Source organism: Amycolatopsis sp. Poz14 (assembly GCF_006704225.1).
GTDB classification, from domain to species: Bacteria; Actinomycetota; Actinomycetes; order Mycobacteriales; family Pseudonocardiaceae; genus Amycolatopsis; species Amycolatopsis nivea.
The window spans coordinates 282,217-641,474 of sequence record NZ_JACLHD010000002.1 but is presented as its reverse complement, the minus strand read 5'-3'; the positions used below and the strand labels follow the sequence as shown (position 1 = coordinate 641,474).

The window sequence follows — 359,258 nt, the reverse complement described above, 5'->3', positions numbered from 1 at the left end:
GGACGGATCCTGCGCGCCAAGCCGTCGTCGGCGAAGGGCCGCTACGTCAAGAAGATCACCTTCACCACGACGATGGGCCCGGGCATCCCGGTCGACCCGGCGCGGACCCGCAACCTCCTCTCCGAGGAAGCCGCGGTCTGAGTCGCACATCACGCGAAAGGGTGGTCACGCTTCGTGCGTGACCACCCTTTTTTCGTGTCTCATGGACGTATGCCAACGACGTTCCTCGCCCCCGACGGGCTCCAGCTGAGCTACACGGTCTGGGAGGGCGACGGACGGCACCGGCGGCCCGTCGTGCTGCACCACGGTTTCGCCGCCGATTCCCAGGTGAACTGGGTCAACCCCGGAGTCGTGGACGCACTGGTCAAGGCCGGGTTCACGGTGATCGCGCTGGACGCGCGCGGACACGGCGAGTCGGAGAAACCGCACGACCCGGCGGCCTACGGCGAGGACATCATGGCCGCGGACCTGACCGCGCTGTTCGACGAACTCGGCCTGGACGAGGTGTGCCTGGCGGGCTATTCGATGGGCGCGATCGTCTCGCTGCTGGTGGCTACGAGTGACCGGCGAGTCCGCTGCCTCGCGGTCGGCGGCGTCGGCGCGGGAATCGTGGACTTCGGCGGGGTGGACGCCCGGGTCATCAACCGCAGCCAGATCGCGGACGGACTGCTGGCCGAGGACCGGTCGCAGGTGCCCCCGGCGGCCCGCCCGTTCCGCCGCCTGGCCCGCCGCGCGGGCGCGGACGTCGAAGCACTGGCCGCGGTCATGCACGCGACCCCGCACGGCCCGATGCGACTCACGAACCTGTCGGCGGCGACGCTGATCCTGGCCGGGGAGTCGGACGAACTGGCGACCCAGCCGGAACGCCTCGCCGCGGGAATCGCGGGCGCGCGGTTGGTGCGGGTGCCGGGGAACCACATGGAAGCGGTGGCACACCCGGCTTTCGCGGCGTCGTTGGTGGACTTCTTCGCGTACTCGGACACGGGGGAGACCCGGTTGCCGATCAGCTCGCCTGCCTGAGGACGGTCAGCCCGGGGTGGAGGTCGCCGTCGGTGGCGTGCACTTCTCGGGTCCGCGTTTATGCCCGACGATCAGCCACTGTCCTTTTTCGACCTGCTTGACGGTGAAGTCTCCGAGAGCCGGGCCGCCGGTGATCGCGAAGTCGCACGACTTGATCACCACGTCCTCGCCCGGCGGCCATCCGGAGCGCTTCGAGATCGACTCGGCGTAGGCGTCGACTGAACCGGGTGCCCGGTCAAGCCGGTCGTGCAGGCCCTGCACCGCGGCGGCGCAGTCCGTGAAACCGAGATCGGTCGCGAACTTCTGTTGCGTTGCCTGGTCGAAAAGGCCGCAAACGTGGTCGACCATGCTCTTCGGCCCGGGGCCGTGCTGAGCGATCCCGTCGTAGACGCGGCGCACTGATTCATAGGGCGAGGCCGTCGTGAGGATCTGGTTCGTGTGGTAGGTCCCGCCGCCCTCGGCGGCGATCTGGGCCGAGGTTTTGCCGTCGTCGCTGGGGAAGATCTGGTGGTATCCCCAGTTGACCAGGATCCCGAGGATGACCAGGGCGATCACCCAGCCCAGGATCTTCCCGCCGAGCCGCTTCACCCAGCGCGGGACCGGGCGGCGGTTCTTCGGCGGTTCTTCGTACGCGGTCAGCGCGCCCGGATGGTTCGGCGGCGCAGGCGGCTGGCCACCGGCCAGCGGTTGCGGCTGGCGGTTTCCGGCCGGGACCAGACCCGCGTCGGGGGCCGGTTCGGTGCCCTGCTGGGACTGGGTGAACCGCAGGTACTCCTGGAACCGCTGGAATTCCTGGAACTGGCGCAGCTGTTCCGGATCCAGCTGGGGCTCCGCTGATGCGTTCGGCTGCGGGAGATTCGGCGCTGCCGGTTGGGGCAGGTTCGGCGTCGAGCCGGGAGAGGGGGTTTCTTCCGGCTTTCCGTGATCACGCTGTTCCGCCACGTCACCAATGATGCCCGCTTCGGCGCGATTTCCCGAGACTGCCCCGGTTCTCGCAGCTCAGCAAGGGGGTGCCCGCGAACGGCGAACAACCCTCCCGTATGCTGGTCGACGGTTCTACCAAAGACCGCTGGTTCTCTCCGGATTCCCGGGGAGCGAAGGTTCGCCCGCAACGGCGACGGCCCGCGCAGGAGGAACGAGGCTTTCACCCCAGTCTTCACGGCTGGGCAACGCCCCGCGTCTGACTGCGCGTGGGCGTTTTTTCGTTCGGGGGCACCTCCGCCGAAGCCAGTGGTGACACTAGCCAAGAGAGGAGGCGACCATGGCGAAGCCCGACAAGGTGGCGGCCGTCGCCGAGATCGCGGAGAGTTTCCGCAGCAGCTCGGCCACCGTCGTTACCGAGTACACCGGCCTCTCCGTGACTCAGCTGTCCCAGCTGCGCCGCGCTCTCGGCACCAGTGCCAAGTACCGGGTCGCGAAGAACACCCTCGTCAAGCGTGCCGCTGAGGACGTCGGCCTCGAGGGGATCGAGGACCTGTTCGTCGGCCCGACCGCGATCGCTTTTGTGCACGGCGAGGCAGTCGACGCCGCGAAGGCGCTTCGCGACTTCGCGAAGGAAAACAACGCGCTTGTCATCAAGGGCGGCTACATGGACGGCAAGTCGCTGTCCGTGGACGAGATCACCAAGATCGCCGATCTCGACAGCCGCGAGGTGCTGCTCTCCAAGGCGGCGGGCGCGTTCAAGGCGAAGCTTTCCCAGGCCGCGGCGCTGTTCCAGGCGCCGGCGTCCCAGGTTGCCCGCCTGGCTGCCGCGCTGGAGGAGAAGCAGCGCAACGCCACCGGTACCGAAGCAGCCGAAGCACCCGCCGAGAGCTGAACCACCCCACCCCCCGAACGTCTCGTTCGTTTTTCTGAGAGGAAGCCATCATGGCGAAGCTGAGCACCGCCGAGCTGATCGACGCCTTCAAGGAGCTGACCCTTCTTGAGCTGTCCGAGTTCGTGAAGGAATTCGAAGAGGTCTTCGACGTCACTGCCGCCGCCCCGGCCGCCGTCGTCGCCGCCGCCCCGGGTGCCGCGCCCGCCGAGGCCGCTGCGGAGCAGGACGAGTTCGACGTCATCCTCGACTCGGCCGGCGACAAGAAGATCCAGGTCATCAAGGTCGTCCGCGAGGTCGTCTCCGGTCTGGGCCTGAAGGAGGCCAAGGAGCTGGTCGAGGCCGCTCCGAAGGCGCTCCTGGAGAAGGTCGACAAGGAGGCCGCCGAGGCCGCCAAGGAGAAGCTCGAGGCCGCTGGCGCCAAGATCTCCATCAAGTGATCCCGGGCGCGCAAGCGCCTGTTGCACCACCTCGAAAGGGGCGGACACCCGACACGGGTGCCCGCCCCTTTCGCTGTCCGGACAAAAAAGACGCACAGTCGCCGAGCCGGGCCCGCGACACCCTCGTTCAGGCGAACAAACCGCGTGTCCGGCGACCCTGGGTCACCCCCTGTTTGCCGCGTTTCCGCCGGTTAACCCGTCAGGGTGAGCGGAAGTCGGCCATCTGGATCTGCGCCCGAACGTGACGTGCACTACCGTGCTGCCAGCGGTCGCCGTACTGGATCCCCGTCGCGTGAGGTGTGCACGGGGGCTGGCCAGAGAACAAAACTGGTGAGTAACCTGTTCGCGCTCAGCTCGTTGCACCTGGTTGAAGCGGAGTTCGCCGCGCGAGCTCCGCCGCTGCCAGCGGTGACGGGGCGGCGGTGCGCGACGACGCGGAACAGCTCCTGGAGGTGCGATGGGTGCCGAGGTGGTCATCGAAGGTCTGACGAAGTCCTTCGGAAAGCAGACCATCTGGCGGGACGTGACGCTGACCCTGCCTCCCGGCGAGGTCTCGGCGATGCTCGGCCCGTCCGGAACCGGCAAGTCCGTGTTCCTGAAGTCGATGATCGGCCTGCTCAAGCCGGACCGCGGACGATGCGTCATCAACGGCGTCGACATCGTCACCTGCTCCGAGCACAAGCTGTACGAGATCCGGAAGCTCTTCGGCGTCCTGTTCCAGGACGGCGCGCTGTTCGGCTCGATGAACCTCTTCGACAACGTGGCCTTCCCGCTGCGGGAGCACACGAAGAAGTCCGAGACCGAGATCCGCCGCATCGTGCTCGAGAAGCTCGAGATCACCGGTCTGGCCGGCGCGGACAAGAAGCTCCCCGGCGAGATCTCCGGCGGTATGCGCAAGCGCGCCGGCCTCGCCCGCGCCCTCGTGCTGGACCCGGAGATCATCCTGGTCGACGAGCCGGACTCCGGTCTCGACCCGGTCCGCACGACCTACATCTCGCAGCTCTTCCTGGACGTCAACGCCCAGATCGACGCGACGTTCCTGATCGTGTCGCACAACATCAACCTCGCCCGCACGGTGCCGGACAACCTCGGCATGCTGTTCCGCAAGGAACTCGTCATGTTCGGTCCGCGCGAGGTGCTGCTGACCAGCGACGAACCGGTGGTCGAGCAGTTCCTCAACGGCCGCAAGCTCGGCCCGATCGGCATGTCCGAGGAGAAGGACAGCGCCCAGATGGCCCGCGAGCAGGCCGAGGCCGAGGCGGGCCACGGCGACGTGCTCAACGAGGACGTGCGCGGCGTGGTGCCGCAGATGCAGGTCAGCCCGGGCGTGCCGGAGCGGGCCGGGGCGAAGCGGCGGATGGACCGCGTCATGCGGATCCTGCACACGCTCCCGCCGAGCGCGCAGGAGGGGATCATCGAATCCCTGACGCCCGAGCAGCAGCGGCACTACAACGTGCGGCCCAACCCCGGCGCCTTCCACCACCAGCCAGGTCCCGAGGACACTCAGCAGCTGCCTCCGGTCAGCTCGCCGGGTCCGGTGCCCAACCAGCACCAGGGACAGCTCCCCGCCGACCAGGTCGCGCGCATCCCCGGCGCCGCCGACCGCCGGTCGCCCCGGCACGGGCAGGGTGGCGCGTGACCACCAGCACGGCCAAGATCCCCGGCTACGGAATGCTGCGGGAGACCGGGAACCTGTTCGCGCTCGGCCTCGACATCATCCGCGGCATCTTCCAGCGCCCGTTCCAGTTCCGCGAGTTCATCCAGCAGGCTTGGTTCGTCGCGAGCGTGACGATCCTGCCGACCGCGCTCGTCGCGATCCCGTTCGGCGCGGTCATCTCGCTGCAGTTCGGCGCGCTCGCCCGCCAGCTCGGCGCGCAGTCCTACACCGGTGCCGGTTCGGTGCTGGCGACCGTGCAGCAGGCCAGTCCGCTGGTCACCGCGCTGCTGGTGGCCGGCGCGGGCGGCAGCGCGGTCTGTGCGGACATCGGCGCGCGGACCATCCGCGAGGAGATCGACGCGATGGAGGTGCTGGGCGTCTCCGCGGTCCAGCGCTTGATCGTGCCCCGCACGCTCGCCATGATGCTCGTCGCGCTCCTGCTCAACGGCATGGTCAGCGTCATCGGCGTGCTCGGCGGCTACTTCTTCAACGTCGTGCTCCAGGGCGGCACCCCTGGTGCGTACCTGTCCAGCTTCTCCGCGCTCGCGCAGCTGCCCGACCTCTGGGTCGGCGAGATCAAGGCGCTGATCTTCGGCTTCATCGCGGCGGTCGTGGCGGCTTACCGCGGCCTGCACCCGAGCGGCGGCCCGAAGGGCGTCGGCGACGCGGTGAACCAGTCGGTGGTCATCACGTTCCTGCTGCTCTTCGTCGTGAACTTCGTGATCACGCTGATCTACCTGCAGCTCGTGCCCGGAAAGCTGGACTGATCATGACGTTCCTCTCGGGGGCGAAGCGGATCGCCAACCGCCCGCTGGAGACCCTGGACACGCTCGGCGACCAGATGTCGTTCTACGGCAGGGCTCTGCTGTGGACGCCGCGCACGCTGCGCCGCTACACCAAGGAAGTGCTGCGGCTGCTGGCCGAGGTGAGCTTCGGTTCCGGCTCGCTCGCGGTCATCGGCGGCACGGTCGGCGTGATGGTCGGCCTGACGCTGTTCACCGGTGTTCTCGTCGGCCTCCAGGGCTACTCGGCGCTGAACTCGATCGGCACCTCGGCCTTCACCGGCTTCCTCACCGCGTTCTTCAACACCCGCGAGATCGCGCCGCTGGTCGCCGGGCTGGCGCTGTCGGCGACGGTCGGCGCGGGCTTCACCGCGCAGCTCGGCGCGATGCGGATCTCCGAGGAGATCGACGCGCTCGAGGTGATGGGCGTGCCGAGCCTCCCGTACCTGGTGACCACGCGGATCATCGCCGGGTTCGTGGCCGTGATCCCGCTGTACGTGATCGGCCTGCTGAGCTCGTACCTCGCCTCGCGGCTGGTCGTTATCTATATCTACGGACAATCCGCGGGTACCTACGACCATTACTTCGACCTGTTCCTACCACCGCAAGACGTGCTCTATTCGTTCATCAAGGTGCTGATCTTCAGCGTTTTGATCATTCTTTCGCACTGCTACTTCGGGTACCGGGCCAGCGGCGGGCCCGCCGGGGTGGGCGTGGCCGTCGGCCGCGCGGTGCGGCTTTCCATCGTCACGGTTTCGGTCGTGAACTTCTTCATCGGTTTCGCGATTTGGGGAACCGACGTCACGGTGAGGATTGCGGGATGACCACACTACGGCGCAGGTTGCTCGGCCTGCTGCTGGTGGCGGTGCTCGTCGGCGGGATCGCGCTCAGCATCGCGATGTACGACAAGGCGTTCAGCAAGTTCGTCACCGTGAAGCTCGACGCGGGCCACATCGGCAACCAGCTGCTCAAGCAGTCGGACGTGAAGGTCCGCGGTTTGATCGTCGGTTCGGTGCAGGACATCAAGGCGACCGAGAACGGCGCGGAACTGACCCTGGCGATGGATCCGGAGTCGGTGAAGCTGATTCCGGAGAACGTGTCCGCGCGATTCCTTCCCAAGACGTTGTTCGGCGAACGCTATGTGTCGCTGCAGATTCCGCAGGACCCGTCGAGCAGGACGCTTTCCCAGGGCGACGTGATCACCCAGGACCGCACTTCCGGCGCGGTCGAACTGGACCAGGCGCTCGAACACCTGATGCCGGTGCTGCAGGCGGTGCAGCCGCAGAAGCTGTCCAGCACGCTCACCGCGATCTCGACCGCGCTGCAGGGCCGCGGCAAGCCGCTCGGCGAAACGCTTTCGCAGCTCGGCCAGTACATCGGCGAGCTGAACCCGCACGAGCCGGAGCTGCAGCACAACCTCCAGGCGCTCGCGGAGTTCTCCGGCCACCTGAGCAACGCGACGCCGGATCTGGTGCAGAGCCTGGACAACCTGAGCACGACCACGCGCACCGTGGTCGCCGAGCAGGCGAACCTGTCGAGCCTCTACGGCAACCTCACCACCGCGTCGCAGGACCTGCAGTCGTTCCTCGAGGCGAACTCGCAGAACCTGATCAGCCTCGCCAGCACCGCGCGCCCGACCGCTGAGCTGCTCGCCAAGTACTCGCCGGAATACCCGTGCGTGCTGAAGCAGATGGCGAAGGTCGTGCCGGTCGCGGACGCAGCGCTGGGCAAGTACAACGGCAAGCCCGGCCTGAACGCGACCATCGAGGTCGTCGTCAACCGCGGGCCGTACAAGCCGGGCGAGGAACCGCGGTTCGAGGACAAGCGCGGTCCGCGCTGCTACGACCTCAACCCCGCGCCGGACCCGTTCCCGCAGCAACCGCCGGACGGCCCGTTCAAGGACGGCACCAAACAGGGCGCGGCTCCGAAGACCGTGGGCGAGGGCCTGAACCCGGCCAACTTCAAGGCGGACGCGGCCGGGGCCAACGGCGGCGGCACCTCGGGCGGCAACCCGGTCAACACCGCGGCCGAGAACAACTTCCTCGCCGCGCTGGTCAGCCCGGAGATGGGGATTTCGCAGAACCAGTTCCCGGGCTGGGGCTCGCTGCTCGTCGGCCCGCTCTACCGGGGCACGGAGGTGACGGTCAAGTGAGGGGACTCGCCGCACCGCTGATCAAGCTGACGATCTTCGTGGTCGTCACGGTGCTGTTCACGACAGTGCTCGGCATCAGCATCGCGAACATCAACACCACCAGCACGAGCGCCTACTCCGCGCGGTTCACCGACGCCACGCTCCTGCTGCCGAACGACGACGTGCGCATCGCCGGCGTCCGCGTCGGCCAGGTCAAGGACGTGAAGATCGTCGACAAGCGCCAGGCGCAGGTGGACTTCGAGGTCGACTCCGGGCGCAAGCTCCCGGCAGGCGTCACCGCGCAGATCAAGTTCCGCAACCTGGTCGGCCAGCGCTACGTCTCGCTCGGCGAGGGCGACGACACCAGCGGCGCGACGCTCAAGCCGGGCGACACCATCCCGCTCGAGCGCACCACGCCCGCGCTGGACCTGACCGAGCTGTTCAACGGCTTCAAGCCGCTGTTCACCGCGCTGAACCCGGCCGACGTCAACAAGCTGTCGTACGAGGTCATCCAGGTCCTGCAGGGCGAGGGCGGCACGGTGGAAAGCCTGCTGTCGCACACCGCTTCGCTGGCCACCACGATCGCCAACAAGGACCAGGTGATCGGCGAGGTCATCGACAACCTCAACTCGGTCCTCGACACGGTCAACCAGCACACCCCGCAGCTCAACGACCTGATCGTGAAGCTGCAGCAGCTGGTGTCCGGCCTCGCCGCGGACCGCAAGCCGATCGGCGACGCGATCGAGGGGCTGGGCAACCTGGCCAACACGACCGCCGGTCTGCTGACCGACGCGCGGGCTCCGCTGAAGGACGACATCGCCGCTCTGGGCAAGCTCACCACGAACCTGAACCAGAACGAGCCGCTCGTCGAGCACTTCATCCAGTTCATGCCGAAGAAGGTCAGTGCGCTCACCCGCACCGCCGACTACGGCTCGTGGTTCAACTTCTACTCCTGCGAGATGACCGGGACGGTGGGCGTGCCAGGGCTGCTGCCGCCGACGGACTTCACGCTCGCGCCGGTGAACCGGGACAGGTGCAAGCCATGAAGTCCTTCCAGAAACGCAACCCGATCCCGATCGCGCTGGTCGGCATCGCGGTCATGGCGCTCGGCCTCGTCGCCGCCATGAACTCCGAGGACCTGCCGGTGATCGGCGGCGGCACCACCTACAGCGCGGACTTCTCCGAAGCAGCCGGGCTGCAGAAGGACAACGACGTGCGGATCGCGGGCGTGAAGGTCGGCAAGGTGTCCGACATCAAGCTCGACGGCCCGAACGTCAAGGTGTCGTTCAAGGTCAAGGACGCCTGGATGGGCGACAAGACCACGGCGGCGATCAAGATCAAGACGCTGCTCGGCCAGAAGTACCTCGCGCTCGACCCGCAGGGCAACGGCAACCTCGACCCCGGTTCGCCGATCCCGCGCGACCGGACGATGTCGCCGTACGACGTGCTCGACGCGTTCCGCGGCCTGTCGCAGACGGTCGACGCGATCGACACGAACCAGCTGTCGAAGAGCTTCGAGGCGATCACCCAGACGTTCTCGAACACGCCGCAGGACGTGAAGGGCGCGCTGTCCGGGCTGTCGAAGCTGTCGGACACGATCGCCAAGCGCGATTCGCAGCTGGCGAACCTGCTGGCCAACACGCGCCAGGTGTCGCAGACCCTGGTCGACCGGGATGCCGAGGTGCAGAAGCTGATCACCGACGGCAACCAGCTGCTGGACGAGATCGGCAAGCGCGAGCAGGCGATCAAGACGCTGCTCGACGGTTCGAAGCAGCTGTCGACGCAGTTGCAGGGCCTGATCGACGACAACGACGGCCAGCTGAACCCGGTGCTCACCCAGCTCGACCAGCTCACGTCGATGCTGCAGCGCAACCAGGACTCGCTGGCGCAGGGGATCCAGAAGTTCGCGCCGTTCATCCGGGTCTTCAACAACACGATCGGCACCGGGCACTGGTTCGACAACTACATCTGCGGCCTGGTGCTTCCTTCGGTCGGCCCGCTCAATCCGGAGGGGTGCAACTCCAAATGACCGACACCCGCTTCGGCCAGTCGCTTACCCGCGGCTTCACGATCGCGATCGTCCTCGCGCTCGTGGTCGCGGGCGCGCTCTGGTGGACGTTGAAGGACGCCGGCCGCAACCACCTGACCGCGTACTTCTCCGGCGCCGTCGGCCTTTACGAGGGCAACAGCGTCCGGATGCTCGGCGTGGACATGGGCACGGTGACCAAGATCCAGCCGATGGGCAACCAGGTCCGGGTCGACCTCGAATACGACCGCTCGGTCGCGGTGCCCGCCGACGCGAAGGCGGTCATCGTGTCGCCGTCGCTGGTCAGCGACCGCTACGTCCAGCTCGCCCCGGCCTACACCGGCGGACCGCGGATCTCCGACGGCGCGACGATCGGCCTCGACCGCACCGAGGTTCCGCTGGAGGTCGACCAGCTCGCCGCCAGCCTCGCCAAGGTCAGCGAGACGCTCGGACCGAACGGGGCCAACAAGAACGGCTCGCTCTCGGACCTGCTGAACACCGCCGCGAACAACCTCGACGGCAACGGCAAGGCGCTGCACGACACGATCACCAAGCTCGGGCAGGCGTCCGGAACGCTGGCGGGCAACAAGGACGACCTCTTCCAGACGGTGCAGAACCTCGGCAAGTTCTCCCAGTCGCTCGCCAACAGCGACGGGCAGGTGCGCCAGTTCGAGAGCCAGCTCGCCGACGTGAGCGGATTCCTCGCCGGGGAGAAGGACAATCTCGCCCAGACCGTGCAGCAGCTCGGCACCACGCTGCAGTCGGTGCAGGGCTTCATCGAACGCAACCGCGGCCGGTTGAAGTCCAATGTGGACAAACTGGCCAGCGTGACCAAGGTGCTGGTGGACCAGCGCAGCTCGCTCGCCGAGATCCTCGACGTCGCGCCGGTCGCGCTGTCCAACATCGTCGGCGTCTACAACGGCTCGTCCGGCACGCTCGACGCGCGGCCGAACCTCAACGAGCTGACGCAGCCGCCGCTGGTGATGGTCTGCAGCCTGCTCAAGCAGACCTCGGTGACCAAGCAGCTGCTCGGCAACGCCTGCGACGGCATCGCCAAGGTGGTCGACGGCGTGGTTCCGCTGCCGTCCACCGCGCAGGTCATCCAGGCGATGCAGAACGGCCAGCTGCCGCCGCTGCCGCTCCCGCTGCAGGGCCAGGTCTACGGGACGCAGGGGAGCTGACGTGAAGCGACTGACGAAGTTCGCCGCGGGCGGAGCGCTCGCCACGGTGTCCGCGCTCGTGCTGAGCGGCTGCGCGTTCAACGGCGTCTACGACGTCCCGCTGCCCGGCGGGGCCGACCTCGGCAGCCACCCGTACACGCTGAAGATCCAGTTCAAGGACGTGCTCGACCTCGTCCCGCAGTCCGGGGTGAAGGTCAACGAGGTGCCGGTCGGGCAGGTCAAGTCGATCGGGCTGACGCCGGACGGCTGGCACGCCGAGGTGACCGTCGAGGTCAACGGGGACGTCAAGCTGCCAGCCAACGCGATGGCCAACGTGAAGCAGTCGAGCCTGCTCGGCGAGAAGTACGTCGAGCTGGCTTCGCCGGGCGGCGACGAGGCGACCGGGCAGCTGGCGAACGGGGCGACCATCCCGCTCGCGCGCACCGGCCGCGACGTCCAGGTCGAGGAGGTGCTCGGCGCGCTGTCCCTGCTGCTCAACGGCGGCGGCGTGGAGCAGCTCAACACGATCACCAAGGAACTCAACAACGCCACCGCCGGCCGCGAGCCGGACATCAAGGCGCTGCTGGCCAACGCGAACGAGCTGGTCACCAACCTCGACAACCAGTCGGCCAACATCACCCGCGCGCTCGACGGCCTCAACCGGCTGTCCATGACGCTGCGGGACCAGAAGGACAAGCTGGTCGGCGCGGTCGACAACCTCGGGCCCGGGCTCGGGGTGCTGGAGCAGCAGCGCGGCCAGCTGGTGACCATGCTGAACGCGCTCAACAACCTCTCCGGCGTCGCGACCGACACGGTCAACAAGAGCAAGGCGGACCTGGTCGCCGACCTCAAGGCGCTCACGCCGACGCTGCAGAAGCTCGGCGAGGCGGGCAGCGACCTGCCGAAGGCGCTGGAGATCCTGCTGACCTATCCGTTCACCGACCAGGCCTACAACGACGTCAAGGGCGACTACTTCAACCTGTTCGCCAAGGTCGACCTGAACCTCAAGGACGTCATCGACAACCTCGGCCGCAGCAGGCAGAACGGGCTGAACGGGCTCATTCCCGCGCCGGGGCTGACCGGCGGCGTCGAAGGCTCGCCCGCGAACCAGCCGCCGCCGCTGTCGTTCCCGGGCAGCCAGCCCGCGCAGCAACAGCAGCAGGCTCCGTCCTCGACCGGCGGCCAGGGCGGCGGGCAGCCGTCGCAGAGCGGGTTGTCCGGCCTGTTCGGGGTGCTTTCCGGAGGTGCTGGCTGATGTTGCTGCGCAGGACGAAAATCCAGCTGGTGGTCTTCGCCATCATCTCGGTCGTGGCCATCGTGTACGCGCTGATCCGGTTCGCCGGCCTCGGCACGGTGTTCGGCAGCAACGGGTACACGGTCAAGCTGCAGCTCAACGAATCCGGCGGGATCTTCACCAACGCCGAGGTCACCTACCGCGGCTTCAACGTCGGCCGCGTCGGGCAGCTGCGGCTGACCCAGAGCGGGCTCGAGGCCGACCTGAACATCGACCCGTCGGCCCCGCGCGTGCCCGCCGACCTCGACGCGGTCGTCGCCAACCGGTCCGCGGTCGGCGAGCAGTACGTCGACCTGCGGCCGAAGAACGACCAGGGCCCGTACCTCGCGAGCGGTTCGGTGATCCCGGCCGCCCGCACGAGCACCCCGGTCAGCACCGACCGGCTGCTCGGCGACCTCGACTCGCTGTCGGCCTCGGTGCCGACCGACGCGCTGCGGAAGGTCGTCGACGAGTCCTACGACGCGTTCCGCGGCACCGGCGGCGACCTGCAGAAGCTGCTCGACACCGCGCGCAGCTTCACCACCACCGCGCAGCAGTACCTGCCGCAGACCGTGCAGCTGCTGCAGGCAGGCGGCCAGGTGCTGGACACGCAGAACGACGAGGCGTCGAACTTCGCGTCCTTCTCCAAGAGCCTCAACCAGCTCAGCGGGACGCTCAAGAACTCCGACGGCGACCTGCGCAAGCTGATCGGCGTCACCCCGCAGGTGGCGACCCAGATCAGCCAGGTGCTCAAGGAGACCGGGCCCGGCCTCGGCGCGCTGACCGCGAACCTGCTGACGACGGCCAACCTGACCGTGACCCGGCTGGACGGCCTCGAACAGGGCCTGGTGACCTATCCGGCACTGGCGGCCGCCGCGCCGTCGGTGGCCCCCGGCGACGGGACCGCGCACCTCGGCCTGGTGCTGAACCTGTTCAACCCGCCGTCGTGCACGAAGGGCTATCTGCCCTACAGCCAGTACCGTCCGGGTTCGGACACCTCGCCCCGGCCGGAGGACGACAAGGCCTACTGTGCCGAGCCGAAGGGCAGCCCGATCAACGTCCGGGGTTCCCAGAACGCGCCCTACAACGGCGTGCCGGTGCAGCCGTCGCAGCAGGACATCGCGGCGAACCAGAACCGGCCGGCGCAGCAGCTGCAGGAGCAGCGCGACGCTCAGGTGCCGGGCGTCGTCGGCAGCCCCGGGGTGTCGCTGAACAGCATGGGCTCGCTGCTGGGACTCGGCTGACCGGGATTTGATGACTGTTACCTACTCTGGAGTGTTATGAGTGCCGAGCACGCGGTCGCCGAGGAAGAGGTGACCGCTGATACGCCCGAACCGGCAACGGCGGTGGCGGCGAAGGAAAAGTGGGCGCTTCCCGGATCGCCGCGGGTGTGGCTGTTCGGATCCGGGGCGTTCGCTCTCGCCGCGCTGGTGGTGGCGATCGTGTTCGGGATCATGTGGCTGGTCGCGGAGATGGACGGCGACCGGGATCTGGCTTCGGCGCGCGACGACGTGCTCAAGGACGGCACCGCCGCGGTGCTGGCCTACACCCAGGTCGACTACCAGCACCTGGACACGTACTTCCAGCAGCAGAAGGACGTCTCCAGCGACGACATGGCCAAGCAGATCGAGCAGGCCCAGCCGAACTACTCGAAGGCGCTGACCGACCAGAAGGTCAAGGTCACCACCACGATCCAGGACATCGCGGTCGAGGAGCTCAACGACCACGACGGCAAGGCCAGCTTCCTGGCCGCGATCAGCACGGACACCTCGGCGGGCGGGAAGAACGCCACCAAGGCGCTGCGGCTCGAGGTCCAGATGACCCGGGTCGACGGCAAGTGGAAGCTGTCCGGGATCGACCAAGTGCCGCTCGTCGCCGCCGGCAAGTAGCTTCACCCGCAGATCGGAGTTCCGCAGTGCCCCCCTCCCGTCGCCAGCCACCGCGCAGCAGCAGCACGCCACCGGCTCGCAAGCCGAAGGTCGCCGGGCTGCGCAAGCCGTCGGACCCGGCGGCGCCGGCGGCCTCGCCCAAGCCGCGCCCCCGGCCGCGGCCGCTCCCCGACGCGGATCCGGCCGAGGTGACCCAGGAGCTGCGGATTCCCCGCGGCGGCCTGGTGCGCCCGGCCGACCCTGAGCCCGCTTCGACCGAGACCGAGCCTGCTTCGACGGAGGTCGCGGAGACCCCTGTTGAGGAAGACGCCCCCGAGGTCTCCGGGGTAACCAAGGAAGCCCCGGCCGAAGAGGTCGACGCGCTCACCGGCGAGACCGTCGAGGACGAGAAACCGGCCCGGCCGAGCCCGCGGCGCAAGAAGCGCGACACCGGTTCGGAGAAGCCGTCGGACGTCGAGGAAGCCGAGACCAAGGCTCGAGCGGAGGAAGCCGCCGAGGTACCGGCTCAGCGGTCCGTGGTCAGCCGCAACACCGTGCGCGTCGCACTGCTGCTGGTGGTCGGCCTGGCACTGGTCGCGGCGGCGGTGATCTTCCAGGTCAAGGGCTCGGACGCGGCCGATTCGACGAGCAACCGCGCGGTGCTCGACGTGGCGAAGACCGCGCAGGTCAAGGACCAGGTCTCGAAGGCCATCGAGACGCTGTTCTCCTACGACTTCAACAACATCAAGAAGACCGAGGACGCGGCCAACCAGCTGCTCGCCACCGACCAGGTCAAGACGAGCTACAACGCGCTGATGGGCCAGGTCAAGAAGCTGGCTCCGGAGCAGAAGGTGGTCGTGACCTGCAAGGTCACCCGCAGCGCGGTGATCCGGCTGAACGGCGACCTCGCCAGGGTGATGCTGTTCATCGACCAGACGTCGACGCGTGCGGACACGAAGCAGACCGCCGCGGGCACGGCGCAGATGCACGTGGACGCCCAGCTGCAGGGCAACACGTGGAAGATCACCGACATGGACACCTACAAGGCCGCCGCACCGGCCGCCGGCGCCCCCGCGCCGTCCGCGCCCGCTTCGGCTCCGCCGTCGAAGTAAGCGTCCTGAGCAGTCGTCACGGCCCGTTCCCGGAACCTCCGGGGGCGGGCCGTTGTCGTGTCAGCGTCCGGAACGCCGTCCGAAGCGGCTCCTGCAGCTCATCCGGGCTCTCCGGCGGCTCCAGGGCCTCCGAGCCGGTCGCGGCCAGCCGGTCCAGCAGAGCGACCGTGAGACCGTCCAATTCGGCCCGCAGCACCGACAGGTCGGGACCGCCCTCGGGCAAGTCGCCGGGATGCGCGCTCCAGTGCGTGAAGAGCCGATGCTGGACCTGCTTGCTGGCGGCGATCTGATCCGAGAGGAACCCGGCGGCGAGATCCGGGTCGAGGCCGATTTCGCGGGCCAGCACCCGGACGCGGGCCAGCTCCCGCTGCTCGCGGACGGGATCGTCGACCGGCCGCCCGGCCCCGAACTTCGCGGCGGCGACCTGTTCGCTGATCGCCAGCCTGCGCAGGACCAGGTCGGGAAGCGACGCGTCGGGTCCGGGCATGGTGCGCACCTCCGGGAGTTCGGGCCCGCCCAGTTGATCACCGGGACGCATCCGTTGCCAAGCGTCGCTTCCGGGCGTGCGCAACCCCTGTCCGGGGGACCCGGAATCGGGTGCCGAGCTGCCCGAAGTTCCCCTGTTTTCGTCCGCCGCGAAGCAACCGGCCGCTCGCGGAATGTGATCCATCCCGCGCCCGCCGCGCCGATGCGGAAACCGCCGCCGAAACCGGGCGCAGGCCGCCCACCTGCGTCGCTGTCCGGCCGACCTGCGCGGCCGTCCCGGAGTACCCGGCGGTAACCGGGACCGCGGCCGGATCGGTCACCCTGTGCTGTCCGGGTTCGACGCTGCGCCAACCGGCGGGAGAGCCGCGCGGCATCTTGACTCCAAAGCCGCGTGGGTTCACGCTTACTGCCAACGGTCACGGCCGGGGAACGCGAACCTTGCGGGAGGGGCGCGAAAACCCGGGCGAACCGGGAGCCGGAAGGACGCAGTGAGGCTCAGGGAGACGCACTGCCCCAAGGTGACGCGATGCAGGCTGGGCCCCGTCGGGAGTGCCCCCTGGACAGACCGCGTCATCGGGGCTAGACTGCTTCTTTGCGCTGCCCTCTTTCAGGCTGCCCGGAGCCGGTAGTTAGGATAGTGGGCACACGGCACCCCTGACAGTCCGCGACAGCTGTTGCCATCGCGGCTGCTCACCGCTCATTGTCCCCGGAAGGACGCATCTTGGCAGTCTCTCCCGCGAACCAGGCCACTGCTGCGACCACCTCGGCTGAATCCCGCGCGCAGGCCACGGGAATCCCCGGAGCGCCCAAGCGGGTCTCCTTCGCGAAGATCCGCGAGCCACTCTCCACCCCGAACCTGCTTGACGTCCAGATCCAGTCGTTCCAGTGGTTCACCGGCAACGAGGCGTGGTTCGAGCGCCGCGTCAACGAAGGCGAAGAAAACCCGGTCGGCGGTCTGGAAGAGGTCCTCAACGAGATCTCGCCGATCGAGGACTTCTCGGGCTCGATGTCCCTTTCCTTCTCCGCTCCGCGCTTCGACGAGGTCAAGGCCTCGATCGAGGAGTGCAAGGACAAGGACATGACGTACGCGGCCCCGCTGTTCGTCACCGCCGAGTTCGTCAACAACAACACTGGCGAGATCAAGAGCCAGACGGTCTTCCTGGGCGACTTCCCGGTGATGACCGACAAGGGCACCTTCATCATCAACGGCACCGAGCGGGTCGTCGTGTCCCAGCTGGTGCGTTCTCCGGGCGTGTACTTCGACAGCAGTGTCGACAAGACGACCGACAAGGACGTCTTCAGCGTGCGCGTGATCCCGAGCCGCGGCGCGTGGCTCGAGTTCGACGTGGACAAGCGCGACACCGTCGGCGTCCGCATCGACCGCAAGCGCCGCCAGCCGGTCACCGTGCTGCTGAAGGCGCTGGGCTGGTCCACCGAGGCGATCCGCGAGCGCTTCTCGTTCTCCGAGACGCTGCTGGCCACCCTCGAGAAGGACCACACCGCGGGCACCGACGAGGCGCTGCTCGACATCTACCGCAAGCTGCGCCCGGGCGAACCGCCCACGAAGGAGAGCGCGCAGACGCTGCTGGAGAACCTGTTCTTCAAGCCGAAGCGCTACGACCTGGCCAAGGTCGGCCGCTACAAGGTCAACAAGAAGCTGGGCCTCGACACCCCGTACGAGACCGGCACGCTGACCGAAGAGGACATCGTCTCGGCCATCGAGTACCTGGTCCGGCTGCACGCCGGCGAGGACAAGATGACGAGCTCCGCCGGCGTCGAGGTGCCGGTCGAGACCGACGACATCGACCACTTCGGCAACCGCCGCCTTCGCACCGTCGGCGAGCTGATCCAGAACCAGATCCGGGTCGGCCTCTCCCGCACCGAGCGCGTCGTGCGCGAGCGCATGACCACGCAGGACGTCGAGGCGATCACGCCGCAGACCCTGATCAACATCCGCCCGATCGGCGCGGCGATCAAGGAGTTCTTCGGCACCTCGCAGCTGTCGCAGTTCATGGACCAGAACAACCCGCTGTCGGGCCTGACGCACAAGCGTCGTCTTTCGGCCCTCGGCCCGGGCGGTCTGTCGCGTGAGCGCGCCGGCATGGAGGTCCGCGACGTCCACCCGTCGCACTACGGCCGGATGTGCCCGATCGAGACGCCGGAAGGCCCGAACATCGGCCTGATCGGCTCGCTGTGCTCGTACGCGCGGGTCAACCCGTTCGGCTTCATCGAGACGCCGTACCGCAAGGTCGTCGAGGGCCAGGTCACCGACCAGGTCGACTACCTGACCGCGGACGAGGAAGACCGTTACGTCAAGGCGCAGGCCAACGCGCCGCTGACCGACGACGGGCACTTCGTCGAGTCCAAGGTCCTCGGCCGCCGCAAGGGCGGCGAGGTCGAGCTGATCGACCCGCTCGAGATCGACTACATGGACGTGTCGCCGCGGCAGATGGTCTCCGTCGCCACCGCGATGATCCCGTTCCTCGAGCACGACGACGCGAACCGCGCGCTGATGGGCGCGAACATGCAGCGGCAGGCTGTTCCGCTGCTGCGCAACCAGGCTCCGTACGTGGGCACCGGCGTGGAGCTGCGCGCCGCGGTCGACGCCGGGGACGTCCTGGTCGCCGAGCAGGCCGGCGTGGTCGAGGAGCTGTCCGCGGACATCATCACGATCATGCACGACGACGGCACGCGGAAGAGCTACGGACTGTACAAGTTCCGCCGCTCCAACCACGGCACGTGCTTCAACCACCGGCCGATCGTCAACGAGGGCGACCGGGTCGAGCAGGGCCAGGTCATCGCCGACGGCCCGTCCACCGAGAACGGTGAGATGGCGCTCGGCAAGAACCTCCTCGTCGCGGTCATGCCGTGGGAGGGCCACAACTACGAGGACGCGATCATCCTCTCCGAGCGCCTGGTGCAGGACGACGTGCTGACGTCGATCCACATCGAGGAGCACGAGATCGACGCCCGCGACACCAAGCTGGGCGCCGAGGAGATCACCCGGGACATCCCGAACGTCTCCGAGGAGGTCCTGGCCGACCTCGACGAGCGCGGCATCATCCGCATCGGAGCCGAGGTCCGCGACGGCGACATCCTGGTCGGCAAGGTCACGCCGAAGGGCGAGACCGAGCTGACCCCGGAGGAGCGCCTGCTCCGCGCGATCTTCGGCGAGAAGGCGCGCGAGGTCCGCGACACCTCGCTGAAGGTGCCGCACGGCGAGACCGGCAAGGTCATCGGCATCCGGGTGTTCTCCCGCGAGGACGACGACGAGCTGCCCCCGGGCGTCAACGAGCTGGTCCGCGTCTACGTGGCCCAGAAGCGCAAGATCCAGCCGGGCGACAAGCTCGCCGGCCGGCACGGCAACAAGGGTGTCATCGGCAAGATCCTGCCGGTCGAGGACATGCCGTTCATGGAGGACGGCACCCCGGTCGACATCATCCTGAACACCCACGGTGTGCCGCGACGGATGAACATCGGCCAGATCCTCGAGCTGCACCTCGGCTGGCTGGCCTCGCAGGGCTGGACGATCGAGGGCAACCCGGACTGGGCGAAGAACCTGTCCGAGGAGCTCTACGACGTCGCGCCGAACACGAACACCGCGACCCCGGTGTTCGACGGCGCGAAGGAAGAGGAGCTCACCGGGCTGCTCGGGGCGACCAAGCCGAACCGCGACGGCGAGCGCATGGTCAAGGAGAACGGCAAGGCCACGCTGTTCGACGGCCGCTCCGGCGAGCCGTACCCGTACCCGGTGTCGGTCGGCTACATGTACATCCTGAAGCTGCACCACCTGGTCGACGACAAGATCCACGCCCGCTCCACCGGCCCGTACTCGATGATCACCCAGCAGCCGCTGGGCGGTAAGGCGCAGTTCGGCGGCCAGCGCTTCGGCGAGATGGAGTGCTGGGCGATGCAGGCCTACGGCGCGGCTTACACGCTGCAGGAACTGCTCACGATCAAGTCGGACGACGTGGTCGGCCGCGTCAAGGTGTACGAGGCGATCGTGAAGGGGGAGAACATCCCCGAGCCGGGCATCCCGGAGTCGTTCAAGGTGCTCCTCAAGGAGCTCCAGTCGCTGTGCCTCAACGTCGAGGTGCTCTCCAGCGACGGCGCGGCGATCGAGATGCGCGACTCCGACGACGAGGACCTCGAGCGCGCAGCGGCGAACCTCGGCATCAACCTGTCCCGCAACGAGTCGCCCTCGGTGGACGACGTCGTGCACTGATTCGGTGTCGAGCGGGAACCTGCCTCCCGCGGGTTCCCGCTCCACCGCCGACCCCTCTCTAGCCGAAACAACCCCAAGGGGACTTAGACGTGCTGGACGTCAACTTCTTCGATGAGCTCCGGATTGGCCTCGCCACCGCCGACGACATCCGTCAGTGGTCCTTCGGCGAGGTCAAGAAGCCGGAGACCATCAACTACCGGACCCTCAAGCCGGAGAAGGACGGGCTCTTCTGCGAGAAGATCTTCGGTCCGACCCGGGACTGGGAGTGCTACTGCGGCAAGTACAAGCGCGTCCGGTTCAAGGGCATCATCTGCGAGCGCTGCGGCGTCGAGGTCACTCGCGCCAAGGTGCGCCGTGAGCGGATGGGCCACATCGAGCTGGCCGCGCCGGTCACCCACATCTGGTACTTCAAGGGCGTTCCGTCGCGCCTCGGCTACCTGCTGGACCTGGCGCCCAAGGACCTCGAGAAGATCATCTACTTCGCGGCCTACGTGATCACCGGCGTGAACACGGAGCTGCGGCACAACGACCTGCCGACCCTCGAGAACGAGATCGGCGTCGAGCGCAAGAACCTCGAGACGAAGCGCGACGCCGACATCGAGGCCCGTGCGCAGAAGCTGGAAGCCGACCTGGCCGAGCTGGAGGCGGAGGGCGCGAAGTCCGACGTGCGCCGCAAGGTCAAGGAGGGCGGCGAGCGCGAGATGCGCCAGCTGCGCGACCGCGCCGGCCGCGAGCTGGACCGCCTCGAGGAGGTCTGGACGACCTTCACGAAGCTCGAGCCGCGTCAGCTGATCGCCGACGAGCTGCTCTACCGCGAGCTGATCGACCGGTACGGCGAGTACTTCACCGGCGGCATGGGCGCGGAAGCGATCCAGAAGCTGGCGACCGAGTTCGACGTCGCCGCGGAGGCCGACAGCCTGCGCGACACCATCCGCAACGGCAAGGGGCAGAAGAAGCTCCGCGCGCTGAAGCGGCTCAAGGTCGTCGCCGCGTTCCAGGCGACCGGCAACGACCCGCGCGGCATGGTGCTCGACGCCGTCCCGGTCATCCCGCCGGACCTGCGCCCGATGGTGCAGCTCGACGGTGGCCGCTTCGCCACGTCGGACCTGAACGACCTGTACCGCCGCGTGATCAACCGGAACAACCGGCTCAAGCGGCTGATCGACCTCGGCGCGCCCGAGATCATCGTCAACAACGAGAAGCGGATGCTGCAGGAGGCCGTCGACGCGCTGTTCGACAACGGCCGCCGCGGGCGTCCGGTCACCGGCCCGGGCAACCGGCCGCTGAAGTCGCTGTCCGACCTGCTGAAGGGCAAGCAGGGCCGGTTCCGCCAGAACCTGCTGGGCAAGCGTGTTGACTACTCGGGCCGTTCGGTCATCATCGTCGGTCCGCAGCTGAAGCTGCACCAGTGCGGTCTGCCGAAGGACATGGCGCTCGAGCTGTTCAAGCCGTTCGTCATGAAGCGGCTGGTCGACCTGAACCACGCGCAGAACATCAAGTCCGCCAAGCGGATGGTGGAGCGGTCGCGGCCGCAGGTGTGGGACGTGCTCGAAGAGGTCATCACCGGCCACCCGGTGATGCTGAACCGTGCGCCGACCCTGCACCGGCTGGGCATCCAGGCCTTCGAACCGCAGCTGGTCGAGGGCAAGGCCATCCAGCTGCACCCGCTGGTCTGCGAAGCGTTCAACGCGGACTTCGACGGCGACCAGATGGCGGTGCACCTGCCGCTGTCGGCCGAGGCGCAGGCCGAGGCCCGGATCCTGATGCTGTCGGCGAACAACATCCTGTCGCCGGCGTCGGGCCGTCCGCTCGCCATGCCGCGACTGGACATGGTCACCGGTCTGTTCCACCTGACCCGGCTGAACGAGAACGCCGAGGGTGCGGGCAACGCGTACTCGTCGCCCGCCGAGGCGATCATGGCGTTCGACCGCAAGGCGCTGAGCCTGCACGCCCCGGTCAAGATCCGCGTCACCGACCGTCAGCCCGCGAAGGCCGACGAGGCGGCGCTCGCGGAAAAGGGCTGGGAGCCGGGCAAGCCGTGGCTGGCCGAGACGACGCTGGGCCGCGTCCTGTTCAACGACCTGCTGCCGGCGGACTACCCGTTCATCAACGAGCCGATGCCGAAGAAGCGGCAGGCGGCCATCGTGAACGACCTCGCCGAGCGGTACTCGATGACGCAGGTCGCGCAGACGCTGGACAAGCTCAAGGACGCCGGTTTCTACTGGGCGACCCGCTCGGGCGTCACGGTCGCGATCTCGGACGTGCTGACCCCGGTCGGCAAGAAGGCCATTCTCGACGAGTACGAGGGCAAGGCCGACCAGGTCGAGAAGCGGTACCAGCGCGGTCAGCTGTCCCACGCCGAGCGCAACAACGAGCTCGTCAAGGTGTGGACGCAGGCGACCGAAGAGGTCCACAAGATCATGGAGACGGCGCTGCCGGACGACAACCCGATCGCCATGATCGTGAAGTCGGGCGCCGCCGGCAACATGACCCAGGTCCGTTCGCTGGCCGGTATGCGCGGTCTGGTGTCGAACCCGAAGGGTGAGTACATCCCGCGTCCGATCAAGGCGAACTTCCGTGAAGGCCTGTCGGTGGCGGAGTACTTCATCGCCACGCACGGCGCCCGGAAGGGTCTGGCGGACACGGCGCTGCGTACCGCGGACTCGGGTTACCTGACCCGTCGTCTGGTGGACGTTTCGCAGGACGTCATCGTCCGCGAGATCGACTGCGGCACCACGCGCGGCATCATGATGCCGATCGGCGAGGACCTCGGCGACGGCAAGGTCGTGCGCGACCAGCACGTCGAGACCTCCGTGTACGCGCGGAACCTCGCGACGGACGCGGTGGACGCCAAGGGCAACGTCGTGCTGAACGCGGGCGACGACATCGGCGACCCGGCCATCGAGAAGCTGCTCTCCAGCGGCATCTCGAAGGTGAAGGTCCGCTCGGTGCTCACCTGCGAGTCGGCGGTCGGTGTCTGCGCGACCTGCTACGGCCGTTCGATGGCGACGGGCCAACTCGTCGACGTCGGCGAGGCGGTCGGCATTGTCGCCGCCCAGTCGATCGGTGAGCCGGGCACGCAGCTGACGATGCGTACGTTCCACCAGGGTGGTGTCGCCGGTGACGACATCACGACCGGTCTGCCCCGTGTCACCGAGCTTTTCGAGGCTCGGGTGCCGAAGGGCAAGGCTCCGATCGCGGACGTCGACGGCCGCGTGCGGATCGAGGAGAGCGAGCGGTTCTGGAAGATCACCCTGATCCCGGACGACGGGTCGGAGGAGATCGTCTTCGACAAGCTGTCCAAGCGGCAGCGGCTCGCGAACACCCCGAACGGCCCGCTGGGCGACGGCGACCACGTCAACGTCGGCCAGCAGCTGCTCGAGGGCACGCCGGACCCGCACGAGGTCCTGCGCGTCATGGGCCCGCGCGAAGCGCAGATGCACCTCACGGACGAGGTCCAGAAGGTGTACCGGGCGCAGGGTGTGTCGATCCACGACAAGCACATCGAGGTCATCGTGCGGCAGATGCTGCGCCGCGTGACGATCATCGACTCCGGAGCCACGGACTTCCTGCCGGGCGAACTGCCCGAGCGGACGAAGTTCGAGGCGACGAACCGGGCCGCGGTCGCCGAGGGCGGCGAGCCGGCTTCGGGCCGTCCGGTGCTGATGGGCATCACGAAGGCGTCGCTGACCACGGACTCGTGGCTGTCGGCGGCCTCGTTCCAGGAGACCACGCGCGTCCTGACCGACGCGGCCATCAACGGCCGCTCGGACAAGCTCGTGGGCCTCAAGGAGAACGTCATCATCGGTAAGCTCATCCCGGCCGGTACGGGCATCAACAAGTACCGGAACATCCAGGTGCAGCCGACCGAGGAGGCGCGGGTCGCGGCGTACGCGATCCCGTCCTACGACGACGGTTACTACACCCCGGACGTGTTCGGTTCGGGCACCGGCGCCGCGGTTCCGCTGGACGACTACGACTTCGGTCGCGACTTCCGCTGATCCGCTCCGCGTGAACGAAACGCCCCCGGCTTCGGCCGGGGGCGTTTCGCTTGTATGCGGGGTCAGACCGCGGCGGGCACGTTGATCCGGTCGAGGAAGTCGGCGATCAGGTCGATTCTGGCGACCAGGGTCGCCGGGTCGATCTCGTCCCGGTACACCGCGTAGCACCACCCGTGCTCGAGGCCGATGAGGTCCGGAAGCAGTTCATGGTTGCCGCGCAGCCAGTCCATGGTCTCCGGGGCGATGACCTGGGCCGAGAGGTCCTGATCGCTGGCGTATCCGGTGAACTCGTTCTCGGCCGGCGTGAATTGCTCCCAGCGGGCGGCCGAGGGCGACGTTCGCGCCTCCGCTTCGAACAGCCTTTGCTGGTAGTTGAGATACGCCATGGTCCGCCCGAACATCCGCACCGGTTCGGTCGGGTACGCCTTGGCGATCTTCATGCTCGGCGTCGGCCCGACCTTGGTTTCGATGGTGTACTCGTAGATCCTTCTGGAGCTGTTGGCCCCGACCCGGAGCGAGCACCAGTACGCGCTGACCCGGAACTGCCGGTCCCGCCGCGGCAGATCAGCCGCGAACTCGACGGTCGGAGGACTGCTGGGGAAGGTCATGCCCTCCGAGATGGTCTTCGGCCGGTACAGCTCGCCAAGAGGCTTCCGGCGCTGCGCGGACCGGGGCCGCCCGTATTTCAGATCGGCGACCATGGATCCGCCCAGTTCCTCGGGCACCGCGTGCAATGCGGCCTGCCGGGCTCGTCTCGCTCGTTTCTTCTTCAGATGCCAGCGGAAGCCGAGATAACTCGGGAGCACGACCATGACCAGGAGTCCGAGGATCGGCCTGAGCCAGTACCAAGCGTCGTGCTCTGCGAGGGCGAGATCCACGGCTCAGAACTCCAGATCTTTTTTGGTCTCGTCTTCCGAAGTTCCGTCCCCGGTCGTCGCGTACTCGACGGCCTTGCGCGCGTTCTCCAGGTGTCCCAACGGTTTCCCTGGCTTGACCGGCAGGTCGGTTTCGTTCTTGTCGTGGCTTCGGAGCCCGACCTGCGACCGTGCCTCGTCCAGCAGCTTCCCGCCGACGGTTTTCCCGAAACCGTCCTTGGCCCGCTTGGCGGTGGTCTTGCCGCCTTCCACGGCCATCTTGGCCACTTCGTCCTTGGCCGCTTTGAAGAACGTCTGGAACCGGGCGATCAAGTCCTTGATCATGTCCAGCAGCTTCTGCAGCTTGCTGACCTGCTTGGTCGCCTTGCCCGCGGTAGACGCCGCGCGCACCCCGGTCGCCGTGCCCGCCGCCGCGGTGGATGCTCCGAACGACGGGACCGCGGCGGCCAGTGCCGGGATCCAGATCATGATCAGCCAGGTGATCAGCTCGGTCAGCAGCGCCTTGATGAAGTCCTCGATGACGGTCATCGCCATGCTGCACACCTGCAGCATCGTCGCGATGTCGCCGGCCTGGTCGGCGGTGCCGGTGATCCCGGTCGAGAACTTGGCCAGCTTCTCCGCCGCGGTTTCGGCCGCGCCGCCTTCCCACTGCGAGAGCGAGCTCTTCGCCTGCTCGCTGAACTGGTGCGCGAACTGCTCCAGCCCGCGCCCGATCGCCGTGAAGTTCTCGGCCGCTTTGGACAGTGCCGGGCCGTCGCCGCTGACGAAGTGGATCGCGTCCTGGAGCGGGTCGCAGACGGCCAGCAGGAAGTTCAGTCCCTGGCCGACCAGCCAGCCGATCGGATCGGAGCTGATGCTCATCGCGGTTTCCGCGCACGACTGGACGAAGTTGGTCGTCTCGGAAACCACCCCGCTCAGCCCGGTCGCGGTGTCGCCTGCCTTGATCGCGTCGCTGGTGCCCGCGTCGTAGATCTTCACCGCGCCGCCCACCACCGGCAGCGCGTTGACGATCTTCTTGCCGGTGCCGTCCTCCGGCTTGATCTCGATCTTGCCCAACGGATCAGACATCCCGCCCCCTACTTCCGTCCGCTGCCGAGGTTGTCGATCTTGCCCATGACGTCTTTCCAGCTGCGGCAGTGGTCCTCTTCGGTCTGGTCGTAGAACTGGCCGGCGCGGTTGATCTTGTCGGACGCGGACTGCAGGCCGGTTTCCATCGCGGTCAGCAGGTCTTTCAGGTCGTTGACCATGTCCGTGTACATGTGTTTGACGAGGATGCCGATGACGCCCCAGGACTCGTCGCCGACGTCGGCCTGCGCCACCTTGCCCTTGACCCCGGCGACCGCGGTCTTGTTACCCGCCAGCTGGCGGGAGTAGTCGTAGAGCTTCGCCGTCTGCACCTGGTAGCCGGCCATCAGCGGTGGTCCTCGTCGTCGAACAGGTTCTTGAGGAAGTCGTCCCCGGCGGACCCGGCCGAGGACGGCGGTGGCGGCGGGGGAGGGGTCTTCTCCGCGGGGTCGGCCAGCAGCTCGCGCTCGGAATAGTCCTCGTGCTGTTCTTCCTCGACGCTCCGCTGCGGCGCGGGCGCGCCCCGTTCCATCGCGGCACGCAATTCCTCGACGTCGGTGCCCAGCAGTTCGGCCTGGGTTTCCAGCACCTGCTCGGTGAGCTGCATCGAGTTGCCCGTGTGCTGGTCCACCAGCACGGCCTGCTGCCGCGCGGACTCGGCGACCGCCTGCTGCAGGGTCGCCATCACCATCCCGGACAACTCCGTCCCGCCGTGGCGCAGCGCGGCATCGGTGATCCGGATGTCCTTGATCGACCCGCCCGGGCCGGAGACGACGGTGACCGACTGGTCGGGCGACGTCGCGGTCGCTTCGAGCGCGCTCAGTTCCACCTGCATCTGGGCGATGCCGGCGAACTGGTCGTCCACCCGCTGCAGCCTCGATTGGAACCGGTCGAATTCAGCGACCAGCCGGTCGAACTCGTCGGACATGCCGTCTCCCCTTGTGTTCTGTTGCCATACCGTCATGGCCCAATCCGGCATCTTACGGTCGGTATCCGACTAAACACGGCGAAACCGCCAAAAAAGCCCCGTCGCGCGCTCTCTGGTCCCGGTCGCGCTGCGTAGCGGGTCCGGAGACGGTACTTGTACGGTCGCGGCCCGGATCCGGCTGGCATAACTTCGCGCGCGTGGCTGATGTCGTGCCGTTCACGGACAACTTCTCGGATCTCTCCAACGCGCAGGGGTACCAGTTCGAATTCCGTTGCGAGCGCTGCGGAAACGGGTACCGGTCGGCGTTCCAGCGGGACGCGATGGAGACCGGGCGCAGCATGTTGCGCGCGGTGGGCTCGTTCTTCGGCGGGACGCTGCAGCAGTTGAGCAGCTCCGCGGACCAGTGGAAGTACGACCGGGCGACGAACTCGTCAGCGAAGGACCGCGCGCTGACCGCGGCCGTCGAGGAGATCACCCCGCGCTTCCGCCAGTGCCGCGGCTGCAGCGACTGGATGTGCGCGGATCAGTGCTGGAACGAGGAAATCGGCCAGTGCCTGCGCTGTTCGCCCAGCGTGGCGGAGGAGGTCTCGCGCGCGCAGGCGGCGGCGCAGCGGGACCAGATCTGGGACAAGGCGCGCGAGAAGAACTGGACCAAGGACCTGGACCTGGGCACCCGCGCGAAGCTCACCTGCCCGGACTGCGGCCTGAAGGTGGACGGCGGGAAGTTCTGCACCGGATGCGGAAGCTCGCTGGCCCCGACTGTCCACTGTGGAGAGTGCGGCAAGGAGTCCAAGGCGGGCGCGGTGTTCTGCGCGGATTGCGGGCACCGGCTCTGAGGTCTCAGACCTTGGCGAGGGTTTCGCGCCGCTTCTTCACCCGGCGAGGGACGCTGGGCAAATAGGTGCGCTTGAGCAGCAACAGGCCGGGGAAAAGCAAGATCAGGGCACCGAGGAGATCGACGGCCGCGAACACCGAGCCGACTTGGTAGCCCAGATCTCCCCCGAACGGGCCCACTGCGATCTCGACGACGGTGCCCCGCGCGGGAAGCTCGTTCTTGTTCCATTCGGCGGTGATTTCGTGGATGATGCCGCCCTGCTCGTAGGTTCCGTACACCTCGGCCCGGTCGACGGTGCAGGACGGGCCGCCGGTGGTGCTCACACAATGCCGGGTGCCGCCGCCGCTGGCCCCGGTGACCGTCGCTTGCACCTGCGGAGCCAGCCCCGTCAGCACGGCGATCGAGTTGCCCGCCGGTCCGATTCCGACGGCGATCAGGGCGAGCGCGATGAGCGTCCGCGCGGTCAGCGAGATGGAGGTGACCGGCTGCCGGTCGCGTGCGTCGCGCCTGCGGTTCAGCGGCGTGCGGAGGAATCCGCCGCGCTTGCCGATCCAGGCGTCGTACCGGGTGTCCGCTCTGGTCGCGACTGAACGGAATTGGCGGTCATTCGCCCACTTCTCCCACATCGCTGAGGGGACAGCGGCGGCGAGCATCGCGAGTTTGCGGGAGTTGTCGAACATCCGGTCTTCGGTCAGCCCGCCGGTGTCGGTGGTCCAGATCGCGTCCTCGCGGAAGGCGACCTGGTGCACGCGGAACCACCGGTCGTTCAGGAGCAGCTCGCGGACCTCGCCGGTCAGCATCTCCCTGGCGAAGTCCGGATCCGAGGCGTAGACGGAGAACCGGCGGTCGAATTCGGGGTCGGTCTCGAATTCGTGCAGGGTGGTATCGGGCCGCAGCCAGCTGAACTGGTTGCGGGTGATCCGCATGTCTTCGAGCGGAGTGAAGTGCTCTGGGGCGAAGGCTTTGGTCTTCGGCGAGATGGTCAGCGCGGGCACGCTCGGGATCCGCAGCTCCACGACCGAGCAGATCGAACCGAGCGCCTCAGCCAGCTTCGACTTCCGGCGGAAATTGCTGTCCCGGTAAGGAGATTCGGTCGAATACTCGATGCCGAGCAGCCGATGCCCGTGATGGGTGAACTCGACCGTGGCCCGGCTCGGCCAGGGGTCGGGATGATCCCGCGGGACAGCAAGCCCTTGCCGGGGAAGGAAACCGAAGCTGGGCTCATCGCTTGAATCGACGCGCTTCGCCCAGCGCTGCGAGCGCCACCCCCGCCAGGCAAGCAGCGCGGCGACGACCAGCGGTACGCCGTACCAGGCCAGCGGCGGCACGGTCAGGCTGGCGGAGAACCAGTACAGCGTGGCGAGGGAGACGGTGATTCCGCTGAGCACATGTAAAACCGCCGCCAGGACCGCGCTGCGACGCTCGGCCCAGGCGGCGGTCCACAGCAGCAGGAAGGCCAGCGCGCAGCCGCCGAAGAAATAGCCAGGGACAACCAGCTCGTCCGTCACGCAAACCCTTACATGTCCAGGTTTTCCCGAGTGTCCTTGGCGGAATGCTCCCCGGCCTCGTCGCTCGCGTCCTGGGACTTGCCGATGTCCCTCGCGTTGCTGATCATCTTGTCGGCGAAGTCGAAGCCGCCCTTGCCGACATAGGCGGAGCCCTTGCTCAGGTCGGACGGGTTCACGCCGATGACCTGCTTGACCGCCTCGCCGGGCATGCCCTTCAGCGCGTCGACCGCCGCGGTGCCGAAAGCGCTTCCCTTGGTTCCGGTGGCGTTGGCGACCGCACCGGCGAGCGCCTTCTCCGTGCCGGGGGTGATGCGGGCGCCGGACGGGGTGAGCTTCGAGCCCTGCTTGATCATCTCGTCGGCCCACTTGGCGAGGAACGTCAGGAACTTCTCGATGAGCTGGCCGAGTTTGCCGAGGTGGCTGGTGACCCTGCTGACCGTGCTGGCCACGCGGGCGACCGAGGCCGTCATCGCCGCGGCGACGGACGAGCCGAGGCTGACGACGGAGGCGGCGAGCGCGGGCAGCCACAGGTAGATGAGCCAGCTGACCAGTTCGGAGATCAGCGCCTTGACGACCTCTTCGATGACGGTCATCACCATCGACCACATCTGCAAGGTCTCGGCGACCGCGCCCGCGCTGGAGCCGATGCCCTTGATGCCCTCGGAGAACTGGGCCAGCGCCTTCTTCGCGGCGTCGCCGCCTTCGCCCTGCCAGTCCTTGAGCGCCTCGTCGCCTTCCTTGACGAAATTGTCGGCCAGGGTGACGAAGCCCTTGCCGATCTCGACGAAGTTGCCGGAGGCTTCCTTCAGGGCGGGACCGTCACCGGTGACGAAGTGCAGGGCGTCCTGCAGCGGCTGGATCAGTTCGATCAGCATGTTCAGGCCGTTGCTGACCAGCCAACCGACCGGGTCGAGCGCGAAGCTCGCCAGGTCCACCGCCGCGCCCGCGACGAAGCCGGCGCCGTCCTGCACCAGCTGGCCGCTGGCCGAGGCGAAGTCGCCGAAGCTCTTGGCGTCGCCGTAGTTCTCGATGGCGCCGGAGATCGTGTTGACGCCCTTGCCCACGAACGGCGTCTTCTTGGCCGCTTCGAGCGCGTCGTGGCCGAACCCGTCTTCGTGCTTGATTTTTACGCCGTCGGCGACGCTGTCCTGTCCCATGAGTTCCCCTTGCTCAGAGCGGTCCGTCGATCTTCGCGTCGAACTTGCCGAAGGTCATGACGGTGTCCTTCTCGTGCCCGTCGTAGATCTCCGCGGCCTTGCCGAGCTTGTCCTGAAACACCTCGACGCCGCTCTTCATGGCCTCGAGCAGTTGCTTGAGCTCGTCGAGCTTGCTCGTGTAGGTCTGCTTGGCGACCAGCCCGATCAGGCCCCACGACTTGTCGCCCACGTCGGCCTGGCCCACGAGGCCGTTGAACTTGCCCGCCTCGCTCTTGTAGTGGTCGAGCCCGGTGGAGTACTTCGTGATGGCCGTCGTGACGACGCTGTGGGTCATCGGTGGTCCTCCTCGTCGTTGAACAAGTTCTTGAGGAACTGGTCGCCCGCCGAAGCGGAGGGCGGCGGCGGAGCGGCCTGCGCCGGCTGCTGCTCAGCGCGAAGCAGGTTGTTGTTCGCGAAGTCCTCCTCGTCGCGAACCGGCGCCGCCGGCCGCTGCGGCTGCGCCTCCGGGAGGTTGGACTCCAATTCCTCCACCGTGGTTCCCATGCCCGCGGCTTGCGCTTCGAGAACCTGCTCGGACACGTTCAGCCCGAAGGCCGTGCCCACGTGCTCGTCGACGATCCCGGCCTGCTTGCGCGCGGATTCCGCGACGGCCTGGTGCAGCGTCGCCAGGATCGTGGACGCCAGCTGGTCCGGCTGCTGGCGGAACGCGTCGGGGGAGAGCCGGAGGTCCTTGACCGAACCGCTCGGGCCCGCGACCACGGTGACCGACCGGTCCGGCGACGTCACCTGCGCTTCGAGCGCGTTCAGTTCCTCCTGCATGTCGCCGACCTTCGCGAACTGCGCTTCGGCCTGCTTGAGCTTCGTCTGGAACTTCTCGAACTCCGCGACGAGTCGGTCCATCTCTTCGGACACGGCGGTCACACCTTCCCTGCACCTCGCTGATGTGCGGGATTATGCCGCTTCTGTCGGCTTCGTGCTTCAAGAGTGCGGAATCCGCGGCGCCGGATTGCCGCAGGTCAGCAATCCGGCTCGCTAAGACGGGGACCCGACCTGCCGGGATTCCCTGATCTCGCGCAGGATGCGGACCCGCCGGGGAGCGCGCGGCCGGAAGATCGTCTTGAAGAACAGCAACCCGAGAAGGAGGGGGACCAGCGCGCCGAGCATGGTCGTCACGACGGCGGTGGTGTTCTGGAAGACCGTGTACCACCAGATCGGGCCGATCCGCACGTCGACGACGTCGCCGCGTTCGGGCAGTTCGCCGGAGGACCAGCTGGTGACGACCTCGTGCGTCCGGCCGTCGAGCTGGTAAGTACCGCGGACCGCGGGCGACCTGCTGCCGCAGATCTGCGTGCGGTTGGCGCCACAGGCATGGCCCGTGTCGCCCCTGTCGGATTCGAGGACCGTGAGCGGGACTTCCGCGGAGAGGCCAGCGGCGACGGCTAAGCCGTTGGCGATCGGCAGCAGACCGCCCACCACCATGGCCGTGGCGAGCAGCGAGCGCGTCAGCACCGTCGTCGGGGCGAGCGGCTGCCGGTCCATCGATTCGCGGTAGCGATTCACCCGGTTCCGCACGAAGCCGCGGCGCTGGCCGAACCACAGGTCGTAGCCGGTTTCGGCGCGGGCGGTCACCCGGGAGAACTCGGTGTCGCGCCAGAGGTTCGGCGTGACAGCCGCGGCGAAGATCGCGAGGTGGCGGGCGTTGCCGAGCAGCCGGTCTTCGTTCAGCCCGTCCGCTTCCGCGGTCCAGAGCGCGTCGCGGTCGAACACGACCTCGTGGACCCGGAACCACAGGTCGTTGAGGATCAGCTCGCGCACTTCCGGGGTGAGCACCTTGGCGGCGAACTCCGGATCCTCCGTGGTGACCTCGAAACGGCGGTCGAATTCGGGATCCACCGCGAACCTCTGCAGCTCCTCGGCCAGGAACTCCTGCGGCTTCCCCGGCGGCTTCGGGGTGCCGACTTGGATCCGGGTGATCCGGGCGTCCTCGAACGGGGTGCTGTAGTCCGGTTCGAACGCGCCGACCCTCGGCGTGATCAGCAGGGCCGGGCTGGCCGGGATCCGCAGTTCGATCATCGAGTAGATGCCGCCGACGCGGTCGGTGGCCCGGTCGGTGACCGTGTCCGGCTCGCTGAGCGGGTATTCGACGCCGAGCAGCCGATGGCCCTGGTGTTCGAGCTCGAGGACTCGCCGCAGCGAGAGGCTGTCCTGCTGGTCGAACGCCACGGTGCGGCCTCGCTTCGGCAGCACCCCGAAGCTCGCCTCGTTCGTGACGCCGAGGCGGCGGAGCGAATCGCGTTGCCGCCAGGACTGCCAGAGCACGAAGGCGACGAACGCCACCGGCAGCGCGATCCACACCGCCAGCGGCGCGCGGACTTCCATGCTGACGGTGAACCAGGTCAGCGTCGTGCCGAGGAAGACGAGGCCGCAGGCGATGTTGCTGATCGCCGAGGTGACCGTGCCGCCGCCCTCGGTCCGGCCCGCGATCCAGAGCAGGACGAACGAGGCCAGGAAGCCGAGAACGATGTACCAGGGAAGCGGTTCAGCCATCAATTCGCCCAGGTTGAGGTTGTCGCGGGGTTCTTCGCCGTCGTCGGCCGAGGGTTCTTAGCACCCTCGGCCCCGGAGCGGAGTATGCCGTTTCGTACCGGTTCGTGCGGCTCCGTCGGCGAGAAGAGGCCAGAGTTCCCGGGATTCGATCACGAAAAGGTAACGAACATATCGGGCGAACAGCCCCACCTCGGACGCCGAAGCGCCGAACATACTTTGGGCCGAACGGAGCATCGCAGGTCAGCGCCGCCGCTCCAGCCGGATGTCAGGGCGAGGGGCGGGCAAGTCGGCCCAGTTCGTGGGATATTCACCCCTTCGGTCGACGTTCCCACGATTGATCACCGCATTGACAGTGCGTGCGGTTCGCCAGAGTATTTCGCGCATGTCCATTCCGGTTGCCCTCGTGTGGCGCCTGCACGTTGATCTGCGTCAGCAGGCCAGCGCGCTGTGTAGGAATTCCTGACCTTTTCTTCCGGCCGCGTTCGGCTGGCTGATTTCTCTTGCCCCGCAACGGGTTTCTGTGGCCCGAGGGGATAACCGCTTTTCCCGTTCCGGGTGGGTTTCATGCTGCCCGGAGAACGGGGAAAGAAGTGCCTTCGCGGGCGCTTCACGGGAACACGAACAGGGAGACACAATGCGATTCAGCTCCTCCTCGGGCGCCCCGCCCCGATGGCGGAAAGCGCTGACCGTCGCGGGCGCGGTCGCGCTCGCGATCGGTGCGGTGACCTACACCGGGTCCAGCACCAGCGCCTACGCCGACGTCCAAGTGGTCACCGACGCCAAAACCGCGTCCGACGGCAAGCAGTACTGGGTGCAGAACCACCTGGTGAGCAAGGACCTTGCCGCGCAAGCGCGTTCCGCGGACGGCACGCCGAAGAAGTGGCTGCTGGTCTGGGCTGGCGACGAGAACATCGCCGACACCGCGGTGAAAGACGTCAAAAACCTGCCGGGATCGCTCGGCGGCGGTCTCGGCAAAGTCAAGAATGCCTTGCCCGGTCCCGATTTCCTCGCGGTGATCGACGCGACGCAGGGCTCGCCGACGTACGGCAAGGTGGTGAACACCGCGACCGTCGGGCCGCTTGTCGAGAACGAGCCGCACCACATGCAGTACGTGTGGCACAAGGGCGACACGATCTACGCCGGTGCGTTGTTCGCCGCGGCGACGTACGCGTTCGACGTCAGTGCGTTGCCGCAGCTGAAGCTCAAGGGCATCAGCCTGCCGACGCAGACGCTCGGCGGTTCCGTGCCGGACGCGTACTGGGTGTTGAAGGACGGCACCGCGTACGGCACGTACATGGGCGGGCCGGTCGTGCCCGGTCCGTACGCGTACCAGGACGGTTCCACGCAGATCGGCAACGGTTTCGCCGGCAGTCCGGGGGAGGTTGTGCACTTCGACCAGAACGCGCAGGTGCTGTCGCAGAATCCGGCGGCGACCCCGCAGGGCGACAACGCGAAGCTGTGCGACAACCTGCCGCAGCTGGGCAAACCGTCCTGCGCGAACCCGCACGGCGTGCAGGCGCGCGAGGACCTCAACACCCTCGTCACCAGTGACTACGCCGAACCGCGCAACATCATTCTCGACCCGGTGAAGCAGCCGTCGCCGTATCTGCGCCGTCCGACGATCCGCACCTGGGACATCTCCGACCGCAACCACCCGAAGCTGAAAGCGGTGTCCTACCTGCAAGACGGCCCGCGGGCGAATCCGGCGGACCCGCTGCACTCGGAAAGCCGCGCGGTCATGGAGACCACGGTGACGAACCTGCCCGGCCACAAGGGCGCGTTCGCCGAGACGATGCAGGGCGGCGCGATCTTCTACACACCGGACATCACCGCGAAGGACCCGCACTGGATCGAGGTGTTCGACGACGGCACCGCGGGCAAGCCGATCTACTCGCAGAACGACTCCAACGGGGCCAGCTCCAACGGCGGCTGGCTGCAGACCAGCCCGGACGACCGGTTCCTGTACCACGCGGTGCAGGGCAGGCAGAAGGGCGCGCTCGGCCCGGACGACCCCGGCACCACCGGCGGCGTGTACGTGCTCGACATCCAGAAGCTGGTCGCGGCGGGCGACAAGGTCGAGGACATCAAGGGCCGCGTCGACACCGTGGAGAAGGCGCAGCAGGGCGGCGGGGGAGACCTGCCGACCGTCGTCGGCTCCGCGCCGATCAACCCGGGTGTGCCCGGGGCGGGCCCGCACTGGGGCGCGTACGACAACTTCGCGCTCGGCCAGGACGGTTTCTACCACGAAACCCAGCAGCCGCAGCACATCGCGGTGTCGAACTACTTCGTCGCCCGGTCCGGTTTGGACGGTGACCACAAGGTCAACCTGCTGAACCTGTCGCCGGACGGGAAGGTCGCGGTCGACGCCAACTTCCGCGACGAGTTCACCGGCCAGGTCGGCATCAACTTCAACCGGAAGTCGTGGCCGCACGGGGACTTCGGCAACGCCAAGCCGCACTCCGAGCTGTTCGTGGTCGCCGACCAGAACGTGAAGTAACTCGTTCCCGGCGCGCGGGCGCCCGTCCGCGCGCCGGGACTCTCCCCGAAGAAGGTCTCCATGGATCACCACGTCACTCCGGCCGCCACCGGATCGTCCGGGGTGGACAGTGCCGCGCTGGTGCTGCGGCTGATACTGCTGCTGGCGACGGCATTCCTCGCCGGTACCGGGATTCTGCGTCCGCTCGTCGGACCGCTGCCGCGCAAGCTGTGGCTCACCACCGGCGCGCTGGGGGTCGGCTCGGCGGTGCTGGCCGCGGTGTCGGCGGCGACGGTCGACGTCAACCTCGTCGCGCTGATCGTGCACATCGTGCTCGCGTTGGCGGTGCCGGTGCTGCTTCGGTGGCCCTCGGCGGGCCGTTGGGCTTCGCTCGCGCTGGTCGTACTCGTGGTGTTGGAGACCTCCGTCGACGGCACGGGTATCTCCTTCGCCATCGACACTGTGTACGTCGCCGCGGCTGCACTGTGGTTCGGCGTGACGCTGCTGTCGGCGTGGGTGCCGGTGGAGGAGTGGCGCTCGACGCCGTTGCGCGTCGGGCCGCTGTCGGTCAGCCTCGCCGGACTGTTGACGCTTGCGGGCGTCGTGCAGCTCGGCGTCTCCGGAGTCGCCTTCGACCGACGGCTGTACGAAACACTCTTCGGCATCTCGCTGATCGTGGTGGTCCTGCTGCCCGCCGCGGTCACCGTCGTGTCGGCAATCTTGTTGTCCCGCAACGCTTCCATTCGCGGCTACCGCGACGGCGTCGCCGGGGTCGCGCTCGGTTTCGTCGCGTGGAGTGCGCTCGCCGCGGTGCCGCAGCCAGCGCCGTTGCCGGTGCCCGGAGTGCCGCTGCTGGCGGACGCGACCGTCGGCGGCGCGAGCGTGCCGGTGCTGGTCAGCCCGCAACGGCCCGGACGCAACCTCGTGCACTTCCCGGCGAGCGCGGGCACGGACTTGTCCGCCGGCGTCGAGGGCGGGACCGTGACCACTGCGGCGGCGCGCGCCGGTGCGGAAGGCAGCTGGGCCGAGGTCGACCTTCCGCCCGGACGCAGCACTCTCGTCGTGCACAAGGGCGACGCGACCACCACGGTCGACGTCGACGCGGGCACGGAGGCGGGCCCGGCGGTGTCGGACGCCGACGCGCCGGAATGCGCTGAAGCCGCACTCGGCGGTCTGGTGGCGGAGAAACGCGACGTGCTCACCAGCTGCCCGGCGGACGCGTTGTCGCCGGAGGACCGCGGTTCGCTGGTGAAGCTGGTCGAATTCCTCGCCTCGCGGAAACCGTCAGCGATCACGCTGGTCGAGGACAAGTCGCCACGTGGGGTGCAAGCCGCCCAGCTCGTCCGCGAAACCGCCGCTCGCGTCGGGCTGCCGGTACGCCCGGACGCGGCGGCGGATACCGCACTGGTGGTCGTCTCCGGCTGGAGCGACGGGTACCTCGCGATGAGTCGCGCCGCCGAGTCACAGCGGCTCAAGCCGACCCACCAGTTCGGCCTCTATCTCGCGCCGTGGCTGCTCAACGGACCCATCGTCAACACCGTGGCCAGCGCGGCCATGCCGCTGCGCTTCGACCCGCGAGACCAGCTCGCGGTGAGCTACGCGGTGGCGGTCGGCAACAGTTTCGGCGGAGAAAGCCCGTCACTGGGCGGTTTCCGGACCTGGCTCGGTCCACAGTGGACAGCGGTGAACGGCGAGGTGCAGCTGTTCGCGGCCGCGCAGGTCAACGCGATGCCGATGTACCCGAACGAACCGCACGCGCCCGGCATGCAGGCCGCGCGCGACTACGCCGGGCAGTGGATCCCCGACGGAACCATCGTCCCGATCAGCGGCGCGCTCCGCTGACCCGCAGTTCCCCGAAGTACCCCGAAGAAAGGAAACCCCTGATGAAACGCACTGCCGCCCGGATCCTGCTGCCGCTCGCCGCGGCCGGGGCGTTCGCCGGATTCGGCGGGGGAGCGGCCAGCGCCGCCACCCCGGACGCGTCCGCTCCCGCCCAGCCCGCGGTCGCCGCTGGCCAGGCCGCCGCGCCGGGAGCCTCCGTTCCCGGTCTCCCCGCTGGCCTGCCTTCCCTGCCGACCGGCGGCCTGCCTTCCCTGCCGACGGGCGGCCTTCCAGCCCTGCCGACTGGCGGCCTGCCCGCGCTTCCCACCGGTGGTCTGCCCACCCCGAGCCTCCCCGGCCTCCCGGGCGCCCCGAGCGGCGGCAGCCCGTCGATCTGGGTCGTCCCCGGCCTCGACGCGGGCAGCCTCCTCGGCCCCACCACCCAAGCCCCGGCGCAGCTCCTCGCGCCGGTGTTCAACCTCGTCACCGCCGTTTCCTGAGCACTGAAGGAGAAAGCCATGAAGAAGACAGTCGTCCGCGCCGTAGCCGCCACCGCGCTCGCCGGAGCCGCGGTGCTCGGCGCCGCCGCTCCCGCGCTGGCCGCCACGCAGGACCAGCCCGGTGTCGTCGTGGTCGACGAGCCGGACACGGCGAACCTGAACAACATCTGGACGTTCGCGCCGCTCGGCGTGCCCGTGCTGGGCCTGATCCAGTCGCTGAACGGCGTCCCCGGCCGGATCCTGCCCGGCTGACCCCGACCCCGCCGGTGGTTCCCCTCGTCCCCGGGAACCGCCGGCGGACCCCGGAAAGAAGGACCATGGACAGACAGCTGATCGGCCGGCTCGCGATCGCCGGGATCGCGGTGGCCGCGGTCGCCGCGGCAGCAGTGATCCTCGGCGACGACCCCGCGCCCGCCCCGGTCGCCGTCTCGACGCCGACCGCGGCCGTGCCGCAGCGCGCCCCGGACCGCACCATCACGCGCACCCTGGCCCCGACGACGTCCACCGCGCCGGCCGCGCCCGCTCCGTCCAGCTGGCAGATCACCTACGAACTCGCCGGCTCCGGCACCGCCACCGTCGTTTACGACGACAACGGCCTCGGCCTGGTGCACCAGGAACTGTCCGTGCCGCTGCCCTGGCGCAAGACCCTGACCTGGCCGAAGTCCGCCGTCGCGCCGACCGTGCAGCTGATGGGCCAGTCAAGCGGCCCGGTCGAATGCCGGATCTCGGTGAACGGCATGCTGGCGCGGTCCGCGAAAGCCGCCGACGGCGAGGTCGCCAGCTGCGCGGGACGGCTCAGCTGAGGTCTTTCGAGAACCAGTGCTCGGCGTACTTGTCGTCGTTGAACGCCACGACCTCCGCGTACCCCATCGACGCGTACAGCGCGCGTGCTTCGACCAGGTCGTCCCGGGTGTCGAGCCGCATCCGGACCGAGCCCAGCCGCTTCGCCGCCTCTTCGGCCGCCGTGACGATCAGCTTCCCGCCGCCGTGCCCGCGGTGCTCCGGGCGCACGTACACCTTCGTCAACGCGCTCAGTCCCGGCTCGACCACGCGGACCCCGATGCAACCGGCCGGTTTCCCGTCCCGATAGGCCATCAGGAACGCCCCGGTCGGCGCGACGAGGCCGTCGGCGGGCTCGTCGGCCAGCGCCTCGTCCACCTCGGCGGGCGTGGCCGGACGGCCGTAATACCGCGACGCCACCTCGTCCATGTACTCGCGCAGGATCGCCGTCGCGTCGGGGTGTTCGGCCGGGATTTCGCTGATCTTCCAGTCCACGTCCCTCATCTTGGGGAGTCCGTCCACCGATTTCCCCGGCAGGTACCGTGCAGTCCGGCAGGGGAACCGAACGAGGAGGCGACATGGACGGCAGCGAGAACGTCGACCAGCCGGGGGACAAGAAGACCGGCGGCAGCCATGCCGCGCCGGAGGGGGCTGGAGTGCACCCGCTGATCGATCTGTCGCGCGACCCCAACCCGGGCAAGCCCGACCACGCGAAGCCGGACGAGGACTGACCCTCGGCTGGCCGGACGGGGACTGATCTCCGGCTCGGCCTGGACGAGGATTGACCCGGCCGGGCGAGGACTGACCCTCGGCTCGGTCCGGACGAGGACTAACCCGCGGCTCGGTCCAGGCGAGGACTGACCCGCGGCCCGGTCCGACGAGGTTTGACCCCGGCCCGGCGGGTGCACACCGCCGGGCCGGTTTTCGCGGCTCCGCCCAGCCCTGAGGCGGGCGCCGCCTCCGGTGAGGTGCTTGTCACCCCGGGCGAGGTCCATTGTGGAACACCCGGCGGCTCTTCTTCTTGCCGCTGAAGAATTTCTCTCGCGTTCTTAACGCCGCCGAGAGTTCTCGGCGCGGTGGTCGGCGAGCGATGCCCGGCGCGCGTCCATTCATTGGTCGCCCCGTCCCGGCATGCGAACCGAAGTGCGCTCTGACCGCGGGAACCCGTCCGGGAATAGCGTCGCCGAGCCCCGCGTTCTGCATCTCGGGAAGTCCCGCGCGGCACCGTCCCAAGGCCCCGATCTGGGGTTACGATGACCGGTCGGCGACCGTAGCGACCCCCCGCCCGGACCGCTCCGCGAGTGGACGGGTATCTTTGGAGACCGTGCCCGGCAGGCGTCGGGCCGCTCCGCGTGCCGTTGGGCATGAGCGGGGTGCTTTTGCACCCGGTTCACCGGCCTCGCCACGTGGGGTTCCGACGGAAAATCCCTCCGGGAAGTTACCGGTCGAGAGACCGTGACGCGGGCCGACACGCCCGACCGCGGGGACCGGTGAAGACACGAAGAAGCAAGATCACGACAGGAAGCTGGTCCATTGCCCACGATCCAGCAGCTGGTCCGCAAGGGCCGCCAGGACAAGGCTGCCAAGCAGAAGACCGCGGCCCTCAAGGGGAGCCCGCAGCGTCGTGGCGTGTGCACCCGCGTGTACACCACGACTCCCAAGAAGCCGAACTCGGCCCTGCGCAAGGTTGCTCGTGTGAAGCTGACCAGCGGTATCGAGGTCACCGCGTACATCCCGGGCGAAGGCCACAACCTGCAGGAGCACTCGATGGTGCTCGTGCGCGGTGGCCGGGTCAAGGACCTGCCGGGTGTTCGCTACAAGATCATCCGCGGTTCGCTCGACACCCAGGGTGTGAAGAACCGTAAGCAGGCGCGCAGCCGGTACGGCGCGAAGAAGGAGAAGAGCTAATGCCTCGCAAGGGTCCGGCGCCGAAGCGGCCGCTGATCTCCGACCCCGTCTACGCCTCCCCGCTGGTCACCCAGCTGGTGAACAAGGTGCTGAAGGACGGCAAGCGGTCCCTGGCCGAGCGCATTGTCTACGGCGCTCTCGAAGGCGCTCGCGAGAAGACCGGCACCGACCCGGTCGTCACGCTGAAGCGCGCGCTCGACAACGTGAAGCCCACCATCGAGGTGAAGAGCCGCCGCGTCGGTGGCGCCACCTACCAGGTGCCGATCGAGGTCAAGCCCGGCCGCTCCACCACGCTGGCGCTGCGCTGGCTGGTCTCCTTCTCGCAGGCCCGCCGCGAGAAGACGATGATCGAGCGGCTGCAGAACGAGCTGCTGGACGCGAGCAACGGCCTTGGCGCCAGCGTCAAGCGTCGCGAAGACACGCACAAGATGGCCGAGTCCAACAAGGCCTTCGCGCACTACCGCTGGTGATGACCGCCCGGCTGCCGATAGAAGCCATGCCGGGCCCCACGTTCGAGACAGGGGAACATTCTCGTGGCACGTGAAGTGCTGACCGACCTCAACAAGGTCCGCAACATCGGCATCATGGCGCACATCGACGCCGGTAAGACCACCACCACCGAGCGGATCCTGTTCTACACCGGGATCAACTACAAGCTCGGCGAAGTCCACGACGGCGCCGCCACGATGGACTGGATGGAGGAGGAGCAGAAGCGAGGCATCACCATCACCTCGGCTGCCACCACCACCTTCTGGAACGACTACCAGATCAACCTGATCGACACCCCCGGGCACGTCGACTTCACCGTCGAGGTGGAGCGCAACCTGCGGGTGCTCGACGGGGCGGTCGCCGTCTTCGACGGCAAGGAAGGCGTCGAGCCGCAGTCCGAGCAGGTCTGGCGGCAGGCGGACAAGTACGACGTCCCGCGCATCTGCTTCGTCAACAAGATGGACAAGCTGGGTGCGGACTACTACTACACCCTGCAGACCATCTCGGACCGTCTCGGCGTCCGGCCGCTGGCCATCCAGCTGCCGATCGGCGCGGAGAACGAGTTCGAGGGCGTCATCGACCTGGTCCGGATGAAGGCCCTGGTCTGGCGCGGCGAGGTGCAGAAGGGCGACGACTACTCCGTCGAGGACATCCCGGCCGAGCTGGCCGACCGCGCGGCCGAGTACCGCGAGAAGCTGATCGAGGCCGTCGCCGAGACCGACGACGCGCTGATGGAGAAGTTCCTCGAGGGCGAAGAGCTGACCCAGGACGAGATCAAGGGCGGCATCCGCAAGCTGGTCGTCACCCGCGAGGCGTTCCCGGTGCTCGCCGGCTCCGCGTTCAAGAACAAGGGCGTGCAGCCGATGCTGGACGCGGTCATCGACTACCTGCCGTCGCCGCTGGACGTGCCGCCGGTCGAGGGTCTGCTGCCCGACGGCGAGACCCCGGTCACCCGGCACGCGACGACCGAGGAGCCGTTCTCCGCGCTCGCGTTCAAGATCGCCGCGCACCCGTTCTTCGGCAAGCTGACCTACATCCGGGTCTACTCGGGCAAGGTCGCCTCCGGCGCCCAGGTCGTCAACGCGACCAAGGAGCGCAAGGAGCGCATCGGGAAGATCTTCCAGATGCACTCCAACAAGGAGAACCCGGTCGACGAGGCTCTGGCCGGCCACATCTACGCGGTCATCGGCCTGAAGGACACCACCACCGGTGACACCCTTGCCGACGCGCAGAACCCGGTCGTGCTCGAGTCCATGACCTTCCCGGACCCGGTCATCAAGGTGGCCATCGAGCCGAAGACCAAGGCCGACCAGGAGAAGCTCTCCCTGGCGATCCAGAAGCTCGCCGAGGAAGACCCCACGTTCCAGGTCAACCTGGACGAGGACACCGGTCAGACGATCATCGCGGGCATGGGCGAGCTGCACCTCGAGGTGCTGGTCAACCGGATGAAGTCCGACTACAAGGTCGAGGCGAACATCGGCAAGCCGCAGGTCGCCTACCGCGAGACCATCAAGAAGACCGTGGACAAGCTCGACTACGTCCACAAGAAGCAGACCGGTGGTTCCGGCCAGTTCGCGAAGGTCATCGTGAAGCTGGAGCCGCTCGAGCGCACCGACGGTGCTCTCTACGAGTTCGACAACAAGGTGACCGGTGGCCGCGTGCCGCGGGAGTACATCCCGTCGGTCGACGCGGGCGCACAGGACGCGATGCAGTACGGCGTGCTGGCCGGCTACCCGCTCGTCGGGTTGAAGTTCACCTTGTTGGATGGCGCGTACCACGAGGTCGACTCTTCCGAAATGGCGTTCAAGATCGCCGGTTCCATGGCGATGAAGGAAGCCGCGAAGAAGGCAGGCCCGGTCATCCTCGAGCCGATGATGGCCGTCGAGGTCACGACTCCCGAGGACTACATGGGTGACGTGATCGGCGACCTCAACTCCCGCCGTGGCCAGATCCAGGCCATGGAGGAGCGCGCCGGTACCCGTGTCGTGAAGGCACTGGTCCCGCTGTCGGAGATGTTCGGCTACGTCGGCGACCTGCGGTCCCGTACCCAGGGCCGGGCGAACTACTCCATGGTGTTCGACTCCTACGCCGAGGTTCCCGCGAACGTCGCGAAGGAAATCATCGCGAAGGCGACGGGGGAGTAATCCCCTCCGCTCGCGGGCATTAAGGGACTCTCCTGAACGTCCGCAGCAACGACGAAGGAACATTCGCGGGGCGGCAGCCACGCTGCCCCGCGAGCACAAAGCAAATCCAGTCCAGGAGGACATTCCAGTGGCGAAGGCGAAGTTCGAGCGGAGCAAGCCGCACGTCAACATCGGCACCATCGGTCACGTCGACCACGGCAAGACCACGCTGACCGCGGCGATCACCAAGGTTCTGCACGACGCGTACCCGGAGCTGAACGAAGCCCGTGCGTTCGACCAGATCGACAACGCGCCGGAAGAGAAGCAGCGCGGTATCACGATCAACATCTCGCACGTCGAGTACCAGACCGAGAAGCGTCACTACGCGCACGTGGACGCCCCCGGTCACGCTGACTACATCAAGAACATGATCACCGGTGCCGCGCAGATGGACGGCGCGATCCTGGTGGTCGCGGCCACCGACGGCCCGATGCCGCAGACCCGCGAGCACGTGCTGCTGGCCCGCCAGGTCGGCGTGCCCTACATCGTCGTGGCGCTGAACAAGGCCGACATGGTCGACGACGAGGAGATCCTCGAGCTCGTCGAGCTGGAGGTCCGCGAGCTGCTGTCCTCGCAGGAGTTCCCGGGCGACGACGCGCCGGTCGTGCGCGTCTCCGGCCTCAAGGCCCTCGAGGGCGACCAGAAGTGGGCCGACGCCGTGCTCGAGCTGATGCACGCCGTCGACGACAACGTGCCGGACCCGGTGCGCGAGCTCGAGAAGCCCTTCCTGATGCCGATCGAGGACGTCTTCACGATCACCGGCCGCGGCACCGTCGTGACCGGTCGCGTGGAGCGCGGCCAGGTCAACGTCAACGAAGAGGTCGAGATCGTGGGTATCCGCGAGAAGTCGACCAAGACCACCGTCACCGGTGTCGAGATGTTCCGCAAGCTGCTCGACTCGGGCCAGGCGGGCGACAACGTCGGCCTCCTGCTGCGCGGCATCAAGCGCGAGGACGTCGAGCGCGGCCAGGTCGTCGTGAAGCCGGGCACCACCACCCCGCACACCGAGTTCGAGGGCCGGGTCTACATCCTGTCCAAGGACGAGGGCGGACGGCACACCCCGTTCTTCAACAACTACCGCCCGCAGTTCTACTTCCGCACCACGGACGTGACCGGCGTCGTGACCCTCCCCGAGGGCACCGAGATGGTCATGCCGGGCGACAACACGGACATCAGCGTCGTGCTGATCCAGCCGGTCGCCATGGACGAGGGTCTGCGCTTCGCCATCCGCGAGGGTGGCCGGACCGTCGGCGCGGGCCAGGTTACCAAGATCAACAAGTGACGTCGGCGCCCTGAATTCGGGTCAATACACCCCCGAGTTCAGGGCGTCAACTCACGTGTGCGACACTATTCAGGTTGCTCGTCCTGGGGCGGCCGAATCCTGATCGGTTTTCAATCGACTGGGTTCCGGCCGCCCTGGTATGAGCGGCCACGGTCCGTGGAGCTCGTCCTTCGGGTGAGGCTAGCGGGCAAGGCCAGTAGGGACGACCCCGTGTCGGCCCGCGGCCTCCTCACGTAGAGGAAGACCAGGCAAGACGACGATCCTTAGGGATCCGTCTGTGCGGCGGGCGCGACACGCCCGACCGCGTGGACCGGGGACAGGGCCGTTGAACTGCTGAAACCCGGGCTCCGGCCCAGGTTGACGAGACAAAGCGGCACGAGACGACAAGGAACGCAGCCACCATGGCGGGACAGAAGATCCGCATCCGGCTCAAGGCCTACGACCACGAGGCGATCGACACCTCGGCGCGCAAGATCGTGGAAACGGTCACGCGCACCGGCGCCCGTGTTGTCGGGCCGGTGCCGCTGCCTACCGAGAAGAACGTTTACTGCGTCATCCGCTCGCCGCACAAGTACAAGGACTCGCGCGAGCACTTCGAGATGCGCACGCACAAGCGTCTGATCGACATCCTCGACCCGACGCCGAAGACGGTCGACGCGCTCATGCGCATCGACCTCCCGGCGAGCGTCGACGTCAACATCCAGTAAGCGTTGGGCGAGCGGCGGAGATAAGAACTCATGTCTGACAGGCAAATGAAGGGCATCCTGGGCACCAAGCTCGGCATGACCCAGGTCTTCGACGAGCAGAACCGGGTCGTCCCGGTCACTGTCGTCAAGGCCGGTCCGAACGTGGTGACCCAGGTCCGGACCACCGACAAAGACGGCTACGCGGCCGTGCAGCTGGCGTTCGGCGCGGTCGACCCCCGCAAGGTGAACAAGCCGCGCACCGGCCACTTCGACAAGGCTGGCGTGACGCCGCGCCGGCACCTCGCCGAGCTGCGCACCACCGACGCCGAGACCTACGAGGTCGGCCAGGAGATCACCGCTGAGGTGTTCGAGGCTGGCACTTCGGTCGACGTGACCGGTACCAGCAAGGGCAAGGGCTACGCCGGTGTCATGAAGCGCCACGGCTTCAAGGGCCAGGGCGCGAGCCACGGTGCGCAGGCCGTGCACCGCAAGCCGGGTTCGATCGGCGGCTGCGCCACGCCGGGCCGCGTGTTCAAGGGCCTGCGCATGGCGGGCCGGATGGGTAGCGACCGGGTCACCACGCAGGGCCTGACCGTGCACGCCGTGCGCGCCGAGGACGGCCTGCTGCTGATCAAGGGCGCGGTGCCCGGTCCCAAGGGCGGCCTGCTGTTCGTGCGCAGCGCCGCGAAGGGTGGAAACTGACGATGACGAGCGTCGAGCTGAAGACTCCGGCCGGTAAAGCCGACGGCACCGTCGAGCTCCCCGGGGAGATCTTCGACGTGCAGGCCAACGTCGCGCTGATGCACCAGGTCGTGGTGGGCCAGCTGGCCGCCGCGCGCCAGGGCACGCACGACACGAAGACCCGCGGTGAGGTCTCCGGTGGCGGCAAGAAGCCGTACCGGCAGAAGGGCACCGGGCGCGCCCGCCAGGGTTCGACCCGTGCGCCGCAGTTCGCCGGCGGTGGCGTCGTGCACGGCCCCACGCCGCGCGACTACACCCAGCGCACCCCGAAGAAGATGAAGGCCGCCGCTCTGCGTGGCGCCCTCTCCGACCGGGCCCGCGCCGGCCAGCTGCACGTCGTGACGGAACTGGTCACCGGCGAGAAGCCGTCGACCAAGACCGCGAAGTCGGCGATCGCCGCCGCGACCCAGGCCAAGCGCGTTCTCGTGGTCCTGCACCGCGACGAGGAGCTCGCCTGGGTGTCCGCGCGGAACCTGCCGTACGTGCACCTGATCTGGGCTGACCAGCTCAACACCTACGACGTCCTGGTCAACGACGACGTCGTGTTCACCAAGGCCGCCTACGACGCGTTCGTGGCAGGTCCCGTCCGCGGGAAGGTCGTCAAGGCCCTCGCGCGTTCGAGCGAGGTTTCGGAAGGGAGTGACGAGAAGTGAGCTCGGTCGCCATCCCGGACCCCCGCGACATCCTGCTCGCGCCGGTGATCTCCGAGAAGTCCTACGGGCTGCTCGAGGACCACAAGTACACGTTCATCGTCCGTCCGGACGCCAACAAGACCCAGATCAAGATCGCGGTCGAGAAGGTGTTCGGCGTGAAGGTCGTCAGTGTCAACACGGCCAACCGCCAGGGCAAGCGGAAGCGGACTCGTACCGGCTTCGGCAAGCGCAAGGACACCAAGCGCGCCATCGTGACTCTTTCGCCTGAGAGCAAGGCGATCGAGATCTTCGGCGGACCCACCGCGTAAAGGACTGAGCTGACAATGGGCATCCGCAAGTACAAGCCGACGACCCCGGGTCGTCGCGGTTCGAGCGTCTCGGACTTCGCCGAGATCACCCGGTCCACGCCGGAGAAGTCGCTGCTGCGTCCGCTGAGCAAGACCGGCGGCCGGAACGCTTCGGGCAAGATCACCACCCGGCACAAGGGCGGTGGCCACAAGCGCGCCTACCGCGTGATCGACTTCCGTCGTCACGACAAGGACGGCGTGCCGGCCAAGGTCGCGCACATCGAGTACGACCCCAACCGCACCGCGCGCATCGCGCTGCTGCACTACGCCGACGGCGAGAAGCGCTACATCATCGCGCCGGAGAAGCTGAAGCAGGGCGACACGGTCGAGAACGGCCCCCGCGCCGACATCAAGCCGGGCAACAACCTGCCGCTGCGCAACATCCCGGTCGGCACCGTGATCCACGCGATCGAGCTCCGCCCCGGCGGCGGCGCGAAGATGGCCCGGTCCGCCGGCGCCCGCGTGCAGCTCGTCGCCAAGGACGGTCCCTACGCCCAGCTGCGTCTCCCCTCGGGCGAGATCCGCAACGTGGACGTGCGCAACCGCGCGACCGTCGGCGAGGTCGGCAACTCGGAGCACTCGAACATCAACTGGGGCAAGGCGGGCCGCAACCGCTGGCGCGGCAAGCGCCCGACTGTCCGCGGTGTCGTGATGAACCCGGTCGACCACCCGCACGGCGGTGGTGAGGGCAAGACGTCCGGTGGTCGCCACCCGGTGAACCCGAACGGCAAGCCCGAAGGCCGCACGCGCAAGAGCAAGCCGTCCGACAAATTGATCGTCCGCCGCCGGCGCACCGGCAAGAAGCGCTGAGCAGGGAGGTAGAAGCACATGCCACGCAGCCTTAAGAAGGGCCCGTTCGTGGACGACCACCTGCTCAAGAAGGTGGACGCTCTCAACGAATCGGGCAAGAAGACCGTGATCAAGACTTGGTCGCGGCGCTCCACGATCATCCCGGACTTCCTGGGTCACACGATCGCGGTGCACGACGGCCGCAAGCACGTCCCGGTGTTCGTCACCGAGGCGATGGTGGGTCACAAGCTGGGCGAGTTCGCCCCGACGCGGACCTTCAAGGGCCACATCAAGGACGACCGCAAGTCGCGCCGCCGCTGAGCGGGCCAGAGAAAGTTAAGGGAAGCAGATGAACGCCCAGTCAAACGCCACGGCCGCAGCCGAAGAGCTGCCTACGGCCGTCGCGCGGGCTCGTTTCGTCCGGGACGCCCCGATGAAGGTGCGCCGGGTGATCGAGCTCGTCAAGGGTCGTAGCGTCAGCGAGGCCTTGGCCGTGCTCCGGTTCGCGCCGCAGGCGGCCAGCACGCCGCTCGCGAAGGTCATCGCCAGCGCGGCGGCCAACGCCGAGAACAACCTCCAGCTGGACCCGGAGACGCTCTGGATCAAGTCCGCGACCGCCGACGAGGGCCCGACCCTCAAGCGCATCCGTCCGCGTGCCCAGGGCCGTGCGTACCGGATCCGCAAGCGCACCAGCCACATCACCGTGGTGGTCGAGTCGCGGCCTGCGGAGAAGAAGAGCAACAAGAAGGCAGGTGGCCGGTAGTGGGCCAGAAGATCAACCCGCACGGCTTCCGCCTGGGTATCACCACTGACTGGAAGTCGCGCTGGTACGCCGACAAGCAGTACGCGGAGTACGTGGCCGAGGACGTCAAGATCCGCAAGCTGCTCTCCACCGGCATGGAGCGCGCCGGCATCTCCAAGGTCGAGATCGAGCGCACCCGTGACCGGGTTCGCGTCGACATCCACACCGCCCGGCCGGGCATCGTCATCGGCCGCCGCGGCGCGGAGGCCGACCGGATCCGCGGCGCGCTGGAGAAGCTGACCAAGAAGCAGGTCCAGCTGAACATCCTCGAGGTGAAGAACCCCGAGGCCGACGCGCAGCTGGTCGCGCAGGGTGTCGCGGAGCAGCTGAGCAACCGCGTGGCGTTCCGCCGCGCGATGCGCAAGGCGATCCAGACCTCCATGCGCTCGCCGCAGGTCAAGGGCATCCGCGTGCAGTGCGGCGGTCGTCTCGGCGGTGCCGAGATGTCCCGTTCCGAGCACTACCGCGACGGCCGGGTCCCGCTGCACACGCTGCGCGCTGACATCGACTACGGCTTCTTCGAGGCCAAGACGACGTTCGGCCGCATCGGCGTGAAGGTGTGGATCTACAAGGGCGAGCTGGTCGGCGGCCTGAAGGCGCGCGCCGAGCGCGACGCCGCCGCGTCGGCCGCGGACCGCGCGCCGCGCCGCGACCGCGGCGACCGGCCGTCCCGCCCGCGCCGTTCCGGCGCGTCGGGCACGACCGCGACGTCGACCGAAGCCGGTCGCGCCGCTGCCGCCGCGAAGAGCGACAACGCGACCGAAGCGGCTCCGGCCGCCGAGACCGCAGAAAAGACGGAGGGCTGAGACGTGCTCATCCCGCGCAGGGTCAAGCACCGCAAGCAGCACTCCCCGAAGCGCCACGGCGCCGCCAAGGGCGGTACCAAGGTCAACTTCGGCGAGTACGGCATCCAGGCGCTTGAGCACAGCTACGTGACGAACCGGCAGATCGAGTCCGCTCGTATCGCCATGACCCGTCACATCAAGCGTGGCGGCAAGGTGTGGACGACGATCTACCCGGACCGCCCGCTGACCAAGAAGCCGGCGGAAACCCGCATGGGTTCCGGCAAGGGTTCGCCCGAGTGGTGGATCGCCAACGTGAAGCCGGGCCGCGTGATGTTCGAGATCAGCTTCCCGAACGAGGAGACCGCCCGCGAGGCGCTCCGCCGCGCGATCCACAAGCTGCCCATGAAGTGCCGCATCGTGACCCGGGAAGGTGAGTTCTGATGGCTAACGGAGCCGCACAGGCATCCGAGCTGCGTGAGCTCACCGCCGAAGAGCTCGTGCTGCGTCTGAAGGAATACAAGGAGGAGCTCTTCAACCTCCGCTTCCAGATGGCGACCGGGCAGCTGGACAACAACCGTCGGCTGCGCACCGTCCGCACGGACATCGCGCGGATCTACACGGTCATGCGCGAGCGCGAGCTCGGCCTGTCCGTGGCTCCCGACGCCGAAAGTGAAGGTGCCGCATGAGCGAGGCTGCCACCGAGAAGACCGCCCGGAACTACCGCAAGGTCCGCGAGGGTTACGTCGTCTCGGACAAGATGGACAAGACGATCGTGGTCGAGCTCGAGGACCGCAAGAAGCACCCGCGCTACTCGAAGGTCGTCCGCACCACCTCCAAGGTGAAGGTGCACGACGAGAACAACGAGGCGGGCGTGGGCGACCGGGTCACCCTGATGGAGACCCGTCCGCTGTCGGCGACCAAGCGCTGGCGTCTGGTGCAGGTCGTGGAGAAGGCCAAGTAAGCAGGGCTCTTTCGGGAGTCCTTGGTTCCGCAAGGCTCGCGACAGCGAGAACCAGCGCGACATACAGGAGTTGACGTGATCCAGCAGGAGTCGCGGCTTCGGGTTGCCGACAACACGGGCGCGAAGGAAATCCTTTGCATCCGCGTGCTCGGCGGATCCGGGCGGCGCTACGCCGGCATCGGCGACATCATCGTCGCCACCGTGAAGGACGCCATCCCGGCCGCCGGGGTGAAGAAGGGCGATGTCGTCAAGGCTGTCATCGTCCGCACGGTGAAGGAGCGCCGTCGTCCGGACGGTTCCTACATCCGGTTCGACGAGAACGCCGCCGTGCTCATCAAGAACGACAACGAGCCCCGGGGCACCCGCATCTTCGGCCCGGTGGGCCGCGAGCTGCGCGACCGAAAGTTCATGAAGATCATTTCGCTCGCGCCGGAGGTGCTGTGATGAAGGTGAAGAAGGGCGACACGGTCGTCGTTATCGCCGGCAAGGACAAGGGCGCCAAGGGCAAGGTCATCCAGGCCTACCCGGACCGCGAGCGCGTTCTGGTCGAGGGTGTCAACCGGATCAAGAAGCACACCCGGATCACCCAGACCCAGCGCGGCGCGCAGTCCGGCGGCATCGTGACCCAGGAAGCGCCCATCCACGTCTCGAACGTGATGGTCGTGGACTCGGACGGCAAGCCGACCCGGGTGGGCTACCGCATCGGCGAGGACGGCAAGAAGGTCCGGGTCTCGCGCCGGAACGGCAAGGACATCTGACATGACCACCGCAGAGAAGATCGTGCCGCGTCTCAAGACCCGGTACCGCGAAGAGATCAAGGGCGAGCTCCAGAAGGAGTTCTCCATCCCCAACGTGCACCAGATTCCCGGCGTCGTGAAGATCGTCGTGAACATGGGTGTCGGGGACGCCGCCCGGGACAGCAAGCTGATCGACGGCGCGGTCCGCGACCTCGCCCTGATCACCGGGCAGAAGCCGGAAATCCGCAAGGCCCGCAAGTCGATCGCGCAGTTCAAGCTGCGCGAGGGCCAGCCGATCGGCGCGCGCGTCACGCTGCGCGGCGACCGGATGTGGGAGTTCCTCGACCGGCTGCTGACCATCGCGCTGCCCCGTATCCGCGACTTCCGCGGGCTTTCGCCCAAGCAGTTCGACGGCAACGGCAACTACACGTTCGGTCTCAACGAGCAGTCGATGTTCCACGAGATCAACCCGGACGACATCGACCGCCCTCGCGGCATGGACGTCACCGTCGTCACGACCGCCACCACCGACGACGAGGGCCGGGCGTTGCTGCGCAAGCTCGGTTTCCCGTTCAAGGAGAACTGAGCCGATGGCCAAGAAAGCGCTAGTCAGCAAGGCTTCGAAGAAGCCGAAGTTCGCGGTGCGCGCCTACACCCGTTGCAACCGGTGCGGTCGCCCGCACTCGGTGTACCGCAAGTTCGGCCTGTGCCGGATCTGCCTCCGGGAGATGGCGCACGCGGGCGAACTGCCCGGTGTCCACAAGTCCAGCTGGTAAGGCTCGAAACTCTATTCCCAGTTCGCCACAGGCCCCGCCGACCCGGCCGGAGACCGCTCCGGCCGGGCGAGGCGGGGAACCAGGCGAGAAAGGTTGACAGGTCACCATGACGATGACCGACCCCATCGCAGACTTCTTGACCCGTCTGCGCAACGCGAACTCGGCTTACCACGACGAGGTCGTGCTTCCGCACTCGAAGATCAAGGCGAACATCGCCGAGATCCTCAAGCGCGAGGGCTACATCGCGAGCTACCGCGACGAGCCGGGCGAGAAGCACAAGAACCTGGTCGTCGAGCTGAAGTACGGCCCCAACCGCGAGCGGAGCATCGCCGGCCTTCGCCGCGTCTCCAAGCCGGGTCTGCGGGTCTACGCAAAATCGACCGAACTGCCGTCCGTTCTCGGCGGCCTCGGCGTCGCGATCATCTCGACGTCCGGCGGCCTGCAGACCGACCGGCAGGCCAAGCGCAACAACGTGGGCGGCGAAGTCCTCGCCTACGTCTGGTAAGGAAGGGGGCACAGACATGTCACGCATCGGAAAGCTGCCGGTCGCCGTCCCCTCCGGGGTCGAGGTGACCATCGACGGCCAGAACGTCAAGGTCAAGGGGCCGAAGGGCACCCTGGAGCACACCGTCGCCGAGCCGATCGTCGTCGAGCGCGACGAGGACGGCGCCCTCCTGGTGAAGCGCCCGGACGACGAGCGCACGAGCCGCGCCCTGCACGGCCTCACCCGCACGCTGGTGAACAACCTCGTGGTGGGCGTGACCGAGGGCTACGAGAAGAAGCTCGAGATCCACGGCGTCGGTTACCGCGTGCAGGCCAAGGGCTCGGACCTCGAGTTCGCCCTCGGCTACAGCCACCCGGTCAAGATCGAGGCTCCGGAAGGCATCACCTTCAAGGTGGAGTCGCCGACCCGGTTCTCGGTCTCCGGCATCGACAAGCAGAAGGTCGGCCAGACCGCCGCGGTCATCCGCAAGCTGCGCCGCCCGGACCCGTACAAGGGCAAGGGCCTGCGGTACGAGGGTGAGAAGATCCGCCGCAAGGTCGGAAAGACGGGTAAGTGATGAGCGACACGACTACCACGAAGCGCAAGCCGGTCGGCAAGGACATCTCGACCCGCCGCCGCGTCGCCAAGACCCGTCGGCACTTCCGCCTCCGCAAGAAGATCAGCGGCACGCCGGTGCGTCCGCGCATGGTCGTCAAGCGGTCCTCGCGGCACATCACCGTGCAGGTGATCGACGACCTCGCCGGTCACACGCTGGCGTCGGCGTCCACCCTCGAGTCGGACCTGCGGTCCTTCGAGGGCGACAAGAAGGCCAAGGCGGCCAAGGTCGGCGAACTGGTCGCTTCGCGCGCCAAGGACGCCGGCATCGAAGCCGTGGTGTTCGACCGTGGCGGCAACGCCTACCACGGCCGCATCGCCGCGCTCGCCGACGCCGCCCGCGAGGCGGGGTTGAAGTTCTGATGCACATGCTCGTGAATGGAAGGAAAGCCTGATGCCGGGACGTACACGGCAATTCGGCGGCGGCCAGGGCGGACCGGGTCAGGGCGGCAACGACCGCGGTGACCGTCGGGACCGTCGGGACCGGCGCGACGGCGGCCGTGGCGGGGCGGCCCAGGACAAGACCCCGCACCTTGAGAAGGTCGTGACGATCAACCGCGTCGCCAAGGTCGTCAAGGGCGGTCGTCGCTTCAGCTTCACCGCTCTGGTGGTCGTCGGCGACGGCGACGGTCAGGTCGGCGTCGGCTACGGCAAGGCCAAGGAAGTTCCCGCGGCCATCGCCAAGGGCGTCGAGGAAGCGAAGAAGAACTTCTTCCGCGTTCCGCGCGTCGCCGGCACCATTCCGCACCCGATCCAGGGTGAGGAAGCCGCCGGGGTCGTGCTGCTCCGTCCCGCGTCCGCTGGTACCGGTGTCATCGCCGGCGGCCCGGTGCGCGCGGTGCTGGAGTGCGCGGGCGTCCACGACGTGCTGTCGAAGTCGCTCGGCTCCGACAACGCCATCAACATCGTGCACGCGACCGTGGCGGCTCTGAAGGGTCTGCAGCGTCCGGAGGAGGTGGCCGCTCGCCGCGGTCTGCCGCTCGAGGACGTCGCCCCGGCCCGGATGCTGCGCCAGCGTGCCGGCCAGGGGGTCTGACATGGCTCAGCTCAAGGTCACTCAGGTCAAGAGCAAGATCGGCACGAAGCACGCTCACCGCGAGTCGCTGCGCACCCTCGGGCTGCGCAAGATCCGCCAGAGCGTCGTGCGTGAGGACACCCCCCAGGTGCGCGGCCTGATCCACACCGTCCGCCACCTGGTGGAGGTCGAGGAGGTCCAGGCATGACCGCCATCAAGATCCACCACCTTCGTCCGGCTCCTGGCGCCAAGCGCGACAAGATCCGCGTCGGCCGTGGTGAGGGTTCGAAGGGCAAGACCGCCGGTCGCGGCACGAAGGGCACCAAGGCCCGGAAGAACGTGCCCGCCGGTTTCGAGGGTGGGCAGATGCCCATCCACATGCGGCTGCCGAAGCTGCGTGGGTTCAAGAACCGGTTCCGCACCGAGTACCAGCCGGTGAACGTGGGCGACATCGCCCGCGTGTTCGCCGACGGTGGCAAGGTCGGGCCGGAGGAGCTGGCTGCCAACGGGCTTGTTCGCAAGGGCAAGCTGGTCAAGGTTCTCGGGAACGGGGACCTGAACGGGGTCAAGCTTGAGCTGACCGCGCACGCTTTCTCCGGTTCTGCCAAGGAGAAGATCGAGGCTGCTGGTGGTTCGGCCACCGTTAGCTGATCTGGCTGCGTTTTAGGCGGGCCCGTCCGGTTTTCCGGGCGGGCCCGTTTTTTTGTTTCTGTGTGTGGGGCCTCGTCGCCTGGCGGCGACATTGCCGTGGGGGTTGCGTGGGGCACCCCGAAGCTTGATTGTGCTGACGGTTCGGGGGTGCTTGTCAAGGCGGGAAAGATGCCTTGACAAGCACCCCCGAACCGCAGGGAGGCTTCGTATCGGGGTGCGGGGGAGGGGCTGGGTGCCTCGCTCGTTGGGTGCATCGGCTGCGGTTGGGGCCTCGATGCGGTCGGGTGCGTCGGCTGCGGTTTGCCGGTGGTGGGGGTTAGCGCCCCAATGTGGCATTGGGTGCATCCCACGCACCGAACGCCACATTGGGTGCATCCGACGCACCCAATGCCACATTGGGGCAGCATCCCGGCGGCGGTGGTTGGCGGGGCGGTCCGTGAAGGGCTCCTTGAGGGAATCTGAGTCCGTGAAGGAGCCCCTCACGACCGGTGGTGGGTCGTGAGGGGAACCCTGAGGGAATCAGAGTCAAGGAGGGTGGCCCTCACGTACGGCGGGCGGGCGTGGCGGTGCTGTTTTCCGTGCTGCTGTGGGAAAGCCCGCCGAATGGTGCGGGCCGAACAGGTGATCATCTGTGGTCCGACCGGCCCTACCTGCGGCTCTTCTGCGGCGAAGCGGCCCGGGGTGAGACGTAAAACGCACACGCGCTGCGGGCGGCCCATGCGAAGCTGTTAGAGTCGGCGGCACGCTTCCGGGCCTGTTTGCCCTGAAGCGTTCCTGGCTTGCCAGTGAGTCAGACATCCCGCCGGTCTCGTACCGGCCAAGCCGATCGTCGGTTGGGACGACCGACGACGCCGAGGAGGTCCCCCGCGTGCTCAGCGCATTCCGCTCGGCTCTCGCGACGCCGGATCTACGCAAGAAGATCCTGTTCACGCTAGCCATCGTCGCGGTCTACCGGATCGGTGCAACCATCCCGGCTCCGGGGGTCTCGTTCGCCGCCGTGCAGGCCTGTACCGCACAGGCCGACCAGCAGGGCGTGTACCAGCTGCTCAACCTCTTCAGCGGCGGCGCGCTGCTGCAGCTGTCGCTGTTCGCGACGGGCATCATGCCCTACATCACCGCGAGCATCATCGTCCAGCTGCTCACCGTGGTCATCCCGCGGTTCGAGGAGCTGAAGAAGGAAGGCCAGTCCGGCCAGAACAAGCTGACCCAGTACACCCGGTACCTCACGATCGCGCTGGCGATCCTGCAGGCCACCGGCGTGGTCGCGCTGGCTGACCGCGGCACCCTGTTCCAGGGCTGCTCGCAGCCGATCATCCCGGACAACAGCATCTACTCGCTGACGCTGATCGTGGTCACCATGACCGCGGGCACCGCGGTGATGATGTGGCTGGGCGAGCTCATCACCGAGCGCGGCGTCGGCAACGGCATGTCGGTGCTGATCTTCCTGAACATCGCGGCCCGCATCCCGGCCGAGGGCGCCAACATCATCAGCAACGGCGGCGGCGTCGCGCTGGCCGTGGTGTGCGCGTTCGGTCTGGTGATCATCGCCAGCGTCATCTTCGTCGAACAGGGCCAGCGCCGGATCCCGGTGCAGTACGCCAAGCGCATGGTCGGCCGCCGGATGTACGGCGGCACCTCGACCTATCTGCCGATCAAGGTGAACCAGGCCGGTGTCATCCCGGTCATTTTCGCCTCGTCGCTGCTGTACCTGCCGCAGCTGCTCAGCCAGCTGATCGGCGACCCGAACAGCAACGCGGGCTGGCAGTCGTTCATTCAGAACTACCTGGTCAACCAGAGCAGCTGGGTGCACATCCTGCTCTACTTCCTGTTGATCATCTTCTTCACCTACTTCTACATCACGATCACGTTCAACGTGGACGAGCGTGCGGAAGAGATGAAGAAGTTCGGCGGCTTCATCCCGGGCATCCGGCCCGGCCGTCCCACCGCCGAGTACCTCAGCTTCGTGCTGGGCCGGATCACTCTCCCCGGCTCGCTGTACCTGGGCATCATCGCGATCCTCCCGAACTTCTTCCTGTCCCTCACCGGCAGCGGGAACAACCAGAACTTCCCGTTCGGTGGCACGGCTGTGCTGATCATGGTCGGGGTTGGCCTCGACACCGTGAAGCAGATCGAAAGCCAGCTGATGCAGCGCAACTACGAAGGGTTCTTGAAGTGACGCGACTGGTTCTCGTCGGACCGCCCGGCGCGGGCAAAGGCACGCAGGCGGTTGCCCTGTCCGAGCAGCTGCGGATCCCGCACATCTCGACGGGCGACCTCTTCCGGGCGCACGTCGGCCAGGAGACCCCGCTCGGCCAGGAGGCCAAGCGGTACCTGGACTCGGGCGAGCTCGTGCCGGACTCGGTGACCAACGAAATGGTCCGCGAGCGGCTGGCCGAACCGGACGCGAAGGCGGGCTTCCTGCTCGACGGGTTCCCGCGCAACACCAAGCAGGCCGAGGTCCTCGGCGAAATGCTGGGCGAGGCCGACACCAAGCTCGACGCGGTCATCCAGCTCGACGTGGCCGAGGACGTCGTCGTCGGGCGGCTCATGTCGCGCGGCCGCTCGGACGACACCGAGGACGTCATCCGCCGTCGCCAGCAGGTGTACGTGTCGGAGACCGCGCCGCTGCTGGAGTACTACTCCGACATCCTGGTGAAGGTCGACGGCGTCGGCGAAGTGCAGGAGATCTCGGACCGCGTGCTGAAAGCGCTGCGCGACCGCACGTGAATCTCGGAGGATTGCGTGTTCTGCAAGTGCTCCGCCGCGGGCGCATGATCGAGGTCAAGACGCGCGGCGAGCTGGAGGCCATGCGGGCGGCCGGTCTCGTCGTCGCCCGCACCCTGGCCGCCGTGCGCGAACTCGCCCGGCCCGGGGTCAGCACGGCCGACCTCGACGAGCTGGCCGAGCAGACGATCCGCGACGCCGGCGCGGTGCCCTCGTTCAAGGGCTACCACGGGTTCCCGGCGTCGATCTGCGCGTCGGTGAACGAGCAGATCGTGCACGGCATCCCGTCGGCCAAACAGGTGCTCGCCGAGGGCGACCTGATCTCGGTCGACTGCGGCGCGATCCTCGAAGGCTGGCACGGCGACTCCGCGGTGACGCTGGAGATCGGCGAGGTCAGCGAGAAGGACCGCCAGCTGTCGGCCGCCACCGAGCGCGCCATGTGGGCGGGCATCGAGGCCGTCCGCGCGGGCTCCCGGCTCACCGACATCTCGTTCGCCGTGCAGACCGCCGCCCGCCAAGCCGGCGAGGACGACGGCCGCGAGTACGGCGAGATCCTCGAGTACGGCGGCCACGGCATCGGCCGGCAGATGCACATGGAGCCGTTCCTGCCGAACGTCGGCAAACCCGGCAAGGGCCCCCGGCTCAAGCCCGGCATGGCGCTCGCGGTCGAACCGATGCTGACCGGCGGCAGCGGCGAAACCCTCGAACTGGACGACGGCTGGACGGTCGTCACCGTCGACGGTTCGCGCGCCGCGCACTGGGAGCACACCGTCGCCATCACCGAGGACGGTCCCTGGGTGCTCACCCTGCCCGAAGAGTCCTGAGCGACCACTCACACGGGTCTACTTACACCCCGGTCGACGGGGTACTGCACGGGTTGCGTACACTGTCAAGTCGGCGCGCTCATGCGCCGGTTCCAGCATGCTCGTGAATTCTCGCGAACCTCATGGACCCGGGGCCGAGTGTGGCCGAGCACCACCCAGTAAGCAAGGACTCGAGCTCAAAGCCGATCACGCTGTGCACATCAAGCGTGCATCAGGGATTGCGGAGGACATGGCTAAGAAAGACGGGGCCATCGAGGTCGAAGGCCGCGTGGTCGAGCCGCTCCCCAACGCGATGTTCCGTGTCGAGTTGGAGAACGGCCACAAGGTCCTGGCACACATCAGCGGCAAGATGCGGCAGCACTACATCCGCATCCTGCCCGAAGACAGGGTTGTCGTGGAGCTTTCGCCCTACGACCTCTCCCGTGGTCGCATCGTCTACCGCTACAAGTGATCACGCCAGAGCCGAGCAGAGCAGGAAGCAGGAAGACGTGAAGGTCCAGCCGAGCGTCAAGAAGATCTGCGACAAGTGCAAGGTGATCCGCCGTCACGGCCGGATCATGGTGATCTGCGAGAACCTGCGTCACAAGCAGCGTCAGGGCTGAGAACCGCACTGCAGCAGGCCGCTTGACGGCTAACCCACCCTCCCCGTACCTGCCGGGCCGCGCGAGCGGTCCGGTGCACCCCCGGACTTCAGGCCGGGGCCGGGACACCCGGGGCGCAAGCCACGGGCACGACAGGCGAGTCGGTTCCGGAACCGGACGAGGAGCAGACCTGAAGACAAACTCGATAAAGGAGCACCAGTGGCACGACTCGCTGGCGTGGACCTCCCCCGCGAGAAGCGGTTGGAGATCGCGCTGACTTACATCTACGGGATCGGCCGTACCCGCTCGAAGCAGATGATCGCTGCTGCCGAGCTGAACGCCGACACCCGCGTCAAGGACCTCAGCGACGAGGATCTCGTCAAGCTGAAGGACTACATCGACGAAAACTTCAAGGTCGAGGGTGACCTTCGCCGTGAGGTGAACGCCGACATCCGGCGCAAGATCGAGATCGGGACCTACCAGGGTCTGCGCTGGCGTCGCGGTCTGCCGGTGCGCGGTCAGCGCACCAAGACCAACGCCCGCACCCGCAAGGGCCCGAAGAAGACGGTCGCCGGCAAGAAGAAGGCTGGCAAGAAGTGAGCACCCAGGGCAAGAAGGTCGTTCGCATGGGCGGTTCCGTCCGTCGCTCCACGGCTTGTGTCTCGCCCAAGGCGCTCTACGCCCGCCCGATGGCGCTGCGGAACCTCTATACCGACGCCGGATCCATCATCCGCCGCGGGCAGCAGGAAGCCGTCGCCGCTCACCAAGAGAACGCGCGTTAACAGGAGAACCCTCAGACAATGCCACCCAAGTCCCGCACCGCGGGGGCCAAGAAGGTCCGCCGCAAGGAAAAGAAGAATGTCGCGCACGGTCACGCGCACATCAAGAGCACCTTCAACAACACCATCGTCTCGATCACGGACCCGACCGGCGCCGTGATCGCGTGGGCGTCGAGCGGCCACGTGGGCTTCAAGGGCTCGCGCAAGTCGACTCCGTTCGCCGCGCAGATGGCCGCCGAGAACGCCGCCCGCAAGGCTGCCGAGCACGGCATGAAGAAGGTCGACGTTTTCGTGAAGGGCCCGGGTTCGGGCCGCGAGACGGCGATCCGCTCGCTGCAGGCGGCCGGCCTCGAGGTCGGCACCATCCAGGACGTGACCCCGCAGCCTCACAACGGCTGCCGCCCGCCCAAGCGGCGCCGGGTCTGAGGAACGGGGAGGAGTACTAAGAAATGGCTCGTTACACCGGCCCCGCGACGCGTATTTCGCGTCGCCTCAAGGTTGACCTCATCGGCGGCGACCAGGCGTTCGAACGTCGCCCCTACCCGCCGGGCCAGCACGGCCGCGGGCGCATCAAGGAGTCCGAGTACCTCCTGCAGTCGCAGGAGAAGCAGAAGGCTCGCTACACCTACGGCGTTCTCGAGCGCCAGTTCGTCCGGTACTACAAGGAAGCCGTGCGGCGTCCTGGCAAGACCGGTGAGAACCTGCTGCAGATCCTCGAGTCCCGGCTGGACAACGTGATCTACCGCGCCGGCATCGCCCGCACCCGCCGTCAGGCGCGGCAGCTGGTGAGCCACGGCCACTTCCTGGTCAACGGCGTCAAGGTCAACGTGCCGTCCTACCAGGTCACCAAGTGGGACATCATCGACGTCAAGCCGAAGTCGGCGGGCACGCTCCCGTTCGTCGCGGCGAAGGAAGCCTTCGGCGAGCGCCCGGTTCCGGCGTGGCTGCAGGTCGTCCCGTCGAACCTCCGCGTGCTGGTCCACCAGCTGCCGGAGCGCGCGCAGATCGACGTTCCGGTTCAGGAACAGCTGATCGTCGAGCTTTACTCGAAGTAACCGGTCTCTGCGACTGGTTACGGGGCGGCGGCGCCCACAGTGCGCCGCCGTCACGCCATCCCTTCGACGTCATATGGCGGGCGTCGTCTGGAAAGGAAACTAAGAAATGCTGATTTCCCAGCGGCCGGCTCTCGGCGAAGAGACGGTCAACGAGACCCGCTCCCGGTTCACCATCGAACCGCTGGAGCCCGGCTTCGGCTACACGCTCGGCAACTCGCTGCGGCGCACGCTGCTGTCGTCCATCCCGGGCGCGGCCGTGACGAGCATCCGCATCGACGGCGTGCTGCACGAATTCACCACCGTTCCCGGGGTGAAGGAAGACGTCACCGACATCATCCTGAACCTGAAGGAACTGGTCGTGTCCTCGGAAGAGGACGAGCCGGTCACCATGTACCTGCGCAAGCAGGGCCCCGGTGAGGTCACGGCTGCCGACATCGTGCCGCCCGCGGGCGTCACCGTGCACAACCCGGATCTGCACATCGCGTCGCTGAACGGCAAGGGCAAGCTCGAGATCGAGCTCGTCGTCGAGCGCGGCCGCGGTTACGTTCCGGCCCTGCAGAACAAGCAGGCGGGCGCGGAGATCGGCCGGATCCCGGTCGACTCGATCTACTCGCCGGTGCTGAAGGTGACCTACAAGGTCGAGGCCACCCGTGTCGAGCAGCGCACCGACTTCGACAAGCTGATCCTGGACGTCGAGACCAAGCCGTCGATCACCGCGCGCGACGCGGTGGCCTCGGCTGGCAAGACGCTGGTGGAGCTGTTCGGTCTCGCTCGCGAGCTGAACGTCGACGCCGAGGGCATCGAGATCGGCCCGTCGCCGCAGGAGGCGGACACCATCGCCGCCTACGCGATGCCGATCGAGGACCTGGACCTCACCGTCCGGTCGTACAACTGCCTGAAGCGCGAAGGCATCCACACCGTTGGCGAGCTGGTCTCGCGCAGCGAGGCGGACCTTCTCGACATCCGCAACTTCGGCGCCAAGTCGATCGACGAGGTCAAGCTGAAGCTCGTCGGCCTCGGCCTCGCGCTGAAGGACAGCCCGCCCGGGTTCGACCCGTCCGCGGCTGCCACCAGCTACGACGGCGAGGGCTGGTCGGAAGGTGTCGCCGGCATCGGCGGCGGGATTTCGGACGACGGCCACGACGATGGCCAGGACTACGCAGAGACCGAGCAGCTCTGAGGCCTCGTGCCCGGACGCTGTGAGCTGAACTAGGAGAAAGTCATGCCCACCCCTACCAAGGGAGCCCGGCTCGGCGGGTCTGCCGCGCACGAGCGGCTGATCCTGGCCAACCTGGCCACTCAGCTGTTCGAGCACGGCAAGATCACGACGACCGAGGCCAAGGCCAAGCGGGTCCGCCCGCTGGCCGAGAAGCTGATCACCAAGGCGAAGCGGGGCGACCTGCACAACCGTCGCCTGGTGCAGAAGGTCGTCCGGGACAAGGACGTCGTGCACAAGCTGTTCGCCGAGATCGGCCCGCACTTCGCTGAGCGCGCCGGCGGTTACACCCGCATCACCAAGACGATGCCGCGCAAGGGCGACAACGCCGCCATGGCCGTCATCGAACTGGTCGCGGAGAAGACCGTGACGTCCGAGGCCGAGCGGGCCCGCAAGACCAAGTTCGCCAAGGACGAGGTCGCCGCCGCTCCGGTCGCCGAGGAAGCCGCTGAGGCTCCCGCCGCGACCGAAGAGGCCCCGGCTGCCGAAGAGGCTCCGGCCGCTGACGAGGCCGCTGCCTCCGAGGGCGACGCCGACGCCAAGAAGGACTGAGTCCTGCCGGCACTGTCTACACCGGACGAGCCCGCCGCTCCCCACGGGGAGGGCGGGCTCGTTCGTCTGCGCTTGGACGTGAGCTACGACGGCACGGACTTCTCCGGCTGGGCCCGCCAGCCCGGCCGCCGCACCGTGCAGGCCGAACTGGAGCAGGCGCTGCAGCGTCAGCCGCCGGGGGAGTCGGTGCCGAAGTCCGTGGTCGTCGCGGGCCGCACGGACGCCGGGGTGCACGCGACGGGCCAGGTCGTGCACGTCGACGTCGTCCCGTTCGCGCCCGGTGCGCCAGGCCGGATTCCCGTGGACGACCAGGGAATCCCAGACCTGACGCGCATGCGCGGCCGCTGGAACAAACTTCTGCCCGCCGATGCGCGGGTTCTGCAGGCGCGCGTGGCCCCTTCGGGTTTCGATGCCCGGTTCTCCGCCATCCGTCGGCACTACCGTTATCGCGTCTCAGACGCTCCGTGGGGCGTCGATCCGTTGCGCCGCAACGACACCCTGGCTTGGGGCCGTCCACTGTCGACAGAGCGGATGAACGCCGCTGCTCGGGAACTCCTTGGCCTGCAAGACTTCGCGGCGTACTGCAAACAGCGCGAGGGCGGCACGACGATCCGTGAGCTGCAGCGTCTGGAGTGGACGCGGATTGACGAGCACCTGCTGGAAGTTCAGGTAAGTGCGGACGCGTTCTGTCATTCGATGGTCCGCAGCCTGGTCGGTGTCTTGCTGCTCGTGGGGGACGGCCGCCGCGGAACCGGTTGGCCCGGCGAGGTTTTGGCGAGCGGAACGCGGGACAGCGCGGTCGCCCCGGCACACGGGCTGACGCTGACGGCGGTGGATTACCCGCCGGACGAGCTGCTGGCGGCGAGGGCGGAACAGACTCGGAACGTGCGGTCGTCGACCGAGCTCTAGGCCAGGGACGGCCGAAAAGAGCAGGCCACCGATGATACCACTCTGGTATCATCGGCGTCATGGCGATGACTTTGCGGTTGAACGACGAGGTGGAGCGTGCGCTCGCGCTGCTGTCTGAGGCGGACGGGGTGAGCAAGCACGAAGCGGTGGTGCGGGCGATCACGGACGCCGCGGCCCGCCGGGTCCGGGACGACCGGGTGCACGAGCTTTCCCTCGAAGGCCGCTCCCGCTACGCCGCCCTGCTCGATCGCCTGGCGCAGTGAAAATCGAGTACCTGACGCTGGACGACCTGCTTCTGCTGTCGGCTGACCTCCGCGTGCCCGGGGTGCGCGACCTGGGCCTGCTCGACGCGGCGGCGCACCGGCCGCAGTCCTCGCTGATGGGGCAGGACGCTTATCCGGACCTGCACGAGAAAGCCGCGGTGCTGCTGGAATCCATCGTCCGGAATCACCCGCTGATCGACGGGAACAAACGGCTCGGCTGGATGTCGATGTACGTGTTCTACGGGCTCAACGGCTTCGACCTGGACGCGCCGGAGGACGAGGCGTACGACCTGGTGATCGCGACCGCGACCGGGACGTTGCCGTATCAGTCGGTGGCCGAGCGGCTGGCGGAATGGGCTCGCGCCCCGCACACCGCCGATCGCTGAAAACGACGAAGGCCTCCTTGCCGGAATCCCGCAAGGAGGCCTTCACCATTTCTCACCGCTTTTAGTCGCCTCGGCGAACCGGCCCGAGCAGCTGCTGTTCCTTCTGAGTCGTGACCAGCCGCAGCGGGCGCCACAGGTTCGTGCCCAGCGCCACGACCTGGTCGTCCTTCAGCGTGGTCAGCTGGCGCATCATCTGCGGCGGCAGCCGCCAGATCCGGGCCGCCAGCTCAGCCTGCCCGGCGGGCAGCCGCTGCATCAGGACGAGGTCCGCGGCGTTCGCCGTCGTGCCCGCCTGCGGGTGCAGGTACGGCAGCACGTACACCGTGGTCTGCCAGGGCGACCGGGGCGGGAACAGGTCCTGCGGGGTCGGCCCGCCGTCGGTCACGACGAGCAGCGGGGCGTCCTCGGACGGGCGCGGCAGTTCGACCGGCGACAACCGGCGGATCTGCACCAGCGGCGACGGGCGTCCGTCGCGGCTTCCGGCGGCCTGTTGCAGCACCTGCCACGCCGCGGGGCGTCCGGTGGCCACGACCACCCACGCACCCGTCGCCATGGCGCGCATCGCTACCTGGCGGGCCAGGTAGAGCCCGCCGACGAGCACGATGCGGGTCGGCTGCGAGCGCAGTGCGGAGACGGTCAGCGGTTCGCCCTTGAGGCCGGAGCCGAGGACGACGCCGCCGCGGTCGCCGGACGGGCTGATCGCGTCGAGCATGGCCGGGTCGACCGTGAACTCCGGGGCGATGCCGGGGTTTTGCCCGGCATCGCGGACTCGAGTGCTCATGCTGTGCCTCCGATCGGCAGCGTCGCGGAGAACGCCGAGATCTGCATGCCCTTCATCGGGGTCAGGTCGACGTCCAGCCGCTCCGCGATGCTCTGCAGCCGCTGGTCGGCGGCGTCCAGCTCGCGCGGGTTGCGGGCGCTCAGCCGCACCACGCCGCGCAGGCCGATGCGGCCCTCGTCCGCCGACGGCGAGATCGCCATGGCGACCGTCGCGGACAGTGCGCGCACGCTGGTCAGCCCGTTGAGGCTGCCGCTGATCTTGCCCTTGGGCCAGCCGGTGATCGCGTAGCTGGAGTGCCCGATACCGGCCGCGGTGACGCCGGTCCAGCTTTCCTGCAGGCTGACCTTCTCGTTCGAACCGGCGACCGCGGTGAGTTCAGCCGCCGAGATGCTGGCGCGCAGCAGCTCGTCCGGGTCCAGCGGCCGGGTCGGCACGCCCTGGGACTCCAGCGCGTTGCGCACCCGCGACAGCGCACCGATCATCGCGCGGTGCGCGCCGACGACGCCGCCGCCGCGTTCCCGGATCGCCTCCGGGCAGCGCCGCGGGTCGAGCCGGACCGCGATCCACGTGGTCCGCCGGGCGGCCGCGGGCAGCGGGCCGAGCACCTCGAGATACGAGCTGAGCGCCGGGGCGTCCGCGGGCATCGCGGCCGAACCCGGGTAGCTGTGCCAGATCATCTGGATGGAGTCCAGCAGCACGCCGCGGTCTTCCAGGCACGGCGCGAGCGCGGACAGCGGAAGGCTGGGCGCGCCGCCTGCCTGGGAGATCATCGCCGGCATCGGCTCGACGAGCAGGACCGCGGTCCACGTCCCGTCGTTCCAGGCGATGCCGACCTCCTGCCGTTCGTGGTCGACGGCGTGCGCCACCACGAGGTCCGGCACGGCCAGCCGCAGCAGGCTGACGCGCGCGTCCTCCGGGCCGGTGACCGCGCTTTCCTCGGCGAGTTCCTCGATGCTGGTCGGCGGCGGAGGGGTCGCCACACGGCCGTGCGAGCGGAACCGGTACCGCAGCGTCAGCGCGAGCCACTGGGTGAACCAGCGCCCGCCGACGCGCAGGAAGGCGAGGATCAGGCCGAGCGCCGCGACTCCGATCGCGACGTACTTGAGCTGCATGTTGATCGCCAGCAGCACGAGTCCGATCGCGACGCCGACTTCCAGCACGACCAGGTTGACCACCGGAAGCGGGCCGAGCGAGATGCCGCCGGAGCGCCGCCGCGAGGGCGGGGCCATCCGGAGCGCGGTCGCGGTGCCGCCGCCCGTCGGTGCGGGTTCGCTGTTTTCCGGGCCGCCGCCGCTGGGACCGCCGGGCCCGCCTGGGCCGCCAGGTCCGCCGGGGCCACCGCCGCCGGGACCACCCGGACCGCCGGGGCCACCGCCGCCAGGTCCGCCCGGGCCTCCAGGGCCACCAGGTCCGCCGGGACCTCCGGGACCGCCAGGACGCGGGCCGTTAGGACCGCCGCCGCCAGGACGCCCCGTCCGAGGGCCAGTGGGACCGCCAGGCCCGCCGGGACCACCCGGACCGCCAGGCCCACCAGGACCTCCGGGTCCGCCGGGCTTGGGTCCGCCCGGACCAGGCTTGGGCCCGCCGGGACCACCCGGTCCGCCAGGCTTGGGCCCGCCCGGGCCAGGAGCGCCAGGAGCGCCGGGAACCCCGGGCTTGGGAACGCCGGGCCCGGGAGTGACCGGTCCGCCGGGGCGTCCGGGACCACCAGGTCCGCCGGGACCGCCCGGGACGCCGGGAGGGGGAGTGCGCGGGGGCATTCCGGGTCCGCCGGGAGCAGCGCCGGGTCCGCCGGTTCTTCCGGGCCGCTGCGGCGGACCCGGGGGACGTCCCCCGGGAGGCGGTGGCGGTCCCTGCGGACCAGGCGGACGTGGAGGCGTGCTGACGGACATCCGCGCGTTCTCTTCCCCTCGTGAGTGCTGCGTACCCGGAAAGCCGGTCCCGGGATGCCTGACCCTAACCGGAGTTGGTAGAAACCCCACACCAGACGGTCCCCGTACGGCTATCCTGCGGAACCGTACCGCGACGGGGAGGACTGTAGGTCGAGAATGCCATCAACACCCACGACTAAGTCTCAGGTTCAGGCATACAAGTTCGTCCTGCGCCGGATGCAGTCCGCGCTGGTCCGCCGTGACGCGGTGATGTTGCACGACCCGATGCGCTCCCACGGGCGCGCGACCGCGGTCGGCGTGATCCTCGGCGTGCTGGGCGCCGTCGTCTTCGTGCTGTGGGGCCTGTTGAGCCCCGCGCCGTCGGTGCCCGCGTCGGACAACATCGTGATCGGCGAGCAGTCCGGCACCGTGTATGTCGTCACGGGGAATCCGGCGCGGCTGATCCCGACGTTCAACCTCGCGTCGGCGCGGCTGATCCTCATGGCGCAGAAGCAGCAGGGCGCGCAGGGGCAGCAGGGCGGCGGACAAGGCGGCCAGCAGGCGGCGGAGGTGAAGAACCCGACCGTCGTCTCGGATGAACAGTTGAAGAACATGCCGCGCGAGAAGCTCACCGGCATCCCGGACGGCCCGCAGCTGCTCCCGTCGATGGACCAGCGGACCACCCCCAACTGGGCGGTGTGCGACGAGGTCGTGCTCGACCAGTCGCTGCCGCAGCCGGACTCGGTCAACAAGACCAACACCGACGTGATCGCCGGCATCGACAAGCTCGGCACCGAGCTGCAGGAGAACCAGGCGCTGCTCGGCGACACGGGCAACGGCAAGACCTACCTCATCTACCGGCTGGCCGCGACGCAGAGCCACCCGAACGCGAACACCGTGCGCGCCGAGGTGCCGTCCGGCAGCGCCGACCCGGTGCGGGCCGCGCTGCATCTGCCGACGAAGGCGCGCAAGGTGTCGCAGGCTCTCCTCAACGCGATCCCCGAGGTCACCAAGCTGGTTCCGCCGCTGGTGGCGGGCGAGGGCACGGCGCCGTCGAGCAACTTCGACGGGCTGACCGTCGGCAGCGTCTTCTCGACCCAGCCCTCCGGCGGTGCGCTGGAGTTCTGGCTCATCGCCAAGAGCGGCATCCAGAAGGTGTCGCCCGCCGTCGCGGACATCGTGCGCACGGCCAAGAGCGGCGGTTCGGCCATCACGCCGACCCTGACCCTCGACAAGATCAACAACGTCAAGGTGCTGCAGAACGGCGACCCGGACTACGTGGACGTCGACACCTACCCGAAGGTCGTCCCGACCGTCCTCGACGCCGTGCCGAACCCGGTGGCGTGCCTCGGCTGGTCGCTCAACGCCGGGGGCACCCAGGCGCACACCTCGGTCTACATCAACAAGCAGGTCCCGGTCGAGAAGAACGCCGACGGCAGCTCGAAGATCATCAGCGTCAGCAACACCGGCCCCAACGGCGTGCCGATCACCGGCTTCTACATGCCGACCGGCTACGGCGCGGTGGTGCAGTCGGCCACCGAATCGGAGAAGACCTTCGGCAAGGGCCCGATCCAGCTGATCTCCGACCGCGGCATCCGCTACGGCGTCCCGGACGCGGCGACCGCGGACGGGCTGGGGCTGAACAACCGGCTGCCCGCGCCGGAGTCGATCATCGGGCTCCTGCCGACCGGTGCGTCGCTGAACGTGCAGAACGTGATGAAGCAGTTCGACTCGGTGCCGATCGACCCGAACGCCGGCTCGTACAAGCAGCAGGCGGCCGGACAGCAGCAACCTGCCGGGAACTGACGGCGGGTTTCGTCCGTCACACTCGGACATAGCCGGGTGAGCGGAGGGTTGAACGTGGCAGCGCCGGGAAGCAGTCCGGGAACGAGCGCCGTGCGGATCGACGGCGCGGTCGTCGGCGGCTACGCGGCGAAAGTCGCGCGGGCGGCCGACGAACTGGAGGCCGCCGCGGGCGAGGTGGGCACGAGAGGGACCACCGTCGAGGTGTACGGCGAGGTGGCCGGGCAGCTGGGCGTGCCGGAGTCGTACGCACAGGCCTCGCAGGCGTTGCGCGGCCAGCTCTCCGCCGGGGTGGCCGCGCTGCGGTCGGTCACCGCGGCGTTGGAGCAGCTCACCACCGGCCACGCCGAGCGGGACGCCGACGCGGCCGAGCGGATCGAGCGCGCCGGGAGGATCTCGTGACGGAGCCGTCTCTGGCGTACGTGACCGAGCTCGCCCGCGAGCTGGGCGTGACGGATCCGGTCGCCGCGTACTACCGGCCGCTCACCGGCCGCTGGGAGGAACTGGACGCGGAGGCCGAGAGCCTGCGCGCCGCGGCTCGCACGGCGGCAAGGGTGTCCACGGACCTCGCGGACGATCTCGGCCGGATCGACGCGTCGTGGTCCGGTCCCGACGCGGACGCGTTTGTCGCCTACCTGGGTGAAATCCGCGCCGCGAGCGAGGGCGCGGAGGACGCGCTCGACGCGCTCGCGGACTCGATCGACCAGCTCACCGAATCACTGCGCAAGATCACCGGTGCGGCGGAAGAGGTGCTGGTCGACGCGGCTGATCTGCTGTCCGAGTCCGCGATGCTGCCCAAGGGCGGCGCTTCCCGGGCGCGGTCGCAGATGCGGGAGACCGAGCAGTCGCTGAAGTCCCTGCACGAGGCCGCGGAGGACGTCCTGCGCGAGTTCGGCCGGTTGTGCGCCGGAGTGGACGCGCCTGCCGGGAGCCCGTCGAGCATCGAACTGCGGCACCACTATCCGGCGCAGCAGTTCCGGCTGCACGACGCCGACGCGCCCGCGGGAACGGCTCCGGCTGCCGCCGGAGAGTCCACAGTGGCCTCTTCAGCGTCCTCTTCGGACGATTCGGTGAGCCCGTCCGCCGCGGAGAATCCCCACCACGGCAAGGAAACCGCCGCCGACCCGCGGCTGGAGCAGGGCCAGGCGGGCCTCCCGCCGGTCGAGCCGGTCACCCCGGCCCCGCAGCCCGCGTCGGCGAACCAGGGCTCGGGCATGTCGATGATGCCGATGATGGGCTTCGCCGGAATGGGCGGCGGTGGCGGTGGCGGCGGCAGTTCGCAGCACAAGCCGCGGCAGCGCACGGCGGCGAAGACGTCGGAGATTTTCGGCGAGCCCGCGCAGGTGACTCCGCCGGTGATCGGCCAGGACCCGCCCGCGCGGCGGCCGGAGAAGGACGGTAAGCCGCCGAAACCCGGAAAGTGACCAGGAAGGCCGCCGCCGCGACATCCGCGGCGAGCGGCCTTTTCCATGCCCGGAACCGAGTCGCTTCTGGCAGCAAAAGCAAAAAAAAGGGCCGCTCCCCGCTGCGATCGCGGAGAAGCGGCCCTTTTTCTGATGCCTACTTTGTCGGCGGCGACGACCTGGAGCGGTTCCGCCGGATCGTGTGCACCACGAACAGCGTGATCAGCAGCGCCGCCACCCCGCCGCCGGTGCCGGCGAGCGCGACGATCATCGGGGTCGAGCTGATCCCGTCGGCGGGCGGCAGCTTGGCCTCCTGCACCACCGGCTTCGGCAGCGCGAGGTTGCCGGTGTCGCCCGGCAGGTTCGCGGTGAGCGCGGCCACCGGGTCGATCACGCCGTAGCCGACGAAGTTGTCGCGCCCGCCAGGAGCGGCCGGGTGCTGCGCGGTCGCCTTGAGCCGCTTCACCACGTCGCGCGCCTTCATGTCCGGGAACATCGAGCGGACCAGCGCGGCGACGCCCGCCACGTACGGGGCGGCGAAGCTGGTGCCCTGGATCGGCGACGGGTTGCCGTTCGCGATGGTGAGGTTCGCGAGTCCGGTCGAATGCTCCGCCGGGTCGAGCGACACGATTTTGGTGCCCGGCGCGGCGACGCCGACCCACGGGCCGTGCACGCTGAACGGCGCGACGCCGCCGTCTTCCTGGATGGCCCCGACGGACAGCACGTCGTCGGCGAACCACGGCGGGGTGACGATCGACTTCGGCTTGTTCGGGTCGGCCTGGTCGTTCTGCGGGCAGTTTTCCGAGACGTTGCCCGCGGCCGCGATGACCACGATGTTGCTGTCGGCCGCGTAACGCACCGCGGCTTGGACCTGGCGCTCGCCGGTCTGGATGTCGCCCGGCGCGGTGCCGGCGCGGCAGTGGTCGACCGACATGTTGATCACGCCGGCGCTGTGGGTGTCGGCGATGCTGCGGATGATCTGCGCGAGCGTGTTCAGCGTGCCCGCGGTGCCTTGCTTCGCCAGATCCCGGTTGTCGCCCTTGTTGTCCTGCTGAGGCGCGGTGCCGCTGCCGCTGCCGGTGCCGCCGCCCGAGGACGGGGGCAGCTGGCTGTTGCTGCTGCCCGCCGGGGGCTGCTGGCTCTCGCCGCCCGAGGGCGGTGCGCCGGTCCCGCCGGACGGGGGAGCCGAGGGCTGCTGCGGGCTGTCGTCCTTGGCGTAGTTCTCGCTCAGCTGCCGGTAGGACACGATGTGCGCGTCCGGGGCCACGCCGATGAAGCCGACCTGCGGATCCTGCGGATTGCCCGCGATGATCCCGGCGACCTCGGTGCCGTGGCCGTCACAGTCCTGCAGCCCGGGCTGCGCTCCGTTGTCCGGGGTGGCGACGTAGTCCCCGCCGCTCTCCACGCGGCCCTGGAACCACGGATGCGGCGTGACGCCGGTGTCGATCACCGCGACCTTCTGGTTGCCGCCGACCGATCCGGTCGCCGCGCGGACGATCTGCTGCGCCCGGTCCAGCTGCAGGTAGTCCTGGCCCCACGGGCGGAAGTTGATCTTGACGTCCTGCCCGAGACTGCGCTGGACGCATTCGTTCTTCTTCTTGTACGTGGTGTCCGGGTGGCCGGTGGCCGCGGGCGGCGCGTCGCCAGGGCCCAGCGGCGGCGGAGTGGCCCAGGTGCCCGCGGGCGCGTCCGCCGTCTGCGCCGACGCCGGAGCGGCGGCGAACGGCGACATCAGCCCGAGGCCGGCGGCGAACAACGCCACCCCGGTCCGGCCGGGAAGGCCGAGCCTGCGGGGGAAGGAACGTCGGGAGCCCATCGCGCGGCTCACTTGAGGTTGAGGTGGCGCAGCGTCGAGTAGAGGTCCATCACGCCGAGGGCGAGCGGCAGCACCACGGCGATGCAGATCGCCTCGATGATTTCCACGGTGCGCCGCAGCGGCGGCGAGAAGCGCTGGTCCGGGAAGATCACGCCGACCACGAGAGCGGCCGCGGCGATCAGGATCAGCGCGCCGAAGACGTACAGCAGCCGCTGCTCCGCGGTGGCGGAGAAGAACAGCCAGCCGAGCAGGATGCCCGCCGCGGCGACCATGCCGGTGGTGAGCAGCGCGATGGCCTGCGCGCCGTTGGCGTAGGCGCGGGCGCGCAGCAGCAGGACCAGCGTGGCGATGATGCCGAGGATGATGCCGAAGGCGTTCGGCGCGGTGGCCGCGAGGACCGCCGCGACGGCCGTGGTCGCGCCGCAGCCGATCATCAGGCCGGTCATGTAGTCGTGCGCGACCGCGGTGCGCTGCTCGATCGCCTTGTAGTCCGGGAAGCCGGAGTCTTCCTTGAGTTCCTCGGCGGTGCTCGGCACGTACGGCAGCGGCAGCTTGGCGAGCCAGATGGTGGCGCGCGGCAGGAACGAGATGCAGCCCAGCGCGACGGCGACCGTGCCCGCCGCGACCGCCGCGGTGTCGGCGCTGGTCACGAGGGTCGCGACGAGGAAGGCGAGCGCGCCGAACACGCCCGCGGTGGCGGTGGCGATGAAGACCCGGATGCCCGCGCCGACGACGAGGATGCAGACCGCCGAGACGATCAGCACCAGCACCGCGCCGAGCAGCAGGTTCGCCCGGACCGACAGGCCGGGCACGATGTAGAACCCGCTCACGAAGGCCAGCGGGAGGCCGCCCGCGGAGGCGATCAGCACGCCGGTGGCCTCGGCCTGGTAGGCCTTGGTGAGCGTGGCGCCGATCGCGACGCAGGCGATCGCGCCGAGTCCGCCCGCGATCGCCGGGCCGAGCGCGGAACCGCCGTAGAGGGAACCGCTGAAGAACAGGGCCAGCGCGGAGAAGAACAGGGCGAGCCCGCCCGCGGTGTGGCCGAACCGGCGCGCGGTTTCCTTGGTCCACGGACGGAAGGTGTCCGGGTCGGCCTCCGCGATGGCGTCGACCACGTCGTCGTACATCGGCGGCGGCGGGTTCTCGTTGCGCTTGCGCAGCTGCAGCAGCTCGCCGTCGACCACGCCGAGGGACGCGAGCGTCCGGCTCGGGTCGAGCGGGGCGTCGCCGAGCTTGGCCAGCGCCCAGCCGCCGTGCCGGGCCCCGCCGTCCGGAGTGACCTCCTTGGCCATCTCCAGAAGCATGGGCAGCAGGTCGGCCACCGCCACGTCGGCCGGAAGCGCGACGTCGATGCGTGTCGTCGGTGCGACCACCGTGACCCTGCTGAATACCGTCGTGCCCGTTGCCACTAGATCCCCCGCTCTGAAGAGTCAGCTCCCGGGGGAACTTATACCGAACCTGGTGACAGGTTTCAGCGCGTCTCCGCAAATCATCGGCGAAAGTACCCGTCCAGGCCTGGTTGGGCCATACCGACCAGCGGGTTCGTCCGCCTGGTCCGATAACTGTCGGTGGTGGTCCTTACACTCGGGCGCACTGGGAGGACGGGTCCCGCCGGGGCCCGAGGAGGGGGTGTGAGATGCCGATCCTGGAGTTGGCCGGATTTCCGGGGCGACGTTCGATAGGTTGTCCCGCGCACCCGGGTGCAGGCGTCGAGCAGGAATAGAGGGGTCCTTCGAGATGAGCACGCTGCAGTTCAAGAAGTCGCCGCGGCTGGCCGCGCCGCGCCCGCCCGGCGGCGAGGTGCATCTCGAGCCGCCGCCCGAGGTGCCCCGGACGATCCCGGGAAGCATCGTCGCCAAGGCGATTCCCGGCGTGATGATCTTCGCGTCGCTCGGGATGATGGTTTTCATGTTCACGGCGGGCGGCGCGAAAAACCCGACCACGATCATGATGAGCGGCATGATGCTGATGGGCACCGTCGGCATGCTCGCGGGCGGCGGCGGCAAGGGCGGCGGCCAGAAGAAAGCCGAGATGGACGAGGACCGCAAGGACTACCTGCGGTATCTCGGCCAGATGCGCGACCGCGCCCGCGAGGCGATGGTCGACCAGCGCGCCGCGCTCGAATGGGTGCACCCGGACCCGCAGTCGCTGTGGTCGCTCGCGGCCAGCCGCCGGATGTGGGAGCGCAGGCAGAACGACCAGGACTTCCTGCACCTGCGCGTCGGCCGGAGCTCGCACCGCCTCGCCACCCGGCTGGTCCCGCCCCAGACCGGCCCGGTGGACGAACTGGAGCCGATCGCCACCCTCGCGCTGCGCCGGTTCGTGCGCGCGCACTCGATCGTGCCGGACCTGCCCACCCAGATCACCCTCCGCGGGTTCGCGGCGGTCAGCATGCAGGGCGAGCGGCACCGCACCCGCGCGCTGACCCGCGCGATGCTGGCCCAGCTGGTCGCTTTCCACAGCCCGGACGACGTCATGATCGCGGTCGCCACCGCGGGCCGGGCGAAGGAAGAGTGGGAGTGGGCGAAGTGGCTTCCGCACGCCCAGCACCCCACGCTGTCCGACGGCATCGGCCAGCTGCGCATGATGGCGGGCTCGCTCAAGCAGATCGAAGACTGGCTGGACGAGGAGCTGCGCGACCGGCAGCGGTTCTCCCGCAACGCGACGCCCGCTCCGGACCAGCCGCACGTCGTGATCATCATCGACGACGCCGAGGTCACCCGCGAGGAGCAGATCATCCTCGAGGAGGGCCTGGTCGGCGTCACCCTGGTCGACCTTTCCGACTCGATCGGCAACCTCGCCGCGCGGCGCGGCCTGCGGCTCGTGGTCGAGGAGGAGCGGCTCGGCGCGCGCAGCGCGGGCGGGGTCGAGTGGTTCGGCCGCCCGGACAGCCTCAGCGTGGTCGAGGTCGAGGCGCTGGCCCGGCTCATCGCGCCGTACCGCGTCGGCGGGGGCGGCGGAGCGGACGTCAGCGAGGAAGAACCGCTGCTGTCCAACCCTTCGCTGCTGGAACTGCTCGGCATCCCGGGCGACCCGATGACGTTCGACGTCCAGCAGGCGTGGCGGCCCCGGCCGATCCGCGACCGCTACCGCGTCCCGTTCGGCGTCGGCGAGTACGGCCAGCCGGTGGAACTGGACATCAAGGAAGCCGCGGCCGAGGGCATGGGCCCGCACGGCCTGTGCATCGGTGCGACGGGTTCCGGTAAGTCGGAGTTCCTTCGCACCCTGGTGCTGGGCATGCTCGCCACGCACTCGTCGAGCACGCTGAACTTCGTCCTCGTCGACTTCAAGGGTGGCGCGACGTTCCTCGGCCTGGACAAGGCCCCGCACGTGTCCGCGGTCATCACCAACCTCGCGGACGAGGTCACGCTGGTCGACCGCATGAAGGACGCGCTGGCGGGCGAGATGAACCGCCGCCAGGAAGCGCTGAAGAACGGCGGCAACTTCAAGAACGTCTGGGAGTACGAGAAGGCCCGCGAGAACGGCGCCGACCTCGACCCGCTGCCCGCGCTGTTCATCGTCTGTGACGAGTTCTCCGAACTGCTGGCGGCGAAGCCGGACTTCATCGACCTGTTCGTCGCCATCGGCCGGCTGGGCCGGTCGCTGCAGATGCACATGCTTCTCGCGTCGCAGCGGCTGGAAGAGGGCAAGCTGCGCGGTCTCGACTCGCACCTGTCCTACCGGATCGGTTTGAAGACGTTCTCCGCGGCGGAATCCCGCGCGGCGATCGGCGTGCCGGACGCGTTCGAACTGCCGTCGGTCCCCGGTGGCGGTTACCTGAAGTACGACACCTCGACCCTGGTGCGGTTCAAGGCTTCCTACGTCTCGGGTCCGTACCGGCCCGCGGGCATCAAGGCGGCCGGCCCGGCCGCGACGGTGGTGCGCGCGGACAAGCGGCCGCAGCTGTTCGTGCCGGACTTCGTGGAACTGCCGAAGGAACCCGAGCCGGAACCGGTCGTCGAGGAAGAGGCTCCGAAACAGCAGGAGTCCGAAGAGGCCGTCGAGCCCAGCGAACTGGACGTCATCGTCAGCCGCCTGGTCGGACAGGGCCCGCCGGCGCACGAGGTGTGGCTGCCGCCGTTGAACGAGCCGAACTCGCTCGACACGATGCTGCCGAACCTCAACCCCACCGACGACCGCGGTCTTTCCCCGGTCGGGTTCTTCGGCAACGGCAGGCTGCAGGTGCCGATGGGCATCGTCGACCGGCCGTACGAGCAGCGGCGCGACCTGCTGTGGGCGGACTTCTCCGGTGCGCAGGGCCATGGCGTCATCGCGGGCGGCCCGCAGTCGGGCAAGTCGACCATGCTCCGGACGCTGATCATGTCGATGGCGCTCACCCACACCCCCGAGGAAGCGCAGTTCTACTGCCTCGACCTCGGTGGCGGCACCCTCGCCGGCCTCGCGGACCTTCCGCACGTCGGCGGGGTCGCGGTGGCCCGGCGCGAGCCGGACAAGGCGCGCCGGATCGTGGCCGAGCTGACCACGCTGCTGACCGAGCGCGAAGGCCGGTTCGGCGCGCTGGGCGTCGACTCGATGACGGAGTTCCGCAACCGGAAGCGCCGCGGCGAGATCACGCCGGAGCAGGACGCGTTCGGCGACGCGTTCCTGATCGTGGACAACTGGCGGGCGCTGCGCGACGACTTCGAGGAGCTCGAGACGTCGATCACCCGGCTGGCCACGCAGGGTCTCGCCTACGGCGTCCACGTGATCATCTCGGCGAACCGGTGGGCCGACCTCCGGCCCGCGATCAAGGACATGCTCGGCACCCGGTTCGAGCTGCGCCTCGGTGACCCGACGGAGTCCGAAATGGACCGCCGGATCGCGGTCAACGTCCCGGCCGGGCGGCCGGGACGCGGGCTCACCCGCGACAAGCTGCACCTGCTCACCGGCCTGCCGCGGATCGACGGGTCGAGCGACCCGGAGACGGTCGCGGCGGGCGTCGCGGACGCGGTCGCGAAGATCCGCGGCGCGTGGCGCGGCCGGGTGGCTCCGCAGGTGCGCCTGCTGCCGGAGATGATCACCTACGAAGAGGTCCTGCGGATCGACCAGAAGCGGGACACGAAGCTCGTCCCGATCGGCGTCAACGAGGAAGACCTGCAGCCGATCTACCTGGACTTCGACGCGGACCCGCACTTCTTCGCGTTCGCCGACGGCGAGTCCGGCAAGACGAACCTGCTGCGGCAGATCGCGCGCGGCATCACCGAGCGCTACACGCCGCAGGAGGCCGTGATCCTGCTGGTCGACTACCGGCGCACGATGCTCGGGTTCCTCGAGGGCGATTCGCTGCTCGGCTACGCCGTTTCGTCGGCGCAGCTGGACAGCATGGTCCAGGACGTGCACGGGTCGATGACGCGGCGGCTGCCGGGTCCGGACGTCACCCAGGAGCAGCTGAAGACCCGGTCCTGGTGGACCGGCCCGGAGCTGTTCGTCCTGGTCGACGACTACGACCTGGTGGCGACGCAGTCCACCAACCCGCTCAAGCCGCTGTCGGAGTTCCTCGCCCAGGCGAAGGACGTCGGCCTGCACTTGATCGTGGTCCGGCGCACCGGTGGTGCGTCGCGGGCGGCGTACGACCCGGTCATCGGCAAGCTCAAGGAGCTCGCGGCCACCGGCATGGTGATGAACGGTTCCCGCGACGAGGGCAACCTGATCGGCAACATCCGGCCGAGCGCCATGCCTCCGGGCCGGGGCAACATGCTGAGCCGCAAGAACGGGAAGCAGCTCGTGCAGGTGTCGTGGATCCAGCCCGACTGACCGACCGGGGAGCCGTCGCGGTTGACGGAAGGGGTGCCCGGTGACGGTGCGGGTCGCGGTCGACTTCGGGACCTCGAGCACCTGCGTCGTCGTGTCGGTCAACGGCCGCGAGCCGCAGGTCGTGGTGATCGACGGGCAGCCGCTGATGTCCTCGGCGGTGTACGCGGCGTCCGACGGCACCCTGTTCGTCGGCCAGGAGGCCGAGCGGCAGGCGGCCGTCGACCCGTCGCGGTACGAGCCGAATCCGAAGCGGCGGATCGACGAGGGCGATCTGCTGCTCGGCGATTCGGTGCTGCGGGTCATCGACGTCGTGCACGCGGTGCTGGACCGGGCGGTCGCCGAGGCGCGGCGCGTCGCGGGCGACGTCGAGGTGGACCTGCTGGTGCTCACCCACCCGGCGGACTGGGGCGCGATCCGCACCCGGCTGCTGCGCCAGGCCGCGGGCAGGCTGGCGCGCGAGGTGGCGCTGGTGCCGGAACCGGTGGCCGCGGCGGTGTACCACGCGGCCACCTTCGCCCCGGAGGCTTCGCCGGGCGGCCGGACGGTCGAGTTCTCCGGCCGTCCTGGCGACGCGCTGGCGGTGCTCGATCTCGGCGGCGGCACGGTCGACGTCAGCGTCGTCCAGCGGTCGCCGGAGGCAGCGCGCGCGGCCCGCGTGCCGGGTGCGCCGCCGCAGCGGGGCGGGTTCCAGGTGCTGGCCACGCGAGGCGACCCGAGCTTCGGCGGGGCGGACATCGACCAGGCGTTGCTGGAGCACGTCGGGTCGCTGGTGTCCGGCACGGATCCGCAGGCTTGGCAGCAACTCGTCGAAGGCCGCGAGCTGGCTGAGCGCCGGCGGCGCCGGGTGCTGCGCCAGGACGTCCGCGGTGCCAAAGAAACGCTGTCGCGGCACACGTACACCGATGTGCCGTTGCCGCCGCCGTTCGCGGACGCGCACGTGACGCGGGTGGACCTGGAACGGCTGATCGCGGCTCCGCTCGGCCGGGTGGTCGAGCTGACGAGTGCCGCGATCGCGGATTCCGGCCTGCGCCCCAAACAGCTCGCGGCGATCTTCCTCGTCGGCGGTTCGAGCCGGATCCCGATGATCTCCCGGCTCGTGCACGAGCGCACCGGCGTGGTGCCGACGAGTCTGGACCAGCCCGAGACGGTCGTGGCACGCGGCGCGCTCCGGGCCGTGCTGCTGGAACCGGACCGCACCGGCGTGCTGCCCGGTTCGTCGATCCCGGGGCACTCCGAGCACCGCACCGAGATCGTCCGGGGAGACGCGCCGATCCGCCGTGGTCCGCCGCCGGCACCGAACGCACTGAACGCGCCGCGGAGCGCTCCGGCGCAGCCGTTGCCGCCGCGCGGGTTCTCGCCCGCCGATGCGGCCAGGGGGCCGCAAAGCGCGCCGTTCGGCGTCGCGGCACCCGCCGGTCCGAGTCCATTGCAGACTGGACCGGGCAAGAACTCGTTGGGACAGAACAGTTCCGCGAACGGCGGGTTCGCCGCTCCCGGCGCGGACGCCGCGGGCGACTCCGGCGGAAAGGCGAAGAAACGCCGTCGGCTGTGGTTGATCACCGCGGCGGTGGCGGTCGTGGCGCTGATCGCGGGCGGAGTCGTCTACTTCGTCAGCAGCGGAGACAGCTCCGATCAAGGCCGTTCGTTCTCCCAGTACGACTTCAGCCTCGTCGCGCCCAACGACTGGATCCAGACCACCGACGAGGTCGCCGACCGGCAGGTCATCCTGCACCCGCAGGACGCCGCCAAGGGCAACGATCTCGTGCTCGCGCAGGAGTTCGTGATGGACTACGACGCGACGGCCGACCGGCAGAAACTCGTCGACGCCTTGCGGTCCGGGGTCAGCGGAAACGCGAACTACACTGCGTTCCAGCCTGATCTGACTTACGGTGGCCGGAACGTGATCGGCTACGTCGAGAGCAAACCGGAACGGATTACCGTCCGCTGGTATGTGCTCGTGCAGGGCCGGATCCGCGTGCACGTCGGCTGCCAGTACCAATCACCCGCGGTGCAGCAGCGCGTCGACGCCGCGTGCGAGCAAGTGGTGCGCACGCTGAAGATCACCAGCTGAAGGAGCATCTGTGGCCTCCGAACCGGAATCCGCGCCGGCGGCCTTCACCCGAGCCGGACAGGACGCCGTCACCTTCTCGCGCCGCGTCGCGGGCACCGCGCTCGCGCGCAGCGAACGGCACCGCAATGAGAACCGGGAATTGCTGAAGGAGTTCGGCAGGCGGCGGCTTTCCGGCGCCGCGGAACCCGCGCCGTCCGCGTTGCGCGGGGCCGCCCGCCGGTTCCGCGCGGCCCGCGGATTGCCGATGCCGGCCGAGCCCGTCGCGCCCGAGCCGGTTCCCCTTCGTCCGGAGATTCCGCCCGAACAGACACGGACGAGTGAAGAGGACGAGGACTTTTCGCAGTCGCGAATCATGAGCCGGGACTCCTGAAAGTTTCCGGGAACCGGCTGTGCGTGTGCTAACCACGCTGGTGGACAAGGTTTTTTCGGGGTCGCCGGCACGCCGTTCACCCGGCCGTTGCCGACCGGTTCCCTGATGGCGCGTTCACGCAAGCAACTACTTGCGAAGAAGTCGCGACAAGTGTGAACCGAACTGGCAATGTCTTCGTCGTAGGTGCAGTGCCGGAAACACCAGCCGGCGCGCACAACCACTGACGAAGGGGGTAGCTCCCATGGCTGCTGGCGGTTTCACTGGGGATCCGAAGGAATTCACCGCGGCGGAAGGGCGCGTCGTCGACGCGACCAGCCGGATGAACAAGAACCTGAGCGACCTGCGCTCCAACATCGAAGCGACCCGCGCGGGCTGGGAAGGCGACGCCCAGCGTGCCTTCGACAACGTCATGCGCCGCTTTGACGACTGCGGTCGCGGCCTGAACGACGCGCTGCACCGCATCGGTGAGCTGCTCCAGGAAGCGGGATCCACCTACGCCAAGAGCGAAGCGGCTCAGCACGAGCACATCAACTCGCTCAACAAGGGCTTCGGCGTTCTCGGCTGATCCAGTTCTTTTCCGTTCCAGATTCGCCTCCATCTTTCATTCTTTCTTCTGACAGGAGTTCGACATGCCTGACGGCCGCATTGTTGTTGATCCGGGTACCATCCACCGCGCCGCTGAGGACTGCACCGCCACCGGTGGCGAGCTGCGCACCCTCTTCGACAACCTGCAGAGCGACCTCGCTCCGCTGACCAACAGCTGGACCGGTGAAGCGAAGGACCAGTACCACCAGGCCCAGAACGAGTGGAACCAGAAGTTCGAGGAGTTCGGTCAGCTTCTCGCGCAGATCGCCGCTGTGCTGCCGCAGATCGCGGACGGCTACACGGCGACGGACCGCTCGGTGCAGAACCTGTTCTGAGCCAAGCTCCGAAACCACGGCGGGCCAGGCACCTTCGGGTGTCGGCCCGCCGTTTTCGTTTTCGGGAAAGGCTTTCGCCGGGGGGCGATGGAATATTCTGCCCGCCGCCGAGTGCGCTGCCCCGGCTGAAAGCTCCGGTTCCGGAACTCCCGCTGTCGCCGGCTCAGTGCGGAGCGCCGACGGAATATTCTGGCTTGTCGTTGAGCACGCGCACGGTGACCTTCTTCGGCTGTCCGCCGACCTGCACTGTGCAGTCGAAAGTGGTGCCGTTCTCGATCGTCTGGCCGGAGGGACAAGCGACGTTCTTCACGTCCGGCTCGCCGTAGCTCTCGTTGAGAACTCGGGAAACGCCTTCCTGCAACGACTTCTGGTCAAGGGTGTCCCCGCGGAACACTCCGGTCGCCCACGCGATCCCGCCCGCCGCGGCGAGCACCACAACGACCGCTCCGGCGATCAGGAACGGTTTCTTCGACCGCGGTTTTCCCGGCTTGGCAGAGGAAAACGCGCCGAGCCCGCCGTATTCGGATGGCTGGAACCCGCCGCCGTAAGGGTTTCCTCCCGACGGCTGCTGCGCCGGGGTCGGCTGGCTCTGCGGCTGACCGTAGGGCTGGGCCGGATAACCGTGCTGCGGATACTGCGCCGGCGGGTACTGCCCCTGCGGAAACTGTTGCTGCGCCGGAGGTTGTGCCCACTGCCCTTGCTGGCCCGAACTGTCCACTCCGGACGGATAACCCGGCTGCTGCGGCGCGTTCGTCCCCGGCTGCCACCATTGCGGCTGCCCCTGCGGGTACTGGTCGGGAGGCTGGGTCATCAGTGCTCACCTCGGAGATCGATCGGCGGAAGGGCGCGCATCAGCGACCCTGCAGTTCGCCGAGCCTGCGGTAGAAGTCCTGTTTGGCCGCGTCGTCCGCGAGGACGGTGACCTGCGAGGCGTCCGGCACCGTCGGCAGGTCCGAGGAGGTGGCCTCTCCGGTGAACTTGAACTCGTAGCGCAGTTCGACCTTGTGCCCGTCGCCCTCGAACTTGGCTCCCATGGTGAACGCGGCGAGCGAGCCGTCCGGCTTGAGCGTGATCGTGCTCGGCACGACTGCCTTGCGCAGTTCCGGCCCGACCTGGTTGAGCACCTTGTCCGGGAGCAGTTCGACGCGCCGGTCGAGGAAGATCGGGAACGGCACGTTCACGGTCAGCTGCTCGGTGCCGTCCGCGGAGCTCTTGGCGCCGCGCAGCGCTTTCTTGTCCGCCTTGTACGCGCTGTCGACCGCGTCGCCCATCTTGCACGCGATCTGCACCCCGCCCCACGCGCACGGCTGGACGAGCCCGGCCTCCGGCTTGGGCATCGACACCCACGGCGTGGGCGCGAGCGTTTTGTACGCCGGGCCGAGGTAGAGGTACTCGACGGCGCCGTCGGCCGGGGTGAACGAGTCGAGGAACTCGTTGGGGTTCTTCTGCGACCGGTTGTGCACGATGCGGCTCTCCGGGCTGCCGGTGCGCGCGGAGGTGACGATGTTGTGCAGGTACTTGTCGTCGAACTTGAAGTACCGGTCCGCGGAGTTGGTCACATTGCGCGGCTCGACGATCGTGTCCGCGAGCTTCGACATGGCCTTCTCGAACTTCGCGCCGACGTACGCGGCGGCCTGGTCGCCGTCGGGCAGCGCGGTGCCGGCGCGGGCCTGCCCGCACGCGGTCGCGAGAGCCAGCACGGCGGCGACGGCTCCCGCTGTCCGTGCGGCTCGGATCGTCCTCGCTCGTGTCTTCAACTGCTGTCCCCAGGTGCTCGTCGTGCTCGCGCGTCCGCGCGTCGGAATCGTCTCATCCTGGTTCGACCCGCGCGGCGGCGTGGTGGTTCCGGGAACCGGTCGGGTACGCTGTGACCGGCCGACGAGGCGCCTTCGCACCCCCGCTGCACAAGAGGCGGGACCACAGGGGTATCTTCATATGTCGTTGTGCGTTGCGGCGCGTCAGCGCTCGGCCCGCACATTACCCACACGCAATGACGACGAGGTAGACCCTTGCCCACGTACAGCCCCAAGCCCGGCGACGTCACTCGTGCCTGGCACGTGATCGACGCCGAGGATGTCGTGCTCGGACGGCTCGCGACCGAGGTCGCCACGCTGCTGCGCGGCAAGCACAAGCCGACCTACGCCCCGCACGTGGACACCGGTGACTTCGTCATCATCGTCAACGCCGAGAAGGTCGCTCTCACCGGTAACAAGCGCGAGCAGAAGTTCGCGTACCGGCACAGCGGTTACCCCGGCGGTCTGCGGAAGCGCTCCTTCGGCGAGCTGCTCGACACCAAGCCTGAGCACCTCGTTGAGAAGGTGGTCAAGGGCATGCTGCCGAAGAACAAGCTCGGCCGCGCCATGGCCAAGAAGCTGAAGGTGTACGCCGGCCCGCAGCACCCGCACGCCGCGCAGCAGCCGCAGGCGCGCGAGATCACCAAGATCGCGCAGGTCGCGCAGTGAGTGAGGAACAGTTGACCAGCACCGAGACCGAGGTCGTCGCTTCGACCGAGACCCCCGCCGAGGCTGTGGCGACCAGCGAGTCCGCCGCCGCCCCGCGCCCGTCGCGTGCCGCCGGTGGCAACGCGCAGACGGTCGGCCGCCGCAAGGAGGCCGTGGTCCGCGTCCGCGTCGTGCCGGGTACCGGTGAGTTCAAGCTCAACGGCAAGTCGCTCGAGCAGTACTTCCCGAACAAGGTGCACCAGCAGCTCATCAAGGAGCCGCTCGTCACCGTCGAGAAGCCGGACTCCTTCGACATCTTCGCCAACCTCAAGGGCGGCGGGATCTCGGGCCAGGCGGGCGCGCTGCGTCTCGCCATCGCCCGTGCGCTGGTCGAGGTCGACGCCGACGACCGCCCGGCCCTGAAGAAGGCCGGCTTCCTGACCCGTGACGCGCGCGCCACGGAGCGGAAGAAGTACGGCCTCAAGAAGGCCCGCAAGGCCCCGCAGTACTCCAAGCGCTGATTTTCGCGCCTGGCGCAACCCCGGAAGCGCCCATCCGTCCATCGGATGGGCGCTTCCGGCGTTTTCCGGGCTGGTTGATGCGTTTTCCGCCGCCGGCACGACTGTCTTGGGGTAGGGCAGGGGATCACCCCTGCCGGGTCCGGCGCTAGGTTTGTCGAGGCCCGGCGCGCCCCGAGGCCGGTGAATCAAGGGACAAGGAGGTCGAGATGGCTCGACTGTTCGGCACCGACGGGGTACGCGGTCTGGCCAATGCCGACCTGTCCCCGGAGCTGGCCCTGTCGGTCGCGGCGAGCGCCGCCCGAGTGCTGGCGGCGCACGACCGTTCGCACCGTCCGGTGGCCGTGGTCGGCCGCGACCCGCGCGCCAGCGGCGAGATGCTGGAGGCCGCCGTGGTGGCGGGCCTCGCGTCGGCCGGTGCGGACGTCCTGCGGCTCGGCGTGCTGCCGACGCCCGCCGTCGCGTACCTCGTCGGTGCGCTGGAGGCGGACCTCGGCGTGATGATCTCCGCCTCGCACAACCCCATGCCGGACAACGGCATCAAGCTCTTCGCCGCCGGCGGGCACAAACTGCCGGACAGCATCGAGGACGAGATCGAATCCGGCCTCGACGCGACCGGCGTCACCCGCCCGACCGGCGACGGGGTCGGCCGCGTCACCGACGTCCCGGACGCGCTCGACAAGTACATCGAGCACCTGGTCGCCGCGACGCCGCATCCGCTGGCCGGCCTGAAGGTCGTGGTGGACTGCGCGAACGGCGCGTCGTCCGCGGCCGCCCCGGAGGCGTACCGCCGGGCAGGCGCCGAGGTCGTGGCCCTGCACGCGGAGCCGGACGGCATCAACATCAACGACAGCTGTGGCTCAAACCACCCTGACCTGCTGCGCGCGGCAGTCGTCGAACACGGCGCCGACCTCGGCATCGGCCACGACGGAGACGCCGATCGCTGCGTGGCCGTCGACGCCGCGGGCGAACTGGTGGACGGCGACCAGATCATGGCCGTCCTGGCGCTGGCGCTGGCCGAAGAGGGCGCGCTGGTGAAGGACACCCTGGTCGCGACCGTGATGAGCAACCTCGGCCTGCACCTGGCGATGAAGGCACACGGCATCACAGTCGTCACGACCGCGGTGGGTGACCGCTACGTGCTGGAGGAACTGCGCGCCTCGGGCCTGGCCCTCGGCGGCGAACAGTCCGGCCACGTGGTCCTCCCCGCCCACGCCACCACCGGCGACGGCCTCCTGACCGCGATGCGCCTGATGGCCCGGATGGCCGCGACGGGCAAACCGCTCGCCGAACTGGCCGCGGTGATGAACCGGCTGCCGCAGGTCCTGGTCAACGTCCCGGTCGCGGACAAAGCGGCAGTGGCTGGATCCGCTGAAGTCCGCGACGCGGTCGGCGAGGTGGAAGCGGAACTCGGCGAGGAGGGACGGGTTCTGCTGCGCCCGTCGGGAACCGAACAGCTGGTGCGGGTCATGGTCGAAGCCCCGGCTCACGCCACGGCCCAGGCCGCGGCGGACCGGCTGGCTGGGGTCGTGTCCGCGGTCTCCTGACCGAAATATGGTGAATACTCTGCGCCACCAGTGATCCGGCAGGTACATTCCGCAATGCGGGACTGACCGGGGAGGGGCGATGTACAACCAGAGTGAGGTGCCTCCGCATTTCGCCAGAAGCCTGGCGGCGATGGAGGAGGTTCGCGCACAGTACAGCGCCGACCACGAGCGGGCGATCGCCGACGACGAGACCAGGCAGGCCGCGTTCGCGAAGCTGGTCGAGGACCACCGCGCTCAGGACGCCCAGTCGCAAGCCGACCGCGAGGCCGCGATCGCCGCTGCCGCCGCCGAGGGAACCGGGGAAGACCAGGCTGCGTCGGAACTGGCGGAACGGAAAGCCCAGCGGGTTGCCAAACAGGTCGCCGAGGACAACGCGGCCGCCGCGATGTTCCGGGTCGAGGACGACACCGAACCGGTCGCGCCGGCAGCGCCGCCGCCGGCGTCTCCTCCGCCTGCTTCGGCGGCCCGGCACCGGGCATGGGAGGACGACGACTTCTCGGCCACCAACTGGATTGACGCAGAGTAGCCGCGGGCGCGAGGGGAGAGGGCGACGATGGCGAAATTCCACATTGAGCCGGACCAGGTCAAAAAGGTGGCGAACGACGTCTCCACGATGAGCACCTCGTTCAAAGAGATCAAGACTTACACCGCGCAGTCCCAGCTGGCGCCGGGGCATTTCGGGAAAATCCCCGGTCTGTCCGAGGCGGCCGGAGCCTACGTCGCGAAGATGCAGGCGCTCGGCGACTCCGCCGCGAAGGGCAGTACTTTCCTCGGCGGTTTCGCGGAGCGGCTCAACACCTCGGTGACGCTGCACAGCGAGAACGAGCAAGAAAACGCCTGGGGCGTCACGAACGCCGGTAAGGGAGCCTGACTGTGACTCCTCCGGCGGACCAGGGCACTGGTCGTCTCGGCGACACGATCATCGCCCCGCTGCAGCCTCCCGCGGACGTCCATCTCGACGACACGTCCGACAACATTCTCAAGCCGCTCGCCGGTTTCCGGGAGAAGATGACCGGCAAACTCGTGCAGCCGTACACGCGGTGGATGCAGCATCCGTCGCGGAACCTCGGGCTGCGGTTCGCCCCGCCGTACGGCCAAGGCGACGAAGAAAACCGGATGCTGAACGAACTCGGCGGGTTCGGCTTCGGCTACCTCTGGGGTGCGCAAGGCCGCGCGGCGAACGTCGGCAAAGCGGCGAAGGCCGCGCAGGACGACACGGCTCAGGTCAAACAAGGCCTGACGGCCGCGTGGCAGGGCAAGGCCGCCGATTCCGCCGCCGAGAAGCTGGACGATTTCAGCAAGGCCTCCGGCGAATACCTAGGCACGGTCAACGGTTTCAGCCAACTGCTGCAGCAGCTGTGGCAGACGGTCCGCAAGCCGATCGTCGATTTGGGACAGGTGCCCGAAAACGGCGGACAGGCGCCCAAGAAGTTCCTGGACGCGCACAAGCCCGAGGACACCGACGGGCTGCTGATGTTCATGGATCGGCTCGACGACGCGATCAAATGGGGGCGCATCGCGCCAGCCCGTTCGGAGGTCGCCAAAAGCGCAAGTGGCACTGGCCCGATCAACGCGCAGGATCTCCGGAGTATGTCGGTGGATCTGGACACCGGTAACGACTCCAAGTGGTCCGACATGTTCTGCCGTCAGATGGACGAGTACTGCCAGCAATACTCGGACGCGATGGATTGCTTCCGGCAGTACATCCGCAACGCTCACACCGCCGCGACGAACGGGCTGCGCGCATTTTCCGACGGCCTGAACGTGCCGACCGATCCGTTCGGCCGCCTGCAACTTGGCGCCGACAGCGGCAGCGGCGGGCACGACAAGGGATCGTCCGGCCGGAACGACGGCGGAGGCGGGGACACCAAGCCGCGCTCGTCCGGCGGCGGGGGCGACACGAAGCCGCAGGAGGCCACCGTGCCGCCGCAGGTTCAGCCGCAGACCCCGCCCGCGCAGCCGGATCCGAACCAGAATCCGGTCACGCACAAACCGCTCGAGGTGGATCCGGAGACCGGGCAGCCGTATCCGATCGATCCGCGGACCGGGGAAGCGGTCAAGACCGAGCACGAAGCGCCGGAGACCGTGACGGTCCAGCACGGCGATCACAAGATCACCATGTCCGAGCCGGACGACCACGGGAAGATGGCGGTCTCGATCGGCGACGGGGCCGGGCACGACAAGGCGTACCAGCTCGATTTCGGCGACAAGGCACCGGGAACGGCCGCTGAGGCGGCGCAGGGAGACCCGGCTGCCCGCCCACACGACGGTTCTGCGCAGCCCGCCCACGACGGCCAGAACCCTGCGGACAAGACACCCGACGCCCCGGGCGGCCCGATTCACAAGCAGCCGGACGGCACCGCGCCGACGACGGACCCGAACCAGGTGCACCGTCCAGGCCCGGACGGAAAGATCCACATCGAGGACGGCAACCTCAAGATCACCGCCGAGCGTCCGAGCGGGCCGGACGGTCCGACCGTGGTGACGGTGGACGACGGATCTGGCGAGCCGACGAAGTACACCCTCGACGACCACGGAAAGATCGACCCGTCGACCGGACGACCGGTCGACGGCGTGACCGCTCAGCAGCACGGCGGCGGTGCCGGAAGCCCTGCGGCGAACCCGAATGAGCTGCCCGTGGACCAGGTTCGCGACGGTCGGCATGTCGTCGCGGATGCCGCCCAGACCGGGCAGCAGGTCGCAGGCGACCATGGCCAGCCAGCGCAGGCTGCCGCGGCGCAGGGGCACGCGGCGAGTGCGTACGGCCAGGCAACCGCGCAAGCTGGCGCGGCGCAGGGACATGCGGCGAGTGCGTACGACCAGGCAACCGCGCAACCGGCGGCCGCCGACGGGCCCGGTCAAACCGCTGGCGAGCAGCCTGGACGGCACCACGCCGAGCCCGTCGCCGCGCAGGCGGACGCGACCCCGGCCTACGGAACGCCGGCGGCGAGCGGCCCGGACGAGTCCACCACGGCGCAGTCGGTGCTGGACCCGTTCAGCAGCGACCCCGGGCTGGGGCACGTCCCGGCCGATCCGGGTCTCGGGGATTCGGCGGTTCCGGCCGGCTGGCAGCAGGACGACCCGGGGCACCCGGCTGAACTGGGCACCGCGCCGACCACCACCGACCAGCAGCAGGGCCAGTCGATGGGCATGATGGGCAGCCCGATGATGGGCGGCGGCGGACAGGGCAACTCCGGCGACCAGGAACGCGGGACCAGCGGTTACCGGGTCGACGGCGGCCTGTTCGGCACCGCGCCGGGCGGCAGCCGGATCAGCGGATCGCTTGCCGAAGAGGACGAGGGGCGGCGCTGATCAGGCAGCCGGTTCCTCGTCCTCCGGAGCCTCGATCGGCGCCCGCTTCACATCCGCGTCCAGCAGCGGCAGGTACTTGTCCGTCCCGGTCAAATGCGTGAGAAAGAACGCAGTGAACAGCGCCTTCGTCAGCTGCTGAGTCGCCCGCTGCGGTTTGCCTTGCAGCAGCAGTTGGCTCCAGTGCCGACCCTCGGTCACCGCGAGGTGGGATGACTTCGCCAGCGTCCGCAGTTGCACCGGACCGGCCCACGCCTGGGCGATCGCGTCTGCGTGGCCGACTGCCGGGGCGACCAGGTCGCCGTCCACGGCCAGGTGCAGGCCGGGGGCGCTGATCAGCTTCGCGGCGTCCGTCGCGGGCGGGAAGGTCTGTGCCGCGGCTACCGTCGCCACTGCGCGGACCTTCGGGCGGGCGTCGTCGCCTGCTCCGGCGGACTGGGCGGCTGCCAGCACTGCCGAGCCGCCGCCGGTGGAGTGGCCTGCCAGGCCGAGTTTCTCCGGGTCGACGCTGATGCCGTCCGGGCCGAGGCGGACCGTGGTGACGACGTCGAGCGTCGTCAGCAGGTCGCCGGCCAGCAGGCGGTGCGACGGGAGCGGGCCGAGCTGGGTCGCGGGGGCCGCGGCGACCACGCCCCAGCTCGCGAGGTGGTGCAGGAGTTGCCGGTAGCGGGTGGTCGGCTGCATCCAGCCGTGCCCGAACGCGATGGCGGGCAGGCCAAGGCCTTGGCGCGGGGTGAACACGACGCCGGGCAGTCCGACCAGGGCGAGGTTGCCGCGCACAACCTCGTGGGGTCCCGGGTGGGACAGCTCCGTGAGCAGCTGCTTGGGCTTGCTGGCCATGCGCGTGACCTTACTGCCCGTGCCCCTCCCCGGCCCGGTGCGCCACCCCGATCGGTTTAGGGGTCGGCCGCCACGCTGCGCGAAGACCCGGTCAACGGTTGTCCGGGACGTCGCCCGCCCAGCTCAGCGGCACTGAAAACCCCGCTCTAGGGACCGGAGTAGGGGACTGGACTTGTCTCGTTACGCTAGTTCGCGTGTGTGGAATCGTGGGATACGTCGGACACCGCCCGGCTCTGGACGTCGTGCTCGGTGGGCTCCGCCGCATGGAATACCGGGGCTACGACTCGGCGGGCGTGGCGGTGCTGGACGGCGCCGGCGCGCTGACCGTCGAGCGCAAGGCCGGCCGGCTGGCCAACCTGGAGGCCCGGCTCGACGAGGTCGGCCGCGACGCGTTCGAGGGCACCGCGGGCATGGGCCACACCCGCTGGGCCACGCACGGCGCTCCGATCGACCGCAACTCGCATCCGCACCGGGACACCACCGGTCGCGTCGCGGTGGTGCACAACGGGATCATCGAGAATTTCGCCGCGTTGCGCGCCGAGCTCGAGGCCGCGGGCATCGAGATGGCCAGCGACACCGACACCGAAACCGCCGCGCACCTGGTTTCCCTCGCCTACGCGGAGGGCGACACCAAGGGTGACCTGCCGGCCAGTGTCGCCGCGGTGTGCCGCCGGCTGGAGGGCGCGTTCACCCTCGTCGTGACGCACGCGGACGAGCCGGACACGATCGTCGCCGCGCGCCGGTCGTCGCCGCTGGTGGTCGGGGTCGGCGAGGGCGAGCACTTCGTCGCGTCCGACGTCGCGGCGTTCATCGAGCACACCCGCGAGGCCGTCGAACTGGGGCAGGACCAGCTGGTCGTCATCACCCGCGACGGCTACCAGGTCACCGACTTCCACGGCGACGCCGCGCAGGCCAAGCCGTTCACCGTCGACTGGGACCTGTCGGCCGCCGAGAAGGGCGGCCACGAGTACTTCATGCTCAAGGAGATCGAGGAGCAGCCGGAGGCGCTGGCGAACACGCTGCGCGGGCACTTCGAGGCCGGCCGGATCATCCTCGACGAGCAGCGCATTTCCGACCAGGACCTGCGCGACGTCGACAAGGTCTTCGTCATCGCCTGCGGTTCGGCGTATCACTCCGGGCTCGTCGCGAAGTACGCCATCGAGCACTGGTGCCGGCTGCCGGTCGAGGTGGAGCTGGCCTCGGAGTTCCGCTACCGCGACCCGGTTCTCGACCGCGACACGCTCGTCGTCGCCGTCTCCCAGTCCGGCGAGACCGCGGACACCCTCGAAGCCGTGCGGCACGCGCGCGAGCAGAAGGCCCGCGTGCTGGCGGTCTGCAACACCAACGGCGCGCAGATCCCGCGCGAGTCCGACGCCGTGCTGTACACGCACGCCGGGCCGGAGATCGGGGTCGCGTCGACCAAGGCGTTCCTCGCGCAGATCGCCGCGAACTACCTCGTCGGCCTCGCGCTGGCGCAGGCGCGCGGCACGAAGTACCCGGACGAGGTCGCCCGCGAGTTCGCCGAGCTGGAAGCGATGCCGGCCGCGGTGCAGAAGGTGCTGTCCACTGTGGAGCCGACCCGCGAGATCGCGCGGCGGATCTCCGACTCGCGCGCGGTGCTGTTCCTCGGCCGCCACGTCGGGTTCCCGGTGGCGCTGGAAGGCGCGCTGAAGCTGAAGGAACTCGCGTACATGCACGCGGAGGGTTTCGCGGCGGGCGAGCTGAAGCACGGTCCGATCGCGCTGATCGAGGAGGGCCTTCCGGTCGTCGTCGTGATGCCGTCGCCGAAGGGCCGCGCGGTGCTGCACTCGAAGCTGGTGTCGAACATCAGCGAGATCCAGGCGCGGGGCGCGCGCACGATCGTGATCGCCGAGGAGGGCGACGAGACCGTGCGCCCGTTCGCCGACGAACTCATCGAGGTACCCGCGGTGCCGACGCTGCTGCAGCCGCTGGTTTCCACCGTGCCGCTGCAGGTGCTGGCCGCGGAGATCGCGAGTTCGCGCGGGTACGACATCGACAAGCCGCGTAACCTGGCGAAGTCCGTCACCGTGGAGTAGGGAGCCGCCGCCGTGCAGGGAATCTGGACTACAGAACGGATTCGCGCGGCGGAGGACCTGCTGCTCGCGCGCACTCCGGACGGCGAGCTGATGCGCCGCGCCTCCTTCGGCCTCGCCGCCGAGGTGGCCGGGTTGCTGGCCGAGGACACCGGCGGTGTCTCCGGTCGGCGGGTGGTGCTGCTGGTCGGCTCGGGCAACAACGGCGGCGATGCCTTGTGGGCTGGTGCTTTCCTGCGTCGGCGCGGGGTCGCGGTGGCCGCGGTATTGCTGAAGCCGGAGAAGGCTCATCCGGCGGGATTGGCCGCACTGCGGCGATCCGGCGGTCGCGTGGTGTCCATAGCGGACAGTCCACAGTGGATCGAACGGGCGGATGTCGTCGTGGACGGCATCGTCGGCATTTCGGCTCGCGGCCCGTTGCGTCCGGAAGCGGCCGAGCTGGTCGCGCGGATCGAAGCGCCGGTAGTGGCGGTGGATCTGCCGAGCGGCGTCGACCCGGACACCGGCGCGGTCGACGGTCCACACGTCACCGCCGCGCGCACGGTCACTTTCGGGGCGCTCAAGCCCGTGCACGTGCTGGCCCCGGAGGAATGCGGCGAGGTCGTGCTGGTGGACATCGGCCTGCGGCCCTGGCTGGACGAGCCGGATCTGCGGCGCCTTGACCTGGCCGACGTCGCCGAGGCGTGGCCGATCCCCGGTCCGGAGGACGACAAATACACCCAGGGCGTAGTCGGGATCGCGGCCGGATCGGCGACCTACCCCGGCGCGGCGGTGCTCGCGTCCGGTTCCGCGGTGCGTGCGACGGCGGGCATGGTCCGCTACGCCGGACACGCCGCGGACGTCGTGCGCTCGCGCTGGCCAGAGATCGTCGCGACCGGCTCGGTCACCGACGCTGGCCGGGTGCAGGCGTGGGTGGTCGGCCCGGGCATCGGCACTGGTGGCGAGGGTCGCGAGATCCTGCGGCACATTCTCGGCCAGGGCGTCCCAGTGTGCGCGGATGCCGACGCCACCACGATCATCGCGAACACTCCCGAAGTCCTCGACGCCCGCGACCCGGACACTCCGCTCGTGCTCACCCCGCACGCCGGCGAGTACGAACGCCTGATGGGCCGCCGCCCGGGCGCGGATCGGGTCGCCGCGGCGCGGGAAGCGGCGAAGAAGTACGACGCGGTTGTGCTGCTGAAAGGCCACTGCACGGTCGTCGCCGCACCGGACGGCCGCGTCGCGGTGAACACCCCACGCGGGTCGTGGCTGGCCACCGCTGGTTCCGGCGACGTGCTGACCGGCCTGGTCGGGTCGCTGCTCGCCGCCGGGCTCGACCCGTGGCTGGCCGCCGCGGCCGCCGCGCAGGTGCATTCGCTGGCCGGGGCGCTCGCCGCCGATGACGTGCCGACGTCGGCGTCGGGTCTGGTCGACGCCATCCCCGCCGCGCTCCGATTGGTTCGCGCGACCGCATAGTTATCGAGTTACGTGTTAATTCGGCTCGCGATATCTGGTAAGAACAAGATGTGAGTCGAGACACGCCAGGACGGCCGAAGACGCGCCCGTCCGACGCCGCGGTGGAGCAGCGGCGGCAGGACATCCTCGACTACGTCATTGACCAGGGCGAAGTCCGCATCGACGACCTCACCGCGCGGTTCGGCGTGAGCCTCATGACGATGCACCGCGACCTGGACGAGCTCGCCGACAAGCGGTTGCTCCGGAAGCTGCGCGGCAAGGTCGAGGCGTATCCCGCGCTCACCATGGAGACCGCCAGCCGGTTCACGCTGCACTCGGCCGAGAAGGAAGCCCTCGCGGACCTCGCGATTCAGCAGGTCGAGCCCGGCCAGGCGGTGTTCGTCGACGACTCCACCACGCTGTTCCCGCTGGTCGAGCGGCTGGCCCGGGTCGAGCGCCTCACCGTCATCACCAACTCGCTGCAGGCCGCGCGGCTGCTGGGCACCGGCGTCGACGTGGTCCTCGCCGGCGGGCATTACCACCCCGAATACGACTCCTGCTCCGGTCCCGACGTCCTCGCACTGCTCGAGCGCATTCGCGTGGACATCGCGTTCGTCTCGGTGAGCGCGGTCGCGGTGGGCAGGCTGTTCCACCCGGTCCGCGACTACGCCGAGCTCAAGAAGGCCGTGCTGCGCGCCGCGAACCGCAATGTGCTGGTGCTCGACCACTCGAAGTTCGGCCGCACCGCGACGTACGCGCACGGCACTGTCGGCGATTACGACCTCCTGATCACCAGCGAAGCCACTCCCACCGAGGAGATCGAGGCGGCGCTGAACGAAGGCACGGCGGTCGAGGCCGCGGAGTACGTCGAGGAGGGGCAGCCCTATGACAGCTGAGCTGGTGGCCGGGGTCGATTCGTCGACCCAGTCGACCAAGGTCGTGGTCTGCGACGCACGCACCGGCGAGGTCGTGCGCACGGGCCGCGCACCGCATCCGGACGGCACCGAGGTCGACCCCGCAGCGTGGGCGCAAGCGTTTGCGGACGCCACTCGCGACGTGCTCGACGGGGTCAAGGCGATCGGCGTCGGCGGGCAGCAGCACGGCATGGTCACGCTCGACGAGGCGGGCGAGGTTGTCCGGCCGGCGCTGCTGTGGAACGACACCCGCTCCGCGCAGGCGGCCAAGGACCTCACCGACGAACTGGGCGGACCCGGTGTCTGGGCGAAGTCGGTCGGGCTGGTGCCGGTCGCGAGCTTCACCGTCACCAAGCTCCGCTGGCTCGCCGAGCACGAACCGGAGAACGCCGACCGCGTCGCGCGCGTTCTGCTGCCGCACGACTGGCTGACCTGGCGGCTGCTCGGCCGCCCGGAAACCGCGGTGACCGATCGCGGCGACGCCTCCGGCACCGGGTATTTCTCACCGACGGACAACACTTACCGGCACGACGTCCTCGCGCACGCGTTCGGCGGCCGCACCCCGGATCTGCCGACGGTGCTCGGCCCGTCCGACGTCGCCGGGCACACCAGCGACGGCATGCTCGTCTCCGCGGGCACCGGCGACAACATGGCCGCCGCCCTCGCGCTCGAACTGGCCCCGGGCGACGCGGTGATCTCGATCGGCACCAGCGGCACGGTTTTCGGCGTCACCGAGACCGGCGCGGCGGACGCGAGCGGCCTGGTCGCCGGATTCGCCGACGCCACCGGCCGGTTCCTCCCGCTGACCGCCGCCCTCAACGCCGCGCGCGTGCTCACCGCGGGCGCGGCGATGCTCGGCGTCGACCTGGCCGAATTCGACCGGCTCGCGCTGTCCGCCGAACCGGGTGCGGGCGGGCTCACGCTGCTGCCGTACCTCGACGGCGAGCGCACCCCGAACCTGCCCGGCGCGACCGGTTCGCTGCACGGTCTGACCAGGGCGAACATGACGCCGGAGAACGTCGCGCGGGCGACCGTCGAGGGCATGGTCTGCGGGTTGGCCGCCGGGCTCGACGCGGTGCGCGCGCAGGGCATGGCCGTGAAGCGCGTGCTGCTCATCGGCGGCGGCGCGCAGTCCGCCGCGGTGCGGGCGATCGCGCCGATCGTGCTCGGGCTGCCCGTCGTGATCCCCGAGGTCGGCGAGTACGTCGCGCTCGGCGCCGCGCGGCAGGCCGCCTGGGCGCTCGCGGGCACCGCTGAGCCGCCGACCTGGCACGGAACTGAAAACCGGCTCGAACTGGGCGAGCCGACCGGGGCGCTGCGCGCCGCGGGCATCGAGATCCAGCAACGCCACCTCGAGGCGCGCGAGGCCGCGCACGGGGTTTCCGCGAAATTGGGAGAGGACTGACCGATGGCCAGCATCACCTACGACAAGGCGACCCGGCGCTACTCCGGGACCGAGCGTCCCGCGGTCGACGCGCTGGACCTGGAGATCGCCGACGGCGAGTTCCTCGTGCTGGTCGGGCCGTCGGGCTCGGGCAAGTCCACCGCGCTGCGGATGCTCGCGGGCCTGGAGGACATCGACGACGGCGCGGTCTGGATCGGCGACCGCGACGTCACCCAGCTGCCGCCGCGTTCGCGCGACATCGCGATGGTGTTCCAGAACTACGCGCTGTACCCGCACATGACGGTCGCGCAGAACATGGGCTTCGCGCTGAAGATCGCCGGGCGGCCCGCGTCGGAGATCAAGCAGAAGGTGCTCGACGCGGCGAAGCTGCTGGACATCGAGCAGTACCTGGACCGCAAGCCGAAGGCGCTGTCCGGCGGTCAGCGCCAGCGCGTCGCGATGGGCCGCGCGATCGTGCGCGAGCCGCAGGTCTTCCTCATGGACGAGCCGCTGTCGAACCTCGACGCGAAGCTGCGCGTTTCGACCCGTACGCAGATCGCCGCGCTGCAGCGCCGGCTCGGCGTCACCACCGTGTACGTGACCCACGACCAGGTCGAGGCCATGACGATGGGTGACCGCGTCGCGGTGCTGTCGGACGGTCTGCTGCAGCAGTGCGACACCCCGCGCGCCCTGTACGACCGGCCCGCAAACGTTTTCGTCGCGGGCTTCATCGGCTCCCCGGCGATGAACCTGGTCGCCGCGAAGCTCACCGCGGACGGCGCCGAGGTCGGCGGTGTGCAGGTGCCGCTCAAGCCCGAGGTCCGGTCCGCGGCCGACGGCGACACGGTCACCATCGGTTTCCGCCCGGAGTCGCTGGAGGTCACCACCGACACCGCCGGCTCGCTGCCGATCAAGGTCGAACTGGTCGAGGAGCTGGGCTCGGACGCCTACGTCTACGGCAAGCTCGGCGCCGGCGTCGAGGAGAGCGCCGAGGGTTCGTCACGCAACGTGGTCGCCCGCGTCGACCCGCGTACGCCCCCCGGCATGGGCGACACCCTGCACCTGCGAATCCGTCCGGACGAGCTGCACGTGTTCTCCGGCACGTCCGGGCAGCGTCTCTCCTGAGCCGATAGCGTGGGAAACTGGCAGTCGTTATGACTGCCAGTTCTCCGCACGCCGAGACCGTGGTCGATCTCGGCGCAGTGCGCCACAACGTTTCCTTGCTGGCCGCCCGGGCCCCCGGCGCGGCCGTGATGTGCGTGGTCAAGGCCGACGGGTACGGCCACGGCGCGGTCCCCGTCGGCCGCGCCGCGGTCGAGGCCGGGGCGAGCTGGCTCGGCACCTGCTCGCTGCGCGAAGCCCTCGACCTGCGCGCCGCGGGTCTGTCCGTGCGGCTGTTCAGCTGGCTGGACGTGCCGGAGCTGGATTTCACGCCCGGCATCGAGGCGGACATCGACCTCGGCGTCAGCTCCCTCGGCGAGCTGGCCAGGGTCGACGCCGCCGCGGAGCGGGCCGGGAAGCGCGCCCGCGTGCACCTCAAGATCGACACCGGGCTGAGCCGCAACGGCTGCCCGCCCGCTGCCTGGCCTGAGCTGGTCGAAGCCGCGGCCAAGGCGCGCGGCGTCGAGGTCGTGGCCATCTGGTCGCATCTGGCCTGCGCTGACGAGCTGGGGCACGCGTCGATCGACGCCCAGGCGAAGCTGTTCGCCGAGGCTTACGACGCGGCCCGCGCCGCCGGTCTTGACCCGATCCGGCACCTGGCGAACTCCGCCGCCACGCTCACGAGGCCGGACCTGCACTTCGAAATGGTCCGCCCGGGCATCGCGATGTACGGCCTCAACCCGGTGCCCACCGACGACGACCTGCGTCCGGTGATGACCTTCCGGTCGACCGTGGTGCTCACCAAGCCGCTGGCGGCAGGCGAATCCGTCTCCTACGGACACACCTGGACCGCGCACGAGGACACCACGCTCGCGCTCGTGCCCGCCGGATACGCCGACGGGGTGCCGCGCACGCTGTCCGGCCGGATGGACGTCTGGCTCGGCGGGAAGCGACGGCCGGTCGTCGGGCGGGTCTGCATGGACCAGCTCGTGGTCAACGTCGGCAACGAGGACGTGCCCGCTGTGGGCGACGAGGTCGTGCTGTTCGGACCGGGCCGTTCGGGAGAGCCGACCGCGCGCGAATGGGCGGACAAGATCGGCACCATCGACTACGAAATCGTCACCTCGATGTACCGGCCACGCGTACACCGCCGGTACGTGGGGGAGCGGGCGTGACTCCTTCGGCGCGACTGTGGGCGATCGTCGGCGGAGTCGGAGCGGTAGTGACGGGTGCGGCAGCGGCGGTTGTCGCGTCGCAGCAACGCAAACCGACCGAAGACCCGTTCGCCGACGAGCCGCTGGGCGAGCTGAAGCCGGACCGGACGTCCACTGTCGCGGCTGAAGACGGTACGCCGCTGTCGGTCGAGGAGATCGATCCTGAGGACGGCGAGCAGCCGGAGCTGACTCTCGTCGGCGTACACGGCTTCGCGCTTTCGCGGCGCTCGTGGCACTTCCAACGCCGCGACGTCGCTTCGCTGCGGCTGCCGCGCGTACGGCAGGTCTACTTCGACCATCGCGGTCACGGTCTGTCCGGCGAAGCGTCCACGGAGACGTCGACGATCGAACAGCTCGCGCACGACCTCGACAGCGTCCTGCGCGCGATAGTGCCCGAAGGGCCGATCGTCCTCATGGGACATTCCATGGGCGGCATGGTGATCATGGAGCTGGCCGCGCAACGGCCAGACCTCTTCGAGGACCGCGTATGCGGCGTCGCCTTCATCGCGACCGCGGCAGGCGAAGTCGGCGCGCGCGGGTTGCCGAGGCCGTTGCTGTCCAAGTACAACCCGCTTACGCGCGGCGTCGGCGAGCTGGCCGGGTGGCAACCCGGGTTGGTGGAGTTCGTCCGCGCGGCCGGCGGTCAGCTGACCCGGCAGGCAGTGCGCCGGCTCGCGTTCGGCAGCCGTGACGTCTCGCCGCGCCTGGTCGACTTCATGCTCGAAATGCTCGCGGTGACGCCGGTGCGCGGTCTGATCAACTTCGTGGACACCCTCGGCAGCCACAATCGCTACGCGGTGCTTGCCGGGCTGAACCACGCGCAAGTGCTGGTCATCGGCGGCGATTCGGACCGTTTCACGCCGTTCGCGCACGCCGAGCGCATCGCCGCCGAGCTGCCGGACGCCGAGCTGGTGCGCGTGCGCGGAGCCGGGCACATGGTGCAGCTCGAACAGCCCGAGCTGGTGAACAGCCATCTCATCGACCTGCTGCAGCGCTGTGGTGGCAGCGCCGCGCCGAACCGGCGAAACTGGTGGTGGACAAAGTGATTCTGGAAACCCCCGAGGACACGATGGCCTTCGGGCGGACGCTGGGCGCGGCCCTGCGCGCGGGCGACGTGGTGTTGCTGGACGGTCCGCTCGGGGCCGGGAAAACGACACTGACCCGAGGGATCGCGGACGGTCTCGGGGTCGGCGGACGAGTCAGCTCGCCGACCTTCGTGCTGGCGCGGGTGCACGCCGCCGGGGCGGCCGGGGTACCGCTGATCCACGTGGACGCGTACCGGCTCGGCGGCGATCTGTCCCAATTGGACGACCTCGATCTGGACACCGACCTGGAATCGTCCGCCGTGGTCGTCGAATGGGGCGAGGGCAGCGCGGAGCGGCTGTCGGAGGACCACCTGGTCGTCCGCCTGACCCGGCACGACGACGACACCCGGACCGTCGTGCTGGAACCGCACGGCTCCTGGACCACCCGGGTCGACGAGCTGCAAGCCGCCTAGCGCTTCCCGTCCGGCACTCCGCTACGACCCGGTTTTCGACGGTTCCTTCGTCAGCGCGTGGTTGAGCGCGGCCAGGAAGGCCAGCAGCCGGGGGCCGAAGCGACGCAGGTCGTCGTCCTGTTCGACGCCGCCGTACCAGGAGAGGCCGGCTTGGCCGTCGGCGTCCGGGTCCAAGTCGGCGAACGCGCCGAGCCAGCGTTCGGTGTCGCCGAGCACCACCGCGTACGGCAGAGAACGGGAGAACACCATCTCGCGGTCCGCCGGGCGTTCGATGTCTTCCGCGCGCACCCGGTGCAGGTAGCGCAACAGCCCGCGGATCTGGCCGGCGACCGCGCGGCCGCGGGCGGTGCGGGACGGCAGCAGCGCGCGAGCCGCGGCGAGACCCAGGCCGGCGAGCGCGACCGCGACGCCCAGCAGCGCGTGCCCGACGGTGAACGAAAGCACCGCCGTCGCGACCAAGCCGAGCACGAACAGCAGGATGCCGGGCAGCGCCAGCACTCCGAGCGAGGTGTCCGGACGACGCGAGAACCATTGGCTGGCAACGACGTCCCGGTACATGGAGTCCTGGATCGGTGCCGCGTCGAGATCGCTTAGCCGGGACAGCAGGACGGTGTCGGTTCCTTCCGGCAGCAGCGTTTCGTAGACCACCCGCTCGAAATCGCGCAGGTGCTCGTCCGGCGGGTTCCGCCGGGAGATCTGCCAGTCCGGACCGGGAAGCTCGGCCAGCCACAGGTAATTCCGCACCGCCAGATCGACGACGGTGGCCGCGATGTCCACCGGGTCCACCGACTCGTCCATCACGGTGCCGATCTGCCCGGGAAGCACCCCGTCCGGAGAAGCGAACCAAGTTCGGCCGTTTTCCCGCAACAGGACTTCAATTGTGGTATCGCCGGTGCTGGTCGCGAGTTCGTCCTGCTTTCGGCGCCGCCATACGAATAGCGCGGCGGCAATCAGCAAAACGGCAACCACGGCGAAGCCGATGACGGACGGCAAGGTGAGCGAGAATGCCGCCGCCAATGCGCTGGCCGGCACGAAATCGGCATTCGCCGGTGCGGTTCCCGGCGGCAGTCCGACCGACAGTTCCATCCGCGCGCCCGGCGGCAAATCGTTCTGCTGCAGCCGCAGCACGCCGGTGTGGTCGACCTCGGACAGCGTGCACGGCTGGTTCGCGCCGATCGAACAGGTCACCGGCGCCATCTGCCGGGCCGGGGCGAGGAAGGACGCCTTGATTTCCTTCACCGGCTGGTCGAAGCCGCCCGCGACGAGTGCGTGCACCTGCTGGCCGCCGCCCTGGTCGGCGAGGGCGCCGGCGAGGGTGTAGACGACGGTGGATTCGCCCGCGCCGAAGGTGAGCGTGAGCTGGTCGTCGGCCTGCGCGACGGCACCGCCGCCGGTGGCCTTCGCGTCCCGCACCGTGTAGCGGAGGTCCTGCCCGTCGTCGGCGGGCAGTCGCAACGGCAAGGTGGACACCAGCCGCTGTCCACCGGGGACAGTCACCTTCTCGGTGACCTGGAAGCCGCCGTCGCGCAACAGTTTAAGTGCGATTTCCGCAGTCGCTTCGGGGGACGCTTGCGCATTCTCGGAATGCCGCCCGGTTCCGGATAAGGCCGCCGCCGGACTCGCGCCGGATAGCACCGCCAATGCCGCGATCGCCGCCGCGGAAACCCATTTCCTCGCCACGGCAGCAGAGCCTAGAGCACACCGGCTAGGCTGGGTGCCCCGGCAGTGAAAAAAGCCGGATTACGCGAATCACGCAATCGCAGGGGGAACGATGACCTGGCCACCGCAAGGCGGTCCTTATCCGGTGCCGCCGGGAGCCGCCCCGCTCCCGCCGCCGCGGCCGCTGCCGCCCGGGATGCCGCCGGGCGCCGGGATGCCAGGCGGCGGAACGGCGGGGCCGGGGATGCCGCCGGGACAGCAGTTTCCGGGCGGGCCGTCGGCACCGCAGTTCCCTCCCGGACCGCCGTTTCCCGCTGCCGGACCGGCAGTTCCGTTGCCGCCGCCTGCCGCGCCGTTGCCGCCGCCGCAGGTCGCTCCGGCACCGGGACCCTTCGCCGCGTCCCCTGGTGTGCCCGCGCCGGCATTCGGTGCGGGCGCCCGGCTCGACGGCTACCGCGCTGGGCGACCGCCGAAGAAATCGCACGCCGGGGTGATCGTGCTGGTCTCGGTGCTCGGCGCGATCGTGCTGGTCGTCGGGGGACTGGCAGCGCTCGGTGCGGCCGTGCACAAAGACAAGCGCGTCGACGCGGCGAGCACCCCGCCGCCGACGTATTCCCCGGTCTCCAGGGAAACGTCGCCCACCCGGTACACCACCGAAAGCAGCACTTCGGCCACGACCGCCTCGACAACCAGGGAAACCCGCGAAACCACCAGCGACTCGGAACCGGCGTCCGAGGCCCCGCCGGCGCCCCGCGGCCCGCAACCGGTGAAGGAGACCGCGCGGAACCCGCTGTTCGCCAGCGCCGACGCCGGATTGCAGAACGTGGCGTGCACGCTCAGCCGATGGAGTTCGGACCGGGCAGGCGCGGAACGGTTCTTCCAGTCCGGCATCCGCTGCCTGAACACGGTGTGGGCGCCGGTGCTCGGCGACGCGGGCCTTCCGTTCGAGGGCCCGAACCTGGTGGTCGCGCAGTCCGGCCAGATGCAAAGCCCGTGCACTTCGTCCGGCGACAATTTCGCCGCCTACTACTGCCCGACGAACGAGACCATCTACATGCCGATGGACAAGCTCCAGATCGAGCAGTACGGCGCGCATCCCGGCATCTACCTCGCGGTGCTGGCCCACGAATACGGGCACCACGTGCAGAACCTGTCCGGCGTCGAGGATGCGATGAGCGAACAGCGGTACGACGCGGGCGCCGACTCCGCCGCCGGGCTGGAGCTGTCCCGCCGGCTGGAACTGCAGGCGCAGTGCTTCTCGGGCATGTTCCTCGGCGCGTCGTCGAGCGCGGGCGGGTCGATCGACCGCAACATCTACAACGAGGCCTGGGACTCCGAGGACCGCGGGGACCACGGCGACGGTCCTCGCGACCACGGCACCGACGAGCACTCCATCGCCTGGTGGCGCCAGGGCGCGACGAAGAACCGCACCCAGCAGTGCAACACCTGGACGGCGAACTCCTCCGACGTGGCCTGACCCGCCACGACGAGCTGCAAGTGGCCTGAACACCAAGAAGGGCCCCTCGAACGCGAGGGGCCCTTCCCAGCTCGTCAGGCGGTTACTGGCCGGCCTTGGCCGCCGCGTCCTCCGAAGCGGACAACGACGGAGAAGACCCCGGCAACGGCTTCTTCGCGGTCTCCTTCAGCTTCAGCAGCGTGATCACACCGACCACGCCGGCGATCATCAGGTAGTACCCGGGCCACTTGAGATCCCCGGTCGCCAGCACCAGCGCGCTCATCACCAGCGACACCGTCCCGGCGAACGCGGACACGAAGATGTTGAACGAGATCGACAGCCCGCCGTAGCGGACCTCGGTCGGGAACAACGCGGGCAGCGTCGACGGGCAGGTCGAGGAGAAGCAGATCAGCAGCAGTCCCATCAGGACCAGGCCGAGCAGCACCGAGATCAGCGACCCGCTCTTGAGCAGCAGCACCATCGGAAGGCCGAGCACGATCAGCCCGCCGGCGCCGACCCACAGGATCGGCTTGCGGCCGACCTTGTCGCTGAGCCTGCCGAGCAGCGGGATGAGCAGCACGCCCAGCCACAGCACGCCGATCTGCAGCCATTCCGCCGCGGTCGCCGAGATCGCCTGCCCGCCGTTCGCGGACATCGTGCGGTCGTCCTTCAGATAGGTCGGCATGTAGCTGGTGAGCATGTAGTTGGTGACGTTCCAGGTCACCACGAGCCCGCCGGCCAGCAGCATCGTCGGCCAGTACTTCGCGAAGATCGTGCGGACCACGTGCTTGGCTTCGGCGTCCTCGCGCTTGCCCGACTCGTCGAGCAGCTGCTGGAAGGCGGGCGTCTCCTCGAGCTTCGTCCGCAGGTAGACCCCGACGATGCCGAGCGGAAGCGCCACCATGAACGGGATCCGCCAGCCCCAGGTGTCCATGAAGGCCGGCGTCGAAACCAGCGGCAGCACCGACGAGACGGTCGCGCCCAGCGCGTACCCGATGAAGGTGCCGAACTCCAGGAAGCTGCCGAAGTAGCCGCGGCGGCGGTCCGGGCTGTACTCGGCGATGAACGTCATCGCGCCGGCGTACTCGCCGCCGGTGGAGAAGCCCTGCAGGACTCGCGCGCACACCAGCAGGATCGGCGCGGCCAGCCCGATCGAGGAGTACGACGGGATCAGTCCGATGAGGAACGTGCCGGTCGCCATCAGGATGACCGTCACCGCGAGCACCTTGGTCCGGCCGATCTTGTCGCCGAGCGGGCCGAAGAACAGGCCGCCGAGCGGACGCACCAGGAACGCCACCGCGAAGGTCGCGAACGTCGCGAGCTGGGCCAGCGCGGGATTGCCGGGCGGGAAGAACTGTGCCTCGATGGTCGTGGAGAGGTAGCCGTAGACCCCGAAATCGAACCACTCGGTGATGTTGCCGACCGCGGCCGCGCCGACCGCCCGGCGCATTGTCGCGTCGTCCGTGACGGTGGCGCCGCCCGACGGCCCCCTCCCGTCTGCTGCCTCTGTCACATCGCTCCCTTCGCGTTTTCGGGACTCACTGCGCAGAGCCCCCGACATCACCTACCGCGAGCGGTCCAAAGCCTAACGTGACACGTCTCACTCCCGCTCGGGGGTAGCGCAGGTAACGCAGACCGGGGAGCATGCGTTATAGCAGGTAGATACCTGTAAAACCCCATCAACTCGCACGCGTCGGCCAGCGGATCATCCGGATTCGCCGACGGCATTTGACGCGCGCAACCCGTGAGGAGGAGCCGCAATGACGGCAGTATTCGTGGCCATCGCAAGCTGTGCAACCGCGGGAGTCGCTGTAGCGGCCACCCTCGCGTCCTACGCGCAGCGCAAGTGGCGGGTCCGCGCCGTCGAGGCGTGACCCCTTAGGACTCGACGATCCCGACTGCCAGGCCGAGGCCGACCAGGTCCTGCGGACGCAACCGCAGCTGGTCGGCCACGGTCGGCACGTCGGTCATCGGGCGTTTCAGGATCGCCGCCGCGGCCTCCGGGGAAGTGACCGAGAAGTAGGCGTCCGGGGCGATCCACGTCGCGCCTTCAGCGGCGAAAGCCAGCGCGCCACCGGAACCGCCCTCGCCGATCACCAGCGTCGTGACCGGCACCGCGGCGGTGGCGATCGCCTCGAACAGCTCCGCGATCGCTGGCCCGATCCCGCCTTCTTCCGCTTCCGCGTCGTTCGCCGCGCCGGGAGTGTCCACCAGAGTCAGCACTGGAATCCCTAGCCGGGACGCCAACCGGACGAGTCGTGCCGCAGTGCGGAAGCCTGCCGGACGCGTCGCGGTGCCGCACTGTGCTGCGTATGCGAGCGCGCGGCCGTCTCGCCAGCCGAAGCCACATTGGACGCCTTCGTCCACGTGACCGGCACGGTCGCCTTGTATGTTCTCTCGCCAGTCGAAGTACGCGTCGAGGTACTCGGGTGCGCGCGCTCGCGAAGAGGCGCGCGCCGCTCGTACAGCGTCCCAGCCGGTTTCGGGCAGCGCGGCGTTGCGAAGGGCTTTTGGCGGGGGAACGGGCTCTGTCGACGGAGAAGCCAACAGCCGTAGCCATCGCGCGAGTACGTCGCCCAGTTCCTCTGTCGCAACGAGACGGTCGACCTGGCCCCACTCAAGCTTCGCTTCGACGGTGTACGCCTCTGCGGGTGACGTCGCAGGCCGTACGCGGGAGCCAGCGAAGCCCACTTGGGCGTCCGGCAGTCCCAACACGACGTCGGAACCGGCACCGAGCGTCGCCCAGCCGCCGCCGGTGGACGGGTCGCGCAGAACGGAAATCTGCGGGACGCCCGCCGCGCGTGCTTCCGCGGCGGCGCGCGCGATTCGCTGGAGCTGGGAAAGCGCGCGCATGCCGTGCTGCATCCGGCTGCCGCCCGTCGCGACCAGCGAAACCACGGGCAGTCCACGCTCTTTCGCGTGCGCGAAGGCGGCTTCGACGCGGTCGCCGGTCTGCTGTCCGATCGAACCGCCGAGGAAGCCGAACTCCCAGGCGATCAGCACCGTGGGCACGTCGCCGACGCGGGCTTCCCCGACGACCACCGATTCGGTTTCGCCCGTGCGCGCGGCGGCTGCGGCCCTAGCCTCCGGATATCCCGGCCAGCCGAGCGGATCGTCCGCCGGAGTGTCCGCGACGGGCAGATCGGTGAACCCGGTGGAAAGGCCGGCCAGCAGCTCGCGCGCGGTCGTCCTCATCCCAGCGCTCGCTTCATGACCTTGCCCATGTCGTTGCGCGGCAACGCATCCAGGTACCGCACGACGCGCGGCCGCTTGTGCGGGGCGAGCAGCTTCGACACGTGGTCGGCGAGTTGCTCGACCGTCGGGCGTTCGCCGTCCGGCACGACCCACGCGACGATCCGTTCGCCGAGGTCGTCGTCCGGTTCGCCGGTCACCGCGACCTCGGCGACGTTCGGGTGTTCCAGCAGCGCGTTCTCGATCTCGCCCGCGCCGATCTTGTAGCCGCCGCTCTTGATCAGGTCGGTGGCCTTGCGTCCGACGATCCGGACGTAGCCGTCGGGGTCGAGGGTGGCCATGTCGCCGGTGCGGAACCAGCCGCCGTCGAGCGCGGCGGCGGTCGCGTCCGGGCGGTTGAGGTACTCGGTGAACAGATTCGGCCCGAGGACCTGGATCTCGCCGACCGCGTCGGGCTCCTCGACCGCGGCCCCGGTCTCGTCGACCAGCCGCAGGTCGACCCCGGCGAGCGGGACGCCGACCGAACCCGGCTTGCGCTCGCCGTCGGCGCGGACGCTGGTGTTCATCAGCGTTTCGGTCATGCCGTAGCGCTCCACGACCTGTTGTCCGGTCGCGGCGGTGATCCGCTGGTGGTCGTGCACCGGCAGCGCGGCCGAGCCGGAGACCAGCAGCCGCGCGGACTTGAGCGCGTCGGCGAGGGCTTCGTCGGTCGCGACCGCTTCGGCGATCCGGTGGTACATCGTCGGGACGCCGAACAGCATCGTCGCGCCGTTCGCTAGTTCCCCGGTGACGCCTTCGAGGGAGAACCGGCCGAGGTGGCGTACCGAGCCGCCGCGGCGCAGCGGACCGAGGATGCCGAGGATCAGGCCGTGGACGTGGAACAGCGGGAGGCCGTGGACGAGCACGTCGTCGGCCGTCCATTGCCAGGCGTCCTCGAGCGCGTCGAGCGTGGTCGCGATCGCGCGGCGGGGGAGTACGACGCCCTTGGGCGGACCGGTCGTGCCGGACGTGTAGACGATGAACGCGGGCGCTTCGGCGTCCGGCTCGCCGGCCGGCGGCTTCCCGTCGCCCTCCAGCGGAATGTCGCGCCGCGGCAGGTCGAGCGCGGCGGGCAGTTCGACGCCGGGCTCGGCGAGCACCAGCGCGGGCTCGCTGTCGGAGAGGATGTGGCCGAGTTCGCGTTCGCCGATCTTGGGGTTGAGCGGCACCACCGGAACCCCGGCGAGCAACGCGGCGACCACCGCGACGCTGGTGTGCAGCGTCGGCGTCGCCCACACCGCGACCCGGCGGTCCCGCGGCAGCTCGGCGGCCAGCGCCCCGGCGACCGCGCCGAGTTCGGCGTAGGTGAGTTTTCGGTCGCCGAAGCGCAGCGCTTCCTTGCCGGATCCGGCGGCGACTGCGGGGAACAGCGGATCGGGCACTTTCGCGGACCTCCTGCGTCACCGGCACCTGGAACCGCACCGTACCGCCTTGTGGCGCTCGCCACCTGCGACGCGATTCACAGATCCTGATTGTCAGGGGTACCCAGGTTCAGGCGAGATTATCGAGCAGCGCGCGCACCCGCTCGACCATCGTTTCGTACCGGGCCGGTGCGACGTTCACGTACCGCTCGCCGCCGTCGGTTTCGGAGAACGAGAACAGGTAGCGCCCGTGCTCGGTGTCGTAATACGTGCAGATGTCGCGCCCGCTGATCCGCCGCCCGCCGAGCCCGTCGCGAACCGCCGCGGTGATCTGCCCGCCGCCTGCCCTCGGCAACGCGGCGACGTCGAGCAGATGCCGGACGTCCTGCCGCGCCGGGCCGCCGTCAATCGCCAGGTTCAACGCCGATTCCGGCACCGACACCGCCTGCCCCTGCGCGGGCTGGACGCGCGGCAACTCCCGGATCAAATCCTCGGCCAGCGCCTCGGCTCGCGCTGGCCGCAACACCACGGTGCTGGTGGACGGCATGTGGCAGGCGAGCACCGCGTCCTTGTTCGAGGCCGCGACGACCAGCCGGTACCGCCGGTCCCGCCCGCTCTCGACGGTCGCCGACAGTTCGCTGGCCCCACGGCACAACACCGTCATGGTCCGGACGAACGTCTCGTCCAGACCGCCGCGCCCCCACACGCCTTGGTCGGCCATCGCGCTCACCGCGGCTTCGCGGTACGCGCGCATCTCCTCGGGGTCGCGCCAAAGCGGATCGGGCGCGAGCGCCGCCGGGAGCGAAACCCCAGCCAGTTCCGCCGCGAGGGGCAGGCAGTCGGCAGGGAGCACCACCTCGCGGGCGAGCACGAGCATCGTCAGAGCCCGATCACCGGCGGAACCGCCTTCGGAAGGTCCCCGATGAGGGCGGCGTCCGGGTCCTGCTCGACCAGGTAGTCAGCGGTCTCGTGGACGAGGTCTTCTTCCCCTTCGCCCTTCTGACCGCGGCCCATCGCACCCGCGCCCATACCGGGTGCCCCCGCGCGCCCGTTGGCTCCCGCCGCTGCTCCGCCTCGCCCGGCGGCTTCCGCGCTGCCGAACGGTCCTGTGCCGGTTCCCGCTCCTCGGCCGACGCTGTTGCCGTTGCCCGTGTTGCCTGTGTTCCCGAGGCTGCCCGCGTTGCCGCCGCCGGTCCCGGGGAGCCCCGGCGTGAACAGACCGCTGCTGCCCCCGCCGGTGGTGTTGGGGTTGCTGCTGTTGACCGACCAGGAGTTGGGATTGCCGGTGCTGGTGGGGTTGTTGACGCTCGTCAGGTCCGGCGGAACGTAACTGGACGTCCGGGTGTCGTCCGGCAGGTTGTTGTGCGGAGGAACGTATTTGCCCGGCGTCTCCGGCGGGTTGGTGTGCGGCGGAGGCCCCGGATCCCACCGATGGGTCTCCGAAGGAGGCAAGGTCCCCGGCGGCCCAGTGCGATCGTTGGTGTGGTCGCGGTGGCTGGTGCCGCTGTCGGTGCCGCCCGTGCTGCCGGTGGTTTCGCCGACGTAGCCGCCCTCGGTGTAGGTCCCAGCGGTGCCGCCGGGGCCACCCGGGGTGTAGTGCGTCGGCAGATGCGCGGTGCCGGTGCCGCCGGGCTGGGTGATGGTGAAATCACCGCCTGCGGAGGGGAGGGCCAGCTCGCCGTATTGCGACGGGTCCGCCCATCGAGCGGAGTTCTCGGTCGATTCCCCGTGATAGGACTCGTAACTGCTGACGACTTCTTGCGCTTTCTTGTTCCACGCGTCGATTTCGTCGGCACGGTTGGAGAGGAAGGACAACGGAGTGTCGCTGACCCAGTCGTCCGACGGTTTGTCCCCGAGATCGCCGACCGACGCGATTTTGTCGCGCAGCCCCTCGAAGGAACCGCCCTGGCCGGAGTAGAGCGCCTCCGCCTGCGCGAGGTGCTGGCCACTGGTCTGGGAAGCCTGGACCAGCGGCCCGGCCCCGACGTAGGCCCGCCCGGCGGCGTCGCCCTTCCAGTACTCGTCCATCGCGCTCTGGAGCTGCCGCATTTCGTTGGCGATGTCCTCGTGCTGAGCGGAGAGCGCCGCCGACTGGTCGGAACCGTGGAACATGCCACCGGAACCCTTGCCGGATTTGACCAGGCGAACGATTTCCTGCGGGGAGAGGTTGCCCATCAAGCACCTGCCTTGAGAGTGGTGACGGCAGCGGCGGCGGTTTTCGCAGCCAATGCGCACGGGTCGGCATAGCCGGGGAACGATTTGTCGAGCAGCACGGACGCGGTGAAGGTCTCGTCGTCCTTGATCCCGACGGCGATTTGGCAGCCGCCGCGTTTCCGGTCGTCGGTGGTGCCCGCGAAGACGGCGGGGTAGCCGTTGACGTCGGGGGCGGCTTCGAAGTAGCCGGAGTCGCTGTCGGCGTTGGTGTAGGCGCCTGCCAGCCCGCCTTGTCCGGGGAGCAGCCCGAGGCCGACGCTGTTGTCCCGGTCGTCGTACCAGCTGCAGATGGGTGCCACGATGCCTTGCCCTTGGCGGTGGCGGACGGCGCTGATGAGCTGGGTCGCCTGAGCTTGGCTGAGCAGGACGCATGGGTTCTGCTCGTACTTGGTGGCGTCGAGCGGGTTGGCGACCTTGGGCACGCTGTGCGCGGTGCTCGTCGGTGCGGAAGATGGCCGCGACGTTGCCTGGGTCGGTGTTCCGGAAACGGACGAACAAGCCGTCATGGCGAGCAACAGCAGACTGCCGGTCGTAGCGAGCGCGACGGGCTTCGCGGGTTCTGCTGCTCTGGGCCGGATGATGTCCAGCACGGCACGGGCTGGCATCACGTACCTGCCTTGATCGTCGTAACAGCAGCAGCGGCCGTTTTCACCGCGAGCGAGCACGGGTCGCTGTAGAGAGGCGACGTCGTTCGAAGGCGCACGGATGCGGTGAAGAGTTCGTCGTCTTTGATTCCGACGGCGATTTGGCAGCCGCCGCGTTTCCGGTCGTCGGTGGTGCCTGCGAAGACGGCGGGGTAGCCGTTGACGTCGGGGGCGGCTTCGAAGTAGCCGGATTCGCTGTCGGCGTTGGTGTAGGCGCCGGCGAGGCCGCCCTGCCCGGGAAGGAGTCCGAGGCCGACGCTGTTGTTGTCGGCGTCGTACCAGGTGCAGATGGGCGCGACGAGCCCCTTGCCCTGGCGATTGCGGACGGAGCTGATGACCTCAGTCGCCTGAGCTTGGCTGAGCAGGACGCATGGGTTCTGCTCGTACTTGGTGGCGTCGAGCGGGTTGGCCACCTTGGGCACGTTGTGCGCGGTGCTCGTCGGTGCCGAGGACGACTCAGGTGTCGCCGGAACCGGTGTGCCCGGGGTCGAGGAGCAGGCAGTGACGGCGAGCAAAACGAGACTTCCTGCCGCAGCGAAGGTGACCGGTTTTGCCGACTCGGGCCCAGTGACGATGCGGCTCGTCATCACGTACCGGCCTTGATCGTCGTGATGGCGGCCGCGGCCGTTTTGACTGCCAGAGAGCACGGATCCTGATAGAGCGGCGATTGCGGCTGGAGCAGGATCGAACTGGTGAAGGTTTCGTCGTCTTTGATCCCGACGATGGCCTGGCAGCCGCCGCTTTTCCGGCTGTCGGTCGTTCCGGAAAGAACCGCCGGGTAACCATTGATGTCGGGAATCGCTTCAAAGTAACCAGACTGGCTGTCCTGGTGCTGGTACGCGCTGGCCAAGCCGCCCTGGTGCGGGAGGAGCCCGAGTCCGATCCGGTTGCCGTCGGCGTCAATCCAGCTGCAGATGGGCGCGACGGCGCCTGCGGCCTGGCGGTTGCGGACGGAGTTGATGAGCTGGGTCGCCTGGGCTTGGCTGAGCAGGGCGCAGGGGTTCTGCTCGTATTTGGCGGCGTCGAGCGGGTTGCTCACCTTGGGGACGTTGCTTGTGGAGCTGGGCGGTGCCGCGGACGACTCCGAGGTCGCCGGGGCTGGGGTGCCCGGGTTGGAAGAACAGGCGGTCACAGTGAGCAGCAGGAGCGCGCCTGCCGCGGCGTAAACGGTCGTCTTCACCCGGCTCATCCTTGCTTGCGCAGGCCGTCGGTGTTCGCGTGCTCCTGTTTTTCGTACTTGGCGATGGCGTTCTTCAGCTGATTCGCGTAGCCCTGTGCGTAGCTCTGTTGCTGCTTGAGGCTTGCCATATACGCATCGGCGTGACTGTCTGCGGCCTTCTTCTGCAACGTGCTGGCCGGATCCTCAGCGGGCTGCGGCAGACCCTTGAACTGATCGCCCAACTGCATCATGTCAGCGAGCTTGTCCGCGATCCCCTGCCACTTGGGCTGCAGCTTCCGCATCGCGTCGACGTCCATGTTGAACCCGCCGCCCGCCGCGGCGGCGTTTACCTTTGCGTCCTCTGCCGCGCGCTGCTGGTAGACGCGTACGCCGTTGGAGTTCATCGCTTCGCCGAACTGCTTGTCCTGGCGGTCGCGTTTGGCCTGCTCTTCCGGGTCGACGTACCCCGCGCGACCGTCCACCGGCTGGCTGTTGCTGGACGACTGCCCATTGCCCACGACGACGCTCCCCCTCGCTCCCGGCGGCACTGTCTGCGACTGCCGATGCTCTGACTGAGCTTAATCGGTCGAGGTTCCCCGTGTGGACAAAATCCCCCAAGCCGGGCAGGTGTCAGGAGCTTGCCCGGAGGGTGGCGACGACCGCCGTAGCTGCTTTGAGTGCGACTGCGCAGGGGTCGGCGTAGGAGGGGGACCGCGGGAAGAGGATGACTGAGCTGGTGAACGTCTCGTCGGAGCGGACGCCGACCGCGACTTGGCAACCGCCGTCTGAACGGTTGTCCAGGACGTTGGTGTAGACAGCCGGGTAGCCGTCGATGGAGGGGGCCGGTTCGAAGTAGCCGGTGCTGCTCCGGTTTCCGTAGACGGTGGCGAGGCCGCCCTGCCCAGGGACGAGACCGACGGCCAGCGAGCTGTTTTCGCGGTCGTTCCAGCTGCAGACCGGGGCTACATTGCCGGTGATCTTGCGGTTGCGGACCGCGCCGAAGACCTCCGCTGCCTGCGGGAGCAGGGCGCACGGGTCCTGTTCGTATTTCCGCACGTTGAGCGGATGGGGCACCTGCGGCACCTCGGGCGGCGCGGACGACTCCGAGAGAGGGGCCGGAGCGGCCGAACAACCGGCCAGAACCAGCACGCTGCCGAACAAGGCCGCGATAGACAGCTTGGTCACGGAACGTATCCTCCCGCACCCCCAAACCCGCCCCCTTGTCCCCTTCGGACCCGAGCTATCCTGGGAAATCGTGCTGGTATTGGCGATCGACACGGCTACTCCGGCGGTAACGGCGGGCATCGTTGCCGTCGACGAGGCTGAGCTTGTCACCCGGGCGGACCGCGTCACGGTGGATCCTCGGGCGCACGGCGAGCTGATCGCCCCGCATGCGCTGGCGGCCGCGGAGGAGGCTGGCGTCACGCTCCGCGAACTGGACGCGATCGTGTGCGGCGTCGGGCCTGGTCCGTTCACCGGGTTGCGGGCTGGCATGGCCACGGCGGCTGCGTATGCGCACGCGCTCGGCATCCCGGCGTACCCGGTGTGCAGTCTCGACGCGATCGCGTCTGACGTCGTACGCACGGAGAAGCCGTTTCTCGTCTTCACGGACGCACGGCGTCGCGAGGTCTACTGGGCTGCGTACGACGCTTCGGGCGCGCGCACCGACGGTCCGCACGTACAGCGGCCCGCGGACATTGAGACTGACATTCGCGTAGCGGCGGGCGATGGTGCGTTGCAGTACGCGGCATCGGTGGGCGTGGTGCCGATCGAGCCGCGGTTTCCGTCGCCGGCTGGGTTGGTGCGCGTGGCGCGTACGGCGCTTCTCGAGCGCGCGGAGCCGGAGCCGTTGACGCCGCTGTACCTGCGTCGTCCGGACGCTGTCGAGCCCGCGGCGCGCAAGAGGGTGACTGCGCTGTGAAGCTCGACCAGCTGCGCCGCGCTGACGTCGGGAAGTGCGCGGAGATCGAGAAGATCCTCTTTCCCGGCGACGATCCGTGGAGTGCGCGCGCCTTCCACTCCGAGCTTGACCAGGGGCATTACTACCTCGCAGCGCGGTCGGACGACGGGGAGACGCTGCTTGGGTACGCGGGGCTCGCGGTGGTCGGGCGGCGCGGTGACTACGAAGCGAGCGTCCACACGATCGGCGTGGTGCCGGAGGCGCAAGGGCAGGGCATCGGCAAGGCGCTCCTTCGCGCGTTGCTGACGCGCGCGGACGAGCTGCGCGCGGCGGTCTTCCTCGAGGTGCGCACGGACAACGACCCCGCCGTGAACCTGTATGAGGCGCACGGCTTCCAAAAACTTGGCATCCGGCGGCGCTACTACCAGCCCTCCGGTGCGGACGCGTTCACCATGGCCCGCCCCGCGCAGGCCCCGGCACGAGACGAGGTGGCCGGCTGATGGCGCGCGTCATCATGGGTATCGAAAGCTCCTGCGACGAGACCGGGGTCGGCCTCGTCCGGCTGCACGACGACGGCACGGTGGAGCTGCTCGCCGACGAGGTCGCGTCCAGTGTGGACCAGCACGCTCGCTTCGGCGGGGTCGTGCCGGAGGTCGCCAGTCGTGCGCATCTCGAAGCGATGGTGCCGACGGCGGAGCGTGCGTTCGCCACCGCCGGGCTGAAACTGTCCGATGTGGACGCGATCGCGGTGACGGCCGGGCCCGGTCTCGCTGGCGCGTTGCTGGTGGGCGTTTCGGCGGCCAAGGCGTATGCGACCGCGTTGGATGTGCCGCTGTACGGCGTGAATCACCTTGCCGGGCACATCGCGGTGGACACGTTGCAGCACGGCCCGTTGCCGACGCCGGTGTTGGCGTTGCTCGTTTCCGGCGGCCACACGCAACTGTTGCGAGTGGACGACATCGCGTCGAGCATCACCGAACTCGGGTCCACTGTGGACGACGCGGCGGGCGAGGCGTACGACAAGGTCGCGCGGGTGCTGGAGCTGCCGTACCCGGGCGGGCCGCCGATCGACAAGGCGGCCAAGCAGGGCAACCCGAAGGCGATCGCGTTCCCGCGCGGGATGACCGGCCCGCGCGACGCGAAGTTCGACTTTTCCTTCTCCGGCTTGAAAACGGCGGTGGCCCGCTGGGTGGAGAACGCCGAGCGCGCTGGCGATCAGGTGCCGGTGAACGACGTCGCGGCGTCCTTTCAGGAAGCGGTCGCGGACGTGCTCACCGCGAAGGCGATCCGTGCCGCGCGTGAACAAAACATCGGCACGTTGGTGATTTCCGGTGGCGTGGCAGCGAATTCGCGGCTTTCCGAACTGGCCGCGGAGCGATGCGCGGAGGCTGGCATTGAGCTGCGCGTGCCGCGGCCGCGCTTGTGCACGGACAACGGCGCGATGATCGCGGCGTTGGGTGCGCACGTGGTGGCGGCTGGTCGATCCGTGGCACCGCTGGACTTTTCGGCGAACCCGGGCCTGCCGGTCAATGTTGTGTCCCTTTAGGACTCACCAGGGCAGCGGCATCAAGCGACACCCCCAGCAGCGCCTCGATCGCCAACGCTGACCGTGCGGCCGCGGAACCGTTTCCGTACGGATTCGCTGATGCGGCAGCGCTGATCTCCCCGCGGAGAATGCGCGCGGCGGTGTCGGTGATCAGTTCGGTATCGGTGCCGACCAGCCAAGCGCAACCGGCTTCGACGGCCTCCGGGCGTTCCGTAGTGTCACGCAACACCAGCACCGGCGTACCGAACGTCGGTGCTTCTTCTTGAATACCACCGGAATCCGTCAGCACGAGCGACGCCAACCGCAGTGCGCGCACGAGATCCGGGTACTCCAACGGCTCGGTGACGGTCACCCGCGCAACCCCGCCCAGCACCTCCTCGACCTGTTCCCGCACAGCCGGATTCGGATGCACCGGGAACAGCACCTGCACGCGCGGATGGGCATCGACGATCTGGCGCACGGCAGTCAGCGTGCGCGTCAACGGTTCGCCCCACGACTCGCGGCGGTGCGACGTCACCAGCACCAACTGCTCGCCCGCTTCGGCGATTCCCATCTCCAGCAAGGCAAGCGCCGGATCGCGCGCGGGCAAATCGCGCGCCGCCACCGCGAGCACCGCGTCGACGACTGTGTTGCCCGTACGCGTGATCCGCTCCGAAGGCACGCCCTCGGCCCGCAGCGCCGCGCCCGCGGCCGCCGTCGGGACCAGGTGCAGCGCGGCGATCCGCGAGATCATCTGCCGCGTTCCCTCCTCGGGGAACGGCGACGCCAAGTCGTGCGTACGCAGCCCGGCTTCGAGGTGCACCACCGGAATGCCGAGCCAGAACGCGGCGAGCGCGCCGGCCAGTCCGGTGGTGGTGTCGCCTTGCACGACGACGGCCGACGGCTGGTACCGGCGCAGCGCGGCGTCGAGCGCGGGCAGCAGGCCGGACACCAGTTCCGCCTGCGTGCCGGACACCCGCGGCGGCACGTCGAGCCACGCGTCGATCCCGACCTCGAACGGGGCCAGCGCCTGCTCGACCATGCCCTGATGCTGACCGCTGTGCACGACCAGCGGCCGCAGCCCGGGCCGGGCGTCCAGGGCCAGCGCGAGCGGCGCGAGCTTCACCGCCTCCGGGCGCGTCCCGGCCAGCAGCATCACGTCCAACGTTTTCACCCTTTCGAGTGTCCCGGAAAACCGGGCTGCCGGCGGGATCACGCCGGCAGCCCGGATTCTTCAGCCGTCCAGGCGGGCGAACCGCCGATTCCGGCGGCGGACGGCGATCAGCGCGACGATCCCGAGGATCACCAGCGCCACCCCGACCGCGAGCCACCAGCCGACGTCGGCGCCGGTGGCGGCGAGGGTGCCCACCCCGCCACCGGCGACGCCGACCCCGGCGCCAGGCATCTTGTACATCGATCCATCACCTCACCGGGTCAGGCAGCCGAACGACGCCGGGAGAAACGCAGGCCGACCGGCACCGCGATCGCGGCGACCACGCCGAACCCGATCCACATGCCTGCGCCCGAGGCGAGCGGCATCGGCGGAGCGGCCGGGCCGCAGGTCGCCGACGACAGGATCACGTCGCCCGAGCCGAGCGCGCCCAGTGCGGCGCCGCCGAGCAGCTTCAGGTGCAGCGCGTTGACGGTGAGGCTGCCGTCGTTGTTCTTGATCTGCTCGTTCAGGATCAGCGTCGCCACGTGCAGCGGGCCGACCTGGACCTTCAGCTGGGTGTTCGCCGCCGGGGTGGCGTCGACCTTGCCGAGCGTGCCGAGGTTCGCGCCGACCAGCGTGGTGCTGCCCTTGACGCCTTCCTGTGTCGCGGTGCAGACGGCTTCGACCGCCTTCACGCCGACATCGCCGGCGGCGGCCTTGAGCAGCGGCAGCCCGACGTCGGCGACGGACGCCTTCGCCGTGACCGCGCCGGAGTTGTCGTCGCGCACGGCGGACGTCTTGATCACGCCGGTGGTCAGCACGCCGGGCACGTTCGCGGAGACCGCGGTGCTTTCCGTCGGGCCGTTGGTGTTCGCGGCCGCGAGCGGGCCGAGATGCACCGCGGGCTGGCCGAGCAGCGTCACGTCGACGTTGACGCCGTAGGCCGACCCGTCGCCGGGAGCGGCGCTGGCCGGAACAGCTCCGGCCAGGGCGATGCTCGCCACGACAGCGGCGAGCAGGCCGCCTCGTCGCACGAGGTGTCTCTTCACTGGTCCTCCGATTTTTCTCAGGGCGAGCCGCCGCGCGGACTAAACCCGCTGAGCGAGAGTCGGCACGCGGATCGGTTATCGGCTGAGGTTTCCGAAATGGCACAGTTTTTTGCCCTCAATCACCACATCGGGTGATAAGAATTCGCTTTTCCCCAGGTTGCGTGAAGCATCACTCTAACGGAGTAGCAAGAGTGCGTAAGAATATGCCGAAAGCTGCTCGGGTGTCCCCGGAATGGGGCTGCCCGGCGCAGGGCGGGAGCCGTCGCGGACACGACCGTGGCCGGGTCCGCCCGGTTCCGCTGGATTTCTTCTCGAGAGGGTCGTCGTGACAGCAGTCAACGCGCCGGTGTCAGGCGCATCCCGGTTTCCGCTGCGTATGGCGGTAGTCGGGGTGCTCGCCGCGGGGGTGGTGCTGGTGCTCGTGGAACGCGGGTACCGGGAGCTGGAGGTGCGACTGGCCGGGGTCATCCTCCGGATTGTCACCTCATCGGGGGTCTATGTGGCCGGAAACCGGGAATCGGTCTACTTCGGGTTGTCTGGCGATACTCCATTCGGGTTGCGGATGACTCCGGAATGCTCGTCGGTATTCCTTCTGCTGCCGTTGCTATTAGTGACCGCCGCACTTCTGTGGTTCCGGCCACAGAATGCCCGCAGGCTCTTTTTCTCGCTGGGAATTTCCGCGATCACGGTGATCTTGGTTAATCAGTTACGCATTCTCACCATCGTCGGGCTGGTCAACGGGCTCGGCACCGACGAGGGCTACTACTGGGGCCACACGCTGCTCGGCTCGCTGGTCAGCGTCATCGGCGGCGCGATCTCGCTGGTGCTGTTCGTGTGGCTGGCGACGCGGAAGACGAAGGCCGAGAAACGGGCCGCGGCGTGAGCGGTTCCGGCCTGAAGATCCTGCTGTCGGTCACGCAGGCGTTCGCGCTGACCATGAGCGTCGCGTTCCTCGTGTACGTCGTGGTGATCGTCGTGCCGTACCTGCGCCGCAAGTCCGCTCCGGTCGGCGATCCGGCCGACTTCTCCTGGCACTTCTTCGTCCCCTGCCGCGACGAGGAGGTGGTGATCCGCGAGACGGTGAAGTACCTGCGCAGCACCTTCCGCCGCGCGCACGTGTGGGTCGTGGACGACGACTCCGACGACCGCACTGCCCGCGTCGTGCGCTCGGTGTGGCGGCGCAACGGCGGCTACGACCCGAATCTGCACCTCGTCGCCCGTCAGCGCCCGGAAGCGCGTACGGGCAAGGGAGACGCGCTCAACGCTGCCTATCGCGAACTGGACGACTGGCTCGGTCCCGACGCGGACCGGGACCGGGTCGTGGTCGTGGTGGTCGACGCGGACGGCCGTCCCGCGCCGAACTGTCTCGAAGTGTGCGCCGCGGACCACTTGTTCGGCGACGAAACCGTTGGCGCCGTTCAACTCGACGTCCGGATGAGCAACTTCCGCAGCCGTCCGCCCGGCCGCACGTGGTTCTCCCGCGCCTTCGGCCTCAAACTCGCCCAGTTGCAGGACCTGGAGTTCCGCACCGCGATCGCGGCGATCCAGACCTCCCGCGGTTTCACCGGCACGATCTCCATGGGCGGCAACGGGCAGTTCACCCGGCTGTCCGCATTGGACTCGATCGCGGGCGACGAACTGGCCCCGTGGCGCGGTTCGCTGCTGGAGGACTTCGAACTCGGCGTGCACCTGCTCACCGCGGGCTGGCGCACCGGGTTCACGCCGGATTCGCATGTGGCGCAGGAAGGTCTGTACAGCCTCCGCCGGTTCCTGGTGCAGCGCACGCGCTGGGGCCAGGGAACCATGCAGTGCATGCGGTACCTGCGCCGGATCTGGGACTCGCCGCACGTGTCCACTTTGGGCGCCGCGGAGATGATGTACTACCTGGCGCAGCCGTGGATGCAGCTGCTCGGCTCCCTGCTGTACCCGGTGCCGTTCATCCTGCTTCTCGTGAGCACGGCGGGCGATCCCGGTCAGGTGTGGACGTGGTTCACCGGCGGCGCTTGGATCCTGTTCGCGATCTACGGTTCGTTCGGGTTGCTGCCGTTCGTCGTGTGGGGCCCGATCTACCAGATGAAATGCCTGCGCAGCAAGAACATCTTCCGCGGCATCGGCATGGGCCTGTTGTACGCGGCCTACATCTACACCTTCTACATCACGTCCTGGCGCGCGCTGTTCCGCTTGGTGCGCGGCCGCAACGGCTGGGCCAAGACCCGGCGCAACACCGAGGCCAGCACGGGTGTGAAAGTGGCGCTGGACGCGTGAATGCCCGGACCGGAAGTTCCGGCCCGGGCATTCAGCGAGGTGCGGTCAGGACGCCGGTTCGAGGTCGACGTCGTCGCGGCTGACGTACGCCACGCGGTGGCCGAGCTGGATTTCCACGTACCTGGACTTGCCCTTCACGACCTTGTTCGTCGTGACGTCGAAGGACGCCGAGTAGTACTCTGAACCGGTCAGCCCGCCGATCGAGTACTTCTGACCCGCGCCGAGCTGATACGGCAGCGGCTTGAGCTCCTGCACCGGAATGTCCTTCGGATACGCACTGGCCTCCGGGTACGCGCTCCCGTAGACCGGCACGGTTGCCTTGCCCGCCTTGGGAATCGCGACGAATCCGTCCGCCGGATACGCGGTGGGCGCGTCGTCCGGGTTGCGGAACCAGCCCTTCTGGCCGAGATACCAGATCGCCGTCCAGTCGCCGCGGGTGTCCGCGACGGCGTACTTCTGGCCGGTGGCCACGCGACTGCCGATGTCCGAGACGTCCATTGTGGACGGGTCGGGCCCGTGCATGCCCACATCGGACAGCAGCGGCGCGGACTCGCTCGGCTCGGTGTGCAGCACGACTGACCCCGAACTCCGCTCGGGGCACGGGTTCCCGGACCCGATCTTGTCGCAGCCGGTGAACGCCGGACGGTTGGCGGAGAACTCCGGATCGATCATGACCAGACCGGAATCCGGTTCGCCGTCGTGCTCCAGCGGAGCGCCGAGCAGATCGAAGTAGTGCGCCCAGTCCCAGTACGGACCCGGGTCCCAGTGCATGCTCTTGATCTTGTCCGCGTTCGGGCCGGGCACGTTGTCGTGGCCGAGGATGTGCGCCCGGTCCAGCGGAACGCCGAAGCGGTGCGCGAGGTAACGCACGAGCTTCGCGGACTGCCGGTACATCGCCTCGGTGAACCAGGTGCCCTGCGCGGCGAAGCCCTCGTGCTCGACGCCGAGGGATTTCTCGTTCAGGTACCAGTTCCCGGCGTGCCAGCCGACGTCCTTGGTCGGCACGTGCTGGGCGATCTGGCCGTCCGAGGAGCGGACCGTGTAGTGCCACGCGGTCTGACCGGGGGTTTGCGCCTGCTTCATCACCGAGTCCCACGTGCCCTCGGTGTCGTGGATGACGATGTAGTCAATCTTCTGGTCGCGCGGCCGGTCGGCCTTGTCGTAGTTGCCGTAGCTGTCGCCGATCTTCTGGAACGGCGCGGGCACCGATTCGCAGGACATCGACCGCAGGCACTCCGTGGCCGGCGGCTTTCCGGCCTGCAGACCGAGCCGATCCGCCTGGGCACGGTCCGGGGTGACGCCGGACGTCGCGGCGAGTTTGACGGCCTGGCCGTCGTCGGTCGTGCGCGCGATGCCGCTGTTGATGGTGGCGAAGACCTCGTCGGCGAAGGTGCGCGCGCCAGTGACGTCCTCGGAGCCGCTGTATCGCGCGACAGCTCCGTACCAGTCCTTCGCGCTGTCGCTCTTGACGCCCAACTCTCGCTGGTACTCGGCTAGCAGCGCCGCGCCGCCGCGGATGTTCGCTACGGCGTCCGTACGGAGCTTCGCCGCGTCGGTGTGCAGCAGTGCGGCGGCCTGGTCGATGGTCTGGCTGCCGGGCGGGGGAGCCGGGACTTCCAGCGGGCGCAGGCGCAGGGCCGGGCGAGAGTCGTCGCCGCGGGGGTCTTCGTCGGGATTGTCGAATTCGCTGGTCCGCAGACCGGCGGTGCGGACGTCGGTGAGATGCATCGGGCCGTACCCGGCGGCGGTGCTGGGCGCGCCGGAATGAGTGTCCCAGCGGGACTCCAGGTACGAGACGGCTAGCAGGACGTCGGCCGGGACGCCGAATTCGGAGGCTGCGTCGGCGAAGGCGCGCTGGCGGGCTTCGTTAGCGGGCTGGGCGGAGGCGGGCACGGCGACCGCGGCCACTGCCAGCAGCCCGGTGGTGGCAGCGGCCAGGCGCCACGGGAGTGAGCGGGGCATAGAGGGCTCCAGGGGTGAGATGCCTGTCTGTGCGGATCCAACCAGGAGCCGGGGGATTTGGTGAGCTTTATCCACCGGATGCGGCCGAACGGGCACGCGGCGGTGCCCGGGCCGCCCGCCGCCTGGTGGAGGGCCCTCGCGCGCGGCCCGGAGCAAACGGGCCGGTCAGCGGCCTCCGCCTGGGGTTTCACCAGGTCCGGCGGACCCTCCTTGCGAAGCTGGCACTCACATGGCTAGAGTGCTAATCGAACGGCCCGGACACGCCCCGGCACCCGCGACGGCGGGGGTGGTATGAGCCGTAACCAGTCATCATGCCGACGCTTTCGACGACCGTGGAGGTCAACCCGGTGAGCGTGAACATCAAGCCGCTCGAGGACAAGATCGTTGTCCAGACGAGCGAGGCCGAGGAGACGACCGCTTCCGGCCTCGTCATCCCCGACACCGCCAAGGAGAAGCCCCAGGAGGGCAAGGTTCTGGCCGTGGGCCCGGGCCGCATCGACGACAAGGGCAACCGCGTTCCGCTGGACGTGGCTGTCGGCGACGTCGTCATCTACTCCAAGTACGGCGGCACCGAGGTCAAGTACAACGGCGAGGACTACCTGATCCTCTCCGCCCGCGACGTGCTGGCCGTCATCAACTGACGCGTCACTCGCAGCGCAAGGACGCCCCGGGCCCCGCTCATGCCGGGGTGCGGGGCGTTTTGCGTCGCACGACAACCGAAAGGTAAGCGGAAAGCGTTATGCCCAAGCAGATCAGTTTCGACGAGGACGCTCGTCGCGCGCTCGAGCGCGGGGTGAACAAGCTCGCCGACGCGGTCAAGGTCACCCTCGGCCCGCGCGGTCGCCACGTCGTCCTCGACAAGAAGTTCGGCGGCCCGACGATCACCCTCGACGGCGTCACCGTCGCTCGCGAGATCGAGCTCGACGACCCGTTCGAGAACCTCGGCGCGCAGCTCGCCAAGAGCGTCGCCACCAAGACCAACGACGTCGCGGGCGACGGAACCACCACCGCCACGGTGCTGGCCCAGTCGCTGGTGAAGCACGGCCTGCGCAACGTCGCCGCCGGCGCCAACCCGACCGCGGTCGGCAAGGGCATCGAGGCGGCCGCGGAGAAGGTCGTCGAGGTCCTCAAGGCCAAGGCCACCCCGGTCAAGGGCCGCGACAACATCGCCCAGGTCGGCACCGTCACCTCGCGTGACGCGACGATCGGCGCGCTGCTCGGCGAGGCCGTCGAGCGCGTGGGCGAGGACGGCGTGATCACCATCGAGGAGTCGTCCACGCTGGCGACCGACCTCGTGATCACCGAGGGCGTCCAGTTCGACAAGGGCTTCCTGTCGGCGCACTTCGCGACCAACCCGGAGGACCAGAAGGCGACCCTCGAGGACGCCTACATCCTGCTGCACCGCGAGAAGATCTCGGCGCTGGCCGACCTGCTCCCCGTGCTGGAGAAGGTCGTCGAGGCGAAGAAGCCGCTGCTCATCATCGCCGAGGACGTCGACGGCGAGGCGCTGTCCACCCTCGTGGTGAACTCGCTGCGCAAGACGATCACCGCGGTCGCGGTCAAGGCCCCGTTCTTCGGCGACCGCCGCAAGGCGTTCCTGGACGACCTCGCCGTCGTGACCGGCGGCGAGGTGATCTCCGCGGAGATCGGCCGCAAGCTGTCCGAGGTCGACCTCAGCTCGCTGGGCAAGGCCCGCCGGGTCGTCGTCACCAAGGACGACACGACGATCGTCGACGGCGCGGGCACGAAGGACGACATCGCCGCCCGGACCGCGCAGATCCGCAAGGAGATCGAGACCACCGACTCCGACTGGGACCGCGAAAAGCTGCAGGAGCGGCTCGCGAAGCTCGGCGGCGGCGTGGCCGTGATCAAGGTCGGCGCGGCCACCGAGACCGAGCTGAACGAGCGCAAGCACCGCATCGAGGACGCCGTGGCTTCCACCAAGGCGGCCGTCGAGGAGGGCATCCTGCCCGGCGGCGGTTCGGCGCTGGTGCACGCGGTCAAGGAACTCGAGGGCAACCTCGGCCTGACCGGCGACGAGGCGACCGGTGTCGCCATCGTCCGCGACGCGCTCACCGCCCCGCTGTTCTGGATCGCGACGAACGCGGGCCACGAGGGCGCGGTCATCGTGAACAAGGTCCAGGAGCAGGGCTGGGGCCAGGGCTTCAACGCCGCCACCGGCGAACTGACCGACCTGATCGCGGGCGGCATCGTCGACCCGGTCAAGGTGACCCGCTCGGCCGTCGCGAACGCGGCGTCCATCGCCCGGCTGGTGCTCACCACGGAAAGCTCCGTGGTCGAGAAGCCGGTCGAGGAGGAGCCGGAGGCCGCTGGCCACGGTCACTCGCACTGACGCGGTTCAGCCTTTGCGTTATAGCGGGGCGGCATTCCCTTCGGGGAGTGCCGCCCCGCTTTGCGTGGTGCGTGGTGCGGGGTTCGGGCGCAGGTGTTTCCGCATGATCGGGTGGTGCCCATTCGACCGGCGCCCCAACGCTGATCAAGCAGTAAACCCGCCATCCACCGTGATCGACGTCCCGGTCAGATACCGCCCGTCCGGACCAGCCAGGTAAGCCACCGCGGCCGCGATGTCCGTCGGATTTCCGTAGTGCCCCAACGCAATATGCGCCAACTGGTCCCCGGAATGCGGGCCGTCCGCCGGGTTCATTTCGGTGTCTGTCGAGCCGGGGTGGACCACCATCGCCGTGATCCCGCGCGGTCCCAGGTCGCGCGCCAGGCCCTTGGTCATCCCCACCAGCGCGGATTTGCTCGCCGAGTACAGGCTCAATCCGACGAACGGCGCGCGCTCCGCCAAATCGCTGCCGATCGACACGATCCGCCCGCCCTGCTTCATGTGCCGTACCGCTGCCCGGGCCGCCACCAGCGGGGCCTTCACGTGGATCGCCAGCGTGCGGTCGATCGTTTCCGTGGTCAGGTCTTCGACCGGTGCCGCCGGGAACACGCCGGCGTTGTTCACCAGCACGTCCAGTCCGCCCAGTTCGGCCGCGGTCTGGTCGACCGCGCTGGTCACCGCGTCCGCGTCGGCGGCGTCCGCCTGCAGAGCGAGGCCTCGCCTGCCGAATTTCTCGATGGACGCGACTACTTCCGCCGCCCGGTCCGCGGCGCGTTCGTAGGTGATCGCGACGTCCGCGCCGTCCTCGGCCAGCCGGAGTGCGATCGCCGCGCCGATTCCGCGGCTTCCGCCGGTGACCAGCGCGACCTTGCGGTCCAGGGTTCCCATGTCCCACCTCTTTCTGTAGCGATAACTACATAAATAGCCGCGTACGATGGGTCGGGTCAAGACTTCTGTATCGCTCACTAAAGAAGGTGGTCCATGTCACCCCGCGGCCGCCCGCGCGCGTTCGACCGCGAGCACGCGCTCAACCGGGCGATGCTGGTGTTCTGGGAGCGTGGTTACGACGGTGCGTCGCTGTCCGAGTTGACCGAGGCGATGGGCATCAAGCCGCCGAGCCTGTACGCGGCCTTCGGGGACAAGGAAGCACTGTTCCGCGAAGCGATCGAGCATTACCAATCCGCGTACGGACGGCACACGATGCGCGCGCTGACCGAAGAGCCGACGGCGCGCGCGGCGGTTGAAGCGATGCTTCGCGACAACGCTTGCGCGTACGTGGAACCGGGGCATCCCAAAGGCTGCATGGTCGTTCTGGCGGCTACCAACTGCACGCCAGCCAATGCGTCCGTGTGGAAGTTTCTCGCTGCTTCGCGGGACGAAGTGCGACGGCAGCTTCACGAGCGCCTTCGTCGCGGAGTGGAGGAAGGCGACCTCGCGGCCACTGTGGACATTGACGCGCTCAGTGCGTTGTACGCGACTGTCTTTTATGGACTGACCATGCAGGCGCGCGACGGCGTCAGCCTCGACTCGCTGATGACCGTCATCGACCTCGCACTCTCGATGTGGCCCGGAAACGGCGGAGGGGCGGCGTCCACTGTGGACACCGCCCCTTCCGCGCCGTGATAAAAGTCAGATGTGCGCCATGGTCAGCGCGCGTTTGTCCTGTTTGATGATGTGGTCGCGCTCCGATTCGGACAGCCCGCCCCAGATGCCGTAGGGCTCGTGCACGGCGAGCGCGTGCTTGCGGCACATCTCCAGCACCGGGCACGACAGGCAGATCGCCTTGGCCCTGGCCTCGCGCCGCGCCCTCGCCGGTCCCCGCTCTCCGTCCGGGTGGAAGAAGGATCCGCTGTCCATCCCCCGGCACGACCCCTCCAGCTGCCAGTCCCACATGTCTGCGTTGGGGCCGGGGAGCCTGCGCGTGTCTGCCATCCTGACCGCCTCCGTCATCCGGTCGATGCCATTAGCTGCTCTGCTGTGGTGCCGATACTCCATTCGGTGCAACGGCGGTAACGTTAGAAGCGCGCCAATAGTTGTTCAATAGATCGGCGGCGATTCAGCCGTTAGGCATCCCCCAGATGTGTGAGCAGGGCTTTTGGCTCGGGTTGCCGGGACCGCGAACGGGCTGGATATTGACCGGGTGGGATCCGGATCAGGCGATGGAGAACCCACCCTGCCGGTGGCCTCGGTCGCCCGCCGGCTCGGTGTCGCGCCGTCCACCCTGCGTACTTGGGACCGCCGCTACGGTCTCGGTCCCAGTCGCCACACCGACGGCAGACATCGCCGCTACGGCAGCTCCGACATCGGTCGTCTCGAACTTATGCAGCGCGCGCTCCTTCGCGGCGCTTCAACGGCGGAGGCCGCGCAGTACGCGTTAGAGCAGATGCCGCGCGCGGACTTCGTGCCAGCGCCTGCCGAGCCCGCGGAAGCGACAGAGACGAAAGCGGCCGCTGACGACTTCGAAGTGCCTTCGCGGCTCGCGCGTCGCTTGAGCACTGCTGCGTTGGCGATGGACGTCGGCGCGGTACAGCGCATGCTCGTTGACGCCATTAGCGAGCTAGGTGTGCTTCAGGCGTGGTCGGGCGTTATCGACCCGGTCCTCACTGCGCTCGGCGCGCGGTGGCGCGGTGTGCACGCGGGTGCCGAAGTGGAGTACCTGCTCGCTGAGTACGTGTACGCGGCACTAGTGCGCGCGACGCCGGTCCTCGACGAGCCTCGCAACCAACGGCCGGTCCTTCTCGCGTGCGTGCCCGACGAACGGGACAACATGCCGGTGTACGCGCTCGCGGCGGCTCTCGCGGGGCGAAGGATCGGCGCGCAGCTCTTCGGCATTGCGCTGCCACAAGAAGTGCTGGCGGTAGCAGTGCGGCGAAGCGCGCCCGCTGCAGTGGTGCTGTGGGCGAATCGGGCGAACGCGGACCCTCGGCTCTTCGCGCGCGTGTCCCGCGGACGGCAGCGGACCCGGTTGTTCGCCTGCGGCCCAGGCTGGGATCCGGCGCTGCTGCCGCCGAAAGTCGAGTTGCTGGCGGATCTTTCCGCGGCCGCCGACCGCGTGGAGCACGTTCTTGTCGGTGCTCCGCGATAGAAAGGTCGAGTGGACGAAGAAGCGCTGACGGCCCTCGCGTTCGGCCCGGACGCCAGGTCGGCAGACCCGATACCTCGCGACGGCTCGCCAAGGCAACGCCTCCTGGCGGCAATCGTGCTGGGCGCCCGCGGCCGATATGCGGCAGCCGCGGACTTGCTCGACCCGCTCCGGCGCGGCAGTGATCCGCTGACGGCCTCGCTGGCGGCGAGCACGCTGGCGTCGCATCGGCGGCAGCTGGGTGCGCACGTGCTGGCGCGGAAGCTGGATGGGGAGGCGCTGCTTGCGGTCGGGCTGCGCGGAGCGGGGGAGTGGAGGACCCCGACAGGCGGCGGCTCGGGAACGGCCGGCGGTGGGCTGGCTGCGGCTGATTCGGGCTCGCGTAGTGGCGCTTCGGGAACGGCTGGGGGCTTGGCCGCTACTCATGCGGGTTCGCGAGGCGTTGGCTCGGGAATGGCTGGTGGCGGCTTAGCTGCGGCTGGTTCGGGCTCGCGGGGCGGCGGCCCAGCCCGAGCTGGCACCGGTGCAGCTTCGCCCGCTCTGGGACCAACCTCGGCCACCGATTCCTCGCCCGGCACCGCGAGCCGCAGCGCACCCGTCAGCCAAGGCGGCCTCGTCGAGCCCGCCGAAGACCCCCACGGGCTGGACCTCCAAGGTGCCCGAGCCGACGCCCTCCTCGGCCTGGCCGCCGACAACCTCGCCCTCGGTCGCATCTCCGCCGCCCGTCGCCTGGCCGTCCGTGCCGCCCAAGCCGACCGGCGCTGGCGCGCGACCATCCGCGGCGGCTGGGTAGGCGCCGAGATCGAACTCGCCGACGGACAGCCCGAAGCGGCCGTCGCCCCGGCCCGCCTCGCGTACGAGACCGCCGTCGCCCGGCAGGCTCGGCGACACATCGTGAAGTCCGGCATCGTCCTCGGCGTCGCGCTGCTCTCCGCAGGGCAGGACGGGGCTCGGGAACTCGTCGTCGCAGCCGCCGCGGACGCCGAAAAATATGAACTCGATTCGCTTAGCTGGGTGGCGGACCGTGTAGCCGCTGACTTGGACCACGACCGGGCCGAGGAGTATCGATTCAGGAGTCGCCAGGTGTTGCACGCAGTGTTACGGCACGCGGATCCTGGCGTGATGCGTATCGCACACGAATCGCCGTGGGTGCCCGTCGGACCCGGGTAGGCCTGCGGGAACGGGCGTTCCGGCATCCGGGCTAAGAAACTTCAAAAAAAGCCACCGGATCGTGTCAAGGTTCGGGCTAAAGCGTCCGATAGGGGAAGTGGAATGTCACCCGGCTGCAGGAAGGAAACCCCGTGACGACGGTCTTGATCTGCGACGACCGACGCAGTGTCCGCGAAGGGCTCACCCGTGTGATGTCCGCGGTGCCTGGGGTCAGTCGCATCGACTGCGTAGCGCACGGTGACGAGCTGCTGGCCCGGTACACCCGTCAGCCGGTCGATGTCGTGCTGGTCGGAACGCAACGCGCGGTCCCGACGGGCGTCGAGGCCACGCGCCGGCTCGTCTCCGCGAACCCCCAGGCGAACGTCATCGTCTTCGGAGCCCCGGACGACGCGGGCAGCATCGCGGCCGCCATCGCCGGCGGAGCGCGCGGCTACCTGCGCTGGGACGCTTCGCGGCCCGAACTGGTCGCCGCGCTGGCGCACACCCTGGCCAGCACCTCGGTGCCCGCGCCTCGGCAGCCGTCCGACCCGGGCGTGCAGCTCACCGAGCGCGAGCTGCAGGTGCTGCGCGGCATGAGCCAGGGCAAGAGCAACGGCCAGATCGGCCGTGAGCTGTACCTCTCCGAGGACACGGTCAAGACGCACGCGCGGCGGCTGTTCCGCAAGCTCGGCGTCCGCGACCGCGCGCAGGCCGTGGCGCACGGCTTCCGCCGCGGCCTCGTGTCCTGACCGAGGCGGGGCAAGCCAAAACGGGACTTCCGATCCGATTCCCGCGGTGACGAACGGGCCAGGGCAGCCAAGCCCTGGCCCGTACCTGTTGTCCTGGCCCCCGCACTCGTGCCACGCCCGCGTCCCCACCGCGTGACGGCACTGCCCCAGCCCGTCTGCCTGCGACAATCGCCGTCCGGCCGCGCCCGGCGCGCCGGTCACCACCTCTGGCGGTTGTCTGGTAGGACTCCGACGGTACGGTAGCTGTGACCGGCGCTGGACGGGGACGACCACGCGCCGGATTCTTTGCACGCCTACACGTAACGCTGGGACTGTTGTCTGCGATGGCCACTGTGGGGGATGGACTGGACGAGCCGGTCGCCGCCGCTGTCGAGGGAGACCCTCAGGCAGTGGAGCGGTTGCTGGCCGCCATTCGTCCCCTTGTGGTGCGGTATTGCCGTGCCAGGGTTGGCAGGCAGGAGCGTTCGTTCGCTTCGGCAGACGACGTTGCGCAGGAGGTGTGTCTCGCGGTGCTTACGGCCTTGCCTTCGTACCGTGACCAGGGCCGCCCCTTTCTGGCGTTCGTCTACGGCATCGCCCAGCACAAGGTCGCCGACGCGCACCGCGCCGCGGCGCGCAACCGGGCGGAGCCGGTCGCCGAGATCCCCGACGAGATCGAGGTCGGCGTCGGCCCGGAGCAACGTGCTCTCCAGGGTGAGCTGAACGAGCGGATGGCGCAGTTGCTGCAGGTGCTGCCGGACAAACAACGGGAAATCGTCGTTTTGCGGGTCGTGGTCGGGCTGTCGGCGGAGGAGACGGCGGACGCCGTCGGTTCCACGCCGGGCGCCGTCCGCGTCGCCCAGCACCGGGCGCTCGCCCGGCTGCGCAAGGTGCTTGCCGCCGAGGAGGTGATCTGAGTGACCGATCGCGAAGACCGGGACAGAGACCTGTCACCTTCCGCCCAGGCCAGCGGCCTGACCGGGTACGAAGCGGAAGCCGACGGCGACCTCACGGCCATCCAGGCCGACGACGCGCTCCTCGACGCGCTCGGCGGGACCGATCCGGCTGTCGCCGACGGGCTCGGAGACCAGGAACTGAACGCGCTGCTGCTCGCTTGGCGCCGCGACATCGACAGCGAACCGCTCGCCGAGCTGGTCGACGTCGACACCGCGGTCACCACGGTGAAGACCGCCACGCTGGCGCGCAAATACCAAAGCCGCGGCCGGCGCCGCCGCTATCTCGTGCCGGTGGCCGCCGCGTGCGCCGCCGCCGCGATCGCCTTCACCGGCACCGGGCTCGCCGCCCGGGACGCCCAGCCCGGCGACACGCTGTGGGGCCTCACGAAGGTGCTGTACGCCGACCACGCCCGCTCCGTCGAGGCCGCCGCCGCGGCGAAGCTCGACCTGGAGAAGGCGAACCTAGCCCTGGCCGACAACCGGCTCGCGGACGCCCGGCGCGCGCTCGCCGACGCGCAGGCCGCGCTCACCCAGGTCACTGACGCGGACAACCGCAACCAGCTGATGCAGCAGCACCGCGAACTCGCCGCGCAGCTCGGTCAGCCGACGGCCCCGCCCACGGGTCAGACGACGTCGTCGTCGCCCGCTGTTCCGCCGGGGCACGATCCGGTCAGCAGCGCGGCGCCGCCGCCCGGACAGTCGACCTCGCTGCCGGGCACCGGCCACACCGACAACCCGCCGCCGGTCACCTCGGTGACGCCGCTGCCGCCGGTGACGTCGACGCCGAGTTCGCCGCCGCCGTCGCCGAGCGCCACTCCGAACGATCCGGGCACAGGCAGCAGTCCGCGCAACGAGTCGTCGCAAGGGGCGCAGGCCCCGAACGGCACCAGCGGCTCCTAGGTTTTCCGAAGGTCCCGGCACGAACAGTGCCGGGACCTTCTTCGTATCGGCGGGGAGGCGCGATGCTGGTTTTCGGAGAGCCCTACGAGACCGCGGGCGGAACGGTGCTGGTCACCGTCACGCGGGAGGGCCGTCGAGGCGGGCCGGGGCGTGCGGTCGGGCTGTACACGATCAACGCGGACGGCGTGACGTGGACGCCCGCGACGGATCAGGGCCGGATCGCGCTGATCGGTGCGTGCACGGGTTTCGTGGCGGCGGCGTTCGCGACGCTGGCCGTGGTGCGCCGTCCGCCGTGGCCGAACCTGACCGAGCGGGCGATGATCGCCCAGGCGGAAAGCGTGAAGCGCCGACGCTGACCCTGGGTTGTCCACAAGTCGACACAGCTGTGGACAACCCCTGTGGACAACTTGTCCGCGCACACGAAGAAGGCCCCGGTGGCCAAGCTCACCAGGACCTTTTCGGACGAGATAGAACTCAGTACGCGCTCTCGTTCGCGGTGACCCCGTCCGCGAAACCGCGGCAGTAGTCCCAGCTCACGTAGTCGGTCGGATTCGGGTCGAACGCCGGCTCGTGCGGGCGCATCCGGCCGTCGGACAGCAGCTGCTCCAGGCTCGCGCGCAGCAGCGTCCAGTCGTGGTAGTGGGGTTCGTCGCACTCGCCGCAGTCGACCACGATGCCGCGAACCCCGCGAGGCTCCAGCAGAGCCTGGTACACGGCGAGATCGGACAGGTCGGCCAGCAGCTCGGTGCGCTCGTCCGCGCTGATCGGCTCTTCGAGGTGGTCGTCGGGGTCGGGGATGGCCCGGGCCGGATCGTCCGGGTCGTCCGCGAACGGATCGGGGGGCAACACATCGTGCGGCACGGCCTGCACGCTACCCGCCGGGCCACCCGCCCGGGCCAGGGCCCCGGCCCGGATATCATGAGGGGAAGGCCCGACCACCCTCGGCCCACGCCAGGCACCGCTGCCCGCGACTCCAGCCCACTCCCGCCAGGAAGGCCCTTCGCCCCTCATGACCAGCGAAAGCATCACCCCCGCAGTGCCCAGCAAGTTCGCGATGCTCGGCTTGACCTTCGACGACGTGCTGCTGCTGCCCGCGGAATCGGACGTGGTGCCCAGCGCGGTGGACACGAGCACGCAGCTCACCCGCAACATCAAGCTCAACGTTCCGCTGGTCTCCGCCGCGATGGACACGGTCACCGAGGCGCGGATGGCGATCGCCATGGCGCGGCAGGGCGGCATCGGCGTGCTGCAGCGCAACCTGCCGATCGAGGAGCAGGCGGCGGCGGTCGAGGTCGTGAAGCGGTCCGAGGCGGGCATGGTCACCGACCCGGTCACCTGTTCCCCGGACGACACCCTCGCCGAGGTCGACGCGCTGTGCGCGCGGTTCCGCATCTCCGGCGTCCCGGTCACCGACGCCTCCGGTGCGCTCGTGGGCATCATCACCAACCGCGACATGCGGTTCGAGGTCGACCACACCCGCCTGGTGAGCGAGGTCATGACCCGGACGCCGCTGGTGACGGCCCAGGTCGGCGTCACCGCGGAGGCCGCGCTGGGGCTGCTGCGCAGGCACAAGATCGAGAAGCTGCCGATCGTCGACGGCGCGGGCAAGCTGCGCGGCCTGATCACGGTCAAGGACTTCGTGAAGACCGACCAGTACCCGAAGGCCTCGAAGGACCCGGACGGCCGTCTCATCGTCGGCGCCGCGGTCGGCGTGGGCGCCGATGGCCACAAGCGCGCGATGGCGCTGGCCGAAGCGGGCGTCGATGTCCTGATGGTCGACACGGCACACGGGCACTCGCGGGCGGTCATCGACGCGGTGCGGCTGCTGAAGAAGGAGCTGGGCGAGACCGTCGACATCGTCGGCGGAAACGTCGCGACTCGGGCTGGTGCGCAGGCGCTGGTCGATGCCGGTGCGGACGGGGTGAAGGTCGGCGTCGGACCCGGCTCGATCTGCACCACGCGCGTCGTCGCGGGGGTCGGTGTGCCGCAGATCTCCGCGATCTACGAAGCCGATCTGGCCTGCCGTCCGGCGGGCGTCCCGGTGATCGGCGACGGCGGCATCCAGTACTCGGGCGACATCGCGAAGGCCATCGCGGCCGGTGCGTCCACCGTGATGCTGGGCAGCCTGCTCGCGGGCACCGCGGAATCGCCGGGTGACCTGATCCTGGTCAACGGCAAGCAGTTCAAGGTCTACCGCGGCATGGGCTCGCTCGGAGCCATGCAGTCGCGCGGCGAGGCGAAGTCCTACTCCAAGGACCGCTACGCCCAGGACGACGTGCTCTCCGACGACAAGCTGGTGCCGGAAGGCATCGAGGGCCGGATCCCGTTCCGCGGGCCGCTGTCGAACGTGGTCCACCAGCTGATCGGCGGCCTGCGCTCGGGCATGGGCTTCACCGGATCGACCACGATCGCGGCACTGCAGGAGCGGCAGCTGGTCCGGATCACCGCGGCCGGGCTGAAGGAAAGCCACCCGCACGACATCACGATGACGGTCGAGGCCCCGAACTACACGACCCGCTGATCGCGCTGTTCGCCCGCTCCGCCGCCCGCCACACTGGATTCCCAGGTGACGGCGAGGGGAGCGGGCGAATGCGGTTTTCCCGGAGGTTCGTGCTGACGGCGGCGGCCGCGATGGTGCTCGGGGGAGGGGCGGCTTCGGCAGCTGCGGCGGATTCGCCGGACAGTTCGTTGTGGAAGCGCACTGAGCTGTACTTCGGCACCTCGAAGCCCGGCGGCAGCGAGGTGAGCGAGAAGGAGTTCGCGGACTTCTCGGCCAAGGACATCACGCCGCGTTTCCCAGACGGCTTCACCCAGCTCGAGGGCACCGGTCAGTGGCGGTCCGGCGGCGGCGCGGTCGTCCGGGAGCATTCGATCGTGCTCGTCGTGCTGTATCCGCCGACGAATCAGCACGCGAACGGCGACCTCGAACAGATCCGCACCGACTACAAGCACCTGTTCGATCAGGAATCCGTGCTGCGGACGGATTCCACCGCACGCGTCTCGTTCTGAGCGCGGTTCCACCCGAGCAGCAGCAACGGCGTCGCCAGCATCAACGCGCCCGCCAGCCCGAGTGCGCCGCGCGTGCCCAGCCACGTCGCGACCAAGCCCCACAGCAGCGTCAGGCCGGCGGTGCTGGCGCTGCCGCTGATCCGCCACGCGGACAACATCCGGCTCACGTACCCGTCTTCGGTTTCCTCGAGCCGGTACGTCGCGAGGACCGTGTTGTACGCCGCCGCGCAGATGATCAGGCCGAACTCCACCGCCATCACCCAGAACAGCCCGCCGATCCCGGGCGGCACGAACGCCAGCAGCACGACCCAGCACGTCCGGACCGTGGCGAGGATCGGCAGCAGCCGCACCCGGCCGTACCGGGGGACCAGGCGGCGGGCGAGCCGGGAGCCGACCAGGCCGCCGAGGCACGGGACGCCGAACGCGAGCCCGTACTGCCAGGTCGGCAGGCCGAGTTCGCCCAGCAGCAGCACCGCCAGCACCGGCGACGTGGCCATGATCAGGCCGTTGACCAGGCAGGAGTTGAGGAACAGCATCCGCAGCCGGGCGTGCCGGAAGAGGTAGCGCCAGCCTTCGACGAGGTCCGCGGCGCGGAAGGCGGCGGGGCGGGCTGGTTTGGGCTCGCGGGTGCGGATCGTCGAGAGGGAGAACGCGGACAGCAGGTAGCTGAACGCGTCGAGAAGCACTGTGGCCAGCGGGCCGAAGAAGCCGATCGCCGCGCCGCCCGCGGGCGGGCCGAGAGCGGTCGCGGTCCAGAGCGTGGTCTCGAACCGGCCGTTGGCGACGAGCAGGTCTGGACCACGCGCGAGTGATTTCAGATACGCCCCGCTCGCCGAGGTGAACGCGATGTTCGCCGCGGCCACGAGCACCGAGACCGCTACGAGCTGGGCGAACGTCAGCAGGTCCAGCAGGTACGCGGGCAGCAGCGTGAGCAGGGCAGCGAACCGGACGAGGTCCATCGCGATCAGCACGGGTCGTTTTCGCCGGAATTCGACCCACGGACCGAGCGGGAGGGCGGCCAGCGAACCCGCCGCGAGCCCGGCTCCGGCCAGCAGCGACACCTGTCCGGCACTGCTGTGCAGCACCCGGACCGCGATGATCGAGAAGGCGTCGAGGGCGAAGTAGGTGCCCGCGACGCTGACCGCGTACGCCAGCCACAGCCGGTGAAAGTCCTTGCCCAGCGCCAAATCCGTCCCCCTCGTTCAGCCGGGCAGCCAACCATCCGCCCGCGCCGGTGGCAAACAACCGCGCGTACAACCGGTGGTTGTCGCCACCGCAACGGTCCCCCGCGCGCAGGTCACCCGTGCCGACTCGCGACAATGGACCGCGAAGGCGTCAGGCGCGAGAAGGGACATCACGTGCGGGATCTGGTCGAGATCGGCATGGGCCGCACGGCGCGGCGGGCGTATGACCTCGATGACGTGGAGATCGTGCCGTCGCGGCGGACGCGGTCGTCGTCGGTGGTGTCCACCGCGTGGCAAATCGACGCGTACCGGTTCGACCTGCCGCTGGTCACCCACCCGACGGACGCGATCGTGTCGCCGGGGACCGCGGTGGCGATCGGCGAGCTGGGCGGCCTCGGCGTGCTCAACGCCGAAGGGCTGTGGGCCCGGCACGCGAACGTCGAGGAGGCGATCTTCCGCCTCGTCCGCGCCGCCGAGGACAGCGAAGACCCGGCCGCGGTCGTGCGCGAGCTGCAGGAGCTGCACTCCGCGCCGATCCGGCTCGACCTGCTGACCGAGGCGATCAAGACGGTCCGCGAATCCGGTGTGACGGTCGCCGCCCGGGTCAGCCCGCAGCACGCCGCCGAGCTGACCCCGGACCTGATCGCCGCGGGCGTCGAGATCCTGGTCGTGCAGGGCACGATCATCTCCGCCGAGCACGTGCAGCGCGACGCGGAACCGCTCAACCTCAAGGAGTTCATCGGCCGCCTCGACGTGCCGGTGATCGCGGGCGGCGTGAGCGACTACCGCACCGCCATGCACCTGATGCGCACCGGCGCGGCGGGCGTCATCGTCGGCCACGGCTACACCGAGGGCGTCACCAGCACCGACCGCGTGCTCGGCATCGGCACCCCGATGGCGACGGCGATCGTGGACGCGGCCGCCGCGCGCCGCGACTACCTGGACGAGACCGGCGGCCGCTACGTGCACGTCCTCGCCGACGGCGGCATCACGACGTCCGGCGACATCGCGAAGGCGATCGCCTGCGGCGCGGACGCGGTCATGCTCGGCGCCCCGCTGGCGACCGCGTCGGACGCCCCGGGCCAGGGCCTGTACTGGACCGCCGCGGCGGCGCACCCGTCGCTGCCGCGCTCCCGCGTGGTGGCCGGCCCGGACTCGGACTACGCGGTGGACCTGAAGACGCTGCTGTTCGGCCCGTCCTCGGACGCGGAGGGCGTGGTGAACCTGTTCGGCGCGCTGCGCCGCGCGATGGCCAAGACGGGGTACTCGGACCTGAAGGAGTTCCAGCGCGTCGGGCTGACCGTGCGCGGCTGAGGCACTCGCGGAAAGGGCCCCTTCGCGGGGGCCCTTTTTGTGCCCGCACGCCCGTCCTCGTGCCGCGCCTGAAGGGGTGAACGGACGGCTCCGAGGTAACTCGTCAGTAACTTAACTCTGGTCTGGCGGCTCCCCGGGGGTTACCCTCTTTCCTGTGACTGCCAGTAACACCACCACCGCGCGGCAAGAACCCGACTACGACGTCCTCGTGGTCGGTTCCGGGTTCGGCGGCAGCGTCGCGGCGTTGCGGCTGACCGAGAAGGGCTACCGCGTCGCGGTGGTCGAGGCGGGCCGGCGCTTCGCCGACGACGAGTTCGCCAAGACGTCCTGGGATCTCAAGCGCTACCTCTGGGCCCCGCAGCTCGGCTGTTACGGCATCCAGCGCATCCACATGCTCAACGACGTGATGGTGCTGGCCGGCGCTGGCGTCGGCGGCGGTTCGCTGGTCTACGCGAACACGCTGTACCGCCCGCTCAAGCCGTTCTACCAAGACCGGCAATGGGCGCACATCACCGACTGGGAAAGCGAACTCGCGCCGCACTACGACCAGGCCAGCCGCATGCTCGGCGTCGTCACGAACCCGACGATCACGCCGTCCGACGTGGTGATGCGGGACGTCGCGAAGAAGATGGGCGTCGAGGATTCGTTCCACGCCACGCCGGTCGGGGTGTACTTCGGCAAACCGGGCGAGACGGTGAAGGATCCGTTCTTCGGCGGTGCCGGGCCGGACCGGGTCGGGTGCACCGAATGCGGTTCCTGCATGACCGGCTGCCGCGTCGGCGCCAAGAACACGCTGGTGAAGAACTACCTGTACCTCGCGGAAAAGGACGGCGCACAGGTCATTCCGCTGACCACAGTGACGTCGGTGCGCCCGCGCGGCGACGGTTACGAGATCACGCTGCAGAAGACCGGCACGCGTTCGCGGCGGTTCCGGACCACGGTCACCGCGGCGCAGGTGGTGTTCGCCGCGGGCACCTGGGGAACGCAGAACCTGTTGCACCGCATGAAGGACACGGCCGCGCTGCCGAAGCTGTCCGCCAAGCTCGGCGAGCTGACCCGGACGAACTCCGAGGCGATCATCGGCGCGGCGCGGACCACTGTGGACCCCGAACGGGACTTCAGCCGCGGCGTCGCGATCACGTCGTCGATCCATCCGGACGAGAACACGCACATCGAGCCGGTGCGGTACGGCAAGGGCAGCAACGCGATGAGCCTGCTGCAGACCGTTGCCACCGACGGGTCTTCGCGCGTTCCGCGCTGGCGGCAGGCGGTCACGTTCCTGGTCAAGCACCCGGTGCAGTCGGCGAAACTGCTGAACGCGTACCGGTGGAGCGAGCGCACGGTGATCCTGCTGGTGATGCAGAGCCTCGACAATTCCATCACCACCTACACCCGGCGCGGTCTGTTCGGACGGCGGAAGTACACGTCGAAACAGGGCCACGGCGAGCCGAACCCGAGCTTCATCCCGGCCGGGCACGAGGCGAACGTCCTTACCGCGGAACGGATCGGCGGCATGCCGGGCGGCACCTGGGGCGAGGTTTTCGACATCCCGCTCACCGCGCACTTCATCGGCGGCGTGCCGATCGGCGACAGCGCCGACACCGGGGTCATCGACCCGTACCACCGGGTTTACGGCTATCCCGGACTGTCCGTTGTGGACGGTTCGGCGATCACCGCGAACCTCGGGGTGAACCCGTCGCTCACCATCGCCGCGCAGGCCGAGCGGGCGTTCTCGTTCTGGCCCAACAAGGGCGAGGCGGACGAGCGGCCGGAGCAGAGCAGCGGGTACGCCCGGGTGGAACCGGTCGCGCCGAAGAACCCGGCGGTTCCGGCGAACGCGCCCGCGGCACTGCGCCGCTGACCTAAGATCGTCCGGTGACCACTGCGGCGCTGGACCGGATCCGGGAACTGCACGACGAATGGGCACGAGTCGCCGAGGCGATGCCTGCCTCGGCGTTCGGCGAGCCGAGCGCGCTGCCGGGCTGGACGCGCGCGCATCTGCTCACCCACCTCGCGCGCAACGCTGATGCCCTCGGCAACCTGCTGACCTGGGCGGAAACCGGGGTCGAGCGGTCGATGTACGGCCCGGGCAACGCGCGGGACGACGAGATCGAGGCTGGCGCTGGCCGTGCTCCGGCGGAAATCGTGGCCGACCTGGTCGCGGCCGGGAAGCGCCTGACCGACCACGCCGCGCGGCTGTCGGACGAGGTGTGGGCAGCGCCGGTCCGGCACCGGCACGGCGGCGAGCTGACCGGCGCGGACGTGCTCACGCTGCGGCTTTCCGAGACCACGATCCACCTCGCCGACCTCGACGCCGGCCACGATTTCGACAGTGCCACCGCGTTGCTCGGCGGGCATCTCGAAGCGGTGATCGGGACGCTGATCCGGATGTGCCCGCGTCCGCTGCCCTCGTTCCGGATCACCGACGGCGTCCGCACCTGGACCCTCGGCGAAGGCGGCGACCTCGTCACCGGAACGCCCGGCACGGTGCTGGCTTGGCTGACCGGTCGCGGCGACAGTTCCGCGCTTTCCGGGCCGGTGCCGGAGATGGCTCCGCTGATCTGACTCAGCTGGGCTGGCGGGCGGCGGCGAGCTCGTCGTCGTCGCCGACGATGCCCAGTTGCTGCAGGATGGCGAGCCGGTCGGTCTGGATGTCGAGTTCGGAGATCCGCCCGTCGGTCACCCGCGCCAGGACGAAACCGCGCCACGTTCCGCTTTTGCCGGTCGCGAAGCCTCTGCGGTAGTAGCCGGTGTTGGTCGCGGTGAGCGTCACCGTGGCCGCGACCTGGTCGTCTTCGGCGAGTAGTGAATCGACGTCGACGCGCAGGTCCGGGAACGCGGTCAGCATCTGCGTCCAGCCGGTGCGGAAGGCGGCGAGCCCGCCGGTCGGCGCGTCGACCACGACCGGGCCGGATTCGGTGACGTCCTCGGCCACGACGGTGTCCAGTTCGGCGAGGTCGTGGCTGTTGACGATGGCGAGAAAACGGCGCAGGACGGTCTTGGGGTCGGTCATGGCTCCTCGATTCTTACGCTGTAAGAGACGAGCACAGTGGTACCTTACGGCGTAAGAAACGTCAAGGGGGACCAGTGTCCGATCGGAGGGCCCGGCCGCGCGCCGGGCTGACCAGGGAGCGGGTCGTGGACGCCGCGCTCGCGTTCGTGGACGAGCACGGCATCGCCGCGCTGTCGATGCGCAAGCTCGGCGCGGAACTCGGCGTGGAGGCGATGACCCTCTATCACTACGTGCCGAACAAGGAAGCGCTGTTCGACGCGCTGGTCGACCGGCTCGTCTCGGCGCTGGCCGGGATCGAGCCGGAGCCGGGTGAGCCCGGCCAGCAGTGGCTGGGCCGGGTCGCCCGCGCGTACCGGGAGCAGTTGCTCGCGCATCCGGGCGTGCTGCCGCTCGCCGCGACCCGTCCCGCGGTCAGCCCGGAGTCGTTGCAGGTGATCGAAACCGCATTGCGGTTGTTGGAGTTGCCGCCGGCGCGCGGACTCGACATGGTGAACGCCGTGATGACCTTCGTTCTCGGCCACACGCTCGCCGAGGCAGGCCGTACGCCCGGCGCGAAGTCCGATGTGGACAGTCTCGCGCACCTTGACGAGGACCGCTTTCCGCTGCTCGCGCAAGCCCTGCGGGACGGGGCCCGGCACGCCGAGCGGTTCGAATTCGCCCTTCGGGCATTACTCGCTGGACTTTTCGCAACCCATTCACGGTCTGAGGCGTCTGAATGAACATGACACTGGGGAGAAGGACGTTCCTGCGCGCCGCCGGGTTGACGGCGGTGGGCGCGGTGGCCGCGGCCTGCACAGCGAAACCGGGACCGTCGGTGCCGCAGACCAGCCCGACGACGAGAACGTCCGTACCGCCGAGCACCAGCTCGAAGCCGTCCGGGCCGCCGGACTGGAACGCGTTGCGCGGCAAACTCTCCGGCGACCTCGTGCTGCCTTCCGACGACGGATTCGCCACCGCGAAGCGGGCGTTCAATCCGCTTTTCGACGGACACAATCCCGCTGCGGTAGCGAAATGCGCGAAGCCGGAGGACGTGCAGGCGTGCGTCGAAGCGGCCGGCGGCCGGGTTCCGCTCGCCGCGCGCAGCGGCGGGCACAGTTATGCCGGGTATTCCGCGCCGGACGGCGGGTTGGTGCTCGACGTCGGCGGCATGGCCGGTGTCGACGTCCAGGGCGATCAGGTGGTGATCGGCGCGGGCGCGAAACTCGGCGACGTCTACTCGGCGCTCGCGAAGGCCGGCCGTTGCCTGCCCGCGGGTTCGTGCCCGACTGTCGGCATTGCCGGGCTCGCGCTCGGCGGCGGAATCGGCGTGCTGACCCGCAAATACGGCCTGACCTGCGACCGGCTGCAGTCCGCGCAGATCGTCACGCCGGACGGCAAGCTGCGCACGGTGAGCGCGCAAGCGGACGACGACCTGTTCTGGGCACTGCGCGGCGGCGGGGGCGGAAACTTCGGCGTGGTCACGTCGTTCACCTTCACCACCGTGGAAGCGCCGACTGTCACGGTGTTTTCGCTGAAATTCCCGTCCGGTTCGGCGAGCGACGTGGTCGACGCGTGGCAGCGCTGGCTGCCGAGCACCCCGCCCGAACTGTGGTCGAACTGCGTGGTTTCCGGCGGCCCGAGCGGAGCCTGCCGGGTCGGCGGGGCGTTCGTGGGCAGTTCGGCGGGCCTGACGTCGGCGCTCAGCGGATTCTCGGTGACGCCGTCCAGCCGCACGATGAAAACCCTCAGCTACGGCGCGGCGATGAACTACTTCTCCGGCAGTTCCGAACGGCAGACCTTCGTGGCGTCGTCGCGCATCATCACCGATCCGGTCGACGGCGGGAAGATCGCCGATCTCGCTTCCGGGCACAAGGGAATGGACCTGCTCATCGACGGCCTCGGCGGCGCGGTCGGCGACATCGCGCCCACCGCAACGGCATTCCCGCACCGGAAAGCGCTGGCCAGCATTCAGGTCTACGCCCCAGCCACGGCGAGCAGCCAGGACACCGCCCGCAAGTCTGTGTCCACTGTGGTCGCTGGACTCGCGGACGCGGGCGCGCGCGGCGGCTACGTGAACTACATCGACCCGGACCTGCCGGACTGGAAGTCGGCCTACTACGGCGACAACGCGGCCCGGCTGGACCAGGTAGCGAAGAAGTACGACCCCAACGGGGTTTTCAAGTTCGCTCAGTCTGCTTGAGGCGGGGGCCAGACGTAACGCACGTCTGGCTCACCCTCTTCATTTCGCTGCCCGTCGGTGTATTCGACGGCGACGAAACCGTGGCGGCGGTAAAACCGTTGTGCTGGCTCGTTGACCTGGAACGTCCACAGGGTCAGCCCGTCGGGGCGGAGCTGTTTGGCCAAGTCGACCAACTGGTCGCCGATTCCGCGGCCGCGCCACGGAGGGTCGAGATAGAGCTGTGCCAGCTCCGCGCCGTCGAGCACGAGCAGTCCGGCCACAGTGGACTCGGCGACCGCGACCCAGGTTTCCTGCTGGGGCACCACGACATTCGCGAACCACCAGCGCACCGCGTCGTCATCGTGGGCGCGGCGGACTGTCGGCAACGCGGCGGAGAACGACCGCAGCCACACGTCGGCGATGTCGCGTGCGTCAGCGGCCGTTGCCCGTCGCAAGTCCACTGTGGTCAGAGGTCGACCCCGGTGAAAACCGTGACTCGCTCCTCGGTCAGGTCGTTCATCGCCGACAGCACGCCCTCGCGGCCGACGCCTGAACCCTTCACGCCGCCGTACGGCATCTGGTCCGCGCGGTACGACGGCACGTCACCGATGATCACGCCGCCGACCTCCAATTCCGCCGACGCGTGGAAGGCCAGCTGCACGTCACTGGTGAACACCCCAGCCTGCAGTCCGTACGCGGACGCGTTCACCGAAGCGAAAGCCTCGTCCACACCATCCACAATGGACACCGCGAGCACGGGCCCGAAGATTTCCTCCGACCAGGCCTTGGCATCCGCGGGCACGTCGGTCAGCAGAGTCGGCGCAACCGTTGCGCCCGAACGGGTTCCGCCGGTCAGCACCCGGGCACCACCGGCCACGGCTTCCTCGACCCACTCGATGATCCGTTCCGCGGCCGCCTCGTCGACGACCGGGCCGACGTCGGTGTTGCGGTCGTACGGATCGCCGGTCTGCTGCGCCTCGACGGCCTCGGTCAGCGCGGGCACGAACTCCTCCGCGATCGCCGCGTCCACGATCACCCGCTGCACCGCGATGCACGACTGGCCCGCCTGGTAGTTCCCGAATGTCGCGATCCGTTGCGCGGCGCCCTCGACGTCCGGCCAGTCGCGCAGCACAACCGCCGCGGCGTTTCCGCCCAGTTCGAGTACCACGTGCTTGCGCGCCGCCGCGTCCGCGATCGACCAGCCGACCGGTCCCGAACCGGTGAACGAAACCACCGGCAGCCGCGGGTCGGCGACGAGCGCTTGCGTCTCCTCGTTTCCCAGCGGCAGCACGGAAAACGCGCCTTCCGGCAGGTCGGTCTCGGCAAGCAGTTCGCCGAGGATCAGCGAGGACAACGGCGTACGCGGGGCAGGCTTGATGATGATCGGCGCGCCGACCGCGAGCGCGGGCGCGACCTTGTGCGCCACCAGGTTCAGCGGGAAGTTGAACGGCGCGATCCCGAGCACCGGTCCGCGTGGCACCCGGCGGGTCAGCGCGAGCCGGGCGTCGCCGGACGGATCGGCGTCGAGCCGTTGCATTTCGCCGCTGAACCGGCGCGCCTCCTCGGCCGCGATCCGGAACACCGACACCGCGCGCTTCACCTCGGCCTCGGCCCACTTCAGCGGCTTGCCGTTCTCGGCCGTGATCACCTCGGCGAGTTCGTCGGCCCGCATCGCGATCCCGCGCGAAACCTGCTCCAGCGCGGCCGCGCGCTGATGCGCGGGCGTGCGCCGGAACTCCTTCGCGACCGAGGCCGCCGCGGCCACCGCCCGTTCCACCTGGTCAGCGCCGGGCACCGCGACCGTCGCCACTTCGCTGCCGTCGAACGGGTGGTGCACCACGAGGGTGCTCGCGCCCTGCTCAGCCTGACCGGCGATCCACGCGGCCCGCGGCTGTGGGGTGATCGTGTCCATGGGCTCAAGGTATTAGGGAGCGCCAGGCCCGGCACGCCGGACTCGGTCCTTCGATTGTGGCGTCTGTCCTGGCGTCGAGATGACATTTGTCGGGGGTCCCCGGCGCCTGCCCGGCATATCGTTCGGCCCATGACGAACTCGGTGGCCTCTCGTTGGACCGAAAGCCCGTCGCGGGCCTTCTTCGCGCGGGTCGGAACACCGCGCCGTCCGGTGCTGACCGGCGCGGTGTTCCTCGTGACCGCAGTCGTGCTCGTTGCCCAGCTGGCGGATCCGGCGCTCTTCGACCGCTTCAAGCGCGACGCCACCGCGATCGACGCCGGAGAGTGGTGGCGGCTGCTGACCGGCATGTTCTTCCAAGACGGCAAGATTTTCGGCGGGATTTTCAACCTGCTCGCCCTCGCCGCGGTCGGCACCTTCGCGGAATGGTGCCTCGGCCGAATGTCCTGGTTCGTCCTGTACTTCGGCTGCGGACTGTTCGGCCAGTACCTCAGCTACGTCTGGCTGAACCCGGTCGGGGCGGGCAACTCGATGTGCGTCGCCGGGCTGCTCGGCGCGCTCGCGGTGGTGGTGTGGCGGGCGCGCGACGCCGAGCCGCCGCAAGCGCTCTACCGCGCCGCGCTGTTGATCGTGCCGCTGGCGGTGCTCGACACGGTGCTGCACGACAACCACGGCATGCCCGCGCTGCTCGGCATCGCGCTGGGGCTGCTGGTCACCGGTTTCGGTAAAGGTCGCGCAGCAGCAGGATCTCCGCGCAGTGGTGGATCATCTCTCGGTTGATGTGCAGGACGAGCGCGGCCATCGACAGCTCCGCGTACGGGCCTTCAGCGGGACCGCACGGGCGCGCCAGCGCTTCGGCGTCGAGGCTGCGTACGCCGGCGATCCAGGTCGCGTACGCGTCGTCGAGCTGCTTCAGCGCTTCGTCGGCAGTGCCCGCGTACGGGAAGTCCTGATAGGACACCGGCGGTCCGCCGAAGTGCGACGCGGAGCGCATGCCCAGCACACCGGGGATGATGTGGGCCAGCCGCCACGCGATGGTGGTCACCGGCGGCGGAGTCGGCTCCGGGAACGAGAAGTCGACCGTGAAGTCGCCGGTGCCCGGGTCGTTCTCGCTCGTGCGGGGGTGCACCGTCCAGCAGTCCGCGACCGGCTGCCAGAAGTACTCGTCGTCGGTCAGTCCCTCCAGCTTCGGGCGCACGTGGTGCTGCCAGTGCCAGTCGAGTTGCTCGGTCAGTTCGTTGGTCCAGTCGTTGGTCATGCGGGAACGGTAAGCCGGTTCGCGGACAGCGGCTGTCCTCATTACGGGGCCATTGCCGACGTGACGGGGCCCACCTGGGACGATGGTGGCAAAAGCGCTGATACCTGGAGGTCTTGGGTGGCCACTCCCACCGGTCCGGTACTCGTCATGGACTTCGGGGCGCAGTACGCGCAGCTGATCGCCCGTCGCGTGCGCGAGGCGCAGATCTTCTCCGAGGTCGTGCCGTCCAGCGCGACCGTCGAGGAGCTGCTCGCCAAGAACCCGTCCGCGATCATCCTGTCCGGCGGCCCGTCGAGCGTGTACGCCGAGGGCGCCCCGGCGATGGACCCGAAGCTGGTCGAGGCCGGCGTGCCGATCCTCGGCATCTGCTACGGCCACCAGCTGCTCGCCCGCGCGCTCGGCGGCGTCGTCGAGCCGACCGGCGTGCGCGAGTTCGGCCGCACCGACGTGCGGATCGTCGGCGAGGGCGGCGTCCTGCACACCGGGCTGCCGGATCACCAGACGGCGTGGATGAGCCACAACGACAGCGTCACCAAGGCACCCGAGGGCTCGGTCGTCACGGCCAGCTCCGACGGCGCCGAGGTCGCCGGGTTCGAGGACGTCGAGCGGCGCTTCGCGGGCGTGCAGTACCACCCGGAGGTGGCGCACTCGCCGCACGGCCAGGAGGTGCTGCGCCGGTTCCTGTACGAGATCGCCGGCGTGCGGCCCGGCTGGACCACTTCGTCCATTGTGGACGAGCAGGTCGCCGCGGTCGCCGCGCAGATCGGCGAGGGACGGGCCATCTGCGGCCTGTCCGGCGGCGTTGACTCCGCAGTCGCCGCGGCGCTCGTCCAGCGTGCCATCGGCGACCGGCTGACCTGCGTGTTCGTCGACCACGGCCTGCTGCGCGCGGGGGAGCGCACCCAGGTCGAGCGCGATTTCGTGGCCGCGACCGGGGTCAATCTGGTCACCGTGGACGCGCGCGAGCGGTTCCTGAACGCGCTGGCCGGCGTCACCGACCCGGAGCAGAAGCGCAAGATCATCGGCCGCGAGTTCATCCGCGTGTTCGAGCAGGCCGAACGCGACCTCAAGGCGCAGGGCGACTACCGGTTCCTCGTGCAGGGCACGCTGTACCCGGACGTCGTCGAATCCGGCGGCGGCGAGGGCACCGCGAACATCAAGAGCCACCACAACGTCGGCGGCCTGCCTGACGACCTGCAGTTCGAGCTGGTCGAACCGCTGCGGCTGCTGTTCAAGGACGAGGTCCGCCGGGTCGGGCTCGAACTGGGGCTGCCGGAGACGATCGTGCAGCGCCAGCCGTTCCCCGGGCCGGGCCTCGGCATCCGGATCATCGGCGAGGTGACCGCGGACCGGCTGGAGACCCTGCGCGAGGCGGACGCGATCGCCCGCGAGGAACTCACCGCGGCCGGGCTGGACCAGGAGATCTGGCAGTGCCCGGTGGTGCTGCTCGCGGACGTCCGCAGCGTCGGCGTCCAGGGCGACGGACGGACGTACGGTCACCCGATCGTGCTGCGCCCGGTGTCGTCGGAGGACGCGATGACCGCCGACTGGACGCGGCTGCCGTACGAGGTGCTGGAGCGGATCTCGACCCGGATCACGAACGAGGTGTCCGAGGTCAACCGCGTGGTGCTGGACGTGACGAGCAAGCCGCCGGGCACCATCGAGTGGGAATGACGTGAAAAAACGGGGCCCGGAAATGTCCGGGCCCCGTTTTTTTGTGTCTCAGGGCCGTCGTTTGCGGAACGACGCGCCGAGCATCAGGATCCCGCAGAACACCGCGCCGCCCGCGATGATCCAGCGGAAGTCGAAGGTCGGCAGCCAGCTCGAGCCGTCGGTGAGGACGTAGCCGGACACGAGCAGCGTCGCGACCCCGACGACCAGGGTGATCCAGTCGACCCCGCGGCGGCGAGCCGGGGCTTCGGGCTCGTCGTAGGAGTAAGGGTTCTCAGCCACGGCGCACCTCCACCTGGCCCACGCCGTTGGTGACGTGGAGCGTGATCTTCTGTCCGCCGACGTTGTCGTCGCCGTTGTCGGTCCCGGTGACGGCAGGCTGGCCGACGCCGTTGGACGTGCGGTTCAGGCAGTCGACCTCACCGGCGCTGTTCTCGCAGGTGAACGTCACGTCCGCGGTGCGGGGCACGATGACCTCGGTGTTTCCCGCGCCGTTGGAGACCGTGGTGGTGATCGGCTCGCTCGCGGCCAGCTGGGTCAGGTCGATCTTCATGTTGCCCGCGGTGTGCCGGTAGACCGGCTGCAGCTCGGCCACCGTACGCGGAGTGGCGGACAGGTCGCCGACGCCGCCGCGCACGTCGAGGTTGTCGAACGTGCTGGTCGTGAGCACCATCCCGGCGACCGACAGCGGAATCGCGAGCCCGATCAGACCGCGTGCGCCGCGAGCGAACGCCCCCGCCACGAGCCCGACCCCCAGCACGGCGAGCGTCATGCCGATGATGTGCCGCAGCGAGAACCAGTCGAACCCGTTCAGCGCGAGCGCGACGCCGACGCCGGCCACGATCACCGCGACCCCGAACGTGGCAGCCCCGATCTTGGACCGCGGCCGCGGCGGCCGGTGCTCGTAGTTGTTGTAGTCGCCTGCCGGAGGCGGCGGCGGTGGCGGTGCCGCCGGATCGGGCAAATCCCAGCCCGCCGGGTCGGCGGCCAGCGGATCCCAGCCCGGTGCCGCCGCCGCGGGAGTCGGGGTGTCGCTGTTCATCGTGAAAGCTCCGGTTCCGGAAGCGGTTCCGTCCGCCGCGAACGCGACGACCGGCGCCGGTCGGTTGTCCTGCCCGCGGGTGCGATGCAGGAGATAAAGGCACGTGGCGAGCAACGCGAACCCGATCAGGCCGCCGCCGTCGAACCAGCCGCCGCCGAACGTCCACCCGACAACCGGAATCACCGCGACCGTGAGCACGGCCGCGAAGGCCTTCGTCATGCTCGACTGCCCGCGCCCGATCAACGCCTCGAAGCCGGAAACCTCGTCGCCCTCGGAGGGGAAGAACAGCCAGCCGAGCAGGTAAAGCACCAGCCCGAACCCCCCGAAAACGGTCGCCGCCGCCAACGCGACCCGAATCACCACCGGGTCAATCCCGTAGCGATCCCCCAGCCCAGCCGCGACCCCAGCAACCTTCCGACCCGAGTGCGGCCGCCGAGGCCTGCTGGCCCAGAAGTCCTTGACGGTCTCCTCGAACCCGTTCAGGGGGTTCGTACGGGGAGGCCGCACGTCGTTCGCACCACTCATGCTTCACAGCATGGTCGATGGAGTGGGGCGGCACATCGGGGAAGGTCCCTGAGGTTATCCCCGAGATGCGGCCCTGGTGGAGGGCTTTGGGCCGGCCCGGGGGCCAGCCTTGGGGGACGAAGGGAGTCAACTTCTTGGCGAGGTCAGCTGCCGTGCCGCAGGATGCGCGCGAGCGAAGTTCGAACAACGCCATGCCGCTGAGAATCTGGCCCGGCGCGTTCTATGGCATTAATGCACGCGGTTATGGGTATTTTTCAGCCGCGCGGAAGTCGCTTGTCTAGAGCGGTGGCGACATCTTCGGCTTTTTTGCAGGCGGCCTGGGTATCGTCACTGATCAGGACGATCACCAGAGCACGGGCGTTGGGCCCGACCTCCATTCCTACCTGGCACCCGCCCGGAGAGCCCAGCAGGTCGCGTTGTTCGATCAGCTTTCGGCCGTCGATATTCCCATTGTGTGCGGAACTGGGGTTCTGAATGTTGTCCGTGTACTTCTGGCCATTTTGAAGCGCGATCCCGACTTCGGCAGCTGGGTCCGTCGCGGCGTTTTGGGATTTTTTCGCTGATCGGCAGCTTCGGTTGGAGTCCGCGACGGAGGGTTGCGCCGGCGGGAACCCCTGGCCGGCCAGGATTTGATCGAGCAGCTGGCATTGGTCCAGTGAAGCGAACGGGTTGCCGGAACTGGAAGCGGGACTGCTGGCTGCCGCGGGGGCGGATGTGGTCGGCGTTGCCGCGCCGTCGACGGGGTTGCTGCAGGCTGCTGCACCAACCAGGGCCAACGTGGTGACACCGAGTGCCCCGATGGTTCGGCGAGTCTTCGTCACGAATTTTCCAGCTTCTTGTTAAGTTCGGCAAACGATGTAGTGTTATCTGATTCGTTCTTCTGGTAATTTTCGCGCGCGATGGTCAAGGCTTCGAGAGCGGCCTTGACGCCGTTGTGCATCAGGTCCAAGTTCGGGATCATCGCGTCGGTGTCGCCCCCGGCGACTTTGGTGTTGAATTCCGCCACTTTTTCGGCGTAGTCGAAGCTGCCCATTTGCGCGGCCTGAGTCAAGAGATTCAGGTCGTAGCGCATGTCCCGGTAGCCGTCTAGGAAGAAGTTGCACGCTTTTAAGTAAGCGTTGAACCCGGCCTCGTTGACCGCGAACGCACCGTTCTGCGCCAACGTCTTCAGCGTGTTTCCGGCATCGCGCATTTTTACCGCGGCTTCGTGGCTGCCGGGGCCCTCGGTAAGACCCGCCAGAAAGGCATTGCCCGCTGTGTCGGCGGCGGACGAGTTGGCGGAGATCGGTTCCGGATTTACTTCGATTCCTGGCATCGGCTGCTCCTGTGTCTGCGCTTGAGGTGCGACGGCTACGGGGCTTGTAGAAGTGCCCTGCGCGGCTCAGCCGCCGAGAACCGGGGGAGTGATCTTCTCCCCGTCCGGTCCTCGTTCCGGCTTGACCTCGAAGACCTCGTCCGGATCGACCTGTGTCGGGATCTTGTTCTTGTGTTCCTTGTCCTCTTCCTTCTTCTTCCCGGCTCCCGCCGCGCCAGCACCCGCGGCACCAGGCTTCCCGCCCTTCCCGGCGTTCGCGGCAGCAGTAGCCCCGCGCTCAAGCCGTTCGGCCGCACCCTTGCCACCGGACTCGCCCGGCTTCCCGGAGCCACCCGAACCAGCACCGCCAGTCACCCGACCACCAGCACCACCCCGGCCAGCGCCGCCCGACCGGCTGCGCGGCGTGTCCTCGCCGGAGCCGGAGTTCCCGACACCGCCCCCGCCCAAAGCGAGGCCCTCCGGAGAAAGACGGCCGCCGATGCCCGGAGTGGTCCGGAGGTTGTTCCCTCCCCCTGACATCGAAGGGTTGCTGAGTGGCCCAGTACCGGTGTTGAGCCCCGGCCCAGGGCTGTAAGGAACACCTGGAGGATTCCCGCTTCCCCCGGACGGGAAGGAGGTGACCGGAGCAGGACCGCCAAGCGGCGGGTTCGTGCCCGTGAACCCGTTCCCCGGCCCGCCAGTCACCGGACCGGACCCGCCAGGACCGACATAAGGCCCGCTAGAAGTCCCACCGGACACGGTCACCGGCGAGGCGCTGCTCGCGTGCGTGCTGTCGTTGTTCATCTGCGGCGGCGGCGAATAAACCGGCTGCGTAGTCGACGTCTCGTGATACGTCGTGTCCAGCCCGTGCATCACCTGGACAGCCTGCTGATGCGCCGCGTCGGCCTGCTGCTGCTTGGCCGCCATGTCGCCCATCGCGATCACGCCCTGCAACGGGTTGCCGTTCTGGAACTGCTCGGTCGCCTTGGCCATCTCGGCCTTCTGGTCGAACCCGGTCGGCTCCGGCATGTTCTTGTGCGCGTAGTCGGCCGCCGCGGACTGCTGGGAGTAGCGGTTCGACACCAGTTGCATCGCGCTGCCGGTTTTTTCCGTGTGGTCCGCCGTGCTCTGGAAGAACGAATGCGCTTGCGTCGCGGCCGTGCCCTGCCATTCGGCACCCGCGGTGTCGGCCGCGTTGCGGAACTCGTTGGACGCGTCCGCGAGCCAGTTGCCATAGAAGTTCGTCACGCGGCTGCGTTCGTTGATGCCCTTGAAGTTCAAGCCCTCGTTGACCATTTTGTGCAGGTCTTCGTGGCTGTACGACGCATAATTCGCGTCCGGTGCCGGCGCGTCCCCGCGGGTCTGCTGGCCCTGGAGAAGCTGCTGGCCCTGCTGGACCGAGTACTGCGAGGCGTCCCGTTCAGTCGCGCTGCGCGTCTCCGGCGAGTCCTCGCCGGCTGCGAAGATCTGGTTCACGTTCTGCGTCCGGGCGTAGTAATCGCCTGCGGACTCGACGTGTTCCGCGCGATGCTGCTCGGTCATCCGGCCTCCCCGCCCCGTGTACGCACTGTGATCGCTCGCCCCCTGCATCGTACCGAGTCCCGGCAGGCGGCAGGGAGGTTCGCGGAATTTCCTCACCGGCGGCCATCTGGGGGAGTGGATCAGGGCCTTCCCCGATGTCCGGGCCGCTCCCGCGTGTGACGATGGGACTCGTGCAGGACTTTCTCGACATCAGTGCCCCGGGGCGGGTTTCCTCGACCGCCGAGGAGCCCTCGGCACTCATGTCCGCCCAGGCGATGGAGGTCGCCGAACCCGAATCGCGGCCCAAGATGTACCGGCGGCGCTCCGGGCGGGCCGTCGCGGGCGTCGCGAGCGGGCTCGCCGATCACCTCGGGGTTCCGGTCGTCTGGGTCCGCGTCGTGTTCGCGTTGCTGGCCGCGCTCAACGGGGCCGGCCTGCTCGCCTACGGCCTGCTCTGGGTGTTCGTCCCGCAGAGCGCCGAGGAAACCGAAACCGCGCCCAAGGCCCGTGACCGCCAGCAGGCGTACGGGCTGATCGCGCTCGGCATCGGGCTCGCGATCGCCAGCAGCACGCTCACCGGCGCCATCCGCGGCTGGGTCGCGGTGCCGCTCGCGCTCGCCGCGCTCGGTGCGGCGGTCGTCTGGCGGGAGGCGGACGAGTCGCAGCGGCGGCGCTGGCGCGTCGGGGCCCGCGACGGGCTGGTCGGCGAGGGCGGCAGGCTCGCGGCGTTCGTCCGGATCCTCGCCGGGGTCGCGCTGGTCGCCACCGGCATCGGCTTCGTCGTGTTCGCCAGCGGCGACTTCGACCAGGTCAAATTCGCCCTGATCGCGGTGCTCGCGACGCTGATCGGCGTCGCCGTGCTCACTGTCCCGTTCTGGCTGCGGCTGGTCCGCGACCTCGGCGAGGAACGCCAGGCCCGCATTCGCACCGACGAACGCGCCGAAATCGCCGCGCACCTGCACGACTCCGTCCTGCAGACCCTCGCGCTGATCCAGCGCCAGGCCGACCAGCCCGCCGAGGTCGCGCGCCTCGCCCGCGGCCAGGAACGCGAGCTGCGCGGCTGGCTGTACGGCCCCGGCGGCTACGGCAAACCCAGCGACAAGCGGACCAAGGAAGAGGAAGAAGGCACCCGCCAGCAGCTGTCCGAGGCGCTGGCCGCGGCGTGCGGCGAGGTCGAGGACCAGTTCGCGATCTCGGTCGGCCAGGTTGTGGTCGGCGACGCCGAGCTGAACCCGCCGCTCACCGCGCTGGTGCAGGCCGCGCGCGAGGCGATCGTCAACGCGGCCAAGCACGCGGGCGTCGCCGAGGTCAGCGTGTTCGCCGAGGTCGAACCCACCGAGGTCACCGTGTTCGTGCGCGACCGGGGCAAGGGCTTCGACCCGGACGTCGTGCCCGCCGACCGGCACGGCCTCGCCGACTCGATCCGCGGCCGGATGGAACGCCACGGCGGCACCTGCAAGCTGCGCACCGCACCCGGCGAAGGCACCGAAGTCCAGCTCGCCATGCCGGTGAAGGCGGCCAAAGGGGTGGCATGACCTCGCTATGCTCGGGGGCAGGCGAAGCGAGGGAGTGGGCAGTCGTGACGGAAAGCCAGCGGGAACCGGTCAAGGTCTTCCTCGTGGACGACCACGCGTTGTTCCGCGCGGGAGTGCGCACGGAACTCGATTCGATCACCGACGAGGTGCAGGTGGTCGGCGAGGCCGGGTCGGTCGCGGAAGCGGTCGCCGGCATCGCGCGCACGCGTCCGCAGGTCGTGCTGCTCGACGTCCACATGCCCGACGGCGGCGGCGCCGAGGTGCTCCGCCGCGTGCGCCCGGAGCTGCCGGATGTCGTGTTCCTCGCGCTGTCGGTCTCCGACGCCGCCGAGGACGTCATCGCGGTGATCCGCGCCGGCGCGCGCGGGTACGTCACCAAGACGATCTCGTCGAAGGAACTCGTCCGCGCGGTGGTCCGGGTCGCCGACGGCGACGCGGTGTTTTCCCCGCGCCTGGCCGGTTTCGTCCTCGACGCCTTCGCCGACCGTCCCGGGTCCGCGCCGATCAACGACCCCGAACTGGACCTGCTCACCCCGCGCGAGCGCGACGTCCTGCGCCTGCTCGCCCGCGGTTACGCGTACAAGGAAATCGCGTCCGAGCTGTTCATCTCGGTGAAGACGGTCGAGACGCACGTGTCGAGCGTCCTGCGCAAGACCCAGCTGTCGAACCGCTACGAGCTCTCCCGCTGGGCCTCGGACCGCCGTCTCGTCTAGGCCGGAGTCAGTTCTTCTTCCGGGGTCACGGCCGGTTTGCGCTGCAACCGCGTCAACGCGACGCCGAGCAGCACCACGACCATGCCCGCGATCACGCGCAGGTTCAGCTGCTCGTGCAGGAAAACCGCGCCCAGCAGCACCGACACCACCGGCAGCAGATAACCGACCACCGACGCGGCCACCGCGCCTTCGCTCGCCAGCAGCTGGTAGTTGAGCGCGAACGCGATCCCGGTCGAACCGAGGCCGAGGATCACCACCGCGATCAGCGCGACCGGGCTCAGGTGCACCGGCGTCAGCCCGCCGAACGGCATGGCCAGCACCAGAAAACCCGTGGCCAGCAGCATCTGCCCGGCCGCGATCGCGTACGGCGAGGAGCCGGTGTTCGACAGGTACCGGCCTTCGTAGACGAACGCGAACCCGTAGCTCGCCGCCGCGGCAAGGCACGCCAGCGCACCCCAGCTGAGCAGCCCGGACGCCTGCCACGGCGCGAAGATCAGCAGAATCCCGCCGAGCCCGATCACCAGACCGGCGATCCGCGTCGCGGTCATCCGATTCGAGACCCCGAGGAACGGGGCCGCCACGAGCACCCAGAGCGGAGTGGTCGAGTTCAGCACCCCGGTGATGCCGGAGTCCACGGTGGTCTCGCCGACCGCGAAAAGCAGGAACGGCAACGCATTGTGGAAGAACGCCGCGACGAGCAGATGCCCCCAGGTGCTCCGTCGCGACGGCAGGCTCCGCCGCCCGATCAAGCACAGCGCCAGCAGCACCACGGCGCCCAGCACGAGCCGCGCGAGCACCAGCTGCACCGGGGAAAGCGCTTCAAGCCCGAGCTTGATCCAGAAAAAACTCGATCCCCACATCAACGCGAGCGCCGCGATCCTCAGCAGCGTCTTCGACTCGCCCACCCCAGGTTCCTCCTTTGCCTCGCTAGCCAGCTTCGCCGCGGCAAGGTGTAAGGACAAGCGAAAATAACTGCAGGGACAATTAAGCAAAGCTGTAGGATCGAGACATGCTCGATGTACGGCGCATGCAGGTGCTGCGCGCGGTGATCACGAGCGGTTCGATCACTGCCGCGGCGAGGAATCTCGGCTACACGCCGTCGGCGATCAGCCAGCAGCTGGCGGTGCTCGAACGCGAAGCGGGCACGCCGTTGCTGGAACGCGTCGGCCGCGGCGTCCAGCCGACCCCGGCCGGGACGTTGCTGTCCGAACACGCCGAGACGCTCAGCGCGGAGCTGGCCCGAGCCGAGGCCGCGCTCACCGAGCTGAAGGAAGGCCGCACCGGCAAGCTCGCCATCCGCTACTTCGCCACGGCGGGCGCGACGATGGTGCCGTACGCGGTGGCCGCGCTGCGCCGCGAACACCCCGGCGTGTGGCTCGATCTCAAGCTCATCGACCCGGGCGACCCGCTCACCGAGGTCGAGGAAGGCCGTGCTGACCTGGCGATCATCGTGTACCCGCGACCGTCGGAGCCGGGCCGGGGCATCGAGCTGGTGCCGCTGCTGGACGATCCGTACCGCGCGGTCCTGCCGCGGGCACACCGGCTGGCTCGCAAACGCGTCCTCGACCTCACCGACCTCGCCGAGGAACCGTGGGTCGGCGTCGACCCGATCCCCGGCGCCTGCCGCGCGATCCTGGAAGGCGCCTGCGCGTCGGCCGGGTTCCATCCGAACGTCGTGGTCGAGTCCGAGGACTATCCGTCGGCGCAAGGGTTCATCGCCGCCGGGCTCGGCGTCGGGCTGGTGCCGGAGCTGGGGCTAGGCACTCCGCATCCGGGAGTGGTCGTGCGCCGGGTCCGCAATCCGCAGCCGAGCAGGCACATTCACGCCGCGGTGGCCGCGCGCGTCGCGGGCAGCCCGGCCGTGCAGACGTTCCTCGAAGCCATGCAAGAGGCGACCGAGAACGTCGCCTGACATCGGCTCAGACGAACAGCAGCTGCGAAACGCCGATCCCGATCAGGATCGCGCACAGGATCGCCGCGACGGTGAGGATGATCCGCCGCCGCGCCGCCGCCTTCTCGCGAACAGCCTGCGCGGACGCGGCCTGCTGCGCCGGGGTGGGCGTGTACCGGGCGGTCGGCTGCTGCATCGTCTGCTGCTGCATTGGCTGCGCCGGAGCGGGAGCCTGCGGCACCTGCTGGACCGGAAGCTGCATTAGCGGAGCCGGTTGCTGCGGCTGTTGTTGCGGCAGGATCTGCTGGGTCGGCTCTGGGACATTGGGCGGCTGCGCGGGCAGCGGCCGCGACGCCGGAAGCGTCGGCAACGCAGGCGCGGTCGGCGGGATGAACGCGGTCTGCTCGCGTCCGACGGTGATCGCCTTCAACGCGTGCACGGTGTCGTCCATGGTCGGCCGGGCTGCCGGGTCGGCGCGCAGCATCTTCTGCAACGCCCCGGCGAGCGGGCCGGCGTTCTCCGGCGGTCGTTCCGGGGACTGGCCGTCGTCACCGAACGGCGGCACACCCTCGACCGCCGTGTACAGCGTCGCGCCCAGCGAGAACACGTCTGCAGCTGCAGACGGAGGCGCGCCGCGCGTGACCTCAGGCGCTCGGTAAGCGGCGTGCGGACCGCCGCCGGTGATGCCGATGTCGGTCAGCTTGACGCTGCCGTCGTCCGCGAGCAGCACCGTGTTCGGTTCGAGCGTGCGGTGGACGATGCCCGCCGAGTGAATCGACGCCATCGCGTCGCCGAGCTGGATGCCCAGGAACGCGGCCTGCTCCGGAGTGAGCCGGCCGTGCTCGGCGAGGAAAACCGACATCCCGCGCGACGGGATGTACTCCATGACCAGCCACACGTCCTGGCCGTCGGGCAGCACGTCGTACACCGTGATCGCGCACGGATGATCGATCCGCGCCGCGGCCTTGCCCTCTTCCATCGCCATCGCGCGCGCCTGTTCGGCACGGTCCGGCGGCAGGCCGACGGGCAGGTACATGCGTTTGACGGCGACGGTCCGGAACAGCCGCGTGTCGAACGCGAGCCACACGATGCCCGCGCGTCCGCGCCCGATCGGCTGGTCGAGCCGGTACCGCTCGCCGACGATGCTGCCTTCTGAACTCAATGCTGTCCCTGAATCGCTAGCTGGTCGCCGTCGGCGGCGCTGTCGCCGAGCTTTCCGGCGGCTTCGGCTTAGACGGCGACGACGTCTGCGACTCTCGCGTCTTCGACGGCTGCTCCTGCGTCGGAGTGTCCTCCGCAGAAGTGGTCCGCCGCGAGTGCCGCGTCGACTGGGTCTCGCGGGTCGCGCTTTCCCGGGAAGACGTAGGCGGGGACGTAGTGGTTGCTTCCGAAGGCGGCTGTGTGACGGACGTCGGGGCGACCGCGGACGACGAAACGGGCGGCGCGGGCTGCGAAGCGTCCGGCGGATTGCCCGGAGTCAGCAGCCACACGCCGAGCGCGACCAGGCCGACGACCACGACGCCGCCGATGATCGCGGGCTTCTTCCACGCGCCGGGCTTCTCGTCCTCGTCGTCCTCGGGCGCGGTCTGCACGCGGGTCCGCGGCGCGGGGTCCTCGTCGTACGGATCGTCCTCGTAGTGGTCCGGCACCGGCACCGCGCGGGTGGCGGCGAGGCCGTTGCGGCTCGGGTCGCCGTAGAGCGGCGGCTCCTGGTGGTAGCCGTCCTGCTGGTAGCCGCGGTCGTCGTAGTCGTCTTCCGGATAGCCGGAGCCCGGCGGGTACGGGTCCTCGTCGTAGTACTGCTGCGCGCTCGGGTCGTACTGCTGGGTGACGCCCGGGTCGTCGAGCAGCGTGCCGGAGTGGCCGGCCTGCTCGTCGTCGGGATGCAGCAGACCAGCGGCCGCCGCTCCGCCCGCCGCACCGAGCGCGGCCGCGCCGAGGGTGCCCGAGGAGGAGGCCATCATGGTGTCGGCGTCCGGACCGCCGAGCGGGGTCTCGCCGCGCGCGACCGCGGCCAGCAGCTCCTCGCATTCGTCGGCGGTGGGCCGGTGCTGGGTCTCCGGGTGCAGCAGCACCGCGAGCACGCTCGCCAGCGGACCGGACTGCCGCGGCGGGTTGATCTGCCCCGCGGCGACCGCGTGCAGCAGGCTCAGCGTGTTCTCGGACAGGCCGAACGGCGGCTGTCCCTCGCAGGCGGCGTACAGCGTCGAGCCGAGCGAGAAGACGTCCGACTCGGGGCCGGGGTCGCCGCCGATCGCGACCTCGGGGGCCAGGTAGGCGGGGGTGCCCGCGATCATCCCGGTCTTGGTGACCGTGACGTCGTCCTTGGCCCGCGAGATGCCGAAGTCGGTGATCTTCACCGTGCCGTTGCCCGCGAGCAGGATGTTGCCCGGCTTGATGTCGCGGTGCACGATGCCGACCGCGTGCGCCTCGCGCAGGGCGGCGGCGATCTGCGCGCCGATCCGGGCGACCTCCATCGGCGGCAGGGTGCCCTTTTCCTGCAGCACCTGCGCCAGGCTGGTGGACGCCAGGTATTCCATGATCAGGCAGGGCTGGCCGTTGTCGTCGGTGACGACGTCGAACACGGTGATCGCGTTCGGGTGGTGCAGCCGGGCGGCGATCCGGCCCTCGCGCATGGTGCGCTGCCGGGCGTCCTCCGCCTCGTGGTTCTCCAGCCCGGGCTGGAGAAGAAGTTGCTTGATGGCGACCGTACGGCCCAGCACCTCGTCGTGGGCGCGCCAGACGGCCCCCATCGCGCCGGAACCGATTTTCCCGACGATCCGGTACCGGTCGGCGACCAGACGACCCTCGTCGCTCACGCGACCTCCCTTTGGGGCTCCGACTTCCCGGGGCGGGACTGTTCTACCCCAAAGGGGTGAGTTCGAACCCGCCGCAGCACCGGAGCGTAGGCACCTGCTGTGGACCGTGTGCCGGTTTTGCCGAGACCGACCCGTGACAAGGCTAGGCGCTCACTCTGCGCACACGCACGCGGCACACTTCGGCCGACCCGCCACAACCACGTTCGCGCAGGTCAGGAGTAGACCGCGGACAGGACGCGGGCCTGCGAGATCACATCCTGCTCGACGACGTCGAACAATTGGGTCACGCGCAAGAGGGTTCCGTCGGCCTGGTGGACCAGCGCCACGGCGAAGACCGAACCGTCGTCCTGGACGTGCAGTTCCTGGACGTCGATCGAGTCGGCACCGCTCCACGCACGGACCAGATCGCCCGTTTCGCCGCGCGCGGCGCTCGGGCTGAGCAGCGAAAGCGCGTTCTCCGGCTGGTGGTCGATCGAGGCGTAGAACTTGCGCACCGCTTCGAGCTTCACCGGATCCGGCGCGGCCGCGGACGAGGTGGCGGACTTCTTGTGCGATTCCGCCGAGGGGGCGGTGCTCGAGGAGGCGGACGACGAAGTGCCGGAAGTGGTTTCCGGAGTCGTGGCGCCCGAGTTCGACGGCGTGGTGGCCGTGGAGCCGGTGTGCTGGGACTGCGTCGTGCTTTCGCTCTGCCCCGACGTCGTGCCGCCGGACGAGTGGACCTTGCGCTGCTGCGGCACGGCCTGTCCGCCGAGCGCTGCCGCGCCGCTGAACCCGGCGGGCATCGCGGCTCCTCCGGCGACCGGCACGGTGGGCCGAGGGCCGCCGCTGAGCAGCGAGGCGGTGACGACGGCGCCGGCGACGAGCGCGCCCGCTCCGACGAGCCCGGCCAGCTTCGCGCGGCGGGCGAGCTTGCTTTCGGGCTCTTCGACGGGTTCCGCGGCCTGGGCGACCGGGCGGCGGGTGCGCGGCGGCAGGTACTTCTGCGGTTCGCGGAACACCTGCTCGAGATATTCGCGGTCGGCCTCGGCCACGTCCTCGAGCAGTTCCGGCGGGATCACGTCCTCGACGCGCACGGCGTCGGGTTCTCGCCGGGTTCGCTGCCGTTCAAGCACGAAAGTCCTCGCTCTGGGGGTTCGGGGCGGGACACGACACGGTGGCGGTGTCCCCGGGGCGGTCCGAGGCGATTCGTGGTCGGCCCGGACCTCGTAGTCGCCAGGTAACCCTGTGCCGACCGGCTGCCGCCAGACTCCGTCGCCGGAATGCCGCCGTCGTACGACGAACGGCAGCTTATGTCACCCAACCGGACGAGGGAACAACCGCTCACCGCACCGCACGTGCATCGGCATTTGCAGACAGTGTGCTGGTCAGCGCCCGTCGTCGGTGATCTTGCCGTTGTCGTCGAAGGTGAGCGTCTGCTGCTCGGTGCTCTTGCTGCCGTCCTGGTGCGTGACCTCGACCGTGTTCACCGTGGTGCCGTGCTGCGGGTCGATGGTGACCTTCTTGACCTCGAAATACGCGACGTCGGCGTAGCGCTTGCGCAGCCCCTGCGGGCCCTGCTGCTTGAGGTCGCCGGACGTGACCGACGAGGCCTCCGACGGGTCGGTCGTGACGTTGTTGAAGAACTTCTCCGAGTTGTTCCCCATCGTGTCCGCGTCGCCGGCGGTGAAGACCGGCGGTCCTTTCGTTTCCCGCTCAGCGGGAGTGACCGGCGGCTTCTGCGGCGGCTCGCTGGACGAGGGCGAGTCCGTGGTGGTCGGCGCGGACGTGCTGCTGCCGGTGCCGGTGCCGGGGCCCGCCGACGTGGTCACGCCTGCCGAACTGCTGCTCGCGGAACTGTTCGGACCCGAGCCCTGCTGCGGATGCGTGCCGTTGTCCGAGGTGACGCCGTCCGGGCTGGTGCTGGAGTCGCTGCGCGGGACGCTGCCGCCGACCCCGCCGTGCTGCCCGTTCGGGATGAGCGCGCTGAGGTTCGGGTTGCCGCCGTTCTGCCTGCCGGGCCAGCCGCCCCCGCCGACCGCGTCGGTCGTCGTGGTGGTGGGCCCGCCGACCAGGAACGTCCCGGCGAACAGCAGTCCGACGACCACCGCGCCGGACGCGCCGGTGGCGAACCACGCGGCCTTGCGCCAGGTCTTCGGCGGGGTGACGGACGCGGGCACCGAGCCGAGATCGAACGTGCCGAGGCCGTCCAGCAGCGGCGCGGCGTACACGCGCACCTCGTCGTCCTGCTGCTCTTGGCTCTCCCGCGCCGATACGGCCGGTTCGCCGAGCGTGACGCGCTGGCGCCGGGGCGGTTCCTCCGCGACCGGGTTCAGCTCGACCCGTTCGCGGGGGCTTTCCGGCCGGTTGGCCAGCGCGGCGGAGGTGGTGGCGACGCGTTCCTGCCGGGTGCGCCGGGTCGGCTGGGGGAGTGCGCTTTCCGGCGGGGCAAAGGCGCGGTGCTCCTCGGGGATCCGGTCCTGCGGGGGAGCGAAGGCGGCGCGGGATTCGGGCTGACGGGCCAGCGGGGCCGCGACCTGCTGGTCTTGGGGGGTGCCTGGCTGGGCTGGGGCGGCGGTCTGGTGGCCGCGAGGTTCGGACGGCTGTCCGGGGAAAGCAGCGGTCTGGCGAGGCTCGGCCAGCCGGTCCGGGGCGGAGGCCTGGCGGCGCGGGGGTTCGACGGGGGCGCGGCGATCGCTCGTCGCCCGGCGGCGCTGCGGCTGCGGCAACGGCGGTTCGCCGATCGGCAACGTGCCGCTCGCGGTGGGGAAAACCGGCTGGTTGGGGGCCGGGCGGTTCCCGTCGTCGGGCACGCGGTTCGCGCGCGGGGCCGGTGCGCCGCGCAGCCGCGGGTTCTCGCTGCCTCGCTGCACCGGAGCGCCGTCGACGGCAGGCACGGCGCCGGTGCGGTGCCGGTGATGTCCGGCGGTGCGGGGCGGCACCACCGGGGTCCAGGTGCCGTCGGCGCGGACGCGGTGCCGTCCGGGAACGGTGACCTCGGCGTCCGACACCGCGCCGGGACGGTCCGCGTGCCGCCGACCGCCCATCGTGTTTCCCGTCATGCCGGTCCGACCCCTCCGCGAGGGGGGCGTGACGGCGCAGGGGCCGTCGTCAACCCGAACGGAGCAGGGACGAGGAGAACGACGCTTGCGTCCACACTTGCGAACTCCCGCGCAAATGCACGCGCACGCGGAGAACGGCGCGCGGAGCCGCAGCTCCCGCGCGTCCTCCGGGCATAGCCCGGCGCAGACGCCAGGGTCCTCACGGACTTCACAGTAGGAAACCGGCAGGCGAATGTCTTCACCCATCCTGCAACTTGCACCGGTTTCACTCGACCGGGCGCGCCCGAACGGGCGGCACGTCACGCAGCGCAGCGTCCTGCCCGGCGTTTGCCCAGTTCGGGGGCTGGTCAGCCGCCGCTGCGGTACTTCGCCTGCGTGGACTGGAGGGCCTTCATCGACGTCGCGCCGCTACCGACCGCGATGACGATGGCGAGAACGTCCAGCACGACGTTGCCGGAAGTGAGCAGCCACGCGAACAGCGAGGCCGCCGTGGCGCCGCCGGCCAGAGCCCAGCGGCTGCGCACGTACTGCGCCACCGGGGCCCCGCCCGCCCGCTTGCCCGCCGCGTTGTTCAGCAGCGCCAGGTAGCCGACGTGGCCGAGGGCCGCCAGCACGCTCGCGATCGCGATGATGACGGCGATGAGGTTAATCATGTGTCCAGTCTGCCCGGTTTCCCTGCCGCGCGAATCGGGGATGCCCCGGATACCGGGTCAGCGGCCCAGCCTGCCGCGCCCGAGGTTCAGCAGCAGCATCGCCAGCTGACGGCCCTCCGGACCCAGTTCGCGGTAGCGCGCCAGCACGTCCATCTCGCGGTTGTAGACGATTTTCGTGCCGCCCGCGGCCATCCGGGCCGCGCCGATGGTCTTCGACACCTCGACCCGGCGCTTCACGAGCCGGAGGATTTCGGAGTCGAGCCAGTCGATCTCCTCGCGAAGCGACGAGATGTCCTCGCCCGCCGGGGTGTGCTCGGCGGGCTGTCCGTCGGCGTTCTGCGTCTGCGCGTTCATCGGGACCTCTCTGAAGTCCGGACTCCCTGTCCCAGGGACGGCGAAAGCCCCGGGTCCAGTGGACTCCGGGGCTGCGGGTGATGGCGGGTGGGGCACTACGCGATCACGGGAGCCGGAGTCCGGGTCCCGTAAAAAAATCGCTCGCTGCTGTGCCGCACGGATTCAGTATGGCACAGGCGCGCCCGGCCGCCCGCGGAACGCCCGCACCCGCGCGTGCAGCACCAGGCTGATGAACAGCCAGAACAACGGCATCGCCGGCCAGAAGAAGAACGCGCCGCCGATCGCCCAGCGGACGATCAGCAAGGTCGCGAGCACGGCGACGATGCCGAGGTGGACGCGCAGCGCCGGGTGTTCGCGCAGCGCGGCCCGGGTCAGCGGCCAGCCGCCGCCGCGCGGCCGGGCAGGAGCCGGCCGGGGGAGATCGGCGGTGAGTTCGCCGAGTTCGTCGGTGTAGCGGGTGGCGTAGACCGTGCGCAGCCGCTCTTCCACCTCTTCGAGAGTGAGCCGTCCGTCGGAACCGGCGGCCTGGATGGTCTCGGCGACGCGCTCGCGATCGCCGTCGGAAGCCCTCAGCCGGGCGGGAATCTTGTCGTCCATGCCATTCGATGCTCCGCGCCGCGGCGGCGTCGCGCGTCGGACGCGAGGCGACACTGCGGCGTACGTCCGGAAGCGCAGGCCGACCCCGTGGCTGTTCCGGGACTGTCGTACCCCCGGGGTAGCGTTGACAGACGATGGACACCCTCTTCGATCTCCCCGCAGACCCGCCCGCCCGCCCTGCCCGGCCGGGAACCGCAGACCTGCTCGAGGACCTCAACCCCGCCCAGCGCGAGGCGGTGACGCACGCCGGAGGTCCGCTGCTGGTCGTCGCGGGAGCCGGATCGGGCAAGACGCGCGTGCTCACGCGCCGGATCGCCTACCTGCTCGGCCAGCGCGGCGTGCATCCGGGCGAGATCATGGCGATCACGTTCACCAACAAGGCCGCCGCCGAGATGCGCGAACGCGTCGCGGCGCTCGTCGGCAAGCGCGCGAACGCGATGTGGGTGTCCACGTTCCACTCGATGTGCGTGCGGATCCTGCGCCGCGAGGCGAAAACGCTCGGCATGTCGTCGAGTTTCTCCATCTACGACTCGGACGACACGAAGCGGCTCATCACGCTCGTGGCGCGCGATCTCGACATCGACCCGAAGAAGTACGCCGCGCGCACGCTCGCGGTGCACATCTCGAACCTGAAGAACGAGCTGGTCGATCCGGACGACGCGGTCTCGAAGGCGGCGAACGACCTGGAGCGGCGGGTCGCCGAGGTCTACACCGAGTACCAGCGCAGGCTGGCGAGCGCGAACGCGTTCGACTTCGACGACCTGATCATGCGGACAGTGTCGTTGCTGCAAGCGTTCCCGGACGTCGCGGAGTACTACCGGCGGCGCTTCCGGCACGTCCTGGTCGACGAGTACCAGGACACCAACCACGCGCAGTACACCCTGGTGCGCGCGCTCGCCGGCACCGAAGCCACGGACACCGGGATCGAGCCCGCCGAACTGTGCGTGGTGGGTGACGCGGACCAGTCCATCTACGCCTTCCGCGGCGCGACCATTCGCAACATCGAGGAATTCGAACGCGACTTCCCGAACGCGCACACGATTCTGCTGGAGCAGAACTACCGTTCCACGCAAACGATCCTGTCCGCGGCCAACGCGGTGATCGCCCGCAACCCCAACCGGCGCGCCAAGCGGCTGTGGACCGATTCGGGCGACGGCGAGAAGATCGTCGGCTACGTGTCGGACAACGACCACGACGAGGCCGCGTTCGTCGCGGGGGAGATCGACTCGCTGGCGGAGAAGGGCGAGGCGGACTACTCGGACGTCGCGGTGTTCTACCGCACCAACAACCAGTCGCGAGTGTTCGAGGAAATCTTCATCCGGCTGGGCCTGCCGTACAAGGTCGTCGGCGGCGTGCGGTTCTACGAACGGCGCGAAGTGCGGGACATGATCGCGTACCTGCGCGTCCTCGCGAATCCCGATGACACGGTTAGCCTGCGGCGGATTCTCAACGTCCCCAAGCGCGGCATCGGCGACCGCGCCGAAGCAGTCGTAGCGACGCACGCGGAACGGGAGCGAATCTCGTTCTGGGCCGCACTGCGCGACGCGGTGGACGACAAGGTGGCACTGCTGAACCCGCGCTCGGCCAAGGCGATCACCGGCTTCGTGACGCTGCTGGACGAACTGCAGGAGATGGCGTCGTCCGGCACCGAGGTCCACGACCTGCTCGAAGCGGTCCTTGAGCGCACCGGCTACCGCGCGGAGCTTGAGGAATCGGACGACCCGCAGGACGCGTCGCGCGTCGAAAACCTCACCGAACTGGTGACGGTGGCACGCGAATTTGCCGAGTTCACCGCCGAGGTCACCAACGACGAAAACGCGGAACTGGTCTTGGACGACGGCGTCCCGGCCCCAGGTTCGCTGCCTGCCTTCCTGGAACGAGTCTCGCTCGTCGCAGACGCCGACTCGATCCCGTCCCCAGACGGCGGCGAAGAAGGCGACGGCGGCGCGGGCGTGGTCACCCTGATGACCGTGCACACCGCCAAGGGCCTGGAATACCCGGTCGTCTTCTGCACCGGCTGGGAAGACGGAGTCTTCCCGCACATGCGCGCCCTGGGCGACCCGGCTGAACTTGCCGAGGAACGCCGCCTGGCCTACGTGGCGATCACCCGTGCGCGGCAACGACTTTACGTATCCCGCGCCCTCACCCGGTCGGCGTGGGGACAGCCGCAGATGAACCCCGCGTCCCGCTTCCTGGACGAGCTGCCACCGGACCTGGTCGACTGGCGCCGCCTGGAACCGTCCTCCCCAGGCTTCGGCAACTTCGGCTCCTCGTCCGGTTCCTCGTCAGGCCCCCGAGCCGCGACGACGTGGGGCCGCCGGTCCTCCTCGTCGTCGACGTCCTCGAGCTCGCCGTTCGGCAAGGCGTGGAAGGACACGGTGGCGCTGAAGCTGGACGTCGGAGACCGCGTAAGCCACGACAAGTACGGCCTGGGCACGGTTATTTCTTGCGACGGCATCGGCCCCCGTGCGACGGCGACGATCGACTTCGGCGCTTCCGGGAAGGTCCGGTTGATGTTGATCGGCAGTGTGCCGATGGTCAAACTCTGAGGTCTGCTGGCTTTCGGCTACGACACTTTCGGCTGCTGCTGTTTCGACTCGCCAGCGGCTGTGGCTACGGCTGCTGTGACTGTTACGGCTAGCGCGGCTTCGGTGGTTTGATCCTCCGTGCCGTGCCGTGCCGTGCCGTGCCGTGCCGTGCCGTGCCGTGCCGTGCCGTGCCGTGCCGTGCCGTGCCGTGCCGTGCCGTGCCGTGCCGTGCCGTGCCGTGCCGTGCCGTGCCGTGCCGTGCCGTGCCGTGCCGTGCCGTGCCGTGCCGTGCCGTGCCGTGCCGTGCGTGCCGTGCCGTGCCGTGCCGTGCCGTGCCGTGCCGTGCCGTGCCGTGCCGTGCCGTGCCGTGCCGTGCCGTGCCGTGCCGCGGCCCGGGGCGCGATTCTCCGCAGTCCGGCGCGTCAGAGCGGGACTGTCCAAGCTGACTGGCCAGAGTGAGCACTGGCCGCCGCCAACACCGCAGCACTGCTCTGGGCTCCACGCTGCCTTTCGCGCAGCGGTGCCCCTCAGCTCCAATTGCCTCTCCAGGCGTCAGCCCCCGCACGTCTGGCGCGCGATGCCTCCAGCCCGCGGCAAGTCACCCCTGTCGGTACCGCGAGCCTTCCTCCCCGCGAAGCCTTCCTCGTCGTCCTCCAGCGCAGGCCCACTCGCCCTAGTTTTCCCTCTGGCTGTGCCAAAACCCGGCGTTGCCCGGGGCACTGCGCGGCTCCCGCCTGTTCCCAGCCTCCTGCCGCAGCCCACTCCTGCCCGCCCCGTCCGGGACATCTTTCGCCGGACCGAGTGAACTCCCCATCGAACCCGCTGATCTTGTCGGTCCCCTCCGGCAAACTGAGTTCATCGAACATAAGTTCGATGAAATGCGGTAGACTGCAGAAGGGACGCAGGGGATGGACGCGGTGCTGTTTGGGGTATTTGCCGCTGGGGTACAGGAGTACTTGAGGAGAGTCGCGGGGACGGTTGCCGTGGGGACGGCAGCTTGGCCAGCTCGGGACGTGCCAGGGGATGTGGCACGGCTGGCCGCAGCATGGCGCGCGCTGCTGAGACAGCACGCATTAGGACCAGACGGCAGATGCGTCGTCTGCGGAGGAACATCGCGCGCTGACGAGGGACTCGCGCGATGGATGCCATGGCGAAGACGCGCGGACCTGTGCACAGTGTGGCAGGTAGCAGTCGCCTACTTCGTCCGTCGCCTGCCGGGCAGCGATCCGTGACGCCATCGCCTGACAGCTGAAAGTCTCGCTCAGGCCGGGCAGAGATCGTTGGAACTCGTCGCCGATTGTTCGGGCCGATGGCCATGCGGTGCGACTAACCGACGGAATCCCAGTTCACGGACGAGCCTGTCGACACCAGGCCTCGCGATGACACGCGCCGCCAGAGTTCCTCACGCACAAAGGCGTTTCCACTACGAGCAGCCAAGAAAGGATCCGTACGAACCAAACTCAGTCGATGGTGCCCGCGCGGCGGCGGGCACCACTGCGCCGATCGCCCGGCGAACAGGAAATGCGGTCTGGCTCAGACGTTCACGCCGCGGGCGGCAAGCCACGGGCGCGGGTCGATCTTCTTGGTGCCGTCCTGCCACACCTCGAAGTGCAGGTGCGGGCCGGTGCTCTCGCCGCGGTTGCCGATCTCGGCGATCTGCTGGCCGCACTTGACCTTCTGGCCCTCGCGGACGGAGAAGCTGTTCATGTGGCCGTAGACCTGGATGGTGCCGTCGTCGAGCTGGATGCGCACCCAGAGGCCGAAACCGCTGGCGGGGCCTGCCTGGATGACGGTGCCGTCGGAGGCGGCGTAGATCGGGGTGCCGATCGAGTTGGCGATGTCGATGCCGAGGTGGCTCGTGCCCCAGCGGGCGCCGAAGCCGGAGGTGAACGTGCCGTGAGCGGGCATGCAGGTCTTCGGGCGGGCGGCCTCTTCGGCGGCCTGGCGCGCGGCTTCGGTTTCCGCCTGCACGCGGGCCTTGGTGACCTTGGCGCTGTCGGCCATCTTCGCGGCTTCGGCGGAGGCGTCGACGGCGTGCCCGGCCGGCAGCAGTTCGGGAGCTCCCCCGGAGCCCGCGCTGCCGAGGGTGAACGAGGCGCTCGCGTTCTGTGCGTTGGCGAGCGGGGTGACCGCGGCGTCGGAATCTCCGCCGCTGGTGGACTTGAGGGTCTGCCCGGCGGCGGCTGCGGCGAACGCGCCAGCCGCGACGGCGGCGACCACGACCCGTCCGCGAAGCGCGGAGGAGGGCGGGGCGATGCGGTGCTGCCCCCGGACGCGGATGACTGCACCGTCCAGTGCGTCTTTCAGCGCCGGGGAAGGGGCTTGGCCGCCGGGGGAGCGGTGTGAAGCCAAGACAGGGCCTTCCATCGTCGGGGAGCCGGGCGGAAACGGACTCGGGCGGGGGATCCCGTGAACGAACCTCGGGGGTGATTCGCTCAGCGTCCTGCTTCGTGACCTGACTGTAATGGGGACCGCAGGACAGTAACGAAGCGGCGCCTCAATGAGCAAGACGCGACCAGGCTTTCGGCCGAACGAGTGGCGCTCATCGCGCGTCTAGCTGTGGAAACTACCCAAAGTTAATCGGAAACTACTTCGCCGTTTGTGGCTTGAGTCACATACCTTCGGATGGCCCAACGCCCCTGAGGGCCCTCCCGGCGGTCTCGCGGACGAAATAACCGGCCACCCCGGTGCGTTGAAGCAGTTTCACGGCGAATCTTGTGATGCCGGTCACTCACGGTAAGCCCCGCGGGTTCTGAGCGGTGCGGCCGGTTACCTGCCCTCCCCGGCAGGCCCCGGCCGTCCCTGTCCCCGATCTCGGCCGACCGTCCCCACGATCTGCCGAGCCTGTCGCCCCCTCCGCGACCCGGCCTGATTGCCTGTCCCGGCAGGCACTGGCCGTCTCCGTTCCTGGCAGGTCCTCCCCGGCCTGCCAGGAACGGAGTTCGCGGCTCCCTTCCGCGACGCGGCCGTTCACCTGCCCTCCCCGGCAGGCCTCGGCCCCTCCATCTCGGTCCCGGCAGGCCGTCCCCACGACCTTCCGGCACCCGCCGCGGCTCCCCTCCGCGACCGGGTCGGGCACCTGCCACGAACAGGCATCCGACCTCGTCCATCGCCCCCGCGATGTGTCCCCGTGCTTCGCCCCGTGCCGAAGTGACGCCCCGAACGCCACTCCCTTACGCGACTTCCCCGAAGTTTTTTCCCGACGCTCCCTCCGGCGCTCCAGTCCCTCTTGCCGTCGAGACCTCCGGCCCGCGCCCCTCTTACGCGGATCGGCGGAATTTTTTCTTCGCACCCGTCAGACGCGCGGGAACGGCCAAAGGTTCATCCCGCGGCGAATTCACCTGGAAGTGCGTTCCGGCCTGGTCGAGGCGGCCCTGCTGTCCCCGCGCCGGGGCCGGTCCTTGCTAGCGTCGCGAGCGATGACTCCGCCGACCCCAGAGCCTTCCGACGGCGATTCCGCCCCGGACACCCCGGGCCGTCCCGCCGGACCCCGGCGTCCCAGCCTCGCCGAGCGCAAGGCCGCCGCCCGAGCCCGAGCCCGCCGCGACGCCGACCGCGCGAAATCGGATCCCGCCGACTCGTCCCGTCGCAGCGGGACGGATCCTGCTGGACGTTCGGCCGACTCACCCGGCGGCACCGAGCCGACCTCGACAAGTCCCGCCGAGTCGCCTAGCCGTGGCGAGGAGACTTCCGCTGAAAGCTCAGCCGACCGCGACCAGTCCGCTGCGGGAAGCCTGGCAAGCCGGGAACCTGCCGCCGGGCAACGGCGTGACGAGGCAGGTCTGGCTAGCCGGAAGCCCGCCGCCATCCCTGACGAGCAGAGGTCTGCGCCCCGGACCATCCCCAGCCGCCAGGACGCTGACCGCCGAGACGCAAACGGCCGAAGCGCAGACCGTCGCGACGCGGACCGCGAAGACGCAAGCCGTCGAGACACAAGCCGTAAAGGCGAGACCCTCCTAGACCTAACCGACCAACCCCCCTCCCCAAGACTCCAAGCCGCCACCGCCCTCCTCGCCGTCGGCTCCCTGGCCCTGGCCGCAGGCGCCATCGCCCCGGTCTCACCGGACGCCGGGCCCGGCTACCTCTCCTGGCCACTCCTCGTCATCCTCGCCGTCGTCCCAGCCGGAATCGCAGTCGCCGCAGCCCGAAGCGGCCGCTACGGACTGGCAGCAGGTCTCGTCACCGGACTCGCCGCTCTCGCACCGGGCAGGCTGATCCTCGATCTCCAATTCCTCGTCAACGGCTCCAAAACCATCCGCCCCGAGCTGTACCTCCCGGACCGCCTGCTCGACCGCAGTGGTGTCGGCATCGGGTTCTGGCTGCTGATCGCCGGGCATCTGCTGACGCTCGCCGCCGGGATAGTGGCCGCGCGCGTCGTGCTGGAGCGCAACGAGATCGCTGGCGGCGACGACAAACGCCGGTGGCGACTGATCATTCCGCTGCTCGCCGTCGTGGCAGCAGTCGGATTGCTGATGACCCCGGTCCTCTCGGACGACCCGTTTCTCCTTGCGCGGTCAGCATTCGAGGGCCCGGGGCTGGCACTCGCCGGGTACCTCCTCCTCGCCGGCGCGCTGCCGGTCGCCGCGGTGCTCGGGGTTTTCGCCGGCTCCGACGGTGTCGCTCGCGGGACGCTCGGCGGGATTGTCGCGGCGGTGCTTGCCGTCGCGGTGCCGACGTTGGTCGCCGGGTTCGCCGTGCCCGGGCTGGAGGTCTCGACGGGCGCGTATCTCGCCGTCGTGCCGATGGTGCTGGTCCTCGTCCTCACTCCACTTGCGACACCGCAGCAGACGCAAACCGAGCGCACCGACCTGGCCGGCGAGGCGCGCGTCCCGGGGCTCACCATCTGGCGCGCGCTCACCGGGCTGCTCGCGTTGCTGACCGGGGTCGCGGCGGCGATCGGTGCGTACGCTCCGCAGCTCGGCAGCAGCACGGACAGTCCGGCTCGGCTGCAGCTGCTGGTCGCGGCAATTCTTGTCGTGCTGCCAACACCTTTCCTTCTCTCCCGCCGCACCGCGCCGATCGCGCGCGGAATTCTCGCGGTGTTGTGGGCCGGCGTCGTTCTCGCGGGAACGGCGGTTCTCAGCACGGCCATCACCGCCTCCGAAGCGACCGGGCTCGGCGGGCTGGGCGGCGCGATCAGTTATCACCTCGGCGCGGGTGCCGTTTTCACCGCGATCGCGCTCGGACTCGCCGGGCTTACCGGATTGGCCGCGGTGATCACCGGCGTCGTGGAACGCGATGACACCGGTACCGAAGGGGCGCGTTCCGCCGCGCTCATTCCGGCCGGAATCACCGCGGTGCTGGCGATCGCGGCGTTCGGCACGCCGGTGTTCACCGCGCAGGATTACGCGCCGCCCGGTCTCTGGTCCGATTTCGACACTCCGTCGTGGGGATTGCTCGCCGCGCTGCTCGTCGTTCTCGGGACGCTCGGGTTGAGCGTTCGTTCACGGCCTGGTGCCGCGGCGGCGGGACTGGCGGGCGCGGCACTGCTCCTTGCCTTGCGCGTCGCCGAGATTCCGCTGGTCAGCATCCTGTTCTACGCCGCGAAGCCGGGTGCGGGTTTCTGGCTCGGGCTCGCCGCGACAGCAGCGGCAGTGATCACCGCTGTCATCGCGGCCGCCGGTGCGAAGAAGTGAGTCCGCGACGCGTCGTCCTCGTCGAGTTGGCCGAAGAAACCGCGGCGATTCCGTTGGCGCGATTGCTGCGCGACGCCGGTCTCGAAGTCGTCCACGTAGGACACCTCGACACAGCGGAAAAGATCGTGCGCACCACCGAACAGGAGGATCCAGACATTCTGGGCCTCCTCGGCGGTCCCGTGCCCGAAGGCCTCGCGGAAGCGCTCTCCGGCACCGCGGTGATCGAGTTGGGCTCCGAAAGTGCCGAAAAGGCCGCTGAAATGCTTGTCGGTGGGCGGTCTCACACCCTCGGCACACCCTCTGACCGCGCACGGTGACCGACTTCACCAGGTGCGGCGTCCCCTGCGTCTGCGCTGGTCGCTAACCTCGACTGGTCCGACAGCGCGGTCCGGAAAACGGACCACCACAGTGGCGTGTCGTCAGGAGACTGGAGTAGTGGACCTCTACGAGTACCAGGCGAGGGATCTCTTCGCCGCCCACGGAGTACCGGTTCTGCCGGGCGCCGTGGCAAGCACCCCGGAAGAAGCCAAGGCCGCCGCGGAGCAGATCGGCACCCAGGTCGTCGTCAAGGCGCAGGTGAAGGTCGGCGGCCGGGGCAAGGCGGGCGGCGTCAAGCTGGCCCAGACGCCCGACGAGGCGAAGGAGAAGGCGGAAGCCATCCTCGGCCTCGACATCAAGGGCCACATCACGCACCGCGTGCTGGTGGCGGAAGCCTCGGACATCGCGTCCGAGTACTACTTCTCCTTCCTGCTCGACCGCGCCAACCGCACCTTCCTCGCGATGGCGTCGTCCGAGGGCGGCATGGAGATCGAGCAGCTCGCGGTCGAGCGCCCGGACGCGCTCGCCAAGATCCCGGTCGACGCGATCAAGGGCGTCGACAAGGCCACCGCGCTCGAGATCCTCAAGGCGGGCAACTTCCCGGCCGAGATCATCGACGAGGCCGCCGACGTCGTGGTGAAGCTGTGGGAGACCTTCGTCTCCGAGGACGCCACCCTGGTCGAGGTCAACCCGCTGGTCCGCGACCCGCAGGACAAGATCATCGCCCTCGACGGCAAGGTCACCCTCGACGAGAACGCCTCCTTCCGCCACCCGGCGCACGAGGAGCTCGTCGACAAGCAGGCCGAGAACCCGCTCGAGGCGAAGGCCAAGGCCAAGAACCTCAACTACGTCAAGCTCGACGGCGAGGTCGGCATCATCGGCAACGGCGCGGGCCTCGTGATGTCCACTTTGGACGTCGTGGCGTACGCGGGCGAGAAGCACGGCGGCGTGAAGCCCGCCAACTTCCTCGACATCGGCGGCGGCGCGTCGGCCGAGGTCATGGCGGCCGGGCTGGACGTCATCCTCAACGACACCGACGTGAAGAGCGTGTTCGTGAACGTCTTCGGCGGCATCACCGCCTGCGACGCGGTCGCGAACGGCATCGTCGAGGCGCTGAAGATCCTGGGCGACGAGGCCACCAAGCCGCTGGTCGTCCGCCTGGACGGCAACAACGTCGTCGAGGGTCGCCAGATCCTGGCCGACGCGAACCACCCGCTGGTCACCGTGGTGGACACAATGGACAACGCGGCCGACAAGGCTGCCGAGCTCGCCGCGGCAGGTGCGTGAGATGTCGATCTTCCTCAACGAGAACAGCAAGGTCATCGTCCAGGGGCTCACCGGCTCCGAGGGCATGAAGCACGCGACCAAGATGCTGAAGTCCGGCACCAACATCGTGGGCGGCGTCAACGCCCGCAAGGCCGGCCAGACGGTCACCGTCGAGGGCAAGGACCTCACCGTGTTCGGCACGGTCGAGGAGGCCATCAAGGAGACCGGCGCCGACGTGTCGGTCATCTTCGTGCCGCCGAAGTTCGCCAAGGACGCGGTCATCGAGGCGATCGACGCCGAGATCCCGCTGGCGGTCGTCATCACCGAGGGCATCCCGGTGCACGACTCGGCCTACTTCTGGGCGCACGCGGTCGCGACCGGCAACAAGACCCGGATCATCGGGCCGAACTGCCCCGGCGTGATCAGCCCCGGCAAGTCGAACGCGGGCATCATCCCGGCCGACATCACCGGTCCTGGCTCGATCGGCCTCGTGTCGAAGTCGGGCACGCTGACCTACCAGATGATGTACGAGCTGCGCGACATCGGCTTCTCCACCGCTGTCGGCATCGGCGGCGACCCGGTCATCGGCACCACCCACATCGACGCCCTCGAGGCGTTCGAGAAGGACGCCGACACCAAGGTCATCGTGATGATCGGCGAGATCGGCGGCGACGCCGAGGAGCGGGCCGCGGCCTACATCAAGGAGAACGTGACCAAGCCGGTCGTCGGCTACGTCGCGGGCTTCACCGCCCCTGAGGGCAAGACGATGGGCCACGCGGGCGCGATCGTCTCCGGTTCGTCCGGCACCGCCGCGGCGAAGAAGGAGGCCCTCGAGGCCGCCGGCGTCAAGGTCGGCAAGACCCCGAGCGAGACCGCGGTTCTCGCCCGGGAGCTGTACAACAGCCTCGGCTGACCAGCAGCGACTCCACTGGCGGAGGCCGGGCACCGACACGGTGCCCGGCCTCCGTCGTTTCCGCCCGCAACCGATCCGGTGTCCGGTGCGTCCAACGACGCGGACGCCCAGCGCGGATGCGCTAGCGTGCAGTCACTCGTGAGCGGGGGACGCCGCCGGTGCACCCCGGGTGCCTCAAGATCCCGAACCGCCGGTCGATGAGACAGGAGAGCTTCCGATGACCTTCCCCAGTGGCGGGCCCGGCTACCCTCAGCAGGGCCAGCCGTCCCAGGGACCGCCCCCGTCGGGCGGGTTCCCGCAGCAGCCCCAGCCGCAGCAGGGTCCGCCTGCCGCGGGTGCCGGTGCGCCGCCGAACCTTCCGCTGCTGCTGTCCCTCGGCGTGGCCGGGCTCGGCCTGGTGCAGTACTTCCTCGGCTTCGCTTCCGAGGCGGGCACGGCCGGGCAGCCCATTCTGTTCCTGCTCGTCGGCGGTCTGCTGTCGGCGCTGAACCTGCTGCCCAAGGGACCGAAGACGCTGCCTTTCGCCGCGCTGTTCAGCGTGGTCGGCGGGCTGGGCGCGCTCGACGCCGTCATCTCCGGGCGGTCGTCCGCCATCGTGATCGTGGTGCTGATCCTCGGTCTGCTGCAGGCGGCCGCGTCGGTCGCGGTGCTGCTGTTCGAGTACAACGTGCTCAAGCCGCCGACGCCGCAGCCGTCCGCTCCGGCGTACCAGCAGCCCTACGGCCAGCAGGGCCAGTACCAGCCGACGCAGTACCAGCCGGCTCCCGGCCAGCAGGGTCAGCAGCCGCCCGCTCCGGGACAGCAGCCGCCCGCTACTCCGCCGCCGGGCGGACAGGCCACGACGTACGCGCCGCAGCAGGGCCAGTTCTTCCAGCCGCCCGCGGACCAGAACAAACCGGGCACGCCGCCCGGAGGTTTCGGACAGCAAGGCTGAAACCCCTTCGCATCACCCACCCGCTGTGACTCTCCGTGTCACAGCGGGTGTTTTTCTTGGCCCGGTGCCACGACCGGGTGGGCGTTGGATTCGCCACGTCCGCCCGGCGGCGTGCCTCACCCGGACGGCCGAGTGCGGATGTCATGGTCGAGGACATGCAGGTGCTCACCAGTCCCGGACGCCCCGCGGGCGACGAGCCGGTGGGCGACTCCCTTGACCAGGATGTTCCCCGGTTCCGGGTGTTGCTCGCCGCGGCGCTCGGCCCGCTCGTCACCGGCTACGCGGTGGTCGCCACGCTGCTCGCGCTCGTCACCCTGACCGCCCAGCACGCGGTCTTCTCCGCGGGCGGCGTGCTGCTGTCGGCGGGACCTGGCTGGCTGGCCGCCTATCAGGTCGAACTCGGGATCGGCGGCCATCCGCTCGGGATGCTGCCGCTGCTGCCGACGATCGGGGTGGTGCTGCTGGTCGCGCGCGCGGCGGCCAAGGCCGTGCGACGGCTTCGCTGCGCCAGGCTGCGGCACGCGGTCCCGTTGATCGCCACGATTTCCGGCGCGCATCTGCTGTTCGGAGTGCTGATTTCGCTGCTGTCGATCGGCGAACCGGTACGGGCGAATTTCTGGCTCGCCGCGGTGGTGCCCGCCGTGATCTCCGGACTCGCGGCCACCGGCGGGGTGCTTCGCCGGTTCGGGATGCCGCGGGTGCTCGCCGACCGGCTCGATCCGCTGGCTCTTCGCGGCCTGCGCGCGGGCCTGCTCGGACTGTTCGCGCTGCTGGCCGCTGGCGCGTTGACGCTGACCGCCGCCACGGCGCTGTCCGCGCGCACGGTGTCCAGCCTGTTCGAGCCGTCGTTCGGGAGCAGCTTCGGCCTGTTCCTGCTTTCCCTGCTGTACCTGCCGAACGCCGTGGTCGCCGCGATGTCGTTCGTGAGCGGACCCGGGTTCAGCATCGGCAGTCTCGACGTGCACCTCATCGGCTACCGCGGCGGTTCCGTCCCCGGGGTTCCGCTGCTCGGCGGCATTCCCGAGCACGCCGCGTCGTGGTGGCCGGTGCTGCTGGTGCTGCCGCTGGCGGTCGGCGTGCTGGTGGGCTGGTCGGTCCGCGCGGTGGACGAGGATCCGGCGGCGCGGCTGCGGGTCGTGGTCGTCGCGGGCGCGGTCGTCGGATTCGGCTGCGTGCTGCTGGGCACGCTCGCCGGCGGACGGCTCGGCGACGGTCCGTTCGACCCGGTCAGCGTGCCGGTCGGGGTGGCGTCGATCGTCGCGTTCTGCTGGATCGTCATTCCGGCCGGATTCGTGGCCTTCTTCGCGGGGGCGCACGCTCCGATGCAGCCGGTGGGCTCGCTCGAGGTGGAGGACGAGGCTGAACCTGAACCTGAAGCCGAGTCCGAGTCGGCTGAGTCCGAGGATGCTGAGGAGTCCGAGTCTGAGTCCGACGAGGACGTCGCGGATACGGACGAGGCCGAGGAATCCGAAGATCCCGAAGAGCCTGCCGAAGAATCCGACGAGGCCTCGGCCGAGGGCGACGAGGACTTCGACGCCGAGGCCGACGCGGAACTGGGCCTCGACCTGCCGGAGGACGAGCCGGAAACCCCCGCCGAAGAGCCGGACGCTGTGACCGAGTCCACCGAGGACTCCGGCGACGCGAAGCCCGCCGAGGACGACCGTTAGGGTTGGGGCGACCTGGTGAAGCGCCGTGCGCCCGAGGCGTACCGCCGTGCAAGGAGCCCGTTCTGGCCAGCCGCTTGGAACTGCCCACTCCGGTGAAGATCGTCGTGCTCGCGTCCGGTTCCGGCACGCTGCTGCAGGCTGTGCTCGACGCGGCCGGGCAGCCCGGGTTCCCGGCCGCCGTCGTCGCGGTCGGCGCGGATCGCACCGGCATCGAGGCGCTCGCGCGGGCGGAACGGGCGGACGTGCCGTCGTTCACCGTGCGCGTCGCCGACCATCCGGACCGGGCCGCCTGGGACCGCGCGCTCGCCGAGGCCGTCGCGGCTTATCAGCCCGACCTCGTGGTGTCCGCGGGTTTCATGAAGATCCTCGGGCCGGAGTTCCTGTCGCGGTTCGCGGGCCGCGTGATCAACACCCACCCCGCGCTGCTGCCGTCGTTCCCCGGGATGCACGCGGTCGCCGACGCGCTGGCCGCGGGCGTGCGCGTCACCGGATCGACGGTGCATTTCGTCGACGCCGGGGTGGACACTGGCCCGGTCATCGCCCAGGAGGCGGTGCCGGTGGAGACCGACGACACCGAAGACGTCCTGCACGAGCGGATCAAAGCCGTGGAACGCAGGCTGCTGGTTGAAACGATCGAGCGACTCGGCCGTGGTGGGTGCACCGTGGACGGACGAAAGGTGAGGTTTTCGTGAGCACAGCACAGGGACGGCGCCCGGTCCGGCGCGCGCTGATCGGCGTCTCGGACAAGGCCGGCCTGCTCGAGCTCGCGACCGGCCTGCACGCGGCCGGCGTGGAGATCGTGTCGACCGGCGGCACGGCGAAGGTCATCGCGAACGCCGGGGTTCCGGTCACGCCGGTCGAGCAGGTCACCGGGTTCCCCGAGTCGTTCGACGGCCGGGTCAAGACGCTGCACCCGCGCGTGCACGCCGGCCTGCTCGCCGACCAGAGCAACGACGACCACGTCGCGCAGCTGAAGCAGCTCGACATCGCGGCGTTCGACCTGCTCGTGGTGAACCTGTACCCGTTCCAGGCGACTGTCGCGTCCGGCGCGAGCTTCGAAGACTGCGTCGAGAACATCGACATCGGCGGCCCCGCGATGGTGCGCGCGGCCGCGAAGAACCACGGCAGTGTCGCTGTCGTCGTGGACCCGGCGCGGTACGCGTGGGTGCTTGAGCAGGTCTCCGCGGGCGGCTTCGAACTCTCGGACCGCAAGCGGCTCGCTGCGCAGGCGTACGCGCACACGGCTGCGTACGACACGGCTGTCGCTTCGTGGTTCGCCAACGCGTACGCGCCTTCGGACGACAGCGGCTTCCCGGACTTCCTCGGCGCGACGTGGGACCGTGCGGACGTACTGCGCTACGGCGAGAACCCGCACCAGAAGGCGGCGCTGTACCGCGGCGCGCAGCCGGGCCTCGCGCACGCGGAGCAGCTTCACGGCAAGGCGATGTCGTACAACAACTACGTCGACACTGACGCCGCGCGTCGGGCCGCCTTCGACTTCTCCGAGCCGGCTGTCGCGATCATCAAGCACGCCAACCCGTGCGGGATCGCTGTTGGCACGGACGTCGCCGAAGCGCACCGCAAGGCGCACGCCTGCGACCCGGTGTCCGCGTACGGCGGCGTGATCGCCACGAACCGGCCGGTGAGCGTCGCGGCGGCGGAGCAGATCGCCGAGGTGTTCACCGAGGTCGTGCTCGCCCCCGACTTCGAGCCGGAAGCGCTGGAGATCTTGCAGCGCAAGAAGAACGTGCGGCTGCTGAAGCTGCCCGCGATCGAGAACGCGTCCCCGGTGGAGTTCCGGCCGATCTCCGGCGGCGTCCTCGTGCAGACCGCCGACGCGATCGACGCCCCCGGCGACGACCCGGCGAACTGGACGCTGGCCACCGGCTCGCCCGCCGACGAGCAGACCCTGGCGGACCTGGAGTTCGCGTGGCGTGCGCTGCGCGCGGTGAAGTCCAACGCGATCCTGCTGGCGCACGAGCAGGCGACCGTCGGCGTCGGCATGGGCCAGGTCAACCGCGTCGACTCGTCGCGGCTGGCGGTCGCGCGGGCGGGCGACCGGGCGAAGGGCTCGGTCGGTGCCTCGGACGCGTTCTTCCCGTTCCCGGACGGGCTCGAGGTGCTGATCGAGGCGGGCGTGCGAGCCGTCGTGCAGCCCGGCGGGTCCATCCGCGACGCCGAGGTGATCGCCGCCGCCGAGGCCGCCGGGATCACGCTGTACCTCACCGGAACGCGCCACTTCGCGCACTGAGTTTTTCGCTGACCGGCCGGGACCTTCGGGTCCCGGCCGGTTTTTCATCCCTCGCGCAAGATCGCGTAGACGACCTCGTCGCGGTAACCGCCGTCGCGCCAGGTGACCTGGCACAGCAGGCCTTCGCGATGGAAGCCGGTCTTCTCGAGCGTGTGCTGCCCGGCGACGTCCTCACTGTCGACGAAGGCTTCGAGCCGGTGCGCACGGGTGTGCCGGAAGAGCTGGTCGACGAGCAGCTGGTACGCCTTCGCGGCGGTGCCGTGGCCGCGATAGTCAGGCAGCAACGCGACCCCGACCCGGAAGCACCCGCCGGCAGGCCCGCCCCGGTCGGCCGCCTCCCAGGTAGCCATCCCGGCGACGACCGAGTCGACAGTCACCGCGACCGCACTCGACGCCGGGCTGAGGAACCCGTCCTCGGCGAACCGGCGCCGTGCCTGCGGTCCGGTGAACCTCGTCCACTGGAAGGTCCCGGCGCCGTCCGGGTCCGTGGAGAACCGGTCGAGCACCGGAAGGTCAGCTTCGGCGAAACCCCGCAGGGCGATGTGTCCTGTCTTCATCAGGGTTCCCAGTGTAAAGAGCGGTTTTCCTGGTGTCCGGTGATCTTCCGGGTTCTTTCTCCGTGCGCGCTTGACAGGCGGGGGAGGGCGGGTGAGACTAGATGGTGTCGAACGGGTGTTCGATACTGTTCGGCGCAGTGGTGTGTTGTGGGTGCGATTTGTTGGGTGACCGTGCGGTTTCCGCACGGATGAGGATGCGGAACCGCCTTCCCCGCGGTGTGCCGGCGTCCGTCCCAGGCCAGGTGTGACGACCTGTCCCGGGACGGACCGTCGGCCAATCCCGGCGGAAGGAGAAACCGGTGACGACCGGAGCGGCTTCGGGGGCTGCTTCTTCGGGGTTTGCTTCGGAGATCGCGGAAGGTGCAGAGGTTTTCTCGGCCGCGGGGGCGGCTGGTAAGCCTGGGGGGACTTCCGCGGACGGTGCCTCGGCTGGTTTTGCGGACGGTGTCTCGGCTGGTTTTTGGGAAGCGGGCGAGGCTCCGACTCTGGCCGGGGTGGCTTCGGGGGCGGGCGGCGCTGTTGCGTTGGCTGCGGGAGCTTCGGCGGCGGGTGGTTCTTCGGCCGTCGCCGAGATGGCTTGGGGAGCCTCGGCGGCGAACGGTTCTTCGGCCGTGGCCAGGGTGGCTTCGGGAGCTAGGGGAGTTCCGGAAGCGGCCGGGGCGGCGTTGGGAGCGAGCAGTACTTCGGCTTTGACTGGGGCGGTGTCGGGAGAAGGCGCCGCGGTGGCTCTGGCCGAGGCTGCTTCCGCGACGAGCGACTCTCCGGCGGTGCCCGGAAACCTGCGCACCCCAGTTCTTCCTGCTGACTCTGCCACGACCGATCTCCTTGGCACCGCAAGGAAATCACCTCTGCTGAAGCAGGCATCTCGGGAGATCTTCTCCGCCGCGGAACCTTCCGCGCCCACGAGCGTGCCGGAGGCGCGGCCGGCACGCTCGTGGGAAGTACTGGTGCCGTGGTCGGCGCTCGAAGCCTTGGCGAAGGAACGGACGCCAGTCGCCGCGATGTCCGGGAGTTCCCCGAGCCTGAAGTTCTCCTTGGGGGAGAACGGATCCCGCACCCGGCTGGGTACAGCGTTCGAACCATGGACACCCGCCACCTCCGGCAAGGCAGCGGAAGCCAGGTCGCCCACCGAGCTTCGTTCGCAGGCCCGGTCGGCCGAATCCGGCCGCGAGCTCCGTCCTGCCGGTACTGCCTCGCGCGCGTCCAGCGGACCTGATTCACTGCAGCCTTCCGCTCGGGGTCACTCGTCTGCTGAACGCGATTCGCCGCCTCAACCTGAATCGGAGCCGCCAACTCGTCTTCGCTCGCTCACTCCGCCGTCTCAGCTGCGCCCGGAAACTTCTCCCACCCCGCTAACTGAGCCCAGCCAGGAAACTCCCCCCGAACCCTCGAAACTCCGCCCCCCAACCCGGCTCCGCCCCACGGACCCACCCTCACCGGCAGATCCGGCACACCCGCTGGCCAAACTGACCGCCCTCCCTGGCGTCAGCACTGCCAGCACCGTCGCCGCCGAGCGGGCTTCCCGGGCCGACTGGGGGCAGGCTGCCGGGCGGATGCTTCCGGTGGCTCCAGCCCTGGCCGATCTCCTCCCCGGAGCCGGATTGCGCCGCGGAAGCGTCGTCGCGGTTCACCACTCCACCTCGCTGCTGTTCGCATTGCTCGCGGAGGCGACCGCCGCCGGGGCGTGGGCGGCGGTGGTCGGGGCCCCGTCGCTGGGGATTGTCGCGGCGGCCGAGCACGGCGTCGTCGTCTCGCGGCTCGCGTTGGTTCCTCAGCCGGGGGCCGAATACCCGGCGGTGATGGCCGCTTTGCTCGACGGCGTCGACCTCGTCGTCACCGAACCCCGGTCAGTCAGGCCGGACGTCGCGCGCCGGCTCGCGGCTCGGGCTCGGCATCGCGGGGCCGTGCTGCTTTCGCTGGGGCCCTGGCCTTCCGCCGACGTCGAGCTGCACTGCGCCCCAGGCACCTGGACCGGGGTGCTCGAGCACGGTGCCGGACACCTCCGTTCCCGCCCGGTCGAAGTACACGCCCGCGGACGCGGTGCAGCAGCTCGGCCTCGGTCGGCATCGGTGCTTCTTCCTGGCCAGGACGGTCGGGTTTCCCGGGGCGAGAAGCGCGTCGCGGCGCGGGAAGAGGCGGTCGGGTGAACCAGAGTGTCCACAAAGGACAGAAGGATCCGCGCCGCCATCCCGTGCGGATGCTGGTCTTGTGGTGCCCGGACTGGCCCGCGGTCGCTGCCGTCGCCGCGGCGGGGAGCGTGCTTACCCAGCCGGCGGCGGTGTTCCATGCCAACCGGGTCGTGGCGTGCACTGCGGTCGCGCGGGCGCGGAACATCCGGCGCGGCATGCGTCGGCGAGAAGCGGAATCCCAGTGTCCTGACCTGGCGGTGTTCGGCGTAGACGAGGCGCGGGACGCACGGTTTTTCGAGAATGTCGCGTCGGCGGTGGAGGAACTGGTCGTCGGGCTGGAAGTGGTGCGGCCCGGGTTGCTCGCGGTTCCTGTCGCGGGGGCGGCCGGGTATTTCGGCGGCGAACCGCAGCTCGCGGAGAAACTGGTGGACCAGGTGGCCGCGGCGGCGGGAGTCGAATGCCAGGTCGGCGTGGCGGAAGGACTGTTCGCGGCGACGCTGGCCGCACGGCAGGGGGCGCTGGTCGAACCTGGGCGGAGCGCCGAATTTCTCGCTCCGTTGCCGGTGACTGAGCTGGACCAGCCGGATGCCGAGCGCGCGGATCTGGTCGGCCTGCTCGTCCGGCTCGGGTTGCGCACGCTCGGCGCCTTCGCCGAACTCGGCGAGCGGGACGTGGCCGCTCGTTTCGGGCGCACCGGCGTGCTCGCCCATCGGCTGGCCCGGGGGCTGTCCGACCGGCCGCCGTTGCGCCGCAGTCCGCCGCCGGAACTGTCGCTTGCCGAATCGTTCGATCCGGTGCTTGCCCGGGTGGACGTCGCCGCGTTCATGGCCAAAAAACTCGGCGCGCGGTTCCACGCCGCGCTCGCCGATCGCGGGCTCGCATGCACTCGATTGGGTATATACGCGACAACTGAGAACGGTGAGCAGCTCGGTCGCGTCTGGCGTTGTGCGGAACCACTTACGCCGCAAGGGGTTGCGGACCGGGTCCGGTGGCAGTTCGAGGGCTGGCTCAAGGCCGCGCCCGGCGAACGGCCCACGGCCGGGGTCGCGCGGTTGCGGCTCGAACCGGAAGAGACCGTCGAAGGGAGGTCATTGCAGCTGGGGCTGTGGCGGGGGAGCGATCCCGGCGCCGGTCCAGGCGAGGACGAGGAATTGGCTGCCGAACGGGCCGGCCGTGCGTTCGTGCGGGTGCAAGGTCTGCTCGGTCCGGAGGGCGTGGTCACGCCGCTGCTCGACGGCGGGCGCGATCCGGCGAGCCGGGTCCGGCTCATTCCGTGGGGCGATCCGCGGGAACCTGCCGGACCGCCGGACGCCACGTGGCCTGCCCGGTTGCCGTCCCCGTCCCCGGCGACGGTGCTGGAACAACCGTTGCCAGTCCAGGTCATCGACGCGCAAGGACGGCCAGTCGGTCTCACCTCGCGCAAACGGCTGACCGCGCCGCCGCACGGACTGTGCGTCGCGGGCGGGCCGCCCCGGCCGATCACCGGATGGGCCGGTCCGTGGCCGGCCACGTCGGGCCGTCGGTCGACCGGACCGCAGCAAGCCCGGCTGCAACTGCTGCTCGCGGCAGGGGAAAACGAGGCACCGGAGGCGGTGCTCGTCCTCTGCTCCGGAACGGAAAATCCAGTGTGGACAGTGGAGGGAAGCTACGACTGAACCAAGCCGCCACGAAACCCGAAAAACCCGGTGGAGACAACGAAAGGAATTCGCCCGTGATGGACCACGACCTGCCGGTGCCCCGCGTCCCGGTCGAACCGCCGTGCCCGCTCGACTCGGTGCCGGTCGCACTGCTGATCCCGGAACCCCGCCGATCGCCTGAGAACCGGATGGACTGACGATGGGCTGGAACAACCCGCCGGTCCCGTGGAAGGACCTCGCGCGGGCGCTGTCGGGCGGGATGCCGCCCGGCGACCACGGCGACAGTCCCGCGTGGGGACGCAAACGCGAGGGGTACCGCCGCCCCGCCGACATCCCGCCGCCGCGCAGCGACCTGGAAGCCGGACCGCGAGTGGCGTACGCCGAACTGCACTGCCACTCCAACTTCAGTTTCCTCGACGGCGCCAGCCACCCCGAGGAACTGGTGGAGGAAGCCGCGCGGCTGCGGCTCGACGCGATCGCGCTCACCGATCACGACGGCATGTACGGCGTGGTCCGGTTCGCCGAAGCGGCCAAAGAGCTAGGCGTCGCAACGGTATTCGGCACTGAGCTGAGCTTCGGGCTGTCCGCGCCGCAAAACGGTGTCGCTGACCCCGAGGGCGAGCACCTCCTGCTGCTGGCTCGCGGCAGCGACGGCTACCGCAGCCTGTGCCGCGCGATCACCGCCGGACAGTTGCGCGGCCACGAAGGCGAAGACGTGGAGCGGGCCGAAAAAGGTCGCCCGATCTACGACTTGGCCGCCGTGGCAGAGGAGGTCGCGGGGAAATGCGCGGTGCTGACCGGCTGCCGCAAGGGATCCGTGCGTTCGGCGTTGGTGCGCGAAGGCGCGGACGCCGCGTTCGCCGAACTGCGCCGGCTGGTCGACCTCTTCGGCCAAACCCAGGTCTATGTCGAATTGATCGACCACGGCCAGCCGCTCGACAGCACGCACAACGACCTGCTGACCGAGATGGCCGGCGAACTCAAACTGCCCACTGTCGCGACCACCGCCGCGCATTACGCTCGCCCGGAACGAGGCCGGCTCGCGGACGCCGTCGCCGCCATCCGCGCCCGGCGCAGCATCGACGATCTCGAAGGCTGGCTGCCCGGCGACGCCACCGCGTTCTTGCGCTCTGGCAACGAAATGGCGGAAGTTTTCCAGCGATACCCGGGCGCGGTGCAACGGTCGGCCTTGCTGGGCATGGAATGCGCCTTCCCGTTGGAGCTGCTCGCGCCGGAGCTGCCGCCGTTCGACGTGCCGTCTGGCGAGACCGAGACCACGCACCTGCGAAACATCGTCAAGGAGGGCTTCGAGAAGCGCTACTCGGGCAAGGACCACGCGGACAAGGCCTGGCAGCAGATCGAGCACGAGATGGAGGTGATCGAGAAACTCGAGTTCCCCGGGTACTTCCTGATCGTCTGGGACATCGCGCGATTCTGCCGGGACCACGACATTCTGTGCCAGGGAAGAGGTTCCGCGGCCAACTCGGCGGTCTGCTACGCGCTTGAGATCACCAAGGTCGACCCCATCGAGTACCACCTGCTCTTCGAACGGTTCCTCGCACCCGACCGAGACGGCTATCCGGACATCGACATCGACATCGAGTCCGACCGGCGCGAGGAGGTGATCCAGTACGTCTACGGCAAACACGGCAGGCTCAACGCCGCGCAGGTCGCGAACGTGATCACCTACCGCGCCCGCTCCGCGATCCGCGACGCCGCCAGGGCGCTCGGCTACTCGCCGGGCCAGCAGGACGCGTGGAGCAAGCAAATCGACCGCTGGGGAGCCTTGCGCAGCACGGAAAAAGACCACGACCACGACATCCCGAACGACGTCGTGCAGCTCGCCTTCGCCCTCGAAGACTTCCCGCGGCACCTCGGCATCCACTCCGGCGGCATGGTGATGTGCCGGGAACCGGTGAGCCAGGTGTGCCCGGTCGAATGGGCGCGGATGGAAAACCGCAGCGTTTTGCAGTGGGAGAAGGAGGATTGCGCCGCGGTCGGGCTGGTGAAGTTCGATTTGCTCGGGCTCGGCATGCTCTCCGCATTGCACTACATGCTCGACCTGGTCAAGGAGTACAAGGGCGAGACGATCGATCTCGCCGAGCTGGACCTCACCGACAAGAACATCTACGAAATGCTCTGCCGCGCCGACGCGATCGGCGTGTTCCAGGTGGAAAGCCGGGCTCAGCTGGCCACGTTGCCGCGGTTGCGGCCGGAGAAATTCTACGACCTGGCCGTGGAAGTCGCGTTGATCCGGCCGGGCCCGATCCAAGGCGGTTCGGTGCACCCGTACATCCGCCGCAAGCAGGGGCGCGAGAAGTGGGATTACGACCATCCGCTGCTGGAGAACGCGCTGGAGAAAACGCTGGGAGTGCCGCTGTTCCAGGAGCAGATGATGCAGATCGCCCTGGACGTCGCGAAATTCACCCCGGCCGAGGCCGACCAGCTTCGGCACGCGATGGGGTCGAAACGGTCGCAGCGGAAGATGGAACGGCTGCACAAGCGGTTCCTTGACGGGGCCATCGCCAACGAGGTGGACGCTGAGCTGGCGGAGAAAATCTTCCAGAAGCTCAAGGCGTTCGCCAACTTCGGCTTCCCGGAAAGTCATGCGCTGAGCTTCGCGCATCTGGTGTTCGCGAGCGCGTACTTCAAGCACTACCACCCGGACGCGTTCTGCGCGGGTCTGCTGCGGGCGCAGCCGATGGGGTTCTACTCGCCGCAGTCGCTGGTGGCGGACGCGCGTAGGCACGGCGTCACCACGTTCGGCCCGGACATCAACCTGAGCCTCCCGCACGCGACCCTGGAAGCGTTGCCGGACAAGGGGAAACTCCACGCGGTACGCGGCGGGCTCAGCACCGTCCGGATGATCGGCGAAACGCTGGCCAAGGAGATCGTGGCGGAACGGCAGGCGAATGGCCGGTACGAGAGCATGTCCGACCTCGGCAGGCGCGTCCGGCTCACCACACCGCAGCTGGAAGCATTGGCCACCGCGGGTGCATTCAGCGCGTTCGGCCCGGACCGGCGGCAGGCGTTGTGGTCCGCGGGAGCGGTCGCGCAGGACCGGCCGGAAAAACTGCCCGGCACCGGCGTAGGCGTGGACGCGCCGATGCTGCCCGGAATGGACGGGCTCGACGTCGCCGCCGCCGATGTGTGGGCCACCGGGATCTCGCCGGACAGCTATCCGACGGAGTTCATCCGAGACCGCCTCGACGCGCTCGGGGTCATCACCGCTGACAAGCTGCTGGACCGGTCCGACGGGGAACGAGTGCTCGTCGGAGGAGCGGTCACGCACCGCCAGCGGCCGGCGACCGCCGGTGGAGTCACGTTCCTGAACCTCGAGGACGAGACCGGCATGGTGAACGTGATCTGCACACTCGGGCTGTGGCAACGGTTCCACCGGATCGCGCGGGGCAGCTCGGCGCTGCTGGTGCACGGAGTGCTGGAAAAAGCGGACGGCGTCGCGAGCGTGCGCGCGCAGAAACTGGAGCAGCTGAGGCTGCGGATTCCCACGAGATCGCGGGACTTCCGATGACCGGCGGACAGTTCGTGGACACACGCCTTCCGGCGGCTCGCAGCCACCCCGTCGCAACGTCGGCACCGGGGCGGATGACATCCTGTCCGGGTGACGGAGACCGGCGAGGACTACACCGAAGCACGACTTTCCGGCCAGTGGTGGGAAAAACGCCAGTTCGTGGATTGCGATTTCACCGAAGCGGACCTGCGCGACCTGCGCACCCGCGGCTGCACCTTCGACAACTGCGACTTCACCAAGGTCGATCTCGCCGGTTCGCGGCACGACGCGTCGGCGTTCCGCTCCTGCACGTTCGACCGCTCGGTGCTCGCCGACAGCCGCTGGTCGTCGTGCTCGCTGCTTGGTTCGTCCTTTGTGGACTGTCGCTACACCGGGATCGCGCTGACCGAATGCGATCTGTCGCTCGCGTCGTTCGCGCGCGGCCGGTTGCGGAAACTGGACCTGTCCGGTCTGCGGATGCGGGAAGTGAACCTCAACGAGGCGGATCTGACGGATTCCGACCTGCGGGGCACGGATCTGTCCGGGTCCCGGATGATCGGCACGAAGTTTCCCGGAGCCGACCTGCGCGGTGCGGTGGTCGACGCGAACGGGCTGGTGCAGTCGGACTTGCGCGGCGCCTACGTGGACGTCGAACTGGCGGTGGCGTTCGCCGCGGCCCATGGCTTGGTCGTCAAGTAGCACGGTTCCGGGCACGGAAAAGGGGCGAAGCCCGCTGGCCCCGCCCCTTTTCCGCAGCTTCGGTTTTCTCAGTCGATCGGCGGTTCGCCCGGGTCGAGTTCGATCAGGTCGCCCTCGGCGAGCAGCTCTTCGATGCTCGCCGGAAGCAGGTACGCCGACCCGCCGCCCGGCTGGTTGAACCACGGGATCGCGACCCCGGCCAGGGTTTCGAGCGGCCGCTGCACGCGGTACACGTGGTACGGCCGGTTCACCCACTCCGGCACCAGCGAACGCTCCTCGAACGGGGTGCCCGCCGCGTAGGTCAGGTTGCCGTTCGGGCCGCCGAAGCGGTCCAGTTCGCTGCCCGCGGGCAGTTCGCGCAGTTCCTTGCCGCGGAACAGGGTCAGCGGCGGTTCCCCGGACAGCGGCGCGATCGGCCACTGCCCGCTGCCGCCGGTTCCGTTGGCGCGCACCGGTTCCTCGCGCCGCACCGGCGGTTCCCGCCGCGGCGGCGGGCTGACCGGCGGAGCGACCTGGGTGGGCGGCGCGCTGACCGGCGAGGCGATCTGCGTCGGCGGGGCGCTGACCGGGGGAGCCACCTGGGTCGGCGGGCTCACCGGTGCCGCGACCTGCGTCGGCGGAGCGGGCGGCGGGGTCTGCCGGGCAGGCGGTTCGTCGTCGGCCAGCAGCTGATCGGCGGGCGTGAATGCGGTCTGCTCCTGAGGCGGCACGTTCTCGCGCGGCCGGACCGGGAACGAGCCCGTCGCGACCTCCGGCGACAACGTCGCCACCACCGGCGGCTTCGGCGCGTCCGCGACTGGCTGCTCAGCCGGTGCGGGGGCTTCCGCCGCGACATACCCGTCGGGGTACAGCAGCACCTTGCCGAGCATGAACGCCGCAGCGTCCTCCGCGTCGCCGAACACCGCCGGGTTGATCAGCTCGCCGTCGTACCAGCCGACGCGCCAGCCTTCGCCCACCTGCTCGACGCTCCACCCGCGTTCGGTGGGGCCGCCGAGCCGGTACGCGGCCTCGGGCACGTCCAGTTCGTCGAGCTTCGCCTGCAGTTCGGCCAGCTCCGGCTGGGCGGGCTGCTCCCGCCGCGCGACCGGGGCCGGTTCGGCCTGCTCCCGAGCCGCCCGCCGCCCGCCGGACGGCGGCGGAACCGGCATCTCCGGCACCGGAAGACCGCCGGGGATCTCGGACCCCGGCATGATCATCGCGGTCGGCGGGCCCGCGTCGTACTCGGCCTCGCGACGGTTGTCGTCCTCGAAACCATTGGAGTGCGTGAACAGTTCGGCACGCTGCTCGTCGTCGTCGCGGGACGGCTCGTTGCCGTGCGTGAAGAGCACCGGCTCTTCACGCTCGACGTCGACCGGCCGGTGAACGTCGGTGTCGTCCTCGTCGTCCGGATGACCCGGGCCGGTGCCGTTGCGGCTCGGGACCAGGTCGTGGTGGACCTCGGTGTGGTCTTCGTCGTCGTAGTGGCCGTCGTCGTAGCGGTCGTACTGCCCGCCGTCGAAGTCCTGCTCGAAGGGCGGCTCCGCAGGACGCTCCGGCGCGGTGCCGTGGCGGCCCTCGGCCTCCTTCTCCCGGCTCCGACCGTGCGCGGCAGCTGCGAGCCCGGCCGCGGCCAGCCCGCCTGCCGCGGCGACCCCGGCCGCAGCCGCGCCGACGTGACTGCCGTGCTCGTCCGCGGGTTCGGCCGGGCTGTCGGGTTCGGCGCTGCGTCGTCCGCCGTCCTCGGCGTTCAGCCGCACGTCTTCCCGGCGGCTGTCGTCCGCTTCGGCGTCCGGCTGGGCTCGCCGACGGCCACCCTCCTGGTCCCGGCTGTCGTCCGGCGCCGCACCGCGCCGACCTGCGTCCGGCTCAGCGTTGTGCCGGTTCGGGGCGGCGGGTTCGTCGGCAGAGTTGTCTGCGCCGATGAGCCCGTCGGCACCGATCAGGCCATCCGCGCCGACCAGCCCGTCCTCCGTGTTCGGAGCAGCGGGCTGCTCGAACGCGCCGACACCGGGCACCTTGCTCCCGGGCGCGTCGAGGTGCTCGTCGTACCCATGGGCGTCGTCGTAGTCGGCCGCGTCGCGGTTGCGGTCATCGACGTGGTGCGCGGGTTCGTCGTAACCCGCTTCGTCGTGGCCGTGCTGACCGGCTTCGTCGTATCCCTGCTCGGCGTAAGCACCGGCCTCGTGGGATGCGGCGTCCTCGTACCCGTGCTGGTCGTACGGCTCGGCGTCGTACCCACCGTGGGGTGCGTGGTCGTAGTCGCCGTGGGCGGCCTCGTCGTAACCCTCGTCGTGCTGGTCATAACCATCGGCGTGGGCGCGCTGGCCTTCGCCGCGGTCGTAGTCCTCCGGGTAACCGGCTGCCTGGTCGTAGCCAGCGTTGGCGTGGCCCTGCTGGTCGTAGCCGTCGGCGTCGTGCGCTCGATCGTCGTAGCCGGCCGAGTCGGGGTGCTCGTCGTAACCAGCTTCGTGCGGGTGCTCAGCACGAGTGCCGCTCGCGGCGGCTCCTGCCACGCCCGCTGCCCCTGCCGCCGCGGCGGCTACGCCCAGTCCGTGCGACCCGCCGGGACTGTCCTGCCCGGACACTCGCGTGTCCGGTGCGTCGGGACCCTGCGGACCAGGCCTCTCACGCCTGTCCGAGGCACCGCGGTTGGGCTCGAAGTGCTCTTCCGGGCCGCTGCGGTCGTCGAAACCGTGGCCGTCCGTTGCGTCGGGACCCGCGAATTCGTCGGCAGGGTGGAAGCTGTCCGCTCGGCCGGGATCGCGGCTGTCGAACTCGTCGGCCGGGCCGCGCCGATCGGGACCGGGGCCGCCGGACGCGCTGGGCCTGCGGGAGCCGGGAGCGTCCGATCCGCCGGGCCTGCGGAATTCCTCGGCCGGGTGGAAAGCGCCCTCCGGCTGGTCGGCTGCGCCGGGCCTGCCGAACTCGTCAGCGGGGTGGATGCCCTCCGGGCCACCGGCTGCTTCGTGCCCGCCGAAGTCGTCGGCTGAGCGGAAGGTGCCTTCTGGCCGGTCGGCTGCGCCAGACCTGCTGAAGTCGTCGGCCGGGTGGAAGGTGCCCTCTGGCCGGTCGGCTGCGCCGGGCCTGTTGAAGTCGTCGGCGGGGTGGAACGTGCCTTCTGGCCGGTCGGCTGCGCCGGGCCTGCTGAAGTTGTCGTCGGGGTGGAAGTTGTCCGGTCGGCCGGAGTCGCGGTTGTCGAACTCGTCGGCTGGGCCGCGTCGGTCGGGACCGGGCGCACCCGGTCCGGGCCTGCCGGAACCGGGATCGCTGAAGTCGTCGGCTGGGTGGAAGTTGTCGTGACTGCCTGGTCCAGACTCGCCTGCCGCACCGAGTGCGGCTGCTCCCAGACCGGCCGCGCCGAGTCCGGCGGCGGCTGCTCCGACTCCGGCTGCGCTATGGCCACCAGAGCTGGGGCCGTCAGCGCTGGGGCTGGCGGAACCAGGTCCGTTGGCGTCGAATCCGCCGGGGCCGCCCGAGGTCGGTCCGCCGACTCCGTTCGGACCGCCGGGTGCACCAGCACCGCCGGGGCCACCGGCACCGCCAGGGCCGTTAGGTCCGCCGGGGCCGCCCGTTGCGCCAGCACCGACTGGCCCACCAGCCGCGCCAGGACCACCGGGACCAGTAGCGCCCGAGCCGGGGCCGCCAGGACCGCCGGAACCGGGACCACTCGCGCCAGGTCCGCCCGCGCCGGGAGCTCCGGCACCAGGCCCGCCCACACCAGGACCACTAGCGCCGGGACCGCCCGCACCAGGCCCGCCAGCCCCGGGACCACCGGCACCGGGGCCACCAGCGCCAGGTCCGCCCGCGCCGGGACCACCAGCACCAGGTCCGCCGGGAGCGGGTCGCTGCTGCGGAGTCTGGCTCCCGCGAGTCAGGTACGCCGCCGCGCCCTGCAGGGTCAGCTCGTCCACCTGCGGAAGCTGGAACGCGTTCGCCCGGATGTGCTCGATCAGGTCCGCTTCCGGCGAGACGCCGTACGTGCGGAGGTAGAAGTTCACCGCGGCCGGCCAGATCCAGTGGCCGTCGCTGTGGAAGGCGACGGGGACCGTCGCTTCGGGGGTCTGGGCGAGACGGTCGATGTCGTAGCCGCGGTCCTGGACCACGACGGGGGCGTGGTCCAGATAGTCCAGCAGCCGGTCTTGCTCGTCGACGTCCAGGTCAGGGCGGTTGATCACCGGGCGGCCTGCCGGGCCGATGGTGTCGAAGATCCGAGCGATGCGGAAGTGCGGTCCGGGCTGTTCCGGGCCGAGGCCGGACATCCGGCGGATCAGCCACTCGGGGACGTTCTCCTCGGTGCGCGGGAACATGCGCAGCTCGTCGGAGTACGCCTGCGGCGGCGGGGCGAGGTGCCAGCCGGGCTCGTCGCGGTTGTATTCGAGGTTGTAGCTGGAGGGGTGGTCCAGCTGGTAGCGCGCGTTGAACCAGGTGCCGCGGCCGTCGCGGTACATGCCCGCGCGGAGTCTGCCGAACAGGGTCGCGATGTCGTGCGTCGCGATCCATTCCTGTGCGGAGCCGTCCTCGAGCACGATCTCGCCGGTCAGCTCGTGGTACCTGCCGACGGCTCGGTACTCCGCGGAGACTTTGCGCCAGTCGCGCGGGGCGGCGCGCAGCAGGGCCAGTCCGATCTGCTTGACCAGAGTGTCCTGCTCCGTCGCGTTCAGCTGCGTCGTCGGTTGTGCCACAGAGAACATTTTGACTGTTCGCGCGCACGAACGCACCCCGCATAGGGCTTTTGCCACCCTCAGGCCGGTGGACGAGCCCGCTGACCTCGACGGACGCGATATGGCACGGGTCACACGCCTGGGTGGGTGATGCGGTGGAGCCCCTCCAGCTTAAGACCCGGGACGGCTGATTCGACGGAAGACGCGCGGGCCGATCGGGTGGTGTCGCGACACACAGAGTGCAGAACCCACTCCTGACCGGCAGTCTCCGGCGGCTCTGCGACAATGGCCGCCGTGACGGCGAAGATTCTCGACGGCAAGGCCACGAAGAACGCCATTTTCGCAGAGCTGCGCCCCCGCGTGGCCGCGCTCGCGGAGAAGGGGATCACCCCTGGGCTGGGCACGGTGCTGGTCGGCGACGACCCCGGTTCCCACTCCTACGTGAAGATGAAGCACGCGGACAGCGCGAAGATCGGCGTCAACTCGATCCGCCGCGACCTGCCCGCGGACATCTCCCAGGAGAAGCTCGAGGCCGTCATCGACGAGCTGAACGCGGACCCGGCCTGCCACGGCTACCTCGTCCAGCTGCCGCTGCCGAAGCACCTCGACGCGAACCGCGTCCTGGAGCGCATCGACCCGGAGAAGGACGCCGACGGACTCGCGCCGATCAGCCTCGGCCGGCTCGTGCTCGGCGAAGCGGGCGCGCTGCCGTGCACCCCTTACGGGATCATCGAGCTGCTCAAGCGGCACGGCGTTGAGCTGAACGGCGCGCAGGTCACCGTGGTCGGCCGCGGGATCACCGTCGGCCGCACGCTCGGTCTGCTGCTCACCCGGCGCAGCGAAAACTCCACCGTCACGCTTTGCCACACCGGCACCCGTGACCTCGCCGCCGAGGTGCGCCGCGCGGACATCGTGATCGCCGCGGCGGGCGTGCCCGGGATCATCAAGCCGGACATGGTCAAGCCCGGCGCGGCGGTGCTGGACGTCGGCGTTTCGCACGTCGAGGGCAAGCTCACCGGCGACGTCGACCCGGCGGTCGCCGAGGTGGCCGGCTGGCTGTCGCCGAACCCCGGCGGCGTGGGCCCGATGACGCGGGCGATGCTGGTCACGAACGTGGTCGAGGCTGCGGAACGCGCGGCCGCCCGCTGATGGCGATGACCGGGCAACGGCACCGCGGCGATCGTCCCTGGCTAGTCCACGTGCCGTTCGCGGTGATCATGCTGCTGCTGGCGGCGGCTGTGGTGCGGGCGCTGCAGTACCACTGGCGCGAGGGCGCGGCGCTGGTCGGCGTGGCTTTGTTAGTGGCCGGGGTGCTGCGCGCGGTGCTGCCGGAGGAGCGCGCCGGACTGCTCGCGATCCGCGGCAGGGCCGTCGACATCCTCACCTACGGCGCGTTGTGCGCCGCAGTGCTCTACATCTCGCTGTCGATCGTCGGCGGCCCGTTCGACGCCTCCTCCTAAGCGAGCACCGTCAGGACGCGAGCGCGAGTTCTTTCTCGACTCGCGCTTCGCGGCGGGCCGACCCAGTTCGGGGCCAAGTAGGCCGAGTCCGCCTGCGATGACGAGGCCGCCGAGGTAGGCGCCGATCGTTGAACGCGGACTGCACCGCCGCCGAGACCGCGACGGCGTGCCGCCCGCCTCCTCCTGAGCGAGCGCGGTCAGGACGCGAGCGCGAGTTCTTTCTGGACTCGCGCCTCGCGGCGGTCCAGCAGCCCGGACACTGCGGCGATGGATACGCCGAGGACGGCGAGCAGTGAGCCGACCCAGTTCGGGGCCAGCAGGCCGAGTCCGCCTGCGATGACGAGGCCGCCGAGGTAGGCGCCGATTGAGTTGGCGATGTTGAACGCGGACTGCACCGCGGCCGAGACCAGCGACGGAGTGCCGCCCGCCTTCTCCATGATCCGGGCCTGCATCATCGGGCCGATCATGAAGCCCGCGACGCCCACGAAGAAGATCGTGACCGCCGCGCCGACCTTGCCCTGTGCGGTCACGGTGAAGATCGCGAGCACGGTCGCGAGCGCGAGCAGCGCGACGTACAGGCTCGGCATCAGCGCCTTGTCCGCGAGCCGTCCGCCGAGGTAGTTGCCGATCGTCATGCCGACCCCGGCCAGCGAAAGCAGCACCGTGACGTTGGCGGGCGAGTACCCGGCGACGTCGGTCAGCATCGGCGCGATGTAGGACATGCAGGCGAACACGCCGCCGAGTCCGAACATCACGATCGCCAGCGCCAGCCACACCTGCGGGCGGCGGAACGCGCCGAGTTCGCCGCGGATCGACGGGTCGGCCGGGCGGCCCTGGTGCGGCACCAGTTTCGCGATGGCGGCGATGGCGAGCAGGCCGATCACCGCGACGACGCCGAACGTCGCGCGCCAGCCGACCTGCTGGCCGAGCAGTGTGCCGAGCGGGACGCCGATGACGTTCGCCAGCGTCAGGCCCATGAACATCATCGACACGGCCTTCGCGCGCTGGCCCGGCTGCGCGAGGCTGGACGCGACGACCGCGCCCGCGCCGAAGAACGCGCCGTGCGGCAGGCCGGCGAGGAACCGGAACGCGATGCCGAAGTCCTGGTTCGGCGAGAGCGCGAACAGTGCGTTGCCGACCGTGAACAGGCCCATCATCGCCAGCAGCATGGTTTTGCGCGGCAACCGGACCGCCAGCGCGGTGAGCAGCGGCGCGCCGATCACCACGCCGAGCGCGTACGCGGAGATGAAGTAGCCCGCGGACGGGATGTCGATGTGGAAGTCCGCGGCGGTCAGAGGCAGCACACCCATCATCACGAACTCGGTGGTACCGATGCCGAAGGCACCGACGGCGAGCGCGAGCAACGCGACGGGCACGGCTCTCCCTTCCTGGAGAAAACGATTGCTCAGCGCCTGGGGACCAGGCTTCTGAAGCGCTTTAGAACGAGAGCAAAAAACTAGACAGCCCCGACGTCGTCGTGCTGTCTCGCTCTAGTTGAACCGATGGAGGGCGGCCTTGTCATCCCGGTATTCGGGTGAGGCCCGCCACGTAGCGCGACCGGTCAGCGGGGCGCGGCCAACACGCCGTCGAGCAGGCCGGGGAACAGTGCGTCGAGATCGTTGCGGCGCAACGAGTTGTACCGGGTCGTGCCTTCCTGGCGGCCGACGATCACCCCGGCCTGGCGCAGGGTCGCGAGGTGATGGGTGAGTGTGGACTTGGTCACCGGCACCTCGAAACCGCTGCACGAGATCTCCGTTTCGGAGTTCGCCAGCTGCCGGACCATCGCCAGCCTGACCGGGTCGGCCAGCGCGCGCAGCACCGCTTCGACCGTGATCTCGTCGCGGTCGGGATAGGCGAGCGGCGGCAGGGGCACAGAGGCGGGCATGCGTCCATAGTACGACGACTGTCGAAATTGTCGGCGGGTCCGTGTACGGTCGTCATCGAACTACGACGTTCGTCGAACTATCCGTTCAGGTTTCCTTGGGGGAACATTCATGTCCAGCGTCTCGTCCTCGGCGGCGGCCCGGAACTCGGTGCTCGCGTTCGGGGCCTTCGGCGTCGGCACCAGCGGCTACATCGTGGCCGGGCTGTTGCCGGCGCTCACCTCCGAGCTGCACATCTCCGCGACGGCCGCGGCGCAGCTCGTCACCTCGTTCGCCATCGCGTACGCGGTGGGCTCGCCATTGTTCGCCGCCGCCACCGGCCGGTGGGAACGGCGCACACTGCTGGTCGCCGCGCTCGCGGTGGCCGCGGTCGGGAACATCTTCGCGGCCGTCGCGCCGGGGTACACCACGCTGCTGATCGCGCGGGTCGTCACGGCGGTCGGGGCTGCCGTCTACACCCCGGCCGCCACTGCCGTCGCGGCTGAGCTGACCACGCCGGAACGTCGCGGGCGAGCTGTGTCGCTGGTGTTCGGGGGACTCACCATCGCGTTGATCTTCGGCGTTCCGCTGGGCAGCGTGATCTCCCAGCAGTTCGGTTACGAGGGCGCGTTCCTGTTCGTCGGCATCCTTTCGCTGCTCGGTGCGATCGGGGTGCAGGTCGCGTTGCCGAAGGTCGCGCCGCCGCCGGTGGTCGGGCTCGCCGAGCGGTTCGCGGTCGCGCGGGACAAGCGGGTGGTCGCGCTGCTGGTCACCACCACGCTCGCCTGCCTCGCCGCGTTCATGGTCTACACGCTGGTGTCGCCGGTGCTGTCCGCCACCGCGGGCGTTTCCGGCGGGACGATCACGGTGCTGCTGTTCTGCTACGGCATCGGCGGCGCGATCGGCAACTTCGCCGGCGGCCGCGCGGCCGACCGGTGGGGTGCGCGCAAGCCGCTGCTGATCGTGCTCATCGGGTTCACCGCCGTGATGGTGCTGCTGCCGTTCACCGCGACGACCGTCGTCGGGGCCGGGATCACGTTGTTCGTGTGGGGCTTGGCGAACTGGTCGTTCAGCCCGCCGTTGCAGCACCGGCTCATCGAACTGTCGCCGGGGCACGCCGGGCTCGCGCTGTCGCTCAACGCGTCGGCGATCTACCTGGGCGTCGGGCTGTCCGGCGTCGTCGGCGGCGCGGTGCTGACCTCGGCCGGACCGACCGTCCTGCCGGAGATCGCCGCGATCCTCGCCGCCGCGGCGATGCTGGTGGTCGTGTTCTTCTGGGGCGCGCGGAAGCGGGCTGAGGTCCGCGAAGAGGTCGCGGTCTGAGAAGCTGCCGGGCGTGGCAGAGGTACTGGAAACCGTGCCCGGGCACGGCGGCGAACTGGTGCTGCGGCGCGACGGCGCCGAGTTCGAGGTGATCGAAAACGGGATGTTCCTGATGGACACCCGCAACGGCGAGTCGGAACGGCTGCTCGTGACCGGAGCGGCCGACCGGCTCGCCCCCGGTGCCCGAGTGCTGATCGGCGGCCTCGGCGTCGGGTTCTCGCTGCGTGCCGCGCTGGACCACAGTGCGGTTTCCGAGGTCGTGGTCGTGGAACGCGAACCTGCCGTGATCGCGTGGAACCGCACCGGTCCGCTGCGCGAGGTGCACGGCGCGGCGCTGGACGACCCGCGGGTGACGGTGGTCGAGGCGGACCTTCTGGAGTGGCTGCGGACGACGAGCGAGACGTTCGACGCGCTGTGCCTGGACATCGATAACGGTCCGGAGTGGACGGTCACTGAGGGGAATGCGTCGCTGTACGCGGCTTCCGGCCTGGAGCGGTTGTCTCAGCTGCTGCGCCCAGACGGGGTGCTGGCGGTGTGGAGCGCGGGCGCGGCACCGGGGTTCACGGCTCGCCTGCGGGAGCGGTTCGCCGAGGTGGACGTGGTGGAGATTCCGGTGCCGCGCGGGGAACCGGACGTGGTCTGGTTCGCGCGAGGCTGAGTCAGACGGCCTGACGAGTCATGGCCAGGTTGCACGCAGGCTGTGCGCACCGACTGCGTATGCGCGCGGGCCGCCACGTGCTACGGCCCGGTGGATCGCTTGCCGATGCTGCTCGAATCGAGCCACCATGTCGTCGACCCTGAGGCGTTGGTTGTCGAGATAGAAAAGAACCCCGCCGTACGTCTCCAGCGGTGCGCGTTCCGTGTCACGACCTTTGATCCGGCCGTCTTTGCACAATGGCGACCATCCCCGGGCCAGGCCGTAGTCCAGCCAGTCCTCGTCGGCGACGTGTTGGGCATCGTCCGGGAAGTGCGCGGCTGCTCGGTGCACGATCCAGCCGAGGTCGGTCAGCTCTTCGGCCAGCCTTCGTCCTAGCCCTCGATCGAGGAAAAACTCAGGCGGCACGGCCTACTCTGCAGATCGCTTCGACCTGTTCCGAAGTGAGACCGTATTCGTAAGCGACGTCGGTGAAGGATTCGCCGGCCAGCCAAAGATCGACGACGGCGTCGACCGGTACCTTCGTCGACTCGACAACGGGCGTGCCCCATCCGAACCGTGGGTCGATCACCACCGGTGCCACATCGGGGTACTGCCGGAGGCGCAGGCTTCCGGCGAAACCGTCCGCAGCGTCCCATTCAATGAAATGCAGGTAATCGTTGATGATCTCGCGGAACGGTCGCTGACCATCTCCGACGCGCGCGAGGTCCCCGTCCGCGTAGTGGAGGAAGATGTCCACTCCGTCGGTTGCGATCTGCTTCGTCGCCAGTGCATACGGCGTGTGAAACGACCGACGAACCTCAGCAGCGGCGTCACGGATCTTTCGTTTGGTCAGTCCGAGATCGCGCAGCGCTCGAAGCACGTAGGCCTCGATCACGGCGACAAACGGAACTGACGGCCTGCCATGTCGTTCCGGTTCGACTCGGTGCACCAGCGGCGTACCGTCTGCCTTCTCGCCGAGCCAGTAGTACATGGTGGACTGAGGAATCTGCAGGTGCCGAGCCACTTCTTTGGGAGTCAGCAGCGGATCGGCGAACTTGTCGACCACGGCCCCTCCTTCATGATGTGGATTCGTCCTCGACACAGCCCACTGTATCGGTTCGCCCAGTTGCCGGGCGGCTCAAGATCCGCGTGTTCGCGCGAGGCTGAGTCAGTTCGCCTTGGCGGCGGCCTTCGCGGCCTTCTTGAACGCGCGCACCTCGCCCAGCGTCTTGGCGTCCGTCACGTCCGCAATGGACCGGCGGGAGCCGCGGTCGCCGTATGCGCCTGCGGCTTCGCGCCAGCCCTTCGGGGCGACGCCGCGCTGTTTGCCCAGCAGTGCCAGGAAGATCTTCGCCTTCTGCTCGCCGAAACCGGGCAGTGCCTTGAGTCGCTTGAGCACCTCTTCGCCGTCCGGCTTGGGGCGGCCGTCCAGCCAGATGCCTTCGGTGCGGCCGTCGTAGTTCTCGATGATGTGCAGCGCCAGCGCGTGCACCCGGCGCGCCATCGAGCCGCCGTAGCGGTGGATCGCCGGCGGGACGACGCACATCTCGACGAATGCCTCGACGTCGGTGGCGGCGATCTTCTGCAGCGAGAAGCCGTCCATCCGGTCGGCGATCTTCCGCGGGCCCGCGAAGGCGTGCTCCATCGGGTACTGCTGGTCCAGCAGCATCCCGGTGAGCAGGGCGAACGGGTCGTCGTTGAGCAGCTTGTCGGCCGCCGGGTCGCCGGTCAGGTGCAGTTCGCGCAGCATGGGGCCATCTTCGCACAAACCGCCCGGTCAGCCGCGTGCGAAGCGGGCCGGGGTGGTGCCGAGGTAGCGGCGGAAGTGCCGGGTCAGGTGCGCCTGGTCGGCGAACCCGGCGGTCGTGGCGACGGCGGCGGGCGGGGTGCCGTCGAGCAGGAGGCGGCGGGCGTGGTCGACGCGGCGGCCGGTGACGTACCGGTGCGGCGGCAGCCCGAAACGGCGGCCGAAGGCGCGGACCAGGTGGACGGGGTGCGCGCCCAATACCTCGGAGGCGTCGGCCAGCGTCAGGGAATCGGGCAGGCGTTCGTCCAGGAGGTCGCGCAGGTCGTCGGCCAGGCTGCGGTCGGGCGGTGCCACCGTCAAGCGGCCGAGGTGGGTGCGCAGCCGCTCGGCGACCAGGGCTAGGCGGCTTTCGGCTTCCAGCGGTTCGGTCAGCGACTGGTGCAGCTGGTGAATCCTGGTGCGCAGCAACGGATCCGGCAGGCTCGGCTGGTCGACGGCGGCCCCGATCAGGTCGTCGCCGAGGACGTCGGCGTCGAGGTAGAGCACGCGTTTGCGGAAGCCGTGGCTGGTCGCGGCGCGCCCGTCGTGCGCGACGTTCGGCGGCAGCAGGGTGACGGCCGTGCCGAGGGCGCCGTGGTGGTGCCGGTCGAGGTCGTAGCTGATCGCGCCGTCGTCGACGATCAGCAGCGTCCAGGTGTCGTGCGTGTGCGCGGGGTAGGCGTGGTCGGTGAACCGGGCGTGGAACGCCTCGGCGATCCCAGGCACCGGAGGGCGCCAAGCCGACACCGTCATGTTCAAAACGTACAAGACCCGTACGCGGCGCCGGGCCGACGCTGTCTCGCATGAACCGATTCGACACGAAGATCGCCGTGCTGCTGCGGGACGACCTGGCCTCGTGGCAACGGCTGAACGTCACGGCGTTCCTGGTGAGCGGCATGGCCCACACGACGCCCGAACTGATCGGCGAGCCTTACCTCGACGCCGACGACACCGAGTACCTGCCGATGTTCCGCCAGCCGGTACTCGTGTTCGCCGGCACCGCCGAGACGCTCGCGCTGGCGCACAGCCGCGCGCTCTCGCGGGGTCTGCGGTTCTCGATCTTCACCGACGAGCTGTTCCAGACCGGCAATGACGTCGACAATCGCGCGGCGGTGCGGGCGGTGCCGACGGAGAAGCTGGCGTTGGCGGGGATGGCCGTGCATGGGCCGAAGAACGCGGTGGACAAGATCCTCAAGGGCGCTCAGCTGCACGGCTGAATGGGGGATTTTCCGCCGCAGCGCAGGGAATCCTGCCAAGATCGGCAGCGACCCAGGGGAGGGGAATCATGCGAAGAATCTTGGCGCTCGTCGCTGCGACGGGTATCGCGTTCGGGACGGCATCGGCCGCGCACGCGGCTCCGGCGGCCGGGTTCGGCTACACCTCGGACGAAGGCGCTTACGCGTTTGAAGGCAGTGCTTCCTGGACCGTCGACGAGGTCACGGCCTGGGAGTACGACGGCGCGGTGAAAGTGGACGCCGAGACGCCCGACGGCTGGGATTGGGCCCGGCTGGAGCTCAGCGCGCCTGCCGGACAGCAGCTGCACGAGGGGACTTACTCGAACGCCGCTGTCCGGCCGCAGAATTCGCCGCAGCTCGCGACGCCTAGCTTCATCGCGTATCGCGGGACCCAGGCGGGCGGCACGCGCGCTTGCGCACTTCCGGACGCGACCGCCGACTTCACCGTCTCCCGCCTAACCCGTGCGGCCGACGGTGCGGTCACGGACCTAGACGTCACCTTCGTCCTGCACTGCGCCCCCGCCGCGGCTACCCGCGGCGAGGCGCACTTCCACCGTTAAGCCTCCGCGAACACCGCGAAAACCTGCCGTACCCGGTCGCCCTGATCGAGCGTCACGTGCTGTGCCTTCGCCGAGCTGAACCCGGCGTCGGTGGCCAGCGCGGCGGCTTCCTCGAGGGTGCCCGGGACGCGCAGGTCTCGCGGGAACACGTCGGCGAATTTGCCGGTCGGCTTGAAGCGTTCCGCCGACACCACGCTGAACGCCAGCTTCCCACCTGGACGCAGCACTCGCCGCCAGTCGGTCAAGGCGCGCGCGCCCAGGAAGTGCAGTGCGGAGGCGCAGACGACCGCGTCCGCCTCGCCGTCTCCGATCGGCAGCGGGACCGCGGAGCCGACCTGCCAGGTGATCCGGCCGTCCGGGTCGCGGTCGGCGGCCTTGGTGCGGGCGATCTCGATCATCGCGGGGGAGAGGTCGATGGCGAATACCGCGGCCGGTTCCAGGCGCAGTGCCGCGAAGGCTGCCGCGCCGGTGCCCGCGGCGACGTCGACCAGCAGAGTGGGCTTGGGGGCCAGGCCGCCGATCAGCTGCTCGGCCACATACGGGTGGAAGGTGTCCTCGTCGTATCCCGCCGCGTCGGCGTCGAAAAGTGTGCTCACCTAGCCACCGTAGTGCGGTTGACCAGTGATTATCCGGGCAATCGGCGACGGCCGGCGAAACCGAGGTCGGCCCGGTGGTACCAGGACAGTTCGCGGTCGCCCTCGAGCCAGCACAACAGGACGTCGTCGCCGTCGAGCGAAGCCGGGAAGTCCACCAGCAGCGGGGCGAACCCCTTCAGCTCCGCCCCGGTCGCCTGGATCGCGGTCATCAGGTCGTCCAGCCTCGCCTGCGCGGCCTTCCACTCCGGCAGGCCGCCGAGGCTGGTGTCCCGCCCGCCCGGGCGCAGCGACGCGGCGAGTTCGGCGGCGTCGGCGCGGACCCGGATCAGCTCGGCGAGCACGGGAAGCAACCGGGCGAGCTCGGTGCGGGCCTCGGCTACGGTGAACAATCCCATCTGCAAATAGTCTCACCGGGCCCGCGCCGGTCCGCCGCTACCTGCGCCGACGCGCCAGCCGGACCGCCAGACCCGTGCCGACCAGCAGGAACCCGGTGCCGAGCAGCGCGCCCGACGACATCCACCCGGCCACGCCCACGGTCATTTGTCCGCGCGGCAGCAGGTCGAGCAGATCGAACGCTGAGCGCGGCGCCACCAGCGTGATCACCCCCGGAACCAGGCACCACACCAGCCCGCCCGCGATCGGTCCGGTTCCCGACCACGCGCCGAGCACGGCGACCCCGAACAGGAGCACCGCGCCCGCCACCGCCAACGTGATGCCGAGGGCGTCCCCGTGTTCGGCGAACGAAGCCGCGATCTGCCGCTGGTGCAGGTAGCTGCCGTAGGCCAGCAGCCCGAGCGCGACCGGCGTGAGGACGAGCCCGCACAGCCCGCTGAGCACGCGCGCCACCGCCCGGCTGCCCGCCGGTGCGGCGACCGGGCCGCCCGCCGGGGGATAAACGGAGTACGGCTCGGGGTATGACATGGCGGGACCTCCCAGTGCGGTGCTTGCCGCGATGGGACGGGCGGCCCGCTCGGCTGGTTCCGCAGTCGTGCCCGGTCGGCAGGCCGGGTCAAGGGTGGTAGAGACTTGATTCCGACCACTTCTGGAACCATCCAGCTCTGTTAAGCAGTACGCTTGTACCGCTATCGGAGAGCGAAGAAGCGAACGCGAAGATCCGCGGAAGGAGCACCGCTGCTCATGGCCAAGATCAAGGTCCAGGGCACCGTTGTCGAACTCGACGGCGACGAGATGACCCGCATTATTTGGCAGTTCATCAAGGACAAGCTGATCCACCCGTACCTGGACGTCAACCTGGACTACTACGACCTGGGCATCGAGGAGCGGGACCGCACCGACGACCAGATCACGGTCGACGCCGCCAACGCCATCAAGCAGCACGGCGTCGGCGTCAAGTGCGCCACGATCACGCCCGACGAGGCGCGCGTGGAGGAGTTCGGCCTCAAGAAGATGTGGGTGTCCCCGAACGGGACCATCCGCAACATCCTCGGCGGCGTGATCTTCCGCGAGCCGATCGTCATGCGCAACGTGCCCCGGCTGGTACCCGGCTGGACCAAGCCGATCATCATCGGCCGCCACGCGCACGGCGACCAGTACAAGGCCACCAACTTCAAGGTCCCCGGCCCGGGCACCCTGACGATGACCTACACCCCCGAAGACGGCTCCGAGCCGATGGAGTTCCAGGTCGCGAACTTCCCCGAGGGCGGCGGCGTCGCGATGGGGATGTACAACTACCGCAAGTCGATCGAGGACTTCGCGCGCGCGTCGCTGCAGTACGGCCTCGACCGCGAGTACCCGGTCTACCTCTCGACCAAGAACACCATCCTCAAGGCCTACGACGGCATGTTCAAGGACGTGTTCCAGGAGATCTTCGAGACCGAGTTCAAGTCGGACTTCGACGCCAAGGGCATCACCTACGAGCACCGGCTGATCGACGACATGGTCGCCGCGTCGCTCAAGTGGGAGGGCGGCTACGTCTGGGCGTGCAAGAACTACGACGGCGACGTCCAGTCCGACACCGTCGCGCAGGGCTTCGGTTCGCTCGGCCTGATGACCTCGGTGCTGCGCACGCCGGACGGCAAGACCGTCGAGGCCGAGGCCGCGCACGGCACGGTCACCCGGCACTACCGCCAGCACCAGCAGGGCAAGCCGACTTCCACGAACCCGATCGCCTCGATCTACGCGTGGACCCGCGGCCTCGAGCACCGCGGCAAGCTGGACGGCAACTCGGAGCTCATCGGCTTCGCGAACAAGCTGGAGCAGGTCGTCGTCGACACCGTCGAGGGCGGCAAGATGACCAAGGACCTCGCGCTGCTGGTCGGCAAGGACCAGGAATGGCAGACGACCGAGGACTTCCTCGCGACGCTGGACGAGAACCTGGCCAAGAAGATCGCGCAGGGCTGATCTTTCTTTAGCCGTTTTTGCGAGAAGGGCACCTCGGAGGAGTCTTCCGAGGTGCCCTTCTCTTTTTTGTCACTCTTCGTGATGTGTCGGTGACAGGATTGGCACCTCCGGGTGGAATGGGGTCGCGAACCTGTCCGGGCCGGGTCGGACTGCCTACTCTGGACGAGGGGTTTTTCGCGACTGAGGAGCGGCCGTGATTCTGGGTTTGCCCAAGAAGACACTGATTATTATCGGAGTCGTCGCCGCGGTCGTGGTCATCTACGCGTTCGGCCAGAAAGGCCAGGCCGACGCGCAGGGATCCCCGACCGGCTGCAAGGTCTCGGTGACCGCCGACGTGCTCAACGCGCGGGAAACCGCCGCGGGCAACGGGAAGGTCGTCGGGAAGTACTTGCGCGGCGCGGAATTCGACGCGCAACCCGTGGTGCAGAACGGGTTCCGGAAGGTCGCCGACGGCAAGTGGGTCGCGGACAGCTTCGTGACGCCGGTGTCCGGGGCCAAGTGCTGAGTCTGGTTCGTACTGATGCCTGGTTGAGGTGCTGAGCCGGTGGTGTGCTGACGCTGTCGTGTGCGGAGTCTGTTGCGGCGCTTAGGTTTGAGTGGTTGCTGGGTTTGCTGCGGCACGTGGTTCGGCCGGGGTCGAGCGGCTGCTGAGCTTGGTGGGGGTCCGGGTCGGTGGTTGTTCGCTGATTCGTCCCATTTGGTGGGACGGCTTCGGTCGTCCACGCGGGAATGCGCCGGTCGGTTGAACCGTTGCGTCCGTACGGCTCTGGGTGTTCGCGATTGCCGGATGCGGCTGCTCTTTTGTGCCGCGCGGTGCCGGGGTGAAAGCGTTCAGGGTGAACGGTGATCGCGTTTGTTGTGCGGAACGCGCGATTATGCGTGATTCAGCATGTGTCCTTCTTCCGCGGCGAGTACTTCCCCGGCGAACTCGGCGCGGGCTTCGGCTACGGAAACCGCGCGGTCGGAACCGGGCCAGAAATGCGTGAGCAACAGCGTGCGGACATTCGCCGCGGCGGCGAGTCGGCCTGCTTCCGCGGCGGTCATCAGGTACCGGGGATCGTCCGGCGGTGCGCCTTGCAGGGTCGCTTCGCAGATGAGGACGTCGGCGTCGCGGGCCAGGTCGGTCAGTTGCGGAGCGGGACCGGTGTCGCCCGTGTAGGCGAGGGTGTAGCCGGGTGCGGTGAGCCGGACGCCGTAGTTCGGCACGTGGTGCGGCAGGAGCGCGGTGGTGAGCCGGAACGGGCCGAGGTCGGTGTCGGGGCCGAGGTCGTGGAGGTCGAAGTTCTCGTCGGGAGCGGGGTTGGGCTCCATCGCGGCGAGCCGGCGCACGCTGCCGGGAGTGCAGTGCAGCGGGAGCTTGCGGTCGGTTGTGTAGTGGCGGGCCCGGCCGAGTGCGCTGACGTCCGCGAGGTGATCGGGGTGCTCGTGCGTGACGACGATCGCGTCGAGCCGGTCGGCGGGGACGTGCTGGAAGAGTCGCGGGGCGGCTCCGTACCCGAGGTCGAGTGCGACGTGGAAGTCCTCGTGGGACAGCAGGAATCCGGCGCAGGCGCGGCCGGGTTCGGGCCAGGCGCCGCAGCTGCCGAGGACGGTCAAGCGAGGCATGGCGGTCATTCTGGACCTCGCCGTACCCGCCGCGCGCGGAAAATTGTCGGACCCGGCGGGTAGCGTGCGCGGGGTGCTGATCGTCTCCACTGTCAACGTCAATGGTCTCCGGGCTGCCGTCAAGAAGGGCTTCGTCGAGTGGCTGGCCGCCACCGAGGCGGATGTCGTCGCGTGTCAGGAAGTGCGGGCTGAGGCCGCGCAGCTGCCCGCGTCCGTCGTCGCGCCGGAGGGGTGGTTCGCCGCGCACGCGCCCTCGGTCGCGAAGGGGCGCAACGGCGTCTCGCTCTACAGCCGCGTCGAGCCGGACGAGGTGCGGACCGGGTTCGGCGAGCCCGAGTTCGAGGACAGCGGGCGGTACCTGGAAATGCACCTGCCCGGCGTGATCGTCGCGAGCCTGTACCTGCCGAGCGGCGACGTCGGCACCGAGCGGCAGGACGAGAAGGAACGCTTCATGGCCGCGTTTCTGCCGTACCTGGTCGAGCTGCGCGCGAAGGCGGCCGCGGAGGGCCGGGAGGTCGTCGTGGTCGGCGACTGGAACATCGCTTACGACACCGTCGACCTCAAGAACTGGCGCGGCAATCAGAAGAACTCCGGGTTCCTGCCGGAGGAGCGCGAGTGGATGGGCCGCGTCTACGAAGCGGGCTATGCCGACGTGCAGCGTCGGCTCGACCCCGAGGGCCCCGGTCCGTACACGTGGTGGTCCTACCGGGGCAAGGCGTTCGACAACGACTCGGGTTGGCGCATCGACTGCCAGCTGGCGACGCCTGGCCTGGCGGAGAAGGTGACGTCGGTGGTGGTCGAACGGGCAGAGTCCTACGACCAGCGCTGGTCGGACCACGCGCCGGTCACCGCGACGTACGACGTGCCGTTCCCGGGCTGAACCTGGTTGTCCTGCTGGTGACTAGTGGGTGAAGCCTGCTGAGGGTAGTTCGGGTTTGTTCTGCAGGGGGATTCTGTCCGGTTTGCCGGGGATCGAGGACACTGTGCGTGGTTCCGCGCACGGCGCACGGCGCTGACCACCGACGACACCGAGACCGCAGGGGCGGCCTCGGTTACTCCCCGAGTGGGCGCTAGCCTCGGCTCCCGAGTTGATCAGATCCGACAGGTCTTGACACGCTCGGTAGTTTTCTGACCAGTAGCACGTCGAGAACTCATCCTTACGGGTGAGGCGCTCGTTCAGAACAGTCACCTCGCGGGAGGCACTCCGGTGCGCAACCCAGGCCGGTTCGTGACACGGTCCACGCTGGCTCTTGGCCGTCCAGCGCTTCGCTCGTCCGTCACCCCATCGGGGGTGCCCGGGACGGGGTCGGCCGAGCGGACTCCGGTTCGCCGGGCTGTCCGTGGCGGGCGTTCCCTGGTCGTCGCGGGCGGGCGAGTCCTGGCAGTGCTGGGGACGATCCTGGTCGCGGCCGCCGGGACGGGTGCGACGGCGTTCGCGGACGACAGCGTCGTCCGGGCGGAGACGACGTCGGCCGGGTTCGGGATGCTCGGACCGGTCGGCCTGGTCGCGGTGGGTTTCGGTGTCATCGGGATGGCGCTGGGCGTCGTCCGGCAGCGCCGCAAGGCCCGCGCGAAGGCGCTCGAGGCGGTCGCTGCCGCCGGGGCTCTGGACGAGGAGACCCGGCCGCTGGAACCGGCTCCCGCCGCGCTCAACCTGCGGCAGTCCTAGTCAGCTGGCCGGTTCTCCGGCAGCAGGATCTTCCCCGGCCGAGCGGCGAACTTCGCCATGCTTTCCACGCCGCCGGTTGAGTCACTTGCGGCCCCGGTCGTCTCCGCCGCTCTCCTCGCACCGCGGTATCGGCGACCTGAGCTGCACATCCACCCCTCAATCTCTTCGGCGACGCTCCCTCCCGAAAGCACATACCCGCGCGGACGGCGGCGAAACGTCCCGTCTGCCCGTCCGTCCCGCGAACCGCCGGGCCCGCGGCAGGGGCTTCTTCGCAGCCTGAAAGAATCCCGGGCGTGTCCGACGAACAGAACGGGCGCCTGCGGGTGCTTTCCGGGATCCAGCCGACAGCCGACTCCTTCCACCTCGGCAACTACCTGGGCGCCCTGCGCCAGTGGGTGCGGCTGCAGGACACCCACGAGACCTTCTACTGCGTCGTCGACCTGCACGCGATCACCGTCGAGCAGGATCCCAAGGTGCTGCTCGAGCGGACGCGGCGTTCGGCCGCGCAGCTGCTCGCCATCGGGGTCGACCCGGAGCGCAGCGCGTTGTTCGTGCAGAGTCATGTGCCCGAGCACGCTCAGCTGAGCTGGGTGCTCGAATGCCAGACCGGCTTCGGCGAGGCCGGGCGGATGACCCAGTTCAAGGACAAGGCCGCCAAGCAGGGCAGCGACCACGCGAGCGTCGGTCTGTTCACCTACCCGGTGCTGATGGCCGCGGACATCCTGCTGTACCAGACGAACGCGGTGCCGGTCGGCGAGGACCAGCGGCAGCATCTCGAGCTGACCCGCAACCTCGCGCAGCGGTTCAACAGCCGGTTCGGCAAGACGTTCGTCATGCCGGAGCCGTTCATCGTCAAGGACACCGCCAAGATCTACGACCTGCAGGAACCGACGTCGAAGATGAGCAAGTCGGCGGCGACCGGAAACGGGCTGATCGAGCTGCTCGAGGACCCGAAGCGCTCGGCGAAGAAGATCCGTTCCGCGGTCACCGACACCGGCCGCGAGGTTCGCTTCGACCGCGAGGAGAAGGCAGGCGTCTCCAACCTGCTCACGATCTACTCCGCGCTGACCGACCGGACCGTCGCCGACCTCGAAACCGCCTACGAGGGCAAGGGTTACGGCGATCTCAAGAAGGACCTCGCCGAGGTGCTGGTCGACTGGGTCACGCCGCTGCAGGAGAGCGTTCAGTCCTATTTGGACGATGTCGCCGAGCTGGACCGGATCCTCGCCGCGGGCGCGCACCGGGCCCGTGAGGTCGCGTCGGCCACGCTGGCGTCGGTCTACGAGCGGATCGGGTTCCTGCCCGCGAGCTGAGCGGGGAGTACACAAAAAAATATCCTGTGGGGGGATAAATACAGTGCAGTGGAAAACCGGGCTGTTGCCGATCGGTGTCGCGACGCTGATGCTGGTCACGTCGTGCAGCGGATTCTCCGGATCGGACCGCGAGAACGCGAAGGACCCGAACGCCGACGGCCAGACCGTGCAGCGGCCGGGTTATGCGAACTCGCAGTACCCGGACCCCGCTCCGATCAAGGAAAAGGCGAACCCGCAAGCGGTGCAGATCGGCGGCAAGCCGGTGATCCAGGCGTGCAACCTGCTGACGATTGCCGACCTCGTCGCGCTCGGGATCAAGGTCGAATCGCGGCCGGACCCGAACGGGGCCGTCTTCGAGCGCCGCTACCTGGTCGGCGACGGTTCGGGACCGCTGCGGTCGTCTGAAAACACCTACGCCAAGGCGCTGACCTCGGGCGTGAACCACTGTGTGTACAGCCTGCAGGACGACCAGGGCAATCAGACGTACGAGGAGCTGGCGGTCGCGGTATCCCAGCCGGCGTACGTGCCGACCGTGAACACCAAGCCCTACCTCGACGACGCGGACCCCAGCCTGACCGTCGGCCCGGTGAAGATCTTCTCGAAGCGCCGCACGACGGACAGCCCGTCGGACGCTGCCGGCGACGCCGTGCTCGTCCTGGGGGACACCCTGGTCGACTTCGACTTCCAGCTGAAGGCGGACAAGAACGCGGGCAAGCTGCAGGACCTCGGCAAGAAGCTCGCCGAGAACTTCGCCAAGCAGGTGAGCGCGCCGGCCGGGGCGAACGTCATCGGTTACGACAGCTCGGCGTTCCCGAAATCGGTCGCGCAGCCCTGCCCGATGCTCACGCCCGACGCCGTGACCCCGGCAATCGGCACCGAGGCTTCGCCGATGGTCGCCGAAACCCCCGCCACCGCGGTCGGCGACATGTTCATGACCAACAGCACCCAGCACAACTACGTGCAGATCGACTGCGAACGCGGCACCGGCCAGGACAACGGCATCGACCGGCGCGCGCTACACCTGACCGCGATCAGTTTCCTCAGCGAAGACGCGGCGAAGAGCTACCTCGGGTCCGCGCCGAAGGACGGCCAGTCCACGCCCGCCCAGGTCGGGGATGAGGGGCAGGTGCGCAGCAAGGGCCAGACCAACGGCGAGGTGCTGTTCCGCAAGGGCCGCTTCGTGTTCAAGCTCTACCTCGCCGACCACAACGCCGCCCCGAACGGCATCAGCGGCGCGGACGCGACCCGGCTGCTGGTTCCCGCCGCCCAGAAGATGCTCTCCGCCTTCCACGAGCAGTAACCGCGCGGGCACGCTCGCGTTGCGGGGCCCGGTTGCCGTGGTTAGCGTTTTCCGGTGGCGAAAGAGACCGGTGACAAGGAAAAGCTGCTGCCCCGGCTGCGGCGGAAGTACCCGTGGCTGGATCACCTGATCCGCGCCAACGATTCCTTCAACGAAAACTACGGCAACCATTACGCGGCGGCGATCACGTACTTCAGCGTGCTGTCGGTGTTCCCGATCTTCATGGTGGCGTTCGCGGTCGTCGGCATGGTGCTCGGGCACAACACCGCGGTGATCGACCAGATCACGCACGGGATCGACAGTTCGGTCCCCGAAGGCCTGCGCGGCCTGGTCAAACAGATCACCGACACCGCGCTGAGTTCCGGCAGCGGGATCGGGATCTTCGGGTTGCTGCTGGCGCTCTACTCCGGCGTCGGCTGGATGGCCAACCTCCGCGACGCCCTCACCGCGCAGTGGGGGCAGGAGAAGAAGACGGAACCGTTCGTCACCAAGACGATCAAGGACCTGCTGTCGCTGATCGGGCTCGGGCTGGCGCTGGTCGTGTCGTTCGCGATCACCGCGGCGGGCAGTGGCTTCGGCGAACTGCTGCTGGAACTGGTCGGGCTGGAAGGCCAGGGGTGGGCGAAGTTCCTGCTCCAAGCCGCGACGATCGTGCTCAGCCTGATCGCCAACGCGCTGGTTTTCCTGTGGGTGATCGCCCGGCTGCCCCGGGAGCACGTCGCGCTGCGGAGCGCGGTCAAGGGCGCGATCTTCGCCTCTGTCGGGTTCGTGATTCTGCAGCAGGTCGCGACTGTGTACCTGGCTAGCGTCACGAAGTCGCCGTCGTTCGCGTTGTTCGGGCCGGTGATCGGGTTGCTGGTGTTCGCGAACCTGGTGTCGCGGTTCCTGCTGCTGGTGACGGCCTGGACGGCGACCGCGCGGGAGAACCAGCGACGCGTGGTGCAGCCGCCCGCTCCGGTGCTGCTGGAGCCCCGGGTGACGGTGCAGCACGGGCTGGGGCTCGGTTCCGTGGCCGGTGCGTTCAGTGCCGGTGCGCTGCTGGCGTGGCTAGGCAGGCGGAAGGGCTGATCCGAAAAAAGGGCCTCCTTGAGCGAATCAAGGAGGCCCTTTTTTCATCGGCTCGCTATGCGCGGGCGTTGCGCTTCCGCTGGTAGCTGATGACGAACCCGGCGATGATGATCAGGAGCACCACCACCGTCAGCACCCAGCCGGTCGTTCCGAACGGGTCCGGTTTCTCCGCCGCCGCGGTCGTCGCGCCCGCGGGGGTGACTTCCTTGTCCGACATCGGGGCGGCCGAGTCGGTGCTCAGCGGCCGGTAGGCGATCTGGCCGACCGGCTGTGCGCCGTTCTTCTCCAGCGCGAAGCCGTAGTCGAGCAGTTTCGCCGCCTGGTCGACCACCTTCGTCGGACGCTGTTCGGCCCGCATCATCACGATCGCGAGGCGGTGGCCGTCGCGTTCCGCGCCGCCGACGTACGTGTGCCGCGCGTCGTCCGTGAAGCCCGTTTTCCCGCCGAGGAAACCGGGGTACACGCCGAGCAGCTTGTTGTCGTTGAACACCGGGATCGGCGGCTTCCCGTCGATCGCCGGGATCGTGTACGCCTTCGTCGCGACCGCCTTGGCGAACTCCGGCTGCTTCATCGCGTAGTGGAAGACCAGGCTCAGGTCGTACGCCGAGGTCGACATGCCCGGTCCGTCGAGGCCGGACGGGGTCGCCGCGCGAGTGTCCGTCGCCCCGATGCGGGCGGCGAGCGCGTTCATCTTGGCGACCGCCGCGTCCACGCCGCCCAGCGCCGTCGCGAAGGCGTGCGCCACGTCGTTGCCCGAGTGCATCAGCAGGCCGTGCAGCAGCTGGTCGACCGTGTAGTGCCCGCCCGCGGTGATGCCGACGCAGGTGCACTCCTGCTCGGCGTCCTCCTTCGTCGGGACGATGACCTGGTCCGGCTTCAGCTCGGTGACCACCACCAGCGCCAGCAGCGTCTTGATCAGCGACGCCGGCCGCTCCCGCGCGTGCGGGTCCTTCGCCGCGACGACCGCGCCGGTGTCGAGGTCCTGGAGGACCCACGACGCCGAGGTGTCGCCAGGAGGCAGCGCGGGCGCGCCAGGCGGGAGGACCGGGCCGCAGCCGCCAAGGAGGTCGCCGCCGACCGGCTGGGCGGGCACCGGAAGCGGCGGCGGGACGGGCTGGCCCGGCTTCGGCTTCTCCGAGGTGTCCACCGGCGCCGGCGGCGCGGCGTGCTCGGTGCATTGCTCCGCCAGCGCCGGTGCGGCGAGGGCGACGGGCGCGGCGACGGCTACGAGGGCTGCGGCGAGTGTCGCGGCGAATGCTCGCAGCGACCGGGCGAAAGCGGGGTGCACCCACGCAATCTAGCGCCGATGGTCCGGCGGCATACTCGAGACATGCGCATTTCACGAGGTACAGCGATGGCCTTGTTCGCTTTCGGCATCTGGTCCTGGATCATTTGGATCACGTTCGCCAAGAATCTGTGGGCCAGCAACCAGTCGTGGGCGCCCGATGGTTCGCCCACCGGGTACTTCATCGTGCACGCGGTGCTGACCGTGGTTTCGTTCGTGCTCGGCACCGCGATCGGGGTGCTCGGCTGGCGCGGCATCCGGGCGACGTCCCGGGATCGCGCCAACACCTGATCCGGCGAAGCGTCCTTTGGTCGGTGGCGGGGCGCGTCCGGGCTGGCTTAGTTTCGGGCGACCGACCATGGAGGCTAAATGTCCCGTTTACGTCGATTGCTCGTCCCGGTCGCGGTAGCCGGCGTCGCCGCCGGTGCGGTGGCTGTGCCAGCGTCCGCCGCGCCCGCGCCGTCGTGCGACACCACCAGCACCCAGTACAGCTACGTCGTGCTGTACCAACCGGGCGAGAAGCAGCGTTCGGTCGACGCGGAGCTGACCGCCAAATGCGGCAAACGGATCGCGTACTACCCGGAAATCGGCGTCGCGGTCGCCAGCTCGCGCAACGCGGACTTCGCCGACCGGATCGGGGTGAAGCGGGCGTATTCGGGTGGCAAGGACGTCGCCGCGAAGGCCGCCGCCCGCGCCGGACTGCGTTCGGCGGTCGGGATGCTGGAGCAGACGGAGAGCGTCGCCACTGGTAGCGATTTGTCGACTCAGCAGTGGGACATGCGGGCCATCCACGCTCCCGAAGCGAATAAGATCAACCCCGGTTCGCGATCGGTCACCGTCGGCGTGCTGGATTCCGGCATCGACGCCAAACACCCGGCGCTCGCGAACGCGGTGGACGCGAAGTCCTCGACCGGCTGTGTCACCGGCGCGCCGGACGCTTCCGCGTGGGCGCCGACGAACTCCGACCACGGCACGCACGTCGCAGGCACCATCGCGGGCAAGGACGCGTCGCGCGGCTTCACCGGCATCGCGCCGGGCGTGCGGCTGGCGTCCGTGAAGGTCGTGAACGACGACGGCTACATCTTCCCGGAGGCAGCGGTCTGCGGCTTTGTCTGGGCCGCACAGCACGGTTTCCAGGTGACGAACAACAGCTACTACATCGACCCCGGGATGTTCTACTGCCGCAACGAAGCGGGCGACGCTGCCGCGTACGAGGCCGTACGGCGTGCCGTGACCTACTCGACGCAGCGCGGAACTCTCAATGTCGCTGCGGCGGGTAACTCGGGCTTCGATGTCACGAAGCAGACTGTTGACCCGAACCGTCCGCACAAGATTGATTCTTCGTGCGGCATCCTGCCCAAGGCGATCGACGGTGTGGTGACCGTGTCCGCGGTTGGTTACGCGGGGACGAAGGCTTACTACTCCAACTACGGCTCGGTCACGGTGACTGCGCCGGGCGGCGATTCGGGACAGGTTCCGCCTTCTGGGCAGGGCGCGGGGTGCCCGCTGTCGACCATTTTCAATGGCGCATATGGGACTAAGTGCGGCACGTCGATGGCTTCGCCGCATGCGGCTGGGGTTGCGGCGCTTTTGGCTTCTACGCATCGGAACGCGCCGCCGCGGGCGTTGGCGGCTTTGCTTACCGCGGAGGCGGATCCGGTGGCTTGTGATGTGTCGGCGTGTGAGGGTCCGAAGCAGAACAACTCGTACTACGGGCGCGGTTTGGTGAACGCGCTGGACGCGGTTCACTGACGCAGCAACAAAAACGGCCCTCGTCCCGAATGCTCGGGGCGAGGGCCGTTCTCGTAGCTAAAAAGATCAGACGCGCTTGAACAGCAGCGCGCGCTTCACTTCCTGGATCGCCTTGGTCACCTGGATGCCGCGCGGGCAGGCGTCGGTGCAGTTGAACGTCGTGCGGCAGCGCCACACGCCTTCACCGTCGTTCAGGATGTCCAGCCGCTCCTCGGCACCCTCGTCGCGGGAGTCGAAGATGAAGCGGTGGGCGTTGACGATCGCCGCCGGGCCGAAGTACGAGCCGTCGTTCCAGTAGACCGGGCAGGACGACGTGCAGCAGGCGCACAGGATGCACTTGGTGGTGTCGTCGAACCGGTTGCGGTCGGCCTGGGACTGGATCCGCTCGCGGGTCGGCTCGTTGCCGTAGGTGATCAGGTACGGCTTGATCGCCCGGTACGCCTCGAAGAACGGGTCCATGTCGACGTAGAGGTCCTTCAACGTCGTCAGGCCCTTGATCGGGGCGATGGTGATCTCGGTCTTCTTGCCGTTCTTCTCGAGCAGGTCCTTCAGCAGCACCTTGCAGGCCAGCCGGTTGATCCCGTTGATCTGCATCGCGTCCGAACCGCACACGCCGTGCGCGCACGAGCGGCGGAAGGAGAACGTGCCGTCGATGTAGTCCTTGACGTAGAACAGCAGGTTCAGCACGCGGTCGGTCGGCTGCGCCGGGACGTCGTAGGACTCCCAGTGCGGCTCCTGGTCGACCTCCGGGTTGAACCGCAGGATCTTCAGCGTGACCTGGATCGGCGTGTGCTCGTCGGACGCCTTGGAGGAAGGCGCTTCAGGGGTGGCCGTCGTCATCAGTACTTCCGCTCCATCGGTTCGTAGCGGGTGAAGGTGACCGGCTTGTAGTCGAGCCGGATGTCGGACGACAGCCCCTCGCCCTGCTTGTAGGCCATGGTGTGCCGCATGAAGTTCGTGTCGTCGCGGTTCGGGTAGTCCTCGCGGGCGTGCCCGCCGCGGGACTCCTTGCGCGCGATCGCGCCGACGACCAGCACCTCGGCCAGCTCCAGCAGGAAGCCCAGCTCGACGGCCTCGAGCAGGTCGGTGTTGTACCGCTTGCCCTTGTCCGCCACGGTGATCCGCTGGTAGCGCTCCTTGAGCGCCTGGATGTCGGTCAGCGCCTGCTTCAGCGTGTCCTCGGTGCGGTACACCGACGCGTGCGAGTCCATCGTCTGCTGCATTTCCTTGCGGATGTCGGCGACGCGCTCGTCGCCGTGCTCCGACAGCAGCAGCTCCAGCTGCTCCTCGACCAGGGTGGTCGGGTTCTCCGGCAGCTCGACGTGGTCGTGCGCCAGCGCGTACTCCGCGGCGGCGATGCCCGCGCGGCGGCCGAACACGTTGATGTCCAGCAGCGAGTTCGTGCCGAGGCGGTTCGAACCGTGCACGGACACGCAGGCGACCTCGCCCGCGGCGTACAGGCCCGGGATGACGTGCTCGTTGTCGCGCAGCGCCTCGCCGTGGATGTTCGTCGGGATGCCGCCCATGACGTAGTGGCACGTCGGGAACACCGGCACCGGCTCCTTGACCGGGTCGACGCCCAGGTAGGTGCGGGAGAACTCGGTGATGTCCGGCAGCTTGGTCTCGAGGACCTCGACCGGCAGGTGGGTCACGTCGAGGACGACGTAGTCCTTGTTCGGCCCGCAGCCGCGGCCCTGCAGCACCTCCTGGACCATCGACCGGGCGACGATGTCGCGCGGCGCGAGGTCCTTGATGGTGGGGGCGTAGCGCTCCATGAACCGCTCGCCGTCGGCGTTGCGGAGGATGCCGCCCTCGCCGCGCACCGCCTCGGAGATCAGGATGCCGAGGCCGGCGAGGCCGGTCGGGTGGAACTGGAAGAACTCCATGTCCTCCAGCGGAAGGCCCTTGCGGAAGATGATGCCGAGGCCGTCGCCGGTGAGGGTGTGCGCGTTCGAGGTGGTCTTGAAGATCTTGCCCGCGCCGCCGGTGGCGAACACGATCGACTTCGCCTGGAACACGTGCAGTTCGCCGGTGGCCAGCTCGTAGGCGACCACGCCGGTGGCGATCGGGTTGCCGTCCTCGCCCTCGGACAGGACCAGGTCGAGCACGTAGAACTCGTTGAAGAACTCGGTGCCGTGCTTGACGCAGTTTTGGTACAGCGTCTGGAGAATCATGTGCCCGGTGCGGTCCGCGGCGTAGCAGGCGCGGCGCACCGCGGCCTTGCCGTGGTCGCGGGTGTGCCCGCCGAACCGGCGCTGGTCGATCTTGCCCTCGGGCGTCCGGTTGAACGGAAGACCCATCTTCTCCAGGTCGAGGACGGCGTCGATGGCCTCTTTCGCCATGATCTCCGCGGCGTCCTGGTCGACCAGGTAGTCACCGCCCTTGACGGTGTCGAAGGTGTGCCATTCCCAGTTGTCCTCTTCGACGTTCGCCAGCGCGGCGCACATGCCGCCCTGGGCCGCGCCGGTGTGGGACCGGGTCGGGTACAGCTTGGTGAGGACCGCGGTGCGGGCGCGCTGACCGGATTCGATGGCCGCGCGCATGCCGGCGCCGCCCGCGCCGACGATCACCACGTCGTACTTGTGGAACTGCATAGGGAAAGACTCCGCTAGCTAGTGGTGGGTGCGCCTCAGGAGGCAGGCATCTCGGGGTCGAACGTGAAGATCACCATCGTGCCGACGGCCAGGATGAGCACCATCGAGACGTAGAGCAGGATCTTCAGCCAGAACCGGGTGGAGTCCTTGCGCGCGTAGTCGTCGATGATCGTGCGCAGCCCGTTCCCGCCGTGGATCTCGGCGAGCCACAGCATCGCCAGGTCCCAGAACTGCCAGAACGGCGAGGCCCAGCGGCCGGCGACGAAGCCCCAGTTGATGCGGTGCACGCCGCCGTCGAGGATGTTCATGATGAACAGGTGGCCCAGCACCAGGATGATCAGCGCGAGCCCGGAGATGCGCATGAACAGCCAGCTGTAGAGCTCGAAGTTGCTGCGCCGGGCGGACGGCCGCCGCGGCGAGCGCGGCTTGTCGAGGATCAGAGCGTCGGCCATGGGATCAGGCACCCCCGAAAAGCGTCTCGACGGTGCGCTTCAGCATGAAGAACGCACCCGGAACCATCACGACCACCCACACGACGCCGATGACCCAGAGCATCGTCTTCTGGTACTTCGGGCCCTTGGCCCAGAAGTCGACCAGCAGGACGCGCAGCCCGTTGAGCGCGTGGAACAGCACCGCGCCGACAAGGCCGACCTCGAGCAGGTTCACGATCGGCGTCTTGTACGTCTCGATGACCTGGTCGTAGGTGTTCGGCGACACGCGCACGAGCGCGGTGTCGAGCACGTGCACGAACAGGAAGAAAAAGGTCAGCACGCCGGTGATGCGGTGAAGCACCCAGGACCACATGCCGGGGTCGCCCCGGTAGAAGGTTCCCTGCCGGCGTGAGGCACCCGCCCGATCGCTAGCTCCTGCCCCGCTTTCGGTGGCAGTGCTCGCCGTGGTGGACATCGGTGAACGGCCTCCAACGTCATGACTGTCGTGCCCGGGTGACCGGTGAGGTCCGCACCCGCGGCCGGGGTCGGTCCACTGGGGACAACTCCGGCGACGGTGCCGAGATCAGGGGCCATCGAGCGTGGATGCATGGATGCTAGACCCGACCCATACGCGCGGCTCACCTCCGGGTTCCTCTCTGTGACAGACCAGACACCGGTGACCACGGCAGACCACTCGGACGTGTGGTCTGGAGCACGTCTGAGCTGCCCTGAAGGACTCCTTCCGGGACAGGGATTCCCTCGCGGAGTCCTTCCCGGACGGTTCCCGGGCGAAAGCGGGGCCACGGTGCGTGATCGCAGCGGGCGGGGCGGGGCCTCTTGATCACGGTCGGCGCCGGATTGGTCGCGGATCGACCCTCCGAGTAAACGTTTGTGTTACGTAGCGTGCCGTTCCTATGGCGGTTACCCGGCGGTTGGGTACGGTCTGCCAGTTGAGCCCGGCGACCGTGACCGGGCCGTTCCTGGATCGTCCGCTGGATCAGCGGGGAGGGAGACACACGTTGCGTCGCATGCGTGGAACCGCGCTGGCCGCCGCGACCATGGCTGGGGTGCTTGCACTGGCCGGGTGCGCGAAGGACACCGGGGGAAGCAACAACAACGCGTCCGGTTCGGACGGCAACGCGGGCTCGAACTGCATCACCGCCCCGAAGCCGCCCGCCGCGCCTGCCGCCGCCACGAGCAGCAGCGCCGCCTCGGGCAAGGTCGACGGCAGCAAGCTCAAGGTCGGCCTGGCCTTCGACGTCGGCGGTCGCGGTGACGCTTCCTTCAACGACGCGGCCGCCGCGGGCACCGACCGGGCGAAGTCCGAGCTGGGCGTCCCGACCGTCAACGAGAGCACCGCGAGCGCGAGCGAGAGCGAAGCCGCCAAGCAGCAGCGTCTCGAGCAGATGGCGCAGCAGGGCCTGAACCCGATCGTCGCGGTCGGTTTCGCCTACGCGCAGTCGGTCAAGGCCGTCGCCACGAAGTACCCGAACACGAAGTTCGCGATCGTCGACGACGACTCGATCAACTTGCCGAACGTCACGCCGCTGGTCTTCGCCGAGGAGCAGGGCTCGTTCCTGGCCGGCGTCGCCGCCGCGTACAAGAGCAAGAAGTGCCACGTCGGCTTCGTCGGCGGCGTGAACACTCCGCTGATCCAGAAGTTCGAGGCGGGCTTCCTGCAGGGCGCGAAGGCCGTTTCGAGCAAGATCAAGATCGAGGACGAGTACCTGACGCCCGCCGGCGACTTCTCCGGCTTCCAGGACCCGCCGAAGGGCAACGCGAAGGCCGCCGCCGAGATCTCCCGCGGCGCGGACGTCGTCTACCACGCCGCCGGCGCCTCCGGTAAGGGCGTGTTCGATGCGGCGAAGCAGAACAACGCGCTGGCCATCGGCGTCGACTCCGACCAGTACAACCAGAAGACGGTCGCCGCCGACAAGGACATCATCATCACCTCGATGATCAAGCGCGTCGACGTCGCGGTCTTCGAGTACCTGCAGGCCGTCGCGAAGGGCGACCTGAGCACGGTGCCGAAGCGCTTCGACCTGAAGTCCGACGGGGTCGGCTACTCGACCTCCGGCGGCAAGGTCGACGACATCAAGGACGTGCTGGACGGGTACAAGGCCCAGATCGTCTCCGGCGCCATCAAGGTTTCGGACAAGCCGGCCAAGTAACGCTCACGACGCGGCAGGGCTCGGAAGGATCTTCCTTCCGGGCCCTCACGCGTTTCCGACAGAACGGGATGTCCCCTCCGATGACCGAGATCGAGGCCGAAGCCGTCCCCGACCGGGGCGTGCCGGCCGTCCAGCTGACCGGGATCACCAAGCGGTTCCCCGGCGTCGTCGCGAACTCCGACGTCAACCTCACCGTCGCGGCGGGCGAGGTGCACGCGCTGTGCGGCGAGAACGGCGCGGGCAAGTCGACCCTGATGAAGATCCTGTACGGGATGCAGCAGCCCGACGAGGGCAGCATCGCCATCAACGGCGCCGAGGTGAGACTGCGCAACCCGCAGGACGCCATCCGCGCCGGGATCGGCATGGTGCACCAGCACTTCATGCTCGCCGACAACCTGACCGTCGCGGAAAACGTGTTCCTGGGCGCGGAGGCGCTGCACGGCATCGGCCGCGCGGCGCGGACGCGCTTGGCGGAACTGTCGAAGCGGACCGGGCTGCACGCGAAGCCCGACGCGCTGCTGGAGGAACTCGGCGTCGCCGACCGCCAGCGCGTCGAGATCGTCAAAGTCCTTTACCGCGGCGCGAAAATCATCATCCTCGACGAGCCGACCGCCGTGCTCGTGCCGCAGGAAGTGGACGCGCTGTTCACGACCGTCCGCGAGATGCAGGCCGACGGCTACACGTTCCTCTTCATCTCGCACAAGCTCGACGAGGTGCGCGCGATCGCCGACACGGTCACCGTGATCCGGCGCGGCACCACGGTCGGCACCGCGGATCCGAAGAAGATCACCAGCCGCGAGCTGGCCGAGATGATGGTCGGTTCGGAGCTGCCGAGCCCGGAGACGCGCGAGTCGACGGTGACCGACCGCGAGGTCCTGCAGGTGCGCGAGCTGCGGCTGTCCGCCGAAGGCTCCGAGCGCAACGTGCTGGACCACATCTCCTTCACCGTCCACGCGGGCGAGGTGCTCGGCATCGCGGGCGTCGAGGGCAACGGCCAGACCGAACTGGTCGAGACGATCATGGGGATGCGCAAGGCGAGCGGCGGCCACATCGAGCTGACGCCGCCCGACGGCGAGACGCACGATCTGGTCAAGCTGGGCACGCTGGCGCGGCGCGAGGCGGGCATCGGCTACATCGCCGAAGACCGCACGCGGCACAGCCTGCTGCTCACGCAACCGTTGTGGGTCAACCGGATTCTCGGCTACCAGACGCGGGAACCGGTGTCCGGCGGGCAACTGCTCAACATCGCGGGCGCGCGCGAGGACACCGAACGGATCGTGCGCGAGTACGACGTCCGCACGCCCGGCATCGACGTTCCGGCCGCCGCGTTGTCCGGCGGCAACCAGCAGAAGCTGATCGTCGGGCGCGAGCTGTCCGGCAACCCGGTGCTGCTGATCGCTTCGCACCCGACGCGCGGCGTCGACGTCGGTGCGCAGGCGCTGATCTGGGAGCAGATCCGCCAGGCGCGTGCCGACGGCCTCGCCGTGCTGCTGATTTCCGCGGACCTCGACGAGCTGATCGGGCTGTCCGACACCATTCGCGTGATGCTGCGCGGGCGGCTCGTGAGCGAGGCGAACCCGGCCACCGTCACCCCGCAGGAACTCGGTTCCGCCATGACCGGCGCCGAAGAAGGTGAAGACTCATGAGTTCGTGGCGCACGCGGCTGCTGCCGCCTCTGCTCGCGATCGCGTTCGCGGTGATCCTGTCCGCGATCGCGCTCGTCATCTCCGGCGCCGACCCGTTGCAGGCGTACGGGACGATGATCGGCCAGCTGTTCAAGGGCTCCACCGCGGTCGACACGGTGAACCTCGCGACGGTGTACTACCTGTCCGGCTTGGCCGTGGCGATCGGGTTCCAGATGAACCTGTTCAACATCGGCGTCGAGGGCCAGTACCGGTTCGCCGCGGTGGTCGCCGCGATCATCGGCGGGGCGCTGCAGCTGCCGCCGGTCATCCACACCATCGTGATCCTGCTGGTGGCTGTCGTTTCCGGCGCGCTGTACGCGACGATCCCGGCGGTGCTCAAGGTGACCCGCGGCGTCAGCGAGGTCATCTCGACGATCATGCTGAACTCGATCGTCGCGGGCATCATCGCGTTCCTCATCAACGCCGACCAGTTCGGCGTGCAGACCGGCAACAACATCGGGACCAGGGTGATCGCGCCGTCCGGCCGGATCCCGGGCATCCCGCTCGGGTCGGGCACGCTGTTCGGGTTCGTGTTCATCGCGATCGTGATCGGCGGCGCGTACTGGTTCATGCTGAACCGCACCCGGTTCGGCTTCGAGCTGAAGGCGAGCGGCGAGTCCGCGACGGCCGCGGCCGCCGGTGGTGTGAGCGCGAAGAAGATGACGCTCATCGCGATGCTGTTGTCCGGTGCGGTGGCCGGTCTGGTCGCCATGCCGGAACTGCTCGGCCGCGACTACAGCTACGGCATCACCGCGACCCAGATGTACGGCTTCACCGGCATCGCGGTCGCGCTGCTCGGCCGCAACCATCCCGGCGGCATCGCGTTCGGCGCGCTGCTGTGGGCGTTCCTGGACACCTCCGCGGTGTCGCTGGAGCAGATCAACGTGTCCAAGGAGATCGCGACGATCATGCAGGGCATCATCGTGCTCTCGGTCGTCGTGGCGTACGAGATCGTGCGCCGGGCCGACCTCGCCGCGGAACAGCGCAGGGTGGGCAGGGCGCTCGCCGGCAACGGCCGCAAGGGCGCCTCGGTCGCGGAAGGCGGTGCGGTGTGACCACCACGACGGAGTTCTCCCGGCCGGGTCCGGAATCCGGGACGCCGATGCCGGTCAAGCGCAAGCGGCCGCGGATCCCCGGCTGGCTGCGCGGCGTGATCTGGGCCGTGGTCGCCATCGCGGTCATGTCGACCGCGTCGTACGCCACCGGCGTTTCGGCGCTGACGTCCAGCAACACCGCGTCGACCGCACTGCGGCTGGCGCTGCCGATCCTGCTGTGTGCGCTGGGCGGGCTGTGGGCCGAGCGCGTGGGCGTGATCAACATCGGCCTCGAAGGCATGATGATCCTCGGCACCTGGGGCGCGGCCTGGGGTGCGTATTACGGCGGCGCGTGGGTCGGTTTGCTGGCCGCGATCGCGTTCGGCGCGCTGGGCGGGCTGCTGCACGCGGTGGCGACGGTGACGTTCAACGTCAACCACATCGTTTCCGGTGTCGCGATCAACCTGCTCGGGCTCGGGGTCGCGAAGTATCTGGCGAACCTGATTTTCGAGCCGCTGTCGGGAAACCCGCGCCAGTCGCCGCCGGTGCCGAAGTTCGACACCTATTCCGCGGCCGGATTGTCGGACTGGCTGGGTTCGCTGGAAGACCAGCAGCGCGTCGGATTGTCTGACGTCGCGGGCATTCTGCGCGGGCTGGTGACCGGCGTCGCGCCGCTGACGATGATCGCGATCGTGCTGATTCCGGTGAGCTACTGGATTCTCTGGCGCACGCGGTTCGGCCTTCGGCTGCGTTCGTGCGGCGAGAACCCGGTCGCGGCGGAGTCGCTCGGCGTGAACGTGTACCGCTACAAGTACGTCGGCGTGCTGATCTCCGGCGGGTTCGCGGGCATGGGCGGTGCGTCGCTGGTGCTGCTCAAGGGCGGCGCGGACTACCTGGAGAACCAGACCAACGGCCGCGGGTACATCGGTCTGGCAGCGATGATTTTCGGCAACTGGCGACCGGGCGGTCTGCTCGGCGGCGCCGCGCTGTTCGGGTACTCCGACGGTCTGCAGCTCGCCGGTGGCGGCGACGCGGTGCTGGCGTTGCTGTACGGCGCGGTGATTCTGCTGGCGATCATCGTGATCGTGCAGCTGATCCGGAAGCGCTGGCTCGCGGCCGCACTCGGCGTCGTCGGTGCTGGGATTCTGTACGCGATCTACTGGACCAACGACACTCTCCCGAGCGACTTGATCCCGTACACCGCGCACTTCGTGACGCTGATCGTGCTAGCTGTTGCGTCGCAACGACTTCGGCCGCCCAAGGCAGACGGCGCGCAGTATCGACGAGGTGAGGGCGACTGATGTCCGAAGTGGACTGGGAGGCTTTGCGCGCGGCCGCGGTTTCGGCTGCTTCGCACGCGTACGCGCCTTATTCGGGACTGCACGTCGGCGTCGCGGCCATTGTGGACGATGGTCGGCAGGTGACCGGTTGCAACGTCGAAAACGCTTCGTACGGCTTGGGTTTGTGTGCTGAGTGCACAATGGCCGGACAATTGCGACTGTCCGGCGGTGGCCGTTTGGTCGCGGTGGCTTGCCGCAGTGGCTCGGGTGAGCTGCTGATGCCTTGTGGACGGTGCCGCCAGATTCTGTTCGAACTCGGCGGATCCTCTTGCCTGGTCGACACTCCGCGTGGAGTGCTGCCGATGTCGGAGGTGCTGCCGGACGCGTTCGGGCCGGAGGACCTGCCGTGACTTTCACCGCGGTAGACGTCATCCGGACCAAGCGCGACGGCGGACGGCTGAGCGACGAGCAGATCGATTGGGTCGTCGACGCCTACACCCGCGGAGCGGTCGCGGAAGAGCAGATGGCCGCGCTGGCCATGGCGATTTTCTTGCGTGGCATGGACGACGGCGAGATCGCGCGCTGGACCGGCGCGATGATCGACTCGGGTTCGCGGCTGTCGCTGGACGTCGCGCGCCCGACCGTAGACAAGCACTCGACCGGCGGGGTCGGCGACAAGATCACCTTGCCGCTGGCTCCGCTGGTCGCCGCGTGCGGTGCCGCGGTGCCGCAGCTGTCCGGTCGCGGGCTCGGGCACACTGGCGGGACGCTGGACAAACTGGAGTCGATTCCCGGCTGGCGGGCGGCGTTGTCTCTGGACGAGATCGCGGCGCAGCTGAACTCGGTCGGCGCGGTGGTCTGCGCGGCGACCGAGGGCTTGGCTCCGGCGGACAAGAAGCTGTACGCGCTGCGGGATGTCACGTCGACGGTCGAGTCGGTGCCGTTGATCGCCAGCTCGATCATGAGCAAGAAGATCGCCGAGGGTGCTTCGGGGCTTGTGCTGGATGTGAAGGCTGGGTCCGGGGCGTTCATGAAGACCGTGCCAGAGGCGCAGCTGCTGGCGCGGACGCTCGTGGACATCGGCACTGCGCACGGGGTGGCTTGCACGGCGTTGATCACCGACATGAGCACGCCGCTCGGCCGGGCGGTCGGCAATGCGGTCGAGGTCGCCGAGGCGGTCGAGGTCCTGCGCGGCGGTGGCCCGGCTGACGTGGTCTCGCTGACGGTGGCGCTGGCTAGGGAAATGCTTGCTTTGGCGGGGATTTCCGTGGATCCGGCCGAGGTGCTGGCGTCCGGGGAGGCTTACGAGGTGTGGGCTCGGATGATCACCGCCCAGGGCGGGGATCCTTCGGCTGCCTTGCCGCGGCCTTCCACGGTGCACATCGTCCCGGCACCTGCTTCGGGGGTGCTGACTTCGCTGGACGCCTACGCCGTGGGTGTCGCGGCTTGGCGGCTTGGGGCTGGCCGGGCGCGAAAGGAAGACCCAGTGCAGGCCGCGGCGGGGATCTTGTGCCACGCGAAGCCGGGCGACCAGGTGGTGGAGGGGGAGCCGTTGCTGGAACTGCACACGGACACTCCGGACGCGATCCCGGCGGCCCTGGCCGCGCTGGAAGGCGGGTTCGAGGTAGGAGCGGAGGCTCCTGCTGCGCGGGGGATCGTGCTGGAGACGGTTCGGCCCTGAGGGGGTTTGCTTTCTCGTGGTTCCTGATCGACGGGCTGCGGTCGCCGGGCGTGGCCCATCGATCGCCCGCAGAGGGTGCCGACCGGCAGTTCCGGCGTGCTCGTCGGTCTGGATCTAGGGACGGGCGAGCATCACGCGGTTGTCTTGGACTCGGACGGGAAGCGGCTGCATGACGGGCCGCTCCCAACAGCGAACCGGAGCTATGGACGCTGTCGCGCACGGACCGCATCAGTAGCCCTAAACGCCGGGATTGCCGAGACTCACGCTCCCCGCAGGGGCGCGGACACAGTCTGCCGCGCCGGGCGACAGCCTGAAAGATCGTGCTCCAGCAAAGTAAACAGGTCGCCGCCGAGACTCGATGAGCACCCTTTGCCGCGCTCATCTGCCTTGCCCGACGGCGCTGCGACCTCTACGCCATGCTCCGCAACGGCGCCCACTGCCAGCACTCGGAACCAGGTCCAGCCACCGCGGCTTGACAGCCGTACAGCGACATCCTCTAGAGGGCGGGCTCGGTCGCGGCTAGTGACACTGAAACGACGAAGCCCCCGTCCAGAACTCTGGACGGGGGCTTCGGCCACTCAAGCTCAGTCGGTCGACTCGTCCGAGTCGCCGCCAGCCTTTGCCTTCGCGTCGGCGGCCTTGGGCGACCGGCCGTTGCGCGAGCTGCGGCGCGGCTGGCGCGGGGCGGGCGGCGGCGGGGCGATCTGCTGCACCGCCGGTCCGCCGCCCAGCATCAGTTCCGCGAACGTCGCCATCGCTTCGTCCAGCTGGCCGCCGATGCGGCGCACCGATTCGTCGTTGCTGCGGCGCACCAGCGAGTCGACCGCGTCGGTGTCCGGCTGCTTCGACAGCGTGCCTTCGACCTTCGACAGGCCGCTGCGGACCGAGCCGTCCAGGTCGCCGATGCGGCCGGTGACGTCGTCCTCGACCTTGTCGATGCGGCTGGACAGGTCGTCGAGACGCTGGGTGATCGTTTCGAGCTTCGTGCCCACCGAGTCGAGGCGCGCGGCCGGGTCGATCATCTCGCCGGTGTCGGACACGGCGCTCTTCAGCGCGTCGGTCGCGGTGGCGATCCGTTCCTTCGTTGCGCGGTCCAGTTCGTCGACGCGCGAGCGCAGTTCCTGGTCCGTGGTCTCGATCCGCTCGCGCAGCGACGTCTCGGCCATCTCGATCCGGTCGCGGATCGGGCCCTGCGTGGCCTGCGGCAGCGACTCCAGCTTGGCGTCCTGCTTGTCCAGGTGCCCGCCCAGCTCGTCGAGCCTGCGGTGGATGTTCTGCAGCTTGTCCTCGAGCCCGTCCATCCGGCCCGCGACGCCCTCGAACCGCGCCGCCACGCCGTCGAGGCGGCCGTCGAGCTGGGCGAAGGGCTTCGCCAGCTTGTCGACGATGCTCTCCACCGCGTGCGTGAGCGCGGCGATCGCGTTGTCCTGCGACTCCAGCCGCGTCATCGCCTCGTCGAGGCGCTCCGCCAGCACCCCGACCTCGGTCCGGTCCGGCAGTTCCGACAGCCGCTTGCGCACCGCGCCGAGGGAGTCCACCGGGGCGAGCCGGGCGTAGATGTCGTCGAGCGCGTCGAAGATCTGCTGCTGCTCGCTCTCACGAACCTCGGCCGCGCGCACCAGCATGTTGCGCATCCGGTCGAACGACGGAGCGGCAATGTGGTTGTCAGTGGTCACTGCGGTGTCCTTCGTCGGCGGGGAAAAATGGAAGGGACTGACCCGAGCTTATCGATGAAGAAAATTGCTGTGCGTATGGCCCCCGGGGAACGCGGATAACGACCGTGCCACCCGGATGGCCGATTCCTTGCGCACAGTGCTGAGCAGAGGGTTGTTCCGGTGCTCTCGGTTACGGCCAGGTAGGGGAATGACAGCGAGGCTACCGTTGGAGCATGTCGGACGTAACCCCGCTGAGCGCGGAGATCTTGCGCCGCGCCCCCAAGGTCCTGCTCCACGATCACCTCGACGGCGGCTTGCGGCCGGGCACGGTCGCCGAACTCGCCGAGGATCTCGGCTACCGGGACCTTCCCGCGACGGATCCGGACGAGCTGGGCCGCTGGTTCCGCGCCGCGGCGGACTCCGGTTCCCTGGTGTCGTACCTCGAAACGTTCGCCCACACGTGTGGTGTCATGCAAACGGAGGAAGCCCTGGTCAGGGTTGCCGCCGAAGCGGTCGAGGACCTGGCCGCGGACGGGGTCGTCTACGCCGAGCTGCGGTACGCGCCGGAGCTGTTCGTGGAACGCGGGCTGTCACTCGATGCAGTGGTTGAGGCCGTCCAGGCGGGCTTCGCCGAAGGGATGCGGAGGGTAGCCGCGGGCGGCGGCCGGATCCGGGTGCGGACGCTGTTGTGCGGCATGCGCCAGCACGCCCGCGCGCTCGAGATCGCCGAACTCGCGGTGCGCTACCGCGACGCCGGGGTGGCCGGATTCGACATCGCCGGACCGGAGGACGGATTCCCGCCTACCCGCAATCTGGACGCATTCGACTATTTGCGCCGGAACAATGCACACTTCACTATTCATGCCGGCGAAGCGTTCGGGCTTCCGTCGATCGGCGAGGCAATCCAGTACTGCGGCGCGGAACGGCTCGGGCACGGCGTGCGGATCGTCGACGACAGCACCGCCGACGCCGACGGAAATGTCCACCTTGGACGGTTGGCCTCCTACGTCCGGGACCGGCGGATCCCGCTGGAGATCTGTCCCTCGTCGAATGTCCAGACCGGAACCGTGCCGTCGCTGGCCGAGCATCCCATCGGCCTGCTCGCCCGGCTGCGCTTCCGCGTCACCGTCAACACCGACAACCGGCTGATGAGCGGCTGCACGATGACCAGTGAATTCGCCGCGCTGGCCGAGACGTTCGGCTTCGGCCTCGACGACTTCCGCTGGTTCACGATCAACGCCATGAAATCCGCGTTCCTCGATTTCGACGAGCGGCTCGAGTTGATCGAGAACGTCGTCAAACCCGGGTACACGGCGCTCGGCTGAATCCCGGCTCCGGAGACGCACCGGCCGCGGCCGCCCGGAAAGGCGGTTGCGTTCGTTAGCCATGCCAACTATCGTTCACTATGTAAGACATGATTCTCAAAATATGAGACGGTGGACGGAATGGCGCAGGTCGAGGCGGGGGAGCAGGTGCGGGAAAAAGGCGGCTCGCGGCGGTGGCTGATTCTCGCGCTCGGGCTCGCCGCGCAGACCGCCAGCTGCTCGTTCCTTTACGGGCTCCCGTTTCTCGTGCCCGCCATGCGCGAGGCCGACCACCTGACGCTGGCGCAGGCGGGCACGGTCGTCGCGGCGCCGAGCATCGGCCTGCTGCTCACGCTCATCGCCTGGGGCGCGGCTGCGGACCGTTACGGCGAGCGGCTCATCATGGCGCTGGGCCTGGGCATTTCAGGGTTACTCCTCGTGTACGCCGCCCTGTGGCACCACCCGGTCGGACTTCTCTTTGGAGTGTTTCTCGTAGCCGGTGCGTGCACGGCTTCGGTGAACGCGGCGAGCGGCCGGGTCGTGATGGGCTGGTTCGCCAAATCCGAGCGCGGCGTCGCGATGGGGATCCGGCAGACGGCGCAGCCGCTGGGGGTCGGAGTGGCCGCGCTAGGGCTGCCGCCGCTGGCCGCGCTGTGGGGGTTCCAGGCGGCGATGCTCCTGCCGGCCGTGCTGGCGGTCGGCGTGGCGCTGTTGGTGGCGCTGTTCGTCGTCGACCCGCCGCGGCCGCCGCGTGCGGCAAAGGGGGAGCGGCCGCCGTCGCCGTACCGCAAGCCGTGGCTGTGGCGAGTGCACGCCGCGAGCGCGCTCTTGGTGGTGCCGCAGTTCGCGGTGTCCGCGTTCGCGCCGGTGTATCTGGTGTCGCAGCATCAATGGACCGCCGCGCAGGCCGGGGTGTTCGTCGCGGTCGCTCAGGTGCTCGGCGCGCTCGGGCGGCTGGCGTCGGGGTATTGGTCGGACCGGGTCGGCAGCCGGCTGCGGCCGATGCGCCAGCTCGCTGTCGCCAGCGTGGTCGTGATGCTGCTGGTCGCGGTCGGGGACGCGACTTGGTTGTGGCTGGTGCTGGCCGCGCTGGTGCTGGCGGCGGTGATCACGGTGGCGGACAACGGTCTCGGCTTCACCGCGTCGGCCGAGCTGGCCGGGGTCGCGTGGTCCGGCCGCGCGATGGGGACGCAGAACACCGCGCAGAACATCGCCGCGTCGGCGACCCCGCCGTTGCTGGGCCTGGTGATCGGGGACAGCCGGTATGCGCTGGCGTATTGCGTGGCGGCGATTTTCCCGCTGCTGGCAATAGGTCTGGTTCCGGTGCGGGCGGAGTCCGAAAAGGACTAAGCGCGCAGGCCGTCGAGAAAGAAGGCTAAGTGCCGCCGCCAGGTTTCGGGTGATTCGCGGATCAACGGCGACATCGCGGACATCAGCGGGGCGAGATCCGCGGGTGCGAAATCGGCGCGCAGATGACCGGATTCCTTTGCCCGGTCGATAATCCGCGCGGCGTGCTCGAAACCGGCGGCGCATGCCTCCAGTACGGCCGGGCTGAGCGGCAGTCGCCGGGCGAGGGCGTCGCTGAGGCCGTGATCCTTGGCCTGCAAGGCAAACAGGCCGTCGAGGAATCCGGTGAAGCCCTGCCACGGGTCCGGCTCCGCCAACGCCTGCGTTGCCAGCTCGTCCAGCGCCGCGATTTGCGCGGGCAGGATCGCGTCGACAAACGCGTCTCGGGTCGGGAAGTGCGCGTACAGGGTGCCGATGCTGACCCCGGCGCTGCGAGCGATCTGCTCCAGCGGCGCGTCGAGGCCGTGCTCGCCGAACGCGCGCGTCGCGGCGGCCAGCAGTTTGTCGCGGTTGCGGGCGGCGTCCGCGCGCAACGGCTTCGATCCGGTGGCCATGGGTCCCATCGTACAAAGTCGAGGCTGCCCTCGGGTTTTGTGGTAGCTTGGCGAACGAAGTCGAGGTCACCCTCGATTTATCCCTGGGGAAGGAAGCCAAGCCATGACCGCTCGCCCGACCGCTGTCGTTCTCGGAGCCGGACCCGGCCTCGGAATGTCGATGGCCCGCCGGTTCTCTGAGGAGGGATACCGCGTCGCGCTCGTTTCGCGTACCGCTGAGCGGCACCCGGCTTACCTGGCCGAGCTCGACAACGCCGAAGCGTTCGTCGGCGACGTCCGGAACGGCATCAGCGCGACACTCGAGGAAATCACCGAACGGTTCGGCAACATCGATGTCGCCTACTACGGCCCAGCCGCGATCGAACCGGACAGCTTCCCCACTGACATCACCGACGCGACCGTCGACGCTGTCGAGAAGGCGATGAGCTGGGTGTACCCGGCGGTCGAGGTGGTCGGCAAACTGCTGCCGGGCATGCTGGAGCGCGGCAGCGGCGGATTCCTGTTCGCCGGCGGACTCAGCGCGGTGCGGCCGATGCCCGCGCTCGGCGCGCTCGCGGTGTCGTCAGCGGCGCTGCGGAACTACGCGCGGACGCTGCACGAGGGGCTGGCCGGGACCGGCGTGTACGCGGGCAGCCTGATCATCGGCGGTCTGGTCGAACGCGGCGACATCCACCGGATGGTCGTCGCACAGCGGGAAAAATACGGCGACGCCGGCGGCCACACCCTGGATCCGGATGCGATCGCCGGCGTCGCCTGGAAGATGTTCTCCGCCGGTGACTCGGCCGAGAGCGTGTTCGACGCCCTCTAGCAGGTTCAGACCACCGTGAGGCGGTTCTCGAAGTCCTCGACCAGCTTGCGCCAGGCGCTCTGCTCGGTGTCGAACGGAGCGCTCGGCTCGAGCCGGCTCGGGTCCGGCCGCAGCACGAACGACACCAGCCAGCCGAGGCTTTCGTTGGCCGCCAGCGCGGTTTCGACGGTGTCGTCGCCCGCCCATTCGGCCGCGTCGGTGATCAGCTCGACGGCCAGTTCCAGCTGGGTCGGGTCGATCGACTCCGGGCCCTCGGCGATGTCCTCGTCGAGACCGGGGAACACGTAGGTGTTGTCGGTGTCGACCTCGATCTCGAGCTCGTCGGCCGCCGCCTTCTCGCGCACCTCGTCCCAAGTGGACACGCTCGCGAGGTCGGTGTCGGCGAGCTCGTCGCCCGCCTTGATCGCCTTGAGCAGCGCCTTGGGCGAGCTGAACACGTCGATCTCGCCCTCGTTGCCGAGGAACACCGGCTTGTCGTCGAGGTAGCAGCGCAGCGTGTAGTACTCCGCGCCGGAGGTGACGATCTTGATCGGGTCGATGCCGACCTCGCCCCAGAAGCCGACCGGTTCGTCCTCGGCGTCCTCGTCCTCGGCGTCGACCGCTTCGAGGTCCTCCGGACCGCCGTCCTCTTCACCGGCCTCCGCCTCGGCGGACTCCTCGTGGAAGGCGGCCAGCTCTTCGGCGGTCTGCTCCAGCACCGCGGCGTCGACGTCCGGCACGGTCACCAGGTTGTCGATCGCGTCGAGCACGGTGTCCCACTTCTCGGAGACCGCCTTCGACAGGTCGTTCCACAGCGCTTCGCCCTCGCGCCCGGTGAACGGCAGCCGTCCCTGCTCCAGCAGCGAGAAGCCCTCGTAGGCGTCGAGCACCTCGTGCACCTCGTCCAGCTCGCACACGTCGGCGAGCGAACGGACGATGCCGACGATCTCGGCCAGCTCGCCGATCGTCCACGAGTCCGGCTCCTCGGCGACCAGCTCGGGCACGCCGACGAGGTCGTAGGAGTGGTCGTCGTCGGGGATCAGCTCGGGCACGTTCAGCGCGGGCACCGCGTCCCACGCCGGGTGGTCGAGCAGGTCGTGCTGCTCGGCCGTGCGCACGAAAGCGGCCAGGTGCGCGGCGTCCGGGAAGGCGTACAGGTCGTCCTCGTCGCCGAGGAACGCTTCCCACTCCTCGCCGTCCTCCCGCCACCGCGGGGCCCAGAGGGTGACCACGTCGCCCTGCGGCAGCCCGAGCTCGATCGGGATGATGTCCTGTGCCATTGCCGAATCCTCCGCGAGTACCGCCCGTGTGCGCGCCCGCCTGTCCGTTCCCCTCCGGCAGCGCGCGGTACCGGAAGCCTACGGGTTAGGGCAAGCACCCGCGATCTCCCCTGCACCTGCGGGCGGGGCCGGGATGGCACGATGGGTGCCACGATGACTCTCACCGACCTCCTGCCAGCGGATCCCGACGCAGATGCCCTGTTCGAAGCCTTCACGACGTGGACGGCGGAGCGGGGCATCGAGCTGTACCCGGCGCAGGAGGAGGCGGTGATCGAGGTCGTCTCCGGGGCCAACGTGATCCTGTCGACCCCGACCGGCTCCGGCAAAAGCCTCGTCGCGGTCGGCGCGCACTTCACCGCGCTCGCCCACGGCAAACGCAGTTTTTACACCGCGCCGATCAAGGCGCTCGTCTCGGAGAAGTTCTTCCAGCTCATCGAGATCTTCGGGGCCGACCAGGTCGGCATGATGACCGGCGATTCGAGCGTCAACGCGGACGCGCCGATCATCTGCTGCACCGCGGAAATCTTGGCGAACATCGCGTTGCGCGACGGCGCCGACGCCCCGGTCGGCCAGGTCGTCGCGGACGAGTTCCACTTCTATTCGGAACCGGACCGCGGCTGGGCGTGGCAGGTCCCGCTGATCGAGCTGCCGAACGCGCAGTTCGTGCTCATGTCGGCCACGCTCGGCGACGTTTCGTTCTTCGAAAAGGACCTGACCCGGCGGACCGGACGGCCTACCGCGGTGGTCACTTCGGCGCAGCGGCCGGTGCCGCTCACCTTCCGGTACGCGCTCACGCCGCTGCACGAGACGATGTCCGAGCTGCTGGGCGGCGGCCAGGCGCCGGTGTATGTCGTGCATTTCTCGCAGGCCGCGGCCATCGAGCGGGCGCAGACGCTGATGAGCATCAACGTCACCACCAAGGCGGAGAAGGAGGCGATCGCCGACCTGCTCGGCGACTTCCGGTTCTCCGCCGGGTTCGGCAAGACGCTCTCCCGGCTCGTGCGGCACGGCATCGGCGTGCACCACGCGGGCATGCTGCCGAAGTACCGGCGGCTGGTCGAAACGCTCGCGCAGTCCGGGCTGCTGAAGGTGATCTGCGGGACGGACACCCTCGGCGTCGGCATCAACGTGCCGATCCGCACGGTGGTGTTCTCGGCGCTGACGAAGTACGACGGCGTGCGGCAGCGGCATTTGAAGGCGCGCGAGTTCCACCAGATCGCCGGACGCGCGGGCCGGGCCGGCTACGACACCGACGGTTACGTGGTCGTGCAGGCGCCGGATCACGTGGTGGAGAACGCGAAGGCACTGGAGAAGGCGGGCGACGACCCGAAGAAGAAAAAGAAGATCGTCCGGAAGAAAGCGCCGGAGGGTTTCGTCAACTGGACCGAGAGCACGTTCGACCGGCTGATCGCGGCCGATCCGGAACCGCTCACGTCCAGTTTTCAGGTCAGCCACTCGATGCTGCTGAACGTGATTTCCCGGCCGGGCAACGCGTTCGACGCGATGCGGCATCTGCTGGAGGACAACCATTCGGACCGTCCGACGCAGCGGAAGCTGATCCTGCGGGCGATCGAGATCTACCGTTCGCTGCTCGCCGCCGGGGTCGTGGAAAAGCTGCCCGAACCGGACGCCGAGGGGCGCGTCGTCCGCCTGACGGTGGACCTGCAGTTCGATTTCGCGTTGAACCAGCCGCTTTCGCCGTTCGCGTTGGCTGCCATCGAATTGCTGGACATCGAGTCGCCGTCGTACGCGCTGGACGTGGTGTCCATTGTGGAATCCACAGTGGACAACCCGCGTCCGGTGCTGTCGCAGCAGCAGTTCAAGGCGCGCGGGGAAGCCGTGCAGGCGATGAAGGCCGACGGGATCGAGTACGACGAGCGGATGGAGCTGCTCGAGTCCGTCACGTATCCGAAACCGCTGGAGGAACTGCTCAACGCGGCTTACCAGTCGTATCGCGCCGGGCATCCGTGGGTGGCGGATTACGAGCTGTCGCCGAAGTCGGTGGTGCGCGATATGTACGAGCGCGCGATGAACTTCGTGGAATACGTGGGCTTTTATCAGCTCGCGCGGTCTGAGGGCCTCGTGCTGCGCTACCTCGCCGACACCTACGACGCGTTGCGGCACACTGTGCCGGACGAGGCGAAGACCGAATCGCTGCAGGATCTCATCGAATGGCTCGGCGAACTGGTGCGCCAGGTCGACTCGAGCCTGCTGGACGAATGGGAAGCGCTGCGGCATCCGGACGAGGAAGGCCCGGTGTCGCACCGGCCGCCGCCCGAGCCGCCCGCGGTCACGCGCAACGAGCGGGCGTTCCGCGTGCTGGTGCGCAACGAGTTGTTCCGCCGGGTGGAGCTGGCTTCGCGCCGGGCGTACGACGAACTGGGCTCGCTGGACGCGGCTTCCGGCTGGGACGCGGACGCGTGGGAAGACGCGATCGAGGACTACTTCGACGAGCACGATTCACTCGGAATCGGCCCGGACGCGCGTGGTCCGGCGTTGCTGCTGATCGAGCAGGAGCCGGACGTGTGGCGGGTTCGGCAGATCTTCGACGATCCGGCCGGCGACCATGACTGGGGGATCAGCGCGGAGGTCGATCTGCGCGCCTCGGACGAGGTGGGCAGCGCGGTGGTCCGGATCGTGGACGTCAATCAGCTCTGAGGGTTTGCGTCCGGGGTGGCCAGAATCGGCGGCTGCCAACAGGTGTAGCGCAGCATCGACCGCGCCATCACCGTCGTCGGCATGGCTCGGAACGCCAGATTCCGCACCGCGATCGCGGCTGGGTTCGTCAGCTGCTGACCCATCCGGCCGGTTTGCCGGGCGGCTCGGGCGATGGCCTGGCTGCGCGGGCGGCGTTCGGCGTCGTACCGGGTGAGCGCGGTGTCGAGGTCAGTCGACGACAGCGCATGGGCCAGTGTCACCGCGTCTTCCAGGGCCTGACAAGCGCCCTGGCCGAGGTTCGGCTGCATCGCGTGCGCGGCATCGCCGAGCAGGGCGACTCGACCGGACACATAGGACGGCAGCGGCGTCACCAGTTCGTCAACGTCGTGGTGCAGAACGGCTTTCGGGTCGGTCGCGTCGAGCAGCTCGGTGATCGGTTCGTGCCAGGAACCGAAGCGGCGGCGCATTTCGGCGATCGGGTCGGGATAGCGGGTGCCTGCCGGGATGCTCAGCACGGCGTGCCATTCGGCTCGGCCGTCCGCCAAACCGATGTATCCGAACTCGACTCCTCGGCCCCAGGTGAGGTTGAAGTCCGAAGAGGATAGTGCGAACGGCTCGGTCGTGATGGCGCGGATGACGGCCGATCCACTGTAGACCGGGCCGGGATGGGCGGGGAAGAAACGCTTGCGCAGTCGGCTGTTGACGCCGTCGGCGGCGACAATCACGTCGGCTTCGTGGCGGCCGGACGGCGTGACCACGGCGTTGTCCTCGATGGCGGTGACCTCGTCCCGCAGCACCGGCGAGGGCAGCAGAGACCGCAGCAGCCGATGCAATTCGTACCGTGCGATGCCGACGATCGGCGTCCCGGCGACGCGTTCGAGTTCGGCTCCGTCCATGCGCGCCAGCCAAGTCCCGCGCGGGCTGCGGGTGCTGACGGTGCGCTGGAAGCAGCCGGCGGCGCGGAGTGCGTCGCCGGCTCCCAATGCGTCCAGGGCTCGAACGCCGTTGGCGGCAAGGGAAATTCCGGAACCGGCGTCGTCCAGTTCGCCGGGCAGCCGTTCGAAGACCGTGACCTGCCAGCCGACGCGCGACAATCCGATCGCCGCGGCCAGTCCGCCGATTCCCCCGCCGACGACTGCCGCTGATCCACCTGTGGGCACCCCGCCAGGATAGGCCCGATCAGCTGGCCATGAGCATGGAACGCGCGTCCAGGCCGTCGAACCACAGGCCGATCGCCAGTCCGGCGGCGGCTTCCAGCAGGGCGGCTCGGTCGAGACCGCCCGCGGGCAGGGGAGTGCAGCCCAGGTCCTGGACCAGCTCCGTTGCGACGGCGACGGCCTCCGGGGCGCCGCACAGCGGGACGCCGAGCGGGCGGCCTTCGAACAGTGGCGGGGTCATTCGCCAGACGTCCACGTGGGCGAGGTTGAACGCCTTCACTACCGACGCGCCGGGGGGCGAATTCGGCGATCCGCGCGGCCACGGGTTCACCGGTCGCACCAGGGGTGTTGGTGCAGTCGATGAGGACCTTGCCGGTGAGGTCGAGCGGGGTGAGCAGGGCTTCGAGGGCGGTGGTGGGGACGGCCAGCAGGATGGCGTCCGCCCGGGCGGCGGCCTCGGCCCAGTCCAAAGTCTCGGCGCCGAGTTCAGCGGCCAAGGCGGCGGCGTGCGCGGCGGAGCGGCCGGAGACGGTCAGGTCGTGCCGGGTCCACTGGCCGCCGAGGGCGGACGCCATTCCGCCGGTGCCGAAGAGGGCGATGCGCATGGGAAGGTCTCCTGTCGTCGCGTGGTTGTACGCAAGCGACGTTAGGAACCCCGGCAGGAACCGAAAGGTAACCATGGACTTCATCGCCGACTGCCGCACCCGGCTCGCGTTCGACCTGGTGGCGAACACCTGGCATCCGGTCGTGCTGTGGGCGTTGAAAAACGGCCCGCTGCGGCACGGCGAACTGCGCACGCGCATCGGCGGGATCAGCGCGAAGGTGCTGACCGAGGCGGTGCGCAAGCTGGAACGCGACGGGCTCGTGGAGCGCGCGGACGGGGCGTATCAGCTCACCGGGCTAGGGGCGAGTTTCCTCGGGCCGATCGAGGGGTTCGGGCGCTGGGCGGCCGAGTACGGCGACCAGGTGCTTGAAGCGCAGCTCGCTCACGAGGGCAATGGCCTGGCCCGCGCCAGCTCCAGCAACGGGACGGCCGCCGCGGCGTCGGTGACCAGCGTCGACACCAGTCCGGACCGCAGTACCGCGTCCACCGCTTCGGCTTTCGGGCGGCTGTAACCGATCGCGATCACCTCGGGGACCGCCATCAGCTCCTCGTGGCTGATCGCCAGCACGTGGTGCGCCAGCCCGGTGCCGAGCGAGTTGCCGTCCGCGTCGAACAGCCGCGCGGCGACCTCGGCGGTCGCGCCCCGGGCCGCGATGGCGGCGCGTTCGGCCTCGTCGAGCGCGTCGTACACGGTGGACTCCCCGGCCTCCCAGGACCCGATACTCACGACCGCCTTGGTGAGTTTCCCGAACTGTGCGAACGTTTCCGCGATGCCCGGCTGGTGCCGCAGGATCTCCGTGGTCCGCCGGTCGGGCAGAACGAGCGGGCCGAAGATCGGGTACGAATCGCCGCCGGACACCGACGTCACGCGGCTGACCGTCTCCACCGAACGGCCGCGCATGTCCATCCCGGCCTGCACCCCGCACAACTGCACGATCGGACAGCGCGGCAGGGTCCGGATCGCCTCGGTCATCGCGTTGACCGACCGCGCCCAGGACAGCCCGATGACGTCGTCCGGGGTCGCGATCTCCTCCAGCAGCCGGGCGGCCAGCGCGCCGACCTGCTTGCGGACGACCTCTCTCGGTTCCTTTTCGGATGCTCGTTCGAGCACGAGCACGCGGTTCAGCCGGTACGCCCGGCGGATGTCGTCGGACAGTTCGACGTCGACCGGCGCGGGCAGGTCGAACTCGATCCGCACCAGTCCGGACTCGAGTGCCGTGTCCAGCATCCGCGCGACCTTGAACCGGCTCATGCCGAACTCGTCGGCGATCTCCAGTTTCGAGGCGCCCTGCACGTAGAACCGCCTGGCCATGGTCGCCAGCAGCAGCGTCTCGGTTAGCGGTAGTGGCCCCTTTTTCCTGCTCACATGAGCAGGATAGCGCAAAAATGAGCTTTGCTGGTTGACGGATCCGCAGGCAGGGGCCTGTAATGCCTACGCATGTTACCTACGGCATAAGTCAAAATCGCTCAAATGAGCATCTTGGAAGGTGATGACGCATGCGCGCCGCGATCGTGGACCGGCCCGGGGAGATCCGGGTCGGCGAGGTTCCCGATCCGAAGCCCGGGGAGCGCCAGGTCGTCGTGAAGGTGGGTGCCTGCGGGATCTGCGGCACGGACCTGCACATCGCCGACGGGCATTTCCCGCCGACCCCGTATCCCATCGTCCCCGGGCACGAGTTCTCCGGGGAGATCGTCGAACTCGGCGCGGACGTGCCCGCCGAGTGGAAGGTCGGCGACCGGGTCGCGGTCGACCCGTCGATCTACTGCGGATACTGCACCCCGTGCCGGTCCGGGCACGGCAACCTCTGCGCGAACTGGAACGCGACCGGCGACACCGTCAACGGCGCGTTCGCCGAGTACGTCGCGGTGCCTGCCGACACCTGTTACCGGATGCCCGACTCGATGACCTGGGAACAGGGCGCGCTGGTCGAACCCGTTTCCTGCGCGGTGCACGGCGTGCGCCGGATCGGCGTGGAGGCGGGCGAACGCTTCCTCGTGGTCGGCGCGGGCACGATGGGGCTGATCATGCAGCAGCTCCTGATCCGCGCGGGTGCGCACGTGACGATGGTCGACCGCAACGCCGCCCGGTTGCCTCGCGCGACCGACCTCGGCGCGACCGCGGTGGCCGCCGATGTGTCCGAACTGGACGATGAACGCTTCGACGCCGCAGTGGACTGCACGGGCGCGGCACCCGCGATCGAGGCAGCGTTCAACGCGCTGCACCGCGGTGGCCGGTTGCTCGTGTTCGGCGTCGCTCCGGCCGAAGCCCGCGTCGCGCTTTCGCCGTTCCGCATCTACAACGACGAAATCACCATCGTCGGTTCGATGGCCGTGCTGAACAGCTACGGCAACGCGCTCGACCTCGTCGCGAACGGTTACATCGACACCGAAGCACTGATCACCGACACCCTTCCGCTCGAGCAGTACCCCGAGGCGCTGGCGAAGATGCGCAGCGGGTCCGGCCTCAAGATCCAGGTGCTGCCCGGAGGTGGTGGCGGTGCGTAAACTCCTGTGCCTCCTTGCCGCGACAGCGTTGTTAGTGACGGGATGCGCCGGAGCCGGGGCGCTCGGCACCGGCGGGCGGACACTGGTCGTCGCGATCGTGTCCAATCCGCAGATGAAGGACGCCATCTCGCTCAAGGGCGAGTTCGAGCAGGCCAACCCCGGGATCAAGCTCAAGTTCGTTTCCCTTCCGGAAAACGAGGCCAGGGCGAAGATCACCGCGTCCACCGCTACTCAGGGCGGCGAGTTCGACGTGGTGATGATCAGCAATTACGAGGCTCCGCAGTGGGCGGCCAACGGCTGGCTGGAGAACCTCGAACCGCACATGAAGGCGACGCCGGGATACGACGAGGCCGACTTCATCCCGAGCATCCGGCAGTCGCTGTCGTACCAGAACCAGATGTACGCGGTGCCGTTCTACGGCGAATCGTCCTTTGTGGTCTATCGCAAGGACCTGTTCCAGAAGGCCGGGCTGAACATGCCCGCGCATCCGACGTGGCAGCAGATCGCCGATTTCGCCGCGAAACTCGATGACAAGCAGGCCGGCGTCGCCGGGATCTGCCTGCGCGGCAAGCCGGGCTGGGGCGAGAGCCTCGCGCCGTTCACCACGGTCGCGAACACCTTCGGCGCGCAATGGTTCGACAAGAACTGGAACGCGAAGCTGACCAGCCCGGAGTTCACCAAGGCGGCGAACTTCTACGTGAACCTGCTGCGCGACCACGGAGAGGTCGGCGCCTCCAGCGCCGGGTTCACCGAATGCGGCACCAAGTACGCCCAGGGCAACGCCGCGATGTGGTACGACGCCACCTCGATGACCGGCACCACGGAAGACCCGAAGACCAGCCACGTCGGCGGCAAGAACGGCTACGTCGCCGCGCCGGTGGACAAGACGCAGGCGAGCGGCTGGCTCTACACCTGGGCGCTGGGCATTCCGAAGGTCGGCAAGAACAAGGACGACGCCTGGAAGTTCATGGCGTGGATGACGAACAAGGAGTACGCGAAGAAGGTCGGCGAGACCTACGGCTGGAACCGGGTGCCGCCGGGCACGCGCAAGTCGACCTATGAGATCCCGCAGTACAAGGAAGCCGCGAAGGCCTACGCCCAGCCGACGCTGGACGGCATCGCGGCGGCCAACCAGCAGCAGACGATGGTGAACCCGGTGCCGTACCCGGGCATCCAGTTCGTCGGGATCCCGGAGTTCCAGGACCTCGGCACCCGGGTGAGCCAGCAGCTGTCCGCCGCGATCGCCGGTCAGACCTCCGTCGCCGACGCGCTCGCGCAATCGCAGAAATACGCGGAAACCGTCGGAAAGTCGTATCAGGAGGTGCAGAAATGAGCACCCTCTCCGTCCCCGCCGGAACCGCGCCGGCGACCGCGAAGCCCGCTGCCAAGAAGGTGACCGGTTCGGCCGGGAAGCGGCGGCTGCCGCTGCTGCCCGCGCTGATCTTCGTGATCGCGGTGACGCAGATCCCGTTCCTGCTCACCCTGTTCTACTCGTTCCAGTCGTGGAACCTGGTGCGTCCGGGCTCGCGGCATTTCGTCGGTTTCCGCAACTACATCGACGTCTTCACCGACACGACGTTCCTCGGCGCGCTGCTGAACACCGTGGTGCTCACCGTGGTCTGCGTGTTCCTGTCGCTGCTGCTCGGACTCGGGCTGGCGGTGCTGCTCGACCGGAAGTTCGCCGGCCGCGGCTTCGTCCGCACGCTGCTGATCACGCCGTTCCTGATCCTCCCGGCGGCAGGCGCGCTGCTGTGGAAGACGACGGTGTTCGACCCGACGTACGGGCTGCTGCACTTCGTGTTCGGCACGGACACCGACTGGCTTTCGCAGTTCCCGCTGGCCGCGGTGATGGCGCAGATCATCTGGCAGTGGACGCCGTTCATGACGCTGCTGATCCTCGCCGGGCTGCAGAGCCAGTCTAAGGAGGTGCTGGAGGCGGCGTCGGTGGACGGCGCGAGCCGCTGGCGCACCTTCGTGTCGATCACGCTGCCGCACCTTTCGCGGTTCCTGCAGCTGGCCACGCTGCTCGGCGCGATCTACATCGTGAACAGCTTCGACGCGATTTTCCTGATGACGCAAGGCGGTCCGGGCACGGCCAGCACGAACCTGCCGTTCTACATCTACCAGCGCGCGTTCGAGGGCTTCGACATCGGACAGTCGTCCGCGATGGGCGTGGTGGTGGTCATCCTGACGATGATCGTCGCGACGTTCGCGCTGCGGCTGATGTTCCGCGCGTTCTCCGTGGACGGAGGAGTCAAGTGAGCACCGCAACCGCCACCGCCTCGCCCGCCGCCACCGACACCGCGCCGCCGCCGCGTCGCCGGACCAAACGCCGCTATGGCCCCGGCACGCTAACCGTCGCGACCTGGATCATCGCGATCCTGTTCGTTTTCCCGCTGCTGTGGATGATCCTCACCGCGTTCAAGCAGGAAAACGACGCCTACACCGATCCGCCGAAGCTGTTCTTCACGCCGACGTTCGACCAGATCTCGAACGTCCTCAACAGCGGTTTCCTGCCGTACCTGGGAAATTCGGCGTTCGTCACGGTGATTTCGACGCTGCTCGTGCTGCTGCTGGGAATCCCGGCCGCGTACGCGCTGTCGCTGGCCCCGGTCAAGGGCACGAAGAACGCGCTGGGCTTCTTCCTGTCGACCAAGATGTTGCCGATCGTGGCCGCGATCATCCCGCTGTACGTGATCTCGCAGAACACCAACCTGCTGGACACGGTGTGGGCGCTGATCATCCTGTACACCGCGATGAACCTGCCGCTCGCGATCTGGATGATGCGGTCGTTCTTCCTGGAAGTCCCCGGCGAAATGATCGAGGCGGCGCGGATCGACGGGGCGAACCTGCCCACGTTGCTGCGCAAGATCATCATGCCGGTGGTCGCGCCCGGAATCGCCGCGACCGCGCTGATCTGCGTGATCTTCTCCTGGACGGAGTTCTTCTACGCGGTCAACCTCACCGCCGCCCGGGCCGGCACGGTACCGGTGTTCCTGGTCGGCTTCATCACCAGCGAGGGCCTGTACTGGGCCCAGCTGTCCGCCGCCGCGCTGCTGGCCTCGCTGCCGGTGATGATCGTCGGCTGGATCGCGCAGAACCACCTGGTGCGCGGCCTGTCCATGGGCGCTGTGAAGTAAGGGAGAACGCAGATGTCCGCTGAAGTGATTTACGACCAGGCGTCGCGTGTCTACCCCGGCAACCCGGGCGTCCGCGCGGTCGACCAGCTGAGCCTCGAGGTGCCGGACGGCGAATTTCTCGTGCTCGTCGGCCCGTCCGGATCGGGCAAGTCGACCGCGCTGCGGATGCTCGCCGGGCTGGAGGACGTCAACGAGGGCGCGATCCGGATCGGCGACCGCGACGTCACCGACCTGCCGCCGAAGGACCGGGACATCGCGATGGTGTTCCAGTCCTACGCGCTGTACCCGCACATGACCGTCGCCGACAACATGGGTTTCGCGTTGAAATTGCGCGGTTTCTCGGCGGCTGACATCAAGAAGCGGGTGGACGAGGCCGCCAAGATGCTGGACCTGTCGCGGTTCCTCGACCGCAAGCCGAAGGCGTTGTCCGGCGGGCAGCGGCAGCGGGTCGCGATGGGCCGGGCGATCGTGCGCGAGCCGAGCGTGTTCCTGATGGACGAGCCACTGTCCAATCTGGACGCGAAATTGCGCGTGGAAACCCGCGCCAACATCGCGAAACTCCAGCAACGGCTCGGCACGACGACCATCTACGTGACCCACGACCAGGTCGAAGCCATGACGATGGGCGACCGCGTGGCCGTGCTGAAGGACGGCGTGCTGCAGCAATGCGCGTCGCCGCGGTCGCTGTACGAAAAGCCGGAGAACTCGTTCGTGGCCGGGTTCATCGGATCGCCGGCGATGAACCTCGCGACGCTGCCGTTGACCGACGGCGGCGTTCAGCTGGGCGACCTCGTGGTGCCCCTGCCCACCGAGGTGCGGACCGCGGCGGCTGGGCTGTCGGAGATCGTCTTCGGCATCCGGCCGGAGTCGCTGCGCCTGGTCGGCGAGGCAGACGACGGTTTCGAGCTGGTGGTGGAACTCGTCGAGGAACTGGGCGCGGACGCGTACCTGCACGGCAAGGTCGGCGACGACCGGTTCGTGGTCCGGGTCGACGGCCGGACGCCGCCCCGGATCGGCGACAACGTCCGGGTGGCGCTGCGCGGCGAGGGCGAGACGCACGCGTTCGATCCGAAGACGACGCTGCGGCTGGGCTGAACGGCTCGTGAGTGTTCATGCCGGTAGCACCGGCATGAACACTCACGACCGCCTACCTCTCACGGGGGAGGAGCTTCCCCCTCGCGCCGGATCCTCTCCGCCGTGCCACGGGCGACGCTTGACGCATGACGCTGAAGCAAGCCGAGTTGCGCAAATGGCCGGGTTACGCCGCCGCGGTGTGGGGCCTCTTGTTCGCGATCCCCAGCTTCGTCTGGGCGACCGGCAGTACGTTCGGCGCGCAGTCGACAGTGTCGCCGTCGCTGGTGAAGCTCGCGCAGGACCGGGTGCCGTGGTTTGTGGCCGTGCTGGTGATCACCGGACTGCTGAAGATTTTCGGCGCGGTGGTCGGCGTCAGCCTGACGCGGCCGCGCGGCCGGTGGCTCAGCCGGACGATGGTGTTCTGCGGTGGTGGTGCCGCGATCCTGCTGACTTGGCACGGCGGGCTGTTTGTCGTGCAGGGCGTGCTGGTGAAGACCGGAGCCGTGGCGGTCGATCCAGCGCTTTCCAACCTGGTGGGTTGGTATCTCTACCTCTGGGGACCGTGGTTCATCGTCGGCGGAATCGCGTTCGCGGTGGCGGCCGCGCGGTATGTCTTGGACCGCGATGACCGGCGCACGCTGACGCGGTACGGAGTGGTCGGCGCGCTCGGTGCGTTGGCGCTGTCGGTGACCGCGGTCGCGACGGGCATCGGGTGAGTCAGCGGAGGGTACCGGCGAGGACCGTGCTCGCCATCTGGCGAACGGCTTCCTCGCTGGGCGGTTCCCCGGTGCGATCCGCGAAGAGCAGATGACCGGCTCCGATGAGCGTCGGGGCAAGTGTCTTCACATCGGCATCTGGGGAGATCCGGCCGAGTTCTTGTTCCGCGGCAAGGTAATTCGCCAGCACGTGCGCCGCGTCCGTCGCCAGCGGAATCCCCGGACCCGGCCGGGCGGCACGGAGCCGGTGCCGCAGTTCGTCGCGGAAGGTGATCAGCGCGACGATCGACACCGCGACCGACGAGAAGACCTCGGTGAGCACCTCGGCCACCGTTTCGACCACGTCGCCGGTCCCGGCGTGCAGATCCTCCGCGCGGGCTTCGAGGCGATGGATCCGGTCGAGCACCAGCGCGGCGAGAAACGCGTCGAAATCCTCGAAATGCCGGTGCAGCACGCCCTTCGCGCAATCCGCCTCGGTGGTGACGGCGCGACTGGTGAGTCCGCTCGGTCCTTCGCGCAGCAAAACCCGTTCCGCGGCGTCGAAAAGCTGAGCGCGAACGTCGCGGAGATGGATCCCGGTGGGCACCTTGGCGGTCCTTCCTAGCCATAGTGGGCGCTTGCCCACTATGGTGGGCACATGCCCACTTTACCTCGTCCCGAACCGCATCAGCACCGGACCATGGCGGAGTCGTTCGGCGTCGATCCCGAGCGCTACGACCGGGCCCGCCCGCGTTACCCGGACGAACTGGTGACCGCCGTCCTCGCCGCCAGCCCAGGGAAGGACCTGCTCAACGTCGGGTGCGGCACCGGCATCGAGGGGCGGCAATTCCACGCCCGCGGCGCCGTCGTGCTCGGCGTCGAGCCGGACGCGCGGATGGCGGAGTTCGCCCGGCGCGCTTTCCCAGTCGAGGTCGCGAAATTCGAGGATTGGGACCCGGCCGGGCGGACGTTCGACGCCCTCGTGTCCGGGCAGGCGTGGCACTGGGTCGACCCGGCCGCAGGAGCCGCGAAAGCCGCGCAGGTGCTCCGCCCCGGCGGCCGGTTCGTCGCGTTCTGGCACGTGTTCATGCCGCCGGAAGAAATTTCCCTGGCACTGGCGGACGCGTTGCGCCGGGCGATGCCGGATTCGCCGTTCAGCGGCAACTACCTGAAAAAACCCAGCGCCGACGCCTACCAGCCGATGCTCGACAAAGCCGCGGACGGACTGGCCGCGACCGGCGCGTTCGGCGAGGCGGAGAACTGGCATTACGCCTGGACGCAGGACTACCGCCGCGACGAATGGCTGGACCTGCTCGCCACGCAGGGCGGCGTCACCGTGGCGACGCCGGAGCAGCGCGACCGGATCCTGGCTGAGGCCGGCGCGGCGATCGACGCGCGTGGCGGCCACCTGACGACGAATTACTCGACCGCCGCGGTGACCGCCGTCCGTCTTGCCGCGTGAAAGGCCGGTCCCCGGCGCGAAACCGGGGACCGGTCAGGTCACTCCTCCAGCGAAAGCGCTTGGCTCGGGCAGATGTTCACGGCCTCGCGCGCCTTCTCGACCAGTTCGCCGTCCGGGGTGTCGTTGAGGACGATGACCGTGCCGTCGTCCTCGCTCTGGTCGAACAGCGCGGGCTCGGTGAGCACGCACTGGCCGGCGCCGACGCACTTGCCGGTGTCCGCGATGATCTTCATGATGGCCTCTTCCTGGCTTGTGGTGGGAGCACTCTGATCTCTACCAGGTCACTGGCAACTGGTACAGGCCGAAGATCGTGGCGTCCTTCTTCACCGGCAACTCGTCGGCCGGGACCGTGCACGTGAGCGTCGGAACGCGGCGGAACAGCGTGTCGAAGACGATCTGCAGTTCCATCCGCGCGAGGTTCTGGCCGAGGCATTGGTGCGGTCCGAACCCGAACGCGACGTGGTGGCGCGCGCCGCGTTCGAGGTCGAGCTTCTCCGGGCTCTCGAACACGTCCGGGTCCCAGTTCGCGGCGTAGCCCAGCACGAGCACGCCCTCGCCCGCCTTGATCGTGACGCCGCCGATCTCGACGTCCTCGGTCGCGACCCGCGCGGTCGCGCCTTCGACGATCGTGAAGTAGCGCAACAGTTCCTCGACCGCGAGCAGCGTCTTGCCCGGATCGGCCTCGATCGTCGCGCGCTGCCCGGGGTTCTCCAGCAGCCCGATGGTGCCGAGCGAGATCATGTTCGCGGTGGTCTCGTGCCCGGCGACCAGCAGCAGGAACGCCAGCCCGATCATCGCGTCGTGGTCGTAATTGCCTTCCTCGCGGCGTTTGACGATCTGCCTGCCGAGCAGGTCGTCGGTCGGGTCCTTCTCCTTCGCCGCGACCAGGCCGCTGAGGTACGCGCGCAGTTCCTCGGACGCCTTCTTGCGGTCCTCGACGCTGGTGCTGCGCCGGATGAGCGCCATGGTGCGCTCTTGGAAGTAGTCGTGATCGGCGTACGGGACGCCGAGCAGTTCGCAGATCACCAGCGACGGCACCGGAAGGGACAGCTTTTCCACCAGGTCCGCCGGTTTCGGCCCGGCGAGCAGTTCGTCGATCAGGCCGTCGACGATCTCCTGGATCCGCGGCCGCATCGCCTCGACCCGCTTCACGGTGAACTCGCCGAGCACCTCCCGGCGGGCCTCGCCGTGCTCGGGCGCGTCCATCCCGATCATGGCTTTCTGCTTGGCGTTGGTGAGGATCGCGGCCCCGCCCTCGGCCAGGAACGGGAAATTGGGAAGGAACCGGTCGGAGGAGAACCGGCGGTCGCCGAGGATCTGCCGTGCTTCCTCGTGCCGCGAAGCCACCCAGGCCTCTTTGCCGCCGGGGATCTGCACGCGGGTGAGCGCGCTCTGCTCGCGCATCCGGACGTACTGCTCCGGCTGGGTGAACGGGCAGGTCCGGGCGACCGGCATGCGGAGTTCTTCAGTGGCAGTCATCGTTTCCCCCTCACCAGGTCACCGGGAGGCAGTAGAGCCCGAAGACGCCGGAGTCGTGTTTGAACGGCAACTGGTCGACCGGCGCGGCGAGCCGCAGCGTCGGAATACGGCGGAACAGCGTGTCGAACACGATCTGCAGTTCCATCCGCGCGAGGTTCTGGCCGAGGCACTGGTGCGCGCCGAACCCGAACGCGACGTGGTGCCTGCCGCCGCGGGTGATGTCGAGCCGCTCGGGCTCGGGGAAGACTTCGGGGTCGAAGTTGGCGGCGTAGCTCAGGCCGAGGACGCCTTCTCCGGCCTTGATGGTGACGCCCGCGATGTCCACGTCTTCGAGGGCGACGCGGGTGGTGGCGAATTCCGCGATGGTGAAGTAGCGCAGCAGTTCCTCGACGGCATCGAGGGTCTTGCCTGGATCCTCCTTGATCGCGGCGAGCGCGTCCGGGTTCTCCAGCAAGGCGACGGTGCCGAGCGAGATCATGTTCGCGGTGGTCTCGTGCCCGGCGATGAGCAGCAGGAAGGCGAGCGACACGAGGTCGTCGTGGTCGTAGTTGCCCTCTTCGCGCTTCTTCGCGATCTGGCGGCTGAGCAGATCGTCCGCCGGTGCGGTTTCCTTCGTGGAAACCAGCTCGGACAGGTAATTCTGCATCGCTTCGACGGACTTGCTGCGTTCCTCGAAGCCTGTTTCGCGGTTGAGGAGCCGTGAACTGTGCGTCTGGAAGAAGTCGTGGTCGGCGTACGGGACGCCGAGCTGCTCGCAGATCACCAGCGACGGCACCGGAAGCGACAGCGCGGACACCAGGTCGGCGGGCTTGTCGCCGGCCAGCATCGCGTCGATGTGCTGGTCCACGATCTCCTGGATGCGCGGCTGCAGCGCCTTCATCCGCTTGACGGTGAACTCGCCGACGACGCTGCGCCGGGCCGGGCCGTGTTCCGGGGCGTCCATCGCGATCAGCGACGGGCGCAGCCTCGGACGGCGCTGCTGGCCGTCCTTGAACAGGACCGGGAAGCCCGGGTTGAAGCGGTCCGAGCTGAACCGCGGGTCGTTCAGCATCGCCCGCAGGTCCTCGTGCCGGTTGAGCACCCAGGCGCGCTGGCCGGTGTGCTCGAGCTCGACGTAGTGCGCGCGAGCGTCGCGGAACCGGTCGTACTCCGGCGGCGGCGCGAACGGGCAGGTGCGCTTCATCGGGAACGCGGCCTGCTCCGGCTGGGTGCGGCTGGGCTGGGCGACTTCGGTCATCTGAACCCCCTGTGGTGGGTTTGCCCCGTTACGGAATGAATGTGGAGGATTACATTCCGGTTCACTGCCCAAGGTACCGAAGTGGAGGATCGCCGTCCACTAGCAACGGGGTGACAATTGCTGTCCGCCCCGGGTTGCCGGCACGTTTGCGCAGCTGGTCCGGCGTGCGAGAATGCGCGCCAACCGGGAAAAGGGAAGGCCGGGTATGAGTGCAGACCCCGAGACGCCGCTGCGGGCGGACGCGCAACGCAACCGCGACCAGATCATCGCCGCGGCTCGCGTCATCTTCGCCAGCCACGGTCCCGAGGTCCCGATGGAGGAGATCGCGCGCGCGGCCGGCGTCGGCGTCGGCACCCTCTACCGGCGCTTCCCGGATCGCGACGCGCTCATCCGCGCGGTGGCGGTGGACAATTTCGCGGGCGTGCTGGACAGCGCCCGGCGGCTGTCGGTGGAAGCGCCGACGGCGTGGGAAGCGTTGGTGCAGTTGCTGTATCACGGCGCGGAACTGCAGTTGTCGATGCAATTGGCCATGTTGTCGCAGCGGGCGCACGAAATTCTCAAGGACGACCCCGAGGTCGCGCACTTGCGCGAAGCGGTGCTGCTCGAGGTCGAAGGGCTGGTCGACCGGGCGCAGGCCGAGGGGACGCTGCGCAAGGACGTGGGCGCGGGAGACGTCGCGGTGCTGTTCGCCCGGCTGATCCGGCAGCTGCCCGCGCACCGGTTGAAATCGCCGGAGATGGCGACGGCCCGCAACATCGCGATCATGATCGACGGCCTGCGCGCCGGTCCGGCCACCACGCTGCCGGGACGGCCGATCGACAAGGAAGATTTGCTCTGACCGCTTCTTCAGACGCGACGGGACGATCGGGGTTGCTCCGGCGGGGGTGATCTCACAACGGGCCATCGAGTCGTGGGCGGGGACGTCTTATCTCGTGAAAGCCGGTGCGGAGCCGCCGGAAAACGCGAGAGGGGACGAACAATGAAGAACATCCGCCGAATTGCCGTCGCAGTCGCCGTCGCCGGAGGCGCGGCCGCGGTCTTCGCCGGTACCGCCAGTGCCACGACCACGGAGTCGTCGGCGCTTCCGTGCACCGCGAACCAGTTCAGCACCAAGCTCGTCTACGGCGGGGCCGGCGCGGGCCAGCGCAACGCCGCGATGCAGTTCACCGCGAACCAGGGCGAGCGGTGCGTCCTGTCCGGCCGGGCCGACGTCGACCTGGTCGGCGCGCACAACGTTCTGGTCAACAACGAGGCCCCGGCCGACGCGCCGCCGGTGCTGATCGCGAACGGTTCGTCGGCGTACGTGCCGCTGCACTGGACCGCGATCGGCTCCGACGACGAGCAGCAGACGCCGAACGCGCTGACCATGACCGCCCCGGCCGCCTCCAACCCGCACGGCGACCCGATCGACCCGAACGTGACGGTGGACTGGACCTTCGGCGCGGTCGACGCCGGCGCCGACAGCCACACCATCGACGTCGGTGCGATGACGGCTGGCGAAGCGCCTGCGGTGTAAGGGATTCCTGGTCAGCCGGGCGGGGCTGCACGGGTGAGCGAATCGAGCACCCGCAGCAGCACCGCCCTGGCGGCGTCGCCCTCGGCCGCGACTGTCCACAGTAGATCCGCGACCTCGTGGTACGGGTCGACGTCGCTCGCGATGTGCTCGCCCTCGGGGGTTTCGACCATCGCGACGTCGTCGACGACCCAGAAGTCCGAGGTGACCGGGTAGGGCACGACGACGTCCGCGGGGATGATGCCGAAGCGGATGTTGGGGGTGCCGAGCAGCGCGAGCAGCTTGTGCACCTGCCCGATCATCACCTCGCGCGGCGCGTTCGGATAGCGCAGCGCCGCCTCGGAGGTGAGCAGTTCGATGGTCCGGCCGGGTTCGTAGAGGATCTGCTGGCGCTGCATCCGCGCCCGGACGGCCTCGGTGATGTCCTGTCCGCCGCCGTGGATCCTGGCGTGGGCGAGCAGCGTATGCCGAGCGTACTCCGGGGTTTGCAGTAATCCGGAGACAATTCGGAGATCTACCGCCCGAATTCGTAGCGCTCTGGCCTCTCTGGCAATGGATTCCTCTTGCCGGGCGCGGTGTCCGTCGCGGACTTTGTCTTTCCAGCTGGCGTGCGCGTCGCGGACCTCGACCAATTGCTCGCGCAGTTCCGCGGCCAGCTCCGGCGGCCCGCCGACGGCGGCGATCCAGGCGTCGAGGTCGTCGTCGCCGACGGTCTGCCTGCCGTTTTCGACCTTGCTGACCTTGGGCGCGTTCCAGCCGATGGCCCTGGCGAAATCCTTTCCGGTCTCGTAGCCCGCGTCGACCCGGAGCCGGCGCAGGCGATCGCCAAGCTCTGCCCGGCGTTTCTCGAAACTGGTAGGCACTCGCCCTCGCTATCGCATGCGGAATTCCTCGAACCCGATGGCATCTTCCCACACCTGGGGTCGAGTTTCGAGAAATCCTGGGCGACTAGTGCGTCTGAATCGCCGGGCTGCCCTTGCCTCGTCTGCGCCGGTCGTCGTGCTCAGGCTTCCTGCGGGAAGAACTTGAGCAGGCCGGCGGGGATTTCGACGGCCGTCTCGGTGTCGGGCATGCCGCGTTCGTGCAGTTGCCGCAACGCCTGCTCGTCGGTGACCCGGTATCCCTGGACGACGTACGTGCCGCGGTTGGTGCGATAAGCGTTGGGGCAGTTGCCGCCCGCGCTGGTGGTGCCGAGGAACTCGAGGGCAAGTGCTTCTTCGGACTGGGCGGGATGCGGGGTCATGCGGAGTCCTCCTGACGTGCTGGCGGCGCCTGTACCGGACACGGGGTTGTCGAAATTTCCCCAATGGCACATGTTGGCAGAGAATTTCGCGAAAGGGTAGGGTTGTGGCGCGAAATGTTGAGGTCCGGTGATGCTCGTTCAGGCAAGTTCGGTGAGCGTGTCGACGAGGTGGGAGCGGGTGCCGAAGTAGACGTTGATCCGCGGCCCGCCGACCTCGTCCGGGCTGACGAAGCACGCGTCCACGCCCGGTGCGGTCGATCGCGGACAAGCGCTGGCCGACGATTCGGCGAGTTCGGGAGCTACGCGCAGCCGCGGGCTGGGCGCGCCCAACCCCAGTGCAAGCCTGCCCGCTGCGCAGTTTTCGAATAGCCGCAAACAAAACCGCCGTTCCGGGGTAACCGGAACGGCGGTCTGGGTGAACTCGAACGTCAGACGCCCATGGGGTGCCAGACGGTTTTCGCTTCCAGGTACCGACGCAGGCGGGACAGGTCGGGTTCGGCTGTCCAGTCTGGTTCGGCGTCGGGGACGGACAGGACGCGTTTCACCGTTCCGGCGGCTTCCTGGGCCAGGGTGACGCGGTCTTCGGGGGTGGCGCCGGTCGGGTCGAGGGCGTTGACGTCTCCGTGCGAGGCCAGCCAGGGGCCCAGTTCCGCGGCGTGGCCGGTGAGGATGTTCGCGACGCCGCCGGGGACGTCGGAGGTGGCCAGGACCTCGGACAGGGTGATGGCAGGCAGGGGGCGGTCCGCGCTGGAGACTAGGACTGCTGTCGAGCCGGTCGCCAGGACGGGGGCCAGGACGGTCACCAGACCCAGCAGGCTCGACTCTTGCGGCGCGAGGACGCCCACGACCCCGGTGGGTTCGGGCGTGGTGAAGGAGAAGTACGGCCCGGCGACCGGGTTGGCGGCGCCAAGGACCGAGGCGATCTTGTCGGTCCAGCCCGCGTACCAGACCCAGCGGTCGATGGCGGCGTCCACATGGGACTCGGCCTTTTTCGCGGCGACGCCCTCACAAGCGGCTACCTCGGCGGCGAACTGGGCGCGGCGGCCCTCCATCACCTCGGCGACGCGGTAGAGCACCTGGCCGCGGTTGTATGCAGTTGCCGACGACCAACCGGGAAACGCCTTGCGGGCGGCGGACACCGCGTCGCGCAGGTCTTTGCGGGACGCGTGGGCCGCGTTGGCCAGGAAGGCGCCCTTGGCGTCGGTGACGGGGTAGACCCGGCCCGATTCCGAGCGCGGGAATTTGCCGCCGAGGTAAAGCTTGTAGGTTTTGGCGACGGAAATCCGGTCAGACATTGAGGTAGGCCTCCAAACCGGTGCGTCCGCCCTCGCGGCCGAAACCGGACTCCTGGTAGCCGCCGAACGGGGCGGCGGGGTCGAAGCGGTTGAACGTGTTGGCCCAGACAACGCCTGCCCGGAGCTGGTTCGCCATCCACAGAATGCGCGAACCTTTCTCGGTCCAGATGCCCGCGGACAAGCCGTACGGCGTGTTGTTCGCCTTCGCCACGGCCTCTTCCGGGGTGCGGAAGGTGAGAACCGACAGCACCGGGCCGAAGATCTCTTCGCGGGCGATCCGCATCGACTGGTGGACCTCGGAGAACACCGTCGGCGCGAAGAAGAATCCGCGGTCCGGCACCGGGCACGGGCTGGTCCAGCGCTGCGCGCCTTCCGCGTCGCCGGATTCGACGAGGCCGCGGATCTTCGCCAGCTGCTCGGCCGAGTTGATCGCGCCGAGGTCGGTGTTCTTGTCCAGCGGGTCGCCCAGCCGCAGCGTCGAGACGCGGTACCGGAGCTTCTCCAGCACCTCCTCGGCCACCGATTCCTGCACCAGCAGCCGCGAACCCGCGCAGCAGACGTGTCCCTGGTTGAAGAAGATCCCGTTGACGATCCCCTCCACCGCCTGGTCCAGCGGGGCGTCGTCGAACACGACGTTCGCCGCCTTGCCGCCGAGTTCCAGGGTCAGCTTCTTGCGGGTGCCCGCGACGGTGCGCTGGATCAGCTTGCCGACCTCGGTGGAGCCGGTGAACGCGATCTTGTCGACGTCCGGATGCTCCACAATGGACGCTCCGATGTCGCCTGCTCCCGGCAGGATGTTCACCACGCCCGGCGGCAGTTCGGCCTGCTGGCAGATCTCGGCGAACACCAGCGCGGTCAGCGGCGTGGTCTCGGCCGGCTTCAGCACGACGGTGTTCCCGGTGGCCAGCGCGGGCGCGATCTTCCACGCCAGCATCAGCAGCGGGAAGTTCCACGGGATCACCTGGCCCGCGACGCCGAGCGGCTTCGGGTCCGGGCCGTAGCCCGCGTAGCCGAGCTTGTCCGCCCAGCCCGCGTGGTAGAAGAAATGCGCGGCCGCGGTGGGCACGTCGGAATCGCGCGACTCCTTGATCGGCTTCCCGTTGTCCAGCGTCTCCAGCACCGCCAGCTCGCGCGAGCGTTCCTGGATCAGCCGCGCGATGCGGAACAGGTACTTCGCCCGCTCGGCGCCCGGCATTTTCGACCAGACCGACGTGTACGCCTTGCGCGCGGCCTTCACCGCGGTGTCCACATCGGACTCCGACGCGGTGCCGACCTCGGCGAGGATCTCCTCGGTGGCCGGGTTGACCGTCTTGAGCGGCTCGCCGGAACCGTCGACGAACTCGCCGTTGATGAACGGCTTGTACTGCTCTTTCAGATTGGCCAGAGCGCGAGATTCCGGCGCGGGCGCGTATTCGAAGATGCCCATGTCAGTCCACCGTCACGTAGTCAGGGCCGCTGTAGTGGCCGTCCACCTGGGTGCGCCGCTGCAGCAGCAGGTCGTTGAGCAGGCTCGACGCGCCGAACCGGAACAGTTCCGGCGTGAGCCACTGCTCGCCCGCGACCTCGTGCACGGCGACGAGGTACTTGATCGCGTCCTTCGTCGTCCGGATCCCGCCCGCGGGCTTGACGCCGCGCAGTTCGCCGGTGCGCTCGTGCCAGTCGTGCACCGCCTGCAGCATCACGTGCGTGACCGGCAGCGTCGCGGCGGGCGACACCTTGCCGGTGGACGTCTTGATGAAGTCCCCGCCCGCCAGCAGCGCGAGCCAGGACGCGCGGCGGACGTTGTCGTACGTCGCCAGCTCGCCCGTTTCGAGGATCACCTTGAGGTGCGCCGAGCCGCAGGCCGCTTTCACGGCGCGGATCTCGTCGAACACCTCCAGATAGCGGCCCTCGAGGAACGCGCCGCGGTCGATCACCATGTCGACCTCGTCCGCGCCCGCCTCGACCGCGAGCCGGGTGTCGGCCAGCTTCACCTCGCGGCTCGTGCGGCCCGCCGGGAAACCGGTGGCGACGCTCGCCACCCGCACGCCGCTGCCCGCGAGCGCTTCGACGGCCGTCTCCACCAGATCCGGATAAACGCACACGGCCGCGACGCGCGGGCAGTCCTGCCGCTCGGGGTCCGGCCGCATCGCCTTGGCGGCGAGGCCGCGGACCTTGCCGCGCGTGTCCGCTCCTTCGAGCGTGGTCAGGTCGACCATCGACACCGCGGTGTCGATCGCCCACCGCTTGGCTTCCTTCTTGATGCTCCGGGTCGCGAGCCCTGCCGCGCGCTGCTCGACGCCGACCTGGTCGACACCGGGCAGCCCGTGCAGGAACCGCCGCAGGCTCGCTTCGTCGCGAGTGACGTCCGTCAGCGGCGACGGGGTTTCCGGCGCCGCTGCCGGGCTGGTGGTAGCTGTCATACCGCTGAGTGTAGGTGCGCGACAGCAGGCGCCGGAGCGCTCACCGGAATCTGTGGACAGCTGGTCACAGGCTCGCGGTTGTCCACAGCCGCGTGGCGCGGGCGGCGGTTTTTGTCGGTGCTGTGTGCAGTCGGGTTCAGGATTCGATCTGCGGTGCGTTCAAGTCCTTGGCCGGCTTGCGGTACACGACGACGCCGCCCCAGAAGCCGAGGCCGTTGATCGTCACGGTCGGGGCGGTCGGCGGGGCAGGCGGCGCGCCGGACTTGTCCTCCAGCATGAACGCGCCCATGAAGCCGATGCCGGTGACGTTCACGTTGATGTCGTCCGGGACGGTGATCTCGATCCCGCCCATGATCGCGACCGCGGTGATCGTGCACGATTTCTCGGCGAACCGGGCGCTGCGCAGGTCGATTTCGGCACCGCCCCAGAAGGCGAAGGTCGTGTGCTGCTGCGGCAGGACCCAGCTGCCCTTGCGCACGGCCCCAGACATCACGCCGATCGACACGGCGGAACCGGGATGCCCGCCGACGCGGTTGTCCGGCAGCCCGAGCGCGCGCGAAGGGACGGGCTGCAGCGACGCCGACGCGGTGGGCGCGATCGCGGCGCTGCCCGGCAGGTCGGCGGTCACCGGCTTCAGGTCGGCGAACGTTTTCGCGGAGTAGACGCTGGAGAGCCGCTCTTCCAGTTCGTCGATGGTGATCCGGCCTTCGGACAGGGCCTGGTGCAGCACCTGCGCGACCTGCTCGCGATCGGCGTCCGACACGCGCATCTGGTCCGGGCCCGGCATGGCTGGATCTTCACTCACCTGGGAAAGCCTAGTCCTGTCGGGTCTGCGCCGGGTCCATCGAACGGTGGATAAGGGCATCATGGCGTGATGGATGCTGGGTTGACGGGGACTCTCGTGCTTCCGGACGGGGTTCGGTTGCGGGCGCGTGGGCTGGGGAAGTCGAAGCCGGAGGGAGCGGATCCGGAGTTCGGGTTGTATTTGGGGTCCCGGCGGATGCGGGCCAAGTACGACGCTTCGCTGAACTGGGAGCGGCGGTGGGTGTTGTGGCCGGACTTTTTGCTGCCGCGGGATCGGGAGGGGGCTCGGCGGGAGATCCTGGGGTTGCATGCCCGGGCGGTTGCCGGGGAGGCGGTCGAGGTGGCTTGTCTTGGCGGGGTTGGGCGGACTGGGACTGTGCTGGCTTGTTTGGTGACGTTGGGCGGGGTGGGGGCTGAGGAGGCGGTGGAGTGGGTTCGGCGGGAGCACCATCCGCGGGCGGTGGAGACGCCTTGGCAGCGGCGGTGGGTTGGGTGGTTTGCTGAGGCTCGGTAGTCGGGTGGGGCCTCGTCGCCTGGCGGCGACATTGGCCCGTCCTGGTTGCGTGGGGCACCCCGAAGCTTGATTGTGCTGACGGTTCGGGGGTGCTTGTCAAGGCGGGAAAGATGCCTTGACAAGCACCCCCGAACCGCAGATGCGCTTCGTATCGGGGTGCGGGGGAGGGCTGGGTGCCTCGCTCGTTGGGTGCATCGGCTGCGGGGCGGGGCCAGGTGCGTGGCTCGTTGGGTGCATCGGCTGCGGGGTGGGGCTGGGTGCCTGGCTCGTTGGGTGCATCGGCTGCGGGGAAGGGCCAGGTGCCTGGCTCGTTGGGTGCGTCGGTGCGGCTGGGGTCCTCGGTGCTGGGTGCACCGGCTGCGGTTTGGGTGGGGTTAGCGCCCCAATGGGGATTTTTCATCCTGGTTTGTGCTGGTCATGGTGGGTTGGCGGGGTGTGGTAGTTGTCAGGCCGGGGTGGGCTGGGCGGTGTCGCGGGTGTGTTGTTCGTGCTGGGTGAGGACGAGCAGGGCGCGGACGAGGGTGGTGGCGTGGCGTGGTGCGATGCGGAGTTTGTCGAGGACGCGCCAGGTTTTGAGGGCGGCGAAGCCGCCCTCGACCGCGCAGCGCATGGCGTTGAACACGGAGTTGGCGGTTTTCTGGGCGTGGGTGAGCGGCCGGTTCGTTTCGGCTTTGTAGGGGGTGAGCACGACCTGTTCGCACGGCCCGTCGCACTGGTCGCAGCGGCGGGTGTCGCGGACGTCTTTGCGCCAGCCCTGGTAGCCCTTGTCCGCGGCGGGGGTCAGGCCGCGGGCGTGGATGCGGTCGCGCAGCCGGTGGCGGCGGGCGGCGGTGATGTCGGCGGTCCTGCCCGGCAGCACGGCCGAGACCCACAGCAGCCGTCCGTGTTCGTCGGTGAGGCCTTGGACGTTGAGGCCGTGGTGTTTGTGCTTGCCGCTGTAATTGCGGCGATTGTCTGTGCCGGTGCGGCGGCGGGTGCGGATCAGGGTCCCGTCGGCCAGCACCACCGCCGCGCCGCGGGCGGCCAGCCGCCGCAGCACCCGGTCCAGCCGCGGCGCCCGGGCCGCGAGCAGGTCGATGGCTTCCAGCAGCCAGCGGCGGATCGTGGCGGCCGACACCGCGTTGGCGCGGGACAGGTCCAGCAGCCGCTGGTCGTGGCGCAGCATCGCCAGCACCAGCACCGCCTGCTCGGCCGGGGACGCCTTGCGCCACCGCGACCCGATCGCCCGGCGGCGGCGGCCGATCAACCCGGCCAGCATCGCGATCGTGGGCGGCGACACCGGCAACACGCTGCGATACGAGGCCAGAACCTGCTGTGAGACAGTGGGACCGGAGCCCCCGGACGTTTTTTCTTGAGTCACGACTTGATCAACATCCGGGGGCTCCGCCACGTTCCGGCCACGGGCAGGCAACCGGCAGGCCCGTTGCCGCACAACCACTCCCGCCACCGTCAACCCCGCCTGACCAGCACCAACAGGATGAAAAACCCCCAATGTGGCATTGGGTGCATCTGACGCACCGAACGCCACATTGGGTGCATCCGACGCACCCAATGCCACATTGGGGAAGCATCCCTGTGGCTGGGTTGGCGGGGCGGCCGTGAAGGGCTCCTTGAGGGAATCTGGGTCCGTGAAGGGCCCCTCACCTCTGGAGCATGGTCGTGAGGGGAACCCTGCGGGAATCAGGGGATGTGAGGGTGGCCCTCACGACGTAATGGGGCACACGAAGGTGCGGGGGAAAGAGTGGCGGGTCCGAAACGGGCGGCTAAGTTGTGCGCTATGGATGTGCAGGTAGTCGATCACCCGCTGGCCAAGGCTCGTCTCTCGACCATGCGGGACGCTCGGACTGACAGTGCTGCGTTCCGGGCCGCGCTGCATGAGTTGACTGTCATGCTCGTCTATGAAGCCATGCGGGACGCGCCGGTGCGTACTGAGCGCATTCATACTCCGGTCGCGCGCACTGACGCGTATCGGCTTGCCAGTCCGCCATTGCTGGTGCCCGTGTTGCGGGCGGGGCTTGGCATGGCTGATCAGGCGCACAAGCTGATCCCGGACGCGCAGATGGGGTTCGTCGGGCTCGCTCGTGACGAGGAGACGCTCAAGCCGACCCCGTATCTCGAGTCGTTGCCCGAGTCGCTCTCGGATCGGCCGGTGTTGGTGCTTGATCCGATGCTCGCGACCGGTGGCTCGATGGAGTACACGATTCGTCTGCTGACCGATCGTGGTGCTACTGACGTCACCGCCATCTGTGCGCTTGCCGCGCCGGAAGGGCTGGCGCATCTGGAGCAGACTGGGTTGCCGCTTCGGGTGGTCACGTCGAGCATTGACGAGCGGCTCAACGATTCCGGGTTCATCGTGCCGGGGCTCGGCGATGCGGGGGACCGGCAGTACGGGGCTAGGTAAGCCAGCCGGAAGCGTTGGCGTGCAAGGCTTTCTCGTACGCGTCGGAAACGCTGAAGCCGTCCGGGAGGCGGCCGGACAGTTCCAACGACACCAGGCCGTGCACGAAACCCCACAGGCTGACGGTGATCAGTTCCGGCGCGACGTCCTGGAACTGGCCGGACGACACCGCGGCGCGGACGACACCCATCAGCGGGGCGAGGGTGGCTTGGGCGACCTCGTCTGCCTCGGCGTTGGGTTCGAAGCCCGGCACGGAGCGGCTGAACATGATCGCGTACAGGTGCGGGTCGGCTAGGGCGCTTTCGCGGTAAGCGATGCCCAGCCGCACGAGGTCGGCTACTGCGTCGCCGGACAGGGGGACCTTCGCCAGGCGGGCGCCGAAGCGGCGGAAGCCCTCGACGTACAGCGCGTTCACCAGGTCCGGTTTGCTGCCGAACAGCGAGTACACCGCGGTGGTCGACGTGCCGGAGTCGGCGGCCAGTTTGCGCAGCGACAGGGCCTTGGGGCCGTCCGCGGAGATCAGTTCGCCTGCCCGGTCCAGGAGCTTCAGCCGGAGGGTTTCGTCATGGGTACGGGGGCGAGGCATGTACCCAGCGTAACGCAACAACGTTATAAAACGCGACCGTGACCGTCGTTTTAAGATTTGACCTGGAGTGCACTCCAGGTCGTACTGTCGAGCGCATGAGCTACTCGATAGCGGAAGCCGCACGACGTAGCGGCCTGTCGATCGACACCCTCAGGTACTACGAACGGATCAAGCTTCTCGAACCGCCCGCACGAGACTCGGCGGGGCGGCGCGCCTACTCCGACGAGGACCTGAACTGGCTCGGCTTCCTCACGAAGCTGCGGCTCACCGGGATGCCGATCAAGAGCATGCGCGAGTACGCCTCGCTGCGCAGGCACGGGGTGGCCAGCGCGGGACGGCGCAAGGCGATCCTCGTGGAGCAGCGGCAGTCGGTCGCCGACCGGATCGCCGAACTGCAGGGTTGTCTCGACATTCTGGACTACAAGATCGCCAACTACGAGCAGATCGAGCGCAAGGCCTTCGGCGTCGCGCCCGAGATGGAGGGAATTTCCGCGTGATCGGTACGAGGAAGCTCGGCGCACTGGAGGTCGGGGCACAGGGGCTCGGCTGCATGGGGATGAGCTCGGCCTACGGCGTGCGCGACAACGACGGCGAGTCCGTCGCCACCGTGCACCGGGCGCTGGAACTGGGGGTGACCCTGCTCGACACGGCCAACGTGTACGGCGCGGGGGAGAACGAGAAGCTCGTCGGCAAGGCGATCGCGGACCGTCGCGACCAGGTGGTTCTCGCGACGAAGTTCGGCATCGTGCACACCGATCAGGGCATGACCGCGCGCGGTGACGCCGCGTACGTGAAGCAGTGCTGCGACGAATCGCTGCAGCGGCTCGGGGTCGACCACATCGACCTCTACTACCAGCATCGCGTCGACCCGAACGTCCCGATCGAGGAGACCTGGGGCGCGCTCGCCGAGCTGGTCCAGGCCGGGAAGATCCGTTTCGCCGGGATCTCCGAGGCGGGTGCGGACACGATCCGCCGGGCGCACGCGGTGCATCCGGTCACCGCGCTGCAGAGCGAGTGGTCGCTGTGGACGCGTGGCATCGAGGACGAAATTCTCGGCACCTGCCGGGAGCTGGGGATCGGAATCGTGCCGTTCTCGCCGCTGGGGCGCGGGTTCCTGACCGGTGCCGTCACCTCGGTGCAGGAGCTGCCCGAGGGCGACATGCGGCGCGGCCTGCCGCGGTTCGCCGAGGACAACTTCGCGCGCAACATGGCGATTGTCGAGGCGCTGCGCGCGCTGGCCGCGGACAAGGGGGTCACCGCGGGGCAGCTGGCGCTCGCCTGGGTGCAGGCCAAGGGCTCCGACGTCGTGCCGATCCCGGGCACGAAGCGGCGGAAGTACCTGGAAGAGAACGTCGGCGCGGCCGAGCTGGAACTGTCCGAAGAGGACATCGCGGCCATCGAGAAGGCCGCTCCGCTCGAGGCGGTCGCCGGTGCGCGGTACCCGGAGGCGCTCGCGCGCGTCACCGGCAAGTAGCGGCTGAAGCCGGTGCCCCGCGACGGAAGCGGGGCACCGGTGTCCCGAAGACCGGGTACGTTCTGAGGGATTTCTGAGATCTTCCGACCACTCTGATCGCCGTCAGATCAAGGCGACGCGGGAGGTCGGTTTCATGGCGGACGTGCTGGACTACCTGGTGGTCGGAGCCGGGCCGGCGGGATTGCAGCTCGGGCGGCAGCTGGGCGGGGCCGGGCGCAGCTACCTGGTCCTGGAGCGCGGGTCCGTGCCCGCCGCGTTCTTCACGCGCTTTCCCCGGCACCGCACGCTCATCTCGGTCAACAAGAAGTACACCGGATGGACCGACCCCGAGCTGAACCTCCGGGTCGACTGGAATTCGCTGCTCGACGACGGGCCGGACCCGCTCGTCTTCACCGACTACAGCGCGGAGATGTTCCCGCCCGCGGAAGCGTTCCTGCGCTACACCGCCGATTACGCGGCGAAACACGACGTCAAAATCCGGTACGACACCGAGGTTACGCGAATTTCGCGCGCGGACGACGTCTTCACGGTCACCGCCGCGGACGGGGAAACGTTCAGTGCGCGCCGGCTGATCATGGCGACCGGCGTGACCAAGCCGTATGTCCCGGACGTGCCGGGCATGGAACTGGTCGACCAGTACGCCGATTACGACATCGAGCCGGAGCAGTTCATCAACCAGCGCGTTCTCGTGCTGGGCAAGGGAAACTCCGCTTTCGAGACGGCTGACAGCATCAATGCCTACGCCGCGGTGCTGCACGTCGCGGGGCCGCGACCGGTCAAACTCGCCTGGCGCACGCACTTCGTCGGGCATCTCCGCGCGTACAACGCGGGCGTGCTCGACATGTACCAGCTGAAACTGCAGCACGCGATTCTCGACGGCGACGTCCGCGAGATCACCAAGGACGACGACGGCTACCACGTCAAGTTCGCCTTCGCCCGCGCCAATGAACTGGTGAAGGAGATCCGTTACGACCGGGTCATCGCGGCCACCGGATTCCGTTTCGACGCCTCGATGTTCGACGAGGACTGCCGTCCGGAGATGACGATCAACAACCGGTTCCCGGCGCAGACGTCGTCGTGGGAATCGGTGAACGTGCCGGGACTCTACTTCGCCGGGACGATCACCCAGGTGCGCGATTTCAAGAAAGCCACCAGCGCGTTCATCCACGGCTACCGTTACGGCGTCCGCGCGCTTTCCAAGGTGCTTGACGAGCGTTACCACGACACCGAATGGCCGAACACGGTGGTGGCCAACAAGACCAGCGAACTGGTCGACGCCGTCATCCGCCGGATCAACCGCACTTCCGCGCTGTACCAGCAGTTCGGCTTCCTCGCCGACGTCCTCGTGGTCGACGGCGACCGAGCCAGGTATTACGAGGAAGTCCCGGTCGACCGGTTCAAGGACACCCCGCTGGGCGAGAGCGCCGACGCGTTTGTGATCACTCTCGACTACGGGCCGGACCACGACAAGATCGACCCGTTCGATTTCGCTGTCACCCGCGCGAGCCAGGACGTCGCGAACGATTCCGGCGAAGGACATTACCTGCACCCGATCGTCCGGCATTACCAGGGCGGCGAATTGGTCGCGACCCACCACGTCACCGAGAACCTCGAAAACGAGTGGAACCGCCCGGTGCACGTGGACGCGTTGGCGGCCTTCTTCACCAAGCAGCTCTGACATGCGCACGATCGCGGAGCTGGAAGCCATCGCGCGGGAACGGATGGAACCAGCGCACTACGACTATTACGCCGGTGGCGCGGGGCGAGAAGACACGTTGTGCGCCAACGAAGAGGAATTCCGCCGCCGCGTCCTTGTGCCGCGGGCGCTGCGCGGAGTCGGTAAACGTGACCTGTCGGTGGAAATCGCCGGATCACCGTTGTCGATGCCGATTTTGGTGTGCCCGACGGCTTTCCACCGGCTCGCGCATTCGGACGGAGAACTCGCGACCGCGCAAGCAACCGCGGAAGCGGGCACCGTCTTTGTGTGCAGTATGGCCTCGACGACGGCGGTCGAGGACGTCGCCAAGGTCGCGGATGTGCTGTGGTTCCAGCTGTATGTGCAGTCAGACCGGGAGTTCACCGAAGCGGTCATCAGCCGGGCAGAGAACGCGGGCGCGCGGGCATTGGTGATAACGGTCGATTCCGCGGTGCGCGGACGGCGAGAACGCGAATTTCGCCACTCGTTCCACGATCTCCCTCCGGGGATGGCCGCCGAGAACATGCGCGACAGCACCGGTCGCGTGCGGAATATCGAGATGCCCGTCGATCTGACCTGGGAAGACCTGGGCTGGCTGCGCGCGGCCACGAAAATGCCGTTGCTGCTCAAAGGCGTGCTGCATCCAGACGACGCCCGACGCGCGGTGGCGGCTGGCATCGACGGGATTTTCGTGTCCAACCACGGCGGCCGACAGCTCGACGGCGCAATTTCGAGCCTGGCCGCGCTGCCGGAAATCGTGTCCGCTGTGGACGGTCAAGTGCCAGTGCTTCTCGACGGCGGCGTGCGAAGCGGCGCGGATGTGGTCAAGGCGCTCGCTCTCGGCGCGGACGCGGTCGGCGTCGGCAGGCCGGTGCTGTGGGGGCTCGCCGCGGCGGGACAGGAAGGGGTCGCCGAAGTGCTGGAACGGCTGCGCGAGGAAACGGACACCGCGCTCGGCCTCTGCGGGGAGCGCACCCCCGGCGAGCTGACCGCGGACCTGGTCCGATGAAGCGGCTCGTGGTCGCCGGGGCGGCCGGGCTGATCGCGACCTCGCCGAAGTGGCTGCCCGGCCGGGTGGTCGCGCTGCGGAACCGGATTTTCGCGCTGGTCAACGGGGATGAGGGCTACCCGGTTCCGGTCGAGGACTTCCGCCGGGTGTACGCCGATCCGGCCGCCGACGGGCGCAGTGAGGGCGCCGCGCTGTCCGACCTGTTCTGGTACTGGCTCGCGCCCGGACCCCAGGTGCACCAGGAACATCTGGAGCCAGGCCCGCGCTACGACGAGGTCGCCAAAACGACCCGGAGCATCCTGGTCAAGTCGAAGGCCGAATCGCAGGCGCTGACCGAGCGGGTCGCCGCGCGCGTGCTCGACCGGATCGAAATCGGGCCGGGACGGCTGCTCCGGCTGCGCGACGAGATGATGCCGGTCTGGGCCGAGCTGTACTACGAGCTGGTCTTCGGCGAACCGTGTCCGCCGGAGGCGCGGGACCTCATCGTCGGCCACGCCGACGACGTAGTGTCCGCGCTGAAGTGCGTGCGCCCGCGCAACATGCGCCGTCGCGCCCGCCTCACCGCGTACCTGCGCCGCCGCCTCGACGACGTACCGCATCCGCTGCCGTCCCGGCTCACCCGCGAGGAGCAGGTGTTCTACCTGCAAGGGACGTTCTTCAACACCGCGGTCGTGCAAATGTCCGAGGCGATGGCGCACCTGCTGATGGTGCTCGCCGAACATCCGCAGGTGCAGCGGAGGCTCGCGGAAAACCCGGATGACGACGAGTACTTCGACCGCGTGCTGGACGAATGCCTCCGCACGTACCCGCTGTTCGGCATCGCGCACCGGATCAGCACCGGCGACATCGAACTGGCCGACCGGACCATCGACGCCGGCACCGTGCTGCTGTTCAGCTATCCGGAATTCCACCACGCCGGACTGGACCGGGCCGACGAGTTCGACCCGGAGCGCTGGGCCGGTTGCCCCGCGCACCAGCAGAGAAATTTCTTGCCGTTCGGCGTCGCGCAGAACCGGCCGTGTCCCGCGCGCGGCCTCGCCCCGGTCACCATACGGGTGGTCACCAGGGAATTCCTGCGCCGATTCACTCTCGCCACGAGCGCCGCGCACACCCGGTCGATTCCCAATCGCGGACCGGTTTTCGTCACGCCGCGCGGATCGCGGAGAAATCCGCGGACCGCGCTGGCCTATCTGGCGGTGCGGGATCGCTGGGAAGACGTGTGGCGCAGCCTCGCGCAGTTGGTGTTCGGCACCTACATGGTGCTCGACGCGCGCCGGCTCCGGTTGTGCACCAAACACTTCCAGGGAGGAACCCGATGAGTGCCGTAGAAGCCGCACCCGCGTTTTTCCTGGCGGCCGTGGTGATTCTGGCTGCCTGCCGCGCGGTGAACGCGCTCGCCGTGCGGCTCGGGCAGCCGCCGGTGGTCGGCGAGATGGTCACCGGCGTGCTGCTGGGCCCGTCGCTGCTCGGGCTCCTGCTGCCGGGCGTGCAGGAATGGCTGTTCCCGGACTCGGTGCGGACGCTGCTGTACCTCGGCGGCCAGATCGGGCTGGTCATCTACATGTTCGGCGCGGGCTACGAATTCCGGCTGAGCGCGCTCAAGGAAGGCCGCCGAACCGTGGCGGCAGTGTCCGCGGCGGGCACGGTCGTGCCGCTCGCCCTCGGCGTCGGGGTGAGCGTGCTCGGCGCGAACTGGGCCGGGATCCTGAAACCGGGGGTGTCGCCGGTGGTTTCGGCGGCGTTCGTCGCGGTGGCGATCGCGATCACCGCGTTCCCGATGATGGCCCGGATCATCACCGAACGCGGCCTGGGCAGCACGAGGTTCGGTTCGCTGGCGCTGGCCTGCGGCGCTCTCGACGACGTCCTCGCCTGGATCCTGCTGGCCGTCGTGCTCGGCATGCACGCCGGTACGGCCGGTCCGATCGCGACGGCCATCGGCGGCGGAGTGCTGTTCGTGCTGCTGGTGTGGCTGGTGGTCCGCCGGATCGTGGTGAAGGTGATGGACAACCCGCGGGTGTCGGTGGACCAGCGGATGCTCGTGACCGCCATGTTCCTCTTCGCCGCCGCGTGGTTTACCGACGTCATCGGCCTGTACGCGGTGTTCGGCGCGTTCGTGCTCGGGCTGGTTTTCCCGCGCGGCGAGGCGGCCGACGCGGTGCTCGCGCGGATCATGCCGGTCGGCCGGGTCGTGTTCCTGCCGCTGTTCTTCACCTACTCCGGCCTGAACACGCGGTTCGCGCTGCTCGCCGACCCGAAGCTGCTGCTGTTCGCGCTGGTCTGCATCGCGGTCGCGGTGGTCGGCAAACTCGGCGCCTCGTGGGGCGCGGCACGGCTGACCGGCGAACCGCAACCGGTCGCGCTGCGGATCGGCGTGCTGGTGAACGCGCGCGGACTGATGCAATTGGTGGCATTGAACGTTGGGCTGTCCGCCGGAATCGTTTCGCCCGCGCTGTTCACCGTCCTGGTGCTCGTCGCGCTCGTCACCACGATCATGACCTCGCCGGTGCTCGGCTGGCTGGACAAACGCGACGCCCGCCGGTACGCGGACGGGGAAATGCCCGAATTTCTCCTGAGCGGGCGAAGCTGAGCGATTGCCTACGAAAGTCGAGGGTCGGATGGCCGGATCACTGCGAGTATGGACCTGTGCACGATGAGGCAGAGACCCCGGCGGCTTCCCGGGTGCTCCTGGTCGAGGACGATCGCGATCTCGCCGGGATGCTCGTCGAATTGCTCGCCGGAGAAGGTTACGAGACCGAAGTGGCCCACGACGGACAGCGCGGCCTGCACCTCGGGCTCACCGGAAGGCACGCGGTGGTGATTCTCGACCGGCGGCTGCCGGTGGTCGACGGCCTTTCGGTGCTGGCCCAGCTGCGCCGCAGGGCGGTGCCCGCGCGGGTGCTGGTGCTGTCCGCGCTGGGCGAGCTGGCCGACCGGGTGCACGGCCTCGACACCGGGGCCGACGACTACCTGGTGAAACCGTTCGAGACCGACGAACTCCTCGCCCGGGTGCGCGCGTTGTGCCGCCGCGACGCGGAGCACGCCGAGTCCCTCCCGCTCGGCGCGGCGGCGCTCGACCTCCAGCGGCACGAGGTCGTGCTGCCGCGCGGCGAGCGGGTGACACTGTCCGGACGCGAGTTCGAGCTGTTGCGCACGCTCGCCCAGCGGCCCAAGGCAATCCACCCGCGCGCGTCGCTGCGTGCGGGAGTGTTCACCGAGTCCGCTGCGGAGTCCATTGTGGACACCTATGTGTACTACCTGCGGCGGAAGCTGGGCCGCGGCGTGGTGAAGACCGTGCACGGCCTCGGCTACCAGATCGGGGCGGTGTGACCACCGTCGTCGCTCCGGAGGCGCGGGCGCTGCGGCGCGCGCGGCGGATCATCGCGGGCCAGATCGCCGTGGTGATCACGATCGTCGTGCTCGCCGCGGGCGCGATCGCGTACTGGGTGCTGCTGCGCGGGCAGGCCGCGGAGACCGAACGCCAGCTGGATTTCGCTTTGGGGCACGGGCTTTCCGCGACTCCGCCCGGATGCACCTACCTGGTGACGCCGCAGGGACACGCGCCTGCCGGGCGGCTGCCGTTCGCGCTCCCGCCGATTCCCGCGGTACCGAACGACGGCGACGTGGTGACCGAAGAACGCGTGCTCGACGGCGCGACGTACACCATCCGCACGGTCAACCGCGACGGCGAAGTCTGGCAGGCGTTCTTCAACGAGCATTACCTGATCTCGGACCGGGAACAGCTGCTGCTGGGACTCGGGGTGGCCGAGCTGGCGGTGCTGATCATCTCGGTGATCAGCGGATATCTGCTGGCCGGACGGGCGATCCGGCCGTTGGGCGAGGCGCTGCGCCGGCAACGGACGTTCGTCGCCGACGCGTCCCACGAGCTGCGGGCGCCGTTGACCCGCTTGCACACCCGCACGCAACTCCTGGCCCGGCGCGGCGGTGCGGGACCGGCCGAGCTGGAAACCCTGGTCTCAGGCACCCGGGAGCTGGGCGCGGTGGTCGACGATTTGCTGCTGTCCGCGCAGGCCTGTTCCGAGCGGCCGCATCTGGAGCCGGTGCAGCTGGCGGTGCTGGCGGAACAGGCCGTGGCGGCGGAATCGGTCCGCGCGAACGACCGGCAGGTGGACCTCCGGCTGAGCCGTTCACCCGGCCTGGAGGACGTGGTGCCGGGCGTACCGACCGCGTTGCGGCGAGTGCTGTCCGCCTTGCTGGACAACGCGATCGGGCACACGCCGCCGGGCGGGTCGATCGAGGTGATTCTCGCCAACCCGGATGCTCGGCACGTCGAACTGCGCGTGTGCGACACCGGGACGGGTTTCCCGCAGCACGAAGCGGAACGCCTTTTCGAGCGGTTCGCCCACGGCGCGCACGGCGAGGGTCGGCGCTTCGGACTGGGGCTGGCGTTGGTGCAGGAAGTCGTCGCGGGTCACGGCGGGACCATCGCTGCGTTCGGCAAGCCTGGGGTCGGCGCGACGTTCACGTTGCGCTTTCAACGGGCTTGAGCTTGCGGGACTGGAACTTCTTGTACAGGAAGAAATAGAGCTTGATGTACTGGCCGACCAGTACGGCGTTGATGATCGTGCCCTCGCGGATGAAATGCGGTCCGCCAAGGAAAATCAGCCCGATGCCTGCCGAAATCGCGAGCAGCGTGCAGTCGAAGACAGTCTTGATGTTTCCCCATTTGCGACCGGTCTTCTTCTGCAGGGTGTTGACGAACAGGTCGATCGGCATCAGCACCAGATTGGCGCGGATCATCAGGAAGAGCCCGAACGCCAGCATCGCGTCGGCGAGGAACAGCAGCGCGAGATTAGCCGCGTACGGGGCCAGGGAGATCCACTTCGTCGCCATCAGGTTGAAGTCGAGCAGCGCGGCCAGGATCAGTGCCGGTACCAGCGAGAACAGGTTCTGGAGTTTGAATGCCCTTGGCAGCACCAGGAAAGTCAGGATGAGCATGAGCACTTCGAGCATGAGATTGAACGTGCCCTGGCTGAGCGGCGGCAGCACGAGCGTCATCGTGCGGGTCAGGCTGCTTTGCGGGGAGATGCCGATCCCGGCCCGGATGGCCAGGCCGAGACCGAGCGTCAGCAGGTAGATGCCGGCGATGTAGGTGATCCAGCGCCGCACCACGTTTCCGTTGTCGATTACTCCCGCGTCTTTGTCGTAAGGCACGACCGTGACCTCCTCGTTGAGGGTTACTTCATGAATCCGAAACGGTCGAGCGAGATGAACAGGGTCAGGAGTTTGTTGACGACGGGCTCGCCTTCGTTGCGGTTGCCCAGTTTTTCGAGCGCGGTGTCGATTGAGCGGGTCGCGTCGACGAGTTCGGCGAGGTTCATGTCGGCCATCACGCCGTAGAATTCCAGTGGCAGACAGGCTTTTGTCTCACCGTCTTCGGTGACGATGCAGCCGCCGACCAGTGTGTCCAGTTGCTTGAGGTTGGCGCACATCTCCGTGCTCTCGCTGCCGACACTCACGAAGTACGCCGACGGGGCGGGCCAGAAGGTCGAAACCGCACCACGGTCGATCGAAACGCCCTTGAACAACCCGGTGACGATGTGCCGCTCTCCGTCGGGATAGCGCTGCACGACCGAAATCCGGTTGAGCCGCTCGCCTTCGTGCTCGGGCACGACCGCGCCGTCGCGGAACGGCACCCAGATCTCTTGGGCGAACTTGAGATGTCCGCGGCCGTAGACGTCGAAAAGCAGCACCTTCGCTTGGTCGCCTTCGGGGGAGACTTCGATCGGCGTCAGGTCGAGTTGCTCGGGAGTCAGATCGGCGAGACCCGGCTTCGGTTTCTTGGCCAGGCTGGAGTAATCGATGCCGACGCGGTTGAGCAGCTTGCGGTCGCGGGCCACCAACTCGCCGCCCTTGAACACGTACCGCGGATTGATCTTCGCAAGACTGTCCGTGAGGACGATGTCCGCGAAGCGGCCCGGGCTGAGCGAACCGAGGTCCCGGTCCTTGCGGAACGAACGGGCGGCATAGAGGGTGCCCATTTTGATCGCCTTGATCGGCGGCATGCCCATTTCGATCGCCAGCGAGATCACCCAGTCGATATGGCCCTGCCGCAGGACTCGGTCCACCGAGATGTTGTCGGCGCAGAGCTGGAAGTTCTCCGCGGGCCAGCGCCGTTTCACGATGGCACGCAACATAGTCCGGATGACCTCGGGACTTCCGACGCCGAACTTGATCTGCGTGTTAAGGCCGTAGCGGACGCTCTTTTCGATGTCGTCCTCGTTCCAGACGTCGTGGTTGTTGTCGACGCCGATCGCGGGCATGTAGTTCAGCAGCATGTCCGACAGTGCCGTGACGCCCCAATGGCAGTTCACGAATCCGGAATTCGCGCGGCCCAGCGCGGATTTGCGGAAGTCGTCGGCGTCCCCGGTCATGTAGGACAAGTGAGCGAGTTCGCCCAGTCCGATCACCGGATCCATCTTCAGCATGGCCTCGGTGACATCCGTCGAGGTCTTCTTCCCCGGCGCGAACGCGTAAAGCCGGTACGGGAGTTTTTCGTGGTCGGCAAACAAGGTTTGGACCGCTTCCACCGCCTCGTCCCCGGCCGCGCTGGCGAAATCCAGGGTTTCCCCGAAGACCGTGGTCGTTCCACTCGGGACGATTGCCTCCCCGAACGCCGCCGGATGCGCGAGCTGCGATTCGAAATGCAGATGCGCGTCGATCAACCCGGGGATCGCGTAAAGCCCCTCGCCGTCGAAAACCTCGCGCACCCGCACGATCGACTCGTCGGGGTTCAACGCGATGATCCGCTGCCGGTAAACGAGAAGCGTGCCGGGATAGACACTTTCCGTGTGCACGTCGACGATGTTGAGATTGCGCAGCAGCAGGTCCGCTTCGCGCTCGCCGGCGAGAATGTCGAAGATCGTCCGCACGTGCTCTTCTTGTGCGGCAACGTCTTCCGCCGCGTGCAGGGGATAAGTCGGCGATTCCGGCACGGTGTCCTCACTTCGGTGTCGTTGGTGCACTGATAGAACCCGGCGGACACCGTTGCTGACAAGCATTCATTTTCGTACGACGTGTACTCTTTTTTCGTACGCTTAGGAGGTCCGCCCGTGCTCCACTCCCGGTTGCTGCAGTACATCGACGAAGTGGCACGCCTCGGATCCATCCGCGCGGCCGGTGCCCGGCTGCACGTCGCGCCGTCCGCGATCAACCGGCAGATCCTGCTCCTGGAAGCGGAACTCGGCCAGCCGCTGTTCGACCGCCTGCCGCGCGGAATGCGTCCGACGCCAGCCGGGGAAGCGCTTCTCGCGCACGTCCGGCGCACCCTGCAGCAGTACCGCGAGACCGTCGCGGACATCCGCGACCTGCACGCCCTCGGCAGCGGCGAGGTCGTGATCGCCACGATGACCGGCCTGGCCAGCAGCGTCGTCGCCACCGCCGCGGCGGCGTTCCGGGTCCGGCACCCGCGAGTCCGGATCTCGATCCGCACGATGACGACGCAGGACATCCTGCGCGCGGTCGAGGCCAGCGAAGCCGACCTCGGACTCGGCTTCAACGTCCCGCCGTCCGCGCACCTCGAAGTCTGCTGGCAAATGAACACCCGGCTCGGCGTGGTCGTCGCTCCGCACCATCCGCTCGCCGGCGCGGACCCGATCCCGCTCGCGCAATGCCCGCCCTATCCGCTGATCTTCGCCGACCGGTCGATGGTCATCCACGGCATCGTCGCGGAAGCCTTCGCCAAGGCCGGTCTCGACATCGAACCGGCTTTCCACACGAACTCGATCGAGACGATGAAGCGACTCGCCGCGTCCGGTGACGCCATCGCGTTCCTGAGCGAATTCGACATCGCCGAGGAAATCCGCGACGGCCGCCTCGTCTTCCGCCCGGTGCGCGATGCGTTCAGCAACAACGTGGTTTCGTTGGTACGGCGGGAAAAGCACGGCCATGGGCTGGCGAGTCTTTTGCTGGCGGAGGACATCGTGGGTGCGCTGACCCACGCGCAGACTCCGCGTCCGTAACCGCTCAATCGGTGAGCGAGTCCGTCGGCAACAACGCCCGCAGCCGCCGGGTCGTCGCCTCGTACTCCACATACGCGCGCGAATTCTCCGGCCCACCGGCGGCCATCAGCTCGTCGTGCGCGATCGCCTGCTCCGCGATCACCGAAGCGAGCAACACGAGAAACCGCGCCGAACGCTCCGAGCGGACCGCCATCTCGGCGGAACCGGGAAGGCCTCGCTCGGCGAAGCCCTCGAACACGGCGGTGTTCTCGCGCTGCTTCTCCGCCAGCAACCGGCAGGTCGCCGATTGCTGGCGGAGTTGGTCGGCATAAGCCACCTGCGGCGAAGCGGCATCCCCGGGCTGGCTCACGCCCGACATGATGCCCGTTCTCCGCCGCGGACACCTACTGGATCGGTTCCTAGAGCACGACGACCGTGAACACCGCCGACACCGCCGCGGTGAACAGCGTGGATTCGGGATGGAAGACCCGCAGCGTCAAGCTCCCGGAGACGTTCAGCCGGATCCCGAGGTCGAAGTCGTGGTCCGGCGAGCACGAGGCGGCGGCGAGGTTCACCCACGCTCCGGCCTGGGTTTGCTGCTGGAGGTACAAGATCCCGTCGTCGTCGGCGCGGCCCGCGGGGCCGGTCGCGAAGTGTCCGTGGATCCGGATCTGCTCTCCCTTGTGCACCTTGGCCTTGACCGGTGCGGCCTTGATGTGCACCGGCTTCTTCTTCGCCAGTTGGTGCGCGGCGGGCACTGCGGCCTGCGCGGGCAGGGCGGTCGAGCACAGACCGGCGAGGGCGAGGGACAGGGCGAGACCGGCCCATCGGGCGCGGCGCCGCATCGAGGTCGTAGTCATGCCGTTCAGCGCAGTCCACCGTCGTCCGCTCCGCCGCTCGATTCCCTCGACCGTCGGGTGACAGCCACCGGCAAGGGGGACACGCAAGTTTCGTGACAGTGTTTTAAAACAGTGTTATGGTCGCTCCGCACCCCAAAGGAGGCGACCATGCACGGCCCAGTCCAGTTGTTCACCGTCATCGCGCTCGTATCGCTGCCCACCGTCATGTACGGCGGCTACGCGCTGAGCGGCGTGCTGCGCCGCGGTGACCTCACCGAGAAGCAGCGCGGGTTTTTCCGCGCCGGACACGCGCACGCCGGTGTCCTGCTCGTCCTCACGCTCGCCGCATTGCAACTGGTCGAGCACGGCGGGCTCGGCGACACCGCGCGCTGGATCGTCTGCTTCCTGCTGCTGTTCGGCGTGCTCGCGCAGTCCGGCGGGTTCTTCCTCGCGATGCTGCGCACCCGCGTCGGCATGAGCGTCACGACCGGCGGCGCGGTGCTGCTCGGCGCGGCCATGCTGCTCACCGCGTACGGCGTCGCGTTCCCCTGACGAAATCGCTGGCGCCGGGTCGTTAAGCTTGATGACGTGCCTGAATACCTGTCAACTGCGCCTGTCAAGGGGACCCGAGACTTCCTCCCCGCCGAAATGTCCGTCCGCACGCAGGTGTTCGGCCATCTCTACGACGTGCTGGAGCGCTACGGCTACCTCCGCTACGACGGCCCGATCCTGGAGCAGGCGGAGGTCTACGAGCGGAAGTCCGGCCAGGAGATCGCCGACCAGCAGCTGTACACGCTCACCACGCGCGGCGGCGAGCGGCTCGCGCTGCGTCCGGAGATGACGCCGTCGGTGGCCCGGATGATCGCCGGCCACGCGAAATCGCTGTCGTTCCCGGTGCGCTGGTACAGCCACCCGAACTGCCACCGCTACGAGCGCCCGCAGCGCGGCCGCGTGCGCGAGCACTGGCAGATCAACGCCGACATCTTCGGTTCGGAAAGCGCGAACTGCGAGATCGAGATGTTCGAGCTGATCCACGACCTGATGGGCGCGGTCGGCGCGACGCCGGACATGTTCGCGGTGCGGGTCAACGACCGGAACCTGCTGTCCTCGGCGCTCACCGACGTCGTCGGGATCTCGCCGGACCACCTGGCGCAGGTGTTCGCGCTCGTCGACCGGTGGGAGAAGACCTCGGCCGAGGAGCACGCGGCGAGCGCCGCCGAGATCGGGTTGTCGGACAAGCAGTACGAGAAGCTCGCCGAGACCCTCGGCGCGGGCCCGGCGCTGCTCGACGAGCTGCCCGCGGAGGTCAAGGCCGAGTCGAACCTGGTCAAGGTGCTGTCCAGCAGCGCGGCGAGCCTGGTCCGGTACGAGCCGCTGATCGTGCGCGGGCTGGCGTACTACACGTCGACCGTGTTCGAGGTCTTCGACACCTCGCCGCAGAACCGCCGGGCGCTGTTCGGCGGCGGCCGGTACAGCAACCTCGCCTCGATGTTCACCAAGGAGCAGATCTCCGGCATCGGGTTCGGCATGGGCGACGTGACGTTGATGGACTTCCTCGACGCGCACGGCCTCACGCCGCAGCCGCGCAGCGAGGTCGACGTCGCGGTCATCCCGGTCACCGAGGAGCTGGCGGACCCGGCTCGCGACGTCGCGACGGTGCTGCGCAAGGCGGGCCTGCGCACGTCGACCCCGCTGGAGCTGCGCAAGCTGGGCAAGGAGCTCACCCGCGCGGACAAGGCGGGCGCGGTGGCGGTCGTCATCGTGGGCGAGGAGGACTGGGCGGCCGGCCGGGTGACGGTCCGGAGCCTGGCCACGCGTGAGCAGGAGCAGGTCGCGGTGGCCGACGTCCCGGCCGCGGTGCGGGCGATGGTTTCGCCGGCCTGATTTTTCTCAAGGCGGGTGCCGGTCTCCGGACCGGTGCCCGCCTTCTTTATCCGCCGAGTGGCGGATCCGGTGCGATTTCGTCACTCACCGCAGTCGGCTGCCGGTGAACCAGCCGCCGTTCCGGCTGTCCACAATGGACAGTCCGGGGCCGGTTCGTTGGGCCGGTCGGGGTGCCGGTGGTCCGCTGACTGGGACACGAACCGCTGCCGGATCCATGTTTCCCGGGCTTCGCGGTCCTGGTCGGCGCCCTCGGAGTTGAATCGAGCACGCTTGGTTGCCATCGCAGGGTCGTCATGATCGGTTCTTTGTAGTACCCTTGCGTAGTCGAGGTTGATCGCCTTCGTTGCGAACCCTTGACCTGGCCTGTTGCCGGAGGTCGACCCCCAGGGCTTCCGGTGACAGGCCTCTTTACTTTCCCCTGGAAGGCTTTTGGCCCCGCTCAGCGGAGCAGCCGCTGCTCACATGAGCGTCGCGGCAAGGGTTCCGCCGAGTTCGGTCACCGCTTCCAGTGCGGCTTTGTCCGGTTCGCCCGTCACGAGCACGGGCTCGGCCACGCGGGTCCAGCCGAGCCCGGTCGTGATCGCGTCGAGTTGCCGCACGGTCCCGGACGTGTCGTTGTTGCCGTGCACGTACGCCCCGAACGGACGGCCCTTCGTCGCGTCCAGGCACGGGTAGTACACGGTGTCGAAGAAATGCTTCAACGCTCCGCTCATGCTGCCGAGGTTCGCCGGCGTGCCCAGCAGGTAGCCGTCCGCGGCGAGCACGTCGGCCACGGTCGCGCCGAGCGCGGGACGGCGGACGACGTCGACGCCCTCGATGTCCGGATGCTTCGCGCCGGCGAGCGCGGCCTCGAACATCGCCTGCATCGACGGCGACGGCGTGTGGTGCACGATCAGCAACGTTGGCATGGTTCTCCCGTCAGCGCAGCAGCGCGGTGATCTCCTCGCGGACCGCGTCGAGCACTTCCGTCGCGCTGCGCCGCGCGTCGGCGAGCCCGCCGGTCACCGGTGTCACCACTTGCAGGTACGCCTTCAGTTTCGGTTCCGTGCCGGACGGCCGCACTACGACCCGCACGCCGTCGCCGCTCAGCCGGAGCACGTCGGCGTCCGGCAGGAGGTCTTCGAGCGTCACCGGCACCCCGCCGAGCGTGGCGGGCGGGTCCGAGCGCAACGCGGCCATGAGGCGGCCGCGCACGGAAAGATCGGTGACCCGCAACGACACTTGATCGGTGAGGTGCACGCCGTGCCGGGTCGCGATGTCGTCGAGAACGTCCAGCAGCGTGCGGCCCTCGGCCTTGAGCGTCGCGGCCAGGTCCGCGCCCGCGACCGCGGCGGCGATGCCGTCCTTGTCGCGAACAAAGCTCGGGTTCACGCACAGGCCGAGGGCTTCCTCGTACGCGAACACCAAGCCCTCGCCCGCGCGGACCAGCCACTTGAACCCGGTGAGCGTTTCCGCGTAGCGCGCGCCCTTTTCCTTGGCCACCTCGCCGAGCAGCGACGAGGACACGATCGTGGTTGCCACCAACGGATCCGGGTTGTCCGTTGTGGACAGAAGGTGCGCCCCGAGCAGGACGCCGGTCTCGTCGCCGCGCAGCATCCGCCAGCCGTCGGGGCCGCGGACGCCGAGCGCGCACCGGTCGGCGTCCGGGTCGAGCGCCACCGCGAGGTCAGCGTCCACTTCGGACGCCAGCGCCAGCAGGAGGTCGGTCGCGCCGGGTTCCTCGGGGTTCGGGAACGAGACGGTGGGGAAGTCCGCGTCCGGTTCGGACTGTTCGGAAACCAGGTGCACGTCAGTGAATCCGGCCCGGGACAGCGCGGCCTGGAGGGTTTCCGCGCCGACGCCGTGCAGCGCCGTCGCGGCGATCCGCAGTTCGCGCGTCGTGGCCCGCGGCAGCGCGCCGACCGCGGCGAGGTACGCCTCGCGCGGGTCGACGACCTCGGCGCCGGGCGTGCGCGGAATGCTCCGGGTGGCCGGGGCGGACTGGATCGCGCGCTCGATCTCGCCGTCGGACGGCGGCACGATCTGCCCGCCGGTGGCGTCGTAAAGCTTGTACCCGTTGTCCGCGGGCGGGTTGTGCGACGCGGTGATCTGGATCCCGGCGACCGCTCCGTAATGCAGCACCGAGAACGCCAGCAACGGCGTCGGCAACGGCTGCGGCAGCACCTTCACCGCGAACCCGGCGGCGGTCAGCACTTCGGCGGCGGCGGTGGCGAACGCTTCCGACCCGTGCCGCGCGTCGCGGCCGATCACGACCACGCCGCCCGCGTGCCCCTGCGCGGCGAGCCAGGCCGCGACGCCCGCGGTGGTCCGCGTGACGACCGCGACGTTCATCCCGTTCGGTCCCGCGCGCACCGGCCCGCGCAGACCCGCGGTCCCGAACTCCAGCGGTCCGGCCATCCGGTCGGCGATCTCCTCGATCGCGCCGGGCTCCTTGCCCATCGCGCGGGCGAGGGCGGCGGTCAGTTCCTCGCGCGAGGCCGGATCCGGGTCGTCGGTGATCCAGCGGTAGACGGAATCGCGGAGGCGGGAATCGAGGCTGTCGGACACCCGGGCCAGCTTACGCGGATCCGGATATTGGGTGGTGGCTGACGATACGCTCGGGGAGTGCGCATTCTTTTCACGTCCCTCGCGTCTTACGGGCACCTTTATCCGTTGCTGCCGCTAGCCTCCGCCGCGCGCGACGCCGGCCACGAGGTGCTTTACGCGACCGCATCCGACTTCCACCCCACGCTGGAGAAGGCCGGGCTCGAAGCCGTCGCCGCCGGGTTGACGCTGCAGGAGGCGTTCAATCTCCTCTTCGCAGGCGACACCCGCAGCCGCTACGAGGTCCCGGAAACCGAGCTGAACGAGGCGATCGGCAAGGCGTTCGGCAGGCTGCTGCCCACCCGGTTCATGACCGACCTCGCCGCGGTGCTCGCCGAGCGGAAACCGGACCTGGTCGTGTACGAAATGGGCAATCCGGGCGGCGCGTTCGCCGCGCATCAGGCGGGGATCCCGGCGATCGGGCACGGTTTCGGCCGGGTGTCCGGCGGTGGCCCGATGGAGCACATCACCGAGCAGATCGACGCGTTCGCCGCCGAGCTCGGCCTCACCGGAAGCAGCAAGCTTTTCTGGGGCCAGCCGTTCGTGGACATCTGCCCGCCGTCGGTGCAGGCGCCGGCGTTCCTCGCCGGAGCCCAGCGGGTGCCGCTGCGTCCGGTCGGCTGGAGCGAACCGGGCGATCTGCCGTCCGGCGTCGAAGGCCGGGACCGCGGCCGCCCGCTGCTGTACCTGACGCTCGGCACCACCGGAGCCAGCCAGGCGCACCTGCTGACCTCGGCCTTGCACGGACTGGCCGCGCTCGACGCGGACGTGCTGGTGGCCACCGGCCCGGCGGTCGACGTCGAGGCGCTCGGCGAGGTGCCGTCGAACGTGCGACTGGAGGCATGGGTGCCGCAGTCGCAACTGCTGCCGCACGTCGATCTGGTGGTCCACCACGGCGGCAGCGGAACCACGCTGGGCGGGTTCGCCGCGGGGGTGCCGCAGTTGCTGCTGCCGCAGGGCGCGGACCAGTTCACCAACGCGGACGCCGTGGTCGCCGCGGGCGTGGGCGCGAAGCTGGTCGGCGACGAACTGACGACAGACGCGGTCCGCGAGACGGCCGGCCGGTTGCTGGCCGACAGCGCAGTGGCGGACGCCGTGCGCGGGCTGGCGGAGGAGGTCGCGCGGATGCCTTCGCCGGAGGAAGTGGCGGCGCAGTTGCCGCGGTACGCCTGAGTCGTGCGTGTGGGCGCCGGTTCTAACCGGCGCCAACACGCACGAGGCTCACGCGCGGGTGACGAGCTCCTTCAGCAGCGAACCCATCCGCGTCGCCGACTGCCGTCCGGCCTCGAGGACTTCCTCGTGGTTGAGTGGTTCGCCGGTCATGCCCGCGGCCAGGTTCGTGACCAGCGACAGCCCGAACACCTCGAGCCCGGCCGCGCGGGCGGCGATCGCCTCCAGCACGGTCGACATGCCGACCAGGTCCGCGCCCATGTTGCGCAGCATCCGGATCTCGGCGGGCGTCTCGAAGTGCGGCCCCGGCAGGCCCGCGTACACGCCCTCCTCGAGCGAATCGTCGATCTCCCGCGCCAGGTCGCGCAGGCGCTTGGCGTAGAGGTCGGTCAGGTCGACGAAGTTCGCGCCGACGATCGGCGAGCGCGCGGTCAGGTTGAGGTGGTCGGCGATCAGCACCGGCTGCCCGACGTTCATGCCCGCGCGCAGCCCGCCCGCCGCGTTGGTGAGCAGCACCGTCCGTGCGCCCGCCGCCGCGGCCGTGCGCACGTTCTGCACGACCGGGTCGATGCCCTTGCCCTCGTAGAAATGCGTGCGGCCGAGCAGGACCAGCGCGCGCTTGTCGCCGATCCGCAGTGACCGCACCGTGCCGCCGTGGCCGACCGCGCCGGGCGGGGTGAAGCCCGGCAGCTCGCCGAACGGGATCTCCGCGTCGGCGGTTCCGATCACGTCCGCGGCCGGACGCCAGCCCGAACCCAGCACCACTGCGATGTCGTGTTTCTCGACGCCGGTGCGCTCGGCGATGACGGCCGCGGCCGCCTCCTCCAGGTTGCTCATGCCGCCGAGCGTATCCGGGCGCCGCGCACGGCGAGGAACGCGACCAGGCCGAACGGCGACAGGAAGATCGTCAGCAGGAGCAGCGGGCTGACGATCCACCACGGGATCCGGTGCGTGCGCGCCTCGAAGAACATCCAGCGCGCGATGAACAGGTCGAACGCGATCAGGTGCGCCCAGACCAGCGCGGCCCCGTACGGGGTGCTCAGGAATCCTTGCAGGACACCGAGATCCGGTCGTTGCATCGCGTGCCACAGTTCGCCGAAGTGCGGGATCGCCAGCACGAAGTACCAGACCAGCGGCAGCAGCGGCACCCACGGCGACGCCAGGATCCGGCGAGTGCCGCGCCAGCCGGGCAGGAAGATCATCAGCGCCCAGAACGGAACCGCGACCGGGAACGTCCAGGCGAAGACGGTCAGGTCGCTCACCGGACCGCCTTGCGGGCCGGCACCAGCACCGACGCCGCCGCAGCCGCCGCGATCACGCCGACGAGCAGCCCGGCGGCGGCCAGCGTCGTGCCGCTCGGGTGGATGAGCGGTTCGCCGCGTTCGGCCTGCCACAGGATCAGGCCGACGAGCCCCGCGTAGCCGACCGAACCCGTCCACACCAGCCGCACGCGCACCGCGCTTTCGCGCAGCCGGGGCAGCCGCGTCGCGAGCACCGCGAGCCCGAACGCCAAGAGCGGCAACGCTTGCAGCGCGTGCAGGCCGATGAAGTGCGCGATGCGCAGGTCGCCGCCGGTGGTGCTCCAGCCGAGCAGCGGAAGACCGGGGCCGCCGTCCGCGACGCCGACGCTGTGCGCGCCGATGAGGTCGGAATGCCCGGTGGCTTTGATCTCGGCCCGTTCGATCGGGGTCGGCCGGGTCATGGTCGCGCCGAGGCCCGCGCCGATCAGCGCGAGGACCGCGCTGGTGCGCACCGCCCAGTACACCGCGCGGTCTTCGATCCGGGTGAACATGAGCAGCACGGTGACGACGAGCGTGGCCAGCCAAAGCCCCGCGACCATGACCCCCATGGCCTGGAACAGCGCGGCGTCGAACGGGGACGTGTTCGCGAAGTGGCTCGGCCGGGCGCGGGCCGCTTGGAAGGCCATCGCCACGTACTCGGCGGCGAACAGCACGACGGAGACGGTCGTGGCGACGTTCGCGACCTTGCGCAACCGGCCGTTCAGCAGCGAGACGAGCCAGCTCCAGGTGAAGTAGTAGAGCCCGCCGGACACGGCGAACTTGAACGGCTTCGCCCACACCGGCGCGCCGAGCAGGGTCCGGTGGTCGATCAGCATCGCCACGACGGTCAGCACCGTCGCGACGCCCATCGCCGCGGCGAACCACAGCGAAGGCCGGTGCCACGTGCGCATCCGGGCGGTAGGCAATGTCGCCGCGGGCGGGTCGACGGTGGTGGTCATGAGGTCCTCCCAGTATGGATAGTGATGCTCTCCACTATGGGAAGTTAAGCTATCCATGCTGAGAAGTCCTCAGGGTTTTTCCCGGAAGTTAGGGTCGTGCGGGTGCGGATGGCAGAGCTGAGCGCCGAGTCCGGGATTCCGGTGGCGACGATCAAGTACTACCTGCGGGAGGGGCTGCTCCCGGCCGGGGAGCGGACCAGCCCGAACCAGGCTCGCTACGGCGAGGAGCACGTGCGGCGGCTGAAGCTGATCCGGGCGCTGGTCGAGGTCGGCGGGCTGTCCGTGGCGACCGTGCGGGAGGTCGTGGCGGCGGTTGATTCGGACCGGGCCGCGTACAACGTGCTCGGGGTTATGCAGCGGGCGTTGACCGGGTCCGCGGTGGAGGTCTCGGACGAGGATCGCGAGTGGGCGATGGAGTTGTTGTCTTCGCTCGCTCGGAAGCATGGGTGGAAGTTCGGGCCGGAGAATCCGGTGGCGGATGTGCTGGTGGGGACCGTGTGCACGATTCGTGCGCTGGGGCATCAGCCGTTGCTGGATCAGATCGGGCGTTATGCGGAAATTGCCGATCGGATCGCGGAGGCGGATTTGGACACTCTTGAGGCGGGGGTGTCCATGGATCGGATGGTTGAGGCTGCGGTGGTGGGGACTGTTTTGGGGGATCGGTTGTTTGAGGGGTTTCGGAGGTTGGCTCAGGCTGCGGAGACTGGGCGGAGGTATTCGGAGGGGTGAAATTCTTCTGAGGGCCGGACGCCTCGTCGCCTGGCGGCGACATTGCGCTCGGAGTGGGGCCCGCCACCCCGAAGTTTTATTGTGCTGACGGTTCGGGGGTGCTTGTCAAGGCGGGAAAGATGCCTTGACAAGCACCCCCGAACCGCAGTGAGGCTTCGGATCGGGGTTGGGGGTGGTGTGGGTGCCTCGATTGTTTGTGCAGGGCTGCGGTTTACGAAGCTGCTGGGAAAGACAGCGTTGGGGCTATTTGATCAAAGGTGGCGGAGCCGGTGTCTTCCTGTTCCGCTGGCACTGTCAAGGAAAGCAGCCATAGGGTGTTTTCTGATTGTTTGATCAGGGCGTAGGTGGCTCGGGTGATGACCGCGTCTGGGTTGGCGGAGCGGGTTTGTGCTCGTTCTACTGCGCGGAACATGACCTCAGTGCCGTTGGGCGTTTGCACTGGCTCGCGGGTGAAGTTGAAGGAATCCGGCGAACCCGAGGAGCGCAGTGCGGTCATTGCGTCGCCGAGGGAGTACTTCTCGTAGAAATTCGGGATTCGTTCCAGGCGCAGGGATTGGCGGCCGTCCGGGGAAACGTACTGGACTACCGTTGAGGTGCCGAAGGTGGATTTTCGGGACGCGATGAAACGTTTCCATCCTTCCGGCACGGACAGGGTGTATTCGCTGTCGCGCGTGACGTTTGCCGTTGAGCTTGCGTTGGCGTGCTGCGGGATCAGCTTCAGCGGCTCCGACGAACCGCCGACTGTGCCCGCGGTCGCCAGCGTTCCGGTTTCCACGCCTTGTGGCGGCAGCAGGTTCTGACCGCTCACCACGCGGGCCAATGCGAAACCGCCGCCGCAGGCCAGGGCGAACAGGACCATGGAGGCGACTGCCAGCATCGCCGTCGCCTTGCCGCTGCGGCGTGGGGGTGGCGGCGGCAGCGGGGCGGGCAGCGGCGGCGGTGGGGGCAGCGGGGGAGCGGGGGCGAAGGCCGGGGCGGAACCGGTGTTTCCCGAGCGCATGAACGGCAGGGGGCCGGGGTCCGCGGCGAGTGCGGCGGGCTGTTCCGGCGAGTCCGGTTTCGGGGCGACCGTCTTGATGACCTGGGTGTCGGTGGCGTCCAGGTGCGCGGCGGTTTTCTTGCCGTCCGGCGTGCGGAACAGTTCGGGGCCGAACAGGTCCACCGTGGCCTTGGTCTGCTTCGGGTACAGCCGGTGGCGCACCTCGCGCAGGGAGATCCGCTTTTCCGGCTCCTTCTTCATCAACGCGGCGATGACGTCGGCCAGCGGGCCCGGCTTCGGGCGCGGGACCTTGCCGTTCACGACCTTGCCGACGGTTTCCAGCGGGTCGCCGTCCGCGTCGTACGGGGGTGCGCCTTCGACGGCGGCGAACAGCGTCGCGCCGAGGCCCCACAGGTCCGCGTTGGGGGTGACCGCGCCGCCGGACGCGACCTCCGGCGAGATGTAGGCGGGCGAACCGAGCATGATGCCGGTCCTGGTCATGGTGGCTTCGGAGACGTTGCGGGCGATGCCGAAGTCGGTGAGCTTGATCCGCCCGTCGCTGGCCACCAGGACGTTGCCCGGCTTCACGTCGCGGTGCGTGATGCCTGCTTCGTGGGCCGCTTCGAGGGCGGCGGCCACCGCGATGCCGACCGCGGCGGCCTGTTCGACCGTCAGCGGGCCGTGGTCGCGCAGCAGGTGCGCGAGGCTGCGCGACGGCAGCAGCTCCATCACGACGAACGGGGCGTCGTTCTCGCGCGCGACGTCGTGCAGCGTGATGACGTTCGGATGCGACAGCACCGCGATCGCCCGGGCTTCGCGGAGCGTGCGCTCGCGCAGTTCGTCCGCCTGTTCGGCCGGGATGCCCGGCGGCACCTTCATCTCCTTGACCGCGACCGGGCGGTGCAGGAACTCGTCGTAAGCCGACCAGACCGTGCCCATCGACCCCGACCCCAGAACCGACCGCAGCCGGTAGCGCCCGGCGACTACCCGCGGCTGGTCGCCGCCGGTCGACGGCTCGGCGTTCGCGGAGCCGGTGCTGTCGGTGTTGCCGGGCTGGTCCTGGTCGCTGTTCTCCGAGGGCACCCCATGATTGTGGCCCACCCCGCCGACACTCTTCGACCCAGCACCGCTACCCCTGAGTTCACCCGTACGGGGGGCGAGCAGAGTCACAGGTGCGGGTGGTGGCCTGCCTCTACCATCACTGGGTATGACGAACGTGGCTGGTCCGGAGTCGGCGCCGACTTCCGAGCCCGGGCTCGCGCTCGCGGCGGAGTTCCCGACCGCGGACCGCGCCCAGTGGCAGGAGCTGGTGGCGGGAGTGCTGCGCAAGAGCGGCAGGCTCCCGGAGGATTTCGCGGGTGCGCCGGAGAGCAAGCTCGTCTCCCGCACCTACGACGGCATCGAGATCCAGCCGCTATACACGGCCGAAGACGCGGGCGGCGACCTCGGCTTCCCGGGGCTGCCGCCGTTCGTGCGCGGGGCCCGGCCGGAGGGCGTGGTCGACACCGGCTGGGACATCCGGGTCCGTCACCAGCGCGAAGACGCCCGCGCGGCGAACGCGGCGATCCTCGCCGACCTCGAAGGCGGCGCGTCCTCGGTGTGGCTGCGGCTCGGTGAGGGTTCGCTCCCGATCTCCGCGCTCGCGGACGCGCTGAACGAGGTCTACGTCGGTCTCGCGCCGGTCGTCCTCGACGCCGGTGCGGAGTACGAAACCGCTGCTCAGGCGCTTCTCGACCTCTTCGCCGAACGCGAGGTCCCGGCCAGCGAAGCCGTCGGCACGCTGGGTGCGGACCCGCTCGGCACCTCGGCGCGCACCGGGCAGTCGCTCCCGCTCGGCCCGGCCGCCGAATTGGCCGCGAAGGTTGCCCCTAAGTACCCCAAGGTCCGCACGATCGTCGCCGACGGGCTGCCGTTTCACGAGGCAGGCGGCTCGGACGCGCAGGAACTCGGCGCGACGATCGCGGCCGGCGTCGCTTATCTGCGCGCGCTCACCGAGGCGGGTCTGGACGTCGCCGCGGCGGCCGCGCAGATCGAGTTCCGGCTCGCCGCGACCGCGGACCAGTTCCTCACCATCGCCAAGTTCCGCGCCGCGCGCCGGCTGTGGGACCGGGTCCTCGAAGTCTCCGGTGCGGCCGCGGAAGCGCGCGGGATGCACCAGCACGCGGTCACGTCGCCGTCGATGTTCACCCAGCGCGACCCGTGGGTGAACATGCTGCGCACGACGGTCGCCTGTTTCGCGGCCGGGGTCGGCGGCGCGGACGCGGTCACCGTGCTGCCGTTCGACGCGGCGATCGGCCTGCCGGACGCGTTTTCCTCGCGGATCGCCCGCAACACCAACGCGATCCTCATCGAAGAGTCGAAGCTGGGCAGCGTGATCGACCCGGCGGGCGGCTCCTGGTACGTCGAGAAGCTCACCGACGAACTCGCCGAAGCCGCGTGGCGCGAGTTCACCGCGATCGAGGCGGCGGGCGGCATCGAGGCCGAGCTGGCTTCCGGTGCGCTGGCCGGACGGCTCGCCGAAACCTGGGCGAAGCGCGCGAGCCGCCTCGCCACCCGGCGCGACCCGCTCACCGGTGTCAGCGAGTTCCCGAACCTGGACGAAAAGCCGGTCTCCCGCGAGCCGCTCCCGTCCACTGTGGACGGCGGACTCCCGCGACACCGGTACGCCGAGGAGTACGAGAAACTGCGCGACGCGTCCGACGCGTACCTCGCCAAGCACGGCGAACGGCCGAAGGTTTTCCTGGCCACGCTGGGTCCGGTCGCTGCGCACACCGCCCGCGCGTCCTTCGCGACGAACCTGCTGCAGGCGGGCGGCGTCGAGGCGGTGAACCCCGGCGCGACCGACGATCTGCCCGGCGCGTTCCGCGAGAGCGGTGCGAAGATCGCCTGCGTCTGCGGCACTGACGCGGCATATGAGGAACAGGCCGCTTCTGTCGCGGCGTCGCTCGGCGCGGACAGCGTGCTGCTGGCGGGCAAGGGAACTTACGACGGAATCAGCGGCAATCTGTACGCCGGGTGCGACGCGCTCGAAATCCTGACCAGCCTCCACGCACAGCTGGGAGTCTCCGCATGAGCATCCCGAATTTCGCCGACATCCCGCTCGGCACGCCGGAACCGGGCGACCGGGCCGCGTGGGCGCAGGCCGTGCAGGACGCCACCGGCAAGGGCCCGGACGCGCTGGCCTGGGAAACCCCCGAGGGCATCGGCGTGAAGCCGGTCTACACCGCCGCTGATCTGTCCGATGTGGACTTCCTCGGCACGTACCCCGGCATCGCGCCGTACCTGCGCGGGCCGTACCCGACGATGTACGTCAACCAGCCGTGGACGATCCGCCAGTACGCCGGGTTCTCCACCGCGCAGGAGTCGAACGCCTTCTACCGCCGCAACCTCGCGGCCGGGCAGAAGGGCCTGTCGGTCGCGTTCGACCTCGCGACCCACCGCGGCTACGACTCCGACCATCCGCGCGTGTCCGGCGACGTCGGCATGGCCGGCGTGGCGATCGACTCGATCTACGACATGCGCCAGCTGTTCGACGGCATCCCGCTCGACAAGATGTCCGTCTCGATGACGATGAACGGCGCGGTGCTGCCGGTGCTCGCGCTCTACGTGGTCGCGGCCGAGGAGCAGGGGGTGAAGCCGGAGCAGCTCGCGGGGACCATCCAGAACGACATCCTCAAGGAGTTCATGGTCCGCAACACCTACATCTACCCGCCGCAGCCCTCGATGCGGATCATCTCCGACATCTTCGGCTACACCTCGCAGCACATGCCGAAGTACAACTCGATCTCCATCTCCGGCTACCACATGCAGGAGGCCGGAGCGACCGCCGACCTGGAGCTGGCGTACACGCTCGCGGACGGCGTCGAGTACATCCGCGCGGGCGTCGAAGCCGGGCTGGACGTCGACAAGTTCGCGCCGCGGCTGTCGTTCTTCTGGGCCATCGGCATGAACTTCTTCATGGAGGTCGCGAAGCTGCGCGCCGCGCGCCTGCTGTGGGCGAAGCTGGTGAAGCAGTTCGACCCGAAGTCGCAGAAGTCGCTGTCGCTGCGTACGCACTCTCAGACGTCAGGCTGGTCTCTCACCGCGCAGGACGTCTTCAACAACGTCACGCGTACGTGCGTCGAGGCGATGGCTGCCACTCAGGGGCACACGCAGTCGTTGCACACCAACGCTCTCGACGAAGCGCTCGCGCTGCCCACCGACTTCTCCGCGCGGATCGCGCGCAACACGCAGCTGTTGCTGCAGCAGGAATCCGGCACCACGCGCGTCATCGACCCGTGGGGCGGCAGCGCGTTCGTCGAGAAGCTCACCTACGACCTCGCGCGCAAGGCGTGGGGCCACATCACCGAAGTCGAGGGCGCGGGCGGCATGGCGCGCGCGATTGACGAAGGCATCCCGAAGCTGCGTATCGAAGAGGCGGCTGCGCGTACGCAGGCGCGCATCGACTCGGGACGACAGCCGGTCATCGGCGTGAACAAGTACCAGGTCACCGACGACGAGCAGATCGACGTGCTGAAGGTCGACAACGCGGGCGTACGCGCGCAGCAGCTCGAGAAGCTGCGTCGGCTGCGCGAAGAGCGCGACCCGCAAGCCACCGAGGACGCGCTGCGCCGCCTCACCGAAGGCGCGCAGAACAACGGCAACCTGCTCGAGCTGGCCATCAACGCCGCGCGCGCGAAGGCCACCGTCGGCGAGATCTCCGACGCCCTGGAGAAGAACTGGGGCCGCCACTCCGGCCAGATCCGCACGATCTCCGGCGTGTACCGGGAAGAGGTGGGGAAGTCGGACAACGTCGAGAAGGCCCGCGAGCTCGTCGACAAATTCGCTGAAGAGGAAGGCCGCCGTCCGCGGATCCTCGTCGCGAAAATGGGCCAGGACGGCCACGACCGCGGCCAGAAGGTCATCGCCACCGGCTTCGCCGACCTCGGCTTCGATGTCGACGTCGGCCCGCTGTTCTCCACCCCGGCCGAGGTCGCCCGCCAGGCGTCGGAAGCGGACGTGCACGTGATCGGCGTGTCCTCGCTGGCCGCCGGGCACCTGTCGCTGGTGCCCGCGCTGCGCCACGAGCTGGCCGAGCTGGGCCGCGAGGACATCATGGTCGTGGTCGGCGGCGTGATCCCGCCGCAGGACTACCCCGAGCTGCGCGAAGCGGGAGCGGCGGCGATCTTCGGCCCGGGCACGGTGCTCGCGGACGCCGCGATCGACCTGCTCCAGCAGCTGGCCGCGCAGGAGTCCTGAACCTTGCCGCGGCGGATCGACGTCGGCGAATACGCGAAGGGCGTGCTCGCGGGCGACCGGGGGACCCTGTCCAAGGCCATCACGCTGGTCGAATCGCATCGCGAGGACCACCGGCGGCAAGCGCAGGAACTGCTCGTCGAGCTGCTCCCGCACGCGGGCGGCGCGAAACGCGTCGGCATCACCGGCGTACCCGGAGTCGGCAAGTCGACATTTATCGACCAGCTCGGCACCGACCTCACGACGGCCGGGCACCGGGTCGCGGTGCTCGCCGTCGACCCGTCCTCGACCCGCACCGGCGGGTCGATCCTCGGCGACAAGACCCGGATGGCGCGGCTCGCGGTCGATCCGAAGGCGTTCATCCGGCCGTCGCCGACGTCCGGCACGCTCGGCGGCGTCGCCCGCGCCACCCGCGAGACGATCGTGCTGATGGAGGCGGCCGGCTTCGACGTCGTGCTGGTGGAAACGGTCGGGGTCGGGCAGTCCGAGGTGACCGTGGCGAACATGGTCGACTGCTTCCTCTTCCTGACCCTCGCGCGCACCGGCGACCAGTTGCAGGGCATCAAAAAGGGCGTGCTGGAACTCGCCGACGTGATCGCCGTGAACAAGGCCGACGGCCCGCACGAACGCGACGCCAAGCGCGCCGCGCGCGAACTGCAGGGCGCGCTGCGGATGATCTACGGCAAGGACGCGCTCTGGACGCCGCCGGTGCTCACGTGCAGCGGTCTTGAAGGCAGCGGCCTCGACGAGGTGTGGGCGGCGATCGGGAAGCACCGCGAGGTGCTCACCGAATCGGGTGATCTTGGCGAGCGGCGCAAACGCCAGCAGGTCGACTGGACGTGGTCGATGGTCCGCGAGCAGCTGCTCGACCGGCTCACCGCGCATCCGGCGGTCCGCGCGCAGGTAGCCGACGTGGAACGGGCGGTGCGCGACGGAGAACTCACCGCCACGCTGGCCGCGCAGCGGATCTTGGCCGCGTTCGCCGAGCCCTCTTCTTGAACGTCGTCCAAGAAGAGAAAACGCTGTCCGCGCAAGTGTCTTTTGCCCGTCTTCGGGGCTTGTTGCGCTCGACGGTCGTCAGCACGAGGCGAGCGGACGCGCCTCCACCGCGTGGCGGCTGACGCGCCCGCTCCTCGACAGGCACAATGCACGGTGACGGCGTAGAAGGGAAGTCATGGCGAAGGTGCGGGGACTGCTGCTGGCCGGTCTGCTCGGCGTGCTGCTCACCGGAGTGCTGCCCGCGGCGGCGTCCGCGGCGACCCCGGCTCCGGCGTCGGTCACCGTGGCGGCTGAGACGGCGATCACGCAGGTGAACGGGTTCCGCCAGGCCCCGCCGGGACCGGTGCTGGACCCCTCCCAGACCGACAAGGCCAACGCCGACAAGACGAAGAAGAACCTCATCGCGGGCGGGGCCGCGGTGGTGCTGCTCGCCATCGTGTTCTTCGGCCGCCGCCACCGCATCAAGCGCCGCAAGGCCCAAGGCGGCTGAGCTTTCCGGCGTTCACCCACGCCGAACTTCGTCAGCCGTTCGCCGCAGATCCGCTACCGGCCGTCTTGGTCGAACGGCAGCGCACCGCCGCTTGCCACCTGCATGGTGCACGATCGACTCCAATGCGTAAGACAGATCGATCGGCACGTTGCGTGTTCCCCTGCGCTCGTGTTGCGGGAGGAGGTGCGGCGTGACGGTGCTGGATTCACGGCCGGACGTTCCAGGTGACCACAACCCGATCGCGGCGCCCGGCGCGCTGCTGACCGAAGCCGGCGTCAGCATGGCTCCGGTGGAAGACCTTGGCGCGGGCCGCGGCCCGTTCTGGCTGGACGACTGGCTGCGCGCGAACGCGACGGACGTGCTCGCGTGGCGGCGGCACATCCATGCCCACCCCGAGCTGTCGCGCAACGAGTTCGCGACGACCGAGCTGATCGTCTCGCTGCTGCGGCGCGTCGGCCTCAAGCCGTGGGTGCTGCCCGGCGGCACCGGCGTGGTGTGCGACATCGGCAAGGGCGAGCGCTGCGTGGCGCTGCGCGCGGACATCGACGCGCTGCCGCTGACCGAGGACACCGGCCTGCCGTACTCCTCCACCACCGACGGCGCGGCGCACATGTGCGGCCACGACGCGCACACCGCGATCCTGCTCGGCGCCGGTCGCGCCCTCGCCGGCGCGCCCGAGTTGCCCGGCCGCGTGCGGCTGATCTTCCAGCCCGCCGAGGAGGTCATGCCCGGCGGCGCGCTGGACATGATCGCCGCGGGCGCGCTGGAGGGCGTCGAGCGGATCTACGGCGTGCACTGCGACCCGCGGCTCGAAGCGGGCAAGGTCGGCACCCGGGTCGGCGCGCTGACGTCCGCCGCCGACCTGATCGAACTGCGCCTCACCTCGCCCGGCGGGCACACGTCGCGGCCGCATCTCACCGCTGACCTGGTGTACGCGCTGGGCACGGTTATCACGTCGCTGCCGTCGGTGCTGTCCCGGCGCGTCGACCCCCGGTCCGGCACGGTGCTGGTGTGGGGCGCGGTGCACGCCGGACAGGCCGCGAACGCGGTCCCGCAGGACGGCGTCCTGCGCGGCACGCTGCGGACCGCCGACCACGAGGTGTGGAAGGCGCTGGAGCCGCTCGTCGCGTCCTCGGTGGAATCGCTGCTGGCCCCGACCGGCGTGGGCTTCTCGCTCGACTACCGGCGCGGCGTGCCGCCCGTGGTCTCTGACGCCGAGTCGACCGCGCTGATGCGCGCCGGCGTCGAGGCGGCGGTCGGCGAAACGGGGCTGGCCGGGACGGAACAGTCGTCCGGCGGCGAGGACTTCGGCTGGTACCTGGAGCACGTCGGCGGGGCCTTCGCCCGGCTCGGCGTGTGGTCCGGTCCGCCCGCTCCGCAGGCCGACATCCATCGCCCGACGTTCGTTCTCGACGAGCGCGCGCTGCTCGTCGGAGTCCGCACTTTGGTGCACACCGCACTGGCCTCGCTGGCCTGAGTTATCCACAGGCGGCGCGTCGATGTGGATAACTCAGGCGGGTGAGAGGTACCCCTCGTGCGGGGGTGTCAGCGGGGGATTACGCGGCGTGGTCTAGACCGCGGGTGCCCTGCTGCAGCCTGTTTACCGAGAGTCATTTCGGACTTTTGTGCTGCCCGAGTTTGGTGGTGGGCCGATGGCTGCCGGCGGTGGGTTTCGTGTTGTGCCGCAATGGCTTTGGTGGAATCCGGGACCGCTTGTGGTGCTTCGCTGACCTGATTTCTGCCGTCATTTTTGGTGACGCGCTGCTATTTTTCCTGCGCTCTGCGGTGTCGGATGCCCGTGTGGGTGAGCCTCTGCCGTGTGGTATTGGGCGGCTGTCCAGCGAGGCCGCGGACCGCCCGGTCGCACGGAGTTATCCACAGGGCGACACCGTTGGGGACAACTTTCGGCCCTCTGCTACCGCGGGTGTGGATGACTCCGGAAACGAGCGTTTCGGGCAGCCCGCGACGAGGTCGAAGCCGCCGCGGTGGTTCGTCCATCGAACGGCTGAAGGTCCGTGAAGGGCTCCTTGCGGGAATCAGATTCCCGCAAGGAGCCCTTCACGGACAGTAAGTCGGAGCGAACGTCAGCCGCTGATCCCGGTGCACGGCCGGGTGCGCAGATCGTCCACGTAATCCGCCGGGGCCCCGGCCGCCTCCGCGGCGTCCGCCAGCACCCCGAGATAGCGCGCGGAGGGCAGTCCGCCCTCGTAGGCGTCCAGGACGTACAGCCAGGCCAGCACCGAGCCGTCCATCGTCTGGACTCGCAGCCGGATCTTCGTGTGCATCCCCAGCTCGCCGCCTTCCCAGCGGTCGAGCCGTTCCTCGTCGAGCGCGGTCACGTCGTAGATCACCACGAACACCCGCGACGACGGGTCCTCGACGATGGTGGCCAGCGCGCCTTCCCACCCGATGTCCTCGCCGCCGAAGGTCAGCCGCCAGCCTTCCAGCCAGCCGGTGCCCGCCATGGGCGAGTGCGGGGCGCGCTCCAGCATCTGGGCGGGCTCCATGTTGGATCCGTAAGCGGCATACAACGGCACGCGGCACAGCCTAGCGACCCATCCGTCGCACGATCGGATGCACATGCCGTGTCCGGGCACTTCGCTTGCCGGTCAGGTTCGCCGCGTAGGGTCAGGACCACCGCCAAGCACACATACATAGGAGGACCCAGGTGACCAGGATCGTGATCATGGGTGGCGGCCCGGCGGGCTACGAAGCCGCCTTGGTCGCGGCGCAGCACGGCGCCGACGTGACGATCGTCGAGCGGGACGGCCTGGGCGGCGCCTGTGTCCTTTACGACTGCGTGCCCTCGAAGACGTTCATCGCCTCGTCCGGCGCGCTCGCGAAGATGCACGACCTCGGCGAACTCGGCATCAACACCGACATGGCGGACACCACCGTCGACCTGCCGACTGTTCACGGGCGAGTGAAAGGCCTGGCGCTCGCGCAGTCGGCCGACATCCGTGCCCGCGTGCAGCGCGAGGGCGTCCGCGTGATCACCGCGGAAGCCCGGTTCGCCGACGACGAGCCGGGTCTGGCCACCCACACGGTGGAAGTCACGCACTCCGACGGCACGGTCGAATCGCTGTCCGCCGACGTCGTGCTGATCGCCACCGGCGCGACCCCGCGCGTGCTGCCCGGCGCGGTGCCGGACGGCGAGCGGATCCTGGACTGGCGTCAGCTGTACGACCTCACTGAGCTGCCCGAACACCTCGCGGTGATCGGATCCGGCGTCACCGGCGCCGAGTTCGCGTCCGCGTACACCGAGATGGGCGTGAAGGTCACCGTCGTGTCCAGCCGCGACCGCGTGCTGCCGCACGAGGACGCCGACGCCGCCGCGGTGCTCGAAGAGGTCTTCACGCAGCGCGGCACCACGGTGGCCAAGCAGGCCCGTGCGGAACGCGTCGAGCGCACCGAGAAGGGCGTCGAAGTTCACCTGGCCGACGGTCGCGTGATCGAGGCGAGCCACGCGCTGATGACCGTCGGGTCCATCCCGAACACCGCCGACATCGGTCTCGACCGCGTCGGCATCGAGCCCGGCCCCGGCGGCTTCATCGCGGTGGACCGGGTGTCGCGCACGAGCGTCCCCGGCGTGTACGCGGCGGGTGACTGCACCGGCGTGCTGATGCTCGCGTCCGTGGCGAGCATGCAGGGCCGCATCGCGATGTGGCACGCGCTGGGCGAGGGCGTCGCGCCGATCAAGCTCAAGACGGTCGCGGCGAACGTGTTCACCCACCCGGAAATCGCGACCGTCGGCATCAGCCAGCAGGCGATCGACTCCGGCGAGGTGCCCGCGCGCACGATCATGCTGCCGCTGGCGACCAACGCGCGCGCGAAGATGGAAGGCCTGCGCCGCGGTTTCGTGAAGCTGTTCTGCCGCCCGGCTACCGGTGTGGTGGTCGGCGGTGTCGTGGTCGCGCCGTCGGCGAGCGAGCTGATCCTGCCGATCGCGCTGGCCGTGCAGAACCAGCTGACGGTGGACCACCTGGCGCTCACGTTCTCGGTGTACCCGTCGCTGTCCGGATCGATCACCGAAGCGGGCCGTCAGCTCATGCGGCACGACGATCTGGACTGATTTTTCCCCGCCGGGCAACCCCGTGCCGCACACCGCGTCTAGCGGGTTGAGGACGTGTGGCACGGGGAAGGAACAAGGGTGCGCAAGAGCGCGATTTTCGCGGTGGCGGCGGCGATCGGTTTGGCCGGGACAGCGGTCCCGGCGGTGGCGGCGGACGGGCCGGCCCCCGATCCGGTGACGGTGCAGCTGAACCAGGACACCGCGGTGCTGCACGGCCAGGTGAACGCCTACCAGCGCGGCTCGGACCCGAACGTGGCGTTCGCGTACTGCCCGGGGGCCAAGGCGGGCACGGCGGCGTTCAGCTCGCCCGCGCTGCAGTTCTCTCAGTACTTCTACGGCGAGATGGTCGGCGTGAAGGCCACGATGAGCGCGCACGCGAACCTGGTGCCTGGCACCAAACCCGGCAGTTATCCGCTCACCGTCACGTGCGCCGGGAAGCAGTACAACGCGACGTTCACCGTGCCCGCCGCGCAGGTGTCGCGGGTGCCCCAGGGCGCGGCGAAAGCGGGCGACGGGAGCCTCGCCGGCTAATCATCCATGCTTCGAAAAACCGCCGGGAAATTGTTTCCGGCGGTTTTTTCGTGTCCGGGGCAACCCCGCGGCGGGCGGAGGCGTCTTGGTGGTTGTCGGAACGAAAACGCCCGGGCCGCAGGGGGAACTGCCGGCCGGACGCGGATTCGCCGCTGCCCGTGCGCGGCGGGAATCGTATTTTCATCAAGGGGAGTGTCATGAAGCGTACCGTTGTTTTCTCCGCTCTGGTCGCCGCCGGAATGCTTTCGGCCGCACCGGCTTTCGCCGCCGAAACGTCCACCACGCCGCCTCCGTCCAGCACCACCACCGCTCCGCCTTCCTCCACGCCGGAGGAACCGCCTGGCGACAGCGGCGGCGTGCCGAAGGCGTTCATCCGGGTGCTGCCGTCGTCCGGCCACGCCGGGGACCGCGTCACGGTGCGGGTCGGCTGCGAGGCTTCGCAAATCAAGAACCTGAGCTCGGCCGCGCTGCAGTTCGGCAAGCTGCACCCGGTCGGTCCGCAGGGCGACCCGTCGAAGGCTCCGGTCTCGCAGGGCATCGCGACCGTTCGCAACGGCGTGAAGCCCGGTACGTACAAGGTTTCGTTCTCCTGCGGCAGCGGCGACATCGCCACGAAGTTCACCGTGCTGGGCGCGAAGCCCGTCCCGAAGCCGACGCCCACGCCCGCGCCCAAGCAGGTCAGCAAGGTCCCGTCCGGCGCGCCGCAGACCGGCGGCACGGACGGGCCGGTCGCGGACAACCAGTCGGACCTCGGCCTCCCGCTCGCGGCGGGCGCGATGGGCGTGCTGGCCCTCGGCGGCACCGGGCTCGTGGTGGCGCGTCGTCGCCAGCGTGGCTGACTAGTCTCCTGGGCCTGGCTGCTTTTCCCGCGGCCAGGCCCGGGCGGATCGGGGGAAAGATGATGAGGAAGACACTCGCCGCGGCGTCCGTCGCACTCGCCGCGCTGCTGGCCGGCTGCTCGGTCGGTGCGACGACCGCCGCACCCGCTTCCAGCGCTCCGTCGGTTTCCTCGGTTGCGTCGGCGGCGATGCCGAAATCGGAGCCGGTCTCGCTGGACATCCCGAGCATCGACGCGCATTCCAGTCTGGTGCCGCTCGGCCTCAATCCCGACAATTCGGTACAGGTTCCACCGGTCAGCAAACCCTTGCAGGCCGGTTGGTACGAAAACGGCCCGACGCCCGGCGAGGTCGGCCCCGCGGTCGTGCTCGGACACGTCGACGGGAACAAGCAAAAGGGGATCTTCTACCGGCTCAAGGAAATGAAGCCGGGAGACGACGTCGATATCGCCCGCCGCGACGGAACCACCGCGCACTTCGAGGTGACCAAAGTGGACCAGGTGCCGAAGGACGTCTTCCCGACCGACGCGGTCTACGGGGACACTTCGGACCCGGAACTGCGTTTGATCACCTGCGGCGGCGCGTTCGACCGGGCCGAGCACAGCTATGTGGACAACATCATCGTGTACGCCCATCTGGTGAACGGCGGGCAGTGACCCCGCGCATTGAACAAGACGCCCCCGATTTTGTCGGTGCCCGGTGCGACACTGTGGCGGTTGGCACAATTCTGGGAGGCACGCATGATCACCAGGACAGAACCGTGGCCCGCGGGCACACCGTGCTGGGGCGACTTGATGGTGCCTGATCGCGACAAGGCGGTCACGTTCTACGAGTCGCTGCTCGGCTGGACAGTCGAATCCGGCGGCCCGGAGACCGGCTATTACGGAATGGCGCAGATCGACGGCAAGCCGGTCGCGGGCATCGGGCAGATCCCGCCGGAGCAGGCAGGCATGCCGCCGATGTGGACGACGTACCTGTCAGTGTCCGACGTGGACAAGACGGTAGCCGCGATCGCCGAGGCGGGCGGACAGGTCATCGCACTGCCGATGGACGTCCTGACCGAAGGCAGGATGGCCATCGCGACCGACCCGACCGGAGCGACGTTCGGCCTGTGGCAGCCAGGCAGGCACTCCGGCACGCAGGCGACGCTGACGCCAGGGGCTCCCGCGTGGAACGAATGCATGACCCGGGATTTCGCCGCGGCCAAGCAGTTCTACGGCGACGTGTTCGGATACGGCTTCGGCGACATGTCCGGGCCAGGCTTCACGTACGCAACGCTGGACGTCGACGGCCGGCCGGTCGGTGGTCTTGGCGAGCTGCCCGCGGACAGCCAGGCATCGCCTGGTTGGGTGACGTATTTCTGGACCGCCGACGCGGACGAGGCAGCAGCGCGCATCCCGGACCTCGGCGGAACGGTGGTGAGCCCGCCGACGGACACCCCGCACGGCCGGATGGTGATCGCGGTGGATGACCAAGGGGCGGGGTTTTCGCTGATGGCACCGAACGCACAGTCCGGGACTCAGGAAGGGTGGGGGTGACGGTTGGGGCCAAGGTGATGTGAGCCTCGCCGGGGCTGGTTGGGCGAGTTGGCTGACCGGCGAGGAGGGGGATCGGCGGGAGTGGACTTTGCGGTGCCGGGCCGTGTCGCCGAACCGCGCGGTGTGGCTGTGCTGCGCTGGGCCGTGTTGTCCGGCGGACAGGGCCGTGTGGCTGTGCGGTGGCAGGCGTGTTGCCGGACTGGGCAGGGCTGTGTGCCTGCGCGGTGGCAGGCCGCCGTGTTGCCGGACTGGGTAGAGCCGCGTGGCTTGTGCTGCGCTGGGCCGTGTTGTCCGGCGGACAGGGCCGTGTGGTTGTGCGGTGCGAGGCCGTGTTGCCGGGCCGGGCGGGGCGGCTGTGCTGCGCTGGGCTGTGTTGTGCGGCGGGCAAGGCCGTGTGGCTGTGCAGTGCGAGGCCGTGTTGCCGGGCTCGGCAGGGCCTTGCGGCTGTGCGGTGGTGGGCCCGGACTGGGCAGGGTCGTGTGGCTGCGCTGAGTGGGCGGGCCGGTTTGGTGCGGCTTGCGGTTGTCGGGCCGGACTCTGCCCGGTGCCAGGCTGAGCTGAGTCAGGCGGTGTCGGGCTGCGCTGTGCCCATTCGCGGCGGGATCGGTGGCGAGGTCGGCGCGTTCGGTGGAGTCGGCAGCGTGGGTCAGAAGTACGTGAGGGGAACCCTGACGGAATTAGATTCCCCCAGGGTTCCCCTCACGACCATCAGCCAGCCAAACCGCAAACCGTTGCTGGCGGCGGAGCCCACCAGAAAGCTCAAGTGCGGGCTGGCGGTGGAGCCCACCCGAAAGCTCAACCGCGCCCCACCGCAGACCCGGCCGGAAGGATCAGTCCTCCACCCAGTCGAAGGTCTTCGTCACCGCCTTCTTCCAGTTCCGGTATTCCTTCTCCCGCCGCGACTCGTCCATCGACGGGTCCCACTGCTTGTCCTTGGCCCAGTTGGTCCGGATGTCGTCCTCCGACTCCCAGAACCCGACCGCCAGCCCCGCCGCATAAGCCGCACCCAGGGCCGTCGTTTCGTTCACCACCGGGCGGATCACCGGCACGCCCAGGATGTCCGCCTGGAACTGCATCAGCAGTTCGTTCACGACCATCCCGCCGTCGACCTTGAGCGACTTCAGCGGGACGCCCGAGTCGGCGTTCATCGCGTCGATCACCTCTCGCGACTGGAACGCCGTCGCCTCCAGGACCGCGCGCGAGATGTGGCCCTTGTTCACGAACCGGGTCAGGCCGACGATCGCGCCGCGGGCGTCGGAGCGCCAGTACGGGGCGAACAGGCCCGAGAACGCGGGCACGAAGTACGCGCCGCCGTTGTCGTCGACCGTTCGGGCGAATTCCTCGATCTGCGCCGCCGACGAGATCAACCCCAGGTTGTCCCGCAGCCACTGCACCAGCGAACCGGTGACCGCGACCGAGCCCTCCAGTGCGTACACCGTGTCGTTCGAGCCGATCTTGTAGCAGACCGTCGTGAGCAGGCCGTTTTCCGACAGGACCTTCTCCGTGCCGGTGTTCAGCAGCACGAAGTTGCCGGTGCCGTAAGTGTTCTTGGCCTCGCCCGGCGAAAGGCACGCCTGGCCGAACGTCGCCGCCTGCTGGTCGCCGAGGATGCCCGCGATCGGCACTTCCGCGAGGGCCCCGCGCGGGCGGACCTTCCCGTACACCTCCGACGACGACCGGATCTCCGGCAGCATCGACAGCGGGATCCCCATCTCCGCCGCGATGTCCTCGTCCCACTGCAGGGTGTCGAGGTCCATCAGCAGCGTGCGCGACGCGTTCGTCGGGTCCGTCACGTGCACGCCGCCGTCGGTGCCGCCGGTCATGTTCCACAGCACCCAGGTGTCCATGTTGCCGAACACCAGGTCGCCCGCCTCGGCCCTGGCCCGCGCGCCCTCGACGTTGTCGAGGATCCACTTGATCTTCGGGCCGGAGAAGTACGTCGCGAGCGGGAGCCCGGTCTTCTCGCGGTAGCGCTCCTGGCCGCCGCCGAGCGCGCCCAGTTCGCCGGCGATCTTGTCGGTGCGGGTGTCCTGCCAGACAATCGCGTTGTACACCGGCTTCCCGGTCTTGCGGTCCCACACGAGCGCCGTCTCGCGCTGGTTGGTGATGCCCACCGCGGCGATGTCGGTCGGTCGCAGGTCGGCCTTGGCGAGCGCGCCCGCCGCGACTGCCCGGGTGTTTTCCCAGATCTCCTCGGCGTTGTGCTCGACCCAGCCCGCCTTCGGGAAGATCTGCTCGTGCTCGCGCTGGTCGACCGCGACGACACGGCCGGAGTGGTCGAAGATCATGCAACGCGTCGACGTGGTGCCCTGGTCGATCGCGGCGACATACGAAGTCATGGATTCCCTCCGGAAAGCTGGATCAGGTCAGGTTGTGCACGGCCAGGTACACCAGCGCCGCCAGCGCGGCGCCGAGGAGCGGACCGAGGACCGGCACCCACGAGTAGTTCCAGTCCGGGTCGCGCTTGCCCTTGATCGGCAGCAGGAACGCGTACGCGATCCGCGGGCCGAGGTCGCGGGCCGGGTTGATGGCGTAGCCGGTCGGCCCGCCGAGAGAAATACCGATCACCAGCACGACGAACGACACCCCGGCGTAGCCGAGCGCGGTGTTGCCGAAGGTCGGCGTCCCGTCCGAGGCGGTCTTGAACGCCGGCGTCAGCAGGATCCAGCCGACCAGCACGAAGGTGCCGATGACCTCGGTCACCAGGTTCCACGCCTTGTTCCGGATCTGCGGGGCGGTGGAGAAAATGCCGAGCGTCTCCTCCGGATTCGGATGGTCGTCGAACTGCAGTTTGTAGGTCAGCCAGCACAGCACGGCGCCGAGAATCGCGCCGAGCATTTCGCCGATCAGGTAGAACGGCACGTCCGCCCACGAAACCTTGCCCGAAATGGCCAGCCCGAGGGTGACCGCCGGGTTCAGGTGCGCGCCGGTCGGCGCGGCGAGGCTGGCGCCGGCGAACACGCCGAAGGCCCACCCGAAGGTGATGAACAGGGTTCCGGCTTGAAAGCCGTTGTTCTTTCGCAGCACGACGTTGGCCACAACGCCGTTGCCCAGCAACAGGAGCACTGCCGTGCCCAACAGTTCCCAGACGATGATCGCACCCGGACTCACGCTCTCCGCACCTCCACACTGGACAGTCTGTGCAGGGCCGATCACGTCCGGCCACAGCCTCGTCGCCGACCCCAGTCCGCGGCACGTTACCGTCGCGTACGCGTGCAATCCATAAGCCGGGCGAACCAATGTGACCATGATCGTCATGGGTTCCGCCACACGTGTCACCTCGGGGTCAGCAGACGATCACGCAAGCGTGCGATGCTGGGGAAGGTGGAGCACGAGGAGGAACGAGTGGTGACGAATCCGCGCAACGGCAGCGACCCGGCCCAGCTGGGTCCGGCGGGCCGGGAGGAATCCTGGCGGCGTTTCGGCGACGAGACCTTCGACCTGGTCGTGATCGGCGGCGGCGTCGTCGGCGCGGGCACCGCGCTCGACGCGGCGACCCGCGGCCTGCGGGTGGCTCTCGTCGAGGCCCGCGACCTGGCGTCCGGCACGTCCAGCCGGTCGAGCAAGCTCTTCCACGGCGGCCTGCGTTATCTCGAACAGCTCGAGTTCGGCCTGGTGCGCGAGGCGCTGCACGAGCGCGAGCTGATGCTGACGAAGATCGCGCCGCACCTGGTCAAGCCGGTGAGCTTCCTGTACCCGCTGACACACCGGATCTGGGAGCGTCCGTACACCGCCGCCGGGCTGCTGATGTACGACACGATGGGCGGCGCCCGGTCGGTGCCGGGCCAGAAACATCTCACCCGCGCGGGTGCCCTCCGAATGGTCCCCGCGCTCAAGCGGTCGGCGCTGATCGGCGGCATCCGGTACTACGACGCGCAGTCGGACGACGCCCGGCACACGATGACCGTCGCGCGCACCGCCGCGCATTACGGCGCGGTGGTCCGGACCTCCACCCAGGTCGTCGGCTTCCTGCGCGAGGCGGACCGGATTTCCGGCGTGCGCGTGCGCGACGTCGAGGACGGCCGCGAGACCGAGATCCAGGCCGGCGCGGTGGTCAACTGCACCGGCGTGTGGACCGACGAACTGCAGCGGCTGTCCGGCGGCCGCGGCCGGTTCCGCGTGCGCGCCAGCAAGGGCGTGCACATCGTGGTTCCGCGGGACCGGATCGTGTCGGAGTCGGGCATGATCCTGCGCACCGAGAAGTCGGTGCTGTTCGTCATCCCGTGGCGCAACCACTGGATCGTCGGCACCACCGACACCGACTGGAACCTCGACCTGGCGCATCCGGCGGCCACCAAGCACGACATCGACTACCTGCTCGAACACGTGAACTCGGTGCTCGCGACGCCGCTGACGCACGACGACATCGAAGGCGTGTACGCGGGCCTGCGTCCGCTGCTGGCCGGCGAGAGCGAAGAGACGTCGAAGCTGTCGCGCGAGCACGCGGTCGCGCGGGTCGCGCCGGGTCTGGTGGCGATCGCGGGCGGCAAGTACACGACGTACCGGGTGATGGCGGCCGACGCCGTCGACGCCGCGGTGGTCGACCTGCCGGGCCGCCCGCCGTCGTCCATCACCGACAAGGTCCCGCTGCTCGGCGCGGACGGCTACCACGCGCTGGTCAACCAGGCCGATCACCTGGCCGCGGAGCACGGGCTGCACCCGTACCGCGTGCGGCACCTGCTCGACCGCTACGGCTCGCTGGTGCACGAGGTGCTTGCGCTCGCGGCGGACCGGCCGGAGCTGCTCAAGCCGATCGAGTCGGCGCCGGATTACCTGGGCGTGGAGGTCGTGTACGCGGCCAGCCACGAGGGTGCGCTGCACCTGGAGGACGTCCTCGCCCGGCGCACGCGGATCTCCATCGAGTACGCCCACCGCGGCGTCGACTGCGCCGAGCAGGTCGCGCAGCTGGTGGCTGGCGTGCTGGGCTGGTCGGAAGAGGAGACCAAGCGCGAGGTCGAGGTCTACCGGGCGCGGGTCGAGGCGGAGCGGGATTCGCAGCTGCAGCCGACGGACGAGTCGGCGGACGCGTTGCGGGCGGCCGCGCCGGAGGCTCGCGCGGGGCTGATCGAGCCGGTCAGCTGAGCTTTCCTCGTGAGTGCCGGGCAGAACCGGCACTCACGAGGGCTTGAGCACCCAGCGAATGAGCGTTTCCCCGCTGGGCGAGGGCCGGTCTTCGGGCCCGACCCGGCTGAACCCGGCCCGCCGCGCGACGATCTCGGACGCGGTGTTGCTTTCGTCGTGCCGATAAGCGATCTCGTGCAGGCCCAGCCGGGCGAACCCGAACTGGATCGCGGCCGAAAGCCCCACTGCCGCAATGCCTTTGCCTCGTTCGGCCGGATGCGTCCACACCGACGCCTCGGCGGTGCCGAAGTTGAGGTCCAGGTCGCGCAGCCCGACCTCGCCGAGCAGGCGGCCGGTCTCCGGCTCGGCGACGGCCCACGAGCAGCGCTCGTCGCACGCCCACTGAGCGGCGCGCAGCGTCACGTACTCGGTGGCCTCGTCGGGGGTGCGCAACCGGTAGTTCAGCACGTACCGCCGATGCTGCGGGTCCGCGAACGCCTCCATCAGCGCGGGCCGGTCGTCGAGATGCCGGTCCGCGCGCAGCTGGCGCAGGTAGTACGCGCCCGCGTTGATTTCCACGGGTTCCACGACACGAGCCTAGCCGTCCGGAGGCGGGAAATGGCTGCGTGCCGCGTCACGGCCAGGTCACCCGAAGTGGCGGGCAGCAGCGGTCAGCGAGGCGGGGACACGACATCGCGCGCTGGCTGGAAGCGTTGCCGCACAACGGACATGGCAGGTGTCGCGGCAGCGCCGAGGGCGGTCAGCTGGCTTGAGCGGGCGAAGGGATCGCCGGGAACTCCGCGTGCACGGCGGTCCCTTCCCCGCGCGCGGATTCGATGGTCAGCGAACCCGCCACCCGTTGCACCCGCTGGCGCATGGCTTCCAGGCCGAAGCCGGTGCCGTCGCCGCGGTCACCGGAAGCGAAACCTCTTCCGTCGTCCCGGACGTCGAGCATGACCAGGTCGCTCGTGTAGGTGAGCGTGATGCCGATCCGGGTGGCGTGAGCGTGTTTTTCCGCATTGGCCAACGCTTCCTGCGCCACCCGGTACAGCGCGACCTCCAGCTCCGGCAGCAACGGCTGGGCATCACCTGCGATGTCGGCGGTCACCTTGGCGCCGGAAGTGCCGGACACTCGATTTGCCAATCCTGCCAACGCTTCCGGCAGATGCGAGTCCGCTAATGGTTCCGGTCGCAACGCCTGAACCGCTCGGCGTGCCTCGGTGAGACTGTCCTTCGCCAGCGTGCGCACGTGGTCGAGATGCCGCTGCCGATCCGCGGCTTCGGCGGCCCGGTCGGCGGCCTGCAGCTGGGTGACGATGCCGGTCAATCCCTGGGCGACAGTGTCGTGGATTTCGCGAGCCATGCGCTGTCGCTCGTCGAGCACCCCGGCCTCGCGGGCTTGGGTGAGCAGTTGTGCGTGCAGCGCCGCGTTTTCCGTCAGGGCCGTTTCCAGCTGCGCGTTCGACTGGGCGAGTTTTTCGTTGGTGCGACGGCGTTGTTCGTTCTCCGCGCCGACGAACCACGCCACGTACAGAATCGGCCCGACGATCGACACCGCAGTGATCCATGGCGGCGACGGCTCCCAAATTCCCTTGGCCAGCAACGGAACCACCGCTGTCGCGGCCGCGGCGAAGATGCTCCAGCGGGTCGGGAACAACACGAACGCGATCGGGTAACCGATTGAAGCGAAGGCAGTGAACGGATCCACTCGCGAGGTGAGCACGGTCGCGCCAGCCAGCAGCACGACGAAAAACCCGATGGCCAGCCACGGTTTCCGCGTGCGCCTCGGGAAAACCGGGATCAGCACCAGCAACCACAGCCCGCTCGCCGCGGCGAGAAGCAGCGTGGTGCGCCATTGCGCGGGATCACCGTGTGGCTGACCGGCGGCGATGATCGTGCACACCGCGAGCGCCAGAATCCCGATCCCGGCGAACAGCGGGCCTGCCCATCGCTCGGCCTTCGGATCGACCGAGCCCGGCCGCAGCCCGATCATCGGACTCGGCCGCGTGCGTTCCGGCGGGCTCAGCGCCGCCGCCATCCGCTGAACAGGATCAGCAGCAACGGCAGCGCGAAGACGATCAGCAACCGTCCACGAGTCACGATGAGCACGACGACCGCCAAGGCGATGGAAAGCGGCACCGAATACCGCCACACGAACGCGCCCAGCTTGCCGTTGCCCGCGGGCACGACCGGTTCCGGCCGGGCCGTGGCCAGCAGCGCGCTCGGCCGCGGCGAGGGCAGGTCGTCGAAGAGCGGCACCAGTTCGCTGACCAGCTTGGCTGACGTGACCTTCGCCGAGCGGCTGCCGTACTCGTCGATGTCGAGGCGTCCGGTGCGGACGTGCTCGGAGAGGACATCGAGCGCGTCCTGGCGTTCGGCGTCGCTCAGCCGCAGGTCAGCCATGGTCCGCCTCAGCGGTCCAGCCGGCGCTGCCGCCGGTGCTCGTCGCGCATCGCGCGGAACTCCTCGCGGCGTTCCCGGTGCCGGTCGTGGTGGTGATGGTCATGGTGCTCGAAACCCTTGCCCCAGAGCGCGCGGCCGACCGCGGTGAGCGCGATCGGCGCGAAGATCACCGGCCATCCCGCGGTGCCGGTGGCGATCAGGGCGATCGCCGCGATCCACACCAGCGGCACCAAGGCGGCGACGGCACGTTGCCCTGCCGACCACTCCGGCTGCCGCGCGGCCACCTCGCCGGACGCCGCGGGCTGCGGCACAGGCAGCGGGGGCGGCACCGCGGCCGGTTCCGGCGCGGCGGTCGCGCCCGCGCCGAACACCGGATGCGGCACCGGAAGATCGGTGAACAGCTCGCCCAGTTCGCCCCGGGTTTTAGCCGCGGTGATCCGGGCGGATCGTTCGCCGAACTCGTCGATGTCGATCCGTCCCGCACTCATGTGCTCACCGAGCGCATGCAGCGCGGACTCTCGCTCCTGGTCGCTGATCCGCAGCTGCGGAGACGGAACCTCAGTCACGTAGTCGATGGTAGGCCGCGCGAGCGCGCGGCACCCACGACATTCAGCACAACTTCAGTCCTTGAGCTCCAAGAGTTGCGTTCCCTGCGTGACCGCGGAGCCGATCTCGACCGAAAGCCCGGTGACGGTGCCCGCTTTGTGCGCGGTTACCGGGTTTTCCATCTTCATCGCCTCGAGCACCACGATCAGCTCGCCCGCTTCGACGTGCTGGCCTTCCTCGACCGCGATCTTCACGATGGTGCCCTGCATCGGCGCGGTGACCGCGTCGCCACTCACCGCTGCCTTCGCGCCGCCTGCCCGCTTGCGCGGCTTGGCTTTCGTCGCCGCGGGCGCGCCGCCGCCTTCGAGGGCGAACCCGCCCGGCAGCGACACCTCGAGCCGGCGTCCGCCGACCTCGACCACGACGTTCTGCCGCGGCGCCTCTTCCTCGGCCTCGACGTCCGGCGCGACGAACGGCTCGATCTGGTTGTCGAACTCGGTCTCGATCCAGCGGGTGTGCACGCTGAAGCCGTTTTCGTCGCCGATGAACGCCGGGTCGTTCACGATCACGCGGTCGAACGGCAGCACCGTGGCCATGCCCTCGACCTCGAACTCGGCCAGCGCGCGGCGGCTGCGTTCAAGCGCGTTCTCCCGGTCCGAACCGGTGACGATGAGCTTGGCGAGCATCGAGTCGAACTGGCCGCCGATCACGCTGCCGGATTCGACGCCGGAATCGACGCGCACGCCCGGACCGGACGGGGCGACGAACTTGGTGACCGTGCCCGGCGCGGGCAGGAAGCCGCGGCCGGCGTCCTCGCCGTTGATGCGGAACTCGATCGAGTGGCCGCGCGGCGTCGGGTCCTCGGTGATCCGCAGCTTCTCGCCGCGGGCGATCCGGAACATCTCGCGGACCAGGTCGATGCCGGTGGTTTCCTCCGAAACCGGGTGCTCGACCTGCAGGCGGGTGTTCACCTCGAGGAAGGAAATGGTGCCGTCGACCGCGACGAGGTATTCGACGGTGCCCGCGCCGTAGTAGCCGGCCTCCTTGCAGATGGCCTTGGCGGACTCGTGGATCCGGGCGCGCTGGTCGTCGGACAGGTACGGCGCGGGGGCCTCTTCCACCAGCTTCTGGTGGCGGCGCTGCAGCGAGCAGTCGCGGGTGCCGACGACGATCGCGTTGCCGTGCTGGTCGGCCAGCACCTGCGCCTCGACGTGCCGCGGCTTGTCCAGGTAGCGCTCCACGAAGCATTCGCCGCGACCGAACGCGGCCACCGCTTCGCGCGTCGCGGATTCGAACAGCTCGGGGATTTCCTCCCGGGTACGGGCGACCTTCAGGCCGCGGCCGCCGCCGCCGAACGCCGCCTTGATCGCGACCGGCAGGCCGTGCTCGTCGGCGAACGCGATGATCTCGTCGGCGTCCTTCACCGGCTCCTTGGTGCCGGGCACCAGCGGCGCGCCCGCGCGCATCGCGATGTGCCGCGCGGTCACCTTGTCGCCGAGGTCGCGGATCGACTGCGGGCTCGGCCCGATCCAGGTCAGGCCCGCGTCGAGGACGGCCTGGGCGAACTCGGCGTTCTCGGAAAGGAAGCCGTAACCGGGGTGGACCGAATCGGCACCGGACCGCTTGGCGGCGTCGAGGATCTTGTCGATCGCGAGGTAGCTCTCGGCCGCGGTGTTCCCGCCGAGGGCGAACGCCTCGTCGGCGAGGCGCACGTGCGGAGCGTCGCGGTCCGGGTCCGCGTACACGGCCACGCTCTGCAGGCCGGCGTCCTTCGCGGCCCGGATCACGCGAACCGCGATCTCGCCCCGGTTCGCGACCAGGACCTTGGTCACCGGACCGCCTGTGCTCGCGGTGTCCTGCTCGCTCACCACATACCTCCCGTGCCCCGTCGCCGAGCTGCTGGTCAACCGGGAGTCTACGGACCAGGACCGGGCCTGGATTGAGAGGTGGACCACCCAGTTCGGTCCTGTTTATACCCGTCCGGCAGGGGCCTGATGCCGCAGTTCGGCCGGTAGTTCGGAGTCGAGCACGATGACGTCGTAGGGGTTGACCTGGTGCACGAGCGCCAGGTTTTCGGTGTTGACCAGGATCCACGGCTGGTGCTCGCCGCAGCAGTCGACGAGCCGGTCGAGCGCGGTGAAGGCGACCAGCGCGGTGCGGCCGTCCGGGGTGCGGCGCAGTTCGACGTTGGCTCCGGTCTGGCCGTCGGTGGTCGGGCCGGTGGGGCCGGTCGGCAGGTAAAGGGCCGGGGGCAAATTGGGGTTCGTCACTCCGACAACATAGACGGACACGGTGCGCAAGGTCGCTTACAGTCTCGGATATGCGGACTTGGCCGAAGCGCGTCCCGCGATCCGCGCTGCTCACCGCCGTTCTCGCGGCGGTGGTCACGGCGGCGGCGCTCGTCGTGGTCGTCACGATGCGCCCGAAGCCGGACGGCGCGGAGACCATGGCGCCGAGCGAGCCTGCCGCGGCTCCGGTCGAAGCACCGTCCTCGACCTGCGGAAACGGTCCGTGCAAGCAGCTGGCGGCGGTGAGCGTCGGCGGTACCCCGGTCGTGTTGCAGGCGGATGCCTCGGGCGGATCGGGCCGGGTCCAGGTCGGACAGCAGCCGTTCGAACTGGCGATCACGAACCTGGGCGCGAAGCTGACGGCGACTTCCCTGCGCTGTATCGACGGATCGACCGCCGCGTGCCTGATCCGCGGCGACGCGGCAGGCGGTTCGTACGGCGAATTGCTGACCGAGTCCGGTGGCGTGTGGCGCGACTACGGCAAGCCGTATTTCTCTGACGCCGGCTCGCTGTCGCTCTACGACGTGAGCCAGGACGGCCGGGCGGACGTGATCGTCGTCCGGCACGAATGCCCGAAGGCGGTGTCCGGCACCCCGCGCTGCCAGGCGGCTCCGGTGGTCGCGGAGGTATACGAACTCGACGGCGAGGTGATGGGCTGCACGAGCACCGTCACCTCGCCGTCGGATTTCCGCGGCTGGCCGGACGTCGAGCTGAAGAAAACCCAGCTGCGGCGTTGTTCCGGCAACTCCTGAGACTCAGGCGGTGGCGGGCCGGGCGGCGCCGCCCTCGTCGCGGTGGTTCGGGCGAGCGGTCTGGGTGTTGAGGATTTCGTCGTCGAGCAGGCCTTCGCTGCGCGCGACGATCGTCGGGACCACGATCTGGCCCGCGACGTTCGTGGCGGTGCGCATCATGTCCATGATCGGGTTCACCGAGTAGATCAGCGCGATGCCGAGCGCGACCTGCTTGGCGTCGAGTCCGATGAACGCGGTGGTCAGGGTGAGCGCGGTCAGCCAGCCGGTGGTGCCCGCGGTGGCCAGCGCGCCGACCACGGCGACGACCACGATGCCGACGTACTGGCCGAAGCTCAGCGGCACCCCGGCGAGGTTGGCGATGAAGATCGCGCCGATCGCCGGGAACACCGCGGCGCAACCGTCCATTTTGGTCGCGCTGGCGAGCGGGGTGGCGAAGGCGGCGTATCCGGGGTCGACGCCGAGGTTCACCGCGGACTGCCGGGTCAGCGGCAGCGTGGCCGAACTCGACTGCGACGCGAACGCGAACTGGATCGCGGTGCCCGCCTTGGCGAAGAACGTCAGCGGGTTCACCTTCGCGACGAACTGCAGCAGGATCGGGTAGACGACGAACAGGATCAGCAGGCAGCCGACGTACACCGCGATCGTGGTCGACAGCAGCGGACGGAACAGCGCGTCGCCGTAGTTGGAGACGGCGGCGCCGATCAGGCCGATGATGCCGATGGGCGCGAGGCGCACGATCCAGCCGAGGTAGCGCTGGACGATTTCGAAGACGCTCGTGGTGAAGTCGACGAACGGCTTCGCCTTGTCGCCGAGGCTGTAGGCGGCGGCGCCGATCACGACGGCGAGGAACAGCACCTGGAGCGTGCTGCCCTCGGCGAAGGCGGAGAAGAAGTTCTCCGGCAGCAGGCCCTTGATGAAGGCGTCCCAGGAACCCCAGTGGCTCATGCTCTTCGCGGCCTTGTCGGCGTTCTTCGCGGTGGCCGCGACGCCCTCGCCGAGCCCACCGGAGCCGGGGTTGAACAGCTTGCCGATCGCGATCCCGATCAGCGAGGCGATGAACGACGTGATCGCGAACCACAGCACGGTCTTGCCGCCGAGCCGCGCGGCGGTGCGGCCGCCGCCGAGGCCGCGGAGGCTGTTGATGCCGACCACGATCGCGGTGAAGACCAGCGGGATCACCGCGATCTGCAGCAGGGTCGTGAAGATCGTGCCGATGTGGTCGAGGGTGTCGGTCAGCCAGCCGGCTTCAGTCGTCCGCGCGAGCACGCCGAGTCCGGCGCCCACGACAAGCGAACCGAGCACGGCCGCGGCGAACACGCGCGGCTTTGTGTACGTCCTTGCGAAGGACATGTGCCACCCCAGAGAGGTCGAGAGTTTCCGCTGACCCGGGTGCGGGCCGGAATCGACTTTCCCTGATCACTCGACCGAGTGACACATCGTCCCAATATGTGAACTAGTTCCACATTTCGGTCACGCTGACGCCCACCTCGGCGAGCAGCTGGCGCAGCAGCGGAAGACTGATCCCGATCACACTCGACGGGTCCCCTTCGACCCCCTCGACGAACCATCCGCCGAGCGCGTCGAGCGTGAACGCCCCCGCGACGTGCAGCGGTTCGCCAGTGGCGACGTAGGCATCGATCTCGGCCTGGCTGGGGTTGGCGAAGTGCACGGTGGTGGAGCGGGTGCCGGAGGCTTCCTTGGTGCGCTGCCCGCCGTCGAGCCGGACCACGGCATGCCCGGTGAGCAGGACGCCGGAGCCGCCCGCCATCCGGGCCCACCGCTCCTTCGCGACCTCGGCGGTCGCGGGCTTGCCGACCATCTCGCCGCCGATGGAAAGCATGGAATCGCAAGCGACGATCACGGCGTCTGGCTCGGAAACCATCTCGACTACGGCGTTGGCCTTGGCCTTCGCGAGAGCCAGGACGAGTTCGGCGGGTTCGGGATCGGTGAGCGCCGCCGCGACGGCGTCCTCGTCGACACCGGACACGACAACGGCCGGGTCGAGACCGGCACTGCGCAGGACAGCGAGGCGGGCGGGGGACTGGGAGGCGAGGACTAGACGCACAGGCGAACGCTACCTCGACGGGGACGGGTTGGGGGTGTGGCCCGGGGGCGGTGATTTGGTGCCGCGGGTTTCGCGGCCGGATTCGCGAGGCGGGCGTCGTGGCACCGGGTCGCGAGCCGGGCGCGAGGTCTGGCATTGAGCCAGGATCCCGGCGGGGCGTGCGCAGGGATGCCGAGCCGGTGGTTGCTGGGCGAGGAACGTGCCTGGCACGCCCGGGCTTTCTGTGCATCGGCAGACCTCGCCGCTGCGGTGGCCGCCGCGCGAGGAATTGCGTCGGGAGCCAACAACGCTGCTGTGGGACGAGAGTCGCGTGGATTGTCTCTCGCCGCCTCCCTCGGCCCCGGCTGGAGTGGGGTCCAGCCGGGGTCGAGGGTCAGCTCGTCAGCGGGCTGGTTCTGGGGTCGGGGCGGTCGGCGCGGGGGTATGCGGCCTAGGGGACACCCGGCGCAAAGCCGCTGCTGACAAAACTCCCAGTATCAGCACCGCGATCGGCAGGATCAGTGTCGCGCGGGCGGCGTCGGTGAGTCCATTGTGGACAACCTCGCTGGCGAGGCGGCCTGCTTGGGCGGCGATGTCCGCGGGGAGGCCGGGGATGGGGGATGGGCCGCCGGAGGAGCCGAATTCGCCGGTGGACGCCGCGGCGTGGGCGATGCCTTCGGTGAAGGGGGCGCGGTACTGCTCCGGCAGTTTCGCGGCCGCGGTGGCGGCCTCGCTCGTGATCGACGCGCTGATCCTCGCTTGCAGGAGCACGCCGATCGCGGCGCTGCCCAGGACGCCGCCTACCTGGCGGGCGGTGTTGAAGATGCCCGAGGCGGTGCCGGTGAGCCGCGGTTCCACCGACGCCATCGTCAGGTTGCTCATGGGGGAGAAGATGCAGCCGACGCCGAGGCCGCACACCAGCAGGGCCGGGATCAGTGCCCACGGGCTCGTGTCCGGTCGTGCTTGCAGCGCGATGATGCCGACGCCCGCGGCGAGCAGGGCCAGGCCGCCCATCACCAGGTACTTGCCGTTGATTTTGTCCGAGGCGCGGCCGACGAAGGGGGCGATCACGCCGGACAGCAGCGACATCGGGGCGGTGAGCAAGCCCGCCATGGTGGGGGAGAGGCCGAGGACCGTCTGGATGTAGATGATCAGCGGCAGGAACATGCCGGTCATCGTGAAGCCGACGGTGGTCGCGGTGAGCGTGCCCGCGGAGAAGTTGCGGTTCGCGAACACCTGCAGCGGGACCAGTGGTTCGCGGCGGTTGTAGTGCTGCCACAGCACGAAAGCGATCAACAAGACCACGCCGGCGCCGATGATTTCGAAGACTGTGATGCCGCCGAACACCGTGCCCCAGTCGTACTGCTGTCCATTTTGGACACCGAAGACGACGCAGAACAGTCCGGCCGCGGACAGCAGGATGCCGATCAGGTCGAACGAATGCGAGTGCTTCGGCTGCCAGTCCGGCACCAGCCACAGCGTCAGCGCGATCGCGACGACGCCGATCGGCACGTTCACGTAGAAAATCCACTCCCAGCCGAGGTGCTGCACCAGCACACCGCCCAGCAGCGGGCCGGTGATCGTGGCCAGACCGGCGACACCGCCCCACGCGCCCATCGCCGCGCCGCGCTTCGCGGGCGGGAACAGGTGGCTGATGAACGCCAGCGTCTGCGGCGTCATCAGCGCGGCGCCAAGGCCTTGCACGGCACGGGCGGCGATCAGCATCTCGACATTGCCGGAGAGACCGCACCACAGCGACGAAGCGGTGAACACCACGAGCCCGGCGACGAACACGCGCTTCGGGCCGAAGCGGTCGCCGAGGCGGCTGGTGAACAGCATCGGCACGGCGTAGGTGAGCAGGTAGACGCTGATCACCCACACCACCGAGTTCAGCCCGGCGTCGAGGTGCTGCAGCATGGCGGGCACCGCGATGGACACGATCGTGGTGTCCAGCAGGATCATGAAGAACCCGATGCAGAGCGCGCTGAGCGCGGCCCACGGGTTAACCGGTCTTGCGTTCATGGTTTTCCTTGAGCTTGAGTTTCTTGTCCTGGAAAGGGATCCGGCCGCTGTCGAGGTCCGCGAACAGCTGCTCGATCCACGCGAGCTCGAACTTCCGCTGCGCTGCGCTGAACCGGAAGTCGAGCCAGTAGATTTCGGGGGTGCCGTCGGATTCCAGCCGCTCGAGGATCACCTGGTCAGCGGCCACGCCCGCGCGCAGCCGGGTGATCCGGTGCTCTAGTTCGAGCAGCGCGACGTCGCGTCCGAGGTCGTCGATCACGGCGAGCCCGCTGAGCACGTCGCTGTAGTCCGGCACCACGTCGCCCAGCATTTGCCGGGCGCGTTCCTGGAAGGCGTCTTTGCCCGCGGCCGTCATGGCATACACCGTGCGCTCCGGCCGCTTGCCGTCCCGCTGGGTTTCGACCACATCGACGAAACCGTTGCGCTGCAACCGATCCACCGTGTGATAGAGCGAGCCTGCCTTGAGCTTCACGCGGGTTTCGACGTGCCGTTCCCGCATCAGCTGGGCCATTTCGTACGGGTGCATCGGCCGCTCGTGCAGCAGCTCGAGCACGGCGACGCCCAGTGCCGTGAGCTTGGCCGCGACCATGACGGTTCCTCCAGAAGATCCAATCGAGTGACCCAACGTGGGTTATTCCACGTGGACTATACGGCGTGGAGCAAGCTGTGGTCCAGTGTGATCCGCGCTGGTGAGCAGCTTGTCGCTGACGGTGACGGGTGGTGCGTGATGGGGCGAGCGTAACCACGACCACCGACAAAAACCGGCGATCGCCTGTTCGACCACCGTTTTCCGACCCGTCGCGGAACCTGATCGAACGCCGCCGATCCGCGTTCACCGCAGTTGGCAGCACGACCAAAGCGGCGGGCCGCGGCGTCCTCTCCTGACGCCGCGGCCCGCCGCTCCCGGTGTGCTGTTGTGGTTCAGGACATGACCGCACCGCCGTCGACCGCGATGGTCTGACCGGTGATGTTGGCTGCCTTGTCCGAGAGCAGGAACCCGACCGTCTCGGCGATGTCGGCCGGGGTCTGCGGGCGTTTCATCGGGACCATCCGGTCGACGAACCCGGCGAAGAGCTGTTCCGGAGTGGCGCCGGCCGCGGCGGGATCGTTCGCGACCATCCGCTCGGTGGCGCTCCGCCACATGTCAGTCCAGATCAGACCGGGCATGACCGCGTTGGCCCGCAGCCCGGTCGGAGCGCCGGCCCGGGCCACCGCGTGCGTCATTTCGAGGACCGCGGCCTTGGACGCGCCGTAGTCGGCGATCGTCTCCATTCCGAGGCGGGCGCCGATCGAAGCGATGTTGACGATCGCGCCGGGGCGGCCGGCGCGGCGGCGGAGAAGTTCCTGGCACGTCAGGAAAGTCCCGCGAGTGTTGATCGCGAACGTGCGATCCCATTGCCGCACGGTCAGCTCCGTGAACGGGGTCAGCACGCCGCCGACGCCCGCGACGTTGGCCAGCGCGGTGACCTCGCCGAGTTGTTCTTCGGCAAGGGAGAACGCGGCTCGCACCGACGAGTGGTCACTGACGTCGCAAAGGGCGTGGGCAACCCTGGCGCCGTCGGCGGCCAGCTTCGCCGCGGTCTCGGCGAGACGGCCGGAATCGATGTCGGTGAGCAGGACCGCGTGCTCCTCGACCAGCCGGGCGGCGATGGCGGCGCCGAGACCGCCCGCGGCCCCGGTGACCAGTGCGACGCTCACGGCAGGACCTTCTCGATCTCCGGGGCGAGCAGTTCGGCGGCCCGCGCCGCGGTGATGATGTCGGCCGGTTCGAGCGGGATGATCTCCCGGGAGGCGGTGTCCTCGTAGACGTGCTCGCCGATCAGCCTGCAGTTTTCGTCATAGGGCCAGTGGAACGCGAGAGTGCGCTTGAGCAGGTGCATGTCCCCGGGATCGTCCCCGGCCCGCACCGAACCGAAGACGGTGTCGCCGAGCATCGCGCCGGGCACGAACTCGAAGAACTCCAGCTCGCCGGAGAATCCGCGGTCGTTGACCGCGATGTCCTGGTTGCTGACCCACATGACCAGTGCGTTCGCCTCGATCAGAGACTGGTAGAACGCCTTGACCTCGGCCATCCCGTCCAGAATCAGCGAGGTGCCGGACTCGTGGATGCGGTAGTGCGGGTGCTCCACGGTCATGGTCGGCGCCAGCAACTCCTCGTAGCGTCCCGACACCTCCAGCAGCGCGTGCAAGCGGTAGTTCTTCAGGATCGCGCGGTGGCGCGGGTTGTCGGTTTCCGCGATCTGCTTCTCCAGGCTTGCGAACATGTTCTGGAAGTCGTGCTCGTAACGGCTCACCGTTGCTCCTCGTCGAGTCGGTTCGGGGTAGCCCCAACCCTGGGCGCGCCGCACGGGAAGGTCCATGACAAGCCTGTCGCCTCCCGTGAACTCATCGGTTAACCTCGCAGGTCACCGTCCCGAGGAGTCGGCGTGGACCTCAACCTCCATCTCGTGCGCTACCTGGTCGCGGTCGTCGACGAGGGGCACTTCGGCCGCGCGGCGGACAAGCTCTACGTCAGCGCCCCGGCGTTGAGCCAGCAGATCCGCAAACTGGAACGCACGCTCGGCGCCGAACTGCTGGACCGTTCCGCCCACCCCGTCCGTCCCACCCCGGTCGGCCGCCGTTTCCTCGACGAGGCACGGCAAGCACTGGCCGCGGCCGACCGTGCCGTCGCCGCCGTCGAGGCCCACCGCCGGGAACTCGCCGCCACGCTGCGGGTCGGCTTCATGAGCGCCTCGGCGGGCCCGCTTGTCCGGAACATCGTCGACACGGCACGGCGCGAGGAGCCCGGACTGTCGATCCGGATGGTGGAGCTGCCGTGGTCGCAGCAGGCCACGACGGTGCGCGACGGTGAAGTCGACGCCGCTTTGGTCCGGCCTCCCATTGCCGACGCTACGGGTCTCCGCCTCGATGTCGTGCACCATGAACCCCGGGTCGTGGCGCTGCCGGTCACCCATCGCCTCGCCTCGCGGGACGCGGTCGAACTCGCCGACCTCGACGGCGAAATCCACCTCACCGACGACGACGCCGACCCCGCCTGGGTGCGCTGGTGGGCCTGCGATCCCCGCCCCAGCGGCATTCCCGTCCGCTACGGCCCGTCGGTCCGCACCATGGACGAGATGCTCGAGGCCGTCGCCGGAGGGCAGGCCATCGTGATCACCGGCAGCTTCGTCGCCGACGGCTATCGACACCCGCACGTCGCGTTCGTCCCGATCACCGACGCCGAACCCTGCCCGATCTCCCTGTGCACCCGGGCCGCCGACACCTCGCCGCTCGTCGGAGCATTGCGCAATGCAGCACGCGCACTGCGTCCTCCGCAGACGGACTGCGTCGACAACTGACTGGTTGCCCGCAGCGAGAGAGCCGGGCCAGGATCGGCTGATGGGCGAGAACCGGGCAGTGGGATGGGAAGGCTTCTTCAACACCCGAGACCTCGGCGGTCTCCCGACCCGATCCGGCGGCGTCACCCGCTCCGCGCGGTTCTATCGGTCCGCCAGCCTCCGGTTCGTCACCGGCACCGGCTGGGCTCAGGCGAGCGAATCCGGCCTCCGCACCATCATCGACCTGCGCAACCCCGCCGAGATCAGCACCTACGCCGTCACCGTGCCGGCCGGGATGACGCGTCTCGAAGTTCCGCTGGACGACGTCGAAGACACCGAGTTCTGGCAATACATCGCCGACGAGCAACTCGACGGCACCCCGCTGTATTACCGCGTTTTCCTTGACCGCAAAGCAGAACGCTGCGCAACCGTCCTGAAAGCGCTGGCCCGGGCCGAAAGCGGCGTGCTCTTCCACTGCACTTCCGGCCGAGACCGCACCGGCCTCATCTCGCTCCTCCTGCTCGCCCTCGCCGATGTCGACCCGGAAACCATCGCCGCCGATTACGCTCTCTCCACCGAAGCCGTCCTCCCGCTGTACCGGGCGTTAGGCGTCGAAGACCAAACCGCGCTGCTCGAAGCAGCTTTGGCCCGCCGTCAGACCACGTTCCGGGAAGCCGTCCTGGCCACCCTCGACGGCTTCGACGTCCGTGACTACCTCGTCCGCGCCGGCATGGCCGCGGACGAGGTAGACCGGCTCAGTCGGTGACCTGGTGCAGCTTCCGGGCCCGGCGGCTGCCCAGCGAATACCACCCGGCGATCCCGGTGCCGACGGTGAGCGCGGCCGCGCTGATGCCCAGCGACCAGTGCACCCCGACCGCGGAACCGAGCAGCCCCACGGTGAATCCGCTGCCCGCGCGGAGACCGTTGGCGGACACGCTGTACACGCCGATCACCCGGCCGCGTTCCTCCGGTTTCGCCAGCAGTTGCACGACGGTCTGGCCGATGGACATCGACGCCAGGTTCGCCACGCCGCCGATCACCAGCAGTGCCACCGCGATCGGATAGCTGGCGGTCATCGCGAAGAACAGGCTCGAGAGCCCGTAGATCGCCGTGCTGATCACCGCGGCGGGCACGTTCGGTTTGATCTTTCCGGTCGCCTCCAGCAGGATCCCGCCGATCACGCCGCCCGCGCCGTTGGCGAACAGCAGCACGCCGTACGCGGTTCCGGCGCTGCCCGCGCCGAGGTCCTGGGCGAAGATCGGCATCGAACTCTGCATGGAAGCGCCGACGAAGAACGCGCCGAGCCCGGCGAGGATGATCATCCCGACCATCGTCGGGTTCCCGCTGATTTCCTTGAGGATCCGTACCGAATCCATCAGCCCGACCCGTGGCCGACGGATGATTCCGCCGTCTCGCGTGTGTCCGGTGAACTTGGTGCGGAACAGGAACACGGTCAGCGGCAGGTAGAACGCGACGTTCACGAAAATGCCCGCCACCGGACCGAGCCCGAGCAGCAGCGCCGAGCCGACGACCGGGCCGAAGAGGATGCCCAGGCTGCGGAAGGTGGCGTTGAGCCGGACCGCGCTCGGCAGTTCGGCGGGGCCGACGAAATCGTGCAGCATCAACTGCTCGCCCGGACCCCAGATCGCGCCCGCGCAGCCGTGCAAAATCAGCAGTACGCAGGCACTCCACACCTCGAGCGTGTCGGTGAGGATCAGCACGCCCCACGCCGCGGACACCGCCATGAACAGCACCTGCGCGGCCTGGATGATCCGGCGGCAGTCGTGCCGGTCGGCCAGTCCGCCGAAGTACACCGAGAACAGCAGGAACGGCACCCAGTGGCTGATCACCTCGAACCCGGTCAGCGCGGGCGACTGGAACTTCTCCCACAGCACCCAATAGGTGATGACGTGCTCGATGTTGTCCGCCATCATCGCCAGGCCGGTGCCGATCAGATACGGACGGCAATCCTTGTTGTACAGCGCCGCGAATTTGCGCGGGGCTGCGGCGACCCCGGATTCGGGTTGGTGCGTCGGCACCCCGCACGCGGAACACATGACTGAGAACCCCCTAGTGAGCTGGTGCTCGTAACGCTAGACGAGACGTTGCGTCTTGGCTAGACTCCGGCACGTGGGCGACGTCACTCAGCCCGGCGAGCGCCGGCATCACGGGAATCGGTACGGCCGCAGCGAGAACGCGCGCCGCGCGGTTCTGCACGCGGTCGACGATCTGCTGGTGGAGGTCGGGTTCGCCCGGCTCACGATGGAGGGCATCGCGGCACGGGCCGGGGTCGGGAAGCAGACCGTCTACCGCTGGTGGCCGTCCAAAGTGGACATTCTGCTCGAGGCGCTCGGCGACGACCTCGTCGAGGAACTCTCCCCGCCCGATTCCGGCGAGCTGCGCAAGGACCTTTGCGCGCACCTCGCCGCGATCGCGTCTTTCCTGACCACCGCGGACGCTGGTGCGGTGTTCCGCACGCTGCTCGGCCAGGCCCAGCACGACCCGGACCTGGCGCGACATCTGCGCGAGGTGCACCTCCGTGCCCAGCATGCGCGCGACCGGTTGCCGCTCGAACGTGCCGTCGCGCGCGGCGAGTTGTCGTCAGAGATCGACCTGGACAGCGCGGTCGAGCACCTCGTCGGGCCGATCCACTACCGCGTGCTGGTCACCGGCGCGCCGGTGCCGCCGGAGTTCACGAATGGCCTGGTCGAGCGATTCCTCCGGGAGCATCCGCCCGGGTAGGCTCCTGCAGACATGGGAACGGTCTTGTGGCTGGTCGGGCTGGCTGTCGCCGCCGCGGTCGTGGCCGGGATCGCCTGGGTTTTCCGGGACCGGGCCGGCGGGCTCGATCAGCGATTGCGGGCGGCTGAACAGGCCTCGCGGTGGCGATTCCTGCAGCAGCAGTGGGAATCGGAACCGATGGCGCGGCTCGCGACTGTGCAGCAGGTGCACGCGCTCACCCAGAACGGCGGCTGCCAGGTCCGGATCGTCTGGACGGACAGCTACCACGCCGAGGACGTCGAGATCGAGCACGATCAGGCCGACGCGGGCGATTACCTGCTGCTCCGGGGCGTCGGGCCGCTCGGTTCGATCACCCGGGAAGAGCTGCTGGCGCACGCGGGCGCCGATGCGCCGGACTGGGCTCAGCGCGGGCGTTGATTCACCAGCCGCTCATCCGCTGCCAGGTGTCGACGAGGCGGCCGTTCTCCAGGATTCGGTAGCCGCTGTGCTGTGCGGCGGTGGCGCAGGCGTGGTTCGGCAGGATGCGCAGGCGGGTGCCGGTCGGCAGGTCAGGCAGCGGATGTCCCTCGCGGGCGGTGAGGATTCCGTGTTCCTGGCTCGCACCGGCACCACGAGACCCGGCACCAGGGCGCCGTCGAGGTCGGCGACCAGGCCGTATCCCTGGTCGACGGCTTGGTTCGCGGTGCCTCGGTCGCGCGACAACGCCATCCAGCCGCCGTCCGTGAGGATCCAGCCGTGCTCGGGGCGGTGGCCGATCACGGTGACAACTACGGACAGCGCGAGGTCTTCGGTGCGGCATACGCCCAGTCCGGCCATCACCAAGTCGAAGAAGACGTAGTTGCCAGCGCGGACTTCGGTGACGCCGGTGAGGTCGTCGGCTGCATGTGCGGTGGGAGTCGAGCCGACGCTGACTGTGCCTGCGTACAGGCCTTCGTCGCGAAGGCGTTGTGCTGCAGCGACAGCGACCTCACGTTCGTGTGCGGCGGCTTCGCGTTGCGCTGTAGGGGTTGTCGCGAAGTAGGACTCGCCGGCGTGTACCAGGACACCGTCGAGACAGTCGTGCAGCTGTCGTCCGATGGTGAGCAACGCGGGGTCTTCGGGAAGTACGCCGCCACGGTGACCGTCGCAGTCGACCTCGATCAGTGACGGAATCCGTACGCCGGCTTCGCGCGCCGCAGCGCTTATCGCAGAGGCTTGCGCGACGCTGTCCAGCAGCACGCGCACGGTGATTCCCCGTCGCAGCAACGTAAGCACGCGCGGGAGCTTGTGCGGATCGATGCCGACGGCGTACGTGATGTCGGTGTAGCCGCCGTCGGCGAAGGACTCTGCCTCGGCCAGCGTCGACACTGTGATCGGGCCTGGCTTTCCGCCTTGCATCAACGCGGTCGCGGGTAATGCCTTCGCCGTTTTCGTGTGGGGGCGCAGGGAAACGCCGAGTTCGCGCATCCGCTGAGCGAGCCGTTCGGCGTTCCGCCGCGCGCGCGAAAGCTCGACGACGGCAAACGGAGTGTCCGGGTCAGCCAGGGTTTCCTCAGACGGCGGCAATTGCCTGCACCTCGACCTTCGCTCCAAAGTGGAGGGTGCTAGACCCGGCGACCGCGCGCGCCGGGCGGTGGTCGCCAATCCAGGCACGGTAAATCCGGTCGAACTCCGGCCAGCCGCCCATGTCGGTCACGTAGACGGTGACCGACAACAGCCGATCGCGGCTCGTGCCCGCGGTGGCGAGGCACGCGTCGAGGTTGGCCAGAACTTGCTTGACCTGTACGGAAAACGGCTCGTCCACCAGCCGGGTCCCGTCGCTGGTGATGGGCAGTTGCCCGGAGACGAACAGCATCCCGCCGTACTGCGCGGTGTGCGAGTAATACCCGCCGGGCGCGGACAGTTCAGGGCTGTCGCGCAGGACGATTTCGGTCATCGACGTGCTCATTTCGCGTAGTTGTAGACAGTCGCCCGGGATACGCCGAGCAGGTCGGCGATGGTCTGGGCGGCGTCGCGGGATTCGAAGTACCCCTCGTCGCGCAGCCGGCGGACCAGGTCGCGTTTGGCTTCGCGGGAAAGGGAACGCGGGCTGCCGCCTGCCGCACGTTCGATCCGTTCCCGCAGTTCACGCGACGTACGGGAACGCAGGTCTTCGACGACGCCGGGCTGCGCGGCGTCAGCGGCGACCAGGCTGGTCAGCGTGTGCGTGAGCGGCGAAAGCACCGAGACGTCGAGGTTCAGGCACAGCGCGGCGATGTACTCGCCGTCGGCGTTCTTGATGCCGATCGACGTGCTCTTGACCGGCCGTCCGTCCGGGAACTGGTTCGCGTAGTTCTGCAGGACGCTCGGGTAGTCCGGGTCGCTGACCCGCCGCAGCCCCAATTCGGTGGCCGGATCGCCGACTTCGCGCCCGGACAGGTTGTTCTCGATCGCGCGGATCGCGTGGTCCGGATCCCGCAGGTCGTGCAGCACGACCTCGCACAGACCGGGGAACATCCGGCCGATCGCGACGGCGATCTTCTCGGTTTCCCGGATGAGGTGCTCGTCCACGCCGCCGCCTTTGACTCATTGTCCAACTTTAGAAAATGAGTCTAGCAGGTGGGCAAAAAGGTGATCCCGGCTCTCGAACCGGGATCAACAGGGGACTTCAGCGAGGCAACGACGAGGCGCGCCAGGCCCCGTCACCAGCGGCGTTCGGCGCGTGCACCGCGGCCGCCCGGTCGCCCCACCACGACGTACGACGCCGTGGGGGAGCGGGTGCCGACGCGGCCGCGGCAGTGGCGACCACCGCGGTGAGCGCGGCGAGTTCGGCGTCGTCCGGGTTGCCGCGGACTACGCGGAGCAGGGGAGTGTCCGTCATCGCGGCCTCACAGGGGGATGTTGCCGTGCTTCTTGGGCGGCAGCGATTCGCGCTTGGTGCGCAGCAGGCTCAGCGCCTTGGCGACGTGGCCGCGGGTGTGCGCGGGCACGATCACCGAGTCGACGTAGCCGCGTTCGGCCGCCGCGTACGGGTTGAGCAGCGTGTCCTCGTACTCCTGGATCAGGTCGGCGCGCAGTGCGTCGACGTCGCGACCCTCCGCCGCCGCGTTGGCCAGCGTCTTGCGGTGCACGATGTTCGCCGCGCCCTGCGCGCCCATCACCGCGACCTGCGCGGTGGGCCAGGCGAGGTTGACGTCCGCGCCGAGGTGCTTGGAGCCCATCACGTCGTACGCGCCGCCGTACGCCTTGCGCGTGATCACCGTGATCAGCGGGACGGTCGCCTCCGCGTACGCGTAGATCAGCTTCGCGCCGCGCCGGATGATGCCGTTCCACTCCTGGTCGGTGCCGGGAAGGAAGCCGGGAACGTCCACAAAGGTCAGCACCGGGATGTTGAACGCGTCGCAGGTCCGCACGAACCGGGCGGCCTTCTCGGACGCGTCGATGTCGAGGCAGCCGGCGAACTGCGTCGGCTGGTTCGCCACGACGCCGACGCTCTGCCCGTCGACCCGGCCGAAGCCGACCAGGATGTTGGGCGCGAACAGCTCGTGCACCTCGAGGAATTCGCCGTCGTCGAGCACGCGGGTGACGACCTCGTGCATGTCGTACGGCGTGTTCGGCGAGTCCGGGATGAGCGTGTCGAGCTCGCGGTCGGTGTCGGTGACGTTCTCGAAGAAGCCGGCGGGCGGCTGGTTCGCGTCGAACTCCGGCGGCTCGGACAGGTTGTTCTGCGGCAGGTAGGAGAGCAGTTCCTTGACGTAGGCGATGGCGTCCTCGTCGTCGGAACCGAGGTAGTGCGCGACGCCCGACTTGGTGTTGTGCGTGCGCCCGCCGCCGAGTTCCTCGAAGGTGACGTCCTCGCCGGTCACCGTCTTCACGACGTCCGGTCCGGTGATGAACATCTGCGACGTCTCGTCCACCATCACGACGAAGTCGGTGAGCGCGGGGGAGTAGACGTGCCCGCCCGCGTTCGCGCCCATGATCAGCGAGATCTGCGGGATCACGCCGGAGGCCATGGTGTTGCGGCGGAAGATCTCGCCGTACAGGCCGAGCGAGACGACGCCCTCCTGGATCCGCGCGCCGCCGCCCTCGTTGATGCCGATGATCGGACGGCCGGTCTTGATCGCCAGGTCCATCACCTTGACGATCTTCTCGCCGTAGACCTCGCCGAGCGCGCCGCCGAACACCGTCACGTCCTGGCTGAACACGCACACCGGACGTCCGTCGACGGTGCCGTAGCCGGTGACGACGCCGTCGCCGTACGGGCGGTTCTTCTCCAGCCCGAAGTTCGTGGAGCGGTGCCGCGCCAGCTCGTCCAGCTCGACGAACGAGCCCTCGTCGAGCAGCAGATCGATCCGCTCGCGGGCGGTTTTCTTGCCCTTGGCGTGCTGTTTTTCGATCGCGCGCGCCGAACCGGCGTGCACGGCCTCGTCGTAGCGGCGGTAGAGATCCGCGAGCTTGCCGGCCGTCGTGTGGATGTCCGGTTCTCCCTCGGGCGGCGTCCCGAGCGGCTGCGTCGCACTGCTCATGTGGCGGAGCTTAGCTACTGCGCGGTTGCCGCGCGTGTGGCGTAGGACTCCCTCCGCGCTGTGTCGCAGACGAGCACGCGGCCGTCGAGCGTGCCGACGACGAGCCGGTCCGGGGCTCGGGCGCTCAGCGAGAGCGGGACGACGGGATGGCCGTTGACCTGCAGGTGTTGCCGTCCGAGTTCGCGGCCGTCGGTGGCGTCGAGCGCGACGATCTCGCCGGAGTTGTCCGCGACGTAGACGGTGTACCCGATGGTGTCCATCGCGGTGACCTGGTGGTCGCCGGTGTGGACCCACTCGGCTTTTCCGTCGGGATAGGAGCGGCGGACGACGCAGGAGTTGCCCGGCAGGAGTCCGGCGCCGTGGTGGATCGCGGTCGCGTGGACGAGCGAGCCGTCGACGAACACTCCGGGGCCGCCGAAGAGGTGCCTGCCTTGGGCCGCGTCCCATTCGAGGGGAAACAAGCGCTCGGTGCGCTGCCGCCGGGGATTGAAGGCGACGACCCATTTGTCCTCGTGCGCTCGCGAACCCAGGCCTTGCAGGAACAACAGCGCGGGTGCGCGGCGGATGTCGAAGAAGTGGTTGATCAGGTCATAGCCACCGAGGTCGACGCTGCTTTCCGACGGCAGCACCTCGGTCGGCCCCGAACGCGGACGGATGGCGAGCCGCCCGGTTTCGTCGGTGCTGAGCACGGCGGGGTGGTCGAAGGTCCGGAGCGCTTCGGAGTATCCGTCGGCGAGCTGGACGCGTTCGATCGTCGAGCCGGAGCGGGTCCAGCCCGCCCACGAGTTGGTGAAGACGGCGGTGCTCTCGTCGGGGTCGACGTAAAGCTGGCAGCCGACGCCCGAGGTCGGCACGGACCATTCGCGTTCGCCGGTGGCCGACCAGCACTCCACGGCGACGTGCTCAAGGCTGGCGAGAATCCGTCCGTCGTTCAGTGCGGCGACTGCCCACACCTGTCGTCGGTGGTTTCCGCCGGCAACCGCGGCGAGCGGTTCAGCGGGTTCGGTCGCGGGACCGTCGACCTCCAGCGAACGGGCCTTCACGGCTCGCCAGTCCGGCACGGCGATGGCAACGGCCATTGTGGAGAAGCCGCGCTCTTCTTCCTCATTCTCGTCGAACACGGACACTTTCGCTTCGAGAGTCTGGCGATCGCGCCAGCGAAGTTCGGTGACCTCACGGCGTTCGCGCAGCAAAGAGGTCGCGCGGCCGGTTTCGAGGTCGAGGACCGTCAGCTCGCCTTCGTAGAAATAGCCGCCGTCGTACGACCCGGAGTCGATGGCCAGGATCGGCAGCTCCGGATGGAACGCCAAAGCGTTGACCGGCCAATGCAGGCGCACGAGGTGAACGCATTCGAGCGTGTCGCCGCGATAGACCCCGACGCGGTGCCAGGCGGTCGGCTCGGACGAATCCGACACGCTGTGCCCGGCCCACAGCGGACGTCCCAGCGAACCCCCGACGGCCACATAACCGGTACGGGAATCGGTCTCGGTCAGCCGCACCTCGCCGACTTCGGCGAATCGGCCGCCGCCGAGAACCTGCTGGACGGTCAGCATTTCGAAGTCGGTCACCAGCGAAGCCTATGCCGGGCGTCAGTTGAATTTTCGGCGTCGAGCCGACCACTGCGGCCGCTGCCGGGCCTAGGGTGGGCAACGTGCTGCTCGCCGACGCCTCGGTCCGCTCGCTCGGGCCTGCCGACCTGTCCGCTTGCCTCGACCTCGGAACCGATCGCGGGTGGCCGCGCGAGGAACGGAAATGGGCGATGCTGCTGGACGTCGGCCGCGGATTCGGCATTGACGCCCCGGATGGCGGTCTCGCCGCGGCGGCGGTGCTGACCCGGACCGGGCCGACCGCGTCAGTGTCGATGGTGGTCGTGGCGGAGCGGTTCGCGCGGCAAGGACTCGGTCGTCGGGTGATGGCGGAGGCGCTCGACGCGGCTGGTGACGCGGTGGTGTCCTTGCACACCACGGAAAACGCGCGTCCGCTGTACGAATCGATGGGCTTCGAGTTCGACGGCGGCTGCAATGACCATCGCGGCCGCTTCGCTGAAGACGGCGGTCCGGCGTCGCGGCCGATCGGTCCGGCGGACGTGGCGCGAGTGTACGAATTGGACAGTGCGTCCCAAGGCTTCGCGCGGCGGGAGTTGTTGAACCGCATGCTGTTCGAGGCCGAGCACGTCCACGTGACCGACGACGGCTACGCGCTCGGCACCGCGCAAGGCGGGGTGCTGGTGATCGGTCCGGTGGTGGCTGCGGACGAGGACCAGGCTCGTGCGCTGATCCGCGGCATCGCCCGCACCGCGTCGGGCGATCTCCGGCTGGCGGTGGACCACCGGTTTCCGGAGCTGTCGGCGTGGTGCGAGGCGCGCGGGCTCGCGGTGCATGGTCCCGCGCCACGGCTGGTGCTCCACGGAAAAGCGTTGCCGGGACCGGCCGAGGTGCGGTTTTCGCCGTACAACACCGCGCTCGGCTAGCTGTACCGCTTCCGAACCTCGGCCTTCCGCTCGGCCGACCACGGCTCCAGTTCCACCTTGAACGTCCCGGCGAACAACGCGTTCAGCTGCTCATGCCGTGCGGTCAGCAGATCCGGCAGTCGCTCCTTCAGCTCCGCCGGAACGGTCTGGGTCAGCTCCACCCGCACCCCGTCCAGCGGGTCCGCCGTGACTTCCCACCGGACCTCACCGGCGGGTTTCCCGTCGTGCAGCCACGTGTAGGCCAGCACCTCCGGCGACCGCGACTCCAGTACCTCCGCCCCGGCTTCCGGCTGGGGCAGTCGCTTCCAGACGTCCTCGGCGGGCGGCCAGACCAGGTCCCGGCGGAACCGGATCGTCCCGCCGCCCAGGACCTCGCCGTCCTCCAGGCCGAATTCCTCGAGGTAGTGCACCATCCGCGCGTGCCAGTCGGTCGGCATCTCCGGCGTCCGGCCGTCCAGCGTGGCTTCGAGGGAATCGAGGCAGGCGACCCAACCGGTGACGTGCCGTCCCGCGCCGAGCAGGGTGATGTCGGGCTCGCCGCGGTTGAAGACGTGGGTGAAGGCGAGCTTGCTGCCCGTGCCGTCAGCCGAAACCTCGATCCGGATCAGGTCCGAGTTCCAGGTGAACTCGAAGACCTCCGGCGGCTGGTAGCCGACGATCTCACCCTCGCTGACGTCCCCGGTTTCGGTGAAGGTGAACGTGATCTTCCCGCCCGGCGCCGGGGCGTCGGGCAGCGTGACCGCGGCGGGGAACCAGTGCGCCAGCTCTTCCGGCGAGGTGACCGCGCGCCACACCTTCTCCGGCGGATGCGCCAGGGTCCGTTCGAGGGTGACGCTCGGTCGTCCGCCAGGAGTGGTTCGCAGGATCGCCATGCCCGTATATAACCATGGAGGTATATACGGGTCAAGCGGTCAGATGCACGCCGTACCCGGTCTGACCTGGGGCGACTTCGGGAAGCAGGACGAGCCGCCGGTCGTAGTCGCCGCCGTCCTGCGTGCGGTACGGCAGCGGATCGGTCGTTTCCAGGGAGTGCAAACGTTTGCGCAGCTGCTCGACGACGCAGTCGAACTTCTCCGGCGTCATCCGGTTCGTGCCGGTCACCTTGAGCGGCGGCAGGACCGTCATGCCGGTGTAGAAGAGCGTGGCGTGCTGGACGTTGAACAGCAGATCGTCCAGCGAACCGTGCGCGCCGCGCGGGCCGAGGCTGTCCTCGTGCGCGCCGGCGGTGACGATGACCATCGCGCGTTTCCCGGCCAGGACGCCGTTGCCGTAGCGCAGGGTGTGGCCGGTTTCGTCGCGGTAGTCGTAGCCGTATCCCTGCACGAAAACGCGGTCGAACCAGCCCTTCAGGATGGCCGGGGTGTCCGCCCACCAGAGCGGGAACTGGACGACGACCGTGTCCGCCCAGTCGAGTTTTTCGTGCTCGATCCGGACGTCCTCGGGCACGGTCGCGATCTCGTCGACGATCGGGTTCCAGCGCATCGCGTAGAGATCGGATTCGCGGACGTCGTGGCCAAGGTCGCGCAGGGTCGTGACGCCTTCGTCGCGAAGCGCGCCGTTGAGCGAAGCGGGGTCGGGGTGGGCGTAGATCCACAAGACGTTCATGAGGCCAGGGTGCAACCGGCGAAACGCCCAAAACAGTGGCCCGATGGCCACCTTGTGCAAGAATCGGGCCATGGCTGTTTTTCGGCATCCGGAGCGGCACAAGGTCGCCGTGCTGGTGCGGCACGGCATGCTCGTGATGGAACTCGGCATCGTCCACCGGCTGTTCGGCCAGGCCAGATCCGCGGACGGCGAGCGGTTGTACGAGGTCGTCACCTGCACGCCGGAGCCCGGCGACATCCGCACCGATTCGGACTTCACCATCCCGGTCGCGCAGGGCCCGGAGGCCGTGGCCGAGGCGGACACGGTGATCGTCCCCGCGTCGTCGCTCGAGTACGAGCCCACCGGGCGGCAGCTGACCCCGCAGCTCAAGCACGCGATGAGCCTGGTGTGCCCGGACAGCCGGATCGCCTCGATCTGCACCGGCGCGTACGTGCTCGCCGCGATGGGCCTGCTCGACGGACGCCGTGCGACCACGCACTGGCGTTCGGCGTGCGAGTTCCAGCTCGAATACCCGCGCGTGCAACTCGACCCGGACGTGCTCTACACCGAGGACGGCAACGTCTTCACCTCGGCGGGCGTCGCGTCCGGCATCGATCTCTGCCTGCACCTGATCCGGCGTGATTTCGGCGCGGCGGTCGCCAACGAGGTCGCTCGCGGCACCGTCGTTTCGCCGCATCGCGAGGGCGGGCAGGCCCAGTTCATCCGCCGTCCGGTGCCGGAGCCGCGGTCGTCGTCCACCTCGGCCGCGCGGGCGTGGGCGCTGGAGCATCTCGACCAGTCGATCACGCTGCGCGACCTCGCGGTGCGCGAGTCGATGAGCACGCGGACGTTCACCCGGCGGTTCCGGGACGAGGTCGGGATGTCCGCGCTGCAGTGGCTGACCCAGCAGCGGGTGGAGCGTGCGCGGCAGTTGCTGGAGGAGTCGGAGCTGCCGGTCGACCGGGTCGCCGCGGCGTGCGGATTCGGGACGGCGGCGTCGCTGCGCCAGCACCTGCAGGCCGCGCTCGGGGTGTCGCCGAGCGCCTACCGGACCACCTTCCGGCGTCCGGCCTGAACGCGGCGGTCCGTGGCAGCGCTGTTCGCGGGCTGCCACGGACCGACCCCCAGCGGCACTCATCCTCGCGAGCGGACCCGGGTGTTCGGTACCCCGGTGACCAGGTCTTACAGAATCTGACACGTGTCAGGAGACGACCGTCACCAGTACGTACACCGGACGGCGGGTGGAGAAGAACTCCTTGCCGTTCGCGTCGACCATCTTCCAGCCGATCCAGCAGCGCCCCGGCGCGGGCGAAGCGGTCAGCGGAACGCTCACCATCACGTGATCGCCCGGCGGGGTGTCGCCGATGAGCACCCGGTCCGGGGTGCGGCAGCTTCCCGGGCTCGGCGGCAGGTCCATCCGCTGCAGGTAGCGCTGATGCCAGGCCGCCGAGCCGGTGTTCTGCAGCTCCCATACCTTCTGGACGGTCTCGCCGACGTGGATCACGGTGCCGTCGGGCACTGTCACGTCGCCGACGAACTTCGAGTTGTCGCCGGCGACGCGCGCACCGACGTCGACCAGGCTGCCGCTCTTCAGCTTCGGCACCACGATCGCGCCGACCGCGGCGACAAGCACGACGACGGACGCGACCGCGGCCAGCGCGTACTTACGACGCCGCCGGGGCTTCTCCGGGACGGCCGGTTCCGCGCTGATCAGCACTGGCTCCGCCGCCGTTTTGACGATGTCGGCCTCGGTCGCTTCGACGACGGGAACCGCGGGCTCCGGAGGGACGCCCTTCAGCTCTTCCCAGCGTCGCCGCCACTGTTGTTCGTCCGCGTCGCACGCCCGGACGAACTCGCGCGTGGTGTCCCACGACGGGAACCGGGTGCCGCGGACCGCCTCGTGCAGCGTGGTGTGCGAGATCTGCCCGGAGCGGTCGGCCATCTTGCGGAATGACGGATTCCCGGCCCGCGCGCGCAGCGCGGCCAGTTCCGCGGAGAGCACCTCGGCGGCAGATTGCCCGTCGCCCATCGCTCTCCCTGGTTGTCAGATCCGCTGGTCGGACCAGTCTGACATTCCAGTTCGGCACAGCTGGGCGCACCCCGGCCGCGGCCACGGCGAGGCGGCCGCGACCGGTGCGCGTCACTGCCAGGCGTCGGTGATCGGCGTCTCGCCAGCCGCGTTGCCGAGGCCGGGGAGACCGTTGGCGGCCTCCATGGTGCGCAGGACGGTGTAGTGGTTGATCGTCTCCGCGTAGTCGCCCTGCTTCACGTGCGCGCCGGTGAACGACGTGTAGATCTGGTTGGTCGAGGTGCCTTCGTCCTCGTCGAACGTCACGATCAGCAGGCTGTTGTGCGTCTTGGCCCACTGTGCGTAGCCGTCGAGGTTGTTCTTCAGCCAGGTGTCGCCGGTGCCGACCGAGCAGTCGTGCATGTCGTTGCACATGTTCGGGGTCACGAACGCGACGCTGGGCAGCTGCGAGTAGTCCGTCGGGAACCGGGAGTAGCGCAGGTTGCTCGACGCGGGCACGTTCGAGAAGTCGACCCAGCTGTTGTGCTTGCGCCGGTACTCGCCGGACGAACAGCCGGTGTAGCCGTCGGACGGCATGGACTCCGAGTAGCCGGTGAAGCTCTTCCCCGCGCCAGCCAGCTGCGAACCGAGGTTGTCCTTCGCGCCGAGGTTCTGCGGGCAGGTGTCGTCGGTGACGCCCTGGGTGTCGCCCGAGAACAGGGCGACGTAGTTCGGCTGGCTCGGGTGCGTGATCGCATGGGAGTCGGTGAAGTTCGCGCCCTGCGCGGCGAGCGAGGCGAAGTAGGGCGCGGTGGTCGAGTCGATCGACGTCGACGATTCGTTCTCGAACATCACGAGCACGATGTGGTCGAAGGTGGGCACGGACGCCGCTGCTGAGGCGGGTTGGGCGGCGGTCGCCGCACCGAGAATCGCCGTCGCGACGGCGGCCACGATCCGCTTGCGGAACACAGGTCCTCCAAGATCGGCCGGGAAATGCGCTCAGGTGGGAGCGGCATAGACCGTGCCACGGAGAAGGCGTCCCGGAGAGCGGCCGGTGGGTGAATAACTGGCGACCACTCGTCCGGGGCACGACTTTCGGCGGGTCAGCGCGCGAGCAGGTCCCGCAGCGATTTCGTAACGCTGGCAGGGGAAGTCTCGGCCATGAAATGTCCACTGTGCACGGTTTCGTGCACAAGGTCCGGTGCCCACGCGCGCCAGAGCGCGGTCGCGTCGAAGCCCAGCGCGTCGCCCCAGCCCTGCTGCAGCACCGTAGCCGGCATCTTCAGCTGGTTGCCCGCGTCGCGGTCGGCGCGGTCTTGTTCGATGTCGATGCCCGCGGAGGCGCGGTAGTCGGCGACGATCGACGGGACCGCGTTGCGGCTCGCTTCGAGATAGCGGGCGCGGATGTCGGCCGGGATGGACTCCGGGTCGGCGCCCCACTGGTCGAGGAAGTAGCTGAAGAACGCGTCCGGCGCGCCGCTGATCAGCTGCTCGGGCAGGCCGGGCGGCTGCGCCATCAGGTAGAGGTGGAAGGCGACGGACGCGCTGACGCCGTGCAGCACCTCCCACATGTCCAGCGTCGGCAGCACGTCGAGGATGGCCAGGTGGGACACGTGGTCGGGGTGGTCGAGGCCGGCGCGGATCGCGACGAGCGCGCCACGGTCGTGCCCGGCGAGCGCGAACTTTTCGTGGCCGAAGGCGCGCGCGAGGGCGACGACGTCGGCGGCCATGGTGCGCTTCGAGTAGGTCTCGCCGGCGTCGGCTGGCTTGTCGCTGTCGCCGTAGCCGCGCAGGTCAGGGCACAGCACGGTGTGGTCGGCGGCGAGGTCGGCGGCGACGTGCCGCCACATCAGGTGGGTCTGCGGGAAGCCGTGCAGCAGGACGACGGGCGAGCCGGAGCCCGCGACCGCCACGTTGAGGGACACGCCGTCGGCGACGGGCACCCGCTGGTAGTCGAAGTTCATGCGACCCAGCGTGCGCCGGGCCGATCAGCAACCGATCAGCAACGACCGAGCTGATTACAGTACGGAACTGATGACCATCTCGTTCTCGGTGCTCGGCCCCCTGTCGGCCTGCGACGCACGCGGGCCGGTGGCGTTGCCCGGGCCGCGCCATCGCGCGGTGCTCGCGCGCCTGCTTGTCGCCCGCGGGCAGGTGGTGTCGACGGACGCGCTCGTCGACGCGTTGTGGACCGAGCCGCGCGCGGGTGCGGTCGGTGCGGTGCAGACGTTCGTCGGCGCGCTGCGGCGTTCGCTCGAACCGGACCGTCCGCCGCGGACGCCCGCGAAACTGCTGGTCACCGCCGGGCCGGGGTATGCGCTGCGGGCAGAACCGGAGCAGGTCGACGCGTGGCGGTTCGAGGCGTTGCTGCGCGGGACGCCGTCGGTCGCGCAGTTGGACGAGGCGCTCGGCTGGTGGCGGGGCGAGCCGTACGCGGAGTTCGCGGACGAGCCGTGGGCGCGGGCCGAACGGGCTCGGCTGGACGAGCTGCGGCTGCTCGCGCTGGAGCGGCGGGCGGCGGGTCTGCTGGAGCTCGGCCGTGCTGCCGAAGCCGTGCCGGACCTGGAGTCCCTTGTGGACGCTCATCCGCTGCGCGAGGAAGCGTGGCGACTGCTGGCGCTCGCGTTGTACCGCGCTGGTCGTCAGGGTGATGCGCTTGCTGCCTTGCGTCGGGCGCGGGCTGGGCTAGCGGGGGAGTTGGGGGTCGATCCCGGTCCGGCGTTGCGGCAGGTGGAGCAGGACATCCTGGCGCAGGCTCCGCAGCTGGCCCCGGCTGTTCCCGGTCGGCTGGCCGGGCGGGATCCGGAGCTGGCGCGGCTCGCCGAGGTCGCAGCGGAAGTGGCTGACCGCAAGCATTTCCGCCTCGTGCTGGTCTCCGGTGAGGCGGGCGCGGGCAAGACGGTGCTGGTCGAGGAATTCGCCGCGCGGCTCGGCTGGACCACGGCGTGGGGCCTCAATCCGGACGGTGCCGGAGTGCCGCCCGCCTGGCCGTGGACACGGATTCTTGCTGCATTGGGCGAACCGGTCCCGCCGCGGGCGACCGGGGGCGATCCGGCGGTCGCGCGCTTCGAGTGGCATCAGGCGATGACGGCACGGATTTCCGAGGTGGCACGCCGGGGCCCGTTGCTGCTTGTTCTGGACGATTTGCAGTGGGCTGGCGAGGAAACCCTGGCACTGCTGACGTCGATGACCGCGGCTCCGGTGCTGTTGGTCGCGACGTATCGGACCACCGAGGTCTCCGCAGAACTGACCGCGGCGTTGGGCAGACTCGCGCGCGCCGACCCGGTTCGGCTGTATCTGGGCGGGCTTTCGGTCGAGGCGGTCGCCGAATTGGTCGGTCCCGAGTCGGCCGCGGTGATTCACCGGCGTTCTGGCGGAAATCCGTTCTTTGTCAAGGAACTCGCCCGCGCGCTGGATGCCGAAGGCGACCTGCCGGACGGGGTACGCGACGTCGTCCGGAACCGGATCGCCGCGTTGCCCGACCACGTACGAGCGGTGCTGGGGAAGGCCGCGGTGATCGGTGCGGACGTCGACCTCGGCCTGCTCGGTGACGTCCTCGACGAGCTGGAAACCGCGGTGCAGGCAGGGTTTCTGGTCGAAAGCGGACCGAGGGCGTTCCGGTTCGCGCACGCGCTCGTTCGCGACGCCGTCTACGATGACCTTTCGCTCGCTCGACGCGCACAGCTGCATCGCGAAGTCGGCGAGGCGTTGGCGAGCCGTCGGCCGTCCGCGATTTCCTTGCTGGCGCACCATTTCTTGCTCGCCGGAGACGATCGCGGCACCGCCTACGCGCAAGCAGCCGCGGAACGCGCCGAACGAGATTTCGCGCCGCACGAAGCACTTCGGCTCTGGCAAGCCGCTTTGGCGCAAGGTCCGCGTACGGTGGAATTGCTGATGGGCCTCGCCCGGACGTCCGCGTTCACCGGTTCCTTGGCCGCCGCGCGCCGCTACCGCGCCGAAGCGCTGGACCTCGCCGGCGACGATTCCGCGTTGACCATCCGGGTTTTGACCGCCTTCGACGTCCCGGGAATCTGGACCGAGAACGACGATCCCGTGCTGGCCCGCCGCATCGCCGACGCCGCCGAACGCGTGCACGCCAGCGATCCGCTCGTACGTGCCCGGCTGCTGGCGACCATCGCGTTGGAACTGCGCAACGAAGGCGGTCAACGCGCCCACGACGCGGCTGTCGAAGCGGAGAAACTGGCGCGGTCCGCCGAGGATCCGGCGCTGCTGGCGTTGGCGTTGAACGCACGTTGGACGCAGACCTTCACCCGCGCCGGTCTGGCCCCGGAGCGCGCCCGGATCGGCGAGGAACTGGTCGAACTGGCCGCCCGGCACCGGTTGGTGACGTTCGAGGTGCTCGGTCACCTGGTGCTGATGCAGGCCCGCTCAGCGCTGGCCGACTTCGCCGCCGCCGACACCCACGCGACCGCGGCGGACCGGCTGGGGGAGCAGTACGACCTCCCGCTCGTCAGCGTGTTCACCGACTGGTACCGCGCGCTCCGCCTGGCCGTCACCGGTCCGGTCGCCGCCGCGGAAGCCGCTTACCGCAGCGCTGCGGCCCGGTTGTCCGGCAGCGGAATGTCCGGAGTGGACCGCGGCCTGCTGCCGCTGGCCCGGCATTGCCTTTACGTCCAGCACGGCCTGGAGTCCACAGTGGACTTCACGCTGCCGCCGGATCGTCCGGACCTGTTCCTGGAACTCCGGGCGTGCCTCACCGTTTCGACCGGCGACGCACGCGAGCTGTATGCGCGACTGGCTCCCGCGGAGAACGAGCTGGCCGGTGCCGGTTCCGGTGTGGTGACGCTCGGCCCGGTCGCCTACTACCTGGGCGAACTGGCTGTCCGGCTGGGATTGCCGCCCGACGAGCACTACCGCAAGGCCGCCGAAGTGGCCCGCCGCGCGGGTGCCGCGCACTGGGTCAGTCGACTACGTACCATTTCCCGCCGCGATTCTCCATGACGGCGTCGCCGAGGTCGCTGTCGGTGAACTTGACGGAAGCCTTCACCGCGCGCGCCGGGATCTCGACCCGCTTGGCCCCTTCCTTGATCTTGGACCGGTCGACCGTGGCCGTCTGCAGGGCCTTCTTCTGCGCCGGGGAGATCAGCTGGAACGCCATCGGCATGGTCTTCTCGCACGGTCCCATGCCCTGGTCTTCCGCCTGCTTGGCGGCCGGACCGGCGATCTCGCACACCGTCGCGAGGTCCTGCCTGCCCGCCGCGTGCATGAAGGCTTCGTACCGCTCGACCGCGTCGCCGCCGGTCGACTCCGCCGCGGAGGAGGACGACGGCGGTGCCGCCGAGGTCGACGGCGACGGCTGCGCGGCTGAGGAAGACGCGGGTGCGCTCGAGGGCGCGGAGGGAGCGGGAGCCGCGGTGCCGCCGCTTTCGCCGGAGCAACTGCTGATCAGGAGGGCAGCGCCCACGGCGAGAAAGGGGAGCATACGAGCGGACATGGCGTGCCTTTCCCGTCAGGAAGAATGCTCCGGAGCATAAGCGACAGACGGGCGCTGCGTGCGGAAACGGGAAAGTTGCCGCTGATCCTGAGGTTCGACGTCAGTTCGCCGGATGCCCCGCCCCGGCGTAGTCGTCGCCGGGCCGGTGGAACGTGTGGATCTGGATCGCCTGGCCCTCGGTCGGCGCGTTGATCATCAGGCCGTTCCCCAGGTACAGCCCCACGTGGTGGATGTGCGCCTGGCTGCCGTAGAAGACGAGGTCGCCCAGCTGCGGTTCCTGCCCGGCCGGAACCGGCGGCATCGAGCGGAACTGGCTGTCCGCCGTGCGCGGCAAGGAAACCCCGGCGCTGTCGTAGGAAGCCTTGGTGAGACCCGAGCAGTCGAATCCGGCCGCGCCCGCGTCGGGGCCGTTGCCGCCCCACACGTACGGCAGGCCGAGCTGTCCGAGCGCGAATCGTGTGGCGCGCACCGACGGCGCGTTCGCCTTCGCCGGGTCCAGGGAGAGCGTCGCGTACAGCTGGGCGTAGCCGAGCACGCGCTGCCGGAACAGCTCCATGCCGCTGCCGTTCTCGTAACCGGCCACGGCCTTCCACCAGCCGTTGCCCGCGGACAGATCGACGCCGCTCGCGCACAGCGCGCGTCCCGCCGCGACGGACGCGGCCGACGGGTCGGACAGCGCCGGATTCGCGATGCCGGGGATCTGCGCGCCGTACTTCTTCCACTGCTGCGTCGAAAGCCCCATCGGCTCGCCGTCGCCGCGGCCGTGGTTATTGCCGGCGACGCCGAGGCCCGCCAGCGTGACCCACGACAGGTGGCAGTCCGGGCGTTCCTTGCGCATGGTCAGCTCGCCGTTGGCGTACCCGAGCAAAACGGGGGCCGGGATGTCCAGCGGCCCGGCGAGCGAATCCGCCCACTTCTGCAGCGGGGCCGGACCACCGCCTCCGCCCGCCGCGCCCTGCGCCGGTTCCTGCGCTTGCACCGGAGCGCTCGCCTGCAGCACCGACGGACCGCTGACGGTCTGGGTGGGCACCGGCGCGGTGAGCGCGGCCTGCGCCGGAACGGGAGCGGGCTGGTCGCGTCCGGCGACCAGCCAGCCCGCGGTGGCGAGGCCGGCGACCAGCGGCAACGCCACGAGCCCGCGATACAGCGCGCCGCGAGCCCAAGCGGGCTTCGGCGGCGCGTCGGCGGTGGGGGTCTCCGGCGTCACGGCGTCCAATCTAGAAGAGCGCACCTCTGGGTAACGAGCGAACGGCTTGCACGTTAGGGGGACTCTCATATTGTGGGCACATGGCTGAACTCGACGCGGCGCGGCTGCGGGACGGACTCGGCGGCCGCTACGCCCGCCTCGACGTCGTGGAGACGACCGGTTCCACCAACGCTGACCTGCGGGAAGCGCTCGTCGCGGGAGCGGCGGACCGGACCGTTTTGCTGGCCGAACACCAGACGGCAGGGGTCGGACGGCGGGCTCGTTCGTGGAGTTCGCCGAAGGGCGCCGGGCTGTACCTGAGCATCGCGCTGCGCCCGGCGGGCGTGCCGTTCTCCGCGCTCGGTTCACTGTCCGTGGTCGCTGGGCTCGCGGTGCACGCGCTCGCCACCGATCTGGGCGTCGACGTCGCCCTCAAATGGCCTAACGACGTGCTCGCCGGGCCGGACCGGGCCAAGTGCGCGGGCATCCTCGCCGAGGCCGTCGGCGCCGACGACGCGGCCGTGGTGCTCGGCATCGGGCTGAACGTCCTGCCGCTCGGCGACGACGTCCCGGCCGGTCCGGGCGGTCTTCCCGCGACCTCGCTCGCCGAGCAGGGCGCGACCACCACCGACCGCACCGAGATCGCGCTCGGCCTGCTGACCAGGTTCGACGACCTCGAACGCCGCTGGCGGACGGCGGGCGGCGACCTCACCGAGGCCGGTCTGCTCGGCGACTACCGCGCCCGCTGCGCGACGCTCGGCCAGGACGTCCAGGTGCAGCTTCCGGACGGGTCGACGCTCACCGGCCGCGCCGCGGACCTGGACGCGTCCGGCCAGTTGCAGGTCGACGTCCCCGACGGACGGCGGCTCACCGTCTTCGCCGGTGATGTGGTGCACGTCCGCCCTGCTTGACCGGAACGGGCGCGCCCGCGCGAGGCCCGCGCCGGTACGGTGGATCCACCACATCGGCACACATTCGCAGGGGAGCGCCCGCCGTGGCCTATCCGGACGATTTGCTCAGCCAGAACGAACGCGTGGTGGTGCACAGCCACCCGCATTTCAAGATGCTGATCTTCCCGTTCCTGGCGTTCGTGATCACCGTCGGCGCCGCGGTGTGGCTGCTCGTGGTCACGCGGGACCTCGCCGGTCCGTGGAACAACGTGTCGATGATCGCGATCGCGGTGGTGGCGCTCGTCCTGGTGGTGTGGCTGTTCCTCGCGCCGCTCGTCCGCTGGCGCACGACGCACTTCATCGTGACGACCGACCGGCTGATCGCGCGCGAGGGCGTGCTCAAGCGCACCGGCATCGACATCCCGCTGTCGCGGATCAACAGCGTGCAGTTCGAGCACGGCCTGCTCGACCGGATCTTCGGCTGCGGCACGCTCATCATCGAATCGGCCTCGGACGAGCCGCTGCGCTTCGATGACATTCCCCACGTCGAGCACGTGCACACGGTCATTTACCGCGAAGTCAACGACAATCCCTACGACGACTACCACGGCGCGCCCGGTCCGCAGGACACCGAACCTCTGCCCCCGCGCGGCCGGGAACCGCGCGGAAGGAGACGCTGACGTGGGTGCTCGAGAGGTCGGCCTGCCGGAACGGGTCCCCGCGGGCGGGTTGCCGCCGCGGGTCGAGATCTGGGAGGTCGGGGCGCGCGACGGGCTGCAGAACGAGAGCTCGGTCGTGCCGGTCGAGGTCAAGCTCGAATTCCTGGACCGGCTCGCCGGCGCCGGGCTGACCACCCTCGAGGCGACCAGCTTCGTGCACCCGAAGTGGGTGCCGCAGCTCGCCGACGCCGAACAGCTGCTCGCCGGGCTCGACCGCCACGACGGCGTCCGCTACCCGGTGCTGGTCCCGAACGACCGCGGCCTCAACCGCGCGCTCGACGCGGGCGTCGACCACATCGCGATCTTCGCCAGCGCGACCGAGACCTTCGCCCAGCGCAACCTGAATTCGACCTTCGACGACCAGTTCGGCATGTTCGAACCGGTCGTCACGCGGGCCCGCAAGGAGGGCCTCGAAGTCCGCGGTTACCTGTCGATGTGCTTCGGCGACCCGTGGGAGGGCGTGGTCGACGTGGAGCAGGTCGTGCGCGCGGGCAAGCGGCTGCTCGACTTCGGCTGCTCGCAGCTTTCGCTCGGCGACACCATCGGCGTCGCGACCACGAACCAGGTCACCCGGCTGATCGAGGCGTTCGGGGACACCTCGGCACTCGCCGTGCACTTCCACGACACCTACGGCCAGGCGCTGGCCAACACCGAGGCCGCGCTCCGCGCCGGTGTGTCCACTGTGGACTCGTCGGCCGGCGGCCTCGGCGGCTGCCCGTACGCCGAGTCGGCGACCGGCAACCTGGCGACCGAGGATCTGGTCTGGCTGCTGGAAGGGCTGGGTGTGGAGCACGGCGTCGATCTCGGCAAGCTGGTGGAGACCAGCGTGTGGATGGCAGGGCAGCTCGGCCGTCCGTCGCCGTCGCGGGTCGTGAACGCGCTTGCCGGATAGCGCTCCCGAATTCGTTCCGCTCAGCGCGGAGACATGGCCGTTGTTCGAGCGGCTCTTCGGCCCCGGCGGGGTACAGGGCGGCTGCTGGTGCACGTTCTTCCGGCTCAGCGGTCCGGACTACAAGGCCGCCGGTCGCGACGGTCGCAAGGAGCATGTCCGAGGCGAGGCCCAGGACGGGAAACCGTTGGGGCTCTTGGGCATCGTCGACGGCGAGCCGCTGGGCTGGGTGGCCGTGTCGCCGCGGAAGGACAATCCGCGGCTGGCGCGGTCGCGCGTGATGGCGTCGGACGAACCCGGCGCGGTCTGGTCGGTGACCTGCTTCTACATCCACCGTCGTGGCCGCCGTCGCGGGCTGGCGTCGGCGTTGCTGCGGGCTGCCGTGGACTACGCCGCCGAACAGGGCGCGGAAACTGTCGAGGGGTATCCGGTGGAGGTCGGCCCTCGGTCGACCTCCTCGGACCTCTATCACGGCACTGCCGGCATGTTCGCCGACGCGGGGTTCGAGGTGGTCGAGAAGCGCGGCGCGGCCCGCGCGTTGGTGCGGCGGCGCATCGCGATCGCCCGATAAGGTGGGCTTCCCGTTCGCCCGGAACCTCCTGGTGCGAGCGAGCGTCCGACCCGGTGCCGGCACGACCGAGAAGAGGGTGCCAGTGTCCGACCAGCCCGAACCGGCAGACACCGACGTCGCCACCGGCCCGGTGCGCGTGCCCGCCCAATACGGCGGGCTGCTGCACCGCGGCTTCGACGAGGTGCCCACCCCGCCTTCGGGCACCGGCGTGCTGCCCGCGCACAGCCGTCCGCCGGTCGGTTCTCCGCGCACCGACCGGGAAAGCGTGCTGGCGCTGTTCGCCGTCCACATGTTCCCGCTCGGGCATTTGCCGGTGGCGGCGGACCGTCCGGACCGGCAGTTGCCGCTGCCCGCGGACGCGGGCGCCGAGGGCGCGCGGCGTCCGTTGTTCGACCATCCGGAATCGGCGTTGCTGGACGACTCCGCGGTGCTCGGATACGTCAAGCAGGGCTTCCGGCGTTCGCCCGCGCCGCCGGTGGACCCGGAGCCGCCCGAGGCGGTCGTCGAAGGCTATGTCGCGCCGGAGGGTCCCGAGTGGGAGAGCCGGTTCGTGGTCGGCGCCGAGTACGTGTGGCCGCCCGCGGAGGGCGGCGTCGAAGAGCCGAATCCGGTGGTACTGCCGGAAAACACGCTGCTGGACCGTTTCGGCAGCGACCACGGCCGCGTGTTCGCGCCGGACGGCACGCCGTTCGCGGAACGCGCGCTGCCGCCCGCCGCGCTGCGGTCGGGCTACCGCCGGTATCGCGTGCTGAAGCCGATGCCGGTGTGGCAAACCACGTCGGCGGAGTGGTTCGACGGGCCAGGCGGCGGAATCCGCTACCGTGCGGTGCTCTCCGCGGACGAACTGGTCACGCTGGGATTCCTGGTCGACGTCACGCGGGAGGCACGATGAACACCCAGTCGATTCGCAAATGGCTGGACGTCATCGGAGTGCCCGGGGAAGTCGTGTCGATCGGCCGGGAAGCGGACAACACGTGGTGCCTGCTGCCGACCGCGGACGGCGGCTGGGAAGTGTTCTGGCGCGAGCAGGGCAACCGCTACGACTGGGCCGCGTTCACCTCCGAGCAGGTCGCCTGCCACTACCTCTTCGGCAGGCTGACCTGGTCACAGGTGGCGCGCGGCGCGGTCGGCGTGCTGCCCGGCGCTCACTGACGGCGGAGCACGGCCAGCGCTTCGTCGTGCAGGAGGCCGTTCGTGGACAGCGCTGAGCCGCCCTCGTAGGTCTCCGCACCGGAAAGATCGGTGAACCGCCCGCCCGCCTCGGTGACGATCACCTGCGCGGCGGCGACGTCCCACGGGTTCACGATGCACTCGGCCGCGACGTCCATCGCGCCTTCGGCGACGAGGCAGTGGCTCCAGAAATCACCGAACGCGCGGGACTCCCAGCACGCCTCGGTGAGCGCCAGGTACTTCTCGCGGGAGTGGTACTCGGTCCAGCTGTTCAAGTCCGTCGTGGACAGATAGGCGTCGCCGAGCGTCGCTACCTTCGACACCGACATGCGCCGTTCGCCCGCCGCGTCGCGCAGGTGCGCGCCCTCGCCGCGAGCCGCCCACCAGCGCCGGCCCAGCAACGGCGCGCTGATCATGCCGACCACCGGCGTGCCGTCCTCGACCAGCGCGATCAGCGTCGCCCACACCGGGAGTCCGCGCAGGAAGTTCTTGGTCCCGTCGATCGGGTCGATCACCCACGCCCGGCCCTCGCTGCCCGCCGAGCCGCCGCGTTCCTCGCCCGCGACCGTGTCGCCGGGCCGCTGCGCGGCGAGGATTTCGCGGATCGCGTCCTCGACCGCGGTGTCGGCGTCGGTCACCGGCGTGCGGTCCGGTTTCGCGGACACCGCGAGGTCGAGCGCACGGAAACGGGCAGTGGTCAGCGCGTCGGCGGCGTCCGCCAGCCGGGTGGCGAGAACGAGGTCATCCGAGTAGGCAGGCACGGTCACGATGGTTTCACGCCCGTTCGCCGTAAGGTTGGCCAGGTGAGCATGGTCCTACTTGCCGAAGACGATCCGGCCATCGCCGAGCCGCTGTCCCGCGCGCTGCACCGGGAGGGGTACGAGATCGAGGTCGTGACCGACGGCCCGGCGGTGCTGGCCGCGACCGCCGCGCACCGGGTCGACCTGCTCGTGCTCGATCTCGGGCTGCCCGGGATGGACGGGCTGGAGGTGTGCCGCAGACTGCGCGCGAGCGGCACCGAACTGCCGGTGCTGATGCTCACCGCGCGCACCGACGAGGTCGATTTCGTCGTCGGCCTCGACGCGGGCGCGGACGATTACGTGGCCAAGCCGTTCCGGCTGGCCGAACTGCTCGCGCGGATCCGCGCGCTGCTGCGCCGCCGGGTGCCGGAGGTGCTGGAGGCCGGCGGCGTCCGGATGGACCTCGGCGCGCGACTGGTCACTGTGGACTCGCACGAGGTGCAGCTGGCGAACAAGGAGTTCGAGCTGCTGCGCGTGCTGATGAGCCGGGCCGGGCAGGTCGTCAGCCGCGACGAGATCCTCGCCGAGGTGTGGAACGACCTCGAGTCCAAGACGTCGAAGACGCTCGACATGCACATGTCCTGGCTGCGCCGCAAACTCGCGGTCGCCGCCGACGAGGCGGCGGGCAGGCAGGCGAAGCCCGCGCACTCCGACGCCGAACGGCGCATCGCGACCGTGCGCGGCGTCGGGTTCCGGTTCAATGTCGAGTAGCCGCCGATGAGCATGCGCCGCCGGATCCTGCTGGCGATCCTCCTCGCCGTGCTGGTCACCGCGGCCGTGCTGGGCATCCCGCTCGGCGTCACCGCGTGGCGGCTGGTGGAGAACCTCAACCGGGAAAGCCTGGCCGAACGGGCGCGCAACATCGCCGCGACGGTCGACACGCAGGTCGCGAACGGCCAGGAGATCGACCTGGAGCAGTTCCGGGTCGGCGTTCCCGAGGGCGGCATGCTGATCGTGCGCGCCGAGGGCTTCAGCGAAAAACACCTCGGCGCGAACCCCGGTCCGGACCCCGTGGTCGAATCGGTGCCGACCGCGCGAAGCGGCACCGTGATGCTGGCGATCCCCAGCGGTCCGGTCCGCACGAAGCAGACGCAGGTGACGCTGCTGGTCGTGCTGCTGGTGGTCCTGTCGGTCGGCACCGGCACCGTGGTGGCGACAGTGACCGCGCGCCGCCTGGCGAAACCGCTCCGGCACGTCGCAGACCGCGCGTCCCGCCTGGGCGGCGGCGATTTCCGGCCGGATCCGAGCCGCTACCGCGTGGCCGAACTGGACATGGTCGCGGAAGCCCTGGACACGTCGGGGTCCGCCTTGGCACAGCTCGTGCAGCGGGAACGGCAGCTGGTCGGGGACGTCTCGCACCAGCTGCGCAGCCGGTTGACCGCGCTGCAGCTCCGGCTGGAGCCCTTGACCGGCCACGAGGACCCGGATGTCGTCGAGGAGTCCCGGGCCGCGCAGGAACAAGCCGACCGCCTGGCGCAGGCCCTGGACGAACTGCTTGCCGCCGCGCGCGCTGCCCGCGAGGTAGACGCCGAACCGGTCGATCTGCCGGTGGCGTTGCCCGCTGTCGCGGAGGAATGGCGTCAGCTGCTGCGCGTCGAGGGACGGAATTTGCGCCTGAAGGTCGCAGACGGCTTGATGGTGCGCGTGACTCCGGCGCGGCTGCGCGAGGTGATCGGCGTGCTGCTGGACAACGCCCTCCGCCACGGAGCGGGGACGGTCACGCTGTCCGCCCGCCGCGGCGACGCGGAAGGGACTGTGGTGATCGAAGTCGCGGACACCGGGTCCGGAGTGCCGGACGAAATCGCGCCGCACATTTTCGAACGCGGTTTTTCTGGTGGCGGTTCGACCGGTGTGGGTTTGGCTCTGGCCCGCGCACTGGTCGAGGCGGACGGCGGACGGCTGGAACTGTCGAATAAGCGTCCGGCGATTTTCAGCCTGTTCCTGAAGGTGCCGCGCCCGGACGAGGTAGGCGAATTGCGGTGGCCTGCGGAGCCGGTTCCTCGCTGAGGATCCGAACGGCTTCCCGCAGGTCAGCCGCGATCCGGTGCGGTGGCTGACCTTGCGGCCACGTGCGGTGGTGGCTGATCCAGAGTGTGCGCAGTCCGGCGTTACGCCCGCCCGCGATGTCCAGATCAGGGCTGTCACCGATGACCCAATCGTCGGGGGTCAGCATGGTTCCGCAGTTTTGCGCGGCGAGCTGGAAGATGCGCGGATCGGGCTTGCGCAGGCCGACGGCACCGGAAATGCAATAACCGTCGACTGTGTTGGCGAGGCCGGTTCGGTGGAGTTTCGCCAGCTGGTTGTCCTGCATACCGTTGGTGACAATGCCGATTCGCCATCCCGCGGCGCGCAGGGTGCCGAGATCGTCCAGCACGCCGGGGTAGAGCTGCACCAATTGCGGAATCCTCGCGCGGTAACTCGCCCACAGTTGGTCAGCGGGTTCGACCAGATCGAACCGCTGCCGGACCTCCGCGAAGAACCGGTCCATCGGCCCGCCGCCCCGCGCTGAGATCAGCCAGGCTGCCGCGTCCCCGGGAAGCCGGTGCTGGGAGGCGAATTCCGCCGCCCAGCGGGAAAACGCGCCGCTGAGATCGGTCAGCGTGTCGTCCAGATCGACCAGCGCCAGCCGGGTCACCGGGGAAGCCGGGTGACCCCGTCCTTCCGCCGTTCCCCGAGCTCGTCCGGGAACACCCACTTCTTGAAGCCCCAGAACCGGAACACCATCGCCAGCAGCATGCCGATGATCGACCCGCTCGCGAAGTCCGCGACCTCCTGCACGAACCGCGACACGTGCGGCACTTCCAGGTGCAGCCAGTAGCGCGAGATCAGCAGCGGAATCAGGTTCACCACCACCGCGACCCCGCTGATCACGAAGAACAGCGTGGCCTCGTGGGCGCGTTCGCGGCCGCCGCGGGTGCGGAACGACCATTCGCGGTTGAGCACGTACGACACGATCGTCGCGACGATGATCGCGATCGCCTTCGCCGTGGTCGGTTTCGACTCCAGCACGCTGAGCTTCAGCAGGTACCAGACGCCGTTGTCGACCAGGAAGGTCGTGCCGCCCACGATCGCGAACTTCAGCAGCTCCCGGTGCCTCACGAGCACGGAGCGCAACGGCTCGGGCGTGCGGGCGAGCACGGTTTCGACGACGGTCACGTAACGCAGTCTAGAGAATTCGAGGTCACGGCAGGTCTCAGGCGGCCTTACGGTCCGGAATATCCGGATTGTCATTCCGCGCTGGTTCCGTCCGGGCGCCCTCCGTAGGGAACACCCACTTCTTGAAGGCCCACCAGCGGAACAGCGTCCCGAGCAGAGTGCCGATGATCATCCCGCTGACGAAGTCGGCCGTCTCCTGCCCGACCAGGCTCACGTGCGGCACCTGCAACTGCAGCACATAGCGCGAAACCCACTGCGGCAACGCGTTCAGCGCCAGCGCGACCCCGCTGAGCAGAAAGAACAGCGCCGCCTCGTGGGAACGTTCACGGCCGCCGCGGGTGCGGAACGACCATTCGCGATTCGCGACGTAGGAGAAGATCGTGGCGATCAGCACACCGACGATCAGCGCCGTGACCGGATGGGTCCGCAGCACGGTGAACTTCAAGGCGTACGTGATCGTCATCGTGATGACGAAGCTCGTCCCGCCGACCAGGGCGAAGCGGACCAGTTCACGGTGCTTCGCCAGGAGTTCGCGCACCTCGTGGACGCTACTCCGTGACCCAGCCGAAGAACCCCCGGGGCTCGACCGACGGCGGACGTTTGCCGTGGTTATCGGGTTTGCCCGGCTTGCTGTCCGAACCGGGGTTCGGCGGCGCGCTCGTGGTGGCGGCCGGGCTGCTCGACGTCGGGTCCGGGGTCTCGTCGTCAGGCGATGTCGAGGTCGGCAGGGTGGTGCTCGGCTTCGGGTGCTTGGACGAGTTCGGCGGGTGGCTCTTCGAGGTCGGGATCGGCAGCGTCGGCACCGACGTGGACGACATCGGCCCGAGCGTCGGGTCGTGGCACATGTTCCACCAGCAGCCGAGCTCCACCGCGACCGGTTGCGCCGAGGCGCTGCCGAGCGAGGCGTTCACGGTGACGGTGAGCGGGCCGTCGAACGGCTTGCGGTTCACGAGCACCCACAGCGACGCCTGCTCGCCGGGAGCCAGCGGTTTGGCGCTGGTGCAGCTCGTGCTCGAAGCGCCGGACGTGCACTTGAACTGCTTGAAGCTGACCTGCCCCTCGACGCGGTGGTCAAAGGTGATGGTCACGGGTTTCGTGCTCTCCCCGGTGTTCTGCACCTCAGCGTCGATGAGCGGCTGCAGCCGCCACATCCCTCCGATTGCCTTGGCCGACAGCGACAGAGCGTCCTTCGGGGCCTTGACCTTCACCTGCACGGTGACGTTGACGTTGACCGAAGCACCCGCAGTGACCGAACCGGTCACCTCGCCGCCCTTCGCGCTGTCGTCCGCCTGCAACCGGAACATCAGCACCGCCGATTGCCCAGGCTGCAATCCGCTGCCGGTCTTGCAGGTGACCGTGCCTTCTCCACCCGGGCACGCGACCTGCATCGGCCCCGACTGCGCGGCCGCCTCGCTGGAATACGCACCAGCCGCGCCGCCGCCGTTCGCCTGAACGGCCCGGACACCAGGCGGCAGGTTGAGCGTCGCCTGGACCGGTTCGGACACGGAACCGCCGTTGTTGCGCACGGTGATCGGCAGCGCGACCGGTCCGCCGCCCGGCTGGAGTTCGACTCCGCTCGGCGGCATGGACGCGGACAGCTGCGGCGGCGCGGCAGGCGGGTTCTGGGCAGGCGGCTGCGCCGGCGGGGCGGCCGGGGGCGCCGCGGGCGGCGGCACAGCCGGAGGCGCGGGCTGGGCAGGCGGCGGGGCCGGGGGAGCGGGCGGCGCGGCCGGCGGAGGTGCGGGAGCGGGCTTCGGCGCGGGTGCCGGCGCGGCGGCCGGCGGCGCGGGGGCCTGCTGAGCAGTCGGAATGGTCTGCGTCCCGCCGCCCGCGGCCAGCGCGACCGCGACGGCGGCCACCATCGCGGCCCCGGACATGGCGACCCCGGCGAACTGCCGCGGCGCGGACGCGGCAGCCGCCGCACCCGCCTTGGCCCCGCCCGCTGCGGCGGCTCCGGCACCGACAGCGGCGGCACCGGCGGTAGCCGCGCTCGCCTTGGCCGCACCGATCGTCGCCAGGTAGCCAAGAGCGGCGCCGCCCAGGACGATCGGGGCGATGATCGCGCGCAGGCTGCCGTTGACGTCGGCCAGTTCGGCCGCCAGCACCCGGCACTGCTCGCATTCGTCCAGGTGGTTCTCGACCTGCGAGCGCTCGCGCTTCGAAAGTCCGTCGCGTGTCCAAGCACCGAGCCGCTCGGCGGTCGCGCGGCAGCGGTCCGCACCGGTTTCCTGCAGGTGGACTTGCAGATACGCCTGGCGAAGCCCTTCCCGGGCGCGGTACGCGAGCGCGGACACGCCGTTCGCGGTCAGCCCGAGCAGCGGCGCGACTTCAGCCGGGCTCTGCTGCTCGATTTCGGTGTGCCACAGGACTGCCTGCCAGCGTTCCGGAAGTCGCGCGAAGGCCTTCGCGGCCATCGTGCGCTCGAGGCCCGCGACGGCGGTGTCGGAGAACTGCACGGTGAGCGCCTCGCCGGCGGCACCGCCGACGTCGCTCATGTCCTCGTTGAGGTCGATCCGGCGGTCACGGCGCGTCTTGTCGTACGCGGTGTGACGCAGCGCAGTAAGCAAGTACGCACGGAAGGCGCTGTCCGGGCCCTTCCCGCCACGCAGCGTGTCCAAAACCTTCGAGAACGCCTCCGACACGAGGTCGTCGGCCTCCGAGCTGGACCGTGCGAGCTGGCGGGCGAGGTTGTGCGCGGCACCGCTGTGCCGCTCGTAGAGCGGACCGTAGGACGCGATCTTTCCCGCGCGCACCTCTGCGATCAGCTCGGCGTCACTCTTACCGGAGAGATCGGCGGGAACGGTGGACACGGGGCTCCTTCGATGCTCCACGCGCGGCGGACTCCACGCGCCTTGCTCCTTACAACGCACACCAAGTGTGACGGATGCGGCGACACTCGTCACGCCGTGGTCCGGCAGATGCCTCAGTAGGCGCAGCAAGTTCACCTCCTCGTCTGGTGATTACGCGAAAAAGATCGGGGAAAACGCGTCACGAGGGGAGTACCGCCGCGTCCCCTCCGTGATTGGGGAACAAGATCGACAGGTACCGGAAGGAGCTGGGGGTTCGGTGGACGTACCGGCGACCGGGGCGCGGTTCGGCTCCGCAGGCGACTCGTCGGGGGACGAGACGCGTGCGCGGTTCGAGCGGGACCGCCATTTGCGGGCATTGCGAGCTCGCTGGCGAACAGCCAGCCTCGCCGCCGGCTGGCGTTTCCCGAGCGATTGGGCACTGCCCGAAGTGGACGCGGTGTGCGCGGCCGTCGTCCGGCACGGTTCGACGGGCGCGGAGAACGCGCTGGCCGGACTCGGCAGGGCGCGGGCAGCGGCGGGAGCGGGGCTGTCGGAAACGCTGTCCGACCTGGCCGCTTTGCACGCGGTGCTCGCCGATCCGGACGCCGTCGACGGATTCGTCGCGCCGGATGTCGACGCCACCCCCGCCCGGCTGCTCCGTGTCACGGCGCTGGCCTGGGCAGACGTCGCGACCGACCAGCTCGTGCACACCGAGGTCACCGACCCGCTCACCGGCCTGCCGTCCGCGGCGTACCTGCGGACCCGGCTCGGCGAGATCTACCGAGGCGGGGTCAACGAGGCGAATGTGCTGCTCACCGTGTCGCTGGACTTGACGTCAGTGTCCGGCTGGCCGCGCTTGACCGCCATGATCCTTGCTGCGGACGCGGTCAAAGCCGTGTTCGACACCGGCGAGTGCTACGCGACGATCGGCCCGTCCGCGGTCGCGGTGCTGGCCGAACGCAACGAACGCCTGGCCACGCGCGGGGTCGCGCTGCGAAGGGCGCTCAACGAACGCCTTTCGGTGGACCCGCAACTGCGCGACGTCGCCCGTCCGCTCGTGTCCGCTGTCCGGTTGCCGGGGACGCACGACCGGGCGTGCGAGCTGCTGACGGAATTGGCGCACAGCTGAGCCCCGGTCCCCCTTCCCGACCAGCATTCCCGCACTCGTGCTTTCCTGGTGTGGTGACCAGGACCGTACCCTCCGCTGCTGACGGCGAAGCTCCGGTGAATCGATCCGGGCAACCCCGGCTGGCTCTGCGCCGATCTCTGGCACGGCTGTCCGTGCGCCCCCGGTCGATGCTCATCCTCGCCGTGTTCCCGCTGCTGGCGATCGCGGTCGGGTTCTGGGGCTGGACGCACGACTGGAACCTCGGCGTGGACAGCGCGGTCTACCGGGCAGGCGCGCTGCAGCTGCTGCGCGGCGACAACCTCTACGACGCGAACACGCTGCCCACCGAACCGGGCTGGGCGCTGCTCCCGTTCACCTACCCGCCGACCGCGGCGCTGCTGTTCGCGCCGCTCGCGGTCGTGCCAGTGCAGGTGGCCTGGGGTTTCCTCACAGTGGCGTCGCTGGCCGCGCTAGCCCTGTCGATCCGGATCGCGATCGGCGCACTGCCCCGCCCGGCCGCCGACGGTCCTCGCTGGTGGGCCTCGCCCGCCCGGTCGACCATCGTGTTCTTCCTGGTCTTCCTCGGTTTCGAACCGGTGTGGCGGACGATCTTCCTCGGTCAGATCAACCTGATCCTGATGGCGATGGTCCTGCTGGACATGCTCGTCATCGGCGCCCGCGGCAGCCGTTGGGGCGGGGTGCTGGTGGGCCTCGCGGCGGCGATCAAGCTGACCCCCATCGTGTTCCTCGGCCACCTGCTGGTCACCGGCCGCTGGAAAGACGCCCTGCGCGGGTTGGCGACCTTCGTCGGCATGCAGGCGCTGCTGTTCCTGATCAACCCGCACGATTCGTGGAAATACTGGACCAAAACGCTCCCCGACACCGGCCGGATCGGCCCGGTGCACTGGGCGGGCAACCAGTCGCTGAACGCCCTGATGAACCGCGCCACGGACCTGGCCCCGTGGGCCTCGACCGCAGCGACCGCGATCGGCCTGGTGCTCGCCATTCCGGCCCTGTGGCTGATGTTCCGCTTCCACCGGCGCGGCCAAGCGCTTGCTGCGCTGCTAGTCACCGCGTTCTGGATCCTGCTGATCTCGCCGATTTCCTGGTCGCACCACTGGGTCTGGGTTGCGCCGCTCGTCGTGCTCCTGGTGTCCAGACTGCCGAAAACCACCCCGGCGACCGCCTGGAAACGGTGGCTGGGCACGTTCCTAGTGGCGTTCGTCTTCGTCAGCTGCGTGCTGCTGATCTTGCCAAACGGCCGAAATGTCGAGCTGCATTGGAAGGTGTGGCAGAACATCCTCGGCGACGCTTACATCCTCACGCCGGTCGTGCTGGCCATCGCCCTGGCCGTGCGGTGGGGCCTGCAGCGGCGAGCTCGCAACCGTATTGGTTCTTCTTAGCCCTTTTGCCCTGTTCAGGGTCTTGCCGACCGTTTTTGTCGGTGGCGACGGTTACTGTCTGAATCGCGGTCGTTACGTGGCCGTCCGGAGCCCTGGCTCGCGGACGGGCACGGCCCTCGTTCTGCTCCCGCGTTAAGCGGACAGATCAACCGAATAGTGAGCCCTAGTCAGTTCTCCGAGCCACCGTAGAAGTCGCCCAGCGCGGTGCGGGTGTACTGAATGAGCAACTCGGCGTGCGCGAAGTCGTCCGGAAGACATTCGCGCGCGGCGGTGAGCAACTCGTCAAACCGGAACGGCGGGGAGACGGTCTTGGCAAGCGGGTGCCGTTCGCGGAGCTGCTTCATCAACTCGGCGAGGTAAATCACGGCCGAGTTGGAGTCGGTAGTCCAGAGCCAGACGAGGACGTCGCCGAACCCGGCGGGAAAGGCCAACGGCCGGGACGCGCCGGTGAGCATCCCAGTGGCCACTCCGGGGAGGCTGGCTTGGCGAAGCGCGTAAAGAACCGGCCGCGGGAGGGTGACAGAGTCCATCCAGCCATCCTGCTGCAGCGGGCCGCTCCGGGGTGGGCTTTGACGCGCGGGTGTCGCCTGCTTGCGGGCTGGGTGCTTGGTGGTTGCTTCCGTCAGCTCGCTCCGGCTGGTGCTTGGTCAGACGGGTTCTCTGGGGTGCGCCGGAGCTGGTGCCCGCTGCCGGGTCGAGGCATGGCCGGTGCGCGCTGGAGCCGGTTATCGCCACGGCCGGTACTTCGCCGCAGGCGGTACGCCGCCATCGCCAGTTCCCGTCGCAGTCGATAACTCACCAAGGCCGGTTTCCGCCGCAATCGGTTCCTGGTTTCAGCCAGCGAACCCTCGCTGTCCCGGCCCGCCCGCACCCCGTCCGCGTTCGCCTTTGCCCTTCCTGCTCCCAGCCGGTTTCCGGCGTCAAACCGCGCCGCTCGCCGTATCGGCCCGCCCGCACCCCGCCTGCAGCCGCCCTGGCCTGCCTGCGCCAGCCGGTTCCCGCCGCCTGTCCGCGAACCCTCGCCGTCTCGGCCCAACCGAAGCCGCGTGCGGTCGCCTTCACCCTCCCGCCGCAGTCGTTTTCCGGCGTCAAACCGCAACCCCTCCCGGCCAACCGCACCCCGCCCTCTGCTGCCTTGGCCTTCTTGCCGCAGCCGGTTCCCGCCACCGGCCCGCGCCCCCGCAGCCACGGCCTAACTGCACCCTGCCCGCTGCTGCCTTCGCCTTCCCGCCACAAACCCGCATCGCTCGCCGTCGCGGCCCAACCGCACTCCACCTGCTGCCGCCTTGGCCAGCCAGCCGCAGCCAGTTCCCGCCGCCAGCCCATAACCCCCGCCGCCCCGGCCTAGCCGCCCGCCGCCTTGGCTGCCCGCGGGAGCCGGTTCCCGCAACCCTCCCGCCGTCCCGGCCCAACTGGCCGCAGCCTTGGCCCGCTCGCCGCAGCCAGTTCCCGCCGCGAACCCGCACCCCCGCCGCCCGAGCCCAACCACACCCCACCCGCAACCCCCTCCGCCGCAGGTCGCCCGTGGTCCGCCACTTCTCGCCCAGTAACCTGGGCTGCGTTATGGACAAACGAACCGGTCTTCCCATCGTCGGCATGGTGGGCGGCGGGCAGCTCGCCCGCATGACGCAGCAGGCGGCGATTTCCCTCGGCCAGTCGCTGAAGGTGCTGGCGGCCGACGAGGGCGACGCGGCGGCCCTCGTCGCGAGCGACGTCGTCATCGGCCACCACACCGACCTCGACGCGCTCGTCGACTTCGCCCGCCAGGTCGACGTGGTCACCTTCGACCACGAGCACGTGCCCGGCGAGCACCTGCTCACCCTCGCCACCGAGGGCTTCGTCGTGCGCCCCGCGCCGACCGCGCTCGGGTTCGCGCAGAACAAGCTCGTGATGCGCGAAATGATGGCCGGCCTGGGCGTGCCGGGCCCCGCCTTCGCCGAAGTGTCCACTGTGGACGATGTGGTCGCGTTCGGCGGCGAGCACAGCTGGCCGGTGGTGCTGAAGGCGTCGCGCGGCGGGTACGACGGCCGGGGCGTCTGGATGCTCGACACCGCACAGCAGGCCCGCGAGACCGTTCCCGAACTCCTCGAGGCCGGCACCGAGCTGCTGGTCGAGGAAAAGGTCGCGATGAAGCGCGAGCTGTCCGCGCTGGTCGCGCGTTCCCCGTTCGGCCAGGGAGCGGCGTACCCGGTCGTCGAGACCGTACAGACGAACGGCATCAACACCGAGGTCCTCGCCCCGGCACCGGGGCTGTCCGAGTCGCGCGTGCACGAGGCGCAGGAGCTGGCCCTGCGCATCGCGTCGACGCTCGACGTCACCGGGCTGCTCGCGGTCGAGCTGTTCGAGACCGAGACCGGCCTGCTGGTCAACGAGCTGGCGATGCGCCCGCACAACTCCGGCCACTGGACCATGGACGGTTCGCGCACGTCGCAGTTCGAGCAGCATCTGCGCGGCGTCCTGGACTACCCGCTCGGCCGCACCGACCTGATCGCGCCGGCGTGCGTGATGGCGAACGTGCTCGGCGCGGACGTCTCGCCGCAGATGAGCCCCGACGAGCGCGTGCACCACCTGTTCGCGCGCTTCCCCGAGGTGAAAATCCACCTCTACGGCAAGCAGGACCGGCCCGGCCGCAAGCTCGGGCACGTCAACTTCATCGGCGACCGCATGGACGACCTGCGCAATCGCGCGCTGCTGTCCGCGCACTGGCTGTCCCACGCCGTCTGGCTCGACGGCTACGAGATCCACTGAAGGGGAACACAATGGCGCCGCAGGTGGGCGTGATCATGGGCAGCGACTCCGACTGGCCGGTGATGGAGGCCGCGGGACAAGCGCTGGACGAGTTCGGCGTCGAGTACGAGGTCGGCGTCTACTCGGCGCACCGCACCCCGCAGCGGATGCTGGACTACGCGAAGTCCGCGGCCGACCGGGGCATCCGCGTGATCATCGCGGGTGCGGGCGGTGCCGCGCACCTGCCGGGCATGGTCGCGTCGGCGACCGTGCTGCCGGTGATCGGCGTACCGGTTCCGCTGAAGTACCTGGACGGCATGGACTCGCTGCTGTCGATCGTGCAGATGCCCGCCGGCATCCCTGTCGCGACGGTGTCCGTCGGCGGGGCGCGCAACGCCGGTCTCCTCGCGGTCCGGATCCTCGCCGCCGCTGACCTGCAGTTGCAGGCGAAGCTGACGCAGTTCCAGGAGGACCTGGAGCAGCTCGTCTTGGACAAGGACGCCAAGCTCCGCGAAAAAGCGGGCAAGTAAGTCCGGGCACGCGGATGCCGGTCCAGAACCGGCATCCGCGCACTCCCGCAGACTCAGGCCGGGTCTGGCAGCTGCTTGCGCAGTTCGCGCTTCAGCACCTTGCCCGCCGCCGACACCGGGATCTCCGCCACGAAGTGCAGTTCCCGCAGGCGTTTGTACGGCAGCACCTTCTCGTTCACCGCCGCCATCAGCTGCTCGGCGTCCACTGAGGAGTCCGGCTTCCGCACCACGAACGCCACCGGCAGTTCGCCGACCTCCGGACTCGGCCGTCCGACCACCGCCGCGGACAGCACGCCCGGCGACGCGCTCAGCAGTTCCTCTAGCTCGCGCGGAAAGACGTTGTATCCCTTGTACAGCAGCATGTCCTTCTTGCGGTCCACAATGGACAGGTAGCCGTCCTCGTCGAGGACCCCGATGTCGCCGGTGTGCAGCCATCCGTCGACCAGCGCGGCAGCGGTCTCTTCCGGACGGTTCCGGTACCCGCGCATCACCTGCGGCCCGCGCAAGCACACCTCGCCCTCCTGCCCAGGTGGCAACGGCTCCTCGCTGCCGTCCGCGACGAGCTTGACCTCGGTGTCGAAGATCGGCCTGCCGACCGACCCCACCTTGCGCACGCCGGACCGGTAACTCGGCGAGATCACCGCACCCATCGTCACCTCGGTCAGCCCGTAGCCCTCCGCGATCACGACGTCAGGGAACCGCTGATGCAGCGCGCGGATCATCTCGTGGCTCATCGGCGCCGCACCGGAGCCGATGTTGCGCACCGACGACAGGTCAGCAGTGTGGAACGCAGGCGTGGCCAGCAGGGCCGCGAACAGCGCGGGCGCGCCACCGATCGTCGTGACCTGCAGCCTTTCCGCGTCCGCGACGTACGCGGCCGGGTCGAACCGGGCGTGCAGCACCGTCGTACCGCCGCCCATCAACGGCCCGTTGAGCCCCGCGATCACGCCCATCGCGTGGAACCACGGCGTCAGGTTGATGCCGGTGCCGGTGCCAAGCCGGGTCGGCCATTCGTCCGGGCTGCCGATCTGGTCGATCGTCACGTCGCCGTTCGCGTCGAGCGCCGGTACCGACCCGGTCGACCAGCAAGTGTGCTGCAGCGTATTCGTGACGACGTTGCGATGCGTGAGCTCAACGCCCTTGGACCGCCCGGTCGTGCCACCCGTGTAGGCGAGATGGGCGAGGTCGTGGTCCACGTCGATCGGCACGTCAGGCCTGGTTGCGGGCTGATTAGCGAAGAACTCGCGGAACTCGACGCTCCCCTCGCCGAGCTCGCCGGTCGGCGCGACGACGATCGTGTGCCGTGCCGGAATCCGGTCGGCGACCGCCGCGAGCGTGCCCGAGACCGGCCCGAACGTCACGACCGCGGCGGCCCCGCAGTCAGTGAGCTGGAAGGCGAGGTCGTCCGGCGGGAGCAGCGGGTTCGTCGGACTGAATGTCGCCCCGGCCAGCAGGATGCCGTGGTAGGCGATCGGATACGCGAGACAGTTCGGCAGGTGCACGGCGACCACGTCGCCCCGCCCGATGCCGCGGGCGAGCAGTGCTTGCGCGAACTGGCAGGCGGCCTGCCAGGTCTGGGCGAACGTGAGCTGGTCGCCGTCCATGGCGAACGCGACCCGATCGCCGTAGCGCGTCGCGGCGCCGGCGAGTACCGAACCGATCGGCACCTCGGGGTAGTCAAGGGAAGCGGGCAATCCGGGCGGCGGGGTCGACGCAGTGGCAGCCATCGCTTGACCATACGAACGGTGAGGCCGAGGACACAAGAAGCGAGCTGCCGCGTTCGGAGTGAACGCGGGCTAACATCGAGGGACTTTCTCCCGTTTCGCTGCAGAAGAGGTGACTGAAGGTGGCCGAGGGCCTGTATCAGCTGGCCGAAGAGCACGAGGAACTGCGGGCCGCGGTCCGGGCTCTAGCCGAAAAGGAGATCGCGCCCTACGCGGCGGAGGTCGACGAGCAGGAGCGCTACCCGGTCGAGGCCAACGAAGCGCTGATCAAGGCGGGTTTCAACGCCGTCCACATCGGCGAGGAATACGACGGCCAGGGCGCCGACGCCATCGGCGCGTGCATCGTGATCGAGGAAGTCGCGCGCGTCGATGCGTCCGCGTCCCTGATCCCGGCGGTCAACAAACTGGGCACGCAGCCGATCATCCTGTCCGCTTCGGAGGATCTGAAGAAGCTGGTCCTGCCGTCGATCGCCTCGGGTGAAGCCTCAGCGTCGTACGCCCTGTCCGAACGAGAGGCCGGTTCGGACACCGCGTCCATGCGCACCCGCGCCCGCCTGGACGGCGATCACTGGGTCCTCAACGGAACCAAGTGCTGGATCACCAACGCCGGCGAATCGTCCTGGTACACGGTGATGGCCGTAACCGACCCGAACGCGGAAAAGAAGGCCAACGGCATTTCCGCATTCGTCGTGCACAAGGACGACCCGGGATTCTCGGTAGGCCCGAAGGAAAAGAAGCTGGGCATCAAGGGCTCGCCGACCCGCGAAATCTACTTCGAAAACTGCACCATCCCCGCGGACCGCATCATCGGAGAACCGGGCACCGGCCTGAAAACCGCCCTGCGCACCCTAGACCACACCCGCCCGACGATCGGCGCACAAGCCCTGGGAATCGCCCAAGGAGCCCTGGACGCCGCCGTCGCGTACGTCAAGGAACGCAAGCAGTTCGGCAAGGCAATCGCAGATTTCCAAGGAATCCAGTTCATGCTGGCCGACATGGGAACGAAAATCGAAGCCGCCCGCCACCTCGTGTACGCCTCCGCAGCCTCCTCCGAACGAGGCGACAAACGCGCTGGCTTCACGGCATCGGCAGCAAAGGCGTACGCATCCGACGTGGCAATGTCAGTGACGACGGACGCGGTGCAGCTGTTCGGCGGCGCAGGCTACACGCGTGACTTCCCGGTGGAACGGATGATGCGCGACGCGAAGATCACGCAGATTTATGAAGGCACGAACCAAATCCAAAAGGTCGTCATGGCGCGGGCCCTGCTGAAGGGCTGAGTTCTCGGCACTCCGTCGAAGAGCCCCACTGCCCGGATCGGGTGGTGGGGCTCTTTTCGTGTCCGAACCTGCCGTGACTTGGCTACTGTCTCGTCGGGGAGGCCGTGTCCGCAGGGGAGAGACTGTCGTACGAAGGTGCGGTTCGCAAGCTTGACCGCAGTTGCACCGATAAGTACACGGTCGATGTATCGGTTGGTCTAGGAGCCTCAAGGGTCGGCAGGCAGGATCCGTGTGATGCCGCAGCAACGGTCGCAGACATGGTTATCGCCAACCTGAAGCGGAAGGCGAGCACCTAACCGTGGCTTGCGTAGCTGGTGGCACGCAGCGGTTTGGGCTGCTCGGCGTAGCGCACAGTGGGGTGAGTTTGCCTGTTTCCGGCACCCCGGTGTGAGCAGTTGGTTACAGTGGCATCCGGAGGGGCCTCTGACTGGTTGCCTGGTCAAGAGGCGGTGCACGGGCACGGGAGGGGCAGGCATGGCTGAGGACGGCCTGGGGAAAGCGATAGAAACGACCGGGTGGCTGACCGGGCTGCCGATCACCGTCGTGGGCACTGCGATGAACGTCGCTCAGGGGGTGTCGGACGCTGCCGCGGTGGCATCTGCCACGAAGGCAGGTGCCGGATTCACCCTGAGTCCGGATGAGGCTCGTTCGCTCCTCGAGCGGGCGAAGAGGCTCAGGGAAAACGTGGCGAAGATGCAGGCGGATGCGCAAGCGCTGGCCAGGCTCACTCCGCCCTCGCCGGACCCGGGAAGCGTGGGATTCAACCAGCAGGCGGTCACCACTTTCTCAGCGGGCAGGGACTCGCTGAATGCCATGGACCAGTACATGGTGGAGTTGATTGGCCGCCTGGAGAAGGCATTGGGCATCGTCAGCGAATCGGACAGCCATGCAGCTGCGGACGTGAAGGCTGTCGGAGAGACCGAGCAGGGCAAGGGGCTACTTGGATGAGGATGCGGTTCTCGGTCTCGGTTGTCAGCGTCGCGACGGCTGTATTGCTGGCGGGGTGCTCCGGCGGTTCGACGCCAAGTACTTCTCCTGGCGCGACGAATGCTCCCCCGTCATCTTCCGCAGCGGGCAAGACGTTGCCGTATGCGGGTGCTCCGAAGGTGGAGCATCCATTGCCGGAGTCGGTGTTGTCCGTGCATCCGTGTGACGGTGCGCTTACTTCGGAGCAGGTGAACACTCTTCTCGGGAAGCCGACGCAGGGTGAACATGCCGACAACCCAGCACTCGGGGCAGAGTGTCATTGGTCGAACAAGGATGCCGGCTCATTGGCTACGGTGCTCTATACGACCAAGGTGGCAGATGGGTTAAGCGCGGTATATGCGAACACGAAGCCACAGTCGAAGTTATGGCGCCCGTTGTCCCCTATTCAAGGCCTTCCAGCTGTAGCTTCTTCGGTTTATCAGCAGCAGGCAGGGAAAAATTCTTTCTGTCAAGTGACTGTTGGTATTAGTGACCAGAAAACAATTGATGCATCAGTCACGATTGGCTATTCGCAGATCGGCAAGACGGATCCGTGTGATGCGGCGGCGGTCGTTGCGGACATGGTGGTCACCAATCTGAAGAAGAAGGCGGGGGAGTGACCGATGGGGTTCTTCGACTTCATCGGCGAGAGCGCCCAGTGGATTGGCGACCGGATCAGTGACGCGGATGACTGGGTCAACGATCGGCTCAAGGACGCTGGGAACTGGTTTTCCGACTTCTACCACGGGAACCTCGGTGATCAAGCTCTTCCGGCGCCGGCGATTGTGCAGCAGGTTCAGCAAGGGCCCGGAACGTCGTCGTGGGACAGTGGTAGTTCCATGGTTCAGAAGATGATCCAGGAGCACAACCAGAACAGCGACGACGCACAGCAGATCACCACCATGCTGGAATCTGTCTGGACCGGCGACGGTGCGGACGCGGCTCGGGCTCGGTTGAGGCCGTTGTCGGATGCTTCTTCTACTTCTGCGCAGGCGTACGTGGTCAATGGGCAGAAGTTGGTCGACACCACGCACGGCTATAACGACATGAAGATCGCGTTGCAGGCGATGCCTCCCACGCCTCCGCACAAGAATCTTTGGGACCAGGGGACTCCCTGGGACACTGATACCGAGAAGCAGATCAACGAGTACAACGCTGCTGCCAATCACAATGTCGAGCGGTATCAGAAGTACGCTGACCAGGCTAAGACCAATGGTCAGGGGTTGAATAGCAATTACGGTCAGGTTTCCGGGTTCGACGGGCAGAATCTCAAGATCGACTCCGGGGAAGATCGCGGCAAGGGCAAGACCGGGTCGCACGAGAAGGTCTATCGAAAAGGTGGGCAGGATTCTGGTGGGCCTGGGAGTGGGCCGGGGGCCAGTGGCGGGCTCGGGAGTGGGCCGTGGACCGTTGACGGGCCGGGAACCAGCGGGCCAGGGACCAGCGGGCCGGGAACCAGTGGGCCGGGAACCGGTGGGCTTGGGGGTAGTGGGTCTGGGGTTACTGGCGGACCCGGTGGGGTGTCGTACCCGCCGGGAGGTGTCACGGTGCCGCCGGGGTATCGGCCGGGGGAGGGTGATGGGACTTCGACGGCTGGGTGGACTCCGCCGTCGGTTGATCGGGGTGGTGGGTCGAGTTGGACTCCGTCGACGCCGACTTCCTGGGGCAATGGCACCGGCACCGGCACCGGCACCGGCAACAGTGGCGGTAGTACCTGGACGCCGGGCGGATTTGGGCCGTTCGGTGGAGCAGGCGAAACCGCGGGGCGCAGTGGCGGGATCGCGGCTCGGCTTGGCGGCGGTGCGGGCGCGGGCACAGGCGTAGGAGCCGGAGCCGGGGTCGGCGCGGGTGAGGAAGGTGCGGCCCGCAGTGGGGCTGCTGCGGCGGGCAAGGGCGCGGCTGGAGCCAAGGGCGCACCCGGGATGGGTGGCATGGCCGGCGCGGGAAAAGGCAAAGGCGAGGAAGACAAAGAACACCAACGCAAGTACGGAATCGACGACGACTCGGCCTTTTCGCTCGTTGACGAGAACGGCGAGCGGACCCTCGATCCCCGGACCGGGCTGCCTCCTACGCCTCCGACGATTGGTGGTTGAGGGGCTCGATGACGATCATCGACAGACCGCTGCGGATGCCGCGGTCGGTGTTTCTGGCGCTCTGGCACGAGGAAAACCTCGGGAAAGCACCGGTGGTGGTTGAGGACACCCCGATGTACCTCACCGAGGAGGGCGCGGCCGAGCGGGCGAAGCGGACGCGGGGGCTGCTCGAAGACCTTGGGGAGACGGCGGATGCGTTGCGCGGCACGCTCAAGCTGCTCGCGACGGCGCGGCATGAGGTGTACGGGTGGACTGACTTCGGCACCCATCAAGAGGACAACGGGGCGATTCTCGTCGCGGCGACCAAACCCGACGCCGTTCGGTTGATTACCGACTCGGAGTTCGTTCAGTTGGATCCGGTGTCGCCGGACGAGTTGGCGGCTTGTTTGGTCATGGCGATGCCGGAATGTCCGCCGGCATCCGTGCGGGCGATGCGGGTCAGCCGGGAGTACTACGACAACGGGGGAACGGACCCGCTGGCTGAGGAGGGTGGCGAGGCGGACGAGTTGCGGTATCTGATGCGGGCGCCGCGCGATGCGGTGCATCAGTTGCATGCCGCGGTCCGCGATGGGCGGGGCGAGCGGAGGTACAGCTCGCCGCTCTCGGTGCTTGATCTCAGTGGGCGCGGGCGGGTGTTGAGCTTCCAGACCACCAACGGTGGCGAGGCGCAGATTAGCGTCTACCCGGGAAATCGGGCCTCCTTGATCGATGCGGTGAACCGGGCACTCGTCAGTTTGCGATAAAAACTAGTAACCGCGTTTCCCTTTCTCGTGTTCCGCGTTAACCAAAGCGTCGGGTTCACAGAGAGGTGAAACGGAATGGGCGTACGCGCGTTCGGACGGGGCATGGTCCTCCTGGCAGCGGCGGTGGTCGCGCTCGGCGGGGGCACCGCGGTGGCAGCGACCGGGAAAGAACCGACCGGTCCGGTGCAGCCGAACATCATCGCCGCGGCGATCTACTCGGCCGGGCAGCCGACGATCGCGCCGCCGGGGGCCAACGACTGGAACTGCAAACCTTCCGCGGAGCATCCGAACCCGGTGCTGCTGTCCAACGGCACCACGGCCAACGCGTACGAGAACTGGGCGAACCTTTCCCAGCGGCTCGCCGATGAGGGGTACTGCGTGTTCGCGGGGAACTTCGGCGGGTCGCCGGGGGCGTTCCTGCAGACGGTGGGTCCGGTGGCGGGGACAGCCGGCCAGCTCGCGACCTTCGGGGACAAGATTCTCCAGGCCACGGGGGCCTCGAAGCTCGACGTCGTCGGGCATTCGCAGGGCGGGATGAACCCGCGCTACTGGATCAAGTACCTCGGCGGCGCGAGCAAGATCGGCAAGCTGATCGGGCTGTCTCCGTCCAACTACGGCACCAGCCTGTTCGGCCTGCTCACCGCGATCCAGGCGATCCCGCCCGCGCGCGATCTCGTCGGCGTGGCTTGTGCGGCTTGCAATGAGCAGTCGACCGGGTCGGCGTTCCTCAAGGACCTCAACGCGGGCGGCGACACGGTTCCGGGCGTCGACTACACCGTCATCCAGACCAGGTATGACGACGTTGTCACCCCGTACACCAACGCGTTCCTCAAGCCCGCGCCCAACGTGAAGAACCTCGTCCTCCAGGACGTCTGCGGGCTCGACTACACCGACCACCTCGGCATCACCTACGACCCGATCGCGCAGCGCGAGGTGCTCAACGCGCTCGACCCGCAGCACGCGAAAAAGCCCAACTGCGTGTTCGTGCCCCCGGTGATCAGCTGAGATACCCCCGCCCCGGGGTATAAACGCGAACACTTTCGCCGACCTGGTTGTGCGGACTCCGGCTCCGGTGTCACAGTCGGTGACATGTTCTGGCTGCTCCCCGACACCTGGACGCCGCACGACGAGGCCGAGCTGGTCGCCGGATGGCGGCTCTGGCTCGAGCTGAGCGACCGCGCGTGGCCCACCGCGTCGTGGGACGGCACCCCGTCCGGCGCGGTGGGTCCGTTGCGCGAACTGCTCGACGCGTGCGACGAAATCGAGAGCACGTGCCGGGAAACGGCCGAGCCGTCCGCGGAGTTCGCGGACATCGTTCAGCCGCTGGTGTTGTGCGCGAGCGCGGTCATCTGCCTCTGGTGGGACGACCACGCCCCGCTCGACTCCACCCGTGCGAAGGCGCTCCACGAGGACCTGCGCCGGTTTTCAGCCCTCGCGGAGCGCGTTCTCACGCTGTTGTCCGCCCACGGCGGCTGGACGGAACTCGACCTGGCCCGCCGCCACCCGGCTTGAGCCGGTACTCGGCGAAACTGGTGACCAACGTGCCCTCGCCTTGGGTGAGCGCGGGCAGTGCTTGTTCCAGTTCGTGCGCTGAGACGGCGGGGAGATGACCGTCCATAGTGCACCGATCTTCGGTAATCACTGGTTCGCCGGGGACGGCGCGTAGCTCGATTAGCTTGCGCAGTACGGCGCTGATAGCGGAAGCCGGAGCCTCCAGTTCGAACGCGTGGACTGGTTCGTACACACGGGTTCCGGCCTGTCGAAGCGCCTCCTGCAGTACCAACCGTGTCATGCCGCGGAAATCGCCGGCGGTGCTGGCTGGTGGGTAGAACGCGGTGTCGGTGAGGGTGACCACGCAGTCGATCACTTCCCGGCCGTGCAAACCCTCGTGCAGGACCTCGTGGACAGTGTCCTCAATGGCCGTGTGGAAGGAAAGCGGCAGCGAGCCTAGTTCGACTTCCAGCCGGTAGCCGGTACCGGAGCCGGGCGGGCCGGGTTCGACGCGGAGTCCGACGGTGGCCCAGAAGAACACTCGCTCGTCTGGGGCGGGACGGCGCACGCGATGTCCAGTCCCGTGTAGACGTTCGACCAGCAGCGGTCGCGACTCCTCGAATTCGGCGGCGATGCCGAACTCTTCGGCAAGGGTCGTCCGGATGACTTCCTTCTGCACCTCGCCGTACAGGCGGACGGTGATTTCCTGATCCTGTCGGCGGATGCTGATCAACGGGTCCTGTTCGGACAGTCGGGTCAGCGCGGTGTACAGCGCACTGGTCTGGTCTGGATCGACTGGATACACCAGCGTTTCCAGGCTCGGCGGGGCGAAGAACCGGTCCTGAGACAGGTCGGCGCTGTCGCCTAATCGGTCACCGATCCGGATCTCCGGCAAGCCCCAGACGCGTGCGACATCTCCGGCCAGCGCCTCGCCGGACACGGGCGTCGCGCCGTGCTCGAACACTCGTACTGCGGACGGGCGGCCGACGCCTTCCGCGCCCACGCGGCGGAAGGGTACCGGTCGGCGTGCTGCCAGGGTTCCGGAAAACATTCGCACGTAAGCGATTTTCTCGCCCGAGCGGCCGCGTTCGATTTTGAAGACCGTGGCGTCGAGCGGTCCGTCGCCGCGGCGTTCGCGAGATGGCAGCAGTTCGTAAACCCCGGCGATGAGGTCGGCGACGCCAGCGCCGGTAGCTGCGGAGCCGAAGAAGACTGGATACACCGAGGCAGTGGATACCTGGCGCACCAATGCTTTTCGGTAATCCACAGGAGACGCTGTACCGGCTACATAGGACTCAAGGAAGACGTCGTCTCCGGCGAGAGCGTCGGCGAGTCGTTCGTCGAAGGGCAGTGGCACTGGGTGGGCGTTAGCGGTGCCGAGTTCTTTTACCGTGCTCATTGCGACACATCGCGGGGAAAGCTTGGTACACAAGGATTCCAGCAGCGACGCTTCCCGCGCGCCGGTGCGGTCGATCTTGTTCACGAATACCAGCACCGGAATGCCGAGCCGGACGAGCGTGCGCATCAGCACGCGGGTCTGGGCTTGCACTCCTTCCACCGCGGACACCACGAGCACCGCGCCGTCGAGCACGCCGACGGCGCGTTCGACCTCCGCGATGAAATCGGGGTGGCCGGGGGTGTCCACGAGGCTGAGCCGGTGGCCAGGCGTGCTGACCGCCACGACGGCGGACTTGATGGTGATGCCGCGCCTGCGTTCGAGGTCGAGCGAATCGGTCTGGGTGTCGCCGTCGTCGACGCGACCGGCGTGGTCGATCACGCCGGTCTCGAACAGCAGACGTTCGGTGAGGCTGGTTTTACCTGCGTCGATGTGCGCCAGGATGCCGATGGTCAGTGTTTTCATGCGTGCGGAAGTCCTCAGCTGCGGGAGACAGGCCGAACTGGGGTCGATCGGACTGTCGGCGCATCGGGACTCCTCGCAGGTGGCGAACAACAGCGAACTACACGGCCGCGAGCAGCACACACCCGCGGTTATCGGCACGGTAGCGCCGGGCCGGGCGCGGTGTACAGCGAGTTTTCGGTGCCTGTCGGTTTCCTGTCGATCACTGGCTGACACCCCCGCGGCGGTGTTCAGTGCCCTACCGTGGGCCTGGTCAGTTGAATTTTCACCTATCGGGAGCTGTCTCCATGTTGACTCGAGTCAAGGACGTCGCGCTGCTGCTCGGCCGGATCGGCATCGCGGTGGTGTTCTTCGCCCACGGCCTGCAGAAATGGGACAGCGGCGTCGGGGCGACCGCCGACATGTTCAGCCAGATCGGCATCCCGCTGCCGAGCGTCTCCGCGTTCCTCGTGATCGTGCTCGAATTGCTCGGCTCGATCGCGTTCGTCGTCGGCTTCCTGCTGCCGGTGGTCGCCATCGGCTACGCGATCAACATGGCCGGCGCGCTGATCTCGGTGCACGCGGCGCACGGTCTCACCGGCGAAGGCGGCTACGAACTGGTGCTGGTGCTCGGCCTCACCGCGCTGGCACTGGGCTTCAACGGCGGACGGCTGTCCCTTGACCACGTGCTGTTCCGGCGTCGCCGCGAAGGGGCGCACGAGCTGCAGAGCGCCTGAGTGCGTCGTGAGTGCTGATCACGGTTCCTAACCGTGGTCAGCACTCACGAGGGCAGGTCGGCGGTGGTGCGTTCGGCCTCGCGGCGGGCGGACAGTTTCGCCGGGTCGGCGTTCGTCACCTGGACTAGGTGCGCGCTAGCGGCGAGCGGAACGAGCAGGCCGTCGAGTACGCCGTCCGGCACCGTCCAGTCCATCGTGGACAACACTCGGTCCGCTGCGGTCAGGCCGAGTTTTGCCGCGCGTGCAGTGGCTTCTGCCCACACTTCGTCCACTGTGGAGGAACCGAGCGCGGGAGTGTCGCCGGGCGTCGGCTGCGCCGGGAAGAACTGGTCGCCGGACATCCGGGCTTCGCTGAGGTAGTCGAGCGCTCCGCCGGACGGCGGGGTCGACAGGCCGCGCCCCATCGGGTCGAGCGACACGATCGCGACGGCCGGGGCGTCGATCTCCTCGTCCGGGGTGGTGAACACGACCCGCGCGCCGTCGGGTTCCGCGACCACGCGGGCTCCGCACCACCACGCGCCGAGCAGCACGCCCGCGGTCTGCCAGTGCGCGGGCAGCCGCACCGCGACGGCGTCGCCCTGCTCCACGTCGAACTCGTCGACCAGCCAGTTCGCCGTTTTCGCGGCCCAGTTCTGCATCGTCGCCACGGACAGCTCGACCCGGCTGCCGACCCGGTCGTCGTAGTGCGTGATCAGCGGTTTCGCCGGCGAGGACAGAAGCGGGCGCAGCAGCTGCTCGGTGAGGCTCATGCGCCCGCCTCGCTAGCGCTCGGCGCGGCATGAGCCGAAGGCGCAGTGTTGGATGATTCGCTCGCAAGCTCGCTCATGTCTTCAGGCTAGTCGCGGCGTCAGTCGACGCAGGGCACGCCCGGGATTCCGGAGTCGAGGCTCTGCGACACCGCACCGGCCGCCGCGCCGCCGCCCCCGGTGCCGCCGGTGCTGGTGCGTCCGGCCAGTCCCGCGACGAACTTCCGCACCGC

At 69.0% G+C, this 359,258-nt stretch carries 354 protein-coding genes and 4 pseudogenes (1 of these 358 running past the window's edge); 215 read left to right on the top strand and 143 right to left on the bottom strand.

Features of this window, described 5'->3' with window-relative positions:
- Window positions 1–141: pseudogene (locus FKO37_RS46825) on the top strand (50S ribosomal protein L1); the annotation flags it as partial.
- A gap of 69 nt (window positions 142–210) precedes the next feature.
- The gene (locus tag FKO37_RS46820) at window positions 211–1,020 is read left to right on the top strand and encodes an alpha/beta fold hydrolase (RefSeq protein WP_037816301.1); all 810 of its coding nucleotides are present in this window, start codon (window positions 211–213) and stop codon (window positions 1,018–1,020) included.
- A 6-nt stretch (window positions 1,021–1,026) separates the two neighbouring features.
- Here the strand turns inward: FKO37_RS46820 and FKO37_RS46815 are convergent, their stop codons facing one another.
- Window positions 1,027–1,962 (bottom strand): hypothetical protein, encoded by a 936-nt coding sequence (locus FKO37_RS46815; protein WP_134733100.1) that lies wholly within the window; start codon window positions 1,960–1,962, stop codon window positions 1,027–1,029.
- Window positions 1,963–2,281: 319 nt separating this feature from the next.
- Between FKO37_RS46815 and rplJ the strand changes: the two genes are divergently transcribed.
- From rplJ to FKO37_RS46750, 13 genes are all read left to right on the top strand, one after another.
- Window positions 2,282–2,836: a 50S ribosomal protein L10 gene (rplJ, locus tag FKO37_RS46810; protein ID WP_238608656.1), complete on the top strand. Its 555-nt coding sequence runs from the start codon at window positions 2,282–2,284 to the stop codon at window positions 2,834–2,836.
- 50 nt (window positions 2,837–2,886) lie between these two features.
- Window positions 2,887–3,273, top strand: coding sequence for a 50S ribosomal protein L7/L12 (gene rplL / locus FKO37_RS46805; RefSeq protein WP_037816296.1), 387 nt, complete (start codon window positions 2,887–2,889; stop codon window positions 3,271–3,273).
- Window positions 3,274–3,730: 457 nt separating this feature from the next.
- A complete protein-coding gene (locus FKO37_RS46800; RefSeq protein WP_037816295.1) occupies window positions 3,731–4,912 on the top strand; it encodes an ABC transporter ATP-binding protein in 1,182 nt (393 codons plus the stop codon).
- A gap of 32 nt (window positions 4,913–4,944) precedes the next feature.
- Entirely contained in the window at window positions 4,945–5,697 is a 753-nt protein-coding gene (locus FKO37_RS46795; RefSeq protein ID WP_051165981.1) for an ABC transporter permease, read from the top strand.
- A gap of 2 nt (window positions 5,698–5,699) precedes the next feature.
- A complete protein-coding gene (locus FKO37_RS46790) occupies window positions 5,700–6,536 on the top strand; it encodes an ABC transporter permease (protein ID WP_037360186.1) in 837 nt (278 codons plus the stop codon).
- On the top strand, window positions 6,533–7,864 hold the full coding sequence (locus FKO37_RS46785; RefSeq protein ID WP_037816294.1) for an MCE family protein: 1,332 nt from the start codon (window positions 6,533–6,535) through the stop codon (window positions 7,862–7,864). Before FKO37_RS46790 ends, FKO37_RS46785 begins: the two co-directional genes overlap by 4 nt.
- The gene (locus FKO37_RS46780) at window positions 7,861–8,889 is read left to right on the top strand and encodes an MCE family protein (protein ID WP_037816293.1); all 1,029 of its coding nucleotides are present in this window, start codon (window positions 7,861–7,863) and stop codon (window positions 8,887–8,889) included. The genes FKO37_RS46785 and FKO37_RS46780 overlap by 4 nt, the downstream gene beginning before the upstream one ends.
- Entirely contained in the window at window positions 8,886–9,872 is a 987-nt protein-coding gene (locus FKO37_RS46775; RefSeq protein ID WP_134733102.1) for an MCE family protein, read from the top strand. The genes FKO37_RS46780 and FKO37_RS46775 overlap by 4 nt, the downstream gene beginning before the upstream one ends.
- Window positions 9,869–11,050 carry an MCE family protein gene (locus tag FKO37_RS46770; protein ID WP_037816291.1) on the top strand — a complete coding sequence of 394 codons (1,182 nt, stop codon included), beginning with the start codon at window positions 9,869–9,871 and terminating at the stop codon, window positions 11,048–11,050. Before FKO37_RS46775 ends, FKO37_RS46770 begins: the two co-directional genes overlap by 4 nt.
- Before the next feature lie 10 nt (window positions 11,051–11,060).
- On the top strand, window positions 11,061–12,284 hold the full coding sequence (locus FKO37_RS46765; protein WP_037816463.1) for an MCE family protein: 1,224 nt from the start codon (window positions 11,061–11,063) through the stop codon (window positions 12,282–12,284).
- A complete protein-coding gene (locus FKO37_RS46760; RefSeq protein ID WP_037816290.1) occupies window positions 12,284–13,546 on the top strand; it encodes an MCE family protein in 1,263 nt (420 codons plus the stop codon). The genes FKO37_RS46765 and FKO37_RS46760 overlap by 1 nt, the downstream gene beginning before the upstream one ends.
- Window positions 13,547–13,582: 36 nt before the next feature.
- Entirely contained in the window at window positions 13,583–14,191 is a 609-nt protein-coding gene (locus tag FKO37_RS46755) for a hypothetical protein (protein WP_238608655.1), read from the top strand.
- Window positions 14,192–14,217: 26 nt separating this feature from the next.
- Entirely contained in the window at window positions 14,218–15,282 is a 1,065-nt protein-coding gene (locus tag FKO37_RS46750; RefSeq protein WP_238608654.1) for a hypothetical protein, read from the top strand.
- Window positions 15,283–15,298: 16 nt separating this feature from the next.
- Here FKO37_RS46750 and aroQ read toward each other — a convergent pair whose 3' ends face one another.
- Entirely contained in the window at window positions 15,299–15,769 is a 471-nt protein-coding gene (gene aroQ / locus FKO37_RS46745) for a gamma subclass chorismate mutase AroQ (RefSeq protein ID WP_078870608.1), read from the bottom strand.
- Between the two features lie 720 nt (window positions 15,770–16,489).
- On the opposite strand from aroQ, the gene FKO37_RS46740 reads away from it, so the two are divergent.
- Window positions 16,490–19,993 (top strand): DNA-directed RNA polymerase subunit beta, encoded by a 3,504-nt coding sequence (locus FKO37_RS46740; protein ID WP_037816287.1) that lies wholly within the window; start codon window positions 16,490–16,492, stop codon window positions 19,991–19,993.
- An 89-nt stretch (window positions 19,994–20,082) separates the two neighbouring features.
- On the top strand, window positions 20,083–23,994 hold the full coding sequence (locus tag FKO37_RS46735; RefSeq protein WP_037816286.1) for a DNA-directed RNA polymerase subunit beta': 3,912 nt from the start codon (window positions 20,083–20,085) through the stop codon (window positions 23,992–23,994).
- Between the two features lie 62 nt (window positions 23,995–24,056).
- Here the strand turns inward: FKO37_RS46735 and FKO37_RS46730 are convergent, their stop codons facing one another.
- From FKO37_RS46730 to FKO37_RS46715, 4 genes are read right to left on the bottom strand one after another with little or no spacing between them, the layout of a single operon-like run.
- A complete protein-coding gene (locus tag FKO37_RS46730; RefSeq protein ID WP_238608653.1) occupies window positions 24,057–24,872 on the bottom strand; it encodes a hypothetical protein in 816 nt (271 codons plus the stop codon).
- A 3-nt stretch (window positions 24,873–24,875) separates the two neighbouring features.
- Window positions 24,876–25,937, bottom strand: a complete 1,062-nt coding sequence (locus FKO37_RS46725; protein ID WP_134663736.1) for a hypothetical protein — start codon at window positions 25,935–25,937, stop codon at window positions 24,876–24,878.
- Between the two features lie 8 nt (window positions 25,938–25,945).
- Window positions 25,946–26,281 carry a hypothetical protein gene (locus tag FKO37_RS46720; RefSeq protein WP_238608652.1) on the bottom strand — a complete coding sequence of 112 codons (336 nt, stop codon included), beginning with the start codon at window positions 26,279–26,281 and terminating at the stop codon, window positions 25,946–25,948.
- Window positions 26,281–26,862 carry a YbaB/EbfC family nucleoid-associated protein gene (locus tag FKO37_RS46715; protein ID WP_238608651.1) on the bottom strand — a complete coding sequence of 194 codons (582 nt, stop codon included), beginning with the start codon at window positions 26,860–26,862 and terminating at the stop codon, window positions 26,281–26,283. The genes FKO37_RS46720 and FKO37_RS46715 overlap by 1 nt, the downstream gene beginning before the upstream one ends.
- A gap of 197 nt (window positions 26,863–27,059) precedes the next feature.
- Here FKO37_RS46715 and FKO37_RS46710 point away from each other — a divergent pair, with 197 nt between their 5' ends.
- Window positions 27,060–27,698 carry a zinc ribbon domain-containing protein gene (locus FKO37_RS46710; RefSeq protein WP_238608650.1) on the top strand — a complete coding sequence of 213 codons (639 nt, stop codon included), beginning with the start codon at window positions 27,060–27,062 and terminating at the stop codon, window positions 27,696–27,698.
- A gap of 4 nt (window positions 27,699–27,702) precedes the next feature.
- Here FKO37_RS46710 and FKO37_RS46705 read toward each other — a convergent pair whose 3' ends face one another.
- The 5 genes from FKO37_RS46705 to FKO37_RS46685 form a co-directional block, all read right to left on the bottom strand.
- Window positions 27,703–29,205 carry a DUF3137 domain-containing protein gene (locus tag FKO37_RS46705; protein WP_238608649.1) on the bottom strand — a complete coding sequence of 501 codons (1,503 nt, stop codon included), beginning with the start codon at window positions 29,203–29,205 and terminating at the stop codon, window positions 27,703–27,705.
- A gap of 8 nt (window positions 29,206–29,213) precedes the next feature.
- A complete protein-coding gene (locus FKO37_RS46700; protein WP_238608648.1) occupies window positions 29,214–30,362 on the bottom strand; it encodes a hypothetical protein in 1,149 nt (382 codons plus the stop codon).
- 13 nt (window positions 30,363–30,375) lie between these two features.
- Window positions 30,376–30,696 carry a hypothetical protein gene (locus tag FKO37_RS46695; protein WP_238608647.1) on the bottom strand — a complete coding sequence of 107 codons (321 nt, stop codon included), beginning with the start codon at window positions 30,694–30,696 and terminating at the stop codon, window positions 30,376–30,378.
- Window positions 30,693–31,274 carry a YbaB/EbfC family nucleoid-associated protein gene (locus FKO37_RS46690; RefSeq protein WP_238608646.1) on the bottom strand — a complete coding sequence of 194 codons (582 nt, stop codon included), beginning with the start codon at window positions 31,272–31,274 and terminating at the stop codon, window positions 30,693–30,695. The genes FKO37_RS46695 and FKO37_RS46690 overlap by 4 nt, the downstream gene beginning before the upstream one ends.
- 120 nt (window positions 31,275–31,394) lie before the next feature.
- Entirely contained in the window at window positions 31,395–32,909 is a 1,515-nt protein-coding gene (locus FKO37_RS46685; protein ID WP_238608645.1) for a DUF3137 domain-containing protein, read from the bottom strand.
- 634 nt (window positions 32,910–33,543) lie between these two features.
- Here FKO37_RS46685 and FKO37_RS46680 point away from each other — a divergent pair.
- From FKO37_RS46680 to FKO37_RS46660, 5 genes are all read left to right on the top strand, one after another.
- The gene (locus FKO37_RS46680) at window positions 33,544–35,406 is read left to right on the top strand and encodes a selenium-binding family protein (RefSeq protein ID WP_238608644.1); all 1,863 of its coding nucleotides are present in this window, start codon (window positions 33,544–33,546) and stop codon (window positions 35,404–35,406) included.
- A gap of 60 nt (window positions 35,407–35,466) precedes the next feature.
- Window positions 35,467–37,227, top strand: coding sequence for a hypothetical protein (locus FKO37_RS46675; RefSeq protein ID WP_238608643.1), 1,761 nt, complete (start codon window positions 35,467–35,469; stop codon window positions 37,225–37,227).
- A gap of 41 nt (window positions 37,228–37,268) precedes the next feature.
- Window positions 37,269–37,706 (top strand): hypothetical protein, encoded by a 438-nt coding sequence (locus tag FKO37_RS46670; protein ID WP_238608642.1) that lies wholly within the window; start codon window positions 37,269–37,271, stop codon window positions 37,704–37,706.
- An 18-nt stretch (window positions 37,707–37,724) separates the two neighbouring features.
- Window positions 37,725–37,958, top strand: a complete 234-nt coding sequence (locus FKO37_RS46665; protein ID WP_238608641.1) for a hypothetical protein — start codon at window positions 37,725–37,727, stop codon at window positions 37,956–37,958.
- Window positions 37,959–38,023: 65 nt separating this feature from the next.
- Window positions 38,024–38,509, top strand: coding sequence for an MmpS family transport accessory protein (locus tag FKO37_RS46660; RefSeq protein WP_238608640.1), 486 nt, complete (start codon window positions 38,024–38,026; stop codon window positions 38,507–38,509).
- Here FKO37_RS46660 and FKO37_RS46655 read toward each other — a convergent pair.
- Entirely contained in the window at window positions 38,502–38,981 is a 480-nt protein-coding gene (locus FKO37_RS46655; protein WP_374204485.1) for a GNAT family N-acetyltransferase, read from the bottom strand. The genes FKO37_RS46660 and FKO37_RS46655 overlap by 8 nt on opposite strands.
- Window positions 38,982–39,064: 83 nt before the next feature.
- On the opposite strand from FKO37_RS46655, the gene FKO37_RS46650 reads away from it, so the two are divergent.
- The 40 genes from FKO37_RS46650 (at window position 39,065) to FKO37_RS46455 (ending at window position 63,679) form a co-directional block, all read left to right on the top strand.
- Window positions 39,065–39,217 (top strand): hypothetical protein, encoded by a 153-nt coding sequence (locus FKO37_RS46650; RefSeq protein ID WP_101436018.1) that lies wholly within the window; start codon window positions 39,065–39,067, stop codon window positions 39,215–39,217.
- Between the two features lie 802 nt (window positions 39,218–40,019).
- A complete protein-coding gene (rpsL, locus tag FKO37_RS46645) occupies window positions 40,020–40,394 on the top strand; it encodes a 30S ribosomal protein S12 (RefSeq protein ID WP_003102113.1) in 375 nt (124 codons plus the stop codon).
- Window positions 40,394–40,864, top strand: a complete 471-nt coding sequence (gene rpsG / locus FKO37_RS46640; protein WP_007031033.1) for a 30S ribosomal protein S7 — start codon at window positions 40,394–40,396, stop codon at window positions 40,862–40,864. The genes rpsL and rpsG overlap by 1 nt, the downstream gene beginning before the upstream one ends.
- A gap of 63 nt (window positions 40,865–40,927) precedes the next feature.
- Window positions 40,928–43,027, top strand: coding sequence for an elongation factor G (gene fusA / locus FKO37_RS46635; protein WP_037816271.1), 2,100 nt, complete (start codon window positions 40,928–40,930; stop codon window positions 43,025–43,027).
- A gap of 127 nt (window positions 43,028–43,154) precedes the next feature.
- Entirely contained in the window at window positions 43,155–44,348 is a 1,194-nt protein-coding gene (tuf, locus tag FKO37_RS46630) for an elongation factor Tu (RefSeq protein ID WP_037816270.1), read from the top strand.
- Between the two features lie 401 nt (window positions 44,349–44,749).
- On the top strand, window positions 44,750–45,055 hold the full coding sequence (gene rpsJ / locus FKO37_RS46625) for a 30S ribosomal protein S10 (protein ID WP_003102098.1): 306 nt from the start codon (window positions 44,750–44,752) through the stop codon (window positions 45,053–45,055).
- A 30-nt stretch (window positions 45,056–45,085) separates the two neighbouring features.
- Window positions 45,086–45,736, top strand: a complete 651-nt coding sequence (gene rplC / locus FKO37_RS46620; protein ID WP_037816269.1) for a 50S ribosomal protein L3 — start codon at window positions 45,086–45,088, stop codon at window positions 45,734–45,736.
- A gap of 2 nt (window positions 45,737–45,738) precedes the next feature.
- Window positions 45,739–46,428 carry a 50S ribosomal protein L4 gene (rplD, locus tag FKO37_RS46615; protein WP_037816268.1) on the top strand — a complete coding sequence of 230 codons (690 nt, stop codon included), beginning with the start codon at window positions 45,739–45,741 and terminating at the stop codon, window positions 46,426–46,428.
- Window positions 46,425–46,736, top strand: coding sequence for a 50S ribosomal protein L23 (rplW, locus tag FKO37_RS46610; protein WP_009072304.1), 312 nt, complete (start codon window positions 46,425–46,427; stop codon window positions 46,734–46,736). The genes rplD and rplW overlap by 4 nt, the downstream gene beginning before the upstream one ends.
- Window positions 46,737–46,751: 15 nt before the next feature.
- Entirely contained in the window at window positions 46,752–47,585 is an 834-nt protein-coding gene (rplB, locus tag FKO37_RS46605; protein WP_037816266.1) for a 50S ribosomal protein L2, read from the top strand.
- An 18-nt stretch (window positions 47,586–47,603) separates the two neighbouring features.
- On the top strand, window positions 47,604–47,885 hold the full coding sequence (rpsS, locus tag FKO37_RS46600; RefSeq protein WP_003102083.1) for a 30S ribosomal protein S19: 282 nt from the start codon (window positions 47,604–47,606) through the stop codon (window positions 47,883–47,885).
- A 28-nt stretch (window positions 47,886–47,913) separates the two neighbouring features.
- Complete coding sequence (gene rplV / locus FKO37_RS46595) at window positions 47,914–48,327, top strand: 50S ribosomal protein L22 (protein ID WP_037816265.1); 414 nt, start codon at window positions 47,914–47,916, stop codon at window positions 48,325–48,327.
- A complete protein-coding gene (gene rpsC, locus FKO37_RS46590) occupies window positions 48,327–49,172 on the top strand; it encodes a 30S ribosomal protein S3 (RefSeq protein WP_037816264.1) in 846 nt (281 codons plus the stop codon). Before rplV ends, rpsC begins: the two co-directional genes overlap by 1 nt.
- A gap of 3 nt (window positions 49,173–49,175) precedes the next feature.
- Window positions 49,176–49,592, top strand: coding sequence for a 50S ribosomal protein L16 (rplP, locus tag FKO37_RS46585; RefSeq protein ID WP_009072313.1), 417 nt, complete (start codon window positions 49,176–49,178; stop codon window positions 49,590–49,592).
- On the top strand, window positions 49,592–49,837 hold the full coding sequence (gene rpmC / locus FKO37_RS46580) for a 50S ribosomal protein L29 (RefSeq protein ID WP_009072314.1): 246 nt from the start codon (window positions 49,592–49,594) through the stop codon (window positions 49,835–49,837). The genes rplP and rpmC overlap by 1 nt, the downstream gene beginning before the upstream one ends.
- Window positions 49,834–50,112: a 30S ribosomal protein S17 gene (rpsQ, locus tag FKO37_RS46575; RefSeq protein WP_037816263.1), complete on the top strand. Its 279-nt coding sequence runs from the start codon at window positions 49,834–49,836 to the stop codon at window positions 50,110–50,112. The genes rpmC and rpsQ overlap by 4 nt, the downstream gene beginning before the upstream one ends.
- A 75-nt stretch (window positions 50,113–50,187) precedes the next feature.
- Window positions 50,188–50,556, top strand: a complete 369-nt coding sequence (rplN, locus tag FKO37_RS46570; RefSeq protein ID WP_004558867.1) for a 50S ribosomal protein L14 — start codon at window positions 50,188–50,190, stop codon at window positions 50,554–50,556.
- A complete protein-coding gene (rplX, locus tag FKO37_RS46565) occupies window positions 50,556–50,870 on the top strand; it encodes a 50S ribosomal protein L24 (protein WP_009072317.1) in 315 nt (104 codons plus the stop codon). The genes rplN and rplX overlap by 1 nt, the downstream gene beginning before the upstream one ends.
- A 1-nt stretch (window position 50,871) precedes the next feature.
- Entirely contained in the window at window positions 50,872–51,435 is a 564-nt protein-coding gene (rplE, locus tag FKO37_RS46560) for a 50S ribosomal protein L5 (RefSeq protein WP_037816262.1), read from the top strand.
- Between the two features lie 4 nt (window positions 51,436–51,439).
- Window positions 51,440–51,625: a type Z 30S ribosomal protein S14 gene (locus FKO37_RS46555; RefSeq protein ID WP_020662790.1), complete on the top strand. Its 186-nt coding sequence runs from the start codon at window positions 51,440–51,442 to the stop codon at window positions 51,623–51,625.
- Window positions 51,626–51,731: 106 nt separating this feature from the next.
- On the top strand, window positions 51,732–52,130 hold the full coding sequence (rpsH, locus tag FKO37_RS46550) for a 30S ribosomal protein S8 (protein WP_020662789.1): 399 nt from the start codon (window positions 51,732–51,734) through the stop codon (window positions 52,128–52,130).
- A 16-nt stretch (window positions 52,131–52,146) separates the two neighbouring features.
- Window positions 52,147–52,686: a 50S ribosomal protein L6 gene (gene rplF / locus FKO37_RS46545; RefSeq protein ID WP_037816261.1), complete on the top strand. Its 540-nt coding sequence runs from the start codon at window positions 52,147–52,149 to the stop codon at window positions 52,684–52,686.
- Window positions 52,686–53,087, top strand: a complete 402-nt coding sequence (rplR, locus tag FKO37_RS46540) for a 50S ribosomal protein L18 (RefSeq protein WP_037816260.1) — start codon at window positions 52,686–52,688, stop codon at window positions 53,085–53,087. The genes rplF and rplR overlap by 1 nt, the downstream gene beginning before the upstream one ends.
- Before the next feature lie 31 nt (window positions 53,088–53,118).
- Window positions 53,119–53,760, top strand: a complete 642-nt coding sequence (gene rpsE / locus FKO37_RS46535; protein ID WP_009072328.1) for a 30S ribosomal protein S5 — start codon at window positions 53,119–53,121, stop codon at window positions 53,758–53,760.
- 1 nt (window position 53,761) lies between these two features.
- Window positions 53,762–53,947: a 50S ribosomal protein L30 gene (gene rpmD, locus FKO37_RS46530; protein WP_004558875.1), complete on the top strand. Its 186-nt coding sequence runs from the start codon at window positions 53,762–53,764 to the stop codon at window positions 53,945–53,947.
- Window positions 53,944–54,390 (top strand): 50S ribosomal protein L15, encoded by a 447-nt coding sequence (gene rplO / locus FKO37_RS46525; protein ID WP_009072329.1) that lies wholly within the window; start codon window positions 53,944–53,946, stop codon window positions 54,388–54,390. The genes rpmD and rplO overlap by 4 nt, the downstream gene beginning before the upstream one ends.
- Before the next feature lie 868 nt (window positions 54,391–55,258).
- Entirely contained in the window at window positions 55,259–56,566 is a 1,308-nt protein-coding gene (gene secY, locus FKO37_RS46520) for a preprotein translocase subunit SecY (RefSeq protein WP_037816259.1), read from the top strand.
- Entirely contained in the window at window positions 56,563–57,117 is a 555-nt protein-coding gene (locus FKO37_RS46515; RefSeq protein ID WP_238608638.1) for an adenylate kinase, read from the top strand. Before secY ends, FKO37_RS46515 begins: the two co-directional genes overlap by 4 nt.
- A gap of 44 nt (window positions 57,118–57,161) precedes the next feature.
- Window positions 57,162–57,938, top strand: a complete 777-nt coding sequence (map, locus tag FKO37_RS46510) for a type I methionyl aminopeptidase (protein ID WP_043835297.1) — start codon at window positions 57,162–57,164, stop codon at window positions 57,936–57,938.
- 229 nt (window positions 57,939–58,167) lie between these two features.
- The gene (gene infA, locus FKO37_RS46505) at window positions 58,168–58,389 is read left to right on the top strand and encodes a translation initiation factor IF-1 (protein ID WP_004558881.1); all 222 of its coding nucleotides are present in this window, start codon (window positions 58,168–58,170) and stop codon (window positions 58,387–58,389) included.
- 37 nt (window positions 58,390–58,426) lie between these two features.
- The gene (rpmJ, locus tag FKO37_RS46500) at window positions 58,427–58,540 is read left to right on the top strand and encodes a 50S ribosomal protein L36 (protein WP_004558882.1); all 114 of its coding nucleotides are present in this window, start codon (window positions 58,427–58,429) and stop codon (window positions 58,538–58,540) included.
- Between the two features lie 198 nt (window positions 58,541–58,738).
- Entirely contained in the window at window positions 58,739–59,119 is a 381-nt protein-coding gene (rpsM, locus tag FKO37_RS46495; RefSeq protein ID WP_009072337.1) for a 30S ribosomal protein S13, read from the top strand.
- Window positions 59,116–59,301, top strand: coding sequence for a hypothetical protein (locus tag FKO37_RS46490; RefSeq protein ID WP_009072338.1), 186 nt, complete (start codon window positions 59,116–59,118; stop codon window positions 59,299–59,301). The genes rpsM and FKO37_RS46490 overlap by 4 nt, the downstream gene beginning before the upstream one ends.
- An 18-nt stretch (window positions 59,302–59,319) precedes the next feature.
- Window positions 59,320–59,724 (top strand): 30S ribosomal protein S11, encoded by a 405-nt coding sequence (gene rpsK, locus FKO37_RS46485; protein WP_009072340.1) that lies wholly within the window; start codon window positions 59,320–59,322, stop codon window positions 59,722–59,724.
- A 23-nt stretch (window positions 59,725–59,747) separates the two neighbouring features.
- Complete coding sequence (rpsD, locus tag FKO37_RS46480; protein ID WP_037816256.1) at window positions 59,748–60,353, top strand: 30S ribosomal protein S4; 606 nt, start codon at window positions 59,748–59,750, stop codon at window positions 60,351–60,353.
- Between the two features lie 106 nt (window positions 60,354–60,459).
- Window positions 60,460–61,533 carry a DNA-directed RNA polymerase subunit alpha gene (locus FKO37_RS46475; RefSeq protein WP_009072342.1) on the top strand — a complete coding sequence of 358 codons (1,074 nt, stop codon included), beginning with the start codon at window positions 60,460–60,462 and terminating at the stop codon, window positions 61,531–61,533.
- Window positions 61,534–61,575: 42 nt separating this feature from the next.
- Window positions 61,576–62,121: a 50S ribosomal protein L17 gene (gene rplQ, locus FKO37_RS46470; RefSeq protein WP_009072343.1), complete on the top strand. Its 546-nt coding sequence runs from the start codon at window positions 61,576–61,578 to the stop codon at window positions 62,119–62,121.
- A 72-nt stretch (window positions 62,122–62,193) separates the two neighbouring features.
- Window positions 62,194–63,030, top strand: a complete 837-nt coding sequence (gene truA / locus FKO37_RS46465) for a tRNA pseudouridine(38-40) synthase TruA (protein ID WP_107051119.1) — start codon at window positions 62,194–62,196, stop codon at window positions 63,028–63,030.
- A gap of 59 nt (window positions 63,031–63,089) precedes the next feature.
- Window positions 63,090–63,293, top strand: coding sequence for a CopG family transcriptional regulator (locus FKO37_RS46460; protein ID WP_067587897.1), 204 nt, complete (start codon window positions 63,090–63,092; stop codon window positions 63,291–63,293).
- Window positions 63,290–63,679: a type II toxin-antitoxin system death-on-curing family toxin gene (locus FKO37_RS46455; RefSeq protein WP_238608637.1), complete on the top strand. Its 390-nt coding sequence runs from the start codon at window positions 63,290–63,292 to the stop codon at window positions 63,677–63,679. Before FKO37_RS46460 ends, FKO37_RS46455 begins: the two co-directional genes overlap by 4 nt.
- A 61-nt stretch (window positions 63,680–63,740) precedes the next feature.
- On the opposite strand, the gene FKO37_RS46450 is transcribed toward FKO37_RS46455, so the two are convergent.
- Window positions 63,741–64,460 carry a hypothetical protein gene (locus tag FKO37_RS46450; RefSeq protein WP_037816254.1) on the bottom strand — a complete coding sequence of 240 codons (720 nt, stop codon included), beginning with the start codon at window positions 64,458–64,460 and terminating at the stop codon, window positions 63,741–63,743.
- On the bottom strand, window positions 64,457–65,689 hold the full coding sequence (gene eccE / locus FKO37_RS46445; RefSeq protein WP_037816253.1) for a type VII secretion protein EccE: 1,233 nt from the start codon (window positions 65,687–65,689) through the stop codon (window positions 64,457–64,459). The genes FKO37_RS46450 and eccE overlap by 4 nt, the downstream gene beginning before the upstream one ends.
- Window positions 65,690–66,508: 819 nt before the next feature.
- Here eccE and eccB point away from each other — a divergent pair.
- The 3 genes from eccB to FKO37_RS46430 are packed head-to-tail and all read left to right on the top strand — an operon-like array spanning window position 66,509 to window position 69,558.
- The gene (gene eccB, locus FKO37_RS46440) at window positions 66,509–68,137 is read left to right on the top strand and encodes a type VII secretion protein EccB (RefSeq protein ID WP_078870591.1); all 1,629 of its coding nucleotides are present in this window, start codon (window positions 66,509–66,511) and stop codon (window positions 68,135–68,137) included.
- Between the two features lie 54 nt (window positions 68,138–68,191).
- Entirely contained in the window at window positions 68,192–68,536 is a 345-nt protein-coding gene (locus tag FKO37_RS46435; protein WP_238608636.1) for a hypothetical protein, read from the top strand.
- On the top strand, window positions 68,533–69,558 hold the full coding sequence (locus FKO37_RS46430) for a WXG100 family type VII secretion target (protein WP_134663748.1): 1,026 nt from the start codon (window positions 68,533–68,535) through the stop codon (window positions 69,556–69,558). Before FKO37_RS46435 ends, FKO37_RS46430 begins: the two co-directional genes overlap by 4 nt.
- 136 nt (window positions 69,559–69,694) lie before the next feature.
- Here the strand turns inward: FKO37_RS46430 and FKO37_RS46425 are convergent, their stop codons facing one another.
- Window positions 69,695–71,353 (bottom strand): S8 family serine peptidase, encoded by a 1,659-nt coding sequence (locus FKO37_RS46425; protein WP_134731519.1) that lies wholly within the window; start codon window positions 71,351–71,353, stop codon window positions 69,695–69,697.
- 8 nt (window positions 71,354–71,361) lie between these two features.
- Entirely contained in the window at window positions 71,362–72,762 is a 1,401-nt protein-coding gene (gene eccD / locus FKO37_RS46420) for a type VII secretion integral membrane protein EccD (protein ID WP_037816249.1), read from the bottom strand.
- A 328-nt stretch (window positions 72,763–73,090) separates the two neighbouring features.
- Here eccD and FKO37_RS46415 point away from each other — a divergent pair, with 328 nt between their 5' ends.
- From FKO37_RS46415 to FKO37_RS46395, 5 genes are all read left to right on the top strand, one after another.
- Window positions 73,091–77,107, top strand: a complete 4,017-nt coding sequence (locus FKO37_RS46415; protein ID WP_037816248.1) for a type VII secretion protein EccC — start codon at window positions 73,091–73,093, stop codon at window positions 77,105–77,107.
- A gap of 40 nt (window positions 77,108–77,147) precedes the next feature.
- Window positions 77,148–79,178, top strand: a complete 2,031-nt coding sequence (locus FKO37_RS46410) for a type VII secretion-associated protein (protein WP_238608635.1) — start codon at window positions 77,148–77,150, stop codon at window positions 79,176–79,178.
- Window positions 79,179–79,188: 10 nt separating this feature from the next.
- Window positions 79,189–79,548: a hypothetical protein gene (locus FKO37_RS46405; RefSeq protein WP_037816246.1), complete on the top strand. Its 360-nt coding sequence runs from the start codon at window positions 79,189–79,191 to the stop codon at window positions 79,546–79,548.
- 241 nt (window positions 79,549–79,789) lie between these two features.
- Window positions 79,790–80,113, top strand: a complete 324-nt coding sequence (locus FKO37_RS46400) for a WXG100 family type VII secretion target (protein ID WP_009072357.1) — start codon at window positions 79,790–79,792, stop codon at window positions 80,111–80,113.
- Between the two features lie 64 nt (window positions 80,114–80,177).
- On the top strand, window positions 80,178–80,468 hold the full coding sequence (locus FKO37_RS46395; RefSeq protein WP_037816245.1) for a WXG100 family type VII secretion target: 291 nt from the start codon (window positions 80,178–80,180) through the stop codon (window positions 80,466–80,468).
- 163 nt (window positions 80,469–80,631) lie between these two features.
- Here FKO37_RS46395 and FKO37_RS46390 read toward each other — a convergent pair whose 3' ends face one another.
- Both FKO37_RS46390 and FKO37_RS46385 read right to left on the bottom strand, forming a co-directional pair.
- The gene (locus FKO37_RS46390; RefSeq protein ID WP_238608634.1) at window positions 80,632–81,279 is read right to left on the bottom strand and encodes a DUF4333 domain-containing protein; all 648 of its coding nucleotides are present in this window, start codon (window positions 81,277–81,279) and stop codon (window positions 80,632–80,634) included.
- A 40-nt stretch (window positions 81,280–81,319) separates the two neighbouring features.
- Complete coding sequence (locus FKO37_RS46385; RefSeq protein WP_093572674.1) at window positions 81,320–82,168, bottom strand: hypothetical protein; 849 nt, start codon at window positions 82,166–82,168, stop codon at window positions 81,320–81,322.
- Window positions 82,169–82,477: 309 nt separating this feature from the next.
- Here FKO37_RS46385 and rplM point away from each other — a divergent pair, with 309 nt between their 5' ends.
- From rplM to FKO37_RS46355, 6 genes are all read left to right on the top strand, one after another.
- Window positions 82,478–82,930 carry a 50S ribosomal protein L13 gene (gene rplM / locus FKO37_RS46380; protein ID WP_009072361.1) on the top strand — a complete coding sequence of 151 codons (453 nt, stop codon included), beginning with the start codon at window positions 82,478–82,480 and terminating at the stop codon, window positions 82,928–82,930.
- A gap of 11 nt (window positions 82,931–82,941) precedes the next feature.
- Entirely contained in the window at window positions 82,942–83,430 is a 489-nt protein-coding gene (gene rpsI / locus FKO37_RS46375; protein WP_037816243.1) for a 30S ribosomal protein S9, read from the top strand.
- Window positions 83,431–83,636: 206 nt separating this feature from the next.
- Entirely contained in the window at window positions 83,637–84,974 is a 1,338-nt protein-coding gene (glmM, locus tag FKO37_RS46370) for a phosphoglucosamine mutase (RefSeq protein WP_037816242.1), read from the top strand.
- A 79-nt stretch (window positions 84,975–85,053) separates the two neighbouring features.
- Complete coding sequence (locus FKO37_RS46365; protein ID WP_037816241.1) at window positions 85,054–85,500, top strand: hypothetical protein; 447 nt, start codon at window positions 85,054–85,056, stop codon at window positions 85,498–85,500.
- A gap of 27 nt (window positions 85,501–85,527) precedes the next feature.
- Window positions 85,528–85,845: a hypothetical protein gene (locus FKO37_RS46360; RefSeq protein ID WP_037816240.1), complete on the top strand. Its 318-nt coding sequence runs from the start codon at window positions 85,528–85,530 to the stop codon at window positions 85,843–85,845.
- 2 nt (window positions 85,846–85,847) lie between these two features.
- Window positions 85,848–88,286: a WXG100 family type VII secretion target gene (locus tag FKO37_RS46355; RefSeq protein WP_238608633.1), complete on the top strand. Its 2,439-nt coding sequence runs from the start codon at window positions 85,848–85,850 to the stop codon at window positions 88,284–88,286.
- Here the strand turns inward: FKO37_RS46355 and FKO37_RS46350 are convergent, their stop codons facing one another.
- Window positions 88,287–89,123, bottom strand: coding sequence for a dienelactone hydrolase family protein (locus FKO37_RS46350; RefSeq protein ID WP_037816239.1), 837 nt, complete (start codon window positions 89,121–89,123; stop codon window positions 88,287–88,289).
- A 194-nt stretch (window positions 89,124–89,317) separates the two neighbouring features.
- On the opposite strand from FKO37_RS46350, the gene glmS reads away from it, so the two are divergent.
- Genes glmS through tsaE form a run of 8 tightly spaced genes read left to right on the top strand, consistent with a single transcriptional unit; the run spans window position 89,318 to window position 98,725 of the window.
- Entirely contained in the window at window positions 89,318–91,180 is a 1,863-nt protein-coding gene (gene glmS / locus FKO37_RS46345) for a glutamine--fructose-6-phosphate transaminase (isomerizing) (RefSeq protein WP_037816238.1), read from the top strand.
- A 12-nt stretch (window positions 91,181–91,192) separates the two neighbouring features.
- Window positions 91,193–92,635: an NAD(P)H-hydrate dehydratase gene (locus FKO37_RS46340; protein ID WP_238608632.1), complete on the top strand. Its 1,443-nt coding sequence runs from the start codon at window positions 91,193–91,195 to the stop codon at window positions 92,633–92,635.
- A gap of 50 nt (window positions 92,636–92,685) precedes the next feature.
- Complete coding sequence (locus FKO37_RS46335; RefSeq protein ID WP_238608631.1) at window positions 92,686–93,510, top strand: DeoR/GlpR family DNA-binding transcription regulator; 825 nt, start codon at window positions 92,686–92,688, stop codon at window positions 93,508–93,510.
- Complete coding sequence (gene xylB / locus FKO37_RS46330) at window positions 93,500–94,933, top strand: xylulokinase (RefSeq protein WP_043835269.1); 1,434 nt, start codon at window positions 93,500–93,502, stop codon at window positions 94,931–94,933. Before FKO37_RS46335 ends, xylB begins: the two co-directional genes overlap by 11 nt.
- A 3-nt stretch (window positions 94,934–94,936) precedes the next feature.
- Window positions 94,937–96,037 (top strand): ABC transporter ATP-binding protein, encoded by a 1,101-nt coding sequence (locus FKO37_RS46325; RefSeq protein ID WP_037816234.1) that lies wholly within the window; start codon window positions 94,937–94,939, stop codon window positions 96,035–96,037.
- A 29-nt stretch (window positions 96,038–96,066) separates the two neighbouring features.
- The gene (alr, locus tag FKO37_RS46320; protein ID WP_134731500.1) at window positions 96,067–97,188 is read left to right on the top strand and encodes an alanine racemase; all 1,122 of its coding nucleotides are present in this window, start codon (window positions 96,067–96,069) and stop codon (window positions 97,186–97,188) included.
- Window positions 97,185–98,273, top strand: coding sequence for an alpha/beta fold hydrolase (locus FKO37_RS46315; RefSeq protein WP_238608630.1), 1,089 nt, complete (start codon window positions 97,185–97,187; stop codon window positions 98,271–98,273). The genes alr and FKO37_RS46315 overlap by 4 nt, the downstream gene beginning before the upstream one ends.
- Window positions 98,270–98,725, top strand: coding sequence for a tRNA (adenosine(37)-N6)-threonylcarbamoyltransferase complex ATPase subunit type 1 TsaE (tsaE, locus tag FKO37_RS46310; protein ID WP_275291651.1), 456 nt, complete (start codon window positions 98,270–98,272; stop codon window positions 98,723–98,725). Before FKO37_RS46315 ends, tsaE begins: the two co-directional genes overlap by 4 nt.
- Window positions 98,726–98,746: 21 nt before the next feature.
- Here the strand turns inward: tsaE and FKO37_RS46305 are convergent, their stop codons facing one another.
- Window positions 98,747–100,405 carry a DUF2207 domain-containing protein gene (locus FKO37_RS46305; protein ID WP_238608629.1) on the bottom strand — a complete coding sequence of 553 codons (1,659 nt, stop codon included), beginning with the start codon at window positions 100,403–100,405 and terminating at the stop codon, window positions 98,747–98,749.
- 91 nt (window positions 100,406–100,496) lie between these two features.
- On the opposite strand from FKO37_RS46305, the gene FKO37_RS46295 reads away from it, so the two are divergent.
- A complete protein-coding gene (locus FKO37_RS46295) occupies window positions 100,497–101,861 on the top strand; it encodes a neutral zinc metallopeptidase (RefSeq protein WP_255807414.1) in 1,365 nt (454 codons plus the stop codon).
- Window positions 101,862–101,943: 82 nt separating this feature from the next.
- Here the strand turns inward: FKO37_RS46295 and FKO37_RS46290 are convergent, their stop codons facing one another.
- From FKO37_RS46290 to FKO37_RS46245, 10 genes are all read right to left on the bottom strand, one after another.
- The gene (locus tag FKO37_RS46290; protein ID WP_134731496.1) at window positions 101,944–103,353 is read right to left on the bottom strand and encodes an MFS transporter; all 1,410 of its coding nucleotides are present in this window, start codon (window positions 103,351–103,353) and stop codon (window positions 101,944–101,946) included.
- A 365-nt stretch (window positions 103,354–103,718) separates the two neighbouring features.
- On the bottom strand, window positions 103,719–105,035 hold the full coding sequence (locus tag FKO37_RS46285) for a carboxyl transferase domain-containing protein (protein WP_238608628.1): 1,317 nt from the start codon (window positions 105,033–105,035) through the stop codon (window positions 103,719–103,721).
- Window positions 105,032–106,453: an acyl-CoA synthetase gene (locus tag FKO37_RS46280; RefSeq protein WP_238608627.1), complete on the bottom strand. Its 1,422-nt coding sequence runs from the start codon at window positions 106,451–106,453 to the stop codon at window positions 105,032–105,034. Before FKO37_RS46280 ends, FKO37_RS46285 begins: the two co-directional genes overlap by 4 nt.
- Window positions 106,454–106,562: 109 nt before the next feature.
- Window positions 106,563–107,309: an ESX secretion-associated protein EspG gene (locus FKO37_RS46275; RefSeq protein WP_134670360.1), complete on the bottom strand. Its 747-nt coding sequence runs from the start codon at window positions 107,307–107,309 to the stop codon at window positions 106,563–106,565.
- Window positions 107,310–107,311: 2 nt separating this feature from the next.
- The gene (locus FKO37_RS46270; RefSeq protein ID WP_205673289.1) at window positions 107,312–108,607 is read right to left on the bottom strand and encodes a hypothetical protein; all 1,296 of its coding nucleotides are present in this window, start codon (window positions 108,605–108,607) and stop codon (window positions 107,312–107,314) included.
- Window positions 108,607–109,152, bottom strand: a complete 546-nt coding sequence (locus FKO37_RS46265) for a DUF3558 domain-containing protein (protein WP_238608667.1) — start codon at window positions 109,150–109,152, stop codon at window positions 108,607–108,609. The genes FKO37_RS46270 and FKO37_RS46265 overlap by 1 nt, the downstream gene beginning before the upstream one ends.
- Before the next feature lie 98 nt (window positions 109,153–109,250).
- Window positions 109,251–109,877, bottom strand: a complete 627-nt coding sequence (locus FKO37_RS46260) for a DUF3558 domain-containing protein (protein ID WP_238608626.1) — start codon at window positions 109,875–109,877, stop codon at window positions 109,251–109,253.
- Entirely contained in the window at window positions 109,877–110,479 is a 603-nt protein-coding gene (locus tag FKO37_RS46255) for a DUF3558 domain-containing protein (RefSeq protein ID WP_238608625.1), read from the bottom strand. Before FKO37_RS46255 ends, FKO37_RS46260 begins: the two co-directional genes overlap by 1 nt.
- Entirely contained in the window at window positions 110,476–110,967 is a 492-nt protein-coding gene (locus FKO37_RS46250; protein WP_238608624.1) for a hypothetical protein, read from the bottom strand. The genes FKO37_RS46255 and FKO37_RS46250 overlap by 4 nt, the downstream gene beginning before the upstream one ends.
- Before the next feature lie 112 nt (window positions 110,968–111,079).
- Entirely contained in the window at window positions 111,080–111,634 is a 555-nt protein-coding gene (locus tag FKO37_RS46245; protein WP_238608623.1) for a DUF3558 domain-containing protein, read from the bottom strand.
- A 70-nt stretch (window positions 111,635–111,704) separates the two neighbouring features.
- Here FKO37_RS46245 and tsaB point away from each other — a divergent pair, with 70 nt between their 5' ends.
- From tsaB to tsaD, 3 genes are read left to right on the top strand one after another with little or no spacing between them, the layout of a single operon-like run.
- Entirely contained in the window at window positions 111,705–112,370 is a 666-nt protein-coding gene (tsaB, locus tag FKO37_RS46240; RefSeq protein WP_134731479.1) for a tRNA (adenosine(37)-N6)-threonylcarbamoyltransferase complex dimerization subunit type 1 TsaB, read from the top strand.
- The gene (gene rimI / locus FKO37_RS46235) at window positions 112,367–112,849 is read left to right on the top strand and encodes a ribosomal protein S18-alanine N-acetyltransferase (protein ID WP_134731477.1); all 483 of its coding nucleotides are present in this window, start codon (window positions 112,367–112,369) and stop codon (window positions 112,847–112,849) included. The genes tsaB and rimI overlap by 4 nt, the downstream gene beginning before the upstream one ends.
- Window positions 112,849–113,895 carry a tRNA (adenosine(37)-N6)-threonylcarbamoyltransferase complex transferase subunit TsaD gene (gene tsaD / locus FKO37_RS46230; protein WP_043835247.1) on the top strand — a complete coding sequence of 349 codons (1,047 nt, stop codon included), beginning with the start codon at window positions 112,849–112,851 and terminating at the stop codon, window positions 113,893–113,895. Before rimI ends, tsaD begins: the two co-directional genes overlap by 1 nt.
- Here tsaD and wecB read toward each other — a convergent pair.
- From wecB to FKO37_RS46215, 3 genes are all read right to left on the bottom strand, one after another.
- A complete protein-coding gene (gene wecB / locus FKO37_RS46225) occupies window positions 113,876–115,039 on the bottom strand; it encodes a non-hydrolyzing UDP-N-acetylglucosamine 2-epimerase (RefSeq protein WP_037816441.1) in 1,164 nt (387 codons plus the stop codon). The genes tsaD and wecB overlap by 20 nt on opposite strands.
- A gap of 69 nt (window positions 115,040–115,108) precedes the next feature.
- Window positions 115,109–115,288: an LPXTG cell wall anchor domain-containing protein gene (locus tag FKO37_RS46220; RefSeq protein WP_037816221.1), complete on the bottom strand. Its 180-nt coding sequence runs from the start codon at window positions 115,286–115,288 to the stop codon at window positions 115,109–115,111.
- Between the two features lie 20 nt (window positions 115,289–115,308).
- Complete coding sequence (locus FKO37_RS46215) at window positions 115,309–116,076, bottom strand: choice-of-anchor P family protein (protein WP_134667666.1); 768 nt, start codon at window positions 116,074–116,076, stop codon at window positions 115,309–115,311.
- 376 nt (window positions 116,077–116,452) lie between these two features.
- Here FKO37_RS46215 and xrtP point away from each other — a divergent pair, with 376 nt between their 5' ends.
- The gene (xrtP, locus tag FKO37_RS46210) at window positions 116,453–116,959 is read left to right on the top strand and encodes an exosortase P (protein WP_037816219.1); all 507 of its coding nucleotides are present in this window, start codon (window positions 116,453–116,455) and stop codon (window positions 116,957–116,959) included.
- Window positions 116,960–117,012: 53 nt separating this feature from the next.
- Complete coding sequence (locus FKO37_RS46205) at window positions 117,013–118,341, top strand: glycosyltransferase (protein ID WP_238608666.1); 1,329 nt, start codon at window positions 117,013–117,015, stop codon at window positions 118,339–118,341.
- Window positions 118,342–118,386: 45 nt separating this feature from the next.
- Here the strand turns inward: FKO37_RS46205 and FKO37_RS46200 are convergent, their stop codons facing one another.
- Window positions 118,387–120,303 (bottom strand): peptidoglycan recognition family protein, encoded by a 1,917-nt coding sequence (locus tag FKO37_RS46200; protein WP_238608622.1) that lies wholly within the window; start codon window positions 120,301–120,303, stop codon window positions 118,387–118,389.
- Between the two features lie 311 nt (window positions 120,304–120,614).
- Between FKO37_RS46200 and groES the strand changes: the two genes are divergently transcribed.
- Window positions 120,615–120,944 carry a co-chaperone GroES gene (groES, locus tag FKO37_RS46195; protein ID WP_020662728.1) on the top strand — a complete coding sequence of 110 codons (330 nt, stop codon included), beginning with the start codon at window positions 120,615–120,617 and terminating at the stop codon, window positions 120,942–120,944.
- Between the two features lie 98 nt (window positions 120,945–121,042).
- Window positions 121,043–122,656, top strand: coding sequence for a chaperonin GroEL (gene groL, locus FKO37_RS46190; protein WP_037816216.1), 1,614 nt, complete (start codon window positions 121,043–121,045; stop codon window positions 122,654–122,656).
- Between the two features lie 144 nt (window positions 122,657–122,800).
- Here groL and FKO37_RS46185 read toward each other — a convergent pair whose 3' ends face one another.
- The gene (locus FKO37_RS46185) at window positions 122,801–123,541 is read right to left on the bottom strand and encodes an SDR family NAD(P)-dependent oxidoreductase (protein WP_238608621.1); all 741 of its coding nucleotides are present in this window, start codon (window positions 123,539–123,541) and stop codon (window positions 122,801–122,803) included.
- Between the two features lie 93 nt (window positions 123,542–123,634).
- On the opposite strand from FKO37_RS46185, the gene FKO37_RS46180 reads away from it, so the two are divergent.
- Window positions 123,635–124,276, top strand: a complete 642-nt coding sequence (locus FKO37_RS46180) for a TetR/AcrR family transcriptional regulator (protein ID WP_238608620.1) — start codon at window positions 123,635–123,637, stop codon at window positions 124,274–124,276.
- Window positions 124,277–124,282: 6 nt separating this feature from the next.
- Here the strand turns inward: FKO37_RS46180 and FKO37_RS46175 are convergent, their stop codons facing one another.
- The gene (locus FKO37_RS46175) at window positions 124,283–124,585 is read right to left on the bottom strand and encodes a WhiB family transcriptional regulator (protein ID WP_037816439.1); all 303 of its coding nucleotides are present in this window, start codon (window positions 124,583–124,585) and stop codon (window positions 124,283–124,285) included.
- Window positions 124,586–124,832: 247 nt separating this feature from the next.
- On the opposite strand from FKO37_RS46175, the gene FKO37_RS46170 reads away from it, so the two are divergent.
- From FKO37_RS46170 to FKO37_RS46145, 6 genes are all read left to right on the top strand, one after another.
- Complete coding sequence (locus tag FKO37_RS46170) at window positions 124,833–125,738, top strand: MerR family transcriptional regulator (RefSeq protein ID WP_199817849.1); 906 nt, start codon at window positions 124,833–124,835, stop codon at window positions 125,736–125,738.
- A gap of 9 nt (window positions 125,739–125,747) precedes the next feature.
- Window positions 125,748–126,905: a hypothetical protein gene (locus FKO37_RS47830; protein WP_238608619.1), complete on the top strand. Its 1,158-nt coding sequence runs from the start codon at window positions 125,748–125,750 to the stop codon at window positions 126,903–126,905.
- A 131-nt stretch (window positions 126,906–127,036) separates the two neighbouring features.
- Window positions 127,037–127,633 (top strand): response regulator transcription factor, encoded by a 597-nt coding sequence (locus FKO37_RS46160; RefSeq protein ID WP_020662719.1) that lies wholly within the window; start codon window positions 127,037–127,039, stop codon window positions 127,631–127,633.
- 323 nt (window positions 127,634–127,956) lie between these two features.
- Window positions 127,957–128,529: a sigma-70 family RNA polymerase sigma factor gene (locus FKO37_RS46155; RefSeq protein WP_037816212.1), complete on the top strand. Its 573-nt coding sequence runs from the start codon at window positions 127,957–127,959 to the stop codon at window positions 128,527–128,529.
- A complete protein-coding gene (locus FKO37_RS46150; RefSeq protein ID WP_134731472.1) occupies window positions 128,530–129,468 on the top strand; it encodes an anti-sigma-D factor RsdA in 939 nt (312 codons plus the stop codon).
- Window positions 129,469–129,530: 62 nt separating this feature from the next.
- Window positions 129,531–129,824: a hypothetical protein gene (locus FKO37_RS46145; protein WP_238608618.1), complete on the top strand. Its 294-nt coding sequence runs from the start codon at window positions 129,531–129,533 to the stop codon at window positions 129,822–129,824.
- 118 nt (window positions 129,825–129,942) lie between these two features.
- Here the strand turns inward: FKO37_RS46145 and FKO37_RS46140 are convergent, their stop codons facing one another.
- Window positions 129,943–130,338: a DUF5319 domain-containing protein gene (locus FKO37_RS46140; RefSeq protein ID WP_009072430.1), complete on the bottom strand. Its 396-nt coding sequence runs from the start codon at window positions 130,336–130,338 to the stop codon at window positions 129,943–129,945.
- A 139-nt stretch (window positions 130,339–130,477) separates the two neighbouring features.
- On the opposite strand from FKO37_RS46140, the gene guaB reads away from it, so the two are divergent.
- Together guaB and FKO37_RS46130 are read left to right on the top strand one after the other, a co-directional pair.
- Window positions 130,478–131,989: an IMP dehydrogenase gene (guaB, locus tag FKO37_RS46135; RefSeq protein ID WP_037816209.1), complete on the top strand. Its 1,512-nt coding sequence runs from the start codon at window positions 130,478–130,480 to the stop codon at window positions 131,987–131,989.
- 68 nt (window positions 131,990–132,057) lie between these two features.
- Complete coding sequence (locus FKO37_RS46130; RefSeq protein ID WP_238608617.1) at window positions 132,058–132,477, top strand: DUF3574 domain-containing protein; 420 nt, start codon at window positions 132,058–132,060, stop codon at window positions 132,475–132,477.
- Here the strand turns inward: FKO37_RS46130 and FKO37_RS46125 are convergent.
- Window positions 132,429–133,664 carry an MFS transporter gene (locus tag FKO37_RS46125; protein ID WP_238608616.1) on the bottom strand — a complete coding sequence of 412 codons (1,236 nt, stop codon included), beginning with the start codon at window positions 133,662–133,664 and terminating at the stop codon, window positions 132,429–132,431. The two genes, FKO37_RS46130 and FKO37_RS46125, sit on opposite strands and share 49 nt — an antisense overlap.
- A 171-nt stretch (window positions 133,665–133,835) precedes the next feature.
- On the opposite strand from FKO37_RS46125, the gene FKO37_RS46120 reads away from it, so the two are divergent.
- From FKO37_RS46120 to FKO37_RS46110, 3 genes are all read left to right on the top strand, one after another.
- Window positions 133,836–134,975 (top strand): GuaB3 family IMP dehydrogenase-related protein, encoded by a 1,140-nt coding sequence (locus FKO37_RS46120; protein WP_043835321.1) that lies wholly within the window; start codon window positions 133,836–133,838, stop codon window positions 134,973–134,975.
- Window positions 134,976–135,129: 154 nt separating this feature from the next.
- On the top strand, window positions 135,130–136,836 hold the full coding sequence (locus FKO37_RS46115) for a GMC family oxidoreductase (protein WP_037816206.1): 1,707 nt from the start codon (window positions 135,130–135,132) through the stop codon (window positions 136,834–136,836).
- A gap of 14 nt (window positions 136,837–136,850) precedes the next feature.
- A complete protein-coding gene (locus FKO37_RS46110) occupies window positions 136,851–137,540 on the top strand; it encodes a maleylpyruvate isomerase family mycothiol-dependent enzyme (RefSeq protein WP_238608615.1) in 690 nt (229 codons plus the stop codon).
- Between the two features lies 1 nt (window position 137,541).
- Here the strand turns inward: FKO37_RS46110 and FKO37_RS46105 are convergent, their stop codons facing one another.
- Window positions 137,542–137,988 carry an ester cyclase gene (locus tag FKO37_RS46105; RefSeq protein WP_238608614.1) on the bottom strand — a complete coding sequence of 149 codons (447 nt, stop codon included), beginning with the start codon at window positions 137,986–137,988 and terminating at the stop codon, window positions 137,542–137,544.
- A 74-nt stretch (window positions 137,989–138,062) separates the two neighbouring features.
- Here FKO37_RS46105 and FKO37_RS46100 point away from each other — a divergent pair, with 74 nt between their 5' ends.
- Window positions 138,063–138,707: a TetR/AcrR family transcriptional regulator C-terminal domain-containing protein gene (locus FKO37_RS46100; RefSeq protein WP_238608613.1), complete on the top strand. Its 645-nt coding sequence runs from the start codon at window positions 138,063–138,065 to the stop codon at window positions 138,705–138,707.
- Window positions 138,704–140,167 carry an FAD-binding oxidoreductase gene (locus FKO37_RS46095; protein ID WP_238608612.1) on the top strand — a complete coding sequence of 488 codons (1,464 nt, stop codon included), beginning with the start codon at window positions 138,704–138,706 and terminating at the stop codon, window positions 140,165–140,167. The genes FKO37_RS46100 and FKO37_RS46095 overlap by 4 nt, the downstream gene beginning before the upstream one ends.
- On the opposite strand, the gene FKO37_RS46090 is transcribed toward FKO37_RS46095, so the two are convergent.
- Window positions 140,155–140,607: a GNAT family N-acetyltransferase gene (locus FKO37_RS46090; protein ID WP_238608611.1), complete on the bottom strand. Its 453-nt coding sequence runs from the start codon at window positions 140,605–140,607 to the stop codon at window positions 140,155–140,157. The two genes, FKO37_RS46095 and FKO37_RS46090, sit on opposite strands and share 13 nt — an antisense overlap.
- A 5-nt stretch (window positions 140,608–140,612) precedes the next feature.
- The gene (locus tag FKO37_RS46085; RefSeq protein ID WP_043835209.1) at window positions 140,613–142,058 is read right to left on the bottom strand and encodes an aldehyde dehydrogenase family protein; all 1,446 of its coding nucleotides are present in this window, start codon (window positions 142,056–142,058) and stop codon (window positions 140,613–140,615) included.
- A gap of 129 nt (window positions 142,059–142,187) precedes the next feature.
- Between FKO37_RS46085 and FKO37_RS46080 the strand changes: the two genes are divergently transcribed.
- Complete coding sequence (locus FKO37_RS46080) at window positions 142,188–142,835, top strand: rhomboid family intramembrane serine protease (protein WP_238608610.1); 648 nt, start codon at window positions 142,188–142,190, stop codon at window positions 142,833–142,835.
- Here FKO37_RS46080 and FKO37_RS46075 read toward each other — a convergent pair.
- Window positions 142,768–143,313: a DinB family protein gene (locus tag FKO37_RS46075; protein ID WP_134731464.1), complete on the bottom strand. Its 546-nt coding sequence runs from the start codon at window positions 143,311–143,313 to the stop codon at window positions 142,768–142,770. The two genes, FKO37_RS46080 and FKO37_RS46075, sit on opposite strands and share 68 nt — an antisense overlap.
- A 117-nt stretch (window positions 143,314–143,430) precedes the next feature.
- On the opposite strand from FKO37_RS46075, the gene guaA reads away from it, so the two are divergent.
- A complete protein-coding gene (gene guaA, locus FKO37_RS46070) occupies window positions 143,431–144,987 on the top strand; it encodes a glutamine-hydrolyzing GMP synthase (protein WP_078870587.1) in 1,557 nt (518 codons plus the stop codon).
- Window positions 144,988–145,035: 48 nt separating this feature from the next.
- Here guaA and FKO37_RS46065 read toward each other — a convergent pair whose 3' ends face one another.
- The 5 genes from FKO37_RS46065 to FKO37_RS46045 form a co-directional block, all read right to left on the bottom strand.
- Window positions 145,036–145,266 carry a hypothetical protein gene (locus tag FKO37_RS46065; RefSeq protein ID WP_037816197.1) on the bottom strand — a complete coding sequence of 77 codons (231 nt, stop codon included), beginning with the start codon at window positions 145,264–145,266 and terminating at the stop codon, window positions 145,036–145,038.
- On the bottom strand, window positions 145,259–146,551 hold the full coding sequence (locus FKO37_RS46060; RefSeq protein WP_238608609.1) for a PspC domain-containing protein: 1,293 nt from the start codon (window positions 146,549–146,551) through the stop codon (window positions 145,259–145,261). The genes FKO37_RS46065 and FKO37_RS46060 overlap by 8 nt, the downstream gene beginning before the upstream one ends.
- Before the next feature lie 254 nt (window positions 146,552–146,805).
- Window positions 146,806–147,372 (bottom strand): DUF3558 family protein, encoded by a 567-nt coding sequence (locus FKO37_RS46055; RefSeq protein ID WP_238608608.1) that lies wholly within the window; start codon window positions 147,370–147,372, stop codon window positions 146,806–146,808.
- Window positions 147,369–147,866, bottom strand: a complete 498-nt coding sequence (locus FKO37_RS46050) for a hypothetical protein (RefSeq protein ID WP_238608607.1) — start codon at window positions 147,864–147,866, stop codon at window positions 147,369–147,371. Before FKO37_RS46050 ends, FKO37_RS46055 begins: the two co-directional genes overlap by 4 nt.
- Window positions 147,867–147,932: 66 nt before the next feature.
- Window positions 147,933–149,387: a hypothetical protein gene (locus FKO37_RS46045; RefSeq protein ID WP_238608606.1), complete on the bottom strand. Its 1,455-nt coding sequence runs from the start codon at window positions 149,385–149,387 to the stop codon at window positions 147,933–147,935.
- Window positions 149,388–149,542: 155 nt separating this feature from the next.
- Here FKO37_RS46045 and FKO37_RS46040 point away from each other — a divergent pair, with 155 nt between their 5' ends.
- Both FKO37_RS46040 and FKO37_RS46035 read left to right on the top strand, forming a co-directional pair.
- Complete coding sequence (locus FKO37_RS46040; protein WP_374204484.1) at window positions 149,543–150,901, top strand: PspC domain-containing protein; 1,359 nt, start codon at window positions 149,543–149,545, stop codon at window positions 150,899–150,901.
- On the top strand, window positions 150,898–151,614 hold the full coding sequence (locus FKO37_RS46035; protein WP_107051117.1) for a response regulator transcription factor: 717 nt from the start codon (window positions 150,898–150,900) through the stop codon (window positions 151,612–151,614). Before FKO37_RS46040 ends, FKO37_RS46035 begins: the two co-directional genes overlap by 4 nt.
- On the opposite strand, the gene FKO37_RS46030 is transcribed toward FKO37_RS46035, so the two are convergent.
- The gene (locus FKO37_RS46030; protein ID WP_037816193.1) at window positions 151,611–152,519 is read right to left on the bottom strand and encodes a DMT family transporter; all 909 of its coding nucleotides are present in this window, start codon (window positions 152,517–152,519) and stop codon (window positions 151,611–151,613) included. The two genes, FKO37_RS46035 and FKO37_RS46030, sit on opposite strands and share 4 nt — an antisense overlap.
- Window positions 152,520–152,623: 104 nt before the next feature.
- On the opposite strand from FKO37_RS46030, the gene FKO37_RS46025 reads away from it, so the two are divergent.
- Window positions 152,624–153,526 carry a LysR family transcriptional regulator gene (locus FKO37_RS46025; RefSeq protein ID WP_037816192.1) on the top strand — a complete coding sequence of 301 codons (903 nt, stop codon included), beginning with the start codon at window positions 152,624–152,626 and terminating at the stop codon, window positions 153,524–153,526.
- Between the two features lie 7 nt (window positions 153,527–153,533).
- Here FKO37_RS46025 and FKO37_RS46020 read toward each other — a convergent pair whose 3' ends face one another.
- The 7 genes from FKO37_RS46020 to FKO37_RS45990 form a co-directional block, all read right to left on the bottom strand.
- The gene (locus tag FKO37_RS46020; RefSeq protein WP_134667623.1) at window positions 153,534–154,667 is read right to left on the bottom strand and encodes a serine/threonine-protein kinase; all 1,134 of its coding nucleotides are present in this window, start codon (window positions 154,665–154,667) and stop codon (window positions 153,534–153,536) included.
- A 16-nt stretch (window positions 154,668–154,683) separates the two neighbouring features.
- A complete protein-coding gene (locus FKO37_RS46015) occupies window positions 154,684–156,324 on the bottom strand; it encodes a serine/threonine-protein kinase (protein WP_238608605.1) in 1,641 nt (546 codons plus the stop codon).
- Between the two features lie 212 nt (window positions 156,325–156,536).
- Window positions 156,537–157,436 (bottom strand): hypothetical protein, encoded by a 900-nt coding sequence (locus FKO37_RS46010; protein WP_037816189.1) that lies wholly within the window; start codon window positions 157,434–157,436, stop codon window positions 156,537–156,539.
- A gap of 252 nt (window positions 157,437–157,688) precedes the next feature.
- Entirely contained in the window at window positions 157,689–159,362 is a 1,674-nt protein-coding gene (locus FKO37_RS46005; protein WP_238608604.1) for a hypothetical protein, read from the bottom strand.
- 347 nt (window positions 159,363–159,709) lie between these two features.
- Window positions 159,710–160,015, bottom strand: a complete 306-nt coding sequence (locus FKO37_RS46000; protein WP_037816187.1) for a hypothetical protein — start codon at window positions 160,013–160,015, stop codon at window positions 159,710–159,712.
- Between the two features lie 57 nt (window positions 160,016–160,072).
- Window positions 160,073–160,369 carry a chorismate mutase gene (locus tag FKO37_RS45995; protein ID WP_009072470.1) on the bottom strand — a complete coding sequence of 99 codons (297 nt, stop codon included), beginning with the start codon at window positions 160,367–160,369 and terminating at the stop codon, window positions 160,073–160,075.
- 162 nt (window positions 160,370–160,531) lie between these two features.
- Window positions 160,532–160,966 (bottom strand): DUF1707 domain-containing protein, encoded by a 435-nt coding sequence (locus tag FKO37_RS45990; RefSeq protein ID WP_037816186.1) that lies wholly within the window; start codon window positions 160,964–160,966, stop codon window positions 160,532–160,534.
- 134 nt (window positions 160,967–161,100) lie between these two features.
- On the opposite strand from FKO37_RS45990, the gene pcrA reads away from it, so the two are divergent.
- Window positions 161,101–163,515 (top strand): DNA helicase PcrA, encoded by a 2,415-nt coding sequence (pcrA, locus tag FKO37_RS45985; protein ID WP_238608603.1) that lies wholly within the window; start codon window positions 161,101–161,103, stop codon window positions 163,513–163,515.
- 1,512 nt (window positions 163,516–165,027) lie between these two features.
- Here the strand turns inward: pcrA and FKO37_RS45980 are convergent.
- Window positions 165,028–165,714 carry a M23 family metallopeptidase gene (locus FKO37_RS45980; protein WP_037816184.1) on the bottom strand — a complete coding sequence of 229 codons (687 nt, stop codon included), beginning with the start codon at window positions 165,712–165,714 and terminating at the stop codon, window positions 165,028–165,030.
- Window positions 165,715–166,913: 1,199 nt separating this feature from the next.
- On the opposite strand from FKO37_RS45980, the gene FKO37_RS45975 reads away from it, so the two are divergent.
- The 8 genes from FKO37_RS45975 (at window position 166,914) to purH (ending at window position 176,479) form a co-directional block, all read left to right on the top strand.
- Window positions 166,914–169,130, top strand: a complete 2,217-nt coding sequence (locus FKO37_RS45975; protein ID WP_238608602.1) for a hypothetical protein — start codon at window positions 166,914–166,916, stop codon at window positions 169,128–169,130.
- Between the two features lie 26 nt (window positions 169,131–169,156).
- Window positions 169,157–169,447 carry a hypothetical protein gene (locus FKO37_RS45970; protein WP_240016141.1) on the top strand — a complete coding sequence of 97 codons (291 nt, stop codon included), beginning with the start codon at window positions 169,157–169,159 and terminating at the stop codon, window positions 169,445–169,447.
- Window positions 169,448–169,565: 118 nt separating this feature from the next.
- Window positions 169,566–170,735 (top strand): ADP-forming succinate--CoA ligase subunit beta, encoded by a 1,170-nt coding sequence (sucC, locus tag FKO37_RS45965; RefSeq protein WP_134667608.1) that lies wholly within the window; start codon window positions 169,566–169,568, stop codon window positions 170,733–170,735.
- Window position 170,736: 1 nt separating this feature from the next.
- On the top strand, window positions 170,737–171,627 hold the full coding sequence (gene sucD, locus FKO37_RS45960) for a succinate--CoA ligase subunit alpha (protein ID WP_037816181.1): 891 nt from the start codon (window positions 170,737–170,739) through the stop codon (window positions 171,625–171,627).
- 217 nt (window positions 171,628–171,844) lie between these two features.
- A complete protein-coding gene (locus FKO37_RS45955; RefSeq protein ID WP_134667606.1) occupies window positions 171,845–172,561 on the top strand; it encodes a DUF5336 domain-containing protein in 717 nt (238 codons plus the stop codon).
- A gap of 143 nt (window positions 172,562–172,704) precedes the next feature.
- Complete coding sequence (locus tag FKO37_RS45950; RefSeq protein ID WP_238608600.1) at window positions 172,705–174,228, top strand: DUF6350 family protein; 1,524 nt, start codon at window positions 172,705–172,707, stop codon at window positions 174,226–174,228.
- 74 nt (window positions 174,229–174,302) lie between these two features.
- On the top strand, window positions 174,303–174,920 hold the full coding sequence (purN, locus tag FKO37_RS45945; protein WP_037816178.1) for a phosphoribosylglycinamide formyltransferase: 618 nt from the start codon (window positions 174,303–174,305) through the stop codon (window positions 174,918–174,920).
- On the top strand, window positions 174,917–176,479 hold the full coding sequence (gene purH, locus FKO37_RS45940) for a bifunctional phosphoribosylaminoimidazolecarboxamide formyltransferase/IMP cyclohydrolase (RefSeq protein WP_134667602.1): 1,563 nt from the start codon (window positions 174,917–174,919) through the stop codon (window positions 176,477–176,479). Before purN ends, purH begins: the two co-directional genes overlap by 4 nt.
- Before the next feature lie 44 nt (window positions 176,480–176,523).
- On the opposite strand, the gene FKO37_RS45935 is transcribed toward purH, so the two are convergent.
- A complete protein-coding gene (locus FKO37_RS45935; RefSeq protein WP_043835171.1) occupies window positions 176,524–177,036 on the bottom strand; it encodes a GNAT family N-acetyltransferase in 513 nt (170 codons plus the stop codon).
- A gap of 1,553 nt (window positions 177,037–178,589) precedes the next feature.
- On the opposite strand from FKO37_RS45935, the gene FKO37_RS45930 reads away from it, so the two are divergent.
- The 5 genes from FKO37_RS45930 to FKO37_RS45915 all read left to right on the top strand — a co-directional run bounded on the left by FKO37_RS45930 (window position 178,590) and on the right by FKO37_RS45915 (window position 185,012).
- Window positions 178,590–179,183 carry a hypothetical protein gene (locus tag FKO37_RS45930; protein ID WP_238608599.1) on the top strand — a complete coding sequence of 198 codons (594 nt, stop codon included), beginning with the start codon at window positions 178,590–178,592 and terminating at the stop codon, window positions 179,181–179,183.
- A 50-nt stretch (window positions 179,184–179,233) separates the two neighbouring features.
- Entirely contained in the window at window positions 179,234–180,820 is a 1,587-nt protein-coding gene (locus FKO37_RS45925) for a DNA polymerase Y family protein (RefSeq protein WP_167754267.1), read from the top strand.
- A gap of 56 nt (window positions 180,821–180,876) precedes the next feature.
- Window positions 180,877–180,999: a hypothetical protein gene (locus FKO37_RS47380; RefSeq protein WP_255443579.1), complete on the top strand. Its 123-nt coding sequence runs from the start codon at window positions 180,877–180,879 to the stop codon at window positions 180,997–180,999.
- A 2-nt stretch (window positions 181,000–181,001) separates the two neighbouring features.
- Window positions 181,002–184,334, top strand: a complete 3,333-nt coding sequence (locus FKO37_RS45920; RefSeq protein WP_238608598.1) for an error-prone DNA polymerase — start codon at window positions 181,002–181,004, stop codon at window positions 184,332–184,334.
- A 90-nt stretch (window positions 184,335–184,424) separates the two neighbouring features.
- Window positions 184,425–185,012: a pentapeptide repeat-containing protein gene (locus FKO37_RS45915; RefSeq protein ID WP_037816173.1), complete on the top strand. Its 588-nt coding sequence runs from the start codon at window positions 184,425–184,427 to the stop codon at window positions 185,010–185,012.
- A 68-nt stretch (window positions 185,013–185,080) separates the two neighbouring features.
- Here the strand turns inward: FKO37_RS45915 and FKO37_RS45910 are convergent, their stop codons facing one another.
- Window positions 185,081–189,682, bottom strand: a complete 4,602-nt coding sequence (locus tag FKO37_RS45910; protein WP_238608597.1) for a TNT domain-containing protein — start codon at window positions 189,680–189,682, stop codon at window positions 185,081–185,083.
- Window positions 189,683–189,946: 264 nt separating this feature from the next.
- Between FKO37_RS45910 and FKO37_RS45905 the strand changes: the two genes are divergently transcribed.
- Together FKO37_RS45905 and FKO37_RS45900 are read left to right on the top strand one after the other, a co-directional pair.
- A complete protein-coding gene (locus tag FKO37_RS45905; RefSeq protein ID WP_037816426.1) occupies window positions 189,947–190,801 on the top strand; it encodes a bifunctional methylenetetrahydrofolate dehydrogenase/methenyltetrahydrofolate cyclohydrolase in 855 nt (284 codons plus the stop codon).
- A complete protein-coding gene (locus FKO37_RS45900) occupies window positions 190,801–191,112 on the top strand; it encodes a DUF3017 domain-containing protein (protein ID WP_238608596.1) in 312 nt (103 codons plus the stop codon). Before FKO37_RS45905 ends, FKO37_RS45900 begins: the two co-directional genes overlap by 1 nt.
- Before the next feature lie 197 nt (window positions 191,113–191,309).
- On the opposite strand, the gene FKO37_RS45895 is transcribed toward FKO37_RS45900, so the two are convergent.
- Both FKO37_RS45895 and FKO37_RS45890 read right to left on the bottom strand, forming a co-directional pair.
- A complete protein-coding gene (locus FKO37_RS45895; protein WP_043835162.1) occupies window positions 191,310–192,488 on the bottom strand; it encodes an MFS transporter in 1,179 nt (392 codons plus the stop codon).
- 185 nt (window positions 192,489–192,673) lie between these two features.
- Complete coding sequence (locus FKO37_RS45890; protein WP_134731434.1) at window positions 192,674–192,997, bottom strand: helix-turn-helix transcriptional regulator; 324 nt, start codon at window positions 192,995–192,997, stop codon at window positions 192,674–192,676.
- Window positions 192,998–193,106: 109 nt separating this feature from the next.
- Here FKO37_RS45890 and FKO37_RS45885 point away from each other — a divergent pair, with 109 nt between their 5' ends.
- Complete coding sequence (locus tag FKO37_RS45885) at window positions 193,107–194,297, top strand: MFS transporter (RefSeq protein WP_238608595.1); 1,191 nt, start codon at window positions 193,107–193,109, stop codon at window positions 194,295–194,297.
- A gap of 13 nt (window positions 194,298–194,310) precedes the next feature.
- Entirely contained in the window at window positions 194,311–194,955 is a 645-nt protein-coding gene (locus FKO37_RS45880; protein ID WP_043835159.1) for a hypothetical protein, read from the top strand.
- Between the two features lie 18 nt (window positions 194,956–194,973).
- Here the strand turns inward: FKO37_RS45880 and FKO37_RS45875 are convergent, their stop codons facing one another.
- The 4 genes from FKO37_RS45875 to FKO37_RS45860 form a co-directional block, all read right to left on the bottom strand.
- The gene (locus FKO37_RS45875) at window positions 194,974–195,360 is read right to left on the bottom strand and encodes a toxin-antitoxin system, toxin component, PIN family protein (RefSeq protein ID WP_078870583.1); all 387 of its coding nucleotides are present in this window, start codon (window positions 195,358–195,360) and stop codon (window positions 194,974–194,976) included.
- Window positions 195,350–196,000, bottom strand: coding sequence for a DUF433 domain-containing protein (locus FKO37_RS45870; RefSeq protein WP_037816166.1), 651 nt, complete (start codon window positions 195,998–196,000; stop codon window positions 195,350–195,352). The genes FKO37_RS45875 and FKO37_RS45870 overlap by 11 nt, the downstream gene beginning before the upstream one ends.
- 102 nt (window positions 196,001–196,102) lie before the next feature.
- Window positions 196,103–196,684 carry an HhH-GPD-type base excision DNA repair protein gene (locus FKO37_RS45865; RefSeq protein ID WP_037816165.1) on the bottom strand — a complete coding sequence of 194 codons (582 nt, stop codon included), beginning with the start codon at window positions 196,682–196,684 and terminating at the stop codon, window positions 196,103–196,105.
- Between the two features lie 27 nt (window positions 196,685–196,711).
- Window positions 196,712–197,473: an AraC family transcriptional regulator gene (locus FKO37_RS45860; RefSeq protein ID WP_037816164.1), complete on the bottom strand. Its 762-nt coding sequence runs from the start codon at window positions 197,471–197,473 to the stop codon at window positions 196,712–196,714.
- A 50-nt stretch (window positions 197,474–197,523) separates the two neighbouring features.
- Between FKO37_RS45860 and FKO37_RS45855 the strand changes: the two genes are divergently transcribed.
- Together FKO37_RS45855 and FKO37_RS45850 are read left to right on the top strand one after the other, a co-directional pair.
- A complete protein-coding gene (locus FKO37_RS45855) occupies window positions 197,524–197,937 on the top strand; it encodes a DUF2000 domain-containing protein (RefSeq protein ID WP_037816163.1) in 414 nt (137 codons plus the stop codon).
- 68 nt (window positions 197,938–198,005) lie between these two features.
- The gene (locus FKO37_RS45850; protein WP_051729164.1) at window positions 198,006–198,515 is read left to right on the top strand and encodes a hypothetical protein; all 510 of its coding nucleotides are present in this window, start codon (window positions 198,006–198,008) and stop codon (window positions 198,513–198,515) included.
- Here FKO37_RS45850 and FKO37_RS45845 read toward each other — a convergent pair.
- Genes FKO37_RS45845 through FKO37_RS45835 form a run of 3 tightly spaced genes read right to left on the bottom strand, consistent with a single transcriptional unit; the run spans window position 198,512 to window position 200,032 of the window.
- Window positions 198,512–199,111, bottom strand: a complete 600-nt coding sequence (locus FKO37_RS45845) for a class I SAM-dependent methyltransferase (protein WP_238608594.1) — start codon at window positions 199,109–199,111, stop codon at window positions 198,512–198,514. The genes FKO37_RS45850 and FKO37_RS45845 overlap by 4 nt on opposite strands.
- Before the next feature lie 29 nt (window positions 199,112–199,140).
- Complete coding sequence (locus tag FKO37_RS45840) at window positions 199,141–199,506, bottom strand: DUF2203 domain-containing protein (protein ID WP_037816161.1); 366 nt, start codon at window positions 199,504–199,506, stop codon at window positions 199,141–199,143.
- 37 nt (window positions 199,507–199,543) lie between these two features.
- A complete protein-coding gene (locus FKO37_RS45835) occupies window positions 199,544–200,032 on the bottom strand; it encodes a hypothetical protein (RefSeq protein WP_051729162.1) in 489 nt (162 codons plus the stop codon).
- A gap of 216 nt (window positions 200,033–200,248) precedes the next feature.
- Between FKO37_RS45835 and FKO37_RS45830 the strand changes: the two genes are divergently transcribed.
- Both FKO37_RS45830 and FKO37_RS45825 read left to right on the top strand, forming a co-directional pair.
- A complete protein-coding gene (locus FKO37_RS45830) occupies window positions 200,249–201,472 on the top strand; it encodes an NADP-dependent isocitrate dehydrogenase (protein WP_037816160.1) in 1,224 nt (407 codons plus the stop codon).
- A gap of 193 nt (window positions 201,473–201,665) precedes the next feature.
- The gene (locus FKO37_RS45825; protein ID WP_106961406.1) at window positions 201,666–201,977 is read left to right on the top strand and encodes a hypothetical protein; all 312 of its coding nucleotides are present in this window, start codon (window positions 201,666–201,668) and stop codon (window positions 201,975–201,977) included.
- 368 nt (window positions 201,978–202,345) lie between these two features.
- Here the strand turns inward: FKO37_RS45825 and FKO37_RS45820 are convergent, their stop codons facing one another.
- The gene (locus FKO37_RS45820) at window positions 202,346–203,077 is read right to left on the bottom strand and encodes an MBL fold metallo-hydrolase (protein WP_238608593.1); all 732 of its coding nucleotides are present in this window, start codon (window positions 203,075–203,077) and stop codon (window positions 202,346–202,348) included.
- A 64-nt stretch (window positions 203,078–203,141) separates the two neighbouring features.
- Between FKO37_RS45820 and FKO37_RS45815 the strand changes: the two genes are divergently transcribed.
- The 5 genes from FKO37_RS45815 to yhjD all read left to right on the top strand — a co-directional run bounded on the left by FKO37_RS45815 (window position 203,142) and on the right by yhjD (window position 208,427).
- Window positions 203,142–203,957, top strand: coding sequence for an exodeoxyribonuclease III (locus FKO37_RS45815; RefSeq protein ID WP_037816421.1), 816 nt, complete (start codon window positions 203,142–203,144; stop codon window positions 203,955–203,957).
- 504 nt (window positions 203,958–204,461) lie between these two features.
- Window positions 204,462–204,746, top strand: coding sequence for a hypothetical protein (locus tag FKO37_RS45810; RefSeq protein WP_238608592.1), 285 nt, complete (start codon window positions 204,462–204,464; stop codon window positions 204,744–204,746).
- A 293-nt stretch (window positions 204,747–205,039) separates the two neighbouring features.
- Window positions 205,040–206,059: a tryptophan--tRNA ligase gene (trpS, locus tag FKO37_RS45805; protein ID WP_037816158.1), complete on the top strand. Its 1,020-nt coding sequence runs from the start codon at window positions 205,040–205,042 to the stop codon at window positions 206,057–206,059.
- Window positions 206,060–206,102: 43 nt separating this feature from the next.
- Entirely contained in the window at window positions 206,103–207,359 is a 1,257-nt protein-coding gene (locus FKO37_RS45800) for a hypothetical protein (protein WP_238608591.1), read from the top strand.
- A gap of 54 nt (window positions 207,360–207,413) precedes the next feature.
- Entirely contained in the window at window positions 207,414–208,427 is a 1,014-nt protein-coding gene (yhjD, locus tag FKO37_RS45795) for an inner membrane protein YhjD (RefSeq protein ID WP_134667577.1), read from the top strand.
- A 55-nt stretch (window positions 208,428–208,482) separates the two neighbouring features.
- Here yhjD and FKO37_RS45790 read toward each other — a convergent pair whose 3' ends face one another.
- Complete coding sequence (locus FKO37_RS45790) at window positions 208,483–209,715, bottom strand: D-alanyl-D-alanine carboxypeptidase family protein (protein ID WP_134731414.1); 1,233 nt, start codon at window positions 209,713–209,715, stop codon at window positions 208,483–208,485.
- A gap of 42 nt (window positions 209,716–209,757) precedes the next feature.
- On the opposite strand from FKO37_RS45790, the gene FKO37_RS45785 reads away from it, so the two are divergent.
- Together FKO37_RS45785 and FKO37_RS45780 are read left to right on the top strand one after the other, a co-directional pair.
- A complete protein-coding gene (locus tag FKO37_RS45785) occupies window positions 209,758–210,003 on the top strand; it encodes an SCO4848 family membrane protein (RefSeq protein WP_037816154.1) in 246 nt (81 codons plus the stop codon).
- Window positions 210,004–210,081: 78 nt separating this feature from the next.
- On the top strand, window positions 210,082–211,464 hold the full coding sequence (locus FKO37_RS45780; protein ID WP_238608590.1) for a S8 family serine peptidase: 1,383 nt from the start codon (window positions 210,082–210,084) through the stop codon (window positions 211,462–211,464).
- A gap of 66 nt (window positions 211,465–211,530) precedes the next feature.
- On the opposite strand, the gene FKO37_RS45775 is transcribed toward FKO37_RS45780, so the two are convergent.
- Genes FKO37_RS45775 through sdhC form a run of 4 tightly spaced genes read right to left on the bottom strand, consistent with a single transcriptional unit; the run spans window position 211,531 to window position 214,964 of the window.
- Window positions 211,531–212,304, bottom strand: coding sequence for a succinate dehydrogenase iron-sulfur subunit (locus FKO37_RS45775; RefSeq protein WP_037816151.1), 774 nt, complete (start codon window positions 212,302–212,304; stop codon window positions 211,531–211,533).
- Window positions 212,304–214,058, bottom strand: coding sequence for a succinate dehydrogenase flavoprotein subunit (sdhA, locus tag FKO37_RS45770; protein WP_037816150.1), 1,755 nt, complete (start codon window positions 214,056–214,058; stop codon window positions 212,304–212,306). The genes FKO37_RS45775 and sdhA overlap by 1 nt, the downstream gene beginning before the upstream one ends.
- Before the next feature lie 35 nt (window positions 214,059–214,093).
- Window positions 214,094–214,510: a succinate dehydrogenase hydrophobic membrane anchor subunit gene (locus FKO37_RS45765; protein WP_037816149.1), complete on the bottom strand. Its 417-nt coding sequence runs from the start codon at window positions 214,508–214,510 to the stop codon at window positions 214,094–214,096.
- Window positions 214,511–214,514: 4 nt separating this feature from the next.
- Entirely contained in the window at window positions 214,515–214,964 is a 450-nt protein-coding gene (gene sdhC, locus FKO37_RS45760) for a succinate dehydrogenase, cytochrome b556 subunit (protein ID WP_078870582.1), read from the bottom strand.
- 553 nt (window positions 214,965–215,517) lie between these two features.
- Here sdhC and FKO37_RS45755 point away from each other — a divergent pair.
- From FKO37_RS45755 to FKO37_RS45730, 6 genes are all read left to right on the top strand, one after another.
- Window positions 215,518–216,660 (top strand): BMP family protein, encoded by a 1,143-nt coding sequence (locus tag FKO37_RS45755; RefSeq protein WP_037816147.1) that lies wholly within the window; start codon window positions 215,518–215,520, stop codon window positions 216,658–216,660.
- Window positions 216,661–216,740: 80 nt separating this feature from the next.
- Window positions 216,741–218,306 carry an ABC transporter ATP-binding protein gene (locus FKO37_RS45750; protein WP_037816145.1) on the top strand — a complete coding sequence of 522 codons (1,566 nt, stop codon included), beginning with the start codon at window positions 216,741–216,743 and terminating at the stop codon, window positions 218,304–218,306.
- Entirely contained in the window at window positions 218,303–219,400 is a 1,098-nt protein-coding gene (locus FKO37_RS45745; RefSeq protein ID WP_037816144.1) for an ABC transporter permease, read from the top strand. Before FKO37_RS45750 ends, FKO37_RS45745 begins: the two co-directional genes overlap by 4 nt.
- 47 nt (window positions 219,401–219,447) lie before the next feature.
- Window positions 219,448–220,680 (top strand): ABC transporter permease, encoded by a 1,233-nt coding sequence (locus FKO37_RS45740; RefSeq protein ID WP_051172618.1) that lies wholly within the window; start codon window positions 219,448–219,450, stop codon window positions 220,678–220,680.
- Window positions 220,680–221,069: a cytidine deaminase gene (locus FKO37_RS45735; protein WP_134732499.1), complete on the top strand. Its 390-nt coding sequence runs from the start codon at window positions 220,680–220,682 to the stop codon at window positions 221,067–221,069. The genes FKO37_RS45740 and FKO37_RS45735 overlap by 1 nt, the downstream gene beginning before the upstream one ends.
- Window positions 221,066–222,340: a thymidine phosphorylase gene (locus FKO37_RS45730; RefSeq protein WP_037816139.1), complete on the top strand. Its 1,275-nt coding sequence runs from the start codon at window positions 221,066–221,068 to the stop codon at window positions 222,338–222,340. The genes FKO37_RS45735 and FKO37_RS45730 overlap by 4 nt, the downstream gene beginning before the upstream one ends.
- A gap of 584 nt (window positions 222,341–222,924) precedes the next feature.
- On the opposite strand, the gene FKO37_RS45725 is transcribed toward FKO37_RS45730, so the two are convergent.
- Window positions 222,925–224,016 carry a PA containing protein gene (locus FKO37_RS45725; RefSeq protein WP_134667572.1) on the bottom strand — a complete coding sequence of 364 codons (1,092 nt, stop codon included), beginning with the start codon at window positions 224,014–224,016 and terminating at the stop codon, window positions 222,925–222,927.
- 212 nt (window positions 224,017–224,228) lie between these two features.
- Between FKO37_RS45725 and FKO37_RS45720 the strand changes: the two genes are divergently transcribed.
- Together FKO37_RS45720 and FKO37_RS45715 are read left to right on the top strand one after the other, a co-directional pair.
- On the top strand, window positions 224,229–225,320 hold the full coding sequence (locus tag FKO37_RS45720; protein ID WP_238608589.1) for an adenosine deaminase: 1,092 nt from the start codon (window positions 224,229–224,231) through the stop codon (window positions 225,318–225,320).
- 120 nt (window positions 225,321–225,440) lie between these two features.
- Window positions 225,441–226,649 carry an MFS transporter gene (locus tag FKO37_RS45715; RefSeq protein WP_238608588.1) on the top strand — a complete coding sequence of 403 codons (1,209 nt, stop codon included), beginning with the start codon at window positions 225,441–225,443 and terminating at the stop codon, window positions 226,647–226,649.
- Here FKO37_RS45715 and FKO37_RS45710 read toward each other — a convergent pair.
- On the bottom strand, window positions 226,646–227,200 hold the full coding sequence (locus FKO37_RS45710) for a TetR/AcrR family transcriptional regulator (RefSeq protein ID WP_238608587.1): 555 nt from the start codon (window positions 227,198–227,200) through the stop codon (window positions 226,646–226,648). The genes FKO37_RS45715 and FKO37_RS45710 overlap by 4 nt on opposite strands.
- 103 nt (window positions 227,201–227,303) lie before the next feature.
- Between FKO37_RS45710 and FKO37_RS45705 the strand changes: the two genes are divergently transcribed.
- On the top strand, window positions 227,304–228,008 hold the full coding sequence (locus FKO37_RS45705; RefSeq protein ID WP_238608586.1) for an SDR family oxidoreductase: 705 nt from the start codon (window positions 227,304–227,306) through the stop codon (window positions 228,006–228,008).
- 5 nt (window positions 228,009–228,013) lie between these two features.
- Here FKO37_RS45705 and FKO37_RS45700 read toward each other — a convergent pair whose 3' ends face one another.
- The gene (locus tag FKO37_RS45700) at window positions 228,014–229,267 is read right to left on the bottom strand and encodes a hypothetical protein (protein ID WP_037816131.1); all 1,254 of its coding nucleotides are present in this window, start codon (window positions 229,265–229,267) and stop codon (window positions 228,014–228,016) included.
- Window positions 229,268–229,420: 153 nt separating this feature from the next.
- Between FKO37_RS45700 and FKO37_RS45695 the strand changes: the two genes are divergently transcribed.
- Complete coding sequence (locus tag FKO37_RS45695; protein WP_037816420.1) at window positions 229,421–231,925, top strand: RNA helicase; 2,505 nt, start codon at window positions 229,421–229,423, stop codon at window positions 231,923–231,925.
- On the opposite strand, the gene FKO37_RS45690 is transcribed toward FKO37_RS45695, so the two are convergent.
- The 3 genes and pseudogenes from FKO37_RS45690 to FKO37_RS47685 form a co-directional block, all read right to left on the bottom strand.
- The gene (locus FKO37_RS45690; RefSeq protein ID WP_238608585.1) at window positions 231,916–233,085 is read right to left on the bottom strand and encodes an FAD-dependent monooxygenase; all 1,170 of its coding nucleotides are present in this window, start codon (window positions 233,083–233,085) and stop codon (window positions 231,916–231,918) included. The genes FKO37_RS45695 and FKO37_RS45690 overlap by 10 nt on opposite strands.
- Window positions 233,086–233,104: 19 nt before the next feature.
- Window positions 233,105–233,338 carry a hypothetical protein gene (locus FKO37_RS47690; RefSeq protein ID WP_308196598.1) on the bottom strand — a complete coding sequence of 78 codons (234 nt, stop codon included), beginning with the start codon at window positions 233,336–233,338 and terminating at the stop codon, window positions 233,105–233,107.
- Between the two features lie 151 nt (window positions 233,339–233,489).
- Window positions 233,490–233,657: pseudogene (locus FKO37_RS47685) on the bottom strand (NAD(P)-binding domain-containing protein); the annotation flags it as partial.
- Between the two features lie 103 nt (window positions 233,658–233,760).
- Between FKO37_RS47685 and FKO37_RS45680 the strand changes: the two are divergent.
- A pseudogene (locus tag FKO37_RS45680) lies at window positions 233,761–234,063 on the top strand (winged helix-turn-helix transcriptional regulator); the annotation flags it as partial.
- 5 nt (window positions 234,064–234,068) lie between these two features.
- Here the strand turns inward: FKO37_RS45680 and FKO37_RS45675 are convergent.
- Window positions 234,069–234,998, bottom strand: a complete 930-nt coding sequence (locus FKO37_RS45675; protein ID WP_051172602.1) for a sugar-binding transcriptional regulator — start codon at window positions 234,996–234,998, stop codon at window positions 234,069–234,071.
- A gap of 185 nt (window positions 234,999–235,183) precedes the next feature.
- Between FKO37_RS45675 and FKO37_RS45670 the strand changes: the two genes are divergently transcribed.
- From FKO37_RS45670 to FKO37_RS45645, 6 genes are all read left to right on the top strand, one after another.
- Entirely contained in the window at window positions 235,184–236,191 is a 1,008-nt protein-coding gene (locus FKO37_RS45670) for a zinc-dependent alcohol dehydrogenase family protein (protein WP_043835118.1), read from the top strand.
- Window positions 236,184–237,524, top strand: a complete 1,341-nt coding sequence (locus tag FKO37_RS45665; protein WP_199817838.1) for a sugar ABC transporter substrate-binding protein — start codon at window positions 236,184–236,186, stop codon at window positions 237,522–237,524. The genes FKO37_RS45670 and FKO37_RS45665 overlap by 8 nt, the downstream gene beginning before the upstream one ends.
- Window positions 237,521–238,453 carry a carbohydrate ABC transporter permease gene (locus tag FKO37_RS45660; RefSeq protein ID WP_037816123.1) on the top strand — a complete coding sequence of 311 codons (933 nt, stop codon included), beginning with the start codon at window positions 237,521–237,523 and terminating at the stop codon, window positions 238,451–238,453. Before FKO37_RS45665 ends, FKO37_RS45660 begins: the two co-directional genes overlap by 4 nt.
- A gap of 107 nt (window positions 238,454–238,560) precedes the next feature.
- On the top strand, window positions 238,561–239,331 hold the full coding sequence (locus FKO37_RS45655; RefSeq protein ID WP_051729200.1) for a carbohydrate ABC transporter permease: 771 nt from the start codon (window positions 238,561–238,563) through the stop codon (window positions 239,329–239,331).
- Between the two features lie 12 nt (window positions 239,332–239,343).
- The gene (locus FKO37_RS45650; protein WP_134667562.1) at window positions 239,344–240,426 is read left to right on the top strand and encodes an ABC transporter ATP-binding protein; all 1,083 of its coding nucleotides are present in this window, start codon (window positions 239,344–239,346) and stop codon (window positions 240,424–240,426) included.
- Window positions 240,427–240,551: 125 nt separating this feature from the next.
- Entirely contained in the window at window positions 240,552–241,121 is a 570-nt protein-coding gene (locus FKO37_RS45645; RefSeq protein ID WP_238608584.1) for a DUF3995 domain-containing protein, read from the top strand.
- 1 nt (window position 241,122) lies between these two features.
- On the opposite strand, the gene FKO37_RS45640 is transcribed toward FKO37_RS45645, so the two are convergent.
- Window positions 241,123–241,707, bottom strand: coding sequence for a TetR/AcrR family transcriptional regulator (locus FKO37_RS45640; protein ID WP_238608583.1), 585 nt, complete (start codon window positions 241,705–241,707; stop codon window positions 241,123–241,125).
- A 51-nt stretch (window positions 241,708–241,758) separates the two neighbouring features.
- On the opposite strand from FKO37_RS45640, the gene FKO37_RS45635 reads away from it, so the two are divergent.
- The gene (locus FKO37_RS45635) at window positions 241,759–242,562 is read left to right on the top strand and encodes a class I SAM-dependent methyltransferase (RefSeq protein ID WP_238608582.1); all 804 of its coding nucleotides are present in this window, start codon (window positions 241,759–241,761) and stop codon (window positions 242,560–242,562) included.
- A 38-nt stretch (window positions 242,563–242,600) separates the two neighbouring features.
- Here the strand turns inward: FKO37_RS45635 and FKO37_RS45630 are convergent, their stop codons facing one another.
- Genes FKO37_RS45630 through FKO37_RS45620 form a run of 3 tightly spaced genes read right to left on the bottom strand, consistent with a single transcriptional unit; the run spans window position 242,601 to window position 245,278 of the window.
- Entirely contained in the window at window positions 242,601–242,795 is a 195-nt protein-coding gene (locus FKO37_RS45630) for a ferredoxin (RefSeq protein ID WP_037356317.1), read from the bottom strand.
- A gap of 40 nt (window positions 242,796–242,835) precedes the next feature.
- Window positions 242,836–244,041, bottom strand: a complete 1,206-nt coding sequence (locus FKO37_RS45625; RefSeq protein WP_037816114.1) for a cytochrome P450 — start codon at window positions 244,039–244,041, stop codon at window positions 242,836–242,838.
- A gap of 10 nt (window positions 244,042–244,051) precedes the next feature.
- Complete coding sequence (locus FKO37_RS45620) at window positions 244,052–245,278, bottom strand: cytochrome P450 (RefSeq protein ID WP_037816113.1); 1,227 nt, start codon at window positions 245,276–245,278, stop codon at window positions 244,052–244,054.
- Window positions 245,279–245,483: 205 nt separating this feature from the next.
- Between FKO37_RS45620 and FKO37_RS45615 the strand changes: the two genes are divergently transcribed.
- Window positions 245,484–246,116 carry a TetR/AcrR family transcriptional regulator gene (locus FKO37_RS45615; protein ID WP_037816112.1) on the top strand — a complete coding sequence of 211 codons (633 nt, stop codon included), beginning with the start codon at window positions 245,484–245,486 and terminating at the stop codon, window positions 246,114–246,116.
- Window positions 246,117–246,257: 141 nt separating this feature from the next.
- Complete coding sequence (locus FKO37_RS45610) at window positions 246,258–246,794, top strand: DUF4232 domain-containing protein (RefSeq protein WP_037816110.1); 537 nt, start codon at window positions 246,258–246,260, stop codon at window positions 246,792–246,794.
- 11 nt (window positions 246,795–246,805) lie between these two features.
- Here the strand turns inward: FKO37_RS45610 and FKO37_RS45605 are convergent, their stop codons facing one another.
- From FKO37_RS45605 to FKO37_RS45575, 7 genes are all read right to left on the bottom strand, one after another.
- The gene (locus FKO37_RS45605; protein WP_238608581.1) at window positions 246,806–247,654 is read right to left on the bottom strand and encodes a helix-turn-helix transcriptional regulator; all 849 of its coding nucleotides are present in this window, start codon (window positions 247,652–247,654) and stop codon (window positions 246,806–246,808) included.
- 140 nt (window positions 247,655–247,794) lie between these two features.
- Complete coding sequence (locus tag FKO37_RS45600) at window positions 247,795–248,034, bottom strand: hypothetical protein (protein ID WP_037816108.1); 240 nt, start codon at window positions 248,032–248,034, stop codon at window positions 247,795–247,797.
- A gap of 138 nt (window positions 248,035–248,172) precedes the next feature.
- The gene (locus FKO37_RS45595; RefSeq protein ID WP_158714529.1) at window positions 248,173–248,364 is read right to left on the bottom strand and encodes a hypothetical protein; all 192 of its coding nucleotides are present in this window, start codon (window positions 248,362–248,364) and stop codon (window positions 248,173–248,175) included.
- Between the two features lie 98 nt (window positions 248,365–248,462).
- On the bottom strand, window positions 248,463–249,329 hold the full coding sequence (locus FKO37_RS45590) for an aldehyde dehydrogenase family protein (RefSeq protein ID WP_037816106.1): 867 nt from the start codon (window positions 249,327–249,329) through the stop codon (window positions 248,463–248,465).
- Window positions 249,322–250,755, bottom strand: a complete 1,434-nt coding sequence (locus FKO37_RS45585; protein WP_037816105.1) for an aldehyde dehydrogenase family protein — start codon at window positions 250,753–250,755, stop codon at window positions 249,322–249,324. Before FKO37_RS45585 ends, FKO37_RS45590 begins: the two co-directional genes overlap by 8 nt.
- Window position 250,756: 1 nt before the next feature.
- Window positions 250,757–251,731: a deoxyribose-phosphate aldolase gene (deoC, locus tag FKO37_RS45580; protein ID WP_037816104.1), complete on the bottom strand. Its 975-nt coding sequence runs from the start codon at window positions 251,729–251,731 to the stop codon at window positions 250,757–250,759.
- 136 nt (window positions 251,732–251,867) lie between these two features.
- Window positions 251,868–252,500 (bottom strand): DUF1707 domain-containing protein, encoded by a 633-nt coding sequence (locus FKO37_RS45575; RefSeq protein WP_051172616.1) that lies wholly within the window; start codon window positions 252,498–252,500, stop codon window positions 251,868–251,870.
- A gap of 105 nt (window positions 252,501–252,605) precedes the next feature.
- Here FKO37_RS45575 and FKO37_RS45570 point away from each other — a divergent pair, with 105 nt between their 5' ends.
- Window positions 252,606–253,049: a protein tyrosine phosphatase gene (locus FKO37_RS45570; protein WP_238608580.1), complete on the top strand. Its 444-nt coding sequence runs from the start codon at window positions 252,606–252,608 to the stop codon at window positions 253,047–253,049.
- 445 nt (window positions 253,050–253,494) lie between these two features.
- Here the strand turns inward: FKO37_RS45570 and FKO37_RS45565 are convergent, their stop codons facing one another.
- On the bottom strand, window positions 253,495–254,328 hold the full coding sequence (locus FKO37_RS45565; RefSeq protein WP_238603485.1) for a transposase family protein: 834 nt from the start codon (window positions 254,326–254,328) through the stop codon (window positions 253,495–253,497).
- Window positions 254,329–254,826: 498 nt separating this feature from the next.
- Between FKO37_RS45565 and upp the strand changes: the two genes are divergently transcribed.
- A complete protein-coding gene (gene upp, locus FKO37_RS45560) occupies window positions 254,827–255,450 on the top strand; it encodes a uracil phosphoribosyltransferase (RefSeq protein WP_037816101.1) in 624 nt (207 codons plus the stop codon).
- On the opposite strand, the gene FKO37_RS45555 is transcribed toward upp, so the two are convergent.
- The gene (locus tag FKO37_RS45555) at window positions 255,443–256,033 is read right to left on the bottom strand and encodes a TetR/AcrR family transcriptional regulator (protein ID WP_043831805.1); all 591 of its coding nucleotides are present in this window, start codon (window positions 256,031–256,033) and stop codon (window positions 255,443–255,445) included. The two genes, upp and FKO37_RS45555, sit on opposite strands and share 8 nt — an antisense overlap.
- A gap of 95 nt (window positions 256,034–256,128) precedes the next feature.
- Between FKO37_RS45555 and FKO37_RS45550 the strand changes: the two genes are divergently transcribed.
- From FKO37_RS45550 to FKO37_RS45515, 8 genes are all read left to right on the top strand, one after another.
- The gene (locus FKO37_RS45550; RefSeq protein WP_009072633.1) at window positions 256,129–256,530 is read left to right on the top strand and encodes a MerR family transcriptional regulator; all 402 of its coding nucleotides are present in this window, start codon (window positions 256,129–256,131) and stop codon (window positions 256,528–256,530) included.
- Window positions 256,527–257,507, top strand: coding sequence for an aldo/keto reductase (locus tag FKO37_RS45545; protein WP_037816099.1), 981 nt, complete (start codon window positions 256,527–256,529; stop codon window positions 257,505–257,507). Before FKO37_RS45550 ends, FKO37_RS45545 begins: the two co-directional genes overlap by 4 nt.
- 133 nt (window positions 257,508–257,640) lie before the next feature.
- Complete coding sequence (locus FKO37_RS45540; RefSeq protein ID WP_238608579.1) at window positions 257,641–259,185, top strand: NAD(P)-binding domain-containing protein; 1,545 nt, start codon at window positions 257,641–257,643, stop codon at window positions 259,183–259,185.
- 1 nt (window position 259,186) lies between these two features.
- Window positions 259,187–260,212, top strand: coding sequence for an alpha-hydroxy acid oxidase (locus tag FKO37_RS45535; protein ID WP_238608578.1), 1,026 nt, complete (start codon window positions 259,187–259,189; stop codon window positions 260,210–260,212).
- Window positions 260,209–261,531, top strand: coding sequence for a cytochrome P450 (locus FKO37_RS45530; protein ID WP_238608577.1), 1,323 nt, complete (start codon window positions 260,209–260,211; stop codon window positions 261,529–261,531). Before FKO37_RS45535 ends, FKO37_RS45530 begins: the two co-directional genes overlap by 4 nt.
- Window positions 261,528–262,799: a cation:proton antiporter gene (locus FKO37_RS45525; RefSeq protein WP_134667548.1), complete on the top strand. Its 1,272-nt coding sequence runs from the start codon at window positions 261,528–261,530 to the stop codon at window positions 262,797–262,799. The genes FKO37_RS45530 and FKO37_RS45525 overlap by 4 nt, the downstream gene beginning before the upstream one ends.
- 92 nt (window positions 262,800–262,891) lie before the next feature.
- Window positions 262,892–263,539 carry a response regulator transcription factor gene (locus tag FKO37_RS45520; RefSeq protein ID WP_037816092.1) on the top strand — a complete coding sequence of 216 codons (648 nt, stop codon included), beginning with the start codon at window positions 262,892–262,894 and terminating at the stop codon, window positions 263,537–263,539.
- The gene (locus FKO37_RS45515) at window positions 263,536–264,717 is read left to right on the top strand and encodes a HAMP domain-containing sensor histidine kinase (protein WP_134732538.1); all 1,182 of its coding nucleotides are present in this window, start codon (window positions 263,536–263,538) and stop codon (window positions 264,715–264,717) included. The genes FKO37_RS45520 and FKO37_RS45515 overlap by 4 nt, the downstream gene beginning before the upstream one ends.
- Here FKO37_RS45515 and FKO37_RS45510 read toward each other — a convergent pair.
- Together FKO37_RS45510 and FKO37_RS45505 are read right to left on the bottom strand one after the other, a co-directional pair.
- Window positions 264,692–265,384 carry a YitT family protein gene (locus FKO37_RS45510; protein WP_037816090.1) on the bottom strand — a complete coding sequence of 231 codons (693 nt, stop codon included), beginning with the start codon at window positions 265,382–265,384 and terminating at the stop codon, window positions 264,692–264,694. The two genes, FKO37_RS45515 and FKO37_RS45510, sit on opposite strands and share 26 nt — an antisense overlap.
- Before the next feature lie 23 nt (window positions 265,385–265,407).
- Window positions 265,408–267,165: an adenine deaminase C-terminal domain-containing protein gene (locus tag FKO37_RS45505; protein ID WP_238608576.1), complete on the bottom strand. Its 1,758-nt coding sequence runs from the start codon at window positions 267,163–267,165 to the stop codon at window positions 265,408–265,410.
- Window positions 267,166–267,282: 117 nt separating this feature from the next.
- Between FKO37_RS45505 and FKO37_RS45500 the strand changes: the two genes are divergently transcribed.
- Complete coding sequence (locus FKO37_RS45500) at window positions 267,283–268,191, top strand: LysR family transcriptional regulator (protein WP_134732544.1); 909 nt, start codon at window positions 267,283–267,285, stop codon at window positions 268,189–268,191.
- 4 nt (window positions 268,192–268,195) lie between these two features.
- On the opposite strand, the gene FKO37_RS45495 is transcribed toward FKO37_RS45500, so the two are convergent.
- Both FKO37_RS45495 and FKO37_RS45490 read right to left on the bottom strand, forming a co-directional pair.
- Window positions 268,196–268,549 carry a hypothetical protein gene (locus FKO37_RS45495; RefSeq protein WP_037816086.1) on the bottom strand — a complete coding sequence of 118 codons (354 nt, stop codon included), beginning with the start codon at window positions 268,547–268,549 and terminating at the stop codon, window positions 268,196–268,198.
- A gap of 40 nt (window positions 268,550–268,589) precedes the next feature.
- Window positions 268,590–269,030, bottom strand: coding sequence for a hypothetical protein (locus FKO37_RS45490; protein WP_037816085.1), 441 nt, complete (start codon window positions 269,028–269,030; stop codon window positions 268,590–268,592).
- A 147-nt stretch (window positions 269,031–269,177) separates the two neighbouring features.
- Between FKO37_RS45490 and FKO37_RS45485 the strand changes: the two genes are divergently transcribed.
- The gene (locus tag FKO37_RS45485) at window positions 269,178–269,561 is read left to right on the top strand and encodes a hypothetical protein (RefSeq protein ID WP_037816084.1); all 384 of its coding nucleotides are present in this window, start codon (window positions 269,178–269,180) and stop codon (window positions 269,559–269,561) included.
- Between the two features lie 36 nt (window positions 269,562–269,597).
- On the top strand, window positions 269,598–270,893 hold the full coding sequence (gene hisS, locus FKO37_RS45480) for a histidine--tRNA ligase (protein WP_238608575.1): 1,296 nt from the start codon (window positions 269,598–269,600) through the stop codon (window positions 270,891–270,893).
- Between the two features lie 458 nt (window positions 270,894–271,351).
- Here hisS and FKO37_RS45475 read toward each other — a convergent pair whose 3' ends face one another.
- Both FKO37_RS45475 and FKO37_RS45470 read right to left on the bottom strand, forming a co-directional pair.
- A complete protein-coding gene (locus FKO37_RS45475; protein WP_009072659.1) occupies window positions 271,352–271,801 on the bottom strand; it encodes a flavodoxin family protein in 450 nt (149 codons plus the stop codon).
- A gap of 10 nt (window positions 271,802–271,811) precedes the next feature.
- Complete coding sequence (locus FKO37_RS45470; RefSeq protein ID WP_238608574.1) at window positions 271,812–273,440, bottom strand: phospho-sugar mutase; 1,629 nt, start codon at window positions 273,438–273,440, stop codon at window positions 271,812–271,814.
- A gap of 57 nt (window positions 273,441–273,497) precedes the next feature.
- Between FKO37_RS45470 and FKO37_RS45465 the strand changes: the two genes are divergently transcribed.
- A complete protein-coding gene (locus FKO37_RS45465) occupies window positions 273,498–274,649 on the top strand; it encodes a glycosyltransferase (RefSeq protein WP_238608573.1) in 1,152 nt (383 codons plus the stop codon).
- 48 nt (window positions 274,650–274,697) lie between these two features.
- Here the strand turns inward: FKO37_RS45465 and FKO37_RS45460 are convergent, their stop codons facing one another.
- The 3 genes from FKO37_RS45460 to FKO37_RS45450 are packed head-to-tail and all read right to left on the bottom strand — an operon-like array spanning window position 274,698 to window position 276,885.
- Window positions 274,698–275,483, bottom strand: coding sequence for a purine-nucleoside phosphorylase (locus FKO37_RS45460; RefSeq protein WP_037816079.1), 786 nt, complete (start codon window positions 275,481–275,483; stop codon window positions 274,698–274,700).
- Window positions 275,480–275,908, bottom strand: a complete 429-nt coding sequence (locus FKO37_RS45455) for an ABA4-like family protein (protein ID WP_238608572.1) — start codon at window positions 275,906–275,908, stop codon at window positions 275,480–275,482. Before FKO37_RS45455 ends, FKO37_RS45460 begins: the two co-directional genes overlap by 4 nt.
- Entirely contained in the window at window positions 275,905–276,885 is a 981-nt protein-coding gene (locus FKO37_RS45450; RefSeq protein ID WP_134669306.1) for a hypothetical protein, read from the bottom strand. Before FKO37_RS45450 ends, FKO37_RS45455 begins: the two co-directional genes overlap by 4 nt.
- 108 nt (window positions 276,886–276,993) lie before the next feature.
- Between FKO37_RS45450 and FKO37_RS45445 the strand changes: the two genes are divergently transcribed.
- Window positions 276,994–277,614, top strand: coding sequence for a MerR family transcriptional regulator (locus FKO37_RS45445; RefSeq protein WP_078870604.1), 621 nt, complete (start codon window positions 276,994–276,996; stop codon window positions 277,612–277,614).
- A gap of 211 nt (window positions 277,615–277,825) precedes the next feature.
- Here the strand turns inward: FKO37_RS45445 and FKO37_RS45440 are convergent, their stop codons facing one another.
- The gene (locus tag FKO37_RS45440) at window positions 277,826–279,532 is read right to left on the bottom strand and encodes a serine/threonine-protein kinase (protein WP_238608665.1); all 1,707 of its coding nucleotides are present in this window, start codon (window positions 279,530–279,532) and stop codon (window positions 277,826–277,828) included.
- A 268-nt stretch (window positions 279,533–279,800) separates the two neighbouring features.
- Between FKO37_RS45440 and FKO37_RS45435 the strand changes: the two genes are divergently transcribed.
- The 5 genes from FKO37_RS45435 (at window position 279,801) to FKO37_RS45415 (ending at window position 286,794) form a co-directional block, all read left to right on the top strand.
- Window positions 279,801–281,666 (top strand): methylmalonyl-CoA mutase subunit beta, encoded by a 1,866-nt coding sequence (locus tag FKO37_RS45435; RefSeq protein WP_238608571.1) that lies wholly within the window; start codon window positions 279,801–279,803, stop codon window positions 281,664–281,666.
- Window positions 281,663–283,831: a methylmalonyl-CoA mutase gene (scpA, locus tag FKO37_RS45430; RefSeq protein WP_037816078.1), complete on the top strand. Its 2,169-nt coding sequence runs from the start codon at window positions 281,663–281,665 to the stop codon at window positions 283,829–283,831. Before FKO37_RS45435 ends, scpA begins: the two co-directional genes overlap by 4 nt.
- Before the next feature lie 3 nt (window positions 283,832–283,834).
- The gene (gene meaB, locus FKO37_RS45425; protein ID WP_037816077.1) at window positions 283,835–284,827 is read left to right on the top strand and encodes a methylmalonyl Co-A mutase-associated GTPase MeaB; all 993 of its coding nucleotides are present in this window, start codon (window positions 283,835–283,837) and stop codon (window positions 284,825–284,827) included.
- A gap of 175 nt (window positions 284,828–285,002) precedes the next feature.
- Entirely contained in the window at window positions 285,003–285,317 is a 315-nt protein-coding gene (locus FKO37_RS45420; protein ID WP_037816076.1) for a hypothetical protein, read from the top strand.
- A gap of 190 nt (window positions 285,318–285,507) precedes the next feature.
- Window positions 285,508–286,794: an amidohydrolase gene (locus tag FKO37_RS45415; RefSeq protein ID WP_238608570.1), complete on the top strand. Its 1,287-nt coding sequence runs from the start codon at window positions 285,508–285,510 to the stop codon at window positions 286,792–286,794.
- 607 nt (window positions 286,795–287,401) lie between these two features.
- Here FKO37_RS45415 and FKO37_RS45410 read toward each other — a convergent pair.
- Window positions 287,402–287,854: a gamma-glutamylcyclotransferase gene (locus tag FKO37_RS45410; RefSeq protein ID WP_199817833.1), complete on the bottom strand. Its 453-nt coding sequence runs from the start codon at window positions 287,852–287,854 to the stop codon at window positions 287,402–287,404.
- Window positions 287,855–287,985: 131 nt separating this feature from the next.
- Between FKO37_RS45410 and FKO37_RS45405 the strand changes: the two genes are divergently transcribed.
- The 5 genes from FKO37_RS45405 to FKO37_RS45385 all read left to right on the top strand — a co-directional run bounded on the left by FKO37_RS45405 (window position 287,986) and on the right by FKO37_RS45385 (window position 292,294).
- Complete coding sequence (locus tag FKO37_RS45405; RefSeq protein ID WP_037816072.1) at window positions 287,986–289,389, top strand: NAD(P)H-quinone dehydrogenase; 1,404 nt, start codon at window positions 287,986–287,988, stop codon at window positions 289,387–289,389.
- A 78-nt stretch (window positions 289,390–289,467) separates the two neighbouring features.
- On the top strand, window positions 289,468–289,920 hold the full coding sequence (locus FKO37_RS45400) for a hypothetical protein (protein WP_043831840.1): 453 nt from the start codon (window positions 289,468–289,470) through the stop codon (window positions 289,918–289,920).
- Between the two features lie 197 nt (window positions 289,921–290,117).
- Window positions 290,118–290,759, top strand: coding sequence for a hypothetical protein (locus FKO37_RS45395; protein WP_238608569.1), 642 nt, complete (start codon window positions 290,118–290,120; stop codon window positions 290,757–290,759).
- Between the two features lie 59 nt (window positions 290,760–290,818).
- A complete protein-coding gene (locus tag FKO37_RS45390; protein WP_238608568.1) occupies window positions 290,819–291,412 on the top strand; it encodes a class F sortase in 594 nt (197 codons plus the stop codon).
- Between the two features lie 84 nt (window positions 291,413–291,496).
- Window positions 291,497–292,294: a VOC family protein gene (locus tag FKO37_RS45385; protein ID WP_238608567.1), complete on the top strand. Its 798-nt coding sequence runs from the start codon at window positions 291,497–291,499 to the stop codon at window positions 292,292–292,294.
- An 830-nt stretch (window positions 292,295–293,124) separates the two neighbouring features.
- Here FKO37_RS45385 and glpK read toward each other — a convergent pair.
- Window positions 293,125–294,633, bottom strand: coding sequence for a glycerol kinase GlpK (gene glpK, locus FKO37_RS45380; RefSeq protein WP_037816066.1), 1,509 nt, complete (start codon window positions 294,631–294,633; stop codon window positions 293,125–293,127).
- 22 nt (window positions 294,634–294,655) lie between these two features.
- Window positions 294,656–295,405, bottom strand: a complete 750-nt coding sequence (locus FKO37_RS45375) for an MIP/aquaporin family protein (protein WP_037816065.1) — start codon at window positions 295,403–295,405, stop codon at window positions 294,656–294,658.
- 201 nt (window positions 295,406–295,606) lie between these two features.
- Between FKO37_RS45375 and FKO37_RS45370 the strand changes: the two genes are divergently transcribed.
- Window positions 295,607–297,376 carry a glycerol-3-phosphate dehydrogenase/oxidase gene (locus FKO37_RS45370; RefSeq protein ID WP_106961289.1) on the top strand — a complete coding sequence of 590 codons (1,770 nt, stop codon included), beginning with the start codon at window positions 295,607–295,609 and terminating at the stop codon, window positions 297,374–297,376.
- A gap of 33 nt (window positions 297,377–297,409) precedes the next feature.
- Here FKO37_RS45370 and FKO37_RS45365 read toward each other — a convergent pair whose 3' ends face one another.
- The 6 genes from FKO37_RS45365 to FKO37_RS45340 all read right to left on the bottom strand — a co-directional run bounded on the left by FKO37_RS45365 (window position 297,410) and on the right by FKO37_RS45340 (window position 302,595).
- On the bottom strand, window positions 297,410–297,943 hold the full coding sequence (locus FKO37_RS45365) for a GNAT family N-acetyltransferase (protein WP_205670288.1): 534 nt from the start codon (window positions 297,941–297,943) through the stop codon (window positions 297,410–297,412).
- A 172-nt stretch (window positions 297,944–298,115) separates the two neighbouring features.
- Window positions 298,116–299,393, bottom strand: coding sequence for a sensor histidine kinase (locus FKO37_RS45360; RefSeq protein ID WP_238608566.1), 1,278 nt, complete (start codon window positions 299,391–299,393; stop codon window positions 298,116–298,118).
- Window positions 299,378–299,758, bottom strand: coding sequence for a DUF1707 domain-containing protein (locus FKO37_RS45355; RefSeq protein WP_067589759.1), 381 nt, complete (start codon window positions 299,756–299,758; stop codon window positions 299,378–299,380). The genes FKO37_RS45360 and FKO37_RS45355 overlap by 16 nt, the downstream gene beginning before the upstream one ends.
- An 8-nt stretch (window positions 299,759–299,766) precedes the next feature.
- Window positions 299,767–300,324: a DUF1707 domain-containing protein gene (locus FKO37_RS45350; RefSeq protein ID WP_134732567.1), complete on the bottom strand. Its 558-nt coding sequence runs from the start codon at window positions 300,322–300,324 to the stop codon at window positions 299,767–299,769.
- A gap of 54 nt (window positions 300,325–300,378) precedes the next feature.
- Entirely contained in the window at window positions 300,379–302,172 is a 1,794-nt protein-coding gene (locus tag FKO37_RS45345) for an acetyl/propionyl/methylcrotonyl-CoA carboxylase subunit alpha (RefSeq protein ID WP_134669324.1), read from the bottom strand.
- A gap of 102 nt (window positions 302,173–302,274) precedes the next feature.
- Window positions 302,275–302,595, bottom strand: a complete 321-nt coding sequence (locus FKO37_RS45340; RefSeq protein WP_106961290.1) for an SAV_915 family protein — start codon at window positions 302,593–302,595, stop codon at window positions 302,275–302,277.
- Between the two features lie 29 nt (window positions 302,596–302,624).
- Between FKO37_RS45340 and FKO37_RS45335 the strand changes: the two genes are divergently transcribed.
- Entirely contained in the window at window positions 302,625–303,344 is a 720-nt protein-coding gene (locus FKO37_RS45335; protein WP_037816055.1) for a hypothetical protein, read from the top strand.
- Between the two features lie 3 nt (window positions 303,345–303,347).
- Here FKO37_RS45335 and FKO37_RS45330 read toward each other — a convergent pair whose 3' ends face one another.
- From FKO37_RS45330 to FKO37_RS45305, 6 genes are all read right to left on the bottom strand, one after another.
- On the bottom strand, window positions 303,348–304,694 hold the full coding sequence (locus tag FKO37_RS45330) for a dicarboxylate/amino acid:cation symporter (protein ID WP_167754313.1): 1,347 nt from the start codon (window positions 304,692–304,694) through the stop codon (window positions 303,348–303,350).
- Between the two features lie 103 nt (window positions 304,695–304,797).
- Complete coding sequence (locus FKO37_RS45325; RefSeq protein ID WP_043831863.1) at window positions 304,798–305,409, bottom strand: nucleoside triphosphate pyrophosphatase; 612 nt, start codon at window positions 305,407–305,409, stop codon at window positions 304,798–304,800.
- Window positions 305,410–305,790: 381 nt separating this feature from the next.
- Window positions 305,791–307,410, bottom strand: coding sequence for a DHA2 family efflux MFS transporter permease subunit (locus FKO37_RS45320; RefSeq protein ID WP_134732569.1), 1,620 nt, complete (start codon window positions 307,408–307,410; stop codon window positions 305,791–305,793).
- Complete coding sequence (locus FKO37_RS45315) at window positions 307,391–307,999, bottom strand: PadR family transcriptional regulator (protein WP_238608565.1); 609 nt, start codon at window positions 307,997–307,999, stop codon at window positions 307,391–307,393. The genes FKO37_RS45320 and FKO37_RS45315 overlap by 20 nt, the downstream gene beginning before the upstream one ends.
- A gap of 332 nt (window positions 308,000–308,331) precedes the next feature.
- Window positions 308,332–309,108, bottom strand: coding sequence for an SDR family NAD(P)-dependent oxidoreductase (locus FKO37_RS45310; RefSeq protein ID WP_238608564.1), 777 nt, complete (start codon window positions 309,106–309,108; stop codon window positions 308,332–308,334).
- Window positions 309,105–309,704 (bottom strand): hypothetical protein, encoded by a 600-nt coding sequence (locus FKO37_RS45305; protein WP_037816047.1) that lies wholly within the window; start codon window positions 309,702–309,704, stop codon window positions 309,105–309,107. Before FKO37_RS45305 ends, FKO37_RS45310 begins: the two co-directional genes overlap by 4 nt.
- A 132-nt stretch (window positions 309,705–309,836) precedes the next feature.
- Between FKO37_RS45305 and FKO37_RS45300 the strand changes: the two genes are divergently transcribed.
- Both FKO37_RS45300 and FKO37_RS45295 read left to right on the top strand, forming a co-directional pair.
- On the top strand, window positions 309,837–310,748 hold the full coding sequence (locus FKO37_RS45300) for a LysR family transcriptional regulator (RefSeq protein ID WP_238608563.1): 912 nt from the start codon (window positions 309,837–309,839) through the stop codon (window positions 310,746–310,748).
- 40 nt (window positions 310,749–310,788) lie between these two features.
- Window positions 310,789–311,493 carry a tyrosine-protein phosphatase gene (locus tag FKO37_RS45295; RefSeq protein WP_238608562.1) on the top strand — a complete coding sequence of 235 codons (705 nt, stop codon included), beginning with the start codon at window positions 310,789–310,791 and terminating at the stop codon, window positions 311,491–311,493.
- Here FKO37_RS45295 and FKO37_RS45290 read toward each other — a convergent pair.
- Window positions 311,483–312,784, bottom strand: a complete 1,302-nt coding sequence (locus tag FKO37_RS45290) for an MFS transporter (RefSeq protein WP_037816042.1) — start codon at window positions 312,782–312,784, stop codon at window positions 311,483–311,485. The genes FKO37_RS45295 and FKO37_RS45290 overlap by 11 nt on opposite strands.
- Window positions 312,785–312,857: 73 nt before the next feature.
- On the opposite strand from FKO37_RS45290, the gene FKO37_RS45285 reads away from it, so the two are divergent.
- Entirely contained in the window at window positions 312,858–313,469 is a 612-nt protein-coding gene (locus FKO37_RS45285) for a TetR/AcrR family transcriptional regulator (protein ID WP_238608561.1), read from the top strand.
- A 12-nt stretch (window positions 313,470–313,481) separates the two neighbouring features.
- Window positions 313,482–313,886 (top strand): hypothetical protein, encoded by a 405-nt coding sequence (locus tag FKO37_RS45280; RefSeq protein ID WP_037816039.1) that lies wholly within the window; start codon window positions 313,482–313,484, stop codon window positions 313,884–313,886.
- A gap of 1 nt (window position 313,887) precedes the next feature.
- Here the strand turns inward: FKO37_RS45280 and FKO37_RS47825 are convergent, their stop codons facing one another.
- From FKO37_RS47825 to FKO37_RS45250, 7 genes and pseudogenes are all read right to left on the bottom strand, one after another.
- On the bottom strand, window positions 313,888–314,268 hold the full coding sequence (locus tag FKO37_RS47825; protein ID WP_374204489.1) for a hypothetical protein: 381 nt from the start codon (window positions 314,266–314,268) through the stop codon (window positions 313,888–313,890).
- A pseudogene (locus FKO37_RS45275) lies at window positions 314,166–314,915 on the bottom strand (alanine racemase); the annotation flags it as partial. The pseudogene FKO37_RS45275 and the gene FKO37_RS47825, both read right to left, overlap by 103 nt.
- 85 nt (window positions 314,916–315,000) lie before the next feature.
- Window positions 315,001–315,384, bottom strand: a complete 384-nt coding sequence (locus FKO37_RS45270) for a RidA family protein (RefSeq protein ID WP_134669342.1) — start codon at window positions 315,382–315,384, stop codon at window positions 315,001–315,003.
- Window positions 315,385–315,392: 8 nt separating this feature from the next.
- A complete protein-coding gene (locus FKO37_RS47680) occupies window positions 315,393–315,998 on the bottom strand; it encodes a transcriptional regulator (RefSeq protein WP_238608559.1) in 606 nt (201 codons plus the stop codon).
- Between the two features lie 97 nt (window positions 315,999–316,095).
- A complete protein-coding gene (locus FKO37_RS45260; protein WP_078870578.1) occupies window positions 316,096–316,308 on the bottom strand; it encodes an acyl-CoA carboxylase epsilon subunit in 213 nt (70 codons plus the stop codon).
- Window positions 316,309–316,315: 7 nt separating this feature from the next.
- Entirely contained in the window at window positions 316,316–317,953 is a 1,638-nt protein-coding gene (locus FKO37_RS45255; protein ID WP_043831873.1) for an acyl-CoA carboxylase subunit beta, read from the bottom strand.
- A gap of 14 nt (window positions 317,954–317,967) precedes the next feature.
- The gene (locus FKO37_RS45250) at window positions 317,968–319,521 is read right to left on the bottom strand and encodes a hypothetical protein (RefSeq protein ID WP_238608558.1); all 1,554 of its coding nucleotides are present in this window, start codon (window positions 319,519–319,521) and stop codon (window positions 317,968–317,970) included.
- An 83-nt stretch (window positions 319,522–319,604) separates the two neighbouring features.
- On the opposite strand from FKO37_RS45250, the gene FKO37_RS45245 reads away from it, so the two are divergent.
- A complete protein-coding gene (locus tag FKO37_RS45245) occupies window positions 319,605–320,423 on the top strand; it encodes a GNAT family N-acetyltransferase (protein WP_238608557.1) in 819 nt (272 codons plus the stop codon).
- Here FKO37_RS45245 and FKO37_RS45240 read toward each other — a convergent pair.
- Window positions 320,420–321,295, bottom strand: a complete 876-nt coding sequence (locus FKO37_RS45240; protein ID WP_238608556.1) for an SRPBCC family protein — start codon at window positions 321,293–321,295, stop codon at window positions 320,420–320,422. The two genes, FKO37_RS45245 and FKO37_RS45240, sit on opposite strands and share 4 nt — an antisense overlap.
- Before the next feature lie 31 nt (window positions 321,296–321,326).
- Complete coding sequence (locus FKO37_RS45235; protein WP_134669354.1) at window positions 321,327–322,028, bottom strand: NAD(P)H-dependent oxidoreductase; 702 nt, start codon at window positions 322,026–322,028, stop codon at window positions 321,327–321,329.
- 70 nt (window positions 322,029–322,098) lie between these two features.
- Between FKO37_RS45235 and FKO37_RS45230 the strand changes: the two genes are divergently transcribed.
- Window positions 322,099–323,082 (top strand): GlxA family transcriptional regulator, encoded by a 984-nt coding sequence (locus FKO37_RS45230; protein ID WP_107051112.1) that lies wholly within the window; start codon window positions 322,099–322,101, stop codon window positions 323,080–323,082.
- Between the two features lie 126 nt (window positions 323,083–323,208).
- Here FKO37_RS45230 and FKO37_RS45225 read toward each other — a convergent pair whose 3' ends face one another.
- The 3 genes from FKO37_RS45225 to FKO37_RS45215 all read right to left on the bottom strand — a co-directional run bounded on the left by FKO37_RS45225 (window position 323,209) and on the right by FKO37_RS45215 (window position 325,979).
- Window positions 323,209–324,036, bottom strand: coding sequence for an NBR1-Ig-like domain-containing protein (locus FKO37_RS45225; RefSeq protein WP_238608555.1), 828 nt, complete (start codon window positions 324,034–324,036; stop codon window positions 323,209–323,211).
- Between the two features lie 111 nt (window positions 324,037–324,147).
- Window positions 324,148–324,984 carry an alkaline phosphatase family protein gene (locus FKO37_RS45220; protein ID WP_037816025.1) on the bottom strand — a complete coding sequence of 279 codons (837 nt, stop codon included), beginning with the start codon at window positions 324,982–324,984 and terminating at the stop codon, window positions 324,148–324,150.
- Between the two features lie 134 nt (window positions 324,985–325,118).
- The gene (locus tag FKO37_RS45215) at window positions 325,119–325,979 is read right to left on the bottom strand and encodes an alpha/beta fold hydrolase (RefSeq protein ID WP_238608554.1); all 861 of its coding nucleotides are present in this window, start codon (window positions 325,977–325,979) and stop codon (window positions 325,119–325,121) included.
- A gap of 70 nt (window positions 325,980–326,049) precedes the next feature.
- On the opposite strand from FKO37_RS45215, the gene FKO37_RS45210 reads away from it, so the two are divergent.
- The gene (locus FKO37_RS45210) at window positions 326,050–328,977 is read left to right on the top strand and encodes a BTAD domain-containing putative transcriptional regulator (RefSeq protein WP_238608553.1); all 2,928 of its coding nucleotides are present in this window, start codon (window positions 326,050–326,052) and stop codon (window positions 328,975–328,977) included.
- Here FKO37_RS45210 and FKO37_RS45205 read toward each other — a convergent pair.
- Both FKO37_RS45205 and FKO37_RS45200 read right to left on the bottom strand, forming a co-directional pair.
- Window positions 328,937–329,440, bottom strand: coding sequence for a hypothetical protein (locus FKO37_RS45205; protein WP_238608552.1), 504 nt, complete (start codon window positions 329,438–329,440; stop codon window positions 328,937–328,939). The genes FKO37_RS45210 and FKO37_RS45205 overlap by 41 nt on opposite strands.
- A 130-nt stretch (window positions 329,441–329,570) precedes the next feature.
- Complete coding sequence (locus tag FKO37_RS45200) at window positions 329,571–330,677, bottom strand: C40 family peptidase (RefSeq protein WP_037816020.1); 1,107 nt, start codon at window positions 330,675–330,677, stop codon at window positions 329,571–329,573.
- A gap of 80 nt (window positions 330,678–330,757) precedes the next feature.
- Between FKO37_RS45200 and FKO37_RS45195 the strand changes: the two genes are divergently transcribed.
- From FKO37_RS45195 to FKO37_RS45170, 6 genes are all read left to right on the top strand, one after another.
- The gene (locus FKO37_RS45195; RefSeq protein ID WP_037816018.1) at window positions 330,758–331,567 is read left to right on the top strand and encodes a biotin--[acetyl-CoA-carboxylase] ligase; all 810 of its coding nucleotides are present in this window, start codon (window positions 330,758–330,760) and stop codon (window positions 331,565–331,567) included.
- Window positions 331,568–331,650: 83 nt separating this feature from the next.
- On the top strand, window positions 331,651–332,226 hold the full coding sequence (locus FKO37_RS45190; RefSeq protein ID WP_037816017.1) for a PH domain-containing protein: 576 nt from the start codon (window positions 331,651–331,653) through the stop codon (window positions 332,224–332,226).
- Between the two features lies 1 nt (window position 332,227).
- Complete coding sequence (locus FKO37_RS45185; protein WP_037816016.1) at window positions 332,228–333,157, top strand: hydroxymethylglutaryl-CoA lyase; 930 nt, start codon at window positions 332,228–332,230, stop codon at window positions 333,155–333,157.
- 40 nt (window positions 333,158–333,197) lie between these two features.
- On the top strand, window positions 333,198–333,725 hold the full coding sequence (locus FKO37_RS45180; protein WP_238608551.1) for a GNAT family N-acetyltransferase: 528 nt from the start codon (window positions 333,198–333,200) through the stop codon (window positions 333,723–333,725).
- An 82-nt stretch (window positions 333,726–333,807) separates the two neighbouring features.
- Window positions 333,808–334,617: a TNT domain-containing protein gene (locus tag FKO37_RS45175; protein WP_238608550.1), complete on the top strand. Its 810-nt coding sequence runs from the start codon at window positions 333,808–333,810 to the stop codon at window positions 334,615–334,617.
- Window positions 334,614–334,877 (top strand): hypothetical protein, encoded by a 264-nt coding sequence (locus FKO37_RS45170; RefSeq protein ID WP_037816012.1) that lies wholly within the window; start codon window positions 334,614–334,616, stop codon window positions 334,875–334,877. Before FKO37_RS45175 ends, FKO37_RS45170 begins: the two co-directional genes overlap by 4 nt.
- Here FKO37_RS45170 and hisN read toward each other — a convergent pair.
- Window positions 334,871–335,662, bottom strand: a complete 792-nt coding sequence (gene hisN / locus FKO37_RS45165; RefSeq protein ID WP_037816009.1) for a histidinol-phosphatase — start codon at window positions 335,660–335,662, stop codon at window positions 334,871–334,873. The two genes, FKO37_RS45170 and hisN, sit on opposite strands and share 7 nt — an antisense overlap.
- 42 nt (window positions 335,663–335,704) lie before the next feature.
- Here hisN and FKO37_RS45160 point away from each other — a divergent pair, with 42 nt between their 5' ends.
- Entirely contained in the window at window positions 335,705–336,406 is a 702-nt protein-coding gene (locus tag FKO37_RS45160) for a response regulator transcription factor (RefSeq protein WP_009072764.1), read from the top strand.
- Window positions 336,407–336,418: 12 nt separating this feature from the next.
- Entirely contained in the window at window positions 336,419–337,702 is a 1,284-nt protein-coding gene (locus FKO37_RS45155) for an ATP-binding protein (protein ID WP_037816408.1), read from the top strand.
- Here FKO37_RS45155 and FKO37_RS45150 read toward each other — a convergent pair.
- The 4 genes from FKO37_RS45150 to FKO37_RS45135 are packed head-to-tail and all read right to left on the bottom strand — an operon-like array spanning window position 337,626 to window position 341,661.
- The gene (locus FKO37_RS45150; RefSeq protein ID WP_238608549.1) at window positions 337,626–338,330 is read right to left on the bottom strand and encodes an HAD family hydrolase; all 705 of its coding nucleotides are present in this window, start codon (window positions 338,328–338,330) and stop codon (window positions 337,626–337,628) included. The two genes, FKO37_RS45155 and FKO37_RS45150, sit on opposite strands and share 77 nt — an antisense overlap.
- Window positions 338,327–338,851, bottom strand: coding sequence for a GtrA family protein (locus tag FKO37_RS45145; protein ID WP_037816006.1), 525 nt, complete (start codon window positions 338,849–338,851; stop codon window positions 338,327–338,329). The genes FKO37_RS45150 and FKO37_RS45145 overlap by 4 nt, the downstream gene beginning before the upstream one ends.
- A 37-nt stretch (window positions 338,852–338,888) precedes the next feature.
- Complete coding sequence (locus FKO37_RS45140; RefSeq protein ID WP_037816005.1) at window positions 338,889–339,389, bottom strand: GtrA family protein; 501 nt, start codon at window positions 339,387–339,389, stop codon at window positions 338,889–338,891.
- A 10-nt stretch (window positions 339,390–339,399) separates the two neighbouring features.
- Window positions 339,400–341,661 (bottom strand): sigma-70 family RNA polymerase sigma factor, encoded by a 2,262-nt coding sequence (locus tag FKO37_RS45135; protein ID WP_238608548.1) that lies wholly within the window; start codon window positions 341,659–341,661, stop codon window positions 339,400–339,402.
- Between the two features lie 256 nt (window positions 341,662–341,917).
- On the opposite strand from FKO37_RS45135, the gene FKO37_RS45130 reads away from it, so the two are divergent.
- The gene (locus FKO37_RS45130; RefSeq protein ID WP_037816002.1) at window positions 341,918–342,769 is read left to right on the top strand and encodes a hypothetical protein; all 852 of its coding nucleotides are present in this window, start codon (window positions 341,918–341,920) and stop codon (window positions 342,767–342,769) included.
- 53 nt (window positions 342,770–342,822) lie between these two features.
- Window positions 342,823–344,151, top strand: a complete 1,329-nt coding sequence (locus tag FKO37_RS45125) for a glycosyltransferase 87 family protein (protein WP_037816406.1) — start codon at window positions 342,823–342,825, stop codon at window positions 344,149–344,151.
- Window positions 344,152–344,318: 167 nt separating this feature from the next.
- Here FKO37_RS45125 and FKO37_RS45120 read toward each other — a convergent pair whose 3' ends face one another.
- Window positions 344,319–344,681, bottom strand: coding sequence for a hypothetical protein (locus tag FKO37_RS45120; RefSeq protein ID WP_158714527.1), 363 nt, complete (start codon window positions 344,679–344,681; stop codon window positions 344,319–344,321).
- 1,033 nt (window positions 344,682–345,714) lie between these two features.
- Here FKO37_RS45120 and FKO37_RS45115 point away from each other — a divergent pair.
- Both FKO37_RS45115 and purE read left to right on the top strand, forming a co-directional pair.
- Window positions 345,715–346,899, top strand: coding sequence for a 5-(carboxyamino)imidazole ribonucleotide synthase (locus tag FKO37_RS45115; protein ID WP_037815999.1), 1,185 nt, complete (start codon window positions 345,715–345,717; stop codon window positions 346,897–346,899).
- Between the two features lie 11 nt (window positions 346,900–346,910).
- Entirely contained in the window at window positions 346,911–347,408 is a 498-nt protein-coding gene (gene purE / locus FKO37_RS45110) for a 5-(carboxyamino)imidazole ribonucleotide mutase (protein ID WP_134668765.1), read from the top strand.
- Between the two features lie 53 nt (window positions 347,409–347,461).
- Here purE and FKO37_RS45105 read toward each other — a convergent pair whose 3' ends face one another.
- Entirely contained in the window at window positions 347,462–349,135 is a 1,674-nt protein-coding gene (locus tag FKO37_RS45105; RefSeq protein ID WP_238608547.1) for a class I adenylate-forming enzyme family protein, read from the bottom strand.
- Between the two features lie 119 nt (window positions 349,136–349,254).
- Between FKO37_RS45105 and FKO37_RS45100 the strand changes: the two genes are divergently transcribed.
- From FKO37_RS45100 to FKO37_RS45070, 7 genes are all read left to right on the top strand, one after another.
- On the top strand, window positions 349,255–350,412 hold the full coding sequence (locus tag FKO37_RS45100; protein ID WP_106961293.1) for an acyl-CoA dehydrogenase family protein: 1,158 nt from the start codon (window positions 349,255–349,257) through the stop codon (window positions 350,410–350,412).
- A 474-nt stretch (window positions 350,413–350,886) separates the two neighbouring features.
- A complete protein-coding gene (locus FKO37_RS45095) occupies window positions 350,887–351,360 on the top strand; it encodes a hypothetical protein (protein ID WP_037815995.1) in 474 nt (157 codons plus the stop codon).
- On the top strand, window positions 351,357–351,998 hold the full coding sequence (locus FKO37_RS45090) for a DUF3558 domain-containing protein (protein WP_238608546.1): 642 nt from the start codon (window positions 351,357–351,359) through the stop codon (window positions 351,996–351,998). Before FKO37_RS45095 ends, FKO37_RS45090 begins: the two co-directional genes overlap by 4 nt.
- A 3-nt stretch (window positions 351,999–352,001) precedes the next feature.
- Window positions 352,002–353,471: a hypothetical protein gene (locus FKO37_RS45085; RefSeq protein WP_238608545.1), complete on the top strand. Its 1,470-nt coding sequence runs from the start codon at window positions 352,002–352,004 to the stop codon at window positions 353,469–353,471.
- An 8-nt stretch (window positions 353,472–353,479) separates the two neighbouring features.
- Window positions 353,480–354,214: an ESX secretion-associated protein EspG gene (locus FKO37_RS45080; protein WP_238608544.1), complete on the top strand. Its 735-nt coding sequence runs from the start codon at window positions 353,480–353,482 to the stop codon at window positions 354,212–354,214.
- A gap of 75 nt (window positions 354,215–354,289) precedes the next feature.
- Window positions 354,290–355,219 carry a triacylglycerol lipase gene (locus FKO37_RS45075; protein WP_037815991.1) on the top strand — a complete coding sequence of 310 codons (930 nt, stop codon included), beginning with the start codon at window positions 354,290–354,292 and terminating at the stop codon, window positions 355,217–355,219.
- Between the two features lie 84 nt (window positions 355,220–355,303).
- The gene (locus FKO37_RS45070) at window positions 355,304–355,726 is read left to right on the top strand and encodes a hypothetical protein (RefSeq protein ID WP_037815990.1); all 423 of its coding nucleotides are present in this window, start codon (window positions 355,304–355,306) and stop codon (window positions 355,724–355,726) included.
- Here the strand turns inward: FKO37_RS45070 and FKO37_RS45065 are convergent.
- Window positions 355,662–357,566, bottom strand: coding sequence for a translation factor GTPase family protein (locus FKO37_RS45065; RefSeq protein WP_238608664.1), 1,905 nt, complete (start codon window positions 357,564–357,566; stop codon window positions 355,662–355,664). The two genes, FKO37_RS45070 and FKO37_RS45065, sit on opposite strands and share 65 nt — an antisense overlap.
- Window positions 357,567–357,850: 284 nt before the next feature.
- Here FKO37_RS45065 and FKO37_RS45060 point away from each other — a divergent pair, with 284 nt between their 5' ends.
- On the top strand, window positions 357,851–358,279 hold the full coding sequence (locus FKO37_RS45060; RefSeq protein ID WP_037815987.1) for a DoxX family protein: 429 nt from the start codon (window positions 357,851–357,853) through the stop codon (window positions 358,277–358,279).
- Window positions 358,280–358,323: 44 nt separating this feature from the next.
- On the opposite strand, the gene FKO37_RS45055 is transcribed toward FKO37_RS45060, so the two are convergent.
- The gene (locus FKO37_RS45055) at window positions 358,324–359,028 is read right to left on the bottom strand and encodes a TIGR03089 family protein (protein ID WP_037815986.1); all 705 of its coding nucleotides are present in this window, start codon (window positions 359,026–359,028) and stop codon (window positions 358,324–358,326) included.
- Window positions 359,029–359,126: 98 nt separating this feature from the next.
- Window positions 359,127–359,258 carry the final stretch of an LCP family protein gene (locus FKO37_RS45050; protein ID WP_037816404.1) on the bottom strand. The gene runs 993 nt beyond the window's last position, so 132 of the gene's 1,125 nt are visible here — the last part of the coding sequence; the start codon falls outside the window, past its right edge — the gene reads right to left on this strand; the stop codon is at window positions 359,127–359,129.

Excerpts from the sequence above, each read along its gene's own strand:
- FKO37_RS46820 (WP_037816301.1), top strand. The coding sequence starts at position 211 with ATGCCAACGACGTTCCTCGCCCCCGACGGGCTCCAGCTGAGCTACACG.
- rplJ (WP_238608656.1), top strand. The coding sequence starts at position 2,282 with ATGGCGAAGCCCGACAAGGTGGCGGCCGTCGCCGAGATCGCGGAGAGT.
- rplL (WP_037816296.1), top strand. The coding sequence starts at position 2,887 with ATGGCGAAGCTGAGCACCGCCGAGCTGATCGACGCCTTCAAGGAGCTG.
- FKO37_RS46800 (WP_037816295.1), top strand. The coding sequence starts at position 3,731 with ATGGGTGCCGAGGTGGTCATCGAAGGTCTGACGAAGTCCTTCGGAAAG.
- FKO37_RS46795 (WP_051165981.1), top strand. The coding sequence starts at position 4,945 with ATGCTGCGGGAGACCGGGAACCTGTTCGCGCTCGGCCTCGACATCATC.
- FKO37_RS46790 (WP_037360186.1), top strand. The coding sequence starts at position 5,700 with ATGACGTTCCTCTCGGGGGCGAAGCGGATCGCCAACCGCCCGCTGGAG.
- FKO37_RS46785 (WP_037816294.1), top strand. The coding sequence starts at position 6,533 with ATGACCACACTACGGCGCAGGTTGCTCGGCCTGCTGCTGGTGGCGGTG.
- FKO37_RS46775 (WP_134733102.1), top strand. The coding sequence starts at position 8,886 with ATGAAGTCCTTCCAGAAACGCAACCCGATCCCGATCGCGCTGGTCGGC.
- FKO37_RS46770 (WP_037816291.1), top strand. The coding sequence starts at position 9,869 with ATGACCGACACCCGCTTCGGCCAGTCGCTTACCCGCGGCTTCACGATC.
- FKO37_RS46760 (WP_037816290.1), top strand. The coding sequence starts at position 12,284 with ATGTTGCTGCGCAGGACGAAAATCCAGCTGGTGGTCTTCGCCATCATC.
- FKO37_RS46755 (WP_238608655.1), top strand. The coding sequence starts at position 13,583 with ATGAGTGCCGAGCACGCGGTCGCCGAGGAAGAGGTGACCGCTGATACG.
- aroQ (WP_078870608.1), bottom strand. The coding sequence starts at position 15,769 with ATGCCCGGACCCGACGCGTCGCTTCCCGACCTGGTCCTGCGCAGGCTG.
- FKO37_RS46725 (WP_134663736.1), bottom strand. The coding sequence starts at position 25,937 with ATGTCTGATCCGTTGGGCAAGATCGAGATCAAGCCGGAGGACGGCACC.
- FKO37_RS46720 (WP_238608652.1), bottom strand. The coding sequence starts at position 26,281 with ATGGCCGGCTACCAGGTGCAGACGGCGAAGCTCTACGACTACTCCCGC.
- FKO37_RS46715 (WP_238608651.1), bottom strand. The coding sequence starts at position 26,862 with ATGTCCGACGAGTTCGACCGGCTGGTCGCTGAATTCGACCGGTTCCAA.
- FKO37_RS46700 (WP_238608648.1), bottom strand. The coding sequence starts at position 30,362 with ATGGGACAGGACAGCGTCGCCGACGGCGTAAAAATCAAGCACGAAGAC.
- FKO37_RS46695 (WP_238608647.1), bottom strand. The coding sequence starts at position 30,696 with ATGACCCACAGCGTCGTCACGACGGCCATCACGAAGTACTCCACCGGG.
- FKO37_RS46685 (WP_238608645.1), bottom strand. The coding sequence starts at position 32,909 with ATGGCTGAACCGCTTCCCTGGTACATCGTTCTCGGCTTCCTGGCCTCG.
- FKO37_RS46680 (WP_238608644.1), top strand. The coding sequence starts at position 33,544 with ATGCGATTCAGCTCCTCCTCGGGCGCCCCGCCCCGATGGCGGAAAGCG.
- FKO37_RS46675 (WP_238608643.1), top strand. The coding sequence starts at position 35,467 with ATGGATCACCACGTCACTCCGGCCGCCACCGGATCGTCCGGGGTGGAC.
- FKO37_RS46670 (WP_238608642.1), top strand. The coding sequence starts at position 37,269 with ATGAAACGCACTGCCGCCCGGATCCTGCTGCCGCTCGCCGCGGCCGGG.
- FKO37_RS46665 (WP_238608641.1), top strand. The coding sequence starts at position 37,725 with ATGAAGAAGACAGTCGTCCGCGCCGTAGCCGCCACCGCGCTCGCCGGA.
- FKO37_RS46660 (WP_238608640.1), top strand. The coding sequence starts at position 38,024 with ATGGACAGACAGCTGATCGGCCGGCTCGCGATCGCCGGGATCGCGGTG.
- FKO37_RS46650 (WP_101436018.1), top strand. The coding sequence starts at position 39,065 with ATGGACGGCAGCGAGAACGTCGACCAGCCGGGGGACAAGAAGACCGGC.
- rpsG (WP_007031033.1), top strand. The coding sequence starts at position 40,394 with ATGCCTCGCAAGGGTCCGGCGCCGAAGCGGCCGCTGATCTCCGACCCC.
- rpsJ (WP_003102098.1), top strand. The coding sequence starts at position 44,750 with ATGGCGGGACAGAAGATCCGCATCCGGCTCAAGGCCTACGACCACGAG.
- rplC (WP_037816269.1), top strand. The coding sequence starts at position 45,086 with ATGTCTGACAGGCAAATGAAGGGCATCCTGGGCACCAAGCTCGGCATG.
- rplD (WP_037816268.1), top strand. The coding sequence starts at position 45,739 with ATGACGAGCGTCGAGCTGAAGACTCCGGCCGGTAAAGCCGACGGCACC.
- rplB (WP_037816266.1), top strand. The coding sequence starts at position 46,752 with ATGGGCATCCGCAAGTACAAGCCGACGACCCCGGGTCGTCGCGGTTCG.
- rpsS (WP_003102083.1), top strand. The coding sequence starts at position 47,604 with ATGCCACGCAGCCTTAAGAAGGGCCCGTTCGTGGACGACCACCTGCTC.
- rplV (WP_037816265.1), top strand. The coding sequence starts at position 47,914 with ATGAACGCCCAGTCAAACGCCACGGCCGCAGCCGAAGAGCTGCCTACG.
- rpmC (WP_009072314.1), top strand. The coding sequence starts at position 49,592 with ATGGCTAACGGAGCCGCACAGGCATCCGAGCTGCGTGAGCTCACCGCC.
- rpsQ (WP_037816263.1), top strand. The coding sequence starts at position 49,834 with ATGAGCGAGGCTGCCACCGAGAAGACCGCCCGGAACTACCGCAAGGTC.
- rplX (WP_009072317.1), top strand. The coding sequence starts at position 50,556 with ATGAAGGTGAAGAAGGGCGACACGGTCGTCGTTATCGCCGGCAAGGAC.
- rplE (WP_037816262.1), top strand. The coding sequence starts at position 50,872 with ATGACCACCGCAGAGAAGATCGTGCCGCGTCTCAAGACCCGGTACCGC.
- FKO37_RS46555 (WP_020662790.1), top strand. The coding sequence starts at position 51,440 with ATGGCCAAGAAAGCGCTAGTCAGCAAGGCTTCGAAGAAGCCGAAGTTC.
- rpsH (WP_020662789.1), top strand. The coding sequence starts at position 51,732 with ATGACGATGACCGACCCCATCGCAGACTTCTTGACCCGTCTGCGCAAC.
- rplF (WP_037816261.1), top strand. The coding sequence starts at position 52,147 with ATGTCACGCATCGGAAAGCTGCCGGTCGCCGTCCCCTCCGGGGTCGAG.
- rplR (WP_037816260.1), top strand. The coding sequence starts at position 52,686 with ATGAGCGACACGACTACCACGAAGCGCAAGCCGGTCGGCAAGGACATC.
- rpsE (WP_009072328.1), top strand. The coding sequence starts at position 53,119 with ATGCCGGGACGTACACGGCAATTCGGCGGCGGCCAGGGCGGACCGGGT.
- rpmD (WP_004558875.1), top strand. The coding sequence starts at position 53,762 with ATGGCTCAGCTCAAGGTCACTCAGGTCAAGAGCAAGATCGGCACGAAG.
- rplO (WP_009072329.1), top strand. The coding sequence starts at position 53,944 with ATGACCGCCATCAAGATCCACCACCTTCGTCCGGCTCCTGGCGCCAAG.
- map (WP_043835297.1), top strand. The coding sequence starts at position 57,162 with ATGATCGAGGTCAAGACGCGCGGCGAGCTGGAGGCCATGCGGGCGGCC.
- infA (WP_004558881.1), top strand. The coding sequence starts at position 58,168 with ATGGCTAAGAAAGACGGGGCCATCGAGGTCGAAGGCCGCGTGGTCGAG.
- rpsK (WP_009072340.1), top strand. The coding sequence starts at position 59,320 with ATGCCACCCAAGTCCCGCACCGCGGGGGCCAAGAAGGTCCGCCGCAAG.
- rpsD (WP_037816256.1), top strand. The coding sequence starts at position 59,748 with ATGGCTCGTTACACCGGCCCCGCGACGCGTATTTCGCGTCGCCTCAAG.
- FKO37_RS46475 (WP_009072342.1), top strand. The coding sequence starts at position 60,460 with ATGCTGATTTCCCAGCGGCCGGCTCTCGGCGAAGAGACGGTCAACGAG.
- rplQ (WP_009072343.1), top strand. The coding sequence starts at position 61,576 with ATGCCCACCCCTACCAAGGGAGCCCGGCTCGGCGGGTCTGCCGCGCAC.
- FKO37_RS46460 (WP_067587897.1), top strand. The coding sequence starts at position 63,090 with ATGGCGATGACTTTGCGGTTGAACGACGAGGTGGAGCGTGCGCTCGCG.
- FKO37_RS46450 (WP_037816254.1), bottom strand. The coding sequence starts at position 64,460 with ATGAGCACTCGAGTCCGCGATGCCGGGCAAAACCCCGGCATCGCCCCG.
- eccE (WP_037816253.1), bottom strand. The coding sequence starts at position 65,689 with ATGGCCCCGCCCTCGCGGCGGCGCTCCGGCGGCATCTCGCTCGGCCCG.
- eccB (WP_078870591.1), top strand. The coding sequence starts at position 66,509 with ATGCCATCAACACCCACGACTAAGTCTCAGGTTCAGGCATACAAGTTC.
- FKO37_RS46425 (WP_134731519.1), bottom strand. The coding sequence starts at position 71,353 with ATGGGCTCCCGACGTTCCTTCCCCCGCAGGCTCGGCCTTCCCGGCCGG.
- FKO37_RS46415 (WP_037816248.1), top strand. The coding sequence starts at position 73,091 with ATGAGCACGCTGCAGTTCAAGAAGTCGCCGCGGCTGGCCGCGCCGCGC.
- FKO37_RS46400 (WP_009072357.1), top strand. The coding sequence starts at position 79,790 with ATGGCTGCTGGCGGTTTCACTGGGGATCCGAAGGAATTCACCGCGGCG.
- FKO37_RS46395 (WP_037816245.1), top strand. The coding sequence starts at position 80,178 with ATGCCTGACGGCCGCATTGTTGTTGATCCGGGTACCATCCACCGCGCC.
- FKO37_RS46390 (WP_238608634.1), bottom strand. The coding sequence starts at position 81,279 with ATGACCCAGCCTCCCGACCAGTACCCGCAGGGGCAGCCGCAATGGTGG.
- glmM (WP_037816242.1), top strand. The coding sequence starts at position 83,637 with ATGGCTCGACTGTTCGGCACCGACGGGGTACGCGGTCTGGCCAATGCC.
- FKO37_RS46365 (WP_037816241.1), top strand. The coding sequence starts at position 85,054 with ATGTACAACCAGAGTGAGGTGCCTCCGCATTTCGCCAGAAGCCTGGCG.
- FKO37_RS46360 (WP_037816240.1), top strand. The coding sequence starts at position 85,528 with ATGGCGAAATTCCACATTGAGCCGGACCAGGTCAAAAAGGTGGCGAAC.
- FKO37_RS46350 (WP_037816239.1), bottom strand. The coding sequence starts at position 89,123 with ATGGCCAGCAAGCCCAAGCAGCTGCTCACGGAGCTGTCCCACCCGGGA.
- xylB (WP_043835269.1), top strand. The coding sequence starts at position 93,500 with ATGACAGCTGAGCTGGTGGCCGGGGTCGATTCGTCGACCCAGTCGACC.
- FKO37_RS46325 (WP_037816234.1), top strand. The coding sequence starts at position 94,937 with ATGGCCAGCATCACCTACGACAAGGCGACCCGGCGCTACTCCGGGACC.
- alr (WP_134731500.1), top strand. The coding sequence starts at position 96,067 with ATGACTGCCAGTTCTCCGCACGCCGAGACCGTGGTCGATCTCGGCGCA.
- FKO37_RS46295 (WP_255807414.1), top strand. The coding sequence starts at position 100,497 with ATGACCTGGCCACCGCAAGGCGGTCCTTATCCGGTGCCGCCGGGAGCC.
- FKO37_RS46285 (WP_238608628.1), bottom strand. The coding sequence starts at position 105,035 with ATGAGGACGACCGCGCGCGAGCTGCTGGCCGGCCTTTCCACCGGGTTC.
- FKO37_RS46275 (WP_134670360.1), bottom strand. The coding sequence starts at position 107,309 with ATGCTCGTGCTCGCCCGCGAGGTGGTGCTCCCTGCCGACTGCCTGCCC.
- FKO37_RS46270 (WP_205673289.1), bottom strand. The coding sequence starts at position 108,607 with ATGGGCAACCTCTCCCCGCAGGAAATCGTTCGCCTGGTCAAATCCGGC.
- FKO37_RS46265 (WP_238608667.1), bottom strand. The coding sequence starts at position 109,152 with ATGACGGCTTGTTCGTCCGTTTCCGGAACACCGACCCAGGCAACGTCG.
- FKO37_RS46260 (WP_238608626.1), bottom strand. The coding sequence starts at position 109,877 with ATGACGAGCCGCATCGTCACTGGGCCCGAGTCGGCAAAACCGGTCACC.
- FKO37_RS46255 (WP_238608625.1), bottom strand. The coding sequence starts at position 110,479 with ATGAGCCGGGTGAAGACGACCGTTTACGCCGCGGCAGGCGCGCTCCTG.
- tsaD (WP_043835247.1), top strand. The coding sequence starts at position 112,849 with ATGGCGCGCGTCATCATGGGTATCGAAAGCTCCTGCGACGAGACCGGG.
- FKO37_RS46220 (WP_037816221.1), bottom strand. The coding sequence starts at position 115,288 with ATGTACAAGATGCCTGGCGCCGGGGTCGGCGTCGCCGGTGGCGGGGTG.
- xrtP (WP_037816219.1), top strand. The coding sequence starts at position 116,453 with ATGGCGGTAGTCGGGGTGCTCGCCGCGGGGGTGGTGCTGGTGCTCGTG.
- FKO37_RS46205 (WP_238608666.1), top strand. The coding sequence starts at position 117,013 with ATGAGCGTCGCGTTCCTCGTGTACGTCGTGGTGATCGTCGTGCCGTAC.
- FKO37_RS46200 (WP_238608622.1), bottom strand. The coding sequence starts at position 120,303 with ATGCCCCGCTCACTCCCGTGGCGCCTGGCCGCTGCCACCACCGGGCTG.
- groES (WP_020662728.1), top strand. The coding sequence starts at position 120,615 with ATGCCGACGCTTTCGACGACCGTGGAGGTCAACCCGGTGAGCGTGAAC.
- groL (WP_037816216.1), top strand. The coding sequence starts at position 121,043 with ATGCCCAAGCAGATCAGTTTCGACGAGGACGCTCGTCGCGCGCTCGAG.
- FKO37_RS46185 (WP_238608621.1), bottom strand. The coding sequence starts at position 123,541 with ATGGGAACCCTGGACCGCAAGGTCGCGCTGGTCACCGGCGGAAGCCGC.
- FKO37_RS46180 (WP_238608620.1), top strand. The coding sequence starts at position 123,635 with ATGTCACCCCGCGGCCGCCCGCGCGCGTTCGACCGCGAGCACGCGCTC.
- FKO37_RS46175 (WP_037816439.1), bottom strand. The coding sequence starts at position 124,585 with ATGGCAGACACGCGCAGGCTCCCCGGCCCCAACGCAGACATGTGGGAC.
- FKO37_RS46155 (WP_037816212.1), top strand. The coding sequence starts at position 127,957 with ATGGCCACTGTGGGGGATGGACTGGACGAGCCGGTCGCCGCCGCTGTC.
- FKO37_RS46145 (WP_238608618.1), top strand. The coding sequence starts at position 129,531 with ATGCTGGTTTTCGGAGAGCCCTACGAGACCGCGGGCGGAACGGTGCTG.
- guaB (WP_037816209.1), top strand. The coding sequence starts at position 130,478 with ATGACCAGCGAAAGCATCACCCCCGCAGTGCCCAGCAAGTTCGCGATG.
- FKO37_RS46130 (WP_238608617.1), top strand. The coding sequence starts at position 132,058 with ATGCGGTTTTCCCGGAGGTTCGTGCTGACGGCGGCGGCCGCGATGGTG.
- FKO37_RS46105 (WP_238608614.1), bottom strand. The coding sequence starts at position 137,988 with ATGACCGACCCCAAGACCGTCCTGCGCCGTTTTCTCGCCATCGTCAAC.
- FKO37_RS46095 (WP_238608612.1), top strand. The coding sequence starts at position 138,704 with ATGAACATGACACTGGGGAGAAGGACGTTCCTGCGCGCCGCCGGGTTG.
- FKO37_RS46085 (WP_043835209.1), bottom strand. The coding sequence starts at position 142,058 with ATGGACACGATCACCCCACAGCCGCGGGCCGCGTGGATCGCCGGTCAG.
- FKO37_RS46080 (WP_238608610.1), top strand. The coding sequence starts at position 142,188 with ATGACGAACTCGGTGGCCTCTCGTTGGACCGAAAGCCCGTCGCGGGCC.
- FKO37_RS46075 (WP_134731464.1), bottom strand. The coding sequence starts at position 143,313 with ATGACCAACGACTGGACCAACGAACTGACCGAGCAACTCGACTGGCAC.
- FKO37_RS46060 (WP_238608609.1), bottom strand. The coding sequence starts at position 146,551 with ATGAGTGGTGCGAACGACGTGCGGCCTCCCCGTACGAACCCCCTGAAC.
- FKO37_RS46050 (WP_238608607.1), bottom strand. The coding sequence starts at position 147,866 with ATGCCAGGAATCGAAGTAAATCCGGAACCGATCTCCGCCAACTCGTCC.
- FKO37_RS46045 (WP_238608606.1), bottom strand. The coding sequence starts at position 149,387 with ATGACCGAGCAGCATCGCGCGGAACACGTCGAGTCCGCAGGCGATTAC.
- FKO37_RS46035 (WP_107051117.1), top strand. The coding sequence starts at position 150,898 with ATGACCTCGCTATGCTCGGGGGCAGGCGAAGCGAGGGAGTGGGCAGTC.
- FKO37_RS46025 (WP_037816192.1), top strand. The coding sequence starts at position 152,624 with ATGCTCGATGTACGGCGCATGCAGGTGCTGCGCGCGGTGATCACGAGC.
- FKO37_RS46005 (WP_238608604.1), bottom strand. The coding sequence starts at position 159,362 with ATGACGGGAAACACGATGGGCGGTCGGCGGCACGCGGACCGTCCCGGC.
- FKO37_RS46000 (WP_037816187.1), bottom strand. The coding sequence starts at position 160,015 with ATGATTAACCTCATCGCCGTCATCATCGCGATCGCGAGCGTGCTGGCG.
- FKO37_RS45995 (WP_009072470.1), bottom strand. The coding sequence starts at position 160,369 with ATGAACGCGCAGACGCAGAACGCCGACGGACAGCCCGCCGAGCACACC.
- FKO37_RS45990 (WP_037816186.1), bottom strand. The coding sequence starts at position 160,966 with ATGGACGACAAGATTCCCGCCCGGCTGAGGGCTTCCGACGGCGATCGC.
- pcrA (WP_238608603.1), top strand. The coding sequence starts at position 161,101 with ATGGACACCCTCTTCGATCTCCCCGCAGACCCGCCCGCCCGCCCTGCC.
- FKO37_RS45975 (WP_238608602.1), top strand. The coding sequence starts at position 166,914 with ATGACTCCGCCGACCCCAGAGCCTTCCGACGGCGATTCCGCCCCGGAC.
- sucD (WP_037816181.1), top strand. The coding sequence starts at position 170,737 with ATGTCGATCTTCCTCAACGAGAACAGCAAGGTCATCGTCCAGGGGCTC.
- FKO37_RS45955 (WP_134667606.1), top strand. The coding sequence starts at position 171,845 with ATGACCTTCCCCAGTGGCGGGCCCGGCTACCCTCAGCAGGGCCAGCCG.
- FKO37_RS45950 (WP_238608600.1), top strand. The coding sequence starts at position 172,705 with ATGGTCGAGGACATGCAGGTGCTCACCAGTCCCGGACGCCCCGCGGGC.
- FKO37_RS45935 (WP_043835171.1), bottom strand. The coding sequence starts at position 177,036 with ATGAAGACAGGACACATCGCCCTGCGGGGTTTCGCCGAAGCTGACCTT.
- FKO37_RS45930 (WP_238608599.1), top strand. The coding sequence starts at position 178,590 with ATGCTTCCGGTGGCTCCAGCCCTGGCCGATCTCCTCCCCGGAGCCGGA.
- FKO37_RS45925 (WP_167754267.1), top strand. The coding sequence starts at position 179,234 with ATGCTGGTCTTGTGGTGCCCGGACTGGCCCGCGGTCGCTGCCGTCGCC.
- FKO37_RS45920 (WP_238608598.1), top strand. The coding sequence starts at position 181,002 with ATGGGCTGGAACAACCCGCCGGTCCCGTGGAAGGACCTCGCGCGGGCG.
- FKO37_RS45910 (WP_238608597.1), bottom strand. The coding sequence starts at position 189,682 with ATGTTCTCTGTGGCACAACCGACGACGCAGCTGAACGCGACGGAGCAG.
- FKO37_RS45900 (WP_238608596.1), top strand. The coding sequence starts at position 190,801 with ATGGCGATGACCGGGCAACGGCACCGCGGCGATCGTCCCTGGCTAGTC.
- FKO37_RS45890 (WP_134731434.1), bottom strand. The coding sequence starts at position 192,997 with ATGCCCGCCTCTGTGCCCCTGCCGCCGCTCGCCTATCCCGACCGCGAC.
- FKO37_RS45885 (WP_238608595.1), top strand. The coding sequence starts at position 193,107 with ATGTCCAGCGTCTCGTCCTCGGCGGCGGCCCGGAACTCGGTGCTCGCG.
- FKO37_RS45865 (WP_037816165.1), bottom strand. The coding sequence starts at position 196,684 with ATGCTGCGCGAACTGCACCTGACCGGCGACCCGGCGGCCGACAAGCTG.
- FKO37_RS45860 (WP_037816164.1), bottom strand. The coding sequence starts at position 197,473 with ATGACGGTGTCGGCTTGGCGCCCTCCGGTGCCTGGGATCGCCGAGGCG.
- FKO37_RS45855 (WP_037816163.1), top strand. The coding sequence starts at position 197,524 with ATGAACCGATTCGACACGAAGATCGCCGTGCTGCTGCGGGACGACCTG.
- FKO37_RS45850 (WP_051729164.1), top strand. The coding sequence starts at position 198,006 with ATGCGAAGAATCTTGGCGCTCGTCGCTGCGACGGGTATCGCGTTCGGG.
- FKO37_RS45840 (WP_037816161.1), bottom strand. The coding sequence starts at position 199,506 with ATGGGATTGTTCACCGTAGCCGAGGCCCGCACCGAGCTCGCCCGGTTG.
- FKO37_RS45835 (WP_051729162.1), bottom strand. The coding sequence starts at position 200,032 with ATGTCATACCCCGAGCCGTACTCCGTTTATCCCCCGGCGGGCGGCCCG.
- FKO37_RS45830 (WP_037816160.1), top strand. The coding sequence starts at position 200,249 with ATGGCCAAGATCAAGGTCCAGGGCACCGTTGTCGAACTCGACGGCGAC.
- FKO37_RS45820 (WP_238608593.1), bottom strand. The coding sequence starts at position 203,077 with ATGCCTCGCTTGACCGTCCTCGGCAGCTGCGGCGCCTGGCCCGAACCC.
- FKO37_RS45785 (WP_037816154.1), top strand. The coding sequence starts at position 209,758 with ATGCGCATTTCACGAGGTACAGCGATGGCCTTGTTCGCTTTCGGCATC.
- FKO37_RS45780 (WP_238608590.1), top strand. The coding sequence starts at position 210,082 with ATGTCCCGTTTACGTCGATTGCTCGTCCCGGTCGCGGTAGCCGGCGTC.
- FKO37_RS45775 (WP_037816151.1), bottom strand. The coding sequence starts at position 212,304 with ATGACGACGGCCACCCCTGAAGCGCCTTCCTCCAAGGCGTCCGACGAG.
- sdhA (WP_037816150.1), bottom strand. The coding sequence starts at position 214,058 with ATGCAGTTCCACAAGTACGACGTGGTGATCGTCGGCGCGGGCGGCGCC.
- FKO37_RS45765 (WP_037816149.1), bottom strand. The coding sequence starts at position 214,510 with ATGGCCGACGCTCTGATCCTCGACAAGCCGCGCTCGCCGCGGCGGCCG.
- sdhC (WP_078870582.1), bottom strand. The coding sequence starts at position 214,964 with ATGTCCACCACGGCGAGCACTGCCACCGAAAGCGGGGCAGGAGCTAGC.
- FKO37_RS45755 (WP_037816147.1), top strand. The coding sequence starts at position 215,518 with ATGCGTGGAACCGCGCTGGCCGCCGCGACCATGGCTGGGGTGCTTGCA.
- FKO37_RS45750 (WP_037816145.1), top strand. The coding sequence starts at position 216,741 with ATGACCGAGATCGAGGCCGAAGCCGTCCCCGACCGGGGCGTGCCGGCC.
- FKO37_RS45745 (WP_037816144.1), top strand. The coding sequence starts at position 218,303 with ATGAGTTCGTGGCGCACGCGGCTGCTGCCGCCTCTGCTCGCGATCGCG.
- FKO37_RS45740 (WP_051172618.1), top strand. The coding sequence starts at position 219,448 with ATGCCGGTCAAGCGCAAGCGGCCGCGGATCCCCGGCTGGCTGCGCGGC.
- FKO37_RS45735 (WP_134732499.1), top strand. The coding sequence starts at position 220,680 with ATGTCCGAAGTGGACTGGGAGGCTTTGCGCGCGGCCGCGGTTTCGGCT.
- FKO37_RS45720 (WP_238608589.1), top strand. The coding sequence starts at position 224,229 with ATGTCGGACGTAACCCCGCTGAGCGCGGAGATCTTGCGCCGCGCCCCC.
- FKO37_RS45715 (WP_238608588.1), top strand. The coding sequence starts at position 225,441 with ATGGCGCAGGTCGAGGCGGGGGAGCAGGTGCGGGAAAAAGGCGGCTCG.
- FKO37_RS45710 (WP_238608587.1), bottom strand. The coding sequence starts at position 227,200 with ATGGCCACCGGATCGAAGCCGTTGCGCGCGGACGCCGCCCGCAACCGC.
- FKO37_RS45705 (WP_238608586.1), top strand. The coding sequence starts at position 227,304 with ATGACCGCTCGCCCGACCGCTGTCGTTCTCGGAGCCGGACCCGGCCTC.
- FKO37_RS45700 (WP_037816131.1), bottom strand. The coding sequence starts at position 229,267 with ATGGCACAGGACATCATCCCGATCGAGCTCGGGCTGCCGCAGGGCGAC.
- FKO37_RS45695 (WP_037816420.1), top strand. The coding sequence starts at position 229,421 with ATGACTCTCACCGACCTCCTGCCAGCGGATCCCGACGCAGATGCCCTG.
- FKO37_RS45675 (WP_051172602.1), bottom strand. The coding sequence starts at position 234,998 with ATGGCCAGGCGGTTCTACGTGCAGGGCGCCTCGAAACTGGAGATCGCC.
- FKO37_RS45670 (WP_043835118.1), top strand. The coding sequence starts at position 235,184 with ATGCGCGCCGCGATCGTGGACCGGCCCGGGGAGATCCGGGTCGGCGAG.
- FKO37_RS45660 (WP_037816123.1), top strand. The coding sequence starts at position 237,521 with ATGAGCACCCTCTCCGTCCCCGCCGGAACCGCGCCGGCGACCGCGAAG.
- FKO37_RS45650 (WP_134667562.1), top strand. The coding sequence starts at position 239,344 with ATGTCCGCTGAAGTGATTTACGACCAGGCGTCGCGTGTCTACCCCGGC.
- FKO37_RS45645 (WP_238608584.1), top strand. The coding sequence starts at position 240,552 with ATGACGCTGAAGCAAGCCGAGTTGCGCAAATGGCCGGGTTACGCCGCC.
- FKO37_RS45635 (WP_238608582.1), top strand. The coding sequence starts at position 241,759 with ATGCCCACTTTACCTCGTCCCGAACCGCATCAGCACCGGACCATGGCG.
- FKO37_RS45630 (WP_037356317.1), bottom strand. The coding sequence starts at position 242,795 with ATGAAGATCATCGCGGACACCGGCAAGTGCGTCGGCGCCGGCCAGTGC.
- FKO37_RS45625 (WP_037816114.1), bottom strand. The coding sequence starts at position 244,041 with ATGACTGCCACTGAAGAACTCCGCATGCCGGTCGCCCGGACCTGCCCG.
- FKO37_RS45620 (WP_037816113.1), bottom strand. The coding sequence starts at position 245,278 with ATGACCGAAGTCGCCCAGCCCAGCCGCACCCAGCCGGAGCAGGCCGCG.
- FKO37_RS45615 (WP_037816112.1), top strand. The coding sequence starts at position 245,484 with ATGAGTGCAGACCCCGAGACGCCGCTGCGGGCGGACGCGCAACGCAAC.
- FKO37_RS45610 (WP_037816110.1), top strand. The coding sequence starts at position 246,258 with ATGAAGAACATCCGCCGAATTGCCGTCGCAGTCGCCGTCGCCGGAGGC.
- FKO37_RS45600 (WP_037816108.1), bottom strand. The coding sequence starts at position 248,034 with ATGACCCCGCATCCCGCCCAGTCCGAAGAAGCACTTGCCCTCGAGTTC.
- FKO37_RS45590 (WP_037816106.1), bottom strand. The coding sequence starts at position 249,329 with ATGTCTGACCGGATTTCCGTCGCCAAAACCTACAAGCTTTACCTCGGC.
- FKO37_RS45585 (WP_037816105.1), bottom strand. The coding sequence starts at position 250,755 with ATGGGCATCTTCGAATACGCGCCCGCGCCGGAATCTCGCGCTCTGGCC.
- deoC (WP_037816104.1), bottom strand. The coding sequence starts at position 251,731 with ATGACAGCTACCACCAGCCCGGCAGCGGCGCCGGAAACCCCGTCGCCG.
- FKO37_RS45575 (WP_051172616.1), bottom strand. The coding sequence starts at position 252,500 with ATGCGCGTGTCGGACGCCGATCGCGAGCAGGTCGCGCAGGTGCTGCAC.
- FKO37_RS45570 (WP_238608580.1), top strand. The coding sequence starts at position 252,606 with ATGGATGCTGGGTTGACGGGGACTCTCGTGCTTCCGGACGGGGTTCGG.
- upp (WP_037816101.1), top strand. The coding sequence starts at position 254,827 with ATGGATGTGCAGGTAGTCGATCACCCGCTGGCCAAGGCTCGTCTCTCG.
- FKO37_RS45555 (WP_043831805.1), bottom strand. The coding sequence starts at position 256,033 with ATGCCTCGCCCCCGTACCCATGACGAAACCCTCCGGCTGAAGCTCCTG.
- FKO37_RS45550 (WP_009072633.1), top strand. The coding sequence starts at position 256,129 with ATGAGCTACTCGATAGCGGAAGCCGCACGACGTAGCGGCCTGTCGATC.
- FKO37_RS45540 (WP_238608579.1), top strand. The coding sequence starts at position 257,641 with ATGGCGGACGTGCTGGACTACCTGGTGGTCGGAGCCGGGCCGGCGGGA.
- FKO37_RS45535 (WP_238608578.1), top strand. The coding sequence starts at position 259,187 with ATGCGCACGATCGCGGAGCTGGAAGCCATCGCGCGGGAACGGATGGAA.
- FKO37_RS45530 (WP_238608577.1), top strand. The coding sequence starts at position 260,209 with ATGAAGCGGCTCGTGGTCGCCGGGGCGGCCGGGCTGATCGCGACCTCG.
- FKO37_RS45525 (WP_134667548.1), top strand. The coding sequence starts at position 261,528 with ATGAGTGCCGTAGAAGCCGCACCCGCGTTTTTCCTGGCGGCCGTGGTG.
- FKO37_RS45495 (WP_037816086.1), bottom strand. The coding sequence starts at position 268,549 with ATGTCGGGCGTGAGCCAGCCCGGGGATGCCGCTTCGCCGCAGGTGGCT.
- FKO37_RS45490 (WP_037816085.1), bottom strand. The coding sequence starts at position 269,030 with ATGACTACGACCTCGATGCGGCGCCGCGCCCGATGGGCCGGTCTCGCC.
- FKO37_RS45485 (WP_037816084.1), top strand. The coding sequence starts at position 269,178 with ATGCACGGCCCAGTCCAGTTGTTCACCGTCATCGCGCTCGTATCGCTG.
- FKO37_RS45475 (WP_009072659.1), bottom strand. The coding sequence starts at position 271,801 with ATGCCAACGTTGCTGATCGTGCACCACACGCCGTCGCCGTCGATGCAG.
- FKO37_RS45460 (WP_037816079.1), bottom strand. The coding sequence starts at position 275,483 with ATGAGCAACCTGGAGGAGGCGGCCGCGGCCGTCATCGCCGAGCGCACC.
- FKO37_RS45450 (WP_134669306.1), bottom strand. The coding sequence starts at position 276,885 with ATGACCACCACCGTCGACCCGCCCGCGGCGACATTGCCTACCGCCCGG.
- FKO37_RS45445 (WP_078870604.1), top strand. The coding sequence starts at position 276,994 with ATGGCAGAGCTGAGCGCCGAGTCCGGGATTCCGGTGGCGACGATCAAG.
- FKO37_RS45440 (WP_238608665.1), bottom strand. The coding sequence starts at position 279,532 with ATGGGCACGGTCTGGTCGGCTTACGACGAGTTCCTGCACCGCCCGGTC.
- FKO37_RS45435 (WP_238608571.1), top strand. The coding sequence starts at position 279,801 with ATGACGAACGTGGCTGGTCCGGAGTCGGCGCCGACTTCCGAGCCCGGG.
- scpA (WP_037816078.1), top strand. The coding sequence starts at position 281,663 with ATGAGCATCCCGAATTTCGCCGACATCCCGCTCGGCACGCCGGAACCG.
- FKO37_RS45420 (WP_037816076.1), top strand. The coding sequence starts at position 285,003 with ATGGCGAAGGTGCGGGGACTGCTGCTGGCCGGTCTGCTCGGCGTGCTG.
- FKO37_RS45395 (WP_238608569.1), top strand. The coding sequence starts at position 290,118 with ATGAAGCGTACCGTTGTTTTCTCCGCTCTGGTCGCCGCCGGAATGCTT.
- FKO37_RS45390 (WP_238608568.1), top strand. The coding sequence starts at position 290,819 with ATGATGAGGAAGACACTCGCCGCGGCGTCCGTCGCACTCGCCGCGCTG.
- FKO37_RS45385 (WP_238608567.1), top strand. The coding sequence starts at position 291,497 with ATGATCACCAGGACAGAACCGTGGCCCGCGGGCACACCGTGCTGGGGC.
- glpK (WP_037816066.1), bottom strand. The coding sequence starts at position 294,633 with ATGACTTCGTATGTCGCCGCGATCGACCAGGGCACCACGTCGACGCGT.
- FKO37_RS45370 (WP_106961289.1), top strand. The coding sequence starts at position 295,607 with ATGCTGGGGAAGGTGGAGCACGAGGAGGAACGAGTGGTGACGAATCCG.
- FKO37_RS45360 (WP_238608566.1), bottom strand. The coding sequence starts at position 299,393 with ATGGCGGCGGCGCTGAGCCCGCCGGAACGCACGCGGCCGAGTCCGATG.
- FKO37_RS45355 (WP_067589759.1), bottom strand. The coding sequence starts at position 299,758 with ATGGCTGACCTGCGGCTGAGCGACGCCGAACGCCAGGACGCGCTCGAT.
- FKO37_RS45335 (WP_037816055.1), top strand. The coding sequence starts at position 302,625 with ATGCGGACTTGGCCGAAGCGCGTCCCGCGATCCGCGCTGCTCACCGCC.
- FKO37_RS45330 (WP_167754313.1), bottom strand. The coding sequence starts at position 304,694 with ATGTCCTTCGCAAGGACGTACACAAAGCCGCGCGTGTTCGCCGCGGCC.
- FKO37_RS45320 (WP_134732569.1), bottom strand. The coding sequence starts at position 307,410 with ATGAACGCAAGACCGGTTAACCCGTGGGCCGCGCTCAGCGCGCTCTGC.
- FKO37_RS45315 (WP_238608565.1), bottom strand. The coding sequence starts at position 307,999 with ATGGTCGCGGCCAAGCTCACGGCACTGGGCGTCGCCGTGCTCGAGCTG.
- FKO37_RS45295 (WP_238608562.1), top strand. The coding sequence starts at position 310,789 with ATGGGCGAGAACCGGGCAGTGGGATGGGAAGGCTTCTTCAACACCCGA.
- FKO37_RS45290 (WP_037816042.1), bottom strand. The coding sequence starts at position 312,784 with ATGTGTTCCGCGTGCGGGGTGCCGACGCACCAACCCGAATCCGGGGTC.
- FKO37_RS45280 (WP_037816039.1), top strand. The coding sequence starts at position 313,482 with ATGGGAACGGTCTTGTGGCTGGTCGGGCTGGCTGTCGCCGCCGCGGTC.
- FKO37_RS47825 (WP_374204489.1), bottom strand. The coding sequence starts at position 314,268 with ATGCCGCACCGAAGACCTCGCGCTGTCCGTAGTTGTCACCGTGATCGG.
- FKO37_RS45270 (WP_134669342.1), bottom strand. The coding sequence starts at position 315,384 with ATGACCGAAATCGTCCTGCGCGACAGCCCTGAACTGTCCGCGCCCGGC.
- FKO37_RS45260 (WP_078870578.1), bottom strand. The coding sequence starts at position 316,308 with ATGACGGACACTCCCCTGCTCCGCGTAGTCCGCGGCAACCCGGACGAC.
- FKO37_RS45255 (WP_043831873.1), bottom strand. The coding sequence starts at position 317,953 with ATGAGCAGTGCGACGCAGCCGCTCGGGACGCCGCCCGAGGGAGAACCG.
- FKO37_RS45240 (WP_238608556.1), bottom strand. The coding sequence starts at position 321,295 with ATGGCGATCCTGCGAACCACTCCTGGCGGACGACCGAGCGTCACCCTC.
- FKO37_RS45235 (WP_134669354.1), bottom strand. The coding sequence starts at position 322,028 with ATGAACGTCTTGTGGATCTACGCCCACCCCGACCCCGCTTCGCTCAAC.
- FKO37_RS45230 (WP_107051112.1), top strand. The coding sequence starts at position 322,099 with ATGGCTGTTTTTCGGCATCCGGAGCGGCACAAGGTCGCCGTGCTGGTG.
- FKO37_RS45225 (WP_238608555.1), bottom strand. The coding sequence starts at position 324,036 with ATGGGCGACGGGCAATCTGCCGCCGAGGTGCTCTCCGCGGAACTGGCC.
- FKO37_RS45215 (WP_238608554.1), bottom strand. The coding sequence starts at position 325,979 with ATGAACTTCGACTACCAGCGGGTGCCCGTCGCCGACGGCGTGTCCCTC.
- FKO37_RS45210 (WP_238608553.1), top strand. The coding sequence starts at position 326,050 with ATGACCATCTCGTTCTCGGTGCTCGGCCCCCTGTCGGCCTGCGACGCA.
- FKO37_RS45195 (WP_037816018.1), top strand. The coding sequence starts at position 330,758 with ATGGCTGAACTCGACGCGGCGCGGCTGCGGGACGGACTCGGCGGCCGC.
- FKO37_RS45170 (WP_037816012.1), top strand. The coding sequence starts at position 334,614 with ATGAACACCCAGTCGATTCGCAAATGGCTGGACGTCATCGGAGTGCCC.
- FKO37_RS45160 (WP_009072764.1), top strand. The coding sequence starts at position 335,705 with ATGGTCCTACTTGCCGAAGACGATCCGGCCATCGCCGAGCCGCTGTCC.
- FKO37_RS45155 (WP_037816408.1), top strand. The coding sequence starts at position 336,419 with ATGCGCCGCCGGATCCTGCTGGCGATCCTCCTCGCCGTGCTGGTCACC.
- FKO37_RS45120 (WP_158714527.1), bottom strand. The coding sequence starts at position 344,681 with ATGGACTCTGTCACCCTCCCGCGGCCGGTTCTTTACGCGCTTCGCCAA.
- FKO37_RS45115 (WP_037815999.1), top strand. The coding sequence starts at position 345,715 with ATGGACAAACGAACCGGTCTTCCCATCGTCGGCATGGTGGGCGGCGGG.
- purE (WP_134668765.1), top strand. The coding sequence starts at position 346,911 with ATGGCGCCGCAGGTGGGCGTGATCATGGGCAGCGACTCCGACTGGCCG.
- FKO37_RS45105 (WP_238608547.1), bottom strand. The coding sequence starts at position 349,135 with ATGGCTGCCACTGCGTCGACCCCGCCGCCCGGATTGCCCGCTTCCCTT.
- FKO37_RS45095 (WP_037815995.1), top strand. The coding sequence starts at position 350,887 with ATGGCTGAGGACGGCCTGGGGAAAGCGATAGAAACGACCGGGTGGCTG.
- FKO37_RS45090 (WP_238608546.1), top strand. The coding sequence starts at position 351,357 with ATGAGGATGCGGTTCTCGGTCTCGGTTGTCAGCGTCGCGACGGCTGTA.
- FKO37_RS45085 (WP_238608545.1), top strand. The coding sequence starts at position 352,002 with ATGGGGTTCTTCGACTTCATCGGCGAGAGCGCCCAGTGGATTGGCGAC.
- FKO37_RS45080 (WP_238608544.1), top strand. The coding sequence starts at position 353,480 with ATGACGATCATCGACAGACCGCTGCGGATGCCGCGGTCGGTGTTTCTG.
- FKO37_RS45075 (WP_037815991.1), top strand. The coding sequence starts at position 354,290 with ATGGGCGTACGCGCGTTCGGACGGGGCATGGTCCTCCTGGCAGCGGCG.
- FKO37_RS45070 (WP_037815990.1), top strand. The coding sequence starts at position 355,304 with ATGTTCTGGCTGCTCCCCGACACCTGGACGCCGCACGACGAGGCCGAG.
- FKO37_RS45065 (WP_238608664.1), bottom strand. The coding sequence starts at position 357,566 with ATGAAAACACTGACCATCGGCATCCTGGCGCACATCGACGCAGGTAAA.
- FKO37_RS45060 (WP_037815987.1), top strand. The coding sequence starts at position 357,851 with ATGTTGACTCGAGTCAAGGACGTCGCGCTGCTGCTCGGCCGGATCGGC.
- FKO37_RS45055 (WP_037815986.1), bottom strand. The coding sequence starts at position 359,028 with ATGAGCCTCACCGAGCAGCTGCTGCGCCCGCTTCTGTCCTCGCCGGCG.